This window comes from Arthrobacter sp. zg-Y20, from assembly GCF_030142075.1.
Classification (GTDB): domain Bacteria; phylum Actinomycetota; class Actinomycetes; order Actinomycetales; family Micrococcaceae; genus Arthrobacter_B.
This window is the reverse complement of record NZ_CP126241.1, coordinates 1,761,704-2,219,516: the sequence shown is the minus strand read 5'-3', so window position 1 is coordinate 2,219,516 and position 457,813 is coordinate 1,761,704. Positions and strand designations below refer to the sequence as shown.

Below are 457,813 nucleotides of genomic sequence, written 5' to 3'. Positions count from 1 at the left end.
CGCAGGTTCAAATCCTGTCACCCCGACTCTGTATAACCATGGTGCAGACCAATCCCAGAACCCTCAGGAGAACTTACGCTGTGAAGAGCGCCGTAGAAAACCTCACACCCACGCGGGTAAAGCTCAACGTTGAAGTTCCGTTCGAGGAACTGAAGCCGAGCATCGACGAGGCCTACAAGACCATCGCCACCCAGGTGCAGGTCCCGGGCTTCCGCAAGGGCAAGGTTCCCAACCGCATCATCGACCAGCGCGTAGGCCGCGGCTACGTCCTCGAGACGGCTATCAATGACGGACTGAACGGCTTCTACGCAGAAGCAGTACAGGAAACCGGCATCAGCCCCCTGAGCCGCCCCGAGGTTGAGATCACCGAAGTTCCGGACCCCGCCTCCGACGAGGGCCAGCTGGTCTTCACTGTTGAGCTGGACATCCGCCCGGAAATCGAGCTCCCGGACTACGCCGGCCTCGAGGTCACGGTTGAGCCTGCCGAAGCTTCCGACGCCGACGTCGACAAGGCCCTGGACGAACTGCGCGGCCGTTTCGGCACGCTGAAGTCCGTGGACCGTCCGGCCGTAGCCGACGACTTCCTGACCATGGACCTCGTCGCCAAGGTTGACGGTGAAGAGGTCGACTCCGCAGCAGACCTGTCCTACCAGGTGGGCGCCGGCACCATGCTCGAGGGCATGGACGAGGCCGTCACCGGCCTGAGCACCGGCGAATCCGCAACCTTCAACACGAAGCTGGCCGGCGGCGAGCACGCAGGCGCCGACGCCGAGGTCACCGTGACGGTCAAGGCCGTCAAGGAGCGCGAGCTTCCGGAAGCCAATGACGACTTCGCCCAGCTGGCCAGCGAATTCGACACCATCGCCGAGCTGCGCGAGGACCTGGTCAAGCGCGCCGCCGAGTCCAAGCTCATGGAGCAGGGCGTCGAGGCCCGCGACAAGGTGCTGGAGAAGCTGCTGGAGCTCGTTGAGGTTCCGGTTCCGGAATCCGTCATCGAAGAGCAGATCGAGCAGCACTTCAACTCCGAGAGCGCCCAGGCCTCGGGTGCCGACCACGACACCGAAGAGCACCGCGCCGAAGTCCGCGCCAACACCGAGGCGGCCTTCAAGAACGAAATCATCCTCGACGCCGTGGCGGAGAAGGAAGAAGTAGGCGTCAACCAGAACGAGCTGATCGACTACATCGTTTCCAGCGCCAGCCAGTACGGCATGGATCCGAACCAGTTCGCCCAGCTGATCGACCAGAGCGGACAGGTGCCGATGATGGTTGGTGAAGTCCGCCGCCGCAAGGCCCTGGCCAAGGTCCTGGAGCTGGCCAAGGTCACCGACACCACCGGTGCCGAGATCGACCTCACCGAATTCGTCCGCCCCGCCGGCGAAGAGGCTGAAGCAGCAGCAGAAACCGAAGAGCAGAACGAAGACAAGGCCTAGCCTTCGAAGGTTCGAAGCGATACACACCGCGCCGCCGGTCCGAAAGGGCCGGCGGCGCGGTGCGTTTAAGACAGTGTGTTAAGGCGGGGCTTCAGCCTGCCGCGGAGGCGTCACGGGCGCCACCGGACCCTGTGATCCACATCGTGCGCCGTCAGCGAACAGCCTGCCAAACGGAAGCCGGGCACGGCGCTGACAGGCTAGTGTCCTAGGAGAGACAAACGGCAGGAGCAGCCGGCACAGCCGGCACCTGGTTCCTGCCAGAGCGAGAGGTCACTCATGGCAACTGCACCGAACACACCCACTATGGCAACGGTGGACCCGGCCGGCCGGGACGACTACATCTACAACCGCCTGCTCAAAGAGCGGATTATCTGGTTGGGCTCGGAAGTCCGGGACGAGAATGCCAACGCGATCTGCTCCCAGCTTCTGCTGCTCTCGGCCGAAGATCCCGAGAAGGACATCTACCTTTACATTAACTCGCCCGGCGGTTCGGTTACGGCCGGCATGGCCATCTACGACACCATGCAGTTCATCCCGAATGACGTGGTAACCGTGGCAACCGGCCTGGCCGCATCCATGGGACAGTTCCTGCTGTCCTCGGGCACCAAGGGCAAGCGCTACGCCACCCCGCACGCCCGCATCCTGATGCACCAGCCCTCCGGCGGCATCGGCGGCACGGCTTCGGATATCAAGATCCAGGCCGAGCTGATCCTGAACATGAAGCGCGTTATGGCCGAGCTGACCGCAGAGCAGACCGGCCAGAGCGTTGAAACCATCCTCCGGGACAATGACCGCGACAAGTGGTTCACCGCGCAGGAAGCCCTGGAATACGGCTTCTTCGACAAGATTTCCGCCCACGCCGGCGGAGTCACCGGAGGCGGCGGAACCAACCAGGACCAGGCAGAGGGCAAGGACGAGGACTAGGGTCCGCATCCTGCCATTCCTCCATTTGCATACTTCAGGAGTAATTCATGAACCATAACTTCGGCAACGCCGGCTCCGCCGCAGCACCGCAGATGCCCACCAGCCGCTACGTCCTGCCGCAGTTCGAGGAGCGTACGCCCTACGGTTTCAAGCGCCAGGACCCGTACACCAAGCTTTTCGAAGACCGCATTATCTTCCTGGGTGTACAGGTGGACGACGCTTCCGCGGATGACATCATGGCCCAGCTGCTCGTGCTTGAGTCCACGGACCCGGACCGCGACATCACCCTGTACATCAACTCCCCGGGCGGTTCGTTCACGGCCATGACGGCCATCTACGACACCATGCAGTACATCCGCCCGGAGATCCAGACCGTTTGCCTGGGCCAGGCAGCCAGCGCCGCAGCCGTGCTGCTGGCCGCCGGTACGCCGGGCAAGCGCCTGGCACTGCCGAACGCCCGCGTGCTGATCCACCAGCCCTCGCTGTCCGGCGGACAGGGCGGGCAGGCCTCTGACCTGGAAATCCAGGCCGCCGAGGTCATGCGGATGCGCACGTGGCTGGAAGACACACTGGCGCTGCACTCCAACCGCACCTCCGAGCAGGTGAACACCGACATCGAGCGGGACAAGATCCTCACCGCCGATGCCGCACTGGAATACGGCCTGATCGACCAGGTACTGGATTCCCGCAAGATCAAGACGCCGGCCATCAACAAGATGTAGCCGGATCCGGGCGGCCCGTGGTGCGTTATTTCGCACCACGGGCCGCTCGGTTGCTGAATAGCTCTGCCAAGTGTCCTAGAGTGGAACATGGTTGGCTGGCTTGTGCTGCGGAACCGCTTTTTGAAGGACCATCTAAGGGGACTGAACTATGGCTCGCATTGGTGAGAGCACGGATCTGCTCAAGTGCTCTTTCTGCGGAAAGAGCCAGAAGCAGGTGCGGAAGCTCATTGCAGGCCCCGGCGTATACATCTGCGACGAATGCATTGATCTATGCAACGAGATCATTGAAGAGGAGCTCTCCGAGGTAGCCGATCTCGGTACCTTCGAGCTGCCCAAACCGCGGGAGATCTTCGACTCGCTGCAGGAATACGTCATCGGCCAGGAACCGGCCAAGCGTTCCCTCGCCGTCGCCGTCTACAACCACTACAAGCGCATCCAGTCCGGCCACGCCACCCGCAGCACCGGCAACCTCTCGGACGCCGTCGCTGCGGACGAGGTGGAGATCGGCAAGTCCAACATCCTGCTGATCGGCCCCACCGGCTGCGGCAAGACCTACCTCGCGCAGACCCTGGCCCGCCGGCTGAACGTACCGTTCGCCGTCGCCGATGCCACCGCCCTGACCGAGGCAGGCTATGTGGGCGAAGACGTCGAGAACATCCTGCTCAAGCTCATCCAGGCCGCTGACTACGACGTCAAGAAGGCCGAGCAGGGCATCATCTACATTGACGAGATCGACAAGATTTCACGCAAGAGCGAGAACCCCTCCATCACCCGCGACGTTTCCGGCGAGGGTGTGCAGCAGGCGCTGCTGAAAATCCTGGAGGGCACCGTGGCCTCCGTGCCGCCGCAGGGCGGACGCAAGCACCCGCACCAGGAATTCATCCAGATTGACACCACCAACGTCCTCTTCATCGTGGCCGGCGCCTTCGCCGGACTCGAGGAAATTATCGGTTCCCGGTCCGGCCGCAAGGGCATCGGCTTCGGCGCGCCCCTGATCGAGACCACCAAGGGCACGGACTCCTACGCCGAGGTAATGCCCGAAGACCTGCTGAAATTCGGGCTGATCCCGGAGTTCATCGGCCGCCTGCCGGTGATCACCACGGTGTCCAACCTGGACCGCACGGCACTGATCCGGATCCTCACCGAGCCGAAGAACGCCCTGGTCAAGCAGTTCCAGAAGATGTTCCAGCTCGACGGCGTCGAACTGACCTTCGAGCAGGGCGCCCTGGATGCCATTGCGGACCAGGCCCTGGCCCGCGGCACCGGCGCACGCGGCCTGCGTGCCATCCTGGAGGAAGTCCTGCTGCCGGTGATGTTCGACCTGCCCAGCCGGGACGACGTTGCCACCGTGGTCATCACGGCGGATACCGTCGAAAACAAGGCCGAGCCCACGCTGATCTCCCACGCGGTCGCTACCAAGCGCAGGAACAAATCTGCCTAGAGTGCGGTTGCACACGGTACTGACCGCGGCATCCAACGCCGTCGACGACCTTTGAAGGAGACCCGCATGAGTGCTGACCGTTCTGCGTCCACTGCCGATTTCTGGTTTGATCCCATGTGCCCGTTTGCCTGGGTAACCTCCCGCTGGATGGGCGAGGTGGAGCAGGTCCGGGACGTAACCACCAAGTGGCACGTGATGAGCCTGTCCGTCCTCAACGAGGGCCGCGACCTGCCCGAGGAATACCGGCAGCGCATGGACAGCGGCTGGGGCCCGGTCCGCGTGATCATTGCCGCACAGGAACTGCACGGCGACGAGTACGTCAAGAAGCTCTATGACGCCATGGGCACCCGCATCCACGACGGCGGCAACGATGACTTCCCCGCCGTGATCCGCGAGTCCCTGGACGAAGTAGGTTTGCCTGCCGAGCTGGCGCGCTTCGCCGATACGGACGAATACGACGCCCAGCTGCGTGCCTCCCACAAGGAAGGCATCGAGAAGGTGGGCGACGACGTCGGCACCCCCGTAGTGGCCTTCAACGGCACCGCGTTCTTCGGCCCGGTCCTGACGCGCATTCCGCGCGGCGAGGAAGCCGGCACCATGTTCGACGGCGCCGTGATGCTGGCCTCGAACCCGGCCTTCTTTGAACTCAAGCGCAGCCGTACCGAAAATCCCCGCTTCGACTGACACGTCAATTCGACTGACACGTTAAAAGGCCCGGCCGGATATTTCCGGCCGGGCCATTTGCGTACCTGCTACTCCGCGGGCGGTGCCAGTTCGACGTCGGAGACGGTCAGCTCGCCCTCGCCGACGGACAGGTTCAGTTCGCGGACATTGCCGGCGGCCTTCAGATCGGCGGAGCCGGCACGCAGCCGCGCCACGGCCCCTTCCGGAGCCGTTACCGTGGCCTTGAGGACCTCGGTGCGCTGCTTGACCTTGGCTTCGGACTTGGCCTTGCGGATGCCGCCCAGGGCGGCGGCGACCGTTCCCAGGATCCCGGCGTCGGCGTCTGCCACGGCCGTGGACAGGCCGTCCACGTTCGGCCACGGTGCCCGGTGCACCGAGCCGGCGCGCCACCAGCCCCAGACCTCTTCGGTGGCGAAGGGCAGGAACGGTGCGAACAGGCGCAGCAGCGAATCCAGGGTGGTGGCCAGGGTGGCCAGCACCGAGGCCTGCTCCGCGTCTCCTGCGGCTCCGTAGGCGCGGTCCTTGATCAGCTCCACGTAGTCATCGGTGAAGGACCAGAAGAAGGACTCCGTCAGCTGCAGTGCCTTGGCGTAATCGTAGCGTTCAAAGGCGCTGGTGGCCGCGTTGACGACGTCGGTCAGCTGGGCAAGCAGTGCCAGGTCCAGTGCGTTGGTGATCACCGAGGCGTCATCCAGCGCCACGTTCTTCTCCGTGGCGCCCAGGTTCAGGACGAACTTGGAGGCGTTGAGCAGCTTGATGGCCAGCCGGCGGCCGATCTTCATCTGCGCAATCTCGTACGCGGTGTCCGCGCCCAGCTTGGCAGAGGCCGCCCAGTAGCGCACCGCATCGGAGCCGTATTCGTTGAGCACATCGGTGGGAACCACCACGTTGCCCTTGGACTTCGACATCTTCTTGCGGTCCGGGTCCAGGATCCAGCCGGAAATCGCGGCGTGCTTCCAGGGTGCGGCGGCGTTCAGGGCGTCCGCGCGCACTACGGAGGAGAACAGCCAGGTCCGGATGATGTCGTGGCCCTGCGGACGGAGGTCGAACGGGAAGACCTTGGCAAACAGGTCTTCCTCCACGCTCCAGCCGCCCACAATCTGCGGGGTCAGCGAGGAAGTGGCCCAGGTATCCAGGACGTCGGCGTCGCCGATGAACCCGCCGGGCTGGTTCCGCTGGGACTCCTCGTACCCGGGCGCAGCTTCGGCGGCGGGATCCACCGGCAGGGACTCTGATGCCGGCAGCACGGGGTGGTCATAGTCCGGGTTGCCGGATGCGTCCAGCGGGTACCAGACCGGCACCGGAACGCCGAAGAAGCGCTGGCGGGAGACCAGCCAGTCGCCGTTCAGGCCCTCGATCCAGTTCTCGTAGCGGGAGCGCATGAATGCCGGGTGGAAGTCGATTTCCTTGCCCCGGGCAATCAGGCGTTCGCGGCGCTCCTCGTCGCGGCCTCCGTTGCGGATGTACCACTGGCGGCTGGTGACCACTTCGAGGGGCTTGTCGCCCTTTTCGAAGAAGTTGACCGGGTGGGTGATCTTCTTGGGCTCGCCGTCGAGGTCGCCGCTTTCGCGCAGCATCTCCACGACGGTCTCTTTGGCGCTGAACACCGTCTTGGCGGCGAGGGCGGCGTAGTTTTCCTTCGCCTTCTCCGTGGCAATCCACTCCGGAGTATCGGCGAGGATGCGGCCGTCACGGCCGATCACGGCGCGGGTGGGCAGGTTCAGTTCACGCCACCAGGTCACGTCGGTGAGGTCGCCGAAGGTGCAGATCATGGCGATGCCGGAGCCCTTGTCCGGCTTGGCCAGCGGATGCGCCTTCACCTCAACCTCGACGTCGAACAGCGGGGACTTCACCGTGGTGCCGAACAGGCGCTGGTACCGCTCGTCGTCGGGGTGCGCCACCAGTGCCACGCAGGCCGGCAGCAGTTCGGGACGCGTGGTCTCGATGAAGATCTTCTCGCCGTCGGGGGCATGGAAGCTGATGCGGTGGTAGGCGCCGGGCTGCTCGCGGTCTTCCAGTTCGGCCTGGGCCACGGCGGTGCGGAACGTGACGTCCCAGAGGGTGGGGGCTTCGGCCATGTACGCGTCGCCGGCCCGCAGGTTGTCCAAAAAGGCGCGCTGGCTGACGGCTCGGGAGTGGTCATCGATGGTGCGGTAGGTCCGGTTCCAGTCCACGGACAGGCCCAGGGTGGAGAAGAGGTCCTCGAAGACCTTCTCATCCTCCACGGCCAGTTCCTCGCACAGTTCGATGAAGTTCCGGCGGGAGACGACGTCGAAATCCCGCTGGTTCTTCGCGGCCTTGGCCGGCGGGCGGTAGTCGGCGTCGTACGGCTTGGTGGGGTCGCAGCGCACGCCGTAGTAGTTCTGCACGCGGCGTTCGGTGGGCAGCCCGTTGTCGTCCCAGCCCATGGGGTAGAACACGTTCTTGCCGGTCATGCGCTGGTAGCGGGCCATGACGTCGGTCTGCGTGTAGGAGAACATGTGTCCCACGTGGAGCGAACCGGAGGCCGTGGGCGGGGGAGTGTCGATGGAGTAGACCTGCTCCCGGACGGTGTCCGGATTAAACGCGTACGTTCCCTCCTCGCGCCAGCGGCGGCTCAGCTTGGACTCGAGCCCCTCAAGGGCGGGCTTGTCGGGGACGGAAACGGTCTTGGGTGCGTTGTCGGGCGTGTCTGTGCCCGGGATATGTTCAGCCATGGTTTCCATTCTTCCATGCAGGCCTATGCTCTGCGGCACTGTCGGGACCGGGTTCGCCGGCAGTAGCATCCCGGTATGGCTGCCAGCAGGGAATCCTCATCCTGGAACGTGCGGATCCGGCGGATCTATGAACCGCCCGACGGCGGGTTCCGGGTCCTGGTGGACAGGCTGTGGCCGCGCGGGGTGTCCAAGGAAAAGGCGAGCCTGGATGAATGGCTGAAGGACGTGGCGCCCAGCACCGGCCTGCGCAAATGGTTCGGCCACCGTCCGGAGCGCTGGGAGGAGTTTGTGCAGCGCTACCGGGCCGAACTTGCGGACAATCCCGGGGTGGCAGACTTCAACCTCGAGTGCCGGTCCCGGCCGGATACCGTGCTGCTGTACGGGGCGCGGAACGAGAAAGAGAACGAAGCAGTGGTGCTGCGGGACTATCTGCTGGCCGTTCCCGGTCCGGGGGCGTAGGGCTCGCAGGGCAGGGCAGTGCAGGGCAGGGCAGGGCAGTGCAGGGCAGGGCAGGGCAGGGCAGGGCAGTGCAGGGCAGGGTTGCCCATGCCGGGCCCTAGCGGTGTCGGAGCCCCAGGGCAGGCTTGTTGCCAAGGCGCTCCCGGCCGAGGGCCCTGGAATTTCCCACGCTTCGGTACGGATGTGGCTGTTGGGACCCCATCAGTCACAGGAGTCCCAGAGCGTGGGAAGTTCAGGTAGGGAAGCTGCCGGGAGAGGGGACAAGGACCAGGGTGCGGCTGCGGGAGACGGCCGGGAGTGGGGGAGGACGGGCAGAGAGACGGCCGGGAGTGGGGGAGGACGGGCAGAGAGCCGGCCGGGAGTGGGGAGATATGGAGATAGAGTCCGGCTTGTGCCCAGGATGGTTCCAGCCCGATCGCGTGCCTGGAATTTCCCACGCTTCGGTACGGATGTGGCTGCTGTGACCCCATCAGTAACAGCAGTCCCAGAGCGTGGGAAGTTCAGGTAGGGAAGCAGCCGGGAGAGGGGAAGAGGAACCCGGGTGCGGCCGGGAAAGAGCTCAGTTTCGAGGCCGGCCGGGTTGGTCGCTGTCCCTCCAGAGCAGAGGAATAGGCCACGATGCAGTCCGTTCCCTCACATGACAGTTCACTGCTCGACCGGTAGACGAGTGCAACTGAGAGGGTGGCGGAATGCAGCAACTCGAGGCGTTCCTCAGGTCCAGGCACTGTCTGGCCAGGCAACGCACCCTCATAGCAAACGGGTTTTCCCAGCGGCAGGTGGATGCGGCCGTGCGTTCCGGGCTGCTTCGGCATGTTGGTCGGGGCCTCCTGGCATTGGAAGGTGCCGATCCGGCCCTGATTGGGGCGGCCTGCAACGGGGCATCGGTCTCCTGCGTTTCCGCGGCCTCCCTCTTGGGCTGGTGGGTGCTGGCACCGGCCGGCACGGTTCATCTCCGGTGCGACAGGGCACTCACCCTCCCGGACGCAGTGCTGCATCGTGGGCGCCGCTCGGGCCACCGGCTGATAGCAGCACCCCGGGAGATTGTCCGCGACGCGTTCCGCTGTCTTCCCAGCGTGGAAGCCCTGGTGATCGCTGAGTCCGCCGTGGTCTGCAACGCCGTGGGGCTGGAAACCCTGAAACAGGAATTTTCAGGACCGAGGGACTGGCGAATCGCCCGACTGCTTGAAACCGTGCGCCGGACGACTGCCTCCCCTCTGGAGGTCTGTGCCCGGTTCCACCTCCTTGCCGCCGGTTTCCGCCCGCAGGAGGAGGTGCTGCTGCCCGGAGTAGGCCGCGTGGATTTCCTCATTGACGGATGGTTGATCGTTGAGATTGACGGCTACGCCTTCCACAGCGGGCGGACGGAATACCGGAAAGACCGGCAGCGCTGGAACTGCTCGACCTCCGGCGGATTGGTCACCTTACGGGTTACTGCCGAGATGATCCTGCACAGTCCGGGCAGATTCATCGAACTGGTACATCGCACGTGCCGGACTTGGAATCCGCTCTACCCCCGTCTGGGACCGGATGCGGCAGGCGCCAGCGGTCTGGGCCCGGATGCGGCAGGCGCCAGCGGTCTGGGCCCGGATGCGGCAGGCGCCGGCCTGCTGGGCCCGGATCGAAACGGCCCGGTACGGACCGGACGGCCCCGGCAACAAATCGCCGCCGGGCAGGCACAGTCCGACCCCGGCAACAAACCGCCGCCGGGCAGGCACAGTCCCGCCCCGCGCCTACACGAACTGGTCCGTAACGAACACGGGGAAGAGGCAAACGCTGGCTAAAGTAGCTCCCATGACTGAGATCACACCCAAGCGGGCCGTAGTAACCGGAGCAAGTTCAGGCATTGGAGCCGCCGCAGTGCGGGCGCTGCGTGCCTCGGGCTGGGACGTGGTGGCGGTGGCCCGCCGCGCAGACCGGCTGCAGGCGCTCGCAGAGGAGACCGGCGCCGTCGCCATGGCAGCGGACGTCACCGATGACGCCTCCGTGGCCCGGCTGGCCAGCGCGGTCCTGGCGGACGGGGGAGTGGATGCCCTGATCAACAACGCAGGCGGAGCCTTCGGACTGGACCCGGTGGCCACCGGAAGCATCAGCGACTGGCAGCGGATGTACGACGTCAACGTCCTCGGGGCCCTGCGGATGACCCAGGCTTTCCTCCCCGCCCTGCGGGACAGCGGACGCGGCTCGGTGCTGCTGCTGACCTCGACGGCGGCGTCCACTGCCTATGAGGGTGGCGCCGGCTACTGCGCGGCCAAGTCGGGCGAGGAAATGCTTGCACGGACCCTGCGGCTGGAGGAAGCCGAGCACAACGTGCGCGTCATCGAGATTGCCCCCGGCATGGTGCGGACCGAGGAGTTCTCCCTGAACCGGCTGGGCGATCCGGCCGCGGCCGACAAGGTGTACGCCGGAGTGGAGAAGCCCCTCACCGCCGAGGACGTCGCCGAAGTGATGGCCTTTTCCCTGAACCTGCCGCACCACGTGAACCTGGACCAGGTTGTGCTGCGCCCGCTGGCCCAGGCGGCCCAGCACAAAGTCATCCGCACCGGGCAGTAACCGGGCAGTAACCGGGCGAGGGCCTGCCCCCGCGGCAGACGCGGTGGGCAGGCTTTCGCCGCGCCCGGTTCGCCTGCCAGGGGCAGTGCTTCGACAACCGGCGCGGGCGTGGCCTAAACTTGTGCGAAGCAGCACTGACCCGGCCATCACCGGTGAGCTTCCGGAAGAACAGCAGGCAGCCAAACGTACGGCGGCAGGCCCAGTAGAACCGGACGGGTAAGCCCGTCACAGCAGTCAACGAGCGGCAGTCGCGCGTATCCCGGCCACGGCCGGTGTGCACACGGCGGCAAGCGAGGTGGTACCGCGGTTTACCGCCGTCCTTCGGGCCGGTCCGGAAACGCCGCCCTCGCATCCTGAATTCCACAGCCAGATTTACTTGCCGCTACCAGGATGTCGAAAATGCCTTCTGTATACCCCAAAGCCAGCACCGGCGACGGCGCTGCCGTCCCCTCCTCGCCCCGGTTCCCCGAACTCGAAGAACGCGTTCTGAAGTACTGGGACCAGGACGGCACTTTCCAGGCCTCCATCGATGCCCGCCCCGCCGGCCGCGACGGCGACAATGAGTTTGTTTTCTACGACGGCCCGCCCTTCGCCAACGGCCTGCCGCACTACGGCCACCTGCTGACCGGCTACGTCAAGGACCTGGTTGCCCGCTACCAGACGCAGCGCGGCCGCCGCGTGGAACGCCGCTTCGGCTGGGACACCCACGGGCTGCCCGCCGAGCTCGAAGCCATGAAGCAGCTGGGCATGAGCGACAAGGTCCAGATCGAGAAGATGGGCATCGACAAGTTCAACGATGCGTGCCGTGCCTCGGTGATGAAGTACTCCGGCGAGTGGCAGGACTACGTCACCCGCCAGGCCCGCTGGGTGGACTTCGAAAACGACTACAAGACGCTCAACGTCGAGTACATGGAGTCGGTCATCTGGGCGTTTAAGACCCTGCATGAAAAGGGCCTGACCTACAGCGGTTTCCGCGTGCTTCCGTACTGCTGGAAGGACGAGACGCCGCTGTCCAACCATGAGCTGCGCATGGACGACGACGTCTACAAGATGCGCCAGGACCAGACGGTCACTGTCACGTTCCCGCTGGTCGCCGGAGACAACGTACTCTCCGCCGAACTCGAGGGCGTCAAAGCCATCGCGTGGACCACCACGCCGTGGACCCTGCCCACCAACATGGCCCTCGCCGTCGGACCCGAGGTCCGCTACGCCGTCGTGCCCGCTGGCCCGAACGGCACGCAGGCAGGGGAGGGCCGGTTCCTCCTGGCCGAGGACCTGGTCGGTTCCTACGCCAAGGACCTGGGGTACGACGACGCCGAGGCCGCCCGCGCCTCCGTCCGCGCCGTGCACCTGGGCAAGGACCTTGCCGGGCTGCGGTACGAACCGCTGTGGAACATCTACACCGACACCGAAAAGTGGGGCACCGAAAACGCCTGGCGGATAGTCACGGCGGATTACGTCACCACTACCGACGGCACCGGTGTTGTCCACCAGGCTCCGGCCTATGGTGAAGATGACCAGAAGGTCTGCGAGGAGAACGGAATCCCCGTGATCCTGTCCGTGGACGAGGGCGGCAAGTTCCTGCCCATGTTCGCCGAGACCGCGCTGGAGGACATCGCCGCCCTGCAGGTCTTCGATGCCAACAAACCCATCACCAAGGTGCTCAAGTCCGAAGGCCGGCTGCTTCGCCAGGCCAGCTACGAGCACAGCTACCCGCACTGCTGGCGGTGCCGGAACCCGCTGATCTACAAGGCCGTCTCCTCCTGGTTCGTGGAGGTCACCAAGATCAAGGACCGCATGGTCGAACTGAACCAGCAGATCAACTGGATCCCGGAGAACGTCAAGGACGGCCAGTTCGGCAAGTGGCTGGAAAACGCCCGCGACTGGTCCATCAGCCGCAACCGCTACTGGGGCAGCCCCATCCCGGTCTGGGTTTCGGATGACCCCAACTACCCGCGTACCGACGTTTACGGTTCGCTGGCCGAAATGGAAGCCGACTTCGGCCGCCTGCCGCTGAACAAGGAGGGCAAGCCGGACCTGCACCGCCCGTTTATCGACGAGCTGACCCGGCCCAACCCGGACGACCCCCGCACCCCGGAAGAGGGCCAGTCCACCATGCGCCGCGTGGAGGACGTGCTGGACGTCTGGTTCGACTCCGGATCCATGCCGTACGCCCAGGTCCACTACCCGATGGAGAACGCCGACTGGTTCGAGCACCACAACCCGGGCGACTTCATCGTGGAGTACATCGGCCAGACCCGCGGCTGGTTCTACACGCTGCACGTGCTCGCCACCGCACTGTTTGACCGGCCGGCGTTCCGCAACGTCAGCAGCCACGGCATTGTCCTGGGCTCCGACGGGCAGAAGATGTCCAAGTCGCTGCGCAATTACCCCGACGTGTCCGAGGTCCTGGACCGCGACGGCTCCGATGCCATGCGCTGGTTCCTGATGGCCTCGCCCATCCTGCGCGGCGGCAACCTGATTGTCACCGAACAGGGCATCCGCGACGGCGTCCGCCAGGCCATCCTGCCGCTGTGGAACGTCTGGCACTTCTTCAGCCTGTACACCAACGCCGCGAACAACGGCAACGGCTACGAGGCGAAGGCCCGCTACGACTCCACCGAGCCGCTGGACCGCTACCTGCTCGCCGCCACCGGCGACCTGGTGCGGGAAATGACCACGGCCCTGGACACCTACGACGTGTCCGTGGGGTGCGAGATCCTGCGCGCCTACATGGACACGCTTACCAACTGGTACATCCGCCGCAGCCGCACCCGGTTCTTCGACGAAGATCCGCAGGCGTTCGACGTGCTGTACACGTGCCTGGAAACGGTGTGCCGCGTGGCTGCCCCGCTGCTGCCGCTGATCGGTGAGGAAATCTGGCGGGGCCTGACCGGCGGACGCTCGGTGCACCTGACGGATTGGCCGGATGCGGACCTGTTCCCGAAGGATCCGGACCTGGTGGCACGGATGGACCTGACCCGCCGCATTGCCTCGGTGGGTTCCTCCCTGCGCAAGGGCGCGAACCTGCGGGTCCGCCTGCCGCTGTCCGAAATGACCGTCGTCGCGCCTGACGCACAGTCCCTTACGGGCCAGTTCGCCGCGATCATCGCCGACGAACTGAACCTGAAGAACGTGCGCCTGGTAGACGCCGCGTCCGCGGACCCGGCCGAGTTCGGCATCAGCCAGAAGCTCGTGGTCAACGCCCGCGCTGCCGGCCCCCGGCTGGGCAAGAACGTGCAGACGGCCATCAAGGCCGCCAAATCGGGCGACTGGTCAGTGGACGACGCCGGCACGGTCACCGCGGGCGGGCTCGCCCTTGAAGAGCACGAGTACACGCTCGAAACCGTGGTGGAGTCCGGCGAAGGTGAATCGGCCAAGGCCGTTGCCGTGCTGCCGGGCGGCGGGTTCCTGGTGCTGAACACCGAGGTCACCCCCGAACTGGCCGCCGAGGGCACCGCCCGCGACGGCATCCGCGCCATCCAGCAGGCCCGCCGCGACGCGGACCTGCACATCAGCGACCGCATCCGCACCCGGATCAGCACCGGCGAAGCGGAAGCCGCAGCCCTCGAGGCCAACATCAGCCTGATCAAGGCTGAAACCCTCACCGCGGACCTGATTGTTGTCGGTGACCTCACGGTCACGGACGACGAGAAGGACAGCGGGAAATTCATCGTCACAGTGGAGAAGATCTAATGAGCGCAGCAGACCGTCCGTCCGGTTCGATTGACGGTTTCTCGGTGGAGAGCGTGTACGCCGAGCTGCTCAGCCGTGCCCCGGAAAACAAGATGGAGCCGCGCCTGGCTCCGCTCTTCCGGGCCATGGAAGTGCTGGGGGAACCCAACAAGGCGTTCCCGATCATCCACATCACCGGCACCAACGGCAAAACGTCCACGGCCCGCCTGATTGAAGGCGGGCTGCGCGCCTACGGGCTGCGGACCGGCCGCTACACCAGCCCGCACCTGACCCGGGTGACGGAGCGGATCAGCATTGACGGCGAGCCCGTCAGTGACGAAACGTTTGTCCGGATCTGGGACGAGATCCGCCCCTACCTGGACATTGTCGACGGCGAGCTGGAGGCAGCGGGGGAGCCGCGGCTGACCTACTTCGAGGCCCTGACCATCCTGGCGTTCGCCGTCTTCGCGGACGAGCCCGTGGACGCGGCAGTCATTGAGGTGGGACTGGGCGGCATCACCGATGCCACGAACGTGGGCGACGGCACCGTTTCCGTCATTACGCCCATCTCGCTGGACCACACCGAACTGCTCGGTGACGACGTCGCCGACATCGCCTATGAGAAGGCGGGCATCATCAAGGAGGGCGGTTTCCTGATCAGCGCCGCGCAGCCCATGGAGGCCGCGACGGTGCTGCTGGAGAAGGCACGCGAGACGGGCGTGCCGTTCCGGTTCGAAGGCGTGGAGTTCGGCGTCGAATCCCGCGTAATGGCCGTGGGCGGACAGATGGTCACCGTCAACGGCCTGGCCGGGCGCTACGAGGAGCTGCTGGTTCCCCTGCACGGCGCGCACCAGGCGCAGAACGCGGCAGTCGCCGTCGCGGCCCTGGAAGCGTTTATCGGCGGAGGTTCCAAGGAGCTCGACGTCGAACTGCTCCGTACCGGGTTCTCCACCGTGACCTCGCCCGGCCGCCTGGAAGTGGTCCGCACCGCGCCCACCATCGTGGTCGACGCCGCGCACAACCCGGCAGGCGCCCGTGCCTCGGCCGAGGCGCTGCGTGAGTCCTTCAACTTCACCACTTTGGTGCTGGTGGTGGGGATCCTGGCGGAGAAGGACGCCGTCGGGATCCTCAGCGAGCTGCGTGAGCAGCTTGGGGACCTGGTCAGCACCGTGGTGCTGACCCAGTCCAATTCCCCGCGGGCAATCCCCGCCGAGGAATTGGTCCAGGACGCAGTGGACGCCGGTTTCGCGGACGAGGATATCCGGGTCGAAGCAGGACTGGACAACGCACTGGAGCTGGCCGTGGCCAAGGCCGAAGAGAACAACGACCTTGCCGGCGGTGTCCTGGTGGTCGGTTCCATTACCCTGGTCGCCGAAGCGCGCACCCTCCTCGGAAAGTAGGTTCGCAGATATGGCAAAACTGACCAAGGCGCAGCGCGAATGGCGTCCGGGCATGCCCAAGAAGCGCCGTTCGGTGAAGGTAATGTTCGCATCCACGGTGCTGACACTCGAAGCGTTCGTAGTGCTCTTCGGGACCCTCGCCGTTTTCGGCCTGAACCGCGGGACCGTTTCGCCCGTGCTGCTGCTGGGCGGCGGCATCCTGCTGGCGGCGGCGCTGGTTGGCACCTGCGCCGTGCTGTCCAAGCCGGCCGGACCGCTGATTGGCTGGATCCTGCAGCTGGTCGTCATTGCCACCGGCTTCCTGGAGCCGACCATGTTCTTCGTCGGTGTGCTGTTTGCGCTGACCTGGTGGTACGGCCTGCGGGCCGGGATGCGGCTGGACCGGGAGAACCGGGAACGGGACCGAATGCAGGCCGAGTGGGAGCAGGCCCATCCGGAAGAGGCCGGGCCTTCAACGGCACCGGGTACCGACTAGGCTTAGAACCAGTTACCCGAACTTCCAAGGAGATACATCGTGAGCATTGAGCGCACACTTGTCCTGGTTAAGCCCGACGGCGTCGAGCGCCGCCTCACCGGCGCCATCCTGGCCCGGATCGAGGCCAAAGGCTACACCGTGGCTGAACTGAAGAAGACCGCAGCCACCCGGGCCATCCTCGAAGAGCACTACGAGGAGCATCAGGGCAAGCCGTTCTACGAGCCGCTCGTTGAGTTCATGCTCAGCGGTCCGGTTGTAGCGATGGTCCTGGAAGGCGAACGCGTCATCGAGGGCTTCCGATCGCTGGCCGGCACCACGGATCCGACGACGGCGGCCCCGGGCACCATCCGCGGCGACTTTGGCCGTGACTGGGGTACGGCCGTGCAGCAGAACCTGGTCCACGGTTCCGATTCGCCCGAATCAGCCTCGCGGGAAATCGGCATCTGGTTCAAGTAACCCGTCAGGCAGAAAAAGGGTCGGCACCCAACGGGTGCCGGCCCTTCCTCTGCCCGGGGGGAGGGGCACTGCTACGGAATGAGCTTTTCGTCCCGCAGCCGTGCGAAGAGTTCCTTGAAGGCGTCTTCGGTGCGGCGGTAGCCGGTGAAGCCTGCCAACCGGCTCTTGCTCATGTCGGTCAGCACCTCCACGTTCCGGCCCAGGTCGGCGTCGGTGTGCCACCAGGACGCCAGTCTGGTGATGTCGGTTTCGGCGAGCCCGTGACGGACGGCCAGCTCCTTCCAGGCCTCCTCCATGCCGGCCATCTGCTCCTCGAGCGGACGGGGAGCGGTGTCGAAGCCTTCGGGCGTAACGCCGAATTCTGCAGCCAGCCGCGGCCAGAGTGAACGCCAGCGGAAAACGTCGCCGTTGACCACGTTGTAGGCCTCATTGGCGGTGTTCGGGTCCGTGGCCGCCCAGAGCATGTGCTCGGCAAGCAGCCCGGCGTCGGTCATGTCCGTGATCGAGTTCCACTGGGTTTCCGAGCCCGGGAAAATAAAGGGCAGGCCCAGTTCCTTGCAGAGGGTGGCCTGCACAGCGAGGGTCTGGCCCATGTTCATGGCGTTGCCCACGGCGAAGCCGATCACCGTGTGGGAGCGGTGCACGGACCAGGCGAAGCCCTGCCGCTGCGCCGCGGCCATCAGTTCGTCTTCCTGCGCGTAGTAGAAGTTGTCCACGGGCAGCCGCGGTTCCTCTTCCGAGAACGGCGTATCCGGCATGGGGCCTTCGCCGTACGCTTCGAAGGGGCCCATATAGTGCTTGAGGCCGGTCATCAGCGCCACGTGTTCCAGCGGCGCGTCTTCCAATGCTGCCAGGAGGTTCCGGACCATGCCGGCATTCACCGCGATGTTTTCGACTTCGGTTTCCTGCCGGGACCAGGAGGTGAAGAAGACGTGCGTGGGACGCGCATCCTTCAGCGCTGCTGCGAGCGACGCCGGCGAGGTCAGGTCAGCGGCTACGGGGACGACCCCGGGCCGGGACGGATCGGGGCTGCCGCCCTTGCGTGAGAGGGCCAGCACTTGCCAGCCCTCCCGGGTGAGCAGTTCGACCAGCGCCGCGCCTGCGATTCCGGTGGCACCGGCTACGAGCGCTGTGCCCGGTGTGTTTGGGCCTGCGGATGTTGTCCTAAGCATGGATCTCCTTACGGTTTCCGGCGGCAGAAAGTGCCTGCGCCTTCCTTTGCGGCAACCGGAATTGCAGCGGGGATATTCCACCCGCACGTGCTGATCATGCCTATGCTGTCCGCATGGCACTCATCTATGACGCAGAGCTGCGTCCGGGAAAACTGGAACTGATCTCCGACTGGCTGCCGAGGGCGCGGTGGTTTCCCTCGACGGAACCGGTCACGGCACGGAAACTCGGGGCCTTCCGCTTTGAGGACCCGGAAGGCGCAGTGGGGATTGAAACCCTTATTGTTGCAGCCGGTTCACTGGTGGTTCAGGTACCGCTGACCTACCGGGATGCACCGCTGGCCGGTGCGGAGCGGTTCCTGATCACCGAGATGGACCACTCGGTGCTGGGCCGCCGCTGGGTCTACGACGCGGCCGGGGACCCGGTGTACGCCGCCGCGCTGGAAGCGGCGCTCTTCTCTCGGCAGGGCCAGGCACCCCAATACACCGAGCGCGACGGCGTGCGCGAACTGCTGCCCGAGTCCATGCGGGTCTTCACCAGCGGGATGCCCGACGGCGCCGAACTGGCGGACGCGCCGGCGGAAGAACCGCAGGACTGGACCGTGTCCGTGCTGGAGCGCAGCGGCTGGGAGCTCTCAGTGGTCCGGCTGCTTGACCTGGACGGACGCACGGCACCGGACCCATCGCTCCAGGCGACCTGGGAAGGCCAGGATTTCCCCGTGGTGCTGGCATGGGGAATGCCGAACGCGGGCTAGGCAGGGAGGGCCGGGCACCGCCGCCGGCCGCTACGCCGTTAGCTTCCGATGAAGGAATTCATAAAGCGGAAGAAGATGGACGCCGCCGTGGCCACCCAGAGCAGGACAACGATGGCCCAGGCCCACTCCGTGAGGAACCGCACCAGCCCCGCCGGTGCCGGAATGACGCCCGCTGCAAGGTTGCGGATGGTGGTGAACACGAACAAAGGAATCATTGCCGCCCACACCACGATGCAGTAGATGCACAGTACGTAGATATCGAACAGGGCCTGGCTCCACAGCCACACAACGAAGACCATGCCCAGGGTGACGCCTGCCTGCAGGCCCACCCAGTACCAGCGGGCAAACTGTGCGCGGGCCAGCAGGCCCACGGCGGTGGTGATGGTGACGGCGAAGGCCACAATGCCGATCAGCGGGTTGGGGAAGCCGAAGAGCGAGGCCTGCCAGGTCTGGAAGACCGTTCCGCAGGAGACCCAGGGGCTGATGTCACAGCTGGTGATGTAGTTTGCGTCGGCGTACACATGCAGCCGTTCGATGACCAGGATGCCCGAGGCAAGCCAGCCAATTACGGACGTGGCGAGCAGGGTCCAGATAAAGGGCCGCCGTTCCGGCCCAACGGCCTGTGCCGATGCCGCCCGGGACGGGGCGGGGTCAGCCGGCCGGACGCCGGAAGTTTGACGGGCTGCGCTGGAGGGCACGGAAGCTCCTTTTACCGAGTAGTTGTCTGCGTCGAGTCTAAGGGTTCATACGGGCCAAAAAGGCGGCCATGTGAGATAATGTCTTTGGCTGGTGACGGAACCACATTCCGCCATCGGTCCAGCGACAGGCTTCCGGTTCTGCCGGTGACGCTTCCCATGCAGTTCGCCCATCAATCCGGGTGGGAACCAGGGAATCCGCCGATCAGACCGACCCATAGCCGTGCCGCTGGTCTTCGAGTGATCCCGCGCCCCACAGTCGGCGCGACCTCGGATGACATCCAGACGACTTCCGGCCGGCGGGCAGGCTGCGATGCCACCGCACGGCCGACACATTGCCCTTCGGCATTGGAATGTGGCCAGTGCCGCAGGGCCGGAGCATAGGCCTAAATGAATAACCAGAACGACTTGACCAATGAACTAGTTGCAGAAGGTACCGCCGCAGGGGAAGGGGCTTCGCAGGCCCAGCCGGCCGTCAAGAAAGCCACCCGCACCCGCCGCAAGTCATCATCGCCGGTCACCTCGCCGGCAAAGACGCAGGAACCGGCGCAGGAACAGTTGCCGGAAGCTGCCGCCGTTCCTGACGCCGAAGACTCGGCTGCCGCCGTTGCCGAAAAGCCCAAGCGTGTCCGCGCCCCCCGCAAAAAGGCCGTATCCACAACTGCCGTGTCTGCACCGGTTGAATCTGTAGCAGCCGAACCGGCTGCGGGTCCGGAGGCCGTCCCCGCAGCGGTAACGCAGGAGCATGCAGCAGGCGACGTCGTCGAGCCGGCTGCCGCGGAAGCGGATGCCCCCGCCAAGGCTGTGCGCCGCCGCCGTGCCCCCGCCAAGAAGAAGCCAGCGGAAGCACTTGAAGCCGAGACCTCCGCTGCCGCAGCTGAGCCGGTGCATGCCGCGGTACCCGCAGCAGATGAAGTGACTGCAGCAGATGAAGTGCCTGCAGCAGATGAAGTGACCCTGGCCGCCCGCCCCGAGGCGGAAGCCGAAGCCCCGGCGCCGAAGACCCGGACCCGCCGCCGTGCCGGCACGCCCGCCGGTCCGGCCCGCTCTGCGGAAGCAGCAGCTCCGTCCGCCGAAACCGCCGCGGAGCCCGTACTCCCGGACGCAACTGAGTCGGCCGCGACCGAAGCGGCTGCACCCGCAGGCCCCGCATCGGCACTGGATCCGTTTGCGGTTCCCGAATCACCCACCTCGGTGCTCTTCCATGCCCCGGACCTTTCCGCCGTCCGCTCCCTGCCCGTGGTCAAGGCTGCGGACACCGACCCGGCCGCAGAAGACGACGAAGAGTCTGCCGATTCCACCCGGTCCCGCTCGCGCCGCAGCCGGCGCAGCCGCAGCCGTGCCGGGGCCGAGGCAGGCACCGGTGAGGAGAACGCTTCAACCGGACCGGAGGACAGCGAGGCCGGCGGCGTGACCTCCCGCCGCCGCCGCCGTCGCCGGCGTGGAGATGCAGATCTGGAACTGACCGGGGGAGCGGACGACGATCCGCCCAACACGGTTACCCGGGTCCGCGCCCCGCGCGCCCATGCCGACGCACCGGCGTCGGACCGCGTAACCAGCGTCAAGGGTTCCACGCGTCTGGAAGCCAAGAAGCAGCGCCGCCGCGAGTCCCGCGAGTCCGGCCGCCGCCGCCACGTGATCACCGAGGCCGAGTTCCTGGCGCGCCGCGAATCCGTTGACCGGCAGATGATTGTCCGCCAGCGCGACGAGCGGATCCAGATCGGCGTGCTTGAAGACGGCGTGCTGGCGGAACACTTTGTCTCCAACACCCAGCAGGACTCCCTGATTGGCAACGTGTACGTGGGCAAGGTCCAGAACGTGCTGCCCAGCATGGAAGCCGCCTTTGTGGACATCGGCCGCGGCCGCAACGCCGTGCTGTACGCCGGCGAGGTCAATTGGGACGCCGCCGGCCTGGACGGCCAGCCGCGCCGCATCGAGCTGGCGCTGAAGTCCGGCGATTCCGTACTGGTGCAGGTCACCAAGGATCCCGTAGGCCACAAGGGCGCCCGGCTGACCAGCCAGATCTCCCTGCCCGGACGCTACCTGGTGTACGTGCCGGGCGGCTCTATGACCGGCATTTCCCGCAAGCTGCCGGACGTGGAACGCAACCGGCTGAAGAAAATCCTCAAGGACCACCTGCCGGAGAACGCGGGCGTTATTGTCCGCACGGCTGCCGAAGGTGCCAGCGAGGAAGAGTTGATGAATGACATCAACCGCCTGCGTGCCCAGTGGGAAACCATCGATGCCAAGGCCAAGTCCACCAAGACGCTGCCCCCTGAACTGCTCTACGGCGAACCGGACCTGACCATCAAGGTGGTCCGTGACGTCTTCAACGAGGATTTCTCCAAGCTGGTGGTTTCCGGTGAGGAAGCCTGGGACACCATCGAGGCCTACGTGACCTACGTGGCCCCGGACCTGGTGGGACGCCTGGAGAAGTGGACCAAGGACGAAGACATCTTCGCCGCGCACCGCATCGACGAGCAGATTGCCAAGGCACTGGACCGCAAGGTCTTCCTGCCTTCCGGCGGCTCGCTGGTGATTGACCGCACCGAAGCCATGACCGTGGTAGACGTGAACACCGGCAAGTTCACCGGCAGCGGCGGCAACCTGGAAGAAACCGTCACCAAGAACAACCTGGAGGCAGCCGAGGAAGTGGTCCGCCAGCTGCGGCTGCGCGACATCGGCGGCATCATCGTCATCGACTTCATCGACATGGTCCTTGAAGCCAACCGCGACCTGGTGCTCCGGCGCCTGGTGGAATGCCTGGGCCGCGACCGAACCAAGCACCAGGTAGCCGAAGTGACCTCGCTGGGCCTGGTCCAGATGACCCGCAAGCGGATGGGCACGGGCCTGCTGGAAGTCTTCGGCGAGACCTGTGAACACTGCGAAGGCCGCGGCGTCATCACGCAGGATGTCCCGGTGGAACACCGCCGCAGTACCAGCCACACGCCCGCTGCCGCCCCGGCGCATGCCGTTGGCGAGGACAACCACCAGCAGCACCTCAAGCAGGAGAAGCAGTCCCGCGGAGACCGGAAGCGCAACCGCAGCCGGGATCGGGACCGTGTGCAGCCGGTCCAGCCCGCTGAGCAGCAGCCCGCTGCGGAGGAGCCGGACCATGGGGACGCCGACCGCCAGGCAAAGGCAGAGGCGGCCCGTGCAGCCCTGGCCAGCATTGCCGCAGCAACCGCGGCCGCCCACGAGGTGGTCGAAGCTGCCGCCAACGGCAACGGGGTATCAGATGCCGCCGCAGCCGAGGCAGACGAAGCCCAGGCAGACGGAGGCGACACCGAGCCCGGTGCCGTCCTGAACATCCAGGGTGAGACCGTGGTGGTGCCGCGCCGGCAGCGCCGCCGCCCGGTGAAGGAAGAGCCTGCCCTCACGCTGGAGAGCCTCACGGAGGCCTTCAACGAGGTGGCTTCCGCCGTTGCCCACGAACCGGCGGCTCCGGAACAGCGCAGTGAGGATCAGGCCGCTCCGGAACAGCGCAGCGAGGATCAGGACGCTCCGCAGAGTGCTGCCGCACCCGGGCCGGCCCGCCCGGCCCGTCGCCGCAGGGCTGCCAGCAGCCCGCAGGGCGCAGCGGAGGTCACCGCACCCCGGCACTATGCCTCTGCTGAACCGTCCCGGCATACGGTCACGGCCGAGCCTGCGGCACCGGCGCCCCGCGATGAGAAGGCCGGCGCCCCGGTCATCCTGGGCGTAGGCGTGCCCGCGTCCGAGCTGTAGTACCGCGAGGTGCCGGCAGCGCCGGTGCCTGTTGGGCGGCGGGGTCCATATGGACCCTGCCGCCCTTGGTATTTAATCCGGCGCGGCTGTCCGACACGGCCCGGAGGGCCGGAAGGGGCCGATGCCGGGAACAGCGCCCAGATAGGATAAAGTAGGAGCCGAGCAGTGGCACTGGCAGTCGGTGGCGCGCAGGTCCAACGTGCATATGCAGAACGCATTTGCGGGTTATGGTCCCGTTAGCGTAGCCTTGAACTTCGGTGCGAACGCCTTCCAACCGTTTATCGGTTCAGGCGGAACTGCATGGCGCAAGGCGGGCACAATTCTGGCCCCGCCAAATGCGCATCCAAGTATTAAACGTCGAGAGAAGTGAGTTCCCAAGTGGTGTACGCGATTGTCCGCGCTGGCGGCCGCCAAGAAAAGGTTTCCGTCGGAGACCTCGTAACCCTGGACCGCGTCCCCGGTGGAGCCGGTAGCACCTTTGAGCTGCCTGCCCTGCTTTTGGTTGATGGCGACAAGGTCACCTCTGCTGCACAGGACCTGGCCAAGGTTACCGTGACGGCAGAAATCATCGAGAACTTCCGGGGTCCGAAGATCGTCATCCAGAAGTTCAAGAACAAGACCGGCTACAAGAAGCGTCAGGGCTACCGCTCCTCGCTGACCAAGGTCAAGGTTACGTCCATCAACTCCTGATCCTCCGCCCCGGCTTCACGGCCGGGAACGCGGGAGTGATCCCGCCTGTGGGTTTCAATATCAGTTAGCAAAGGCAGGCAAAGAAATGGCACATAAGAAAGGTGCGAGTTCCACTCGCAACGGTCGCGACTCCAACGCCCAGTACCTCGGCGTGAAGCGTTTCGGCGGCCAGGTTGTCAAGGCAGGCGAAATCATCGTTCGCCAGCGCGGCACCCACTTCCACCCGGGTGAGGGCGTTGGCCGCGGAGGCGACGACACCCTGTTCGCCCTGGCAGCAGGTGCAGTTGAATTCGGCAGCCGTCGCGGCCGCCGCGTCGTGAACATCGTGGCTCCTGCAGCCGCCGAGTAATCACCGGCAATTAGCTTTTCCGACGGGGCGGGCCTTGATGGCCCGCCCCGTCGTTTTTTAAGCCAAGTAGAATTGGCATGATCAAGAAGTTCCTTTGAAGGAGAACCATGGCCAGCTTTGTAGACCGCGTAGTGCTGCACGTTTCGGGCGGTACAGGCGGCCATGGTTGCGTGTCCGTCAAGCGTGAAAAGTTCAAGCCGCTGGGCGGGCCCGACGGCGGCAACGGCGGCGACGGCGGCGACGTCATCCTGCGTGTTGACTCCCAAACCACCACCCTGCTCGATTACCACCACGCCCCCCACCGCCACGCCACCAACGGCGGCAACGGCATGGGCGACTGGCGCGCCGGCAAGACCGGCGAGACGCTGATCCTCCCGGTTCCGGACGGCACCGTCGTGAAGAACAAGGACGGCGAAGTGCTGGCGGACATGGTCGGGGAGGGCTTCGAATACATCGCTGCCGCCGGTGGCCAGGGCGGCCTCGGCAACTCCTCCCTTTCCTCGCAGAAGCGCAAGGCTCCCGGGTTCGCGCTGCTGGGTATTCCCGGCGAGGAAGCGGACATTGTCCTGGAGCTGAAGTCCATCGCCGACATTGCACTGGTGGGCTTCCCGTCCGCCGGCAAGTCCTCGCTGATTGCGGCCATGTCCGCGGCCCGCCCGAAGATTGCCGACTACCCCTTCACCACGCTGATCCCGAACCTCGGCGTCGTCCAGTCCGGCGATGTGCGCTTCACCGTGGCGGATGTGCCCGGCCTGATCGAGGGCGCCTCCGAAGGCAAGGGCCTCGGCCACAACTTCCTGCGCCACGTCGAACGCTGCGCCGCCCTGGTGCATGTGCTTGACTGCGCCGCCCTGGAGACGGACCGCGACCCCATCGGCGACCTGGAAATCATCGAGCGCGAACTCGAGAAGTACGAAGTAGACATGAGCTACGCCGGCACCGACGGCGACGTCGTGCCGCTGAACCGCCGCCCGCGCCTGGTCGCACTGAACAAGGTGGACGTCCCCGACGGCCGCGACATGGCCGAATTCGTCCGTCCGGAACTGGAAAAACGCGGCTACCGCGTGTTTGAGGTCTCCGCCTCCAGCCACGAGGGCCTTCGTGAACTCGGGTTCGCCATGGCCGGGATCGTCAAGGACGCCCGCGACGCCGTCGAGCAGGCTCCGCCGCGCATCCAGCCGCCGGTCCTGAAACCGCGCGGCGTCAACTACAAGGGCGGCTTCATGATCCGCCGCGAGGAACGCAACCTTGAGCCGCTCTTCCGCGTCCTGGGCGAGAAGCCGGTGCGCTGGGTCCAGCAGACCGACTTCACCAACGATGAAGCCGTGGGCTACCTGGCCGACCGCCTCGCCAAGCTGGGCGTGGAGGAGAAGCTGTTCAAGGAAGGCGCCAAGCCCGGCGACGCCGTGGTGATCGGCGAGGGCGACGGCGTCGTCTTCGACTGGGAGCCGACCATGATCGGCGGCGCGGAACTGCTCGCTGCCTCCCCGCGCGGCAGCGACATCCGCGTGGAGGACTTCTCCCGCCCCACCCGTGAAGAGAAGCGCGAAGACCACCAGAAGCGCAAGGACGCCCGTGCGGCGGCCCGCGCGGAACTCGAATCCGAGCGCCGTGCCGGCATCTGGACCGAGTCCGTGAACTACAAGCACAACCCGCGCCCCGCAACGGCCGATGAAGCGGCAGAGGGTAACGAAGGGGAGTAACCCCTTCACAGTCCGGCCACGGAGGAGGCTCAGCGCTTAGGCTGGGCAGGTTATGAGTGAACTCACCGAATCACCCCCGCCTGCCCGCCGTGCGCTGACCTCCCGTTCCGGATTGGCGCGCGCCCGGCGCGTGGTGGTCAAAGTGGGCTCCTCGTCCCTGACTTCCGTGGCGGGCGGCATTTCCGATGCAGCGCTGCGGTCCCTGGCTGACGTGCTGTCCGCACGGCACGCGCAAGGCACCGAGATCATCCTGGTCTCCTCCGGTGCCATCAGCGCCGGGCTGGCCCCGCTGGGCCTGGCTCGGCGCCCCGCGCAGCTTTCCTCCCAGCAGGCGGCCGCCAGTGTGGGGCAGGGCCTGCTGATGGCCCGGTACACGGCTGCGTTCGGGGCCCACGGCGTCACCGTGAGCCAGGTCCTGTTGACCATCGAGGACCTCATGCGGCGTACCCACCACGCCAACGCGCACCGCGCCATGGAACGGCTCCTGAACTTCGGTGTACTGCCGATCGTCAACGAAAACGACGCCGTCGCCAGCCACGAAATCCGCTTCGGCGACAATGACCGGCTCGCCGCCCTCGTGGCGCACCTGGTCAAGGCCGACGCGCTCATTCTTCTTTCCGACGTCGACGCCCTCTACGACGGTCCGCCCGGCGAGGGTGCGCGCCGCATTCCCGAGGTCACCGGCCCGAAGGACCTTGCCGATGTACGCATCGGCAAGGTCGGCAAGGCAGGGGTGGGCACCGGCGGGATGGCCACCAAGGTGGAAGCGGCCACCATTGCCGCAGAATCCGGCATTCCCGCATTGGTGACCTCCACGGCCAACGCCGCGGCCGCGCTGGCCGGTGAGGACGTCGGCACCTGGTTCACCACCCGCGGGCGCCGCCAGTCCATCCGCCTGCTATGGCTGGCGCACCTGGCCCGGATCCAAGGCACCCTGGTGCTGGACGACGGCGCCGCGCGCGCTGTGGGGGAGCGGCACCGTTCGCTGCTGCCGGCAGGGATCGCCTCGGTGGAAGGACGCTTCGAACCCGGAGACGCGGTTGCCCTGGCCGATACCGCCGGCCGGGTGATTGCCCACGGGCTTAGCAACTACGGGTCCGATGAACTGCCCTCCATGCTGGGCCGTTCCACCCGGGAACTGTCCCGTGAGCTCGGCCGCGGCTACGAACGCGCCGTGGTGCACGTGAATGACCTGGTTCTGCTGCACCAGGCCCAAACCGCCGTACCCGCGCCTGAAACCGGTGCCGGTCCTACACTGGAGGCATGAATTCCGTGAACACAAGCGAGGCAAGCGTCGGCACCGGCACTGACGGGACAGCTGCAGACGGGACAGCCGCAGCGCCGGAGCCCGAAGCCGGTGCGGTCTCCGCGGAGAACGTCGAAGCGCAGGTCCACGCCGTGGCCGACCGTTCCAGGGCTGCCGCGCGGCGGCTGGCGCGCGCCAACCGGGCCTGGAAAGACCGCGCCCTGCTGCGGATTGCGGACAACGTCAGGGCCGGACGGGAAGTAATCCTTGCGGCCAATGCCCGCGACCTGGCCGCCGGCCGGGAAAACGGCACCTCTGCAGCCATGCTGGACCGGCTCGCCCTGACGGCTGAACGCATTGCCTCCCTCGCGGCGGCACTGGAGAACCTGGCCGGCCTGCCGGACCCGGTGGGCTCCGTAGCCCGCGGCCAGACGCTCCCCAACGGCTTGCGGCTGCGCCAGGTGCATGTGCCCATGGGCGTGGTCGCGGCCATTTACGAAGCCCGGCCCAACGTCACCCTGGACATTGCCGGTCTGGCGCTGAAGAGCGGAAATGCGGTGATCCTGCGGGGCGGCAGTGCCGCCGCGGCCACCAACGAGGTGCTGGTGCAGATCATCCGGGATTCACTCGAGGATGCCGGGCTGCCCGCGGACGCCGTGCAGAGCGTGGACCGGTACGGCCGCGAAGGCGCCGCCGTCCTGATGAAAGCCCGCGGCCGGGTGGATGTGCTGATTCCCCGCGGCGGCCGCTCGCTGATCCAGTCCGTGGTTACCAATGCCACCGTTCCGGTGATCGAAACGGGGGAGGGGAACGTGCACATTTATCTGGACCGCACCGCACCCGTGGAAATGGCCGTCGAGATCCTGCTGAACGCCAAAACCCAGCGGCCCAGTGTCTGCAACACGGTGGAAACCCTGCTGATCCATGAGGCAGCTCCGGCCGCTCCCGACGTCTTGGCTGCCCTCGCGGCGGCCGGGGTGCGCCTGCACGCCGATGCCCGGGCCATGACGCTGCTGCCCGACGGCGTCACTGCGGCACCTGCCGACGACGCCGACTGGGGGCGCGAGTACATGGATCTTGACCTGGCTGTGGCGGTGGTGGACAGCCTGGACGAAGCTGTGGACCATATCCGGCGCTGGACCACCGGCCATACCGAGGCGATCATCACCAATGACTTGGCCAACGCGGAACGCTTCATAGCCGAGATCGACTCGGCGGCAGTGATTGTGAACGCCTCGACCCGCTTCACGGACGGGGGAGAGCTGGGACTGGGCGCCGAAGTGGGCATTTCGACCCAGAAGATGCACGCCCGCGGGCCCATGGGACTGAAGGAACTGACCACCACCAAATGGATCATCCAAGGCGACGGACAGATCCGCGGCTAGCGGCAGCCAACCGCGGCCGGGAGCGGCCCGGCTGCGATGTGCATCCCGTTACGCGTACCATTGACTTAGAAACCGAACGCCGGCCACCCGGCGGAACCTACAGATCCCTAGGGGAGATACATGCTGATCCAGCTTACGGGCGCCGTGCTTCATGCTGCGGAGATGGCCGAAGAACACCACGTCGAGCTTCCGGTGTCCCCGTACGTCTACGGCGGGGTCATCATGGCGCTGCTGCTGCTCCTGATGCTCGTCACCGTGTCCTTCACCAACGTCGGCAACCGGCACGAGGCCGAAGCGGAGCATGTGGATCCCCAGCGCCAGTTCGCGAACAAGCATGACCACGGCCAGGCAATCCAGGACTGACGTTCCCGGTGCAGTCAGCGGAGGCATTTATCCCCATGGGTGAGCCGCAGCGGACAGACGTCAACGGAAAACGAAGGTTCCGTCTGGGAGTCATGGGCGGAACGTTTGATCCCATCCACCACGGCCACCTGGTGGCGGCAAGCGAAGTGGCAGACCGGTTCGACCTGGACGAGGTGGTTTTCGTACCCACCGGCGAACCGTGGCACAAGCCGGCGGCGCAGCAGGTAAGCCCGGCGGAACACCGGTACCTGATGACAGTCATCGCGACGGCTTCGAACCCCCGGTTTACTGTCAGCAGGGTGGACATTGACCGGCCCGGGCCCACGTACACCATTGATACACTGCGGGACCTGAAGGCGGCACGGCCCGAGGCCGATCTGTTCTTCATCACCGGAGCGGATGCCATGGCCCAGATCCTTTCCTGGAAGGACATCCAGGAGCTGTGGTCCCTCGCCCACTTTGTGGGGGTCACCCGGCCCGGGCACGTCCTGGAAAACATGGGGCGGGAAGACGTATCCCTGATGGAGGTGCCGGCCATGGCAATCTCTTCCACGGACTGCCGCCGCCGAGTGGTTGAGGGCAAGCCCGTCTGGTACCTGGTGCCGGACGGAGTGGTGCAGTACATCGCCAAGCACCGCCTCTACGCCGCCGGCCGGAATACTCCGGACCCGGCGGAAACCGAAACAGTAGCGTAAACAAATACCGGATGGGTAGGAAATGACTAACGGTCCAGAGTCCGCGCCGCGGCGCAGCCGCCGGGCGGCTGACGTACCGGTCGATTCCCCGGCGGGGCCGCGGGAACGGGAGTCCCAGCAGCGCGCCCGCGACCGGGAAGCGTTGCGTGCGTCCAAGGCCCTGGCCGAGACGCAGGAGCGCCGGGACAACGGACGCGACACCGGAACGGCTCCGCCTACCCGCCGGCAGCTCAGGCTTCAGCAGCAGCGCGCTGCAGAGGCCGGGACCGCCGCCGTGCGTGGGTCGGTTGCCGCCGCAGACCCTGCACCTGCTCCCGTCGAGCCCCTGCGGCGCGAACGGCGCCGCGCGCCCGAAACCTCCGCACCGGATGTCCCCGCACCGGCACCCTCCACGCCGCCCTCGCGGCGCAGCGCCCGCAAGGCTGCTTCCCCGGAGGCAGTTGCCCGGGACGCAGTTACCCGGGAGGGTGCAGCTTCTGAGGCCGGGAACCGCCCGGAAGCCAAGCCTGGCGACACCAAGGCCGCCGAAACCGGACCGGCCCGCGGCGCGGACCCTAATGCCGACGTAGCGGGCATGAGCGTTGAGCAGGCACTGGCTGCCCGCCAGGCGCTGGAAGGCCAGGCCCGCAACCACGTTGCGGCCATGGAGGCCATGGCCGCAGATGACCCGGACGCCGTCGACCAGGAACTGCTGGCCCAGCAGAAGGCTTTGGCGGAGCGCGCGAAGGTCCTCAACCGCCGGACCGAAGCCATCCGGAAACTCTCGCAGGAGAACGAGCGGCGCAAGCCCTCCTCCAGCGATCCCACCACCGCCCACAACCTGGCGATGGTGACACCGCTGGAATTCGTGAAGGTTCCGGGGATGGAACACCCGGTCATGAAGGCGCCGCCCACGTCGCATGTGCCGATTGTTACTTCCACCACGCCCCAGGTCGGTCCCGCGGGACCGGCCGCCCGTTCCATGCCCGCAGTCCCGGCGAACGGTCCGGCCCAGCGCCCGGCCGCGCCCCGCCGCAGGTCGGCGGACGCCTCGGATGTGCGGCACTCGCGCATCCTGGCCCGCGCCGACGCGCTGGTCAATGCACCCCTCGAATCCGAAGAAGCGGCGCGTCCTGTAGGCGCCCGCAGCGCCTTCGGGCTCGACCCCCTCGATGTTATGACGGCCGGACTCGGCCGTACCCGGAGGCTGCGCTTTGCGGTCTTCGGTGTTGCAGGTCTGGGCACGCTTGCCCTGATCGTCGGAGTACTAATGATCGTCGGCGGCCTTGGCGGCTGACCGATTTCCCCAAGGAGACACACTTTGAGCGCCACCGAATCTTCCATTGACATTGCACGGGCGGCGGCCAAAGCGGCGTCGGACAAGATTGCCGACGACATTGTCGCCATTGACGTCAGCGAACGCCTGGCCATCACGGATGTCTTCCTCATTGCATCGGCCTCGAACGAGCGCCAGGTCAACGCCATTGTTGACGGCATTGAGGAGGAGCTGTCCAAGAAGGGCCTCAAGCCCGTCCGCCGCGAAGGACGCAGCGAAGGCCGCTGGGTGCTGCTGGACTACGCCAACGTAGTGGTGCACGTCCAGCACGAAGAAGACCGCGTCTTCTACGCACTTGAGCGCCTGTGGAAGGACTGCCCTGTGGTGGATCTCCAGCTCGAAGACGCCTCCGCCGCGGCCGAGTCAGAGTAAGCCTGCCCGTGAGCGCTCCAGCCCCCTGGGATCCCGGTTCTGCGTCGCGGCGCGTGGTGTTTTGGCGCCACGGCCGCACCGAATGGAACCGGGTGGGGCGCTTTCAGGGGCAGCAGGACATTGCCCTTGATCCCTCCGGTGTGCGGCAGGCAGCCGAGGCGGCCGCCGTGCTCCGTTTCCTGGAACCTGCTGCGATCGTCTCGTCCGATCTGGGCCGTGCACTGAACACGGGCAGGTCCCTCGGTGCGCTCCTCGGCCTCGAGGTCGCCCAAGACAAGCGCCTGCGGGAGACCTTCGCCGGGACGTGGGAGGGCCGCACCTTTGCGCAGATCGGCGAGCAGGACGCCCCGCTGCTGGCTGCATGGTCAGCCGGCGTGGGCAGTGTCCGGGCCGGCGGCGGTGAAACGCGTGTCGACGTCGGCACGCGCGTGGCCGCAGCCGTGAACGACGCCGTTCAGGGCGTGGAGCCCGGCGGCACGCTGGTGGTGGTCAGCCACGGGGGAGCCATCCGTGCCGGCATCTGCGCACTGCTGGGACTGCCCGCTGAGTCCTGGGCCGTAATTTCCGGGGTTTCCAACTGCCACTGGTCCGTACTGCAGGAAGTTCCCGACCGGCGCGGGCAGCCCGCGTGGCATCTGACCCAGCACAACGTTGGGCTGGACTCGCTTCCCACCGGACCGGTGGAGGGCTGAGAAGCGATTTTGCGCTCCTGCGGATTTGTACTAAGGTAGAGGAGTTGCTTCGCCCCAATGAGGGGAAAAACGGGGTAAACAACCAATAGTTTTGGGGCTGTGGCGCAGCTGGTAGCGCACCTGCATGGCATGCAGGGGGTCAGGGGTTCGAGTCCCCTCAGCTCCACCAAAACCTTCGGGACACCGAAGGATTTGCGGTGGAAACACTGAAGTTTGGGGCTGTGGCGCAGCTGGTAGCGCACCTGCATGGCATGCAGGGGGTCAGGGGTTCGAGTCCCCTCAGCTCCACCAAGCAAAACTCCATAAGTGTCAAAAACCAAATAAGCGTCAACAGACATTTCCAGGAAATTAGCCTCGCCGGCCGGCGGGGCTTTTTTGTGTCCGCGATTCTATGCCGCCGGTCCGACTCCATAGGTTTTGGCAGTGCCGGTGATGCAGATCACATATTCCCCCGGCCATGGCCCTTCCCCGATCAGCTCTGCTGCCCTAGGGTGTTTATTGTCAGAGTGACAATAAATATGGAGGACGACATGAACGCAGTACTGGATTGGATGAACTCCCCGGCAGCAACGCTGCTTGGAGCACCGGTCAGCTGGATCGAAGTCATCGGGTTCGTTACCGGTGCAGCCTGCGTCTACGGCGTTGCCCGGCAAAAGTCCTGGAACTGGCCGGTCGGCATCGTGAACAACGTGGCGTTCATTGTGCTGTTCTTCGGCGCCGGACTGTACGGGGAGACACTGCTGCAGGCTGTGTTCGCCGCTGTATCGGTCTACGGCTGGTACAACTGGGTGCGGGGCGCCAAAAGCACGGACGGAAAGGGTGACCTACCCATCCGTGACGGCCGCAGGGCTGAGATTGCCGGCGGCCTCGGCGCCGTGGTGCTGGCTACCGTGGGCATTGCCCAGATCCTCCTGCACGGCACTGATTCCCAGGTTCCCTGGCCGGACGCCTTCGTCCTGGCAGCTTCGCTGCTGGCTACCTTCTGGCAGGCCAAGAAGATCTTCCAGCACTGGTACGTGTGGATTGTGATCGACCTGGTCAGCATCCCGCTCTACTTCTCCCGCGGACTTAACCTCACCGCCATCCTCTACATCGGCTTTACCGCCCTCTGCGTCTACGGTCTCGCGGGCTGGACGCGTACCCGCAAGGCAGCGGAGACGAGCACCGGCATGGGGAAGGTCGCGGCATGAACCGCTTCGGGCAGGGAGTAGTCATCGGCAAGTTCTATCCGCCGCATGCAGGCCACCGTCACCTCATAGCCGCCGCCGCCGGGCAATGCACCGGTCTCGCCGTCGTTGTCCTGGCCAGCCGGTTCGAAAGCATCAGCATGGAGAACCGGGTGAAGTGGCTGGCGGCGGAGTTCGAGGGTTCAAACGTCACGGTCATCGGCATGCCCGATGACTGCCCCGTGGACTACGGCTCCCGGGCCATCTGGAAGGCGCACAACGAGGTGCTGCGCCTGGCCCTCAAGATGAAGGGCATCACGGCCGTAGACGCCGTGTTCAGTTCCGAGGATTACGGCCGGCAACTGGCAGGGGACTTCGGTGCGGCCCACGTGATGGTGGACCGGGAGCGGATGGACCATCCGGTCAGCGGAACCCTCTGCCGTGATGACCTCCGCGCTGCCTGGGCCGACGTCATCGGGCCTGCCCGGCAGGACCTGGCCGTGCGGATCATCGTGGTTGGCGCCGAGTCCACCGGGACCACCACCCTTGCCGCGGCCCTGACCGGGCACTATCGGAAGAGCTACCCGGATCTGGCCGACGTGCCGGAATACGGCCGCCAGTTCACGTACGACAAGTTCGCAGCGGCGCAGGCGGCGGACCCCGACGCCGTCCTCACCGACATGGTATGGACCGCCGCGGACTTCGCACACATCGGCGAGCGGCAGAACCAAATGGAAAACGATGCAGCCGACCGGTGTCCGCTGGTTATAGCCGACACGGATGTGATCACTACCGCGCTCTTCGAACGGGTCTACATCGGCGAACAGAGCTACGGCTCCTACCTTGCCGTTGAGCGTATTCCACGCCGTGACCTCTACCTCATCACCGACCACGAGGGAGTGCCGTTCGAGGACGACGGCTGGCGCGAGGCGGAGCATCCGCGGGCCGAGATGACCGAATGGTTCAAGGAGGAACTCACCGCGGCAGGCGCGTCCTGGATCCTCGTTTCCGGCACCCGGGAAGAGCGCCTGGCCACGGCAACTGAGATCATTGACTTGATCATCGCCCGGCGGAACCACTTCACCTCCCCGCCCTGGGCCACCCGCACCGTACTGGCAGGACGCTGATGGACACTGAAGAAGAACGGTTCCTCAAGGACTACACCCCCCGGGAGTATCCCTCCGTTGCCCTGGCCGTGGACCTGGTGGTCTTCGCCGTCACCGGGGGTACCTTGAATGCCGCCTTCGTGCGCCGCGGCGCACATCCCTTCAAGGGCTCCCTGGCCTTGCCCGGCGGATTTGTTTCACCGGACGAGGACGCCCTTACCGCTGCCTGGCGGGAGCTTCAGGAGGAAACCGGGCTGGAGCTGGGGGCGCACCGCGCCCACGTTGAGCAGCTGGCTACCTTCAGCGCACCGGCGCGTGATCCCCGGATGCGGGTGGTGTCCGTTGCCCATCTGGCGCTGCTGGCAACCGACGGCCGGGCACTGCCGGACCTGGCGACCGGGAGCGACGCCGCATCGGCGCAATGGCTGCCCGTATACGACGTCCTGGCCCGGGAATGCCTGGCCTTTGACCACCGGGAGATCCTTACCGCCGCGCTGGACCGCCTGGCGGGCAAGATCGAATACACGCTCACTGCCGCCAGGCTCCTGCCGGAGGAATTCACGCTCAACCAGCTCCGCCGCGCATATCAGGCGGTATGGAACACGAATAAGCTCGACGCCGGGAACTTCACCCGGAAAATGACCGGCGCGCTGCAGGACACCGGCCGAAAAGTCACCCGCGGAAAGGGCGCCCCCGCTACGGTGTTCACCGTCAAGGACGAGTACTTAAGTCCGCCGCTGATCCGCCCGGCAGCGTAGCCGCACGGCCGGCTGGGCGCAGGCGGTGCAGGACCCCGGCAACAATGAGTCCCTGCCCCGCGCAGTAGGTCAGCATCACCATGGCACTGGTCCAGCCGGGCATGGCATCGGGCATGAAAATCCGGAAGGACAAGATGGTGTCCGATGCCAGGAACAGCACGCCGCCGGCGGCCACCACCGGCCCGCAGCGCGACGCCGTCGCTGCGGTTCCGGCCAGGACAATCCCGTAAGCGGCCACTGCGAGGGACAGCGAACCGAGGACCGGCCACAGCACCACCAGCATCAGCACCCACCACAGCGGATACACCAGCGCCCAGCGCGGAAACCGGCGGCCGGACGCGTACCGGGCCATGAGCCAGATGTAGCAAAGGTGAGCAATGCCAAAGGAGCCCAGCATGACCGGCAGCTCAGGTGCAAACGGGACGAAGGTGGCGGCGCCGTCGCCCAGCCAGGAAAACAGCAGCGCCCCGAACAGCAAGGCTGCGGGCAACAGGGCGGGGCGCGCAGCTTCGGCGAGGAGCGCAGTTTCGGCGGGGCGCGCAGTTTCGGCGGATGGCTCGCCGGTCTGCTGCTGCTCGGAGGTGCCGGCACTGCGCAAAGCCCATACTGCGGCGACCGCGAGCAGCGGCATCAGGGCCAGCTTGGTGGGGCCGGCGAGATCGTCGGCACCCGCGGCGCGGGCTCCGACATGGATCGCCGAGAGCACGGCAAACGGTACAAACCCCCACCACCGGGAGGGGGACAGGGCTGTCTTCTGATGTTCCGGCGCGGTGGGCACGGCACTCCTTCGGGTCGTCTGGGGCCCATGCTACGGGGTGTGCGCCGTCTTTTCCGGCAGGCCGGTGCGTTCTCTTACGGACCCAGCACCCGCTCCAGATAAGCGTTCCCGAAGACCCGGTCCGGGTCCAACTGGTCCCGGACGGCAAGGAAATCAGCAAAACGCGGATACCGCTCCGCCAGGGCAGATGCGTCCAGAGAATGCATCTTGCCCCAGTGCGGACGGCCCCCGTGGGCGAGCATCACTGCCTCCACTGCCGCGAAATACTCCCGGCAGTCCTCACGGTAATAGCGGTGCACTGCCAGGTAGGCGGTGTCCCGGCCGTAAGCCGTGGACAACCAGCGGTCATCCGCTGCCGCCCAGCGCACCTCCACTGGAAAGGAAATCCGCCACCGGTGCCGGTCAATTACCTGCCGCAGGGCATCGAATACCGCAGGCAGCCGGTCTGCGGGCACCGCGTACTCCATTTCCCGGAACCGGACGGTGCGCCGCTGGGTAAAGACCCGGGGCGAGGCATCGGAGTACTCACGCCCGCCAAGGAGCCGTGCAGCGGTTTTATTCACGGCGGGTATCACTGCCGGCACCGCCACACCGGCAGCACAGGCGGCACGGAAAACGGTGTTGGAAAGCAGCGTTTCGTTGATCCAGCGGCCGGCGGGGCCCAGCGGCCTGCGCTGCGCGGTGCCCGGCAGCCGGGTGTTGGTTTTCGTAGCCGCTCGGTCCGTGTGGGGAAACCAGTAGAACTCGAAATGGTCCGCCGCCTTCACCCGGTCCGGCAGCCCCTGAAGTACCTCGGCCAGCGGCTCGGAGCGTTCCTCGGCATGCAGGACAAACGCGGGCACGCACTGCAGGGTGACGTCGGCGATGACGCCAAGTGCCCCCAGCCCGAGGGCAGCGGCGGGCAGCAGGGGATCGCCGTCGGCAAGGTTGAGCACGCCGCCGTCGGGCTGGATCAGCGTCAGCCCCGCCACTTGGGTGCTGAGACCGCCGAAACCGGCCCCCGTCCCGTGCGTACCCGTGGACACCGCACCGGCAATGGACTGCCGGTCAATGTCGCCCAGGTTCGGCATGGCCAGCCCATAGGGCGCCAGCAGGTCGGGTATCCGGTGCAGCCGGGTGCCCGCGTGCAGCCGCACGCGCCCAGTTCCCGGCTCCACCCCGATCAGTCCCTGCAGGCGCTTCAGGTCCAGCAGGACTCCATCCGTGGCGGCAATAGCGGTAAAGCTGTGCCCTGCCCCCACTGCCTTGACCCGGCTGCCCGCGGCTGCGGCCGCGGCGACCGACCGCTGCAGGGCGGCGGCGCTGTCCGTCTGCTCCATCCGCAGGGGAACGGCCGATACGCTGCGGCCCCAGTTCCGCCACGGGCGGGCAGTCTTTCCTCCGGAGATGCTCACAGGAACGCCTTTCCCTCGCCGCGGTAAGTAGGCAATTCGGCGACGATGCGCCCGGCTTCCACCACGTGGTATCTCGTGACGTGTTCGGCGGGTTCGCCGCTTTTTGCGTGCCGGAACCAGACGCGGTCCCCGGCGCGCAGGGCGGCAGCGCCGGCTCCGCGCAGGGGAGTCTGGACTTCTCCGGCGCCTTCGCGGGGCAGCAGGCGCAGGCCCTGCGGCCACACCGGCTGCGGACTGCGGCCCGGCCCCGGCGGACCGGAGGCAATCCAGCCCCCGCCGAGGACCGTGGCGATCTGCGGTGCGGGGCGCCGTACGACGTCGAACGCATAGGCCGCCGCGGGAGCGGGAGTGAAGGCGCGGTAACCGTCAAAGAGACGGCCGGCGAACAGGCCGGATCCGGCGGTCATCTCGGTGACCACAGGGTCGGCACGGGTAGCCTCGAGCGAACCGGTGCCGCCGCCGTTGACGAATTCAAGATCCGCGACGCCGTGCAGCCCGGCCGTAATCCGGCCGCGGCGTTCGCGGAGCTCGGTCATGGACCGGGGCTGGATCCGGCGCATCATGGCATTCATGGGACCGGCACCCGGAACCGCGTCTCCGATCCCGGCTATTTGGGCTTCGTACATCATCAGCCCCACCAGCCGGAATCCGGGGCGGTGGGCAATACGGGCACCCATCCGCACTGCGTCGGCAGGGCGGTGCAGGGGAGAGCGGCGGGTGCCGATGAAGCCCAGGACCGGCGCACGCCATGAGGCGTCCGCATCCAAGCAGATCCGCAGTTCGGGACGCCGGGAGGGCGGGAGCACGGCGTCCACCAGGTCAAGCTGGGCCTCGTCGTCAACCATTAGCGTGACCCGGGAAGCAAGGAGTTCGTCCGCCAGCAGGCGTTCCAGCGCGGGGCGGTCGGTGCTCGGATAGCCCACCAATACATCATCACAGCGCTCGGCCAGCCATAAGGCTTCTGCCAGGGTGTAGGCGAAAACCCCGCGGAAACCCGGATGCTGCAGCAGCTCCTCCATGACTGAGCGGACCCGCAGCGACTTGCTGGCGACCCGCAGCGGTATCCCGGCGGCCCGCCGCAGCAGGTCCGCCGCATTCCAGCGCAGCGCCTCCAGGCCCAGAACCGCCACGGGTGCCGGCAGTGCCGCCGTCGCACCGGAAAGGCCCGGCCAGTACTCCCCGGTGTCCAGCCATGGCTGGGGAAGGGCGGTGCCGTACGCCGTCGTCCCGTCCGGGCCGGCATGCGGGACCAGCCGCAGTCCGGCGTTCCGAGGCCCGCCGTCGACGTGCTCTGCCATGGTGTGCTCCTTTGTTTGGCAACACGATAGGCGGGATTCCGCAGCCGGAGAGCCTAGGCGCGCAGGCGAACGACAGTCAACCGCGGCCACGGTAACGGTACGGTCACAGACAAACACCAGCCTTCCGGGTTAGGCTAGTCACATCTGTAGAGCGAATCCGCTCGTTAGGGCGGCTGGGAAGTCGTAGAGACCACCAGAAGGCCGCATGAGCACAACCGCACCCTCCACCGCATCCTCCGCCGCAGTTCCGGCTGGGACCCCGGGGGAAAAGAAGCCCCGCCGCAACATCACCAGCACCTACTCCGGACTCCTCAAAGCGGTCCGTGACGAGGGGCTGCTGAAACGCCGGCGGTCCTTCTACATCAGCACCTTCATTTTCCTGTGCGCCGGCCTGGTGGCTGCTGCGACAGGCTCCTTCTTCATCGGGGAAAGCTGGTTCCAGCTGCTTATCGCGGCCGCGCTGGGCATCCTCCTGACCCAGCTGGCCTTCATTGCGCACGAGGCCTCGCACCGCCAGGTCTTCGAATCAGGACCCGCGAATGACCGTGCCGGAAAGTTTGTAGCGAACGCCGTCGTCGGCATCAGCTACCAGTGGTGGATGAACAAGCACAGCCGGCACCACGCCAACCCCAACACGGTGGGCAAGGATCCGGACATTGATATGGACACCATCTCCTTCCTGCCGGAACAGGCGGCGCGCCAAAAGGGGTTCATGGCGTGGTTCGCCCGGCGCCAGGGCTGGCTGTTCTTCCCCCTGCTGATGCTCGAGGGCATCAATCTGCACGCGACCTCCATCAAGCACCTCTTTGCAAACAAGGAGGTCAAGGGCCGTATCTCCGAACTGGTGATGGTGTTCACCCGCCTGGGCCTGTACTTGGGTGCCGTGTTCTTCTTCCTGCCGGTGGGAATGGCCTTCGCCTTTATCGGCGTACAGCTTGCGGTGTTCGGCGTCTACATGGGCGCATCCTTTGCCCCGAACCACAAGGGCATGCCGATCCTCCCGAGGGACTCCAAAGTGGACTTCCTGGGCCGTCAGGTACTGACCTCCCGCAATATCGTGGGCCGGGGCATGAACACCCTGATGGGCGGACTGAACTACCAGGTGGAACACCACCTGTTCCCGAGTATGCCCCGGCCGCACCTGGCCCGGGCAAGCCAACTGGTCAAGGAACACTGCGCCAAGCATTCCATTCCCTACACCGAGACCACCCTGGTGCAGTCCTACGCCATAGTGGTTCGATACCTCAACGAAGTGGGCCTGTCCGCCCGGGACCCGTTCGATTGCCCGATGCGGTCCAAGTACCGCATCTAGCCGGGCCGCAGCGAAGAGCCGCGTTCAAAGCTTCTGACAGACTGGGAACATGACAAAAAACCCCGCAGCCCGTCCGGCGGACACAACGCAGGTGGCACACCTCGGCATGCGCATGGAGGATTCCATCCACGCCTGGCGCGATGAACGTGCCCGCAAACGGGGCGACGTGCAGACCGTCCTGCCGTTCACCGGTTACGGCTCCACCGAATGGGTACGGGTCCTGGGCCGGGTCATCCTGGCCAAGCCCGGTTACTTTGACGGTGCTGAAAAGTCGATGGCGTCAAAGGCGATCGCCGACGGCATCCGCGGCTGGCGGAACTTCATGAGCCCGCCCGTCAACAAGGCGACGGTCACCGTCATTGTGGGCGGCCAGAAGCATGTGGTCACCGCAGACCGCGGGGGAGTGGTGGATGCCATCCTTCCGGCGGATCTTGCGCCCGGCTGGACCACCGTCCTGCTTCGTTCCGAAGACGGCGAAGAAACCACGGCACCGATCTACGTGGTGGACCCTGCCGCTGAGCTGGGCGTGGTCTCCGACATTGACGACACCATCATGGTCACTGCCCTGCCCCGTCCAATGCTGGCGGCGTGGAACACCTTTGTCCTCGACGAGCATGCCCGCACGCCCACCCCCGGAATGGCCGTGATGATGGACCGGCTGGCCAGGGAAAACCCCGTGGGCCCGGTGCTTTATCTTTCGACCGGTGCCTGGAACGTGGCCGCAACCCTGACGCGGTTCATCACCCGCAATCTGTATCCGGCCGGTCCGCTGCTGCTCACCGACTGGGGCCCCACCACTGACCGCTGGTTCCGCAGCGGGCAGGCGCACAAACGCACCCAGCTGGAGCGGCTGGCGCAGGAATTCCCGGACATCAAGTGGCTGCTGATCGGCGATAACGGCCAGCACGACGAAGAGATCTACGCAGACTTCGCCCAGCGCCACCCGGAGAACGTCCGGGCCATCGCGATCCGCCAGCTCTCGGCAGGCGAAGCGGTGCTGGCCGGCGGCCGGACCGGCAAGCCGGGGGAAACCCCGGTGGAGGTGCCGTGGATCTATGCTCCGGACGGCGCCGGGATGTCCCGCCAGCTAGCCGAACTGGGCCTGCTGCCCGACGCCGGCTAGCTAGAGGGTCTCGCCGGCATCGGCCAGGAGGGTGCTTCCGGTCATAATCATGGCCATGTCACTGGCCGCGAAGAGCACCACCCGTGCAATGTCGTCGGGAGTGCCAGGCCGTCCGATCAGGCTTTGCTGCATCACGTCGAGGGCAGGCATTTCAATACCTGCCGCCGCTGCGGCGTCGAGGGCCGCGTTGGCTGCGGCTATGTTCCCCTCGGTGGGGACGTAGCTCGGTGCCACACCGAGTACGCGGATTCCCAGGGGTGCCAGGTCCACTGCAAGCGATTTGGTAAGGCCCACTGCGGCATGCTTCGAGCTTACGTACGCAGCCATTCCCGGGAAGGCAACCTGGAAACCGGCTGTCGAGATGACATTGACGATGGCGCCGCCGGCAGACATCCGTTTCGCCGCTTCGCGGGCACCAAACAGGACACCGCGCGCGTTGACTGCGAAGACCTGGTCCCACATCGCGTCAGGCATCTCCAGTACGGGTACGTTCGGGAAAATACCGGCGTTGTTGACCCATATGTCCAGTCCGCCGAGCTCATCAACGGCACGGTCAGCAGCGGCCGCGACGGAATTCGCCTCGGTGACGTCTGCACGTACCCCCACTGCGGTCACCCCGTACCGGTGCGCCAGTTCTGCAGCAGCGTCCGCTGCGGCCTCTTCATTGAGGTCGATCATCAGCAAGTCGGCACCCGCTTCTGCGAGGCGTGCTGAAATGGCCTTTCCCAGGCCCTGGGCCGCACCAGTCACGACGGCTCGTCGTCCGCGGAGTGAGACCAGCTCGGACAAGGGATTATTCGAAACGTCAGTGAACGGGTATGCCAACGCGGGCCTCCAGATTGGTGCGGATTTACCGCCAAGCTACCGGGATCACCGCTAAATGGCAACCCTTTGTTGCCATTTATTTGCCGGTCCCGCACGGCAGGCAGGCGCTGGTACGGTGGGTGGATGCAGAGGCCAGCACGGCGGACGGCAGGCACACAAACCGGTCCGCGAAGCGTGCACGTGATCGAGAGTGTTCGGGCTGCGACCCTCGAGGAACTGGCCAAGACCGGCTTCGCTGACCTCACTATGGAACGCGTGGCGCGCGCCGCGGGAGTGAACCGGACCACCCTCTACCGCCGGTGGCCGTCCAAGGCGGCCCTTCTCGCCTATGTCGTGGAGCCGCTGCTTGAGAAGTATGACTCCATCCTGCCCACGGAAAGCCTGTACGAGGATCTGTTTCGGCTTATGGAGGCAATGCGCGAAAACGCTGCCCGGCCGGAAGGACGTGCACTGTTCGCAGCGATCGGCCAGCAATCCGCTGATCTGGCAGGCACGGTCGAGCAGCTCTCGGTCAGGACCCTCGCCGCCTTTCACCGGCTTTTTGCGGCCGGCCTTGAGCGGGGGGAAGTGTCAGTGGACGATGATCGGGAAACCGCTGCGCACCTGGCCTTCTATGGAGTAGGCATGTGGGAGCTGACCTATCACCGTCCAGCCGCCGACGAGGATTTACACCGCATCCTGCGTGCTGTCCTCGCCCCGTTCGGGCAAGTCAGGCGTCGTCCGTCTCCGCGGTGATGATCCGCAGGATGCGGCGCAGGTCCATGGCCAGCGCCGCTGTCGAGTCCACGGGGCTATCGGCTGAGGCAGTGGTGTTGACCAGGCGTACCAGGTCCACCAGAGCCTCCGTTGCCGCCGAGTGCTCCTCGCTCTGCGGATCCCAGACCTCCACCGCCTCGCCGCACGCATTCACGGCGTCGGCCAAAGGAGCGATCAGGGATGCAGGGACGGCGACATGCTCCGGGTTGCGCCAGATCGCGTCGGTGAGTACTTCGGTCATGTCCTTCACATGCCTGGTGGCACGTTCCATGGCCCGCAGGGCACGGTAGTCAGCGCTGATGTCACGCCGGTATTTGCGGCGGCGGATATTCCCGTGCCTGCTGTTGTCGGCGAGCTCCACGGCCTCACGGACCTCCCGGGTCAGGGCATCGAGCTCGTTTTCCCGCTGGGCCCAGTCATCATGTTCGGGCGGCCAGGTCTCCTCCAGCGCCCGGCCCATGTCCCGAAGCTGGCGCGCCAGCGATTTTCTTAGGGTCACCAGCCCGTTAACGGCGCCGTTCAGGTGCAGCGGCGGGAAAATCAGGGCGTTGACCGCCAGTCCAACCACCACCCCCACCAGCATCTGCACGCCGTAGCCGAAGGAGTACCCATCGGGATCATCACCGCCCAGGACCAGGACAAACAGTGCGGCCATCGGCACGTATTCGCGCCCGGAGGCACCGAGGAACGACAATCCGCCAAGGAGCACGCCGATGCCGACAATCACGGAGATGGTCCACACGTTCGGTGTGCCGATCAATAGGGCTCCGAGTGCCAGGAGCATTCCGGTCACCAGACCCGCCAGCGTCTCCATGCCGGTGCGGAATGACCCGGACACGGTGGGGTACATGCTGATGATGGCGCCGAGGGGCGCGTAGTACGGGTACTGCGAAGCTACCCCTGGGACGTGGGGGGCAATAGTCCAGGCAATGCCGACAGCGAGCGTCGCCTTGAAGGCAAGCTGGAAGCGGGTGTAGCGCAGGACTCCGGTCACACGGTTGGTAACGGCAGTCAGTGACCGTTTGGGGAGGATTTTTTCACCGGTGGTCATTCCGCCAGTATTGCGCGGGCACGGCCCGGACGACGATTTTTCAGGCCTGCTCCGGCCCGGATGTGGGCATCGGCACAATGCTCCGCCGGCCCAGTATGTCCGCCAGCCGGTCCAGGAAAAGCCGGACCTGGACGTTCTGCTCGTGGATCAGCAGCGCGAAGATGCTGCGTGCAAGGCGGATTTCGGGAACGTCCAGCACCACCGTGCCGGCCGGCCGGTTCAGCATGGCCAGCTCCGGCACCAGCGCCGCGCCCAGGCCCGCGGCGGCCATGGCCAGGCTCGCGTTGAAGTCATCGCACCAGGCCGCCACCTGCGGGTGCAGGCTGCAGCTGGCAAAGAGCCGCTCGATCACCAGCGCATCCGGGGTGCCCGGGTGGTGCATGATCCACGGCATGCCGGCCAGCTGCTCCGCGGTGACCTCCGAACCGCTGCGGATGCCCCAGGATTCGGGCAGCACCACCCGGAAGTCGTCGTCGCCCAGCCAGCGCCGGCTGACGGTGGAGGGCCAGGCCAGCCCGCCCTGGCCCACCTGGTAAACCAGCGCGACGTCGAGGTCCCCGCCGCTGCGCAGCCCCTGGATGGTCTGTGCGGGTTCCGCCACGGACAGTTTCAGGTCGATGCCCAGGTTCTGCCATTCGGGCGAGGCCATCATCTCGGGCAGGGCGAAGGTGGCCAGGCTGGGGAAGATACCCAAGCGCAGTTCGTGCCCCCGGGTGCTGCCGGTCCGTGCCGCGGCGGCAATGAGGGCGTCCATGTCCGTCAGCACCTTCACCGCATGGCGGGCCATAACGACGGCGGCTTCCGTGGGGGAGGCGGTCCGCGCCGAACGCTCGAAGAGCAGTGCGCCGGTGTCCTTTTCGAGAGCGGACATCTGCTGCGATACCGCAGATGCCGTGTATCCCAGCCGCAGTGCGGCGGCAGCGAAGGACCCGGTGCGGATGACCTCCAGCAAGGTCTTTAAATGGACCGGATTCACCATCTCAGCGTCCTCCTTCTCAGCCCGGCGGCGTCGACCACAATATCTAGTGTCCGGGGGTACTAGGCCCGACACGCCCACGGTACGCGACACGCATGAATCTTGCCTGTCTCGTCACACGCCCGGGCAGGTTCTGCACAGGCTGTGGAGAACCGGCTCCCGGGCGCGGAAATCCCCGGAATTACTGCGCTGTTCCCTGTGCAAAAACTGTGGACGGAGACCCTCTGTAATGACATACTTGTAATACATCATGTAGGGGTTCCGCCTCTGGGGGCGCACTAGATGTAGTGTCTGGGCATGTGACTGGATGTAGTATCTAGGAACAGACTTCGAGCTTCACCAAAGCTTCAACACAGCTTCACAGCAAGCTTTCGCAGAGCCTGCAAACACGCTTCAGTAAACAGACTTCACGCTTCACTAGGGGAGACCACGCCATGACCGTTACGGTTTACACCAAGCCCGCCTGCGTACAGTGCAACGCCACTTACCGTGCCTTGGACAAGAAAGGCATTGTGTACCAGAGCGTGGACATGTCGCAGGACCCCGAGGCCCTCGAGCGCGTCCGTGCCATGGGCTACATGCAGGCACCCGTTGTCGTCACCGAACAGGACTCCTGGTCCGGCTTCCGGCCCGACAAGATCGAAGAGCTGGCCCAGGCGCAGGTTTCCTCCGTCGCCTAGGACTGCCCCCGGGCAGGACAGGGGTGCGGTTTTCGCGCACCGCTTCCGGCCACGCACCACCCGCGCAGAACCGTCAGGAGCGCAGCAACCATGACACTGGGGATGGCAGACCAGGCCGGCTATCCGGCATCGGCATCCGCAGGGGAGAGGCAACCGGAAACGGATGCGTCCCTGATCTATTTCTCTTCGGCTTCCGGGTACACCCGCCGCTTTGTGCAAAAGCTCGGGATCCCTGCGGCCCAGCTCCCGCTCCACACCGGCCAGCCCACCCTGCTGGCCCGCCGTCCCTATGTGCTGCTGCTCCCCACTTACGGAGGAACCGCAGCCCAGCCCGGGGCCGCGGCAAAGGGGGCGGTTCCCAAACAGGTCATCAAGTTCTTGAACAACGAAGACAACCGGTCCCTGATCCGGGGCGTGATCGGGGCGGGCAACACCAACTTCGGGGACTCCTACTGCCTCGCGGCGGACATCATCGCCGTGAAGTGCAAGGTCCCTGTGCTGTATCGATTTGAACTCATGGGCACGTCCGAGGACGTTGCCAAGGTTAACGAAGGATTGGAAAAGTTTTGGACACATCAGTCGCAGAAGCCGGCATGACGGACTCCAAGGAGCTCCCGGAGGCTTATAAGGGGTTGGGCTATCACGAGCTCAACGCCATGCTGAACCTGTACGGCAAGAACGGCGAGATCCAGTTCGACGCCGACCGCGCTGCTGCGCGCCAGTACTTCCTTGAGCACGTTAACAACAACACGGTGTTCTTCCATGACCTGGAAGAGAAGCTCGAATACCTGGTGAAGAACGACTACTACGAGCGGGAAACCCTCGACCAGTACTCCATGAACTTCATCAAGGACCTGTACCAGCGGGCCTACAAGAAGAAGTTCCGCTTTGAGACCTTCCTTGGCGCCTTCAAGTTCTACACCTCGTACACGCTGAAGACCTTCGACGGCAAGCGGTACCTGGAGCGCTACGAAGACCGCGTGTGCATGGTTGCCCTGCACCTGGCCCGCGGCGACGAGCAGCTGGCCATCCAGATGGTGGATGAAATCATCGAGGGCCGCTTCCAGCCGGCCACCCCCACCTTCCTCAACGCCGGCAAGGCCCAGCGCGGCGAGCTGGTCTCCTGCTTCCTGCTGCGCATCGAAGACAACATGGAGTCGATCGGCCGGTCCATCAACTCCGCACTCCAGCTCTCCAAGCGCGGCGGCGGCGTAGCCTTCGCACTGACCAACATCCGCGAGGTCGGCGCGCCGATCAAGCAGATCGAGAACCAGTCCTCCGGCGTCATCCCCGTAATGAAGCTCCTCGAAGACAGCTTCTCCTACGCGAACCAGCTCGGTGCCCGCCAGGGCGCCGGCGCCGTGTACCTGCACGCCCACCACCCGGACATCAACAAGTTCCTGGACACCAAGCGTGAAAACGCGGACGAGAAGATCCGCATCAAGACCCTCTCGCTCGGCGTCGTGGTCCCGGACATCACCTTCGACCTGGCCAAGCGCGACGAGGACATGTACCTGTTCTCCCCGTACGACGTCGAGAAGGTTTACGGCATGCCCTTCTCCGACATCTCGGTCACCGAGAAGTACTACGAGATGGTGGACGACGCCCGGATCAAGAAGACCAAGATCCGTGCCCGCGAGTTCTTCCAGACCCTCGCCGAGATCCAGTTCGAGTCCGGCTACCCGTACATCATGTTCGAAGACACGGTGAACCGGGCCAACCCGATCGACGGCAAGATCATCATGTCCAACCTGTGCTCCGAGATCCTCCAGGTCTCCCAGCCCACCACGTACAACGATGACCTCTCCTATGACGAGACCGGCAAGGACATTTCCTGCAACCTCGGCTCGCTGAACATTGCCAAGACCATGGATTCCCCCGACTTCGGCCGGACCATCGAAACGTCCATCCGCGCCCTGACCGCTGTATCGGACATGAGCCACATCGGTTCCGTGCCGTCCATCGCCAAGGGCAATGACCAGTCGCACGCCATCGGCCTGGGCCAGATGAACCTGCACGGCTACCTGGCGCGCGAACGGGTCCACTACGGCTCTGAAGAGGGCATCGACTTCACGAACATCTACTTCTACACGGTGGTATACCACGCCGTGCGGGCGTCGAACCTGCTGGCCATTGAAACCGGCCGCAAGTTCGCCGGCTTCGAGCGTTCCAAGTACGCCTCGGGGGAGTACTTCGACAAGTACGTCAACCAGGAATGGCTGCCGCAGACCGAGCGTGTGCGTGAACTGTTTGCGAACGTGCACATCCCCACCCAGGCCGACTGGGCGGCGCTGAAGGCGTCGGTGATGGAGCACGGCATCTACAACCAGAACCTGCAGGCTGTCCCGCCCACCGGCTCGATCTCCTACATCAACAACTCCACCTCCTCGATCCACCCGGTGGCCGCGAAGATTGAGATCCGCAAGGAAGGCAAGCTCGGGCGCGTCTACTACCCGGCTCCGTACCTGACCAACGACAACCTGGAGTACTACCAGGATGCGTACGAAATCGGCTACGAGAAGATCATCGACACCTACGCCGCTGCCACGCAGCACGTGGACCAGGGCCTGTCCCTGACGCTGTTCTTCAAGGACACTGCCACCACCCGCGACATCAACAAGGCGCAGATCTACGCCTGGCGCAAGGGCATCAAGACCATCTACTACATCCGCCTGCGCCAGCTCGCGCTGGAAGGCACCGAGGTTGAGGGCTGCGTTTCCTGCATGCTGTAAGGCACTGCCCGCTGCACACCCTCCCCGGAACTTTGAAGACAAGGATTAATTCATGACCGAGAAGCTGAAGCTGATCGACCACGTGCAGGCGATCAACTGGAACCGCATCCAGGACGAAAAGGACGTAGAAGTCTGGAACCGCCTGGTCAACAACTTCTGGCTGCCGGAGAAGGTGCCGCTGTCCAACGACGTCCAGTCCTGGGCCACGCTCACACCCGAAGAGCAGCAGCTGACCATGCGCGTCTTCACGGGCCTGACCCTGCTGGACACCATGCAGGCCACCGTTGGTGCCGTCTCGCTGATCCCCGATGCGCTAACCCCGCACGAGGAAGCGGTCTACACGAACATTGCGTTCATGGAGTCCGTGCACGCCAAGAGCTACTCCTCGATTTTCTCCACCCTGGCTTCCACCAAGGAGATTGACGAGGCGTTCCGCTGGTCCACGGAGAACGAGAACCTGCAGCGGAAGGCGCAGATCGTCACCCAGTACTACCGCGGCGATGATCCCCTGAAGCGCAAGATCGCCTCCACCCTGCTGGAGTCCTTCCTGTTCTACTCCGGCTTCTACCTGCCGATGTACTGGTCCTCCCGGGCCAAGCTGACAAACACGGCCGACCTGATCCGCCTGATCATCCGCGACGAGGCCGTGCACGGCTACTACATCGGCTACAAGTTCCAGCGCGGTCTGGAGACCCTGCCGGAGGAACGCCGCCAGGAGCTGAAGGACTACACGTACGAGCTGCTCTTTGAGCTGTACGAAAACGAAGTCCAGTACACGCACGACCTGTACGACGGCGTCGGCCTGGCCGAGGACGTCAAGAAGTTCCTGCACTACAACGCCAACAAGGCGCTGATGAACCTGGGCTACGAAGCCATGTTCCCGTCCACCCTGACGGACGTGAACCCGGCAATCCTCTCGGCCCTGTCCCCGAACGCAGACGAGAACCATGACTTCTTCTCCGGGTCTGGTTCCTCCTACGTGATCGGCAAGGCCGTGAACACGGAAGACGACGACTGGGACTTCTAGTTCCTTAGCTGAACCAGCACTGCCGCCGCGGCGGACCTACACGGTCCGTTGCGGCGGCTTTGGTTTAACGGCCGTTTCCCGCTCCTGCACCGCACCGATTGCGTATGGACGACAGTGGATGCCTCGGGCCGCGTCCCTGGGGAGAGCTGCCCATGCAGGGGGGGGGGATCAGGGGAGGCGGCCGGGGCGCAGCAGCGTGGGGTGCCCGGCCCGGGCAGGATCCAGCGGGACCGGACTGATCAGCACCGCCGGTCCGCGCTGCAGCACGCCGCTGGTCAGGGGCCGGCAGCGCAGGCCCCCGCGGCCGCGCATGGCCTTGTGCGCCCCGGGTGCCAGGACGGTGTCCATCCAGGCGCAGGGGTGGGCGTGCCGGCCTCCGTGGAACTCCACGCTGCCGCCCGTGGTCCGCAGGGTGAAGTCCTGGCCGATCAGGGGCACCAGCTCCGCACCGCGCAGCACCACGTTGCGCCGCGTCAGCAGCGGATCGAAGGGCCCGGCACCGAGGTCCGCGGCGATGGCCTCCAGCGACTCGGCGGCGAAGAGGGTCACAGCGGCATCCATGTGGGCGGCCTTGCCGAAAAACCGGTCTCCCACGATTCCCTTCCCGGCCACCACTTCCACCTGCCCGGCATCGGAGGTGGCGACGTCGGCGGGGCCGTCCTTTGCCCGGCCGAAATAGGCGTGTGCGCCTGAAACCAGCAGGTGCAGGATCTCGACGTCGTACTCGTAGGTCATGCCTCCACGCTAACCCGCACCGGACACAGCCTTGGTACTAAGCTGTGCCTCCGGAGACCGGTCAGCCGAGGGAGAAAGCAATGTCCGATGCCGTGCGCGCCTTTAAACTCCATGTGCCCGATGAAGCCCTGGCGGACCTTCGGGACAGGTTGGGACGTACACGGTGGCCGGAGCCGGAGACAGCCGGTAAATCCTTTGGGCACGCCGGCTGGCCGCAGGGACCGCCGGTGGATTACGTCCAGGCGTTGACGGCGGCGTGGCCGGACCACGCCTGGCGGCAACTGGAGGACCGGCTCAACGCTCACGGGCAGTCACTCGCCGCCGTCGGCGGATTGGACATCCACTTTCTGCACATACGCTCGTCCCGCCCCGACGCCCGTCCGCTGGTGCTCACGCACGGATGGCCCGGATCACTGGTTGAGCCGCTGGAGGTGATGGATGTACTGGCAAACCCGCCGGACCCGGCCATGCCGGCGTTCCACGTCGTGGCGCCGTCGCTGCCCGGCTATGGCTTCGGCGGCAAGCCAGCGTCTTCTGGATGGAACGTGGACCGGACAGCAGATGCCTGGGTGGAACTGATGAGCCGCCTGGGTTATGTCCGGTTCTTCGCCGCCGGGGGAGACTGGGGCGGCCGGGTAACCGCCTCGCTGGGCCGGCGTTATCCGGACCTGGTTGCCGGGCTGCACACTTTTACCCCCTACGTGGTGGACCCGCCGGAACCGGATGGCTACGGACGGCTCAGTCCGCTGGAACGGCAGTGGGTGGCCGAACTGCAGGAGTTCCGCCGTACCGGCAGCGGCTACTCCCTCCAGCAATCCACCCGCCCGCAGGCTTTGGCTTACGCACTGACCGACTCCCCGGTGGGACAGCTGGCCTGGTTGCTCGACAAATTCTGGGCCTGGACGGATCACGGCGGGGACCCGGCAGCCGCCATCAGCCGGAACCGGATGCTGGATACCGTCAGCTTTTATTGGTTATCGGCAACGGCGGGGTCCTCGGCCAGGTTCTATTGGGAGAATTTCCCTCCGGACGATTCAGGGCCGGTAAACGTTCCCTCTGCCGTGACGGTTTTCCCTGCCGATATCGAAAAAATACCGCGCCCCTGGGCGGCACACCGTTTCACCGACCTGCGGTCTTACCGGCTGGCCGGACACGGCGGGCATTTCCCCATGCTCGAAGTGCCTGCCCTCTACGTGGAGGAGCTGCGGCACGGCTTCAGCCTGATGTAGCGCCCGGGGGGGGGGGGGGGGGGGGGCGTGCCGCTTCCGGCCCCTGCCCGTTCTGTTTCTCGGCCTTCCGGCCGTGCCGGGCTACTGGCCGGGAAACTCCGTTGTGTGCAGCCGGTCCGTGGGCAGCGGGAGGTCAACGGACCTCCGCAGGTCCGCTGACTTCGCAATGGCTCCTTCCGTGGTGGGGGCCACCCGCACCGAGCCGCGCCGCACCTCCTGGATGAGGACGGGCATCCGGCCGCCGTCGACGTCGAGCCACCAGTCCTCCGTGAACATCCGCAGGCCCAGTTCATCCAGCAAATTCTCTGCCTCGTCCAGTTCCATGGCTTCCCCGCACTGGCGGTGCAGCAGGTCGAACGGGACGAAGCCGCCGTCGTCGGCCAGATGGATGTATCCAACGTGCTCGCCGTCGTGCGAGCGGCGGTGGTCAAAGGTGTTCTCGGGAGGCAAGGGGCCGGTCATGGCAGGAAGCCTACAACCGAATCCGTCGCCCGGGCCTGTGTCGCGTCCGCGAAAGGAATCCTTTAGCCATTACGATTGCCGCGGATAAATACCCTAGTGAAAGCCGGAGCCGCATGCCTTTTGAAAATATGTCCGCATTGGCCGAGAACAATAATGACAACGGCGGATTGTTGGTTATTGGGGGAGCGCTGATTGCCGCACTGCTGATTTTTGTGCTGATAAGGGTATTCAAGTCGAAAGGCACGCAACCCGGCGCACCCGGAAAAACCGGGACACCCGGCGGAATTGCTGTGTCCGGAACGATTCCTGCACCTGGACGAAACGGTGCCCCGGTAGTGCTCAAAACGGTCTCAACCGAGAATTCCGTCCTCTCCGCCGAAGACGTTGTGCTCAAACGGTTCCAGCCCACAAAATTCCGGGCCGGGTATGACCAGGACCAGGTGGATGCGTTCCTGGACCGGGCCGTCCAGGAACTCAGGCGGCTTGAAGGCGACCCTCTTCAGCTTTCGCAGGCCGGACCTGCCGGGATTGCCGGGCCGCTGCTGACTCCGGAGCAGGTTGTGAATCAGAAGTTCGCCCCAACGCAGTTCCGCGAGGGATACTCACAGAACGAGGTGGATGACTTCCTGGACAAGCTGGTGGTGCGTCTGCGGCAGGGGGGATAGGCGCGGGACACGCGGGCTAGGGTGCCTCCCGGTCCGGGAAGCGGTCCCACAGGTTCATGGTGGTGCTCCAGCTGCGGATGGTCATGGACTTGTACAACGGGGAGGCCATGATGGCGCTTAGCCGGCTCTTGGTGCGCTCGGCACTGAGCCGCTGCGAGTAGACGACACCCTGGCCCGGCCACACCGTGTCCACGCCCTCCCGGGGGCGGAACACCGGCAGGGCCGTTTCCGCGTCGATGCCCATAAGGAAGATCGCGTCGGAGTGGTACGTGTCCGGCTGCTCCCCGAAGCTTTCCGGTTTCTGCTCGATGACGTCCTGCAGCTGGGCGCGGCTCAGGACCAGGACCCTGACCAGGTCATCGTCGAGGTCGAAATTCTCCACGAGGACGGCTTCCATCTCCGGGCCTATGGTCTCCGGGGGAGCGTCGGAGCGCAGCAGGACGTTCCCGCTGGCAATGTACGTGGAGACGTCCTGGTATCCCCGGTCCGTCAGGTGCTCACGCAGTGCCTTCATGGGCACCTTGTTGCGGCCGCCCACGTTGATGCCGCGCAGCAGGACCAAGTACGGCTCCACGGCCCGTCAGCCCGCCACGCGGCTGCGGGTACCGGTGTCGACGGCGGCCACCACGCCGCCGTCGACCAGCAGGTCCGTGCCGGTGATGAAACTGGAGTCGCTGCCCAGCAGGAACGCGGCGGCGTTGGCGATGTCCGCCGGTGTGCCCACCCGCTTGGTGCCCGAACCCTCAATCATCGCCCGCATCTGCGTGCCGGATTCCCCGGCCAGTTCCTGCTGGCCCATGGGCGTGGAAATCACCCCGGGGCTGATGCTGTTGACCCGGGCGCCGCGGGCACCCCAGCGCAGGCTGGCCGCCTGCACCCGGACCTGGTTGGCGCGCTTGGCCACACTGTAGGCGGCCCCGGGATGGTCGATCCCGGCCACGTAGGGAATCAGCAGGAGGTCATCGGCCGGTACGGCGGCCAGGCTGGCCAGCACATCGGCGGGAATGCCGCCGCCGCCCAGGAAGGCGGCCATGCTGGCGATAACGACGCCGGCCCCGCCCGGGGCTATGACTTTTTCGAATTCCTCCAGCACCACGGCCACCCCAAACAGGTCCACCTTCCAGATGGCCTCGACCGGCGCCTGGACCGGGGAAAGGCCGGCGGTGTGCACCACGCCCGTTACGTTGCCCAGTTCCCGGGCGGTGGCGGCCAATGCCTGGACCGACTCGCGGGACGAGACATCCACCTGTGCGGATACGACGTCGTATCCGTCGCCGACGGCGCTGATCATCACGCTTTCGAGCAGGTCCTCGTTGAAGTCGGCCAGCAGCACCTTCTTTCCGGCGCCGACCCGCCGCAGCACGGCCTGTCCCATGCCGCCCATGCCGATGACTACCAGTACGTCCGCTGCCATGATGCTCCTCTGCCTGCAACTGCTGCTGATGAGGGCGGGATCCCCCGTTGCCTAGCGTAGACCCTGCCCGTCCACACCCCTAGGGCGTGCGTTCTGCCATGCCGGGATGGCTGGAGCAGGAGCTTTCGACATCTATGGAACTGCGTTTGGTGCCCGCCTGGTACACAACGGAGTTGCCTTCGCTATCGGAGAGGGTCTGCATCAGGTACCGGTTGCCCTTGGCTGAGCTCTCGAACTTGTTGGTCTCGGTGAAGCCTTGCTTTGCGAAGTGCTGCGCCGCAGCCGTCGTTGCGTCCTCCGGGCTGGATACGCCAGGACCGAAGATCAGGACGCTGAACCGGCGGCTGTTGTCATCACCGCAGGAGAGCGTGCCCCGGTAGCCGGTGGTGCGGGCAGGGTCAAAAACCACGCCGTTCTCGTAGGTCCATTCGCCGCCTTGAAGCCGGGCCAGCTCGTCTGTGAAGCCCAGCATCTGCTTGAGCAGATCCAGGGGAGCGGTCTGGGGTGCAGGACCGCCGGACGGAGTGGAAATCATCGGTTTCTCCTGAGGAGTAGCGGCACAGGCCGAAAGAGTCGGCACCGATAGGCACAGGACTAAAAGTCCGCACCGAGCGGTGAGGCGAGCATGGGGGACCCTACGCAGCATCGGCTCAGGGGAAGGTTTCTGCCATGCCGGGATGGCTGGAGCAGGCACTGTGTACGTCTATGGAACTACGTTTGGTGCCTGCCTGGTACACCACGGAGTTGCCCTCGCTATCGGTGAGGGTCTGCATCAGGTACCGGTTGCCCTTGGCTGAGCTCTCGAACTTGTTGGTCTCGGTAAAGCCTTGCTCTGCAAAGTGCTCCGCCGCCGCCGTCGTTGCGTCCTCCGGGCTGGATACGCCAGGACCGAAGATCAGGACGCTGAACCGGCGGCTGTCGTCGCCGCAGGACATCATGCCCCGGAACCCCGAGGTATCGGCTGGGTCGAAGACCGTATCGTTCCCGTAGGTCCACTGGCCGCCGTGGAGCTGGGCGAACTCGTCCGTGAGGCCGAGCATCTGGTTGAGGAGATCCATGGGATCTGTCTGTGGTGCCGGACCACCGGACGGAGTGGAAATCACTGGTTTCTCCCGAGGAGTAGCGACGTTGCTTCCTTCCGTGGCTGTGGTGCACCCGGACAGTAGCAGTCCGGATAGAACAGCGGCGCATGCCCCCGAGGAACTGCCGGCTCTGCGGGCCCTCAACATATCAGGGCGTGCGTTCTGCCATGCCGGGATGGCTTGAGCAGGCACTGCGCACATTGATGGAACTCTTGTCCGTGCCGGCGGTGTAGACCACTGATGTACCGTCCTGGTGGGTAAGCGTCTGGATCACGTACTGGTCTTCGTCAATCTGATCATCGAATTTGTTTGTCTCGACGAACCCTTGCTCTGCGAAGTAATCCGCCGCGTCCGTCGTTGCGTCCTCTGGGCTGGAGACGCCGGGGCCGAAGATGTGAACGCTGAATCGGCGGCTGCTGTCCTCGCCGCAGGAGAGCGTGCCCCGGTAGCCGGTGGTGCGGGCAGGGTCAAAAACCACGCCGTTCTCGTACGTCCATTGGCCGCCTTGGAGCCGAGCCAGCTCGTCTGTGAAGCCCAGCATCTGGTTGAGCAGATCCAGGGGAGCGGTCTGGGGTGCCGGACCGTCGGATGGAGTGGAAATCATCGGTTTCTCCTGAGGAGTAGCGGCACAGGCCGACAGAGTCGGCACCGATAAGCACAGGACTACAAGTCCGCACCGAGCGGTCAAGCGAGCATGAGGGACCCTTCGCAGCATCGGATCAGGGCGTGCGTTCTGCCATGCCGGGATGGCTGGAGCAGGCACTGTGCACGTCTATGGAGCTCTTGTCCGTGCCGGCCTCGTAAACAATTGTGGTGCCGTCTGGATGGCTCAGCGTCTGGATGACGTAGCGTTCCCTATCAATCCGATCATCGAACTTGTTGGTCTCGGCGAAGCCCTGCGCTGAGAGGTGTTTAGCGGCGGCTGCGGTGGCGTCCTCGGGGGTGGTGACGCCTGGGCCGAAGATGAGGACGCTGAATCGGCGGCTGCTGTCCTCGCCGCAGGAGAGCGTGCCCCGGTAGCCGGTGGTGCGGGCAGGGTCAAAAACCACGCCGTTCTCGTACGTCCATTGGCCGCCTTGGAGCCGAGCCAGCTCGTCTGTGAAGCCCAGCATCTGGTTGAGGAGATCCAGGGGAGCGGTCTGGGGTGCCGGACCGTCGGACGGAGTGGAAATCATCGGTTTCTCCTGGGGAGTAGTGGCACAAGCGGAGATAGCCACGAGAGCAGCCAGTACGGCGGCGGCCGCGGCAGTGCGGAATCGGCGGGTCAATGGGGATCTTTCTGCAATTCTCAAAATCGGGGCCCGTAAAGCTGCGGGTGCGTCACCTTATGATGTTCACGGTAATCGAGGGGCATGGGGTCCCTCACGTCAACCTGCTCTCCCAGATCCATGGTGATTCTTGCGATGCTCCGAAGGCTTTGCGTTCCCGGGTCGAGGTAACCTTGGCTGTCTTGTCGGTTCTCCCGCCCGGTGTAAGCACTGTGCTCGTCGGTGGGCGCAAGCAGCTCGTTGCCGTCGGAACTGAAGACCTTTGCGCCAAACAGCGGATTGGTCGCACCGAGCCGGCCGTCGCCCACCAACTGGCTGCCCAAGATGCCCCTGCCAGCGACGTTGTCTGCGCGCGCCTGCGTGGCAAAGACTTGCGGGTTTCCGTTCTGATCCTGCGCTACCTGCATACTGGTGGCATCACGGGTGACGTCAGTGTCCATGCCCGCAGAACCGTAGAGAACCACCGCGTCCACCTGGAAATCGATTTTCTCCAGCCCGTCCCCGGTTGTTGGCGTCCCATAGGAGTGTGCGGTGACAGTGAGGAAGGCATTGTCACCCAGAACGGTATGGATACCGGTTAGGTTGGCGGCAAGGCGGTCCCCGCCGGCCCTCGCCAGGTCCGACTGCAGTACGTCTGCGGAAGAAGGAAAGAGGTCCGGAGTGGTGTAGTTCATCCACGCGATGACTGCGTGGCTGGAGTTGCCATCGATCTTTTCCTGGGCGTCGTAAAGGCTCTGGGCAGCGTCGGTCCAGTCCGTCATCCGCTCGGTGGTGGCGTCCATACCGGGAACATTCACTGTCACATAATCGGCCTCATCCACGTTGCCGATGGAAACCATTGCCAGCGGCGGTATGACCGAAGGGTCAAACGCAAGGAGGTGCCGCTGCCCGTTCGTTTCAGGGCTGGGTGATTCAAGTGACTCGGCGAGGTTCTTAAAGGCGGTTTCCTGCTCCTGCGTCAGGCCGTCCTGCGCGGCAGCTGCCTGCAATGCCAACTGGTTGCCTTTAGCCCTGTCCGAATAGGGGACGCCCTCCAAATTGCCTGCCAACAGGGGCAAAGCGGCGATCACAATTTCCGGGTGCCTAAGGGACGCCCACAGGTCCTTATTTGCCGAAGGGTCCAGGCCCACCGGGGCGGCGACCAGTGCCCAGCCGGGATTGTCTGCTTTGAAAGCGGCAATCTCTTCGGGCGTCATGAGGTCCATGCTGCGCAAGAGCCGGGTCAGATCCCGCTGGGGGTCAGTGCTTCTGCCTTGGGTCAGCGTGTTGTATACAGCCGTCGCTGCGTTAACCGCGGCAGCAGGATCCGGTGGGCCGTAGGAGGCGAAGGTGCTTGTGGTGTTTCGGTGAAGGGCGTTGAGCGCGTTGACGCAGCGGTCATCGAGTGCCCTGTAATCGTCTGCCAGGACATTGGCCCGGTGCTGGAATACCGGCCGGTCGGTGGTCGGGTCGAACGCCGGCCCGCCGGTTTGTCCGTAGCTCTCCAACTCAGCAACCAGCGCGGCCCTCCGGGCAACGATATCCAGGGCACCTTCGGCGAAGGACTTGAGTGCCTGGGCCGCCGACGCCGTGCTGTCCCGCAGCGCTTTGGCCGTGTCTTTCGGGTGCCCCAACAGGGTGCAGACCTGTTCCTGTTCAGGCGCTTTGTAATACTGGGCCATGCCTCCGGACCAGCCGCCATGGAGATCCTCCACGCCGGTGGCAAAGGTGTCCCCGGCGCCGGCCAATCCAGATGCTGCGGCCATGACAGCCTCCGGATCGGGAAGCCCCTCGGTGCCGCTCAAATCCACGTCAAGCATCATTGTGCAACCAGCCGGCCGGGCCTGGCATGCTGAACCGGGGCCCGCATCGGCAGGCCCACGACTGCCCGCCGGGCCTGATCCGTCATGGTGTTGTCGGCTGAGACGTATTCGGCCATGGCAGCGTCCACACCGCCGACGGCGTTGCGGATGCGCGTCAGGGTTGCCTCGGAGTCTCCAACCAACACTTCATCGGCATACCGGGTGAAGGCTGACAGGGTTTTGCTGGCACCAAGACTATTTTCCACCGCGTTAGCAGCTGCACGAATATCGGCAACCGAGATATCCGCCAACTGGCCCTGCACCACGCGGAGCGTGCCGCGGACGCCCGCAACATCTATGTCATATTCAATTGCGTCGCTCATTCTGTCCCCCCCCAGAACTAAACGTTAAAAGCGGGCCGCAATGATTACCTCCGGCACACTCAGTGAGAATAGGGATATGCCGGCCGGATGACAAGGGGCTGCATTATTCGAGCCATGGAGATCCATACCCGCGGGATATCAACTGCTGGCGGCAATCGGCTCCCACGCGCATAATTCCGGTATGGCCGCCTCTGTGGAAATTCCCGTCCCGCCCTTGGTTCAAAGCCTTTCTCCGTTGCTGGCCGAAAACGTGGGGACCGCCCCCTGGACCGGCCCGCGCTGGTGGTGGGCAGGGCCACTGGATGTTGAAGGGCTGGCACTGGGCTCAGTGCAGATGCTCGCCACGGCAGTGGCCTCCTACGCGGAATCCACCGGACGACGTACCGGCATCGGTTTCACTTCTGACTGCGTCGCGGCGGCGTTTGCCTCGTTTGCGCATCTGCGGATCAACGACAAGCCGATCCAGGGGTTCGCGCCGCTGTCCGGGTTCCGCCGAACCGCCGACGGCTGGGTCCGCCTGCACGCCAACTATCCCCACCACGAGGCCGCCCTGCGTGCCGCCCTCGACGTGCAGCGGCCGGAACAGGTGGACGACGCCGTACGCAGCCGCACAGCCGCGGAGGTGGAGGAAGCCGTGACGGCCCGCGGCGGGCTGGCGACGGCGGTGCGGACGCCGGAGCAATGGGGTGCGTCCGCGGCCGGCCAGGCCGTGGCAGCTGAACCATGGCTGCGGTTGGAATTGCGAGATGCCCGTCCCGGATCCGCCCCGAAGCCTGCCGGCGACGGGTTGTTGTCGGGCCTGCGGGTGCTGGATCTGACCCGGGTCATCGCCGGCCCTTCCGGCAGCCGCATCCTGGGCGCCCTCGGTGCCGACGTGCTGCGCGTGGATCCTCCGGCGCTCCCGGAGCTGGCGGACCAGTACGTGGACACCGGGTTCGCCAAGCGCAGCGTGGTGGCCGACCTCGCCGACCCGGACGTCCAGCCGCGGCTGCGCGCCCTGCTCGCGGAGGCCGACGTCGTGCTCACCGCCTACCGCGGCGGCTCCTTGGCCCGGCTGGGCCTGGACCCGGTCTCGCTGCGGACGGACTATCCGCACCTGGCCCTAGTTTCCCTGGATGCCTGGGGCGACCGGGGCCCGTGGACGGAGCGGCGTGGCTTCGACAGCATTGTGCAGGCGGCCACCGGCATTGCGCACCTATACGGCAGCACGGGGAACGACGGCGCGTGGCGGCCCGGCGCGCTGCCGGTCCAGGCGCTGGACTACGCCACCGGGCTGGGAATGTCCGCCGCCGCCGTCGCCCTGGTCGCGGCACGGTCGCGCGGCATTGCCGGTGCGGCGCACCTGTCGCTGGCCCGGACCGCCCAGGAACTGCGGCGCCTGCCCGGCCCGCCGCCCGGGACCAAAGCATCGGCGCTGCCCGAACCGGCCCTGCGCCGCGGAGCCAGCTCATACGGTGAGTTGACCTATGTTCCGCCGCCGCTGCTGATCGGCGGTGTCCAGCTCGAGTATCCCTGGGTCCCGCCGCCCTACGGCAGCGCGGACCTGGCCTGGGACCAGCCGTTGCGTTAGTCCCGCGGCGGGCGCTGCCGCTGCTGCTTGGTGGCTGACCGCTGTTTCTTGGCATCCAGGCGCCGGTAATTCGAGCCCCGGGTGGGCTTGGTCTTGCGGCGCGTGGGCGGTGCGGGTGCCAAACCGTCTGCGACGAGGGCGGCGAGTTTGGCCAGGGCCGTCTCGCGGTTGCGCAGCTGCGAGCGCTGTTCCGACGCCGTCACGGTCAGTACGCCGGCAACCAGCCGGTTCTTCAGGCGCCGGAGCAGCATCCCGCGCTGCTCTTCCGTCAGCACCGCCGACTCGGCAACATTCCACCACAGCTCAACGCGGCTGTCCGAGGTATTGACGTGCTGGCCCCCGGGCCCGGAGGAACGGGAAAACCGCCAGTTAAGCTCCGCGGCGGGAATCGTCAGCGCGGGCGACACGACCAGGTCCATATAACCAGCGTCCCACGAAAGGACGACGCCGGGCTCACCGGAGCCAGTGGAACAGTCAGCGGAGGAAGGCGGCTGCACCGGCCATAAACGCCATTCCGGTGAGGGTCAGTGCCCAGAGCAGCTTCCGGGAGGGCTTCCGGCCCTTGCGGGTGAACAGGTATACGGCCGCCGCTAAGCCGAACCCGGCTCCGGTGAGTGCCATGAGCACAAAGCCCGGCGGCGGAGGGGGGTTCTCCGTGCTGTCTATCTCAAGGACCCCGGTGAGCGAGAGGACAAAGAACGCAGCCCCCATGACGGTGCCGCCGATGAGGGGCGCTAGCAGCAGGGCTGGCCGCGTCTTGGGATCGCCCATGGACCGGTTGGCCCACTTTGTCCCGTAAAGCGCTTCCTGGCTGAAATATATGGCCTCGGCGAGCGCCTCCCGCTTCCGTATACCGACCAGGCACAGTACAACGAGAACCGGGCCGATGACGGCGCCGGGCCAGAAAACATCCATGCGAACCCCCGGGATGGCTATGAGACAAGTGACTACGAGACAGGTGATTGCGCGACAGACAATTGCAGGATAGAGCGTAAACCGGCGGGGAGCGTGCGTCAGCGGCGGAGACTACCTGTTGCTGCCTGCAGTTCCGAGTATCCGCTCATAGTGCCCGAACCACCGGCAGTTCGCTCCACTCGGTGGTGTACCGCGGGGAGGAGTACTTGCGGGACATGGTCCACTCGGGTTTCGCCGTCGCCATTCCGGCCAGGCCCAGGCCGATGCTCGCAGCCCCGTATTTGTCCGTAACCCGGCCCAGCAGGTCACCCAGGTTGCGGCGTTCCTGGTCGGAGACGAACTCATCGAAAAGCGGCTGTGCCCCGGCGGCCTCGAGCCCGCTGAGCATCACGCCGGCCTTGGTGTAGGAGACGCCTTCAATGACCTGGGCCTCCAGGGCACCTACCGCCGCCCGGCTCAGGATCACCGGATCCGCCGTCGGCGCCGGCAGCCGCACGGTGGCCGAGGGGAACGACGACGCGCGCTCGCTGAAGTGTGACGTGCCCGCATACGCGGTGAGCACGCTGGCCTGCTGGCCTTCCCGCGCCAGCCGGGCTGCGGCCTGCTGGGCGTAGATGCTCATAACCTGCCGCATCTCGGTAAGTGTGGTGACGGGAGTGGAGAAGCTGCGGGAATAGATCAGCTGTTTGCGGTCGGCGCGCTCGTCGTCGAGCGGAATGCAGGAGGTGCCGTTGAGCTCCAGCACCGTGCGCTGCAGGATGACCGAGAACTTCCGCCGGATCATCGCCGGGTCCGCCGCCCGCAGATCCGCCACGGACTCGATGCCCAGCGCCGCCAGCCGCGTCCCCAGCCGCGATCCCACACCCCACAGCCCGGTCACCGGCACCCGGGACATGATGGTGTCCACCACCGCAGGGTCCATGGTGTCCAGGTTGCAGACCCCCTGCAGGTGCCGGTTCTGCTTGGCGATCCGGTTGGCGAACTTCGCCAGGGTCTTGGTGCTGCCGATGCCTACGCAAACGGGCAGGCCGGTGTGCCGGGCGACGGCGGTGCGGATGGCCGCGCCCTGGGCGTTGAGTTCGGCCGGGGTGCCGGCCAGGCCCAGGAAGGACTCGTCAATGGAGTAGACCTCCTGCCACAGGGCATAGCGGCCCAGCAGTTCCATCACCCGTGAGCTGAGGTCCCCGTACAGCTCGTAGTTGCTGGAGCGCTGGATCAGGCCCACCTGCGGGGCGGACTCGGCCAGCTTGAACCAGGGAGTGCCGGTCTTGATGCCCAGTGCCTTCGCCTCATCCGAGCGGGCCACTACGCAGCCGTCGTTGTTGGACAGCACCACTACGGGCACTCCGGCCAGCTTCGGATCGAAGGCGCGCTCGCAGGAAACGTAGAAGCTGTTGACGTCCACCAGGGCAATCCGGGTGCCGGAGCCGGCGGCGACAGGAGTTGGCCGGACCGCCGCGGCTGGCGGATCAGACATGGTGCAGGCACCGGGTCACAACGCCCCACACCGAAAGCTCCGACGGCTCGGACACTTCAATATCGGGGTAACCGGGCGTTTCGGCCCGCAGGAGGATTTTGTTCCCGTCCAGCAGCAGGCGCCGCACGGCCAGTTCTCCGTTGACCACGGCCACCACGACGGCGCCGTCCCGCGGGGTGAGCGAGCGGTCCACGATCAATTCGTCGCCGTTGCAGATGCCGGTGCCGGCCATGGAGTCGCCCTCGACCCGCACCACATAGGTGGAGGTGGGGTCGCGGATCAGGTGCCGGTTGAGGTCAATGCGGCCGTCGAAGTAGTCACGGGCCGGGCTCGGAAAGCCGGAGGCAGCGGCAGCGTCGGCCTCCGCCGGCGGCGCTGTCCTGCGGGAACGGTCTGCTGAAAACACCGCCATGCCTGCGCCCCTCTGAGGTGATCAACTAGAACAAACTTTCGAATCCCAGCCTAGCACCGCAGGAAGCCGCAATACCTACGGCCGAAGGGCAGGTGACGCATCCGACGGGCCGCGCGTCAGAAGAGGCGCCGGAGCCGCTATACGATTTAAGCCATGATCATTGAGCTGCAGATCCCGAAAAAGCTGGGACGGGAACTGGAGGAACTGGCCGAGGAACAGGGGGTTCCGGTGGAAACGCTCGTGGTCAACGGAGCGCGCCTGCTGCTGGAACACCGGTACCGCCGCAATATGCAGCCCGAGGTGCCCCAGCAGCAGCTCCCGCCTACTCCTTAAGCGGTACGCCCTTGGCGTCCGTGCGGAACGACGCGGCATTGCAGAGGATCATGATGCCCTCGATGAAGCCCCAAAGGCTGCCGAATCCGAAGGTGACCAGGGTTACGGCGATCTGCGCTACACCAAGCCCGGTGTGGCCCAGGTAGAAACGGTGAATGCCCAGGCTGCCCAGGAAAATACCCAGCAGGCCGGCCACCAGGCGTGACTTCCGCTGATCGTAGCCCTGCGGGTACTGCCCGTACTGCCCCTGCGGGTACTGAGCCTGGGGATACTGCTGTGCCTGCGGGTACTGCCCCTGCGGGTACTGTGCCTGCCCGTACTGCCCCTGGGGGTACTGCTGTCCCTGGGGGTACTGCCCCTGCGGGTAGCCCGGAGCCTGCCCGAACTGGTCCTGCCCGTTGCCCGGCTGGGCGTACGGCGGGTACTGCTGGGCGCTGGGCTCTCCGGCCGGGGCGGGAGTGGACTGCTGTCCGGATGCCTGGGGCTGCTGAGCCGGCTCCGGGGCACTCTGCGGGTAGCTGTACTGCCCGTCCGCTGCCGGTGCCCCCGTCTCGGCTCCCTGATCGTTACCGGGATACTGCTTATTTTCCGACATGCTGCCCTTTCAAAAAGTTCCCCCCAGACCTGTCCGAAGGATGACTGGAATCTTCCGTCACGGCACCGGGTCCGGTGCTGTGACGATGGTCGCACTCTAACAGCCCGCTGCGGCGGAAACGGGGCGCCACACGCGCCGAACCCCGCTGTTACGCGAGCGCCCAGGCAGCCAAGCGGTCGCTGAGTTCCATCCAGCCGGGGTCCGGTTCCTGTTCCCGGGGGTGGGCGTCGTACCAGCGGACAATTTCGCGGGCCCCCTCGGAGAAGGGAATCTCCGCCCGGTAGCCGGGCACCAGGGACTTGATCTTGCTGTTGTCGAAGACGGCCGAATGGCTCTTGTCTCCCAGCAGCCCGGGTCCGCGGACCGGATCATGGGCGGCAATGGTCTCGGAGGCCACGTGCACCAGGACCGGGTCGGGAACCCCCGCTGCCGCCCCGAGCATCCGGTATACGGCGTCCCAGGGGAGGAATTCGTCCGAGGTGACCGTGTAGCTTTCCCCCAGTGCGGCCGGTCGCCCAAGCAGTCCCACGAAGGCCAGGGCAAAGTCCCTGCTGTGCGTCAGGGTCCAGAGGGCCGTCCCGTCTCCGTGCACCAGCACCGGCAGTCCGGCCCGCATCCGGTGAATGTCGGTCCAGCGCCCCAGCAGCGGCACTTTGGTGGCGTCATAGGTATGCGACGGACGCACAATCGTGGCCGGGAAAGCTTCGCTGCGGTAGGCCTGGACCAGCACGTCCTCGGCGGCGATCTTGTCCCGGGAATACTGCCAGAACGGATTGCGCAGCGGCGTGGATTCCAGCACCGGGAGCCGGGCCGGCGGCTTCTGGTAGGCCGAAGCGGAACTGATGAACACGTACTGGCCGGTCCGCCCGCGGTACAGTTCCACGGCATCGCGCACATGCCCGGCGGTGAAAGACAGAAAGTCCGCCACGGCGTCGAACTCCCGGCTTCCCAGCGCCTGCCGGACTGCGGAAACGTCGCGGACGTCGGCCGGGAGCACCTCGACGCCGGCCGGTACCGGCCGCGCCGCGGAAACGCCGCGGTTCAGCACGCTCACCCGGTGCCCGAGGGCCGCGGCGCGGGCGACGGCGGCCGAACTGATCACGCCGGTACCGCCAATGAACAGCAGATTCAGTGCCACGGGATGGTTCACTTCCTGTCCGGATTTTCCTTGACTGGGGGAGGGAGCCGGGCTTAGGTGGAGGTGCCCGGCCCGCAACTGCACCCCAGCGTAGGGCAATTCAGCCCCGGGGACGGCATCAAGGAGAGGTACCACCATGACCGAGAGCCCGAGTTCGAGCGTTCCCGAGCTGACCCTGAGCAACTCAGTGCGGATTCCGCAGCTGGGATTCGGCGTATTCCAGGTTCCGCCGGAACAGACGCAGGAAATTGTGGAAGACGCCCTGGCTGCCGGGTACCGCCACATCGACACCGCGGCGGCCTACGGCAACGAGGCAGGGGTGGGGGCGGCCATCGCGGCTTCCGGCATCCCGCGTGCAGAGATCTTCGTAACCACCAAGCTGCGCAACGGGGACCAGGGCAGGGCGCGGGCTGCGTTCATGGACAGCCGGCGGGCCCTGAAGCTGGACACCGTGGATCTGTACCTGATCCACTGGCCGGTGCCCTCGCAGGGGATGTTCGTGCAGGCGTGGAAGGAGCTGGAAGGGCTCTACCGTGACGGCTACATGCGGGCGATCGGCGTCTCCAACTTCCTGCCCGAGCATCTGGACGCCCTGGCAGACCAGAGCCAGGTGCTGCCCGCCGTCAACCAGATTGAACTGCATCCGGGGTTCCGGCAGGCTGCGCTCGCCGCCGACACGGTTGCGCGCGGCATTGCGGTGGAAGCCTACAGTCCGCTGGGACAGGGTGCTGCCCTGGCGGATGCCGAGGTGGCGGCGCTCGCAGACAAATACGGCACGACGCCGGCGCAGGTGGTGCTCGCCTGGCACCTCGGCTCGGGGCGGATCGTCATCCCGAAATCGGCGAATCCCGGCCGGCTGCGGGAAAACCTGGCCGCAGTGGACCTGGACCTGACGCAGGAGGAACTGGACACGCTGGACGGACTGGATGCCGGCAGCCGGATCGGCGCGGACCCGGCCACCGCCTCGTTCAGCCAGCTCTAGGGCGCTGTGCCGCGTTCAAGGCAACCGGGTCACCCGTTCCGGTCCGGGGCCGTGTGCTCACCCAGGGCTTCCTTGCGGCTGTTGTTCTTCCGCCGGGTCACCGCCGAGGCCCAGACCCAGGTGGAGCGGCGCACCCCGGCATCCTCCCACAGCACCTGCACGGCCCTGGCGGACCAGCTGCAGGCCTCACCCTTGACCTGCTCCGCCGCTCCCGGAAAGCGGATCCAGGCCCACACGGGTACACCGGGCACTGACGTGGTGACCGGATTGTGCTCGAAGTCCAGCTCTTCCGGGGTCAGGCCGATCGGCTCCGCCCTCCGGGCATACCTTGCGGCGAGCCGCAGCACGGCTTCTTGGTTCATGCTTTAAAAATAGAACATATGTTCGAGTAGGGATAACCGGCGCCGCCCGGGAAACGGCGGCACGAATGGTGCACAATGGGTGCCATGTGTGGACGCTACGTAATGGCAAGGGCGACGTCGGACCTGGTCTCGGCCTTCGCCGTCGAACAGACAGTGGGCCCTGACGTACAGCCGTCCTGGAATGTGGCGCCCACCGACGACGTGCGCATTGTCACGGAGCGTTTCGCCAGCGAGGAGCCCGTGCGGCGGCTGGCCACCGCCAAGTGGGGCCTGGTGCCGGTCTGGGCGAAGGACCCGAAGATAGGCTCCCGGATGATCAACGCCCGCCGGGAAACCATTCTGGAAAAGCCGGCCTTCCGCAAGGCCGCGGTCAAGCGGCGGGCCCTGGTGCCGGCGGACGGCTATTACGAGTGGGAGAAGTCCGCCGAGGGGAAAATCCCAACCTACCTGTATTCGGAGAAGCGGGATCCGCTGGCTTTCGCCGGCCTCTACGAATTCTGGCCTGACCCCGCCCTGCCTGAAGACCATGAGCACAAGTGGCTGCTCAGCGTCACCATCATCACCACTAAAGCCGCCGATGCGCTGGGCCACATCCATGACCGCACACCCCTGATCATTCCGCCGGACCTGTACACGGACTGGCTGGACCCGCGCCTGACCGAGGGCGCCGACGTCGCACAGCTGCTCGACGCCGTCCCCGAGCCGACTCTGACACCGCGCGTGGTGTCCACGGATGTGAACTCCGTGCGCAATGACGGACCGGCCCTGATCGAGCCCGCGAGCGCCTGAAAGGCGGGTGCGGCTTCGGCGGCGGGATTGCCAGCGAATGAAAGGCCTCGACATGCCGGTGCCTGCCGGGGCGTAGGGTGTGCGCATGGTGAAGATGACGCGGAGAAACCTGCTTATTGCCTCCGTCGGGGGAATCGCGGCTGCCGGTCTGGGCGCGTGTATGGCGCCGGCTTCCCCGCCACCTGCGTCAACTGCAGCCTCACCGTCCGGGACCGCATCCCCGGCGGGCCCGCCGGATTGGGAAGGCCTGCGTTCACGCCTGCAGGGACAACTGTCCATGCCGGGTGACGAAGCGTTTACATCGGCGCGGCAGGTGGAAAATCCGCGGTTTGACGGTGCGGAGCCGCTGGCGGTGCTTTCGGCGGCGTCGGCAGACGATGTGGCCGAGGGCGTCATGTTCGCCAATGCCTCCGGGGTGCCGCTGGCCCTGCGGTCCGGAGGACACAGTTATGCCGGTCATTCAAGCGGTGATTCAGCCCTCGTCATCGATGTGCGGGCGCTGTCGGCCATCAGCGTCGCCGCGGACGGGTCCGCAACCATCGGTGCGGGTGCCCGGCTTATCCAGGTGTATGAGGCCCTGGGGCAGCAGGGCCGTGCGCTGGCCGCCGGGTCCTGCGCAACGGTGGGGATCACGGGACTGACTCTCGGCGGCGGCGTGGGGGTCCTGACGCGGGCCTTCGGGTTGACATCAGATGCCTTACGGTCCGTTGAAATGGTCTCGGCCGAGGGTATGCGGATGACGGCGAGCGCCGATGAGAACCCGGACATCCTCTGGGCCTGCCGCGGCGGGGGCGGGCAGGTTGGCGTCCTCACGTCCCTGACCTTCGACACTGTTCCGGCACCGACAATTACCACCGCCTTCCTTGAATGGTCCTTCGCTGACGCGGTTCCCGTAATCCTCGCGTGGCAGGCGTGGGCGCCCGACGCCGACCCGCGGCTGTGGTCCACGCTGAAACTCCTCAGCGGTGGCCGCCATGCCGGCCCGGCCATCCAGCTGACGGCAACATGGATTGGCCCGTCGTCCGAGCTGGATGCGAATATGGCGGGGCTGCATCAGGGATCCGGCGTCCTGCCGACGGTGAACTCAGTCCAACCGGACCGGACGTACCAGGATGTGATGTTCTCCTTCGCAGGGTGTGCCGGTGGTGTGTCAGCCGAGCAATGCACCACAGGTGCCGGCGGTCTGTTGCAGCGGGAAGCGTTCAGTGCGACCTCCCATGTCCCCACCGACCTGCTCGACCGGAACGGTGCCGCTGCGCTGGTGGAGAGGTGCATGCTTGGCCAGCAGCTGGCCGGGGCGAGGGAGGTCTCAGTGTCCCTCGACGCGCTCGGTGGAGCCGTGCGGGACCTGCACGAGGAGACAGGGTTTGCCCACCGGGATGCCTACGCCACGGTGCAATACACTGCCACGTTCGAGGACTCAGCGGACCCGGCCCCCTATGACGTGTTCGTCCGGGAATCCCGGGCCGCGATGGAGCCGTGGTGGGGCACCGGGGCCTATGTCAACTATCTCGATCCCTCGATTACTGACCCCGGCGCCGCGTATTTCGGCAGCAACGCGGCCCGCCTCGCCGATATCCGTTCGTCAGCAGATCCGAGCGCCCGCTTCGCGCTGCCCGGGTTCGCAGCAGTGTAGCCGGACCGCGGCTACCAGGCGTAGTCCTCCGGCGCGGTGCGGTGGCCCGGGAAGATCCCGTCCAACCGGTCAAGGGCGTGCTGATCCAAAGTGACGTCCAGGGCAACCAGTGCTTCATCGAGCTGTTCCTGGGTGCGCGGGCCCACCAGCGGTGCGGTGACGGCCGGCTGGTGCAGCAGCCAGGCCAGGGCCAGCACACCGGGTGCAGTTTCCAGCTCCGCCGCGAAGTCTTCGTACTGCTGGATTTGGTCCCGGTGTTTTTCCAGCAGGTCCCGCACCCTGCCCTCGGCCCGCCGCCCGCCGCCGTCGGCCTCCTTCCGCAGGATCCCGCCGAGCAGGCCGCCCTGCAGGGGGGACCAGGGGAGCAGGCCCAGCCCGTACTGCTGGGCGGCGGGGATTACTTCCAGCTCCACGGACCGGTTAATCAGGTTGTAGATGGACTGTTCGCTGACCAGCCCGGTGAAGTTCCGCCGTCGGGCGTTCTCCTGGGCGCGGGCGATGTGCCAGCCGGCGAAGTTGCTGCTGCCGTTGTAGATGATCTTTCCCTGCGCCACAGCCACTTCCATGGCCTGCCAGATCTCGTCCCAGGGCGTGTTCCGGTCAATGTGGTGGAACTGGTAGAGGTCTACGTAGTCCGTCTGCAGCCGCTTCAAACTGGCATCCAGGGCCCGGCGGATGTTCAGGGCCGAAAGGAATGTGTCATTGGGCCGCTCGCTCATGGACCCATAGAGCTTAGTGGCGATGACCGTGTCCTCGCGCCGGCCGCCGCCCTTGGCGAACCAGCGGCCAATGATCTCCTCCGTCCACCCCTTGCGCTCCCAGCCGTACACGTTGGCCGTGTCGAAGAAATTGATGCCGGTGTCGCGGGCGGAGTCCATGATGGCGTGCGCGTCCGCCTCTTCGGTTTTGGGACCGAAGTTCATGGTGCCCAGGCACAGGCGGGAAACGGACAGGCCGGACCGGCCAAGATGGGTGTATTCCATCCGGCCATTGTGTCCCCGGACACGCGGCGGAACCATACACGCCGGGGTGCTGATGTAGCCTGAAGGCCAAATAAGGACCGGCAGGGAGAAGCAAAGCACGTGGCTGAATCGTATTACCGCTCACTGGGCAACGGGGTCTATGAGGCCACCATCCACACGCAGGGCGCGTGGAACCCGCACGAGCAGCACATGGCACCTATCTCGGGCCTGCTGGCGCACTGCCTGGAGGAATTCCAGCCGCGCCCCGAGCTCCGGATGGCGCGCATCAGCTACGACATCCTGGGACTGATTCCGCGCACGACCTTCGAAGTGAAAACCACCGTCCTGCGGCCCGGACGCACCATTGAACTCCTGCAGGCCGAGATGGTTGCGGACGGGCGCACCGCAGTACGCGCCACCGCGTGGCGGCTGGCCCGGGGAACCACGCCGGAAGTGGCCGCCGTCGAAGACGAGACCATGCCCGGCCCCGCAGAGGCCGGCTCCCGCGAAAGCCTGACTGCCTGGCCCGGGGCGTTCATCGAATCCCTGGAAATGCGCGCCCTGCCCGGCATCCGGCCCGGCCGCGGACGGGGCTGGCTGCGCACCCCGCACGAAATGGTGGAAGGCACCCCGACGTCGGATCTGGTGAAGATGATCGGCATGGTTGACACCGCCAACGGCATTTCCACCCGCGTGCCGCCGGGCGGGGACAGCTACATGTTCCCGAACGTGGACCTGCAGCTGCACCTGCACCGTGAACCGCGCGGCGAATGGCTGGGCCTGGATACCCGGGTCACGTTCGGAGCGGACGGCATCGGACTGACCTCGGCGGTCCTGCATGACCTGCAGGGTCCGTTCGGCCGCAGCGAGCAGATCCTCACGGTCCGGCCCCTCGGCGGGGCCTAGGACGTGCAGCCCGCCCTGACGGTGGTCCGGCAGCAGCGGTCCCTCGGAGCTGCAGAGGACCTGGACTTTGCGCTGGCGATGCTCGACGCCGTCCGGCGCGGGGAGCTGGGCCCCACCCTGCGCATCTACCGCCCGGTTCCCACTGTGGCGCTGGGGCAGCGTGATGCCAAACTCCCCGGTTTCGCCGCCGCAGAGGCTGCCTCCCGCCGGCACGGATTCGCACCCCTGGTCCGCAAGGCCGGCGGCCGGGCTGCCGCCTACCACCGGGACTGCCTGATCCTGGACCATGTGGAGCCGGAGGCAGACGCCCTGTCCGGGTCCCGGAACCGCTTCGCCCGGTTCGCTGACCTCCTGGCCGGGGCGCTGGCCAAGACCGGGCTGACCGCCGGCGTCGGACCGATCCCGGGTGAGTATTGCCCGGGTGAGTTCAGCGTCTACGGCGAAGGAGCCCGGGGGGAGCGGATCAAGCTGGCCGGCACGGCCCAGCGCGTGGTTTCCGGGGCCTGGCTGTTTTCCACGGTGCTGGTGGTCGGCAGCGGTACGCCGCTGCGCCGGGTGCTGACCGACTGCTATGCCGAGCTGGGGCTCGGGTGGGATCCCCGGACCGCGGGCGCGGCCGCCGACCTGGTCCCGCAGCTGACCACGGACCGGGTGGAGGACGCCGTGCGGGCCGCGTACGCCGGTTACGCCGCCCTGGATGAGGGCGATTTCACTGCCCTCACGGACCTGGCCGGGCGACACTAGGGGCTCGGTGCTTCCTGCGTCCGGCGCCCCCGGCTAAGGTGGATGACTGTCAGCAGGCTTATCGGCACATACGTTACGAAGGAATTCCATTGGGTTCAGACACCGTTGAAAATACTGCCCTCCGGCTGCGCGCGGTCCTCGAAATCCTCGCCGCGGAGGAGCCCTCCGCCGCCGGGAAGATCAGCCGGGGCAAGGTTCTCGGCGCCGCCCTGGACCGGGTTCCGCTGACGGGCAGCGAGGCCGAAACCCTGGCCAGCGGCACCGCCCGCGGTGAACGGGCCCTGGTCAACGCCACCACCAAGCTGGTCAAGGCGGGCTGGATCCTCAAGGAAGCCCGCTCCGGCTGGAGCATCACCAACGCCGGCCGGCAGGCGCTGAAGGATTTCCCGGAGCCCGCCCACCTGGCCGCGGCCCTGAAAGGCAAGCCCGTTCCTGCTGCCGCCGCCCCCGACCAGACGTCGCCGGCGGAAGAAGTGGTGGAGGACGTGGTGGAGGAAGCGCTGCGCGACGCCGTTTCCGTCCCGGAAGTTCCGACCGAGCAGCACGGTGCGCATCCCGAATCCGTCCCCGAACCGTCCTTCCCGCAGCCGGAGTCCGTGATCCTGGCCGGCGGCTTCCAGTCCGCCCTGGGCATCAATGACTGGGATCCGGCCGGAACGGACCTGCGCTTCGCCTTTGACCGGCACGATGAACTGTGGAAGCTCACGGTGGAACTGCCCGAGGGAACGTATGAGTACAAGGTTGCCCTCAACGGTTCCTGGGACGAGAACTACGGACACGACGCACACCGCGACGGCGGCAACATCGAAATGCAGCACGCCGGCGGACCGTTGACGTTCCTGTACGACCACGCGACCCACTCGGTCATCACCAAGCCCGAGGTCAGCGCCTAAGACCCGGGACGGGGTGCGCCGGCCGGACCGGGTCCCTCAATCGGATCCACCAGGGTCCCTGCCGGCTCCCGGACCCACCAAACCCCCTCCGCGCGCAGTTCAGCCGGGGTGGAATAGCGGTACCGGTAAACCCGCGCACGGATCCAGCGCGGCGGCACTCCGTTGAACGGGTCCCGCCGCAGCAGGCGCAGGGTCCGGCGGTCACCGGCCAGCAGCTTCCGCAGCAGCTCCGGGAACCAGGCCCCGTAGGAGCCCAGTGCCAGGAACCACATCAGCCAGTCCAGCCGCAAATGGTAGGGCGCGAACTGGCGCGGCATCCGCCGCGGGTCCCCGGGTTTTCCCCGAAATGCATACTCACGCCAGCGGGCACCGGGCCCCGGCGGGTCATTGGTCCCCTCGATCACCACCTCGTTCCGGTGCCGGGTGATGCTGCCGAACGCGCCGTAGGCATTGGAGAGGTGCCAGCGGTTGTAGCTGGCGTTCATCAGCTGGTTGCGGCTGAACAGGTTCTTCAGCGGCGCCCAGGCCCAGTAGAGCATCGCGGCGGTTGCCGCCAGGACGACGACGGCGTAGGCCACCGGTACGGCGCCCGGGTCCTGGGCTGCGAACTGGATGCCCGGCAGCACCGCCTGCACAGCCGAGTCGCTGACCGCAGTGAACGCGAGCAGGACAGTCAGGACGTTCAGCCACGCGAAGTTGCCGGAGAGGATCAGCCACAGCTGGGTGATGATGATGACCGCGGCGGCAACCGAGGCCACCGGCTGCGGGAAAAACAGGAAGAACGGCACCACCAGCTGGGCGAAGTGGTTGCCCAGCACCTCCACCCGATGCAGCGGCCGGGGCAGGTGGTGGAAGAACCAGCTGGCCGGATTCGGCATGGGCTGGGTTTCGTGGTGGTAATACAGGGCCGTGAGGTCCCGCCACACCTTGTCTCCGCGCATCTTGATCAGGCCCGCACCGAACTCCAGCCGGAACACCAGCCAGCGGAAGAGCCAGAGCACCGTCACCGGGGGAGCGACGTCGTCGGAGCCCAGGAACGCGGCCAGGAACCCCGCTTCCAGCAGCAGCGATTCCCAGCCGAAGCCGTAAAAGGTCTGCCCGATGTTCACTATGGACAAGTACAGGCCCCAGATCAGCAGGAAGGCTGCCAGGGGCAGCCACCACGGCCCGGACTGCGGCACTCCGGCCACCAGCAGGGCCGAAACCGCCGCACCCGTCCAGGCCACTATGAGCAGGAACCGGTCCGAGTAGTGCCAGCGGAACAGCGTGGGGATGCCGCGGCCCGCCGTCCGCTGCAGGAACCGCGGCGCCGGCAGCAGCCCGTTTTCGCCCAGCAGTGCCGGGAACTGCGCAGCGGCATTCAGGAAACCGATCAGGAAGACGGCGGCGATACCGCGCTGCAGCACCTGGCGGGCGAACTCGTATCCTTCGGCGCTGAAGAGCTCCATGGCCATCCAGCCTAGCTGCCGCTGCCGGACGCAGCGGCACTACCCTCCCGCATTTTCCGGCTGCCCCCGATACTGGCGGTGCGCCGACGGGCAGATGGCCGTACGGAGACAGTGACCGGACAGAGAAACACCGAGCAGACAGGGGATCAGCCATGAGGATTGTGGTGACGAGTATTTTTGTGGACGCCCAGGACAAAGCACTGGATTTTTACACGCGCGTGCTGGGATTCGAGCCGCGGCAGGATCTGCCGGCGGGCGGGGCGCGCTGGCTGACGGTGGGCGTGCCGGGGGAGGAGGGCGGCGTGGAGTTGCTGCTGGAACCGGCCGGGCATCCCGCCGTCGCTCCGTTTACGCAGGCGCTGGTGGCGGACGGGATTCCGTTCACGTCCTTCGCCGTGGACAGCGTGCAGGATGAATATGAGCGCCTGCTGGACCTCGGCGTGGAGTTCACGCAGCCGCCGACGCAGATGGGACCAATGACGACGGCGGTGTTCTCCGACACGGTGGGCAACCTCATCCAGATCGCCGGCAGCAACGGCTGACCTTCCTCCGCCGCCGACTAGCATGCTGATAAGGCCCGCGCGGGTGTGCCAGGGGGAGGACCCATGCGGCTGTAGGGCTGTCGCGTTTTAGCTGGCCGCACCGGCTCCATCGGCGACGAATGGCTACCCATCGAGGTCCCGACGGCGAAAACCAGCGAAACCGATCAGTAGGAACACAGCGGTGACGGCGGAGATTCCTGCCAACCCGGCCCACCCGGCCTCGTCGACGGAAACGTTGGGAACGTGCCAGAACGGACTGATAGCAAGCACCCAGTCCCAGAGCCTGAACGTCGGGCCCAGCAACGTGAGCGCAAAGGAAATGAACACGCCCGCCCAAGACGCGATCACCAGCCGGGGGCGGGCGCCGACGACCGCTGCGGATACGGAGGTGGCCGTGCACACGGCCGGAACCGTCACCACGGCCTGCAGCAGAACCCTGCCGGCGTCGATGCCCAGTTCTCCGGAGGCCAGCACCGCGATGATGGCTCCGGCCAGGAGCAGGTAGATGGTTGGTGCGGCCAATGCGAGGATGACGTTCGCCGTGAAGTAACGGGAGCGCGGAACGGCGGCGGCCAGAACCGGCTCCAGCCTGCCCGCCAGCTCCTCGGTCCGCACCTTCTGCACGATCTGCACGCCCGGAATGGCGGCGAGAATACCGACCAGACTCAGGATCGTCGTCAGGAAGGCCGGCGCGAGAGCATCCGGCGTGGCGGCACCGGAGGCGAGAACCGAGGCGGCTGCGCTGTCACCGCTCAGGATGTCCTTCAAGGAGCGGGCAAAAAACCCGAAGACCACCCCGATAACCATGAATGCAACGGTCCATGTCAGGAGCGGGGCGCGGTTCAGCCGGACCGCCAGGCTCCACGGAGTCCCACCCCTGCCCCGGGCGGGGCCCGGTCCGGGGACGATGGCCCCCTGCCCGAAGTCGCGCCGGGACTGCAGCAGGAAGGCTATACCGAGCAGGACCAGAGTAACGGCCATTGCGGGGAGCAGCGGCCACCAGTGGTTGCCGCTGGCCGGCCGGGTTTCCGTCATCCAACTCAACGGATTTATCCAGGACGTCCAGTCCGGTGCCTCCACCGAATACAGGAAGCCGCGCAGCAGGAACAGCGCGCCGAAGGTACCCACAGCCAGCGAGTTGGCCGTCCGCGCATCGGATCCTAGCTGCGCCGTCACAGCGGCGACCGCAGCGAACATCCAACCGGTGGCAGTGAACGTTGCTCCCAGCAGCAGGGACGCATTCCAGCTGCCGCCGCACCAGGAAGTGACGACTCCGGCGACGCCTCCCAGAGCCACCGAGCCGATCAGGGCCAGGCTCACTCCCGCCAGCAGACGGCTGTTCCGGCCCAGTACACCGGATGCCAGAAGCTCCGCCTGTCCGGAGTCCTCCTGACCCCGGCTGGACCGGGTGACGGTGAAAATCGATCCGAGTGCGGCGAGGAATCCGCCCAGGGCGAGGCTGCGCCAAGCGTTGAAACCGTCGTCGGTGCTCAGATCATAGGCCGGCCCGAAGATCAGGCCCAGTGCCGGGTTGGAGCCAATGGCAAGGGCTAGCCCGAGGCGGTCCTGCTGGGTGGGAAAGACCCATGGGTAGACGAGCACGGAGGACGCAGAGAGCGCCGTCGCGATCAGGATCCACGGTACAAAGCTACGTCCGTCGAACCGGACAGTAGCGCGCAGCAGGGGTCCGGTACCCGTCAGGGCGTTACTCATGGGCGCGCCCGTGTGGAGGGGGTGTCATCGTCGTACAGCCGCAGGAAGAGGCTCTCCAGCGAGGGCGGTTCAACGGTCAGCGATGTGATGCCGAACGGGGTGAGTGCTGCCATTGCCTCACCCACCCGTGCGGACTCCACCACGGCCGTGAGTTTGCCGCCGTCCAGGTGCACGTCCCCGAATGCGGTCAGCTGGCCGGGCTGTGGGTCACGTTCCAGAGTGGCGCGGACGGCGGCGGTGGTATGCCCGCGAAGCTGGGCCAGCGTGCCTTCCTCCACGATCCGTCCGTCCCGGATAATGCTCACCCGGTCCGCGAGGGTTTCGACTTCGGCGAGGATATGGCTGCTGAGCAGCACCGTGGTGCCGCGTTGCTTTGCCTCACCGATCACTTCCTGGAAGACGTTCTCCATCAGCGGGTCCAGGCCGCTGGTTGGCTCGTCGAGGATTAGGAGCTCGACGTCGGAGGCCAGGGCGGCGACGATGGCTACCTTTTGCCGGTTCCCCTTGGAGTACTGCCGGCCCCGCTTCGCGGGATCCAGCTCAAACCGCTGGATCAGTTCCGCCCGCCGCCCCTCGTCCAGCCCGCCGCGGAGCGATCCCAGCAGGTCGATGGCTTCGCCGCCGGTCATGCCCGGCCATAACGCGACATCGCCCGGTACATAGGCAAGCCGCCGATGCAGCGGCACGGCCTCCCGCCACGGATCCTTACCCAGGACATGCAGGTCTCCGGCGTCGGCCTTCAACAGCCCCAAGAGCACACGGATAGTTGTTGACTTCCCGGCGCCGTTTGGCCCCAGAAAACCGTGCACCTGCCCACGCTCAACCTGGAGGTTCAGCCCGTTCAGAGCCTGGAATCTCCCGAAAGACTTTTCCAGCCCCTGAACACTGATGACTAACTCCGCGCTCATAGCCTCCCCGTTCTCTAGCCATCCCTACAGCTAGTGTGCTGGCAAATCCGCCATGCGTTCATGGGTGTCGGCCAAATCCTCGTCCATGCAGTCATCTCGAACATCCGGCTGAAGTGGTTCTAGAACCCGGAATGCCTTGATTCAGCTCCTACCGGTCGACCATGGCGGCGATAGAGGAAATGAGCACGCCGGGGTCGAGTCCTGGATCGAGGGCGATCCGGACCACGTAGCCTTGGGCCGCAGACAGGACAGCATGGGCAGCCGCAGTGGCGGCCTCCCCAACAACATCCTGCTCGGCAGGAGTGGTGTGAGCACGCACCCAATCCAGGAGGCTCGCTTCAGCCGCCGATTGAATGGCCCGCAGCTGGTCCTGCACCATGGAGGCCGTTTCCGGATCCCGTGCAGCCTCGGCCCACACCTGAAGCAGAAGCCTTGCGCGTTCGCGATCGATGGAGGCAAGGATGGTTCGCACCACATCGCCGGGGGTGGCTGCAGCGCCCAGACCGGCGGTCCGCTCCTCCAACAATTCTGCGGCAACGCTCCGCATCAGGTCGGCCTTGCTGTCGTAGTGGGAGTAGATCGAGCCAGCGGAAAGCCCCGACTCCTTGATGATCTCCGCCATCGACGTCTCACTGAATCCGTTGGCTATGAAACAACGCATGGCAGCGGCCGCGATCTGCTCGCGGCGGGCGGCGCGACGGGAATCCGTAAGACGAGGCATCCAAACAGAATACCCGTTCTGTTACGCTGGGACCCAAACAGTATGGTTGTTCTTTTTGACTCTGGAGATTCCCATGTCTACCCAGCTCCATTCCCCTCCCACCAAGTGGTCCAAGGCTGCCGGCCTCGGTGTCGCCGGCTCACTTATTGCCCTGCTCGTGGTCTTGGCATTCCTCTGGCCTTCGAAGGTCACGACGGCGCAGCACCTGCCCGTCAGCATCGCCGGCCCGGCCGCGGCAGTGACTGCTGTCCAGGACATCATCGGCGCACAGTCGCCCGAGACATTCGATTTTGTGGATGCAGCGGACCGCGATGAAGCTGTACTGCAGATCGAATCCCGCGAATCCTACGGCGCAATCATCCTGGGAGAGGGCACGACGGCGCCCGAGGTGCTGACTGCCCCTGCCGCCAGTGCCGCAGCCACCCAGTTGCTGAACGGTGCCGCTGCTCAATTGCAGGCCCAGCGGACCCAGCAGGCTCTTGCCACCGGGGGCGATCCCGCAGCAGCCACGGTCACCGTCACTCCGGTCGTGCCGCTCTCTGATTCCGACCCGTCCGGCAGTGGGCTGGCCGCTGCCTCATTCCCAATGACGATGGGCGGCATGATTGGCGGCGTCGTAATCTCGCTGTTGGTTGCCGGAGCCGCCCGAAGGCTGGCCGCCCTTGCCGGATTCGCCCTCGCAGCGGGTCTCGGCCTCACCCTTGTCCTGCAGCCGTGGTTCGAATACCTCCAGGGGCATTTTTGGATCAATGCCGCCGCGATGGGACTGTCGGTTCTCGCAACCGCTTCGTTCATCGTGGGCTGCAAATCGCTGCTTGGGGCCAAGGGTATCGGCGTCGGTGCGGTACTCACTATGTTCATCGGGAACCCGATCTCCTCTGCGGCGACACCGTGGCAATTCCTAGCGGAGCCTTGGGGCCAGATCGGGCAGTTCTTCGTTCCGGGAGCGTCGAACTGGCTCGTTCGATCCCTGAGCTATTTCCCCCATGCGAACCTCGCCCCGCAGTGGTGGATCCTCATCGGATGGACCGCCGTCGGCGTCGTCCTCACGCTCACCGCCCATGCCCGGGCATCCGCAGCGACGTCCGCGCCGCACGGCCAGCGTGATGACGAGACCCGTGAAGTAGTGTCTGCGTAGGCGGTACGCAGAGGGTTTGGTTGCCCATCGCCTCAGCCACCAGCACCCTAGTCGTATCTGCGGACACCAGAAACAACACAGCTATCTACAGTCGGGCCTTGAGAGAAAGCACGCTGTAGACGTACCACCTGAGGAACGACTTATTACATACGTAGAGTCGCGAAGTTTTAGGTGTAGGTCAGCGGAAGTCGCCGACCTGCCTCTCGACCGGAACGGTGCCCTCCACGACGACGTCGCCGGTGTGCGCGGTAGTGACGGTTTCAATCAGGACGATTTCGACCTCCTCGTCCGCGATCGGATTGTGCTGCACCCCGCGGGGAACGACGTAGAACTGGCCAGGCGTGAGTACGACCTCCTCAGCATCGGGCAGCTGGATGCGTAACCGACCGGAGACGACGAGGAACATTTCATCCTCCGCGTCATGGGCGTGCCAGACCAGCTCACCGAGCAGCTTCGCGACCTTCACGTACTGATCGTTCACGCGCCCAATGACCCGTGGGGTCCAATGAGAGTGGACCTGCCGGAGCTCAGCGGCGACATCGATTCCGTGGAGAGAAGTCATGGGGCCCATCATCGGCCCCAAGACGTGCGTACGACGAATCGACCCCACCGACGATAGAAGATCTCCGTCATCAAATCTGAACTTGCAAGCCCGGCCTGCCCCGCAAGGGATTCCTTGCGGGGCTCGGGATGAGGGGTTTTCACCCGTAGAGGCGGGCAGGGTCTCCCGAGAGGGAGGCCTTGACGAAACGACTCGGTTCATCGACGAGGACTTCGATTGCCCCGGCCTCGACCCCGGCGAGGCTTCCTTTGGCCACGTTTGCCGGATCGATCTTGGGGCCGTCGACGCCGGCCATCATGTCCGTATCAGCTCCTGCAAGGTGCACACCCTGCACGAGGATGTTCCGGCCGGTCAGTTCCACGCGCACCCCATTAGTCATGTTCCACTCCGCAGCTTTAGCCACAGAGTAGGACCCGGACCCCTCAGTGGTCGCAACCCAGGACAGGACGGACAGAATATTCACTATCGCCCCTGTCCCCTGAGCCTCGATCACGGGTGCGAATGCTCGAATAACCCGCAGAGTTCCAAACAAGTGCGTTTCCAGGTCCGCCCTTATCTCGCCCATGGGTGAGGTCAGAAGGTCAGCGCCCGTTGTGATGCCGGCATTGTTGATCAACAGATCCACGTCCGATGCGACGACAGCAGCTTCCTTAATCGACACCTCATCCAATAGATCAAGGCGCAGCGGTATGACTCGGGAATCACGGATGTCGATCGTCTCCACGTCACGGGCCGTGGCGTACACCTTCCGGGCTCCGCCTTTGAGGAGTTGATCCACGAAACTCTTTCCAATGCCACGGTTCGCTCCGGTCACGAGGGCTGTAGCTCCATTGATGTGCATAGCTCTTCCTTCTGCTCGTTGATGAGGGCTCGTTCGCCCGCTAGCGCTACGTTAGAAGTTCACGTCGACGTGAAGTGCAAATCGCCAACATCGAACTAGTGACTGGGAGCTTTTGAGGATGAGAATCGGAGAGCTGGCAAGACGGGCAGGAGTCAGCACACGGGCACTGCGCTACTACGAGGAACAGGGTCTTCTCACACCGGCCAGGACCACGGCCGGGCACCGGATCTACACTGAAGCCTCGCTAGCGCGGGTCCAGCTCATCCAACTGCTTTTCACAGCCGGCCTGAGCAGCCGCCTCCTCGTCCGGCTTCTGCCCGCGATCGACGCCAAATACCTTGAACCCGACCTGGTAGCCCGTTTGGAGGCCGAGCGCGCGCGTCTCGCCGCTGATATTTTCGAGCTCCAGGCAGCTCACCGCCGGCTTGGCGTCCTCCTCGACATCAGCGCCGACCCGGACGACAGGGAATGCGCTACAACCCTCGACTAGACCACGGACGAGCATCTGGCGTGCCGGAATCGCCACCGCAGTTGAGCCGCCGCAATCATGGAGGCGGAGCCCGCGGGGTTGATGCCCATTGCGTACGGCCCGCCCCTCGCCTTCCATCTGGACGTGCCCTGACTGGCTAGAGTGCTCGGCATGAATGAACTTGTTCAAGCACAGCTTTCTGCCATCACGGAGGTTCTACACGCAGCAAAAACATTGGGGATCGAGATCTGGTTGCGTGGAGGTTGGGCGATGGACTTTTACCTCGGCCAGGTGACTCGTGACCACGAAGACATAGATTGGTTCGTCTGGCAGAAGGACTTGCCCGGGATTTCCGGGCTGCTTATCTCCCGAGACTGGGTTGATCTCGCCAGGCACCCACTCGATCAGCAACGCGATCTTTTTCGCGACGAGGTTGAACTCGGCTTTGCGCCACTGGCTCGGACTGATTGCGGTGATGTGGTCGTGGGTGGCGGCCCATTCCTGGGTGAACCATGGCCTGAAAACATGATCGGCAATAGCGTCTTTGGAGAGCTAGCAGGTATCCGCTGCCCCATCATCAGCCCAGAGTCACAGATCGAAATCAAGCGCATGATGCCGGTATGGGTCCCTGGGTTCCGACGACGCGACAAGGACATCCTAGACATTGCGCGATTAGAGTCAGCGCTGCACGGACCGCAATAGGGGCAGGAACGTGCATCTCAGAACCGGAACAGTGAGTTGATGTCCTGTTTGGTGCCGTCCACGTACACATCGGTGCGTTCATCGAAGAAGCTGACCAGGTCCTTCAGTTGGGCCGAATCGGGCAGCACAGCCTCATAGGACCAGACCAGGTCGGTGCCTTCGGGCCGGTCAGTGACGGACCAGTAGGAAGCGGTGCCCTTGTAAGGGCAGACCGATTGCTTGAGGGACGGATGCAGGGCGTCCCAGTCGACGTCGCCGCGCGGAAAGTAGGTGCGGACCGGCAGCATGGTCTCGTACACGAAAACCGGTTCGCGGGTTTCGGCCAGGAGCTGCCCGCCCAAGTGCACCCGCACGTTCCGTGAGGACTGCCGGGCATCCACCCGGTGAAAGGGATCGCGCGGGTGGCCCTTGATCTCCTGGTCCTCTTCCAGCCAGCGGTCGAACGCGTCGAAGTCCAGCAGGACGTAGCCGGCAAGGTCCGGATCATCCGGACGGAAACCCGCGCCCGGCAGGTCATGGGATCCGGCACGCAGGTCCAGTCTCTGCCCCGGTGCCGTGTGCGCTGCGAAGGGGTAGCGCGGATCCATTAGCGCCTCCGGCGGCACATCAGCGAGCGGATCCCTGGCCGGGGGATCGGCGGCAACCAGCTCCGCGGCAATGTCCCGCGCCGGGACGGCGTACAGGGGCGTGACCCGCCGCGGCTCGTACGCCAGGACCGCACTGGTGGAATCCACGACGGTGTTGTCCCCGAGCTGTGCCCGGATGCGCCGCGGAGTGGGCTCGTACCGCAGCTCTGGCAGGAGTTTCCACATGGAGGGGCTGATTTGCAGTGCCATGTGCCCAGTGTCTTGCGGGAGGAAACCCGATTCAAGGGGCTGGGGATCGGGATGTTCCGGCGACGCCGGAAGGCCGGCCCCGAGGGACCGGCCTTCCCGCAGCGGGATCCCGCTAGTTGCTATGGCCAACGGTCCCTCGCCGAAGAACGCCCGCAGGGGTGGTTCTCCGCGTGCCGGTGCGGAGCACCGCCGGCGGCGGTGCGGAGAAGTGCGAGGTTGGGGGACAGCGCCGGGAGCAAGACGACAAAAGGCGGCGTGTGGGTTAGTTGTTTCGCCGCATCCGGGCCAATTCGGCCTCGATACGGCTATCCGATATGGCCGGACGGCGTGAGTAGGTGGGGATCCCCGCGACGACCGCGGCGATGAGAGTCCCCAGAATGGGCCAGATCGGCCAGAAGTAGCCACCCGGCGTCGTGAAGTACCAGATCGCGACCTGAAATACTGCGAGCAGCAGCCAGAGGCCGACCACTCCCTTGTAGACCGTCTTCGCGATGACGTGCCGCCGGGCAAGCTCGTACGATTCATTCGGTGTCGACATGGTGTTGCCTTCCGTTGTGATGGGATATTCGAGGTGGTTCATGCTGCGCCGGACGGTGGAGGACCATGTCGCCGGAGGAATCTCGGGATTGGATAGTTGACTATCTAATGTGTACGATAGTCCAACTATCCAATGGAGGCAAGATGCAGATATCCCAACTGGTCCAGCAGGCCGACGTACCGTTGGCGACGGTCAAGTACTACATTCGGGAGGGCCTGCTCCCTGCCGGGCGTGCAACCAGCGCAACCCGTGCCGACTACGATGAGAATCACCTGGAGCGGTTGCGGCTGATCCGCTCACTCACGGTCGTGGCCGGCTTGCCCCTGAACCGGGTGAAGAAGATTCTCGACGTGATCGATCACCCTGAAGGCAGTGTCTACGAGATGCTGGGGACGGCCATCGACGCCCTCGCGGGCTACCTGCCGGGCGAAGACGGCCCCGACCGCAGTTGCCCGCGCGCTGAAGCAGCCCTCGCTTCGCTGGGGAGTGCCTACAACGCCTCGGATGATCGGATGGCTGCCTTCGCGCAGCTCGAAAGCGCGCTCCGTGCTGTCGAGGAGGTCGGAATGCCGGCCGACACGGAGAGGTTGCGGCTTTACGGCGACCATCTCATGGCGATCGCGCGCGCTGAAATAGAAGCGATGCCGACAGCCGACCCGGATGCAGCTGTTCAGTACGCCGTCCTGGGTACCGCGCTGTATGAACCTGTTCTCGCAGCGATCCGCCGCCTCGCCCATCAAAACCTCGCCATAGGGGCTAAGTGAAGCGGGTGTGCCCGTACCGCCCGCGAAGAGTCCGCGGCCTCGACCCGGTGGTGCTAAAGGTGGCGGTGGACATAGGCCCAGCGACCGCCGAGATCCGTCCGCAGTGCCTCCATCAGCGGGTCGGCGAGATTCGACCAGGTGTGGTCAATGATGACTGCGAGGTGTGCCACGGCCATGCATGAGGAAATCTTCCAGTCTCCGAGCAGAGCAGTCCAGGAGCATCCCGTGCAGGTAAGGAGCGGTTCGGTCCCGCCCTGGTCCCAGTCACTTATCCGGGAGAAGACTGACATCAGCAGGCGTCCGGGTCCGCCTTGGTCCAGCCGTTGGCTGAGCCAGTTTCGGACTTCCTGCAGGCGATCTTCCGCGCCGGCCCCATCCACCGACAGATCCAGCAGCTGTTCCCAGTGATCTCCCATGCCCTGACCCTAATACGGGGTGACTTCCGATGCTGAGGAGGTCGTACTCACGCCTGGCCAGTTCTACGTCGTTCCCCGCGGGGTTCAGCACAATCCGATCGCGGACGAGGAGGTTGAGATTGTCCTGATCGAAACCGTCACTACCGCGCACACCGGCGGCGTCGTCGTGGAGGGCACCGTTCCGGTCGAGAGGCAGGTTGGCGGCTTCCGCTGATCTACACCTAAAACTTCGCGACTCAACCGAGGATCCACCCAGCAGTCGCCCACGCCGGAAGGCCGGCCCCGAGGGACCGGCCTTCCGCTAGCGGAATCCCGCTAGTTGCTGCCTCCGTGGGCTTCGAGTGCCACCGGCTGCCACTCTTCCCAGGACGCCAGCCGCGACTCATAGTCGGCCTTGGCGATGGCCAGCGGGCCCTCGCCGAAGAACGCCCGCAGGGGCGGGTTCTCGGCGTCGACGATCTTGAGGATCGGCCCGCGGGTGGCACGCGGATCACCGGGCGTGCCCCGGCGGCTGGGGCGGTTCGCTGCCTGCTCCCGGACGACGTCGTAGGCGGCAATGGGCTGCGCGTGCTTCGCGGAGCTGCCGCCCCAGTCGGTGGAGAACCCGCCGGGCTCGATCATGGTGACCTTGATGCCGAAGCCGGCAACCTCCTGCGCCAGCGCCTGGCTCAGTCCTTCCAGGGCCCACTTCGAGGCGTGGTAAATGCCCACGGACGGGAAGGCGGAAATGCCGCCGATGGAGGAGACCTGGATGATGTGGCCGCTGCCCTGCTCACGCAGGTACGGCAGGGCGGCCTGGGTCACCCAAAGCGCTCCGAACAGATTGGTCTCGATCTGATCGCGTGCTTCGGCCTCGGAAAGTTCCTCGACCATGCCGAACTGCCCGTACCCGGCGTTGTTGATGACGACGTCGAGCCGGCCGAAGTGCTCCTGTGCACGCTGGACGGCGGCGAAGACCGCGGCGCGGTCCGTGACGTCGAGCGAGAGCGGCAGCACCCGGTCACCGTAGGTGTCCACCAGTGCGGTGAGGCTGTCCGTGCTGCGGGCGGTGGCGGCAACGGAATCTCCGCGTTCCAGGGCCGCTTCCGCCCATTCGCGGCCGAAGCCGCGCGATGTTCCCGTGATGAACCAGACCTTGCTCATGCTGTGCTCCCTGCTAAGTGTCGTGGATATGGGTTCCAGCGGAAGGTGTCCCTGCCGCCGTGCAGTCATGGTGGAGGGAACCCGTTAGGCCGCCGAATAATTCCGGGGCATGCCCGGCGAGGCCGGACACGCGAAAAAGGGCATGCCCGGCCTTCCAGCCGGGGCATGCCCTTTCCTTGGTGCAGGGGTCTGCTGAGGGGCTTAGTGCCCCCGGGCGATCCACTCGTCCAGGTGCGGGCCTTCGGCGGCGATGGACGTTGCGTCCCCGTGCCCGGTCAGCACCTTGGTTTCGGCCGGCAGGGTCAGCAGGCGTTCCTTGATGGACTCGACGATGGTGGGGAAATCGCTGTAGGAGCGGCCGGTGGCACCGGGCCCTCCGTTGAAGAGCGTGTCCCCGCTGAACACCACCGGTTCGGGAACATCTTCACCGGCAGCCAGCGAGAAGCACACCGACCCGGGGGAGTGCCCCGGTGTGTGCAGGGCGCGCAGGGTGTGGCCTGCCACCTCGAAGGTGTCCCCGTCCTCAATCTCGTCGTCCGGTCCCTCGTCCGGGAACACTGCGTCCCAGAGCATCCGGTCTGCCGCGTGCAGGAACACGGGGGCGCTGAAACGGTCCCGGGCCTGCTCGACGGCGCGGATGTGGTCATCGTGGCCGTGCGTGAGCAGGATGGCCATGACTTCGCGGTCCCCGACGGCCTCGGCAACGGCGTCGATGTTGTGCGCGGGGTCGATCACGATCACTTCGGCGTCGTCCCCGATAATCCAGACGTTGTTATCCACGTCCCAGGTGCCGCCGTCCAGCGAGAAGGTCCCCGAGGTGACGACGTTGTCGATGCGGAACGTCACAGTTCCACCACCGAGCGCAGGACCTTGCCGTCGTGCATCTTGGTGAAGGCTTCTTCGATGTCGCCCAGGCCGATGCGCTCGGTGACGAACGCATCCAGGTCCAGCCGGCCGAGCTTGTACTGCTCCACCAGCATGGGGAAGTCCCGGGACGGCAGGCAGTCGCCGTACCAGGAGGACTTCAGGGACCCGCCGTGGCCGAAGACGTCAGCCAGCGGCAGTTCGATCTTCATATCCGGGTTCGGTACGCCCACCAGCACTACCCGGCCGGCGAGGTCGCGGGAGTAGAAGGCCTGCCGATAGGTTTCCGGGCGGCCCACGGCGTCAATCACGACGTCGGCACCGAAGCCGCCGGTGAGGGCGCGGATAGCCTCGACCGGGTCCTGCTCCTTGGAGTTGATCCCGTGGGTGGCACCCTGGGCCTTGGCCAGCTCGATCTTGGCGGAGTCGATGTCCACCGCGATGATGGTGGTGGCGCCGGCCAGCTTGGCGCCGGCAACAGCGGCAATGCCCACGCCGCCGCAGCCGATCACGGCGACGGATTCGCCGCGCTGCACGGCGCCGGTGTTAATGGCTGCACCGATGCCGGCCATCACGCCGCAGCCGAGCAGGCCCACTGCGGCGGGATCGACGTCGTCGTCCACCTTGGTGCACTGGCCGGCAGCCACGAGCGTCTTTTCGGCGAATGCGCCGATGCCCAGGGCCGGCGTCAGTTCGGTGCCGTCCTCAAGGGTCATCTTCTGGGTGGCGTTGGCGGTGTTGAAGCAGTACTGCGGCTCGCCCTTGCGGCAGGCACGGCATTCGCCGCACACCGCGCGCCAGTTCAGCACCACGCGGTCGCCGGGAGCCACTTCGGTGACGCCGGGGCCGACGGCGGAGACCACGCCGGTGGCTTCGTGGCCGAGCAGGAACGGATAGTCATCATTGATGGCGCCCTGCTTGTAATGCAGGTCGGTGTGGCAGACGCCGCACGTGAGGATGTCCACCAGGGCCTCTCCGGGCCCCGGATCCGGAACCAGGATGGTTTCCAGCGAAACGGGTGCGTTCTTTTCCTTGACGACTACGGCCTGAACCTTATGGACCATGGGGTGCTGCCTCCTGCGATGTTCGGGCGGGGCGCCGATGTCCGGCGTCCCGCCTTCCATCCTATGAAGCGTTTCGGCCGGGAGCGAAGCCGGGAATTACCCTTCCGCTTCCGGCGCAACCGTGCCTGGGCCTGCCGCCGGCGCCGATCCCGCCCTACGATGGGAGGCGGAAAAGGTCCGCAGCGAGCGCGGCATCGCGCCGGCGGAACCGCCTACCCCCCCCAAGGACGGCCCATGAACGCCTCAGCGTCCGGCAGCAGCGTACCCGCGTCCCCCGAAGGTCCGAAGAAGCGTTCCGGGACGGGGCGCCGGACCGGCCGGCTCATCTTCCTGCTGCCGGTGCTGCTGGTGCTGGCCTGGCTGGCGGTGGGCGGGATTGGCGGCCCGTACTTCGGCAAAATCAGCGAAGTGGCGGACAACAACCAGACCTCGTATCTGCCCGCCAGCTCGGCATCCACGCAGGTGGCCGCGCTGCAGGAGAAGTTCACGGACAGCGATGCCATTCCCGCCGTCGTCGTTTATGTGAACAATGACGGGCTGACCGAAGCGGACCGGACCTTCGTCACCGGACGGGCCTCCGCACTTTCGGGGGTCAGCGGCGTGGCGGGACAGGTATCCCCGCCGCAGTTCTCCACTGACGGCAAGGCGGCGGAAATCTTTGTGCCGGTGCAGGACAATGATGCCGCCGCGACCACGGTGGAGGATCTGGGCGGCGTTGCCGGCGACGGCATCCCCTCGGGCCTGGACAGCTACGTCACCGGCCCGGCCGGACAGCTGGCGGACATCACTGAAGCCTTCGGCGGCATCGACACCTCACTGGTCCTGGTGGCGGCACTGGCCGTGCTGGTGATCCTGGTGGTGGTCTACCGGTCACCGCTGCTGCCGTTCCTGGTGCTCCTGACGTCCATCCTCGCCCTGTCGGCGGCCATCCTGGTGGTCTTTTACCTGGCCAAGGCCGGAGCGCTGACACTGAACGGCCAGGTGCAGGGGATCCTGTTCATCCTGGGCATCGGCGCAGCAACCGATTATTCGCTGCTCTATGTTTCCCGGTACCGGGAATCCCTGCGGGACCACGAGGGGCGCTGGGATGCCACCAAGGCAGCCCTCAAGGGAACGATCGAGCCGGTGCTTGCCTCCGCCGCCACCGTGGTGGCCGGGCTGCTGTGCCTGTTGCTCAGCGACCTCAATTCCAACAAGGCGCTGGGTCCGGTGGCAGCCATTGGCATCGGATTCTCTTTCCTGGCCGCGATGACGCTGCTGCCGGCGCTGTTGATGCTGACCGGCCGGGCGGCGTTCTGGCCGCGCCGGCCCGCCTTCGGCTCCCCGCATCCGGACCGGGACGGCAACGCAGGCAAGGGGTTCTGGCCCCGGGTGGCAAGGAGTATCAAGGCGCACCCGCGCCGGCTGTGGGTGGTTCCCGCCGTCGTGCTGCTGGTGGCGTGCGCGGGCCTGCTGCAGCTGCGCGCCTCCGGAGTGCCGCAAAGCGACTTTGTGCTGGGGGAGACTTCCGCCAAGGAGGGGCAGCAGGTTTTGGGGGAGCATTTCCCCTCCGGTTCCGGCAGTCCGGCGCTGATTGTGGCCCCGGAAAGTGAACTGGACACCGTTGCCCGGGCGGTTCTGTCCACTCCCGGTGTTGACGCGCTGGTGGTGGATGCAACCGGCACACCGGAGGGAACGCTGCCGGTGACGGCCGACGGCGTGCAGGCCTCAACGGTGCCCGGAACCTCGGGTGCGCCGAAGGTGGTGGAGGGAAAAGTGCTGCTGGAGGCCACGCTCAAGGAGGCAGCCGAATCGGACGCCGCCGAACAGACGGTCAGCGCCATGCGCGGGAATGTGGCCGGGATCGGGGACGTGCTGATCGGCGGGGTAACGGCTACGACCATCGACACCAATGCTGCAGCCGCCCATGACCGGGACCTCATCATCCCGGTAGTGCTGGTGGTGATCCTGTTCCTGCTGATGCTGCTGCTGCGGGCTCTGCTGGCCCCGTTCCTGCTGATCCTGACGGTGCTGCTGTCCTTCGGGGCCACCATGGGCGTTTCCGCCCTGGTCTTCAACCATGTGTTCCGCTTCCCGGGCGCGGATCCGGCCGTCCCGCTGTTCGGCTTTATTTTCCTGGTGGCCCTGGGTGTGGACTACAACATCTTCCTGATGACCCGGGTGCGTGAGGAAAGCATTGGGCACGGCACGCGGGAGGGAGTGGTCCGCGGGCTCATGATCACCGGCAGCGTCATTACCAGTGCGGGCATTGTGCTGGCGGCAACGTTCGCCGCCCTGGGCGTTATCCCGGTGCTCTTCCTGGCGCAGCTGGCCTTCATTGTCGCCTTTGGCGTGCTGCTGGACACCTTGGTAGTGCGCTCGCTGCTGGTCCCGGCGCTGTCCTACGACATCGGAGACCGGATCTGGTGGCCCTCGCGGCTGGCCCGGAGATCCGGGCCAGCCGCGGAGGCGCGGCGCTAGAGTCCGAGCCGGGACTTGACCTCGGAAGCGGAGGGGTTGGTGGCGGAGGAGCCGTCCGGGAAGATCACGGTGGGAACCGTCTGGTTGCCGCCGTTCAGCGCCTCAACCAGGTCCGCGGTGCCTTCCACGTCTTCAATGTTGACCTCGGTGTAGCCGATGCCCTCGCGGTCCAGCTGCGACTTCAGCCGGCGGCAGTAGCCGCACCAGCTGGTGGAGAACATGGTGATGGTCCCGGTTTCCGGGGTGAAGGCTTCGGCTGTGGCGGCCACGGCGGTGCTCCTTTTGTCGATCGATTTAACTGGTTGCCTGTCTTTAACAGTAGTCAGGGGCGTCAACACTATTCCGGCCGGCGGCATTCCCGCTGGCACACTGGAAGCATGTGCGGACGATACGTGATGGCCCGGGCCGCTGCGGACCTGGTGGCCGAAGCAGAAGCAGAGGCGGATGCCAACCTTGAGCTGCGCGCCTCCTGGAACGTGGCGCCGACGTCGGACGTCCCGGTAGTGCTCGAACGCCTGGTGGACGGGCGGCGGGCCCGGCAGGTGCACGTGGCCCGGTGGGGCCTGGTGCCGGGCTGGGCGAAGGATGCCTCGGTGGGGGTGCGGGCGTTCAACGCGCGCAGCGAAACGGTGCTGGAGAAGCCGACGTTCCGTGACGCCGTCGCCGCCCGGCGCTGCGCCGTTCCCGTGGACGGCTACTACGAGTGGATGGCCGGTCCCGGCAAGGTCCGGCAGCCGTTTTACGTTTCCCGGACCGACGGCCGGCCCATTTATTTCGCCGGGCTCTATGAATGGTGGCGGGATCCGGCGAAGGACCCGGGGGACCCGGACAGGTGGCTGCTCTCGACCTCCATCCTGACCGTCGCCTCACCGCCGGCGGACAGTGCCGAACCGGTGCTGCGGGAACTCGCGGGCCTGCATGACCGGCTGCCGCTGCCCCTGTCTCCGGAGGCAATGACCGCCTGGCTCGACTCTGCAGCGCTCGCCGGGACGGACACCGCCGCGCTGCTGGCTGCGGCAACCGGGCAGGCGTATGCGGCGGCGTCGGACTGGCACCTGCGCAAGGCACACCACGGGGTGGGGAATGTCCGCAACGACGGCGCGTACCTACTGCAGCCGGACCCGGCCGCGGCACGCGAGGACGTACTCTTCTAGCCCCGCGGCCCGTTCGCTGCGGACGCCTCCAAGGCAGCCTCGACCGCCGCCTCCGGGTCCGGGTCCGGTCCGGCGGGATCGAGGGTTTCCCGGTCCAGGACCGCAGGATTCTGGGTCACCAAGGTGACCCGGCCGTCGTCGTCCACGGATAGCCCGGGGTTGTGGCAGGCCTCCCAGCGCACGCCGTCGGGGTCGGTGAAGTAACCGGAATACCCGCCCCAGCTCATCTGCGTACCCGGGGCGGTGATTGTCCCGCCGGCAGCTGCGGCCTGGTGCAGCACCGCGTCCACTTCCGCGGGAGAGTCCAGGTTATGGCCCAGGGTGAAGGGCGCCTCACGGATGTCACCCATTGGCCCGGCTTCGGCCGCGAGGTGGTCGGCACGGAAGAAGGAGAGCACCAGGCCGTGGTTGACCTGGAAAAACAGCACCTCTTCCGGAACATACTGCAGCGGAGTCCAGCCCAGCCGGGACACATAGAACGCGTAAGTCACTTCGAGGTCCCGTACGCCTACGGTCACCACGGATACATGGGGGTTCACGTCTTGATCCTCCCATCCAGAGGTCAAGAATGCCGATTATGGCGCGAATCAGTGCCGGGCCCGCCGCGCAGCGGCAATTGCACACCGGTTGTCCCGGTGCTGGATATTCTTTAAGCATGGAAGCAGCTGAGCAGAAATCCGTTTCGGGACAGCTTGACGATGTCCGGGCAGCAATCGACGAGATCGACGAGGAAATCGTTGCGCTGATCTGGCGCCGGGAGCGGCTGGTACGCCTCGCCGGGGGACTGAAGGACAGCGACGCCGCCGTCCGCTCACCCAAGCGCATGGAAGAAGTAATTGCCCACGTCCGGCACGCCGCCGAGGAGCAGGACAGCGACTGCAACGTGGTGGAACGGACCTACAAGGCAATGATCGAAGCCTTCATCGACTACGAACTCAAGGTCCGGCACCAAACGGAAACCCAGCGCAAGCTGGACGCCTTCAGCAACAGCTAGGTGCCGCCGTCCGCGGCACACATCCGGTAGGTTGGGCCGCATGACCTCGACCGTGGCAAACGCGTGAGCCGGCCAACTCCGGCACCCGGTGACAACCGCTGGCGTCCCGTGGCCGCCGCGCTGGCTGACCCGCGCCGCCTGCGCTTGTATGCGCGCGCCGTCCTCGCAGCCGACGACGGCGCCCCGCTGGACCTCGCGGACCTCGCTGCGGACGAAGCCAAGTCGCTGGCGGTGCTGCAGCAGGCAGGCCTGCTGCAGGTGGACGGAAACCGGACCAAACCCGCACCGTCAGTGTTCCGGGACCTGCTGGCAGCCGGTGTGCGGCCGCCGGAGTCCTCGGCCCGCCGGTTCCTGGTCCGGGGCCGGATCGAGGCCTTCCCGCGCAAACGGGCAGACCGGCTCGAGCTGCTGCAGTTGATTGCCGGCGAAGTCTTCGAACACGCGGTGCCGCCGGAGCCGGGGCTCCAGCCGGTCCTTACCGAGAAGGACCTGACACACCGCCTGGCCGCCTACACCTCCGACCCCGCCGCTATCCGCCGCTACCTCATCGACGAGGGCATTGTTGCCCGGGATCCGGCCGGTACCCAGTACTGGCTCACCCGGCCCCGCCCGGCAGAAGGAATGGAATTTGCCTGACTCTCCCGCCCGCACCTGGACAGGTGCAGTCGCCGGGACAGCGGTACAGGGGGCATAGGAGGCCGCCGCCGACCGTTGACTTGGCGGGCAGGGCGGGCGTCGAATGGGAAGTGCACCTGGACTGCCATCACTCGGCGGAAACTTCCAAGGAGATGCGCATGGCAGAGCAATTCACCGCCCGTGGCACAAGAGCAGCCCGTCCCGCCGCCGGGATGACCGGCGCCATGGGTGCCCCCGTCAGTACCGTGTCGCTGGCGGCCCACTCCGGTGCGACGCTGGCCCGCCCGGAAACGGACCCGGGCGGCGCAACGGCCGCAGGCGCGGGCGCCCCGGACCCGCACTCCGGCCGGCAGCCGTCCCCTGAACATTCCGGGCGCCGCATTGCCGTCATTTTCACGGGCCTGATGCTCGCGGTGCTGCTCGCTGCCCTGGACCAGACCATCGTTTCCACGGCACTGCCCACCATTGTGGGTGACCTGCACGGGCTGGACCACCTGTCCTGGGTGATCACCGCTTACCTGCTGACCTCCACCATCGGGCTGCCCATCTACGGCAAGCTCGGTGACCTGCTGGGACGCAAGAACATTTTCATTTTCGCCATTGTGGTTTTCCTGGCGGGCTCAGCGCTGTCCGGGCAGTCGCACAGCATGGCCGAACTGATCACCTACCGGGCCATCCAGGGTGTGGGCGGCGGCGGGCTGATCATCGGTGCGCAGGCCATCATCGGCGACATTGTGCCCGCCCGCGAGCGCGGCAAGTACATGGGCCTGATTGGGGCTGCCTTCGGCATCGCATCGGTCAGCGGACCGCTGCTGGGCGGATACCTGACGGACTCCTGGTCCTGGCGGTGGGTGTTCTACATCAACCTGCCCATCGGGGTCATTGCGCTCGCCGTCATCATCGGCGCGCTGCACCTGCCGCGGAACAGCGCCAAGGGTATTGCCCTGGACTACGCCGGCGCGGGACTGCTGGCCATCGGCAGCGCCGCTCTGGTGCTGTTGACCAGCTGGGGCGGCAACAACTACGCGTGGACTTCTCCGACCATCCTGACACTGGGCGCGGTTTTCCTGGCTGCCGTCGCGGTGTTCATCCCTGTGGAACTGCGGGCGAAGGAGCCGATGCTGCCACTGCGGCTCTTCTCCATCCGCAACTTCCTGATCTGCACGCTGGTGGGGCTGGCCGTGGGGCTGGCGATGTTCGGGTCCATCGCGTATCTGCCCACCTTCCTCCAGATTGTCAACGGCGCGTCCCCGACCATGTCCGGGCTGATGATGCTGCCCATGACGGCGGGCCTGCTGATCACCTCCGTCGGCACCGGACAGCTGATTTCCCGCACCGGCAAGTACAAGATCTACCCGATCCTCGGATCGGCTGTCATGGTTCTCGGACTGCTGCTGCTCTCCCGGATTTCCAGTACGACGCCGTACGGGTTCACTGCCTTGGGCATGTTCGTGCTGGGGCTGGGCATCGGAGCGCTGATGCAGAACACAGTGCTGATTGTGCAGAACAGCGTCCCGCCCACGGACATGGGCACCGGGGTGTCCACGGCCAACTATTTCCGGCAGCTGGGCGCGTCACTGGGTATTGCGGTGTTTGGGTCGCTGTTTATCCAGCGGCTCAATGACCAGCTGGCCTCGGCGCCTCGCGGAGCCGGGGATCCGGCGTCCGGCGGAGCGAACTCGATCAGCCCGGAAACCATCAAAGCCCTTCCTGCCGCCGCCCAGGACTTCATCAAGTCCGCCTTCGGTGAAGCGCTGCCGCCCATCTTCCTGCTGGGAGTGCCCTTCCTGGCCGCGGCATTCATCTTGACGTTCTTCATTGTGCAGCAGCCGCTGTCCAAAACCGCCCGTGTGGAAGCGGACGTGGAATAAGAAGCCAACCAGGAGTTGCCCCCTATGTCCCACAGAGCCCTCACGCCGCGGATCGCGGCAGTACCGCCCCGTCCTGTGCCCGCAGTGCCCAGGCACCGCGGGCAGGCCGTCCAGGAGGAGGTGGAGCCCGGACGGAACCTCGGCCTGGTCCTCACGGGCCTGCTGCTCTCGGTGCTGCTGGCCGCGCTGGACCAGACCATTGTGGCTACTGCGCTGCCAACCATCGTGGGCGACCTCAACGGGCTGGAACATCTGTCCTGGGTGGTGACCGCGTACATCCTTGCCGCCACCATCGGCCTGCCGATCTACGGGAAGCTCGGAGACCTGTTCGGGCGCAAAAGCATCTTCGTTTTCGCCATAGCGGTTTTCCTGGCCGGTTCGGTCTTGTCCGGGCTGTCCCAGAACATGGGCCAGCTGATCGCTTTCCGTGCCCTGCAGGGTATCGGCGGCGGCGGGCTGATGATCGGGGCGCAGGCCATCCTGGGGGATCTGGTCTCGCCCCGGGAACGCGGCAAGTACATGGGCTTGATTGGGGCGGCGTTCGGGCTGGCCTCCGTGGGTGGCCCGCTGCTGGGCGGCTGGATCACCGATGCCTGGTCCTGGCGGTGGGTGTTCTACATCAACCTGCCCATCGGAGCGCTGGCGCTCGCCGTCGTGATCGCCTCACTGCACCTGCCCAAACCCGAGGGCAGGCGTCCGAAGCTGGACTATGCCGGCGCGGGACTGCTGGCGCTGGCCAGCGCTGCCCTGATCATGCTGACCACCTGGGCCGGGACCACATATGCCTGGTCCAGCCCGCAGATCCTTGCCCTGGCAGCCGTGACCCTGGCCGCGGCCGGGGCGTTCATCCCGGTGGAGCGCCGCGCCCCGGAACCCATCCTTCCGCTGGGGCTGTTCCGCAACCGGAATTTCCTGCTCCCCGTGCTGGTGGGCATCTCCGTCGGGATCGCGATGTTTTCCACCATTTCCTACCTCCCGACCTTCCTGCAGATGGTCAACCGCGCCACCGCCACCCAGTCGGGCCTGATGATGCTGCCCATGATGGGCGGGCTGCTGCTCACCTCCATCGGCACCGGCCAGCTGATCTCGCGCACGGGACGGTACAAGGTCTATCCGGTGGCCGGCTGTGCCGTGATCATTGCCGGACTGGTCCTGCTGTCCCGGATCTCGGATACGACGCCGTACGGGTTCACGGCATTGGGGATGCTGGTGATGGGCATGGGGATCGGGATGCTGATGCAGAACCTGGTGCTGATTGTGCAGAACAGCGTGCCGGGCAGGGACATGGGGGCAGCGATCTCCGGGGCGAACTATTTCCGGCAGATCGGTGCCTCGTTCGGCATTGCACTGTTTGGCTCCATCTTCATCCACCGGCTGGGCAACGAAATGGCGGCGGCGCCGCCCGGGGCAGGGGCCGCCGCGGGCGGAGACATCAACTCGCTCAGCCCGGCCATGCTGCGCAGCCTGCCCGCACCGGCGCAGGACTTTATCGCCGCCGCGTTTGGGCACGCGCTGCCGCCCATCTTCCTGCTGAGCGTGCCCATTGTGGCGGCAGCCCTGGTGCTGTGCCTGTTCATCAAAGAGATTCCGCTGTCCACAACAGTGCGGGTGGAGGCGAAGGAAGAGGCCTAGGAGATGCCGTAAGTGAACAGCATGTACAAGAGCCACAGGATCAGTGCCAGCACGGCGCTCTGCCACACCAGGGAGGGAATGATGTACAGCCGTGCCGCGAGCTTCTTTCTGCCGTTCTGGAGCGCTGCAATAAAACCGCCTACGGATGCGACCAGGGTGAGGATGCCGAGGATGGCAATGAGGTCAACAAGGCCGCCCCAGCCGGAACCATAGGCGTAGTCGCCCATACTGCCGGCCCAGACAATGAGGGGCATCAAGGCCAGGGCCCAGCCGAGGGTAACGATGACGATGCCGGCGATTGCCCCGCCGCCGAAGCGCTCCCGGGGTGCTTGGGGGAATTGCTGGTACGGGTTTCCAGCCGTTGGTGCCCCCGGGTACGGGTTTCCAGCCATGGACGCCCCGGGGTACGGGTTTCCCTGCATTGGGGCACCGTTATACGGGTTCTGGTAGGCCCCGGCGTACCCCGGCGGCGGACCGGGTTGCTGCTGCGCCTGTTGCTGCGTCTGTTGCTGGGAGGCCTGCGGGTCCTGGAGGGGAGGCTGTCCGGCGGGCGGCATGCCGGTGTGCATGGCAGGGTCCATGGTTGGCTCCATCGGTTGGGGACGGGAATCTGGAACCAGTGTGCACCAGGCGGGCGTGTTTAGCCCGTAACCCCTTGCCCGGGTGTGGATGAACGGTCCGTCAGCGGGGACCAAAATACCGGATCCGGCACCTCGTGGTGCCTATTGTCCGCCGCTGGTCGTACACTGAAGATGACGCTGTTCGAATATATGTTCGAATTAGTTGCCGGCTGTTAACCAACAGGGAAACCACCAAGGAAACCAACAGGGAAACTACCGCCGGCAACCAGTGCAGCCAGTAAAAACCAGCGGGGATGGCGGCGTGCGGTGTGCACGTGCCGGGCGGGGAGGGAAGCTGAATGGGTGTCTTCAGCGAAGCAATAGAGGTGGTTTGCTCGCCCGCGGGCAAGCCCCTGCGGCTGGTGTGGGGCGGGCACACCTACAAGGTGGGCGCTGATCCGGTGCGCTGGTATGAACGCCGCAACTGGTGGGAAGAGGAAACCCGGGCCGAACGCGGCCACGGCGCCGGACTGGTGGATACCGAGATCTGGCGGGTTCAGGCCCGTGTCAGTGAACACTCCGAGCTGCGCACCTTGGACCTCTCGCACCACGTGAACACCGACCGCTGGCGCCTGATACGGATCCATGACGCACTGAGACCCAGTGCCTGAGGGGACAGCACCAACCCCATGAGCTTTATCCACCTGCACGCAGCCACTGCCTTCAGCGCCCACTACGGAGTGTCCTGGCCCGAGGAGATGGCCGCTGCCGCTGCTGCCGACGGCGCCGATGCCCTCGCCTGCACCGACAGGGACGGGTTGTACGGCACCGTCAAGCATCTGCGCGCCTGCATGGAGGCAGGAATCGACCCCATTGTGGGAGTGGACCTCGCCGTCCTGGACGAACACAACACCGTCACGGGCCGGGTGGTTCTCCTGGCCCGCGGATCCAACGGCGGCGCCGGCTACCGTGCCCTGTGCCGGCTGATCTCCGCAGCCCACGCCGGCACCTCGGCTTCCCGGGCACGCACCGGCAAACCCGTAGGCGTCACCATGGAGCAGCTGGCCGCCCATGCCCGGGGAACACTGGCAGAAGACGGAACTCCCATAGGGGAGGCCGGGCAGCCGGTGCTGACGGTGCTGGTAGGCCCGCAGTCCGACGTCGGCGTTGCCATGCGCAGCCGCAGCTATGCCGTGGCGCGTACCCTCTTCGCCCGCTGGCGCTCGCTGATCCCTGCGGGGGCGCTCGCCGTCGAGGTGGTGACGCACCTGGCCCCGCCGGGGGAGAACCTCAGCCTCGCCCACGCGGTGCGGATGTTCCGGCTGGCCGATGAGATGCGCGTACCCGCCATCCTCACCAACGCCGCGCGGTACGTGGATGAGGACGGCGCCGCCACCGCTGACGTGCTCGACGCCGCGCGCTCGCTGACCTCGCTGTCCCGGCTCCCTGACCTCCAGCCCAACGGGCAGGGCTGGCTCAAGGGCACACGCCAGATGACGGCACTTGCCCGGGAGATCAGCTCGGAAGCGGGCTACGGCTCCGGGGGAGCGGCACGGATGCTGGCTGACACTGCGGCGCTCGCCGATGACTGCCGGATTGACCCGGTGGCGGACATGGGCTGGAAACAGCCAGTGGTGCCGGAAGCATCGGTGATCGGCATCACCGCCGAACCCATGACGGAACTGCGCCAACGCTGCGAAGCGGGGATCACCCGCCGGCTGCGCGTGCAGGACTCCATCGCCGAGGTCCAGATGCGCAACCGGCTCGAACACGAACTGGGCATCATTGAACGGCTCGGCTTCGCCTCCTACTTCCTCACGGTCGCCGAAGTTTCGGCCATGATCACGGGAATGGGGGTACGCGCCGCGGCCCGCGGCTCGGGCGCCTCCTCGCTGGTGAACTATCTGCTGGGAGTCAGCCACGTCAACCCGCTGGACCACGACCTGATCTTTGAACGCTTCCTCTCCCGGGACCGCTCCACGCTGCCGGACATCGACATCGACGTCGAAAGCGCCGAGCGGCACAATGTGTACCACCGCATCTTCGAACGCTTCGGCTCCGAACGGGTCACGCTGATGAGCATGCAAAACGGTTACCGGGCCCGCGGAGCGGTGCGAGACGCCGGACTGGCCCTGGGTATGGATGAAGCCGACATCGGAGCCGTGGCCAAGCAGCTGTGGCGCTTCTCGGCGCGCAACTTCCGTGAGGCGCTCGCCGAAAAACCGGAACTGCGCGAAATCTCCGGCCAGGTGGAAAACAACAAGCAGTTGGACCTGCTGGTAGATCTCACCGAACGGCTGGACCGCCTGCCCCGGCACATCTCCATGCATCCGTGCGGGGTGATCCTGGGGGACAAGTCCCTGCTGGACCGCACCCCGGTGCAGCCCAGCGGACTGGGCTTGCCCATGTCCCAGTTCGACAAGCACGACATGGACCCCATGGGCATGCTCAAGCTGGACGTGCTGGGTGTGCGGATGCAAAGCGCCATGGCCTTTGCCGTGCGCGAGGTGGTGCGCGTGCATTCCTCGCGTGAGGAAGTGATTGCCGCCGGCGGGCACCGGGAGGCACCGGATGCCCCGGATCCGGAGTTCATCGAACCCAGCGGCCGAATCAACCTGGATGCCGTGCCGTTCGACGACGAACCAACCTACGAGCTGATCCGCAGCACCCACACCCTGGGCTGCTTCCAGATTGAATCCCCGGGCCAGCGCGAATTGGTGGGCAAACTCGCTCCGCGGGAGTTCAATGACCTGATTATCGATATCTCCCTGTTCCGCCCCGGTCCCATGAAATCCGACATGGTCCGCCCGTTCCTGGAACACCGGCACGGCTTTTCCCCGGAGGTGTACCCGCACGAGGCGCTGCGCCCGGTACTGGCGGAAACCCACGGGGTCACCGTTTTCCACGAACAGGTGCTGCGCACCCTGAACGTCTTTACGGGCTGCGGCCTGGCCAAGGCAGATGAGCTGCGCCGGCTGCTGGGCAATGAAGCGGCAGAACCGGGGGTGGAAGAGTACTTCCGCAGCAAGTCCGCGGCACGCGGCTACACGCAGGAGACCATCGACAAGGTCTGGGACACGCTCAAGGCTTTTGGCAGCTTCGGTTTCTGCAAGGCCCACGGGGCGGCCTTCGCCGTGCCCACCTACCAGTCGGCCTGGCTGAAGGCGCACCATCCGGCGGCCTTCCTGGCCGGGATCTTCGAGCATGATCCCGGTATGTATCCCCGCCGGCTGCTGGTGGCTGAAGCCCGGCGGATGGGCATCCCCATCCTGCCCCTGGACATCAACCGGAGCGGGGAGCAGTACCGGGTGGAGCGGACCGAAGAGGGAAAGCTGGGCATCCGGCTGTCCCTGGCCGGGATCTACGGGCTCTCCGCCGTTGAGCTTCGGCGCATTGCCGCCGGGCAGCCCTATGATTCCCTGGCGGACCTGCGGGCCCGGGCGCGGGTCTCCCGGCCCACGCTGCGCCGGCTGGCCCAGCTCGGCGCCTTTGATTCGCTCAGCAGGCAGACCGGCTCGGCCGGCAGCCGGGCGGACCTGATCCAGTACCTGGACGCCGCCCCGGCCAAGTCCGCCTCCCGCAAGCATGATCCGATTCCCGGGCAGCTGGCCCTGCCGCTGGGGGACACCGAGCTGAAGAACCTGCGCCACCAGCTGCCCGAACCGGGGCTGCGTGAGAAGGTCCGCACCGAACTGGACCTGCTGTCCGTGGACGTCAGTGCGCACCTGATGGAAAGCTACGGCCCGCTGCTGAAGCGGCTGGGAGTCACACAGGCGGAGGCTCTGATGGACCTGCGCAACGGCACCGAGGTGCTGGTGGCCGGGATCCGGGTGGCCACACAAACCCCGCCCATGCGCGGGGGCCGCCGTGTGGTCTTCATCAGCATTGACGACGGCACCGGGTGCGTTGACTGCACGTTCTTCCACGAAGCCCAGGAGAAAGCCGGCCCGCTGCTGTTCGGCACGGAACTGCTGCTGATCCGCGGCCTGACCCGCCGCACGGGTGCCCGCGGCATCAGCCTGCAGGCGCTGGAAGCATGGAATCTGGCGGACACAGGCTCGCTTCCGCTGCCGGTTTCCCAGCGCGGCATGTTGGTGGGGCACAAGCGCAGCGGATAACATCGGTACGGGCGTAGAAGGAGCCGGCCGAGTCCAGGCCGTGCCGCAGACCCCGTACAAACAAATCTAGGAGACAACGTGTCAGTGCCAGAGAAGTTCACCCTCATCGTCGACGGCGAAGAGACCACGGTGGATACTGGCACCACCGGTGCGCAGCTCTTCTTCGAACGCCGCGACGTCGTCGTTATGCGCGTGAACTCGGTCCTCAAGGACCTGGACACCCCGCTGGAACAGGGTGACGTGGTGGAATCAGCCACCATCGAGTCCGAAGACGGACTGAACGTCCTGCGCCACTCCACCGCCCACGTGATGGCCCAGGCCGTGCAGCAGCTGCGCCCGGACGCCAAGCTGGGCATTGGCCCGTACATCAAGGACGGCTTCTACTTCGACTTCGACGTCGCCGAGCCGTTCACCCCCGAAGACCTGAAGACGCTCGAGAAGATGATGCAGAAGATCATCAACTCGAACCAAAAATTCGTGCGCCGCGTGGTCAGCGAAGACGAAGCCCGCGAAGCGATGGCCAACGAGCCGTACAAGCTGGAGCTGCTCGGCAAGAAGGACGGCGCCGAGGAAGCAGGCGAGGGCGCGAACATCGAGGTGGGCGCCGGCGAGATCACCATTTACGACAACGTGGACCGCAAGTCCGGCGAGACCGTCTGGTGTGATCTGTGCCGCGGCCCGCACCTCCCCAACACGAAGCTCATCTCCAACGCCTTCGCGCTGACCCGCTCCGCCGCCGCCTACTGGCTGGGCAACCAGAAGAACCAGCAGCTGCAGCGCATCTACGGCACCGCCTGGCCCACCAAGGACGCCCTGAAGGCCTACCAGGAACGCCTGGCCGAGGCCGAGCGCCGCGACCACCGCAAGCTGGGCACCGAACTGGACCTGTTCTCCTTCCCGGATGAGCTGGGCTCCGGCCTGCCGGTGTTCCACCCCAAGGGCGGCATCATCCGCAAGGCCATGGAGGACTACTCCCGCCAGCGCCACACCGAGGCCGGCTACGAGTTCGTCTACACCCCGCATATCACCAAGGGCCACCTCTATGAGGTCTCCGGCCACCTGGACTGGTACCGGGACGGAATGTTCCCTCCCATGCACGTGGACGAGGTCACCGACCCGGAGACCGGCGAGGTCACCAAGCCCGGCCAGGACTACTACCTGAAGCCGATGAACTGCCCCATGCACAACCTGATCTTCCGCTCCCGCGGACGGTCCTACCGTGAACTGCCGCTGCGGCTGTTCGAATTCGGCTCCGTGTACCGCTACGAGAAGTCCGGCGTCATTCACGGCCTGACGCGCGTGCGCGGCATGACCCAGGACGACGCCCACATCTACTGCACCCGCGAGCAGATGAAGGACGAACTGACCAGCACGCTGAAGTTCGTTCTGGACCTGCTTCGGGACTACGGCCTGGACGACTTCTACCTGGAGCTCTCCACCAAGGACCCCGAGAAGTACGTCGGCTCAGATGAGGTGTGGGAAGAAGCCACCCGCACCCTCGCCGAGGTAGCCGAAGCCTCCGGCCTGGACCTGGTCCCGGACCCGGGCGGAGCCGCGTTCTACGGCCCGAAGATTTCCGTGCAGGCCCGCGACGCCATTGGCCGTACCTGGCAGATGTCCACCATCCAGCTGGACTTCAACCTGCCCGAGCGTTTCGAGCTCGAATACCAGGCCGCCGACGGCAGCCGCCAGCGCCCGGTCATGATCCACCGTGCCCTGTTCGGCTCCGTGGAACGCTTTATGGGCCTGCTGACCGAGCACTATGCCGGTGCGTTCCCGGCCTGGCTGTCTCCGGTCCAGGTGGTCGGCATCCCCGTTGCCGAAGCGTTCAACGACTACATGTTCGACGTCGTCGACAAGCTCAAGGCCCACGGCATCCGTGCCCAGGTGGACACCGGCACCGACCGCTTCCCGAAGAAGATCCGCACGGCCTCCAAGGACAAGATCCCGTTTGTCCTGATTGCCGGCGGCGACGATGCCGAGGCCGGCGCCGTGTCCTTCCGCTTCCGCGACGGCAGCCAGGACAACGGCGTGCCCGTTGAAGAGGCCGTCAAGCGCATTGTCGAAGCCGTCCGGAACCACGACAAGTAGGGCGGCGGGAACACCATGGCAGAAACAGACGACACGGAAATAACGGACACGTTTGAACTCGCCGGCGTTCCCGACGCGTTCCAGCGGCTCTGGACCCCGCACCGCCTCGCCTACATCAAGGGCGGACAGAAGCAGGTCTCCTCAGAAGAGTCCTGCCCCTTCTGCGCGGCACCGGGGCGGACGGACGAAGAATCGCTGATTGTGCACCGCGGGAAGCATGCCTTCGTCATCCTGAACCTCTTCCCGTACAACGCCGGCCACCTGCTGGTCTGCCCGTACCGGCATGTGCCGGACTACACGGACATTGACCCGGAGGAGACCGCGGAAATTGCGGCCCTGACGCAGACCGCGATGCGCGTGCTGCGGAAGGTGTCCGGCCCCTCCGGCTTCAACCTGGGCATGAACCAGGGCGAGACCGGCGGCGCCGGCATTGCCGCGCACCTGCACCAGCACATTGTGCCGCGGTGGGGCGGGGACGGAAACTTCCTGCCGATCATCGCGCAAACCAAGGCCATCACCCAGACCCTGGGCGAGGTGCGCCGGCAGGTAGCCGACGCATGGCCCGCAGGCGGCTCCGGCCGGGACAGCGAGGACTGACGCGTGCTCAACAAATACGCACGGGGATTCTTCACTGCTGTTTTCACCCCGATGGCCACCTGGCTGCTCCGCCACCGGGTCACCCCGGACATGGTCACCATTGCCGGGACGCTCGGAGTGATGATCGGCGGCCTGGTCTTCTATCCGCTCGGTGAACTCTTCTGGGGCACCATCTTCATTACGGCGTTCATCTTCTCCGACGTCATCGACGGCATCATGGCCCGGCAGCTGGACCGCAAGGGCAGCTGGGGCGGGTTCCTGGACTCCACACTGGACCGCTTCGCCGACGGTGCGTTGTTTGCCGGCGTGGCCATCTGGTTCTTCACCGGCGGCGGCAACGATGCCATCGGCATCATGGCCGTCCTGTGCCTGGTCGCGGGAATGCTTGTCTCCTACATCCGGGCCAAGGCAGAGTCCCTGGGCTTCAACGCCAACGTGGGTATTGCCGAGCGGGCCGAACGGCTGGTCTCCCTGCTGGTGGCCACCGGGCTCGTGGGCCTGGGCGTCCCCGAGGTGCTGCTGCTGGTGGTGCTGGTCCTGCTGACCCTGGCCAGCTGCGTGACCATCGGCCAGCGGATGCACGCCGTCGCCAAGCAGGCGCGGACGAACAACCCGGCGGCCTAACCGGGCTGCAGACGTTCAAAGGGCGGAACCGGTGAACCGGTTCCGCCCTTTGCGTCTGCCGGCCCTTGGAACTCCTAGGCCAGTCCGCGGCGGTCCAGCAGCGGCTGGATTTCCGCGTCACGGCCGCGGAAGTTCCGGAAAGCCTGCAGCGGATCGATGCTGTTGCCGCGCGAGAGCAGCTCGGTCCGGAACCGGTCCCCGTTTTCCCGGGTCAGGCCGCCGTTCTCCTTGAACCACTCCACCGTGTCGGCGTCGAGCACTTCACTCCAAATGTAGGCGTAATACGCCGCCGCGTAGCCGCCGGCGAAGATGTGCTTGAAGTAGCCGGTGCGGTAGCGCGGGGGCACCAGATCCAGGTCCACTCCCGCGGCGGCCAGGGCACGTGCCTCGAAGGCTTCGGGGTCTTCCACGGTGTCGCCGGGCGCCAGTTCATGCCAGGCCAGGTCCAGCAGCGTGGCACCGAGGTATTCGGTGGTGGAGAAGCCCTCGCCCCAGGTCGAGGCGGCAAGGACCTTGTCGATGACGTCCTGCGGCAGCGGCTCACCGGTGACGTGGTGCCGGGCGAAGTTGGCCACCACTTCCGGCCACAGCATCCACATCTCGTTCACCTGGGAGGGGTACTCAACAAAGTCCCGCGGCACCGCCGTGCCGGAGAACTGCGGATAGGTCACGTCAGAGAACAGTCCGTGCAGTGCGTGGCCGAATTCGTGGAACGCGGTCACCACCTGGTCGAAGGTCAGCAAGGTGGGTTCGCCCGCGGCCGGCTTGGAGATGTTCAGGTTGTTGATGACCACCGGCGGTTCCTCCAGCAGTCGCGACTGGTGCACCAGGGAATTCATCCAGGCCCCGCCGTTTTTGGTATCGCGGGTGTAGTAGTCGCCCAGGAACAGGCCCAGCCCGGTGCCGTCGGCGTTATGGACTTCCCATACCCGGACATCGGGGTGGTAGCCGGCCAGATCCGTGCGTTCCGTGAAGGTCAGCCCGTACAGGCGGTTGGCGGCATAAAAAACACCGTCGTGCAGGACACGCTCAAGTTCGAAATACGGGCGCAGGGCGGCAAGGTCGACGTCGAACTTCTCCCTGCGGACCTGCTCCGAGTAGAAGGCCCAGTCCCAGGCTGCCAGCTCATGGCCGTCGCGGCGTGCCGCTTCGCGCAGCAGTTCGGCTTCGGCACGGGCATTGCGCACCGCGGCCGGCGCCAGCTTGTCCAGCATCTCGTGGATGGCGTCCAGGGACGGGGCCGTCTGGTTGTCGGTGGCGTACTCCGCGTGGTTCGCGAAACCGAGCAGGGCTGCCTTCTCTGCCCGGAGCGCAGCCATTTCGGCCGCGACGGACAGGGTGTTGCGGTCATTGTCGCGAAAGCCGCGCCGCAGGGAGGCTTCGTGCAGGCGGCGGCGGGTCTCCCGGTTGGTCAGCGAGGACAGGGCGGGCTGCGGCGTGGGCAGCACTAGGGAGAGTAAATACTTGCCCTCATGCCCTGCCTCGTTGGCTGCCGAGGCCGCTGCAGCTATGTCGTGGTCGGAGAGCCCGGCCAGCTCGGCAGCGGTGTCCACTACCAGGGCAGAATCGTTGGTGTCCTTCAGCAGCCGCTGGGAAAACTCCGTCCCCAGTTCGGAAAGCCGCGCATTCAGTTCCCGCATGCGCGCCTGCCCGGCGTCGTCGAGCTGCGCCCCGGCACGGATGAAGTGGCGACGGTATTCGGAGACCAGCCGCGACTGTTCGGCGTGCAGCCCGTCGACCTGTCCGGCGACGGCCTCTACCCGTTCAAAAAGCTGCCGGTTCAGGTAGATGGCATCCTCGTGGGCGGCCAGCCGGGGTCCGATTTCCTGCTGGATCCGCTGCACGCCCTCGGTGGCGTGGGCGGCGCACAGGGTGAAGAAGACGACGGCGGTGCGCCCGAGCTGCTGCCCGGAAGCTTCCAGCGCGGCGATGGTGTTGGCGAAATCGGAGGCCGCCGGGTTGTCCGCAATGGCCTCGATCTGCGCGGCATGTTCGGCGATGCCGGCCTCAAAGGCGGGCAGGAAGGTGTCCTCGGTGATCTGCGCGAACGGGGGCAGCTGATACGGGAGGGTGCTGGGAGTGAGGAAAGGGGTGTCCATAAGGCCCAAGACTGGCACACCGGCCTATTCCAAACCAATGTGACCCTCCCGTAAGATCGGGCCGATTCCCCGCTGCCCGCAGTCGCAGGCTTGGGGGCATATTCCCTGGGGGATCCATGAAACGCAACGAACGTGTGGGGAGCTCTGGCCTTGGTTCGAGCCGGGTTGCGGCGGCGACGGTGGGAATGCTGCTGGTTGCCCTGGTGCTGGGCGGCTGCATGGCCGCGGAGGACGGGGATGACGGCGAGGGGGAGCGTGTGGTGCCGGCGTCGTCGTCGCCCGCGGCAACCGCTGCTCCCGCCATCCCCGGCAAAGGGCCCGCGTGCCCGGCCGCGGACTGCTTCTCGCTGATGCTGGCCGGGGACCTGCTGGTCCATCCGCAGCTGTGGGACCAGGCCGCGGCCGACGCCGCCGCCACCGGGAAGGGCCCGCTGGACTTCGAACCGCTGCTGGCGGGGCAGGCGGACTACATTGCCGCAGCGGACCTGGCCGTCTGCCACATGGAGACGCCCGTGGCCGAACCCGGCGGCCCGTATTCCGGTTATCCGATGTTCAACGTGCCCCCGCAGATCCTCACTGCAGCGGCCGCTGTCGGCTATCGGGCCTGCACGACGGCCAGCAACCACACAGTTGATGCGGGCGCGGCGGGGCTGAACCGCACGCTGGGGGTGTTGGATTCGCTCGGCTTGGCGCACACCGGGTCCTACGCTTCGCAGGAAGAGGCGGGCCGGCCGATGATCCTGTCCGCTCCGGCCGGCAAGGTGGCGGTCATCGAGGCGACGTACGGGTTGAACGGGCTGGCAGCTGAGTATCCGTGGCAGGTGGATCTGCTTGATGCCGAGGCGATGATCGCCAAGGCGCGGCTGGCACGCGCCCAGGGGGCCGACGTCGTCGTGGGCGCCATCCATGCCGGTGAGGAATACGCGTCCGTGCCCAACAGCGAGCAGGTGGAAACCGCCCATGCCCTCGCGGACAGCGGGGAGTTCGACTTCGTTTACGGCCACCACACCCACTCCGTGCTGCCCATCGAAAACTACAACGGCACCTGGATTGCCTACGGCCTGGGCAACGCCGTCACGGAACTTTCGCCATGGTACGACGTGAACAACGAGGGCCTGATAGTGCGGGCCCAGTTCGCCCGCGACGGCGGCGCGTGGTCCGTGAGTGATCTGGCCTGGGCGCCGTCGGTCATTGTCCGTGACCCGTACCGCTGGTGCTCAGTGGCTGCGGACCTGCCGCAGGGGGAGTGCGCTCCGGCCGGGCAGCGCGAAGCCGTCCGGGCTCGGACTGTTTCGGTGGTCGAGTCCCTGGGGGCGGCCGGCGCCGGGGCGCACGAGTGGTTGGTGTCGCGGGAGGGGTCGGGAAAGTAGCGGGGGAAGCGCGGGGCGGGGCGGACGGGGCGGACGGGAGGTACGCGGGAAGGCTGGGAGGTACGCGGGGAGGCTGGGAGGTACGCGGGGAGTGCGGGAGGCTCGGAGGGTCTCTGCCTCCACAGGACAGTGCGTCTGCGGCGTTGTGAACAAGGAAAAGTATCTGGGTCGGAATGCCTGGCCCACTCCATAAACTCGAACACATGTTCGAATCATCAATCTCTCGAGGGGCGGCTGCTGAGGTACCGGCCGCGGTGGACCAGCCCAATGCGGCTCCCATCCCGGTTTCCGGGGCGGTATCCGTAGCGGTGTCCGGGGCGGTGTCCGTAGGCACCGTTTCCGGTTGGATCCGCAGGTTGTCTAGCCCCGCCTCTTTGTCTGCGGTAGGCGGTGAGGCAGATGCCGGCCTGGTGGATCAGCTTCGCGTTCTGGAGGAACTAAAAGCGGCCGCCAGCGCTGCCCAGGCGAGGGTCGCCGTCGCGCTTGACGGATCAATCCGCCGGGCGCATGCGCGGGCCGGGATGCCCCGCGAGCAGCAAGGCAGGGGAGTGGGTGCCCAGATCGCGCTGGCCCGCAGGGAATCACCGGCCCGGGGCGGGCGGATCCTGGGTTTCGCCAACGCTTTGATTGAGGAAATGCCCTGCACCCTGCAGGCTCTGTCCGAAGGCCGGATCAGCGAGTGGCGGGCCACCCTGCTGGTGCGGGAGACCGCCTGCCTGTCCGTGGAGGACCGGCGGCTGGTGGATAAGGACATCGCGGGGGATCCTGCGGAGCTGGAGGGTCTGGGTGACCGCCGGCTGATCGCCCGGATCCGGAAACTGACCTACCGCATCGACCAGCAGGCCATCGTCCGCCGGGCAGCGAAGGCGGAGGCCGACCGGTACGTTTCCTGCCGTCCGGCGCCGGACACCATGACGTATGTGACCGGTCTGCTGCCGGTCGCGCAAGGGGTAGCCGTGTATGCAGCACTGAGCCGTGAAGCGGACTCGCTGCGGGCACGCGGCGACACGAGAGGCCGGGGACAGATCATGGCTGACACCATGGTGGAACGCATTACCGGCCTCTCACGGGCTGACCGCGTGCCGCTGGAAGTCCAACTGGTCATGACCGACCGAACGCTGCTCAGCGGATCCGCTGAGCCGGCGCACATGAACGGATACGGGATCGTTCCGGCCATGTGGGCGCGCGATGCCGTTGGCACGGCCGCTGCAGCAGCAACCGGCAAGGCCCGGCAGGGCGGCGAATTGTCTGCCCGGGGCCGCTCCGACGGCGGGGAACAATCACCGGGGCTTTGGCTCCGGCGGCTGTATACGGCTCCGGCAACAGGTGACTTGATCGGGATGGATTCCAAAGCGCGCTGTGCCCCGGAATCCCTGGCCCGGTTCATCGAAACCCGGGACCAGTTCTGCCGCACCCCGTGGTGCGGCGCACCCATCCGCCACCGCGACCACATTCAGCCTCATCGTGCCGGAGGAAGCACCGATGCCGGCAACCTGCAGGGTCTGTGCGAGTCCTGCAACCAGGCGAAGGAGGCACCGGGATGGAAGTCGGTGGTGATAAAGCACGGCGCCGGTCTGCCGGCTACGGCTTCCCCGCCACGGCACACCGTCGAGATCACCACTCCCACCCGGCGCCGTTACCGTTCCACAGCGCCTCCGCTGCCCGGTGAGACGGAATGAGGAGAGGTGTCAGGGGTGCCGTCATGGCTAACGCTGCGGGCGGGGGTGACGGTTTACGCTGCAGCACCTGCAGCTTCATCCACGATTGAACTGGTACTTTCAGTCTTCGAACGAATCGCACCGCAGCCGAACAGGGACTCTTGGAGTTGCTCATCCGGCTAAGTGCCGAACGAACTTTAGGGGGTGTGGGCTGTGAAAAGGTTCTATGTTGCGTCCAGCTTCATGAACATCGTCAATGTCCGTTATGTGGCGCACGTCTTGGAAAGCAGTGGCTACGTCAACACGTACGACTGGACCCGGAACGCCTCGGCGCACGACGCGGGTACAGTCACCCTCGCCGATCTGCGCTCCATCGGGCAGCGTGAGCGGGATGCGGTGATAAGTGCCGACGTCGTTGCAATCCTGCTTCCAGGCGGGAAGGGCACGCATGTTGAGCTTGGCATCGCGATCGCTCAAGGCAAACGGACCATCCTGCATTCGCCGACCGACGTCATGGACAACCTTGAGACCACCAGCACGTTCTACCACCTGCCCGAGTTGGAGAAGAGCCACGGAACCCTGGACGACCTCATAACCATGATCATTGGTCAAGAAGTGACCGTCGCCGCTGTCTGACTCCCGGCCGAGCCTCCAGCTGCATGCCACGCACCCCGCCACGCCAATGCCGGGTAGGTCCGCCCCAGCAACCATTCCTCGTACCATGAACGGCATGACTGGCGCACGGTTAATCGGGAGCACGCGAGAGGCTGCGTGGTTGCCGCCTGGCAGTTCTGCGGAAGTTTGGGTCGGTGGCGACTGCCGGAGCGACGATTCGGTGATCGTCATTCGGTTGCTGCTAGTGCGGCGCAACCAAGACGGCGCATCTGAATTTTTTTGCGTCTCGACAGCTAAGGGACCGAGTATCCCGACTCGCTATTTGTATTCCGGTCTTGATCATGAGTCCGTGTCCCAGGGGCTTAAACGACTCTTGCGGGACATTTTCGGGACGACGGAAATTGCCACTCGTTGTATCGGCTTTATCCGGAATGTCGTCCCCGCACCTGACGAAACCTATGGATACCCGGCACCCTGGGCTCATGTCCCGGTGTTTCTGGTCACTGATACCGCTCAGCCCGTCATAGACGGCGAATGGTATGGAGCTGGCCGAGCGCGGATCGAGCTGGCGCACCAGCATTGGTGGCCGATTGTTGAGGAGTACCTAATGAGACACCCATGAGCGGGCAAGGGGCCTAATGCAGGAGTACCTGGTAGAGATTGTGGTCTTGCCATTTTCCGGCAATCTGCAGGTATCGCGGCGCCATTCCGATTTGCTGGAATCCCGCTTTCAGCAGCACCCGCTGCGAGCCAGTGTTGTGCAGAAGAGTGCTCGCTTCGATGCGGTGCAGCCCGAGTTCGTCGCGGGCCGTTTCGACGATCACCTGGACGGCAGCCGATGCCAGTCCTCGGCCGGCGTATGTGCCGTCCACCCAGTAGCCAAGACCGGCACTCTGGAAGGGTCCACGCACGATTCCTGCGAGGTTGAATCTGCCCACGACGGTGTCGCCGGCAAACAGGCCAAAGGGATACTGCGCGCCGGCTTCATTCGCAGCCAGGCGACCGGATATGTCATCGGCCTGCCAAACCTCGGTGTAGTAGTCCTCGGGGCGAACCGGTTCCCAGTGTGAAAGGTAGTCCCGGTTGCGCACGTACGCTGCGGTAAGTGCTTTCGCATCCGTCAGGCGTAAAACGCGCATGCTGACATCTTCACTAAGCTGATGCGTCCTAAACATCAGTCCACAGTAATACTCACGGCCGTCGGACCTGGACGACATTGAGCATTCAGGCGCGGGCCGACAGATAGGACGGGAGACGGGAAACGCGGGAGTCAGAACGCGTGGGATTCGGATTCCTCGATTGGTGCAGATTCATCGCTCATTTCCGCATGGCGGATAACCAGGGACGCGGTGATCAGCGCGGCCCCGAACAGCACGCACAGCCCCAGCAAGACTAGGTACATCAGCGATACCAGCACTGCAGCGGGCGCTGATTCCACGATGGAGGGAAGCAAGAGGTTCGCGGCGTCTCCGACGCCGAAGTTCCTGTTGATGAATGGACCAAGAACTATCAGGACGACGGCAGCGATACCGAACCTGGTTCCAAACCTCATCGTTGACCTGGCCAGTGCTGTACCCGACATCTCACTCCTTGGTTGGACGGTTTTCCCACATGTTTGGGACTGAGTATGGGCGCAGGCTGCGGCGGTATCAATGCCGCGCCGGACGGAGACCCACCTACATGGAACAGGTAGCCGTGAGGAATCCGGCAAAATGTGGGTATGCCCCTTGATGATCTGCGTACCAGCCTCCGGACTCTTCCCGAATCAAAACTGCGAGATGAGTATCTCGGGTTCCTGAACACGGCAGGGGATGCCTCACTGCGCAGGGACGGCGGCCCGGAGCATGTCACGGGGTCATGTTTCGTGTTTTCCCCCGCATTTGATCACGTTCTCCTGTGTTTTCATCGCAAGGGGCAGTTCTGGGTGCAGTTCGGCGGTCACATCGAACCGGAGGATGCATCGGTTGCGGACGCGGCGCAACGGGAGGCCCGCGAGGAGTCTGGAATCAGCGGTCTTCTACTGCTTGCCCGGGAGATCATGGATCTTGACCGCCACGATCTGCAGGCGGGTTTCTCTTGTTCGGCTCATTGGGATGTGGGGTTTGCCGCGGTCGTGAGCCCGGAGGCGGTGACTTCAGTGAGTGAGGAGAGCGAGGCCGTCCGCTGGTTCCCGGTCAACGAATTACCGGCCCAAGTGCCGGAAGGATTCAGCACGCGCCTGGAACTCGTGCGGGATACGGCTAGGTCTTTGCCGGGGGCCCAGGTCAGCTAAGCGCTCAATCGCTCCTCGTGCTTGCGTCGGGCCCGGGCCGCGAGGAACAACAAGGACCCGATCGCTACGTAGACGGCGGCACTGAGCCAGATGGTCCCGCTTTGTTGGGTGAGGAGTGCGATGCTCGCAATGATCGCGAGGACCGGCATGAACCGGGGGGCGCTGAAGTGGTCATGGTCCACTTTGTCCTTTTTGAGGACGAGGACGCTGACGTTGGCAGACAGGAACACCAGGAGCAGCAGCAGCACGGTGGTTTCGGCCAACGAGGCGACATTTCCGGTGAGGGTCAGGACAATCGTTAGTCCGGCCACGACCACAATGGAGACCCACGGGGTGCGGCGGCCCGGCAGCACGCGGCTGAAGGCACGAGGGAGCAGTTCTGCTTCGGCCAATCCGTAGCCGACGCGGCTGGCCATAACCATAAACAGCAGTGCGCCATTGGCGATGGCGATCAGCGCGATGATGCTGAAGAGTCCGGGCGGGATTGCGACGCCGCTGGCGGCGACGACGGCGAGAAGGGGGCCGGTGGAATCGGCCAGCTCCGTCGGGTCCATAACAATGACGGCGCCGAGAGCGATCAGGAGATACACCACCCCGGCGGTGCAGATGGCGCCGAACAATGCGCGGGGGTAGGCCTTGGAGGGGTTACGTACTTCCTCGGCCATGTTTGCCGCCGCCTCAAAGCCGAGGAAGGAGAAAAAGGCGACGATGGATGCGGCGAAGGCGCCCTGGAGGGGAGGGACGTCCGGCGCGAATTCCAGGAGCCGGGATGGTTCCCCGTTGCCGGAGCCGAAAACGATGGCGCAGACGACGATGACGATGACGAGGCCGGATACCTCGATGACGGAAGCTACGAGGTTCGCGGTGAGGGACTCTTTGACGCCGCGAAGATTGATCAAAGTCAGCAGGATGATGAACACCACCGCTGCGGGCGCTTCCGGCACGTCGATGAGCGCCGTGAGGTAATCGCCTGCGAAGGCGTTCGCGAGGGCAGCGGCTGTGGTGATTCCTGAGGCCATCATGAGGAAACCGACGAGGAATGACACGTAGGGGATGCCGAAAGCCCGGTCGGCGTAGCGGGCGGCTCCGCCGGCATGCGGGTACTTGGTGATCAGTTCCGCGTAGGTCGTGGCAGTGAGCAGCGCGACGACCAGGGCGATCAGCAGGGGTATCCAGATCGCGCCGCCGACGTCGGCGGCCATGGTACCCACGAGGGTGTAGATACCGGCGCCGAGGGTGTCGCCCACGATAAACGCGAACAGCAGCGGTGCACCGATTGCCCGCTTCAGTCCGGTTTGTGGTTTTGATGTGGCTGTGCCGGTATCGTCCGTCATTGGACTATTGGATGGTGTTTGCCGTCCCAGCGCAACTACTTGGATGGAATCTTCAACACCTGAATTAACGAAGCACTTCCCTTGGGCTGGAACTCGGGAAGCGCAGCTTTGCCTTCCGTGCGACACACTTGGGCCCATGGGGGACATGTATGGGTATGGATGATCTTTCAGCGCCCGCTGATCGGGCGGACTCTTTCCGGGCTATGTACACAGCGGTGTACCCGGACGTGCTCCGGTTCGTGCAACGGCGCACAGGCGCGGCTTTGGCCGAAGACGTGGTGTCGGATGCGTTCCTCGTTGTATGGCGCCGCTTTGCCGAGGCGCCCCGGAACCACGACGACGCGCGGGCCTGGACGTTCGGAATCGCCCGGAACGTCATGTTGAACGCCGAGCGCGGCGAGCAGCGCCGGCAGGCCCTCGGCGTCCGGCTCAGTGACATTGGCGGTGAGCCTTACAGCAGCTCGCACGAGGATGCGGTGATGACCCGGGTCGACCTCAGCCGCGCGTGGCATCTCCTGTCCGCAGTGCACCAGGAAGCACTAGGCCTGTCAGTCTTCGAGGACCTTTCCGCTCCGCAGGCGGCCGTGGTGCTCGGCATATCCCCGGTGGCCTACCGGCTCCGGCTAAGCCGCGCACGCCGCGCCCTGCGCCTGCTCATTGATCATCTTCCGGACCCTTCCAGCAGGTCAGCAGCAGCACCCGAAAGGACGGCAACGCCATGAAACGCCTTCAGGACATAGACACAATGCTGCGCAGCATGGACGCAGCGAATGAAGCCCCGGACGCCCGTCCGCAACGGGCGCAGGCCGACCTCGAGCACATCCTCGCTGGCAGCACTGCACGGAGGACGACGGCGACGGCGCCCGCGACGGTTCCGGCCAAGGTCGGGGTTGGGGAGCCGGCCAGGGCTGGAAGGAATGACCTATTCCGGGGGCAGAAGCACGGGGCGCCCGTCCGACGTCGGCGCGCCGTCGTCCTCGGCGGGTTGGCCGCAGCCGCCACGGCCGGGCTGCTCGTCCTCCCTTCGCTTTCCGGCGGTGATGCAGCATTCGCTACGTGGACAGCGAACCCGGTAACCCTTTCCGGAGCCGACCTCGATGAGGCCGCGGCGGACTGCATGGCATCGAACAAAAACACGGGGGACGGGATGTATGCACAGGACCTTGCCGCCGCGGAGGTGGCTATCGCGGAGCGCCGCGGTGAGTGGATGACCGTGGTCCTTACCGGCGCCGACGGTTTCGAAGCGACCTGCATCACCGATGGTTCCGCGCCCCTGTTCGACGGGGGCATGATCGGCTCCATCGGCAGGCTCGGCGCCGAAACCGATCCCGCTGCTCGATCCCTCGCGCCCACCCAGCTGGGAACCGGGATGATCAGGAACAAACCAATCTCGATAGCTTCAGGGCGAGCCGGCGACGACGTCGTGGGAGTGACGTACACGAGTATCGCGGGTGAGGAAGTGGCTGCGACCGTGTTCAAAGGACACTTCGCCCTGTGGCTGCCCGGCGCCGAACTCCAGGACGCATCCGGTGGTGGCACAACCGTCAATGTCACCTACCGCGACGGAACCACCGGGACCCAGGAACTCAGCTTCTAGGCCCTGCGCCCCGCGCGCGAACTACCGCGGCCGCTGCCCGGCGTGCTGCCGGGCCATTTCGGAGAGCTTGGACAGCTCGGCCAGGTCCTCTTCGGAGCGCGGCGTCGGCTCAAAGCTGCCGAATTTCCGGATGGCGGCCTGCTGGATCAGGAAGTCGGCAATGGCCGGGTTCTTGGGCAGCAGGGAGCCGTGCAAGTAGCTGGCCACCACGTTCTTATACCGGGCGCCCTCGGTGTTGTCCTTGGTGTTGTTGCCTTCACCCTTGCGCACCTCGGCCAACGGCTCGACGCCGGGGCCCAGGAAGGTCTGGCCGCTGTGGTTCTCGTAACCGTGGATCTCGCCGAACTCGCTGCTGACGGAGAGCACGTTGCCGATCAGCCGCACATCGCCGCCGTGCGTTTCCAGGTCCAGGATGCCGATCCCCGGGATCAGCGTGCCCTCGTGCGTCTTGAAGAACTTCCCGAACAGCTGGTACAGGCCGCAGATCACCAGCATCGGCAGGCCGTCGTCGGCCAGTGCCCGCAGCGTGGGCGCGAGTTCCTGGAGGTCCTGCTGGATCACCACCTGCCCGCTGTCCTGGCCGCCGCCACCCACAATGATGTCCACGCCCTCGGGGAAGGTGTCCCCGGCGTTGTATTCCTCCACAACGGGGTTATAGCCGTACCATTTCAGGCGCTGCTTCAGCACCAGGACGTTGCCCCAGTCGCCGTAAATGTTCATTTCCCGCGGGTACAGCTGCAGGATTTTGATGGTGCGGTCCTCGGTCATGAGACCACCTCTACCTTCGTGATCTTGGAGAGTTCCCGGCGCACCGCCAGCATGGCGGTGTACGTGCAGAAGATCCGCATGGGAACCCCGGGGGAGTCCTTGATGAAACGCTTCAGGCCGTCCGTGATGTCCGGTTCGACGGTGCGTACGGGCACGTCGTCGTACTTCAGGCGCAGCGCCATGTCATAGGCGCGCACACCGCTGACCACGTCCACGCCGCCGTCGGCGAGGGATTCGAAGTCCACGTCCCATAGCCAGGACATGTCCCTGCCGTCGGCGTAATTGTCATTGATGGCAATCATGGTCGAGTAGCCGTGAGCCGCAAAAGATTTCAGCCCGAGGCGGAAACCGCTGGGGTTCTTCACCAGCACCAGTTCCAGCGGCTGCCCGTTGACCGTCAGTGATTCGCCGCGCCCGAAGGCCGGCTCGACGTTGGACAGCGCGGTGAACAGTGCCTCGGCGTCGGTGTCCTTGCCGGTGATGGTCCTGGCGAAGGCCAGCGCAGCAGCGGCATTGAAGATGTTGTAGACGCCTCGGAGCTTGAGGCCGGAGGTGCGGGTTGCGCCGTCGACCAGGAAATCGGCATCCGCCTCGCCAACACGGGTCAGGACGACGTCGGCTTCCTGCGTGGCGGCCAGGGCCTCGGCCAGGCTGCCGCGCATCTCGTCGTCATTGGGGAAGGTGCTGCGCAGCGAGGCATCCAGGCCGAAGTACACGGCGCGCTGGGTAGTCAGGGACTCGGCAATGCCGGCCACACGGGGATCCTCCCGGTTCAACACCACGGTCTCAGTGGTGGCACGGGCAATCTGCTCCAGCAGCCGAGTGGTCTTGTCGATCTCGCCGAACCGGTCCAGTTGGTCCCGCAGCACGTTCAGCAGCAGGCTGTAGCGCGGCTGGATCAGCTTCACGAAGTGCACCGCGTGCGCCTCGTCCAGCTCCAGGACGGCGATGTCGGCATCCAGCCGGCCGCGCATATTCACCTCGCCCAGCAGGGCCGCGGCTACACCGCGGGTGAAGTTGCTGCCCGTGCGGTTGGTGAAGACCTTCAGACCCTGGCTCTCGAGCAGCTCCACCACCATCTTGGTTGTGGTGGTTTTGCCATTGGTGCCGGAGACGACGGCGACGCCGAGCGGCAGGTCCGCGAGGGTGCGGCGGATGAAGTCGGGGTCGATTTTCTCCACCACCAGGCCCGGCAGGGCGGAGCCGCCGCCACGCAGTTTGGAGGCACTGCGGACCAGTTTTCCGACCAGGATGGAGAAAGAACTCATGGTTACTGAATATAGCGCACCGCCCTGTCCGCAGGCGGGCCGGGGCGGCGTGAGGCTGCACGCAAAGCGGGACGGGAACCGGTGTTTTTGACCCGGGCCGGAGCGGCAGCAGGGGCCGCAGGGGAAAGTGCGGCAGCGTTTCCGCCGCCGGAACGGGATTCGGTCGCTAGAATTATTGCAGTGCGTTCGGGAAGCCAGCCGGTGTCCCTGTCTGGGCGGGTATTCCCGCGGCCCAAGGCAGGCGGTGGGCGGCCGGACTTTTTATCCACAGGATCTTTAGGAGAAGCGTAGAGCATGTCGGGCCACTCTAAATGGGCAACCACCAAGCACAAGAAGGCCGTAATTGATGCCAAGCGCGCCAAGTCCTTCGCCAAGCTGATCAAGAACATCGAAGTTGCAGCACGTGCCGGCGGCGCCGACATGGCGGGCAATCCGGCCCTTGAACTGGCCGTTTCAAAGGCCAAGAAGACCTCTGTGCCCATCGACAACATCAACCGTGCCGTCAAGCGCGGTGCCGGCCTGCTGGGCGAGGCCGTCGACTACCAGACCATCATGTATGAAGGCTATGGTCCCCAGGGCTCGGCCCTGCTGATCGAGTGCCTCACGGACAACAAGAACCGCGCAGCATCCGAGGTGCGCCTGGCGGTAACGCGCAACGGCGGCAACATGGGCGATCCGGGCTCGGTGGCCTACATGTTCACCCGCAAGGGCGTCGTGAACCTGCCCAAGAACGGCCTCACCGAAGATGACCTGCTGATGGCCGTGCTGGATGCCGGCGCAGATGAGGTCAAGGAGTCCGGCGAGAACTTCGAGATCGTCTCGGAGCCGCAGGACCTGCGCGCCGTTGTTGGTGCCCTGGAAGAAGCCGGCATCGAGTACGAAACCGACGAAGCCGAATTCGTACCCTCCATGCATGTGGAACTGGATGCCGATGCTTCCCGCAAGTTCCTCAAGCTCGTGGACGCCCTCGAAGAGCTCGACGACGTGCAGAACGTCTACTCCAACGCTGACATCCCGGCCGCAGTCATGGCCGAGCTTGAAGAAGACGACTAAGCGCCGATTCAGTGTCTTTACGCGTCCTGGGGGTGGACCCCGGCCTGACCCGCTGCGGCCTCGGGGTAGTTGAGGTCGAAGGGAACCGCCGGGCCACCCTCGTGGCCGTCGGTGTTGTAGGCACCGTGGCCGGAACCGCCCTGGATGCCCGGCTGCTGGTGATCTCCGAAGCCATCGAACTGTGGCTGGATACCCACCGGCCGGACGTCCTGGCGGTGGAGCGGGTCTTCAGCCAGCTCAACGTCAGCACCGTGATGGGCACCGCCCAGGCTTCCGGCGTCGTCATTGCCGCCGCGGCCAGGCGCGGCATTCCCGTGGCCCTGCACACACCCACCGAGGTCAAGGCGGCGGTCACCGGATCCGGTTCGGCCAACAAGGACGCGGTGGGGAAGATGGTGACCAAGATCCTGCGGCTGGACGAAATGCCCAAGCCCGCCGACGCCGCCGACGCCCTGGCCCTGGCCATCACGCACGCCTGGCGGCGCGGCGTCGCCGGCCCCGGACCCACTGCCGGTTCGGCATCCCGGGGCACCGCACCGAACACCGGCATGACGGCGGCGCAGCGGCTGTGGGCGGAAGCCGAAGCACGCGCAAAACGCGGAAGCTACTGAACAGCAGGGGAATGCGGGCACCAGCAAGTAGGGTATTCGTAGATATGTTCTATACAGCCTCTGGAGTTCCTTCATGATCAGTTCCCTCCGCGGGGTCGTTTCGCACGTGGGCCTCAATTCGGCAGTCATCGATGTCCACGGACTCGGGATGCTCGTCCAGGCCACGCCCCAGACCCTCGCCACCCTGCGCACGGGAAGTGAAGCGTCCGTCCACACGGCCATGATTGTCCGCGAGGACTCCATGACCCTTTACGGCTTCTCCGACGCCGACCAGCGCGAGGTGTTCGAAATCCTCCTCGGCGTCAGTGGTGTCGGGCCGCGGATCGCGCTGGCCGTCCTGGCCGTGCATACCCCCGAAGCCATCCGCGTGGCCGCCTCCACCGGAGACGACAAGGCCTTCAGTAAGGTCTCCGGCATAGGCCCCAAGGGTGCCCGGCGCATCGTCCTGGAACTGGCGGACAAGCTGGTGCCGCACGGAACAACGGAAAACCCTGCCGCCCCGCGCTGGCAGGAGCAGGTGCTGGCAGCCATGACCGGGCTGGGCTGGTCCGAAAAGGATGCCACGACGGCCATCGAGGACACCGCTGCCGAACACCCCGACGTCGCCGCAACCGGCAACGTGGGCGAGATCCTGAAGCTGACCCTGCGACGTCTGGGCACCGACGGCGCCCGCGCATCCACACGCCGGAAGGCCGGCTGACATGTCCGCTGAATCACTGGTCGCCCCGGGCCCGGACCCGGACGACAAAGCCATAGAAGCCGCCCTGCGGCCCAAGAACCTGGATGACTTCGTGGGGCAGAAACGCGTCCGCGAACAGCTGTCCCTGGTCCTGGAAGCGTCCCGGCTGCGCGGCCGCAGCGCGGACCATGTGCTGCTTTCCGGTCCGCCCGGCCTTGGCAAGACCACCCTTTCGATGATCATCGCCGCGGAAATGAACGCGCCGCTGCGGATCAGCTCCGGACCGGCCATCCAGCACGCCGGCGACCTGGCCGCCATCCTGTCCTCCCTGACCGAGGGCGAGGTGCTGTTCCTGGACGAAATCCACCGGATGTCCCGGCCGGCCGAGGAAATGCTCTACATGGCCATGGAAGATTTCCGGGTAGACATTGTGGTGGGAAAGGGAGCCGGCGCCACGGCCATTCCCCTGGAGCTGCCGCCCTTCACCCTGGTGGGTGCCACTACCCGTGCCGGCCTGCTGCCCGGCCCGCTCCGGGACCGTTTCGGCTTCACCGGGCACCTGGAGTTCTATTCCACGGACGAGCTGGAACTGGTGCTGCGCCGCTCAGCCATGCTGATGGATATGAAGGTCAACTCGGCCGGGTTCGCCGAGGTGGCCGGCCGCTCCCGCGGCACGCCCCGTATTGCCAACCGGCTGCTGCGGCGGGTCCGCGACTGGGCCCTGGTCCACGGCATCGAACAGATTGACGCCCGTTCGGCCGGCGCGGCCCTGGATATGTACGAAGTGGATGTGCTTGGCCTGGACCGGCTGGACCGGGCAGTGCTGACCGCCCTGATCACCAAATTCAACGGCGGCCCGGTGGGCCTGTCCACCCTGGCCATCGCCGTCGGTGAGGAACCGGAAACGGTTGAAACAGTGGCTGAGCCTTACTTGGTCCGCGAGGGGCTGCTGGGCCGGACCCCGCGGGGCCGGATTGCCACCCGCGCGGCCTGGGAGCACCTGGGGCTGCAAATGCCCGAACACGTGGCCGCGGCCATGCCCGCGAACATGTTCTCCGGACCCGGCACGGCCACCGCGGCCGGAGCCGGTGACTGGACGCCTCTGGAAACTTAACAGGTTCCTTCCACGTTTTCCCCTTAGACTGGCCCTACGGCACGGTCCCGGCGCGATGCCCGGAAATGCCTGAACCTTCCCCAACAGAAATGGAACTCCCCACGTGAATCCCACTGATCTCCTTCTTCCCCTGCTCCTGGTGGTCTTCGTGATCATGATGTTCCGCAAGCAGAAGAAGACGACGCAGTCGGTGGCCCAGCAGCGCTCCCAGATGGTTCCGGGCACCGAGGTCATGACCCAGTTCGGGCTTTTCGGCCGGATCGTTTCCGTGGACCAGGAAGAGAACAAGGCCGTCCTGGAGCTTTCCCCGGGCAACACGGCTACCGTCCACCTGCAGGCGCTGACCAAGGTAGTCACTGTCCCGGCCGCTGAGGAAGACGCGGAAACAGAAGGCACCGTTGTTCCCGACGACGCTTCTTCGCTGACCCTCGGCAAGGACCCCCACGGCAGCACGGACGCCACTGTCGCCCGCGACGCAGCCGCCCCGCAGGACGAGACTCCCGAAGAAACACTCAAGCGCCTGAACCGCGACGAGAAAAAAGAGAACTAGACTCTCCACGAGCCAAGCGGGGCATTGCGGTCCCGCTTGCCTCACCGGAGCCCGAACGGTTCCGGTGATCTTCGCCCTTAAGGAATATTCCCTATGCCCCGTACCGGCCCCGGCTCGGCCGCCAAAAAGACGCTCATCTGGTTGGGCGTCATTTTTGCTGCACTTGCCCTTCTGCTTGGCGGAGGCTCCATGTGGAGCAACGCCAGCTGGACCCCGAAGCTTGCCCTCGACCTTGAGGGCGGCACCCAGATGATCCTGGCACCCGAGGTGCAGGGCGGTGACAATGAAATCACTGCCGAGCAGCTGGACCAGGCCGTGGAGATCATCCGCCAGCGCGTGGACGGCAGCGGCGTCTCCGAAGCGGAGATCAGCACGCAGTCCAACCGCAACGTCGTGGTCTCGCTGCCGGGTGTCCCGGATGCCGAAACCCGCGAACTCATCCAGGCCTCAGCCCAGATGGAGTTCCGCCCGGTCCTGGCCGGCGGCGGGGGACAGGGAGCAGCGGTCACCGACCCGACTCCCGCTGAGCAGCTGCCGACGCCGTCAGCCGAGCCGACGGACAAGTCGGACACCAACTGGATTACCCCGGAACTGCAGACCGAGTTCGAAACCACCGACTGCTTGAACCCGGACACCATCGCCAACGCGGAGCAGGCGCCGGCGGACCAGCCCATGGTCGCGTGCGAACCCGGCACGGCCGGAAAGTACATCCTGGGTCCGGTGGAAGTTCCCGGTGCGGATATCTCCACCGCCAGCTTCGGAATGGCACAGAGCAGCAACGGTGTTTCCACCGGGCAGTGGGCCGTCAACATCGACTTCAACGATGAGGGCACTGACGCGTTCCGTGGAGTCACCGAGCGGCTGATCACCTTCAAGGGCGATCCGCGGAACCAGTTCGCGATTGTCCTGGACGGACAGATCATCTCTGCACCCACGGTTAACAACGTGATCACCGACGGCAACGCACAGATCACCGGCACCTTCACCCAGGAGAGCGCGAAGGCGCTGTCCGAGCAGCTGAAGTACGGTGCCCTGCCGATCAGCTTCGACATCCAGAGCGAACAGCAGGTGTCCGCCACCCTCGGTGCCGACCAGCTGCGGATGGGCATTATCGCCGGCCTGATCGGCCTCATCCTGGTGGCCGTCTACTCGCTCTTCCAGTACCGCGCACTGGGCTTCGTCACTATCGCGTCCCTGGTGGTTGCCGGTGTGCTGACCTACCTGGCCATCGCCATCCTGGGCTGGAGCCAGAACTACCGGCTGTCGCTGGCCGGTGTGGCGGGCCTAATTGTCGCCATCGGCCAGACAGCGGACTCGTTCATCGTCTACTTTGAACGCATCCGCGACGAACTGCGCGACGGACGCGGACTGGTCTCCGCTGTGGACACCGGCTGGAAGCGGGCCAAGCGCACCGTACTGGCCTCCAAGGCAGTGAACATCCTGGCCGCCGTCGTGCTCTACTTCGTTGCCGTTGGCAACGTGCGCGGCTTCGCGTTCACCCTCGGACTGACCGCCGTCGCCGACCTGATCGTGGTCTTTATGTTCACGCACCCGACCATGGTGTTGCTGGCCCGCACCAAGTTCTTCGGTGAAGGACACCGGTTCTCCGGTCTGGATGCCAGCAGGCTGGGCGCGGTGCCGCTGTACCGCGGTGCCGGCCGGATGCGCGAGCCCGGCGATGCCCCGGCCCTGCGCGGCAAGAACAAGGCCGCTGCCAAGGAAGCCGAGCGCCGGATGACAATTGCCGAGCGCCGGCTTGCCGAAAAGCACGACTCCATGGCCGGCAGCGGCCGCAGCTCCGAGAAGGACGGCGAGTAATGAGCAAGCTCCCCAGTTTCGCCGCATTCGGCAATGACCTCTACACCGGAAAGCGGTCCTACAACTTCGTTGGCAAAGCGAAGCTGTGGTTCCTGATCGCGGGGGTTGCCGTAGTCATTTCCATCCTCATCCCGGTGGCCAAGGGTGGCTTCAACCTCGGTATCGAGTTCCGCGGCGGTTCCGAGTTCACGGTCTCCAACGTGGCCAACACCGATGTCGGCCGCGGTGAGGAAGCCGTAGCCGAGGTGGCCGGCACCGCAGACCCGAAGGTCACCAACATTGCCCCGGGCACCATGCGGATCCAGACGGAGAAGCTCAGCGACGACCAGACCATCCAGGTCAAGGAGTCACTGGCCGATACCTACGGCGTGAGCCAGGACGAGGTCACCTCCACGTTCATCGGTCCTACGTGGGGCAGCGACGTCAGCCGGCAGGCATTGGTGGGCCTGATCGTGTTCGTGGCGCTGGCCGCGGTGCTGATGGCTCTGTACTTCCGGACCTGGAAGATGTCGCTGGCTGCCGTCACCGGACTGCTGGTAGTCATGGTGGTGACCGCCGGTGTGTACGCGCTGAGCGGTTTCGAGGTGACGCCGTCGGCCATCATCGGGTTCCTGACCGTGCTCAGCTATTCGTTGTATGACACCGTGGTGGTCTTCGACAAGGTCCGCGAAAACACCAAGGACCTGGATAAGCGCACCAAGCGGACCTTCGCCGAGGAAGTGAACCTGGCCGTCAACCAGACCCTGGTCCGGTCCATCAACACTTCCGTGGTGGCAGTGCTTCCGGTGGCCTCCATCCTGTTCATTGGTGCCCTGCTGCTGGGTGCAGGCACCCTGAAGGACCTGTCCCTGGCATTGTTTGTCGGGATCATCCTGGGCACCATTGCCACCATCTTCATCGCAGCGCCCATGTACGCATGGCTGCGCCGCAACGAGGCCGGGATCCGCAAGCAGGCCAAACGCGTCGAAGAACGCCGCGCCGGCAAGACGCCGGCCGTCGCCGACGCCTAGTACCTCCGGGAGTCCAGTACCTCCGGGAGTCCAGTCCCGCACCGGAACTGCTCACGGATAAACCCCACGGTTCCGTACTCCCTGCCGGGAGTGCGGAACCTGCGGTTTAAGCGGTGCGGGCAGGCTTAGACTGGTTGACAGGGCACTTGTACTGAATTTTTCGAAGAAAGGTCGGCAGTGGGCAACAGCGCAACACCTGCCAATGGGGCAGGGAACAGCCGCGCCGCCGGGATCGATCCGGGGCCCCAGTCCGCCGCGGCTCCTGACGCCGCGGCGCCGGACACGGCTGTCCCCACCCCGGCTGACTCCGTGCAGGCTCCGGCCCGTGCAGCCGTGGCTCCCGTAGCGGCTCCCGCTCCTGCAGCCGCCGCGGCCAAGCCCGGCGCCGGACGGACACCCCCAACAGGCCGTCGCGGCTCCACGCGCGCCCGGCTTGCCCGCCTCGCCGGACGCGGCAACCCCGGGTATTCACCCATGCTCGAACCGCTGCTGCGCACCGTCCGGGTGAACAACCCCAAGGAAGACCTGGACCTGATCCAGCGGGCCTACGTGGTGGCCGAACGCAGCCACGAAGGGCAGAAGCGCAAGAGCGGCGATCCCTACATCACGCACCCTGTGGCCGTGGCCACCATCCTCGCCGAGCTCGGGATGACCGGAACCACGCTGGCGGCGGCCCTGCTGCACGACACCGTGGAAGACACCAGCTACACGCTGGAGGAGCTGCGCCGTGAGTTCGGCCCGGAAGTGGCCATGCTCGTGGACGGCGTCACCAAGCTGGACAAGGTCACCTTCGGTGACGCAGCCCAGTCCGAGACGGTCCGCAAAATGGTCGTCGCCATGGCCAAGGACATTCGCGTGCTGGTCATCAAGCTCGCGGATCGGCTGCACAACGCGCGGACCTGGCGGTTTGTCTCGCCGGAGTCCTCCGCCAAGAAAGCCCGCGAAACCCTGGAGATCTTCGCACCGCTGGCGCACCGCCTCGGCATGAACACCATCAAGTGGGAGCTGGAAGACCTTTCCTTCGCCGCACTGCACCCGAAGGTCTACGACGAAATTGTGCGGATGGTGGGGGACCGGACGCCCGAGCGTGAAAAGTACCTGGGTACCGTCCGCTCCCAGATTGCCGATGACCTCCATGCGGTGAAGATCAAGGCGACCATCACCGGCCGGCCCAAGCACTACTACTCCATCTACCAGAAGATGATCGTGCGGGGGAAAGACTTCGACGACATCCATGACCTGATGGGTGTACGGGTCCTGGTCGACTCCGTACGGGACTGCTATGCGACGCTGGGCGCCCTGCACGCCCGGTGGAATCCTTTGCCGGGACGGTTCAAGGACTACATCGCGATGCCGAAGTTCAACATGTACCAGTCGCTGCACACCACGGTGATCGGTCCGGGCGGCAAACCGGTGGAGATCCAGATCCGCACCCATGACATGCACCGCCGGGCCGAGTACGGCGTGGCTGCGCACTGGAAGTACAAAGACGGCAGCAAGTCGCCCGAAACCGCCGATGACATGGGCTGGCTCCGCAGTCTGGTGGACTGGCAGCAGGAAACTTCGGATCCGGATGAGTTCCTGGACTCGCTGCGGTTCGAGATCAATGCCCGCGAAGTGTTTGTCTTCACCCCCAAGGGCGAGGTCATGGCCCTGCCGGCCGGGTCGACGCCGGTGGACTTTGCCTACGCGGTGCACACCGAGGTGGGGCACCGGACCATCGGTGCCCGCGTCAACGGCAAACTCGTTCCGCTGAACAGCGAGCTGCAGCACGGTGACTGGGTGGAGATCTTCACCTCCAAGGCCGAAGGCGCCGGTCCCAGCCAGGACTGGCAGGGCTTCGTGAAGAGCCCGCGGGCCCGGAACAAGATCCGCCAGTGGTTCACCAAGGAACGCCGCGAAGAAGCCATTGAAAAGGGCAAGGACCTGCTGACGCGCGGAATGCGCAAGCAGAACCTTCCGCTGCAGCGGCTGATGACCCACGACGCGCTGGTGGCAGTGGCCGAGGAGCTGCACCACCAGGACATCTCGGCACTCTATGCGGCCGTGGGCGACGGGCACACCTCGGCGCAGAACGTCATTGAGCACCTGGTCGGCCTGATGGGCGGCCATGAAGGTGCCGAGGAGGATCTGGCCGAAACCCCGGTGGCCACGGCCGCCCGGCGCCCGAAGTTCACCGACTCCGGTGTCACCGTGCGCGGCACCGGCGACGTGTGGGTGAAGCTCGCTCGCTGCTGCACCCCCGTGCCGCCGGATCCGATCATCGGGTTTGTCACCCGGGGCTCCGGGGTGTCCGTGCACCGCAGCGACTGCCGCAACGTGCAGGAACTGCGGGCCACACCGGACCGCATTGTGCCGGTGGAATGGGCGCCCACCCAGTCCAGCGTTTTCCTGGTGGAAATCCAGGTGGAGGCGCTGGACCGCAAGAGCCTGCTGTCCGACGTCACCCGGGTGCTGTCGGAAAACCACGTGAACATCCTCTCCGCCAGCGTCAACACCTCCAGCGACCGCGTGGCCATGTCGAAGTTCGTCTTCGAGATGGGGGACCCGAAGTACCTCAGCCACATCCTCAGCGCCGTACGCAAGATCGACGGTGTTTTCGATGTGTACCGGACCACAGGGTCCCAGCGGCGGGTATAGCACCGGCCCCCGGGCACGCACTAGGCCGAGGCGGCCGCCAGTTTCTCCAGGGCGGCCGCCTTGCCCGGGACGCGTGACCCGGCTTCCATGGCGCGGCGCACGAGATCGAGCCGGCAGCCCAGGCCCGGATGCGCGGCGAGGCGCTGCAGCGCCGGCACGGCCTCCTGTGCCTTGACATGGAGTGCGACGTCGACGGCGGTCCGCAGCGGCGAGGTCACCGACACCGTTCCCACGTCCACCCGGTCGGCCGGCCCCAGGAGTACCTCGTGGAGGACCGCCGTGCTGAACGGCGGCAACGCTCCGGTCCGCCGTCGCCTGTCAGCCAGGATGTCCAGCCGCAGCGGGCGCGGTGCGCAGCCGAAGATCCAGGCCGCAGTGAGCCAGCCCAGCGACACCCGCGGCCGCAGGCCCGAGGGCAGTTCCCGGGATGCAGCCAAGGCGCGGACCACCGGGTCCGGTTGGACGTCCCAGCGCACGAAGGTTCCGGCGTAGACGTGCTTGAGCAACCCATCCATCGCCATGGCCTGCAGCTCCTCGTGCCGGAAGGCGTCCCCGGCGGTGAACAGGGCTCCGCCGGTGGAAGTGATCCGGGGGAGGGCTCCCGGATAGGGAAACAAGGGCGCAGGCGCAGGCATGGACACCAGCGTGGCTGCTGCCGGGGCAACGCAAAAGCCCCGCCCGGCACGTTGTGGATAACGTGCCGGCGGGGCTTTAGCTGCGCGGGAAGGCCCGCGCGGCGCAGTATGCCTAGGCGAAGTCCTGTGCGGACTTCTGCAGCATGGCCAGCCACTGCTGGCGTGCTTCGAGGGCTTCCCGTGCATCGGCGATCTTCTTGGCGTTTCCTGCCTTCTCGGCGTCGGCCAGGTCCTGCTCAAGGGACGCGATGGTCGCTTCGAGCTGGGACAGGGCCGAAGTCGTGCGGGCCTTCGTTTCCGGATTGCTGCGCTGCCAGTGCTCGTCTTCGGCCGCCTTGACGGCTTCCTCGACCTTGCGGATGCCGGCTTCCATCCGGCCCATGTCCGCACGCGGAACCTTGCCGGCTTCTTCCCAGCGTTCCCGGACGGACTGCAGTGCCTTCCGGGCAGTGGTGAGGTTGGTCACCGGCAAAAGGGCCTGGGCTTCCTTGAGGAGCTCTTCCTTGACCACCAGGTTGGCGGCGAATTCCTCGTCAATAACCTCGTTGGCTGCCTGGCGTGCGGCGAAGAACTTGTCCTGGGCTGCGCGGAAGCGTGCCCACAGGGCGTCGTCATCCTTGCGGCTGGCCCGCTTGGAAGCCTTCCACTCGTCCATCAGCTGCCGGTATTCGGCGGCCGTGTTGCCCCAGTCAGTGGACGTGGACAGCTCTTCGGCGCGAGCAATCAGGGCTTCCTTGGCGGCCTTCGCGGAGGAATTCTCATTATCCAGCTGGGAGAAGTAGGCGCGGCGGTGGCGGTCAAAAACCGTCCGGGCGGACCGGAACCGCTTCCACAGCGAGTCCTCGGTGCTGCGGCCCAGCCGGGGGCCGTTCTTCTGGGCGCTCTTCCACGCGTCGAAGAGCTCATTCATCCGGTTGCTGCTGGTTTTCCACTGGATGCTGGCCGGGTCCTTGGCGGCAATTTCTTCGGCTTCAGCAACAATGGCCTCGCGGGCGGCCAGCTCACGGGCCTTGGCTGCTTCGGCTTCGGCGCGCTCGGCAGCCTCGGCGTCCTTCAGTGCTGCTTCCAGCGACTCGATGCGGGCGTCCAGTGCCTTGACGTCGCCCACCATCTTGCGCTCGGCAACCTGTTCGGCAAGGTGCTTGAGGGTCTTGTGGATGTCGGCGGCCGGGGCCTTGACCTGCACCCGCTGTTCCAGGAGCAGCAGCTGGCTGGCAACGTCGTCGTACTTGCGCACGAAGTACGCCAGCGCCTCTTCCTTGGACGCGTCCGGGAACTGCCCGACGGCGGTTTCCTCACCGTCCACAATCAGGAAGACGTGGCCGTCCTCCTCCACCCGGGCAAAGCGGGCCGCCTCCTCCAGCGGGGTGGAGTGGGCTGCGGGCACGGCAACAACCGGGGCAGCCGCGGCGTCACGGGGGCCTACGGCTGCGGGGGAGGGCCGGCGCGATGCGAGGGCCGCGGGGCTGGGAGCGGCAGGACGGGACGTGTCCGGGGTGTCCTGGCCTGCTGTTTCGTCGGATTTCTGACTGTCTGTCACCGCTAAAAGTCTTTCACTCGATGGATGGCAGTGTGCGAAGCCCGCGCCGCCACTTAGTTCAGGGTGAACGAGTTAATCGTCACCGGGTCATTCGGAGTGCCATCGCTTGCCCCGGAGGCAACTCCGCGGGAAGCAATGGACTCCAGTACGTCAAGACCTGACGTTACCTTACCCATTATCGTGTAACCGCCGCTGGCCTGGGTAATGGTCGAATCCTTGTAAACGATGAAGAACTGTGTGCCGTTGCTGGTTACGCTGTCTCCGCGGGCCACCGCAATGCTCCCGGCGGGGTAGAAACCGTCGGCGGGCGTGTTCTCCACCGGACCCCACAGGAAGTCCTGGTCCGCTGCGCCGTCGCCGTTCGGGGAGCCGCACTGCAGTACGCCCATCTCGGGCAGGGTCGTCAGTCGGTGGCAGCTCTTGCCGTTCAACCATTTGTTGTCGGCCAGGGTCTTGAAGACCGAGGCGGCCTGCGGGGCCGCATTGCCGTCCAGTTCCACGCCTACCTCGCCCTGCCCCAGGGAAAGGGTGCCGGTGAACGTCTTGCCCGCCGCCAGGGACGGATCCGGGACCTCCAGGCCCACGCCCGCCTGCTCCTTGAGCAGGGCCAGCTCATCCGCAGTGGGGTTGGAGCTGAACCAGGCGATCTGCAGGGCAACGGCCAGGGCCAGCACCACCAGTGCAGCTGCTCCGGCAAATAGGTTGTCCCGCTTCCGTCGGCGGGCACGGGCGGCGGCAAAGGCACGCCGGGCCTCCATGCGGGCCACGCGGCGCCTGTTCTCGCGGCTGGTGCTGTTTGCTGCCACCGCTGCCTCCTCTGCTGCTGTATTGGCCCTGGGCGGGCCCGCGGGTTAGCGGACGCGGCCGGCCACGCGGGTGCGGAACGCGGCGGTGTCCAGGAAAAGCTAAAATGAGTGCCGCACATAGTTTATGCACGTCAGCACCCGCATTCCTGCTTCCTCAAGGGGCGCCGGTGTCTTCTTTCCACCCACCGAAGGAGTTTGCCCCCATGGCACGCAAGGCCTCACTGTCCGGTTTCCCTGAATGGCTACCGCAGGAGCGCCTGGTTGAACTCCATGTCCTGGACGTGCTGCGCCGCACCTTCGAGCTGCACGGCTTCTCCAACATTGAGACCCGTGCGGTGGAAACCGTGGGGCAGCTGCTGCGCAAGGGCGAAATCGACAAGGAAGTCTACGCACTGAGCCGGCTGCAGGCCGAAGAGGGGGAGGCCGCCGGCAAAGAGGATCCCAACTCCCTGGCCCTGCACTTTGACCTGACCGTGCCGTTTGCCCGCTACGTAGTGGAAAACGCCGGCCACCTTTCCTTCCCGTTCCGCCGCTACCAGATCCAGAAGGTCTGGCGCGGAGAACGGCCGCAGGAAGGCCGTGCCCGGGAGTTCACCCAGGCGGACATCGACGTGGTGGGCGACGGCGCCCTTCCGTTCCGGTACGACGTCGAGCTGGCGCTGGTGATTGCCGAAGCCCTGGGCGCCCTGCCGATCCCGGAATTCCAGATCCGGGTGAACAACCGCAAGCTGGCCGAAGGCTTCTACCGCGGCATCGGGCTGGAAGATACGGCCGGGGTGCTGCGCAGCATCGACAAGCTGGAGAAGATCGGCGCCGCGCGGGTTGCTGAACTGCTGCAGGAAGAACTCGGGGCCACTGCCGAGCAGGCCGCTGCTGCCCTGAAGCTGGCCTCCATCCGGTCCGGGGACACCTCCTTTGTGGAGCAGGTCCGCGCCCTGGGCGTCACCAATGACCTGCTGGAGGAAGGCTTGGGCGAGCTGGCAGAGGTCATCAGCGAAGCTTCCCGGCGGGCACCCGGCCGGGTCCTGGCGGACCTGAGCATTGCCCGCGGACTGGACTACTACACCGGCACCGTTTACGAAACGGTGCTGGTGGGCCACGAAGCGCTGGGATCCATCTGCTCCGGCGGCCGGTACGACGCATTGGCCAGCAAGGGCAGCCGGACCTTCCCCGGCGTCGGGCTCTCCATTGGCGTTACCCGCCTGGTGATGCGCATCCTCAGCCAGGAGTTCGCGCAGGCCTCCCGCAGCGTGCCCACCGCCGTGCTGATGACCCTGGCCACCGACGATTCCTGGTCCGCTGCCCAGGACACGGCATCGCAGCTGCGCAGCCGCGGAATCTCCGTGGAGGTGGCACCCAAGGCGGAGAAGTTCGGCAAGCAGATCAAGTATGCGGACCGCCGCGGCATCCCCTTCGTATGGTTCACCGCCGAGGACGGCACGCACGAAGTGAAGGACATACGCTCGGGCGAGCAGGTGCCGGCCGATCCGGAACTGTGGACGCCGCCGGCCGAGGACCTCGTCGTTACGGTTGCCCCGGCTCAGGGATAACAGCCGGAAGGGCAGGCGGCCGTTCGCGGTAGGCGATGGCCGCCTGCACCCGGGAAGACACCCCGAGCTTGGCCAGGACCCGGGATGTTTCGTCCGGACGGGTTTAGCTGACGCTTCCGGTGGAGCCTAGGCTTAACGGATGCCTATTAGCTCCGCACTTTCCCCCACGCCGCCCTGCGCGGAACTTCACCTGCACATTGAGGGCACGCTTGAGCCGGAACTGATTTTTGAACTGGCCGGCCGCAACGGCATTGAGCTGCCGTACGCCTCCCTGGACGAGTTGCGTGCACGTTACCGGTTCACGGACCTGCAGTCCTTCCTGGACCTCTACTACGCCAACATGGACGTGCTGCGCACCGAGGCCGACTTCACGGACATGACCCGGGCGTATCTGCGCCGGGCGGCCGCCGCGGGGGTGCGTCACGTGGAGATGATGATGGATCCGCAGGCTCACCTGGTCCGCGGTGTTCCGCTGGAAACCTCCGTGGGGGGCGTATGCGCTGCGCTGGCCGGCAGCGAGGAGGAGTTTGGCATCTCCGCCGTCCTGATCGCCGCGTTCCTCCGTGACCGTCCTGCCGCCGAGGCGCTGGAGGTCCTCGAGGAGCTCCTCGCCATGGATGCGCCCATCATCGGTATCGGCCTGGACTCCGCAGAGGTGGGGAACCCGCCGGAAGCTTTTATCGACCTGTACCGCCGTGCCCGCGAAGCCGGTCTGCGGACGGTGGCCCATGCGGGAGAAGAGGGCCCCTCGCATTACATCGAGCAGGCGCTGGACCTATTGCTGGTGGACCGGATCGACCACGGCATCCGGTGCCTGGACGACCCGGTGCTGGTGGAACGCCTGGTGCATGAAAAGATCCCGCTGACCGTCTGCCCGCTGTCCAATGTCCGGTTGAACGCCGTCGACAGCCTCGCGGCCCACCCGTTGCCGCAAATGCTCGAGCACGGACTGAACATCTCCGTGAACTCCGATGACCCCGCCTACTTCGGCGGCTACGCGGACGATAATTTCCGCACCGTGCAGGAAGCCTTCGGGCTGAGCCGTGCCCAAATGACCCTGCTGGCCGCCAATTCCATTGAGGCGTCCTTCGCTTCTCCCCAGCGCCGGGCGGAGCTTCTGCTGGAAGTACGCCGCTGGGAGGCCGCCGGTTAAAGTGTCGGGTGCGGCTTCGTGGACCGGGGCCGGCGGAAGCTGAGCCGCACCACCAGGCCCGCCACTAGGATCATGAGGGTCAGGCTGATGTACAGCGGCGGCAGTGCCAGGGCCAGCAGCAGGGCTCCTACCGTTCCGGCCAGGTTCAGTGCCCGTGGGGCGTACCGTGTGCGGTCCTTCAACGAGAACGCACACACCGTGCTGATCGCAGCGTAGAAGAGCAGCGCGAAGGATGCCATGCCGATCAGCGCATCCAGATCGGCAAACAGGACGAGCAGGATCACGATTCCGCCTGCTGCGGCCACGGCCACCCACGGGGTACGTCCGGAGCCGGCCCGGCCGGGCCAGGTGCGGGAGAACACGGAGGGCAGGTCCCGGTCCGCAGCCATGGCCGCAGCCGTGCGGCCGGCCGAGTCCAGCAGGGACCACAGACCGCCCAGGGCTGCGGCGGACACGGCCAGGACCACGGCTCCCGTCCCCACGTTCGCACCGACGCTCTGCATCGGATCCAGCAGGGGAGCGGGCTCCGCAGACAGTGCCGCGGCACCGTAGTACGCCAGCATCGACTGCCCCATCAGCAGGTACAGGACAAACGACACGGCAATGGCTGCCGGAACCGCTATGGGCAGATTGCGTGAGGGATTGCGCACACCGGCACCCATGGTGGCCAGCCGGGTATAGCCGGAGAAAAGAAAGAACAGCAGGCCGGCCCCCTGCAGCACGCCTGACGCCGTCGGCTCGATATCCGCGCCCACCCGCACCGGCTGGTTTGGTGCCTCGTTGTAGAGCACCACCACCGTGAAGGCCAGGATGCTGAAGACAAACGCCAGGATGAACCGGGTAGCCCACGGCCCCCGGTTCACGCCCAGCAGGTTGACCGCCGCCATTACCGCAACCGCGCCCACCGCTCCTGCTTCGGGATGGTCCGGAAACACGTAGGTCCCGAACGCCGCGGCCAACACGGCGGAGGACAGCAGCAGCCCCCACACCAGCGTCCAGCCGGACAGGAAGCCGCTGTAGGGACCGAGGAGGATCCGGGCGGCGGTACGGGCCGTCGCGTCCCCGCCCTGGTCCTCCGGAAGCCGGCGGGTTACCGCGCGGCTGAGCTGGAAGGTGGACAGGGCGCACAGGATGGCCACAACCGCGGATATGCCAAGGGCCGCCGCGAGGGCGGGGCCCGCTGCTGCGGCCGCCGGGGCGAAGGCTACGAATGCACCCGCACCAACAATGGATCCAATGCCGGCAGTAGTGGCATCAAAGCCGCCAAGGGGAACGCGCGGCTGGGTAATGCCGGACAAATGACCTTCCAATCGGTAGGGACTTGGCAGGGTGGGGGTCGGTTCACCGGTAAACTCTCAAGAAGACCGTGTATTCACAATGAGCGGAAACAGTGGTTTCCGCAAGTTTCTCGAAAGGACAGCTGTGCTGCGCACTCATGCCCTTGGTTCCCTGAGGGCCGAGCATATTGGACAGACCGTTACTCTCGCAGGCTGGGTCGCCCGACGGCGCGACCACGGCGGCGTTGCCTTCCTCGACCTCCGCGACGCCTCAGGCGTGGCGCAGGTAGTGGTGCGTGAAGAGGATGTCTTCCACGGCCTGCGCAATGAGTACGTCCTGCAGATCACCGGCACCGTCCAGAAGCGGCCCGAAGGCAACGAGAACCCGGCGCTGGCCACCGGCGAGATCGAGGTCATTGCGGACAAGACCGTCATCCTGAACACCTCGGACCCGCTGCCGTTCCAGATTGACGAGCACGTGGAGGTAGGCGAGGAAGCCCGCCTGCGTCACCGCTACCTGGACCTGCGCCGTCCGGCACCGGCTGCGGCCATGCGCCTGCGCTCCGAAGCGAACCGTGTGGCCCGCGAGCTGCTGCACGACGAAGGCTTCGTGGAAATTGAAACTCCCACGCTGACCCGTTCCACCCCCGAAGGCGCCCGCGACTTCGTGGTCCCGGCACGCCTTGCCCCGGGCTCTTGGTACGCGCTGCCGCAGTCCCCGCAGCTGTTCAAGCAGCTGCTGCAGGTTGGCGGATTCGAGAAGTACTACCAGATTGCCCGCTGCTACCGTGATGAGGACTTCCGCGCGGACCGGCAGCCGGAGTTCACGCAGCTGGACATCGAGGCCAGCTTCGTTGAGGAAGACGACATCATTGCCCTCGGCGAGCAGATCGTGAAGTCGCTGTGGAAGCTGATCGGCGTCGAGATCACCACCCCCATCCCGCGCATGACCTACGCGGACGCCATGGCCCGCTACGGCTCCGACAAGCCGGACCTGCGTTTCGGCCTGGAGCTCACCGAACTCACCGAGTTCTTCAAGGACACCACCTTCCGCGTCTTCCAGGCCCCGTACGTCGGCGCCGTGGTGATGCCGGGCGGCGCCTCCCAGGCCCGCCGCACCCTTGATGCCTGGCAGGAATGGGCCAAGCAGCGCGGCGCGAAGGGCCTCGCCTACGTCCTGATCCAGGAAGACGGCACCCTGACCGGACCCGTGGCCAAGAACCTGACCGACTTCGAGCGGGAGAACCTCGCCGACAAGGTCGGCGCCAAGCCCGGCGACTGCATCTTCTTCGGTGCCGGCGAAAAGAGCGAGGCCCGTGCCCTGCTCGGCGCGGCCCGCGTGGAGATCGGCCACCGCACCGGCCTGATCGACCCGAAGGACTGGGCCTTCGTCTGGGTTGTGGACGCCCCCATGTTCGAGCCGGCCTCCGCAGCTGTCGCCGCCGGCGACGTTGCAGTGGGCGGCGGCGCCTGGACGGCCGTGCACCACGCCTTCACCTCGCCCAAGCCTGAGTTCATGGACACCTTCGACACCGATCCCGAGTCGGCCCTGGCTTACGCCTACGACATTGTGTGCAACGGCAACGAAATCGGCGGCGGTTCCATCCGTATCCACCAGCGCGACGTGCAGGAACGCGTCTTCAAGGTGATGGGCCTGAGCCAGGAAGAGGCACAGGAGAAGTTCGGCTTCCTGCTGGAGGGCTTCAAGTACGGTGCCCCGCCGCACGGCGGCATCGCCTTCGGCTGGGACCGCGTGGTGGCCCTGCTGGCCGGCACCGACTCCATCCGCGACGTGATCGCCTTCCCGAAGTCCGGCGGCGGCTACGATCCGCTGACCGCGGCCCCGGCGCCGATCACCCCGCAGCAGCGCAAGGAGGCCGGCGTCGACTTCAAGCCCGAGGCCAAGAAGGACCCCGAGGCCAAGAAGGACAAGGAAGCACCCGTGAAGGACGCCTAACTTCGCACCGCACTGACGGTACCCGGTCGCAGCGCGGCCGGGTACCGTGCTTTAACCCTGCAGACATATCCAGCCCCGCTGGACACTCCGGCACCGGCACCCGATAGTGTTTGGGCATGAGAGATCGCTGGTTCAAGCAGGTGGACGTCTTCGGCACCAAGCCCTATCTGGGCAACCCCGTGGCGGTGGTGCTGGACGCGGACGGCCTGTCCGACACCGCGATGGCTTCCTTCGCCCGGTGGACGAACCTCTCCGAGACTACGTTCGTGCTGCCGCCCACACAGGACGGCGCCGACTACCGGGTCCGCATCTTCACGCCCGGGGGAGAGATCCCCTTCGCAGGCCATCCCACGCTGGGCACGTGCCACGCCTGGCTCGAAGCCGGCAACATTCCGCACTATCCCGGCGTCGTCATTCAGGAATGCGGAGTAGGCCTGGTGACGCTGCACGCCTCGGCGGGAATGGCCGCCTTCGGCGCTCCGCCGCTGATCCGCTCGGGCGAGCTGGAGGACGCCGTGCTGCAGCAGACGGTGGACGCTCTCGGCATCACCCGGGAGCAGGTATCCGCCTCGAACTGGATAGACAACGGCCCCGGCTGGCTGGGGCTGCTCCTGAAGGATGCGGAAACCGTCCTGTCCCTGACGCCTGATCCTGCGGCGCTTGGGTCCCTGGCAGTGGGCGTGATCGGTCCGCAGCCCGACGGCGGCGACACGGACTACGAAGTCCGCGCCTTCGCCCCCGGCCACGGCGTCTTGGAAGATCCCGTCACCGGGAGCCTCAACGCAGGCTTGGCCCAGTGGCTGATCGGCTCGGGCCTTGCGCCGGAACGCTACACAGTCACTCAGGGCACGGTGCTGGAACGGTCGGGACTGGTGCGGATCTTTACCCGGGACCGCAGGATCTGGGTGGGCGGGGAAACTGCCACCTGCATTGACGGCACGGTAAAGCTGTAGCCATCGCCGTGTTTACGCTGGCATCCCTGCCCCGCGCCGTCGTCGGAGCCCCGATGGCGGGCGGGCCGTCCACGCCCGCGCTGGCTGCCGCCGTCAGCAACGCCGGCGGGCTGGGATTCCTGGCGGCCGGCTACAAGGACGCCGGGGCTGTGGCCGCGGAAATCGCCCGGGTGAGGCAGCTGACCCCACGTCCGTTCGGCGTGAACCTTTTTGTGCCGGACCAGGCCAATACCGGAGGCACGGGCACCTCCGGCCGGGTCGCTGCCGCCCTGGCATACCGGGAGCAGCTGGCCCGGGAGTATCCGCAGTATCCACCGGACCTGCTGCCGCTGCCGGATCCGGAGGACGATGACGGGTGGGACGCCAAGCTCGAACTGGTCCACCGGCTGCAGGTGCCGGTGGTGTCGTTCACTTTCGGCCTGCCCGGCCAAGACGTTATGGCAGCACTGACGGAGGCCGGCAGCGCTGTGGCCGTTACCGTCACCACGGTTGAAGAAGCCGCACTGGCTGTTTCCGCCGGTGCCCGGATGCTGTGCCTGCAGGGCCCGGAGGCGGGCGGGCACCGGGGGACCTTCAATGCGGCGGGGGAGCCGCCGGCGCAGCCGCTGGCCGAACTCGTGCGTGCCGTGCGCGCCGCCGCGGGCCCCGGCGTCGAACTTATTGCCGCTGGTGGAATCGGCGCCGCTGCGGATGCGCAGGCCCTGCGCGGGGCGGGGGCCGACGCCGTGCAGATCGGTACCGCGCTGCTCCTGAGCCCGGAAGCCGGAACCAGTCCCGTGCACCGGGCCGCCCTGCAGGATCCGCAGTTTCGCGCCACAGCACTGACCCGTGCCTTCTCCGGCCGGACCGCCCGGGGACTGGCCAACAGGTTCATGGCCGAACATCCGGACGCGCCGGCCGCCTATCCGCTGGTCAACCAGGTGACGAAAACACTCCGCGCCAAGGCGGCAGCAGCAGGGGATCCGCACGGGATGAGTCTCTGGGCGGGAACCGACTGGCGTTCGGCTGTGCCCCAACCTGCTGCTGAGACGGTGGAACGGATCAGTGCAGGTTGGCCGCCGCGCCCGGCTGGGGCAGGATGATCCGCACCAGCACGGAGGACGCGTCCCGGGCCGCCTGCGCCAGCACGGCAGCCTTCGGGTCAGGCACATCCAGCGGGCGAAGCCGGGGCAGGGCGGACCAGCGCGAAAACTCCCGCCGTGCGGTCACCTGTTCGGCGAGCATCCGGTCGCCGCCCAAAACCAGGTACTCCGGAGCCGCCGCCGTGAATACTGCCGCCGCCTGCTCCGCGGCCAGGGCCGCAAGGGCATCGGCTGCATTGGCGCGGCGGCTGTTGGGGGAACCGGTCTTCGAGGCCAACAGCCGGCCTTCGCGCGCTGCCCCGACGGCGTACCCGCCGCGCCGGACCAGCACCAGGCCCACGGTCCGGGCCTGCCCGGCGAGGGAGGCGAGGCGTTCGACGTCGCCCGCGCCCCGCCCGGGACGGCCGTCCGCCGGCCACGGCGCGAGCAGTTCCGCCTGCGCCCCGGACCCGGCACGCAGCAGCAGCCCGTCATCGCCGGGCTGTACCGCGAGCGTGCCCTGCGCCGCCTCGAACCTTTCCACCCAACCCGGCAGGCGCTCGGCGGAAACAAAGGTGGTGCGCGGGCCGGGCATGGCGGAGCCTGCTTTCAAGCCGAAGGGGGTGGACCAGCTCAGGTTACGGCACGAGTAGCCTTGAAGCGTGAATGCTTTGTCGGGGAATGATTTGTTCAGTGCGGGCGGCGACGACGACGATGACTACGCCGACGGCTCCGCCGCACGGGTAAGGCCGCGCAGCCCGCTGGCCGTACGGATGCGGCCGCGGACCGTGGACGAGGTGGTGGGCCAGCAGCACCTGCTCGGTCCCGGCTCGCCGCTGCGTACCCTGGCGCAGTCCGCTGACGAGCACAACCCGGCCGGACCGTCCTCGGTGATGCTCTGGGGTCCTCCCGGAACCGGCAAAACCACGCTGGCGCACGTGGTGGCTCGCGGCGCCGGACGTAAGTTCGTGGAGCTCTCGGCCATCACCGCCGGGGTCAAGGACGTCCGCCGCGTCATGGAGCAGGCGCTGACGGACCGTGACCTGCACGGCGTCACCACCATCCTCTTCCTGGATGAGATCCACCGCTTTAACAAGGCCCAGCAGGACGCGCTGCTGCCCGGGGTCGAAAACCGCTGGGTGGTCCTGATGGCAGCCACCACGGAGAACCCCTCCTTCTCCGTGGTCTCCCCGCTGCTTTCCCGGTCCCTGCTCCTGACCCTGAAGCCGCTGACCGAAGCCGACATTGCAGCCCTGCTCCAGCGGGCCGTGGAGGATGAGCGCGGGCTGGCCGGGCGGGTAACCCTGAGCGAAGAGGCACTGGAGCACCTGGTCCGGCTCGCTGCCGGTGACGCCCGGCGCGGGCTGACCGCGCTGGAGGCCGCAGCCGGCGTCGCATACTCCGAGAAGGCCGACGGCGACGAGGTTCCGGAAGTGACGCTGAAGCACGCCGAGGAAGCCCTGGACGTAGCGGCGCTGCGGTACGACCGCGCGGGGGACCAGCACTACGACATCACCAGTGCCTTCATCAAGTCGCTGCGCGGATCCGACGTCGATGCGGCCCTGCACTATCTGGCCCGCATGCTGGAGTCGGGGGAGGACCCGCGGTTCATTTCCCGCCGCCTGATTATTTCCGCCTCCGAGGACGTGGGCATGGCCGATCCGACGGCACTGCAGACCGCCGTTGCCGCCGCGCAGGCCGTGCAGCTGATCGGAATGCCTGAAGGCCGGATCATCCTGGCCGAGGCGGTGGTCCACATTGCCACCGCGCCCAAGTCCAACGCCGCGTACAACGGCATCAACTCCGCCATTGCCGATGTCCGGGCCGGACGCGGGCAGGGCGTGCCGGCTCACCTGCGCGACGCCCACTATCCCGGTGCCAAGCAGCTGGGCCACGGCAAGGGCTACATCTACTCCCACGATTCACCGCACGGCGTGGCCCGCCAGCAGTATGCCCCGGACGACCTGGTGGGGCGGAACTACTACGAGCCCACCGGGAACGGAGTGGAACGGGACATTTCGGCACGGCTGGACCGGCTGCGCGGAATCATCCGCGGCGAGAAGTCCTGATCCGGACTGCCCAATGCGCAAGTGTGCGCGGGCGCACGCGCTGCCGTGTTAGCATTGATGGTTGACTGGCAAGCCCAGGTACCGGTTTCCGCTTCCCCGTATTGAAAAGTATGGACGGCAGTGGTGTGTCCGGAGCCCGGGTCTGTAGCAGACGGCAGCGGTTGGCCGGAGCTCTCCCTCATGGAGGCCAGCATATTTCGCAGCAGTCACAGCAGGGATTTATTTCTGCCGTGGCCAAACCGCCAAACAGTGAAAGGTGAACGTGGCTAACAACACACGTGCACGCCGGCAGGCACGCGCATCGCGCGCCCTCGGCATTGCTTTGACCCCCAAGGCAGCTAAATACTTCGAGCGTCGGCCTTACCCCCCGGGTGAGCACGGCCGCGCCCGTCGCAAGCAGGACAGCGACTACGCCGTACGTCTGCGCGAAAAGCAGCGTCTGCGTGCTCAGTACGGCATCCGCGAAGCACAGATGACCCGTGTCTTCGAAGAAGCCCGCCGCACCGCCGGCCTGACCGGTGAAAACCTGATCGAACTGCTCGAAATGCGTCTCGACGCACTCGTGCTGCGTGCCGGCTTCGCCCGCACGATCGCCCAGGCCCGCCAGCTGGTTGTGCACCGCCACATCCTGGTTGACGGTGCCCGCGTGGACCGCCCGTCCTTCCGCGTTTCCGAAGGCCAGCTCATCCACGTGCACCAGCGCAGCGAGACCATGACGCCGTTCCAGGTTGCCGCAGCCGGCGCCCACCGCGACGTCCTGCCCGCCGTCCCGGGTTACCTTGATGTTTCCCTGGACAAGCTGCAGGCACGCCTCGTGCGTCGCCCCAAGCGTTCCGAAATCCCCGTGACCTGCGAAGAGCAGCTCGTGGTGGAATACTACGCACGCTAAATAACGGGATTACCCCGTTTACAGTCCAGCCCGCGGCCCCGTGCCGCGGGCTGTTCCGTTATCCGGGCACCCCCGCTTTCGTGGCGCAGGCGGCAAAAGTAAGTGCCGCAGCGCTGCAGTAGGTAAGGTACATATGGCAGAACCGGCGACGGTTGTGCCAGCCACTATGATTTTCTGCGCTAAAGGAGTCCCATGTCGGGTGGAGATATTGCCGGTCTGATAGCGGCCGGTGTGTTTGCGGTGCTGGTTGCACTGCTGGCCGTGCCCGTCTGGAAACTGGGGAAGGTTTTCGACGAGATGCGTTCGGCCATCCGGACCCTCAGCGACGAGACCACGCCGTTGATTGACGAGGTGACCACCACTGTGTCCACCACCAACCTGCAGCTGCAGAAGGTGGACGGAATTTCCTCGAACGTCTCCGACGCATCAGCGAACCTGTCCGCCCTGTCTTCGCTGGTCGCAGCCACCGTCGGTTCGCCGCTGATCAAGGTCTCGGCCTTCACCTACGGCGTCCGCTCCGCCCTGGCATCCCGCCGCAGCGGACAGGCCGGCGAAGCGGTGCAGGGAACCCGCCGCGGCCGGCGCAGCCGCTAGTACCGCAGCCGTAACCAACCCCAAAGCACAGGAGCCAGTCATGATTAAGCGCGTATTTTGGATGTCAATCGGTGTCGCGATCGGCGTCATCGCCGTCCGCCGGGCCAACGAAGCCAAGTCCAGCCTCAAGCAGGCCGGCATCAACCGCGCTGTCGACTCCGCGGCAGGAGCGGTCCAGAGCTTTGCCGAGGCCCTGCGCGAGGGCATGAGCCAGCGCGAGGGCGACCTGCGCGCAGCACTGGGACTGGACAACACGGATAACGCCGCCGAGGCCATGAGGTCGGCCCGCCGCTAAGGCTGCCGCCAAGGCACCGAGGCACAGCACCACCGCATGCACCTGATCCTGCATGCTGAAACCGAATTACCGGAAGGGTAAAGAAGCACCATGAAGTCCCACGAGATTGCTCGCCGCTGGCTGGATTACTTCAGCGATAAGGGCCATACGGTGGTGCCCTCGGCGTCACTCGTCTCCAACGATCCCTCGCTGCTGTTCACAGTGGCCGGCATGGTGCCGTTTATCCCTTACCTGACCGCACGTGAGAAGGCCCCGTACAGCCGGGCCACCAGCGTGCAGAAGTGCATCCGCACCGCGGACATTGAGGAAGTGGGCAAGACCGCCCGGCACGGCACTTTCTTCCAGATGGCCGGCAACTTCTCCTTCGGTGACTACTTCAAGGAAGAAGCCATCACCTACGCGTGGGAGCTGCTGACGTCCGACGTCGAGAAGGGCGGCTTCGGCCTGGATCCCGAACGCCTCTGGGTCACGGTCTATGAAGACGGCGACGAGCGCGACGATGAGGCCCGTGCCATCTGGCGCGACAAGATCGGCATCCCCAATGAGCGGATCGTCGGCACCGGCAAGGCGGACAACTACTGGAACACCGGCCAGGCCGGACCCGGCGGCCCCTGCTCCGAAATCTATTACGACCGCGGACCGGCGTACGGGCAGGAAGGCGGCCCCGCCGTCGACGAGACCCGCTACATCGAGATCTGGAACCTGGTGTTCATGCAGTACCAGCTCTCCGCCGTGCGCTCCAAGACCGACTTCGACGTTGCCGGCGAACTGCCGCAGAAGAACATCGACACCGGCCTCGGCCTCGAGCGCCTCGCCATGATCCTGCAGGGCGTGGAGAACATGTACGAGACGGACCAGGTCCGCCCCGTCCTGGACAAGGCCGCTGAGCTCTCGGGCAAGGCCTACACCAGCGCGGAGGACGCCTCCGACCCGCACCACACCGACGACGTGCGCATGCGGGTGGTGGCCGACCACATCCGTTCGGCCCTGATGCTGATCTCCGACGGCGTGAGCCCCTCCAACGAAGGCCGCGGCTACGTGCTGCGCCGCCTGATCCGCCGGGCCGTGCGCGCCATGCGCCTGCTCGGCGTCGAAACGGCCGTGCTGCCGGAACTGCTGCCGGTATCCCGGGACGCCATGAAGGGCACCTACCCCGAGGTTGAGGCCGATTTCGCCCGCATCAGCCGAATTGCCTACGCTGAGGAAAAGGCGTTCCTGCGCACCATTGCCTCCGGCACCGAGCGACTGGAAGAAGCCGTCAAGGTCTCCAAGGCCGCCGGCACCCCGCTGTCCGGCGAGGAAGCCTTCGCGTTGCATGACACCTACGGTTTCCCCATCGACCTCACTCTGGAAATGGCTGAGGAAGCGGGCCTGAAGGTGGACGAAGCAGGCTTCCGTTCGCTGATGTCCGAACAGCGCAAGCGTGCCCAGGCGGACGCCCGCGGCAAGAAGCACGGCCACGCGGACCTCTCGGTCTTCAACGAGCTCCTCGCCGCAGGCAACACGGTCTTCACCGGCTATGACGAGCTGAGCACCGAATCCAAGGTACGCGGCATCATTTCCGGCGGCTCCCGGGTGGACTTCGCCCCGCAGGGCTCGGAAATTTCCCTGGTCCTGGACGAGACCCCGTTCTACGCCGAGGCAGGCGGCCAGGCGGCCGATACCGGCCTGATCACCGGTGACGGCTTCGTCCTGGAAGTGTCGGACGTCCAGCGTCCGGTCAAGGGCCTGAGCGTGCACAAGGCGATCGTCCGTGAAGGCGAAATTGCCGCCGGCGCCAACGTGCTGGCCGCCGTCGACGCCCAGCGCCGCCACGAAGCCGAGCAGGCGCACTCCGGCACGCACATTGTGCACGCCGCCCTGCACCAGATCCTCGGCCCGGAAGCCCTGCAGCGCGGTTCCTTCAACAAGGCCGGCTACCTGCGGTTCGACTTCTCCTGGGGCGAGGGACTTTCCGACGCTGCCAAGTCCGAGATCGAAGAGGTGTCCAACCTCGCGATCCGCAGCAACTACCAGGTCGAGACCAAAATCATGTCCCTGGCCGACGCCAAGGCACTGGGCGCCACCGCGCTGTTCGGCGAAGCCTACGGCGACACGGTGCGCGTGGTGGAAATGAACGGCGACTGGTCCCGCGAACTCTGCGGCGGCACGCACGTGGCCTCCACCTCCCGGATCGGCAGCCTCACCCTGCTGGGCGAGCAGTCCGTGGGCTCGGGCAACCGCCGGGTGGAAGCGTTTGTAGGCATGGACGCTTTCCGCCACCTGGCCGCCGAGCGCGCGCTGGTCAACGAACTGTCCGAAATGCTGAAGGTCCCCTCCGTGCAGCTGCCGGACCGCCTGGCCGCCACCCTGGCCAAGCTGAAGGCGACGGAAAAGGAACTGGAGAAGCTGCGCCGCGAGCAGCTGGCCGCCTCCGCAGCCGCGCTGGTGGGCACCGCAGTGGACGTCGACGGCGTACGCCTGCTGGCCCACAACGCCGGCGAAGTCGGCGGCGCCGATGACCTGCGCACCCTTGCGCTGGACCTGCGCTCCCGCCTGGGCAGCGAACCCGCTGCCGTGGCCGTGGCCGGCGTTTCCAACAACCGTCCCGTAGTGATCGTTGCCACCAATGAAGGCGCCCGCAGCGCCGGGGTCAAGGCCGGAGCACTCGTGAAGGTTGCGGCCGGTGTCCTCGGCGGTGGCGGCGGCGGTAAGGACGACGTCGCCCAGGGCGGCGGCTCCGACGCCGGCAAGATCGCGGATGCCCTCACGGCTATCCGCGGAGCCGTGGCCGGACGGGGCTAACTTGGCTGATTCTGCTGTACCGCGGGGCGTAAAGCTCGGGGTCGACGTCGGCCTGGTCCGGGTGGGCCTGGCCGCCAGCGACCCCGACGGCGTCCTGGCCATGCCGGTCAGGACGCTGAAGCGGGACGCAAAGAAAAACAGCGACATCAAAGTGGTGCTGAACGAGGTTGCCGAACGGGGTGCGGTAGAGGTTTTTGTCGGCCTTCCCCGCAGCATGCGGGGCGGTGAAACGGCCTCAACCCAGATGGCACGGGACTACGCGAAGACGCTGGCCGACGCGTTGCTGGCGGCAGGCACCGGACTGGAAGTGCGGCTGGTAGACGAACGCCTGACCACGGTCACCGCGCACCGCTCGCTGCACGAAGCTGGAATGAACAGCCGGAATCACCGTACAGTGGTTGATCAAGCGGCTGCTGTCGCAATTCTGCAGCAGTCTATTGACACACAACGTTCCCTGAACCGGGACGTGGGGGAGCTGGTTACACCGAGCCGGCCGCATCGCCACCGTGATGCAGAGCCGGCCCCGACTGAGGAGTCCACAATTTCGCAGGACATCGAGCGCGAAGGCGGTATCACGCCGTGAGCCACAGATATCCCGAGTACCCCGCCATGGCGGAACCGGACCATGAGCCCGGATACGGCCACGGAGATGAGCTTCCCATGACGCAGTTCTTTGACGAGCCCACCGACCTGCCTACCCGCAGGAGCCAGCGGCCGTCCCGGGAGAAGCAGCGACGACGCCGCCGCCGCACCATCATCATGGTCACCGTGCTGGCCGTTTTCGCCGCCGTCGTGTTCGGCCTCACCATGTTCCTGCGGGACCTGCTGGGCATGAATGAGATCAAGGACTACGAGGGGGCCGGCAACGGCACCGTCGCGTTCACCGTCGCGGAAGGGGACGGGCCCCTGCTGATCGGCGGCAAGCTGGAAGCCGAAGACATCGTGGCCACCTCCAAGCAGTTCGTCAATGCCTTCACCGAGCAGTCGGACGGCCGGGAGATCCAGCCGGGCACGTACGAGATGAAGTACCAGATGTCTTCCTCCGCAGCGGTGGATGCGCTGCTGGGCGACGGCGACAGCCCGGTCCATTACGCTGCCGTGCAGCGCGGGCTGCGCCAAAACGAAGTGTTCGAAGTGCTGAACACCTCCACGCAGATTCCGCTTTCGGAGTTCCAGGCGCTGGCTGACGCTCCGCAGCAGTTCGGCCTGCCCGCCCAGGCCGTGAGCCTGGAGGGCTACTTGTTCCCGGGCGAGTACCGGTTCGACGTGGGCATGGAAGCCACGGACATCATCAAGGAGATGGTGGACAACACGTTCGCGGAACTGAAAAACGCGGGGATCACCGATCCGGCCGAGCAGTACCGGGTCCTGACCAAGGCCAGCATTATCCAGGCCGAAGCGGGTGAAGCCGACTACGGCAGCGTTGCCGGTTCCATCGAAAACCGGCTGCACGCCGACAACAAGGAAACCAACGGGCTCATCCAGTCGGATGCCACGGTGACCTACGGGCTGGGCCGCAAGAGCTACGAGCTTACGTCCGACGAGAAAGCCGACAAGTCCAACCCCTACAACACGTACGCCAACCCGGGACTGCCCGTCGGACCCATCGGTTCGCCGAGCACGGAGGCCATCGAGGCCGCCGCCCACCCCAGTGATGTCCCGTACTACTACTGGGTCACGGTCAACCTGGACACCGGCGAGACGAAGTTCTCCAGCACGCTGGCCGAACACGCCAAGTACGTGGAGGAATACCAGAACTGGTGCAGCACGCAGAAGCCGGGGCGGTGCGGATAGGTGGATCCGACCCTGCGGCGGGCAGCCGTCCTGGGGCATCCGATCGGCCACTCCAAGTCGCCGCTGCTTCACCGGGCGGCTTATGCCTTCCTGGGCTTCGCCTGCAGCTACGAGGCGATTGACCTGACCGCAGAGGAGGCCGCGGCGTTCGCGGCCTCCCTGCGGGGCCAGCCGGCCTGGACCGGGCTTTCCGTGACCATGCCGCTGAAAGCCGTCTTGGTTCCCGCAATGGACCGCACGGACCGCCGGGTTGCGGCCCTTGGGGTCCTGAACACCGTGACCTTCTCCCACGGAGCGGACGGCACCGTCCTCACCGGACACAACACCGATGTCGACGGCATCCTGGGCGCGCTCCGGCGTGCCGGGGCGCCGGAGCATCCCCGCGCCGTCGTGCTGGGCGCCGGCGGCACCGCCTGCGCTGCCGTAGCGGCGCTGGCCGAACTTGGTTCCCCCCGCGTGCAGGTCTGTGCCCGCCGCTTCCCCGAGCCGTCGCCCGGCAACGCCGGAGTGCGCGAGGCAGGGGAGCGGATGGGCGTGAGTGTCTCGGCCCGGGGCTGGGACGAAGCGGCCGCCGCCTGCGCGGAAGCCGACGTCGTCATCTCCACGCTTCCCCCGCACGGCGCCGACGCACTGGCACAGGAACTGCGCGGCATTGTCCCGGGCAGCATCCTCCTGGATGTTGCCTACGATCCCTGGCCGAGCATGCTCGCGCAGGCCTGGTCTGCACACGGCGGCCGGGTGGCTGCCGGCATCGAGATGCTGCTGTACCAGGCGGTGGAGCAGGTGAAGCTGTTCACAACAGATGCCTTCTTCGACGAGCCCGGCGTCACAAACGCCATGTGTGACGCAGTCGGTATCCCGCGGCGCTGAACGGCCCGGCGGGACATGGCAGTATTGAAAGCATGTTGCGTTGGTTGACCGCCGGTGAGTCCCACGGGCCTGCATTGGTTGGAATTGTCGAAGGTGTCCCCGCCGGAGTGGAAGTGGACAGCGCCGGGATCCAGTCCGCGCTGGCCCGCCGCCGGCTTGGCTACGGCCGCGGTGCCCGGATGAAGTTCGAACAGGACGCCGTCCGCATCCTCGGGGGCGTCCGGCACGGAAGAACCCAGGGCGGCCCGGTGGCCATCGAGATCGGCAACACCGAATGGCCCAAGTGGGAACAGGTGATGTCCGCTGACCCGGTGGACCCCTCCGTACTGGCCGATTCCGCCCGCAACGCGCCCCTGACCCGTCCCCGCCCCGGGCACGCCGACTTCACCGGAATGCAGAAGTACGGCTTTGACGAGGCCCGTCCCGTCCTGGAACGCGCCAGTGCCCGCGAAACAGCCACCAGGGTGGCCCTCGGCGCCGTAGCCGCTGCGTTCCTGTCCCAGCTGGGCATCCGCCTGGTCAGCCACACCGTGGGCATCGCCGGCGTCATGGCGCCGCAGGACGCAGCGCTCCCGCTGCCCTCCGACGTTGATGCCCTTGACGCCGATCCCATGCGCTGCTTCGACGCCGGCGTCTCCGCGGCCATGGTTGCCGAAGTGGACGCCGCGCACAAAGAGGGCGAAACCCTCGGAGGCGTGGTGGAGGTGCTGGCCTACGGCCTGCCGCCGGGACTGGGCAGCTATGTGCACTGGGACCGGCGGCTTGATGCCCGGATTGCCGGTGCCCTGATGGGTATCCAGGCAATCAAGGGCGTGGAAGTGGGTGACGGGTTCCTCACCGCCACGCGCCGCGGGTCCGCTGCACACGACGAAATCCTGCAGGACGCCTCCGGCCGCGTGGTCCGGTCCGGGAACCGGGCCGGCGGCATCGAAGGCGGCATGAGCATCGGTGAACTGCTGCGCGTCCGCGCGGCCATGAAACCGATCGCCACCGTGCCCCGCGCCCTGCGGACCGTGGACGTACGCACCTCCGAACCGGCCCGTGCACACCACCAGCGCTCCGACGTGTGCGCCGTTCCCGCCGCCGGCGTAGTGGCGGAAGCCATGGTGGCCCTCGTCCTGGCCGAAGCCGTGATCGAGAAGTTCGGCGGCGATTCCGTGCCGGAGACCGCCCGGAACCTGCGCGCGTACCTGGCGGCCATCCCCGAGTCCCTGGAATCCGCCGGCACCGATGTCCCGCAGTACTGACCGCCGCGGCAGCGCCCGCAGCGGACAGACCCGCCGCACCGGACGCCATGTGGTCCTGATGGGCTTTATGGCCGCGGGCAAGTCGGTGGTGGGCCGCGGCTATGCTGCCCGTGCCGGACTGCCCTTCGTGGATACGGACGAGGCCGTGGTGGAACGCCACGGTCCCATTGCAGACCTGTTCAGTTCCCGGGGGGAGTGCTATTTCCGTGAGGTCGAGGCCCGGACCGTGGCCGCCGCGCTGGAATCGCCGGAGCCTGCCGTCATTTCGCTGGGCGGCGGTGCCGTCCTGGATTCAGGCACGCAACAGCTCCTGGCCAACGTCACGGTAGTGTTTTTGGATACGGACCTGGCCACCGTGCTTCCCCGGATCACCCGGGCAGGCCACCGGCCGCTCCTTTCCCCGGACCCCGTCCGGCGCTGGCAGGAGCTGGCCAAGGTCCGCCGTCCCGTCTACGAATCCCTGGCCGACATCACCATTGACACCAGGGGCCTCACAGTTCCGGCCATCATTGACCGGCTGACTTCCGTCCTCACTAAAGGAGAAGACTAGATGCCCTCCGAACCGACGATCATTCCGGTGACCGGCTCCGCCCCCTCAGACAACTACGACGTCGTCGTAGGCAACGGCCTGCTGGGGCGCCTTCCGGACATGCTCGGAGAACGCGTGCGCCGTGTCCTGGTGATCCACCCCAGGGCACTGCGCACCACGGGGGACACCGTGCGGGACGAACTGGCAGCAACCGGCCTCACGGCCGTGACCGCTGAAATCCCCGACGCCGAAGAAGGCAAGCACATCCAGGTGGCCGCGTTCTGCTGGCAGGTCCTGGGCCAGAACGACTTCACCCGGTCCGACGCCATTGTTGCCGTGGGCGGCGGCGCCGTGACCGACGTTGCCGGTTTTGTGGCTGCCACTTGGCTGCGCGGCATCAAGGTGGTGCACATCCCCACTTCCCTGCTGGGCATGGTGGACGCCGCCGTGGGCGGCAAAACGGGCATCAACACGGCCGAAGGCAAGAACCTTGTGGGTGCGTTCCATCCGCCCGCTGGAGTCCTGGCCGACCTGGATGCCCTGGGCACCCTGCCGAAGAACGAACTGCTCAGCGGCATGGCCGAGGTCATCAAGTGCGGTTTTATTGCCGATCCCGCCATCCTGGACCTGGTGGAAGCCAACCCGGAGGCAGTGGGCGACGGCGGTTCCGACGTCGTGCGCGAACTCGTGGAACGATCCATCCGTGTGAAGGCCGAGATTGTTTCCGCCGACCTGCGCGAAGCCGGCCGCCGGGAATTCCTGAACTACGGGCACACCCTGGGACACTCGATCGAACTGGCCGAACGCTACCAGTGGCGCCACGGCGCGGCGGTGTCGGTGGGCCTGGTGTTCGCCGCCGAACTGGGCCGCATGGTGGGGCGCCTGGATGACGCCACGGCGGACCGGCACAAGGAGATCCTGTCCTCGCTGGGACTGCCTGTCAGCTACCGGAAGGACCGTTGGTCCGCCCTGCTGGACGGCATGCGCCGGGACAAGAAATCCCGCGGCGACCTGCTGCGTTTTGTGGTGCTGGACGGTCTGGCGAAACCCTCCATGCTCGAGGTGCCGGACACCTCGCTGCTGTTCGCCGCCTACCAGGAAATTGCTTCCGAGCCGCAGGGCGGGATCCGGCTCAGCCTGTAGCTCCCCGGAAGCGGGTAGAATAGTCGTCGGACTTGAATATATAGACGGACAACGGAAGAGAAACTGTGGCGACGACCAACGACATCAAGAACGGCACCGTGCTGAAGCTTGAAGGCAACCTCTGGAGCATCATCGAGTTCCAGCACGTGAAGCCGGGCAAGGGTGGTGCGTTCGTCCGTACCAAGATGCGCAACGTGACTTCGGGCAAGGTAGTGGACAAGACGTTCAACGCCGGCATCAAGGTCGAGACCGCCACGGTGGACCGCCGCGACTACCAGTACCTGTACCAGGACGGCGAAGACTACGTCTTCATGGACACCTCCGACTTCGACCAGCTCACGGTTCCGGGCAAGATTGTCGGCGACAACGCCAACTTCATGATGGAGTCCATGATGGTCACCATCGCCATCCACGAAGGTTCGCCGCTGTACATCGAACTGCCGCCGTCGGTCACCATGGAGATCACGTACACCGAGCCGGGCCTGCAGGGCGACCGCTCCACCGGCGGCACCAAGCCGGCCACCATCGAGACCGGCTACGAGATCCAGGTTCCCCTGTTCCTGGAGCAGGGCACCAAGGTCAAGGTCGACACCCGCACCGGCGACTACCTGGGACGCGTTAACGAGTGAGCGCACGCAGTAAAGCACGGACCCGCGCACTGGAGGTCCTCTTCGAAGCCGAACAGCGTTCGGTTTCAGCCTTTGATGCCATCAGGGCCCGCCGCGAACAGACCGACCAGACGATCAACCCCTACACCATGGATTTGGTGGAAGGCGTGGTTGCGATGCAGGAACAGATTGACGAGTTCCTGAGCACGTATTCGCAGGGCTGGACGCTTGAACGCATGCCTTCGGTGGACCGCATCATCCTCCGCCTGGGCGCCTGGGAACTTCTCTACAACGACGAGATTCCGGACAAGGTCGCCATCAGCGAAGCCGTGGAACTGGCGAAAACGCTCTCCACGGACGAGTCCCCGGCCTTCATCAACGGCCTGCTGGGCCGGCTGCAGGAATTGAAGCCTTCGCTCCTGGCCTAGGGGGCAGGCAAGCCGGACACAGGCAGTACGTAAAAGGACCGGCCCCCGCGGGGGCCGGTCCTTTTGTATGCCTTACGCCTGTTTTCCTAGACCCGCGCGCCCGCCAGCATGGCGGCACGGATGCCGGTCACTTCGGCCAGCAGGGTGGCCTCGTACTCCTGGTTGGCTGCGACGTCGCGGCCTACGGCAATCTGCTGCCGGGTCAGGGCCAGCCGGGTGGAGCGGCGGATGAACTCCTTCATGGTGCCCGCTGAGCCGTTGAGCCTGGCCCAGCTCATGGCCTGACGGCGCCCGTTGCCGGTGGCGAGCATGCGCACTTCTGCCGGTGTGAACCACCCGGCCATGGCATATTCGTCCAGGCGCCGCAGCGTGAGCCGCTGCTCCTTGCGGCGCAGCATCCACACGCCGGTGACCGCCAGGGCAAACAGCGGGACCTGCAGCAGGAAGTAGAACACAAAGAAGTTGTCCTCGAAGAAGAACGTCGGGCCGCCGTTCCACAGCATGTGGCCCAGGATCGCCGGAATCAGGCCGAGGATGAAGGCCGGCAGAATCCAGCCGCGGCCGGCCCGGCTCGCGGCAAGGCCGAGGGCCAGGCCGGTGCAGGCAGTGAAGAGCACGTGCGCGAAGGGGGACAGCAGTCCGCGCAGCACAAAGGTGAAGCCCAGGTCCGCGGCGCCCCAGTCGGAACCGACCATGGCCGTACCGAAATAGAGGATGTTCTCCGTAAAGGCGAAACCCGCAGCCACAGACGCTGCGAAGACGATCCCGTCCACGGGACCGTCGAAAATCCGGCGGCGGGCCAGCAGCAGGATCAGGATGCCCAGACCCTTCGCTGTTTCCTCAACCACCGGTGCCTCGAGAACAAGTCCGAGGATTTCGGCAGAGGTGTAGGGCAGGATGTCCAGCAGGGCGAGAGTGAAATACGGGCCGAGCAGCAGGGCGATCACCACCGATACGCCGGCGCCCCAGAGGAAGGAAAACAGCAGGGCGCTGCGCGGTTCCGGTTCCCAGCGGTCCACCCACCAGATGCCGAGGAAGCAAATGCCCAGCGGTATCAGCGCCAGGATGCCGCAGATCACGAAGGCCGGAGAACCGAAACGGTCGATCAGCCCCATGCCGACCCACGCCAGCGCCGCCGCGGACAGGACCGTCAGCACAATGGTGGCTGCCAGGCCTTTGTCGCGGCGGGGTGCCGGAGGTACCCAGAAGGGCTGCACCGGGGCCGGGCCGTAGGCAGGGGCGTACCCGGGAGGCCCGGGGTACTGCTGTGGGGCGGGTTGGAAACCGGGTGCGCTCATGCGTCGGGCCTGCTCATAGGAGACAGAATAGTCACACAACTGACGTTCCGGTTCCGGATCGCGGGGTGCGGCGCGCCCTGTGGTAGCTTGGGTGCGCATTCAACCTTTAAGTTCCGTCCTGTGAGGCGGGGAAGGAGGAAGCGGAAATGGACAATCATACTGTCCCGGTACCCAGCCGTACCGTTCTGTCTTCAGCTGACATAGACCGCGCGCTGACGCGCATTGCCCACGAAATCCTCGAGGCCAACAAGGGCCCTGAAGACCTTGTCCTGATGGGCATTCCCCGCCGCGGATACCCGCTGGCCCAGCGCCTGGCAGCAAAGATTGCCGCAGCATCCCCGGGAGTGGACCCGGCGGCCATTACCGGCCAGCTGGACGTGACCATGTTCCGGGACGATCTTTCCCGCCGCCCCACCCGGCCGCCGTATGCCACCCGCGAACCGGCCAGCGGCATCGACGACAAGGTGGTTGTCCTGGTGGACGACGTGCTCTATTCGGGCCGCACCATCCGCTCCGCCCTTGACGCCTTGGTGGACCTCGGCAGGCCCCGGATTGTCCGGCTGGCCGTGCTCGTTGACCGCGGGCACCGGGAACTGCCCATTCGCGCGGACCATGTGGGCAAGAACCTGCCCACCTCGTCGCGGGAGCAGGTCCGTGTCCGGCTGACCGAGTCGGATACTGCGGTATCCGGCGCTCCCGCCGTCGACGAAGTGGTTATCGAGGGCACTGCATGAGGCATCTGCTCTCCACACTGGACCTCAGCCGGGATGATGCCCTGGCAATCCTGGACACGGCGGAGCAGATGGCGGCAGTGGGGGAGCGGGAAGTCAAAAAGCTTCCCGCCCTGCGCGGCCGCACCGTGGTGAACCTTTTCTTCGAAGATTCCACCCGCACCCGGATTTCCTTCGAAGCAGCCGCCAAGCGGCTCTCCGCCGACGTCATCAATTTCTCCGCTAAGGGCTCCTCGGTGTCCAAGGGGGAATCGCTGAAGGACACTGCCCAGACACTGGCGGCCATTGGCGCCGACGCCGTGGTGATCCGCCACGGTTCCTCCGGGGCGCCGGCCAGGCTGGCCAACTCCGGCTGGATCGACGCCGCCGTCCTGAACGCTGGAGACGGCACGCACGAACATCCCACCCAGGCCCTGCTCGATGCCTTCACCATGCGCCGGCACTGGGCGCGGCTGCACGGAACCCCGTCCGCCGGTACCGACCTGGCCGGCATGAAGGTGCTCATCGCCGGAGACGTGCTGCATTCCCGGGTGGCGCGGTCGGACCTCTGGCTGCTGCGCACCCTGGGCGCGGAAGTCACCCTGGTGGCACCTCCCACCCTGCTGCCCTTCGGCGTCGGCGCCTGGCCGTGCACGGTCAGTTACGACCTGGACGAGGCGCTGGAAAGCCGGCCCGACGCGGTGATGATGCTGCGCGTACAGGGCGAGCGGATGGACTCGGCGTTCTTCCCATCCGTCCGCGAATACTCCCGCCGCTGGGGCCTGGACGACGTCCGGCTGGACCGGCTGGACGCTCTCGGCCTGACGGACACCATCATCATGCACCCCGGCCCCATGAACCGCGGGCTGGAAATCTCCGCCCGGGCAGCGGACTCGCCGCGCTCCACCGTCCTGGACCAGGTCAGTAACGGCGTATCCGTACGGATGGCCGCCCTTTACCTGCTGCTCTCCGGTGAGGGCAGCCACGCACGCACAGCACAGGAGCATTCGCTATGAGCACCACCGGCACCTACCTGATCCGCGGCGCCTCGGTGCTCGGCACGGAGCAGGCGGATATCTGCATCGAAAACGGCACCATCACCGCCGTCGGCCCCGGCCTGGACGCCGACGGCGCCGAGGTTCTCGAGGCACACGGCCTGATCGCCCTGCCGGGCATGGTGGACCTGCATACCCACCTGCGCGAGCCCGGCCGCGAAGACGCCGAGACCGTGGAAACGGGCAGCCGCGCCGCGGCCCTGGGCGGATTCACCGCCGTGCACGCCATGGCCAACAGCATGCCTGTCGCGGACACCGCCGGTGTGGTGGAACAGGTCCTGAGCCTGGGCGAACGCGCCGGCTGGGTGGACGTGCGCCCGGTAGGAGCCGTAACCGTGGGCCTGGCCGGGGAACGGCTGGCCGAGCTGGGTGCCATGGCCGATTCCCGTGCCCGGGTGCGGGTGTTTTCCGACGACGGCAAATGCGTCTCGGATCCGGTGCTGATGCGCCGGGCGCTGGAATACGTCAAGGCCTTTGACGGAGTGGTGGCGCAGCACGCGCAGGAACCCCGGCTCACCGAAAGCGCCCAGATGAACGAGGGCGAGGTGAGTGCCGTCCTGGGCCTGGCCGGCTGGCCCGCCGTCGCCGAGGAAGCCATCATTGCCCGCGATGTCCTGCTGGCGAAACACACCGGGTCCCGGCTGCATGTCTGCCACCTGTCCACCGCCGGATCCGTGGAAATCATCCGCTGGGCCAAGGCGCAGGGCATCAGCGTCACTGCAGAGGTCACCCCGCACCACCTGCTGCTGACCGATGAGCTGGTGCGCAGCTACGATCCGGTCTACAAGGTCAACCCGCCGCTGCGCACTGCCGCGGACGTGCAGGCAGTCCGCCGCGGACTGGCTGACGGCACCATCGACATTGTGGGCACCGACCATGCCCCGCATCCCAGTGAGCACAAGGAATGCGAATGGGAGCAGGCGGCCATGGGCATGACCGGCCTGGAAACCGCGCTGTCCGTAGTGCAGCACACCATGATCGACACCGGGTTGATGGACTGGGCCGGCTTTGCCCGCGTCACGTCCTCCACACCTGCCCGGATCGGGAATGTCTCCACGCAGGGCCGTCCCCTCGCCGCCGGTGAACCGGCCCATGTCATATTGGTGAACCCAACTGCGCGCCGGACCGTTGACCCTCATAAGATGGCAAGCAAGGGACGCAACAGTCCGTTTGCCGGACTGGAACTGCCCGGCGTGGTCGAGGCGGTTTTCTACGCCGGCCACCCTACGGTCCTGGCCGGCAGGCTGAACACGCCCCACCCCGCTGCCGCAAAGGAATCTTGATGGAACTGCTGTACTTCTTCCTGGGCCTGGCCGCCCTCATTGTCGTGGTCCTGGGCCTCTTTGCCCTGGGCTGGCGCGGCCGCCGACGACGCCAGCAGGACATGCCCCGCCCCCTGCCGATGCCGGAGGACCTGTCGGAATCGGGTTTCCAGGCGCTGGGCCAGTACGTGGTCACCACCACCGCCGGCGACTGGCTGGACCGGGTGGCGCAGTACGGACTGGGCATCAAGTCCAACGCCACCGCCGCCGTCTTCCCCGAAGGTCTGCTGTTTGCCCGGTCCGGGGCCGAGGATCTGTGGATCCCCAAGTCCGACCTGCGCGCGGTCCGGTTGGAGCGCGGAATGGCCGGCAAATTCGTCGAAAAGGACGGCCTGGTCACCGTGACCTGGCAGCTCGGCCCCAAGCGCGTGGACACCGGCTTCCGGACCCGCGCGGGCAGCGACAAGACCCCCCTGGTAAACGCCATAACGAAACTTCTGCCGGAATCGGCCGCCCCAAGCGAGGAACAACTGTGACAGTCCACGAGATCATCAATCCCACCCCCGCCGTCCTGATGCTCGAGGACGGGCGCACCTTCCGCGGACGGGCCTACGGCGCGCAGGGCACTGCCCTGGGCGAAGCGGTTTTCGCCACCGGCATGACCGGCTACCAGGAAACCATCACCGATCCCTCCTACGCCCGGCAGCTGGTGGTCCAGACGGCCCCGCATATCGGCAACACCGGGGTCAACGCCGACGACGCCGAGTCCCGCCGCATCTGGGTGGCCGGCTACATTGTGCGCGACGCCGCCCGCCGCCCCTCCAGCTGGCGCTCCGAATCCACTCTCCACGAGCAGCTCGCGGAGCAGGGCGTAGTGGGAATCTCCGGTGTGGACACCCGCGCCGTGACCCGGCACCTGCGCGAACGCGGAGCCATGAAGGCCGGGATCTTTTCCGGGGACGACGCCGGCCGTCCGGATGCCGAATTGCTCGCCGAGGTCCGTGCCCAGCAGGGCATGGAAGGCGCGCGTCTGGCCGAAGAAGTCAGCGTGGATGAAACCTACCTGATCGACCCGGCGGACCACGGCTGGACGGGCGAACCCATTGCCACGGTGGCCGCCGTCGACCTGGGCATCAAGTCGATGACCCCGGTCCGCCTGGCCGAGCGCGGCGTTCGGACCTACGTACTGCCCGCCGCTTCCACCTTTGAAGACATCTCGGCGCTGAAGGCCGACGGCGTGTTCATGTCCAACGGCCCCGGCGACCCGGCCACCGCCGACGCCCAGGTGGACCTGCTGCGCGAGGTGCTCGATTCCGGCACCCCGTTCTTTGGCATCTGCTTCGGCAACCAGATCCTTGGCCGCGCACTGGGCTTCGGCACCTACAAGCTGCGCTACGGCCACCGCGGCATCAACCAGCCGGTGCTGGACCGGCGCACCGGCAAGGTGGAAATCACCAGCCAGAACCACGGCTTCGCCGTCGACGCCCCGCTGGACGGGCCCGTCACTGCACCGGAGTCCCGCTACGGCCGGGTGGAGGTCAGCCACGTGTCCCTGAATGACAACGTGGTCGAAGGCCTCGCCTGCCTGGACATCCCCGCTTTCTCCGTCCAGTACCACCCCGAAGCCGCCGCCGGCCCGCACGACTCCGCTTACCTTTTTGACCGTTTCGTGGAGCTCATGGCCTCCAGTAAGAACAAGGAGAGCATCTAATGCCCCGCAGAACCGACCTTAAATCCGTCCTGGTCATCGGCTCCGGCCCGATCGTCATCGGCCAGGCCGCGGAATTCGACTACTCTGGCACGCAGGCATTGCGCGTCCTGAAGGAGGAAGGCCTGCGGGTCATCCTCGTGAACTCCAACCCGGCCACCATCATGACGGACCCGGAGTTCGCCGACGCCACCTACGTGGAACCGATCACCCCCGAGGTGGTCGAAAAGATCATCGCCAAGGAACGCCCCGACGCGATCCTGCCCACCCTGGGCGGGCAGACCGCCCTGAACACCGCCATCGCGCTGGATAAGAACGGCGTGCTGGAGAAATACAACGTGGAACTCATCGGCGCCAACATCGCCGCCATCGAACTGGGCGAGGACCGCGAAAAGTTCAAGGGCGTCGTCGAACGCTGCGGCGCCGAATCAGCTGATTCCATCATTGTGCACAGCATGGACGAGGCCTTCGCCGCAGCGGAAAAGCTCGGGTACCCGATGGTGGTCCGGCCCTCCTTCACCATGGGCGGGCTGGGTTCCGGCCTGGCCTACAACGCGGAGGACCTGCGCCGCATCGCCGGCGCCGGCATCCAGTACAGCCCGACCTCCGAGGTATTGCTCGAAGAGAGCATCCTCGGCTGGAAGGAATACGAGCTGGAAATGATGCGCGACAAGAACGACAACGTGGTGGTCGTCTGCTCCATCGAGAACTTCGATCCCGTGGGCGTGCACACCGGCGACTCCATCACCGTGGCCCCGGCCATGACCCTGACCGACCGCGAATACCAGAAGCTGCGCAACATCGCCATCGCCGTCATCCGGGAGGTGGGGGTGGACACCGGCGGCTGCAACATCCAGTTCGCCATCGAACCGGATACCGGCCGCGTGGTGGTCATCGAAATGAACCCGCGTGTATCGCGCTCCTCCGCGCTGGCGTCCAAGGCCACCGGTTTCGCCATCGCCAAGATCGCCACCAAGCTCTCCCTGGGCTACACCCTGGATGAGATCCCCAACGACATCACGAAGAAAACCCCGGCGTCCTTCGAACCGACCCTGGACTACGTGGTCGTGAAGGTTCCGCGGTTCGCGTTCGAGAAGTTCCCGGCCGCCGATCCCACCCTGACCACCACCATGAAGTCGGTGGGCGAGGCCATGGCCATTGGCCGCAACTTCACCGAAGCCCTGCAGAAGGCGCTGCGTTCCCTGGAGCAGAAGGGCGCCACGCTGTCCTTCGATCCGGTGGACGCCGCCGACGTCCCGGCCCTGGTCGAAGCAGCCAAGCGGCCCACCACCGCGCGGCTGCAGCAGGTCCAGCAGGCCCTGCTGGGCGGCGCTTCCATTGAAGAGCTCTTCGAAGCCACCGGCATCGATCCCTGGTACCTGGACCAGCTGGCCCTGATCAACGAGACGGCCGAGCAGATCCGCGCCACGCCGTCGGTCAACGAGGACATCCTGCGCCTGGCCAAGCGGCACGGCTTCTCCGATGAGCAGATCGGAACGCTGACCAACACCCCGGAGGCCGTTGTCCGCGGCGTCCGGCATGCCCTGAACGTGCGCCCGGTCTACAAGACCGTGGACACCTGCGCCGCCGAGTTCGCCGCCTACACCCCGTACCACTACTCCTCCTACGACGAGGAGGACGAGGTGGCCGAACACGCCAAGCCGTCCATCATTATCCTGGGCTCCGGGCCCAACCGGATCGGGCAGGGCATCGAGTTCGACTACTCCTGCGTGCACGCGACCATGGCGCTGCGCGAAGCCGGCCACGAGACGGTCATGATCAACTGCAATCCCGAAACCGTCTCCACCGACTACGACATCTCCGACCGGCTCTACTTCGAGCCGCTCACCCTGGAAGACGTCCTGGAGGTGATCGCTGCCGAGCAGCGCACCGGCGGCGTACTGGGCGTGTTCGTCCAGCTTGGCGGGCAGACCCCGCTGAAGCTGGCGCAGGCGCTGGCCGACGCCGGTGTCCCCATCCTGGGCACCTCGCCCGAGGCAATCGACCTGGCGGAACACCGCGGTGCCTTCCAGCGGGTCCTGGACCAGGGCGGACTGACCGCACCGAAGAACGGTACCGCCGTCTCCTTTGAGGACGCGAAGAAGGTTGCGGACGAAATCGGTTACCCGGTGCTGGTCCGGCCTTCCTATGTGCTGGGCGGCCGGGGCATGGAAATCGTGTACGACGAGGAAAACCTGTCCCGCTACATCACCAACGCCACCGAAATCACGCCGGACCACCCGGTGCTGGTGGACCGGTTCCTCGAGGACGCGATCGAGATCGACGTGGACGCCCTCTTCGACGGCACCGACCTGTACGTGGGCGGGATCATGGAGCACATCGAGGAAGCCGGCATCCATTCCGGCGACTCCGCCTGCGTGCTGCCGCCCATCACCCTGGGCACCGACGTCATCGCCCGGGTCCGCGAAGCCACCCGGGCCATCGCCGCCGGCGTGGGCGTGCGCGGCCTGATCAACATCCAGTTCGCGCTGGCTTCCGACGTCCTGTACGTCATCGAAGCCAACCCGCGGGCCTCCCGCACGGTCCCGTTCGTCTCCAAGGCCACCGGAGTGCAGCTGGCCAAGGCCGCCGCCCTGATCGGCACCGGCGTCACCATCGCTGAACTGCGGGCCGCCGGAAAGCTGACCGCCGACGGCGACGGCTCCACCCTGCCGCTGGACGCCCCGGTGGCCGTGAAGGAAGCAGTGCTGCCCTTCAGCCGGTTCCGCACGCCCGAGGGCACTGTGGTGGATTCCCTGCTCGGCCCGGAAATGCGGTCCACCGGCGAGGTCATGGGCATCGACAAATACTTCGACACGGCCTTCGCCAAGTCCCAGGCCGCAGCCAACAGCGCCCTGCCCACCGCCGGCAAGGTGTTTGTATCCGTGGCCAACCGGGACAAGCGCTCAATCATCATGCCGGTGAAGCTGATGAGCGACCTCGGCTTCGAAATCCTCTCCACCGGCGGCACCGCCGATGTACTGCGCCGCAACGGCATCACCGCCACCGTGGTGCGGAAGGTTGCCGAGGGGACCGGCCCCAACGGGGAAGGCACCGTCGTCGACCTCATCACCGCAGGTGAGATCAACCTGGTGGTGAACACTCCCTCCGGCGGCCAGGCCCGCGGCGACGGTTACGAGATCCGTGCCGCTGCCACCTCCATCGGCTGCCCGGTGGTCACCACGGTGTCCGAGTTCGGCGCAGCGGTGCAGGCCATTGAGGCGATGCGCTCCTATGAATGGGATGTCACCTCGCTGCAGGAGCATGCCGCCCGCCTGAAGGCCGCCGCAGGTGCCTGAGGCACGCCGTCAGTTCGGCGCACGGCTGCGCTCGGCCATGGACCGCCGCGGGCAGCTGTGCGTGGGCGTTGATCCACATCCGGGCCTCTTGGCGGACTGGGGACTTAACGACGACGCCGCCGGGCTGGAGCGTTTCTCGCTGACCGTCCTGGAGGCGGTGGCCGGGCACGCCGCCGCACTCAAACCGCAGGTGGCCCTGTTCGAACGCCACGGCTCGGCGGGCCTCGCGGTCCTGGAGCGCTTGCTGGCGGCGTGCGCCGACGCGGGGATGCTCAGCATTGCCGATGCCAAGCGCGGCGACATTGGCTCCACCATGGCTGCCTATGCCGATGCCTGGCTGCGGGACGGCTCCGTCCTGGCCGCCGACGCCGTGACGCTCAGCCCGTATCTCGGCTTCGAATCGCTGCGCCCGGCCCTGGATCTCGCAGCAGGCAGCGGACGCGGTGTGTTTGTGCTGGCACTGACGTCCAACCCGGAAGGTGCCTCGGTGCAGCACGCCGGCAACGCTCACGGGGAACGCTCGGTGGCTGCACGCGTGGTTGATGCCGCCGCCGCGGAAAACGCACGGACCCCGGATGGGCTGGGCCCGGTGGGCCTGGTGGTCGGCGCGACGGTGGGGGCCGGGGTGCTGGACGGGCTGGACATTGACCTGGCCGCATCCCGTGCGCCCCTGCTGGCGCCGGGCCTGGGTGCCCAAGGCGCGACGGCCGCAGACCTGCGCAAAACCTTCGGAGCGGCGTATCCCAATGTCCTGGCCACCTCCAGCCGCGGCATCCTGCAGGCCGGACCGGATCCGCGGTTGCTGCAGGCAGCGGCGGTACGGGCCGGCGCGGAGCTGGCAGCCAAACCGTAACTGCGCGCCGTCTGCGCCGAAAGCCCGCTCCATTGCAATTGGGCTTCGATTGCGGATAGGTTCGGTCCTACCAGCAGAGCCGCTGACAGCGGTACGTCGTCGTCCGGGAGTCCCTTTTGAACCTCAAGCCCCTGACCGAAGCCGAGCGTACCCGGGCCCGGGAAAAAGCCACTGCCGCCCGGGCCGTACGGGCCGAGGTCAAGTCACGCATCAAGTCCGGTGACCTCAGTATTGAAGAAGTGATCCTCTCCCGTTCGGGGGAGGAGGCCGTAGGCCGGCTGAAGGTCATGGACCTGCTCCGCGCCCTGCCCGGTGTAGGGGAGCGCCGCGCAGCTGGAATAATGGCTACGGTAGGTATAGCGCCCACCCGCCGTGTCCGGGGGCTGGGCGTGCATCAGCGCAAGGCGCTGATCGAGCTGCTGGAGAACCACTAGGTTTCGACCGCTGCAGTCTTTCAGCGCATTTATCACGAGTGAATGAGGTTTACGTGTCGCAACCGCGGCTGACAGTTCTTGCAGGTCCAACCGCAGTTGGCAAGGGCACTGTGTCCACCTATATCCGGGACAATTATCCCGAGGTCTGGCTTTCCGTCTCCGCCACCACCCGGGCACCCCGGCCCGGCGAGGAAGACGGCGTGCACTACTTCTTCGTCAGCGCTGAAGAGTTCGACGCCATGATTGAACAGGACCAGATGCTCGAGTGGGCCGTTGTCCACGGCCGCAACCGCTACGGCACCCTGCGCCGCACCGTGGAGGCCGCCATGGCCGATGGCCGCAGCGTTCTCCTGGAGATTGACCTGCAGGGCGCACGCCAGGTCAAGAAGTCCATGCCGGAGGCGAATTTCGTGTTCCTGGCCCCGCCCAGCTGGGACGAAATGGTACGCCGTCTGGTGGGCCGGGGTACCGAAACCCCCGAAGAGCAGCAGCAACGGCTGGAAACCGCTAAACTGGAACTTGCTGCCGAGTCCGAGTTCGATCACACCGTCATTAATGATGACGTCCAGCGGGCTGCAGCTGAGCTCGTATCACTCATGGGAATCAGTCCGCGCCAGCGCTGACAAACCTCGAATCCCGTTCAAGAATTTTGGAGAACCCTGTGTCTGAAGGCATCATCAACCCGCCGATCGACGACCTGCTCGAAGCCGCCGATTCCAAGTACGCGCTGGTCATCTACGGTGCCAAGCGCGCCCGCCAGATCAATGCCTACTACTCCCAGCTCCATGAGGGCCTGTTCGAGTATGTTGGCCCGCTGGTCGAAACCAAGCTGAACGAAAAGCCGCTGTCCATCGCCCTGCGCGAGATCAACGACGGCATGCTTGTGGTGCGCCCGAGCGAAACCGCCGAGTAGACAGCACCACCAACGGGGGAAGGCAGCAGCGTGCGCGTAGTTCTGGGCGTTGGCGGCGGAATTGCCGCGTACAAAGCCGCGTCGCTGCTGCGGTTGTTTACCGAAGCCGGGCACAACGTCAGCGTTGTGCCCACTGAATCCTCCAAGCAGTTTGTCGGAGTTGCCACCTGGGAGGCACTGTCCGGCAACACCGTTTCCTCTTCGGTCTTTGACGAGGTGGAGAAGGTCAACCACGTTCGGCTGGGCCATGAAGCCGATCTGATTGTGGTGGCCCCCGCCACGGCGGACCTGCTGGCGCGCGCCGCCTCGGGGCAGGCCAATGACCTGCTGACAAATACGCTGCTGATGGCCAGGGGCCCGGTGGTGTTCGCACCTGCCATGCACACCGAAATGTGGGCCCATCCCGCCACGGCGGCCAACGTGGCGACCCTGCGCAGCCGCGGCGCCGTGGTCCTGGAACCGGGCGTCGGCCGCCTGACCGGCAAGGACTCGGGTCCGGGGCGGCTGCCCGAGCCCGAAGCGATCTACGCTGCCGCGTTGGCCGCGGTGGAGCCGGGCCCGCTTTCCGGTACCACTGTAACCATCACCGCCGGCGGCACCCGCGAACCCCTGGACCCGGTCCGTTTCCTGGGCAACCGTTCCTCCGGCAAGCAGGGGACCGCTCTGGCCTCGGCCGCCCTTGCCGCAGGCGCCAAGGTGCGCCTCATCGCCGCCCACATGGACGTCCCGGCCCCTGCCGGCGTCGAACTGGTTTCCGTGGAGACCGCGCTGGACATGCGTGCGGCAGTCCGCGAGGCTGCCGCCAATTCGGACGTGCTGATCATGGCCGCGGCCGTGGCAGACTTCCGTCCGGACCGGACGGTGGAAACCAAAATCAAAAAGAGCGACGACGTCCCCGACCCTGTGATTACCCTGGTCCGCAACCCCGATATCCTGCGCGAACTGGTGCAGGACCGGGATGCGTCCGCCACCGCCGCACCGCGGCTTATTGTCGGGTTCGCCGCCGAGACCGGTGACGCGTCAGCCGACGTCCTGGAATACGGCCGCAAGAAACTGGCCCGGAAGGGCTGCGACCTGCTGGTGCTGAACCGGGTGGGCCGGTCCCTGGTCTTCGGTCAGGACGAAACCGAGGTGACGATTCTCTCACCGCAGGACTCGGACCTGGAGCCGGCCGGAACCATCGCCGGTACCAAATCCGAGGTCTCGGCGCGCATCATCGCACGGATTGCCGGCGAACTGGCTGCCCGCCGGTCCTGACCCCGCGGCCGGCCGGGTCCGGGAGTGTCCGGGGTGCCCGGTAGAGTAAATGCTGTGACTTCTACTTCTGCCTCTCCCAAGACGCAGTCCAACCTGCGCCTTTTTACCTCGGAATCCGTCACTGAGGGCCACCCGGACAAAATCTGCGACCAGATCAGTGACGCCATCCTCGACGGACTGCTCAAGGTGGACCCCGAGTCCCGGGTAGCTGTTGAAACCCTCGTGACCACCGGCCTGGTCCATGTTGCCGGTGAGGTGACCACCGAGGGCTACGTCGAAATCCCGCAGTTGGTCCGCGACACCATCCTGGACATCGGCTACGACTCTTCCGCCAACGGCTTCGACGGTGCGCGCTGCGGTGTGTCCGTCTCCATTGGCCAGCAGTCCCCGGAAATCGCCTCCGGCGTGTTCAACTCCCTGGAAAACCGCACCGGCAAGGTGGTGGACCCGTACGACGCCCAAGGCGCGGGGGACCAGGGCATTATGTTCGGCTACGCCAGTGATGAAACCTCGGTGCTGATGCCCACGCCCATCTGGCTGGCGCACCGGCTCTCCGAGCGCCTGACCAACGTCCGCAAGGACGGCACCCTCCCGTACCTCCGCCCGGACGGCAAGACCCAGGTCACCATTGGCTACGACGGCGACCGCCCAGTGTCCGTTGATTCCGTGGTGGTATCCACCCAGCACGCCGCAGACCTGGACCTTGAGCAGCTGCGGGCCGACATGGCGGCGTACGTCATTAATCCCGTGCTGGCCGGCAGTGACCTGGACGTCTCCAACGTGCAGCACATCATCAACCCGGGCGGCCCGTTCGTCATCGGCGGCCCCGTGGGAGACGCGGGCCTGACCGGCCGCAAGATCATTGTGGACACCTACGGCGGATTCGCCCGCCACGGCGGCGGCGCCTTCAGCGGCAAGGACCCGAGCAAGGTGGACCGTTCAGCGGCCTACGCCATGCGCTGGGTGGCCAAAAACGTGGTCGCCGCCGGCCTGGCCCGGCGTGCGGAAATCCAGATTGCCTACGCCATCGGCATGGCCCGCCCCGTAGGCATCTACGTGGAGACCTTTGGGACCGAAACCGTTGACCCGGCCCGGATCGCTGACGCCGTCCAGGAGGTCTTCGACCTCCGCCCGCTGGGCATCATTAACGGCCTGGACCTGAAGCGCCCCATCTACCAGCGAACCGCCGCGCACGGCCACTTCGGCCGCGAGGATGAAGGGTTCACCTGGGAGCGCAAGGACAAGGTCGAGGACCTCCGCAGCTACTTCAACGTGTAGCCGGCATGGCAGCGGACCAGTCCGGGGAGGCCGTGCAGCTGTCGCTGCTGCACGGCTTCACGCCGCCGGCCAAGGCAGTGGGCAAGGCCCAGCCGGCGCCTGCCCTGCCGATAGCGCGCGTCTTGCTGGACTCGCCCCTGCCGCACCTGGACCGGCCGTTCGACTATCTGGTTCCCGTGGAGCTCGACGCCGACGCGGTGTCCGGTGCCCGGGTCAAGGTGCGGTTCGGCGGGCAGGAGCTGCCCGGGTTCATCACCGAACGGACCGCGGAAGCGGATACCACGGCCCGGTTGATGCCGCTGGGTAAGGTCATTTCCCCGCAGCCGGTGCTCACCCCGCAGATCCTTCGCCTGGCTGAAGCGGTGGCGGCACGGTACGCGGGCACGGTGCACGATGTGCTGCGCGTCGCCATTCCGCCGCGGGCGGCCCGTGTGGACAAGGAATTCACGGCACGCAAGAACGCGGCGGACGACGGCGAAACTGCTACGCCGGCCGCACCGGGTAAGGCTGACGGACCGGAAGGTGCCGGAGCGAATCCGCTGGCACGTTATCCGCACGGCCCCCGCTTCCTCACCCACCTGGCTGCCGGCCACAGTCCGCGCGCGGTGCTCTCCTCGCTGGGCGGATACGGACCGCAGGACTGGCCTGCCGAAATCGCCGAAGCCGTCCGGTCCACGCTGATTTCCGGGCGCGGGGCCGTAGTGGTGGTGCCCGACAACAAGGACCTGGCCCGGCTTCAGGCTGCCCTGACCGCACGCATCGGAGCCGACGCGTTTGTGCGGCTGACTGCGGAGGACGGTCCCACCCCGCGCTACCGCAGCTTCCTAAAGCTGCTGCACGGTGACGTCCGGGTTGCTATCGGCACCCGGTCAGCTGCCTACGCACCCGTAACGGACCTTGGCTTGGCCGTGCTCTGGGACGACGCCGATGACCTGCATGCCGAGCAGCGCGCTCCCTACCAGCATGCACGCGATGTCCTGCTGCTGCGCACCGAACTGGAGAACTGTGCGCTCCTGCTTGCCTCGCATTCGCGCAGCACCGAAGCCCAGCGGCTGGTTGCCAGCGGCTGGGCCGCCGGGATCGCGGCCGAGCGCTCCACCGTCCGCGGGCACGCGCCCCGCGTGGTCAGCACCTCGGACTCCTTCACCATGGAACGGGATCCGTTGGCGGCCCGGGCCCGGATTCCGCATACAGCGTGGAAGGCCGCCCAGGACGGGCTGACCCGCGGTCCGGTGCTGGTCCAGGTGGCACGTACCGGTTTCTCTCCGGCCCTTGCCTGCCAGGACTGCCGGGAACCCGCGCGCTGCCGGCACTGCTCCGGTCCGTTGGGGCTGGCCAGCCGAAACGGCATTCCTGCCTGCCGCTGGTGCGGGCGCCCGGAGCCTATGTGGCACTGCGGCAACTGCGGCGGAACACAGCTGCGCGGTTCCACTGCCGGCGCGGGACGCACTGCCGAGGAGCTGGGGCGCGCCTTTCCTTCCACCACGGTCATTTCATCGGCTGGGGACCATGTGCGGGCCGAGATCCCTGATGCGCCTGCACTGGTGGTTGCCACGCCCGGAGCCGAACCGGTTGCGGCCGGCGGATACGCGGCGGCCATCCTGCTGGACGGCAACGCGATGCTCTCGCGGGAGTCCCTGCGTGCCGGGGAAGATACCCTGCGGCGCTGGTTCAGCGCCGCCGCGCTGGTTCGTCCGGCGGGGGAGAAGGGACTGGTGGTGGTGACGGCCGACGACGGCACAACCGTTGGGCACCTGCTGCGCTGGGACCCTGCGGGGGCAGCGGAGCGCGAACTGGCGCTGCGGCAGGAACTAGGCCTGCCTCCTGCTGTACGGTATGCGGAGCTGACCGGTTCGCGTGAGGCACTGGAAGCCTTTAGTACCCGGCTGGACCTGCCTCAGGGGGTCCGTTCCATTGGTCCTGCACCGCTTCCCTCCGCAGGTCTTCCGGGCGGCGTCCAGGACAGCGGACCGGAGGCCGGGCAGCTGGGCGGAGCCGGCGGCAGGTACCGCACGCTGCTGTTCTTCCCCTATGCTGCGGCCCCGTCCATCACGGCGTCGTTGCGGTCCGTCAAGGCCGCAGCATCCGCGCGGCGCACGGGGGACCCGGTGTACGTGCGGGTGGACGGCACCGACATCCTTTAAGCCGCTACAGCAGTTCACACAGGACGGCGCAGCCCGCCAGCAGCACGAGGAGCGATAGCTGCGCGGCGTTGCCCAGCCTGGCAAGCCTTCCGAGAAGTCCGCGGGGCACCCCGTGGATCATCCAGCCGGGCCGATTGACTTTGGGAATATGCACAGGCCATCCCTTCTTCCTGGACGCGGCGACTAAGAGGAGTCCCTTCCAGTATCCAGCCGGCCACGGAACGGTCCCTAACCGGAGCGGCGTGAACTTGGCAACAACCGCGTACAAGAGCGGGGTCCCGGGAGAGTTCCCGGGACCCCGCTTGGTTTTCACGCGCTGACGGCCTCGTGTGCCTCGGCGTCACGGGCTTCGCCTGCCTGCACCGCGATCTTCCTCGGCTTGGCCCGCTCGCTCACCGGGATGGTTACGCTCAGGACACCGTTCTCGTAGCTTGCGGAGATCTTCTCGGTGTCGAGTCCCTGCCCCAGGTTCAGCTGGCGCAGGAACGAACCGCTTTCCCGTTCACGGGTGAGCCACTTGACGCCTTCGGCTCCGTGCAGCGTGCGCTGGGCCCGGATGGTCAGCAGCTGGCCGTCGATATCAACGTCGATGGATCCGGGATCGATGCCCGGCAGGTCGGCGGCCAGGACATAGTGGTCGCCCTGCCGGTAAAGGTCCATCGGCATGCCGCGGAGCGTTCCTTCACCGCGCAGTGCCTGTGCCATCCGGTCGAGTTCCTGGAACGGATCAAACTTCATAGCCATGTGGTATCAACTCCTCCATTCGATCGCTTGATTCAAGCGTTGTTCTGCGTTTGTTGTGCGTTTGTTGTGCAATTGTTCCAAAGCTGAGTGAGCATCACTCAACTTGCGGAAGCAGATTAGCACTCCACGGGTCGGAGTGCCAACTACTTTTTCGGCGGCACAGGTGACGCAGGCGCGGGAATTCAGAGCGCAGGTTTGAGCGTGGTTTCCACCCAGGCCGCGAAGCTTGTTTCGGTAACCCGGTGCGGGTCTCGGACCTGCACGTCGTAAATGCCGTTGTTCTGGGCGGTCCCCATGTCCGCTAGGCCCTGAACCCAGCCTTCACTCATGCCGTATTGGAGGAGCGTCGACCGGTAGGTATCGGAGCTGACCTGCGCAAAGTGCACGGGCCGGCCGATACTGTCCGAGATAATCCCTGCCATCTTCCGTGGGGTGAGCAGGTCCGGCCCCACCACGGGTAACGACTCCTGCCCCGTCCAGGTCCGGTCTGTCAGCAGTCCCACCGCAACACGGGCGATGTCGGGGGTCGCGACGGTCAGCAGTACTTTGTCCTGCTCGTTGGGCAGGGGGAGTATCCCGTGGTCCTTGATGGATGAGCGGTGGTTCAGGAGGTTGTCCATAAAGAAGGGCATGGCCAGGGAGCGGGTGTGCACGCCTGTTGCGTTGATGATCCCTTCCGCCTCCAGGGCAGCGGAGAGGTGCCCGGCCTCTGCCGTATACCCCCGCCCGAGGGTGGATACCACGACCGCACGCTTGACCCCTGTTGCGGTAATTGCAGCCGCCGACGCCGCGGCGAACCCGCGGTAGTGGCTCCGTACATTCGCTGCATGGACATCTGGCGGGGTGATGTGGAGTACGGCATCCGCCCCCTCGTAGGCAGCCATGGCGACCTCAGGGTTGCCGTGCGAACCCGCGAACACCTCGACGTTTTCGGCGATGCCGTCCGGCAGCGCCGCGGGGTTCCGGGCAATAACCCGCACGGACTGGCGCTCCGCGAGCAGGCCCTGAACTACTGCGTGCCCGATCTGGCCGGTTGGTGTGGTGACTACAATCATGGTTTCCTCCGAAAATGGGCATCCTGCTTGGCAGGACTGGAACCGGAGTTCCGGTTCCGCTTTGGTGTGCGCCACAATACGGAACTACAATTCCGTTTGTCAAAGGAGTGCCACATTGAATGATTCTTTACGCGCCGATGCGCGAAGGAACCGGCAGAAAATCCTGGCTGCAGCCAGGGAGCTGTTCGCCAGCCACGGCAACGATGTCCACATGGACAGAATTGCTGCCCATGCCGGCGTCGGCATAGGTTCCCTTTACCGGCACTTCTCCAACAAGCAGGAGCTGCTCACGGCGATTGTGCAGGAACGATTCGGCGGCATGTCTGAGCTCGCCCGCTCGGCGGAGGCCATCGAAGACCCCCGGGCGGCATTTGAGGCCGTGCTGGTGGGCTACCTGGAAGCCGCGGACGACGACGCCGGCTTCCAGCTCGCCTTGCTCGGTTCCGGGCCTTTCGAATGGGAGGGCGTCCAAGCCGAGAAGACGGAGTTTGCCCGCATCGTCACCCGGATCATCCGCAGGGCCGCTGACTCCGGTGCCGTGCGCGGGGATCTGACCTGGGACGACTTTCCGGTGATCACCTGCGGGATTATGTCGACCATGTATTTCCAGCCCGGAGGCGCCGATTGGCGCCGGCATCTGACCCTTGTCCTGGAGGGGCTGGGATAGCCTGCGGCCCCGCACTACCCCTGCCGGCGAGCCAGCCAGTCGTACACCAGCCGGGCTGTGTGCCGTCCGTGGATGCGCAGGAGGGGACTGGTGTCGACGTCGGGTTGGCTGCCCCAGTGGATCATGTAGTTCAGCAGGGCTGCCAGCAAGGCATCAATATAGGCGTCCGGCACGTCCCGGGTGAGTTCGGACCGGCGCAGCCAGGCATCGGCGTCGATACCGTCGGCCCGGCCGTAAGGCAGCACCCCCACCCAGTCGATCCAGGGTGCACCGGTGCCCAGGAAATTCCAGTCGCAGAACAGCGCACGTCCGTTGCTGATGAGGATATTGTCGGCGCGCAGATCGCCGTGCAGGACGGCGTCTCCGGCCAGTGCCTCGGGACACAGGTCCAGTGCTTCCTGGAACCCGCCGGCCTCTTCAGCGCTGAGCCCGGGCAGGAACCACGGCGGCTCTCCGCCGTCGGCCACCGCCTTGAACCGGGTCGGAATCAGGGCCATATCTTCGGCAACCGGTGTTCCGCCTTCGGAACGCGGGAAGCCGGCGAGCAGTGCTGCGGCAGTGACGCAGGCGGTTTCGACGGCGGCAACATCCGCTTCGGTCCAGGGTTGGCCCGGCATCCGTCCGGGCACGGCCTCGTACACCAGCACCTGCCAGTGAATGCCGTCGGCCACCAGCCGTTGCACACTGCGCAGGGCAGGCATAGGCATCCCCGGGAGCAGCAGGGGAACCACCTGGGACTCGCGGAGATAGGAAGGGTAGATGAAGGCGTCCGACGCAGCGGCCGCCTTGGCGAAGATACGGTCCCCGCTCTTGTTCCCGAGCACCGCAGCGAAGCCGGGGGTGAACCCGCCGCCTGCCGGCTCCACCAGTGACACCCCGCCGTCAAGGGAAGCGGCAATGCTGTCCCGGACAGCAGCAGGAAGCCGGCCCCAGGGGAGACGGCGTGCGGTTCGGCGGTAATCGGGAATAGCCAGGGGTTCCTGCATGGCCACAGCCTACGGGAGGGGGCGGCAACCTGCCGCCAGCTGCTGCAGCCGGGCGACAGGCGCCAGCAGCCCCGAAGGCAATTAAGTTGTACACAACTGAGTTGTGTCCTACGGTGGAAGGCATGAACGAATCGCTGCAGCGCCAGGTCTGCTTCTCGCTGTACTCAGCCTCACGGGCCGCCACCGCGCTGTACCGTCCGATGCTCGAGGAACTTAAGCTGACCTACCCGCAGTTCCTGGTAATGACGCTGCTCTGGGAACAGGACGGCCAGAGCGTGAGTGACCTGGGGCAGTCCCTGGAACTGGACTCGGGCACGCTCTCTCCGCTGCTCAAGCGGCTGGAAGCGGCGCAGTTGCTTCAGCGCCGCCGGGCCGTTGAGGACGAGCGCCGGGTCCGCGTCTACCTCACAGATGCAGGACGCGCCCTGGAACAGAAATCCCACGACCTTCCGGACCGTGTCGCAGCATCCGCCGGCCTGGATCCGGAGGAACTGCGCAGCCTCCAGGAAACCCTCGCCAAGGTCAATGCCGCGCTGCGGCAGTCCGTGGCCAAAGCCCAACAGTCCATCCACCCCAACAGTTAGGACCTCTCCATGAGCACGTACCCCGAAACAGGCCGTGAAATCCAGCTTGCCTCCCGCCCCGAGGGCTGGCCCGCAGATGAGAACTTCCGCTTGGCCGAAGTGCCGGTCCCTGAACTGCAGGACGGCCAGGTGCTGGTCCGTAACCTGCACATGTCCGTGGACCCCTACATGCGCGGACGCATGAATGACGTGAAGTCCTACGTCCCGCCGTTTAAGCTCGACGCCGCACTCGAGGGCGGTGCAGTCGGCGAGGTCATTCAGTCCCGCTCGGATGACCGCAAGCCCGGCGACATAGTGCTCCACGGCCTTGGCTGGCGGGACTACGCGGTGCTGGACGGCCGCCGCACAAAGGTCATTGACACGGATCTGGCACCCGCCAGCGCCTACCTGGGTGTACTGGGAATGCCCGGACAGACCGCTTACATCGGCCTGACCAAGGTGGGGGAGTTCAAAGAAGGGGATGTGGTTTTCGTCTCGGGTGCCGCAGGCGCCGTGGGATCCCTCGTAGGCCAGATCGCCAAGGCGCTGGGAGCGAAGAAGGTCATCGGCAGCGCCGGTTCCGCGGAAAAGGTCCAGCGGCTGCTTGACCTCGGATTCGACGAGGCGTTCAACTACCACGAGGGCCCCGTCAAGGACGCCCTGAAGAAGGCAGCCGGTGCGGACGGTATCGATGTCTACTTCGACAATGTTGGCGGCGAACATCTCGAAGCAGCCCTCTCAGTGATGAACAAGGGCGGCCGGGTCGCAATGTGCGGGGCCATCTCCCAGTACAACGACAAGGGCGCCGCCACCGGACCCCGCAACCTTGCCATCGCCATCGGCAAGGAAATCACGCTGCGCGGCTTCATCGTCGGCAGCTACAGCCAGTATGTCGACGAGTTCAACACCGTGATGGGCGGCTGGCTGCGGGACGGCGCGGTCAGCTACGACGAAACCTTCGTGGACGGTCTGGAGAACGCACCGCAGGCCTTCATCGACCTGATGAAGGGTGCCAACAAGGGCAAGATGGTCGTTAACCTCTAACGGCAGGCGCTAACGACGACGTCGGCGGCCGGGGAACAGGCGTACAGCCTCCCCGGCCGCTGCCATCAGCTGCCGCGCGGAAGCCGCCCATCCGTAGTCGCCCGCCCGCTGCAGGCCGGCGTCGGACGCCTTCTGCCAGCGCTCCGGCACCGCCAGCTCACGGACGGCACCGGCGAACGCGGCCGGGTCGTCCGGATCCACCAGCAGGGCCGCGCCGCCGGATACCTCCCGGAAAATCGGAATGTCGCTGGCCACCACCGGGGTGCCCACCGCCATTGACTCGATCACCGGCAGCCCGTAGCCCTCGGCCTTGGACAGGGTCACCAGGGCCGTTGCCCGCCGCAGCAGGTGATCGTATTCCTCATCGGTCACCCCGTTGTGGAACCGCACCTGCGCCCCGGCCGGAACCAGGGCCTCCAGTTCCGTCCGCCGTGCATCGCTGATCCGGCTGAGCAGGTGCAGCGTGAACCCGGGCAGGTGCTCCATGCCGCGGATAACCGTTTCCACATTCTTGTACGGCATAAACGAACCCATATACAGCAGCGACGGTTCCGCAGGGGCATCCGCCGTCCGCGGCACGGCACCTGGCTGCGGTGCATTGGCAAGGATCCGGACCGGCCGCCTGGTCAGCCGGTGCTGCTCCATCAGCGCCCGCGTGGTCTCGCTGATGGTGGCAACGACGTCGGCCCGGTTCAGCAGGAGCCGCTGCGGCCAGTACGCCAGGTGGTACAGCCGCCACAGGGCACGCACCGGCAGCGGCAGGAACGACGGCGGGGCGGGGTTCTGGTAGTAGATCAAGTCGTGCAGGGTAAGGATCAGCGGGTACTTCCGTCCCCAGCTGCCCATGGTCTGCATGGGGCAGAACACCGCATCCGCCCCCAGCCGGTTGATCCGCCGGGCCACAAACAGTTCGGCGGGGGACAGGGGACTGTTGATCCTGACCCACGGCAGGTCCGGCAGCAGGGCCAGCTGCCGCTCGTCCGAAATCAGCATCAGGACATCGGCGTGTTCACTGACCGCTTCGATCATGCTGGCGCCGTAGCGGCTGATCCCGTCGTGGTGGTCCGTGCGGGTAAACCGGGCGTCGATGGCCAGCCGCATCCTCATGTGTGCCTCCGGGACAGGAAATCTTCGATTATTGCTGCCGCTTCGGCCGGTTTTTCATAGTGCACCAGATGCCCCACCCCGGGAAGGATGTGCAGCTCAGCGTCTGGAATCATAGCCGCCAGCTTCCGCTGGCCCTTCACGGATCCGAGGTCGTCCTGTTCCGCAGCGATCAGCAGCACCGGCATCGCCAGCTGCGCGGCGACGTCGCGCACCGTGGCGGAGATGGAGGCCCGGAACGCGTCCAGGACCACCGCGCGGTTGGCGAAGGCACTGAAATACGCATCATGCTGGCCGTGGATCCAGCGGCGCAACCCCGGATCACGGGTCTTGGCCATCATGATGCTCATGCCGCGGACAATCAGCGGGCTGCGCAGCAGTGCCATGCCGGGCCTCTCCGGCAGGGCGGCACTGGCCCGGTAGTACAGCTCCGCCGCCTTGCTGGTGATGCCCTTGGGTCCCTCCAGGGCAGGCTCACAGATGGGGTTGACCAGCACCAGTTCGCTGATCAGCTCCGGGGACTGTGCCGCGAGGTGCGAGGAGATGATCGAACCGAAAGAGTGGCCCAGCAGCACCGTGTCCGGGCCCAGGTCCAATGCGGCGAGGGCCTCCCGGACAAAGGAGGCGTAGGCCGGAACATCGTGCCGGCCGGGCAGGGCGGAGCCAATGCCGAACCCGGGAAGGTCGGGCACCAGGACCCGGTGGCGGGGGAGGGATTCCACTATGCGGAGCAGCCCGTGGTGGTCGCCGCGGAAGCCGTGGACCATCAAAACGGGAGGTGCGCCGGCGTCGTCGAGCGGGCTGAAGTCCCAGCAGAACTGCTCGGTGCCCGCCACGGTAAAGGAGCGGACGACGGCGTTGCGCGCCAAGGTCACGGCCGAAGCGGACATCAATTGACCTCATCCGGATGGGAGCCGGACCGCTGGCCGCGGTCCAGGCCGTTAATCGCCTGCCGGTGCGCGTCCGTCAGCTCGAAGGAGAACAGGTCCAGGTTCCCCGCAATCCGCTCCGGGCTGCTGGCCTTGGGGATCACCACGTTGCCCTGGTCCAGGTGCCAGCGGAGGATGACCTGCGCCGGGGTCCGGCCCAGTTCGCCCGCTATTTGCCCGATGACCGGGTCGGCCAGGACGGCACCGCGTCCCAGCGGACTCCACGCCACCGTGCGGATGCCCAGCTGCTCATGGAGTTCGCGCAGTTCCTGCTGTGCCAGCCACGGGTGCAGCTCAATCTGGTTCACGGCCGGAACAATTCCGGTGGCATCCATCAGCTGCTCCAGGTGTGCCGGCTGGAAGTTCGAGACGCCGATCGCCCGCACCCGGCCGGAGGCGTACAGGCTTTCAAGGGCCCGGTACGTTTCAATGAACAGGCCTCGCCGGGGGCAGGGCCAGTGGATCAGGTAGAGGTCCAAGTAGTCCAAGCCGAGCCGCGCGAGGGAGTCGTCGAAGGCCTGCAGGGTGGAGTCGTAGCCTTGGTCCGTATTCCAGACCTTGGAGGTGACAAAAATGTCCCCGCGGGCGGCGCTGCCGCTGTCCGTGAAGGTATTGACGGCCTCGCCCACCCCGGTTTCATTGCCGTACAGGGCGGCAGTGTCCACATGGCGGTAACCGGTGTCGAACGCGGTCAGGCACAGGCCGGCCGCGCTGTCTTCCGGAACCTTGTAGGTGCCGAAGCCGATTTGGTCCATCAGGACGCCGTTATTGAGCTCGATTCGAGGTGCCGGCTGCATAAGATGACTTTACCGAGGTGGGCGCCCGCCAGCCGAATCGGACCTGACTACCTGTTTTGCCGTGCTGTAATTGGCGTGCCGCCAAAGAGGTCCGCTAAGGTAATGGCGCTTCTTGCAAAAGATTGGTTGCATAGAACCAAAGAAATCCGCCCACCCGTCTGGGGCGCGGAATGCCACAAATGATCGGAGGAGTCGATGGTGACTCTGGGAGAAGTTTTTATCAGTGAGCTGGCGGGAACCGCCATCCTCATCATTCTTGGCTGCGGTGTCGTAGCCAACGTTGCCCTGGCCAAGACGAAGGGTGCCGGCGGCGGTTTCCTGATGGTCAACTGGGGTTGGGCCATCGGTGTGTTTGCCGGTGTCTACGCTGCCGCCATTTCCGGCGCACACATCAACCCGGCCGTCACCGTGGGCCTGTGGGCCAGCGGTGCCGATGAATTTGCCCCCGGTGTCGAGGTGTCCTTCGGTGCGGCCCTGACCTACTTCGCGGGCCAGATGGCCGGCGCCATTATTGGTGCCTTCGTCGCATGGCTGGCGTACAAGAAGCAGTTCGACGACGAACCCGACGCCGCCAACATCCTGGGCGTTTTCTCCACCGGCCCGGCCATCCGTTCCTACGGCTGGAACCTCGTTACCGAAATTATCGGCACCTTCGTGCTTGTTTTTACGATTATTGCCTTCGCAGGTACACCGACCGAACTGGGTCCGCTGGCCGTGGCGCTGGTAGTGCTCGGCATCGGTGCCTCCCTCGGCGGCCCCACCGGCTACGCCATCAACCCGGCACGTGACCTCGGTCCGCGCATCGTCCACGCCTTGCTGCCCATCCGGCACAAGGGCAACAGCGACTGGGCCTACGCCTGGGTCCCCGTGGTGGGTCCGCTGATCGGCGGCGCCCTGGGCGGCCTCCTCGGCGCCCAGATTCCCCTCCCGGAAATTTCGCTGTAGCGCACCGGCCGCCGCCCGCGGTCACCCATATACCCCCACCGCAAGGAGCAGAAACAATGCCTGATAATCCCAGGTACATCATCGCCATCGACCAGGGCACCACCAGCAGCCGGGCCATCGTCTTCGACCACGACGGAAACATCGTTTCCACGGGCCAGAAGGAACACGAGCAGATCTTCCCGCACGCCGGCTGGGTCGAGCACGATCCGCAGGAAATCTGGACCAACGTCCGCGAAGTAGTCGGCACCGCCCTCTCCAAGGCGAACCTGACCCGGCACGACATCGCCGCCGTCGGCATCACCAACCAGCGCGAAACCGCGGTGGTCTGGGACAAGAACACCGGCGAGCCCGTATACAACGCCATTGTCTGGCAGGACACCCGCACGCAGCCCATCGTTGACGAGCTGGCACAGAACGGCGGCCTGGACCGCTTCAAGAACACCGTGGGCCTGCCGCTGGCAACGTACTTCTCCGGCACGAAGATCAAGTGGATCCTGGACAATGTTGAAGGGGCCCGCGAGCGGGCCGAGGCGGGGGACCTCATCTTCGGCAACACGGATTCCTGGATCGTCTGGAACCTGACCGGCGGCCCCGACGGCGGCGCGCACATCACCGATGTGACCAACGCTTCGCGGACGCTGTTCATGAACCTTGAGACACTCACCTGGGATGAGGACATCCTCAAGGAATTCGGCGTGCCTAAGTCCATGATGCCCCAGATCCGTTCCTCGTCCGAGGTCTACGGCATGGTTGCCGGGTCGCAGCTGCTCCGCGAAACCCCGGTCGCTGGCATCCTGGGCGACCAGCAGGCCGCCACCTTCGGTCAGGCCGCCTTCGCCCAGGGTGACGCCAAGAACACCTACGGCACCGGCTGCTTCCTGATCTTCAACACCGGCGAGGAGATTGTCCGTTCCGAAAACGGCCTGATCACCACCGTGGCCTACCAGCTGGGCGACGCCAAGCCGGTGTACGCACTGGAAGGTTCCATCGCTGTCACCGGTTCGCTGATCCAGTGGCTGCGCGACAACCTGGGCATGATCAACAGCGCCCCGGAAATCGAGGAACTGGCCCGCCAGGTGGACGACAACGGCGGCGTGTACATCGTTCCGGCGTTCTCCGGCCTGTTTGCCCCGTACTGGCGTTCCGATGCCCGCGGTGCCATGGTTGGCCTGACCCGCTACGTGAACAAGAACCACATTGCCCGCGCCGCGCTGGAAGCCACCGCTTTCCAGACGCGCGAAGTGCTGGACGCCGTGAATGCCGACTCCGGTGTTCCGCTGACCGAACTTCGCGTGGACGGCGGCATGGTTGCCAATGACGCCCTGATGCAGTTCCAGGCCGACATCCTCGGCGTGGACGTGGTGCGTCCCAAGGTCATCGAGACCACGGCCCTGGGTGCGGCCTACGCCGCCGGCCTGGCCGTTGGATTCTGGAACGACACTGACGAGCTTGGACGCAACTGGGATGAAGGCAAGCGCTGGAGCCCCGCCATGGAAGATGCCGAGCGCGAACGGCAGATGCGCAACTGGAAGAAGGCCGTCACCAAGACCTTCGACTGGGTTGACGCTGACGTGAACTGATACCACGCAAAGCATGACGCAGAAGGCCCCGGCGGTTACCGCCGGGGCCTTCTGCGTTGTGCCGCGCAGGCGGCAGTGTGGCGAGTTCTCCATGTGGCCGGAAACCCCGACTACCCGGGACACCGCCATCGCCAGGAGCGGGCAACAGCGGCTGCGACATCGCGGTGGACGCCACTCGGGCCCGGGAAGCGCAGGAAGCCACTGAAGCTGCCGGTCAGAAGTACGACAGGCCGTTGGTCTTGAAAGGCAGTCCCAGGCCCCCGGCCACTTCTTCCAGCAGCTCCGGGCAGAAGAAATAGACCTTCGTCTCCGCAATCAGCGGCACGCCTTCCGCGGCACGCATCCGGACGACGTCGGCCACCACTTCCGCTGCGTCAGGGCTGTCCTTGGGCCGTTCCCAGAGGAGGATGACCTCCTCGCCGTCGAACTCGTGCACGGTGGCCCGGTAGATCTCGGGCGCCTCCGGGCCGAAGGTGTGGTCCAGGGAACCGGTGCGGATTTCCTCGTGTCCGGTTTCGCTGACATTGCCCACCACCTCCGTGCGGCCGTTCGCCAGGAACAGGCTGACCATGGCCTCAATGTCGTAGGAGTTGAACGCATCCGCCAGCCGGCGCAGCAGTTCGGCGTGCCCGGCCGAAGGCACCGCCACAGCCGCGGGACCGCCGGACGAGCCGTCGGAATGCGACGGCGCCTCCTGGGCAGCCGCCAGCGTGTTCCGGCCGCGGTGCAGGGCCGATTTCACTGCACCGGCGCTGGTATCCAGGACGTCCGCGGTTTCGGCCAGTGAATAGCCGAATACGTCCTTGAGGACCACGCAGGCACGTTCCTTCGGTGGCAGGACATCCACCAGCCGGCGGAGGGCGGCCTCCACCGCCACGGCGGTGAGCGGATCGGCGACGCCGTCGTCCGCGCGGTCCATCTCCGGGGCGCTGAAGTCCGCCACAGTGTTCCTGGTGCTGCGCCGGACGGTGTCCAGCCAGGTGTTGGTGGCTATGCGGATCAGCCACGCCTGCAGGTTCCGGATCGGTTCGTGCCGCTGGGACGCCTCGGCCAATGCCTTGGTCAGGGTTTCCTGGAGCAGGTCTTCGGCGTCCCACACGTTCCCCGCCAGGCTTCGGCAGTAACGGTAAACGGAAGGGCGGACCGGCTCCAGGGCGAGCAGGAAATCGCGCCGGACCTGCCGCAGTTGGCGCGGAATGCCACCCAGTCCCGCACTGCCGCTTTCCGTGCCCGCCAATGACACTGCAGGGTTTGTATCCACTGGCATTTCGCTCCTTTTTACAGGCCGCCCCCGGCGGTCCTGAACCAACAATGGCATTGCGCCACAGCCTTTAACCGGTAGACGCACGGAGCAGGGGAAAAGATACGCTGCCGGGCAGAATTTCCCCCTGCGGCTCACCCCGGCATCCTGCTTCCGGAGCGCACGCTCTGTTGTAAAGTGGAGAAATGAGCGCAGTACTCCTCCTTAGCTAGCCGCGCACCGTCTGTGCGCGGCCGCCCCTTGCTTGTCGAGGGGCTTTTGTGTGTCTGGGGAGGACCAGGTTTCCGGTGCATCGGCCCGGAGCGCGGATCAAGATTTTTTCATTCAGGACAGAGGCGAAACATAGTGAGCACGCAGTCACAGACTGATCAGCAGGAAGAGGCCGTCTACAGTTTCGCGGCCATCGAACAGAAATGGCCGAAGGTCTGGGAGGACCTTGGCGTTTTCACCCCTGCCGATGACGGCTCCCGCGAACGCCGCTACGTGCTGGACATGTTCCCTTACCCCTCCGGCGACCTGCACATGGGGCACGCCGAAGCGTTCGCGATGGGCGACGTCGTTGCCCGGTACTGGCGCCAGCTCGGTTATGACGTGCTGCACCCGATCGGCTGGGACTCCTTCGGCCTGCCGGCTGAAAACGCCGCCATCAAAAACAATGCGCACCCCAGCGACTGGACCTACCGCAACATTGAAACGCAGGCGGAATCCTTCAAGCGCTACGCCATCAGCGTTGACTGGTCCCGCCGCATCCACACCTCCGACCCGGAGTACTACCGCTGGACCCAGTGGCTGTTCACCCGGTTCTACGAGCGCGGGCTGGCCTACCGCAAGAACTCCCCGGTCAACTGGTGCCCGAAGGACCAGACCGTGCTGGCCAACGAGCAGGTAGTCAACGGCGCCTGTGAACGCTGCGGCACCCAGGTCACCAAAAAGTCCCTGAACCAGTGGTACTTCAAGATCACCGAGTACGCGGACCGGCTGCTCGATGACATGGAGCAGCTCAAGGGGCACTGGCCCGAGCGCGTGCTGGCCATGCAGAAGAACTGGATCGGCCGCTCGGAGGGCGCCCACGTCCGCTTCGCGATCGAGGCTGCCGAGGGCAAGCCCGAGGAACAGGTCACCGTTTTCACCACCCGCCCGGACACCCTGGCCGGTGCCACCTTCTTCGTGGTGGCTGCAGACGCTCCGCTGGCGGTTGAGCTGACCACTGACGGGAACATGGATTCCCTGCTGGCCTACCGCGAGCAGGTAAAGGCTCTCTCGGACATCGAACGCCAGTCCACCGAACGTACCAAGACCGGCGTCTTCACCGGCCGCTACGCCGTGAACCCGCTCAACGGGGAGAAGCTGCCCGTCTGGGCCGCGGACTACGTGCTGGCCGACTACGGCACCGGCGCCATCATGGCCGTGCCCGCGCATGACCAGCGCGACCTGGACTTCGCGAAGACCTTCGACCTGCCCGTGCGGGCGGTCCTGGACACCGGCGAAGAAGATCCCGCCGTCAGCGGCACTGCCACCACCGGCGAAGGCACCCTGATCAACTCCGGCGCCCTGGACGGCCTGCCGAAGTCCGAAGCGATTCCGGCCGCCATCGCCATGCTCGAAGAGCAGGGCACGGGCGAGAAGTTCGTGAACTTCCGGCTGCGCGACTGGCTGCTCTCCCGCCAGCGGTTCTGGGGCACCCCCATCCCCATCATCCACTGCGCCGAGTGCGGCGAGGTTCCGGTTCCGGATGACCAGCTGCCGGTCACCCTGCCCACCGGGCTGAAGGGCGAAGCCCTGGCACCCAAGGGCACCTCGCCGCTGGCCTCCGCCGAGGAATGGGTCAACGTTGCCTGCCCCAAGTGCAGCGGCCCGGCCAAGCGCGACACCGATACCATGGACACCTTCGTGGACTCGTCCTGGTACTTCATGCGCTTTGTATCCCCGCATTTCACCGACGGACCCTTTGATCCGGAGGCGGCGAAGAACTGGATGCCGGTCGGACAGTACGTGGGCGGTGTCGAACATGCCATCCTGCACCTGCTCTACGCACGGTTCTTCACCAAGGTGGTCCACGACATGGGCCTGCTGGAAACCAGCGAACCGTTCGGTTCGCTGCTGAACCAGGGCCAGGTCCTCAACGGCGGCAAGGCCATGTCCAAGTCGCTGGGCAACGGTGTGGACCTGGGCCAGCAGCTGGACAAGTACGGCGTCGACGCCGTGCGGCTGACCATGATCTTCGCCTCGCCGCCGGAAGACGACGTCGACTGGGCCGATGTCTCGCCGTCGGGCTCCGCTAAGTTCCTGGCCCGCGCCTGGCGCCTGGGGCAGGACATTACGAGCGAACCGGGCATCGACTACTCCGGCGGTGACAAGAAGCTGCGGTCGCTAACCCACCGGACCGTCGCCGAGGCCACCGAACTGCTGGAGAACAACAAGTTCAACGTGGTGGTGGCGAAGCTGATGGAACTGGTCAACGCCACCCGCAAGGCCATTGATTCCGGTGCGGGCGGCGCCGATCCGGCAGTGCGCGAAGCCGCCGAAGCCGTGGCCGTGATCCTGAGCCTGTTCGCCCCGTACACAGCGGAGGATCTGTGGAGCCTGCTGGGCCGCGAAGCCTCCGTGGTGAACGCCGGCTGGCCCACGGTCGACGAGTCGCTGCTGGTGCAGGACACAGTGACCGCCGTGGTCCAGGTCCAGGGCAAGGTCCGGGACCGGCTCGAGGTTGCCGCGGACATCTCCGAGGAGGACCTGCGCGAAGCCGCGCTGGCGTCCGAGGCAGTGCAGCGGACCCTTGACGGGCGCGGCATCCGAACCGTTATTGTACGGGCGCCGAAACTCGTCAACATCGTCCCGGCCTAGGCCCCGGACAACCATGGACTGGCTGGAACGGCTCGCATCGCGGGCCAAGGGACGGCAGCGGGAAACCGCCGCCGTCCCCGGGCCGTCCGTGGGAGTGGTGACGGATTCCGCTGCCGCCCTGCCCCGGGGGTGGGCGGACGCAGCCAAGGTGGCACGGTTTGTGCGGGTTGTTCCCATGCCGGTCATGATCGGAGACCAGATTTACGGTGAGGGATCCGAGGAACTGATCCCTGCCCTGGCCATGGCCCTGGCCCAGGGACACGAGGTGCGCACTTCACGGCCGGCGCCGGGCCGGTTTGAGGCGGCCTACGCCGAACTGGCTGCTGCCGGATGCAGCTCCGTAGTGTCCGTCCACCTCTCCGGCCAGCTGTCCGGCACAGTGGACTCCGCGCGGCTTGCCGCCCGCTCGGCAGCTGTTCCCGTGGAGGTTATCGACAGTGCGACGGCGGCCATGGGACTCGGTTTTGCCGTTGCCGCAGCAGCCGAAAGCGCCCGTGCCGGCTGTCCGCCCGAGGCCGTGGCTGCCTGCGCCCGGGCAGTGAGCGCGGATTCGAACATCCTCTTCTATGTGCCAAGCCTGGACCAGCTGCGGCGCGGCGGGCGTATCGGGGCGGCAGCCGGCTGGCTGGGGACCCTCTTCGCCGTGAAGCCGATCCTCGTGGTCCGCGACGGGAAGGTCCTGCCGCTGGAACGCGTCCGGACCGCCCCGAAGGCACTCGCCCGGCTCGCCGAACTGGTGCAGCAGGACATCGCCGCGCGGACCGGGAAGGTCCGTGCGGCCGTGCACCATTTCGGCAATGCCTCCGAAGCCGAACGGCTGGCCGGCCTCATCGGGGCAGCTTCACCCGAAGTCGAGATCCTTATCTGCCCGCTTCCTGCGGTTCTTGCCGCCCACGTGGGGCTGGGAGTACTGGCGGTCGCGGTTGTCGGGGACCGTGCGCCCATATCGGGTGAGCGCGGGGCACTTGCCGCACCGGTCAGCGCACCGCCGGAGTCGCCGGCGTCCTGAGGGGCTTCCTCCACAGGGGCGCCGGCGTCCCGGGCGCAGCGACGGAAGGCCCGGTTGCAGGCACGCGGAGAGCTGGATGGGCCGTTTTCCACCTAGCTTTTTCCCATGGCACAGCACCGATGGGAAACCACCTGGCAGGGGAGCGAACCGGAACCGGACCTGCCGGCTACTCCCGAGAACGCAGAGGATGCACCCGATGATTCTCCCGGCACGCGACGCCGGTGGGCCTTCACGCTGCCCGCCGCAGTACTGGCGGTGTGCCTGCTGCTGGGATGCGGGGCAGCCGTGTATCTGCTCAGGGACCGGAATCCGGTACCGGTTGCGTCCGTTGATCTTGAGGAGCCGGATGCCTCAACGCAGCCACCTGTTGGCGCCGGCAGTTCCGCAACGGGTACGGCACCGGCACCGGATGCCCCCGCAGAAGCCGCCCGCGTGTCCGGGCCGGCAACAGCGTCCGGTGGGGCCGGCGTAGTAGTGGTTCACGTCGCGGGAGCTGTCCAACGCCCCGGGGTGGTCCGCCTGGAGGCCGGAAGCAGGATTGTGGATGCCGTTGACGCAGCCGGCGGTTCAGCGGCGGATGCCGACCTTGCAGCGGTGAACCTGGCTGCAGTGCTGGAAGACGGTGCCATGGTGCTGGTGCCCCGTCTCGGCGAGGCTGCTCCGCCCGCAGCTGGAACGGCAGCGGAGCGCGGAGGGGGTAGCGGGGGAGTGCCTGGGATTAGCGGCGGTACTGGGGCGGGTGCCGGCGCGGCTCCCGGAGCCGGTTCCCCGGTCAACCTCAATACCGCCGACTCCGCGCAGCTGCAGGAGCTGCCGCGGGTGGGGCCGGTGCTGGCCGAACGGATCATCGCGTGGCGGACCGAGCACGGACGCTTCAGCCGGCCGGAGGATTTGGACGCGGTGCCCGGCATTGGGGAAGCCATGATGGCGGCGCTCCTGCCCCTGGTCACGGTTTAGCAGCTTCGGCATGGGTCAAAGGGGCACCTGGGACCGGTATGTGGCTTCCGCCTTGGGATCAGTATCAGCTGCGCCTGCTCCCGCTGTGGCAGCCGCACGTTCGCCGGCCAGGAATCAGCGCGGACAAAAGACAACCGAACCGCCGGCGCGGGTGCTGGAACTGCGGCTTCTGCCAACTGCCGCCGCAGCCTGGGCTGCTGCCTTCTGCGCAGTGCGGCTGGCCCCGGAAACCGGTTTGCTGCTGGCTGCTGCGGCAGCTGCTGGGAGTATTGCGGCGCTTGCCCTGGCAGCGCGCTGGCGGGCGGGCGGTGCTGCTCTCCTGCGGGGCGCCGCCGTGCCGATGGCCGCTGCAGCGCTTGTCTGTGCCGGAGCTGCCGGTGCTTTGACCGAGCGCAGCAGCGGTCCTGTTTCCGGTCTCATCGCCGGGGAAAGGTCAGTCAGTGCTGACTTCCGTGCTGTGTCCGATGCCCGGCCGGCCGCAGCAGACCGCTTCACCGGGCAGTCCCGGTACCTTGTTGACGCAGTCGCCGAAACCGCCGCTGCGGACGGTAAGCGTTTCGGAACATCAGCGCCCATCCTCGTAGTGGGCGGTGAAGAATACGCCGCGATCCGCTGGGGCGACCGGTTCAGCAGTGCCGGAACCCTGCAGAAACTGCAGCCCGGAGACCGGAACCTTGCGCTGATGCGTGCAGCCACAGATCCTGACATCCATCCGGGAGGCGGCTGGTACGGTGCAACGGCACAGCTGCGGGACGATTTCGTGCAGGCCGCCGCCCACCGGGGAGTATCCGTGGACGGACTGCTGGCGGGCATGGTGCTCGGCGACCGCAGCACCCTGGACCCGGATCTGAGCCAATCCATGAAGGCTACCGGCCTGACCCACCTGACGGCGGTCTCCGGCGCCAACTGCTCCTACCTGCTGGCCTTCGTCTTCCTGGCCGCCAGGGCCGCGCGCCTGCCCCGTGCAGCCGCCGTGCTGCTGGCGCTGGCCGGACTGACGGCTTTTGTCCTGCTGGTCCGGCCCGATCCGAGCGTGCTTCGGGCAGCGGTTATGGGCGGGCTGGGCACCCTGGCGGTGCTATCCGGACGGGGGCGCCTGCCGGTGGCCCTGCTGTTCCTGTCCATCACGGTCCTGCTGTTCATCGACCCCTGGCTTTGCACGAGCTACGCGTTCATTCTGTCGGTCTGCGCCACACTGGGACTGGTGCTCCTGGGGCCGCACCTGCTGCGGGTGCTGTCCCGTCGGCTTCCGCTGTGGTTCGCGGCAGCACTGACGGTGCCGGTCGCGGCGCAGCTGTTCTGCGCCCCGGTCCTGGTCCTGCTCCAGCCGCAATTGCCGGTGTATTCGGTGCCTGCCAATCTGGTGGCTGCACCGGTCGTCCCGGGCGTAACCATCACGGGAATGCTGGCCGTGGCAGTGGTCGGGTTGGCACCGGCCGCTGCCGGAATCCCTTTAGCGGTCGCGGCCGCAGGGGCCTGGTGGGTCGCCGGGACCGCCCGTGCCTTCGAATCCGTGCCGGGCGCCCTGGCGCCGTGGCCGGCAGGCGGACCCGGAGCCGTGCTGATGGGGACGGCCGCAGCCGGCGCCGCAGGCGGGATCCTGTACTTGTCCCGGAGGAACCGGCACCACGGGGACCTTCCGCGCCGGCAGGGGCCCTCACTGCCCTGGTTCCGGCACCGGAACGTTAACCGCTGGAACGTTAACCGCTGGAACGTTAACCGCTGGACCGTGGCCGGTGCGGTCATTGTCCTGGTCCTGCCGGCCGGGACGGTGCTGGTCCTACGGGGTGCGGGTGAGGGGCCGGCCGTGCCGGTGAAGGAGTGGGTGCTGGCTGCGTGCGATGTGGGGCAGGGCGACGGACTGGCGGTCCGCACCGGGCCGGGGAGCGCCGTCGTTGTGGATGCGGGCGGTGAGCCCGAGGACATGGATAACTGCCTGGACCGGCTGGGCGTGCAAAGCATTGACCTGCTGGTGATAACGCATGCCCATCTGGACCACTACGGCGGCACCGCCGGTGTCCTGTCCGGGCGCAGCGTGCGGGAGATTGGTTATTCCACGGCGTCGTCCACGCTGCCCCCGGAACTGGAGGAGGCACTGTCCGGCTCACCGGCGCCCCGAACCCGGTTGAGTGAGGGCATGACGGGTACCGCCGGCATGGTGCGCTGGGAAGTTCTCTGGCCGCCGGAAACAGCCTCAGGACGGGCAACGCCGGGTGCGGGGGAGGACGATGAGAACAATGCCAGCGCCGTCCTGCTGCTTACTATTGCCGCTGCGGACCCGGGCCGGCCGCCCCTGACGGTGCTTTTGACCGGAGACGCCCAAACGGACGCCGCCGCTGCGGTCCTGGCATCCCACCCCGTCCTGCATGCCGGAGTGGATGTGCTGAAGGTGGCCCATCACGGTGCCCGCAACGGCGGCGACGGGTGGCTGCGTGCAGCCCATCCGTCGCTGGCGCTGATTTCGGTCGGAGCGGACAACGACTACGGACATCCGGCCCCGCAGATTGTCCAGGGACTGGAAAGCGCCGGCGCAGCTGTAGCACGGACGGATGAGCTGGGGACCGTCCTGGTGGCACGGCGCCAGGACGCCCTCCAGGTCAGCGGGCTGCCGCCGTGACCGGACGGTGGATTGATGGCCTCGGGACGGTCACCGGCTCTCCGGAACCGGCGCGGAGCCCTGAGTTGGTGCCCGCGGACCGGCGTGAGAATCTTGGAGGGAGGATATCCGCAGTGCGGGTATGCTCAGATCCACTGATCCCGGCGGGTTCCGCAACCCCGCCGCCAGCACAATCCCAGGAGCACCTGCTGTGAATCCGGCCGTCCCTTCCAAACGCAGCTCCGGCAGCAAAACCTCCTCGCGCACGGTGTCGTGGCGGGAGGTCGAACCGGCCCCGGTTATCCTGCTGGCCGGCCCCGAAGATTACCTGGCGTCCCGGGCCCGGGACCGGCTACGGGCGGCGCTGCGGGAGAAGCAGCCGGACACCGAGCTGGTGCAGTTCGACGCCGCTTCCTACGCCTCGGGGGAACTCACCCTGCAGTCCAGCCCCTCACTCTTCGGCGAAGCCAAACTCATTGAAGCCGTGAACCTGGCCTCCATGAACGAAGACTTCCTCACCGAAACCCTTGCCTATTTGAAGGATCCGTCCCCGGACGCAGTCCTGGTGCTGCACCACAGCGGCGGCAACCGCGGCAAAAAGCTGCTGGACGCCGTGAAGGCTGCCGGTGCTCCGGTGGTGGAATGCCAGCCGTTCAAGAAGGATGCAGAAAAGCTCGAGTTCGTCACCTCCGAATTCCGGTCCGCCCGCCGCCGCATAGATCCGGCTGCCGCCCGCGCACTGGTGAACGCCGTGGGTTCCAGTCTGTCCGAGTTGGCTGCGGCCTGCCAGCAGCTGATCAGTGACGCCACCGGCGAGGTCACCGAAGAATTGGTGGAACGCTACTACGGAGGCAGGGTCGAAGCCACGGCCTTCAAGGTGGCAGACGCCGCCCTGGCCGGCCGGGCGGCCCAGGCGCTGTCCATGCTGCGTCACGCACTGGATACAGGAGTCGATCCGGTGCCGCTGGTCGGCGCCCTGGCCATGAAGGTCCGCGCGGTGGCCCGCGTGGTGAACCTGCGCGGTTCCTCCGCGTCCATGGCCAAGGAACTGGGCATGGCACCGTGGCAGGTGGACCAGGCACGCCGGGATGCGCAGAGGTTTTCCTCGGAGTCCCTCATCGAAGCAGTGCAGGCCCTCGCCGAAGCAGACGCCCAGGTCAAGGGCGCCGGACGGGACCCCGTGTACGCGGTGGAACGCGCCGTGACCGTAATTGCCCTGGCGGCATCGGGCCGGTAAAAGCCTGGACTTAAACCAAAGCGCGGCCGGTCCCGAAGGACCGGCCGCGCCGGAAGTCTTGCTAGCTTGCTGCTTAGAGCGCGCTGACCTTCTTGGAGATGGCCGACTTGCGGTTGGCAGCGTTGTTCTTGTGGATTACGCCCTTGCTGACGGCCTTGTCCAGCTTGCGGCTGGCGGTCTTCAGCGCTTCGGCTGCTGCATCCTTATCGCTGGCCTTGACTGCAACATCAACCTTGTTGATGACGGTCTTCAGCTCGGACTTCACCGAGTTGTTACGCTGACGCGCCTTCTCGTTGGTGAGGATGCGCTTCTTCTGGGACTTAATATTGGCCACTTATAAACTCTCTTTGTATTGCGGACTTGGTCGGTGAGGGAATTTCAGACCAGACATTGACTGAGCGGCGTGGGGATACCGTAATGGCGCCTGAACTGAAGTGCCCGTCGACCTGCGCGGACACACAGCAATAAATGTTAGCAGAGATTCGGTGCCGGTATGCCAACCGGCGCTCAGCGCGCCGGGCGCACCTTTGCCAGTGCGCGGACTACCCGGCCGAACGCCCGCTCATCCATCACTGCGCCCTCACGGCGGATGCTCTCCGGTTCCAGGCGGAGCACCCGGTCCAGTTTAACTTCACTGGGACGGCCCTTACTGTCCCACGGCCCGGTACCGACGTCCAGGTACCGCGGATCAGACGATCCAGTGTTGTTCCGGTCCCGGCTGGTCATCATCAGGCCCAGCAGCAGGGCACCGTTGCGGCCGATCAGCAGCACGGGGCGGTCCTTGCCCTGCGCCGGGTCTTCCTCGTAGGGGACCCACGCCCATACAACCTCACCGGGGTCGGGATCGCCGTCGGGCCGGGGTGCGTAGACCGGACTTACGGGCCCCGCATAGTCACCCGCGTATCCAGTAGCGCCCGACGCCGCGGCCTGCCGGGGGTGCGACGGCGCAGCCTTGGGTCCGGGGGAGGGCGCGGGGGACGGCCTTGGGGAGCGCCGGCCGGGCCCGGGCCGGGACTTTATGCCGGTCCGGTCCCGGGACCCCTGCCCGGAAACGGTGCCGGCACCGGACCCGGCCTGGCCCAGCAGCCGGGCGGCGGAACGGACAAGGGAAGCGAAGGTGCGTGCGTTAAAGGGCATGGCACTACGTTAGGCGTCCGGCAGTCAACGGCGCTTCGGTTCCTGCTGGGGCAGGCAAACGTGGGAGACTGTTAATTCGACAGAAACACCCACCAGCAAAGCCTGGACACTGCCACCGCACGCAGGCGCACCCGCGCGGCGTCGGGCCTGTCCCGGAAACAGTAAAGGAACCGCCACAGTGTCACCTATGGCCCGCTTCTCGCCGGTGCCTGCCGCGACGGATCCGGCGATCATCAGAAACTTCTGCATCATCGCCCACATCGACCACGGCAAGTCCACCCTGGCCGACCGCATGCTCCAGTCCACCGGCGTCGTCGAGCACCGCAATATGAAGGCCCAGTACCTGGACCGGATGGATATTGAGCGGGAACGCGGCATCACCATCAAGTCCCAGGCCGTGCGCATGCCGTGGGAGCTCGACGGCGAGTCCTACGCACTGAACATGATCGATACACCGGGCCACGTGGACTTCACCTACGAAGTATCCCGGTCCCTGGCAGCCTGCGAAGGCGCGATTCTGCTGGTGGACGCCGCCCAGGGTATCGAGGCCCAGACGCTGGCGAACCTGTACCTGGCCATGGAGAACGATCTGACGATCATTCCGGTGCTGAACAAGATCGACCTCCCGGCAGCGCAGCCGGAGAAGTACGCCGAAGAACTGGCGAAGCTCATCGGCGGCGACCCGGCGGACGTGCTGAGGGTTTCCGGCAAGACCGGCGTGGGCGTCGAAGCCCTGCTGGACCAGATTGTCCGCGAGATTCCGGCGCCGCAGGGCGATCCCGATGCCCCGGCCCGCGCCATGATTTTCGACTCCGTGTATGACACCTACCGCGGCGTCGTCACCTACGTCCGTGTGATTGACGGGTCCCTGTCCCCGCGCGAACGAATCCAGATGATGTCCACCCGCGCCAGCCACGAGCTCCTGGAAATCGGCGTCAGCTCCCCGGAACCCACCCCGTCCAAGGGACTTGGGGTCGGCGAGGTGGGCTACCTGATCACCGGCGTGAAGGATGTGCGCCTGTCCAAGGTCGGCGACACGGTTACCAACCTGGCCAAGCCGGCTACGGAATCCCTGCCCGGCTACGCAGACCCGAAGCCCATGGTCTTCTCCGGGCTGTACCCCATCGACGGTGCCGACTACCCGGTGCTGCGCGAGGCGCTGGAAAAGCTGATGCTCAACGACGCCGCGCTGGTCTACGAACCCGAGACGTCGGCCGCGCTGGGATTCGGCTTCCGGGTGGGCTTCCTGGGCCTGCTGCACCTGGAAATCACCCGTGAACGGCTGGAGCGTGAATACAACCTTGACCTGATCTCCACGGCGCCCAACGTGGAGTACGAGGTGACGCTCGAGGACAAGAAGGTCGTCACGGTGACGAACCCCAGCGAGTACCCCGAAGGCAAAATCAAAGAGGTCCGTGAGCCGATGGTTTCGGCTACTATCCTGGCGCCGAATGAATTTGTCGGCGCCATCATGGAGCTGTGCCAGACCCGCCGCGGTGTCCTGGGCGGCATGGACTATCTGTCCGAGGACCGGGTCGAGATCCGGTACCGCCTGCCGCTGGCCGAGATCGTGTTCGACTTCTTCGACATCCTCAAGTCCAAGACCCGCGGCTACGCCTCCCTGGACTGGAAGGCCGACGGCGAGCAGGTTGCCGATCTGGTCAAGGTGGACATCCTGCTCCAGGGCGAGCAGGTGGATGCTTTCAGCTCCATCACCCACAAGGACAAGGCGTACTCCTACGGCGTGATGATGACGGGCAAGCTGCGCGAACTCATCCCGCGCCAGCAGTTCGAGGTCCCCATCCAGGCGGCCATTGGCTCGCGCATCATTGCCCGCGAGTCCATCCGCGCCATCCGCAAGGATGTGCTTGCCAAGTGCTACGGCGGCGACATCAGCCGTAAGCGCAAGCTGCTTGAAAAGCAGAAGGAAGGCAAGAAGCGGATGAAGATGGTGGGCCGCGTGGAGGTTCCGCAGGAAGCCTTCGTGGCTGCACTTTCCTCTGACGATTCCAAGGACAAATCCAAGAAGTGACACCCAGCGCATTGCCCCTCGGAGACCCGGCACCCGCCGACGGCCTCCTGCCCGCACAGGCCGCAGAAGGCGCAGCGGAGCGGAACTTCGGACTGTACGTCCACATTCCGTTCTGCTCCGTCCGCTGCGGTTACTGCGATTTCAACACCTACACGGCCACCGAGCTCGGCGGCGGCGCCTCCCAGGCGGCCTACGGGGCGACGGCGGCCCGCGAAGTGGTTTTCGCAGCGGACGCGCTCCGCCGGTCCGGGATGCCCGAGCGCCGGATGGAAACGGTGTTCTTCGGCGGCGGCACGCCCACGCTGCTGCCGGCCGAGGACCTGGCCATGATCCTCACAACCGCCGTCGACCAGTGGGGCCTGGCGCCCGGCGCTGAGGTCACCACCGAGGCGAACCCGGATTCGGTGACCCCCGAATCCCTGCAGTTGCTCGCCGACGCCGGTTTCACCCGCGTGTCCTTCGGGATGCAGTCAGCGGTACCGCACGTGTTGGCGGTCCTGGACCGCACGCACACCCCCTCGCGGGTGCCGCAGGCAGTGAAATGGGCGCGCGACGCCGGCCTGCACGTGAGCGTGGACCTGATCTACGGCACCCCGGGCGAATCCATGGAGGACTGGAAAACTTCCGTGGAAGAAGCCCTGAGCTACGAGCCGGACCACATTTCGGCCTATGCCCTGATCATCGAGGAAGGGACCAAGCTCGCGGCGCGGATGCGGCGCGGCGAGGTGCCCCCGATTGACGACGACGACCACGCTGACAAGTACGTGCTGGCCGACGAAATGATGACCGCAGCCGGCTTGTCCTGGTATGAGGTCAGCAACTGGGCGCGCACCCCGGCGGACCAGTGCCGGCACAACCTGGCCTACTGGCGCAGCGACGACTGGTGGGGGATCGGCCCCGGCGCACATTCGCATGCCGGCGGCGTGCGCTGGTGGAACGCCAAGCACCCCACCGCCTACGCCCAGCGGATCGCAGCGGGGGAGTCGCCCTCAGTGGGCCGGGAGACGCTTGACGCCGACACCCGGTACATCGAAGACATCATGCTGCGCACGCGGCTGGCAGAGGGACTGGAACTGAACCGGCTGCGGGAGCCCGGCCGGCTGGCCGTGGCGGGCCTGATGGCCGACGGACTGGTGGATCCCCGGGCGGCGCTGACCGGGAAAGTGATCCTCACCGGCAACGGACGGCTGCTGGCCGATGCGGTGGTCCGCCGGCTGCTGCCGGACTGATCGCCGGCACAAACGAAAAAAGCCGGACCGGGCTTAGTCCCGGTCCGGCTTTTTTATTTGGCTGAACTACTTGATACGGCGCAGGTTGAACGGGTAGCGGTACGGCCGTCCCCGGTTGCACTCAATGCCGGCAATGACGGAGGACACAGCCACGTAGACCCAGATCAGGGCGTTGAGTACGGCGAAGAAGCCGCCCACCACGGGGATAAAGGACAGGGCCCAGACCACCAGCGCCGCAATGCTGGGCGGTAGCGTGAAGTTCAGTGCTTCCTTGGATTCCTGGGCAGTGAACGGGCCGCGGTCGCGGAAGACCAGGTAGATGATCAAGGACGGGACGAAGGCGAGTATGCCGCCGAAGTGCGCCATGGTTGCCCACTGCCGGTCCTCCGAAGCGGTCAGCGGAAGCGCGTTGGCCGGAGCGCCCTGATACACGGGTCGCTGCGCGGGCTCTTCCGGGCGGGGCGGGTGATTCTGGCGTGTGTTGGACACGGCGTAATTTCCTTTTGGCTCATGGTGACTCAGGGTCGGTCCGCTACTACGTATTCCTCAAGCGTACTGTCTGGTCCGCTTTATAACGGAACGGAGACGGCCGGTGCGGCGCACATCTCACCTAAGGGACAGTCAGGAAGTCAATGACTTCTTCCACCCGTCCCAGCAGCGAGGGCTCAAGGTCCGCATAGGTGTGCACCTGCCCCAAAAGCTTCTTCCACCCCAGGGCGACGTCGGTGTGGTCCCGGTGCGGCCAGCCCAGGCCCTGCAGGATGCCGGTCTTCCAATCAAGGTTCCGCGGCACCACCGGCCAGGCACTCCGGCCGATCACCGAGGGTTTGATCGCCTGCCATACATCCACATAAGGGTGGCCCACAATGAGGACGTTGCCCGGCGCTCCGGGGCAGGTCATTGCCTCGGCGGCAATCCGGGATTCCTTGGACCCCGGGACCAGATGGTCCACCAGGATGCCGAGGCGGCGCCCGGGTCCCGGCCCGAAGCCGCGGACCGCCGAATAGAGGTCATCAACGCCGTGGAGGGGCTCGACGACGATTCCCTCCACGCGCAGGTCATCGCCCCAGACCTTTTCCACCAGTTCCGCGTCGTGCTTGCCTTCCACCCAGATGCGGCTGGCCCGCGCGGTGCGGGCGCGTTGGTTGGCCACCCGTACGGATCCGGACGCGGTACGGGCCGGTGCGGCCCTGCCCGGCGCGGCCGCGGACGCCGGCACCACCTCCACGGGCTCGCCCTCCAGCAGGAAGCCAAAGCCCAGCTCGAAGGACTTGGTTTTTCCGCGGCGGTCCTCCAGGACCATCAGGTGCAGCCCGCCGGATTTCTCCACCCGCACCACGGCACCCACCCAGCCGGAGGCAACATCCTCCAGGACCAGGCCGGGTTCGGCGCCGACTTTTCGCAGGGCCGTCCGGGCCGGGGCAGTGATGTCCTGCGGACCCCAGGAAAAACTGGACACGAAAATTGCCTCACTCAGATGCTCGGTTGGGCTGGAATGCCCGCAGGGGGTGAACGGGTTCCTCAATGCTAGCAACGCAGTTGATCCGTATTAGACTTAGCACTTGAGCAGTGGGAGTGCTAACCCGCCGCACCATCCGCCGATTCGCTGGGAGGGAAAAGCCATGAGTGAGCCACGCCGGCTCGAGGTCCTCCGCGCCATTGTCGAGGACTACGTCCATTCACGCGAGCCCGTCGGCTCCAAGGCACTGGTGGAGCGCCACCAGTTGGGTGTTTCCTCGGCCACCATCCGCAATGACATGGCGGCCCTTGAAGAGGAAGGGCTCATCACCGCCCCGCACACTTCGGCGGGACGCATCCCCACGGATAAGGGCTACCGCCTGTTCGTGGACCAGATTTCGGACGTGAAACCGCTCTCGGCCCCGGAACGCCGTGCCATCCAGTCCCTGCTCGAAGGCGCAGATGATCTGGATGACGTTATGGACCGCACTGTACGGCTGCTGTCCCAGCTGACCAACCAGGTGGCCGTGGTCCAGTACCCGCACCTGGGCAACGCCAAAGTGCGCCACATCGAATTTGTCCTCCTGGCGCCGGCCCAGGTGCTGGTTGTCCTGATTTCCACCACGGGACGGGTGGAGCAGCGGGTCATCACGGTTCCGCAGCCGGTGACCGAACCCGATCTGCTGGACCTGCGCCACCATTTCCTTGCCGCCCTTGCCGGCACGCCGCTCAGCAGCATCACCGGCCACCTTGCCGAAGCGCTGGCCACCGTGCCTGCCGCTTCCCGGAGGGTGGCCGCCGCGTTGGGCCACTGCCTGGAAATGCTCGCCGGAATTAACCGGGAGGACCGCATGGTTATGGCCGGAACGGCCAACCTGGCCCGCTCCACGGTAGACTTCCCGCTGACAATCGGACCGGTCCTGGAGGCTCTCGAGGAACAAGTCGTGATGCTGCGGCTGTTGTCCGAGATGGAGCAGGACGCCCGGGGTGTTGCCGTCAGGATTGGACGGGAAAACCCGCACGGCGGACTATCCGAAGCATCGGTGGTGGCCACGGGGTACGGACCCGACGCTTCGGCAAAGGTCGGCATCCTGGGGCCCACCCGGATGGACTATCCCACCACCATGGCAGCCGTCCGGGCCGTGGCGCGGTACCTCTCCCGAATACTCAATAACTAGGCCGGCCCGCACCAGCTGCGCGGCCGTCCCGCCGGGCCACCCGGCGGACCACAAACTACGCCTCCACCACCGGAGGCAGGCAATACAGGAAGCGATGTGCACGAGTGAGCGATCACTATCAGGTTCTGGGCGTCGGACGAGACGCCACGGGTGAAGAAATCAAGAAGGCGTACCGGAAGCTTGCCCGCAAGCTGCATCCGGACGTCAACAATGCTCCGGGTGCATCCGATGAGTTCAAAGCCGTAACGCACGCCTACGAGGTTCTCTCGGATCCGGAGAAGCGCCGCATTTACGACACCACGGGCAACGAGAACGGCACCGACAACGGCTTCGGCGGCGGCGGCTTCGGCGGCCAGGGCTTCGGTTTCCAGGACATCTTCGACACCTTCTTCGGCGGTGCAGCCCCCGGCGGCGGACGGGGACCCGCCTCGCGGGCCCGGCGCGGCCAGGATGCGCTCATCAACGTGCGGATCGACCTCAAGGACGCCGTCTTCGGCGTCAACAAGAAGATCGACGTCGACACCGCCGTCGTCTGCCCCACGTGTGACGGATCGTGCTGCCAGCCGGGCACATCCCCGCGGACCTGCGACATCTGCCACGGCACCGGCCAGGTGCAGCGGGCTGTACGTTCCATCCTCGGCCAGGTCATGACCTCGGCCCCCTGCGGAACCTGCAACGGCTTCGGCACCGTCATTCCGGATCCGTGCCACGAATGCTCCGGTGAAGGCCGGGTCCGCAACCGCCGCACACTGACCATCAAGATCCCCGCCGGCGTCGCCACCGGCACCCGGATCCAGCTCAGCCAGCAGGGCGAGGCCGGCATGGCCGGCGGCCCCGCCGGCGACCTCTACGTGGAAATCAGGGTCAACAATGACCCGACGTTCCTCCGCGAGGGAGATGATCTGCACGCCACCCTCACCGTCCCGATGACTGCGGCGTCCCTGGGCACCACGGTCACCCTCGACACCTTCGACGGCGAACGTGAAATCACGGTCAAGCCCGGCACCCAGTCCGGTGAGGTCTCCGTCCTCAACGGACTCGGTGTTACGCACCTGCGCGGCCACGGCCGCGGCGATCTGCGGGTGCATGTGCACGTGGAAACCCCGCAGAAGCTGGACTCCGAGCAGGAAGAGCTGCTGCGCAAACTCGCCCAGCTGCGCGGGGAGGAATACAGCGAGGGCCGCCTGAACAGTTCGAACTCCGGCGTCTTCGCGAAACTGCGGGACCGGTTGGGCAACCTCTAGGATGACCAACCCCATTTTCTTCGGGGATCCGGAGCTGGTGGCAGCAGTCCGCCCAGGCGGCTCGTTCCGCTTGGAAGGACCGGAAGCCCGCCATGCCGTGTCCGTGAAGCGGATTGCCCCCGGCGAGCCGGTGGACGTTGTGGACGGTGCCGGACGGCGGATCACCGGCACCGTCACCGTGACCGGCCCGTCCCTGCTGGAACTGGCCGTGGAAGCGGTAACGCAGGAGCCGGCGGAGGCTGAGCGCCTTGTCCTGGTGCAGGCCCTCGCCAAGGGAGACCGTGATGAGCAGGCGGTCGAAGCGGCCACGGAACTGGGCGTGGATGCCGTGATCCCGTGGCAGTCGGACCGCAGCATTGTCCGGTGGCGCACGGAGAAAGCGGCCAAGGGCCAGGCCAAGTGGCAGGCACTGACCGCCGCGGCCGCCAAGCAGTCCCGCCGCTCCCGCATTCCCGAGGTTGAGCCGCTGCTTGACAGCAAGGCCCTGGTCCGCCGTCTCTCGGACCTGGACCTGGTACTGGTGCTGCATGAGGAAGCCGACGCACCCCTCGCCGGGGCATTGGCGGCACTCGGCGACCGCCGCGCTGGTCCGGCCGGGCCGGATGCGGCGCAGGCTTCCATTGCGGTGGTTGTGGGACCGGAGGGCGGTATCAGCCCGGCGGAGCTGGAACAGCTGCGTGCCGCCGGCGCGGTGGCGGTCCGGCTGGGCCCGCATGTGCTGCGGTCCTCCACCGCCGGTCCTTCTGCGCTGGCCGTCCTGAATCAGCTGCTGGGCCGCTGGTAGTCCGGCCGCCGTAGGGCGACTTACCCCTCGGGGGAGCCGGGATCGGAGATAACCGTGATCCGCTTGGAATCTCCGGCCGATTCATGTCCGCCGTAGAAGACACGGATACTGTAGTCGCCCGGTGCGAGGGTCGCGGAGAAACTGAACCTCCCGGTTTCCCCTACTGCGGCATGCAGGTCCACGGTGCCCGCAGCCACGGCTGCCGAGGACGGCCTGCCGTCCACCACGGGCTCGGCACGCCAGTACAGCTGGGAAGGCTGCGCCACCGCGGTGCCGCTGATCTCCACGTCACTGCCGCGCACCTGGGATTCCTGCGGATCGATGATCCAGATGGGAGCAGCCAGCTTGGTGTCCCGGCGAAGCGGCTCATCCAGCGGGACATGCCCGAACGCACGATAGCCCGCCTTGCCGTCCACCAGGATCACCACCGTGCTTTCCTGGCCCACCGCGGTGAGTTTCGCGTTGGCGGCAGCGGCGGTGGCGGTGTACACCAGCTGCTGCACGGCACGGTGGGCCATTCCGGAGTCGAGGGAGCCCTTGAACGCATCCGAGGAGATGTCCACCGTGATGACGTTCTTGCTGGAAATGGAAGCGGTGACGCTGTCAGCCGGATGCCATGGCGTGAAATAGTCCTGGTCCAGCGGTTTCCCCGCCGTCATTGCCCGGACTGCCTCGCCGACCGGATCGCCGGTATGGTCCGAGTGCAGGAACTCCCGGTAGAGGCTCACGGTTGTTTCGTTGAGGCCGAGCCAGTAGACCGGCATCAAGGTAGAAGCCGAGGCCGCCTCGGCGGGCGGGGAGATGGTCATGGCGGCACCTCCGCCGGTTTCGCCGGCGTTGGCCGACGTCGGCATGGTGGTGGTGGCATTCTCTGCCACCACGCCGCAGCCGCCAAGCATCACGGCGCCGGCTGCCAGCGCGGACCCGGCGAGCAGGAGCCGGCGCCGGCACATGGAGGGGGATGGGGCACGGCGGGTTTTTCCGGTGGACATCAACCCTCCTTAAGGTGTCGCTAACAGGTACGTCATCCACCTTCGCACACGGTTTCGGGCCCACCGGTGCTGTTCGCGGGACCGCGGCCGGACTGAAACACGATTGAGACATCACCGTTGCGGCCCCGAGATAAAGCCCATGGTGTTCCGCCCGGGTGCGGGCAGATCAAGTAAGATTTACGTAGCCGGAGTTGCGCGGCGCAGGCACCAGCAGGGGCGCAGGAATCACGTGCAGGGAAATAAAGCCCCGTACTGCGGCGTTTTTAGTAAACGGGACGCGGAGTACGGCGCACCGAACCACCCAACAGCAGCACACCCAACAGCACTCAATAAGGGGCGATGAAAGGCCTGGAAAGGCCGTCTATATGACCGAATCTTCAATGGAAATCGGCACCATCCGACTGGACAACCAGACAATTGTCTTTGACTCCACGGAACACATGGTCCAGTCGCTGGGGGCCAACGACGAGGCCCTGCGGATCATTGAGGCGGCCAATCCCGAGGTGAGCCTGCTGGTCCGGGGAAATGAGCTTTCGGTTGCCGGACCCGCGGCCGATGTGGAGCAGACCGTCCGCCTGGTCAACGAGGTCCGTGTCCTGGCCCGGAACCAGACCCGGGTTACCCCGCAGGTCCTCGAGCAGCTGATCAGCATGCTCCGTGACCAGAGCACGCACCGCCCGGCGGACGTGCTGACCCAGAACATCCTCTCCACCCGGGGCAAAACCATCCGGCCGAAGACCCTGAACCAAAAGAACTACGTGGACGCGATTGACCGCAACACAGTGGTCTTCGGCATCGGGCCGGCCGGCACCGGCAAGACATACCTGGCAATGGCCAAGGCCGTTCAGGCGCTGCAGCAGAAGGAGGTCAACCGGATCATCCTGACCCGGCCGGCCGTTGAAGCGGGGGAGCGGCTCGGCTTCCTGCCGGGCACACTGAGCGACAAGATCGATCCGTACCTGCGACCGCTGTACGACGCGCTGCACGACATGATGGACCCCGAATCCATTCCGCGGCTGATGGCGGCAGGCACCATTGAGGTGGCGCCGCTGGCCTACATGCGCGGCCGGACCCTCAATGACGCGTTCATCATTTTGGACGAAGCGCAGAACACCACGCCCGAACAGATGAAGATGTTCCTGACCCGCCTCGGCTTCGGCTCCAAGATGGTCGTCACCGGGGACGTCACCCAGGTGGACCTTCCCGGCGGCACAGCCTCGGGGCTGCGTATTGTGCACGACATCCTGGGCGACATCGACGACGTCGCGTTCTCCGAACTCCAGGCGGTCGACGTCGTACGCCACCGGTTGGTCAGCGACATTGTCACTGCCTACAGCGAGTGGGACGAGGCAAAGCGCAGCCGCAGCGCCGCGCGCAGCGACGAAGGACAGTCCAACAGCCGCGGCAACGGCGGCCACGGGCGGGAGGCCCGTTCATGAGCATTGAAGTAAACAACGAATCCAGCGCGCCCGGAGTGGACGAAGAGGGACTGGCCCGGCTGGGCCGGTACCTGCTCGACAGCCTCTACGTGCACCCCGAAGCGGACCTGTCCATCATCCTCGTGGACGAGGATGCCATTGAAAAGCTGCATATCGAGTGGATGGACCTGCCGGGCCCCACCGATGTGCTCTCCTTCCCCATGGATGAGCTGCGTCCCGGAACAGCCGGACGAATCACCCCGGCCGGCGTCCTGGGCGACATTGTGCTGTGCCCGCAGGTAGCCGCACGCCAGGCCGCCGACGCCGGGCACGGCACCGACGAGGAACTGCTTCTCCTGACCACACACGGCGTTCTGCACCTGCTCGGATACGACCACGCCGAACCGGAGGAAGAGAAAGAAATGTTCGGCCTCCAGCGCCGCCTGCTCTCCGCCTACCTGGGTAAACAGGCCCCCAAGGAGACCCGAAGTTGAGCATTGGTGTCCTTGTTGTTATGGCCATGGCCTTTATGGTCCTGGCCGGGCTGCTGACCGCAGCCGAATCGGCGTACGGCTACCTGCCCCGCCAGGACGCCGAGGCGCTGCTTCACGGCAAGGCAGGCGCACCGCTGCGCCGCATCCTGGCACACCCCGTGGCGCACATGCACGCGCTGCGGTTCTGGCGCGTCTGGTTCGAAATGGCGATGGCGGTTTCCGTGGCCACGCTGTTCCAGCTGCTGCTGGACAACATCTGGCTGGCCGGGCTGCTGGCGACCGTCACCATGGCCGCCGTCGGCTTTGTCCTGGTGGGGGTGTCCCCGCGGCAGATTGGACGCAAGCACGTTACCGCCGTCGTGGTCCTCACCGCCGGACTGGTCCGCGTGCTGCGCGCCGTCCTGGGTCCGATCCCCGGCTGGCTGGTGCGGCTGGGCACGGCCGTGGCTCCCGGCACCCAGGGCCCGGATGCCGCCTTCTTTACCGAAGAGGAATTCCGGGAGCTGTTGGACCGCGCCTCCGATGCGGACATGATCGAAGACACCGAAGCGGAACTGATCCATTCCGTCTTCGAACTCGGTGACACCAAGGTCCGCTCGGTGATGGTTCCCCGCACCGACATGGTCTGCATCGAAGCCGGCAGCACCCTGCGCCAGGCCATGTCCCTGTTCCTGCGTTCGGGATACTCCCGGGTGCCGGTCATCGAAGACAGCGCCGACCACCTGGTGGGCATCCTCTACCTCAAGGACGTAGCCGCCCGGATCCACAGCGATCCCGAGCGCGGCTCCGTGGAAAAGGTCGAAGACTTTGCCCGCAGCGTCCGCTACGTGCCCGAATCCAAGGCCGTCAGTGAACTGCTCCAGGAACTCCAGCGGGAATCCACTCACGTGGCCGTGGTGATCGACGAATACGGCGGAACTGCCGGGCTGGTGACGCTTGAGGACCTCATTGAGGAGATCGTCGGCGAAATCGTCGACGAGTACGACTCGGAGCGCCCCGAAATCGAAAACCTCGGCGAAAACCGCTACCGCGTCAGCTCCAAAACCGGCATCGACGACCTCGGCGAACTGTTCGACGTCGAACTGGAGGATGATGAAGTGGACACGGTTGGCGGATTGCTGGCCAAAGCCCTCGGCCGCGTCCCGATTGTCGGTTCCGAGGTGGTAGTGGAAGGCATCGTCCTCCACGCCGAACGCCTGGAAGGCCGGCGCAACCGGGTTTCACATGTCCTGGCCTGGAAGGCCGCTTCCCCGGAAGACTCCGAAGAATCCAGCGATGAGGGCCAGAACCCGGCCCCGCGCTCCCGCTCTACAGAATTGGTACCCCGTAATGACTGAACCGCAGTTCCGCGCAGGATTCGTTTCCCTGGTGGGCCGGCCCAATGCCGGCAAGTCCACCCTGACCAATGCGCTGGTCGGTTCCAAGGTGGCGATTACCTCCGCCAAGCCGCAGACCACCCGGCACACCATCCGCGGCATCGTGCACCGCGAAGACTCACAGGTGATCCTCGTGGACACCCCGGGACTGCACCGCCCCCGCACCCTGCTGGGCAAGCGGCTCAACGAGCTGGTGGCTGACACCCTGGCTGAGGTCGACGCCGTCGGGTTCTGCCTGCCGGCCAACGAAGCCGTAGGCCCCGGCGACCGCTACATTGCCGCCCAGCTGGCGGCACTGAAACGCACTCCCGTGATTGCCCTGGTCACCAAGACCGACCTGGTGGACCGCGCGGCACTGGCCAAGCAGCTGATGTCTGTCACCGCGCTGGGCAATGAGGTGCTGGGCGAGGCCGGCTGGGCCGACGTCGTACCCGTCTCTGCTGCGGACGGTTTCCAGGTCGGTACCGTAGCGGACGTGCTGGCCGGCCACATGCCTGCCTCGCCGCCGCTGTACCCGGACGGAGAGCTGACGGACGAGCCCGAGGCCGTTATGGTGGCAGAACTGGTCCGGGAAGCCGCCCTGGAGGGCGTGCGGGATGAGCTGCCACACTCCCTTGCCGTGGTTGTGGAGGAAATTGTTCCCCGCGAAGGCCGCAGCGAGGAGAACCCGCTGCTGGACGTACGCGTGAACCTGTACGTAGAGCGTTCTTCCCAGAAGGCCATTATCATCGGCCGCGGCGGGTCCCGCCTGCGGGACGTTGGAACAACTGCGCGCCGCGGCATCGAGGCGCTGCTGGGCACGAAGGTGTACCTTGACCTTCACGTCAAGATCGCCAAGGACTGGCAGCGGGACCCCAAGCAGCTGGTGAAGCTGGGGTTCTAGCTCCGCTCCGGCCGGCTCTTCCGGCCGCCACGGTGCCTGCCCCCGCGTAACTCACAGGGTCAGCCCGTACACTTTGTACATTCGTTTGAGCATATCGATTCATGAAGGGGACCGGCTATGTCATCTCGCCGTGCCGCAACGGGCGGCGGCCCCTTGGGAAATACCAGTGCCAGGACAGGCGGTTCCGCGGAACCGGGTGGCAGGCATCTTTCCCGGCGGGCCTCCGCCGGGCATCCGGTCCTCAAGGGTATTGCCGCCCTCCTTTCGCTGGTCCTCGTGGCCGGCGTCGTTTTCGGCGTGGTGCAGGTCATGCGGCTGCAGGGCAACTTTGACACCGAGCCGCTGAACCTGGGTTCGGGTGACGCTCCGGTTGAGCAGGTGGATGCCAACACCGATCCCATGCAGATCCTGGTCTTGGGCACCGACAACCGCGACGGGCAGAACTCGAACAACTCCGACGTGATGATGCTGGTGAACCTCTCCGCGGACCGCTCTAACGTCACCGTGGTGAGCTTCCCCCGCGACCTGCTGGTCCCGCTGCCCCAGTGTGAAGATCCGGCCTCCGGCGTTGTTTATGACGCCATGGACTTGGGCCAGCTCAACGGCGCCCTGGGCAACGGCGGCCCGGGCTGCACGGTTGCAGCCATCAACGAACTGACCGGCCTGACCATCGACCACTTCATGATGGCCGACTTCGATGCCGTGAAGGAGTTGTCGAACACGCTCGGCGGCGTGGAGGTGTGCGTCAACCAGCCGGTTAATGACCCGCTTTCAGGTTTGGATCTTCCCGCCGGTGTCAGCACCGTCCAGGGCGAACAGGCACTGGCGTTCCTGCGCACCCGGCACGGATTCGGCAACGGCGGCGACGAAGGCCGTATCCGCGCCCAGCAGAGCTTCCTGGCCTCCATGGTCCGCAAGGTCAAGGACGAAGGTACGCTGAACAACCTGCCGAAGCTGTACTCCATGGCCGAGACGGTCACCAAGAACCTCACCGTGGACGAGGGCCTGGCGCAGATTCCGGACCTGGTTTCCCTCGCCACCCGGCTCAAGGACGTGGACCTGGGCAAGGTGGCGTTCGTGACCGCTCCGGTGGTGCCCTGGGAACTGGACCCGAACCGCCTCGTGCTTGACGAGGAAAAGGCGCAGCCGCTCTTTGACGCACTGGTCTCCGACCAGGGTGTGACCGCAGAGCCCACCGCACCTGGAACCACCGGGACCCCGACGGATGCCTCTACTGACGCAGCCACCGGCATGCCGGTCACAGAGGAGCCCACGGTTCCGGTGGTGGATCCGGCAACTGTGCCCGTCACGCTGGTGAACGCCTCCGGCGCTTCGGGACGGGACAAGGCTGTAGCCGAAGTCCTGCTCTCGAAGGGGTTTGTCCAGGCACTGGCCGGCGGCACGGCGTCCACGCAGAGTCCGGCAACGCAGATCTTCTATGGTTACGGCTATGAGGAGATGGCGCTGGAAGTGGCCCGGACCCTGAATATCCCGGACGTGCAGGTGGTCCTTAGTGCGGCCTACACGGGTGTTTCCGTGGAGATCGGAGCGGACTTCGCCTCCGGCTCCGCCATGAAGGACCTGGGCGACGTCGGTGACCTGAGCGGCCAGACCGCTGCGCAGGTTACGTGCCAGTCCGCATTTGGAAACTAACATTTGAAGCGGGGGATCGCCTGCGTGTTAGTGTGATCACGTGCACGCAGAGATCCTTCTCCTTAGCTGCCGCGGCGAGGCTCCACAAGCACCTGCTTAGGCCGACCCCCCGCTGCGGAGTTCGTGTTGCCCGGCCACCGTTTCTGATGATCGACGAGAAAAGGCCAAACCAACACCATGCGCAACGCACAGCAGCCCTCGGGCATGCCGACGTCCAAGTACGTACCGTTCCACGAGCAGATCAACGTGGACCTGCCGGACCGGACGTGGCCCGGCAAACTCATCACCAAGGCGCCGCGCTGGTGCGCGGTGGACCTGCGGGACGGCAACCAGGCCCTCATTGACCCCATGACTCCCGAGCGCAAGCACAAGATGTTCGACCTGCTCGTGAAAATGGGCTTCAAGGAAATCGAGGTCGGTTTCCCCTCCGCATCCCAGTTGGACTTCGACTTTGTACGGCAGCTCATTGAAGGCGACCGGATCCCGGACGACGTGACCATCCAGGTCCTCACCCAGTCCCGCGAACACCTGATCGAGCGGACCTACGAATCGCTCGAAGGCGCAGACCGGGCCATTGTGCACCTCTACAATTCCACCTCGATCCTGCAGCGGCGGGTGGTCTTTAACACCGACCGGGACGGGATCGTGGACATTGCGCTCAGCGGTGCCCGCCTGTGTAAAAAGTACGAGGAACAGCTGCGCGGCGTCGACGTCACGTATGAATACTCCCCGGAGTCCTACACCGGCACTGAACTGGACTTCGCCGCACGCATTTCCGACGCCGTCGCCGAGGTGCTGGAAGCGTCCCCGGACCGGCAGATGATCCTGAACCTGCCGGCCACCGTGGAAATGACCACCCCCAACGTTTACGCGGACTCCATCGAGTGGATGCACCGCAACCTCGCCAGCCGGGACTCGGTGATCCTCTCCCTGCATCCGCACAATGACCGGGGGACCGGTGTGGCCGCAGCGGAGCTGGGCTACCTGGCCGGGGCGGACCGGATTGAGGGCTGCCTGTTCGGCAACGGTGAGCGCACCGGCAACGTGGACCTGGTGACCTTGGGCATGAATATGTTCAGCCAGGGCATCGACCCGCAGCTCGATTTCTCCGACATGGACGAAATCCGGCGCACCGTTGAGTACTGCAACCAGCTGCCCGTGCCCGAGCGTTCCCCCTACGGCGGCGACCTGGTGTTCACGGCCTTCTCCGGCTCCCACCAGGACGCCATCAAAAAGGGCTTCGAGGCCATGGAGAAAGACGCCGCCGCCGAAGGCAAGACCGTGGACGAAATTGCGTGGGGCGTTCCGTACCTGCCGATTGACCCCAAGGACATTGGCCGCAGCTATGAAGCGGTTATCCGGGTCAACTCCCAGTCCGGCAAGGGCGGGGTGGCCTACCTGCTTAAGAACGAGCACAACCTGGACCTGCCGCGGCGCGCGCAGATCGAGTTCTCCGGCGTCATCCAGCGCCGCACCGATACTGCCGGCGGCGAGATCACCGGTGCTGAGCTGTGGAAGGTGTTCCAGGACGAGTACCTGCCGCACACCCCGGAGTCCGACGCCGCCGCGTGGGGACACTATGAACTGATCTCCGTGAACGCCGACACACCCGCGGACGGCCGCTTCAACCTGACCGCCACCCTGAGTGTTGACGGCGTCTCCCAGCGGCGGATGGCCAGTGGAACCGGTCCCATTGCCGCACTGCTGGAAATCCTCGGCCAGGACGGCATTGACGTGCGCCTGCTGGACTATACCGAGCACGCACTGTCGGCCAGTGGAAACGCCCACGCGGCGGCCTACGTGGAACTCGCGGTGGGGGAGCGGGTGCTGTGGGGTGTGGGAATAGACCCCAACACCACCATGTCCGCGCTGAAAGCGGTCATTTCCGCGGTCAACCGGGCCATCCGGGACCAGGGCTGATCCTGCCCTTCGCAACGGTGTCCGGACGCGCCCGGCGGCAGTGTCCGCCGGGGCGTCCGGACGTGGGAAAATAGCCGGGTGGCCAAATCCTTCGCATCCCGCACCTACCGTGATGATGCCGTGGTCCTGCGAACCCACAAGCTGGGCGAGGCGGACCGCATCCTCGTGCTGCTGACGCGCGAGCACGGCCAGGTGCGCGCCGTGGCCAAGGGCGTGCGGCGGACTTCGAGCAAGTTCGGGGCGCGGCTGGAACCCTTTATGGTGGCCGAACTCCAGCTCTCGCACGGCCGGAACCTGGACATCGTTACCCAAGCCCAGACCAAGGGCGCCTACGGGCACGGCATAGTATCCGACTATGCCCGCTACACGGCCGCCGCCGCCGTCGCCGAAACGGCCGAACGGCTCACCGACATTGACGGCGAGTCGGCCAAGGCGCACTACCAGCTGGTGATCGGCGCCTTTGCCGCGTTGAGCCGCGGTGCGCACGCCCCGGAACTGATCCTGGACTCATATCTGCTGCGCGCGCTGGCCACGGCTGGGTGGGCGCCGAGCTTCACCGACTGCGCCCGGTGCGGTGCGCCGGGTCCGCACACCGCTTTTTCAGCGCCGCTGGGCGGAGCGGTCTGCCCGGTGTGCCGCCCGCCCGGCTCGGCGTCGCCGTCCCCCGAAACCATGACGCTGCTGGCGGCGCTGCTCAGCGGCGACTGGCCGGCGGCCGATGCTTCCGGACCACAGCCGCGGCACGAATCCGCCGGGCTGGTGGCCGGTTACCTGCAGTGGCACCTGGAACGGGTGCTGCGGTCCCTTCAACACGTGGAGCGTGTCTGACCTTGCGTTCAAAAACCCCCTCCGCCGTTCCGGCAATGCCGGTTATCCGGCCTACACCGCATCCCTCAGGGGCGGTGCCGCCGCCGGTGCCAGCGGAGCTGGTGCCCGCGCACGTGGCTATTGTGATGGACGGCAACGGACGCTGGGCCAACCAGCGCGGACTGCCCCGGACCGAGGGGCACCGCGCCGGCGAGGCGGCACTGCTGGACGTGATGGCAGGCGCCATCGAAATGGGTATCCGGCACGTCTCCGTCTACGCCTTCTCCACCGAAAACTGGAAACGCTCCCCGGAAGAAGTCCGCTTCCTGATGGGCTTCAGCCGCGACGTACTGCGGCGCCAGCGGGACCAGCTGAACGAATGGGGCGTCCGGATCCGCTGGTCCGGACGCCGCCCGCGGCTGTGGCAGAGCGTGGTGAAGGAACTGGAGACCGCTGAGGAGGCCACCCGCGGCAACACGGTATGCACGCTGAACATGTGCGTGAATTACGGCGGGCGGGCGGAAATTGCCGACGCCGTGGCCGCGATTGCCGCAGATGTGCAGAAGGGGCGGCTGCGGCCGGGGTCCATCAGCGAAAAGACCATCCAGAAGTACCTGGACGAACCGGACCTTCCGGACGTTGACTTGTTCCTGCGCACCTCGGGGGAGCAGCGGTTCTCCAACTTCATGCTCTGGCAGTCGGCCTACGCTGAAATGGTCTTTATGGACACGCTTTGGCCGGATGTGGACCGGCGGACCCTGTGGGAAGCGGTGGAGATCTATGCCCGGCGCGACCGCAGGTACGGCGGCGCCGTCGATCAGGCCGCCGTCGGCCAGGCCGCAGCCGACCCGGCCGCAGTAGATGAGGCCGCCGGGGCCTAGCCGCCGAACACAAACGCGGAGGCCCAGCGTTTGATGCCGGCGTATACGCGGGTCCGGACCGGCAGCGCGGAAAGCAAGGTGTCATGGAGGGCGCCGTCGAAGCGGTACACAGTGACTTCCGGACCCAACAGCACCGCGCGCTGGACCATCAGGGAGACGTCCAGGACGCTGTCGGTGCGCAGCATCTGCGGATTCCAGGCGGGGGCGATGGTGGAGGCCGCAGAGGCGAGCATCAGGACGGGCACGTTGATGTCCAGTCCCCGGGCCACGCGTGCGTGCCCGGCCAGCACGGCCCGAATCCAGCCTGCCCGCACCGGGAAGCTGAAGGGCGGACGCCAGGCCGGGTCTACGGGCCACTCCCCGTCCATTTCGGCGCTGATGCTGCGGAAGTAGAAACCGAATTCGGGGATCTTCAACCGTGTTTTGGGCCGGCGGCGTGCCACCGGTTCCACCAGCCCGCTGGTGGCGAAGCGGAGCATGGAACTGCCGCTGATTTCCAGCCACGGGCTGTTCAGGATCAGGGCCCGGAGCCGGCCCGGGTTGCGGTGCGCCCACAGCGCGGCGACCAGCCCCCCGGTGGAATGCGCCATCAGCGTGGTCCGGACTGTTGCATCGGCACCGTACCGGGCCTGTACATCCTCGGCGACGGCGGCCAGCGCCGCTTCGATGTCGGCGTTATACTCGGCGAGGTCGCTCACGTAACCTTCGGATTGTCCCGGCCTCAGGCTCCTGCCGTACTTGCGCAGGTCAAGTGCATAGAACACCGCACCCTGTTCCGCCCAGAAGCGCGCAAGCTCCGCCTGGAAGAAGTAGTCACTCCAGCCGTGCAGGTAGAGAACGGTATCCACGGTCCCCTTTACCGGTGCCGCCTGCACCGGTACATAGGAGACCAGGGTGGCAACCAGCGGGCCTTCCTCGTCTGCCCCGAGGTCCAGCGTCATACTCCGGAATCCAACGCCCAGGACGTCGGGTTTCCAGTTCGGCTGATCGTGGTGCATGCCTTCGACAATAGCGGAGCGTGCAGCAGCGGCGGGCAGGGTTTGGCCGGACGTGCAGGTTCTGGAATTCTTTGGAGTATGCGCATCTATCCCACCTTCTTCCGCCTCGTTTTCTCCGGCATGGATCCCGAGCGGGCCCACCGGATCGGTTTTGCGCTGATCCGTGCCGCAGCCCGGACTCCCGCAGCACCCGTGATGCGCCGCCTGATGCGGCCGGCGGCAGGTCTGCGCACCGAGGCCCTCGGCTTGTCCTTCCCCTCGCCCTTCGGCCTGGCCGCCGGGTTCGACAAGGAAGGCTCCGGCATCGGCGCCCTGGCGAACCTTGGCTTCGGCCACGTGGAAGTAGGCACGGTCACCGCGCAGGCGCAGCCGGGCAACGCCAAACCCCGGCTCTTCCGCCTGGTCGAAGACCGTGCGGTCATCAACCGGATGGGTTTCAACAACGACGGCGCCGCCGCCGTCGCCCCGCGCCTGGACAAAGCGCGGAGGGCGCTGGCCCGCACCTTCAGTGAGCCCCGTCCCGTGATCGGGATCAACATCGGCAAGACGAAAAAGGTGGACCTGGCCGACGCTGTGCAGGACTACCTCACCAGTGCACGCACCCTGGCGCCGCACGCGGACTACCTCGCCGTCAATGTCAGCTCGCCGAACACCCCCGGCCTGCGCCTGCTGCAGGACATCAGTTCCCTGCGGCCGCTGCTCACGCAGGTGGGCAATGCTGCGGACGACGCCGCGGGCCGGCATGTGCCGCTGCTGGTAAAAATCGCGCCGGACCTGACGGATGAGGATATTGACGACGTCGCAGAACTGGCGCTGTCACTGGGACTGGACGGGGTGATTGCCACCAACACCACCGTCACGCGGGAAAACCTGGCCACGGACCCGGAGCAGGTGATCTCCTGCGGTGTCGGCGGACTAAGCGGTGCACCGCTGAAACGGCGTTCCCTTGAGGTCCTGCGCCGGCTGCACGCCCGGCTGGAAGGCAGCGGCTGCGCGATCATCTCCGTCGGGGGAGTGGAAACCGCAGCGGATGTCCGGGAACGCCTGGCTGCCGGGGCAACCCTGGTGCAGGGCTACACGGCCTTCCTCTATGAAGGTCCGTTCTGGGCGGCACGCATCAACCGGGCACTGGCGCGCGGCTAGGCGGCGCCCGGAGAGCAGGCCTGGAAAGCAGGCACAAAAAAAGGGGGAAGGGCCGCCGTCGGCCCTTCCCCCTTCCGGTAAGCGGAACGGGTCAGGCGGGGTACTGTCCGCGCGCCACCTGCGGCTTCGGGAGCCGGAAGCGGCGCAGCTGCAGGGAGCGGGACACCCCGTACCAGACATCGCCGGAGTTGGGACCGCCGAACTTTGAGGTGAGACGCTTGCGGATCTGGCGCCGCAGCATAAAGCTGTCGGCGATAACAGCCAGGATCAGCACCCAGAAGGCGGCCATCACGAACAGCTGGACATCTACGTTCTGGATGAAGCTGAAGATGACGAACACCAGGGCCGCGATCATGACGTATTCGCCCACGTTGCGGCGGGCGTCGACAATGTCGCGGATGAACCTGCGGTTGGGGCCCTTGTCGCGCAGCGGAAGATAACGCTCGTCGCCGGTGTCCAGGGCCTGGCGGGTCTTCAGCCGTTCCGCCCGCATGGAGTCGCGGGCAGCAGCCTTTGCCGCCTTGCGGTCATCGGGGACCAGGGGGCGCCGGCGTGCGGCTTCCTGGTCCTTGCGGCGGGGTGTGGGAGCGCCTTTGCCGGCACGTTCCCTGGCGCCGGCTTCAGCGGCGACAGCCTGGTCCACAGTTTCCTGCGCGGTGGGCGCTTCTTTCTTTCGTCCGAACACACCCCAAGGATACCGTGAAAGATTGTAGGGTTTTGGCTATGACTTCCAACCCCGCACAAGACCCCATTCCCGCGCAGATCCATGAGGACGCCCTGCGCGCCAGCGTGGCCGCAGACTTCCCGCGGACCGTCGAGCAGCTCAAGTCCCTGGTCAGCATCCCGGGCATCGCGTGGGACTCTTTTGACCCCGAGCACCTGAACCGCAGCGCCGCCGCCGTGGCGGAGCTGATCCGCGAAGCCGGCATCGAAGACGTGCAGGTACTCCGCGTGGACAACAACGGCACGCCCGGCGGCCCCGCCGTCGTCGCCCGCCGCCCGGCCCGCCCCGGCGCTCCCACCGTCCTCCTCTACGCGCACCACGACGTGCAGCCGCCGGGAGATCCGGACCTCTGGGAATCCGATCCCTTCAGCGCCGAGGAACGCAACGGGCGGCTCTACGGCCGCGGCGCTGCAGACGACAAGGCCGGCATCATGGCGCACATCGGTGCCCTGCGTGCGCTGGAGGACGTCCTGGGCGAAGAGTCCGGCGTAGGCGTCACCCTGTTCATTGAAGGAGAGGAAGAAGCCGGTTCGCCGACCTTCCGCACCTTCCTGGAGACCTACCAGGACCTGCTGCGCGCAGACGTCATTGTGGTGGCGGACTCGGGCAACTGGAAGGTGGGCGTTCCGGCCCTGACCACCAGCCTGCGCGGACTGGTGGACGGCACAGTGGAAGTCCAGGTGCTGGACCACGCCGTGCACTCGGGTATGTTCGGCGGTCCCGTGCTGGATGCGCCCACGCTGCTCGCCCGGCTGATCGCCACTTTCCACAACGCCGACGGCGACGTCGCCATCTCCGGGCTCGTCGCCACCGACGACGCGGCCGTGGACTACCCCGAAGCCGATTTCCGCGCCGATTCCTCGCTGCTCGACGGCGTGCAGCTGGCCGGTACCGGGTCAATCGCCTCCCGCCTGTGGACCAAGCCGGCCCTGTCCATCATCGGCATCGACGTCCCCACCGTCGCGATGTCCTCGAACACCATTCAGCCCAAGGCGCGTGCCAAGTTCAGCCTGCGCCTTGCTCCCGGCCAGAGCCCGGAAGCAGCCATGGAAGCCATTGAAGCCCACATGCAGGCCAATGCACCGTTCGGCGCGAAGGTCACCTTCACACCGGGGGAGAAGGGCAACGCCTTCGCCACCGACACCAGTGCCAGTGCGGCCCGGACCGCACTGTGGGCACTGGGCCGCGCGTGGGGAGTGGAGCCCGTGGAGTCGGGCATGGGCGGCTCCATTCCGTTCATTGCAGACCTGGTGGAGCTGTTCCCGTCCGCTCAGATCCTCATCACCGGGGTGGAGGACCCGGATTCCCGGGCACACAGCGCCAACGAATCGCTGGACCTGAACGACTTCCGGAACGCGATCCTGGCCGAAGCACTGCTGCTGGCCCGCCTGGGTGCACGCGAAGGCTGATCGGCCGGCAGCCGGGGCGCACGGATGACCGGGGGAATGGATCAGTCCCCGGTATCTGTTAGATCGTTGGGGGATACGGGACGTACCATTGAGACACTGGTTTCGGCCTGCGGCAGGCGCGACGGCTTGCCAGCGGGAAACCAGCTGAGGAAAGAGAGAAACTATGAGCGTTTCCACCAGCGAAAACATCACCGCTGCGGCAGATACTGAGCTGCCCACGCACGAAGTGATGCTCTCGGACGTAGCCGCACAGAAGGTCCGCAGCCTGCTGGAGCAGGAGGGCCGTACGGACCTCCGTCTCCGCGTTGCTGTCCAGCCCGGCGGCTGCTCGGGACTTATCTACCAGCTGTACTTTGACGAGCGGGTCCTGGACGGCGACGCCGTCCGGGACTTCGACGGCGTCGAGGTCATTGTGGACAAGATGAGCGTTCCCTACCTTTCCGGGGCATCCATCGACTTCGAGGACACCATCTCGAAGCAGGGCTTCACCATCGACAACCCGAATGCGGGCGGCTCGTGCGCCTGTGGAGACTCCTTCCACTGACACACCGGCCCGACGGCCCTAAAAGCAGAGCTTTATTTCCCCGGCGCGGCGGCGATCTGTCACTGGATGGCCGCCCGTACGGGTAAGCTCTACACGTAGTAGTAAAACTAATGCCTGCAACCGGGAACTTTTTTGTCCCCGGCCGGGCAGCACTTGCACGCAACAAGAGGAAGGGCCGTCTGTGAGTTCGCAGGACCGAACCAGCAGCCGACGCGCCAGGATCTTAAAGATCTCAGCCGTAACGTCGGCCGGCGCGTTGTTTTTATCGGGGTGTTCATCGGAAGTCCAAAAGGGCTGGCTGCCTACGGACCGCGACACCACTAACCACACCGGCCGCATCATGGACCTTTGGGTCAACTCATGGATTGCTGCCCTGGCTGTAGGTATCCTCACCTGGGCATTGATCCTGTGGTGCATGGTCGCTTACCGCCGGCGCAAGAATGAGACCGGATACCCCCGCCAGCTCAGCTACAACCTGCCGCTGGAAATCTTCTACACGGCGGTTCCGCTGTTCATGGTTTTGGTGCTGTTCTACTTCACCAACCAGGACATCCAGGCGATCAACGAGCGCAGTGATGATCCCGACGTCGTCGTAGACGTCCGCGCCAAGCAGTGGTCCTGGGACTTCAACTACGTCAACGAAGACAAGTACTACCAGGGCACCCAGGTTAACCTGGACGGCCAGGAAGTCTCTGCCGACGAGTTCCCGACACTGGTACTGCCTGTCGACAAGACGATCGAACTGCAGCTGAACACCCGCGACGTCCAGCACTCCTTCTGGGTGCCTGCGTTCCTGCAGAAGATGGACATCTACCCGGGCCGCACCAACGTCATCACCTTGGAAACCGGCAAGACCGGAACCTTTGACGGCAAGTGCGCCGAGCTCTGCGGCGAGTACCACTCCGAAATGCTCTTCAACGTAGAGGTCCTCAGCGAAGACGACTACAACGACTACGTTGCCACCTTGCCCGACGGCCAGGTGACCGGCGAGTACGACCGCCAGTACAACTCAGAATCAAGCGAAGTTAGGAGGTAGGAGGACGCTATGACTACTCTCGAATACACTTCGGAAGATTCCGGCACCAGGGTTGCACCCCGCGTAGTACCCGTCTCCAAGGGACGAATCGTCGTCAACTGGATCACCTCCACTGACCACAAGACGATTGGGTACATGTACCTGATTGCCTCATTTATTTTCTTCTGCCTCGCAGGCGTGATGGCCCTGGTCATCCGTGCGGAGCTCTTTGAGCCGGGTATGCAGATCCTGCAGACCAAGGACCAGTACAACCAGCTGTTCACGATGCACGGCACCGTGATGCTCCTGATGTTCGCCACGCCGCTGTTCTCGGGCTTTGCGAACGTCATCATGCCCCTTCAGATCGGTGCCCCCGACGTCGCCTTCCCGCGGCTGAACGCACTGGCCTTCTGGTTCTTCCTGCTGGGCAGCAGCATCGCAGTGGCCGGGTTCATCACCCCGCAGGGTGCCGCATCCTTCGGCTGGTTCGCCTACACCCCGCTGTCGAGCACGACATTCTCTCCCGGCGTCGGCGGTGACCTCTGGGTCTTCGGCCTGGCACTGTCCGGTTTCGGCACCATCCTCGGTGCGGTCAACTTCATCACCACCATCATCTGCATGCGTGCCCCGGGCATGACCATGTGGCGCATGCCGATCTTCACCTGGAACACGCTGGTTACGGCCATCCTGGTCCTCATGGCCTTCCCGCCGCTGGCAGCAGCCCTGTTCGCCCTCGGTGCAGACCGCCGGTTCGGGGCGCACATCTTCGATCCGGAGCGCGGCGGTGCCATCCTGTGGCAGCACCTGTTCTGGTTCTTCGGACACCCCGAGGTGTACATCATCGCCCTGCCGTTCTTCGGCATCGTGTCGGAAATCTTCCCGGTCTTCAGCCGCAAGCCGATCTTCGGCTACAAGGGCCTGGTGTACGCAACCATCGCCATTGCTGCACTGTCGGTGACCGTCTGGGCGCACCACATGTATGTGACCGGCGCAGTTATGCTGCCGTTCTTCGCATTCATGACAATGCTGATTGCGGTGCCTACCGGCGTGAAGTTCTTCAACTGGATCGGCACCATGTGGCGGGGATCGATCACGTTCGAAACCCCCATGCTTTGGAGCATCGGCTTCCTGATCACCTTCCTCTTCGGCGGCCTGACCGGCATCATCCTGTCCTCCCCGCCGCTGGACTTCCACGTCTCGGACACCTACTTCGTAGTTGCCCACTTCCACTACGTGATCTTCGGCACCGTGGTATTCGCGATGTTCGCCGGCTTCTACTTCTGGTGGCCTAAGTTCACCGGAAAGATGCTCAACGAGCGTCTGGGCAAGATCCACTTCTGGCTCCTGTTCGTCGGCTTCCACGGCACCTTCCTCATCCAGCACTGGCTGGGCGTCATTGGTATGCCGCGCCGCTACGCCGACTACCTGGTGGAGGATAACTTCACGGCCATGAACCAGTTCTCCACCATTGCCTCCTTCGTCCTCGGCGCCTCGATGATCCCGTTCTTCTGGAACGTGTACATCACCTGGCGCCACGGCAAGAAGGTTGAAGTGGATGATCCCTGGGGCTTCGGCGGATCCCTCGAGTGGGCTACGTCCTGCCCGCCGCCGCGCCACAACTTCACCTCGCTGCCCCGCATCCGTTCGGAGCGTCCCGCCCTGGACCTGCACCACCCCGAACTGCAGCAGCACGTTACCGACGAATCAGCTGCGGCCAAGGTCTTCGGCCCCGGTGACCGGAAGGAAAAGGTCAAATGAAGGTAGAGACTAAACTCTTCAGCTACCTGACACCGTTCTTCCTGGTTGTCGGCGTGGTCTACGGCTACATGGTGGAGTGGACGGAACCCGTTGGTTACCTCGCCCTCTTCCTGACGGCAGCTATGTCGGGCATGATCGCCTTCTACATCGGCTTCACCGGCCGCCGCGTGGGTCCCCGCCCGGAGGATCGGCTCGACGCCGAAATCCATGAGGGATCCGGCGAACAGGGCTTCTTCAGCCCGTGGAGCTGGTGGCCGCTGCTGCTGGGTATCTCCGCTGCCATCGGATTCCTCGGTATGGCAGTTGGCTGGTGGATCCTGTTCATCGGTGCCGGCCTTGCCGTCATTGCACTGGTTGGCTGGGTCTTCGAATACAGCCGCGGAAACCACGCCCACTAGGGCAGGTTTGAACACGGCAGCTTAGACAAGCAGCATCTCAGGGAGGATCCGCAGGAAACTGCGGGTCCTCCCTTTTTGCGTGCCCCCGGTGTGTAGGGTGCGGATATGGCTTCCCGACTTATGCTGCTTGATACCGCCTCCCTGTACTTCCGTGCCTTCCACGGCATTCCGGACACCATCCGCCGGGCCGACGGAACCCCGGTGAATGCCGTGCGGGGACTGCTGGACATGATCGCCCGCCTGAGCACCGAGTATGGGCCGACCCACCTTGTGGCCTGCTGGGACAACAGCTGGCGCCCGGCGTGGCGGGTTGCCCTGCTGCCCGGGTACAAGGCCCAACGCGTGGCAGCCGCTTCCCCGGACGGGGACACTGAAACCGTGCCCGAGGGCCTGACCGCCCAGATTCCGATGATCCGGGAGATCCTTACAGTGGCAGGCATTGCCCTGGTGGGCGCCGATGACCACGAAGCCGACGATGTCATCGGCACCTACGCCCAGTCGGCAGGAACGCCGGTGGACGTGGTGACGGGCGACCGTGACTTGTTCCAGCTGGTCAGCGATGACCGGGAGGTACGGGTGCTCTATACGGCACGCGGGATGAAGAACCTCGAAGTTCTGACGGAGGCATCTGTGGTGGGCCGGTACCGGGTGCTGCCTGGCCAATACGCCGACTATGCGACGCTGCGCGGGGACGCTTCCGACGGGCTGCCCGGGGTGGCTGGGATCGGTGAAAAGACCGCGGCACAGCTGCTGGGGGAGTACGGAAGCCTGGACGGGCTGCTGGCGGCCGCGGCGGATCCGGGCAGCGGGCTGGCGGCACCGGTCCGCGCCAAGCTGGCCGCAGCGGGGGAGTACCTGCAGGCGGCACCGGCCGTGGTGCATGTGGTGCGCGACCTTCCCGTTCCGGCGCTGGAGGCCGCTGGGGCGCGCCTGCATGCCCCTGGTCCGCAGGCCCGCGCCGACCTGGAACGGCTCGGCTCCGGCTGGAACCTGGGTGGATCCCTCAACCGGTTCCTGCACGCGCTGGCGGCCTATCCTGCGGAGCAGGGCGGGGACACCTCCCGGTATCCTTAGACGGCACGTGTTTTCCCAGTCGAAGGGGCGGAGTAGAAGAATGCGGAAAATTCTGGCCGGCCAGGGAGCTTCCCAGTGAGCAACCGCCGGCTTCTGCTGCTGACCGAATCCATCGATCCGGAAGCCGGCGTCGCCAAGCACATCCAGCTGCAGGCCATTCTCCGCCGGTTCGTGGAGGACCACGCCGGTGCGGGGGAGATCATCCCGTCCGAGCGGGAACTGGCGGAGCACTTCGCCGTCGCCCGTATGACCATCCGCCAGGCCGTAGACGCCCTCGTTGCCGACGGTGTCCTGGAACGCGTCGTGGGGCTGGGAACTTTCGTGGCACGCAAGAAGATGGACCTGCAGATCCAGCTAACCTCCTACTCCGAGGAAATGCACCGCCGCGGCATGGTTCCGGATGCCCATGTGCTCAGCTTCGAGCAGACCGGAGCGTCCCAGCTGGTGGCCCGTGAGCTGCAGATTGAACCCGGACAGCCGGTGGTGCGCTTCAGGCGCCAGCTGCTGGCCGACGGCGAACCCATGAGCGTGGACGAGAACTTCATTCCCGCCCACTACGTCCCGGGGATCCTCGAGGAGGAGGCTCCCACCTCGCTGTACAACATGCTGGGAGAACGGTACGGACTGGTGATGGAGTGGGGTGAGGACACCATCGAGGCCACTGCCGCATCGGCGTCCATTGCGCGGCTGCTGAATGTAGAACTGGGTGCACCGGTCCTGAAGATCCAGCGGCATGCCTATGTCTCCCGGGCGATGGTGGACTACTCCGTGTCCTACTACCGCGCAGACCGCTACAAGCTCTGGGTGCCGCTGCAGCGCCCCGGCGTACGCACCCCGCGCTCGTACCATCCCCGCCGCCTTCCGCGCGCCTAGGCCGCGGCACCACAATCCACAGCAGGAAGAGGAACACCGCAATGATAACCATCAGGATGTACAAGCGCGACGAAGCAGGAGTACTGCACTTTCGTGAAGCGCTCTACGAGGAGGACGAAGGGCAGCTAATGCTGACCTCCGGGCCCGTGGGCCACGAAGGCAAAGCCAAGGTTCAGGACGTGGCGCCAGAGGCAGCCGAGGGGCTCCTGCACGCCTTCGCAGTGGCCTCGGAAGAGGACGGCTATGCGGAACTGGATCCGGAGCAGCAGCACTGGGTCATCGCCCAGTACGCGCTGAAGTCCGCCACCGGTACTGAGCGGGACCGGTACCTTGAGCACAAGGCCACCCAGGCTATCTCCTCCTACTTCCTCTGGCGCGGGCTGGGGGAAGTGGACCACAGCGAGTTCGCGCCGCGGAAGCTGAACATCTACTGCCTGGTTCCGGATGTGAACAAAGCCGTGGCCGGACTGAAGGTTGTGCTGCGGGACCCGCTGCTGGACTTCACCAAGCTCACCATCGGTTCCGCGCCGGTGGCCGATCCCGATCAGCTGCGCCGCCGGTACCCGCTGCCCTCCAAAGAGCCGTTCACTCTGTCCTGATTACCAGCCTGAACATCGCAGAGATACAAGGAAGGCCCCGCCGGACATCCGGCGGGGCCTTCCTTTACGCTAAGCGCCTTGCGGCAGTTAGTGCTGTTCGATCGACTGCTGGTCGTCAGCCTTGGCTTCGACCTCGGCAGGCGACTCGTGGTGGTGCGCGTTTTCAAGCTCCGACGGCGTTACCGGGGCAACGCGGTCTTCGAAGAAGAAGCGCGAGAGCTTGGCCCGCCGCTTCTCCTTGCCGGAGACCTTGCCGTTGGCGCCCGGCTGGGCCGGCAGTGCCTTGTAGGACTCGAAGTCCACCAGGCGGTAGCGCTTGTACTCGTCCAGCGGCTCGTGGACCTCGATGTACTCGCCGTGCGGGAGACGGACAATGCGTCCGCTCTCCACGCCGTGGAGGACAATCTCGCGGTCCTTGCGCTGCAGCGCCAGGGCGATGCGGCGCGTGATGATGAACGCCAGGACCGGGCCAACGAAGAGCAGGACCCGCAGCCAGTAGGTCACGTCGTTCAGCGACACGTGGAAGTGCGTGGCGATGAGGTCGGAGCTGGCAGCTGCCCACATAACCGAGTAGAACGTGATGCCGGCGACGCCGACTGCCGTGCGGTACGGAGCGTTGCGCGGACGGTCGAGCAGGTTGTGCACCCGCTTGTCCTTGGTCAGCCACGCTTCGATCCAGGGCCAGGTGAACAGCAGTGTGAAGACCAGGCCTGCAGGCACCAGGGCCGGCAGCAGGACGTTCAGGGAGAGCGTGTTGTCGCCCCACGGGAACGGGATGACCCATTCGAAGGGGAACCCGCCGATGAAGCCGGGCATCAGGCGCAGGGCGCCGTCAACCCAACCGATGTACCAGTCAGGCTGGGTACCGGCGGACACGGGGGAGGGATCGTACGGGCCGTAGTTCCAGATCGGGTTGATCGTGAAGAAGCCCGCAATGATGGCGATGATGCCGAAGACGATGAAGAAGAATCCACCGGCCTTGGCAGCGTAGACCGGGCCCACCGGGTAACCGACAACATTGTTGTTGGTCCGGCCGGGTCCGCGGAACTGGGTGTGCTTGTGGATGACCACCATGAAGAGGTGGATCGCGATCATCAGCAGGATCAGGGCCGGCACCAGGAGGATATGCAGGACGTAAAGACGCCCGATGATATCCGTTCCCGGAAATTCGCCGCCGAACAGGAAGAAGCTGATGTAGGTGCCCACTACGGGAATCGACTTGATGACGCCGTCGATGATTCGCAGGCCGTTGCCGGAGAGCAGGTCATCGGGGAGGGAGTAGCCGGTGAAGCCGGCCGCGAGGGAGAGGATCAGCAGGACGCCGCCCACCACCCAGTTCAGTTCACGGGGCTTGCGGAACGCTCCGGTGAAGAACACGCGGAGCATGTGCACGGAGACGGCCGCTACGAAGAGCAGGGCCGACCAGTGGTGCACCTGGCGCATAAAGAGGCCGCCGCGGATATCGAAGGAGATATTCAGTGAGGACTCGTAGGCGACAGACATCTCCACGCCGTTGAGCGGAACGTAGCTGCCTTCGTAATGCGTTTCCGCCATGGACGGATCGAAGAAGAAGGTCAGGAACGTGCCGGTCAGCAGCAGGATGACGAAGCAGTACAGCGCAACTTCACCGAACATGAAGGACCAGTGGTCGGGGAAGACCTTGCGGCCGAACTCCTTGACCATGGCCGAGCCGCTGACCCGGGAGTCAACGAAGTTGGTGACGCGGCCAAGACGGGTCTTGGCTTCGTAAGGCGTAGCGGAGGGGACACTCACGGTTAACCACGCTCCCAGTAGCTCGGTCCGACAGGCTCTTTGAAGTCACTCTGAGCCTGCAGGTAGCCGTCTTTGTCGACCTTGATGGGCAGCTGCGGCAGTGCGTGGCCGGCCGGGCCGAAGATGACCTTGCATTCCTGCGTGACATCGAAGGTCGACTGGTGGCACGGGCACAGCAAATGGTGCGTCTGCTGCTCGTAGAGGGCCACGGGGCAGCCCACATGGGTGCAGATCTTGGAGTAGGCGACGATGCCGTCTACGGCCCAGTCCTCGCGCCCGGGGGAGGGGTTGAGGTCTTCCGGGTTAAGGCGCATGAGCAGGACTACTGCCTTGGCCTTCTCTTCGAGCTTGTGCTCTTCCAGTTCCGTCAGGCCTTCGGGGATGACGTGGAACGCCGAGCCCAGGGTGACGTCGGAAGCCTTGATCCGGGTACCGCTGGGGTCCCGGGTCAGGTAGGTGTTCTCGTCCCACATGGTGTGGCGCAGGGTATTGCCGGGCAGCGGGCCGAGGTCGCGGAAGACCGCGATCGCCGGCAGCGGTGCCAGGACCATGGCGCCGAGGAGCGTGTTGCGGATCAGGGGACGGCGCTTGATGCCCGTCTCCTCGATGATGTCGCCCACCATCTTCTCGGCAATAACGCGGTCCTCTTCGGGACGGATCTCGTGGCGTTCTTCCACGATTTCGTGGTCCGGCATCAGGGTCTTGGCCCAGTGGACAATACCTACGCCGATGCCCAGCATGGCGAATGCCGTGCCCAGACCCAGCAGGATGTTCTGCAGCCGCAGCGTGGCGATGCTGGCATCATCCAGGTGGATGCTGAAGTACCCCACGAAAAATACGATCGTGCCAATGGCCGAGATGACGAACAGGCTTGCGACCTGCCGTTCGGCCCGCTTTTCGGCGCGGGGATTTGTGTCGGCTAGACGAGGGCGGTGCGGGGGAAGTCCCGGATTCTGGAACTTCTCCTCTTCTCCCTGGCCAGCCGTAGCGACGGTGCCCGAGGTGTTCGGACTGCCGTGACTATGGTCGCCCATGATCCCCCTCATCCTTCTCTTGAAACTGCATTTATAGACCTATGTGTAACTGTGATGTCACCCGTGGGGGTGAGCGCGGCGGGTGGTTAGGAAGACCGGGAGGTCAACCAAATAGTGAAAGCGATGATGATTCCCAGACCTGCGGTCCAGATGAACAGGCCTTCGGAAACCGGTCCCAGCGAGCCGAGCTGCGCTCCGCCGGGAGAGCCGTTGGCCTCGATGTTCTTCAGGAACGTGATGATGTCCTGCTTGTCTTCGGGCGTGATGTTCGTGTCGTTGAAGACAGGCATGTTCTGCGGGCCGGTGACCATGGCCTCGTAGATGTGCTTCTCGCTGACGCCCTCCAGGGACGGAGCGAACTTGCCGCGGGTCAGCGCACCGCCGGCGGCGGCAGCGTTGTGGCACATGGCGCAGTTGACGCGGAACAGCTCGCCGCCGTTGGCGGCAGCCTCTTCGTCGCTGGTGTCCGGTTCCAGGTACTCGGAGTCCGGAACGGAGGGACCGGCGCCGATGCTGGAGACGTAGGCGGCGAGGTCTGCCGTCTGCTCTTCATTGAACTGGACGGGCTTCTGCTGGGCCTGCGGGCCCTGCATGGCCAGCGGCATGCGGCCGGTACCGACCTGGAAGTCAACCGACGCAGCGCCGACGCCCACCAGGGAGGGTCCGTTCTCGGATCCGGTGGCTTCGATGCCGTGGCACGTTGCGCAGTTGGCGACGAACAGCTTCTCGCCTTCGCTGACGTCATCGGCAGTGTAGGTGGTGGTCGCGGCCTGGGCCTGGTTGGCGCCGTTGGCTACGGCGTAGAGACCACCCGTAACGAGGAGTCCCAGCAGCAGCAGCGCTACTGCTGCGAGGGGATGACGCCGCCTTTGCGATAGTGCCTTCACTTCGTAGTTCCTAACTTATGTGGTCTTTGGGAAACAGGTGCCACTTTGAGGTATTTCTTGGGTGCGGTCCTCAAGCAGTGTTACTTGAGGAAGTAGATGATGACGAACAGGGCAATCCAGACCACATCAACGAAGTGCCAGTAGTACGAGGTGACGATCGCCGAGGTTGCTTCGAAGTGTCCGAAGCGCTTGGCGGCGTAGGCACGGCCGATGATGAAGAGGAACGCGATCAGGCCGCCGGTCACGTGCAGGCCGTGGAAACCGGTGGTCAGGTAGAACGCGGAACCGTAAGAGTTCGACGAGAGGGATACGCCTTCAGAAACCAGCGTCGCGTATTCGAAAGCCTGTACGGAGACGAAGATCGCTCCAAGTACGAAGGTCAGCAGGAACCACTCGGTCATGCCCCAGCGGGAAAGCTTCAGAAGCCCTCCGGTGCGGCGTGCCTGGAGTCGTTCTGCAGCGAAAACGCCGAACTGGCAGGTGAAGGAACTGGAAACAAGGATCACCGTGTTAACGAAAGCGAACGGGACGTTCAGCTTCTCCGTCTCCATGGCCCACAGTTCGCTCGAGGTGGAGCGAAGCGTGAAGTACATGGCGAACAGGGCAGCAAAGAACATCAGTTCACTGGAGAGCCACACCACGGTTCCTACGGAAACCATATTGGGGCGGTTCAGCGTGGGGTGAGCCGGGGTACTGGGGGCATGGGTCGCTGTTGTCACATAGACATTATGGCGGTAAAACCGCCTACTTCTCCAACAGATCAGGGCCAACGGCGCGTCCCCGGCGCGCACTGAAGCCCCGGATCCCTGTATTGGCGCGGAATCGGAGCTTCAGAAAGAAATCAGCAATTTCTACGAATCGTAGATAACCTAGGGGGTGTGACTACGAATCCGAGTTCGACATACACCTGGCCGGGCCTGATTACGGCGCTGATCGAGGGCAGGCACCTCACTACCGCGCAGACCCGCTGGGCGATGTCCGCGATCATGGCCGGCAACGCCACCGACTCCCAGATTGCGGGGTTCCTGGTGGCACTGCGCGCCAAGGGAGAGACGGTTGACGAACTCACCGGGCTGGTCGAGGCCATGCTGGCAAGCGCCCGGCCGATCGATATCCCGGGGGAGACCCTGGACATTGTCGGTACCGGCGGTGACCGCCATAACACTGTGAACATTTCCTCCATGGCGGCGCTGGTGTGCGCAGGGGCGGGCGCCAAGGTGGTCAAGCACGGCAACCGGGCGGCCTCGTCGGCGTCCGGTTCCGCCGACGTCATTGAGGCGCTGGGAGTCCGTCTTGACCTTCCCGTTGACCGGGTGGCGCGGGCCGCCGTGGAAGCAGGCATCACGTTCTGCTTTGCGCAGGTCTTCCATCCGTCCATGCGCTTTGCCGCCGTACCGCGGCGTGAGATGGGCGTGGCCACCGCCTTCAATTTCATGGGTCCGCTGACCAATCCGTCCCGCCCCAGCGCCTCCGCGATCGGCGTGGCCGATGCACGGCTGGCACCCCTGATGGCCGGAGTATTGGCCCGGCGCGGCGTGCGCGCCCTGGTGTTCCGCGGCCAGGACGGTCTGGACGAGATGACCACCACGGGTATCTCGACCGTCTGGGAGGTCCGTAACGGGGCCGTGGAGGAGTCAGTGGTGGATCCCCTGGATCTCGGGATCAGCCGGGCTACGCTGGAGGACCTGCGGGGCGGTGACGCTGCGTCCAATGCAGCGGTGGTCCGCAGTGTGCTCGCCGGAGACAAGGGGCCGGTGCGCGACGCGGTGGTGCTGAACGCTGCAGCTGCCCTGGTGGCACTGGATGAAGACGCAGACGGCCCGCTGCTGCACCGGCTGGCCCGCGGGCTGGAACGCGCCTGTGCCTCAATTGACAGCGGCGCGGCCCAAACCGCGCTGGACCGCTGGGTGGCGGCAACGCAGTAGGGCCGCGCCGTGGTTCGGCGGGCGGGGGACAAGCGGGGGACCGGCGGGGAACAGGCCCGGATGTTAGCTGTCGAAGCCCAGTGAGAACGCGGCGTCGAGGTCGTGTTTGGAGTAGGCCCGGAACGCGATCTGCGTGGTGGTTCCGATCACCCCGTCCACCTTGGACAGCCGGTTGGCAATGGCGTCGGCGAGGTCCTCGTGCCGCTGCACACGGGCAATGGCAATAAGGTCGCATTCGCCGGTGACGGAGTAGACCTCGCTGATGCCTTCGATCTCCGAGATTTCCTCGGCGCATTCCGGGATCCGGGCCGAGTCGGTCTGGATGAGTACAAAAGCTGTGATCATGGCGGGGGCCTTTCCTGCGGCGGTGTGCGGGCGCGCGGTGCGCCCGCGGGTCGTAACCTTGAGCCTAGTGGATCCGCCGGGAACGCACGCGGGCACCGGCGCGCCAGAGGAGCCGCTGGCCCAGCAGGAACACTGCCAGCACAGCGAGGGTAACCAGCATGAAGCTGGTGGCCGTACCGCCGCCGGTTAGTGCCCGGATGCCCAGGCCTGCAACTACCGTAACCAGCCAGATGACGACGCCGGAGGGCCACAGTGCGACCGGTCGGCGCCAGGCGCGCGCAGCAGCCCATCCGAGCAGGCACGCGGCAGCAAAGGGCAGGGCCGTGCCGAGGATGCCGGCAAGCGCCAGCCCGTGCTCATGGCTGCGCCGGCCCAGGGCGGCGAACACAACAATCAGGACCAGGTCCGCCGCGAGGACCAAGGGCCAGGACCGGATGGTCTTTTCAGTGGAAGTACCAGCGGAATTTGCGGCGGCAGCGTTTCCGCCGGACGTATGCGGTGCAGTATTGCTCATGCGGTGCCCTCCTGGGCGGCGGTGGCGCGGTTTTCGCGGACGTACGGGCCAAGGAGTTCGCGGACCCGGCCCTCGACGATTTCCCGGCCGGTGCCCGATTCCAGCAGCCGGGTGGAGGAATGGACTATGGCGTTTATCAGTTCGGCGGTCACATGAGGATCCCGGACGCCGAGCATGGTCAGGGTTTCCACCAGCGGGGTCAGCAGCTGGCGGTGCATCATGGCGCTTTGGTTGTTCAGTTCCTCGCCCGGTGCGACGGCGGCAAGGGCGTTGCCCACGGCGTGTTCACCTTCGGCCACGAGGGCGATGTTGGTCAGGACATAGGCCATGATCCGGTCCGCCGGGTCCGGCTCAGCGTCCATGGCTTCCCTCACCCGCCGGGTCCAGCGCGGAAAAACGTCCTGGACCAGTGCGTGCAGGAGGTCCTGGCGGGACTTGTAGTACTGGTAGGCGCTGGGCCGGGCGAGGCCCGCCAGCGCGGCCACTTCGGCCATGCTGGGGGCCTCGCCGGTGCGGGCCAGGAGGGTGCGCGCCGCATCCAGCAGCGCCCGCTGCTGTGCCGCCCGGTGTTCGGCCACCGTGGGGGCAGAGATTCGGGGCACCTGGCCCTCCTGTTCGTGCTGGTTTAGCTTGAGAGACGCCCGTCCACCATTTCGACTACGCGGTCGCAATGGTGCAGGACGTCGTGATCGTGCGTCACCATAACTGTAGCAACGCCGCGCTCATGGGTTTCCCGGGCCAGCAGGGCCACCACGTCCTGGCTCCGGGCCCGGTCCAGGGCTGCGGTGGGTTCGTCCACCAGCAGCAGGGACGGCCGGTTGACCAGTGAGCGGGCAATGCCCACGCGCTGGCGTTCCCCGCCGGAGAGCTGGTCCGGCCGGCTCTTGGCCTTGTGTTCCATGCCCACCCCGGCCAGCAGTTCCATCGGGTCCAGGCCGTCGCTGCTGCCGGCCAGTTTCTGCATCAGCTTCAGCTGTTCGACGGAGTTCAGTGCGGGAATCAGGTTTCCCGACTGGAACACAAAGCCGATTTCGCGCAGGCGGAACCTGGCGCGGGCGGCCTTGCCGAGGGTTGCGAGGTCCACGCCGTTCACCTGCACGGTGCCCGTGTCAGGCGCGGTGAGGGCGCCGGCTACCGCTAGGAGGCTGGATTTGCCAGCCCCGGACGGTCCGACGACGGCGACCATTTCCCCGGGCCGGACGGCCAGCGAAACATTGTCCAGGGCCTGGACTGTGCTGCCGCCGTCGCCCAGCGCCAGGTTCGCGGAGGTGATCAGCAGGCCGCCGGTTCGGGTGCCGGAGTTTTGCTGCTGTGTGGTTGCGGTGCTCATCGTTGTCCTCCAAGGGCAGCCAGGGGATCTACGCGGGAAATGCGGACAATAGCCAGGGCGGCGCCGGCCAGGCCCAGCACGATGGTCAGGACCGTGGCCAGCACGATGGGTGCGGGTTCCAGTGCGAACGGCATGGCGGTCCCGCTCAGCCCGGCGCCCATGGCGAGGCCGGCAAGGATGCCGACAACCGTGGAGACCACCAAGATGATGGTTGCCTGCAGCAGGCCGTCACGGAGCAGGTACCCGGTGGAGGCGCCTACGGCGCGCAGGACTGCGAGTTCGTGTTTGCGCTGGATGGTCCAGACCGTGAAGAAAGCACCAACGACCAGGGCGCAGATGGCGTAGAGGAACACCTGGATCATCTGCAGGGTCATGGTTTCGGCGGAGTAGCCGGGGGAAGCATTGAAGGATTCGGACAGGGTGGACGTGACTGTTCCGGCGGCGTCGTCTCCTGCCGCAAAGTCGATGTCCGCACCGTCGGCTGCCTTCAGGGCAACCGTGCTGGCAGTGTCGAATTTCACGCCGTCCATTTGTGCCTTGGCGGGGGCTCCGGGAACACTCTGGCCGCTGGCCAGGTACTGCCAGGTATCCAGCGGAAGGTAAGCGAGGTCAACGTGGCCGAACGTCGCCTGGCTGTCCGTGTAGCCGACCACGGTCAGTTCGACGCCGATGCGTTCGAGGGTCACCACGTCACCAATGTTCAGGCCGGCATCTGCCGCGGTGGAGGAGACCACGATTTCATCCGGTGCGGACAGGCCGCGGCCTTCGCCGACCTGCGGGGCCAGGAACGAGTCGGGTTCAATGCCGAACAGGGCCAGATCCACCTGGGTGCCGTTTCCGGTGGTGCCGTTCATCATGGCAGTGCCCATCAGGGCCGCTTCATCCACGCCGGGCTGTTCGGCCCACACTGCAGCCTGGTGTTCGTCCACCACGCTGCGGGAGAAGGCATTGTCGGTCTTGGTGCCCTCGTTGAAGGCAAACGCAGTTGCCGGCATGGATTTCAGGCCGGAGACGCCGTCGTTGACGAGACCGGAGGACAAGCCGGACAGCAGGACCATTAGCACGGCGATGAGGGCGACGACGCCGCCCATCAGTCCGAATCTGGCCCGGGCGAAACGCAGTTCACGCAACGCTAAAAACATCGGTACCCCTTGAGTGGTATTTTTCTGGGCATGATGCCGACGGGCTGTTGGCATCATGCCAACATCATGTCAGAAAAGCACCGGGGGACGCGAATGCTGCCGTTAAACACCTCCGGCGCCGGGGGATACCCGGCGCCGGAGGTGTTTGCCGCAGCGGTGCGGCAGGGGGCGGACTAGGACCAGATGTCGTCGCCGCGCAGCGTCGCGTCGGCGCCGCCGTCGGTGTAGATGGTCTGGCCGGTGGTGTGGGTGTTCTCCTCGGACGTCAGCCAGATGAGCAGCCGGGCAATGACCTCGGGCTCGGAGTGGCCGTTCAGCGGCATGGGGACGTTTTCGTCCACCATGGCACGGCTTTCGGGCGTGGCCAGGAGCTCGCGGGTCATGGCGGACAGGACGGTGCCGGGGGCCACGGCGTTCAGCGGGATGCCGGCACCGGCAAATGCCGGGGTGATGCTTTCGCGGCGGACCCAGCGGCTGAGTGCGCGCTTGCTGGACGGGTAGTTAAGGTAGCCGGTCTGGGGGCCCTTGTCTGCGAGCTCCTTGCCGATCCGCAGCGCTTCCTCCTCGCTGCCGGCCAGCAGCGCCTCAACCAGCTCGGGGGAGTTGGGCTGCAGGCTCGCCATGGAGCTGACGACGGCGGCACGCGGGGCGCTGCTCTTGGCCAGGACGGGTGCCAGTGCGGTGAGGAAGTCGGTAACACCGAAGAAGTTCACGGCCACGGTGATGGGGGCGGGGGCAGAGATGCCTGCGCAGGCGATCACGGCGTCGACAGTGCCGCCGGAAAGGTCAAGGACCTTGGCTACGGCAGCGGAACGGCCCTCGGGGGTGCTGAGATCGCCTTCAACGTCGGCGTTGCGGAGGTCAACGCCAATGACTTTGTTGCCGGCCTCCTTCAGCAGGTTGGCGGTGGCTGCTCCGATGCCGGAAGCGGATCCTGTAACGATGTAGGTTCTAGTCATGTTTACAGTGTAAACCCGGACTCACCCGGTGCTGCCCACGCGTTCAGCGCAGCAGCTCCTGCCAGTCCGGAGGCACCCGGCTGGCCGGCCCGGGAACCGACTGGTTGAACGGGTGGTGCTCCGGCGGGGCCAGCTCGGGGCCGGCGAAAACAGAGGAATCGGCGTAGTTCCAGAACCAGTCCTCGCCCGGCTCATAGCTGCGGATGATCTGGTGCCCGGTCTGCTGCTCGTGCGCGGTGGCGTGCTGGCCCGGCGAATTGTCGCAGCAGCCGATGTGCCCGCATTCGGTGCAGCGGCGCAGGTGGTACCACCAGCCCTGCTGCTGCGTGCATTCCACGCAGCCCGGGCCGCTGGGCGGAACCGAAACGTTGATCCCGGGGATTGGCTCCATGGCGGATCTCCTTACAACGGGTAGCTGTTCTTGCCTACCCTCCACGGTAGCCATCCCGCCTTCCCGCCGACAGGCCCCGGAAGCAGCCGCCGGTCAGCCGAGCCAGGCCGTGGTGTCCGGCGGCAGCAGGCCGCCCTCGAGCGGCGCGCTGGTGTGCAGCACCGTGCCGGCGGGCAGGGCCACGGCCGCGGTACCGAAGTTGGTGATGCTCTGCCAGCCGCCGGGCCGGGTGAAGTGCAGGACGGAGGCAGCGCTGGGCACCCACGCAAGTTCCTCGGCACCCTGCCGCTTGCCGCGCAGTTCCAGGGCCCGCCGGTAGAAGTTCAGCGTGGAATCCGTATCGGCGTCCTGCAGCGACACGGCCGCGGGACCAAACCATTCCGGCTGGGGCAGGTGGGGTGCACCGGTGCCGAAGCCGAAGCACGGCTCCTCCGGGGTCCAGGGCAGCGGCACCCGGCAGCCGTCCCGGCCCTTTTCCACCCCTGCGTTGCGGAAGAAAGCGGGATCCTGGCGGTCGGCGTCGGGGATGGCAGCAACCTCGTGCAGGCCCAGTTCTTCGCCCTGGTACAAATAGGCGGAGCCGGGCAGGGCCAGCATCAGGAGGGTGGCCGCACGGGCCCGGCGCAGTCCCGCGGCCCGGTCCAACTGCTCTTCCGGTCCGCCGGCCAGGACCCATGCCTTGCCGTCCTGGCCCTTGGCGCTGTCCGCCGGCGTTGCCGGCAATCCGTAGCGCGTGGCATGCCGCACGACGTCGTGGTTGGACAGGACCCAGGTGGACGACGCGCCGGTTTCCGCCGCCTGGACCAGATTGTCGGTGATGACCGTGCGGAAGCGGGCGGCGTCGAAATCCGCCTGCAGCAGGTCGAAGTTGAATGCCTGGCCCAGGCCGGCGGGGCTGGCGTAGCGGCCGCGGCGGGATGCATGGACCCAGGCTTCGGCCACCGCCGTGCGCGGCGGAGTGTATTCATTGAACAGTGCGCGCCACTCGGTGTAGATGTCATGGACCTCGTTCCGGTCCCAGAACGGATGCGCGCCGTCGGTTCCGTCGCCCTCGGCAGCGAGCAGCGCGCTGGAGGGCAGCGGTTCGCTCAGGTCCTTCGCCAGGGCATGCGCCACGTCAATCCGGAAGCCGTCCACCCCGCGGTCGGACCAGAAGCGCAGGGTGGCCAGGAATTCGTCCTTCACCGCACGGTTCTCCCAGTTGAAGTCCGGCTGCTCCGGAGCGAAGAGGTGCAGGTACCACTGCCCGTCCGGCACCTGCTCCCAGGCGCTGCCGCCGAACACGGACTGCCAGTCCGAGGGCGGCTGGGCGCCGTCGGGCCCGGTGCCGTCGCGGAAGATATACCGTTCCCGGGCCGCGGAACCCCGGGGCGAGTCCAGCGCTTCGCGGAACCAGGCATGCCGGTTGGAGGAATGATTGGGGACAATGTCCACAATCAGCTTGATTCCGGCACCGTGCAGGGCAGCGGCCATGTCGTCGAAGTGCGCCAAGGTGCCCAGGCGCGGGTCGACATCACGGTAGTCGTCGACGTCGTAACCTCCGTCGGCGAGCGCCGAGGGGTAAAAGGGACTGAGCCATACGGCGTCCACGCCGAGGGCCGAAAGGTAGGGCACCTTGGCGGTTACGCCCTGCAGGTCGCCCAGCCCGTCACCGTTGGAGTCCGAGAAGCTGCGCGGATACACCTGGTAAACCGCAGCCTGCCGCCACCAGTCCGGATCCGTCAGGGGATCGGCGTTGGATGGGAAGGGCTGCGGGTTTGAGGTCAAGGTGATCCTTTGGCAGAGACTGTGGATTTGCAGAGACTGTGGAAGGGCAATGCGGGAAACGCGTGTGGTTGGACTCTACTCCTGCCCCCGGAGCAGCAGGAGCCGGCGTTCATGCCGGTTCTCCGCCAGTTCCGCGGCGGCGCGGAATTCGGCCCTGGCCTCCTCGACCCTGCCCAGCCGGGAGAGCAGCTCGCCGCGCACGCTAGGCAGCAGATGGGATCCCCGCAGGGCCCCCGGGCGTCCAGACGCTCCACAATGGCCAGGGCCGGCTCGGGCCCCGACGCCATGGACACTGCTACGGCACGGTTGAGTTCGACGACGTCGCCGGGGCTGATGCGGCCCAGCGCCTCATAGAGGTCCACGATGGCCGGCCAGTCCGTCTCGTCGGCACGCCCGGCGGTGGCATGGCATTGCGCGATGGCTGCCTGCAGTGCGTAGCTCCCGCGGGACCGTCCGGCCGCTGCTGCCAGGGCGTCCGCGCGGGCCAGCGACGCGCGGCCCCGCTCAATCTGCGCCCGGTCCCACCTGGTGCGGTCCTGGTCCGGCAGCAGCACCGGCTCACCGCCGGCCCCGGTGCGGGCGGCGAAACGGGAGGCTTGGAACTCCAACAGCGCCACCAGCGCGTGGACCTCCGGGACCCGGGGCACCAGGCCGGCCAGGATCCGTCCGATCCGCAGTGCCTCGTTAGCCAGGTCCGGCCGGATCCAGGTCTCACCGGCCGTTGCCGCATACCCCTCCGTGAACATCAGGTAGACAACATGCATCACACCCCGCAGCCGCGGACCCCACTCATTGGGTTCCGGGACTTCGAACGGGACCCGGGCGGCGGCCAGGCTCTTCCGGGCACGGAGGATCCGCTGCTGCATGGTGGCCACGGGTACCAGGAACAGCCGGGCGATTTCCTCCGTGCGCAGTGATCCCACCAGCCGCAGGGTCAGCGCTACCTGGGCCTCAGGCGCAAGCACGGGATGGCAGGCGGTAAACAGCAGCCGGAGCACATCGTCGGGGAGCGGATCCCAGTCAACGGCGGCTTCATCTTCCCGGGCGCGGGCCAACTGCGCGTAACGGTTGCCGAGCTGGTCCTCCCGCCGCCAGCGGTCGATGGCGCGCCGCCGGGCCGCCGTCGTAATCCAGGCGCCGGGGTTCCGCGGAATGCCGCGTGTGCCCCACTGTTCCAGTGCCTGGGCAACCGCTTCCTGGGCCGCGTCCTCGGCCAGGCCCACGTCCCCGGTGGCACGCGCCAGGGCAGCAACAATCCGGGCACCTTCGATGCGCCACAGCGCGTCGAGGCGGCGCCGGATTGCCGCTGCCTGCCCGGGACCGGCTGCTACCGGTGCTCCGTGCGCAGCTTCTCCTCGTCCCTGCGCCATCCTTCTTCCTTCCGGATGTACTCGTTGTCGGCGAAATCTGCGAAGTCCGCAGCCTCCGTTACCCGCCGCACTTCCAGCTTCGATCCCGGTCCAAGCGGGCAGCGGCTGGCCCACTCCGCCGCTTCTTCGCGGGAGGCGGCGGAGATGATCCAGAACCCGTTGAACAGCTCATGGGTTTCCCCGTAGGGGCCGTCTGTGATCAGCGGCGGATCCTCGGAAAAGTCCACAACAAAGCCGCTGTCGGTGGAAATCTCGGCCAGGCCTTCGCCGGCCAGCAATACCCCTGCGTTGATCATTGACTCGTTATAGGCGCCCATCCGGTTAATGACTTCCTCGAAGGGGACATCCTTGTAGGCCTGCACGCCCGCGTCGGTGGACCGCATAATGAGCATGTACTTCATGGTGGACTCCTTCTTCTATGCGTTGCTGTTCCTGCAACTGTGAGGACGCGGTGTTGCGTCTTCTACTATGGCGTCGAACAAGCGGCGGAGATATCGACAGCCGCGGAAAAATATCTGTTCCGCAGTACCGCGGCGTTCGGTTCCGAAACCAAGGACGTGAGGATATGGACGAGCTTCCTGACGATGCCGGCGCGGACCGGGCGATCAAGGCACGGCTCAGGGCCATCTGGTCGCTGGGGGATTACGCGGCCGTTGCCGCCGAAACCATTTCGCCCCTGGGGCCCGTCCTCGTCCGGGCCGCCGGCATCCGGGGCAGCGACCGGGTCCTGGACATCGCGGCGGGGACCGGGAATGCGGCAATCCCGGCAGCGGAGACGGGAGCCGATGTCACCGCTTCGGACCTGACGCCTGAGCTGCTGAATTCCGGTAAGCGCCTGGCGCTGGCCCGGTCCGTCCGGCTGACCTGGTCCATGGCGGACGCCGAGCATCTCCCGTATGCCGACGCCTCCTACGACGCGGTGATTTCCTGTGCAGGCGTGATGTTCGCCCCGCATCATCGCCTGGCTGCCGCCGAACTCGTCCGTGTGTGCCGGTCGGGGGGACGCATCGGGCTGATCAACTGGACTCCGGAAGGATTCGTCGGCAGCATGTTCGCCGCTCTGAAGCCCTACTCGCCGGCGCCGCCGCCGGGAACGCAGTCACCGCAATTGTGGGGAAACCGGGAGCACGTCGAGTCCCTCTTGGAAGGGCGGGTGAGGGAGTTCCGCGCCGAACGCCGAACCGTGCTCATTGACCGGTTTGCCACGCCGGAGGACTTCCTGGGGTTCCTTAAGGCACATTACGGACCAATTATTGCGGTGTACGAATTCCTTGCGCGCAATCCGGACCGGGCGGGCGCACTGGATCAGAAGCTGCTGGCCCTGGTGCAGAGGTACAGCACCCAGGCAGGCGGTATGGCCATGGACTGGGAGTATCTGCTGGTGACTGCTAGGCGGTCCTGACGCTGGCCGCCCGGAGGAGGGGACTCAGGCGGGGGCCGCGGCCAAGCCTTCGCCGGCGGGCAGCGGCAGGCGCATCAGGACCTCGTCACGGAAGTCGTCTGCGGCCAGCCGCAGGGCCCGGGGCCGGCGGCCGTACTCGACCCAGCCCAGGCCCGAATAAAAGGACTCCAGCCCCATGCCGCCGCGAACCTCGAGGATCAGTTCGTCCAGCCGCAGTTCCTCACGGGCGTATCGGGCGGCTTCCTGCATCAGTGCGGAGCCGATGCCCCGGCCACGTGCCGCCAGCGCGCTCTGTACCCGGGTTACGCGGGCCCAGTGGCTGGTCAGGGTGCCCGGGTTAACGGTGAGGACCAACCACCCGGCCAGCACGCCGTGTTCTTGCGCAATCAGCAGCCGGGGGCCTTCGGGTGCGAGGGCGGCAACGAGCGCTGCCAGCGCCGGCTCGACGTCGCCGGTACCCACCGGCAGCAGCGGGAAGCCGACGGCGCCGCCTGCGTTGCTGACGTCCGTCCAGCAGTGCAGCAGCTGGCGGCGCATGGCAGGGGAAAGGCTGCCGGGGGAGTCGAGCCAGGAAAAGGCCACCGTCATTCGCCGGCCCCTGAGGCCCATCCCGGGTACCCGAGTGAGATGCGGGAATCGCCTGTCAGCACGCCCAGGTCCCGTTCGAGCTGCCCTAGTTCGGGTGCGCCGATCCGACTTGCCCATGCAGCGCGGAGGCCGTCAAATACTGCTTCGCCTTCCCTAAGCATCCGGTGGCCCAGGGGAGTGACGGTTAGCCGCTTGCGCCGGGCATCCTGTTCATCCGTGCGGCGTTCCGCGTAACCGCGTTCCAGCAGCACCGCGATGGTCTTGGCGGCCGCCTGCTTCGTCACCGCCGTCGCGCGCCCGAGTTCAGAGGCGGTGTCGGCTCCGGCGTCAATGGCGCGCAAGGCAAAATCATGCACCGGCCGGATGTCGGCATAGCCGCGGGCCGCCAGCTCGGCGGTCGCGTCCTCCACCAGCTGCCGGTAGGCAGCGAGCAGCAGCAAAGCAAGGTCCGCACCGGTCCGATTCACGAAAACAGCATACGCGGACTATGGATTAGACAACCCGATTGTCTTACGATGGTGGACAACTCGGTTGTCTATTGGAGGACGCGCCATGAACATGAGTCCAGCCGCCACCATCCCCGGCGCCCGCCATGCCACCGCCCAGGCCGGCGAAATTCGCCTCCATTACGTCTCCGCCGGACGGGAAGGATCACCGGTCCTGCTGCTGCACGGTTTCCCGGAAAGCTGGTGGGCGTTCCGCACATTGATCCCCGTGCTGGCCCGCAGCCACCGGGTGTTTGCCGTGGACCTGCCGGGCTTCGGGGATTCCGCTGCAGTTCCGGACACGGGCCTCGACAGCAGAGCCGTGGCGGAAACACTCCATGAATTCCTGCGTGCCCTGGGCGTCGGGCCGGTACATCTACTGGCGCAGGACATCAGCGGGGGAGCGGCGTTCCGTCTTGCCGCCGTACACCCCGAGGCAGTGGCAAGTTTTACGGCGGTGGAGGCCGGGCTGGCCGGGTTTGGACTCGAAGCCCTGGCCGATGTCGCCCATGGCGGTTCCTGGCATATCGGCATGCTTGCCGCCCCCGGAATACCGGACTTGCTGCTGACCGGCAGGGAAATGGACCTGCTGGCCGCCTGGGCCTATCCGTCCATGACGGCAGTGGAAGGCGCCGTGACCAGCACGGATATTGCTGAGTTTGCCCGCACGTACTCCCGTCCGGGCGGCTGGAACGGCGCCGCGGGCCTCTACCGCTCCATGCTTTCGGAAGGGGCGGAAATCAAGGCCCTGGCGGCGTCGCGGCCCCTTGCGATGCCGGTGCTGGCCGTGGGTGCCGGCGGCGGGCCGTTCACCGAACAGACCTTCGCACCGCTGGCCACCGGATCTTTCACGGCTGTGCAGCTGGATGGCGTTGGGCACTATGCAGCCCAGGAGGCTCCCGAGGCCCTGGGGGCGGCGCTGCTGGAGTTCCTCTCCGGCGTGGACGGCTAGCCGGACCCCGGGCCGGCGACCGAAACTTCTGCGGACGGCAGGGCCTGCTGCAGGCAGTCGGCAATCCGCCCGGCATCGTCTGCGGTTGCGTCAGCAGTCAGGGTCACACCCATGTGCGAAGCTGGATAGTCCGCGGACACAAACGCCTCCTCAACGCGCGGATCTTCAAGGCACTGCTCATAGGCGCCGGGCCCGGGATCGATGACGCTCACGGACCACCGGCTGGGCCTTCCGCCGGTGCTCTCGGATTCGGCGCCGTCGGATCCAGCGCCGTCGGATCCGGAAGCGCCCGCGCCGCAGCCGGCCAGGGACACTACGAGAGTGCTGACGGCTGCGGCAACGGGAAACCAGCGATGCGCGCCCATGATGCCTCCCTTGAACGCCGGGTGTTTGCCGGAAGCCTACATGCTGCGGCTGCCCCCGGAGATGAGGGCTTCGGGCGGGTCCGGGGGACCCCCTTCTAAACGCTAGTTGACATAATGTGGATTATCGGCACTTTGCGGTACGCGTCGGAAGTGGCCAGAAGCACTAATATCGCTTTTCCGGGTTATATGCCGATTCGGTACTCAAATCAGCACAAATCCCCCGGTTTTGGACGTTTCTGCCTCCCGGAGACCTTTGGGAATGCTTTTTGCAGCGGACGACTCGTTTTGCGCCGCTGTGCGGGGCTGCAGCATGCCGGGCCGGTTTCCTCCGGCGTGTTGGCGTACCCGGGCGGCCGGGCCAAAATCCGCTGACCTGGTTGGACAATTTCCGGTCCCCGGACGTTTCCCGTACAGGTTCATGGTGAGTTGACATAACTCCCCCGCAGGCCCGCCGCCGCGGTTCATCAAGTTGACATAACCGTTGCGTGCAGCGCTGGGCCGTGCCATTCCCCTGTGCCCGTCCCCTGTGCCCGTCCCCCGTGCCCGTCCCCTGTGCCCGTCCCCCGTGCCCGTCCCCCGTGCCCGTCCCCCGTGCCCGTCCCCCGTGCCCGTCCCCCGTGCTGCACTGCGCGCCCGGGGTCCCCGGATTACCCGGGTACCGGCGGTCCTGCCGAAGGAACTACCGCCGGCACTACGGGAGAACGGGACGTTGGTCACTTTCGCCGCCTATTTCGTCAACGAACGGCCGCCACGCCTGTACGGTTTGGTGCAGCGACTTTCGTTGCCCTATATGATCTACGCTTCAACCCCCCCAAATCAGGAGATAAGCACAACAAAATGGCTACCGATTACGATGCCCCGCGCGTCAAGGAAGAAGACCAGCACACAGACTCCCTGGAGGGTCTGAAAGCTCAGCAGCGCGGCGGAGCGATGACGGCTGTCATCGATGTCGAAGAGTCAGACGCCATTGATGGTTTTGACCTTCCCGGCGCAGACCTGTCCGGCGAGGAACTGCTCATCAAGGTAGTTCCCCCGCAGGCAGACGAGTTCACCTGCATGTCCTGCTTCCTCGTACGCCACCGTTCGCAGATTGCCCGCGAAAAGAACGGCGAGGCTTACTGCGTGGACTGCGAAGGCTAACTCCTGCCCCGCAGCACAGCCGGGTTCCGCCGTTGAGGCGGGACCCGGCTTTTTGTTTGGCTCTCCCCCGCCGGCGCATACAATCCACGGGTGACCTCCTCCCTCCATGCCGCCCTCCCGCCGTCGTCCCGGGCGCTGTCATCCGCAGAACAGGACCTGGCGGACCCGGACGCATGACCGGAACAGGCGCCGCCCTGCCCGGGATCCACCCGCTGCCGCGTCAGTCCCCCGGTCCCTCCACGTCCTGAACCACCTCGTTGCGGCGCAGGAACCAGGGCCGGTAGGGCGGGTCGAACCGCGCAAAACGCGGATTTCCCAGCAGGCTGAACCCCTCTGCCCCGACGGCGGCCTGCAAGGCGGCCAAATGGGCTTGGTAGTTGGCTTCATTCCAGCGTCCGGAGAAGGCGGCCGCCGCCCCCGTTTGTCCCGGTACCGCCACAATGCTCACAGCGGGATCTTCCGGCACCGGGGCGGTGAGGGCGGTCAGGTCCCCAGGGAGGACAAAAGCCACCGTAAAGGCTCCCGCGATGGGGCTCGGCTCCAGGAGCACCGGGGCTGTCATCGCCAGGTTTTCGCTGAACTGCACTTCGCCCGGCGGATAGGGGTCCAGTCCCGCCCGGGAGGAGTTCCGGCCGCTGATGTACCGGTACAGGTAGCGGAAACCGGTGTTGCCGGCCCCCTCGAATCCCGCGTTCACAGTGACCTGGGCCAGCACGTGCGCCGGATAGTGGCGCAACTCGAATCCTGGATACCGTCCCAGCACGGTGTAGGGCTGCTGCTCAGTCATGATGGCCCAGACGCTACTCTTCGGCGCGGCGCACCAACAGCGTAGCGGCCATTAGGATGAATCCGTGCCCACCGAATCCTCCGCCCTGCTGCGTGACCTGGTCCTTCCGATGCTGGAGCAGGAGCTTGTACCGATTGTCCAACTGGGCCACCCCGCCCTGCGCCGTGCGGCGCTGCCCTTTGACGGTGAGCTGGACGCCGAGGAGCTGGAAGCGCTGATCGCGCTGATGCGGCGGGTGATGCATGCTGCGCCAGGTGTGGGCCTGGCCGCGCCCCAGTTGGGCATCCCGTTGCAGATCGCGGTACTGGAAGACACCTACGACGTCGGCGCCGAAGCTGCAGCGGTACGCGAACGCCTGCCGTTGCCGTTCTTCACCATCATCAATCCCCGCTACGAAGCCGACGGCGACGACAGCGCCGAATTCTTCGAGGGCTGCTTGTCCTTCGAGGGGTACCAGGGCGTGGTGCGCCGGCATGCGTCCGTGGTGCTGGACTACACCGACCCGCAGTCCCGCCAGCACATGGAACGGTTCAGCGGCTGGCAGGCGCGGATTGTCCAGCACGAGACGGACCATCTCTACGGGACGGTGTACGTGGACAAGGTGCTCACCCGCTCGTTGTGCAGCAACACCGAATACGCCCGGCGCTGGGCCGCGCCGGACATCGACGAGGCCCAGCGGGTCCTGGGCTTCTGACCCGGCCCCGCTGCGGGTTCCCTGCTGCCTAGGCGCCGGCCGGCTCCGGCTGTCGGGCGTTCTGCGGTGCGGGATTCTGTGCCGTGGGCAACCAGCGCGCCCACCAGCGCAGCAGATGCTCGAACCGGCGGCGGCGGTGCCAGGGGGTGCCGCTGCGTGATAGTTCGTGGTTTTCGCCCGGGAACAGCAGCAACTCGGTGGGCACGCCGCGCAGCTTCAGCGCCGTGTAGTAGCGCTGGGCCTGCTCCACGGGACACCGCAGGTCCTCCTCGGAGTGGACCACGAACGTGGGGGTCCGGACGGCGTCCACGTGGGCCATCGGACTCTGCTCCAGGACGTGCCCGGGATCGGTGCCCGTGTAACCGGCGCTGAAGAACCACCCAATGTCCGCTGAGCCGGTGAAGGAGAGCGGATCCAGGAAACCTCGCTCCACCACGGCAGCGGTGAAGCGGTGGTCGTGCGCGATGGTCCAGGCCGTGAGGTAGCCGCCGTAGGAGCCGCCCATGATGCCCACCCGGGTGCCGTCCAGTTCCGGGTGCCCGGCCAGGGCGCCGTCCAGGAAGGCCAGCACATCGGCCAAATCGAGGGTGCCCATATCCGCTTTGATGCTGCGTCCATGGTCCTGCCCGTACCCGGCGGAGCCGCGCGGATTGCACATCAGCACGGCGTAGCCGGCCTCCGTGTAAATCTGCGTTTCATCGAAGCAGCCCCACCCATACTGCGCAAACGGTCCGCCGTGAATGTTCAGCAGTACCGGGTGGGGACCGGGCGCCTCCGGCAGCGCCACCCAGCCATGGACCGGATAGCCGTCGGATGAGGAATGGGTTTCCTCCGCCGGAATAGTCAGCGGAGCATGCCGGCGCAGGGCCGCCGAGAAGTCGGTAAGCCGCCGCAGCCCGTCGTCGTCGACGACGGCCAGGTCACCGGCGGTCTGCGGATCCGTATAGCAGGCCACCACGGTGCCGCCCGCCGAGCCGGCTGCGGTGACAACCCGCGGGCCCTCCACCATGGTGTGCACCCCGCCGCGGGGATCCACGGACAGCAGCTCGCCTGTGCCCCGGGACCGGTTAAAGACCAGGGCTTCGGCACTGTTGTGCGGAACCACGGTGCCCTCGGCCAGGTCCACGGTTTCCGGATCCGTCAGCCGGCGCACCGCGGACGGGTCTGCTGCCGGCGCGGCGTACAGCGAGGTGTTCCGGGCCACGAACTCGGTGCCTGACTCCGATACTTCCTGCCCGAGGTAGAACAGCCAGTGCCCGTTGGCGCTTTGCACCGGGTCGGACACGGCCAGCGGGCTGCCGCCGCCCAAATTGGTCAGCTTCGTGAGGCCGGTTCCGTCAGGGCTGATGCTGTAGGCATCCGCCACCAGGGTCTCATCGTCCCGGGCGGCAGTGAACAGGATCCGGCTCCCGTCGGCGCTGAACACGGGCTGCAGGTGGTCGGTGGCTCCGGTGGTCAGCTGCACCGCCTCGGGCAGCCCGCGGCTGCCGCCGTCCTCGCCGAGGTCCTCGCCGAGGTCCTCTTCGCGGTCTTCCCCGGCCCGGGCTTCCCGGCTCCGTCCCCGGGGCGGAATGTACGGTTCCGCATCCAGATCGGGCAGGTCCACGAGGAAGGCCTGGACGGGTTTGTCCTGCGTGTAGCCCACGCCGTTCATCCGGTATTTGAAGGTAGTGATCAGCCGGGGATCCTCGGCACCGGCGGCCACGCCCTCAACAGTGCCGTACCGGCCCGCTTCCGGCACCCGGGCGGAAAACACCGCGCGGACCCCGTCCGGCGAGAACGCGAACCAGCTGACGCCCAGGGCGGCATCGGTCAGCTGCACCGGTTCCCCGCTGCCGGCACCCAGCACGTACAACTGGGCCGGCTCCCCCGGTGCTGCACGGAGGAACCCCAGGACACTGCCGTCCGGACTGTACTTCGGGACGGTGTCGCGGAAGCCCCGGGTGAGCCGGCGCGGCGCCCCGCCCGGCGTCAGCGGGACCCGCCACAGCTGGCCGGTATAGGCATCAGCGGCGAAGTCGGGCCGGGTCACGGACACCACGCAGTGCAGGGCGTCAGGGTGCAGGGCGGGAGCGGACAGTGAATTAAGGAGAGGCAGGTCACATGGTTTCACGAGTGGAAGCCTAATGTTCCCTGCCGTCCCCGGCCAACTGCCGCCTTAGGATGGTTTTATGCCTTCCCTGCCGCCCCTGGAGTGTCCCGTCTGCGGCAGCACCCTCGAGCCCGACGCCGCGCTGCGGACCCTTGCGTGCCCGGCCGGGCACCGGTACGACGCCGCCAAACAGGGCTATTTCAACCTCCTCACCGGTGCCGGCACCAAGTTCCAGGCCGACACTGCGGCCATGGTGCAGGCCCGCGCCGATTTCCTCGCCGCCGGCCACTACGCGCCCCTGGCTGCGGAGCTGGCCCGGCTGGTTTCCCCGGCGGCCCCGAACGCTGCCACGGTGCTCGACGCCGGTGCCGGCACGGGTTATTACCTCGGCGAGGTCCTGGCGGCCCTTCCCGGAGCAGCCGCCGTGGCAATGGACATTTCCAAATTTGCGCTGCGCCGTGCTGCCCGGTCCCTGCCCGGTTCCTACGCCTTGGTGTGGGACGTGTGGCGCAGGCTTCCGCTCCCGGATGCCTCGGTGGACGTGGTCCTGAATGTCTTCGCACCGCGGAACCCGGCCGAGTTCCGCCGGGTCCTGGACTCCAGCGGCGTGCTGGCTGTGGTCACCCCCGGCCCGGACCATCTGCAGCAGATCCGCGCCGCAGCAGGGATGCTGGACATCGGGGCGGAAAAAACGGAACGGGTTGCCGCCGCAATGGAGCGGTGGTTCACGCCGCTGGACACGGTCCGCTGCACCTACGAAATGCAGCTTGAGGCCGCGGACCTGCGCAACGTCGCCCTCATGGGCCCCTCTGCCCGGCACCTGGATCCGGCCGCCCTGGACCGCACCGTGGCGGGCTTTGCCCTGCCACTTGGGGTAACCGCGTCGTTCTCCCTGCAACTCTTCCGGGCCCGCTAGCCCGGGCGGGACGCAAACGTTACCCAACCGGCACGGTTATCCCTAGGTCTGTACCGTCTCTTCGGGCAGAATGATCTCAACGCGCCGCTGCGCCGGGAGAACCCGCGCACACCCGGACCGCCGCACCAACCGGCAAGACGCCCCGCGCGACGCCCGGGCCACAGCGGAGCAACCCGGTAAAGCCGGAGCCCGACTACACGCGGATACATCCGAACGAACATCCGAAAGAAAAGGGGATAACGGATGCAGGAAGTCTACGAATGGATGCTCAGCTACGGCTGGGCCCTGTGGCTGGTGCTTTTCCTGGGCTTCGCCGCTATTGAGGCCCTCACTCTGGATCTGTTTTTCGCGATGCTCTCCGTTGGTGCGCTGGCGGCCATGCTCAGTTCGCTGCTCGGTGCCCCGCTGTTCCTGCAGGTTGTAGTGTTCGCCCTGGTGTCCGTGCTGATGATCGCACTGGTGCGTCCGCTGGCACTCAAGCATCTGCAGCACAGCAGCAAGGACCAGCTCTCCAACATAGACCGTCTCGTCGGCGGGCCGGCGCTGACGCTGGAGCCCGTGACCGGGCTCGCCGGCACGGTGAAGATCGGCGGGGAAACCTGGTCCGCGCGCAGCGCCGCCGGGGATACGCTGGCGGCCGGGACGCAGGTACGGGTGGCCCGGATCGAAGGCGCCACCGCCGTCGTCGAGGCTTCGGCCGGTAATACCCCGGACCGGCCCGCCGGAAGCGGAAAGACCCCGGAACCGGGCCGCCGCAAAACAACCTAACTAATCGTGCCGGCGGCACCACCGCCGGACCAACCGCAGGATCCGCGGATTCTGCCAAATCCCAAAGGGGGGAACATGGGTACCGGAACCGGCGTCCTAGTAGTTGTTCTTGCCGTGCTGGTGATCTTTGTATTGGTCATCCTCGTCAAGGCTGTAAAGATTGTCCCGCAGGCCCGGGCAGGGGTGGTTGAACGGCTGGGCAAGTACCAGAAGACCCTGAATCCCGGCCTGACTATCCTGATCCCGTTCGTGGACCGGCTCCTGCCGCTGCTGGACCTGCGTGAACAGGTGGTGTCATTCCCTCCGCAGCAGGTCATTACCGAGGACAGCCTGGTGGTCTCCATCGACACCGTGGTGTACTTCCAGGTCACCGACGCCCGGGCGGCCACCTATGAGATTGCCAACTACATCCAGGGTGTGGAGCAGCTGACCATTACCACCCTGCGCAACGTAGTGGGCGGCCTGAACCTGGAAGAGGCGCTGACCTCCCGCGACCAGATCAACGGCCAGCTGCGCGGCGTGCTGGATGAGGCCACCGGCCGCTGGGGCATCCGTGTCTCGCGTGTGGAGCTCAAGACCATTGCCCCGCCCCTGACCATCCAGGATTCGATGGAAAAGCAGATGCGTGCCGAACGTGAACGCCGGGCCACCGTGCTGACCGCGGAAGGCTCCAAGCAGTCGCAGATCCTCACGGCCGAGGGGCGCCGGCAGGCAGCCATCCTGGCCGCCGAAGGCGACGCCAAGGCTGCGATCCTGCGGGCGGACGGCGAGGCCCAGGCCATCGCCAAGGTCTTCGACGCGATCCACAAGGGCAACCCGGACCAGAAGCTGCTGGCCTACCAGTACCTCCAGACGCTGCCCAAGCTGGCCGAAGGTACGTCCAACAAGGTCTGGATCATCCCCAGCGAACTCGGTGAGGCGCTCAAGGGTGTGGGCAGCGCCCTGGGCGACTTCGTACCGGATGCGAAAAAGCACTCCTCCACCAACGGCAGCTCCCCCGTGCAGAACGGGTCGGGGCCCGCAGCGGACGCAGCCGGGGTGGCCTGACCCTCCCCTGTGTTCGCCGATCGGCGGTTGGTACCGGTACAATAGGTTGTTTGCCGGGCAATGGCCGCGGCGCCGATACGGGACCGCCGCCGGGAACAGCAGCAGCGCCGTCGGCGTTGTAAGAACTGTGAGGGCGGAAGGGGCCGCCGGCCGGACCGCCCGCAGGGGCGGCAGCGTGCAGATAAGCGGCATCAGAACCGGCAACAGCACCGGAAAGAGCACCGGCCCGGCGCCGGCACAACAGAGGATCCGCCAGCGGATCCAGCGGATTGAAGAGGGAGAAAAGATGAGCGATCGTAGCCTGCGGGGTATGCGCCTTGGTGCGCAGAGCATGGAGACCGAATCCGGTGTGGAGCCGGCTCCCCGCCAGCGGGTGGAATACCGCTGCGAGGATGGCGAGCGTGTTTTCGTAACCTTCGCCGCCGAAGCGGACATTCCGCCGGTCTGGATTTCCAAGACCGGCAAGGAAGCGCTCCTGGTCAACGGCGAGAAGCCCGACACCAGCAACGACAAGCCGGTGCGTACGCACTGGGACATGCTGCTGGAGCGCCGCAGCATCGAGGAGCTTGAGACCATCCTCCAGGACCGGCTGAACATCCTGCGTGAACGCCGCGGAGAGCGCACCAGCGCTTGACCCGGTTCGCCGGTACGGCAACGTACCGGCCGGCGCAGACATAGTCGACACGCAAAAGCAGGGCGGCTGCCAATCGGCAGCCGCCCTGCTTTTTTGCGTCTGGGCCCGGGGACTAGGACCGGCCGGTGAGCTTCTTCCATCGTGCCGTGAGTCCCCAGCGGGTCACGTTGGTCATGGCCTCGACCACAATGTTGCCGCTCATCTTCGAGGCGCCGAATTCCCGTTCCACGAAGGTGATGGGCACTTCGGTGATCTTCAGGCCCAGCCGTGCCACGCGGAAGGTCATATCGACCTGGAAACCGTAGCCGACGGACTCAACTGCACCCAGGTCCAGCTGTTCCAGCGTGCCGCGGCGGAACGCGCGGTAGCCGGCGGTAATGTCACGGACGGCAATGCCCAGCATCAGGCGCGAGTACGTGCTGCCGGCGCGGGAGAGCAGCTTGCGGCGCAACGGCCAGTTCACCACCGAACCGCCGGGAACCCAGCGCGAGCCGATCACCAGGTCCGCACCGGCCTTGGAAGCTTCAAGCAGCCGCGGCAGTTCCTCCGGACGGTGCGAACCGTCGGCATCCATCTCCACCAGCACGTCATAACCACGCTCCAGGCCCCAGCGGAACCCGGCAATGTAGGCGGCGCCCAGGCCCTCCTTGCCCTTACGGTGCAGTACATGCACCTTCGGGTCCTTGGCAGCAACCTCATCGGCGTAGTCGCCGGTGCCGTCCGGGCTGTTATCGTCCGCAATCAGTACATCCGAGTCGGGCACCGCATTCCGCAGCCGCGTGAGGGTCTTGGGAAGGGACTCAATCTCGTTGTAAGTAGGGATGATGGTCAGGACACGCACTCGGTAAGCCTTTCGTGGACGCACGCCGCGCTGTTGGCGGGCTAGACGGGGTTGCTCCCCCGGCTGACTACCTAGTATATGGGAGCGCGCGGCCGGCGTGCTCCGGCGGGAGCCCGGTCACAGCCGGGCCCGGACCGGGGACAGGCGGTGCGGCACGCACAATCGGGCGGGTCCTGCCGTCTTCGGGCCAGTACCGGACGGCGCCGGGCCTGTTTTCTACTGACGGTTGAACCCACCCGATTGCTGTGGTGCAAGGCCCTGTCACCAGCCGCCCGCGGAACTTTCGCCCCGGCACGCGCTGAACGGGGCCGTGGCAGCCGAAGAACCGGAAACGCGTAGGGGCAGTGCACAGGGCCCGGGCTGGAACAGGTCCAGCGCCGTGCCCGGCATGTCCCCCAAACGGCCGGTCCCGACTGCAGTAGTCATAGCCTACGTCCTCGCTTCCCGCTGTCAATGCGGCCGCTGACTAGGACGTTTCCGGTATCACCGCAGGTCAGGGCCGGGCCCAGGCGGGACTGTGAATTTACCACCTAGGCCAGGTCCGGGGCGCGGTAGAGCTCGTTGCCGTTATGGACCGTCTGCAGGCACCGGGGTTCGTCACCGTTGTCCAGTGCGGGCAGCAGCGGAGTTCCGGCCCGCGGATCGGTGCTCCAGGCCGACACATTGGCGTCCGGGGTCTGGACCATCAGTTCCTGCACCTCCCACAGCGCGAAGGAAGCCGGTGCGCCGGGAGCCAGCTGGCCGCGCATGAAGTTCTTCTCCCCCGCTGCACGCCAGCCGGCACGGGTGTGCCCGATGAATGCGGCCCGGGCGGAAACGCGTTCACGCGGATTCGAGTGCGCCACGGCAGCACGGACCCCGGACCACGGATCGAGGGGAAGGACGGGAGTGTCGGAGCCCAGTGCCACCGGCACTCCTGCCGACAGCAGGGAAGCCAGGCGGTTCATGCCCTCACGGCGCGGACCCACCCGCTGCTCGTAGAGGCCGCCCGGGTGGCCCCAGGCGGCGTCGAAGCCGGGCTGCAGGCTGACCGTGACACCGAAGCGCAGCAGCTCGGCGATGGCCGCGTCATCAGTCATTTCAGCGTGCTCGAGCCGATGATGGGCGGCGCGCAGGGCCGCTTCGCCGCCGGCGTCGGACAGTGCCTCGGCGGCCAGGCGCAGGCCTGCCAGCGCGGTATCCATGCCCGCGTCTCCGATCACGTGGAAGCCGCCCTGCAGTCCGGCCCGCGTCATCAGTTCCAGGTGCCGGCCCACCTGTTCCGGTGTGAGGTACAGCGTCCCGCGGGTATCGGACCGGTCGGTGTACGGCTCCCGCAGGGCCGCGGTGCGGGCACCGAAGGACCCGTCAATGTTCAGGTCCCCGGCCAGGCCCAGCAGCCTGCCCTCGAAGAACTCCATCAGCCCGGTGGCCTGGGCTTCTGTTTCCACCAGCTGGCCCCAGTAAGGCAGCACCTGCGGCATCGGCTCCTCGGCCGGGGCACCGTCCAGGCCCAGCAGTTGCCGCAGATCCTCCGGAGGAGCAATGTGCGGTGCGGCCATTTCAGTGACGGCCACCACGCCGCGGGAAGCGGCGTGCTTCAGGGCAGCCCGCTGGAACGCCGAGCGCTGGGCCGGGTCGGCGCTCCGCGACACGGTGCGCGCAGCCTCATGCGCGGCGCGGACCACAAAACCGTTGTCCCATCCGTCGTACTCCTGCAGGCGCAGATTGGCCGCCAGTGTTCCGGATACGGCGGCGCAGTGCACGTCGCTGCGGGAAAGATAGACGGGCCGGTTGCCGGAGGCGGCATCCAGTTCCGCCGCCGTGGGGAAACGGCGTTCCGGCCAGCGGGACTCGTCCCAGCCCGCACCCAGGATCAACCCGCTGCTGGCCGCGGCATACCGGCTGACGGCCTCCAGCAGGTCCGCCAGCGATGTGCAGCCGCTCAGGTCAAGGGTCGCCAGGGACATGCCCAGTTCGGTGGCGTGCACGTGGGAGTCCACAAAACCCGGGGCCACCAGCGCTCCGTGCAGGTCCACCACATCCATCTTGCTGTCCTGGATGGAGGTGGCGGCCTGCTCGGACCCCACCCAGGCGATGGTGTCGCCGTCCACGAGCATGGCGGTGGCAAAGGGATCGCCGGCACTGTAGACCGAGCCGTTGCGGTAGAGCGTCAGCTTCGGGGCGCTCGGGATGGTACTGCCGTTCAAGGACTCACCTGTTTTCTGTAGAAACTGTTGGGGGAAGCGGAAGGAGGCTAGTCGCCGACGTTTGAATAGGCGACGACGCCGCGGCGCACCAGGCCAATGGCCTCGCGGAGGCGCCGGTACATTGCGGAGGGAAGGTCGGGCACCTTGGCGAGCTGGTCGAGCAGGTCGATCACCTGCTTGGCCCAGCGTACAAAGTCACCTGCCGCCAACTCGGTGCCGTTCAGGGCCACCTGGAGGTGCTTGCCCTTGACCCACTTGTACATGGGCCAGACCAGGCCCAGCTCGGGCTCGCCCGTGAGCGGCAGCTTCGTGGCTTCTTCCAGGTCCGTCAGCTCAGACCACTGCCGGATGACGGCATCCACGGACACTTCGAGCGAGACGCTGGGCATTTTCGGGCGCAGGCCGCGCTCCTCGCGCTTGGCCTGGTACACCAGCGCGGTGGCCAGGCAAGCCAGCTCTGCAGCGTCCAGTTCGTCGAACGCGCCGTTTTCCAGGGCGAGGGCAACCAGGAGGTCCTTTTCACCGTAGATGCGCCGCAGTTTCTGCCCGGCGGGCGTGACCCCGGCGGTCCCGGATCCGTCCACCGCAACGTATCCGTACCGGCTCAGCACATCGCACACCCGATCGAAGGTTTTGGCGATGGTGTTGGTGCGTCCGCGGATCTGTCCCACCAGGTTGTCCGTCTCCCGGCGCAGCTTCCACCAGCGCTCGGCCCAGCGGGCATGGTCTTCGCGTTCGCTGCAGCCGTGGCAGGGGTGGGCCCGCAGCTTCCGGCGCAGTTCGGCGATGGCCTTCTCCTGCCGTTCCGTTCCGGCCGTGCGCAGCTCGTTGGCCCGGGCGGCGGCGGGGCGCGGCGGCCGGTGGTCATGCAGGGCGTTCCGCAGCGACGCGGAGAGGTCCCGGCGGTCCTTGGGTGAGCGGGAGTTGAAGGACTTGGGGATCCGGATGTGGGACACGGATTCGAGCGGACCATCCAGGTCCCCAGAGCTGATGCGCCGGATCTGCTTGTCCTCGGTCAGTACCGCCGGCCGTACCTCGCGGGCGGAAGCATCCACGTCCAGCACCACGGCATGGCCGGAATTACGCCCGCCGGGGATGTAGACAATGTCGCCGGGCCGCAGGTTTTCCAGCGACGCCGCGGCGGAGCTGCGCTTGTTCCGCGCCCGGACCTTGGACGCCGCGTCTTCCAGGTCCGACAGCTGGCGCCGCATGGCAGCGTATTCGCTGAAGTCGCCCAGATGGCAGGTCATGGCTTTTTCGTAGCCGGCCAGCGACTCCTCGCGGGAGCGCACCTGCTTGGCCAGGCCCACCACGGAACGGTCCGCCTGGAACTGTGCGAAGGAAGACTCAAGGATCTCCCGTGCACGTTCGCGGCCGAACTGGGCGATCAGGTTGATGCTCATGTTGTAGGTCGGCCGGAAGCTGGAGTTCAGCGGATAGGTGCGCCGGGACGCCAGGCCGGCGACGGCGGCCGGGTCCGTGCCGGGTTGCCACAGCACTACCGCGTGGCCTTCAACATCGATCCCCCGCCGCCCCGCGCGGCCGGTCAGCTGGGTATATTCACCGGCGGTGATGTCAACGTGCGCTTCACCGTTGAACTTATCCAGTTTCTCCAGCACCACGGACCGGGCGGGCATGTTGATGCCCAGCGCCAGGGTTTCTGTGGCGAACACGGCGCGGACCAGGCCGGCGGCGAAAAGGCGTTCCACCACTTCCTTGAACGTGGGCAGCATCCCCGCGTGGTGGGCGGCGAACCCGCGGACCAATCCCTCGCGCCAGGTCCAGAAGCCCAGCACCTCCAGATCGTCTTCGGGGATGTCCTGGGTGGCTTCATCCACCACCCGCGCTATCTCGTGGCGCTCTTCTTCATCGGTGAGCCAAAGGCCCGAGTCCACGCACTGCCGGACGGCGGCCTCGCAGCCGTTGCGCGAAAAAATGAAGGTAATGGCCGGCAGCAGGCCGTTGCGGTCCAGCTGGGCGATGACCTGCGGGCGGGAGGCACGCTGGATCCGGGTGATCGGGGGTCCGGCCTGCCCGTGTGCGCCGGGACGGCCGCCGCGGTGCCGGTCGCTGCGCCCGCCGCGCGCGCGGGCTCCGCCCCAATGGCCGCGCTGGCTGACCCGTGACTCAGCCCGGGCCAGCTCCATCAGCTCGGGGTTCACCCGGTAGCGTTCCTTGATGCCGGGTGATTCGTCTGCCGCCTCGTCAAAGGACACGTCGGATTCGAACAGGTCGAAGATCTCCCGGCCCACCATCACGTGCTGCCACAGCGGAACAGGACGGTGCTCGGAGACCACCACATCGGTGGAGCCGCGGACGGTGTCCAGCCAGGCGCCGAATTCCTCCGCATTGGACACGGTGGCACTGAGCGAGACCACCTGGACGTCGGAGGGCAGGTGGATGATGACTTCCTCCCAGACCGCGCCGCGGAACCGGTCGGCGAGGTAGTGGACCTCGTCCATGATGACGTAGCCCAGGTCCATCAGGGTCTCCGAGTTGGAGTAGAGCATGTTGCGCAGCACTTCGGTGGTCATCACCACGACGTCGGCGTCGGGGTTGATGCTGGTGTCACCGGTGAGCAGGCCCACCCGTCCGCTGCCGTACGCTGCTGCCAGCTCGGTGTATTTCTGGTTGCTCAGGGCCTTGATGGGGGTGGTGTAGAAGGCTTTCAGGCCCTTCTGCAAGGCAAGGTAGACGGCGAACTCCCCCACCACCGTCTTGCCGGCACCGGTGGGTGCAGCTACCAGGACCCCGCGGCCGGCCTCGAGGGAGCGGCAGGCCTCGGACTGGAAAGCATCCAGTTCGAAGCCCAGCGACTGCTCAAAGACCCCCAGCTCCGTCTTAGCGTGTTCGGAACGTTGTTTTGCGGCAAGGTACCGCTCCGAAGGAGAAGTCATGTACCCAGCCTATGCTCTATGCAAACTGCCCGATGCCATATCGCCGGTGGGCGAACACGGCGGCCCTACAGTTTGTCGATGGGGGTGGCTTTGTCCGCATCGGCTTCGACCGCGGCTTCACGTTCGGTCTCCCGGCGGGCACGCCGGCGGTCGTTGATCAGGCACAGGACCACGGCCAGCGCGAACAGGGCCAGCAGCGGGGCTGCCAGATAGAACATGCTCAGGGCATCGGCGCCCGGCGCGGCCATGGCCGCAAAGAGGCAGATCACGAAAACGGTGATCCGCCAGTACTTGATGATGGTCCTGCCCCGCAGCAGCCCGGCGATATTCAGCCCGACCAGGAAAACGGGGATCAGGAACGCGATGCCGAAGGCCAGCAGCAGCCGCAGGACAAACGCCAGGTACACCGACGCCGTTATAACGTTCGAGCCGCCTTCGGGCGTGAACTCGGTCAGCACCCGCACGGCGTTGGGGAGGATCAGCCAGGCCAGGTACACGCCGGCAAGGAAGAGCGGAACGGCTGCTGCCAAGAACCCCAGGGCCGCCCGTCGTTCCTTGCGCTTGAGGCCCGGTGTGATGAAGGCCCAGGCCTGGTACAGCCAGACCGGGCTGGAGACGAGCAGGCCGACGAAGACGGAGACCTGGATCATCTGGTCGAACGGGGTGGCTACACCCTCGAAGTTGATCGTGGTGAAGCGGCCGTCACTGTTGCCCGCGTCAATGAGCGGCTTGGTCAGGGCCTCGAAAACAGGGAGGTACAGGAAAAAGCCGCCCACGGTGCCAAGCACCACGGCGATGGCGGATTTGAAGAGCCGGTTGCGGAACTCCCGCAGGTGCTCCTTGAGCGCCATCCGCCCTTCGGGGTTGGATTTGCGCCCTTTGCGCAGCGCCACGGCTGCTAGCGGCTGGTTGGCGGGTTACCCGCGGGGCCGGCGGAACCGCCCGGAGTACCCGACGGCGGGGTCTGCCCGGGGAAGAAGGTCTGATCGGCAGCCTTGGGCTGCTGCTCGGGGTTGACCACCCGGCCTTCCATCGGATCCGCGGGGGCCTTGGGATCGTCGTCCTTCATCTGGCGGACCTCGGATTTGAAGATGCGCAGGGACTGGCCCACGCTCCTTGCCAGTCCCGGCAGCTTCGGAGCGCCGAAGAGCAGGATGGCCAATACGATAATGGCAATAAGCTGCCAGCCTTCAAGCCTCATGGCGTTGTCCTTTCGTTAAACAACAATCCTATGTCAGAGTTCCGGGAAGTCGCGCCATGCACGGGGCTGCCCTTTGGCTGTGCGGCGCTCAACCCGGCGCTGCCGGCGCGCCTGGCGGCGGGCGGTCTTGCCCGCTTCGTAGGACTTCCGGGCGGCGGCCGGTTCCGTGAAGATGCCAGGCTTTTCATCCTCGACCACCATGGACGGAACGGTGTCCGGTGTGCGCAGGGAGAACTTGGCCGTGGCGGTTTCGACTTCCCGGAGGACACTGAGGAACCGCTGGAACAGCCGGTAGCCAATGAGGGCATAAAAGCCCGCCGCGCCTGCCGCGAGGGCAAGCCAAATCAGTATCCAGGACCACCAAGGCATAGTTCCAGCATAGTGGAGTATGTATTCCGTGGCGGACTGCCCGTTAGCCGGCCGGATAGTTTCCGGCAGCTTCCTCAAGCCAGGACTGCGCCGCCTCGCGCAGTTCAGCCGGTGCAGCAACCGCCGCCCCGCCGCCAAGCCTGCCCATAAAGGAGGGAATCCAGGCGGCGTCCGCCGTCCGCAGTTCCACCGCGGTGCGCCCGTCCGGCAGTGCGGCCCGGCGCTCGGCGTCGTACGCCTCAGCCACCCACAGGGAGGCCGGGTCCAGTACGAGTGTGACCAAGGTGTCCTGCGGGCCGGGCGTGAACAGGCTGTCCGGGAAGGACGCATCCGTCTCGGGTGCATGGGTGAGGGCAGGGCCGGTGTCCCGGACACCGAGGATCCGGTCAACACGGAAATTGCGCAGCGCTTCGGCCCGGTGGCACCACGCTTCCACGTACCAGATGTTGTCCACGGAGAACAGGCGGCGCGGATCAACCGTGCGGAGGGTGACTTCGTCCCGGCGCGGAACCAGGTACCGCAACTCAAGCTGACGGGCACCGGCAATGGCCTGCTGCAGTTCAACCAGCACGTCTGCCCCGGCGGTGTCGTCAAGGCGTGCCGCCACGGCCGTGCCCACGGCCCCGGCTTCGCCCGCAGCTTCCGTCAGTTTCCCGACGGCGCCTGCCACTGCGGCCGAGGAACCAATGCCCGGCAGCGCGGACAGCGTGTCCAACCCGACAATGAGCGCTGCGGCCTCATCCATGCCGAAGCGCACCGGCTCGGAGAGGTTGTCTGCGTTCTCGATATAGATCCGGTCGTCATCGAAACTGACGTCCATCAACCCGTTGGGGTAATGCCGGGGCCCGCTGACAAACAAAAGGTCCAGGTCCTTGGCCAGCTGTTCCTTGCTCACTCCGAAGGCGGCAGCTGTTTCGTCCATGTCCGCACCCTGGTTGGCCAGGACGTACGGGACCAGGTCGAGCAGCCGGGTGAGGTGGTCCTGTGCGCCGTATCCCGGTCGGCGGGCCGGTGCGGACTGTTCCGCCAGGGTGAATTCCGGCAACGGGCGGCGCTGGGCTTCGAGGGCGCCGGTGAGCGCGTTGCGGACTGCGTCCACGTATTCGGGCGGGTCGACGGCGACGGCGGCCGCCCCGAGCGCGGCGGTGTCGGCGGCAAGCGAGTCGAGGTCGCGCACCTGCAGCAGGAGCCTGTCCCGGCCTCCCGTACCGGGAACCACCGACTGTGCCTGGAGCCGCAGGGCCGTGCCGGTGCCGGGAAGCAGCTCCACCTCAGCCGGGCGGACGGTGAAGACATCATCGAGGGAAGCAAGCGAAGCATCGATGTCAAAGTCTTCGGGCACGGTGTAGCTGCCCGGACGCAGCCGCACTGGTGCCTGCATGCGGGATAGCCGGAAGATCCGCTCGGCACGGCGGTCAAGGTCGTACCCCACTAGGTACCAGTGCCCGAAGCGGCTGCCCATCCCCCAGGGCTGGACCCGGCGGACCGAAACGGTGTCGGACCCGGACGCGCGGTAGCTGAAGGTTACCGGGACCCGGGTGGTGGCAGCACGCCAGATGTCATCGAAGTACGGGTCATTGGTCCGGATGCTCGGCTGCAGCGGGATGCGGCCGGCGTCGTCGGGAAGGACCCCGCGGGCCTGGAGCTTGCGCAGTGCCCGTGCTGCCGCGGAGCCGAGCGAGGCCTGGTCCCACATCCGGGCGGCCAGGGCCAGGACCGCGGACTCTTCCGGGGTGAACTGGACGCCGGGAAGCCGGTACGCGTCGTGCCGGATCCGGTAGCGCTGGACGGTGTTGTCCTCGTATTCCTCGCTGGCGGACTCCACCGGGATGCCCTGCTCGCGCAGGAAGGCCTTGTCCCGGTCAAAGAGTTTTTCGCGGGCCTCGGGCGTGGCGGCTTCTCCGTACAGTTCGATCTCCTCGAACAGTTCATGCTTGGTGAAGCCCCTGCGGGTGGAGAGCAGCGCAATAACGAGGTTGAGCAGGCGTTCGGTTCTCTTGGCGGACACGGAGCTAATCTACCTTCCTTCCGTGCCGCCGGACGAAGAAAGGCGGCGCCGGCCTCCATGTCGGAGGCCGGCGCCGCCGGAACGCAGGGCTAGCGGACGCCGAGCAGGTCCACCACAAAGATCAGCGACTCGCCCGGAGCCACGGCGGAACCTGCGCCGCGGTCGCCGTAAGCCATGGATGCCGGGATTTCCAGCCGGCGGCGGCCGCCGACCTTCATGCCCAGCAGGCCCTGGTCCCAGCCCTGGATGACCTGGCCCACGCCTACCCGGAAGTCCAGCGGAGCGCCGCGGTTCCAAGAGGCATCGAACTCTTCGCCGGTGGAGAAGGCCACGCCCACGTAATGGGTGGAAACCGTGTCTCCGGCCTTCACTTCCTGGCCGTCGCCGACTACGAGATCCTCAATCACGAGGTCCGTGGGTGCGTCGTGGGCCGGAAAATCGATCTCCGGCTTCTGGCGGTCGTATTCACGCTTTCCGAATGACATTGGTGCTCCTCGCATCGGTACAACTGGTGTGTCTGGTGTGTCTGGTGTGTCTGGTGAGTCTGGTGAGTCAGGTGTTAAGGCTACTTGACTTCCTGGATGTCCACTACAAAGGCCAGCGGGCCGGAAGGGCCGCTCTGGGCTGGATCGCCGTAGGCCAATTCGGACGGCAGGACCAGGAGGACCTTTGAGCCCGCCTTCTGGCCGGCCAGGCCGTAGGTCCAGCCGGACACCACGTTGGCCAGCGGGAACTCCACCGGCTCACCGCTTTCGTAGCTGGAATCAAAGGTCTTGCCGTCCCGCAAGCCCACGCCCAGGTAGGCGGCCTTGACCGTGCCGGTGGATTCGAGCACCGGACCGTCGCCCTCTTCGAGGACCTTCACGATGAGGCGGTCGGGTTCCTCCACACCCTCGGGAATGGTGATCGACGGCGTGCCGTCTTCTCCGAAGCTGACCTGCGGGAGCTTTCCTTCGCTGTCCAGGGCTGCAACGTCTTCGGGACTCATGAGCAGCGTGCCTTCGGCATTGCGTGCTGCCGCTTCATCCTGGCTGAGGGAGGGCACGGTATCCACGGCGTCCATGACCGTGAAGACCAGGAAATTGGTTTCAAGTCCGGCTTCTTCGTCGCCCGGAACGTAGTAGGCGAAGTCGGAGCCGACGTGGGCGCCGAGCAGGGCGTCGTAGAGCTGGGAGTTGGAGGATTTCAGGGCCTCGTCCACGGCGATGCCCTGGGCATCCTCCGCGGTGTAGCTTTCATCGACGAGCGAGCCGTCTTCGGGGTTGATGATCGCCAGGCGAAGCATTGCGGTCTGGTCCGCTGCCACTTCCTTGCCGTCACCATCGTTGATGCGTGTCAGGGTGGGTTCGTCCGCGCTGAGCGGCTTGTCGAAATCGACCGTGGGTGCGGTGCCTTCTTCGCCCCCCTGGATCTTCACGGAGGACAGCGGGCCGCTGTCATTGCCGTCGCCGCCGGAGCAGGCGGTCAGGAACAGCAGGAAAGGCAGGAGTATCGCTAGTACTTTACGCACAGTACTTCTTTCAGTGGTGGACATGATCAGTGTGGAACCGGGGCATGGCGCTATCCGGACCGCAACAGGCCCCACACTAACCGGTCCGCCTGAATGAATCCTAGGTGGCGCAGGCGGCAGGCGCGTCACAGGGTCGAGAGCAGGGCCTCCACCCGTTCATCGACTGAGGCAAAGGGGTCCTTGCACAGCACGGTCTGCTGCGCCCGGTCGTTGAGCTTCAAATGCACCCAGTCCACCGTAAAGTCCCGGTTCGCGGCCTTGGCCCGGCGTACAAAGTCACCGCGGAGCTTGGCCCGGGTGGTCTGCGGCGGCTGGTCCACGGCTTCCTTGATGTCGCTGTCCTCGACCACCCGCGCCGTTTCCCCGCGTGCCTGCAGCAGATAGAACAGGCCGCGGCGCCGGGAGATGTCATGGTACGTCAGGTCCACCTGGGACAGGCGCGGGGAGTTCATTTCCAGCCCGTTGCGCTCACTGTACCGGTCCACCAGCTTCTTCTTGATGGCCCAGTCGATCTCGGTGTCGATGCTGGAATGGTCCCCGGACTCAATGGCGTCCAGCGTGCGTTCCCACAGGTCCACCACCCGCCCGGTATGCCGGTTGTGTTCCCCGTTGGCGGAGACGAAGTCCTTGACCCGCTGCAGGTAAATCCGCTGCAGGTCCAGCGGGGTCATGGTGGAACCGTTGGCCAGCTTCAGCGGTTGCCGGCCGGAGAGGTCATGGGATGTTTCCCGGATGCTGCGGATGGGGTTTTCCAGCCGCAGGTCACGCATCAGCACTCCGGCTTCGATCATCCGCAGCATCAGGTCCACCGAGCCGGCCTTGAGCAGCATGGTGGTTTCGGACATGTTCGAGTCCCCGGCGATGACGTGCAGGCGCCGGTAGTGCTCGGCGTCGGCGTGGGGTTCGTCCCGGGTGTTGATGATGGGGCGGGAACGCGTAGTGGCGGAGGAGACACCTTCCCAGATGTGGTCCGCGCGCTGGGAGAAGGCATAGAGGGACCCGGACTGGGTCTTGAGCACCTTGCCGGCACCCACCAGCAGCTGGCGGGTGACCAGGAACGGGATGAGGACGTCAGCCAGCCGGGAGAACTCCAGCCGGCGCGGAATCAGGTAGTTTTCGTGGCTGCCGTAGGAGTTGCCGGCGGAGTCGGTGTTGTTCTTGAAGAGGTAGACGCTGCCGTTGAAGCCTTCTGCCCGCAGCCGTTCCTCCGCCTCGTCCACCAGGTCGTCCAGGATCAGTTCCCCGGCCCGGTCGTGGGCCACCAGCTGCGCCAGGTCGTCACATTCGGCGGTGGCGTACTCGGGGTGGGATCCGACGTCGAGGTACAGCCGGGAGCCGTTGGTGAGGAAGACATTCGAGGAGCGTCCCCAGCTGACCACCTTGCGGAAGAGATAGCGTGCCACTTCCTCCGGGGACAGCGGGCGTGAGTCCGGGCCCGAGTAGGCGATGCCGAACTCGGTTTCCACCCCGTAGATCCTGCGGTCCATCAGTCTCCTTCCGCGCCGGACAGCAAGCGGTCCAGCTCAACGGTGTTTATCCTGCGGAACGCCCTGACGGTGCCGCGGGTCGAGAGCGGGTCCCGGTCCAGCACTGCCACTTCCAGCAGCCCGGCCCCCAGCCGGTCCGGAGGCTGGCCCCCGCCGTTGCCCTCCGGGGTCCGCGTGGCGGAGAGGGCGGTAACAGCTGTGCGGATGGCGGAGACGAAGCCGGCGTCCTGGTTCCAAGACCGGGCCAGGGCCTCTTTGACAATGTCGGCCTGCCCGCCCATCACGGTGTAGTTGCTTTCGTCGGCGATGGCACCGTCGAAGTTGAGCCGGTAGAGGCGGTCCGAATAGGGGTCCTCCCCCACCTCCACCACGGCTAGTTCAACTTCGAAGGGCTTGCCCTCGGTGGTGAACACCGAGCCCAGGCTCTGCGCGTAGACGCTGGCGAGGCCCCGCGCGGACACATCCTCGCGGGAATAGGAATAACCGCGAACGTCCGCGAACCGGATGCCGGCCTGGCGCAGGGACTCAAACTCGTTGTACTTGCCGACGGCGGCGAAACCGATGCGGTCATAGATTTCGCTGAGCTTGTGCAGGGACGGCGAGGGGTTTTCGGCCACCAGCGCAATGCCTTCCCTGCAGGTCAGCACCACCACCGACCGTCCCCTGGCAATGCCTTTCCGGGCAAAGTCTGCCCGGTCCTTCATCAGCTGTTCGGGCGACACATAGAACTGCTGGGTCACGGCTACGCCTCCAGCCCGGCGGCGGAGCGCCGTTGAACGAGCTCACGGGCAAGTTCCTGCAGTTCCCGCTCGGGGATTTCCCGATTGCCGGCGCTGTTGACCACGTAGACCACCGGCCACAGCCGGCGCACCATGTCCGGTCCGCCGGTGGCAGAGTCGTCATCGGCGGCGTCGTAAAGGGACTCCACCGCCACGGCCACCGCCGACTCTTCGTCCAGGTTCGGCTGCCACAGCTTTTTCAGGGCGCCGCGGGCAAAGACCGAACCGGAGCCCACGCTGTGGTGCTCATATTCCTCGTACCGGCCGCCGGTGACGTCGTAGGAGAACAGCCGGCCCGCCCGGCGCTGGGTGTCGTACCCGGCGAACAGCGGAACCACTGCGAGCCCCTGCAGGGCCAGCGGCAGGTTCGAACGGACCATGGCAGCGAGCCGGTTGGACTTTCCGTCCAGGCTCATGGGCGTGCCCTCGATCTTTTCGTAGTGCTCCAGTTCCACCTGGAACAGCCGGATCATATCCAGGGCCAGCCCCGCGGTGCCGGCGATGCCCAGCACCGAGTAGTTGTCCGCGGGAAAGACCTTCTTGATGTGCCGGGAGGCGATCATGTTGCCCATGGTGGCCCGCCGGTCTCCGGCCATCAGCACCCCGCCGGCGTAGGTGAGCGAGACGATGGTGGTGGCCTGCGGCGCCAGCGAAGCCGCGGAACCCTGCGATGAGGGCCCCAGCGACCGGGCGGAGGGCAGCAGGCCGGGGTTGTGGCGTTCCAGATGGTCGGTGAACGATGCGGAGGCGGCGGTGTCGATGGCGGCGGCGGGGTCCCGGGGGGCCATCCGTCACTGACCGCCCTTCTGGATGAAGCCGCGGACAAACTCTTCGGCGTTGCTCTCCAGCACGCCGTCGATTTCGTCCAGCAGATCGTCCACGCCTTCGGTTTCGGCGGATGCTTCCGCTTCGGCGGCAGGCGGCGGGGCGGTTTCGGTTTCTTCTTCTACGGGATGCGTTCCGGTGTTTTTGCGGTCCTGGGTTGCCATGATGCTTAGCCCTTTCTTGCCCGGGGGTTGAATCCTAGTCCTATGGTGCCACGGTGCCCTCTGAACCGGTCAGGAGTCTGGCCACAAAATCCTCGGCATCGGCCGAAGCGCGGAACAGTTCCTCCGTAAGCTCGCGGGTACCGCGCAGCGGTTCGCGGGTAGGGATGCGCTGCAGCCGCCGGCGGGAGGGCAGTTCGAAGATGATCGAGTCCCAGCTCGCACCGATGACTTCCCGGGGGAACCGGGTCAGGCAGTTCCCGCGGAAATACGCGCGGGTATCCTCCGGCGGGTGGGTGACGGCACGGGCAATTTCCGCATCCGTCAGGATCCGCTCCATCTGCCCGCGGGCTGCCAGCCGGTAGTACAGTCCCTTTTCCGGCCGCATGTCCGCGTACTGCAGGTCCACCAGGTGCAGCCGTGCATCGGACCAGGACAAACCGTCGCGGTCCCGGTAGGCCTGCAGCAGTTTGAGCTTGGCTGCCCAGTCCACTGAAGCGGACGCCTCCAGGGGGTCCCGCTTCAGTGTTCCCAGCAGGGCGGACCAGCGGGCCAGGATGTCCTCGGTGTCGGCATCGGTTCCGCCGGTGGCGCGGGCATGCTCCGCGGCAGCTTCGAAGTAGATCTCCTGGAGGTCCAGCCCGGTGACCATACGCCCGTCCTTCAGCTCCACCAGCTGTTCCAGGGCCGGATCATGGCTGATGGCCTGCAGCGAGCCCACCGGGTCCCGCAGTTCCAGGTCCGGGGCGGTACCGGCCTCGATCATGGACAGCACCAGGGACGTGGTGCCGGTCTTCAGCAGCGCGGACACCTCGCTGAGGTTCGCGTCCCCGATTATCACGTGCAGGCGCCGGTATTTCTCCGCCACGGCATGCGGCTCGTCACGGGTGTTGATGATGGGACGCCGGATGGTGGTTTCCAGCCCCACCTCCGTTTCGAAGAAATCCGCCCGCTGGCTGAGCTGGAAGCCCTGGCGCTGGTTGTTGGTGCCGATGCCCACCCGCCCGGAACCGGCAATCACCTGGCGCGAGACGAAGAACGGCACCAGGCCGCGGACCAGGGCACCGAAGGGAACGCTCCGGGGCACCAGGTAGTTCTCGTGGGAACCGTAGGACACCCCCTTGTTGTCGGTGTTGTTCTTGTACAGGTGAACCGGCGCGAACCCGGGCATCCGGCCAATGTGCCGCATGGCCGCCAGCACCACGGCGTCGCCGGCCTTGTCCCACAGCACCGCATCGCGGGGGCGCGTGACTTCCGGAGAGGAGTACTCGGGATGGGCATGGTCCACGTACAGCCGCGCCCCGTTGCCGAGCACCATGTTCATCAGCACCGGGTTGTCAGTGGTCTGCTCGCCATACAGCGCCGCCGGTCCCCCGCCCTCCATGGCAATCTGTTCGGCGTCCAGTACGGGCGGTTCGTCCGTCAGTTGGGTCGGGTCCGCGGCCGCCCGGGGCACGGCGTAACCCCGGGCGTCGTTCAGCGGCGCCTCGTCGGTATAGTCCCACCGCGTGCCGGAAAGGTTGCCCGCCCCGGAGCGCAGCGTGGCCGCGTAGGCGTTGACGATCTGGCTGGACAGGACGGTGGCATTGGCGGAGGGCAGGGACGGAGCGAGCACGCCGTACTCGGTCTCCGTCCCCATCACCCTGCGGACGGTCACAGATACTGTCCCGGGTTGGCCGCGGTTTCGATGGTCCGGCCGGGTTCCTGGCCGGCCTTGCCCTGGACAATGGTGCGGATGTAGGTGATGCGCTCGCCCTTCTTCCCCGAAATCCGTGCCCAGTCGTCCGGGTTGGTGGTGTTGGGCATGTCCTCGTGCTCGCGGAACTCGTCCACCACGGCGCGCATCAGGTGCTCAATGCGCAGGCCCCGCTGGTGCAGCTGAAGCAGGTCCTTGATGGCGTACTTCTTCGCCCGGTCCACGACGTTCTGGATGACGGCGCCGGAGTTGAAATCCTTGAAGTAGAGCATCTCGGTGTCGCCGTTTGCGTAGGTGACCTCCAGGTACTCGTTTGCCTTGTCCTCGGCGTACATTTTTTCCACGGTGCGCCGGACCATTTCCCCGACTGTTGCCACCGGGTCGTAGCCGTGCTCCGCGAGGTCTTCCCGGTGCAGCGGAAGGTCCGGTGTGAGGTACTTGCCGAAGATTTCTGCGGCGCCTTCGGCGTCGGGACGCTGGATCTTGATTTTGACGTCCAGCCGGCCCGGCCGCAGGATGGCCGGATCGATCATGTCCTCCCGGTTGGAGGCACCGATCACTATGACGTTCTCCAGCTTCTCCACGCCGTCGATCTCGCTGAGCAGCTGCGGAACAATGGTGGTCTCGACGTCGGAGGACACCCCGGTGCCGCGCGTGCGGAAGAGGGAGTCCATTTCGTCGAAGAAGACCACCACGGGGCTGCCGTCCGAAGCCTTCTCCCGGGCGCGGCCGAAAATCAGCCGGATGTGCCGCTCGGTCTCCCCCACATACTTGTCCAGCAGTTCCGGGCCCTTGATGTTCAGGAAGTAGCTGCGGGCGCCCAGTGTCCCGTTCTGTTCCATGACACGGGCGGCCAGGGCGTGGGCCACGGCCTTCGCGATGAGCGTTTTGCCGCACCCCGGAGGGCCGTAAAGCAGGATCCCCTTGGGCGGTTTCAGCCCGTGCTCGCGGTAGAGGTCCGGATGCATGAACGGCAGCTCCACGGCGTCGCGGATCTGTTCGATCTGCGGGCCCAGCCCGCCGATATCGGCGTAGGAGATATCCGGAACTTCCTCCAGGACCAGGTTCTCCACTTCGCTGCGCGGAATTTTCTCCAGCGCGTAGCCGATGCGGGTATCCACGGTCAGCGCGTCCCCCACCCGCACCTTGTCCCTGCTGAGGGGGCCGTTGAGCCGGACCACCCGTTCGTCGTCGGCGCGTCCGATGACCAGGACCCGGTCCGGGTCCAGCAGTTCCTTGACCGTGAACAGTTCGCCGGCCCGTTCAAAACCGAGCGCCGCGATGACGGTGAGGGACTCGTTAAGCAGCACCTCCTGGCCCGGGACGATTTGTCCCAGGTCCAGGAGCGGTGAAACCGCCACCCTCAGCTTGCGCCCGGACTGGATGATGTCCAGGCTTTCCTGCACCGATGCCGTGGTGGTCACTCCCGGCTCGGCGTCCCGGCGCTGGTTCACTCCGATCACGGTGCCGAAGCTGAACGGTGTGGCGCCCTCATTCTCCAGTGCATCCTTCAACCGGATGATTTCGGATTTTGCGGTTTCAAGCATGGCTACGAGCCGCGCGTTGTTGTGCGTCAGGGCAGCAAGCTGCCGGTCCAGGTTCCGGAGTTTATCCCGGAGCACATTCAACTGGCGTGCTTCGGCCGCTGTTCCGGCAGAAGCCGGAACAGCGTGGGATTCCCCGGTCCCGGGTGCGACGTTTTCGGGTTCAGCCATGGTACCGACCGCCTTCACATAGCTCTGGGTCTGTCCTTCGACAGTAACCCAGCGCTGCGTGAGATACACGGGGTCCGGCGTCTTGTGTTTCGCCGGCTACCCGTTAAGGGGTGTCGGTCTCCTGCTGGAACTTTTCGGCGTTTTCGAGGGCTCCGCGCTGCACTGTGGAGCTCGCGTCCTTGGCCGCCCGGCGCAGCTTGTGGGCTGATACTTCGCGTTCCCCCACTGCTGCGGGTGTCCACGCGTTGAGGTCCTCTTCGCTGAAATTGGTCTTGGAGGCGCGGCGCTTGGCCACCAGTCCGGTGGCGCCTTCGGCCAGCCGGCGGGCGGTCAGCAGGAAGCCCGTGTGGGCCACCATCCGGTGGTCCGGGCGGACTGCGAGGCCTTCAAGGTGCCAGCCGCGGACCATGGACTCCCAGCCGTCCGGCTCGGTGAAGCGGCCGTCGGCGCGGATGGCCTCCGCCGTGCGGGAGAGCTGGGTGACCGTGGCAACGTAGGAGATCCACACCCCGCCCGGGGCCAGGACAGTGGCGACGGCGTCGGTGCACTCCCACGGGGCGAGCATGTCCAGGACCACGCGGTCCACGCTGCCCGGCTCTTCGGCCTTGACCACTTCGTCCTGGAAATCCCCCAGGGTGATGTTCCAGGCCGGGTGCGGGCCGCCGAAGAAGGTTTCCACGTTGCCGCGTGCGATCTGCGCGAACTCCTCCCGGCGCTCGAACGAGTGCAGGCTGCCTTTGTCGCCTACGGCGCGCAGCAGCGAGATGCTCAGCGCACCGGATCCAACGCCGGCTTCGACTACCCGTGCACCGGGGTAGATGTCCGCCATGGTGACGATCTGCGCGGCGTCCTTGGGATAGACCACTGCGGCACCGCGGGGCATGGACAGTACGAAGTCCGAGAGCAGCGGGCGCAGGACCTGGTACTGGTGGCCGGCGGTGTTGGATACTACGGAACCTTCGGGCAGCCCGATCAGGGTGTCGTGCTGAAGGTACCCGCGGTGGGTGTGGAAGGCGCCGCCTTCGGTGAGGGTGATGGTGTTGCGCCGGCCCTTTTCGTCGGTGAGCTGGACCCGTTCCCCGGGCTTCAGCGGTCCCCTGCGGATATCGGCGCCGTGGGGTGCAGCGCCGGCGGCCTGCTCCTGGTTATCGGAGTTCATGGATCTTCCTTTGGTTCTCTTGCGGGTATGTAACGGGCAACGGCGGTGCCGGGCCCGTAAGGAGGTGTGTGGCGGCCGGCCCTAGCGGGGCGGGCGGGCGGGTTTGCCGGTCACGGCGGTGACGACGGCGGCCTGGCGCAGCAGGCCCGTGACGGCGCCGTCACTGTCAATGACCGCGTATTCGCTTCCCTGCAGTTTGGCCAGGTAGGAGACCAGTTCCTGGCCGGCCGCGGCTTCGGGCACATAAGCGCCGGGCGCCAGCGGGCGGGCCACGGACTGCACGGGTATCTGTTCGGCCGTGCCGGGGGGAACGGAGGCCAGGGCATCCCGGTCCACCACCGCTTCGGGCTGGCCGGTGGCGGCGGTGACCACCACGGCGGTTCCCGGGTGCTGTTCGGCCAGATGCCGGGCGGCAGCCGCCGTAGAACCGGCGGGCAGGGAGACCGCAGGTTCCATCAGCGCGGAGGCAGCAACCCGGGGCAGGCGCAGGCGCAGCCGGGCATTGGTGATGGCCGCTCCCGCCCCCATCCACAGGAAGCCTGAGAGCAGGGCAGCCACCAGGACCAGGCTGAGGGTGGGCGTATCGCCGCGCATATAGGGCGGAATGAACAGCAGCCCCAGGATCAGGACAACAATGATCCGGCCGGCCCAGCCTGCCGCAATCGTGCCCCGTTCCTGCGAGCCGGTGGCTTTCCAGACGGCGCTTTCCACAATCCGGCCGCCGTCCAGCGGCAGGCCCGGAAGGACGTTGAAAACGGCCACGAGGAGGTTGGCGTAGGTGAAAACGGCTGCGACCAGCCAGCCCACCGTGCCGGAGGGAAGGATCCTCAGTACCCCGTAGCCGGCCAGGGCCAGCAGGAAATTCGCAGCCGGTCCGGCCAGCGCCACCAGCAGGGACCTGCCCGGTGTGGAGCGAAGGTCACCGAACTGGGTGTGTCCGCCCCACAGGGTCAAGACGATCTTCGTGGTGGGCCAGCGGTAGGCACGCGCAATGAGTGCGTGGGCAACCTCGTGCGCGAGTACCGACAGCAGGAGCAGGATGGCGTAGCCAAAGGCAACAGCGTAGGCGCCGGTCCCGAGGTTCGGGAAGAACTGCCGCACCTGGGGCCCGAACACGGCCACAATAAGCGCGGCAACCAGGAACCAGGAATAGGCCAGGATGATCGGCACCCCGGCAATGCTGCCCAGCGCGATGCCTTCCCGGCGGGCGGTGCCGCCGGGCCCGCTGCTGCTCACCTGGCGGGCTCCGGAACGGGACCCGAAAGCAGGAGCAGCAGGTCGCGGATGCCGCGCCCGGCCAGGGTGTCCCATTCATGCCGGACGGTCCCTGCCGGCAGCGGTACGAAGTTGGGTACTCCCAGTGTGGAAAGTCCGGCCGCCTGTGCGGAGGCGGCACCGGGCAGGGAGTCTTCGACGGCCACGATGCCGGTTTTCTCCAGTCCGGGAAGGGCTGCCGCCATGGTGTCGAAGGCCAGCTGGTAGGGCTCGGGGTCCGGCTTGCCTGCGCTGACCATGTCTCCGGTGACCACCACATCGAAGGTGCCTGCCGGCAGGGCCCGGACAATTTCCCGGGCCAGGACGGGTTCGGACATGGTCACCATGGCGCAGGGAATATCCGCCTGGCGCAGTTCTGCCAGCAGCTCACGCGCGCCGGGCCGCCAGGGTACAGCGAGGCGGACCTGCTCGGTGACCTGCCCGATCAGCCGGTCGATGATCTCCCGCACAGCCAGGGGCACGCCGGCGTTGCGGAGCATTCCGGCTGAGAATTCAAGGGCCTGGCCCACCATGGCCTCCGCCTGCGCTTCGGTCCACTCGATGCCGTAAGCGGCCGTGAGGTCTTTTTCGGCGGCGATCCAGTAGGGCTCTGTGTCAACGAGGGTGCCGTCCATATCCCAGAACACGGCCTGCAGGGTCGGGGCGGCATGGCTGCGGGCGGAATGGTCTGCGGGAAGTGTGGGCATGCCCTAAGTCTAAGGGGCGGCGCGGACCGGCGTTTCTTTTGCTCTGCGCGAAGCGCCCTGACCCGGTCCTGACACAGGGTGAAACGGGGCATAGTGTGATCATGTGAGCACTACCGACGGCTTCCCGGCAACCGGGCTGCAGGACTTTTTTGGCGATGAGACTTCCCCCGAACGCGTCACCGTGATGCTGGCGGCGTTCGAGGGCTGGAACGATGCAGGTGAAGCTGCCTCGGACGCGCTGAAATTCCTCCACCGGCACTGGGACAGCGAAAAAATTGCCAGTATCGACGCCGATGAGTACTACGACTTCCAGTTCACCCGGCCGGCCATCAAGCGAACGGCCTCCGGCGGTCACCGGATCAAGTGGCCGACCACCCGGATCTCCCGCGCCGAGGTCCCGGACAGCAACCTTGACGTCATCTTCGTGACCGGGGTGGAGCCCTCCTATAAGTGGCGGGCCTACACCGCCGAACTTATTGCCTTAGCCAAGGAACTGGACGTGGACTGCATAGTGCTTGCCGGCGCACTGCTGGCCGATGTGCCGCACTCGCGTCCCATCCCGGTAACGGCCACCTGCGAGGAACCGGACCTGCAGGAAAGCCTGAGCCTGGAGGAGTCCGCCTACGAGGGACCCATCGGCATTGTGGGCGTGGTCTCGGAGATGGCAAACCTCGCGGACATTCCCTCCGTCTCGCTGTGGGCGGCCGTGCCCCACTATGTGGGGCAGGCTCCCTCACCCAAGGCGCAGCTGGCACTGCTCAACCGGATCGAAGAGCTCCTGCAGGTTCCCCTGGACACCCGCCTGATCACCGAAGAGGCCGAGGCGTGGGAACGCGGGGTGGACGAGCTGGCCACCGAGGACCCCGAAGTGGCCGCCTACGTCCGCCAGCTGGAAGAGGCCAAGGACACCGCCGAGCTCCCCGAGGCCAGCGGTGAATCCATTGCCCGCGAGTTCGAGCGTTACCTGAAGCGGCGCCGGCGGGACTGACCTGCGCTAGAGGCGGATGCCCAGCAGGGCATCCAGTGCGGCGGAGACCAGCTCTCCCCCGGCCGGTGTCCCCGCAGGGACGGTGGCCAGTGCCGCCGCGGCCCAGGCGTCGGCGGCCTGGAGTGCGGCAGGGGCATTAAGGTCATCGGCCAGTGCTTCGCGGATCCGTGCGAGCAGGCCTTCGGCCGCACTCTCGTCCGTGAACTCCAGTGCGTGCCGCCAGCGGCTGAGGCGTTCCTCCGCCGACCGCAGCTGATCTTCGGTCCAGAACCAGTCGGTGCGGTAGTGGTGGGAGAGCAGGACCAGGCGGATGGCTGCCGGTTCCACCCCCTCGGCGCGCAGACGCGAAACCAGGACCAGGTTGCCCAGGGACTTGCTCATTTTCTCGCCGTCCAGGCCCACCATGCCCGCGTGCGCATAGTGGGAGGCCAGCGGGGTTCCGGCACTGGCGTAGGCGTGCCCGGCACTCATTTCGTGGTGCGGGAACACCAGGTCCGAGCCGCCGGCCTGAACCGTGAACGGGCGGGGCAGGAACCGCTGGGCAATGACCGAACACTCAATGTGCCAGCCGGGCCGGCCCTGGCCCAGCCGCCCGCCGTCCCAGGACGGTTCCCCGGTCCGGGCCTGGCGCCACAGCAGCGGATCCAGGGCGTTGCGCTTGCCCGGACGGTCCGGATCTCCGCCCCGTTCGGCGAACACCGGAAGCATGGCTTCGCGGTTCAGGTGCGAGACCTGGCCAAGCCACCACGCATCGGGGTCTTCCTGGGCGAGCCGGGAGGCGGCGTCGACGTCGAAGTACAGATCGCCGTCGGGCTCCCCCGCGGTTCCGGGAACCCGGTAGGCCAGTCCGCGGTCCATCAGGTCCTCCACCACCGGAACAATCCACTCCACGGCCTCGACGGCACCAATGTAGTGGTCCGGGGCCAAAACGTTCAGGGCCTCCATGTCATCCCGGAAGAGCTGGGTCTGCTCCTGGGCCAGCTTGCGCCAGTCGGCACCGGTGGCGTTGGCGCGTTCCAGCAGCGGATCGTCGACGTCGGTGACGTTCTGCACGTACCGGACGGTGTATCCGGCGTCGCGCCACTGGCGGTTCAGCAGGTCGAACGCAACGTAGGTGGAGGCATGGCCCATATGGGTCGCGTCGTAGGGGGTGATCCCGCAGACGTACATGCTCGCGTCTGAATCCGGCTGCACGGTCACCGGCGCCTGCGCGGCGGTGTCGTAGAGGCGGACGTTGGTCGACGTACCGGGCAGAGTGGGCAGGGAGGGGGATTTCCAGGCAATCACGCTATCAACTCTACTGGGCGCGGCCTCCGGCCGCTGACGGTCCCGGACCGGCCGGGCGGCCGTCAGGCGGCAATAAAGCCGAAGCCGAGAAGCAGGTAGATCAGCACGCCCAGCAGGATGCGGTACCAGACGAAAAGACTGTAGCTGCGGGTCGAGACGTAGCGAAGGAACCAGCCGATGATGACGAATCCCACAACGAAAGCGACAACGGTGGCAGCGCCGGTCTGGGCCGCCGAGTACGGCATCGGCTCATCCAGCGCCTTCACCAGCTGGAACAGTCCGCTGCCGAAGACGGCGGGAATGGCCAGGAGGAAGGCGTAGCGGGCCGCGGCTTCGCGGGTGTAACCCATCAGCAGCCCCGCCGTGATGGTTCCGCCTGAGCGGGAGACGCCGGGAATCAGGGCCAGCGCCTGGGCGAACCCGTAGAGGATGCCGTGCTTGTAACTGAGCTGGTCCAGGGAGCGCTGCTGGCGTCCGACGGCGTCGGCGATGGCCAGGATGATGCCGAAGACAATGAGCATGGTGGCCACAAGCCACAGGCTCCGGAACGTGCTTTCGATCTGGTCCTGGAAAAGCAGGCCCAGCACCACGATCGGGATGGTGCCGATAATGATGAGCCAGCCCATGCGCGCATCGGGATCGCTGCGGGGCACCCTGCCGGTGAGGGAACCGAACCAGGACTTGATGATCCGGACAATGTCCTTCCAGAAGTACACGGCCACGGCCGTCTCGGTGCCCAGCTGGGTGATGGCGGTGAACGCCGCCCCCGGATCCCCGGCACCGGGCAGCAGTTCCCCCACAATGCGCAGGTGCGCGCTGGAGGAGATGGGCAGGAACTCTGTCAGGCCCTGGACCAGACCCAGGAAGATCGCTTCAAACCAATTCACACTAAGACTCTATGGCACCGGAGGGCGTCTCCCGGGCACTGCGGTGCGGTCAGCGGCTGGCCGGGCGCCCCAGCGGATTGCCGTTTTCATTCCCGTCATCCCCGGGAATCCCGTCCGGCGTGATCGGGTCCGTGTCGTCCTCGAGGGCCTCGTAGTCGTCTTCGTCGTCTTCGTAGATTTCCAGCGGGGTGACCTCCCCGTAGGCGTCATAGAGCACTTCCTCGTAGACTTCGAAGGCATCGGCGATCGCGAGGTACGCGCTCTCGACGACGGGATCCTTTTCGCCGCGGCGGCTGGCAGCCGCCGCAAGGTGCTCCTCGAAGGCCGTGACCAGGGACTGGAGCGCGATGCGCGGATCTATGCTCATTCCCTAGACGTTAGCGGTAAAGTAGGCAAAATTGGAGGGAAATGCGCGAACAAATTCTTGCACCAGATGTCTCCCGCCGGCGCGAAAACACCCGGGACTATGAATACCTGGTGGTCTCTGTTGAGCCCACCGAATCCCTGCCCGAAGCCCGGCGCCGCCTGATTGAACACGCCGAGTACGGCAAGTGGGAACTGCACCGCAGCCGCATCTACAGCGGCGGCGGACGGCGGTTCTGGCTGCGCCGAAGAATCCTGCGAGTCCAGCGGACCGCCTAGGGCCTACTCCACCGGGCCCAGGACGGCATTGGCCACGGAGGCATGCACCGAGTCCTCGCTCGAGGGATGGAACATGCCCGCCAGTACATCCCGGTACAAGCGCTCCAGCTCCTGTCCCCGGGAGTAGCTCCGGCCGCCCGCCACCCGCATGGCGGTTTCAACGACGCCGCGGGCGGTTTCGGTGCTGCGGTACTTCAGGCCCGAGAGCAGCGGGAACCAGTAGCTGCCGTGGTCCGTGCCCTCTTCCAGGTCCCGGGAGACGGCGTCCAGCTCCAAGCCTGCGCCGTCCATCCGCAACGCGGCGTCGGCAACCTTCCACCGGGTGTCCGGATCAGCCGACGCCGGAACGCCGTCCGGTGAGCGGCGGCCGCGGGCTGCGTCAGCGGCCAGCTGCACGGCGCGGTCCCCGATCCCCGTGTAGACCGCGGACAGCAGCGTCTCGAAAAGGCTGAAGATGCCGAAGACGAACGCGTCGCGGTGCGGGCCCACCGGCGTCGTGCGGACCATCCGGGCTGCCGGTACCATCGCGTCATCCAACCGTGTGGTGCAGGACTGGCTGGCCCGCATGCCCATGGTGTTCCAGTCATCGGCGATGGTGATTCCTGCGGTCCCCCGGTCCGCGAAGCCGAAAACCAGCCGCGGGTCTTCCGGGGCGGAGGTGTCCTTCCCGAAGATGCCCAGCCTGGTCCACGCCGGGGAAAGGCTGGTGAAGATCTTGGTGCCCGTGAAGGCGTAGCCGCCGTCCCCCGTGGGCCGTGCCGCTGTGTGGGAGTCAAAGAGCACGGCGGGATTGCCGGGCTCGGAGACGCCAAAGGCAAACAGCTCCCCCGCTGCCGCTTCCTTCAGGACAAAGGCCAGGGAGTCATCGCCCTGCCGGGCCAGCAAGTGGGCTACTCCGCACCAGACCTGGTGCATGTTCACGGCCAGCGCGGTGGCCGGGGCTGCTGCCGCCAGCATGCGCTGGCTGGCAACGACGTCGGGAAAGCCCAGTCCCGCCCCGCCCTCGGCTACCGGCGTGAACAGGGCGAGATACCCTGCTGCCCGCAGCTCTTCCAGGTCTTCGGTGAAGAAGCTGTTGGTTTCGTCGTAGCCTGCGGCGCGGGACCGCAGGCGCTCAAGCAGATCCGGGGTGAGGATGTCGGTGGCGGGCACAGGGGTTCTCCTTGTTGGGTCAGTAACCGGGTGCGTTTAGTAACTTGTGAGCAGCCGCGACAGGACCCGGGTGCCGAACTTGAGTGAATCCACCGGCACCCGCTCGTCCACGCCGTGGAACATGCCGGTGAAATCCAGGTCCTCGGGCAGGCGGAGCGGGGCGAAACCGTAGCCCGTGATGCCCAGCCGGCTGAGGGACTTGTTGTCCGTGCCGCCCGAGAGTGTGTAGGGAAGCACGGGCGCGCCGGGATCCTCGGCCTGCAACGCACCGACCATGGAGTCCACCAGGTTGCCCTTGAACGGCACCTCCAGGGACACGTCCTGGTGCTCATAGCTGATATCAATGCCGTCGCCGGCCAGTTCCCGGATGGTGGCCAGCACCTGTTCCTCCTGCCCGGGCAACGTGCGCGCATCAATCAGCGCCTCGGCAGTCCCGGGAATGACGTTGTGCTTGTAACCGGCCTTCAGCACGGTGGGGTTGGAGGTGTTCTGCAAGGTGGCACCCACAAAACGCGCCACGGTGCCCAGTTCAGCCAGGATGCGGTCCGGGTTGTCCGGATCGAACTCGACGCCGGTCAGTTCCGTCACACCGTCAAGGAAGGCCCGCGTGGTGTCCGTCAGCTCAATGGGCCAGGGGTGGCTGCCGATATTGGCGACGGCGCGCGCCAGCCGCGTCACGGCGTTGTCGGTGTTGATCTGGGAGCCGTGCCCGGCGCGCCCGTGGGCCACCAGCCGGAGCCAGGAGATGCCCTTCTCCGCCGTCTGCAGCAGATAGGTCCGCCGGCCGCCGATGGTGGCCGAGAAGCCGCCCACCTCGGAGATAGCCTCCGTGGCGCCGTCGAACAGTTCCGGCCGGTGTTCCACCGCCCAGCGTGCGCCGTAGTCACCGCCGGCTTCCTCGTCAGCGAAGAACGCGAAAACAATGTCCCGGCGGGGCTTGGTGCCCGTGGCCGCCATGGAACGCATCACGGACAGGATCATGGCGTCCATGTCCTTCATGTCCACGGCACCGCGGCCCCAGATCAACCCGTCGCGCTCTTCGCCGCTGAACGGGTCCACGCTCCAATCCTGTTTCTGTGCCGGCACCACATCCAGGTGCCCGTGCACCACCAGGGCGGGCAGGGATGAATCACTGCCCTCCATCCGGGTCACCACCGACGCGCGGCCGGGCGCGGACTCAAAGAGATCCGCCGAGAGCCCGGCTTCCTCGATCAGCCCGGCCGTGTATTCAGCCGCGGCGCGCTCCCCCGGTCCGGAGTTGTCGCCGAAGTTGGAGGTGTCGAACCGGATCAGCTCCCGGCAGATCCGGGCCACCTCGTCTTCGGCGCGTACTGCTGCGCCGGACCGGACTGCACGGGAGTCGTCCCCGGCGGAGGAATTGGAGCGGGCGTCTTCAGGCATGGTGTCCCCTTCGGTAAGCTGTGCTGCCAGCTTAGCCAGAGAGGGCGTGAGGTGCGCCGCATTTCGCCTTCCGGCGACACCCAACCTGCCTGCGGCTTGGGTCGATTCGTTGTTCGGTGCGAAACCGTGTTAGAGTTTTTCCCGTTGCTTCCACAGGTTTTGAACAACACCGGAACCTGTGGAGATCACCCAAGCGCGGGTGGCGGAATGGCAGACGCGCTAGCTTGAGGTGCTAGTCCTCTAACGAGGGTGGGGGTTCAAGTCCCCCTCCGCGCACAGACAAACCCCCGGAATCTTTCGATTCCGGGGGTTTTTTGTTGGCCGTGAAAAGCATGTTGATGTGATGTTCGGCACCACTGGACGAACGGCTTGGATGCTAGGTGCCGGGAACGGAACAGTATCCGTTCCGTTTGCGGGTCAATCATCGCAGGGCCGCTGCGGGGCGTGTTGCCCGGATGACCGCACCGGTACCCTCGATGCCATGGACGGCGGCGCGGTTTTCAATCTCCTGCTGGTTGTGTTCTTCATCCTGCTGGGCGGAGTTTTTGCGGGTGCTGAAATGGCCCTGGTGTCCCTGCGGGAAAGCCAGATCAGCGGCATTGAACGCAGTGGCCGGCAGGGGGCGCGCACCGCGCGTCTGGCCCGCAACCCGAATCTTTTCCTCTCCGCCATCCAGATAGGCGTGACGCTCACCGGTTTCTTCTCAGCGGCCTACGGCGCTTCCGCCCTGGCACCGGCGGTGGTGCCGCTGCTGCGCCGGTGGGGACTGTCCGAGGCGGCCGCTGACACTACGGCCTTTATTGTGCTGACCCTGTTCGTGGCCTACCTGTCCCTGGTGCTTTCGGAACTGGTACCCAAGCGCCTGGCCATGCAGAACGCGGTACGGTTCGCCAGGATCCTTTCGCCCGCACTGAACCTGTTCGCGGTGCTGATGCGCCCGGTAATCCGGTTCCTCTCGGTCTCCACCGATACCGTGGTGCGCCTGCTGGGCGGCAACCCCAACGTGAAGACGGTACCGGTGAGCAGCCAGGAACTTTGGGACATGGTGGCAGCCAGTCCCATGCTTGCCGAGGACAGCAGGCGGATCCTGTCCGATGTGTTCGGAGCCGGTACGCGGTTGGTGCAGGAAGTGATGCGTCCGCGCACCGAAGTGGTTTTCCTCCGCGCGGACCTGTCGCTGGAGCAGGCCCGGGAACAGGTGCGCGAACTGCCGTACTCGAGGTACCCGGTCATCAGCGGGTCCGTGGACGACGTCGCCGGGTTCATCCACGTCCGTGACCTGATGCCGGATCCGCAGGACCCGGAACGGGACGTGCGCACCGTGGCGCAGATCCTGCGGCCCATCCTGTTTGTACCCGGCACGGCCACGGTGCTGCCCTCCCTGACCCGGATGCGGCGGGAAAACAGCCACATAGCCGTTGTGGCCGACGAATACGGCGGTACGGACGGGATCATCACCTTGGAGGACCTGATCGAGGAACTCGTGGGCGAAATCTACGACGAATACGACACCGGCCGGGACCCGGAGGACCGTTACCGGCGCGAGAAGGGCCAGCTGGTGGTGGACGGTGCGCTGATCCTCCAGGAGTTCGAGCGGCTCACCGGCGTCGCACTGCCGGAGGGGCAGTACGAGACACTTGCCGGCTACATCCTCGAACAACTGGGCCGGATGGCCCGCCCCGGCGACACTGTCCAAGGGCCCGGCTGCCGGTTGGAGGTACTGGGCGTGCGCAGGCGGCGGATTGGTGCGGTGCGGGTAATTCCCGAAGCCGCCCACTGAACGGCGTCCACTGAACGACGCCCCCGTTGCCTTTATCGGGTGCCACCGCGCACAATACCGAGCAACGTGGTTTGGACCGATTGTCCGGGAGGGCAGACATGGCCGATATCAAGTCTGAAACGGACCGGACCGAACTCAAACGGGTCATGGGCACGAAACTGCTGCTGCTTTTCATTGTGGGCGACATCCTCGGCACTGGCGTTTATGCCCTGACCGGCCAAGTGGCCGGGGAAATCGGGGGCGCGGCGTGGGCGCCCATCCTGCTGGCCTTCGCGGTGGCCACCATTACCGCCCTGTCCTATCTGGAACTGGTCACCAAGTATCCGCAGGCCGCCGGAGCCGCCCTGTACACGCATAAAGCCTTCGGCGTGCATTTCCTGACGTTCCTCGTGACCTTCGCGGTCCTCTGTTCCGGGATCACCTCGGCCTCGACCGCTTCCAAGTTCCTGGCTGAAAACTTCATGGTCGGGTTCCATCTGGGCTGGGGGCAGGCCGGCGTCACCTGGGTGGCGGTGATCTTCATGCTGCTGCTGGCGGCCGTCAACCTCCGGGGTGCGGCCGAAAGCGTGAAGTTCAACATTGTGCTGACTGCCATCGAGCTGACCGGCCTGCTGATTGTCATCCTGATCGGGTTCTGGGCCATGGGGCAGGGAAACGCCGACTTCTCCCGGGTGGTCGTGTTTGAAACCGAAGCGGGCAAAAGTGTTTTCCTGGCCCTCACGGGCGCAACCTCGCTGGCGTTTTTCTCCATGGTCGGGTTCGAGGACTCAGTGAACATGGCCGAGGAAACCCATGACCCCGTACGGATCTTCCCCAAGGTAATGCTGACCGGCCTGAGCATCACCGTCTCCGTATACCTGTTGGTGTCCATCGCAGCCGTGGCCGTGGTGCCGGTGGGACAGCTGTCCGAAAGTGCCACGCCGCTGCTCGAAGTGGTGCGCGCCGGCGCCCCCAACCTGCCCGTCGACGCGGTCTACCCGTTCCTGTCCATCTTCGCCGTGGCCAACACCGCCCTGATCAACATGCTGATGGCCAGCCGCCTGCTGTACGGCATGGCCCGGCAGGACGTCCTGCCGCGCGGGCTGTCGCTGGTGCTGCCGGGACGGCGGACCCCGTGGGCAGCGATTGTGTTTACGACGGCGATCGCAGTTGGGCTGATCATTGTGGTCACCAACTTCATGGGCAAGGGAACGGTCACTGCGCTTGGCGGGACCACCGCCCTGCTCCTGCTGGGTGTCTTCACGGTGGTCAACATCGCCTGCATCGTGCTGCGCCGTACGCCGATTGACCGGCCGCACTTCCGCTCCCCCACCGTGATGCCCTTCATCGGTGCCATCACCTGTGCCTTCCTGGTGGGTCCGTGGGCCCAGGATGCTGTGGAGTACCGCATCGCGGGCATCCTGCTGCTCCTGGGCCTGGTCCTTTGGGTACTGACCTGGTTCTGGAACCGCGCCGTCAAGGCCCGCAAAACCCGCTTCAGCGACCCGTCCCAGCTCAGTTGATGCTTCGCCGGCGGCACGCGGCCGGCGAAGAACCGCCAGGAAGAAGGAGACCATGACCGTCGTCGTCGGATATGTACCCACACCGGAGGGGGAAACAGCACTGCGTGCCGGGGTGCGGGCAGCCCGGGAACTGGCCATGGGGCTGGTAGTGGTGAACGTGGAGAGCACCCGCGGGGCCCGGGACCCGGGCGAATCCCCCGGCTACCTGCAGGAGCTGGCCACGGTCCTGCAGGAAAGCCGGCTGCCGCATACCCTGCTGCATCCGGTGGGTGACTTTGACGCGTCGGAAGAGATCCTGAAGGCCGCCGAGGGCCATGGCGCCCAGCTTGTGGTGCTGGGCATCCGGCACCGGACACCGGTGGGGAAACTGTTCCTCGGCAGTACGGCCCAGCGGGTGCTCCTTGAAGCGGACTGCCCGGTCCTGGCGGTGAAGGCAGGGCAGGCGTGAGCTACAGCCTGGCCAGCACCGCTTCGATTCCGGTGAAGGTCTCCGCGAAGGACGTGGACAGCGGAGACAGGCCGATGCGGATGCCGTCGGGATTGCGGTAGTCCGGAATGACCCCCTGCTCCCACAGGGCGGCGGTGACCGCCTTGAACGCGGGATGGTCAATGGTGATGTGGCTGCCGCGGCGTTCCGGATCGCGCGGCGAGGCCAGCACGACGCCGCGCGGTGCCAGCAGTGCGTCCACAGCGGCAACGGCGTATTCGGTCAGCGCCTGCGACTTTGCCCGGACGGCTTCCATGCCGGCCTCGCGGATCAGGGCCACCATGTCCTGCATGGCAAGCATGCCCAGAATGGGCGGGGTGCCGGAGACCAGGCGCCGGATGCCGCTTGCCGGGACGTACCCCGGCGCCATCCCGAACGGGTCGTCGGAGCCGAGCCAGCCCTGGATGGGCTGGGTGAACTCCGCCTGGTGGCGGGCGGCGACGTAACCCCAGGCAGGTGCGCCCGGGCCGCCGTTGAGGTACTTGTAGCTGCAGCCGACGGCGTAATCCACACCCCACGCGTCCAGCTCGGCAGGGACCGCGCCGGCGGAGTGGCACAGGTCCCACAGCACCAGCCCGCCGGCGTCGTGCACCAGCGCGGAAATGGCTGCGGCATCGGCGAGGTAGCCGGAGCGGTAGGCAACGTGGCTGAAGACGGCCAGCGCGGTATGCGGGCCCACGGCCTCGGCCACGGCTTCGGCGCTGACTCCGCCGTCGTAATCCGCGCGCACCCAGCGCAGGGTCAGCCCGCACTCGCGGGCAACCCCCTCCAGTACGTACCGGTCCGTAGGGAAGTTGTCGGCATCGAGCAGGATCTCGGTTCGGCCCGGCCGGGCGGCGACGGCCGCCCGGGCCAGCTTGTACAGCAGCACGGTGGTGGAATCCGCCACGATGCACTGGCCCGGTGCCGCACCCAGCGCCACCGCCCCCAGTTCGTCGCCAATCCGCCCGGGAAGCTCCAGCCACTCCTCGTCCCAGCCGCGGATCAGCCGCTGGGCCCACTGTCCGGTGACAAAGTCCTGCAGGTGTTCGGCGGTCCCCCGGAGCGGCCGGCCCAGGGAGTTGCCGTCAAGATACGCGCTCACCTCCCCGGCCGGAAGGAAGCGGTCCCGGTAACCCGCGAGGGGATCCGCGGCATCCAGTTCCTTGGCGGTAACCAACAGGGAGGCGGCATCAATCATGGGAGGAACCTTAGCAGTTGGGGAAGTGCCGGATTGCTGCGGGACGGGACGGGCCCCACCGAGCTCCGCTGCTGCGGAGGCCGACGGGGCCCGGGGTGCTGCTGGGAAGTACTGCGGAGCCTGGGGAAGCCAGGCCCGGCCAATCAGGCCCGGGTGGCGGCAGCGAACCCGTCCCCGGGGGCGGCTGCCTCCAGCGGACGGACGGTGCCGGCGAAGTGCCGGCGCATCGAGCGCGGATTCCAGCCCGTGAAGGTGGAACCGGCCCAGCTGCTGCCCGCCTCGTCGTCGTGGATCGACACTGCAACAGTGGCCGGCAGGAACACCGGGGACTCAAAGTCGATGGTCCACTCGAAGGGGCCCTCCTGAGTCTGCACCGCATCTGAAACCACCCGCGAGGCCAGGTACATGCCGTGGGCCAGGGACCGCTTCATGCCCAGCGCCTTGGCGGACAGGCGGCTCAGGTGGATCGGGTTGAAGTCCCCGGAAACGCGGGCATAGTTGCGGCCCGCGTCGGCACCCAGCCGCCACATGGCGGTAGGCAGGGGCGGAACGAACTCGGGCCGCCCCGCGGACTCGCCGGGCCGGTCCGTCTTGGGAAGGAAAACACCTTTCGCCAAGTAGGTGGAACGCCCGCGCCACAGCACTTCGCCGTCCGCCCCCGTAACCTCGGCTACCAGCTCCACAGAGGTGCCGGACCGGTGTCCGCCCAGGTTCTCTGCCCAGGCGGTGACCGTCAGCGGCTCGCTGTAGTGGATTGGACGGTAATGCTGGACCACGTTGCGCAGGTGCACCATGCCCAGCAGGGGCAGCGGAAAGTCATCGCGCGCCATGAGGCTCATGGCCACCGGGAACGCGAAGGTGTGCACGTAACCGGTGGGCAGGTAATCCGTGGCACTGTGCAGGATCAGGCGCTGGAAGTCGGTCAGCTTTGCCAGGTCGACGGCGGCGCCGGACACCACGTGCCGGTCCGCCGGCAGCGTCGTGCTGCCTTTGGCGGAGGACATCCTGGCCTTGGCGGCACTGCCCAGTGCGCCGGCATAAAGCTTGCCGAGGGCCGGGATTTCACGCAGCTGGGTGGAGCTCATGCGCCCACCATGTTCTGCCCGCATACCCGGACCACCTGGCCGTTGACCCCGGCCGCGGAGTCCGAAGCCAGGAAGGAAATGGTTTCGGCCACATCCACCGGCAGGCCGCCCTGCTGCAGGCTGGACAGGCGGCGTGCCACCTGCCTGGTCAGGGCCGGAATAGCAGCAGTCATGTCCGTTTCGATAAACCCCGGAGCGACGGCATTGATGGACCCGCCGCGCGGAGCCAGCAGGGGTGCGGTGGCCCGGACCATGCCGATGACGCCGCCCTTGGAAGCGGCGTAGTTCGTCTGGCCGCGGTTGCCGGCAATACCGCTGGTGGAAGCCAGCGACACGATCCGGCCCTCGGGGCTGAAGCCGCTGGAGGCCAGGAAGGCCTGGTTCATGCGCAGCTGGGAGGCGATATTGACGGCGATGACCGAACCCCAGCGGGCTTCGTCCATGTTGGCCAGCAGCTTGTCGCGGGTGATCCCGGCATTGTGGATCACGATGTCCAGGTGCCCGTAGCGCTCGACGGCATGGGCAAGGATGCGCTCTGCCGCGTCATCGCGGGTGATGTCCACCTGCAGCGCGGTGCCGCCGATTTCGTTGGCGACCTTGGCCAGCTGTTCGCCGGCGGCCGGCACGTCCACCACAATCACGGTGGCGCCGTCGCGGTGCAGCACCTTGGCAATGGCTGCGCCGATGCCGCGGGCGGCACCGGTTACCACGGCCACCTTGCCGGCCAGGGGTGCGTTCCAATCCGCCGGCAGCGAGCCTGCGTCGGAGCCGACGGTGATGAACTGGCCGCTGACGTAGGCGCTTTTGCCCGAGAGGAGGAAACGCAGGGCAGCGGCCACTGAGGGGGCCGACGCCTGCACGCCGTTGGCGAGCACGATGCCGTTGGCGGTGGCACCGCCGCGCAGTTCATGCGCGATGGAACGCAACGTACCGTCAATGCCCTGGCGGGCGGCGGCGGCGGCCGGATCCTGCGCTTCTGCTGCGGGCCGGGACACTGTGAGCACCCGTCCGCCCGGGGCGAGGTCGCGCAGGGCGGCGCCTGCCGCCAATGTGGGTTCGGCCAAATCGGTGGGATCGGCGGCATCATCCAGGACAATCAGGATGGCGCCGAGCTTTTCCTTCGGAGTGGCATGCCGGCGTACGTCCTGGTCCCAGGCAAGCAGCAGCTGTGAGAGGTCATCCGCGGTTTCGCCCTTGCCGAGCACCAGCACCGGCCCCGGTACCAGCGGCTTGGCCGGGTCGAAGCGGCGCAGGATGGCCGGCCGGGGCAGGCCGAGCTTCTTGGACAGGTCTTTGGTGAAGCCGGTATTGACCAGCTTGAGGTAGGTATCAGTCATGGCTAGCGCGCCTCCAGGATCGCGACGAGGCCCTGCCCGCCGGCAGCGCAGATCGAAATAAGGCCGCGGCCCGAACCCTTTTCATGGAGCATCTTGGCCAGCGAGGCCACAATGCGTCCGCCGGTGGCAGCGAAGGGGTGGCCGGCGGCCAGCGAGGAACCGTTGATGTTGAGCTTGCTGCGGTCGATGCTGCCCAGTGTTGCATCCAGGCCCAGGCGGGTGCGGCAGAACTCTTCGTCTTCCCAAGCGGCCAGGGTTGAGAGCACCGTGCCGGCGAAGGCCTCGTGGATTTCGAAGAAGTCGAAGTCGTCGAAGGTGAGGCCGTGGCGGGCCAGCAGGCGCGGGACGGCGAAGGCCGGAGCCATCAGCAGTCCGTCCTTGCCGTGCACAAAGTCCACGGCGCCGGCTTCGGCGTCCACAATGTTCGCGAGCATCGGCAGATCGTGTTCGCGGGCGTAGTCCTCCGAGCCCAGCAGCACCACGGAGGCACCGTCGGTCAGCGGAGTGGAGTTGCCGGCGGTCATGGTGGCGGCATCCCCAAGGGACTTGCCGAAGGCGGGCTTGAGCTTGGCGAGCTTCTCCATGGTGGTGTCCGGACGCAGGTTCGCGTCCTTGGACAGCCCGCGGTACGGGGTGACAAGGTCATCGAAGAAGCCGCGGTCGTAGGCGGCAGCCATATTGCGGTGGCTGTTGTAGGCCAGCTCGTCCTGTGCCTCGCGGGTGATCTTCCACTGCGCGGTGGTCAGGGCCTGGTGCTCGCCCATGGACAGGCCGGTGCGGGGCTCGCCGGTGGACGGGGCATTCGGGGACAGGTCCTTGGGGCGGATCTTCGCGACGGCGGCCAGCTTCTGCTTGGTGGTGCGGGCGCGGGAGAGGTCCAGCAGGGCCCGGCGCAGGCCTTCACTGACGGCAATAGGGGCGTCCGACGCGGAGTCCACGCCGCCGGCAATAGCGGATTCCAGCTGGCCGAGCTTGATCTTGTTGGCCAGGCTGACCACTGTTTCCAGTCCGGTGGCGCAGGCCTGCTGGACATCGTAGGCGGGGGTCTCAGGCGCCAGTGCCGAGCCCAGGACCGCTTCGCGGGTCAGGTTGAAATCGCGGGAGTGCTTCAGGACGGCGCCGCCGGCTACTTCGCCGATCCGCTCGCCCTGCAGGCCGAAGCGGGCAATAAGCCCGTCAAGGGCTGCCGTGAGCATGTCCTGGTTGGAGCTGTAGGTGTACTTTCCGCCTGAACGGGCGAAGGGGATTCGGTTGCCGCCGATCACCACGGCCTTGCGTACCGCGGGTGCGGTCTCGTTGGGCCGGGCGGTGAGGGGTTCGGGCTGTGCAGCCATTCGTCGTTCTCCTTGGGAGTGCTTGGGGGTTGGGTGGCACGGTGGGGTGTGTGACGGTAGTTACTGTTACCCAGCGTACCTGATACGCTCAGTATCGTGAACAACGCACTAGAGGACTCCTCCGCGGCCGCCCCCGCCGGTGACGGCCGCGCGCTTCGCTGGGAAGCGCACCGGGCCGAACGCCGCCGTACGCTCATTAAGACCGCGCGCCGTGCCGTGCACTCGCTGGGCTACTCGGCCTCCATGGAAGAGATCGCGGCGGCCTCCGGTACCTCCAAATCGGTGTTCTACCGCTACTTCGGAGATAAGGCCGGGCTGCAGAAGGCCATGGGCGAAATGGCCGTGGCCCGCATGCAGGAGAAAATCCTGGCGGCCGGCCGCACCGCTTCCTCACCGCGCTCCGGGCTGCGGGCCATGGTCTCGGCGTACCTGCAGATGGCGGAAACCTCACCCAACGTGTACCTGTTCGTCACCGGCCGGCTGGCCGAGGGCGGCCCGGACCAGCAAGTGGACACCACGCTTTCGCACTTCTTCGAAACCATCACGTCAATGATGGATTCGGCCATGCGGCACTACCTCGCCGGCCGTGAAGTGCCGCCGGAGGCCAGCGGCACCGCGCAGTACTGGCCCACAGCTGCGCTGGGCATGATCCGTGCGGCAGGAGAACGCTGGATCGCCGCGCCCCCGGGCGAAGACAAGCCCACCGAAGAACAAATGACCGAGCAGCTGACCGTCTGGCTTTTTGACGGCATCGGCTACGACCAGGGGCACACGCCCCTCCCCCGGATTTCCTGAGCACGCCCCACCACCACAAGAAGGAAAAGCAATGACGCAAACACTTTCCCCCGCCGAACGCCAGCTGCCGGCCAGCGCCACCATCAGCGACAACGATGCCGCTGTGGTGGACACCGCTTCCCTGGGCCGGGCACTGCTGGGCAAGTGGGCGGACATCCGCCTGCAGGCCCGCGAGCTTGCCGGCCATGATGAGCTGCACACCCCCGCCGGATTGAGCCACACCGAGCACCGCGAACGGGTTATGGGCCAGCTGAAGGTCCTGGTGGACACCAAGGCCGTTCACCGTGCCTTCCCCAAGTATGTGGGCGGCGAGGACAACCACGGCGGCAACATTGCCGGGTTCGAGGAACTCGTGGTGGCCGATCCGTCGCTGCAGATCAAGGCCGGCGTGCAGTGGGGCCTGTTCGGGTCCGCCGTCCTGCACCTGGGCAACCGGGAACACCATGAGAAGTGGCTGCCGGGCATCATGAGCCTGGAAACCCCCGGCTGCTTTGCGATGACCGAAACCGGCCACGGCTCGGATGTCGCCAGCATCGCGACCACCGCCGAGTACGACGCCGCAGCGCAGGAATTCATCATCAACACGCCGTTCCGCGCAGCCTGGAAGGACTACATCGGCAACGGTGCCGTCCACGGCAAGGCGGCCGTTGTGTTCGCCCACCTGATCACCAAGGGCGTGGACCACGGTGTCCACGCGTTCTATGTGGAACTGCGCGATGACAACGGTTTCCTGCCCGGCGTGGGCGGCGAGGACGACGGCGTCAAGGGCGGACTGAACGGCATCGACAACGGCCGGCTGCACTTCTCCAACGTGCGCATCCCCCGGACCAACCTGCTCAACAAGTACGGCGACGTAGCCGAAGACGGCACGTACACCTCCGCCATCGCCAGCCCCGGCCGGCGCTTCTTCACCATGATCGGCACCCTGGTGCAGGGCCGCGTCTCCCTGGACGGTGCGGCCGTTGCCGCCAGCAAGATGGCGCTGAAGACCGCCATCCAGTACGGCACCGAGCGCCGGCAGTTCAACGGTGCATCCGACATCAAGGAAGAGGTGCTGATGGACTACCAGCAGCACCAGCGCCGCCTGCTGCCCCTGCTCGCCACCACGTTCGCGGCCGCCTTTGCCCACGAGGAACTGCTGCAGAAGTTCGACGACGTCTTCTCCGGCGCGCACGACACCGACGCGGACCGCCAGGACCTTGAGACCCTTGCCGCCGCACTGAAGTCCCTCTCCACCTGGCATGCCCTGGACACGCTGCAGGAATGCCGCGAAGCAACCGGCGGTGCGGGTTTCCTTGCCGAGAACCGGTTCACCGCACTGCGCGCGGACCTGGACATTTACGCCACCTTCGAAGGTGACAACACGGTGCTGCTGCAGCTGGTCGCCAAGCGCCTGCTGGCTGACTACGCCAAGGAATTTGCCGGCGCCGACTTCGGCGTGCTGGCCCGCTACGTTGTGGGCCAGGCCGCCGACGTCACCGTGCACCGCACCGGCCTGCGCCGCATTGTGCAGACCGTGGCCGACTCCGGTTCGGAGAAGAAGTCCGCCGTGGCGCTGCGTGATCCCCGTGCCCAGCATGACCTGCTGGCTGACCGGGTAAGCACCATGGTCGCCGAGGTGGCCGGCGCGCTGAAGGCCGCCCGCAACATGCCGAAGGAAAAGGGGGCGGCGGTCTTCAACGAGAACCAGCACGCCCTGATCGAAGCAGCGCGCGCCCACGCCGAACTGCTGCAGTGGGAAGGCTTCACCCGGGCGCTGGACCGGATTGACGACGCCGGCACGCGCCAGGTCATGACCTGGGTCCGCGACCTGTTCGGCCTGTGCCTGATCGAAAAGAACCTGGGCTGGTACCTGATGAACGGCCGGCTCTCGGCGCAGCGGGCCCGGACCCTGGGCCCCTACATCAACCGCCTGCTGGCCAAGATCCGCCCGCACGCCCTGGACCTGGTCGATTCCTTCGGCTACGGCCAGGAGCACCTGCGCGCCAAGATCGCTTCCGGTGCGGAGAAAGCCCGCCAGGACGAGGCGATGGAATACCAGCGCCTGCTGCGTGCCAGCGGTGCCGCTCCGGTGGATGAGAAGGTGCTGATCGCCCGCGAAAAGGCTGCCTCGAAGGCGTCGAAGAAGTCCGGGAAGAAGTAAGCCCGAAGTACGCCGGAAAACACAAAGGCGCTGCCGCAGAAATGCGGCAGCGCCTTTTGCGTGTCCGGGCTTTTTGCGTGTCCGGGCTAGGCCAGCACGGACCGGTAGACATCCAGGGTGGCTTCGGCAATGGATTCCCAGGAGAACTGGTCGGTGGCGCGGAGGCGCCCGGCCTCCCCCATGCGGCGGGCCAGGTCCGGATCGGCCACCACAGTAGTCAGGGCTGCGGCGAAGTCGCGGACAAAGGCTTCCGGGTCCAGCGGGGTGCCGGTGCCGTCGGTGACCTGGTCAATGGGTACCAGCAGCCCGGTGACGCCGTCCTCGACCACCTCCGGGATGCCGCCCGTGGCACTGGCGACGACGGCGGTGCCGCAGGCCATGGCTTCAAGGTTCACGATGCCCAGCGGTTCGTAGACGGACGGGCAGGCGAAGACGGTGGCAATGGAGAGGATCCGGATCAGCTCGGCCCGCGGCAGCATCCGCTCGATCACGATGACGCCGGTACGGGTGCGCCGCAGGTCCTCAATCAGGGCGGCTGTTTCGGCCGCGAGCTCGGGCGTATCCGCGGCACCGAGGCAGAGGACCAGCTGGACCTCCGGCGGCAGCAGCGCTGCGGCGCGCAGCAGGTAGGGCACGCCCTTCTGCCGGGTGTTCCTGCCCACAAAGACCACGCTGGGACGGTCCGGGTCAATGTCGAAGGAGCGGACGCCGTCGGGGTCGATAACCGGCTGCCACTGCTCAACGTCAATGCCGTTGTGGACCACCTTGACCTTGGCCGGATCCACGTCCGGGTAGCTGCGCAGGATGTCCTGGCGCATGCCCTCGGAGACGGCGATGATCGCGGCGGCGGCCTCGTAGGCGGTTTTCTCCACCCAGGAGGACACCGCGTAGCCGCCGCCCAGCTGTTCGGCCTTCCACGGCCGCAGGGGCTCCAGGCTGTGCGCACTCAGGACATGCGGGATGCCGTGCAGCAGCGAGCCCAGATGGCCGGCCATGTTGGCGTACCAGGTGTGGGAATGGACCAGGTCGGCGCCGGCCAGCCCGCCCAGGATTTCAAGGTCCGTACCCAGGGTCTGTACGGCCGGGTTGGCGCTGTCCAGCTCCGCCGGCACGGGGTACGCGGTTACTTTCGCTCCATGGAAATCCTCCGGGCGTTCGGCCCCGAAACAATGCACATGGAGATCTACTTCTCCGGCCAGGACACGGCTAAGCTCGGCGACGTGAACGCCTGCTCCTCCGTAGATTTCCGGCGGGAATTCCTTCGACACAATATCTACTCGCACTAAACCAACGTAGTGCACCGGGCAACGTGTGATCTAGTGTGAAGTCAGTAGACTTATTTTTTTGCGGAAGAGGTTCAAGACAATGGCGCCTAAGAAGGTCCTGGCAGTAGTCCTTGCAGGTGGGGAGGGCAAACGGCTGATGCCGTTGACGGCGGACCGCGCAAAACCCGCGGTTCCCTTTGCCGGGCGGTACCGGCTTATCGACTTCGCACTGTCAAATCTGGTGAATTCCGGGTACCTGCAGATAGTGGTCCTCACCCAGTACAAGTCGCACAGCCTTGACCGGCACATTTCCGAGACCTGGCGGCTGTCCACGCAGCTGCAGAACTATGTGGCCTCGGTTCCGGCGCAGCAGCGCGTCGGCAAAAGCTGGTTCCTGGGCAGCGCGAACGCCATCTACCAGTCCATGAACCTGATCGATGACGCCCAGCCGGACATCGTCGTGGTGATCGGTGCGGACCACGTGTACCGAATGGACTTCTCGCAGATGGTTGAGGCGCATATTGCCTCCGGAGCCTCGGTCAGCGTGGCCGCCGTGCGGCAGCCGCTGCATCTGGCGGATCAGTTTGGCGTCATCGAAACGGACCCGGCAAATCCCGGCATGATTTCCGCGTTCGTGGAGAAGCCCGAGACCACCCCCGGGCTGCCGGATGATCCGGGCAGCTTCCTTGCGTCCATGGGCAACTACGTCTTCAACACCGACGCCCTGGTCGAAGCCCTGCAGGCCGATGCCGAGCGGCTGATCACCAAGCACGACATGGGCGGGGACATCATCCCCTACTTCGTGGAGCGGCAGGACGCGGCCGTATACGACTTCACCCAGAACGTGATTCCCGGTGCCACCGGCAGTGATCACCAGTACTGGCGGGACGTAGGCACCCTGGACTCCTACTATGACGCCAACATGGACCTGATCTCGCCGCTGCCCGCCTTCAACCTGTACAACCTGAAGTGGCCCATCTACACCCGGCAGAGCGTCTCCCCGCCGGCGAAGTTCGTGCGCAGCGCCTCGGAGCAGGCCGGTACCGCGTTTGATTCGATTGTTTCCGACGGCACCGTGATCTCCGGCGGCACCGTCACCGGCTCCGTGCTGGCGCAGGACGTCTATGTGGACCACAACGCCGTCGTCACCGACTCGGTGCTGATGGACAAGGTGTATGTGGGTGAGGGTGCGGTGGTCCGCCGCGCGATCATCGATAAGAACGTGCGCATTCCGGCCGGCGCCACCGTGGGTGTGGACCGGGAGCTGGACCTGCGCCGCGGGTTCACTGTGACCGAGTCCGGACTGACCGTGCTGAGCAAGGGCCAGCGGGTGCCGGTGGAGGCTCCGGCCGAATAGGTCCTGCCGGCCTCCGGGGGCACCGGGTGTGAGATACGCCCGGTGCCCCCGCGCCCGATACGGGGACGGGACTGCTTCTCCGGTATCCTCGAAGTGCGCACCCAATGCGCCGGTCCCGTGTATCCGCCGGGGCCGATGAGCAGAAGGTCCACATGAGCACCCCAGAAGTCCCGGAAGAATTCAGCCCGGAAGATATTGAAACCGCCCTGAAGGTCTTGGCCTCCATCCATGTCCTGGATGAGGAAGACCCCGACTACGTTGCGGTCCGGCGGGCCACCGCCAAAATGTTCAAGTCGGTGAAGAAGCACCGGAAGAACGAGAAGCGTTCGGCCGTGGCGGACGCGGACCGCGCCGTCGTCGCCCTCACCGCCACCGGCGCAGCAGACCGGATTGATGACGAGACCCGCGGTGCGCAGCTCACCAGTGCAGCGCATGGTCCGTCCGCCGGGACGCTGCTGAAGCCGCGCAACTGCTACATCTGCAAGCAGCCCTACACCGTGGTGGATGCCTTCTACCACCAGCTCTGCCCCGAGTGCGCCGCGTTCAGCCACACCAAGCGCGACGCCCGCACCGACCTCACGGGCAAGCGGGCGCTGCTGACCGGCGGTCGGGCGAAAATCGGCATGTACATTGCCCTGCGGCTGCTGCGGGACGGCGCGCACACCACCATCACCACCCGCTTCCCCAAGGACGCCGCCCGCCGTTTTGCGGCCATGGAGGACTCCGGGGACTGGCTGCACCGGCTGCGCATTGTGGGCATTGACCTGCGCGACCCGGCGCAGGTGATCTCCCTGGCCGAATCCGTAGCCGAGGCCGGGCCGCTGGACATCCTGATCAACAACGCCGCCCAGACCGTGCGGCGCTCGGCGAACGCCTACCGGCCGCTGACCGACGCCGAGCTGGCGCCGCTGCCGGACGGACCCATGCCGGAGCTGGTCACCTTTGGCCACACCTATGACGCGCACCCCACCGCCCTGGCCGGGTCGGTCGCAGCGCATCCGGTGCTGGCCGCCGACGCCGTGACCTCACTCGCGCTGACTGCAGGCTCCTCCTCGCTGGCCCGGATGGAAGCCGGAACCGCCATCGATGCCGGCGGATTGGTGCCGGACACTGCGCCGATCAACAGCTGGACCCAGGTTGTGGACCAGGTGGACCCGCTGGAAATGCTCGAGGTCCAGCTGTGCAACGTCACCGCCCCGTTCCTGCTGGTTAACCGGCTGCGTCCGGCCATGGCAGCCTCGCCCGCCCGGCGCAAGTACATCGTGAACGTCTCCGCCATGGAAGGGCAGTTCTCCCGGCGCTACAAGGGCCCCGGGCACCCGCATACGAATATGGCCAAGGCCGCATTGAACATGCTGACCCGCACCAGTGCCCAGGAAATGCTGGATACGGACGGGATCCTGATGACCGCGGTGGACACCGGCTGGATTACGGACGAGCGCCCCCACCCCACCAAGGTGCGCCTGGCCGAGGAGGGCTTCCACGCCCCGCTGGACCTGGTGGACGGCGCAGCCCGGGTGTATGACCCGATTGTGATGGGCGAGAAGGGTGAGGACCAGTACGGGGTCTTCCTGAAGGACTACAAGCCCTCACCCTGGTAGGCGCCGGGCGGCAATCCGCTGCACCGCCTTGCCGAGCTCCGAGAACACCAGCACAGTGGCACCCACTGCCAGGCAGAGGAACCACTGTGCGGAGGTGAGCGGAACGGTATCGAAGAATCCCTCGAAGATGCTCAGCTGAACCACCAGCACCTGCAGGACCACCACGGCGGCCAGGGACACCCAGACAGCACGGTTGGTGAAGGTGCGCAGCGAGAACACGCTGCCGGTCTCGGAGCGGACGTTGAGCAGGTTGAAGACCTGGTAGAACACGAACGTGGTGAAGGCCATGGTGGTGGCGAAATTGGTGCTGCCGGCACTTTCGGGGAACCAGTGCGGTGCGCCGACCAGCACGATGCAGGTCCCGGCTGCCATCACGATGCCCAGCAGTGTCAGCACGGCGATCCGCCGCCCGGTCAGCAGCGGCTCGTCCGCCCGCCGCGGGGGCCTGTTCATCACCTCTGGGTCGGTACGGTCCACCCCCAGCGCCAAGGCCGGCGGTCCGTCCATGATGATGTTCACCCATAGGATCTGCAGGGCAGTGAACGGCGCCCCGCCGCCAAAGCCGAAGGTGGCCGCGGCCAGGAAGATCAGCACGAACCCCCACGCAGTGGTCAGCTGGAACCGGACGAACTTGAGGATGTTGTCATAGATCCCCCGGCCCTCCTCGACAGCGGCCACAATGGTGGCGAAATTGTCATCGGTGAGGATCATCTTCGCCGCACCCTTGGACACGTCGGTGCCGGTGATGCCCATGGCGATGCCGATATCCGCACGCTTCAGTGCCGGTGCATCGTTGACGCCGTCGCCGGTCATGGCAACCACGTACCCGTCTGCCTGCAGCGCCTTGACGATGCGGATCTTGTGCTCGGGCGAAACCCGGGCCAGAACCCCGAGCCCGGGGGCTTCCCCGCGCAGCTGCCCGTCATCCATGGCATCGAGGGCTGTGCCGGCGACGGCGCGGCCCCCGATCCCCAGGTCCCGGGCGATGGCTGACGCGGTAACCAAGTGGTCTCCGGTGATCATGCGGACGTCTATGCCTGCGGCGTGGGCCCGGGCGATCGCCTCGCCGGCCTCTTGCCGCGGCGGATCCATGATGCCCGCGACGGCGTACAGCACCAGGTTCGCTGCCTCCGCCGACAGCGCCTCGGGACCGGCCGGCAGCGGTGCATCCATTACCCGTCCCGCCACTGCCATGGTGCGCAGCCCCGCCGTGGCGAGGGCATCGACGTCGTGCCTGATGCGTGCCCGTTCCTCTGGACCCAGGGGAACGGGACCGTCCGCGGTCATAAGGAACGCCGCACGGTCAAGGACCACGCCGGGTGCGCCCTTCACGTTGCAGTGCACGGCGGTGCTGTCGGAGGTCCGGTTGAAAGTGGCCATGAACTTGTAGTCCGAGTCGAAGGGCACCTCGGCAAGGCGCCGGTGCGTGGCGCGGGCGCCGGCCACGTCGATGCCGCCCTTTTCCGCCAGCACCACCAGTGCCCCTTCCGTGGGGTCTCCCGTCAGCCGGCCGTCCTCCACCGACGCGTCGTTGCACAGCGCCATCGCCAGGTACGCCTCGGTGAGGACGGGGACGGGCTGCCCGTCCGGGCTGAGGATCTTACCGTCCGTGGAGTAGCCGGAACCGGTGACCCGGAAGCGGCGGCCATCCGGAGCATAGAGCCGGCGGACCGTCATTTCGTTCAGCGTGAGCGTGCCGGTCTTGTCGGTGCAGATCTGCGAGGTGCTCCCCAGCGTCTCCACTGCTGCCAGCTGCTTGATGATGGCGCCGCGCGCGGCCAGGCGGGAGGCACCCATCGCCAAAGTGAAGGCGACGACGGCGGTAAGTCCCTCCGGGATGGTGGCCACCGCCAGGGACACCGCCGTCAGGAACAGGTCCTCCCAGCTGTCCCCGCGCAGCAGCCCCAGCACGAACACGAGGGCGACCACGGCCAACGCAATGTAGGTCAGGACTTTCGCCAACTGGTCGATGCTGCGCTGCAGGGTGGTTTTTTCCTCGGTGGTGCTGCCCAGCAGGTGGGCGATGGTGCCGATCTGGGTGTCCATGCCGGTTCCGGTCACCAGCAGCTCGGCCCGCCCGCGCGTGACGTCCGTGTCCATGTACAGCAGGTTGGTCCTGTCCCCCAGGGGCAGCCGGAGATCCGCCAGCACTCCTGTCCCCTTATTGACGGGCTTGGACTCCCCCGTCAGCGCGGCCTCGGCCACCTGCAGCCGCACGGCTTCGAGCAGCCGCCCGTCGGCGGGCACGCTGTCACCGGCTTCCAGCAGCACGACGTCGCCGGGTACCAGATCAGTTCGTTCCACCGTTGCCGGGGTTCCCCCGCGCAGCACCCGGCAGGTGTCCACGGATGCACTGCGCAGCGCCTCCAGGCTGGACTCGGCTCGCTGCTCCTGCACGTAGTTCAGGACGGTGTTCAGGACGATCACCAGCAGGATCACCACCGGCGTCTCCCATTCGCGGGAGACCACCGCGCTGACAACTGCGGCAATGATCAGGACAACGGTCAGCCGGTCGGACAGGAGCCAGAGGATTTTCCGCCAGACGGGCACCCGTTTTCCTTCAGCAAGCTGGTTGGGACCGTAACGCTCCGCGCGCTCCCGGACCTGGCCGGCGTCGAGGCCGGCGCCCGGATCGGTGCCCAGGGCGGACGCCACCTGGCCGGCGGTAAACAGCCAGGGGGCGGACAGCTCGTTTGGGGCGGCAGGAGTGTCACCGGGACCGCTGCCGTTGGCCTGCAAACTCATGGGCGCTCCCCCGAGGGGTCTTGAAGATGGTGCCACCCATGGTAGCAACGCGGGCAGGGCGGCGGACGCTTTGGCAAAGCATGCATACTGCGGCAGGGTGTAACCGTGCCATCCTCCGCTCCTCCCCCGCCCGTTCCTCAGCCGCCGGCCGGCCGCGCCGCCCTGGTCCCCGGACTCATCGCCGCCGGTACGGCCGTCGCCGCCGCCTATCTGATCTCCGCACTGGTGCCCGCTGTGCCGGTGCTGACGGCAGCTGTGCTGCTGGGGCTGGTGGCCGCCAATCTGCCGGGGGCGGCACCAAAGGCTGCCGGGACGTGGAAGCCCGGGCTGGCCCTGGCTGCCCGGAAGTTCCTGCGCACCGGCATTGTGCTCCTGGGCCTGAAGGTCTCCCTGGTGGACATTGCCGGACTGGGCTGGGCCGCCCTGGGGTTGGTGGTGGCCCTGGTCCTGGCCGCGTTCGCGGGTACGTACGGGATTTGCCGGCTCTTCCGGCTGCCGGGTGAGGAACCGGTCCTGATCGCTGCCGGGTTCTCGATCTGCGGTGTATCCGCCATCGGTGCCGTGGCGGCGGTCCGCCGCACCCGCACCGAAGACACGGTGGTGCCGATTGCGCTGGTCACGCTGTGCGGAACCCTGGCCATCGCGGCCCTTCCGCTGGCCGGCTCGCTGTTGCACCTCGCCCCGGAAGTCTTCGGGACCTGGGCCGGGGCGTCAGTGCACGATGTAGGGCAGGTGGTGGCCACGGCGCAGACCGCCGGTTCCGCGGCGCTGGCCGCCGCCGTCGTCGTGAAGCTGGCGCGGGTAGTGCTGCTGGCGCCCATGACCGCTGCCGCCGGCTTGCTGGCGCGCAGGGCGGGCAAGGCCGGCAAGGCGGGCGGGGATGGCAGGGCCGGCAAACAGCCGCCCCTGGTACCGCTGTTCGTCTTGGGCTTCCTGGCGCTGATCCTGGTCCGGACCACCGGATTGCTGCCCGCTGCCGCGCTGGATGCCGCGGCCGTGCTGCAGGAGCTGCTCTTCGCCGCGGCACTGTTCGGGCTTGGCGCCGGCGTGCGGGTGAAGGCACTCTTTGCCTCCGGCATCCGGGCCGTAGCGGCGGCCCTCGCGGCCTGGGCCTGGGTGGCCGGACTGGGCCTGGCGGTGGCATTCGGGCTGGGCACTTAGGCGGGCGCAGCGGCGTAAATGGCCCAAGGCCCTGTTCATGGAGCCCGCACGGTAGCTACGGTTGCGCATGCGCGCTGCAGCAAGCCATCAGCGGGACACGCAGCAGAAGAGCCGGTTTCGGTGGCTGCCACGGGTGCTCCGGGGCCCGGAGGCCTGGCCGGCAGGCATCGGACTGGTGTTCTGCGCCGTCGCCGCCTGGGCAGTGCTGGGCAATTTGTTTGATCCGCACTTCGGTTTTTCCCGCTACCGGACCGGCTGGTCGCTGGCCGCTGTGGCGGCCTTCCTGGTCCTTTCGGCGGTCGCCTACCTGGTGGTGGGCCGGACAGCCCGGCTGGCGGGGCGGCACCGCGCATGGAGGGTGCTGGCGGGCGCCCTGGTGTGGACGGCACTGTTTGCCGCTCAGATGCGCGTGGCCTACGCCGTGCGGCTTCCTCCGGACTGGGACGTGTTCGCGATCCACGAGTCCGCCGCCGGACTGGCCGGCGGAACACTGACCGCGGTGACTCCGTACTTTCAGATCAACCCCAACAACCTGCTGCTGACACTGCTGCTTGCGGCGTATTACGCCCTGGTCCTCGCCTTGGGGCTTACTGACCTGGCCATGGCCGCGGCATTCCTTAACAGCCTGGTCCTGTTTGCTGCCACCGTCCTGACTTACTGCGCCGCACGGATGCTGGCCGGTCCGAAGGCGGCCGCCCTGACCATCCTCCCCGCAGCCGTGTTCCTGACCTTCTCGCCATGGGCCGGCGTGCTGTACTCGGACACTGCGGGAGCGCTTTTCCCGGTCCTGGTCCTATGCCTGCTGCTGGCCTCCTGCCACACCCGGCGGGTGTACCTGAAGGCGGCACTATGGATCCTGGCCGGAGGCCTGGGTGCCATAGGAACGGGCATCAAGCCAACAGTTGTCTTCTGTTTGATTGCCGCCGGCATAACCGTCCTGTGCATGCTCGCCCGCCGGAGGAACACCGCCGTCCTGCTGGCAGCGGTTGCCGTGGTTGCGGGCAGTTTCCTGATCGGCAACCGGCTCATCTTCGCCTTTATGCAGCACACCCCGGTGGTAGCCTTCGACCTCTCCAACAACCCGGATGCCATGAATCCCGGCCACTTCCTCAAAGTCGGGGCGCAGACCGCCGAGAGCCCCAACGGGCCCTATTACGGTTCCTATAACCAGTCCGATTATGAGGACACCGTGGCGATCCACGGCAGCAGCGCCAAGTTCCAGGCGGGCCTGGACACGTACCTCGAACGGGTCGACGCGATGGGTGCCGGCGGCTACGCAGAATTCCTGGCTGACAAACTGCTCTGGGTGACCGGGGACGGATCCTTCTTTGCCTGGGGTGAGGGCCGGCTGACGGGCGCGGATTTCCTCTCGAACCTGGGCGCGGACCGTGCCCTCCAGGATCTTTTGGGCAATACCGGTGCGCATTTCCAATGGATGCTCTCCATCTGGCAGGGAACATGGTTTGCCGTCCTGGCACTGGCCGCCGTGCCGCTGCTGCTGCGGACACGGCACCTGCTGAGGCCTGAATTTTCCGCCATGCGCATTTGCCTGCTCGGACTACTGGTCTTCCTTCTGTTCTTTGAGGGAAGGGCACGCTTCCTCTACCTATACGTGCCGTACTTCATCATCTTGGCGTCCGTCTCCTGCGCGGCGGTACTGGAACGGCTGCGGCAGTGGAAGCACCACGCAAAACCCGCCGCTGCCGGTGACCGGCGCGGAAGTGATTGAATGGGCAGGTGCCTAACCAGAACCTGAGCCGCGATGAGGCTGCCCTGCGGTCCCGCCTGTTGTCCGTGACCTCCTATGACGTCCACCTCGATCTGGGCAATGCCGAAGATCCGGATGCTGAAGGCTTCCGCTCCCGGAGCACCATTGCCTTCAGCTGCTCCGAGCCCGGAGCCGCAACTTTCCTGGACTTCATCCACGGCGGGGTCAGCTCCGTAGTGCTGAACGGGAAGGACCTGGACCTGTCCGAAGCACTGGAGGGTTCCCGCATCCACCTGCCGGCCCTGCAGCCGCAGAACACCGTCACCGTGGACGGCACCGCCCTGTACAGCCGCAGCGGTGAGGGCCTGCATCGGTTCCGCGACCCTGCCGACGGACGCACCTACTTGTACACGCAGTATGAGCCCGCAGATGCCCGGCGGGTTTTCGCTGACTTCGAGCAGCCCGATCTCAAGGCATCCTTCGGCTTTACGGTGACCGCCCCTGCCGGCTGGCAGGTGGCCTCCAATGGTGTTGAAACCGCCCGCACTGAGCTGGACGGCGGTAGCCTGGCCCGCTGGGAATTCGCTCCCACCCAGCGGATTTCCACCTACATCACCACTGTGCTGGCCGGCCCGTACCACCGGGCGGAGGACGAATGGTCCCTCCGGCTCGACGACGGTACGGACCTGCACGTGCCGCTTGCCGCTTACTGCCGTGCTTCCCTCGCAGAGCACTTCGATCCTGAGAACATTTTTGCGGTCACGAAGCGGGGCCTGGACTACTTCCACCGCCTGTTCGCGTACCCGTACCCGTTCGGCAAATACGATCAGGCTTTTGTCCCCGAATACAACCTCGGCGCCATGGAAAATCCCGGCCTGGTCACGTTCACCGAGTCCTATGTTTTCCGCTCCCGGGCCACCGAGGCGCAGTATGAAGCCCGGGCCAACACCATCCTGCACGAGATGGCACACATGTGGTTCGGCGACCTGGTGACCATGAAATGGTGGGACGATCTGTGGCTTAAGGAATCCTTCGCCGACTACATGGGCGCGCTTGCCGTTGACCGGGCCACCGACTTCACAAATTCCTGGGTCAGCTTCGCGAACCGGCGCAAGGCCTGGGCCTACGTGCAGGACCAGCTGCCCACCACGCACCCGATCGTGGCTGACATTCCGAACCTGGAAGCGGCCAAGCAGAACTTCGACGGGATTACCTACGCCAAGGGCGCCTCAGTCCTGAAGCAGTTGGTGGCCTATGTGGGGTTCGAGACGTTTATCGAAGCCGCGCGTGCCTATTTCCGCGAGCATGCCTTCGGCAACACCACCCTCGACGACCTGCTGGCCGCCTTGGCCGACGCTTCCGGCCGCGACATGGGTCTTTGGGCACGCCAGTGGCTGCAGACCGCCGGCGTGCCTGTCCTGGTTCCGGAGACTGAAACCGACGACGACGGCGCCTACACCTCAGTGGTGATCCGCCAGAACGCACCGGACCCGGTCAGCGGGGAACAGGTCCCCCGCCCGCACCGGCTCCGCATCGGGCTGTACGACTTTGACGGCGCCGGGTTCCTGGCCCGCACCGACACCGTTGAACTGGACGTAGCCGGGACCCGCACCGAGGTGCCCGAACTGATCGGGCGGAAGCGTCCTGCGGTGCTGCTGCTCAACGATGAAGACCTGACCTACGCCAAGATCCGCTTTGATCCGGCGTCGCTGGCCGTTTTGGTGGAGTCGCTGCACCTGCTCGCCGATCCCCTGGCCCGGGCCATCGCCCTGTCCGCGCTGTGGAACAGCGTCCGCGACGGTGTGCTCAGCGCCCGGGACTATGTGCACCTGGTGCAGAGGGTGGCCCCGCATGAGACCGGTGCAGGCGTGCTGAACGTACTGCTGGATAACGCGCGCAGCGCCATTGAATACTACGCACCGGCTTCGCGCCGCGAAGAGCTGCGCAGGGAGTTCGGTGCCTGCATTACCGAGCAGCTGCGTGCGGCACCGGCGGGCAGTGACCGGCAGGTTATCTGGGCACGGGCGGCTGCCGCCGCCGGGCAGCGCAGTGCAGGCTCCGCCGAGCTGCTGCGAAGCCTGCTGGAGGGCAGCGCCGGGATCAGCGGGCTCACCGTCGACACGGACCTGCGCTGGCGGCTGTGGGTTGCCCTGGCAGCCACCGGATCCGCCACCCGGGCGGAACTGGATGCGGAGCTGGAACGCGACAACACGGCGTCGGGCCGGGTGGGACACACCACGGCAGCCGCGGCCTTCCCGGATCCGGCGGTGAAGGACGCTGCGTGGCAGGCCGCCGTCCACTCGAACGGACTGTCCAATGAACTGCTCTCCGCCACCATCACCGGGTTCGGACTCGGCAGCCACGAGCTGCTGGACGGCTACATCCCGGACTACTTTGCCTCCCTCACGGGTGTATGGTCCAGCCGCAGCATCGAGCTGGCCTCCCGCGTAGTGGGCGGACTCTACCCCGGCGGCCAGGATGCGGCTCCGGGAACCGCACCGGCTGACCACCCGGTGGTGCAGAAATCCGTGGAATGGCTGGAGCAGCACCCGGACGCGCCGGGTGCCCTGCGCAGGATCATCATTGAACAGCAGGACCAGCTGCTGCGCTCCCTGCGGGTCCAGGCAGCCGGCCTGTAGGCCCCGTCACTGCTAGGCCCCGTCACTGCTAGGCCCCGTCGCTGCTGGGCCCCGTAGGGACGGGGCCCAGTTGGGGTATGTTCCTCAGGCCAGCTGCGGTTTGGCGACGGTCAAGAGGATGGCCGAGTCCTCCAGGGCCCGCACTGAATGGCGGGCCTGCGGCACAATCAGCAGGTCTCCGGCGGAGCCGTCCCAGGTTGCGCCGTCGGAGACCAGGCTGACTCGTCCCTTGAGGACGAAAACAGTGGCTTCGCCCGGGTTTTCATGTTCGTCCAGGACAAACCCTGCCCGCAGGGCAATCACGGTCTGCCGCAGCACATGCTCGTGCCCGCCGTAAACCGTGGAGGCGCTGCGGCCGCTGGCGGCCGAGTGAGCCCTTTCCATCTGCTGGCGGACAAGGGCGGTAAGGGACTTTTTCTCCATGCCCGCAGTCTAGGCACTCCGGACGCGGCAGGGTAACCGGGCTGCCGCGCCCCGGGTGCTGCCGGGTGCTGCCGGGGTCAGGGAACCCGGTTCAGCCACTCGGCGGTGTCGAACTTTTCCTTGACCTTCTGCTCCGCCAGGTCCATCTCTTCATCGCTTATTCCGGCCTGGACTGCGCCGTAGCGGGCGGTGAAGGTGTCGATCATCGTCGCAATGATCTCCTCCCGCGAAAGCCCGGTCTGCCGCTTGAGCGGATCAACGCGTTTCTTGGCGCTGGTGGTGCCCTTGTCGGACAGCTTCTCCTTGCCGATGCGCAGCACCTCCACCATTTTGTCGGCGTCGATGTTGTAGGACATGGTGACGTGGTGAAGCATTCCACCGCTGCTGAAGCGTTTCTGTGCGGCACCGCCGATCTTGCCCTGGTCCGTGGCCATGTCGTTCAGCGGCACGTACCAAGCCTGGATGCCCAGCTTCTTCAGGGATTCCATCACCCAGGCGTCAAGGAAGGGATAGGAATCGGCGAAGCTCAGCCCGTCCACCAGGGACTGGGGCACGTACAGGGAGTACGTGATGGCGTTGCCGTGTTCCATGAACATGGCACCCCCGCCGGTGATCCGCCGCACAACGGTCACGCCGTGGCGTTCGGCACCGGCCGGATCCACCTCGTTTTTCAGTGACTGGAAGCTGCCGATCACTACGGACGGAGTTTCCCACTCCCAGAACCGCAGCGTCGGGTTCCGGTGGCCTGCGCCCACTTCCTCGGCCAGGACTTCGTCCATGGCCACATGCATGTGCGTGGACAGCGGGGTGGGCGGGATGATTTCCCACTGGTGGTCGCCCCAGCCGGTGGCCTTCCCCAGTGCGCGCCGCACTGCCGTCGCCACGGCTTCCGGAGAGAAGCCAAAGAGCACGGCGTCCGGGCTCAGCCTGGCGTGCACGGCAGCGGCTATGTCGCCGAAGCCTGTTTCCGCGGGCAGCCCCTCGAGGGCGGCGTTGATGTCGAGCAGCGCCTCATCGGGTTCCAGGAAAAAATCACCGCCCAGGGACACATCTGCAAGGCGTCCGTCACGGACGTCGAGGTCCACCACAACGAGCTTGCCGCCGGGGACCTTGTACTCGCCGTGCCGCCGGCTGAAGCTTCCATCCGCGCTTGCCATCACAACTCCTCATCTTGACCGGTGCCGGGACCGGGCGGTCCCCCACTACGGGGAAAGGCCCGCCGGGCTGATGCCGGCGGACCTTCCTCCAAGTACTGCTGTTCTTCCGAACGTTACTTCTTAGCGCCGAAGCCCTTGAAGCGGGCGTTGAAGCGCTCGACGCGGCCGGCGGAGTCCATGATGCGCTGCTTGCCCGTGTAGAACGGGTGCGATGCGGAGGAGATTTCCACCTCGATGAGCGGGTAGGTGTTTCCGTCTTCCCACTCGATCGTCTTGGAGGACGTGGCGGTGGAGCTCGTCAGGAAAGCGGTGTCGGACGCGAGGTCACGGAAGACAACCGGAGCATACTTGGGGTGGATATCAGACTTCACAGTTTTACCTTCTTTTGGTGCCTGGATTTTGCCAGGCACAGGTGGGTTAAAAGCTTTATTGGCCGGTGTTTCGACCAGCAATCCATACTACCGCACTTACCGGGCCGGCAGGAAACACCTGCAACCGCGAGTCAGGACAGCGGCTGCGTGCCCCACTGTGTGTTTACCGCCGTCAACAGCGAGGGGATGCCCTGGTTCAGGCCTGCAATCTCGATCCGGGACGGTCGGTAGTAGTCATCCAGATACAGAGAGAACGTGCCCTCGGGGATCACCGCCAGGGAAGCCGGTTCCGCGCCGTCGGACGCAGCATTGCTGAAACTGCCGCTGATGCGCGTGTACGCGGCCCCCGCCAGCACGGCCCCGTACTCCACCTCCACCGTTTCCGCCGCCGACAGCATCGCAGCCACGCGCTCGGGCCGGACCGTCAGCTCGGCGGCATCGGCCAGCACGGCGGCGTAGGCCTGTTCCGGGGAGCCGCGCCGGTCCGCAGAAATATCCTCCCCGCCCTGCCGCACCACCCGGTTGTCCCCGCGGATTTCGATTTTCAGGCCTGCGCCGTCAGGGGCCGCACCGGTTGCCGCACTGTCCGTGCCTGTACTGCCGGGCACAGCACCGGCGGCCGCGGGACCGTGCAGGTCCATGGTGAAAGCGGGAACCGTGCCGAAGGTGACGGTGTACTCCCCCGCGGGCAGCCAGCTGGTGCCGGTGGACAGCGTCTGCACACCGCCGCCGCCGGCCGTGATGGCCGCGGCCACGCAGCTTGCCGCTTCAGTGCCGGACATCGGTTCGGGATCACCGCGCAGCAGCCACTGGCAAGCATCCTGCACTGCCGGGGGCATGCCTATCTGGTTTCCGGCTACGCCCACGCGTGCCGGCGGCGGGCTCTCCGGTGCCGGTGCCTGCGGTGGTGGCGGCGGGCTCTCCGGGCCCGGGGCAGCTGTCCGTGGCGGTGCGGTGCGGGCCGGCTGCGGAGTAGCGGAAGGGGAGGCAGCGCGCTCCCGGAGCTGTTCCGCCGTCGGTCCGCATGCTGAAAGCGGCAGCAGCAGTACTGCGCACAGTGCAAGGACCGTGCCCAGTCGGGTCCGGGATTCCATGGCGGCTCCGGTGGATGCTCGGGGGATGCTCAGGGGGATGGTGGCTGGGCACAGTCTGGCACTTGGGGCGCGCGAGGGTAAGAGCAGTTCGGGTCCGGTGTGTAGCTAGAGCCGGTGTGTAGCTGGAGCCGGTGTGTAGTTAGGGCCGGCACTCCCAGAAAGCCACGGCGCTGGCGGCTGCCACGTTGAGCGAGTCCACCCCGCCGCTCATCGGAATCCGCACGGCCAGGTCCACAGCGGTCAAGGTGGATTCGGCCAGCCCGTCCCCCTCGGTCCCCAGGACCAGGGCCAGGCGTTCGTCCCGACGGGCACTGAGTTCGTCCAGGGTCAGGGAATCCTCGCGCAGGGCCAGGGCTGCGGTGGCAAAACCGGCAGCGCGCAGCTGTTCAAGCTGTCCGGGCCAGTCGGTCAGGCGGACCCACGGAACCTGGAAGACGGTTCCCATGCTCACGCGGATGGCGCGCCGGTACAACGGGTCCGCACAGCGGGGCGTGACCAGTACGGCATCAACCTGGAGCGCCGCCGCAGAGCGGAAGATTGCCCCGATGTTGGTGTGGTCCACGATGTCTTCCAGGACCGCGACCCGGCGGGCGGTTGCCAGCAGCGCGTCCAGCTCCAGGGGAGCCGGCCGTTCCATGGCCGCCAGGGCGCCGCGGTGCAGATGGAATCCGGTGATCTCCTCCAAAACGTCCGCCGTACCCACAAAGGCGGGGACGTCGGGGAAACGGTCCAGGACGTCCTGCAGGTCCGGCAGCCATTTCTCGGCCAGGAAGAAGGAACGCGGACGGTGGCCGGCGTCGACTGCGCGGCGCAGGACCTTGGAGGACTCGGCAATGTACATGCCCTCCTCCGGTTCGCGGCGCCGCCGAAGCGAGGTATCCGTGAGGGAGGTGTAGTCGCTGACCCGCGGATCGGCGGCGGACTGCAGGTACTGAAGGCTCACCCGTGCACTGGCCTTAGCTGCGGCGCGCGGTGGCCGAGTAACGGCCGCCGTCGCGCTTCAGGTCCAGCGGAAGACCGAAAGCGGTGCTTAGGTGTTCTTCGGTGAAGACCTCTTCAATGGGCCCGGACGCTACCACCCCGCCGTCGCGCAGGAGCAGGGCATGGGTGAACCCGGTGGGGACCTCTTCCAAGTGGTGGGTCACCAGCACCATGGCGGGCGCTTCCTCGTCCCGGGCAAGTTCGCCCAGCCGGAAGAGCAGGTCCTCGCGGCCGGCGAGGTCCAGCCCGGCAGCCGGCTCGTCCAGCAGCAGCAGCTCCGGGTCGGTCATGAGGGCACGGGCGATCTGCACGCGCTTGCGCTCACCTTCGCTCAGCGAGGAGAAGCGGCGGTTGAGGAACGTGGACATTCCCCAGTCATGCAGGAGACGGAAGGCACGGCGCTCGTCGAGCTTCTCGTACTTCTCGCGCCAGCGCCCGGTTACGCCGTAGGAGGCGGTCACCACTACGTTCAGGACAGTTTCGTCTTCTGGAATCTGGCCGGCCAGGGCCGCGGATGCGAGGCCGATCCGGGGGCGCAGTTCAAAAACGTCCACCGCGCCCAGGACTTCTTCGAGGATTCCCGCAACACCGCGGGTGGGGTGCATGCGTCCGCCGGCTATCTGCAGCAGCGTAGTCTTTCCGGCACCGTTGGGCCCCATGATGACCCAGCGCTCCCCCTCCTTGACCTGCCAGTTAATGCCGTCCAACAGGGTCTTACCGCCGCGAACCACGCTCACGCCGGCAAATTCAAGAACATCACTCATAGCACTAGACACTAGGCTAAAGAAAGGGACATTGGCGAAACGATACGCCGCAGCGGCCGGTGCAATGCGGCCCGCATGCCCCGGTACCGCACAGGTACCCGATGCCGGACCAAGCAGAACGGATGCCATGCCGAACACCCCCGAGTACAGTGTCGTCAGCTATGGGCGCGACTTGTCAGATGCCTACCTGGGCTCGGTGCAGGCCGCAGTGACCGGGATCGGGGCGCGGATCCTAGAGCTGGAGAACGCTGCAGGGGACGGCTATACGGTGTCCAAGCTTTTTGTCGGGTACGACGGCGGGACAGCCAGGCTGCGGCGCACCGTTGCGGCCGCTGCGGCAGCGGTGCCGCAGAAAAACGGTGGGGAGCAGACCGCGGTGGTGCCGCCGTCGCTCCTTGAGGAGGCCCGCAAGCTGCTGGTGATGGATGTTGACTCCACCTTGATCCGCCAGGAAGTCATTGAGTTGCTGGCCGCCCATGCAGGGCGGGAAGCAGAGGTTGCAGCCGTCACCGAAGCCGCCATGCGCGGCGAACTGGACTTCGCCGCCAGCCTGCACGCGCGGGTGAAGACACTGGCCGGGCTCCCCGCTTCCGTAATAGACGAGGTGGGTACCCGGATTGAGCTCTCCGCAGGCGCCGAGGTGCTGGTGAAGGAATTCCTGGCCGCAGGACACGGCGTGGCAGTGGTGTCCGGCGGGTTCAGCCAGGTGCTCGATCCGCTGGCTGCCCGCCTGCAACTGACCTTCGCCCGCGCCAACATGCTGGACATCAAGGACGGTGTGCTGACCGGAGCGGTGGCCGGCGAAGTGGTGGACCGTGCGGTCAAGGCCCGGTCACTGGCCGAATGGGCCGGTGAACTGGGTGTATCACCGGAACACACCATTGCCGTGGGCGACGGCGCCAATGACCTGGACATGCTGGCGGCGGCCGCACTGGGCGTGGCGTTCAACGCCAAGCCGGCAGTGCAGGCCGCCGCAGATGCCGTGCTGAACCTGCCCAACCTGGACGTGGTGCAGCACTTCGTGAAGCTCTAGGCGTTCTCGCCGGCCGCGAGGTAGTCGGCGCCGCCCACGTACTCGGTGTGGCCGGAGGGAACATCGGCGGTGGCCATGCGTGCCACTTCGGCACCGAACTCAGCGACCGAGTACAGCCGGCCTGCTTCCTCCCGGCGGGCTTCGATTGCGCCGGGGTTGGCCCGGTCCAGCAGGGTTGCGGTGACGGTTCCCTCGATCATGTCACCGGAGACCACCACGAGGGAGATCCCCTTTTCCTCAAGCTGCGGGAGCATCGCGCGCAGCGCGTCTTCCCCGGCACGCTTGCTCAAGGCAACAGCTTCGTATTCCGGCATAGTGGGAACCGAGGCGATGAAATGCGCCTGGTGGCTGGTCACGAACACTACGCGGGAGCCGGCGGGCATGGCCTCGAGGGCCTGGGTGAGCATGTTGACCTGCGCGTCGCGGTTGAGCTTCAGCGCGTAGTCCTCCTCCATGCCGGTCTCCATGCCGCCGGAGGCGTTGAGCACCAGGACGTCCAGTCCGCCGAAGTTCTCCTGCGCAGCGGCCACGAGTGCAGCCGGTCCTTCTGGAACGGTGAGGTCGGCGCCCACTGCCACAGCCCGGCCGCCGTCGGCCTCAATGCCGGCCACCACCTTGTTGGCCCGCGGTGCCTTCTCGCGGTAGTTGACCACCACGCCGGCACCCTCGGCTGCCAGGAAGCGGGCTACCTCGGCGCCGATTCCGCGCGATGATCCGGTAACAACCGCGGCTTTGCCCTCAAGCAGGCCCATACAAACTCCTTTTGTAGAAAGTGTCTAAGCATCTCGCTCCGACTCCCATCCTGCCAGCCGTCCGGCCCGCAGGCAGTTGAGGAAACCTCCAACGAATGCGGGCCGGAGACTTACGGTACTTAGTGCCCCATGCCCAGGCCGCCGTCCACCGGAATGACAGCGCCGGAGATGTAGCCTGCTTCCTCGCCTGCAATCCAGCGGACGACGGCGGCCACTTCCTCGGGCTCCGCGAACCGGCCGGCCGGGATGGAGGACAGGTAGTTCTTCTGGGTGTCCTCGGGCAGGGACCGGGTCATGTCCGTGTTGATGAAGCCGGGAGCCACCACGTTGGCCGTGATGTTCCGGGAGCCCAGTTCGCGGGTCAGGGACCGGGCGATGCCGATCAGGCCGGCCTTGGACGCGGCGTAGTTGATCTGGCCGGGCGAACCGTAGAGGCCTACCACCGAGGAGATCAGCACCACGCGGCCCTTCTTCATCCGGAGCATGCCCTTGGAAGCACGCTTGACCACGCGGAAAGCGCCGGTGAGGTTGGTGTCGATGACGTCGGCGAAGTCCTCTTCACTCATCCGCAGCAGCAGGGTGTCGCGGGTAATACCCGCGTTGGCCACCAGCACCTCCACCGGCCCGTGTGCGGCTTCGACCTCTGTGAAGGCCGCGTCCACGGATGCCATATCTGTCACATCGGCCTTGACGCCCAGCATCCCCTCGGGAACGTCGCCGCTGCGGTACGTGATGGCCACCCGGTCTCCCGCGGCCAGGAATGCCTGGGCTATCGCCAGCCCAATACCGCGGTTTCCGCCGGTCACCAGGACGCTGCGGCCGGACTCGTTTTCTGGGGTGCTTTGCACGGATCTTCCTTCTTTCAGCCTGTGATGGGGGTTGCCTCGATCCTACGTGCGGCGGATTCAACTTCTGCAACGCCCCCGCTAGTGAGAGAATGGACGAACCTGTTTGGAGAGTGATGGCTGCTATAGATGGCTAAGGACACAAATCGCGGGGACAGTGTTCCCCGGATCACCGCCGCGCCTAACCCGCACACCGATGAGATGCATGCCCGCATGATCAAGTACGGCGTGTCGATGGGCATCCGCGTGGTGTGCCTTTTCCTGCTGTTCTTCGTTCACGGCTGGTTGTTGTGGGTGGTTATTGCCGGTGCAGTGGTATTGCCCTATTTCGCTGTCATCATGGCCAACGGCGGCGCCGACACCCGCAACATGCAGGCCTCCGACGCCATGATCAACCAGCCTCCGGCTGCAGCTATTGACGCTCCTGCTCCGCCGCCGGACACCGCACACACAGAAGAATCCCCCGAGACCTCCGTGGTGCCGGGCGAGATAGTAGAGAACACTGATGATGACGACGACGACGACGACGACAAGGCCTAAGCCCAGCGCATGAACCTCTTGGACTCACTATCCGGCGGCCTCTCCGGCTCGCACTCCGGTACCCGCTCCGAATCCGGGGCGCCGGCCGGCCCCGAAGGCACCCCAATTTGCTCCCGCAAGGCCTGCCGGCAGGAAGCGGCGTGGCAGCTGTTGTGGAACAACCCCCGCATCCACACCCCCGAGCGCCGAAAGACCTGGCTTTCCTGCAGCGAGCACCGCGACTGGCTGGAGGACTACCTGCGCACCAGAGGCCTGTGGAAAGAAACCCTCCCACTGGCGTCCGGCACCCAAAGCGGAGCCCTGTAGATGTACCGCTTCCTTTTATCCGCCCGCTGGCTCGGTTGGCTTGTGATGGTTTGCGTCCTGGCTGCCGCGTGCGTCGGACTGGGCCTGTGGCAGATGGACCGCCGTACGGAGTCCCTGGCCGACAGTGCGCGCATCGAATCCAACTACGACGCCGCCCCGGTTGCGTACGCGGAGGCCGGAAAGTACTTCGACCGGTTCGACGAATCGGCCGAGTGGCTGCCCGTGACCCTGGAGGGCACCTACGATTCCTCGGAGCAGCGTATTGTACGGAACCGGCCCCTGAAGGGACGGCCCGGCTACGAGGTGCTGGTGCCGCTCAAGCTCGACGACGGCACGGCGGTGGCGGTCAACCGCGGCTGGCTGCCGATCGGCGACGATGAAGCGGGGCACCCGGACAGCATTCCGGCTGCGCCGGAAGGACGGGTCAGCGTTGTTGCCCGGGTCAAGGCCGCCGAGCCGGAGCTGACTCGCAGGGCTCCCGAAGGCCAGCTCGCGTCGATTGACCTTTCCGCGTTTGCGGACGAACTGGAGTACCCGTTGCACGAGGGCTCCTACGGGCTGATGGCCAGCGAAGATCCGCGCACGGCCGTTGTCCCCGAAGCTGCGCCGCGGCCGGAAGTGGATGAAGGCCTGCACCTGTCCTACGGACTGCAGTGGTACGGGTTCGCGTTGATGATGTTCCTGGGCCTGGGATACGCCGCCCGTCAGGAAGCCCTGAACCGCTATTACGACGGGATCGAGGATGACGAGGACGACGACGACGAAATCATCGCCGCCAATCCGACTCCGTCCCGCCGTCGTCCGCCGCGGAAAAAGCGCGGACCAACCGGCGAAGAAGAGGAAGACGCAATCCTGGACGCGCAGGGGTTCTAACAGGCAGCCGGGTTCCAGGCAGCTGGGGGCATGGAGTTTCCGGTACGATCCGGAGCCATGACCACGCTCCCCTCGACCCGCCGGGAACTGCGCCGCCTGCGGCTGGCCGCCTCCGGGCTGGCGGCAGCCAAGGCTGCCTCCCCCGCTGATGCCGTGGGACGGCTGCTGGCGGTGCAGGCCCAAAACGCCGCGGGAGCCGCGTGGAGCATAGGCCAGCGGACCGTCGGCGGCACCGAATCCGGTGTCCGCGCAGCCATTGCCGGGCGCGGCTTGGTTCTGACCTGGACCATGCGCGGGACCCAACACCTGGTGCGCGCCGTCGATGCTGCATGGCTGGTACCCTTGCTCGGACCCCGGGCCAACGCCCAGCAGGCGGGCCTTCGCCGGGCCGCCGGAGTGAGCGAAGAAATCCTGGACCGGTGCACGCGCGCCGTGGCCGAAGCCCTCAGCGGCGGTCCTGCGGCCCGGTCCGTACTCGTGAAAGTGCTGGCTACTGCGGGCGGACTGACCGACAGTGCTGCGGCGTCGCACGTCTTGCGGTTCCTGGCCCAGTCACAGGTCATCGTGTTCGCTCCGCCGGCAGGCAAGACAGCCATGTTTGAGCTCTATGCGCGGGTCATTTCCCCGGCCGCTCCCCTGCCCCGCGATGATGCCCTGGCGACGCTGGCGGTCCGCTACGTGCAGGGTCACGGCCCGGTGCGGGCGCAGGACCTGGCCTGGTGGAGCGGGCTCACACTGCGCGACGCCAGGCGTGCCTTCGAAGTGGCCGGAGACCGGATCACGCCGCTGACGGCCGCGGAGCCTGCCCGCGGGGAGGACCGGTGGTGGGTGGCGCCGGAACTCCTCGAGGAGCAGGAAACGGGCCGGTCAGGCGGCGTACGCCTGCTGCCGGGTTTTGACGAATACCACATCGGTTACGCAGACCGGGATCTGATCATGGCCGCGGAGCACCGCGCAGTGGTGGGTCCGGCGAAAAACGGATTGTTCCGGAACGTGCTGCTTGTGGACGGGCGGATTGCCGGGATATGGGAAAGGAACGGCTCCACGGTGGACGTGGAGCCGTTCCTGATGCCCGGACGCCGGGACGTTGATTCGGATCCTGTTGGGCTCGACCCTGCGGAACTGGAGCGAGCGGTCCAGGAGTACGGGAGTTTTCGGGAATCTCCCGGGAACGGCTCCTAGGCCAGGGTCACCAGTTCCAGGTAGTTCTCGTTCCAGTGGTCCTCGTCGCCGTCCGGCAGCAGCACCACGCGCTCGGGGTTCAGTGCTGCCACGGCGCCCTCATCGTGGCTGACCATCACCACTGCACCCGTGTAATTGCTCAGGGCGCCCAGGATCTCGGCACGCGAAGCCGGGTCAAGGTTGTTGGTGGGTTCGTCCAGGAGCAGCACGTTGGCGGAGGAGGCCACGATGGTGGCCAGCGCCAAACGGGTTTTTTCACCGCCGGAGAGGACACCAGCCTTCTTCTCCACGTCGTCGCCGCTGAACATAAAGGAACCGAGAACGCTGCGCACCTCGGCGTCGTCCATGTCCGGGGCGGAAGAACGCATGTTCTCCAGGACCGTCCGGTCCGTGTCCAGGGTCTCGTGCTCCTGGGCGTAGTACCCGACCTTCAGGCCGTGGCCGGGGATGATTTTTCCGGTGTCCGGCTTATCCACGCCGGCCAGCATCCGCAGGAGGGTGGTCTTTCCGGCACCGTTCAGGCCCAGGATGACCACCTTGGAGCCGCGGTCAATGGCCAGGTCAACGTCGGTGAAGATTTCCAGCGACCCGTAGCTCTTGCTCAGGCCCTCGGCCATCATCGGGGTCTTGCCGCAGGGTGCGGGATCCGGGAAGCGCAGTGCTGCCACACGGTCGCTGGCGCGGACGGCGTCGAGCCCGCCCAGCAGCCGGTCCACGCGCTTGAGCATGCTCTGGGCAGCAGAAGCACCGGAGGCACGTGCCTTCATCTTGTTGGCCTGGGCAAGCAGGACCCCGGCCTTCTTTTCGGTATTGGCACGCTCCCGCTTACGGGCCCGCTCGTCTGTCTCGCGCTGGACCTTGTACCGCTTCCAGTCCATGTTGTAGATGTCGATGGTGGCGCGGTTGGCATCCAGGCTGAAGACCTTGTTGACGGTGGCTTCGAGCAGCTCGGTATCGTGGCTGATCACGATCAGGCCACCGGTGTGGTTCTTCAGGAACTCGCGCAGCCAGGCGATGGAATCGGCGTCGAGGTGGTTGGTGGGCTCATCGAGGAGCATGGTGTCGGCGTCGGAATACAGGATCCGGGCCAGTTCCACACGACGGCGCTGACCGCCGGAAAGGGTCTTCAGCGGCTGGTTCAGCAGCCGGTCCGGCAGGGCCAGGTTGGCGCAGATGGTGGCAGCTTCGGATTCGGCGGCGTATCCCCCGGCGGACAGGAATTCGGATTCGAGCCGGTCGTAGCGGTTCATGGCCTTCTGCGAGATCTTCGGATCATCACTGGCCATCTCGTCCTGGCACTTTTTCAGCTGCGCGGAAACGACGTCGAGGCCGCGGGCGGAGAGGATCCGGTCCCGGCCCAGCTGGTCCATGTCCGGTGTGCGCGGATCCTGGGGCAGGTAGCCGATCTCGCCGACGCGCTTGACGCTGCCGGACGCCGGGAGGGTCTCACCGGCCAGCACCTTGGTGAGAGTGGTCTTGCCGGCACCGTTGCGGCCCACCAGCCCGATCTTGTCTCCCTTGTCCACACGGAACGAAACCGCTTCCATGAGAAGGCGTGCGCCTGCGCGCAGCTCGAGACCAGATACGGAAATCACTCAGTGGACCTTTCGAAGGGTTTATAGGTGTTGCAGATATAACGCTGCGCGGTGCGCGGGCCTCGTACCGGGTGGGAATCCACCGAGGCGGGAATGGTCACAGTGACCGATGGCAAGGCCGTGTTGGCCGGATCAGCCTTCCCAGTGTAGCCGCCATGGCCGGTTTGTAGAAAACCTCCAATGGAATCCCGTCATCCCGCCACTAGTGTTCAAAACGCAGGACCGAACCGATTTCTTCCCCAGACGAGAGAGCTGCGATGGACAACACACCGCTTGATGCACCGGGATCCACCAGCGCTGCTGCCGAGGGTTCACCCCCGCCGGCAGCCCGCCGCCAAGGCAGGCAGCGGGGATGGAAGCCCGGCGACCTGTCCCTGATTGCTGTTTTCGCCGCACTTACGGCTGCCTTCTCGGTTCTGCCCGGCATTCCGCTGGGTTCAGGGGTGCCGATCACGCTGCAGACCCTGGCGGTGATACTGACGGGAATCCTCCTCGGCCCCGGCCGCGGTGCGGCAGCCGTAGGACTGTTCCTGCTCGCGGGTCTGGCCGGATTGCCCGTCTTCAGCGGCTTCCGCGGCGGCCTGGGCGTGCTGGCCGGCCCCTCTGCCGGTTACCTGCTCTCCTTCCCGCTGGCTGCAGCCGTTGCGGGCGTCCTTGCCGGTATTGTGCTGCGGCGGGCGAACCGGGCACGGTTCCCGTTGCTGTTCGCTGCCGGGCTGGCCACCAGTTTCCTCGTGGTCCACCCTGCCGGCATTGCAGGGCTCATGGTTAATGCCCACCTGCCCTTTTCCGGCGCCCTGGTTACGGATATAGCGTTCTGGCCCGGCGACGTCCTCAAGAACATGCTCGCCGCGGCGGTGGCGGTCAGTGTGTTCAGGGCGTTCCCCCGCATGGCACCGGCCACCCGGCGGCGCCCCTGATGGCACGTATTGCCCTGGACAATGTTTCGGTGCTGCCGTCCGGCGGCGGGAGTGGCGCTGGGACTGGCGGCGGGAGTGGCGCCGAGCCGATCCTGCGTCCCTTCTCGCTGCAGTTCACCAACCCCCGCACGGCGGTGATCGGTGCCAACGGCTCGGGGAAATCCACCCTCCTGAAGTTGATCAACGGTCTGGTGCTGCCCGATACCGGAACCGTCACCGTGGACGGCCTGGATACTGTGCGCCAGGGTGCTGCGGTGCGGCGGCGGGTGGGGTTTGTCTTCACCGATCCGCTGGCCCAGCTGGTGATGCCCACCGGCAGGGACGACGTCGAGCTTTCCCTGCGCGCGTCCGTACGCAATCGGTCCGAGCGCCGTGCGGCGGCCGAGGAACGGCTGGATTCATTCGGCCTTCTCCCCCTGGCGGACCGCAGCATCTACGACCTGTCCGGGGGTGAACGCCAGCTGATGGCACTTGCTTCGGTCCTGGCCGTTGAGCCGGCGGTCCTCGTGGCGGATGAACCGAGCACCCTCCTGGACCTGCGCAACACGGCCCGGTTGCGCAGAACGCTTGCCGGGCTGCCGCAGCAAGTCATCTACACCACCCATGACCTCGAGTTTGCTGCCGACGCAGATCGGGTGCTGGTGATGGACTGCGGACGGGTGGTGTTCGACGGCGACCCCGGGGAGGCTGTCGCCAGATACCGTGCGATGGCGCTGGACCTTAGGTGAAGAGGCGTTCAGCCGGGCTGGCTTCAGCCGCGCTCCTGACGGGCGGATACCGGACCGGAACCTCCCTGCTGCACAGGGCACCGCTAGCCCTGAAGGCTGTAGTCCTGGTGCTGCTCTCCGCGGTGGTGCTCGCCTCGTCATCCTTTGTGGTGCAGGCCTCCGCTGCGGTGCTGGTGGCCGGGCTTTATGTCCTGGCACGGATGGTGCGGGAGTTGTGGGTGCCCTTGCGGTTGATGTGGCCGCTGCTGGTCCTGCTGGCTGCGGTCCAGGTGTGGATGGAAGGACCGGCTGCGGCAGTGCTGGTCACCGGCCGGATAGTGCTGTGCGTAGTAGCCGCCCGGCTGTTGACGCTGACCACGGCGCCCCAGGAACTGATGGACGGGCTGGCAGCGCTGGCCCGGCCCCTGAAGTGCCTGGGGGCGGACCCGGAGCGGTTCGCCCTGACGCTTGCCCTGATGATGCGCAGCCTTCCGTTCCTTCTCGGTTCGGCAGGCGAAGTCCGCCAATCAGCAATGGCCCGGGGACTGGAACGCAACCCGAGGGCATTGGCGGTGCCCGTGGTCATCCGGGCGGTGGCGTATGCCCACCAGACCGGTGAAGCACTGGCCGCCCGTGGGTTGGGTGAACCAACGCCGCAGCAGCCCTCCAAACGGAAGCATGCTGGCCGTCAGGGATAATCGATGGCATGAGTTTCAACGAAAACGCGCGCCTTGATTCCTCACGAGTGAGCGACCGGCGCGGCAAAGGCAAAGGCATCGCTGTTGGCGGAGGGCTGGGCGGCGGACTGCTGCTGATCCTCTCCCTGTTCTTCGGCTCCGACGTTATCGATGGGCTGGGATTAAGCGACGGCGGCGCCTCCTCCGCTGGGCAGGGCCAATCCGAAAGCATCAGCACGTGCCTGAACGGCGAGGATGCCAACGAACGCCTGGACTGCCGCATCCTCGGTACTGCGGAGAGTTTGGACAGCTTCTGGGAACCGCAGCTCGCTGAGCGCGGTGTCACCTACACCGAGCCCGGCGTGGTGCTGTTCTCAGACCAGACCACCACGGGCTGCGGAGCTGCAACCAGTGCTGTGGGGCCCTTCTACTGCCCCGCCGATGAACAGACCTACTATGACACGGCGTTCTTCTCCGATCTGGTGAACAGCTATGGTTCCTCCGGCGGACCGCTGGCCCAGGAGTACGTGGTGGCGCACGAATTCGGCCACCACATCCAGCAGCTCACGGGATCCAGTACAGGCCGCAATGCCGACCCGCAGGGACCCGAGTCCGCCTCGGTCCGGACCGAGCTCCAGGCCGACTGCTATGCGGGCCTCTGGGCACGCCATGCGGCGTCTACTCCCGCACCGGGCAGCGACGTTCCCTTCCTCGCACCGTTTACCGAAACGGACATCAACGACGCCCTCTCGGCTGCCTCTGCCGTAGGTGATGACCGGATCCAGGCTTCGGCCACGGGGCAGGTCAATCCGGAGAGCTGGACGCACGGCTCGAGCGAGCAGCGCCAGGCGTGGTTCCTGGCGGGCTACAACGACGGCGGCTCCTTGGAAACGTGCGACACCTTCAGTGCCGCTGACCTGTCACGCCCGTAAGGGTTTCCATCCGGCTCAGCACCCGTGCCCGCTGAGCCACCGCCCGCGGTGCCCCGAGCGGACCGCTCACATCCGGCCCAGCAACTCCCGCAAATCCGTAGGATCGGCATCCCCCGGAGGACGAAAGTGCACGGTGCGAATGCCGAGCGCCCGTGCAGCGGAGATATTTGCCTCGTTGTCGTCGATAAAAACCACGTCGCCGGGCTCTGCGTGCAGGTCCTTCAGGACGAGCTCGAAGATCCGGCGGTCAGGTTTGGTCATTCCCAGCGGGCCGCTGAAATAGGTCTTGGCAAAGTGCCGGGCCCATGCTGAATCGCGAAGGTAGCGCCGGGACATTTCCGTCGGCATGTTCGAAAGCACAGCCAGCTTCGCGCCTTCGCCTTCAAGGGCCCGCAAGATGCCGGCTGTGTCCGGGTTGAGGTGGGACCACTGTGCTGCGTCCAAGTCCTCCAGCACCCGCACCCGCTCCTCGTCCGCCTCGGGCAGGGCAAGCACGGCGGCCCAGTACGCAGCCGGACTGAGCAGGCCCGCGTCATAGCTTTCCCGGTGCGTCCAATAGGGGCTCGCGGGATCCTGCAGATGCTGGCCGGTCTCCAGCTTCAGTGCGGCCCAGTCTGCCGGCTCCGGCGCGGTGGAGATCACCATGCCGTAATCGAACAGGTACCAGGTGCCGGGCTTGGAAATGTTCTCGGTGTTCCCCATGCGGCGAACCCTAGCAGCGGATGTCAACGGCCATAACCGGTTCTCCTCCGCTTGACCGGGTCCCGGCAACTGACATAAGTGTCCGTGCCTTCCGGCCAGCACACGGAGGCGGCAGTGACTGGCGTGTCAAGAGTGACCAGCTGCCGCTTCAATGCATACTGAAATCCGATTCCGGAAGCCCTAGAGGTAAGGAACCTCAGTGAAGAAGAGTTATGGACTGCCCGCACTGCCCGTCTTGGCCTTGTCACTGGCTTTGTCTACCGCACTGTCAGGCTGCGGCCAGGACAGCAGGGATGACCCGGCCGAAGTCCGTTCGGACGTACGAGCGGCCTTTGCGGAGTACCAGTCCGCGGCAGCAAAGGCGGCCAAGACCATGAACGAAAACTTTGACGCCTATGAAGCCAAGTTTCAGGATGCTTTGAGCCCTGAAGAAATGACGAAGTTCAAAACCGGTGACTATGACACGGTTGAAGAAAATTACGACGCCCTGAAACCCGAGAGCCAAAAGGCGTTGGCGGACTTTCACGCGGAGTTCAACCCGATGTCCGGTTCCTACCACTGGGAGGGGATGAGCGATTCAGACCGCGCCATCATCGGGTACAACTCCATGCTGATCACTGCGTTTACGGACGAGAACGATGCGAAGGCGGCGGCGGACATCGCGGAGGCGGACATCATGGTCATCGATGCACGGCACGCGGTAATCATGTACGAAGATCCGGACCACGACGCGTCGACAACCAGCAGGGACGTTTTCATGGTGAAAGTCGGAAAAGACTGGAAGATTGACGGAGCCAAAGAGTTCGAGGACTACGTCAAGCCGAAGGAGGGGTAGCCGGCGCAATGCTGCTAGGCCGCAGGTTGGCCCACATTGACTTCGGTAAGGTCCCGGCAGAGCAGCCACTGTCCCTCTGTTAGCCGCCAGGATTCCATCAGCAGCGCACGTGCCGTGTTATCCCCGCCCACCCGGTACGTCATCTCGTAGAACACCACCGCTTCGTCGCGGCCGCGCGGGGCTACAGTACGGAAATCGGCGTGGACCGTGCTGCCCTTCAACGCAGAGACGGTAGCGCGGAAACCCTTCCGAGCCGTCGCACCGTCGAACGGCTCGGCAGACGCAGCCGCGGAGCCCAGCCATCCGTGGTACTCCGGCGCCAGGAACGCCTCGATGGGTGCACTGTCTCCGGACGCCATGGCCGCGTTCCAGGCAGTGAGGTACCGGTCGTGAAAATGGTCTGTGCTTGCAGTATTGCCCATGGCGCGAACGCTAGCAGCGCCGGCTGGGATGCTGATACCGACACGCAAAGAGCCGCCCCCGGAAAATCCGGAAGCGGCTCTTTGCCGTATCCACAGCTGCTAGATGTTGAACCCGAGGGCGCGCATCTGGTCGCGGCCGTCGTCGGTGATCTTTTCAGGTCCCCACGGCGGCATCCACACCCAGTTCAGGCGCCACTCATCAACGACGCCGTCCAGCGCCTGCGCGGTCTGCTCTTCGATGACGTCGGTCAGCGGGCAGGCCGCAGTGGTCAGCGTCATGTCGATCAGCAGTGCGCCGTCCTCGGCGTACTTCAGGCCGTACAGCAGGCCAAGGTCAACGACATTCACCCCCAGCTCGGGGTCAATGACGTCCTTGAGGGCCTCTTCGACGTCCTCAAGGGACGTGGAGGCCAGATCGGAGTCGCTCATTATTGCTCCTTCAGCTGTTCCGAATTACGCGCCGGCCGCGGCGTTGGCGCCGGTGAAGCGGTCGTAACCCTCTTCTTCGAGCCGGTCGGCCAGCTCGGGGCCGCCCTGCTCGGCAATGTGTCCGTCAACGAAAACGTGGACGTAATCGGGCTTGATGTACCGAAGGATACGCGTGTAGTGCGTGATCAGCAGCGTACCCATGCCGCCCTTGGAGTGCTCACGGTTCACGCCTTCGGACACAATCTTCAGGGCGTCGACGTCGAGGCCGGAGTCGGTCTCGTCGAGGATGGCGAACTTCGGGTGGAAGAGCTCGAGCTGCAGGATCTCGACGCGCTTCTTCTCGCCGCCGGAGAAGCCTTCGTTGACGTTGCGCTGGGCGAAGTCGGCGTCGATGCGCAGGTCACCCATGGCAGCCTTGACGTCCTTGGTCCAGTGGCGCAGCGAGGGGGCTTCGCCGTCGAGGGCGGTCTTGGCGGTGCGCAGGAAGTTGGTCATGGTGACGCCGGGAACCTCGACCGGGTACTGCATGGCCAGGAAGAGGCCGGCGCGGGCACGCTCGTCCACGCTCATGGCCAGGACGTCTTCGCCGTCAAGGGTGATGGAACCGCTGTCCACGGTGTAGCGCGGGTGGCCGGCGATGGTGGAGGCCAGGGTGGACTTGCCGGAGCCGTTGGGGCCCATGATGGCGTGCGTCTCACCGGTGTTGATGGTCAGGCTGACACCCTTCAGGATCGGCTTGCGGCCCTGTTCGGTCTCAATGCTGACGTGAAGATCCTTGATCTCAAGAGTAGACATGCGAGTTGGCTTTCTCCTTTGCACCCAAAGGTGCGTAACTAAGCGTTGGGGATGGAAGGCGGCTCAGGTTCGGGTGCCGGATCGCTCCGGCACCCGAACCCGTGTCCTAGTAGGCTCCGGAGGCTTCGAGCTCGCGCTCGACGGCGTCGGTGAGACGCTCTTCCAGGGCGGGAACCTTGATCTGCTGGATGATCTCGGTGAGGAAGCCCCGGACCACCAGGCGGCGGGCGGTGTCCTCGGGGATGCCGCGTGCCATCAGGTAGAACAGGTGCTCGTCGTCGAACCGGCCGGTGGCGCTGGCGTGGCCGGCACCCTCAATGAGCCCGGTCTCGATTTCAAGGTTCGGCACGGAGTCGGCACGGCCGCCGTCGGTCAGCAGCAGGTTGCGGTTGACCTCGTACGTGTCGGTGCCTTCTGCTTCCTTGCGGATCAGGACGTCGCCAACCCACACGGTGTGCGCGTCGCGGCCCTGCAGGGCGCCCTTGTACATCACGCGGGACTTGCAGTTGGCCACTGCATGGTCCACGAAGAGGCGCTGCTCCAGGTGCTGGCCGGCGTCTGCGTAGTACAGGCCGAACATTTCCACGTCGCCGCCGGTGGCGGTGAACTTGGAGGACGGGGTGACACGCACCAGGTCGCCGCCGAGGCTGACGACGACGTGCTTGAACTTCGCGTCGCGGCCAATCTTCGCGTACTGCGCGGAGGCGTGCACGGCGTCGTCGTCCCAGTCCTGGACCGAAACAACGGTGAGTTCTGCGCCGTCTTCGACAACAATCTCGACGTTCTGCGACAGCACGGCCGAGCCCTTGTGGTCCAGGACCACAACACCCTTGGAGAACTTCTCCGCAGTGATGACGATGTGCTGGGCGGCCGGGTCCTTGCTGACGCCGTTGATGGTCAGCGTGACGCTGCCGTCAATAACAGTCTCGGCGGGGATGGTCACGGACGTGGCCTCGCGGAAGTCTTCCCATGCGGCAGCGGCAACCCGGTCTTCGGGGATGCCGGCCGAACCGACGCGGGCGTCGGTGCGGGCAATGCTCTCCACCCGCACGCCGTCCGGCGCGACGACGGCCAGCTCGGGAGCCGTACCGTCCAGGTCCGCGGTGTGCAGTCCGCGCAGGCGCTTGAGCGGGGTGAACCGCCAGTCTTCTTCACGGCCGGTCAGTTTGCCGAAGTCAGCCCGGTGGAAGGACGTGGTGCGTCCGGCGCGCGAGCTGTCCGGGATGCCCTCTCCGCCGCCGTGGCTGTGGGACTTGCTGCTGTCGCCGCCCAGCGGTGAGGAGTCATCGTTCAGCGGGGAAAGGTTTTCGCCTTCCTCGGTGAAGCCGTCAATGCGCATCCGGTTGGTTTCCTTCGGGGAAACAACCTTCGCCTTGACCTCCTCCACTACATTGCTGACCTTTTCGGTCACGGTTTCGACGACGTCGTTAAGCTTCGACATTAACCGACGGCTCCTTCCATCTGGAGTTCGATGAGGCGGTTGAGTTCAAGGGCGTATTCCATCGGCAGTTCGCGTGCAATCGGCTCGATGAAGCCGCGCACGATCATTGCCATTGCCTCGTCCTCGGGAAGGCCGCGGGACATGAGGTAGAACAGCTGCTCCTCGCTGACGCGGGAAACAGTGGCTTCGTGGCCCATGGTGACGTCATCTTCGCGGATGTCCACGTACGGGTACGTGTCCGAGCGGGAGATGGTGTCCACCAGCAGGGCGTCGCAGCGCACGGTGTTGGCCGAGTGCGTGGCGCCTTCGCGGACCTGGACCAGGCCGCGGTAGGCGGCGCGGCCGCCGCCGCGGGCCACGGACTTGGAGATGATGGAGCTCTTGGTGTTGGGGGCAATGTGGACCATCTTGGATCCGGTGTCCTGGTGCTGGCCCTCGCCGGCGAAGGCGATGGACAGGGTCTCACCCTTGGCGTGCTCGCCGACCAGGTATACAGCCGGGTACTTCATGGTGACCTTGGAACCGATGTTGCCGTCGATCCACTCCATGGTGGCGCCCTCGTGTGCAATGGCACGCTTGGTGACCAGGTTGTAGACGTTGTTGGACCAGTTCTGGATGGTCGTGTAACGGACGCGGGCGCCCTTCTTCACGATGATTTCCACGACGGCGGAGTGCAGTGAGTCCGAGGTGTAGATCGGTGCGGTGCAGCCTTCGATGTAGTGGACGTAGGAATCCTCGTCCGCAATGATCAGCGTGCGCTCGAACTGACCCATGTTTTCCGTGTTGATGCGGAAGTAGGCCTGCAGCGGGATTTCCACGTGGACGCCCTTGGGGACGTAGACGAAGGATCCGCCGGACCACACGGCAGTGTTCAGCGAGCCGAACTTGTTGTCGCCAACCGGGATGACCGTGCCGAAGTACTCCTGGAACATCTCCGGGTGTTCCTTCAGTGCGGTGTCCGTATCCAGGAAGATGACACCCTGGCGCTCCAGGTCCTCGCGGAGCTGGTGGTAGACCACCTCGGACTCGTACTGGGCGGCGACGCCGGACACCAGGCGGCCGCGCTCGGCCTCGGGGATGCCAAGCTTTTCGTAGGTGTTACGGATATCCTCGGGGAGGTCTTCCCAGGTGTTGGCCTGCTTCTCCGTGGAACGCACGAAGTACTTGATGTTGTCGAAGTCGATGCCGGAGAGGTCTGCGCCCCAGGTCGGCATGGGCTTCCGGTCGAAGTACTTCAGGCCCTTGAGGCGAAGGTCCAGCATCCACTGCGGCTCATTCTTCTTAGCCGAGATGTCGCGGACAACTTCCTCGCTCAGGCCGCGCCGGGCGGTGGCGCCGGCGACGTCGGAGTCTGCCCATCCGTACTCGTATGTACCGATGCCCTCGAGTTCAGGGTTCTTTTCCAGGATGTCTGAAATAACAGACTCCGGCACCATGGAAGGTGCCGTCGGCTTCTGGGTTACTTGATCCGTCATCACGGCCTTTCTTGCTGATGAATGGATGTGGACTGGGGGGTCTCGGCGTGCAGTGGAACCTGCGGCGCGGATCTGTTCCGACCCACGGGAATGTGGGTCGTACAAACGTGTCCGCCCCGGGACAAAGTGGACAGTCTGCGGACGTCCACGTCCAGAAGGCGGGCAAAAACTTCGGTCTCCTTGTCACAGAAGACGGGATAGGCCGTGGCTAATCCCTGTATGGGGCAGTGCGCCTGGCACAGCTGGATGCTAAGCAGCGTACTCTTCTTCGCCCCGGCGCCGATCATGGTGGTTGATGCCACGAAGCCGTCCTTGCTCAGTTCCGCGGCCAGTGCCTGGGCGCGGTCGGCGACCTCGGGGCCTGCGGCGTCGACAACGGGACGGTACCGTTCCTCCATCTGGCCGAAGCGTTCGGCCGCGAAGGCCTCGATGGCCTGCGGGCCCAGTGCTGCACCCAGCTGGCGCAGCGCTTCGGTGGCGATGTCCAGGTAGTCATTGCCCAGATATGCCTGGCCCTGCGGACTAAGCACGTAGCGGCGGGCCGGGCGGCCGGCTCCGGATGAGGAGTTCCGCACCAGCTTGACCTGGATCAGGCCCTTGGTGGACAGGGCGTCGAGGTGGCGGCGCACGGCTGCCGGCGTGAAGCCGAGCCGTTCGCCCAGCTCAGCCGCACTGACCGGGCCGTGTTCCAGAACCGCACCCAGCACCTTGTCCCGGGTGCGCTCCTCCGCTTCGCGGGCAGCGCTCGGCGGGGCCGCCGCCTTCGTATCAGAGTTGCTCACAGAATACACAACACAAGCATGACCTAATCTGTTCCCTGATTCCACTAAGGCAAGGCTTGCCATCGGCCGTGCCGGACCCGGCAGTGCCTCGTGCGGGAGCTTGTACTACCTAACGTAGAATATGCAGGTGCCTAACGATGAACCCTGCCTGACCATTAAAGGTCTGATCAAGGACTGTGGCCCGGTTGCTGGTTTGGACGGCAGGATGGTCCGCGTGCTGGCCGGCGTCGACTTTACTGCCCGCCGCGGCGCCGTCACCGCCCTCCTTGGCGCCAACGGCGCCGGCAAGACCACCACCCTGGAGTGCGCTCAGGGCCTGCAGCCCATAGACGGCGGGGAAATCCGGCTGCTCGGGCAGGACCCTTACCGCGCCGACGCCCACCTGCGCAGCCGCGTAGGCGTGATGCTGCAGGAAGGCGGCCTGCCGCCGTCGGCCCGTCCCGTGGCCCTGCTGGAACACGTTGCCCGCATGTACGAGTCGCCCCGTCCGGTGGCCGAACTCGTGGAGCGGCTGGGTATTGGCAGCTTCGCCAACACCGGCATCCGGAGGCTCTCCGGCGGCCAGAAGCAGCGGCTGGCCATGGCGGCGGCCCTGATTGGCCGGCCCGAGGTGCTGTTTTTGGACGAGCCCAGTGCCGGGCTGGACCCGCAGTCCCGGCAGATTGTCTTCGACCTGATTTCCGAACTGCGCTCCGAGGGCCTGGGTATCATCCTTACCACCCACTTGATGGACGATGCGCAGAAGCTGGCGGACTACGTCTACATCATCGACGCCGGCAAGACCGTTGCCTCCGGTACCGTGGCCGAGCTGACCTCGGCCACCGGACATCAGGCCGAGCAGCGCCTGCTGACGTTCGACGCCGACCCGGGCCTCGACGTCGCGGCCCTCGCGTCAGGTGCACTGCAGCACCTGGACATTGCCGAGGCCGCCCCCGGGCACTACGCCCTGCGCGGTGCCCTTACTCCTTCGGACCTGGCCGCCGTCGCCGCGTGGTGGGCCGAGCGGCAGATCCTGCCGTCGTCGGTCCATATGGCCTCGCGCACCTTGGAAGACGTGTTCCTCGACCTTTCCGGAAGGACCATCCGTTGAGCGCTCCCGCTTCGCTTCCGGCACGCATCCTGAACCAGGGCCGCTATGAGGCCGTGATGATGCTGCGCAACGGGGAGCAGTTGATCCTCGCCGTGGTGCTGCCGCTGATGGCCATGGTGGCCCTGGTGGTCACTCCCCTGCTGGACGGCTACGGCACCAGCCGGATCAATATGGCCACGCCGGGCATCTTCGCGCTGTGCGCCATGTCGACTGCCTTTACCGGGCAGGGCATCGCCACGGGCTTTGACCGCCGGTACGGGGTGCTGCGGTACCTCTCCACCACCCCGCTGGGCCGGGCCGGACTGATTGCGGGCAAGGTCATTGCCGTTCTCGCCGTGCTGTGCATCCAGGTGGTCCTGGTGTCCGTGGTTGCGCTGCTGCTCGGCTGGCGGCCGGAGCTGGCAGGCCTGGTGCCCGCAGCCTTGCAGCTGGCCCTGGGCGCCGTTGCCTTCACGGCTCTTGGCCTGCTGGTGGCAGGAACCGTGCGACCCGAGGCCACACTGGCCATAACCAACCTGCTGTGGATACTGCTGGCAGCCGCCGGCGGTATCATCATCCCGGTAGGCAACCTGCCCGACCTCCTGCAGCCGTTCATCGAAGTCCTGCCCTCGGCCGCCCTTGGGGACGCCCTGCGGTCCGCGCTGATCGACTCGCAGTTCAATATTTCCGCCACGCTGATCCTTCTGGCGTGGACAATACTGGGCGGCCTGGGTGCTGTCCGCTGGTTCAAATGGAGTTAGCTACCGTGTCATCAACCTCGGCCGGAGTTCCGGCCCGGCAATCCACCGGTCCCCTGCCTGCGGCAGGACGGTTGATCCGCTCCCTCGCCGTGGCCTCGCTGGTGGCCAACATCGTTATTGTGGTGACCGGCGGTGCGGTCCGCCTGACCGCCTCCGGCCTTGGCTGCCCCGAGTGGCCGCTGTGCACCGCTGACTCGCTGGTGACGACGCCGCAAATGGGCGTGCACGGCATCATCGAGTTCGGCAACCGGATGCTGACCTTCGTGCTGACCGCCGTTGCCTTTGCCACCGTGTTCTCCGTCTGGCGGATCCGAGCCCAGCGCCGCGACCTCTGGTGGCTGTCCATCGGACTGCTCGCCGGCATCCCGGCGCAGGCCGTGGTTGGCGGCATCACCGTGCTCACCGGCCTGAACCCCTGGATTGTGGGCCTGCACTTCATCATTTCCATGGTGCTGATTGTCGCCGCCGTGGTGTTGGTGAACCGTGCCTGGCTGTCCTCCGGAGACCTGGTCGTCCGTCACGCCCCGCTTGCCGGCAAGACCCTTCGCCCGCTGCTGGGCGCCATGGGCGTCCTTTCCGGCATCACCGTGCTGCTCGGCGTCATGGTCACCGGTTCCGGTCCGCATGCGGGAGACCACGGAGCGGCCCGCAACGGGCTCAACCCGGACCTCATTACCCGCGTCCACGTGGTGCCCGTCTATCTGCTGGTCTTCGCGCTGGCGGTTGCCCTTTACCTGGTCTTCCGCCGCACGGCCGACGCCCGGGTGCGCAATGCGGTGGTGCTGCTGGCCGTCGTCGTCCTGGCCCAGGCCGTGATCGGCTATACGCAGCATTTCCTGCACCTGCCGATCGCCCTGGTGGCACTGCACATGCTCGGTGCATGCCTGCTCACTGCTGCGGCTGCGCAGGCGGTCTTTACGGGATATGCCAAGCAGGTCCCCGGCAGCGCCGGTGATGCTGCCGCTCCGGTGTCCGGTGCCCCTGCCGGGCGCTAGGCCGCACTGACTTAACGCTAACGGCCGGGTCCCCTTCGGGGCCCGGCCTTTTTGCTGCCGGGTACCTGCAGTGGAAGGGTTCCGGGCACAGTCCCGCGGACAGTGCCGTTCCCGGACCTTCCGTACAGCTGATGCGGCCTGAGAGCCCGCCAGGCCGCGTTACCTGTACAGGAGACGGCGTGAGCAGGGGCTTTGGGCGCTCTTTCGGACAGCTGATGCGGCTAGGCTGCCCGCCGGGCCGCATTACCTGTACAGAAGGGGGCAAGGGTACCGGCCCCAAACACAGCAGTGGCCGGACCCCCGAAAGGACCCGGCCACGCAGGAACCGTAAAAGCTAGACCAGCGAGCTGCCCACAAACGGGTCCACGGCCAGGGCCAGGAACAGGATGGTGAGGTAGCTGATGGACAGGTGGAAGACCTTCATGGCCGACTTGTCGTCAAGCTCCTCGCGCTGTGCACGGGAATGCAGCTTGTGGGACTCCGCCACGAACCATGCACCGGCCAGCACTGCGGCCACCGTGTAGACCCAGCCGGCTCCACCGGCGGGAACCAGCAGCAGCGAGCAGGCCACCGTGGCGTAGGCGTACAGGACCACCTGGACCGAGACGAGCTTGGCTCCGGCAACGGCGCCGAGCATGGGCACGCTGGCGTTGCGGTAGTCCTCGCCGTACTTCATGGACAGCGGCCAGTAGTGCGGCGGCGTCCACAGGAAGATGATCATAAAGAGGATGACTGCGGGCCATTCCACCTTGTTGGTGACGGCAGCCCAGGCAATCAGCACCGGCATGCAGCCGGCCATTCCGCCCCACACGATGTTCTGGGTGGTGCGGCGCTTGAGGATCAGCGTGTAGAAGACCACGTAGAGCAGGATTGCGCCGACGCCGAGCAGGCCGGTCAGCGGATTGGCGCCGAACCAGAGCAGGGCGATGGCCACGATGCCCAGCACCCAGGCGAAGACCAGCGCTTCCCGCGGGGAAACCTCGCCGGTGACCAGCGGACGGTTCTTTGTCCGCTTCATCAGCTTGTCCATGTCGCGGTCGATGTAGCAGTTGAACGCACCGGCGCTGCCGGCCGCCAACGCCCCGCCAACCATGGTGGCCAGGATAAGGCCAAGCGAGGGAAGGCCCCGCTCCGCGAAGATCATGGTGGGCAGGGTGGTTACGAGCAGAAGCTCGATGACGCGTGGTTTGGTGAGCGCCACGTAAGCCCGGGCCTTGCGGCCCGCCGTCATCTTCCCCGTGTAGATAGGGGATTCGGCATGCTGGGTAGTCACGAAGCGATCACTTTATCCAATCTGGAACGAAAAAGTCCGTCCCCATCATAACCTCTATCGGCTGTAGAAATCGAAGCATCAAACGCGCCCGGGCGTATCCGCACACAGGTGGACGGCGCAGCCCCGGCCCGCGGATCCGTGGAGCCCCGGTCCGGACCCTGCCGGAGGCCCGCCGGAGCGGCACGGGGCAGGCAGGAAGCAGCCGTAGAGGATAAGGTTGGAGCGGACCTTTCCCCCGGCAACGCTGCGGCGTGGCGGGAGTGGGCCAATACAAAGAAGCACCCGGTATTTTCGAAGCACCCGCTTTTCGAAGCGCCCGGTATTTTCAGTCTCCGCAACGCAGGTTGCGAAAGGCGGAATCAATTGCTGCCGCAGATGCGGTATCGATTTCCGCCCGCAGTTGGTTGTAGTGGTAAAGGCACCGGAGGCACCCTGTGGGTTCACGGGGACTTCCGGGCATGTCCGGCGCTGTGCGGCGCCGGTTATCTGCACAGAGAGGGGCCCGGTAAACGTGCCACATATGGAAGAGCAAGAACTGACCTGGACCGAAACGGACCGCAAGGCAGTGGACACTGTCCGCGTCCTGGCGGCCGACGCCGTGGAAAAGGTCGGCAACGGCCATCCCGGCACGGCCATGAGCCTGGCCCCTGCCGCGTACCTTCTGTTCCAGAAGGTCATGCGCCACGATCCGTCGGATCCGCACTGGATCGGCCGCGACCGGTTCGTCCTCTCCCCCGGGCACACATCCCTGACCCTGTACATTGAGCTCTTCCTCGCCGGCTACGGCCTGGAACTCGAAGACCTGAAGTCGCTGCGCACCTGGGGCTCCAAGACCCCCGGCCACCCCGAGTACCGCCACACCGACGGCGTCGAGATCACCACGGGCCCGCTGGGCCAGGGCCTGGCTTCCTCGGTTGGTTTCGCTTTCGCCCAGCGCCGCCTGCGCGGCCTGCTGGACGCCGACGCCGCAGAAGGCACCAGCCCGTTCGACCACACTGTCTGGGTTATCGCGTCCGACGGCGACCTGCAGGAAGGCGTCACCGCCGAAGCCTCCTCGCTGGCCGGGCACCAGGAACTGGGCAACCTGGTCGTGATCTACGACGAGAACCACATCTCCATCGAAGACGACACCGACATTGCCTTCACCGAAGACGTGCTCAAGCGTTACGAAGCGTACGGCTGGCACACCCAGCGCGTGGACTGGACCAAGACCGGCGAATACGTCGAAGACGTCAACGAGCTCTACAACGCCCTGATGGCGGCCAAGGCCGAAACCGGCCGGCCGTCCATCATTTCGCTGCGCACGATCATCGGCTGGCCTGCTCCGAACAAGCAGAACACCGGCAAGATCCACGGCTCCGCCCTGGGCACCGACGAGGTAGCCGCGCTGAAGGAAACACTGGGCTTCGACCCGGCTAAGAGCTTCGACGTCGACCCCGAGGTCCTCGAGCACGCCCGTCAGGCAGTAGCCCGCGGTGCCGAGGAACACACCAAGTGGAACGAAGGCTTCAAGGCCTGGCAGGAAGCCAACAGCGAAGGTTCGGCCCTGCTGGCCCGCCTGGAGAAGGGCGAACTGCCCCAGGGCTGGGAAGCGTCGCTGCCCGTCTTCGAAGCAGGCAAGGACATGTCCACCCGCGCCGCGTCCGGCAAGGTCCTCTCCGCCATCGGCCCGGCCCTGCCCGAACTGTGGGGCGGTTCCGCTGACCTCGCGGAGTCCAACAACACCACAATCGAAGGCTCCCCGTCCTTCATTCCCGCCGGGAAGCAGACCAACGCCTGGGCCGGCAACCCCTACGGCCGGGTGCTGCACTTCGGCATCCGCGAGCATGCAGCCGCGGCGATCGTCAACGGCATCACGATGGACAGCAACACCCGCGCGTTCTCCGGTACGTTCCTGATCTTCAGCGACTACCAGCGCCCGGCCATCCGCCTTGGTGCCCTGATGGGCGTTCCGGCCATCTACGTCTGGACCCACGACTCCATCGGGCTCGGCGAAGACGGACCGACCCACCAGCCGGTGGAACAGCTCGCGTCCCTGCGCGCCATTCCCGGGCTCGACGTCGTGCGTCCGGGCGACGCCAACGAGGTGGCCGTGGCCTGGCGGACCATCCTGGAGAACACCGAGAACCCGGCCGGCATTGTGCTGACCCGGCAGAACATTCCCACCTACGCCCGGGGTGAAGGTGCGGCTACCGCCAACACGTTCGCCTCGGCAGAGGGCGCCGCCCGAGGCGGCTACGTGCTGGCCGAAGCTGTACGCGACGGCTTGGTTGTCACCCCGGACGTCATCCTGGTGGGCACCGGTTCCGAGGTCCAGCTGGCCGTCGAGGCCCGCGAAGCCCTCGCCGCCGAAGGCGTGGCGGCCCGCGTCGTCTCGATGCCCAGCATCGAATGGTTCAACAAGCAGGACCAGGACTACCGCGAGGCCGTGCTGCCCCAGGACATCCGGGCCCGCGTCTCCGTGGAAGCCGGCATCGCCCTGGGCTGGCGCGAGGTTGTCGGCGACGCCGGCCGCAGCGTTTCCCTGGAGCACTTCGGCGCTTCCGCCGACTACAAGACGCTGTACCGCGAATTCGGCATTACGGCCGACGCCGTGGCGCAGGCAGCCCGCGATTCCCTCGCAGCTGTTTCCGGCAGCGGATCCGCCCCGGCCGGCACCACCGGTGCCTCCTCCGGAGCCAAGTCCACCGAGACCGGCGACCAGCAGTAGACCCTTACTAAGGAGTAACACCATGACTTCAACTCCCACCGCCGCGCTCTCCGAAGCCGGCGTCTCCATCTGGCTGGACGACCTTTCCCGCGAACGGATTGTCTCCGGCTCCCTCAAGAAGCTCATCGACGAGAAGAACGTGGTTGGCGTAACCACCAACCCGAGCATCTTCGCGGCCGCCCTGGCCAACGGCGAGTCCTACGCCGCCCAGGTGCAGCAGCTGTCCCGTTCCGGCGCCGACGTCGACAAGTCCGTCTTCGAGATCACCACCGACGACGTCATCCAGGCCTGCGATGTCTTCGCCCCCGTAGCCGAGGCCACGCACGGCGTTGACGGCCGGGTGTCCATTGAGGTTGATCCGCGCCTGTCACGCGACACGCAGGGCACCATCAATGAGGCGAAGGAACTCTTCGACAAGGTTGGCCGCTACAACGTGCTGATCAAGATCCCCGCCACCAAAGAGGGACTGCCCGCGATCACGGCGACCCTGGCTGCCGGCATCAGCGTCAACGTGACGCTGATCTTCTCGCTGGAACGCTACCGCGAGGTCATTAACGCGTACATGCTGGGCATTGAGCAGGCCAAGGAAAACGGCCACGACCTCTCCACCATCCACTCCGTGGCCTCCTTCTTTGTTTCCCGCGTGGACGCCGAGATCGACAAGCGGCTGGACGGCATTGGCACCGACGAAGCCAAGGCACTGAAGGGCAAGGCCGGCCTGGCCAACGCCCGCCTGGCCTACCAGGTGTTCGAGGAGCAGTTCGCTTCCGAACGCTGGCAGGTCCTGTCCGCTGCCGGCGCCAACGCGCAGCGCCCGCTGTGGGCCTCCACCGGTGTCAAGGACCCGGCCCTGCCGGACACCCTGTACGTCACGGGGCTCGTGGCACCGCACTCGGTGAACACCATGCCTGAGAAGACGCTGGAAGCCACTGCCGACCACGGCGAAGTCACCGGCAACACGGTATCCGGCACCTACGAAGAGTCCAACGCCGTGCTTGATTCCCTGGACGGCTTGGGCATCTCCTACAACGAGGTTGTGGAGCAGCTGGAAACCGAAGGCCTCGACAAGTTCGTGGCCAGCTGGGGAGAACTGCTGCAGACCGTTCAGACCGCACTGGATACCGCGAAAGAGGCATAGAAGAGATGACCACACTGTCCTTTGAAGCAGCCGGCGCCGCAAGCGAGGCCGTCGACGCCAAGGTTCCCGGACTCGTAGGCGACGAAGTCGCCTCCCGCCTGGTGGCGCAGGATCCCACCCTGTGGGGCCCCGACGCCGAAGCCGAGGCTTCCATCCGCCTCGGCTGGCTCAACCCCGGTGAGAGTTCCCGGCCGCTCCTGGGACAGATTGCGGCGCTGAGGGAAGAGCTTGCCGCCGAGTCGGTGACCCGCGTGGTCCTGGCCGGCATGGGCGGCTCTTCCCTGGCGCCTGAGGTCATCACCCGCACCGCGGGCGTGGACCTGACCGTCCTGGACTCCACCGACCCCGACGTGGTTGCGGCCGCGTTGGGTGAACGGCTGGCCGAAACCGTGATTGTGGTGTCCTCCAAGTCCGGTTCCACCGTGGAGACCGATTCCCAGCGCCGAGTCTTTGAACAGGCCTTCACCGACGCCGGGATCGATGCAAAGTCCCGGATCGTAGTGGTCACCGACCCCGGATCTCCGCTGGACGCCGCGGCCCGCGAAGCCGGCTACCGTGCCGTCTTCAACGCCGACCCCAACGTGGGCGGACGCTACTCCGCCCTCACCGCCTTCGGGCTGGTCCCGTCGGGCCTGGCCGGCGCGGACATTGAGACCCTCCTCGACGACGCCGAAATGACCGCCGAAATCCTGCGGGACGATGCTCCGGACAACATCGGCCTGGAACTCGGTGCCGCCCTTGGCGGAACCGAGCCGTTGCGCAACAAGATCGTCATAGTGGACGAGGGGTCCGGCCTGGCCGGTTTCCCGGACTGGGCCGAGCAGCTGATCGCCGAATCAACAGGCAAGCTCGGTACAGGTGTGCTGCCGGTCGTCGTCGAGCCCGGTGCTCCGGAGATCACCTCCGGTGCCGCCGACGTGCTGACCGTCCGGATTGTGCCGGTGGATTCCGAGGAACTGCCCGAAGGAGACCAGGTGGTGGTGTCGGGCAGCCTGGGGGCACAAATGATGCTGTGGGAGTTCGCCACCGCCGTGGCCGGACGGCTCCTGAACATCAACCCCTTTGACCAGCCGGACGTGGAGGCTGCCAAGAAGGCAGCCCGCGGCCTGCTTGATGCCACCCCCGAGCCCACCGAACCGGCGTTCATTGACGGTTCCGTCGAGGTCCGCGGCCCCGCCGACCTGCTGGGCACTGCCTCCACCCTGCGCGGCGCCCTCACGGCATTGCTGGGGCAGCTTGGCCCGGACGGCTACCTGAGCATCCAGGCCTACCTGGACCGCGCCAAGCAGTCCGGCCTCGCGGGCATCCGCGCGGACCTGGCGGCGGCTACCGGCCGTCCCGTTACCTTCGGCTGGGGCCCGCGCTTCCTGCACTCCACCGGCCAGTTCCACAAGGGCGGACCGGCACAGGGTGTGTACCTGCAGATCACCGGCCGTCCCGCCGGTGACGTGGCCATCCCCGAGCGGCCCTTCAGCTTCGCTGAACTGATCAGCGCGCAGGCGGCCGGCGACGCGTCTGTCCTGGCGGACCAGGGCCGGCCCGTGCTGCGGCTGCACCTGCTGAACCGCGATGAGGGCATCCGTGAAATCGAGAACGTCGTGCGGTCCCTGGCTGCAGAAAGTGGTAGCAACTAAATGTCCGCAGAGGAAAAGTCCGGGACGGGCAACCCCCTCCGGGATCCGCGCGACCGGCGGCTGAGCCGCATCGCGGGGCCGTCCTCCCTGGTGATCTTCGGAGTCACCGGCGATCTCGCCCGGAAAAAGCTCATCCCGGCCGTTTACGACCTGGCCAACCGGGGGCTCCTGCCGCCCAGCTTCTCGCTGGTTGGCTTCGGCCGCCGGCCCTGGAGCAACGAGGAATTCGCCGCGCAGGTGAAGGAATCCGTGCAGGCGCACTCGCGCACCGATTTCAACGAGAATGTATGGAAGCAGCTCGCCGAGGGCATCAGGTTCGTTGAAGGCGGCTTCGACAGCGACGAGGCCTTCGGGAAACTGAAGGAAACCCTGGAGGACCTCGACGCCGAACGCGGCACCCGCGGCAACCACGCTTTCTACCTCTCCGTGCCGCCGAAGTCCTTTGAACAGGTCTGCCAGCAGCTCTCCCGGCACGGGCTGGCCAAAACTTCCCAGGGCAAGTGGCGGCGGGTGGTGATCGAGAAGCCGTTTGGCCACGACCTGGCTTCCGCCCGCGAACTGAACAACGTGGTGGAATCGGTGTTCCCGGCAGACTCGGTGTTCCGGATCGACCACTACCTGGGCAAGGAAACCGTCCAGAACATCCTGGCCCTGCGCTTCGCGAACCAGCTCTTCGAGCCCATCTGGAACGCGAACCATGTGGACCACGTGCAGATCACCATGGCCGAGGACATCGGCATTGGCGGGCGTGCGGGGTATTACGACGGCGTGGGCGCAGCCCGCGACGTCATCCAGAACCACCTCCTGCAGCTGCTGGCCCTCACCGCCATGGAGGAGCCCATCTCCTTTGATGCTGACCACCTGCGCACCGAGAAGGAAAAGGTCCTGGCCGCCGTCCGGCTGCCGAAGGACCTCTCGCACAGCTCCGCCCGCGGCCAGTACACCGGCGGCTGGCAGGGCGGCGAGAAGGTGACGGGCTTCCTGGAGGAAGAGGGCTTCAACCCGGATTCCACTACGGAAACGTTCGCTGCCATCCGGCTGGACATCAACACCCGCCGCTGGGCCGGAGTGCCGTTCTACCTGCGGGCCGGCAAACGGCTGGGCCGGCGCGTCACGGAGATCGCCGTGGTCTTCAAGCGCTCCCCCAACCTGCTCTTCCGTGAACACAGTGAAGATGATTTCGGCCAGAACGCCGTCGTCATCCGTGTCCAGCCGGACGAAGGGGCGACCATCCGGTTCGGTTCGAAGGTGCCGGGCACCCAAATGGAGGTCCGGGATGTGTCCATGGACTTCGGATACGGGCATTCCTTTACGGAATCCAGCCCCGAGGCGTACGAACGCCTGATCCTGGACGTGCTGCTGGGCGAGCCTCCGCTCTTCCCCCGGCATCAGGAAGTGGAGCTGTCCTGGAAGATCGTGGACCCCTTCGAAGAATACTGGGCTACCCTGGACGGCCAGCCGGAGCCATACGCTCCGGGCAGCTGGGGCCCGGAATCCGCTAACGAACTGCTCGCCCGAGACGGAAGGACCTGGAGAAGGCCGTGATTGTAGACCTGCCCAACACCACCACCTCCAAGGTGTCCAAGGAAATCGTCGCCATGCGGGAGCGGGGCGGCGTGGTCACCCTCGGCCGTGTCCTGACCCTGGTGGTGGACACGCAGCCGGACTTCGTGGAAGAGGCCATCGCGGCCGCCAACGAAGCCAGCCGCGAACACCCCTGCCGCATCATTGTGCTGGCTGAGGGCAGCGCCGGCGACGAGACCCGGCTGGATGCTCAGATCCGGGTGGGCGGCGACGCCGGTGCCTCTGAAGTGATTGTCCTGTCCGGGCACGGCGAGCTGGCCGGGGAGAGCGAATCCCTGGTGTCCGCGCTGCTGCTGCCCGACGCCCCCATTGTTGCCTGGTGGCCGCACGGTGTGCCCGAGGATCCGGCGCAGACCCCGCTGGGCTGCATTGCGCACCGGCGCATCACTGACGCAGCCACGGAGGACAACCCCAAAAAGGCCCTGCTGCGCCTGGCCGAAACCTATGCGGCCGGCGATACGGACCTGAGCTGGACCCGCCTGACCAACTGGCGGGTGCAGCTTGCCGCGGTGCTGGACAACGCCGGATCATCGCCCGTCCAGGGGGTGGTCGTGGAGGGCGCCTCGGATTCGGCCAGCACCTTCCTGCTGGCCGCCTGGTTGAAGAAGGCACTGAAAGTTCCCGTGCAGATCATCGAAGGCGAAGCCGGGACCGGGATCCACCGTGTGGTGTTCGAGCGTCCCGAGGGAGACGTGGAACTGGCACGCCCGGACCAGGTCACCGCGCACCTGACCCAGCCGGGCCAGCCGGAACAGCAGATTTCCCTGCCGCGCCGGACCCTGCGGGACTGCCTGGCCGAGGAACTGCGCCGGCTGGACCCGGATGAGGTTTTCGGAGAAGTACTTACTGAGGGCCTGGCCGCGTGCCTGGTCCAGGAAGGGGCGACGGCGTGAAGCACTCCCCCAACGGCGTCAGCATCCACCCGGATCCGTCCGCCCTTGTATCGGCGACGGCCGCCCGCCTGCTTACCAAACTGGTGGATGTGCAGAGCCGGCGCGGGGAAGCCACAGTGGTCCTCACCGGAGGCACCGTGGGCATTGCGACGCTGGAAGCCGTAGCTGCCAACCCTGCGCGCACGGCCGTGGACTGGACCCGGGTGAACTTCTGGTGGGGAGACGAACGCTTCCTGCCGGCGGATGACCCGGAGCTGAATTCCTTCCAGGCGCGGCACGCGGTGCTGGAGCCGATGGGTGTCCCGGCGGAGCGCATCCACGCCGTCGCCACCGCCGGCGAGGTTGATACCGTGGAGGACGCCGCCGCGGATTATGCCCGGCGGCTGGCCCTGGCAGCGGAGGAAGAAGACCTGGCGCCTGGCTTTGAGTCCGTTGATCCGCGCCTGCCGCGCTTCGACGTGCTGCTGCTGGGGGTGGGCCCGGACGCCCACATCGCCTCGCTTTTCCCGGAGACGCCGGGAGTGCGGATCGTTGGGCAGACCACGGTGGCGGTACGGGACGCGCCCAAGCCGCCGCCGGAGCGGATCTCGCTGACGTTGGAGGCCATCAACACGGCCTCAGAAGTGTGGCTGGGGGTTGCCGGTGATGACAAGGCCGGCGCCGTGGGCCTTGCCCTGGCCGGCGCCGGGGAGATCCAGGTTCCGGCCGCCGGTGCCCGGGGACGGAACAAAACGCGGTGGCTGATCGACCAGGCTGCCGCTGCCCAGCTTTCGCGGCGCCTGCTGGACTCCGATCAGGAGCACGCCGGCGAGGATGACGACGAAGACTAGCGGCCGGTAACGGCATGCGGCAAAGAAGGCCCCCGGATAATCCGGGGGCCTTCTTTATGTCTTCCCGTGACCGGGGTGCGTGCCTAGGCTTCGCCCGAGAAGCGCTGGAGCAGTCCCAGAGCCACGATAACCAGGCCCCAGGACAGGGCCAGGGCCACGGTGAAACGGTTGAGGTTCTTTTCGGCAACACCGGAGGAGCCGAGGCTGCTGGTCATGCCGCCGCCGAACATGTCCGACATACCGCCGCCGCGGCCTTTGTGCAGCAGGATAAGCAGCGTCAGCAGCAGGCTCGTGATGGCAAGAAGCACCAGCAGGATGATCTTCAGAATTTCCACTTACGGCCTTTCGGGTGACTCATGGATTGGGGACGCCGCTGCGGCGTCCTTCAGCTGCAGTTCAGTCAGTCACCAGATGTTGTTCGAACCTGACAATATTAGCAAATTCGCCTACATCCAAACTGGCACCGCCCACCAGCACGCCGTCCACGTCGCGTTCGCCCAGAATGCTTGCTGCGTTTGCGGCCTTGACCGAGCCGCCGTAAAGCAGGCGGGTCTTGGCGGCTGTCGCGTCGTCGTACAGATCGGCGATTTCGGCGCGGATGGCGGCGCACATTTCCTGTGCATCATCCGGTCCGGCTACTTCGCCGGTGCCGATGGCCCAGATGGGTTCGTACGCGATGACCAGGGTGGAGACCTGCTCGGCGTCCAGTCCGGCGAGGTCGGCGCGGACCTGCTCCAGGGTGTGCATCACGTGGTCTCCGGCCTGGCGGACCTCAAGGCCCTCCCCCACGCAGAGGACGGGTACAAGGTTGTTGCGGTAGGCAGCCTTCAGCTTTTCATTCAGCAGCTCGTCGGTTTCGCCGTGCACTGCACGGCGTTCGCTGTGGCCCACCAGGACGTAGCTGCAGCCGAGCTTGGAGAGGAACTGTCCGGAGATGTCGCCCGTGTAGGCGCCCGAATCCTTCGGGGAAAGATCCTGGGCTCCGTATTCCACCTTCAGCTTGTCGCCGGCCACCAGGGTCTGCGTGCTGCGCAGGTCGGTGAACGGAGGGAACACGACCACCTCCACGCGGCCGTAGTCGTGGCGGGCGTCGCTGAGGGTCCAGGCCAGCTTCTGCAGCAGGGTGATGCCCTGGACGTGGTCCATGTTCATCTTCCAGTTGCCGGCGATCAGGGGTGTGCGGTCGAACTTGCCGTTCGTGGAGGTTGTCATGGTTGCTCCGGTTTCTTGCTTAATGGTTCTTGGGACAGGACATGCAGATGCGGGTCCGCAGCTGTTGACGGCCGCGGACCCGCACCGGGAAACTACTGGTCCAGGACGGTGAGGCCCGGCAGGGCCTTGCCTTCCAGATATTCGAGGCTGGCGCCGCCGCCGGTGGAGATGTGCCCGAAGTCGGCTTCCGAGAACCCGAGCTTGCGCACTGCCGCCGCCGAATCGCCGCCACCGACCACGCTGAAGCCCGAGGAGTCCTTCAGCGCCTGTGCTACGGCGCGGGTGCCATTGGCGAAGGCCTCGAACTCGAACACGCCCATGGGGCCGTTCCAGAAGATGGTCCGGCCCTTGCCGATATGTTCGGCAAACGCGTCCGCGGAATCCGGACCGATGTCCAGGCCGATGCCGGCGGCACCGAAGCGGCTGCTCTCCATCGCGTCCGCAGGAACGGTCTGGACGTCGGCATCGGCAGCGAACTTGTCCGCCACCACAATGTCGGTGGGCAGGACGAACTCGCAGCCCACTTCCTTTGCCCGGCTGAGGTAGCCCTTCACATTTTCGATCTGGTCTGCCTCAAGCAGGGAGGCGCCCACGTTGTATCCCTGTGCGGCCAGGAACGTGAACACCATTCCACCTCCCACCAGCAGGTAGTCGGCGCGGTCCATCAGGTTTTCGATCACTGCCAGCTTGTCCGAAACCTTCGAACCGCCCAGCACCACCACGTAGGGCTTTTCCGGGTTTTCGGTGAGGCGCTTGAGCACCTGGACCTCGGTATGGACCAGGTCGCCCTCGTAGGCCGGCAGGACTTCGGCGATGTCGTAGACGCTGGCGTGCTTGCGGTGCACTGCACCGAAGGCATCATCCACGTACGCTCCGTTGCCGCCGGTCAGCGCCGCCAGGTCACGGGCAAGTGCCTGCCGCTCGGCGTCGTCCTTGGAGGTCTCACGCGGGTCGAACCGGATGTTCTGCAGCACCAGCACGGAACCTGAAGCCAGCGAACCGGCCAGCCCGCTTGCGCTGCCGCCGACCACGTCCTCGGCGAACTCCACCGAAAACGGTGCGAGCTCGTCGAGGCGGTCGACGGCGGGACGCAGCGAGTACTTCTCGTCCGGCTGCCCCTTGGGACGGCCGAGGTGAGCCATCACAATGACCTTGGCACCGTGCTCCACCAGAACCTGGAGAGTGGGGATGGAGGCACGGATGCGGCCGTCGTCGGTGACCCGGCCGTCGTCCAACGGAACATTCAGATCCGATCGGACGAGCACGTACCTGTCCTCGACGCCGTCGCTGATCAGGTCGGAGAGAGTTTTGACAGTCATGTCTACCTTTGCGTACTCGGTTGGTTAAAGCTTGGAGGCAACGAGCGTGGTGAGGTCCACCAGTCGGTTGGAGTAGCCCCACTCGTTGTCGTACCAGCCAACAACCTTTACTTCGTTGCCCATTACGCGGGTCAGGCCCGAGTCGAAGATGCAGGAGGCCGGGTCGGTGACGATGTCGGAGGACACAATCGGCTCGTCGGTGTAGCGCAGGATCCCGGCCAGCGGACCGCTGGCTGCCGTCTTGTAGACATCGTTGATTTCATCCACGGAGGCTTCCCGGCCCACGGTGACCGTGAGGTCGGTGACCGAACCTGTGGGGACCGGAACACGCAGGGCGAAGCCGTCCAGCTTGCCGTCCAGTTCCGGCAGGACCAGGCCGATAGCCTTGGCTGCTCCGGTGGAGGTGGGAACAATGTTCAGGGCTGCGGCACGTGCCCGGCGCAGGTCCCGGTGCGGGCCGTCCTGCAGGTTCTGGTCTGCAGTGTAGGCGTGCACGGTGGTCATCAGGCCGCGCTCGATGCCGAAGGCTTCGTGCAGGACCTTGGCCAGCGGGCCGAGGCAGTTCGTGGTGCAGGAGGCATTGGAAATGATGTTGTGGCTGGCGGGGTTGTAGTCGCCGTCGTTGACGCCCATCACGACGGTGATGTCCGAGCCTTTGCCCGGAGCGGAGATCAGGACCTTTTTCGCACCCGCGTCAAGGTGCTTCTTGGCGTCTTCGGCCTTGGTGAAGAACCCGGTGGACTCGATGACGATGTCTACGCCGAGGTCTTTCCAGGGAAGGTTGGAGGGATCGCGTTCGGCAAGGACCTTGATGGTCTTGCCTCCCACCACAATGTTGCCTTCACGCACTTCGAGGTCGGCGCCCAGCCGGCCGGTCACGGAGTCGTACTTCAGGAGGTGGGCGAGGGTTTCGGGGCTGGTCAGGTCGTTGACGGCGACAATGTCGAGGTCTGCGTTCTGCTCCAGGGCGGCTCGGAAGTAGTTGCGGCCGATACGTCCGAATCCGTTGATTCCAACACGAGTAGTCACTTTTCTGTCTCCTTGATAGGGGGTCAATTGAGAACTGTGTGACCTCGGGTATGAAGCCACCGGACTGACTGCGGCCTGACACGTTCCGCTGGGGAAAGCTTTCCGGCAGTGCCGGCGGAACGGGGCCGTGGCCCCGTCCTGCCGGCACTGCCGGCTGGACGGGGACCTACGGATTTATCTTACGCGTCACAGTCCCCGTAGGGACCGGGGCACCCGCACAATTGTGCGGCACAGGCGGCGACTAGGCGGGAACGATCAGCGACTTCGCACCGGTGCGGGCGGCGTCGAAACGTGCGGCGACGTCGGCCCAGTTGACGATGTTCCACCATGCCTTGACGTAGTCGCCCTTCACGTTGGCGTAGTCGAGGTAGTAGGAGTGCTCCCACATATCCAGCATCAGCAGCGGGATGGTTCCGACGGGAACGTTGCCCTGCTGATCGTAGAGCTGCTCGATAACGAGGTTCTTGCCCAGCGGTTCGTAGGCCAGGATGGACCAGCCGGAGCCCTGGATGGAGTTGGCCACGGCAGTGAACTGGCCGCGGAAGCCGTCGAAGGAGCCGAAGAACTCGTCAATAGCTGCCGCCAGCTCGCCTTCGGGCTTGTCGCCGCCGTCCGGGGACATGTTGTTCCAGAAAATGCTGTGGTTGGTGTGGCCGCCCAGGTGGAAGGCCAGGTCCTTGGAGAGCTTGCCGATGGTACCGAACTCGCCCTTGTCGCGTGCTTCGGCCATCTGGGCCAGGGCAGTGTTCGCGCCGGCTACGTACGTGGCATGGTGCTTGTCGTGGTGCAGCTCCATGATGCGTGCGGAAATGTGCGGTTCCAGGGCTGCGTAGTCGTACGGCAGTTCCGGCAGTGTGTATTCGTTCACGAAAATCCTCCGTTGAAGTGTCGGATCAAAGATCCGGACGGAATTCCCATCCGGAAATTCTTCGTGCCGCCCCAAAAGGCAGCAGACTCAGTCCATCCTATGCAATTACGCCATCCAGCCAACATTGGGCTGCCGGGCCGGGACGGCGCTATTCGTCCAACATTTCCGGAGTGACACTGGATTCGGTACCCGGAATGCCCAATTCCGCCGCACGTTTGTCCGCCATGGCCAGCAAACGGCGGATTCTCCCCGCAATGGCGTCCTTGGTCATGGGCGGGTCGGCCAGGTGCCCGAGCTCGTCCAGGCTGGCCTGCTTATGCGCAACGCGCAATTCACCCGCGTAGCGCAGGTGCTCGGGCACGTCCTCGCCGAGGATCTCCAGGGCTCGTTCCACCCGTGCGCCGGCAGCAACGGCGGCCTGCGCGGAACGGCGGAGGTTCGCGTCGTCGAAATTCGCCAGGCGGTTGGCGGTCGCCCGCACTTCCTTGCGCATGCGGCGCTCTTCCCAGACCATCAGCGCGTCGTGGGCGCCCATCCGGGTCAGCAGGGCGGCAATGGTGTCGCCGTCGCGGATCACTACCCGGTCAACGCCGCGCACCTCGCGCGCCTTGGCGGCGATGCCGATCCGGCGTGCGGAGCCCACCAGGGCCAGGGCCGCCTCGGGCCCGGGGCAGGTGACCTCCAGGGAGGACGAGCGTCCGGGCTCGGTGAGCGAACCGTGGGCGAGGAACGCTCCGCGCCAGACAGCCTCGGCGTCGGCGGCAGAACCGTTGACGACCACGGAGGGCAGGCCGCGGACGGGCCTTCCCCGGGCATCCAGCAGGCCGGTTTGCCGCGCCAGGGACTCCCCGTCGCGGACCACACGCACCACATAGCGGTTCCCGCGGCGCAGTCCCCCGCCGGACACCACAATGATGTCGCTGGCGTGCCCGTAGACCTCGGCAATGGCCGAGCGGAGCCGGCGGGCCGTGGACGCGAGGTCCACCTCGGCCTCAATGACGATGCGCCCGGAAATAATGTGCAGCCCGCCGGCAAAACGCAGCATTGCCGACACTTCGGCCTTTCGGACCGAGGACTTCTTCACGTCCAGCCGTGACAGTTCCTCTTTTACAGCTGCGGTCAACGCCACAAATACACTCCTAGTTCTCCCCAAAAATATCGTGGAAGGCGGTTGCGAGGCGGAGCGGATCATGGATCGGACGCCCCGTCGCTGCCCCCACCTTACCGAAGACGGCTCGGCCGCCCATTTGGGCGACAGCGTCCTCGAAGGCCGCGCGGTCGCCCACCACCGACGGATCCGCCAGCACCGCGTCCACTTTGAACTCCGGTGCGTAGCGCCGGATTACTGCGAGGTGGTCCACCGCGCTCATGCCTGCGGTTTCAGTGGTTTCGTTGCTGAGGTTCATGGTCAGGCACCGCTTGGCTGCCGTGGCGCACAGTGCGTCGCGCATCTGCGGCAGCATCAGGTGAGGCAGGACCGAGGTGTACCAGGACCCCGGCCCCAGAATCACCCAGTCGGCGCCCTCAATGGCGTCCAGCGCAGCCGGACAGGCCGGCGCGTCGGTGGGCAGCAGCCGTACGTCCGTCACATTGGTGCGGGCCCCTGCAGCTGCCAGCCGGGCCTGGCCGCTGACGGTTTCCACCCGGTCCCCGTCCGGCGTGCGGCGGATCACGTCGCCCTCAATGGTCAGCGGCATAGTGGACATCGGCAGGACCTGTCCGCGGGCACCGAGCAGCGCTCCGGCCCACTGCAGTCCGGCCACCGGATCCCCCAGCAGCTCCCAGAGCGTGACGATCAGCAGGTTGCCCAGCGCATGGTCGTCCAGGGAGCCGTCCACCCCGGGCTGGGAGCGGAAACGGTGCTGCATCACGTCGCGCCAGGTCCGGCCCCAGTCGGTGTCATCGCAGAGCGCAGCCAGCGCCATGCGCAGGTCGCCGGGCGGGAGGACGCCGAGCTCGCGGCGCAGCCGGCCGGAGGAACCGCCGTCGTCGGCCACCGTCACGACGGCGGTGAGGTCGGTGGTCAGCAGGCGCAGGGCGGAAAGCGAAGCGGAAAGGCCGTGGCCGCCTCCCAGCGCGACTACCGATCCGGGACCGCCACCGCTCCCCCGGCCGGCCTTGCCCTCCGGAATCAGGGGCAGCGGGCCGGTGAGGAAGGACATTATTCTCGCCCCAGATCCCGGTGGTGCGAGCTGACCGTGACCCGGGGCAGCTGGGCAAGGCGCTTGGCCAGTTCCTCGGTGACCGCCACGGAACGGTGCTTACCGCCCGTGCAGCCCACGGCGATGGTTGCGTAGTGCTTGTTCTCTCGGCGGTAGCCGTCAATCACGGGCTCCAGCGCCTCGACGTAGCGGTCCAGGAATTCAGCGGTGCCCTTGGCCTGCAGCACGTAGTCCCGGACGTCCTCGTCCAGCCCGGTGTGCGGGCGCAGCTGCGGGACCCAGTGCGGGTTGGGAATGAAGCGGACATCGGCCACGTAGTTGGCGTCAACGGGGAGCCCGTATTTGAAGCCGAAGCTCATGATGTTCAGGCGCAGCACAATGGGGCCGGACTCGGTGAAAAGCTCGGTCACCGTGGTGGCCAGGGCATGGACGTTCAGCTTGGAGGTGTCCACCACGACGTCGGAGGAATCGCGCAGTTCCTGCACTACCTCGCGTTCGGCGGCGATGCCGTCCAGGATACTGCCGTCCCCCTGCAGCGGGTGCGGACGGCGGCCCTGCTCAAACCGGCGGACCAGGGTGGCGTCGTCGGCGTCCAGGAACAGCAGGCGGTAGGTTACCCCGGCGGTGCGCAGGTTGCGCAGCGCTTCGCGGATGTCCTGGAACAGTTCCTTGCTCCGGACGTCGATGACGACGGCGAGCTTGGGAATGGACTGCGGCATCCGGGAAACGAGTTCGGTGAGGGTACCCAGCATGAGCGGCGGCAGGTTCTCCACCACGTACCAGCCGTGGTCTTCCAACGCATTGGCGGCCGTGCTCCGTCCGGCACCGGACATGCCCGTGACCACGAGCAGTTCCGATTCCTCAGGCTTGACTATGGTCAAGCCGTCCTCTTGCGTCATTGCTGTGATCCCATCCTGTTTACCCTGTTGCCCGGTTGCGCCGGCGCTGGTGCAGCGGAAACCGTATGCGGCATCCTCCGACACGCCGTAGTGACGACACGCCGGTTTTCCAAGACTAACTAAGTTTCCAGGATTTCGCCGGTGGTCATATTGACCGCCGGAGCCCCCGCCATATCTTTATCGGCCAACCGGCTGCGCAGGTTAGCGGCCATGGCGGGACCGATGCCGGGAACCTGGCGCAGTTCCTCCTCCGTGGCCGCACGCAGTTTCTTCACGGAACCGAACTGCTTGAGCAGTGCCTGGCGTTTGGCCGGGCCGAGTCCGGGTACTTCGTCCAGCAGCGAAGCGGTCATGGATTTGCCGCGCTTCTGCCGGTGGAAGGTGATGGCAAAGCGGTGCGCCTCGTCGCGGATGCGCTGCAGCAGGAACAGGGCTTCGGAAGCACGCGGCAGGATCACCGGGAAGTCGCTGTCCGGCACCCATACTTCCTCCAGGCGCTTGGCGAGCCCCACCACCTGCACGTCCGTGATGCCCAGATCGTCCAGGGCCTTGGAGGCCGCGGCAACCTGGGGCTGCCCGCCGTCCACCACCACCAGGTTCGGCGGGTAGGCGAACTTGGCCTTTGGCGCCGGGGTCAGCGTGTCGGTCAGGGGCCGGACGTCGGCGTCGGGGCCGCCGGCGCGCTCGTCGGGCAGGTCCGTCGGGGCGTCGGGATCGGCGGCAGGGTCCGCATTCTCGGCCAGGTAGTTGCGGAAGCGGCGCGAAATAACGTCATACATGGACGCCGTGTCGTCCCGGGCTGCGTCGCCGGTGATGGAGAACTTGCGGTAGTCCGATTTCTTCGGCAGGCCGTCTTCAGCCACCACCATGGAGGCCACCACGTTGGTGCCGGAAACGTGGGAGATGTCGTAGCACTCGATGCGCAGCGGCGGGGAGGCCAGGTCCAGGGCCTCCTGCAGTTCCTGCAGGGCAGCCGAACGGGTGGTAATGTCCCCGGCCCTGCGGCTTTTGTGCAGGCGCAGTGCATCCGATGCGTTCCGGGCCACGGTTTCCATCAGCGCTTTTTTGTCGCCACGCATGGGCACCCGGATGTCCACGCGGGCTCCGCGCAGTCCGTACAGCCATTCGGCAAGTTCTTCGGCGTTGGGCGGCAGCACGGGAACCAGCACCTGGCGCGGGATCCGGTCCGTGGAGTTTGCCGAGCCGTAGACCTGCTGGATCAGGTGTTCCACCAGGTCCGCGGTGTCGTTGTCCTCCACCTTTTCCACAACCCAGCCGCGCTGGCCGCGGATGCGCCCGCCGCGGACGTGGAAAACCTGGGCCGAGGCTTCCAGCTCGTCTTCTTCCAGGGCGAAGATGTCCGCGTCGGTGTCTTCGCTCAGGACTACGTTGTTGCGCTCGAAGACCTTCCGCAGGGCGGAGATGTCATCGCGGAGCCGGGCGGCGGATTCATAGTCCAGTTCGGCGACGGCTGCCTGCATCTCCTTTTCCAGGCCGGAGATGAAGCGTTTGCCCTCCCCCGCCATGAAGTCGCACAGTTCAGCGGCCAGCTGGCGGTGGTCCTCGGGGCTGATCCGTCCCACGCAGGGTGCGGAGCACTTGTCGATGTAGCCCAGCAGGCACGGCCGGCCGGTGCGCTCGGCCCGCTTGAACACTCCGCTGCTGCAGGTGCGGACCGGGAAGACGCGCAACAGCGTGTCGAGGGTTTCGCGGATGGCCTTGGCCGGATAGAACGGGCCGAAGTAGCGGGTGTCCTTGCGCCGGTCCCCCCGCATGACCTGCGCCCGCGGGTACTTCTCTCCCATGGTGACGGCCAGGTAGGGGTAGGACTTGTCGTCCCGGAACATGATGTTGAACCGGGGATTGAATTCCTTGATCCAGGTGTACTCGAGCTGCAGCGCTTCGAGCTCGGTGCCCACCACCGTCCATTCCACGCTGGCCGCGGTATGCACCATGGCACGCGTTTTGGGCATCAGCCCGCGCGGATTCGCGAAATAGGAGTTCAGGCGGGAGCGGAGGTTCTTGGCCTTGCCCACGTAAATGACCCGGCCGTGTTCATCCCGGAAACGGTAGACGCCCGGGGCGGTGGGGATCTCCCCTGTTTTCGGCCGGTAAGTTGCTGGATCTGCCACTTTTCCATCCTACGTTCGCCCGCGGGTGCGGCCGGACGACGCCGTGCGGTTTCGCCCGGCGCTGAACCCCGGGCGCCTCGGCGCGTGACCGCGCTTCACCCCTCGGGGCGGTTCCGGTTATAACTCTCGGAGCGTTCCTGGCCGCTCAGCTCGGCGATGGCGTCCATAACGCGGTCCGTGGCCTGGCGCCGGGCGGGCAGGGCGTGGTCCGGCCCCGTCTTTTGGAAGTACAGGGGCGGTCCCACCTTGAGGGTGAAGTGCCCGGGCTTGACGGTTTTCTTGCCCGCTGGCTGCAGGTTTTCCGTGCCGATCAGGCCCACGGGCACCACCGGGGCGCCGGAGGTCAGTGCCAGCCAGCCCACGCCGGTGCGGCCGCGGTACAGCAGTCCGTCGCGGGAACGGGTGCCCTCGGGATAGATCCCCACACCCCCGCCCTCCTCGAGGATGTCCAGCAGCGTCTTCAGCGCCGCGACGCTGGCGGCCTGCTGGTCCCGCTGCACCGGGATGGAACCGACACCCTCGAAGAAGCTCTTCATGGCGTAGCCCTTCAGCCCGGTGCCGGTGAAGTATTCGGCCTTGGCGAAGAATCCGACACGCCGCGGCAGCAGCGCCTGCACCAGCACGCTGTCCAGGAAGGACAAGTGATTGCAGGCGACGATAAAGGGCCCAGTGGCGGGAACGTTCTCCAGGCCGGTGATGGTTGGCCGGCACAGCCCGCCCACGAATGCGCGGATACCTGTCCTGGTGAGGTTATACAGCGCCATGGAGTGCCGATCCGTTCCGTGCGTACCGCAGCACCGTATCCACCAGTTCATCAGCGGTGGCAACGACGGCGGCTGCACCTGCTTCTTCCAGCTCTCCTGCCGCTGCGAATCCCCAGGAGACGCCAATGCAGTCCAGACCGTTGGCGGAGGCGCCCTCGACGTCGTGCCTTCGGTCGCCGATCATCACGGCGCGGTCATAGGAACCCTTGTGCCGGTCCAGGGCGGCGCGGATGATGCTGCGCTTGCCGTCCAGGGCGGCGGCGGCCTGCTCATCGGCAGGTGAGCCGTGCACGGACGCAAACAGGTCCGCAAGCTGCTGGACGCCGAGGAGTTCCGCGGCCAGCGGCTCGGGCTTCTGGGTGGCTACGGCAACCGTGTGGTTCTCCCGGAGGCGTTCGACAGCTGCTCGGATGCCGGGGTACGGACGGCTCTGTGCCATTCCGGACTCCCGGTAGCCGGCGCGGTAGCGTCCGATGACCTCGTCCAGCAGGTCGGCGGGAACCCCGGCAATGTCCCGCAGTGAGGTCACCAGAGCCGGACCGACCATTCGCTGCAGGTCCGCCCCTGAAGGCACCGGCAGGCCGCAGGCGGCAAGTGCGGCACTGATGCCGCCGGTGATGGCGCCCGCCGGGTCAACCAGCGTTCCATCCAAATCAAAAAGAACCAAGAGCCGGGGAGAAGTCACGGCCCAAGTTTGGCATACCAAAGCGGGCTAACGCGAAAAGGTATACCGGCGCAGGAATATGTCGGACCGCGACATATTCCTGCGCCGGCGTGCAGCCGGTGTGCCTTACGGGTTGAGGATCCCCGCCAGGAACGTGGCGGTGTGGCTGCCTTCGACCTTGGCCACCTTCTCCGGGGTGCCCGAGGCGACCACCTTGCCGCCGCCGGTGCCGCCGTCGGGACCCATATCGATGATCCAGTCGGCACTCTTGATCACGTCGAGGTTGTGCTCGATGGTCACCACCGTGTTGCCCTTGTCCACCAAGCCCTGCAGCACTTCCAGGAGCTTCCGGACGTCTTCGAAGTGCAGGCCCGTAGTGGGCTCGTCCAGCACGTAGATGCTGCGGCCGTTGGAACGCTTCTGCAGCTCGCTGGCCAGCTTCACACGCTGCGCCTCGCCGCCGGACAGCGTGGTGGCCGGCTGGCCCAGCCGGACATAGCCCAGGCCCACGTCCACCAGGGTGTTCAGGTGCCGGGAAATGGGCCCGAAGGCGGCGAAGAACTCCGCGGCTTCCTCGATAGGCATGTCCAGGACCTCGGCAATGTTCTTGCCCTTGTAGTGGACCTCCATGGTCTCCCGGTTGAACCGGGCGCCGTGGCATACCTCGCAGGGTACGTAAACGTCCGGCAGGAAGTTCATTTCGATCTTCAGGGTGCCGTCGCCGTGGCAGGCCTCGCAGCGCCCGCCCTTCACGTTGAAGGAGAACCGGCCTGGAAGGTAGCCGCGCACCTTCGCCTCGTTGGTCTCGGCGAAGAGCTTGCGGATGTGGTCCCAGACGCCGGTGTAGGTGGCCGGGTTGGAGCGCGGCGTGCGGCCGATGGGGCTCTGGTCCACATGGATAACCTTGTCCAGCTGCTCCAGGCCCTCCACCCGGGTGTGCCGGCCGGCCACATGCTTGGCGCCGTTGAGCTTGTTGGCCATGGTCTTGTACAGGATGTCGTTGATCAGGGTGGACTTGCCCGAACCGCTGACACCGGTCACTGCGGTGAACACGCCCAGGGGAATGTCCACGTTCAGGTTCTGCAGGTTGTTTTCCCGCGCCCCGACAATCTTCAGCTGGCGGGTCTTGTCCACCTTGCGCCGCTTGGCCGGGATCTCGATCTTCTTCCGGCCGGAGAGGTAGGCGCCGGTAATGGAACGCTCGTTCGTGAGCAGGTCCGCCAGCGAGCCGGAATGCACAATCTCGCCGCCGCGCTCCCCTGCCCCCGGGCCGACGTCGACAATCCAGTCCGCTTCCTGGATGGTGTCTTCGTCGTGTTCCACCACGATCAGGGTGTTGCCCAGGCTGCGCAGCCGGCTCAGGGTTTCGATCAGCCGCCGGTTGTCCTTCTGGTGCAGGCCGATGGACGGTTCATCCAGCACGTACAGCACGCCCACGAGGCCGGAGCCGATCTGCGTGGCCAGGCGGATGCGCTGGGCTTCGCCGCCGGACAGGGTTGCTGCCGGCCGGTTCAGGCTCAGGTATTCCAGCCCGACGTCGAGCAGGAAGGTCAGGCGGGCCTGGATTTCCTTCAGTACGTTGCTGGCAATCTGTGCTTCACGGCCGGTGAGCGTGAGTGTTCCGAGGAAGTCGGCGGCCTCGCGCAGCGGCAGGGCGCTGATCTCGGCAATGTTGCGGCCGTTGATCAGCACCGACAGGGACGCCGGGTTCAGGCGCGCGCCGCCGCACTCGGGGCAGGCGATTTCGCGCATGTACTCTTCGTACCGGTCGCGGGCATGGTCGGATTCGGTTTCCTGGTGCTTGCGGTGGATGTACTGGATGACGCCTTCGAAGCCGGTGCTGTACTTGCGTTCACGGCCGAAGCGGTTCCGGTACTGGACCACCACCTTGTGGTCCTTGCCGTTGAGCACGGCCTCGCGGACCTTGGCAGGCAACTTCTTCCACGGGGTGTCCATGGAGAAGCCCATGTCCTTGGCCAAGCCGTCGAGCAGCCGGTTCCAGTACTCGGTGGTGGCGGTGCCCAGGGACCAGGGCGCGATGGCGCCTTCGGCCAGGGACTTGGACGGGTCCGGGATGATCAGGTCCTCGTCCACCTCCAGCCGCGAGCCGATGCCGGTGCAGACCGGGCATGCACCGAAGGGGTTGTTGAAGGAGAAGGAGCGCGGCTCGATCTCGTCGATGGCCAGCGGGTGCTCGTTGGGGCAGGCCAGGTTTTCGGAGAAGGTGCGGGTGCGGTCCTCGCTGTCCTCGGGACGGTCCACGAAGTCCACCACCACGCGGCCGTCGGCCAGGCCGAGGGCGGTTTCCACGGAGTCGGTCAGCCGCTGCCGGATGCCTTCCTTGGCAACGAGGCGGTCCACCACCACTTCGATGTTGTGCTTGATCTGCTTGCCCAGCTTGGGCGGGTCGGAGAGCTGGATCTGCTTGCCGTCCACGCGGGCGCGGGAGTAGCCCTTGGCGGCGAGTTCCTTGAACAGGTCCACGAACTCGCCCTTGCGCCCGCGGACCACGGGGGCGAGGACCTGGTAGCGGGTGCCCTCTTCCAGTTCCAGGAGCTGGTCCACGATGGCCTGCGGGGTCTGGCGGCTGACGGGCTCGCCGCAGACGGGGCAGAACGGCCGGCCCACACGGGCCCAGAGCAGGCGCATGTAGTCGTGGATCTCGGTGATGGTGCCCACCGTGGAGCGCGGGTTCTTGCTGGTGGACTTCTGGTCGATGGAAACCGCGGGCGAGAGGCCCTCGATGAAGTCAACGTCAGGCTTGTCCACCTGGCCCAGGAACATGCGCGCGTAGGCGGAGAGTGACTCGACGTAGCGCCGCTGCCCCTCCGCGAAGATGGTGTCGAACGCCAGCGAGGACTTGCCCGAGCCGGAGAGGCCGGTGAAGACGATCATGGCGTCCCGCGGCAGGTCCAGGTCAACGTTTTGGAGGTTGTGCTCGCGCGCACCTTTCACTACCAGGCGGGAAAGGTCATTGGCAGTATGCGGCGCAAACGTGGTGTCCGCCGTCGTAAGAGTCGATTTAGGCACGTTTTCCACTCTAGTTCAAACGCTGATTCGAAAACGTATTCGAGGTGCGGTGTTTCGCCGCAGGCGAAGCGCTGGCCGCCCTATTGCAGGGCTGCACGCAGGAAGGACACGGCTTCGTCAGGGGACACCCCGTTGGCCCGGACGGCATCAGCGTAGGTGCGCGCCGCCTCGGCCACCCTGGTCCGGCCGGTATCACTGCCGGCGGCGATCACGGTGCCGGCGCGGGAGCGGGTGGTGACCACCTGCGCCTGTTCCAGTTCCCGGTAGGCGCGGGCCACGGTGTTCACGGCCAGGCCAAGGTAGCCGGCCAGGGCACGGACCGGGGGCAGCCGGGTCCCGACGGCGAGCCGCCCCTCGTTTGCCGCGTCCAGGATCTGCAGGCGGAGCTGTTCATACGGCGGCACCGAACTGGCGGCATCAATGCGGATCCACTTGAGCACCCCGGCGTCGCTGCCGGCAGAGGTGCGCTGTGGGCTGGGATCAGAAGTCATGGTGCCATGCTAGTGCCCGGAAGGGTCGGCAGGTGCCGAAAGCCCCTGCTCCTGGGCGTCCGCCTGCCCGGCAAACTGGGAGCGGTACAGCTCGGAGTAGAACCCCTCCGCGGCCAGCAGTGCGTCATGCGTGCCCTGCTCCACGATCCGCCCGTCCCGCACCACCAGGATCACGTCCGCGTCGCGGATGGTGGACAGCCGGTGCGCAATGACGAAGCTGGTCCGGTCCTGCCGCAGGGCGTTCATGGCCAGACGGATGGAAATCTCGGTGCGGGTGTCCACGGAGCTGGTGGCCTCGTCCAGGATCAGGATGGACGGGTCCGACAGCCAGGCCCGGGCGATGGTCAGCAGCTGCCGCTGGCCCTGGCTGAGCGTGCCGCCGTCGTAGCCGAGGACTGTGTCATACCCCTCCGGCAGGGACCGGACAAAGTGGTCCACGTGCGTAGCTGCCGCCGCGGCCCTGATGTCCTCCTCGGTAGCGTCCGGAGCGCCGTAGGCGAGGTTCTCCCGTACCGTGCCCTCGAAGAGCCACGCGTCCTGGAGCACCATGCCCATGGTGCTGCGCAGCTCCTCGCGGCGCAGCCGGGCAATGTCGGTTCCGTCGACGGTGATCCGCCCGGCGTCGACGTCGTAGAAACGCATCAGCAGGTTCACCAACGTGGTTTTTCCCGCTCCCGTGGGACCGACAATGGCCACGGTCTGCCCCGGCTCCGCCGTGAACGACAGGTCCCGGATAAGCGGGGCCTCCGGGCTGTAGCTGAAGGAGACGTCCTCGAAGGCCACCCGGCCGCGCACGTTGTGCAGGTGTTCCGGCTGCACCGGATCCGGTTCCTGCTCCTTGGCGTCCAGCAGGGCGAACACCCGTTCAGCGGAGGCGACGCCGGACTGCAGCATGTTGATCAGCCCGCCCAGCTGCCCCAGCGGCTGGCTGAACTGCCGGCTGTACTGGACAAAGGCCTGCACTCCCCCGATGGACAGCTGGCCGTTGGCCACCTGCAGTCCGCCCACCACGGCAACGGCGACGTAGTTCAGGTTCGAAATGAACATCATGGCCGGCATGATGATCCCGGATACGAACTGGGCCCGGAACGCGGAGCGGAACAGCCGGTTGTTCGCCGGGGCAAAGCCCTCAATCACCCGCTGCTGCTGGCCGAAGGCCTTCACCACGTCCTGCCCGGTGAACATTTCCTCGATGTAGCCGTTGACCTCTCCGGTGGACTTCCACTGGGTCTTGAACTCCGCCTGCGAGCGCCGCGCGATAAGCACCGTCACCAGTGCGGAAACCGGCACCGTGATCACGGCGACCAGGGCCAGCAGCGGGGAGATGGAGATCATCATCGCCAGCACGCCGATGATGGTCAGCACCGAGGTGATGATCTGGGTCAGGCTCTGGGAGAGGGTCTGCGCCAGGTTGTCGATGTCATTGGTGACCCGGCTCAGTACGTCTCCGCGTGACTGCTGCTGGAAATGGGACATGGGCAGGCGGAACAGCTTCCCGTCCACGTCGCGGCGCAGCCGGTACATGGCGTTCTGCACAATCCGGGCCGTCACCCGGGCCTGGAACCAGCCGAACACGAAAGCGGCCAGGTAGATGGCCAGCACGCCCAGCAGGATCCCGCCCAGCCGGCCGAAGTCCAGCCCCTGCCCGGGCACCACATCCATGGCGGCGAGCATGTCGGCCAGTTTCCCCTCCCCCGCATCCCGGAGCGCCTGTACCTGTGCGTCCTTGCTCGTCCCCGCCGGAAGCCCCTGCCCGATGAACCCGTCGAAGATGACGTTGGTGGCCTCGCCCAGGATCCGGGGCGCGGAGACGGCGAGCGCCACGGAGACGACGGCAGAAAGCAGCACCGCAGCCACCCGCAGCCGGTCCGGGGCCATCAGTCCCATCAGCCGCCGGACACTGCCGGCGAAGTTCTCCGGCTTGGCGGCGGCTCCTGCGCCCGGGCGTCCCCGCATGGGCCCGCTCACGCTACTTCCTCCGCGGTGAGCTGCGAGGCAACGATTTCCCGGTACGTTGCCGTGGATTCCATCAGTTCGGCATGCGTTCCCTGTCCGACAATCCGGCCTTCGTCCAGGACCACGATCCGCGCTGCGTCGGTAATGGTGTTCACGCGCTGGGCCACCACAATCACGGTGGCATTGCGGGTCTGCGGTTTCAGTGCTGCCCGCAGCCGTGCATCGGTGGCGAAGTCCAGCGCGGAGAAGCTGTCATCGAACAGGTAGATGGACGGGCGCACCACCAGGGCGCGGGCTATGGCCAGCCGCTGGCGCTGGCCTCCGGAGAAGTTCGCGCCGCCCTGCTCCACGGGATGCTCCAGCCCGCCCTCCCCGGCACGGACAAACCCGGCGGCCTGCGCCGTCTCCAGTGCAGACCACAGCTCCTCGTCGGTAGCCTCGGGTTTGCCGAAGCGGAGGTTGGAGGCGATGGTGCCGCTGAAGAGGTAGGCGCGCTGCGGCACCAGGCCTATTCCGGCACGCAGCGATGACAGTGTCACTCCCGCTATGTCCTGCCCGTCCACCGCAATGCGCCCGGAGGTGGCGTCCAGCAGCCGGGGCACCAGGTTCAGCAGCGTGGTCTTCCCGGCACCCGTGGACCCGATGATCGCCGTGGTCTGTCCGGGCAGCGCCTCGAAGCTGATGTTGAACAGCACGGGATCCTCGGCGCCCGGGTAGCTGTAGCCGACGTCGGTGAAGGTGAGCCGGCCGCCGTCGTACGCCAGCGTGCCAGCCCCCGGGGCGTCGCTGACGCTGGTGCGGGTATCCAGGACCTCATAGATCCGTTCCGCACAGACGGCAGCGCGGGGCAGCATCATGATCATGAACATGGACATCATGACCGCCATCAGGATCTGCATGATGTAGGCAATGAAGGCCGTCAGCGCACCGATCTGCATCTGCCCGTCGTCAATCCGGAACGCGCCGAACCAGATCACGGCAACAGTGGCCAGGTTCGCCACCAGCATGGCCGCAGGAAACAGCAGGGCCAGCAGCTGGCTGACGCGCAGCTGGGTGCCGGTGAGGTCGGCATTGGCGCCGGCGAACCGCTGTTCCTCGGAACGCTCGCGGATAAACGCCCGGATCACCGCAATGCCCATGATCTGCTCGCGCAGTACGGAGTTCACCCTGTCAATCTGCTTCTGCGCCCGCCGGAACAGCGGCACCAGGCGGCGCAGCACCAATCCGATCACCACAAACAGGGCCGGCAGGATCAGCAGCAGGATCCCCGAGAGCGGAATGTCCTGGTTCAGGGCCAGCAGCACGCCGCCCACCCCCATGATCGGGGCCGAGACCATCATGGTGAACGTCATCAGCAGGGTCATCTGCACCTGCTGCACGTCATTGGTGGTCCGGGTAATCAGCGACGGCGGACCGAACAGGCCCACCTCGCGGGAAGAGAACGTCTCCACGTTGGTGAAAAGCTGCGACCGGATGTTCCGCCCGGCGCTCATGGCCACCCGGGAGGCCAGATAGGTGGCGGCAACCGAACACACCACCTGCCCGGCCGTGACCGCGAGCATCCAGCCGCCGACGTCGAGGATCACCCCGGTATCTCCGGTGACGACGCCGCGGTCAATGATGTCTGCATTCAGTGTGGGAAGGTACAGCGTGGCCGCGGTCTGCAGCAGCTGCAGGAGAACGACGGCGGCGACCGCGCCTCTATAGGGGGCGAGGTTCTGCCGGACCAGCCTCAGGAGCATCCTTGCAACTTACGCCCGTCCGCGGGCGTAAGACAATAGCGCCACGGGCCGGGTTCGGAAGCCCCTGCCCGGCTAGACTTGCCGGATGGAAGATCTGCAGAACATCACCATCCGCAGCGTGTCCGTGGGCACCATGGACAACAACGTGTACCTGCTCACCGACAAGGAGTCCGGTGTCCAGGTGCTCATTGACGCGGCGGACGACTTCCCCGCGATCCGGCGCCTGCTGGGCGAGGGGGCTGCCGATGCCCAGGCCCCCGCGCGGCTTGGAACGGTCATCACCACACACAGCCACTGGGACCATGTGCAGGCCCTGGCAGAGACCGTAGCGGAGACGGGGTCACGTACCGCAGCCGGCACGGAAGACATTCCGGACATCGAGGTTCCCACGCTGCTGCCGCTGGAACACGGCGATACCGTGCCCTTCGGCGGAGCCGAACTCGAGGCGATCAAGCTGCGCGGACACACGCCCGGCTCCGTGGCACTGCTCTACCGGGACCCGTCCGGCCCTGCGCACCTCTTCACCGGGGATTCGCTGTTTCCGGGCGGACTGGGCAATACCCAGAAGGATCCGGAGCGGTTTGCGTCCCTGTACCGCGACGTATTCGAACGTGTGTTCGAATACTTGCCGGATGACACCGTGGTGCACCCCGGGCACGGGGCAGCCACCACCCTGGGTGCGGAGCGCCCGCACCTGCAGGAATGGAAGGAACGCGGCTGGTAAAACCGGCTACCGGCCGCGCGGAAAGCTTCCGCCCGAGGCCTGGCCCTGCTTCCGCCCGACCATAAACAGCCGGCGGAACGGGAACACCGTTCCCCACCCTTCCGACGGATAGGCCTCTTCCAGCAATTCGGCGTACTCCGCCTCGAACTGGAAAAAGTCCGCTTCGGACAGGGCATTGATGACCGGCCGCAGCGCGGTCCCGCGCACCCAGTCCAACACCGGGTCCGTTCCGTACAGGACCTGCTGGTAGGTGGTTTCCCATACATCGGCCGCAAAGCCGGCCTCGGTCAGCAATGCCAGGTAATCCTCCGGTTCATCCACGGCATCACTGTGGCGCAGCACCCCCTGCAGCTTGCCGGCCCACTCGGCGCTCGCCGCCAGTTCCCGCAGCAGCACATGGGAGGGTGCATTAAAGTTGCCCGGTACCTGCACGGCCAGCCAGGCGCCGTCGTCGAGCGCCATTGCCCAGCGCTGCAGCAGGTCCTGATGTCCCGGCACCCACTGCAGGGCGGCGTTGGACACAACGACGCCGGTGCCGGGGGCCAGCTCCCAGTCCTCGATCCGGCCGTGCACGAAGTCCAGGTTCGGCGGCACGTCCTCCAGCCCCCGGGCGGCTTCGATCATGTCGCGGGAGGAATCCACCCCCGTGACCTGCGCCCCGGGCCAACGGGCAGCGAGCGCCGCGGTCAGGGCGCCGGTGCCGCAGCCCAAATCCACCACCCGCCGGGGTGAGGATGCCGCTATCCGGGCGGTGAGGTCGAAGAATGGCCGGTCCCGGTGCGAGGAGAACTGTGTGTACTTGTCCGGATCCCATTTCATGCCGCCGAGCCTAGCCGCTGCTGAGGCCGTAAAACGGGATCGGCGCGGCCCGATAGTCTGGTATGGACATGAAACTTCTTGAGCAGCTGCCCTCCCCGGATTCCGCCACCCGCACCGTTGACCCCGACGAGACCTACACGTCCTTCCTGGAGTGGGTCGAGAGCCGGGGAATGTCGCTGTACCCCGCCCAGGACGAAGCTGTCATGGAGCTGGTGACCGGCAACAACGTCATCCTTGCCACCCCCACCGGGTCCGGTAAGTCGATGGTGGCCATTGCCGCGCACTTCTATGCCATGGCCCAAGACGAGCGCAGCTACTACACCGCCCCCATCAAGGCCCTGGTATCGGAGAAGTTCTTCGCGCTGTGCGAGATCTTCGGGGCGGAGAACGTGGGCATGGTCACCGGCGATTCCTCGGTGAACAAGGACGCGCCCATCATCTGCTGCACTGCGGAGATCCTGGCCAACATTGCCCTGCGCGAAGGCCCGGACGCGGACCTGGGCACCGTCATCATGGACGAGTTCCACTTCTACTCGGATCCGCAGCGCGGCTGGGCCTGGCAGGTGCCGCTGCTGGAGCTGCCGCAGGCGCAGTTCCTGCTGATGTCCGCCACCTTGGGCGACATGACCCGCATCGCCAACGAACTGAGCGAGCTGACCAACCGCGACACGGTGACGGTCTCCTCCGTGCAGCGGCCCATCCCGCTGCACTACTACTACGTGGAAACGCCGGTCCAGGAATCACTGGAGGAACTGCTGGCCACCAAGCAGGTCCCGGTGTACGTGGTGCACTTCTCTCAGATCGAGGCCATTGACCGGGCGCAGGCGCTGATGAGCATCAACGTCTGCACCCGGGAGGAAAAGGACCGGATCGCGGAGCTGATTGCCGGGTTCCGGTTTGCCCCCGGATTCGGCAAGACGCTGAACCGGCTGGTGCGGCACGGGATCGGCGTGCACCACGCCGGCATGCTGCCCAAATACCGCCGCCTGGTTGAACAGCTGGCGCAGGCCGGATTGCTCAAGGTCATCTGCGGCACCGACACCCTGGGTGTGGGCATCAACGTGCCCATCCGCACGGTGCTGATCACGGCGCTGTCCAAGTACGACGGCACCCGCACCCGGCCGCTGAAGGTCCGCGAGTTCCACCAGATTGCCGGACGCGCCGGGCGGGCCGGCTATGACACGGCCGGCACCGTGGTGGTCCAGGCACCGGACCACGTGATCGAAAACGCCAAGGCCATGGCCAAGGCGCACGCGAAGTTCGGCGACGACCAGAAGAAACTGCGCCAGGTGGTGAAGAAGAAACCGCAGGCCGGTTTTGTGTCCTGGGGCAAGCCGACCTTCGAGAAACTGGTGGACGGCACCCCGGAGCCGCTGACCTCCAGCTTCAACATCACCCACTCCATGCTGCTGAACCTGCTGGAGCGTCCGGGTGACCCGTTTGCCGCGGCGAAGAAGCTGCTCACGCACAACCACGAGACGCGTTCCTCGCAGCTGGCGCTGATGAAGAAGGCTTTGAGCATCTACCGCGAGCTGAAGACCGCCGGCATTGTCGAAGTGCTGCCCGAGCCCGACGCCGACGGGCGCACGGTTCGGCTGAAGGTCCACCTGCAGCCGAACTTTGCCCTGAACCAGCCGCTGTCCCCGTTCGCCATGGCCTCCCTGGAGATCCTGGACCCGGACAGTCCGTCCTACGCGCTCGACGTGGTGTCCGTGATCGAAGCCATCATGGAAAGGCCCCGCCAGGTGCTCTCCGCCCAGGAGAAGAAGGCCCGCGGCGAGGCAATCGCCGCCATGAAATCCCAGGGCATCGAGTACGACGAGCGGATGGCCCTGCTCGAAGAGGTCACCTACGCCCAGCCGCTGGCTGAGCTGCTGGAACAGTCCTTCGAGGTCTACCGGTCCGGCGCCCCCTGGCTGGGCGAGTTCGAGCTCAGCCCCAAGTCGATTGTCCGGGACATGTACGAACGCGCCATGAGTTTCGGCGAGTACGTGGCCTTCTACTCCCTGGCGCGCTCCGAGGGCGTGCTGCTGCGCTACCTCTCGGACACCTACAAGGCACTGCTGCACACCGTTCCCCCGGAGCGGCTGCGGGAGGATCTGGAGGACATCATCGAGTGGCTGGGCGAACTGGTCCGGCAGACCGATTCCTCGCTGCTGGACGAATGGGAGGAACTGACCTCCGGCGTCGATCCGGCCGCCACGGATGAACCCGTCCTGCCGCCTGCCCCGGACCGGCTCACCTCCAATGTGCGGGCCTTCCGGGTGATGGTGCGCAACGAGATGTTCTCCCGGGTGAAGCTGTTTGCCGACGAGGATGACCGCGCCCTGGGCGAGCTCGACGGCGACGCCGGCTGGGACGCCGACCGCTGGGCCCAGGTGCTGGACGCCTACTTCGAGGAACACGACGACATCGACGACGGCCCCGACGGCCGCGGCCCGGACCTGCTGATCATCACGGAAGTTCCCGGCAAGTGGAACGTGCGGCAGATCTTCAAGGATCCGGCGGGCCACCTTGACTGGGGCATCACCGCGGAGGTGGACCTGGCGGCGTCGGACGAAGCCGGCAGCCCGGTCATCAGGGTGATCTCCGCCGGACGGCTGGATTAGGCTGGACCCCATGCAGATCCGCCCCGCACGCAAAGAAGATGTCCCCGTCATCCTGGAACTGATCCATGACCTGGCGATCTATGAAAAAGAGCCGCACGCCGTGAAAAACACGGCCGAGGCGCTGGAAAAGAACCTTTTCGGGGACCATCCGGCAATTTTCGCCCACGTGGCGGTGTACCAGGGTGCAGTGCAGGGCTTCGCGCTGTGGTTCCTGAACTACTCCACCTGGGAAGGTGTGCACGGCATTTACCTTGAGGACCTGTATGTGCGTCCTGAGGCGCGGGCCAAGGGCATGGGCAAGGCACTGCTGCGCACCCTGGCGAACATCGCCGTGGAGCGCGGCTATGCGCGGGTGGAATGGTGCGTGCTGAACTGGAACGAACCCTCCATCCGGTTCTACAAGTCCCTGGGGGCCCTGCCGCAGGATGAGTGGACCACGTTCCGGCTCACCGGCGAGGCGCTGGCCTCCTTCGGCGGTGCCGAATGAACGCGCCCGTCCCCCACGCGGCGTCGCGCACCTACCGGGTCCGCGGCATGAACGTAACCGAGCACCGGTTCACCGTGCCGCTGGACCACTCGGTGCCCGACGGCGAAACGATCACCGTGTTCGCGCGCGAGTATTCCGACGCCGGGCAGCGCCCGGCCATGGTGCAGGAACTGCCCTGGCTGCTGTACCTGCAGGGCGGACCCGGCGGAAAGGGCAACCGGCTGCTGCAGTTCGGCGGCTGGACGAAGGCCGCTTCCAAGCACTTCCGCATCCTGATGCTGGACCAGCGGGGCACCGGTCTTTCCACCCCGGCGGACCGGCAGACCCTGGCCCTGCGCGGCGATGCCGCAGCACAGGCTGCGTACCTGACGCATTTCCGGGCCGATTCCATCGTGGCCGACGCCGAGCTGATCCGGCAGGCGCTGGGCTCGGGACCGTGGACCACCTACGGACAGAGTTACGGCGGCTTCTGCACGCTCACGTACCTGTCCTTTGCCCCCGAAGGGCTGCGTGAATCTCTGATCACCGGCGGACTGGCACCGCTGTCCGGTCCCGCTGACCGGGTCTACGACGCGACCTTCCGCCGGGTGGCTGCCCGCAACGCCGAATACTTTGCCCGCTATCCGGAAGACCGCGAGCTGACCACACGGATTGCCCGGCACCTGGAGGCCGTGCCCGAGTTCCTGCCTTGCGGGGAACGGCTCAGCGTACAGCGCTTCCAGATGGCCGGTTCCTATCTGGGCGGCAACACCCGGGTGGACGGGCTGCATCATCTGCTGGAGGAAGCCTTTGTGCCGGCACCCGGAGGCGAACGGCTCTCCGACACCTTCCTGGAGACTGTGCACGGGCTGGTCAGCCGCGCTTCCAACCCGCTCTACGCGCTGATGCATGAGTCGATCTACGGGCAGGGATCCGCCACGGACTGGGCGGCGTGGCGGGTGCTGAAGTCCTACCCGGAGTTTGAGCCCACCGCCGAAGCGCCGTTGTTCACCGGCGAAATGGTCTACCCCTGGTACTTCGACGAGGATCCGGCGCTGGTGCCCCTGAAACAGACCGCGGAACTGCTGGCCCGCAAAGCGGACTGGGTGCCGCTGTACGACGCCGGCCGGCTGGCCGGCAACACCGTGCCCGTGGCCGCTGCGGTATACACGGATGACATCTACGTGGACCGGGATATCTCGCTGGAGACGGCCGCCGCCGTCCAGGGACTAAAGGTCTGGGAGAGCGCCGACTACCACCACGACGGTATTGCCGACGACGGCGAGGCCATCTTCGACCGGCTGCTGGGCATGGTGCGCGGCGGGGAATAACCGGGGGGGTAACCGGGGGGGTAACCGGGTTAGAGCGGGCGGTCCGCCAGTTTCCGGACCCAGTCCGGGGTGGTCTTGCCGAGCTTGCGGTCCGTGGTCAGCCGCAGCCGGGCGGCCCTGATCTGCACGCGTTCTTGGTCCCGCCCCTGCTCCGTATTATGGCCGGCGGACTCGGAGCGGCCGGGAGTCTTATTTCCCTGTGACAGTGCTGCCGTAGTCATGGTCAGCCTCCTTCGTTCCGGGTGTGCTCGCTAGTTCATTCTCACTCATCCGGGCGTCCGCGTCCACGACTGCCGTCAGCGGGCGCGCCCAGGCGATGCTGATGATGGCGGTTTCCTCCTCCCCGGCCAGGTCGCTCTGGGCCAGCAGGTCCAGCACTCCCAGCCCGGTCTCCTGCCGCCGGGGATCTTCGGACATGGACGCCTCGATGGCCCACTGGGCGCGGTTCCACCATTCTGAACGCTGGTCCGCCTTCCGGCGCTGCTCCAGTGTTTTCCAGCCGATGATGAAGGTCAGGATGGCCGCAGCCAGCACGGCCAGCGGTCCCAGGGCTCCGAGGATCTCCCACCACGGGGCGCCGACGACGGCGGCCGGCTCGGGCGCGGCAGGAGGCGTCGGCACGGTGAAAGGCGGGACCATGTCACAAGCCTAACCGCGGGGCCCCCGGCCACTGGCGCGGCACGCTGCCCGGCCCCTGCCGTTTTCCCCGTTTCGACCTGCCGTTTCCCCTGCCGTTTCCCCCTGCCGGCTGCGCTAGGGTGAGGAGATGGATACTCGACCCTACTACTTGGTCGCCACGGCGGGGAACCCCAATTTTGGCGACGAATTCATCACTGCTTCATGGCTCAGGCACCTGGCTGCAACGTCCCCGGACACCGAAGTATGGCTGGACTGCCCCCAGCCGGGTATGGCGGATCTGTTGTTCGGCAATCTCCATCCTCGGCTCCGGACCACCAACACGCTGTGGCGCGCGGTCGGAGAAGCTGCGGCAGCGCTGTCCCCGGAAGAGGTCCCGCAGAGGGTTGCCGGCCTGGTTCGGAACCTCGGATCAGCGGCCTATGACCTCGGTCTGCTCAAGCTGCGCGAGGTCCAGTCGCTGCACCTCCTGGGCGGGGGCTATGTGAACGGAGTGTGGCCGCAGCACACCGGACTCGTGGCTGGCATGCAGGCCGTCAAGGAGCTGACCGGCGCAAGGCTGTACGCCACCGGGCAGGGCCTGATGCCATTGGCGGTCGCCGAAGAGGACGCCGCCGGACTGTTCGGGGATTTTGACTATGTCAGTGTCCGCGACGATCAGAGCGCTGCGGCTTTCGCAGCCAAACGGGGACTGGATGATGCGTTCCTGGGAGTCGAAGCGGAGATCGCCAGGTCCGACGGCCCCGAAGGGATCTTCGTCTGCATCCAGGAAGACATGAACGATGAAGGCAGGTTCCACCAGGCGGTAGCCTCGGCGCGCACCCTGATTGAGCAGCTGACGCTCGACGGCACGCCTGTCTACTATGTGGAAGCCATCCCGGGGGTCGACCATACGGCGTACGCCCTCCTGGCGGATTTGATCCCTGCGGAGAACTTCTATCCCTTTGTCCGGGTATGGCAGGAAGGGCTTCCAATTGGTCCGCGCCAGCAATGGATCACCACGCGCTTCCACTTCCATTTCCTTGCTGCGGCAGCCGGGGCAAGGGGCGTCGCGCTTAGCGTGAAAGAGGGCTACTACGACGTCAAGCATGCGTCCCTGACCACGCTGGGCAGCGGATGGACCGTGGATACCGGAAACGGCGGTCCGCTGTCCATGCCGAAGGTCCCCGGCACGCTGAAGAATTCGCTGGGATTGCGAATCGAACAGAAGCGTGCGGAGGCCGCACGCCTGTACCCGGCCGAAAACCGCCCGGCAGGTATCCGCTCGCTGCGGAGCAAAGCCCTGACAGCCCTAAGCCGTTAGCGTCCTTACCGCCCGGCCAGCATTGCCCGCGCAATGCTGGCCGGGCGGTGAGCAGCCGCCTATGCGTGCCCGGCTGACTGCATCTGCCGCAGTTCCTTCTTCAGGTCCCCGACCTCGTCCCGCAGACGCGCGGCCAGCTCGAACTGAAGCTCCGCGGCTGCGGCATGCATCTGCTCGGTCATGGAGGCAATCAGCTCGGTCAGGTCTTCCGCCGGGGCCGCGGCCAGACCGTCCTTGCGCACGCCCTTGCCCTTGCCCTTGGACTTCTTCTTCGCTGCCTCTTCCAGGAGAGCCTTGGTGTCGGCGTCCTCGCGGGCCAGCTGGTCCGTGATGTCCGCGATTTTCTTGCGCAGCGGCTGCGGGTCCACGCCGTGCTTCTTGTTGTAGGCAATCTGGATGTCGCGGCGCCTGTTGGTCTCATCAATGGCATGCGCCATGGAATCGGTGATCCGGTCCGCGTACATGTGCACTTCGCCCGAGACGTTACGGGCGGCACGCCCAATGGTCTGGATGAGCGACGTGGAGGAACGCAGGAAGCCTTCCTTGTCGGCATCCAGGATGCTCACAAGGGACACCTCGGGCAGGTCCAGGCCTTCGCGCAGCAGGTTGATGCCTACCAGCACGTCGAAGGTGCCCATCCGTAGTTCGCGCAGCAGCTCCACGCGGCGCAGCGTGTCGACGTCGGAGTGCAGGTATTCCACCTTGATCCCGTGCTCCAGCAGGTATCCGGTCAGGTCTTCGGCCATCCGCTTGGTCAGCGTGGTGACCAGGACGCGTTCGTTCCGTTCGGTGCGGGTGCGGATCTCCCCCAGCAGATCGTCGATCTGGCCCTTGCTGGGCTTGACCACCACCTGCGGGTCCACCAGGCCGGTGGGGCGGATAATCTGCTCCACGAAACCGTCCGCCTTGGACAGCTCGTACTTGCCGGGCGTGGCCGACATGTACACCGTCTGGCCGATGCGCTCGAGGAACTCGTCCCACTTCAGCGGCCGGTTGTCCATGGCGGAGGGCAGCCGGAAGCCGTGGTCCACCAGGGTCCGCTTGCGGGACATGTCGCCTTCATACATGGCACCGATCTGCGGGATGGTGACGTGGGATTCATCCACCACCAGCAGGAAGTCGTCCGGGAAGTAGTCCAGCAGGCAGTGCGGGGCGGTGCCCGGGCCGCGGCCGTCGATGTGCCGGGAGTAGTTTTCGATGCCGTTGCAGAAACCCATCTGCTGCATCATTTCCAGGTCATAGGTGGTCCGCATGCGCAGCCGCTGGGCTTCGACCAGCTTGTTCTGGGACTCCAGTTCCTTCAGCCGCACCTGCAGTTCATCTTCGATGCGCCGGATGGCGCGGTGCATGCGGTCCTCGCCGGCCACGTAATGCGAGGCGGGGAAGACATACATTTCATCCTCTTCGCGGATCACATTGCCGGTGAGCGGATGCAGGGTGTGGATGCTCTCCACCTCGTCGCCGAAGAACTCGATCCGCAGCGCGGTCTCCTCGTACATGGGAATGATCTCCACGGTGTCTCCGCGCACGCGGAAGGTCCCGCGGTGGAAATCCATGTCGTTGCGCACGTACTGCATGGACACGAATTTGCGCAGCAGGTCATCACGGTTCATCTGCTGGCCCCGGCGCAGCGTCACCATGCCCTCGATGTACTCTTCCGGGGTGCCCAGGCCGTAAATGCAGGACACCGTGGCCACCACAATCACGTCGCGGCGGGTCAGCAGCGCGTTGGTGGCCGAGTGCCGCAGCCGTTCCACTTCCTCGTTGATGGAGGAGTCCTTCTCGATGAAGGTATCCGTCTGCGGAACGTACGCTTCGGGCTGGTAATAGTCGTAGTAGGAGACGAAATACTCCACGGCGTTGTTGGGCAGCAGTTCCCGGAATTCGTTGGCCAGCTGCGCCGCCAGGGTCTTGTTCTGCACCATCACCAGCGTGGGCCGCTGGACCTGCTCCACGAGCCACGCCGCCGTGGCACTCTTACCGGTGCCGGTGGCACCCAGGAGGACTACGTCCTTCTCGCCGGCGTTGATCCGCTCGGCGAGTTCCTTAATGGCGGCGGGCTGGTCACCGGCGGGTTTATATTCACTGACGACCTCGAAAGGCGCCACAACTCTCTTGATGTCCTGCGCAAGACTCATGCCTACAAAAATACTCCGCTGCGCGGACAGCCACTGTCCGCTTTGCTACGGGCTGAACCTCAGGCGCCGGCAGCGCCGCGTTCTCTGGAAACGTTCCGGTTCAGCGGCACAAGGCGCGTATCCCACAGCGCACGCACCGCGGCCACCAGCTCGTCGGGGCCGCCGGTATTGTGCAGGACGACGTCGGCAGCAGCGGCCCGCTCTTCGGCGGTGGCCTGGGCGGCGATCCGGGCCCGTGCAGCTTCGGGAGCCATTCCTCGGTCGCGCACCATCCGCTCCAGCCGGACGTCTTCGGGAGCCTCCACCACCAGCACGAAATCGAAGTTCCCGGCCTGCCCGGTTTCCACGAGCAGCGGTATGTCCTGCACCAGGATTCCGTCCTCCGGCGCCTGAGCCGCAAGCTCGGCGGCCCGGGCGCGCACCAGCGGATGGATGATCCCGTTCAGCACTGCCCGCCGCTTCTCGTCGCCGAACACAACGGCGGCCAGGGCGGGGCGGTCCAGGCTGCCGTCCGCGGCCAGGACCTGCGGACCGAACGCGTCCACCACCGCGGCCAGCCCTGCTGTGCCGGGTTCCACCACTTCGCGGGCCAACGCGTCCGCGTCGATCAGTACGGCACCGCATTCGGTGAGGGTGCGGGCCACCAGGGATTTTCCGGCGGCAATTCCGCCGGTGAGTCCAACCTTAAGCATGTCCACCAGCGTAGTCCTCCGGCACTGGCCCTCCCGTCAGCGCCGCCCGTCACGCCGTCGGCGCCAGCAGATGCGGCCACTAGAATGGAAGAGTGAGTGATATCGACGCGGCGGCGGGGCGCTACACCACCATCGCCGGGGAACACCGCTCCGAACTGGACGTCAAGCGCTCACGCTTCATCACCGTGCTGCAGCGCACCGAAACCGAGGAAGAGGCCCGCGCGCTGGTAGCCGGGCTCCGCCGGGAGTTCCATGACGCGCGGCACCACTGCAGTGCGTTCGTCCTTGGCGCCACCCGTTCAGTCCAGCGCTCCAACGACGACGGCGAGCCCTCCGGAACGGCCGGCATCCCGATGCTGGAGGCCCTGACCAAACGGGAAACCTTCGGCGGTGCCACCGATCTAAGCGACATCACCGCGGTGACCGTGCGGTACTTTGGCGGCATCCTGCTCGGTGCCGGCGGCTTGGTGCGCGCCTATTCCGAGTCCGTCTCCTCCGCACTGGCAGCCGCTCCCCTGCTCCGCCGCCGGCGCATGCAGCTTTACGCCGTCCCGGCGTCCCACGCCGATGCCGGCCGGCTGGAGAACGAACTGCGCAGCGCCGGTATCAGTGTCACCGGCACGGACTACGGCACCTCCGGCGCCAGCATCACCGTGGCCCTGCCGGATGTACCCGGCACGGCTGAAGAATTCCGCGACCGCCTGGCAGCCCTTACCGCCGGCGGCAGCACCCCTGAACCGCTGAGAACAGAATGGATCGATCTGTGACGCACGCCCCAGCCGGCTTCGACTTTGAGGCGCTCCGGCGATACCCCGACGTCGAGGCCGGGAACCTCCAGGCGCATGACGCAGCTGACCGGCTGCTGCTGGACACCGCAGCTGACCGGCTGCTGGCGGGCGGCGTCGTCGTCATCGGCGACTCCTACGGTGCACTCACCCTGGGCGCGGCGGCCGGTTACGGTGTACGGGAAATCCGCGTGCACCAGGACCCGTACTCCGGCGAGCTGGCCCTGCAGCGCAATGCGGACGCAGCCGGGCTCGCGGGGACGTTCAGCTCCCTGCCCCTTGGACCCGAGCTGCTGACCGGTGCCCGGACCGTCCTGCTGCGCCTGCCGCGGTCCCTGGATGCACTCGAGGAGATTGCCGCGCTGATTGCCCGGCATGCCGATCCGCGGGTGGTGGTGTACGCCGGCGGCCGGCTCAAGCACATGACCACGGCCATGAATACGGTGCTCAGCCGCTGGTTCGGCTCCGTCAGCGCCGGACTGGCACGGCAGAAATCGCGCGTCCTCACGGTGTCGGCACCGCTGGATCCACTCCCGGCCAACCGGTTCCCGCTGGCCGGGCAGCACGACGTCGGCCTCCCGGCACCGCTTGAACTGCGCGCCTACGGGGCGGCATTTGCCGGCGCGTCGCTGGACATCGGCACCCGTTTCCTCCTGCCGCACCTCAGCGGCGCCCGGGACGCCTCCGCAGCCATCGACCTGGGGTGCGGCACCGGCGCCATTGCGGCTTACCTGGCCCTGTCACGCCCGTCCCTGCAGGTCATCGCGACCGACCAATCCGCAGCCGCCGTCGCTTCTGCAGTGCAGACCATGGCCGCGAACGGGGTGGCAGACCGGGTGCAGGTATACCGGGACGATGCCCTCAGCACCCGGCCGGATGCGTCGGCGGAACTGGTGGTGCTCAACCCGCCGTTCCACATCGGCGCCAGCGTACACGCCGGCATCGCGCTCAAGCTTTTTGCCGACGCCGGCCGGGTCCTGGCTCCCGGCGGGGAACTGTGGACGGTGTGGAACAGCCACCTCACCTACAAGGCCGCGCTGAACCGCTTGGTGGGACCTACCCGCGAGGTGGCGCGCAACCCCAAGTTCACGGTCACTGTGAGCACCCGGCGCTAGCCGAGACCGGCATGGCGACGCTGTTCGCTTAGCGCGGTGTCCCGCCGTTCGACAAAGAGCCGGTCATCGGGAAGGCCAGCTCCGGACCCAGCCACAAAAGGAAAATCAGCAGCCACGCCAGCAGGAACACGCTGAACCAGGACAGCGCCCCAACGGGACGCTTTAGGCGGCGGAGCACGCCGTAGCCGGCCCAGGCGAGCCCCAGGGCGACGAGGGGTCCGGGGCAAAGCAGGACGAGCATCAGTTCATATTTCTCCAGCTCCCCCGGGGCGTAGGAGCCTCCCTGGCTCAGTCCCAGGATGATGAAACCCAGGAACGCAATCCACGCGCTGTAACACGCGAGCAGGAAGGTAAGCACGGAACCGCCGATAAGCACCGCCTTTTCCCCTCCTGACCGGCGCGCCTTCTCCGGTTGCTGCCATTGCGGAGGGTAATAGCCCTGCGGCGGGTGCGGCTGCTGCGGGAGGTTCCCCTGCACCGGCGGTGGCCAATAGCCCTGCGGCGGGTGCGGCTGCTGCGGCTGATAGCCCTGCGGCGGGTCTTGTTCCGGCATTGGTCCCCCTGATCGGCGTCGGCGGCACCAGCGTAACCCGGGCGCGCCGCGCTCACCGGCGCCGACACAGCGCAAAGGGCCTCTCAGCGACGCGCAAGAGAGCGCTCTCTTGACAGTGCCCTGCGTCACACTTAGGCTCTGACGAAGATCAGAGAGCGCTCTCTCACAGGCACGTTCGCGCCGGGCAGCTCTCGAAATCCACAACCAGTCCCATCTCAGCGGATCAGCCCCGGCTCAGCTCACGGCACGGTCCACTTATTCACCGGCTAGACCCACACACAAAGGAGTGACCGTGAAGAAGAACTTTAAACACCGGGCAGGAGCAGTGGCAGGCGCCGCCGTTCTGGCCCTGCTTGCCGCAGGCTGCGGCGGCGGCGACAAGGACAGCCAGGCAGGGACCGCCGAGGACCCCATCGAACTGTCTGTCACCACTTTCGGCACCTTCGGCTATGACGACCTCTACGCGGAGTACGAAGAGGCCAACCCGGGCATCAAGATCACCCACAACAACATTGACCGCGGCGCCAACGCCCAGACCGACCTCTTCACGAAACTCGCTGCCGGTTCCGGTGTCAGCGATGTGGTGGCCATCGAGGAAGGCTGGCTCGGAGCCGTCATGGAGGTCTCGGACCAGTTCGTCGATTTGAACGATTACGGTGCCGCTGACATCAAGGACAACTGGGTCGACTGGAAGTTCGAGCAGGGCACCGATGCTGACGGCCGCGTTATCGGCTACGGCACGGATATCGGTCCGCAGGGCCTGTGCTACAACGGCAAGCTCTTCGAAGCCGCCGGCCTGCCCAGCGACCGGGAAGCTGTTGCCGAACTGTTCGGCGGCGACGACGCCACTTGGGACCGTTACTTCGAACTGGGCAACCAGTACCACGAGAAGACCGGCAAGGCCTGGTACGACCAGTCCGGCTTCGTCTGGAACTCGATGGTGAACCAGATGGAAGAGGGCTACTACACGGCTGACGGCGAGCTGAACATCGAGGACAACGCCGCCATGAAGGAACAGTTCATGCAGCTGGCAGCGGGAACCGAAGCCGGTCTCTCCGCCAACGAAAAGAAGTGGGACTGGGGCACGGGCCGGGCCTTCACCGACGGTTCCTTCGCCACGTTCGTCTGCCCGGGATGGATGCTCGGCACCATCCAGGAACAGTTGGAATCTGCCGGCGGCAGCGAGAACTCCGGCTGGGACTTTGCTGATGTCTTCCCCGGCGGCGCCTCGAACTGGGGCGGTGCATTCCTCTCCGTTCCCGAAACCTCCGAGCACAAGGAAGAAGCAGCAGCCCTGGCTGCCTGGCTCACCGCCCCGGAACAGCAGGTCAAGCAGTCCGCTGCGGCAAACAACTTCCCCAGCACCCTTGAAGCACAGAAGCAGCTTGCCGAGGAAGCCAAACCCAATACCGTCTTCAACAACGCGCCGACCGGAGCCATCCTGGCCTCGCGTGCAGAAGGCGTAAAGGCTCAGTTCAAGGGCCCGGATGACTCCGTCATCCAGGAGAAGGTGTTCGGTGCCGCGCTGACCCAGCTCGATTCGGGCAGCCTGGACGGCGAGGGCTCCTGGAATGAAGCAGTCAAGCTACTGAACGAGCTGGTCGTCAAGGACTAGCACACCCGTCGGGGCCTCCGGGAAACCGGAGGCCCCCGCATGGACTGTGAGAATCAACATGACCGTAACCGTAAAGCCACCCGCGCCGGCAGCACCGGCCCCCAAGCCCGAACTGTCCTTCCGGCAGCGTCTCAATGTGTGGGACTTCAAAGTTTCCCCCTACCTGTACATTTCCCCCTTCTTCCTGCTCTTCGCACTGGTGGGCCTGTTCCCGCTCATCTACACGTTCTTTGTGTCCCTCTACGACTGGCACCTGCTGAAGGGCCAGGGCGACTTCGTCGGTCTGGGAAACTTTGCCGACGTCCTGGGTGACCGTTTCTTCTGGAACTCGCTCTTCAACACGCTGAGCATCTTCCTTCTGTCCGCCATCCCCCAGCTTGCCGGGGCACTGCTGATTGCAGCCGTACTGGATCAGAACATCCGCGCCAAGACCTTCTGGCGGATGAGTGTGCTGGTCCCTTACGTTGTGACCCCCGTGGCCGTTGCACTGATCTTCACGAACATGTTCGGTGAAGAACACGGACTGATCAACAGCATCCTGGGCAACTTCGGAATCGATCCGATCCAGTGGCGCACGGAAACCTTCCCCAGCCACGTCGCGGTGGCGAGCATGGTCAACTGGCGGTGGACCGGCTACAACGCGCTGATCCTGCTGGCCGCCATGCAGTCGGTACCGCGCGAAATCTACGAATCCGCAGCCTTGGACGGTGCGGGCGCCGTCCGCCGGTTCTTCAGCATTACGCTGCCCAGCATCCGGCCCACCATGATCTTCGTGGTGATCACCTCCACCATCGGCGGGCTGCAGATCTTCACGGAGCCGCGCCTGCTGGATCCGACGTACGCCGGCGGCGCCCAACGGCAGTTCCAGACAACTGTGCTGTACCTCTGGGAGATGGCTTTCCAGCGCCAGGACTTCGGAAGGGCCTCGGCCATTGCCTGGCTCCTGTTCCTCCTGATTGTCGTTTTCGGAGTCGTCAACCTGGCCCTGTCCAGGCGCATAGCCTCCTCGGACAGCCGGCGGTCCCGCCGTCGTGCGGCACTGAAAGGGAAGAACAAGTGAGTGTCATTGAACGCAAAGCCCCCGCCCCGGGGCGCGGAAGCGTCCCTCCCAGGAGGAAGCAGGCCCTGCGGAACAGGATCCTCGGGAATGGGCTCCGCCCCGGTTTCCTGACGTACGGCCTGCTGCTGGCCTTCTTCGTCGGCTCGGCCTATCCCCTGTGGTGGTCTGCAGTAGTAGGCAGCCGCTCCAACGAGGCGCTGGGCCTGACGTACCCGCCGCTGCTGCCGGGCGGTAACTTCTGGGCGAACGTGGGCGAGGTGCTGGACACCATCCCGTTTTGGACGGCATTGTGGAACAGCATCCTGATTTCCAGCATCATCACCGTTTCCGTGGTCATCTTCTCCACGCTGGCGGGCTACGCGTTTGCCAAGCTGCGCTTCCGCGGCAACGGTGTACTGATGGTGGCGGTTGTGGCCACCATGGCCATTCCCACCCAGCTTGGCATCATCCCGTTGTTCATGGTGATGCGGGAGCTCGGCTGGACCGGTGAAATCGGCGCCGTAATCGTGCCGACGCTGGTAACGGCCTTCGGCGTATTCTTTATGCGCCAATATCTCGTGGACGTCATTCCCGACGAACTCATCGAATCCGCCCGTATGGACGGGGCCAACATGATCAGGACGTTCTGGCACGTCGCGCTGCCCGCGGCCCGTCCGGCCATGGCAATCCTCAGCCTTTTTACGTTTATGTCCGCGTGGACCGACTTCCTGTGGCCGCTGCTGGTCCTGGATGCAAGCAATCCCACGCTCCAAACCGCGCTCAGCCAGCTGCAGTCCTCACGGTACGTGGACTACTCGGTAGTCCTCAGCGGCGCTGTACTGTCCACCATCCCCCTGCTCATCCTCTTTGTGCTGGCAGGCAAACAACTTATATCCGGAATTATGCAGGGAGCAGTGAAGGGTTAATGACTAACAACACCCCGGAATGGAACAACTTCCCGGCCGGCTTCATCTGGGGATCCGCCACCGCGGCCGCACAGGTTGAAGGCGCAGCGCGGGAGGACGGCAAGGAAGACTCCATTTGGGACGCCTTTGCCGCAGTACCCGGCAACGTACGCAACGGAGACACCCCGGCAGTTGCCGTGGACCACTACCACCGGATGCCGCAGGACGTGGCCCTGATGAAGGACCTGGGACTGGACTCCTACCGGTTTTCCACCAGCTGGGCGAGGGTTCGGCCGGGCGGCGGGGACCTCAACCGCAAGGGGCTGGATTTCTACTCTCGTCTGGTGGACGAACTCTTGGAAGCCGGGATCCTTCCCTGGCTCACCCTCTACCACTGGGACCTCCCCCAGGCCCTGGAGGAGGCCGGCGGGTGGACCAACCGCGACACCGCATACCGGTTCGTGGAGTATGCACAGGATGTCTACTCCGCGCTGGGCGACCGGGTGGAGCACTGGACAACGTTTAATGAACCGTTCTGCTCGTCGCTGCTCGGTTACGGGTCCGGGGCGCACGCTCCCGGCCGGCAGGAGCCGCGTGCAGCGGTTGCCGCCGTCCACCACCAGCACTTGGCCCACGGCATGGCGGTGAACGAACTCCGCCGCCTGGGCGCGGAGCAGATCGGCATCACCCTGAACCTGAGCAACTCCATCCCCCGTGACCCGGCGGACCCCATAGACCTCGAGGCCGCGCGCCAGTTCGACTCCCTGCAGAACCGGATTTTCCTGGATCCCATCCTGCGCGGATCATATCCGGAGGATTCCCTCCGCGACCTGGCGCCTTATGGCCTCCAAGAGGTCATCCAGCCCGGCGACATGGAAACCATTGGCGCCCGCATCGACTTCCTGGGCGTGAACCACTACCACGATGACCAAATCAGCGGACACCCGGATACCAGCGGCTCCGACGGGCACGGCGGGGGTGCAGGACGGCCGACGGCGTCTCCGTGGGTTGGGGCCGAACACATCACCTTCCCCAGCCGCGGCCTGCCGCGCACGGGGATGGACTGGGAGGTGAACCCGGACGGGCTGCGCAAGCTGCTCCTGCGGCTGGGCGAGGAGTACCCGGACCTGCCTCCGCTTTACATCACCGAGAACGGTGCAGCGTACGAGGACGAGGTTGCCGAAGACGGCAGCGTCCCGGATGCTGAGCGCACGCGCTTCATCCTCGACCACATCCGCGCCGTGGGAGAGGCCATCTCCGCCGGTGCCGATGTGCGCGGCTACTTCGTGTGGTCCCTGCTGGATAATTTCGAGTGGTCCTGGGGCTACAGCAAACGCTTCGGCATTGTCCGGGTGGATTACGACACGCAGGAGCGGACGGTGAAGGACAGCGGACATGCCTACCGCGGCCTCATCGCCGGGACCCGGAGCGCCGCAGGGGCAGCGACAGCCGTGTGAGGTCCCGTAAGCTGGCATCAGCCGGGCACCCCGGCCCAAGGCGCAGGGAGATATAAGTGAAAGCTGAGTCCGGCCAGGTCCGTTCCGCCCCGACCCTCGAAATGGTCGCGGCCCTGGCCGGAGTCTCCCGTGCCACGGTGTCACGCGTGGTCAACGGTTCATCCTCCGTTGACCCGCACCTCGTCACGTCGGTGGAGCAGGCAGTGAAGGTGCTGAACTATGTGCCGAACCGTGCTGCCAGGACCCTCGCCAGCCGACGCACCTACACTGTGACCCTGCTGGTCCCGGAGTCCACCTCCAAGGTCTTCGCGGATCCCTTCTTCGCGGCCGTGGTGGAAGGCGTTGCACGTTACCTGAACACCACCGAGTACATGCTCAACATGGTGACGTCCTCTGAGTCCAATCCGGAGAAAACCCGGCGGTACCTGCTGGGCGGAAACGTGGACGGGGTCCTGGTGGTGTCACACCACACCGGGGATCATTCCTGGACGCATTTGAACGGCTCCCTGCCGCTGGTCTTCGCGGGCCGTCCCCTGCTGGACTCCGCTGAGGCCTACTTCGTCGAGGTGGACAACGAGGAAGGGGCGGCGACGGCCACCAAGCGGCTGATTAGTGCCGGCAGGCGCAGTATTGCAACCATTGCCGGCCCGCAGGACATGCATCCGGGCGTGGACCGGCTGGCGGGCTGGCGTACTGCAGTGCAGCGTGCCGGCCTCAGCGACCTCCTGGTGGAAGCCGGCGACTTTACCGTGGCCTCGGGGGCCGCCGCCATGCGCCGGCTGCTGGACCGCGGGCAGCCCGTGGACGGCGTCTTCGCCGCCAATGACCAGATGGCAGCCGGTGCTTATACGGTGCTCAAGGAACGCGGGCTGCGGATCCCCGACGACGTCGCCGTCGTCGGATTTGATGATGACTACTACGCCACCAGCGTGGCCCCGGCGCTGACCACCATCCACCACCCGATCTCGCTGCTGGGCGAGAAGATGGCCGAGATCCTGGTGGACCTGATCGAAGGGCGTCCGGCGGAACGCGTCACGCGGCTGCCCACGTCCCTTGTGGTCCGGGAATCTGCCTAGCGCCAACGGAACGGCATACATACAGAAGCGGGCCCCCACTTTCGTGGGGGCCCGCTTCTGGTTTACTGCATCCGGCTCACCGAAGCGGCCTGGCCGGAATTAGTTGCCCGTGAGCTTCTCGCGCAGTGCAGCCAGGGCTTCGTCGGAAGCCAGCGTGCCGGCACCCGTCTCGGCAACGGCCGGCTCGGAGGAGTAGCTGGTGGTGCCGGAATCGTGGGATTCCGATGCAGCAGCGATGTCCTCGGAGTTGTGCTGGGCGACCTGCTTCTTGTGGGCTTCCCAACGGGCCTGGGCGTCAGCGTACTGCTGCTCCCAAGCGGCACGCTGGGTCTCGTAGCCTTCGAGCCATTCGTTGGACTCGGGGTCGAAGCCCTCCGGGTACTTGTAGTTGCCGGCTTCGTCGTACTCTGCAGCCATACCGTACAGAGCCGGATCGAACTCGGTGCCCTCGGGGTCGACGCCCTCGTTGGCCTGCTTGAGGGACAGCGAGATGCGGCGGCGCTCAAGGTCGATGTCGATGACCTTGACGAACAGTTCGTCACCAACGGAGACAACCTGCTCGGCGAGCTCCACGTGGCGCACTGCCAGCTCGGAGATGTGGACCAGGCCTTCGATGCCGTCTTCGACGCGGACGAACGCACCGAACGGAACCAGCTTGGTGACCTTACCCGGAACAACCTGGCCGAGGGCGTGGGTGCGGGCGAAGGTCTGCCACGGATCTTCCTGCGTAGCCTTCAGCGACAGGGAGACACGCTCGCGGTCGAGGTCAACTTCCAGAACCTCAACGGTGACTTCCTGGCCAACTTCGACAACCTCGGAGGGGTGGTCGATGTGCTTCCAGGACAGCTCGGAGACGTGAACCAGGCCGTCGACGCCGCCCAGGTCCACGAATGCACCGAAGTTGACGATGGAGGAAACAACGCCCGGACGAACCTGGCCCTTTTCCAGCTTGTTGAGGAACGTGGAGCGAACCTCGGACTGGGTCTGCTCGAGCCATGCGCGGCGGGACAGAACAACGTTGTTGCGGTTCTTGTCCAGCTCGATGATCTTGGCTTCGATCTGCTGGCCGATGTACGGAGCCAGGTCGCGGACACGACGCATCTCCACGAGGGATGCCGGCAGGAAGCCGCGCAGCCCGATGTCGAGGATAAGACCACCCTTGACAACCTCGATGACGGTACCGGTAACGACGCCGTCTTCTTCCTTGACCTTCTCGATGTCGCCCCAGGCGCGCTCGTACTGTGCGCGCTTCTTGGACAGGATCAGACGGCCTTCTTTGTCTTCCTTGGTGAGCACCAGGGCTTCGACCTGATCGCCAACGGAGACAACGTCTCCGGGATCAACGTCGTGCTTGATGGAAAGCTCGCGGGAAGGAATGACACCCTCGGTCTTGTAACCGATGTCGAGCAGGACCTCGTCGCGGTCAACCTTGACAACGGTACCTTCGACGAGATCGCCGTCGTTGAAGTACTTGATCGTTGCGTCAATCGCGGCGAGGAAGTCCTCGGCAGTACCGATGTCGTTGATGGCGACCTGCGGGGTACCGGACTTCTCGTTGGTGGTGATGGTCATGTAGTTGGGACTCCGATGTGGAAGTTGTTTTGTATTCCGGACTGGTTTCCACTAACCGGCGGGGTAACCCGCAGGCAGATACTGGCCCAAGTGAAAGACGAAGGCACGTAAATGCCTGCGACGAACAGCTTGTTTGCCCGGAGATGGACAGGATGGGTAATAACTCGCGCTATTACGCGCCCGATCAGTCTAGCCGGACCCGCCAACGCAGGTCAAAGGGGATTGCCCGGTGACCTGGAGAAAAACACCCGGATCCGGCGCGCGGGGACCCCGGGGGCCTAGAAATGCGTGCTGCAGTAGGGCGCCGGTCCTGCCGCGAACAGTGAGTCCAGAAGGGACAGCGCATCATCCTGAGCCCGCACTCCCCCGGCGGCTGCCAAGGTCCGGGCACTCACCGCCCCCAGGTAGAGCGAGCCCAGGGCCGCAACCGTCAGCTCCGCCCGGAGCGTGCCGGCGTCCTCTCCCGGTTCGGCCGGAGCGCATGTCCCGACGCCGTCACGCACCTTCAGCAGGAAGGTCCCGTCCGCCAGGCCCATCGGATCCGTGACGTGGAGCACCACCGCGCCGTCGCCGAAATAGCCGCGCGCGGCCAGGGCGGCCGGAGCGTCCAGGATCCGCAGCCACAGGACGTCCTCGATGTCCTTTACGGTGTAGCGGCGCCGATCCGCGAGCATCCAGGGCAGCGGATCCTCCACCGGAGCTTCGGCATACGTCAACCGGTCCACCAGGTCGATGGACCCCAGGTAACGCCACAGTTCGCGGTACGCCTCGTCACTGGCCGCCACCAGGTCGATGACCTTCATGGTGTGCGGTTCGTTTCGCCAGCCCAGCGACTTGTAGGCCGCGTAGCCGTCCGGGACCCCTTCTGCGTTGAAGCGCAGGACACTGCGCACCGCCCGGTCCGGTTCCGTGTTTTCCCCGTTCCATTTCCCGGCCGCACGCATGGCGTACGCATGCTGGCGGCCCAGGGCACCGAAGGTACGCTCCAGATGGGCCCGGAAAAGTTCCGGCGCCAACGCCAGGATCTTGTCAGGGTCGGCAACGGCAATGCTGCCCCTCGGCGGCGCACTGAACTCCAGGCCACCCCTGGTGTCCAGCTCTACTCGGGCGGTGGAAGTGGCGGCGCCGAACCCGAACCGTCCATAGATGGTTGCCTCCGACGCCGTGAGGGCCGCCAGCGCCAAGCCGGCCGCTTTGGCCCGCGCAAGGTCCGAGGTAATCATCTGCCGCAGGATCCCGCGGCGCCGGTGCGTGGGACGCACGGTGACCGCCGTAACCAAATGAGCGGGAAGCAGCTCCCGTCCGCCTACGTTCAAGTCGTTGACCATGGTGCCGTAGGTGGCCACTGGCACCGCCGGATCCCAGGCATACTCCGGCATATCGTCGTCGTATACCGCGGTCAGGATCCGCCCGTCCCGCAGGTAACCGTCCACCTGGGCCGGGAAGCGTTCCGGGATGCTGCGGTCCTCGTGGAAGCCAAGGTTAACGGCGTCGAACCACCGAACTGTCCGCTCATCGGCCTTGCTATGGTCCGCGGAGTCGTAACCGGCCGGGAACGAAGCGAACCGCAGCCCGACCGCGCCGTTGTTCGTGCCGTTGTCCGTTCCCATGCTTCCCCCTGTGTGTTGAAGCGGCGGCGCCGCGTACTTAGTGGCCGGCTTCGTGCCAGCTGACGCCCTGACCAACCGAGACATCCAGCGGCACAGACAGGTCCGCCGCCGCGCCCATCTGCGTGCGGACCAGCTTTTCCACCGCGTCCCGCTCGCCGGGAGCGACTTCGAGCACCAGTTCATCATGGACCTGCAGCAGCATCCGGGATTTCAGGCCCTGGGCCTTGAGTTCACTGTCCACGCCCAGCATGGCCTTCTTGATGATGTCCGCCGCGGAGCCCTGGATGGGGGCATTCAAGGCAGCACGCTCAGCCATTTCGCGCAGCTGCCGGTTGTCGCTGGAAAGGTCCGGCAGGTAGCGCCGGCGCCCCTCGATGGTGGAGGTGAAGCCGTCCTTGCGGGCCTGCTCGACGACGCCGCGCAGGTAGTCGCGCACGGCTCCGAAGCGTTCGAAGTAGTCCCGGATCAGGGTCCGGGCTTCATCGACCGGGATGGCCAGCTGCTTGGACAGGCCGAAGGAGCTCAGCCCGTAGACCAGGCCGTAAGACATGGCCTTGACCTTGGAACGCATGGCGCTGGTTACTTCTTCGGGGGCCACGTTGAACACGTGCGAGCCTACAAAGCGGTGCAGGTCCTCGCCGGCACGGAAGGCGGAAATCAGCCCTTCGTCACCGGAAAGGTGGGCCATGATCCGCATTTCGATCTGCGAGTAGTCGGCGGTAAGCAGCGAGTCGTAGCCGTTGCCCACCACGAACACCTCGCGGATGCGGCGGCCCTCCTCCGAGCGGATCGGAATGTTCTGCAGGTTCGGGTTCACCGAGGACAGGCGTCCGGTGGCCGCCACCGTTTGGGCGTACGTGGTGTGGATGCGGCCGTCGTCGGCAACGGCTTTGCGCAGTCCCTCGACGGTGGAGCGCAGCTTGGACGCGTCTCGGAAGGCCAGGAGCTGCTCAAGGAAAGGGTGCCCGGTCTTGACGATCAGGTCCGTCAGCGCGTCTGCGTCGGTGGAGTAGCCGGTCTTGATTTTCTTGGTCTTCGGCAGGCCCAGTTCATCAAAGAGGACCGCCTGCAGCTGCTTGGGCGAACCGAGGTTGATTTCCTTGCCGATGATCCGGAAGGCTTCGTCGCTGGCGTGCGTGATGGTGGCGCTGAAGTCATCCAGCAGGCGGTCCAGCTTCTCGGAGGACACGGCAATACCGGCCAGTTCCATTTCGGCCAGCACCTCGGACAGCGGCAGCTCCAGGCCGCCCAGCAGCTGGTTGGCTCCGCGCTCCACGAGCTGGCCGGCGAAGTGCTCGCTCAGGCGCAGTGCCGCGAAGGCCTTGGATACGGCGGGCGTGGCTGCATCTTCATCGCCCAGGGACAGTTCCAGCTGGTTGCTCGCTGCTGCCGCCGGAACAATGTTCATCTTCAGGTGGTACTGGGCCAGGTCCGCCAGTTCGTAGCTGCGGCGGTCCGGCTGGATCAGGTAGCCGGAAATGGCGGTGTCATCCACTTCCCCGGCCAGGTGCAGCCCGCGGGCGGCCAGTGACTTGTAGGCCTCCTTGAAATCGTGAACCACCTTGGGAGCATCCAGGTTCGCCAGCCATGCTGCGAGCACCTGCTCGGCCTCGGCGTCGAGCCCGGTCAGCGGCACATAGGCCGCGGAGGCGTCGGTCACCAGGGCGATGCCGACGACGTCGCGGGACGCGGCCGCTCCTTCGGTCACAAGCTGCACGGCGGTGCGGGCCTGGTTAGTGGCCCGCAGCCAGTCCTGCAGGGCACCGGCGTCCGTCAGGACAGTGTGTTCGGGGGCAGCCACTTCGGCATGGGTGCTGGCCTCGCCTTCCTCTTCCCCGTAAACGTCGAAGAGCCGCTTGCGCAGCGCGTTGAACTGCAGTGCGTCGAAGAGTTCCTCGATGGCCTCCCGGTCCGGGCGCCGGGCAGCCATCGCGTCGAGCTCCACGGGCAGGTCCAGATCCCGCAGCAGCCGGTTCAGGCGCCGGTTCCGCTTAACATCTTCGATGTTCTCGCGCAGGGAATCGCCAACCTTGCCCTTGATGGCGTCCAAATTCTCGAGGATCCCCTCGAGGCCGCCGTAGAGCTTAATCCACTTTGCCGCCGTCTTGGGTCCAACACCGGGAACGCCCGGCAGGTTGTCCGCTGTCTCGCCCACCAGCGCGGCAAGGTCGGAGTACTTGTCCGGCGGCACCAGGTACTTCGCTTCGACCGCCGCGGCATCCATCCGGGGCAGATCGGATACCCCCTTCTTGGGGTAGAACACGGTGACGTGGTCATCCACCAGTTGGAAGGCATCGCGGTCACCGGAGACCACCATCACGTCCCAGTCCTGCGCCGACGCCTTGGTGGCGAGGGTTGCAAGCACGTCGTCCGCTTCGTAGCCGTCCATGGAAAGGGTAGGAATGCGCATGGCCTCCATGACCTTGATAATCAGGTCAATCTGCCCGTGGAACTCCTCGGGCGTCTTGTTCCGGCCGCCCTTGTACTCGGTGTACTCCTCGGAGCGGAACGTCGGCGTGTCCAGGTCAAAGGCCACCGCCACGTGGGTGGGCTTCTCTTCTTTGATCAGGTTGATCAACATGGAGGTGAATCCGTACACCGCGTTGGTGTGCTGGCCCGTGTCGGTGGAGAAGTTCTCGGCCGGGAGGGCGTAGAAGGCCCGGAAAGCCATGGAGTGACCGTCAATCACCAGCAACCGGTTGTGTCCCCCGGCATTCACGTTCCCGAGCTGAACCGCTGCAGTGCCGGCGTCCGTGCCGTTGCTTTTGGTGCTGCTGTCCTCGGTGCCGCTGTTTTCGGTGTCGCTGTTGCTAAGGGGGGTGCCGGCCAGTTTGGTAGATTCACTCACAAATGCAAGCCTAGTTGCCATGAGCGAGATTTTCACGCCGGGCCCGGGGGGCCCCGCGGCACACACGAACCCGCACCGGCAGGAACTCCTGGACGCAGGTGTCCCGGAGGAGCTGCACGACTGGCTTGCCGCGCACGGTGTCGGACGGCTCGTGGTGAAGATGGGCATCCGGTTCCTGGAAATGGCGCCGGACCGCCTGGTCGCCACCATGCCGGTGGAAGGCAACGAACAGGTGGCCGGAATCCTGCACGGCGGCGCGCACCTGGTCCTCGCTGAGACCCTTGGTTCCTTTGGTGCCGGAATGCACGCAGGCCCGGGCCGGCACGCGGTGGGTATTGAAATAGGGGCCACGCATCACCGGTCCGTGTCCTCGGGGCTGGTCACCGGTACGGCCACCGCGCTGCACCTGGGCAATACCCTCACCACGCATGAAGTAGTGATGACGGATGAGCAGGGCCGGCGCCTGTCCACCGCCCGGATCACCAACATGATCCGCGAGTCCCGCTAGGCACCGGGCAGGAACGAGTAGTGCAGGCGCATGCTGCCGTCCGCGGAAGGCTCTGACCGGAGCAGACGGACCTGCTGATTCGCCGCGGCCGGCAGCAGAGCCTGCCCTGAGCCCAGCAGCAGCGGGTGCAGTGTCAGGTGCAGCTCATCCAACAGGCCTTCCCGGAGGTACTGGGCGGCAAGGTTTGTCCCGCGCAGCCACACGTCGGCGTTATTGGCGGAATCGGCAATGTCGGCGGCGAACTCGCTGACGGGGCCGCGCACGAACATCACGTCAGCGCCGTTTATGCCGGGAAACTCATGGTGGGTATAGACCCACACCGGTGCCTGCGGGCAGTCCCATGCCGCAGGCCCGTGTTCCTGGACCTGGCGCAGCAGCCGTGCATAGGTGCCTGCGCCCATCACCACGGCTCCTGCGGCGGATGGCACTTCGGTTCCGGCGGCTTCCGTCGGATGCGGGGAAAAGGGGTCGAAGCCTGCGGCCAGGTAGTCGGCGGAGTTGAACCCCGCCGGGTTGTGTCCGGCGGCGTCAAAGCCGTCGAGTGAGGCCGAGGCGTAGTACACGGTCCGGACCATCTGGCAATGCTAACCAGGCCGGGATGCGGGGCGGAAGACAGCCCTGCGGAATACGGGCGCCCGCTTCGGGGTTGCCGCCTATGGATTGGAATTGCCGCTGCCGCCCCAAGTGGCCTGCGCAGCGGCGCACTATAGGAAGAGTTGCGTTTTGAACCTGTTTTCCCCGATGACTGCCGGCAGCCTTGAGCTGTCCAACCGCCTGGTGATGGCACCGCTGACCCGCCAGCGCGCCGGCCGGGACGGTATCCCCGGACCCATGATGGTTGAGCATTACCGGCAGCGTGCCTCCCTGGGCCTGATTGTCAGCGAAGGCACCTACCCCAGCCGCGAAGGCCAGGGTTTCCCGGGCCAGCCGGGGCTGGTGGACCCGGAGCAGTTGGACGGCTGGCGGAAGGTCACCGACGCGGTGCACGACGCCGGCGGGCGGATCGTTGCGCAGGTCATGCACGCCGGCCGCGTAAGCCACACCAACACCACCGGCGGGCTGGAACTGGTTGCCCCCAGCGCCATCGCGGTGGACGGCCTGTCCCACACTTATGACGGCAAGCAGCAGTACGAGGTGCCGCGGGCACTGGAAACCGAAGAGTTGGCGGAAGTGACCGCCGGCTTCGTACGCGCTTCGCGTGCGGCAGTTGACGCGGGCTTTGACGGAGTCGAACTGCACGGGGCCAACGGCTACCTGCTGCACGAGTTCCTCTCCCCCGCCTCCAACCAGCGCACCGACGGTTACGGCGGCAGCCCGGAGAACCGGGCACGGTTTGTCATCGAGACGGTTTCCGCCGTGGCCGCCGAAATCGGGGCGGACCGCGTGGGCCTGCGCCTGTCCCCCGAACACAACGTCCAGGGGGCGCTCGAGACAGATCCGGCGGACGTGCTGGCCACCCACGGCGCCCTGCTGGACGCCATTGCACCGCTGGGCCTTGCCTACCTCAGCATCCTGCACCGTGACCCTGCCGGAGAGCTGGTGCAGGCCCTTCGTGCACGCTTCGGCGGGCCGGTGTTCCTCAACTCCGGCTTCGGCGTCATCACCACCCGTGACGAAGCGATCGCCATGGTTGCCGACGGACTCGCAGACGCCGTCGTGGTCGGCCGCCCGGCCATCGCCAATCCCGACCTGGTGCGCCGCTGGCAGGAGGGGCTGCCCCTGAACACCCCTGACGCCACGACGTTCTACTCGTTCGGCCCGGAGGGCTACACCGACTACCCCTTCTACTCCGGGGGCGACGCCGCGTCGCAGAACTGACGTCGCAGAACTGACGTTTCGGACCCGAACCGGGCCCGGCAACGCAGAAGGCCGGCAGGATCAACGATCCTGCCGGCCTTCTGCGTTGTATCGCTTTTGTACGTTGCTAACCGTGCATCGCCGGCACAATCAGGTAGATGCCGTACAGGACTGCAACGGCGCTCACGCCGAAGCACGCAAACGCGCCGGCCTTCGCCAAGGCAACGCGGTTGCCCGGGGTGGAAGCAGTGGCTTCGTCCTGGGACACGGCGTACAGCCGCACTCCGAAGGAGTAGACGCCGACGACGATCAGTGCGGCTACCAGTGTGACGCCGAAGACCACGAGGTAGTCCAGCCAGTGGATGTTCATTTGGAACCTGCCTTGACCTTGCGGGTGTTTTTGCCGTTCTTGTTCTTGCGGCCCTTGGAGCTCTTTTTGGCCTTGCCGTGGTTCTTGCCCTGCTTGGCCTTCTTGCCGCCCTTGTTCTTGCCCTTGCCGCGGCGCTTCTTGATGCTCACGACTTCGCCGGCGTTTTCAATACCGCTGTTGCTGACGGCATTGTCATGGCTCACCTTGTCCCGCCGGGACCACAGGAAGATGCCGAGGATAACCAGCGTCCCGACGACGGCGTCGATGACCACGCCCGCTGTTCCCATGGAGGCGACGGCGGCGGTGACGGCACCCATGACCGCTGCTGCAGGGAGGGTCAGCAGCCAGCCGCTGGCGACCCGGCCGGCAGTTCCCCAGCGGACCACCGCGCCCTTGCGGCCCAGGCCCGAACCAATGACGGAGCCGGAGGCAACCTGGGTCGTGGAGAGGGCAAAGCCAAGGTGGGAGGAGGCCAGGATGGCGGCTGCGGTGCTGGTTTCGGCAGCGAAGCCCTGGGCCGGCTTGACCTCGGTCAGGCCGGTTCCCATGGTCCGGATGATGCGCCAGCCGCCTGCATAGGTACCGGCAGCAATGGCAACGGCACACGCCGCGACCACCCAGAAATGGGGGCCGGTTCCGGGGGTCTGCAGCCCGTCGGCCACCAGGACCAGGGTGATGACGCCCATGGTCTTCTGCGCATCGTTGGTGCCGTGCGCCAGAGCCACCAGGGAGGAGGAGAAAATCTGTGCGTAGCGGAAGCCGCCGCGCTTGCGGGGCAGCTTCTCACCGGAGTCCGGGTCATGCCGGCGAGTGATCCGGTAGGCCAGCTTGGTGGCGAGGTACGCCACAAAGCCCGCGATAACCGGAGCGATCAGTGCCGGCAGGACCACCTTGGAGACCAGCACCGAGAAGTCCACCGAGCCGAACCCGGCACCCACTACCGCAGCACCGATCAGCCCGCCGAAAAGGGCGTGGGAAGAACTGCTGGGCAGTCCCTTGAGCCAGGTGATCAGGTTCCAGATCACGGCACCCATGAGGCCCGCGAAGATCATTACCGGGGTGATCTGGATTCCGCCGTCGCCCTCGCGGATCAGGCCGTGCGAGATGGTTTTGGCTACCTCGGTGGAGAGGAAAGCGCCAACCAGGTTGAGCACGGCCGCCAGGGCCACTGCTGTTTTCGGTTTGATTGCGCCGGTGGCGATGGGAGTTGCCATCGCGTTGGCGGTGTCATGAAATCCGTTGGTGAAGTCGAAGAATAAAGCCAGCGCGATCACCAGCGCGACCATGAGGGTGAGATCCACCGCATACCCTAACTAAAGACGAGTGAAAAGAGTCCGCGTGGCGGGTTCAGCTTCGGCACGTGTTGCCGAAATCCCGCTTTACGCCAGATTGATCGTATGCGCTCGGGCAGGCGCGGACCAAAGCGGGGGTTGTGCGCTTGCTCTCGCCCGCGGGTTGCACCGAGCGGACCTACCCGCGGTCTTCGGTTCAGATCCGCAGGCTGGTCCGGGGCCCGCGGCCGCCAAGTTCGACGTCGATGTCCGTCTCCGGAGCGGGCAGGACGACACGCCGGGAATGCGTGTTCACACCGTCGGGCTCCACGATGCTGAGGATGTAGCTGCCGGCCCCGGGCAGCGGCAGCTCGTAGTTCCCGGCAGTGTCGGAACGCACGGCCACCGACGGCTGGCCTCCCGGCCGGACCAGGATGACCAGGGCACCGGCAAGCGGCCGGCCGGCATGCTCGATCCGCCCGGAGAGGGTCAGCCGCTGGCGGAAGTGGATGTCATGGTTCGCCGCCGAGCCGGGGAAGGCCAGCACCTCTGAAACCGGCCGCCAGTGGGCATGGTTGGCGACGAGCACGTACTCCCCGTCCCCGGGCAGCACCACGTTGTAGGTGCCGGCGTCGTCGGCGCGGTCCCAGTCCACCGGGCGGCCGGTGCCGTCCAGCACGGTGACGGTGCCGCGCTGCACAGGCTTGCCGTCCGCCGCCGAGAGCATGCGTCCGTGGACCATGATTTCCCGTTTCGCGTCTGCACGCTGCGGCTGAACCTGGCCCGGTGCCGCGTGCAGATCCGGGTGGGTGGCCTCGCGCCGGCGGGAGCGCGGGATCAGGCAGGAAACTCCGGTGGCCGCAAGTGCCGCGATTCCGGCGCAGACGAAAACGGTCCGGAAGGCGTCCAAGCTGGGGAAGGCGGCACCGCTGATGCTCACCGTCAGCGATGCCAGGACGGTGGCCACCACGGCGCTGCAGGTGGAGGTGCCCACCGAACGCAGCAGTGTGTTGACTCCGTTGGCCGCGGCAGTGTCCGTCAGCGGTACGTTGCTCATGATCAGGGTGGGCATGGCGGCCATGGCCATGGCTGTTCCCACCGATATGATCACTGCCCCGGTGATGATTTCGGTCACCGAACCCACAAACAGAACACGCCAGAGGTAGCCGGCTGCCATTACCGCGCAGCCGCTCACCATGGTGGTTTTGGCGCCGAAACCGTTGGTGATCCTTGCCGACACGGGTGCAGCCGCCACCATGGCCAGCCCGGACGGGATCATGGTCAAGCCGGCCACCACCACGCTCAGCCCGAATCCAAAGCCGGTTTCCCGGGGCAGCTGGAGCTGCTGCGTAGTGACGAGCATATTGGCGTACATGGAGAAGCCCACCAGTACTGCCCCGATGTTGGTGAGCAGGACGGGGCGGCGGGCAGAGGTCCGGAGGTCCACCAGCGGCTGGCCGTTGCGCAGCTCCGCCGGGAACCACAGGGCAAAGAACACGGCGGCACCGGCGAACAGGCCCACCACCGGATAACTGGTCCAGCCCCAGACACCGCCCTTGGTAATGGCCAGCAACAGCGCGGTCATCCCCGCCGAGAGCAGCACTGCGCCGAGGTAATCGAAGCGGCCGGGTGTGCGCACATGCGACTCCGGAACAAAAACGACCACGGCCACCATGAGCAGCGCGGCGATTATTCCCACCACCCAGAACGTTGCCTGCCATCCGAGCCGGTCGTAGATGTACCCGGACAACGGCAGCCCCAGGGCACTGCCGATTCCGAAGCTGGCGCTCATCAGGGATACGGCTCCCGCGATTTTCTTCTGCGGCAGCGCGTCGCGCAGGATGCTGATTCCCACCGGGATCACCGCTCCGGAAAAGCCCTGCAGGCCCCGGCCCACCAGCGCCCAGGTGAAGGTTCCGCCAATCGAGGCAGTGAAGGCTCCGACCACCATCATGGCCATTGCCAGCAGCAGCATCCGGCGCTTGCCGTACATGTCCGCCAGCCGCGACACGATGGGCGTGGCCACGGCCGCGGCCAGCAGCGTTACGGTGACCATCCACGAGACGTCGTCGCTGCTGACCCCGAAGACCCGCGGGTATTCGGGCAGCAACGGCACCACGGCGGTCTTTTCCAGTGAAACCACTATGCCGCCGCAGGCCAGGACGGCAATGACCAGCCAGTCCGGGTACGTTCGCCGATTCCGTGCCGGCTGCGTGGTCATACCGGTCCTTCCGGTTGGGCTTCCGGCGGCGGAACTAACCGCGCGAGATAGGCACCTTCTTGGAGGAGGGACCAACCTCGGGAACGGGGACGCGGACTTCAAGGACGCCGTCGTTGTAGGAGGCGGTGACGTCGTCCTGGCTGGCGCCGCTGGGCAGGGCAACTTCCCGGGTGAACGAGCCGTACCGGAACTCCGAGCGGTAGCCGTTGCGGCCCTTGTGGTCGGTCTGTTCGCGCCGCTCACCCTTGATATGCAGCATCCCGTCGCTGACCGTAACGTCCAAGTCCTGCTCGGGGTTGATGTTGGGCAGTTCGGCACGGATCACCATGCTGTTCCCGTCCTGGTACTCCTCGATGGGGAAGGCCGGGACCTCCCAGTCCCCCTCAAAGAATTTCCGGACCTGGTCGGGCAGTTCGAAGCGTTCGCGCCTTGCAAGTGAAGCCATGGATATCTCCTGTGTATGGCCCGGATTCGCCGCAGGTTGCGCCGGTTTTGCTCCGGCCCTGCCGCCGGGCGGGGAGGAATGCCGGTGCCGCAAGGTTACGTCCGGAAGGTTCCTGCGCTCAATGGAAACCTCCGTGGAAACGGCTCCCAACCCGTGGATTAAGGGTCCCCGGAATTCCCTTTGCCCGCCGGGTCCGGCCGGGGTCCGGAGCCTAGTCACGGGTCTTGGCCCCGCGTATAGTTTTTTGGTGCGCAGCCCTGTGAGGACCCCGACCGCCGTCCACTACGGCACGATGCCGTTCGGCATTCCGTCGATGAGAGGCTTCCAAAAATGGCGCAGAACAGACCGGACAGAGTCAGCGTTAATCCCATTTTCGCCCGTCCGGGCGAGGAAACATCCGCCCCCAAGTTCACATTGAATGACGGGCAAATGCTGCCGGAAACGGCCTACCAGATTGTGCACGATGAGACCATGCTCGACGGCAATGCGCGCCTGAACCTGGCGACGTTCGTGAGCACCTGGATGGACGACTACGCGAACCGGCTATACAGCGAGACGTTCGACAAGAACATGATCGACAAGGACGAGTATCCGCAGACCGCGCAGATTGAGCAGAACTGCTGGCGGATCCTTGCGGACCTGTGGCACTCGCCCGACCCGGAGGGCGCCATCGGCACCTCGACCGTGGGTTCCTCAGAGGCGTGCATGCTGGGCGGCCTTGCATTAAAACGGCTGTGGCAGCACAAGCGGCGCAGCGAGGGCAAGTCCACGGAAAAGCCGAACCTCGTGATGAGTTCCGCGGTACAGGTGTGCTGGGAGAAATTCTGCAACTACTTCGACATTGAATCCCGGCTGGTCCCCATTTCCGAGGAGCACAAGTGCCTGGACGGCTTCGAACTGGAGAAGTACGTCGACGAGAACACCATCGGCGTCGTCGCCATCATGGGCGTGACCTACACCGGCATGTACGAACCGGTAAAGCAGATAGCCGCCAAACTGGATGAAATCCATGCCTCCACAGGGTTGGACGTTGCCATCCATGTGGACGCAGCCTCCGGCGGCATGATTGCTCCGTTCATCCAGCAGGACCTGGAATGGGACTTCCGGCTGGAGCGCGTGCATTCCATCAGCACCTCGGGGCACAAATACGGCCTGGTCTACCCCGGCCTGGGCTGGGTGGTGTGGCGGGAGCGCCAGTGGCTTCCGGAGGACCTGATCTTCTACGTGAGCTACCTCGGCGGAGACATGCCGACTTTCGCCCTGAACTTCTCCCGTCCGGGCGCGCAGGTAGTCCTGCAGTTCTACTTGTTCCTCCGCCTGGGCCGGGACGGTTACGCCAAGATCCAGCAGGCCTCCCAGGACGTTGCCCTGCACCTGTCCAGCGCAATAGCGCAGATGGGGCCCTTCGAACTGTGGAACGACGGATCGGACATTCCCGTGTTTGCCTGGCGGCTGAAGGAGGGGCATACGGACAAGTGGAACCTGTATGACCTGGCCGAGCGCCTGCGCACCAAGGGATGGCTGGTCCCGGCATATCCCATGCCGGACAACCTCGCCAACCTCACCGTGGAACGCATTGTTGTCCGCAACGGCTTGAGCATGGATTTGGCGGAGAACCTGCTGACCGATATCCGCCGCGAAACGGCCTATCTGGATCAACTGAACGCGCCCATGCCCCGCGAAGCGGAGCAGCCCGGGTTCCATCACTAGTCCCAGGAGGTGGGTGGAATGAGTGATTCGAAGGCAGCAAATTCCACTGCATCAACGAAAGACCCGAGTGCCTCGGCCAAGCAAAAAGCGCAGATCACCATCGGCGCCCTGGCGGTAATGAACATTGTGGCCGTGGTTAGCCTCCGCGGACTTCCATCCGAGGCGGAATACGGGCTGAGTTCGGTTTTCTATTACATTTTCGCCGCCGTGGTCTTCCTGGTACCGGTCTCCATTGTGGCCGCCGAGCTGGCCACCGGATGGCCGGAAACCGGCGGTGTGTTCCGGTGGGTCGGTGAGGCCTTCGGTCCGCGCTGGGCTTTCCTGGCCATGTTCATGCTCTTTATTGAGGTCACCATCTGGTTCCCAACGGTGCTGACTTTCGGCGCGGTATCACTGGCCTATACCGGAACCAGCCAGAACCTGGACGCACAACTGGCGGGCAACAAATTCTTTGTCCTGGCGGTGGTCCTGGTGGTGTACTGGCTGGCTACCTTCATTGCGTTCCGGGGTGCCAAGGCGTTTTCCCGGGTGAGTCAGTGGGGCGGCATTATTGGCACGATAATCCCTGCCATCATTTTGATTGTGCTGGGCTTTTCCTACTTCTTCGCCGGGAATACCCCGCAGATCCAGCTGGGCTGGGGCGAACTGTGGCCGGACTTCGGCAACTTCTCCAACGTTGTCCTCGCCGCCTCGATCTTCCTGTTCTACGCCGGCATGGAAATGAACGCGATCCATGTCAAGGAAGTGAAGAATCCGACACGGGACTATCCCATTGCGGTACTGATTGCAGCGGCCGGTACGGTGATTATTTTTGTGCTGGGCACCTTGGCCATTGCATTTGTTGTGCCGCAGGCAGACATCAACCTGACGCAGTCCCTGCTGACCTCCTACAACGACATGTTCGACTGGGCCGGCATCGGCTGGGCCGGACCGATAGTTGCAGCCATGCTGCTGATCGGCGTGCTGGCCGGGGTGGTCACATGGGTGGCCGGACCCTCGACCGGTATGCTCGCCGTAGCCAAAGCCGGGTATCTCCCCCGCTTCTGGCAGCACACCAACAAGCACGGAATGGGCACCCACATCCTGTTCTTCCAGGCTTTTGTCGTCACCGGACTCGGGTTCATCTACGTGGTCCTGCCCTCCGTGCAGGCCGCGTACCAGATCCTGAGCCAGCTGACAGTGATCCTGTACCTGATCATGTACATGCTGATGTTCGCCTCGGCCATCTACCTGCGGTACAGCCAGCCCAACCGGCCCCGGCCCTACCGCGTACCCGGTGGTGATGCGGGGATGTGGATTGTTGCCGGTGTCGGCTTCCTGGGCGCACTGATGGCCTTCGTCTTCAGCTTTATCCCGCCGGACCAGATTGCCGTCGGATCTCCGGAGGTCTATGTAGGCATCCTGGTGGGCGGTGCCGTGCTGATGGTGATCCTGCCATTTGTCATCTACGCCTTCCGCAAGCCGCACTGGCGGGATGCGGCCAGCGAGTTTGTGCCGTTCACCTGGCAGATCGAGCACACCCATCCGGGAACGGTCACGGAGTCCAGTGTCTCCACGCAGCAGTTGACGCGAGAAGCGGAATCCTCCGGTTCGCCCATCACGTTCAGCCACGACGCCGGTACCGGGCACGGGGAGCATGCCAAGGCCCCGCATCCGGGCGAGCATCTGCAGCAACCGGGCCACGAAGGTGAACATGCGGCCTCGGCCACCGGGAAGGCATCATCCACTCCACGGCCCCGCGGGGGCGGAACAGGCGGGAGCACAGCGGTATGAAACTCGACGCAACGGCCATAGCGGACGCGGTCAAAACCGCGTATGCGGACCACAAGGATGACGCCGGCGGGAAGAACGCCAGCTATATCCCGTATCTCGCCTCGGTGGACCCTGACCTTTTCGGCGTCTGTGTGATGACGGCGGACGGGCAGCTGTTCGAGGCCGGTGACACCGGCTTCGAGTTCGCCCTTGAGTCCATCTCCAAGGTGTTCTCCATGGCCTGGGCAATGGAAGCGGTGGGCCTGGAAACCTTCCAGGAGAAAGTGGGCGCGGATCCCACCGGGGAACCGTTCAACTCGGTGATCTCGGTGGCGTTGCACGGCGACACCCCGGTCTCCCCGCTGGTGAACGCCGGAGCCATGTCCACCGTGTCGCTGATTCCCGGAGACAACGCCGAGGACCGCTGGGAAGCCATCCTGCAGGTCCAGAGCGCGTTCGCCGGGCGGAAGATCAAGCTGAGCGACGAGGTGAACGAGTCGGAGCAGTCCACCAACTTCCACAACCGGGCCATTGCCTGGCTGCTGTATTCGGGCGGCACCATGTACTCGGACCCCATGCAGGCCTGTGATGTCTATACCCGGCAGTGCTCCACCCTGGTGACTGCCCGGGACCTGGCCGCGATGGGCGCCACCATCGCCAACCGCGGTGAGAACCCTTTGACCGGGGACCGGGTGGTACAGGCGGCCCATGTGCCGGCCATGCTGGCGGAAATGACCATGGAAGGCCTGTACACAAAATCCGGGGACTGGGCCTACACAGTGGGTCTGCCTGGCAAGTCCGGCGTAGGCGGAGGCATCATGGCAGTGATGCCCGGCAAACTTGCCATTGCCGGTTTCGCCCCGCCGCTGGACCCGGCCGGCAACAGCGTGAAGGCCCAGGCCGCGGTGGCGCAGGTGGCCAAGGCACTGGGGCTGAGCATCTACAAGGCCAGCGAATACAGCGACTGACCGGCTGCTTGCACTAGGCGCGGCCGCCGAGGTCCCTGCTGATCCGGTCCGCGGCGGCCCGCAGGTGCGGCAGCACGGTTTCTTCGATGCGTTCCTCCGGGGAACTGTGGAGCTGCAGGGACACGTTCGCTGCGGCGACCACTGAACCGTCGGCCCCGCGGACCGGCACCGCCACGCCCCGCAGACCGTTTTCCAGTTCGTCCGCGACGCGCGAGAACCCTTCGGTTCCCGCGCGCCGCACTGCGTGCTGCAGTTCCGCAACGCTGCCGACCGTGCCGGCCGTGTACTGCATGAGCTGGACCGCAGCGAAGTACTCCTCCTGCTCGGCTTCCGGCAGTGCGGCCAGCAGCACCCGTCCCATGGAGGTGGCCCAGGCCGGGAAACGCGTGCCAACGTTGACCGCCACCCGCACCAACCGCGGCGAAGTGATCCGCGAAACATAAACGACATCGCCGCCGTCCAGGATGCACAGCGAGGTCGTCTCGCCCAGATCTGCGGACAGCTGCTTTAGGTGCGGTTCGGCGGCGTGCGGCAGCGAAAGATGGGACAGGAAGGAGGCGCCGATGTCCAGGGTCCGAGGAGCGAGCCGGAAAGCGGTGCCGTCATAGCCCAGATACCCCAGGTCCCGCAGGGTCAGCAGGAACCGCCGGGCCGCTGCCCGGCTGGTGCCGGCCGCAGCCGCAGCCGAACTGACCGTATGTTCCGGGACGTCCTTGCTGAAGGCGCCGAGCACGGCGAAGGCCTTCTCCACAGACTTGACGTAGTAGCCGTCCTCCATTCTCAGCCGTCCTTCCGTGCAAGCGTGCCTTCGGCCGCCAAATACTGCGACGCCAGCCGGACCGGAGCGTTGGGTGCGCCGTAGCCGTCATAACGGCCCCGCCGCTCCACCACCTCGAAGAACACGTTCCCCACGGTGGCCGTGTAGAAGTGCAGGAACTCGCCGTCGCCGTCTCGGTCGTACAGCAGGTTCAATTCCTGCAGCGCGGCCAGGAAGTCCGGCTCCAGCCGGAACCGGGCAGCGAGGTCCTCATAGTAGTTCGCCGGTACGGGAAGGAACCGCAATCCCCTGCCGGCGGCCTGCCGCGCAACAGCGACCAGGTCGGTGCAGGCGAATGCGATGTGCTGGGGATAGCCGCCCGGTTCGGACTCGACCGCGAGCGGGGCGATGTTCAGGGCCAGCCGCACCCCGCCGGCGGTGCTGCGCATCACCTGGCTCCGGACCAGGCCCATCGGGCTCGGGACCTCCTGCGCAGCGGCAGCCGAGAGGGAAAGGGTGGCTTCGTAGAAAAGTACGGCTTCGTCAAAATGCTGCCACGGCTGGGACAGGTTGATGTGGTCGATGGCGGTGACCAGCGGTTCTGTCCCGGTGCCGGTGCCCGGTTCGCGGCTGAACTCCCCCGCCCAGGCGGCCGTACCGTCCGCGGTGGCCTCGCAGAGGAAGACTTCCGTGCCGTCGGGCGCGTACACGGCCTGGAGCACCTGCTCATCCGCCTGGGTTTCGCGCGGCACCCGTCGGGTGCGCAGCTGCACGGCACGCGAGGCGGCGGCCAGCGGATCCTGCACGTCCAGGCCGAGGGCGGAGATGCCCGGTTCCAGGGCGCTGGCACCGTTGATGATGACCCTCGCCTGGCCCTGGGTCCACAGCTGCGCGTGTTTGGTTCGGTGCCGGCCGCCGAATTCGAAGCCGAGCTGACGGAGCAAGCTGGATACGGTCTCCGGGTGCTCCGCCTTGACCTCGGCGAAGCTGAAGCCGCTGGGTTCGGCCACCGGCGGCAGGGCCGCCAGGGACATCGGATAGCGTGCCGCGCTGTCGTCCGCAGCCAGACGGGCGGCGGTGCGTTCCTGAAGCAAGGTCAGCGAACGCATGGCGTCCACGGCGGTGCGTTCCTCGGCCGTCTGCCGGAACACGTCATTGAAGATCTCCAGCGAGACCGGTCCGTCGTAGCCGGTGCGGACCAGATGCGCCATAAAGCCCACCAGGTCAAAAGCGCCCTGGCCGGGGAAAACCCGGTAGTGCCGGCTCCAGGACAGGACGTCCAGGGACAGTTTGGGGGCGTCTGCCAGCTGGACGAAGAAGATCTTCTCTGCCGGGATTTTTTCGATGGCTCCCGGGTCCCAGCCGCGGGAGAGGATGTGGAAGCTGTCCAGGCAGGTGCCGATGTTCGGATGCCGGGCCAAATCCACTATGCGCTGGGCGTGCTCGAAATCGTTGACGTAGCGGCCCCAGGCCAGGGCCTCATAGGCCACCTTCACACCGTACCCGGCGGCAAGGTCTCCGAGGCGGCTTAACTGGCCGGCAGCCACCGCGTCGTCGTTAACGGTTGCCGTGCCCGCGTTGCTGCACAGCAGCATGGTCTCAATACCCAGCCGGTTCATCAGCTCGAACTTGGCCCGGGCCCGCACCATGTTCGCCGCCAGTTCCTCACCACCCACGCCCTCGAAATCGCGGAAGGGCTGGTAGAGGTCCAGGCTGAGGCCGAGGCTGCCGGCCAGCGCGCGGATCTGTTCCGGGGTGGAGGGAGAAACCACCAGGTCCGGTTCGAAGATTTCGACGCCGTCAAAGCCGGCCGCAGCGCAGGCCCGCATTTTCGCTTCGAGGCTGCCGCTGAGGCAGACGGTGGCGATAGAGGTGCGCATGGGTGCTCCGGTTCCCGGCCTCAGCGGCCCTGGCTGATGAGTTCCGTCAGATGGGCGTGCATCCGGACGGGGTCCGGCCGGATGCCTGTGATGAGTTCGAACGCGTCCACGGCCTGCCCCACGGCCATCCGGCCGCCGTCCAGTACCCGGCAGCCCTTGGCCCGTGCGCCGCGGACGAGTTCCGTGTCCACCGGGCGGTAGACCACGTCCGCCACCCACTGGGAGGAGTCCAGCAGGTCCAGGTCGACGGCGAGGCCGGGATGGGAGTGCATTCCCAGCGGAGTGGCGTGCACCAGTCCGTCCGCCCCGGGGAGCGCGGCGGGCAGGTCCCCGGGCGTGCCGGAGGTGATCTGCCGGCCGGGAAACAGATGTGTGAGGGCCGCTGCCCGGTCCGCGGCCCGTGTCGGCTCCAGGTCCAGGATGGTGAGCCGGCGGGTTCCGGCGCTCAGCAGTGCGTAGGCCACGGCGGCGCCGGCGCCGCCGGCGCCCAGCTGCACTGCCGAGTCCAGCTCGGCGTCCGGCAGGCCATCCGCCAGGGCACTGCCGAAACCGGAGAAATCGGTGTTGTGCCCGATGAACCGGCTGTTCCGAATCAGCACGGTATTGACGGCGCCCAGCCGGGCGGCGTCGTCGGAGACGTCATCCAGCTCGGCCAGGACCAGCTGCTTGCAGGGATGGGTGACATTGAAGGCGTTGAAGCCCAGGTCCCGGCCCCAACGCAGCACCTCGCCGACATCGGTGCCGGGCCGCCCCAGCGTCAGGAGGTCGATGGGGCGGTAGATATAGCGCAGTCCCTGGTGGGCGGCTTCGCGCTCATGCATGGGCGGCGTGAGCGAGGCGGTGATGCCTTCACCGATCAGTCCGACAATGAATGTTTCATTGGTGCCGCTCATGGACCAGCTCCTCCCGCTGCATGATTCACCCGTCTCCGTGCCGTGACGGAGCATCCCCTGTGTAAGGGATTGCGCCTTGCCGGAGACTTCGCTGTGAGCTACATTACTTCACGTGTACGGATAATGCACAGGCGTGCGCTATCCGCACAATGTTCCGCACACGTTCCGCACAATGTTCCACACAATCTCCTCCAGCACAGCTTCCCCTACCGCTTCCGCCCATGTCAGGAGAGATGCAATGGACGCATCCGCCCCCGCCGGATCAGCACCGGGCAAGACCCCGCGCAAAGCCGCGACTGCCAGCTTTATGGGCAGCGCCGTCGAGTATTACGACTTCTTCATTTTCGGCTCAGCTGCCGCCCTGATTTTTCCCCGCGTGTTTTTCCCGGACGCTGACGCCCAGGCGAGCGTGATGTCGCTCGCCACCTTCGGCTTCGCCTACGTGGCGCGCCCGGTGGGCGCCGTCATCCTGGGCCACTTCGGTGACCGGGTGGGACGCCAGCGCGTGCTGATGTTCACGCTGCTGCTCATGGGCGGTTCGACGTTCCTGATCGGCTGCCTGCCGGACTTTGGCACCATCGGCTGGTGGGCGCCGATCCTGCTGGTTTTCTGCCGCCTGATGCAGGGGCTGTCGGCCGCCGGCGAGCAGGCCGGCGCCAGCTCCATGACCCTGGAACACGCACCGGACAACCGCCGCTCCTTCTTTACCTCCTGGACCCTCACCGGTACCCAGGGTGGCCAGATCCTTGCCGCCATGGTCTTTATCCCCGTTGTCTCGCTGCCCGATGACATCAAATACAGCATCGGCTGGCGCATTCCGTTCTGGCTCAGCGCCGTGGTGGTAATAGTTACGTACTTCATCCGCCGGTCGCTGCACGAAACCCCTACGTTTACCGAAGCCAAGGAACGCAACGAACTTGCCAAGCTGCCGGTGGGCGTACTGCTGCAGAACCACTGGCGCGATGTCCTTCGGGTCATCTGCTGCGCCTTCATTGCTGCGGTGTCCACGGTGTACGGCACCCTCGCCATCAAGTACGGCACGGAAGTGGGCGACGTCGACGAGAACATCACGCTGTGGCTGGTGGTGGCCGGCAACGCCGTCGCCCTGCTGACACAGCCGCTCTTCGGCCGGGTGGCCGACCGGATCGGCCGCCGGCCCGTCTTTATCTATGGCGCCGTGTCCAGTGCGGTGATTATGCCCTTCTACCTGCTGTCCATGGAGTCGGGGAACACGCTGCTGCAGTTTGCCCTGTCCATCGCGGTGTTCTCCTGCGGCTACGCCGCGGCCAATGCCGTGTGGCCTTCCTTCTACGGCGAAATGTTCAGCGCCAACGTGCGTTTCTCCGGGCTGGCCATCGGCACCCAGCTCGGCTTCCTGATGGCTGGCTTTGCGCCGTCCATCGTTGCGGCGCTCGGCGGCCTGGACCCGGGCGGTTGGCTGGTGACCAGCGGTTTCACTGCGGTGATCTGCCTCATCGCAGCCGTCTCGGCCTTCACTGCAAGGGAGACCGCACACGTTCCGACGGCGAAGCTTGGCGAGGTTCCTGCGGCAGATCCCGCCCGCCCCGCCAGGGTGAAGCCCGTGATTCCCTGACCGTCTTCGGCTACAGGCCGCGGAGCCGCGTCCGGCGGGAGGTCCAGGCAATGTACCCGCCGAGCGCACCCGTGGACGCCAGCCCTGCGCTCATCAGCGGTGCCTGCCAGGACTTCCAGCGGGAGGAATCCCCCAGGGCCAGCTCGCCCACGCCGCGGATAAAGGCGGAGGCGAAAATGGCTGCGACCATGCGGTTGCCCACGCGCTCCAGCCGGATCACCAGCGGCAGCAGCTCCTCCGCCCGGATGTGGACCTCCATCCCCTCGAAGTCCAGGGTGTTTAGCAGCCGGCGGACCTGGTCCGGCAGCTCTGCGCCCAGTTCCAGGACCTCTGTACCCGCCCGGCCCAGCCGCCGGGCGTAGTTCACCGGGTTCAGCTGCTGCCGGGCCATCCGCCGGGCATACGGCCCCAGGACCGGGCCCAGCCGGAAGTCCGGGTCCAGCACTTCGCCCATCCCCTCGGTCATGATCAGCATGCGCAGCAAGAGCGCCATTTCCCGGGGCAGCTGGATGTGGTGCGTGCGCAGGATGCCCAGCCCGGTGGTGATGATGTTGCCCACCGGTGCGGTGTGCAGGTCCTTTCCCGAATACATCCGGATCAGCGGACCCAGGTCCATCCGCAGCTTGACCCGGTCCACCCGGACCCCGGAGGCATTGATGCGCACCAGCGCGTTGGCCATTCGTTCCGGATCCTGGCGGACAATCCCCACGAACAGGCCGGACAACTGGTTCCTCAGCCGTTCATCCACCTCCCCCACCATGCCGAAGTCGATCAATCCAACACTGCCGCCGGGCTCCACGAACAGGTTCCCGGGATGCGGATCGGCATGGAAGAAACCGTCGTCGAAAACCATCTGCATCTCACATGCAGTAGCTGCGCGGGCGAGCGCCGGGCGGTCTATGCCAGCTGCGTCGAGTGCGGCCGTGTCGGTGACCTTTGTCCCGCTGATGCGCTCCATGGTCAGCACCCGTGAGGTGGTGTAGTCCCAGTAGATGACCGGGATGGTGATGGCCGCGTTGTTCTCGAAGTTCAACTGGAACCGGTCCGCGTTGCGTCCTTCCTGCAGGTAGTCCAGTTCTCCGCGCAGGGTGGAGGCGAACTCCTCCATCAGCCCGGTGACGTCATAGTCGCGCGCGGCTTCCCAGTGCTTGCTCGCCGTATTCGCCAGGTTCTGCAGGATCTCAAGGTCCTGGGCCACCTCCTCGGCGATTCCCGGCCGGCGTACTTTGACCACTACCTGCGTGCCGTCCCGAAGGGAGGCGGCATACACCTGGCCGATGGAGGCACTGGCCATGACGCTGGTGTTAAAGGACGCGAAAACTTCCAGGGGGTCCGCGTCCAGCTCCTGCCGCAGTTCCTCGTGGATCCGCGGCCACGGCACCGGCACGGCGTCGTCCTGCAGTTTGGCGAGCTCCTCCTGGTACTCCGGCGGCAGCAGGTCCGGGCGGGTGGAGAGCAACTGGCCTATCTTCACGTAGGTGGGCCCCAGTTCCTCCAAGGCGGTGCGCAGGTATTCCGGGCGGGTCCGGCGCTGCCTGCCCTCATTTGGAGGCTGCTGCCGGCGGAACGGGAGCCGGCCTTCCAATCCCATGGCAGACACCAGGAACCCCAAACCGTTCCGGGAGAGTATCTCGGCGATCTGCCGGTACCGGTCCAGATGGCTAATCATTGATCTGCTCCGATCCGCCGACACGGCTCTGCGGCCAGGTGCATACCGAAACACTAGCCGCCGTGCCCAACCTCCGCACAGGTCCCGTGTGTATGCCCGGGCCCGGGCCCCCCAACGCGTTCGTGCTCTTCCGGCGGACCGTACCGGAGTCCTAGACTCCGGCACATGCCAATCCCCGCAGCCGGACCGCTCGGCGACTATCCCCGCACATCCGTACCCGGGCCACTGCCCGGACCTGCGGCGTCCCTGCCCATCGAGGAGAAACTCCTGCTGCTCTCCGGGGAAACCTTTTGGACAACGGCAGCTGCCCCGGCTGCGGGCATCCGTTCCCTGGTGCTCTCCGACGGCCCGCACGGAATCCGCCGTGCCCGCAGCGAGACGGAAGCCGGGATTGGTGATTCCCTGCCCGCCACCTGTTTCCCTGCCGAGTGCCTCACGGCCTGTTCCTGGGATCCGGAGCTGCTGGCGCTGCTGGGCACGGCGACGGCGCGGGAGGCGGCAGCTGCCCGGGTGGACGTGGTCCTGGGTCCGGGGCTGAACATCAAACGCACGCCGCTGTGCGGACGCAACTTCGAGTACTTTTCCGAAGACCCCCTGCTGGCCGGGCTGCTCGGTGCGGCTTGGATCCGTGCGGTGCAGGCCGTGGGAGTGGGCGCCTGCCCCAAGCATTTCGCCGCCAACAACCAGGAAGCGGAGCGGATGCGGATCGACGCGGCAGTGGATGAGCGCACCCTGCGTGAGATCTACCTGCGCGCCTTCGAAACAGTAGTACGCAGTGCCCGACCATGGACCCTGATGGCCGCGTACAACAAGGTCAACGGCATCCACGCCGCGGAGAACGCCTGGCTGCTGGACACGGTGCTGCGCGGCGAGTGGGGTTTTGACGGTCTGGTGATGTCGGACTGGGGCGCCGTCACCGACCGAGCTGCGGCGCTCGCTGCCGGCCTGGATCTGGAGATGCCGGCCAGCAACGGGTTGGGAACAGCCGAACTGCAGGCCGGCCTTGACGCCGGGACGATAAGCCGGGACATGGTGGACACCGCCGTGGCACGGCTGGTGCAGCTGGGCGCACACACCGCTGGACCAGTGCGTGAACCGGTGGATCCGGCAGCACACCACCAGCTCGCCCGCCGGGCCGCGGCGGAGTCCATGGTGTTGTTGAAGAACGACGGCGGGATCCTCCCCTTCTCCCCGGACCTCCGGCTGGCGGTGGTGGGCGAACTGGCCCGGACTCCGCGTTACCAGGGCGCAGGGTCCTCGCAGGTCACGCCCACGCAGGTCAGCATTCCCCTGGATGTCCTGGCCGAACGGACAGCGGCAGCGGTGTTCGCGCCCGGGTACCGGCTGGACGGGACACCGGACGAGGCGCTGGTGGCCGAAGCCGAAACGGCCGCGGCCGCGGCCGATGCGGTGGTGTTTTTCCTCGGCCTGCCCGAGGACCGGGAGTCGGAGGGCTTTGACCGTCCGGACCTCGGCCTGCCAGCCAGCCAACTGGACACCCTGCGGGCAGTTCAGGCGGCGAACCCCTGGACGGTGGTGGTGCTGTTCAACGGAGGCGCAGTCGAAACCGAATGGAGCGAGCGGGTACCAGCGGTGCTGGAGGCATGGCTTCCGGGCCAGGCCTGCGGTGAAGCAGTGGCGGATGTACTGCTGGGGGACGTGAACCCCTCCGGGAAACTGGCGGAAACCTTTCCGCACCGGATCGAGGACACTCCCGCCTTTGGCAATTACCCCGGCGAGGCCGGCACCGTGCGTTACGGCGAAGGCCTGCTCGTGGGTTACCGCTGGTACGACGCCCGCGCCGTGGCACCGGCATACTGCTTCGGCCACGGGCTGTCCTACACCAGCTTCGCCTACAGTTCCCTCACGGTGCGGACCACCGATTCGGAAGCCGGACCGCTGCTCACGGTGGAACTCACGGTTACCAACGCCGGGGCGCGGGCCGGGGCCGAGGTGGTGCAGGTGTACTCCGGCGCTCCGGCTCCTGCATCTGGAACCGCGCCGCGGCAGCTGCGGGCCTTCAGCAAGGTGTTCCTGGAAGCGGGGGCGTCCGATACGGTGCTTTTCACCTTGCCGCTGACGGCCCTGGCACGATATGACACTGCCGCTCACCACTGGGTCACCGACGCCGGAGAATGCCGGATCGACGTCGGCTCCTCCTCGCGGGATATCCGGCTGACCGGCACCGTGGAGCTGCCCGGTGCCGGCAGTACCGGGGAACGGCACCCGCTCACGCTGAACTCGACAGTGTCGGAGTGGTTGGCGGATCCGCAGGGCCGCCAGCTGCTGGGCGGAATGGGCGGGGCGGGCGCCGGGGACGCCGGTCCTTCCGGGCTCGCCGGTGCGCTGGCGATGATGGGTTCGCTCCCGCTGCGGCGGCTGGCCCGGTTTCCGGGCAGCCCGCTGACGCCGGAGGTGCTCGCCAGTTTGGAGCAGGCACTGGCGTCGGGCCGATAGCCCCGGGCGGACCAGCCGGTCCGGCCGGGGCTGCCGGGGCTACCTGTCCAGGAGCGAGCGGTAGATCGCTTCGTGCGCTGCGGCCACCCGGCGGCGTTCGGCTGTCCGCTCTTCCCGGGTCAGCCCGGGCCAGGGCCGGTTGCCGTGGAGCTGCTTGAGGGCGTTGGCCAGCGACTGCGCGTCCAGGCCTTCTTCGTTGTGCACGAACTCGGTAACCGATAGCCGTTGCTGTGCGTAGAAGCCGCAGGACGGGGCCAGCACGCTGGTGCCCAGGTCAGTGCATGCCTCCAGCCAGCCCGAATGGGTTCCGAAGCGGTACGGCAGCACGGACACGTCCAGGCCCGAGAGGTAGTCCCAGAGCTGCGGTTCGTCGAAATAATCCCGGACCTGCAGTTCCAGTCGGCCGGCGTCGGCCGCCTCGGTGAGCCAGCGGTACAGTTCGGGACGGTATTTGTCCCCCTCCGGCGTCAGGATGTCCGGATGTCCGTTGACCTGCAGGACCGCCCCGGGCAGCGCCTCCACGGCGTCGAGCAGGGACGGCAGGACGGCGCCCTCCATCATGTTCGGGCGCAGGCTCTTCAGGTGCACTCCCACCCGGAATTCATTCCGCGGCGTCTCGGCGAGACGGCGGGCCTGCCGGCGTTCCAATTCGTCCAGGTCCACCACATGCGGGTGCGGCAGCACGTGCGGGGCGCGCCCCCACCGGCGTTCAACTTCGGCGGCAGCGCCCGGGGTGAGGGTAATCAGTTCATCGGCCGCGCGGATGAGGACATCCAGCTGCGCGTTATGCGCATCCGGCGTGAGGTGGTGCGGGTTGCGGAGGTCGTGGACCGTGTAGACCTGCGGCTTGCCCTGGGCTTTCAGTTCTTCCGTGACGGCGCGCAGGTCCTCCGGCGTGATGGCATCGAAGCCGAAGTGGATGTGCATGAGGTCAAAGCTGCCGGCGTTCTCCCGGATCCAGCCAGCGTCGAGCATGACCGGCGGCCACCACTTGGCTTCAGTGGACTGGCCCGGGTTGCGGGGATCCGGGTCCGGCAGCCGAACCACGCTGCCCGGCTCGCCGGGGACGGCGTCTGTGTGCCGGATGTAGACCTGGCTGTGCGGCACCGAAGCCACCCTGATGATCGAATCCCCAGCTGCGCTCATATGTACTTACTCCCGAAATCCGTCCCTGTGAAATCTGTCTTCAGTATACTTACTAGTTCGGGGTGTCCGGCGGGCGGGTGCCCTTCGGCGGAAGGGAAGAATGCCTGAGCAGCCCACCGGGGCCTACCGGCAGTTTTCGGTACTCATCATCAGTTCCGGCCGCGACGCCCATCTGGCGAACACGGTTCTGGGAATCAACAGGTCCACCCTCCTCCCGGCCGAAATTGTCCTCTGCTACATGAACCAGCCCGGTGCGGTTCCTCCGGCCAGCAGTGTGCCCCTGCGGGTAGTCCACCTGGACACCGGACCTGGTGCGCCGCTGCCGCTGGGTGCGGCCCGCAATGCCGCCGCAGCTGCAGCCCGTTTCCCTGTCCTGGTGTTCCTGGACGTGGACTGCATACCGGCCCCCACCATGTTCGAGGTGCTGCTGGCCGATGCGGGCCGGACCGGCGGCCTGGTCATGGCAGCTCCGCGTTACCTGGCTGCAGGCGCCGGTGTGGCTGACTGGGCCGGGCGCGGCAGCGTCGAGGTACTGTTCCGGGATTCCGTTGCCCACCATGCCCGGTCCGCGCTCGCGCCCGAACCAGGCCGGCCGGCGCTGCCCTCTGCGGAGTACGCCTTGTTCTGGTCCCTGGGTTTCGCTGTGGCGCAGGATGACTTCCACCGTATCGGCGGTTTTGATGAATCGTTCGCCGGCTACGGCGGCGAAGACACCGATTTCGCCTTCACGGCCCGGCGGAAAGGGATACCGCTGGCGTTCTCCGCAGCGGTGATGTTCCACCAGCACCACGGGGTGCACCACCCGCCGCTCCAGCATTTGGAGTCAATTGTGGTCAACGCGAAGGCGTTCCGCCGCAAATGGGGGAACTGGCCCATGACCGGATGGTTGGATGCTTTTGCCGAAGCGGGCTATGTCGCTTGGGATCCCGCCGGCAGTGACCTGCGGCTGCTGCGCTCGCCCGGCCCCGCCGAGCTGGCGGCCGTTCGGGTGGACGCGCCGTACTGACCGCCCGACACTGCCTGCTCCACGGCGGCGAGGAACCGGGCGCGGAAGTCCTCCACCGGCACCAGCAATGTCTTGGCCAGCTGTTCGGGATCCCCGTTCCGCAGCTGCTCCAGTGTGTGCTGCCAGTCCGGCACATCGGCGAAGGTCAGGGCTGAGGCGGCACCCGCCGTCGTAAGCGCCCGGGCGAAAAGTTCCTGTTCGCGGAACGGCCGGGGTTCGGGGATCACCAGTACCGGCCGCCGCGCTGCGGCTGCGGCGGCGACGGCGTTGTGCCCGCCGGAGGTCACAATGACGTCCGACGCGGCCAGCCGGGGTCCCGGATCTGACACGACGCCGAGCAGCTGCACGTTGTCGGGCAGGTCCGTCGGCGCTCCGGCGGTGCGGCCCATTACTTCCCACTGCCAGTCCGGTGTGCGGCGGGCGGCGCGAAGCAGATCGGACAGCTGCACTCCGCTGCCGCCAAGCGAGGTTTGCACGCTGACCGTCCGCGGGCGGACCGGAATGGATCCAGGCGCCGGCGCGCTGGCCGGTGCGAGCATGCCGAGGTAGCTGCTCTTGCCGCCGTGCTCGGCCAGATGTGACGGTTCCTCGATGCTCTCGGGGAAATAGGCAATCAGGCCGTTGACCGATTCATAGGCGAGCCTGTGCGGTGTGTCCGTGCGCTCGCCGTGCATCCGCCGGTGGATGACCGGGTATCCGCACAGGCGGGCAAAGAGGGCGGTCTCCACGGACACGTCCACCACCACTACGTCGGGGGTGAACTCTTGCCATAGTTGGTGCAGCCGGGCAAACCGTTCCCGGACCAGCGGGGCTGCCGGTGCGTAGTGCAGGAAGCTGCCGGGGCCGGGGCCGAAGGGACCGTCGGGCCCGACGTCGGGCGGAAGGGCGGCGAACTGTGCACTGCCCGGGAGGGACGGTATGCCGCCGGGCGGAGCCGTGCCGGTGACCAGCAGCTCCACCGCGTCCAGGCGGGCAATGTTGACCGCGTGGCGCAGGTGTCCGGTGCCGTGGTGGTGGGCGTAGTACGCCACCCGGGGAAGGCGTGCAGAAGGCAAGTCCGGGCTCCGGTCAGCGCACCAGCGCGGTTGAGGCATCGGATGACGATGGCAGCCCGTCCGGCTGCAGCACGGACCGGATTTGGTTCTCGTAGCAGTCCACCATGACGGCGGCGCTGAAGCGGGACGCGGATTTGCGTACGCCGCGGCGGTCCAGGGTGCGGGCTGCGGTGACGGCGTCGGCCAGTGCGTCCGCGCCCAGCCCTTCAGCCAATCGGCCGCCATCGGCGTCGATGATTTCCGGCATGGCGCCCAGCGGCAGGGCAGCTACGGGGGTGCCGCAGGCCATTGCCTCCAGGGCGGTGAGCCCGAAAGGTTCGGACCAGACCGGCGAGGCGATAAATACGTCGCCGGACCCGAGGAATGCCGCCAGCTGCCGGTGGTCCAGGTGGCCTGCGTGCCGCACACCCCTGCCGAGGTGCGGAGCCACAACACGCTCAAAGTATTTGCGGTCGCTGATCGGCCCGGCGAAGTGCAGTTCCATCCCGGCCGCCCGGGCGGCGTCGATGGCAATATGCAGGCCCTTCTCCGGCGTCACCCTGCCGGCCCAAACGGCGACGCCGGTACGCTGCGCCGGGCCGGCGGGCCAGTCCGCCAGGCGGATGCCGTTGTGGACCACGTGCAGGTCCGGCAGGTGCGGCTGCCATCCGGTGGCGTTGCGTGCCGAGACGCTGAGGAACCGGTGCAGGGGCGAAAGCGGCGCCCGGCCGTCAACCACCGCGTCAACGATCCATGGCAGGGGCGGGGTGTGGAGGATGGTCAGCATGGGCACATCCGCCAGCTCGATGTAGGGCAGCAGGCTCAACGAGTTGTTGACGACGACGTCGAATCCGCCGTTACGCACCTCCTCGATGGCCCGGTGCAGCGCGGCATCCAACCTCTGCTGCTGAACGGACATTTCCTCCGGGGCAAGCCCGCGGCGGAATTCGAAGGACGCCTCCAGCACGGGCACCACGCGGCCCAACGAGTCGGACCCTTCCTTCGCGAACAACGTGACGTCATGGCCGCGGGAGGCGAACTCATCGGCCATGAGGGACGTGTGCATCTCGAGTCCGCCGAGGTAGGGGCTGGCGATCGGGTGGTGCAGGTGGGACAGGACAGCTATCCGCAGCGCATTCCCCTCGGCCGCATGCCCCTGCGGCAGGGGGAACTCGATACTCATATTAGTAAGTATGCCTTGTATCCCCGGCGCGACCCGGCATTGCCTTCCTGCGGCTACCGAAACCACGGGGCCGGGGTGCCGGGAAGCGGCGGGGCGGTTGACCGGTACCGATGGCCGGTTGGTGTGGTGATCTCCACAGTGTGCCGGCGGACAGTTGCGGCATTCCGGGCAGCAGCAGCCTTCCGGGCTGTGGAGCTCTGACCGGGTCCCGGGGCCCTTGGCTTTCCGGGACCGGACGCCCCGATGACTGTTGCCCTCCACCCTGGCGCTTCCTTGGCCTGGTTGCATGCCTCGCACAGCCCTTGGATATTGGCTGCCTGCGTAGGACCGTCGTCACGGTGCGGCCGAATATGGTCCTGGTGCCGGATCGGCGCATCACACCACGGGGTCCGGCACATCTGGTCCCGTACCGTGACAAGACGTGCCAGGGACGCCGGCACGAAACGCGCCTTCGAGTCCATAGCCAGCAGCTCCCCGGAACTCGGGGCCGTGTAGAGGCGGCGCAGCCAGAATCCGGGACAGGACTCCCCCGGCTCCCCCGTTTCCCCCGACTCCCCCGGCTTCCCTGTCTTCTGAGCCCTTCGACGGGCGCCCTTACCTGCCAGATCCCGCGCCCACGGCGCCGGCACTATTCCGTAGCCGGTCAAGTGTGCCGGCTCTTTATCCCCGGCCAGCAGGGTTCGGTCCGTCATTACCAGCTGCACTTCCACCGGCACCTGCTCAGCCTTTGCCTGGCCGGTGATGCGTTCGACCATGGTGTCAGCCATGATCTGCCCCCGACCGCGGGCATCGCCCCGGGCCCGCAACGAATCCGCAGCACGGCTCAGTGCCGCATACACCGCAACCCCCTGGGCCACCGGCAGCAGACCCGTCAGGTAGGTCATGGTGTCCGGAGCCGGACGGCAGGACACAAACCGGTCCGCCTCCGCCTTCGCCGCCCGCCGCACCAGCGCGGCCTGGTCAATCCGGTACGTGATCTTCCGGATCCTCGCGATCAGGCGCTGATCCCCCAATCCGTCCAACCCGGCAGGATCCCCGGCGATTTCCTGATCTACCAGTTGCCGGTCCGCCACGGACAGGCACGCGGTCTCGCGAACCAGCAGGGTCGCCCGCCACTCACTAATGTGGCCCTCCGACAACGCTTTAAGCGTGCACGGCATCTCCCGGGTCAAGGCCTTCGCGAAGCCAAGGATCCGTCCGCCCCGGGCCGGAGACTCACGCCGAGCCAACGCCACCTGCGCTCCAACGCCCACACCATGCTTCTCCGCCGGCAGCCCGGCCCGGGCATGAGCCGCACGCACGGACACGTCCAACGCCGCCGCCACCCGGGCCTGCGCCGCACACGCAGCAGCCTTCAGCTCCTCCAAAGCACGGAGCCGGTCAACAAGCCCTGCATCCGAATCAGCAGCAATCGCGGCCAGGGATTCCTCGGAGGCGAGCGCCCGGGACCAAGAGGCCACCTCAACCGGGGACGCAGCCTCCGCAGCGGAGGGACTTTGCCCGGCGGCAGACCGGGAAACAAGCGGGGTATGGTGACCCGAGAGGTCGGACGGAAAGCACTCCGCCACTTCCAATGATTCGAACATGTGTTCGATGGTATCCACTCCGCAGAGGGCCGCAACAAGTACTTTCTATCCTTGTGGAAAAGAACCAGCTTGCGGGGATCTGGGCGTCAAAGGCCCTCTGCGGGAGGAATAGTCAAGACCAGCGTTCAGTCATGCATGCCAGCGGCGGCGTCGTGCAGGACGAAGGTTGCAAACCCCAGCTCGCGCCGTGCGCCGCTCAGCCAGGCGTCGCGGTTCTCGCGTGCGGCGGCCAATGCCTCGTCACGATCCTCGGCCGTCGAAGCCTCCCGCACGGCCCAGTCGACGAGCGACCCGGTCCAGCTGAACTGGTAGTCGTCCCACTCGGCCAACGTGCTGACGTGCCCGTACGACGGCTCGAACCCGTACTCATGGATGGCTCGCACGAGGCCGGCGAGGCCGGCGAGGTCGGGATAGGCGTCGGCAGAAACCCCAAGTGCTGCCAGCGCGGAAGCCGACGGGGTGCCCTCCCAGATGCTGTCGCCGATCAGCGCTTGCCCACCGGGGCGCAGGTGCCGCCGGACAGCACCCAGCATGTCCTCCAACCGGCCGAAGGCGTGGCTGGCACCGACGCACAGCACCACGTCGAAGACCCCGTCGTTCCAGGTGGTGGCATCCGTCTCGATCCAGCGCACGCGGTCGCTCAGTTTCCGCTCCTCGGCACGCCGGGCGGCAGAGGACGGGAGCGCTCCATCTCAGCGATGCTACAGGCGGATTCAGGCGACGCCGCGTTGCCGGTTGCAGGCGCAGCCGGACGGTGGCGACGCTCGCGGCCCTGTAGGACCCTATGCGGAGAAGGGCTCCGCATCGAGGGGCAGCGGCGGGAAGTGGTGGTTCGGCAGACGGTCGCGGTCGTAGCTGATGCTGGTGTAACCGTGAGGCGCGGGCTTGCCGTGCTCGTCCAGGTTCACGAAGACAATCTTGTCGATGGTCAGGATGCTGTGCCGGGTGATCATGTTCCGCACCTCGGCCTGCATGGTGAGCGAGGTCCGGCCGAACTTGGTGGCGGTAAGGCCCATCTCGATCAGGTCTCCCTGCACCGCGGAGCTGACGAAGTTGATCTCGGACATGAACTTGGTAACGACCCGCCCGTTACCCATCTGCAGGATCGCGTAGACGGTTGCCTCTTCGTCGATCCAGCGCAGCAGGCTTCCGCCGAACAGCGTGCCGTTGGCATTCAGGTCTTCGGGCCGGACCCACTTACGGGTGTGGAAATTGATGTTTTCTAGAGGCATATATTCAGCTTATCCACAGCCCGGACGCGGACCCGACGGATCCGCCGATGCCTTGCTCACAGACCGGTGTTAGCTCCCTGACGGTGCTGTGGCGCCCGTCCTGCGCAGCCCCGTCCCCAGCCGCCCGTCCCGCGCCGCCCCCGGACGACGACGGCGCTCACGCGGCGCTCGTGCGGAACAGGGCTAGTCGGGCCGTTCGTTGAGCAGGTCGCCGAGCTGCGTAAGGTCTCCGTCCGGCGGAACGGCCAGGCACTCCACGACGTCGGACTGCACGAGCGCGTCTATCAGCGCGGCCGAGCCGCCCACGAGCGTGGAATCGAAATCGATCTCAGTGGCCAGGAACCACTGCCTGTCCTTGGGCCACAGCAGGTTGGGACTTTGCAGACCGTCCCAGCCGCTGGCTTCCTGCCAGCGGGGATCCGCGAAAAGGGAAAGCCCGGCGTTAAAGAGCAGGTACTTCCGGCCCGGCAGTTCGAGCCGGGTCGCACCGAACACCCCTGCTTCGCCGAACGGTGGCGAGGCCGGTTCCGTGCGGCTCCGGCCGTCGGTGCCCACGGTGTGGCGCACCTCCGCACCGCTCACCCACCCCCAGCCCTCCCACAGGCCGGCAAGGCACTCTTCGGGCGTGCTTGTGTGGCCGGCGAGGATACGGGCCACTTCGGCCAGTGAGCCGGTGGCAAGGGAGCCGACCAACGGGTCTTCATACTGCCAGCCGGGCTCGTTCCACACGGGGTTCCGGTAGCCGGCCAAGACGGAGTCCCACTGCATCAGCGGGTGGGCTACCGTACCGCGTTCCTGCGCCAGTTCGCTCCACAGCAGCCGTCGGGACTCCACTACCTCGGGATAGTCCTGGTCCCAGGACATCAGTTGAGCGTGGATCGGATGGAATATCCGCGCATAGGCTTCGAACCCGCCGGGCACTGTTCCGGTAACGGTGCCCGGCGGTGCCAGCAGCTCCGTAATCCAGAGACCGGCATCCGAATCGGCGAGTGGACCCTCCAGCGGCGTCGTCATGCGGCCAGTATGCCCTAACCGGCAGCAGGAATGGTGCCGCTCCCGCGGACCGCGCGCCCCGCCCGGCGGCCTGCGGGATCCTGCCGGCGGGATCCTGCCGGTGGCAGTGCTGTAAGTTGGCCTCACTTCCGGACGGCACTGAAATCGATGCGCCCGGGACACCTCGACCGCCGAAACGACAGGACTTTCCCATCATGACCAGCAGGATTTCCACAGTCCACCTGGACGCCGTCGACGCCGATGCCTCCGCATCCTTCTGGCAACAGGCGCTGGACTGGGACCTCACCGTTGAGGACGGCTTGTACAGCCTCACGGCCAAGGACGGCACGGGACTGGACCTGGACATCATGGCGGTACCCGAGGGCAAAACCGTGAAGAACCGCCTGCACCTGGACCTGGTGGCGGACGGCTGCACCCAGGAGGAAGAAGTGGAGCGGCTGATCGCACTTGGCGCCCGGCGGGTGGATGTGGGCCAGGAGCCCGGGGTGACCTGGGTGGTGATGGCTGATCCCGAGGGCAACGAATTCTGCGTGCTCGGTTAATCGTTCCGGGTTGGGCGGCACGGCACCTGGGCTGCACGGTACCTACTGCTGGTTTGGTGGACGTTCGACGCCGGCCGGGGGCAGGTCGCGAGCGTCTGCCGGCCCCTGGTCCAGCCGGAACGGCGGATATTCGTCCCGCAGGAGTGCGGTGTAGGCCAGCACCCGGTAGGACCAGCGCTGCAGCCCCATGATGAAGTCGAACAGCTGGCGGGGGTAGCGGCTGGTGAAGAGCAACGCCAAGGCGGCAATGAACACCAGCAGGCCCAGCAGTGAGAAGCCTGCCGTCACCCACTCCGTGGCGCCGAACCCGCCGGGACCGTTGTTCCAGCGGACCCCGCCCGGACCGTACCCGTCCGGCCCGTACCCGTTCGGCCCGCCGAAATACCGCGGTGCGCGCACCAGCATCAACGGTGTTCCGCTGAAGGCCCCGACAATCAGGGCTTGGGGAATAACGAGCAGCCACCACTTCACCAGGACCAGCCCGCGGGACATGCGCTCGGGGTAGTCGACGTCGAAATCCGCAGGGTAGTGCTCCCGTTCCAAACTGAACGGCGGATAGCGGTCGGTGCCGAGCACCCCCGTGGCATAGAACGCCACCCGCCAGCTCCACCGGATCACCCCCACATTGAAGTCAAAGAGCGCCCGCGGATACCGGGCAGTGAACAGGATCGCGAAGCCGGCCACCACGGTGGCAATCCAAAAGGCGATCCACAGGAAGGACAGCAGGAAGAAGTGAGGAATGGCCAGGAACCACTTCACCAGCCACAACCAGCGGGACAAACCCGGATCCAATTCGCCGTAGAGGCGCGCCGGATAGGGAGCTCCCCCGCCGGGTCCGCCACCATCGGGTCCGCCGGCATCGGGTCCGCCGGTGACGGGTCCGCCGGTGACGGGTCCGCCGGTGACGGGTCCGCCGGTGACGGATGAACCCGCGCCGGGAGCACTACCCGCCGCCCTGGCGCCGGACGGAGCGGGGAGGGGCGCGGTCGCCCCAACCGGCCGGTACCCGTAGGCACCGCCGGGGACCGGCCCCGGATACCCGCCGGCCGGCGGGTACGCCCCCCGTTTCCGTCCGGCGAGGATCGCTGCGAGGATCAGTGCCACTCCCAGAAGGAACAACACCACGGCACCGATCAGCAGCCACACGGCGGCCACACCAAACAGGTCCGAGCGAAAGCCCGCCTGCAGTTCGGCCGTAACCTGAGGGGACGCGTCGGCGTTCATCACCACAACAATCCAGTCGCCCTCGGTCGGCGCCCAGTTAATCTCCTGGGGCCCGCTGCCCGCAGCGGAAGCCACCCAGAAGTCCTGCATCCCCGGCGGGGACGGTACCTCCGTGCCCGCCGTCCGCCGGTAATCGACCCGGAACGGGTTGAACCTCACCTCGTCAATTTCGGCGCTCGCCACCCCGTCGAGATACCGCCGTACCTCAGCTTCGGCGCCGATCCCAATGAACAGGTCGCCGTCTACCCCGGTGCCGCGCACCTGCAGGGATGCGATGTCCTCATTGCCGTCCGCGCCCGGGCCGATATCCGCGGAGCCGGTGGTGATGGCGTAGGAGCTGACACTGTAGGTCTCCTCCGGCACCGACAGGTAGCCGTTGTCGCGCTGGGCTCCGGCGATCAGCCCCACCGCCGCAGCCGCCGCACCCAATCCAAGCCCAATGAGGACCAGCAGCGCCCCAATAACAATCATGACGATTCTGCCAGGGTTCATGGCCGTGCCCTTCTCGCATCCCAGCCGTGGCAGGCACGGTCCGGACGCCGTGGGTGCCTGATTCCAGCGTTCGCGCCGCCGCACACAGTGTCAAGGAATACCAAGACCCAGCCCCAGCCAGTGCCGAACCCGAACCCGAACCCGAACCGGCCTATCAGCACAAGGCGGCAGCCGTCAGAAGTTGATCATGTGGCCGGTCAGCCCGTGGAAGGCTTCCTGCAGTGCCTCACTCAGCGTCGGGTGGGTGTGCACATTGCGGGCCAGTTCAGCTGCGGTGAGGTCCCACTTCTGCGCCAGCGTGAGCTCGGGGAGCAGCTCGGAAACATCGGGGCCGATCATGTGCCCGCCCAGCAGTTCGCCGTATTTGGCGTCGGCCACCAGTTTCACGAAGCCCACCGGCTCCCCCAGCCCGTGGGCCTTCCCGTTAGCGGTGAAGGGGAAGGTGCTGACCAGGACGTCGTGGCCCTCGTCGCGGGCCTGCTGCTCGGTGAGCCCGAAGCTGGCGACCTGCGGCTGGCAGAACGTGGCCCGCGGCATCATCCGGTAGTCCCCCAGCGGCAAGGTCTCCGCGGCACCGATGGTTTCAGCAGCCACCACACCCATGGCTTCCGCCACGTGCGCGAGCTGCAGCTTGCCGGTCACGTCGCCGATGGCGTAGATGTGCGGCACGTTGGTGCGCATGTACTCGTCAATGCCGATGGCACCGCGGTCGGTCAGCTGGACGCCGGTCTTATCGAGCCCGTAGCCCTCGGTCCGCGGCGCAAAGCCGATGGACAGCATCACCCGGTCCGCCTCGATGCTGCCCTGCTGGCCGTTCTTGTCCGTATAGGTGACAGCCACGGATGACCCGTTGTCCTGGATTGTTTCCACCTTGGTGGAAGTGAGGATGGGAATGCCGAGCTTCTTGTACTGCTTGGTGATCTCCTTGGAAATGTCCACGTCCTCATTGGGCAGCGCGCGGTCCAGGAACTCGATGATGGTGACGTCCACTCCGTAGCTGCGCAGCACGTAGGCGAACTCCATGCCAATGGCACCGGCCCCGACAATCACCATCTTCTTCGGCAGGTCCCGGTCCATGATCTGGGCTTCATATGTGACGACGTTCTCGCTCAGCTCCACTCCGGGCAGCAGGCGGACGTAGGTGCCGGTGGCGAGGATGGCGTTGTCGAACGTGATGGTCTCGGTACCGCCCTTGGAGAGGCTGACCTCGATGGTGTGGTCATCGGAGAACACGCCGTGGCCGTCGTATTCGGTGATCTTGTTTTTCTTCATCAGGAAGTGGACGCCCTTGACGCGCCCGTCCGCCACCTGCCGGCTGCGGTCAAAGGCAGCGCCGAAGTCAAAGCTCACCTCACCGCTGATGCCGAACGTCTTGGCCTGGTTGGTGAAAATCTGTGCAAGTTCCGCGTTGCGCAGCAGCGCCTTGGAAGGAATGCAGCCGACGTTCAGGCACACGCCGCCCCAGTACTTCTCTTCCACAATCGCAGTCTTCAGGCCCAGCTGGGCCGCCCGGATCGCGGCCACATATCCGCCCGGTCCGGCTCCGAGAACAACGAGGTCGTAATGTTCACTCATGCTGACTAACTCTCCTTAGCTGCGGTGCGGGACAAGCTGCGGGGCGGGAAAATCACAAGCCGGCTTAAGACTCTCACGCATGGGCCGCGAGGGGCACCGGTTCGCGTGCCGGATCCGGCACGCTGCCCGATCAGATGCCGCCGGATCAGACGTAACCCCGATAGCCCGCCCAGGCCCGCCGCCGTTCGGGAAACGGGTCGGACTCGATCCGGTCGGACTTGTCGAAGACGCGGGTGTGCCGGTGGATCTCGTCGTAGCCGGGCCAGTCCACGCCAGGATGGGAGTACCGGGCCAGGCTGAGCAGGGACCCCTGGAAGCGCTGCGACAGGGCCCTGAGTTCCTCGGCGCCGCCGAGCAGGGAGAGGGCCCTGGCCATCCCGGTCCGGGTGTCCCCGAACATCACCGGAACGTCAAAGGAATGGGTGGCGCCGAACCCGAGCAGGTTCATCATGGGCGTGGCGTAGTCATAGCGGTACGCCCATGTTGGTGCGGTCCGGGAATGGCCCTCGGCCACCATCTGGCTCGGATACCAGAAGACCAGGTCACCGCTGATGTCCACTGACCGCTGCCGTGAGGGATACCCGGGGTAGGCGGCCACCACCCGGTCCCGGGCCAGCGGATCCGTACCGGCGAACATCTTCTCGATCCGCTCCGGTGTGGACGGCAGGATATTCGAGACCTTCGCGAACAGTGCCCCCTCCCGTGCCATGGTGCCCAGGACCAGCGGAACAGGGTTGGATTCCCCGTCCAAAAAGGCGTCGATTGGGTGCTTTGGCAGGAAGTCCCCGTCAATGACAGGCGAAACGCTCAGCGTGCCGGGTTGCTTCACCGGCCCGATTTTCGTGGTCATCTTCCGCGTGGCGTCCACCAGTTTCGCGGCGCTGATCGAGGTCAGTGCCTCGGCCGCACGGGCCGGGCTGATGCCGAGAATCTCCAGCAGGTCCTCGGCCCACGCGGCGTGCATTTCCGGATAGTAGGCTCCCGACGGCGCGGGGCTCTGCGCGTAGGCCTGGTGGAACAACGGTGCCGCTCTGGGGATGCACATCAGCGAGGTTACGGCGATGGCCCCGGCGGACTCTCCAAAAAGGGTGACGTTGTCCGGGTCTCCGCCGAACGCTTCAATGTTCTGTTGCACCCATTCAAGCGCGGCAACCTGGTCCCGCAGGCCCATATTGGCGTCAAACGGCCGGTCAGGAGTCGAATAAGCGCGGAAATCCATGAACCCCAGGGCCCCGATGCGGTAGTTCAGCGATACGTAGAGCACATCGCCGTCGCGCACCAGGTTGGTACCGCGGTAGGTGGGTTCCGCGGACGACCCGGAGCTGAACGCACCGCCGTACAGGTACACGAGGACCGGACGCAGGGAATCCGAGGGTTCCAAGGGCGCCGTGACGTTCAGGCTCAGGCAGTCCTCATCCATCGGCACCCGCCGGTGGCTGCCGGTCAGGTTCGGCGCCTTGGACTGCGGCGGGACCGCACCGAAGGAGCGTGCATCCCGGATTCCGCTCCAGCTTTTCGCCGGTTGCGGAGCGCGCAGCCTCAGTTCCCCCACGGGCGGAGCAGCGTAGGGTATGCCGCGCCAAGTGCGCACACCATGCTCTGCGATTCCCTGCACCAGCCCATTGCTGGTCTCGACTACCAATGAGGCCACGTCTATAGCCACGATCGACTCTTTCCAGCCGGCGAAGACCTGCACGCTTGCGACTATCAACCATAGCCGCGGCATACCGGGGTCACCAGATGCGGCGTTCCATGCGGACTGCGGCTACCCCATTTGGGTGCTGCTGCCTTTATTGGAGCCTGGTATCCGTCCGGGAACTACGCTGCAGCGGCAAGCCGGTGCGCGGGGCTTCGGCGGACGGCCGCACCGCTCCGCCGGGACTCGCGCCGGTGAACCGCCACTTCCTTGGCGCACAGCAGGGCAACGGCGATGACGTTGAGGGCAATCTTGGTGCCGGTGGACCAGTCGGTCCCTACGCACAGGAGCCAGACGGTGATCAGGACCGGCAGGTCCGCCGTCTTCAGCGCCTTCACTGCGCTGTTCCTGCGTGTGCTTTTCCTGCACTTACAGATAGGGCACAGCGGCTTTCCCTGCCACTGTGCACAAAGGCTGCTCCGCAGCCGGCATTTCCAATCCATGGAGCCATGAGGACACTTCTTCCGTGAAATCGCCCGAGACCTAAGTATCTGCGTCCCTGCAGGGACGCAACATAACATAATTTGTATCACATACCTGCGTATTCCACGGCACAGACCGGGTAGGCGCGGAAGACTACCCGAGCGACACCGTTCCACCCTGAACATGCCACCGCGTGTCGAGGCGGACGTTTTCCAGCAGCCGCCGGTCATGGGAAACCAGCAGGAGAGCGCCCTCGTAGCTTTCCAAGGCCTCTTCCAGCTGCTCGATGGCGGGCAGGTCCAGGTGGTTGGTGGGCTCATCCAACACCAGGAGGTTCACGCCGCGGGCCTGCAGCAGGGCCAGCGAAGCGCGGGTCCGCTCGCCCGGAGACAGCGCATCGACCCGGCTGGCAACCTGATCGGCCTTGAGCCCGAACTTGGCCAGCAGGGTCCGGGCCTCCGCAGAGGACAGCTCCGGAACGGCCGCTTCGAAGGCGGTGCCCAGCGCCTGCGCCGGGTCCAGCTGCCCGCGGCCCTGGTCGATTTCCCCCACCGCAACAGAGGTACCCAGGGAGGCAGTCCCGGCGTCGGGCACCTCCCGGCCCAGCAGCAGCCGCAGGAGCGTTGATTTGCCGGCGCCGTTGGGACCCGTGATGCCGATCCGCTCCCCGGCGTTGACCTGAACGGAAACCGGACCGAGGGTGAATCCGCCACGGGTCAATGTGGCCTCGTTCAGCGTGGACACCACCGAACTGGAACGCGGGGCGGAACCGATACGCAGTTGGAGCTGCCATTCCTTGCGCGGCTCCTCGACCTCGTCCAGGCGTGCGATCCGCGATTCCATCTGCCGGACCTTGCGGGCCTGCTTTTCGGAGGACTCGGTGCTTGCCTTGCGGCGGATCTTGTCATTGTCCGGGTTCTTCTTCATGGCATTGCGCACACCCTGGGAACTCCATTCCCTGGTGGTGCGTGCCCGGGACACCAGATCGGCCTTCTTGTCGGCGAACTCGTCGTACGCTTCCCGCGCATGGCGGCGCGCAACGGCACGTTCTTCCAGGAACGCCTCATAACCGCCCTCGTAGACCGCCACGCTGTTCTGCGCCAGGTCGAGCTCCACCACCGTGGTCACACAGCGGGCCAGGAACTCCCGGTCATGGGAGACCAGGACAACGCCGCCGCGCAGCCCGCGGACAAACTGTTCCAGCCGCGCCAGTCCGTCAAGATCCAGGTCATTAGTCGGTTCATCCAGCAGCACCACATCGAAACGGCTCAGCAGCAGGGCCGCCAGTGCCGCCCGGGCCGTCTGCCCGCCCGAAAGACCGGTCATCTCGGCGTCCAGCCCAACGTTCAGTCCCAGGTCCGCAAGGACAGCCGGGGCCCGGTCCTCCAAGTCCGCGGCGCCGGAGGCCATCCAGCGGTCAAAGGCCGCGGCGTAGGCGTCGTCGGCACCAGGGATTTCCCCGCCCAGGGCGGCCGCCGCCGCTTCCATGGCTTCCGTTGCCGCTGCAGCGCCGGTCCGCCGGGCCAGATAGGCGCCCACGGTTTCCCCGGCCAGCCGCTCGTGTTCCTGCGGGAGCCACCCGACAAAGGCGTCCGACGGCGAGGTGCTCACCGTTCCCGCCTGGGGTACCGCCGCCCCGGCCAGGAGCCGCAGCAGGGTTGACTTGCCGGCACCGTTGGCCCCCACGACGCCCACCACGTCGCCCGGGGCGACCGTCAGTGAGAGGTGTTCAAAGAGGGTGCGGTGCGCATGGCCGCCGGAGAGGTCGCGGGCGACAAGGGTTGCAGTCATACCTCCATCCTATTTTGTGCCGGCACTGTTTCCGTCCGGGAGGGCAGCGGTATGGTGGCTGGATTGCCGCCGCACCAAAGGACTGCCATGACTGCCATGCATCCCTCGGGCCCCGGGGCCCTCCGGCTCATATTCCCCCAGTGGCAAGGCGCTGCCGGCGCCGGTGCCGTCGGCTCGCTGCCGGCGGGCCAGCCGCACCAGACCCAGCTGTCCTACCATCTGGGCCCGTCGCTCCTTGAGCTGCTCTCCCCCGAGCATGACGGACCCACGGCTTTTGTACCCGTCAGCACCGACACCTCCGAAGCCGCCGTCGAAACGGTGGACGGCATCTACGCCCGGTCTGCTGTGCTCCTGCAACTCCAGGAAGCCGTGCGGGTGATGCAGGAAGCGGATCCGCAGTCCGTGGTGACCTTCGGCGGCGAGTGCTCGGTAAGCGTTGCGCCGTTCAGCCATCTGGCCGCCCTGTACGGGGATGACTTGGCAGTGCTGTGGGTGGACGCGCACCCGGATACCGGTATGCCGGGCGACGGCTACACCGGCTTCCGGTCCATGTCCCTGGCCACCCTTGCCGGGCTGGGCGACCCGGAGTTCCTCGCCGCGCTGCCGGCGGTGGTGCCTGCGGGCAATGTCCTGCAGATTGGGCTGCGGGACTGGCAGGACCCGGGGATCGAAACGAAGCAGCGGCTGGGTATACGCAGCGTGGGAATCACTGACACCCCCGAGGACACCCGGCGGATCCTGGAGTGGCTCGCGCTGACCGGGGCCACCAAGCTGGCCATCCACGTGGATCTGGACGTCCTTGACCGGCGGGACTTCGCGGACAGGACAGGCTCCGGAACCCGCGGAGTCCGCGTTCCGGACCTGCTGCGCATCATGGATGCCGTGGGCGAGGCAGGAGAAATTGTCGGTCTGTCCCTTGCCCAGCATGCACCCCTGGAACTGCTCCGGCTGGGTGGGCTGCTGCGGGATCTTCCCGTCTGACCTCCCCCGGCTCAGCGGTAGCCGCAGTAGCCGTTCCAGGCAAGCCGGCGGGCGCGGTGCGGATCCGGAACGATCAGGTCCGTGGCGTCGAATACCTTGGTGGTCCGGCTGCGGCTGTCGTAGCCCGGCCACAGCGGGCCCGGATGTCCGGTCCGGGCGAAACGCAGTAGCGCCCCGCGGAAACGGTCCCCCACCGCAACGGCTGTGGACTTGCCGCCGGCCAAGGTCAGGAACCGGCCCGGCCCGGAGTCGTAGTTGCCGAACACCGCTGGGATATCCAGTCCGTGCGTGGCGCCCACGCCCAGGATCCGGGCCATCGTCGGGGCGTAGTCGAACCGGTAGGACCATACGGGGGCATGGGCGCTGTGGGCCTCTGCGACTTGGACGCTGGGCAGCCAGAAAACAGCGTCCCCGCCGACGTCGACCGCCTGGTGTTTGCCCGGGTAGCCCGGGTAGGCCGCCAGCACCTGGTCCTGCAGCTCCGGCGCGGTGCGGGCGAACATCTTCTCGATCCGATCCGGCTTGGTGGGGAGGATGTCTTCGAACCGGTCGAAAAGGGCCCCTTCACGGGACATGTTGCCGATGACCAGCGGCACGGGATGCGCTTTGCCCGTGCGGAACGCCTCGAGAGGATGCAGGGGCAGGAAATGCCCGTCCACCACCGGCGCCACGGCCCGCGTTCCGGGATCCGCCTCCGGGGCTATCCCGCGTGTCAGCCGCTGGGTTGCTTCCACCAGGCGCTCGGCCGGTATCCGGGCCAGCGCATCCGCTGCCCCGGCCTCGTCCACCCCCAGCAGTTCCAGCAGCGAAGCCGCCCATTTTTCCGGCAGGCCCGGTCCGTAGGCAGTGGCGGGCGCTGAACTCTGGGCGAATGCCCGGTGGAAAAGCCCCCGTGCGGACGGTACGCACATCAGGGCGGTGATCGACATGGCGCCGGCGGATTCGCCGAACACCGTGACGTTGCCGGGGTCACCGCCGAAGCCCGCTATGTTCCGCTGTACCCAGCGCAGGGCCGCCACTTGGTCCGCCAAGCCGAGGTTCACGTCAAAGGCCCGCTGTGCTGTCGAATAACGGCGGAAGTCCATAAACCCCAGGGCACCCAGCCGGTAGTTCATGCCTACGTAGACCACGTCGCCGCGAAGGACCAGGTTGGTGCCGTCATAGGCGGGGGCCGAGGCGGCGCCGGAGGTGAACGCTCCCCCGTGGAAATAGACCAGCACCGGGCGAGGTGCTGCCGGTTCGGGGGGTGCCGTTACGTTGATGGTCAGGCAGTCTTCATCCATGCGCGTCTTCGGGCCGGCCCCAAGTCCGGTGCGGCTCCGCACCTGGGGCGCCGCAGGCCCGTACCGTGTTGCGTCCAGCACATCGTTCCACGCCGCCGCCGGCTGGGGCAGGCGCAGGCGGCGTTCCCCGGTGGGCGGTGCCGCGTACGGTATCCCCCGCCAGGAACGCACACCGCGAAGGATCGTGCCGCGCACCAGCCCTTCCGTGGTCGCAACGGTCAGGTTCGGTTGAGCCGTAGTTATTGACACAGCTTTCCTTCCGCGGGTGTTCAAGGCACCGCGATCCTATCCGCGCCGGCCAAGCGCGGGCTACGGCTGCACCCCCTTTCCGCTGGCAAATGAGCTAAGCCGAGGGCGGACGCACCCGGCCCCACTCCGCAAAATATCGACAGCATGCTTATGGTGGAGGAACCGTAATCAACGAAAGGAATGTCGAATGTCACGCATCGCCATTATCGGAGGGCACGGAAAAGTCGCACTGCACCTCGCCCGCCGGCTTACCGCATCCGGACACCAGGTCAGCTCGCTCTTCCGCAATCCGGAGCACACCTCCGACGTGGAACAGACCGGGGCCGACGCGGTGGTCGCCGACGTCGAAAACCTCTCCACGGAACAGCTCACCGAGCTGCTGAACGGGGCCGACGCCGTCGTCTGGACTGCGGGTGCAGGCGGCGGCAGCGCTGAGCGCACCTACGCCGTCGACCGTGATGCCGCCATCCGCTCCATGGACGCGGCCGAGGCCGCAGGTGCCCGGCGCTATGTGATGGTTTCCTACTTCGGGGCCGGCAAAAACCACGGCGTTCCTGAAGACGACTCCTTCTACTCCTACGCCGAGGCCAAGGCGGACGCCGATGAACACCTCAAGGCCAGCAACCTGGACTGGACAATCCTCGGTCCCAGCGCACTGACCATGGACCCCGGAACCGGCCGGATCGAAACCGGGCCGGGCATCACCGGCGGGCAGGTCTCCCGCGAAGATGTGGCCCAGGTGGCCGCCGAAGTCCTGGACCGTCCCGCAACCATCGGCCGGACGATCGAGTTCAACAACGGCCCGACGCCGGTGGCAGAGGCCCTGGACTCCCTCGCCTGAGCCGGGTCTCTCGCTGGCGTTGTGCCGGCGGAACCGTCTAAAGTCCCGAACACCCCCCATCCGAAAGGAACACCATGAACCAGCCGGAGCAGCAGCAGGAAGTACCGGGAACCCAGAAGGAGATGACGCCTGTCCCCGACTGCGGTGAAGAAACCTACCGCGGAAGCGGCAAGCTCACCGGCAAGGCAGCGGTCATTACCGGCGGTGACAGCGGGATCGGGCGCGCCGTGGCCATTGCCTACGCGCGCGAGGGCGCCGACGTGCTGATCTCCTACCTCAGTGAGGACGAGGACGCCCGCGACACTGCGCGCCTCGTGGAGGAAGCAGGACGGAAGGCAGTCCTGGTCCGCGGGGACCTGGACACTGCTGAGCAGTGCCGGAAGGTCATCAGCACTGCCGTGGAAGAGTTCGGCAAGGTGGACATCCTGATACACAACGCCGCCTTCCAGATGGACCGGGAAAACATTGAGGACATCCCGGACGAGGAGTGGGAGTACACCTTCAAGGTCAACATCAACGCGATGTTCTATCTGGTGAAGGCCGCCCTGCCGCACATGGGTCCGGGGTCCTCCATCATCGGCACCTCGTCCGTCAATTCGGATATGCCGGTACCCACCCTGGCACCGTACTCAGCCACCAAGTCCGCCATTGCCAACTTCTCCGCGAGCATGTCGCAGCTGCTTGGCGACCGGGGAATCCGGGTGAACAGCGTGGCTCCGGGACCCATCTGGACCCCGCTGATCCCCGCCACTATGCCGGCGGACAAGGTGGGTTCCTTCGGTGCGGACACCCCGCTGGGGCGTCCCGGCCAGCCCGCTGAACTGGCGCCGGCCTACGTGCTGCTCGCCTCCGATGACGGCAGCTACATTTCAGGTGCCCGGATTGCCGTTACCGGAGGAAATCCCATCCTCTAGTTCCGGCGGCCGCTGAAAGCCGCACGCAACCAAAAGGACCAGCCGTGCAAACCGCACGGCTGGTCCTTTTCTTGGCACGCCCGGAAAAGCTAGCCGGTGATCTTGTACTTCTCCCGGTCCGCGGCATCCAGGACCCGCTGCTCTTCCAGGGCCATGGCGCTGCCGCCGCGGCTGCGCGGCATCCACCATGCACCGGGTTCGGCAGCCACCGGGTAGGTGTCAATGCAATGGTCTATACCGGCCTGCAGTTCCTCCTGCAGCCGGAGGGTCTCCTGTGCCACGTCCACGTCGCCGTCGAGACGGATCATTTCGCCCACGTGCACGCGCACCGGGTTCTTCCAGACGGACTTGAAGCTCGGCCCGTGCCCGCGGGTCATCATGCGGTGACCGCCCCACACGGAGACGGGAATGATGGGCACGCCCGCTTCGGCGGCCATGCGCACCGCACCGGTCTTCAGCTCGCGGACGGTAAAGCTGCGGCTGACGCCTGCTTCGGGCAGCACCGCGAGATAATCGCCGCCGCGGAGCTTTTCAACCGACTCCGTATACGCCGCTGCGCCGTCGGCACGATCCACAATGACGTGCTCGCACCAGTCGCATACAGCCTTCACAAAGGACTTCCTGGCGGCCTTCTTAGTGACCAGGAAGCGCATGTGGACCTTGAGCTTGCGCCACACCAGCAGCTCTGCGAAGGCGAAGTCCAGATAACCGAAATGCGTGATGGCTACTACTGCGCCCTTGCCGGGGACCACTTTCCGGTCCAAGCCGCGGATTTCCTCGTCCATCGGAAGGTTCTCCAGCCCGGACGGGATCACCGGGACAGAGAAAATGGCGCGGGCTGCAAGCCCCGTAAACACGATGCTTCGGTACACATACTTGTTGGGGGAACGCTTGGCAGGCAACGTCGGCTCCTGAGTTTGGGGGGAAAATCGGGGCAGGCAATAAAATCCTACCGTGGAGACGCCGTCCCCGTTGCCGATCCCGTTGCCGCCGGCCTCCTTTCGTTGCCCGCGGCTCCCCCGCGGCTCCGGGGAGCAGACGGGAGCCGTACGGAGGGCTATCTTTTGAGCCATGGCCATTCGCGGGAAAGCCACGCCTGCCTCGGATCCCGCCGCCCTGGAGGATGCACGCCTGGGCAACGTGGACTGGATGCTGCATCCCCGGGGGTCGGTCCGCTCCAGCTTCGACGCCCCCAGCGGTTCCCTGGCGGCACTGAGCATGGGCGATCCGGAGGATCCGGCAGTGGTCCTGGTGCCCGGGGCCATGGGCTCGAAAGAAGATTTCTCCCTGATGCTCCCCGGGCTGGCTGCTGCGGGGTACTTCGCCTTCAGCTTCGATCTGGCCGGCCAGTACGAGTCGGCCGCCGCCGGCCCCGAAAACCTGGACCCGCCGCGCAGCCGGTACGACTACGACCTGTTTATCGCGGACCTGCTCGCCGTCCTGGCCGTCCACGGACCGGCGCACGTAGTGGGGTACTCATTCGCCGGCGTCGTAGTCCAGCTTGCGGCGCTGCAGCGGCCGGACCTGTTCCGCAGCATCACCCTGCTTGGCTGCCCGCCGCGCGGCGGGCAGAGTTTCCGGGGCGTCAGCCGGATCGGCTGGCTCGCTCCGCTGGTCAGCGACCGCCTCAGCGCCGACTTGATTGTTTGGGGCGTGCGGCGCAACTTCATCCGGGCCGACGCCGGGCGGATGAAGCTGGTCAACCACCGGTTCACCGTCACCCGGCGGGACTCCGTCCGGGACATGGTGGGGCTGATGCGCCATGCCCCGGACCTGCGGGCCGCCCTGGGGGCGTCCACGCTGCCGAAGTTCGTCGCCGTCGGCGAACATGACGTGTGGCCGGTGCGGCTGCACCGCGAATTTGCCGCGAGCATCGGCGCCTCGTTCGCCGCCTACGGCAGCGGGCACAGCCCGTGCGAGGAATCTCCGCACCAGCTCACGCGCGACCTGCTGCGGATGTACCGGTCCGCGGCGCCGGGCACGCCGTGAACTCCGCAGCCGGCTCCGCACCGTCCGCCGGTACCGGCGGCGTTCGCGCAGGCGGCGCAGCGGCGGTTCGCCGCGGAAATCCACTTTGAAGGTCACGTACGCCATGGCCACCCGGCGGTACACGTCTGCCCAGGTGTACAGCGGCCGCGCGGATACGCCCACCCGCAGGTGCCGGTCCCAGCGGACATCCATCTCCGCCCGCACCTGGTACCCCAGATCCAGGTCGTCATGCACGGGAGGGGCGCCGCGGTGCACCCGTCCGCGGAGGCGGGACCACATGCTGCGGTGGAAGCCGAAGTTCGACCCGAACAGCGGCGGATGCCCCATGAGCAGGCGCATGGACCACCTGTAGCCGCCGATATACAGATTCTGCGCAACCCAGCGGATCAGTGAGCCGGAGCCGTAAAAATCGCCGGGCCCCGTGACCGCGGTGTTTTCACCGGCGTCGAGCATGGCCGCCTCCAGTTGCGCCAGCCATGACGGGGGCGGCACCGAATCGGCATCGAGCCGGGCCAGCCATTCCCCGTTTGCCTCATCGAATCCGCGGAAGGTTGCCGCAGCCACTCCGACGTTGGGCTCATAGACGCGCCGGACGCCTGCGGCACGGCAGACGGCCGCGGTGCCGTCGGTGCTGGCGTTGTCCACCACCACAATCTCATCCGGTACCCGCGTCTGCTGCGCCGGTGCCCGCAGGCAGACGGCGAGCATCGCCGCGTCATTGCGGGCGGGAATTACCACCGAGATAGTCGACATCTCATCCTGACGGCCCGGTCCGGGTGGGGCTTTGTCGATTCTGCCACGCGCAGTGTCCACCGGCACGTCACAGGGCTTAACCCGCGGTAATGCCGGGCCACATTCCTTGGCTGCGGGAAACCTGCGGAACTAGCGTTGCTGAACCGCGGCGGATACCCGCCGCAAAAGGTTCTTCCCCTAGGAGCAGTTGCAATGCTTATTTCAGGCCTGCTGGTTGGCGTTGCCCTCGGTTTCGTGATGCAACGGGGGCGTTTCTGCGTCACCGGAGCGTTCCGGGACGTGTGGGTCACCCGCAGCACCCGCTGGCTTACGGCCTTCCTGGTGGTGGTGGCCGTGCAGAGCGTCGGCGTCTTCGCCCTCGACGCCGCCGGGGTCATCAGCCTCTCCGCCAACGCATTCCCGTGGCTGGCCACGATTATTGGCGGGTTTATCTTCGGTTTCGCCATAGTGCTGGCCGGGGGCTGCGCAACCGGCACCTATTACCGTGCCGGTGAAGGGCTGGTGGGCAGCTGGTTCGCCCTGGCCGCCTATGCCCTGTTCGCGGCCATCATGAAGACGGGCCCGCTGTCCGGCTTCAACACGGCCATGCGCTCGGTGACCGTGGAACAGAGCAACTTCTATTCGGTGCTGGGAGTATCACCCTGGCTGTTTGTGGCCCTGCTGGTCGCCGGCGTCGGCCTGGCGGTCCGCCACCACCTGCGCAAGCCGAAGATCCGCCTGGCATCGCTGCCTCCGGCGAAAACCGGACTGGCGCACCTGCTGTTCGAGAAGCCGTGGAACGCCTTCGCCACCGCTGTAGTGATTGGCCTGATCGCCATTGCCGCGTGGCCGCTGAGCTGGGCCACCGGCCGCCAGGACGGGCTGGGCATCACGACGCCGTCCTCCAAGCTGGTGGGCTACCTGGTCACCGGTGATCCGGAACTGGTGGACTGGGGTGTGTTCCTGGTGATCGGCATCCTGCTTGGCTCCTACATTGCGGCCAAGGGCAGCGGCGAGTTCCGGGTCCGCGTGCCCGACGCCGCCACCGTCCTCAAGAGCTTGGGCGGCGGTGCCCTGATGGGCATCGGTGCCGCGCTGGCCGGCGGGTGCACCATCGGAAACGCCATGGTGCAGACCGCGCAGTTCAGCTTCCAGGGCTGGACGGCCCTGGTCTTTATGATCCTCGGCACCGGCCTGGCCGCGAAGCTGACCATCCTCAACCGCCGCTCGGCGCCTGCTCCGGCCCGCGTGCCCGCCGGCGTCTAACCCCACCCCCGCAAGAAGAAAAGGAACACCACAATGGCTCAGGTCACCCTGGAAACCAACGGATCCGTCTGCCCCTTCCCGCTCGTGGAAGCAAAAGAGGCTATGAAGTCGCTGAACACCGGAGACGAACTCGTGATCAACTTCGACTGCACGCAGGCTACGGATGCCATCCCCCGCTGGGCGGCGGAAAGCGGCTACCCGGTTACGGACTTCGCCAAGACCGGGCCGGCAGAATGGTCCATTACGGTGCAGAAGGCCTAGCGGTATCAGGACCTGATGATCCGCAGCCGCTGCGCTTCGGCAATCGCGGCCGTCCGGTTATCCACCCCGAGCTTCCCGTAAATGTGCACGAGGTGCGTCTTTACCGTTGCCTCGGAGATGAACAGCTGCCGCGCAATGGCGCGGTTTCCCAGCCCCGTGGCCAGCAGCTCCAGCAATTCGAGCTCACGGCTGCTGAGCGCTGCAACCGGGCTGCGGAGCCGGCCCATCAGGCGGGCTGCAACCTGCGGCGACAAGGCAGTCCGGCCTTCCACCGCTGCCGTCACGGCGGCGCGAAGTTCGTCCGGGTGTGCGTCCTTGAGCATGTATCCGGCTGCGCCGGCCTCGACCGCCGCGAGAATATCTGCGTCCGTGTCATAGGTGGTGAGGATCAGCACCGGCGGGCCGCCCGCTGCCCTAATCGCACGTGTGGCGGTGACCCCGTCCATGCCGGGACTCATCTGCAGGTCCATGAGCACCAGGTCCAGGGGCGTTCCGAGAGCCTCCTGTTTCCGGACCTCCTCCACGGCCGCCGCGCCGTCGGCTGCCTCGGCTGCCACCGTCAGGGAATCGGAGTCTTCCAGCATGGCCCGCAGCCCGGCCCGTACCACGGGATGGTCATCGACCAGCAGCAGGCGCAGTTCCGCCGCCGTCATGTTCCGGACCTCCGGCGGAGCGGAAGGCTGATCGCCACCACGGTGCCCTCTCCGGGAGCAGACTCCACGCTCAGCGTTCCGCCGAGGTCATCAACCCGCTGCCGCAGTGAAAGCAACCCGAAACCGCTGCCGTCCGCGCGCGGCACCTCCGGAAGCAGGGCCGAATCGAAGCCGGCGCCGTCGTCGAACACGTCCAGTGTCACGGCGTCATCGCCAAAATTCAGGGTCACTACCGCGTGTGACGCGCGGGAGTGGGACAGGACGTTGGCCAGCGACGCCCGGGCGGCCCGCAGCAGCGTGGTTTCATCTGCTTCGGTCATAGCCCTGGGTTCCCCGTCCACGCGCAGCGTGCACTCCAGGACGCGTCCGCCTGAGGCTGCCTGCCTGGATACCTGGGCGCACAGGCGTTCCAGTCCCGCGGTCAGCGAGCCACCGTCTCCGGTGGCGGCAAGGCCGCGCACAAACCTGCGGGCCTCCGCCAGGTTCTGCGCAGCCGTCTCCTGCACCGTGGCCAGGCGTTCCCGGGCAAGGCCGGTGTCTCCGTTGTCCATGGCGGTGCCGGCGGCACGGGACATCAGGACAATGCTGGAGAATCCCTGCGCCAGGGTGTCATGGATTTCGCGTGCCAGCCGGGTTCGTTCGGCAAGCACTCCCGCATCATGCTGGGACAGGGCTAGCTCGCTGCGGGTGCGTTCCAAGTCCTCCAGAGCGCGTTGCTGACGGACGCTTTCAGCGTGCAGCGTTGAGTAGGCGGATCCCATGACTACGGCAAAAAGGGCGCCGATCAGCGGGCCAAGGACGTCGGCGAATGTGAACATCCCCGTGTGTGCCCAGCGGGCCACCGTCACGGCCGCCGCCATGCACCCCACAGCGACCAGGGCCGGCCGGGTCCGCAACAGGTGCAATGCCAGGAAAAACAGCGGAAATGCCAGCCAGGCGAAATCCTCGCTGACCACCAGCAGAACAAGCCACAGTCCCGTTACCAGCGCCAGCCAGCCTGTGCCGTACCGTTCCGGGTCCGGGCCCAGGCCCTGTGCTGCGTACCTCTGCTCGGCCACCGTGCCCGCCAGGTAGACGACGGCGAGCAGCAGGCTGCCGGTGTAGGCCGCAGCAAGCAGCGCGGTACCCGGGCGATCCAAAGTCAGCTGGAACAGCGCCAGGGCCAGCAACCCAGCGAAAGCTACGTGCAGCGCCACCCGCAGGAACCGCAGCACGGTGCCGGACGGTATGGCCGGGGCCCCGCTGCCCCGGCTAACCGTGTTCGACGTGCTCATGCACCCAGCCTAGGCGGGCGCGGAAGCACAGGCATCAACCAATCGGTTGAACGGGGGATCATCCGCCCGTCCGCCGCAGATCAACCACGCCCCTGATGGTTTCAGGTTCCCGCTGCCGGAGGGTTGAAGAGTAAGCATTCCCGGCCGTTTCGACGGCCATCTGACAGGAAGGAAATCACCCGTGTATCTGGCATTGAGGGACCTCCGGTTCGCCAAAGGGCGGTTCGCCCTCATGGGCAGCGTCGTCGCCCTGATTACCCTGCTTCTGGTGCTGCTCTCCGGCCTGACCGCCGGACTGGGCAACCAAAACACCGCCGCTATCAAGGGCCTGTCCTCCGCCGGGGCGGACACGGTGGCCTTCGGTGCACCGGCCGGCACCGACCCCAAGGTGTCCTACACCGAGTCTTCCGTCACGGCCGGACAACTCGCCAGCTGGCGGGCGACCCCCGGAATTGACCGGGCCGAGCCTCTGGGTATTGCCCAGACCCGGGTCCTCGGGGGATCCAGCGCCAACGTGGCACTCTTCGGGGTTGAGGAAGGCAGTGTCCTGCCGCCGGATCCGGTCCGGGACGGTGAGCTGCTCCTGGATTCCGAGACTGCGGGGTTGCTGTCGGTCGAACCCGGCGACGACGTCCGGGTGGGCGGGGAGGTGCTCCGGGTTGGGGCACCTGTTGAGCCCACGTATTACAGCCATACCCCGGTGGCGTGGACGTCCCTTGCCAGTTGGCAGGACGCGTCGCATGCGGGCAGCACCACAGATGCAGAAGACAGCCCTGCAGCCACCGTGATTGCGGCAGCGGGCACAGACGACGCGGCAGCAATCGCGGACCGCACTGCTGGAACGGTTTCCACGGACGTACGGGGCTCGTTCAGCGGGCTGGGTTCCTACAGCTCGGAGAACGGTTCGCTGGTGATGATGCAGGCCTTCCTCTATGGCATTTCTGCCTTGGTGGTAGTGGCTTTCCTTGCCGTCTGGACTATCCAACGGACCCGTGACATTGCGGTGCTGAAAGCCCTCGGCGGAAGTTCCGCCTACCTCATGCGCGACGCCCTTGCCCAGGCCGGAATCATCGTGGCCTCCGGAGCCGTCGTCGGGGGGCTGCTGGCTGTGCTTGCCGGCACGCTCGCGGGCAGCGCCGCCCCGTTCCACCTCACCCTTGCCACGGCGCTGCTGCCCGTGGCGGGCATTGTCCTGCTTGGACTGGCCGGGTCCGCGGCGGCCGTACGCAGCGTCACGAGGGTGGACCCGCTGACGGCACTCGGCGGCAACTAGGCCCGCCCGGTCGGACCAACAGCCGCTTCCCCTTCCCCACTTCAATCAAAGGAGCACACAAGCCATGTCACACTCAGCCCCTGCAGGAGCACCGGCACCAGCGGCACCGGCACCAGCCGCACCGGCAGCGCCGGCGGCCCTGGAGCTTCAGGCAGTCACGCTGGAGTACCCCGACGGCGGCGGTACGCTCAAGGCGCTGGACAACGTCGATCTCCGGGTACCCCGGGGGCAGATCCTTTCCCTCGTCGGACCCTCCGGCTCGGGAAAGTCCTCCCTGCTGGCCGTCGCCGCCACACTGATCGCCCCCACCAGCGGGACCGTCACGGTAGCGGGAACCGACGTCGGGGACCTCAACGACGCCGGCCGGACTGCCCTGCGGCGCAGCGGGGTGGGGATTGTTTTTCAACAACCCAACCTCCTGGCCTCACTGACCGCCGCGGAGCAGCTGGTCATCACTGACCGGCTGCGGGGCAAAGCCGGTCCGGCTTCGGAACGGCGCGCGTTGGAACTGCTCGAACTCGTGGGCCTGGCTCACGAAGCCGGAAAGCGTCCCCACCAGCTTTCCGGAGGACAGCGCCAGCGGGTGAACATCGCCCGGGCGCTGATGGGCAGCCCGTCGCTGCTGCTCGTGGATGAACCAACCGCTGCCCTCGACACTCAACGGTCCGAATCGATCGTGCAGCTCCTGGTGAAAGTGACCCGGGAATTCGGGCTGGGCACCGTGATGGTCACCCACGACACAGGATTCGTCCCGTTGACGGACGCAGTGGCGGGCATGGTGGACGGGCGTCTCGGTGCTCCCGCCCACCCGGAGTCCCTCTAATCCTTCCGGCGTGCCCGGCTGGGCTGCACCCGGGGCGGCTCACCGGGCATTTTGGGATAGTCCGGCGGGAACGGCAGCTCGCCCAGCCCGTTGGACACATCCCGTTCCCACCATTGGAGCAGGACGTCGATGGATCCCGGGTTCCGGTACATGTCCGCCCACGGGTCTCCTACCGTGCGCAGCCGTTCCGGAATGGTGGCGATGGTGAAGTCCGCCGGATGCACGTGCTCCAGTTCGTCCCAGGTAATCGGGCAGGAAACCGGTGCATCCGGCAAGGCCCGCGGACTGTAGGCACCTGCCATGGTGCGGTCCCGGTTGGCCTGGTTGAAGTCCACGAAAACGCGCTCTCCGCGCTCCTCCTTCCACCACGCCGTCGTCACCTGCTCCGGCATCCGGCGCTCCACCTCCCGGGCCGCGGCGATCACCGCGTGCCGCACCTCCAGGAACTCATGCTCGGGCCGGATCGGGGCGAAGAGGTGGATGCCGCGGTTGCCCGAGGTCTTGATGAATGCCTCCAGGCCGGCCTCGGCCAGGATGGTGCGCAGCTCTTGGGCCGGGCGGACGGCGTCGTTGAAATCGGTTCCCGGCTGCGGGTCCAGGTCTATGCGCAGCTGGTCCGGGTTGTCCGTGTCTTCCGCCCGGGACGGCCACGGATGGAACACCACGGTGTTCATCTGCACGGCCCAGACGGCGGCGGCCGGCTCGTCCAGCACCACCTGCGGATGGGACCGGGCGCTGGGGTACTTCACGGTGACCCCTCGCATCCAGTCCGGCATGCCGCGCGGCGGGTTCTTGGAGAAGAAGACTTCGCCGCCGATGCCTTCCGGAAAGCGTTCCAGCGACACCGGCCGGTCGCCGTTGGCGCGGATGAAGGCCTCGCCCACCTCGGCCATGTAACGGGCCAGGTCGAGTTTGGTGATACCCGGCTTGGGCCAGAGCACCCGCCCCGGACTGGAGATGCGGACCTGCCGCTCCCCTTCCGGACCGGGAACGGTCAGGGTGGTTTCCTCACGTGCCATGGGCCTGCTTCCCCTCTAAGGACCTGTGATCCACGAGGTTACCGTGTCAGGCGGCAGGAACGCCCAGCTTGGGATCCACCGGTGTGCCGGGGCGGACATTCTTGCGGCCGTGCACAAAGTGGTACAGCACCGTGGATGCCAGCACCACGGCGGCCAGCACCCAGTACATTCCGTGGTACCCGGTAACCGGCAGGAGCATGCCCAGCAGCAGCGGCCCCACGCCAATGCCAGCGTCCATGAGGATGAAGAACGTGGAGGTGGCCAGCCCGATCCGGTGCGCCGGTGCCATGCTGACGGCGATCGCCTGGGCGCACGGCATCAGGGCGCCGAATCCGAAGCCCAGGAAGATCCCGGCCACGGCCAGAACGGCGTTGTTGGGTGCGTAGGCCAGCAGGGCCAGGCCGGCGGCGAAGGACACCAGCGTCGGGTAAATCACGGCATTGTCGCCGTGGCGGTCCTGGATGCGTCCCACAAAGAGCCGGGACACCAGCACCACCGCGGCATAGACCACAAAGAAGAGGCTGGCACCGAGGACCAGGCCCTCGGACTGGGCGTAGGAGTTCAGGAAGGACAGGACCCCCGCGTAGGCGGCGCCGGCTATGAACATTACGGAGGCAATGGACAAGGCTCCGGGATCAATGATGTCCGTCAGGTGCATCCGCCACTTGTTCTTCTGTTCCTCCGGCGTGGGCGTGCGCTCGGGCAGGCGCAGCACCAGGGACAGGACAAGTGCGACCGCGGCGCAGGCGGTGGTGACCAGGAAGAGGGCGCGGTAACTCACCGAATCCACCAGCATGACGGCGAGGAACGGCCCGACGGCGGTGGCCAGTGTGGTCGAAATGCCGAAGTAGCCGGTGCCTTCCCCGCGCCGGTTGATCGGGATTAGCCCCATCACGGACGCGGAAAGGCTCGTGCTGGCCGCGCCGAACGCTGCACCGTGGATGATCCGCACGGTAAGCAGCAGGGCCAGGCTGCCCGCCGGGATGTACAGGAGCGCCGCCACAACGAAGACGGCCAGGCTGACAATCAGCAGCCGGCGCCGTCCGACAAAGTCGAGGAACTTGCCCGCGAAAACCCGGGCCAGCAGGGCGCCGATAACAAAGGAACCGGATGCGAAGCCGCCGGCGCTGTCCGAGGCCGCGAATTCCTCAACGGCATACAGGGCCATGCTGGTCATCAGCAGGTAGAACACCATTGAGAGGAACAGATTGGTGATGATCGCCAGCACAAATCCCTTGGTCCATAATTTCTGACCGCTGCCAGCCACTGCGTTCTCCTGTTTTCTCCGATACGCGCCGCCACCGATTGGAAGGCGACCTAACGATCTTACGCGCGGACACGGGCGCCCGGGCTGCTGCGGAAGGAAAAAGCGACGAAGGCCACAGGACTGCGGGGTAGCGGAAAAGCCATCAGGGGCATCAGGAACCACACATGTATCACTTCCCGGGCGCACCGCCACCCGGATGCGGCCCCGCAGCAGCCGGACCGAGACGGAACGGCCCGAAATTTCCGGTGCCAGAGTGACTAAACAGGAGCAAAGTAAATACCTGCGCGTAGCACACAGCGGCGCCACTCACACCCTCCAGAGAAGCTGCTCACTAAATGGTTATCCAACCGTAACCGTCTCGTATGGTTGAACGCATGCCGCTTTCTGATGCGGCTCCCCCGGGCTTGTTACCTAGCTCTGCCGCTGGTCCGGGGTCCACAGAACGCAACACCACGGCAGAGGCGGGGGAACCAATTACGGGTTCCTTGAATCCTTGGGGTTAAGCCAAACCGGATTCAATCCGGTCGGCCGGGTGACTCCCATCCGCATCCGACAGCTCACCTCGCAGGTATCGGGAGAGGTTATCTACATGTCTTTCAACAAGTCCCAGGGACGCCACCGCGCCGAGACCACCGGCGTTTGGTCCACCATCTCACTGGCCACCGCTACCCGCGGACGGACTATCGGCAGCACCGCAGCCGTTGTCGCCGCAGGTTCGGGCCTGATGCTCGGCATGGCAGCACCGGCCTCCGCCGGCGTTGTCTCCAACGACAACTACACACCCACCCAGACCACGGCACCCGCCGCACCGGTTGCTCCGGCTGCTCCGGCTGCCGCCCCCGTAGTTGAGGCTGCTCCCGTGGCCGCTCCGGCTGCCGCTTCCACCCACACCGTAGTTGCCGGTGACACCCTCGGTGCCATCGCCAGCACCTACGGTACGAGCCTGGAGAACATCCTCTCCCTCAACGGCCTGTCCATGGCCTCCGTCATCTACCCCGGTGACGTTGTGACCTTGTCCGGTGACGGCGCTGCTGCTGCCCCCGAGCTCAGCTACGCTGCCGCGTCCTACTCCACCGAGGCGTACGCCGCTCCGGTCCAGGCCGCTGCCGCCAACACCGGCGTGATCAGCACGCAGGCCACCTCCGTGACTCCGGCTCCGGCCGCTGCACCGGTGGGCGGCACCAACGCCATCATGCTGGCCTCGGCCTACTCGCAGCTGGGCGCAGCCCAGGACTGCACCGTGCTGGTTGAGGTTGCGCTCCGCGCCGCCGGCCACTCCGTAGGCGACCTTGCTCCCGCCCAGCTGGCGGCATACGGCACCCAGGTCTCCACCCCGGAGCCCGGCGACATGGTCTACTACGCCGACGGCGGCATGGGCCTGGCCCACATTGCCATCTACGTAGGCAACGGCGAAGCCATCCACAGCGGCTGGAACGGCAACCAGACCGTAGTCCAGTCCGTCAACGTCGGCTCCGGCCCCGTGTTCTACCGCGCATAAGGCTTCACCGCCCTATCGCACGGCCGGCAGGCGTTAGTCCGCTGACCAAACAGAGCGTCCGTTCCCTTCCCGGGAACGGACGCTCTGTTGTTAAGTGTCCTTGACGTTATCTGCCCAGGCCCTTTTGAATCCCGCGGACCGGAGCGGGCCGTCAGGGCACAAACCGGTATCCCATGCCGTGTTCGGTCAGCAGGTGGGCGGGACTGGCCGGATCGGCCTCCAGCTTCCGCCGCAGCTGGCCGATGTACAGGCGCAGGTAGCCGGAGTCCGTTGTTCCGGGACCCCACACGTTGTGCAGCAGGGTCTGCTGGGTCACCAGCATCCCGGGATGGGCCAGCAGTTCTGAGAGGAAGCGCCACTCGGTAGGCGTCAGCCGGACGTCGGCGCCGTCCTTGAGGCGGGCGATCCGCCGGGCGGCCAGGTCCACGCGGACCGCGCCGAACGTGATCTCGCTGGGCCCGGCGGCGGCCGGCACCCGGCGGGACAGGGCACGGATCCGGGCCAGCAGCTCCTCGGTGGAAAACGGCTTGGTCACATAGTCGTCAGCCCCCAGGTCCAGGGCGCGGACTTTGTCTGCCGGGTCCACCCGGCCTGACACCACCAGGATGGGCACCGCACTCCACCCGCGGACCGCTTCAATAACGTCCATCCCGCTGAGCCCGGGCATTCCCAGGTCCAGGACCAGCAGGTCCGGATGCGTGTCCACCGCCTTCCGGATGGCAGCGCTGCCGCTTTCAGCCGTCACTACCTCGTACCCGTACGCGCCGAGGGTGATGCGCAGGGCGCGCAGGATCTGGACGTCGTCGTCCGCTATCAGAATCTTCATCCCGCCACCGCCCGATTGGACCGTCCCGGGATGGAAACCCGTGCTGCAGCCGGCAGCGAGAGGACCATGGTCAGCCCGCCGCCGGGGGTGTCTTCGGTTTCCAGTGTTCCGCCCATTCCTTCCGTAAATCCTTTTGCCAGTGCCAGGCCAAGCCCCAGTCCGGTGGAGTTATCCGTGTCCCCCAGCCGCTGGAAGGGAACAAATATTTCCCCCTTCCGCTGTTCGGGAACACCGGGACCCGAGTCTATGACGCGGATTTCCACCCGGCCGGCAAACTCGCTGACGGACAGCACCGTCTTGCTGCCCTCCGGACTGAAACGCATTGCATTTGCCAGCAGGTTCACCAGCACCCGCTGCAGCAGCACCGGGTCAGCTGTGACGGTGCGCTGGACGGAGGGAATTTCCAGCTCGACTTCGGCGGGGCCCAGTTCCAGCTCCTCCAGTGCCGGCAGTACCGCGTCGGCCACGTCCACCGGTGCCAGGCTCACGCCCACCACCCCGGCCTGGAGCCGGCTGACGTCCAGCAGGCTCGTCACCAGGCCGGACAGCGAGGCAAGGGACTCTTCCGCCGTGGCCAGCAGCTCGTTCCGGTCCTGTTCGGACCAGGTGACGTCGGTAGCGCGCAGGCCCGTGACGGCAGCAGTGGCGGCAGTCAGCGGCCGGCGCAGGTCATGCCCGACGGCGGCCAGCAGGGCCGTGCGGACCTTGTCGGCTTCGGCCAGCGAGCCGAGGCCGCGCGCGGTTTCGGTCAGTTCCCGGTGCTCCAGTGCTGCCTCCAGCTGCGCGGTGATGACCGCCAGCAGCCGGCGGTCTGAGGCAGCCAGTTCACGGCCCCAGAGGTCCAGGAAGCCGTTCTCCCCTACCGGCAGGCGGGTGAACGCAGGGTCTTCGGGTTCGGCCTTGTCCGGCCAGTCGCCGTCGGAGTACAGATCCGCTCCGTCCACCCGCAGCCGGGCCGCGCTGACATTGAACGCCTCCCGGGTGCGTCCCACCAATGCTGCCAGGGCGTCCTCGCCGCGCAGCACGCTGCCTGCCACGGATGCGAGCAGCTCTGATTCCGAGGCGGAGCGCCGGGCGGTGCGCGCGCGCCGCGCCGCAGCGTCCACCACGTAGCTGACCAGCATCGCATTGACCACATAGAGTCCCAGCGCCAGCATGTGCGACGGCGTGGCCACCGTCACGGTGTAGAGCGGTGAGATGAAGAAGAAGTCCAGGGTGAGGCCCGAGAGCAGCGCGGCGAACAATGCGGGCCAGATACCGCCGACCAGGGCCACAAGGATCACCAGCAGCTGGTAGCTCAGGACGTCGCCGGTAATGGTTTCCGCGCTTTGGGCGGCCACCAGGGCGGCGGTGAGCAGCGGACCGCCCACCAGCGCGAAGGCGAAGCCCAGCAGGCGCCGGCGCATCGAGAGGGCGCTGCCCAGGTGCGGCAGCACCAGGGTCCTGGCAGCGGCCGAATGGGAGACCATGTGCACATCAATGTCGCCCGACTCGCGGATGACCGTCGCCCCGATCCCCGGACCGGACAGCAGGGCGGCAATCCGGGGCCGGCGGCTGACGCCGATCACCAGCTGCGTGGCGTTGACCCCGCGGGCAAAGTCCACCAGGGCCTGCGGAATGTCATTGCCCACCACCTGGTGGAAACTGCCGCCCAGCTTTTCCACCAGCGCCCGCTGGGCCGCGAGCTCGCCGGGCTGCGGGCCGCTCAACCCGTCGTTCCCGGAAACGTGCACGGCAAGCAGCTTGCCGCCCGCGGAACGGGCGGCAATCCGTGCACCGCGGCGCAGCAGGGTGTGGCCTTCGGGGCCGCCGGTCAGGGCCACCACCACACGCTCCCGCGCCTCCCATTTACGGTTGATGCCGTGCTCGGCCCGGTACCGGTTCAACGCCGAATCCACTTCGTCCGCCAGCCACAGCAGGGCCAGCTCGCGCAGCGCCGTCAGGTTCCCCAGCCGGAAATAGTTGGAGAGGGCAGCGTCCACCCGTTCGGCCGGATAAATGCACCCTTCGGAAAGCCGGCCCCGCAGGGACTGCGGGGCCAGGTCCACCAGCTCCACCTGGTCCGCCTCGCGCAGCACGGCATCAGGCACCGTTTCGGCCTGCAGGGTGCCGGTGATCTGCTCAATGACGTCGTTGAGTGAATCGATGTGCTGGATGTTCACCGTGGACAGGACATTGATCCCTGCGTCCAACAGCGACTGAACATCCTGCCAGCGCTTCTGGTGCCTCAGGCCGGGGGCATTCGTGTGCGCCAGTTCATCCACCAGCGCATAGTCGGGGCGCCTGGCCAGCAGGCCGTCCAGATCCATTTCCGCCAGGTCCAGTCCGCGGTGCGGCACGTTGATCCGCGGCATGGTTTCCAGCCCCGCGGCCAGGGCGGCTGTGCCGGCCCGGCCGTGGGTTTCCACCAGTCCCACAACGACGTCGCGGCCCTCCCCGTGGAGGCGGTGCCCTTCCTCGAGCATGGCGTAGGTTTTCCCCACGCCGGGCGCCGCCCCCAGAAATACCCTTAGTTGTCCCCGCGTCATGGACTAAGTGTCCAGCTCCGCCAGTGAAATGTTCAAAAGCAACACGTTCACGCCCTCCCGTCCCAGGAGATCCGTCCCTTCGGTAGCCTCGGTTACCAGTTCCTGTACCTCCGTTTCGCTGAGCCCGCGTGCAGCGGCAACCCGCGGTACCTGCAGCTGAGCGTATTCAGGGCTGATGTGGGGGTCCAGGCCGGAACCGGAGGCCGTAACGGCGTCCGCGGGCACCTCTTCCGGGGCAACCCCTTCGGTGTCCGCCACGGCCTGCCGGCGTTCGGCGACGGCCGCGGCAAGGTCCTCGTTGAGGGGGCCCAGGTTGGAGCCGCTGGAGGCTCCGCCGTCATACCCGTCGCCGGCGGCGGACGGACGGGACTGGAAGAACTCCGGCAGCGGCACGCCGTCGCCGTCCGTGAAGGACTGCCCGATCAGCGCTGAGCCGACGTCGGTTCCACCGGAACTGACCATGGAACCGTTGGCGCGGCCGGGCAGGGCGACCTGCCCCACGGCCGCCACCGCGAACGGATAGGCCAGGCCAAGCACCAGGGTCAGCACCGCCATGGCGCGTACGGCAACGCCGAGCTGGCGCATGCTGCTGCGGACGGGATTCATTTGTTGCTCCTAAAGCTGGGAATGGTCATGTCAGAAGCCCGGAAGCAGGCTGACAAGCAGGTCAATGAGCTTGATGCCGATGAACGGGGCAATGATGCCGCCTACCCCGTAGATCAGGAGGTTCCGGGTCAGGACGGACGAGGAACCGGCGGCACGGTATTTCACGCCGCGCAGGGCCAGTGGAATCAGCACCACAATCACGAGGGCGTTGAAGATCACCGCGGAGAGGATGGCCGACGCCGGCGAATGCAGCTGCATCAGGTTCAGCGCTGCCAGCCCCGGGAAAACCCCCACGAACATGGCGGGGATGATCGCGAAGTACTTCGCAATGTCATTGGCGATGGAGAACGTGGTCAGCGCCCCGCGGGTGATCAGCAGCTGCTTGCCGATTCCGACAATGTCGATCAGCTTGGTGGGATCCGAATCCAGGTCCACCATGTTGCCGGCTTCCTTGGCTGCGGATGTTCCGGTGTTCATGGCCACCCCGACGTCGGCCTGGGCCAGCGCCGGTGCGTCGTTGGTGCCGTCGCCGGTCATCGCCACCAGATGGCCGCCCGCCTGTTCCCGGCGGATCAGGGCCATCTTGTCCTCGGGCGTGGCTTCGGCCAGGAAGTCATCCACCCCGGCTTCGGCCGCAATGGCCTTGGCCGTGTGCGGGTTGTCGCCGGTAATCATCACGGTGCGGATGCCCATGGAGCGCAGTTCGGTAAAGCGTTCCTTCAGGCCCGCCTTGACCACGTCCTTCAGGTGGATGAGGCCAAGCACCTGCGTGTCGCCGTCGGCGTCCCGTACCGCCACGAGCAGTGGTGTTCCGCCGCCGGTGGAGATGCGCTGCACCTGGTCTTCGACAGCCATCAGGACATCGACCTCGATCCCGCCGGATTCGGCGGTCCAGTCCAGGACGGCCGAGGCAGCACCCTTGCGGATCTTGGCGCCGTCGGGGAAGTCCATTCCACTCATCCGGGTTTGGGCCGTGAAGGGAACGCTCACGGAACCTGCCGGCGGCTGCGGGCGGCAGCCCTGCTTCTCGGCCAGTTCAACAATGGACTTGCCCTCAGGCGTCGGGTCCCCGAAGGAGGACAGGACGGCGGCGTCGACAAGGTCCTGGTTTTCCGTGCCGTTGATGGGCACGAAGGCCGATGCCTGCCGGTTGCCGTAGGTGATGGTGCCGGTCTTATCCAGGAGCAGCGTGGTGACGTCGCCGGCAGCCTCCACGGCGCGGCCGGACATGGCGAGCACGTTGCGCTGGACCAGCCGGTCCATGCCGGCAATGCCGATGGCGGAGAGCAGCGCCCCGATGGTGGTCGGGATCAGGCATACCAGCAGGGCCACCAGGACCGGGATGCTGACGGCGGCGGACGAGTAGCCGGCGAGCGGGTTCAGGGTCAGCACGACGACGACGAAGACCAGCGAGAGGGTTGCCAGCAGGATGTTCAGGGCAATCTCGTTGGGGGTTTTCTGCCGTGCGGCACCTTCCACCAACCGGATCATCCGGTCCACGAAGGTTTCACCGGGACGGCTGGTGATCCGGACGACTATCCGGTCCGACAGCACCCGGGTGCCGCCGGTGACGGCGGACCGGTCACCGCCGGACTCGCGGATTACCGGTGCGGATTCGCCGGTGATCGCCGATTCGTCCACGGAGGCAATGCCGTCAATGACGTCGCCGTCGCCGGGAATGACCTGGCCGGCGGATACCACCACCACGTCATCCAGGCCGAGGTCGGCGGAAGCCACTTCCTCCGGCGCTGCGCTCAGGGCTGCCGGATCCCGGCGGCCGTCATAGGCGGGAACGCGGAAGGCGGTGGTGGTGGCCCTGCTGGCACGCAGCGAGGCGGCCTGGGCCTTGCCCCGGCCCTCCGCAACGGACTCGGCGAGGTTGGCGAACAGCACGGTTGCCCACAGCCAGCCGGCGATCAGCCAGGCGAAGGATCCCGGTACTGCAGTGCCGCCGGAGTCCTGGGGGCCGCCCATAAACGGTTCGGCGACGGCGATGGCGGTAATCAGTGCCGCACCAACCTCGACAATGAACATCACCGGGGTGCGCACCATCAGCCGCGGATCCAGTTTGCGGAAGGCCCCGGGTAGTGCCGCGGCCAGCGATGCGGCCGTGATTCCCCGGCGAGCCGGTGCCGGCGAGGCGGATCCCTCTTCGGCCGACGGTGACGGTTTGGACGGTGAGGGTTGAGTGAGTGTGGACATGGTTATTGCAGTCCTTCCGCCAGGGGACCCAGCGCGAGTACGGGAAAGAAGGTGAGGGCTGTGACAATGACCGTGACGCCGCACAGCAGCGTGACGGACTGAAGCCGGTGGGTGGGCAGCGTCCCGGCCGAAACGGGAACCTTGCCCTGCTCGGCGAAGGACCCGGCCAGGGCGAGCACAAACACAATCGGCAGGAACCGTCCCACCAGCATGGCCACGCCCAGGGCCGTGTTCAGCCACGGAGTGTTGGCCGTGAGCCCGGCGAACGCCGAGCCGTTGTTGTTGGCCGCGGATGTGAAGGCGTACAGCACTTCACTGAAGCCGTGCAGTCCCGAGTTGAGGATGGACGTGCCCTCGATGTCGGCACGGATGCCGGGAATTGCGAAGCTCAGCGCTGTTCCGACCAGCACCAGGGTGGGCATGGTGAGGATGTACAGGCTGGCGAGCTTGATTTCCCGCGGGCCGATCTTTTTGCCCAGGTATTCCGGTGTGCGGCCCACGAGCAGGCCGGCAACGAAGCAGGTGATTACTGCCAGCACCAGCATGCCGTACAGGCCGGACCCTACGCCGCCGGGGGCGACTTCGCCGAGCATCATGTTCAGCATGGCCATCATGCCGCCGAACGGGCTGTAGCTGTCATGCATGGAGTTCACGGCACCGGTGGAGGTGAGGGTGCTGGTGGAACCGAAGAGCGTAGAAGCGGCGATGCCGAACCTCTGCTCCTTGCCTTCCATTGACCCGGCAGCGCCATCCGCTGCGGAGAACTCAAAGGCCGTCATCGCGATGAGGGAAACGGTGAAGATGGCACCCATTGCGGCCAGGATCGCGTAACCCTGCCGGCGGTCCCCCACCATGGTGCCGAAGGTGCGCGGCAGGCTGAAGGGAATAACCAGCATCATGAAGACCTCAACGAGGTTGGTCCAGCCGGTGGGATTCTCGAACGGGTGGGCCGAGTTGGCGTTGAAGAACCCGCCGCCGTTGGTGCCCAGCAGCTTGATGGCTTCCTGTGAAGCCACCGGACCACCCGGGACCACCTGCGAACCGCCGGTGAGGGTGGTGATGGTGGAGAAGCCGTTGAAGTTCTGGATGATGCCGCCAATCATCAGGACAATGGCGCCGAGTGCGGCCATTGGCACCAGCAGGCGCACCAGCCCCCGGGCAAGGTCCACCCAGAAGTTGCCGATGGTGCCCTGTTTGCGGGCAGCGAGACCGCGCACCAGGGCAACCGCCACAGCCAGGCCGACGGCGGCCGAGAGGAAGTTCTGCACGGCCAGTCCCAGCATCTGCACCGCGTAACCCATGGTCACTTCCGGTGAGTAGGACTGCCAGTTGGTATTGGCGAGGAAGGACGCCGCCGTGTTGAAGGCCAGCGCCTCGGGAACCGCCGGAAGACCGAGGGCTCCGGGCAGTACGGGCTGGATCCGCTGCAGGAGATACAGCAGGCCCATGCCGGCGGCGGAGAAAACCAGCACGCCGCGCAGGTAGTTCTGCCAGGACTGTCCGGCGCCGGCGTCAACCCCCACAAGGCGGTAGAAACCGCGTTCCACGCCCAGGTGCTTCTCGGAGGTGTAAAGCCGGGCCATGTAATCGCCCAGCGGGCGGTACACGAGCACCAGCAGGACCACCAGGGTAAGTACCTGTGTGGCCGTGGTCCAGCCGCCCATCAGAACTTCTCCGGCCGGACGAGGGCTGCCAGCAGGTAGACGGCGGAGGCCGCCCCAAGGCAGAGGGCCAGGATGTCGAAGAAAGTCACAGCTTCTCCACCGCCCCTGCCATCAGGACAAACGCGGCGAACAGCGCCACGAAGCCGGTAATAAATAGAACGTCGAGCACGGAAGTTGCCCCCAGGCTAGAAAAGTCGCGCCGCCGGTCGGCTGCGCGGGCACGCTGTGTGCCGCCTTCGATTAGATGCCCGCGCCGGAGGGCAAAATGCCATCCTCATGTTTTCCTCACGGACGCAGCGCAAACCCTTACGGAATGCCTATGCTCCGCCGCGTTTGTGACCCGGTCCCGGCCGCTGCACTGGCCTCCCAAGTTCGGGGTATACACTGTAAACTTCTCGTCCAGGAAAGGACATCCAATGCCGCAGTCCCCGCTGACCCCTGCTGCTATTGCCGCCTCCGCGGTCCGCGTTGCCGACGCGGACGGATTGGACGCCGTGTCCATGCGCCGGGTGGCCCGTGAACTGGGCGTATCGGCCATGGCGCTGTACCGCTACGTGGCGGACCGGCAGGCCCTGTTGATCCTGATGGCGGAGGAAGTTGCCGGTGACTACGCCCTCCTGCCGCCGGGCAACCACACCTGGCAGCAGATGCTGGTGCACATGACCAACACGCAGTGGTCCGTTTTCACCGCGCATCCCTGGCTGCTGAGCGTTGTCCTCACTCCCCGCCGGCTGGTGAATACGGCACGTCCCTCAGAGGTCGAACTGCTGCTTTCAACACTGCACCGGGCCGGATTATCCGAAGAACAGGCCTATGACTGCCTCCTGGGTGTTTCCGCAGCCGTGATCGGCACCGCCACCATCACCATCACCGCCCACAGCGGCCCGGAGAGCGCGGAACCTGCAGGACCGGGCCGCTGGGACGAAGCCGCAGTGGCCCCCCATCCCTACGCAGCACGTTTCCAGGAGCAGGGCATCAGCTACACGGCCTCCCGCCGGTCACTGGATTTCCTGGTTGCCAACTTCATCAACGGCGTCGCACAAAGCCTCAAAAACTCCCCGGACACTCCGTAACGCCCGGGTTTATGGAAGGAAGAACATGCAGCTGAGCAACAAAACAGCAATCATTACCGGTGGTGCCGGCGGAATCGGGCAGGGCATTGTCCGCCGGTTCCTCTCCGAAGGCGCCAAGGTGGCCGTGGTCGACATTGACCAGGCCCAGGGCGACAAGCTGCTCGCCGACCTTGAGGGCAAGGGCGAGGTCATCTTCATCGCCAAGGACATCTCCAAGGCGGAGAACGCCGAGGCGATCGTGGCCGAAACCGTGGCGCACTTTGGCGCCCTGGACATCCTGGTCAACAACGCGCATGCCTCCAAGCAGGCGCCGATCATGGAGACCACTCCCGAAATCTGGGACCTGTCCTTCAACACCGGCACCATGGCAACCTTCCACCTGATGCGCGCTGCCTACCCGGAGCTGAAGAAGACCCGCGGCAGCATCGTGAACTTCGCTTCCGGCGCCGGCATAAAGGGACTGCCAAACCAGGTGGCCTACGCCGCGGCGAAGGAAGCCATCCGGGCCATCTCCCGCACGGCCGCGAACGAATGGGCAGCCGACGGCATCCGCGTAAACGTTGTGTCCCCGGTCGCCCTGACCCCGGGCATCGTCCAGTGGAGCCAGGCCTTCCCCGAGGCCTACCAGGAAGTAGTGGACGGCGTTCCCCTGGGCCGCCTGGGTGATCCCGAAACCGACATTGCACCGGTGGTTGTGTTCCTGGCCAGCGAGCAGTCGAAGTACATGACCGGCCAGACCCTCATGGCCGACGGCGGCAGCATCAAGCTGTACTAGTCGGTCCCCCAGCTAGTCGGTCCCCCAGCTAGCTAGTCCCCAGCACCGCCCAGCCCAAGGCAGGCAGTGCAAGCCGCTGCCCCGGGACGTCCAGCCCGCCCTCGCCGGCAAGGACGTCCCGGGCCGCAGCGGGAACCTCAACGGTGGCGGCGGCCGCGGCAAGGTTCAGTGCCACAACCAGCGAGTTGCCGCCGTCGTGCACCTCATACACAAGCTGCTCGTTGCTCACCGAGTGCGTGCGCGTGCGGGCCCCGTGGAGCCAGGCATGCCGGCGGCGCAGGCCAATCAGCGTCTGGTGCAGCCGGTAGAGCGGCGCCCCCACGGCAGAGAGCTCATCCGGCGCGGCCGGGAAAAGCGGCCGGACGTCGTCGTCGCCCCCGGCACGGTCTTCCTTGATGCCGCGGTAGCCCTGCTCATCGCCGTAGTACACCACCGGGGTGCCCGGCAGCGTGAACAGCAGCACCAGGGCATGCGCCAGGCGGCCCGACGGCGCCAGCCGGCTCGCGATGCGGGTCACGTCATGGTTGCCGACAAACGTCAGCGGCACGAAGGTCTCCAGGAACATGTTGTGCCGCTGCAGGGCCCATTCCAGCTCAAAGAAGTTGCCGTCCGAGAGCGAACTCCATACCGCTTTCCACAGTTCGTACTGGGTCACCGAGTCCAGCTTCCCGTTCACCACCTCAGCGGTGTAGTCGCCGTGGATGTACTCCCCCACAAACCAGGCGTCCGGGAACTCGGTCCGGACATCGTCGAGCACTGCGGCCCAGAACGACGACGGCACGGCGTAAGCCGCGTCCAGCCGCCACCCGTCGGCCCCGCGGCGCAGCCAGTGCTTCATCACGTCGGCAACAAAGCGGGCCACCTCCGGTTCCCCGTGGTTCAGCGCCACCAGCTGGTGGTGGCCCTCGAAGTCCCCGTATTCCGGTTCGACCCCGGGCTCCCAGCCGCCCGGCCAGCCGAGATGGAACCACCGGGCTTCGGCGGCATCCGGACCCTGCTCCAGGGCCTTGCGGAAGGGTGCAAAGGAGCGGCCCGTGTGGTTGAAGACCCCGTCCAGCAGCACCCTGAGCCCACGGGCACGGGCCTGGCTGATCAGTTCGTCGAAATCGGCGTCGTCGCCGAGCCGGGGGTCGATCCGGTAGTAGTCCGCGGTGTCGTAACCGTGGCTTTCGGACGCGAACACCGGCCCCAGGGCCAGCCCGGACGCACCCATTTCCAGGATGTAGTCCAGCCACGCGGTCAGCTGCGGCAGCCGGTGCTGCACCGGCGCATCCGCTGCCGGGCCGCTCTTCTCGGCTCCGGTAAAGCCCAGCGGATACACCTGCCACCAAATGGCGTGCTGTACCCAGTCCGGCGTCGTCATAGTGCCCTTCCCGTTGTCTTTCGGTCCGGGTACCAGTCTGCCACCATCAGTACCCTTACCGCTGCGCGGGCACTCCCGGCCGCAGGGCAACCAGCACGCCGGCTGCGACCACCACATGCATCAGGGCCAGTCCGGCGAAGCCGAGGGTGTCGAACCCGGCCGCAGCCGTCATGCCAATGGTCAGCAGCGCCAGGGCAGCACCGGCCCACCGGCCAATCCGGAGCAGGGAGGGCCAGCGCCGGGACAGGAGCACAACGGCAACCAGCCCGATCAGCAGGGGCACCACCGACATGATCAGCACATTTGCTGCACCCACCACCATCCCGGACGCGTTCGCGTACTCCGCACCGGCGGCCCGGAAGACGAAAAAGAGCACGAGGTTCAGTGCCGCTGCGCCAACGATGACGAGGGTCAGCAGCAGCGGGCGGTTGGAACCGGAGGTTCGGGCGGCTGCGGTCCGGGAACTTGCAGAGCTCATGGTTGCTCCTTAGGTTGTGGTGAACTGGCGGTGCGGAAAGTGGCGCGGCTGTCAGGCCCAGGACTTGAGGGTGTCCCTGAGCGGCGTGGCGGGCCGGCCGAGGAGCCGGCTGAGGTCTCCGGTGGTGTGCTCAAGCAGGCCGTCACGCGCGTTGGCATCCATGGCCAGCACTGCTTCGGCCATTTGAGCGGGCACGCCCGCGTCCAGCAGCATCCTCCGCTGCTCATCAGGACTGACGGGGCGGTACGTCACGGGGCTGCCGAGGACTTCTGCAGCGGCGGCGGCAAACCCGTCCCACGTCCAGGCGGTGTCTCCGGCGAGCTCATAGACCGCTCCCTCATGTCCTGCGGTGGTGAGAACTGCTGCGGCCGCCTCGGCATAGTCGGCCCGGGTTGCACTGGGGATACCCCCTGAGCCGGCACTGTTGAGGATCACGCCGTCCGTTCTGGCCTGCTCAAAGTCGGCACGGTAATTCTCGGTGTACCAGTTGTTGCGCAGCACGGTGGCCGGCAGCCCGACGTCGGCCAGGAAGGCTTCGGTTGCCCTGTGCTCGGTGGAAATGCCGGGTACGGTGCTGGCTCCGGGCGCCGAGGTATACACCAGCCGGCGCACCCCGGCGTCGAGCGCTGCCTGGATGGCCGCCCGGTGCTGGGGCACGCGGCGGCCGATGTCGCTGGCCGAAATCAGCAGGACGCTTTCCACCCCGGCCAAAGGGCGGCGCAGGTTGTCCGGTTCATCCAGTTCGATCCTGAAGGTGTCGAATCCTTCCTCCGAAAGTTGATCCAGCACTGCCTGGTTACGTCCCAGCGCACGGATTCCGTCCGCGGGCACGCCGCGGTCCCGCAGGGCCGCCAGCGTGAGGCGGCCCAGCTGGCCGGTGGCACCGAATACTGCGATGGTCATGGTTTCTCCTGCCGGATTGGTTCAAGCGTGAACGAAACGGTACTGCGGTTTAGTTCAACCTACAAGTGATCGGCAGGAACTTTTTCTTCAGGGATTAACCACCCGGTGTTAGTCTGCCCGCATGGAATCCGCCGCCCGCAAAGACGCAGCAGCAACCGGAGCATCCCCCGCCGTATCCCCCGCAGGTACCGGACCTACGCGGTGGCTCAACGAGGAGGAACAGGCGGCCTGGCAGGCATTCGCGAGTGTCCTGCTGCGCCTTCCGGGTGCACTGGACAGGCAGCTGGAGCGCGACGCAGGCATCAGCCACTTCGAATACGTGGTGCTCTCTGCCCTTTCCGAGGCACCGGACCGCACCCTGCGCATGGGATCCCTGGCCGTCCTTGCCTCGTCCGGGCTGCCCCGGCTGTCCCAAGTTGTCAGCCGCCTGCAGAAGCGGGGCTGGATCACCCGCGCGCCCGACCCGCGGGACGGCCGCTCCACGCTGGCGACGCTCACGGATGAAGGCTGGGAAAAGGTAGTAGCCACGGCACCCGGGCACGTGGAGGAAGTGCGCTCACTGGCCTTTGATCCCCTGACCCGCGCGCAGCAGCGGCAGATGGGGGAAATCGGCCGCAGGATCATGGCGGCCGTGGATCCCGGCGACCGCAGCCTTCGCTGAGTTGGCGCCCGTGCGGGGAATTCCTGCCGCTCCGCTGGCGCTTAAGCAGATGGAACCAACCAGAAAGCGAAGGACCCCATGGCACTTGAACAGATCGGCAACCAGCGCACCGCCGCTGATCCCCTGCAGCAGAAAGTCATTGACTACGTACGGCGCTACGGCCGGGTGCAGCCGCAGGACGTCGCAGAGGAATTCGATCTTGGCGGCGTTGAAACACTGAACGTGCTCACGTCGCTGGAGGAGATGGGTGCACTTCGGCTGGTGTCCGGCGGAGACGGCGTTTTTGCCGTCCCCACCGGTCAGTCACTGTGTGATCCCTACACGGGTACCTGCAGCATCTAGCCGCGGCCGCCGTCGTTAGCACCGCCTAAAGCATGCTGTTCGGCACCGAGGGGAACGCCTCGGCGTCGTACAGCGCGGCGATCGAGCTCATGTAGCCGGTCCACTGCGCACCGGCCAAGGCGGAACCGTCAACGTAGGAGCGGGTCACGCCGTTGATCTCCTGGTTGTTCAGCGACGAGTAGGAATTCCAGTTGCCCACCCAGGACGCGGTGGCGATCCCGGTGGTGTAGCCGACCGTCCACGTCTGTTCGGACAAGTCAGTGGTGCCGGTTTTCGCCGCCGCGGGAACTCCGATGGGGTGGATGCTTCCCGGTGAACCCTTGACCAGGTTCTGCAGGGGCAGCGTGACCGCTGCGGCGACGTCGGCCGAGATGGCCTGCCTGCAGTCCTGTTCAGGAATGTCGTAGGCACTGCCCTGCCGGTCGGTGACCTCGGTGAGGGCAGTCGGCTCGCAGTACTGACCCCCGGAAGCAAACGTGGCATAGGCCGAAGCCATGGTCAGCGGGGATACTTCCTGCCCGCCGAGCACGAAGGAGGGGCTGGTGACTTCCAGCGGCTCCCCGTCCACGGCGCGGTGGATGCCCATGCTGGTGGCAGTATCGCGGATGTCGCACAGGTCCAGCTGAGCGGCCTGCGCCACGGTGGCGGTGTTGACGGATGAGGTCAGCCCCTGGCTTACGGTCATGGACCGCTCATAGCCCTCGGAAGCGTTCTTGAACTTCCACTCGTCGAACTCGGCACTGCCGCCCAGGCAGCTGGCCTTCCACTTGAAGCCGGCCGGGTAGGACGTGCGGCTGGCGTCGATGGTGTCATTGAGCCCGTGGCCGGACTGCAGCCACTCTGCGGTGGTGAACGGCTTCATGGTGGATCCGGGCTGGAACCCGTACGGCGTGCCGCCCATGTCGGCATCCACGTTGAAGTTCAGCTGCGTCCGTCCTGTGCCCGGCTCGGGGGTGTATTCGGTATTCTGCGCCATGGCCAGGATCTTTCCCGTGCCCGGTTCCACCGACACGAGGGAGGACCCGGCACCGGAAGGATCCCCCACGGGAACCTGGGCCTCAATCTGTTTTTGCGCCTCGGCCTGCAGGCGGGAATCGAGTGTGGTGCGGATGGTCAGCCCGCCGCGGGCCAGGAGCCGTGCCCGCTCCTTCACGCTGGAGCCGAAAGCGTCCGACTGCAGGACGGTCTGTTCCACATAGCTGCAGAAGTACTGGGCATTCTCCGCGCCGGTGCAGCCGGACGTGACGGTCTGCGGATTCAGGTTCAGCCCCGTCGCCACGGCTTCGTCGTATTCGGCCTGGCTGATCTTCCCGTTTTTCAGCATTGCGGCCAGCACGGTGTCGCGGCGCTCCTGGGTGCCTTCCGGGTTGGTGAAGGGGTTGTACACGCTGGGTGACTGCACCATGCCGGCCAGCATGGCCGACTGCGCCGGAGTCAGCTCCGCGGCCGATACACCGAAGAAGCTGCGCGCTGCGGCTTCCACGCCGTAGGTCTGGCCGCTGAAGAGCACAATGTTCAGATAGCCCTCAAGGATCTCTTCCTTCGAGTACTGGTTTTCGACGGCGACGGAGAGTTTTGCTTCGCGCAGCTTATCGCCCAGGTCCTTGGTGCCGCTCAGCGTCAGGTCGCTGCCGCCCTTGCCTGCTGCAATGTCCCGGCTGATGAGGACGTTGTTGACGTACTGCATGGTCAGGGTGGAAGCGCCCTGTGTATCGCTGCCGCTGGCATTGGAGGCAAAAGCCCGGGCCACGCCCTTAAAGTCGATGCCGTTGTGCTCGAAGAACCGCGCATCCTCGATGGAGACGATCGCGTCCTGCATGTTCTGCGAGATGGCATCGAGCTTCACCGGCACCCGGTTCTCGGCGTAAAACGTGGCCAGCAGCACGCCGTCGGCGCTGTAGATCTTCGATCCTTCGTCCAACGGCCCGGTTTCGAGCTCGTCCGGCAGCTGGTCCAGCACTTCAACGCCCATGTCGGTGCCGGTGGCAGCCACGGCGGCTACGGGAATCAGGGTGGCCGCGGCCAGCACGCCTGCAACCAGGCTTACGAGGAGAAACGCGACCAGCCGACCGGGCATGCTGAGTCGTTCCAGGAAGGAGGTTTTAGGGGCTTGCATCCGGCTAAGTTATCGGGTCATCCTGTGAACGCTTTTGACCCCGGTTGCAGCCGCAGGTATAACCCGCGATGTGTGCATCGGCGTCGGACCCCTGCCTATTCCGCGCCGGAACAGGGATCCGGTGAGGGCCGCGGTGCCTGCCGGATGGTTCGCAGCGGCACTGCCGCCTTTGAGGTGCGAGAACAAGATCACACCGAATCCGCCCTTAACGGGCTCCGGCCCGCCGCCGTTGGGCAGCGGGCCGGAGCAGCGGATCCGGAGCGGATCCTGCTACGCGTCGACGACGATCGCGGTGATCGCCGGGGTGCGGTTGTAGAAGCGGCGCATCCAGTTCGCGACGGCGCGCTCGATGACGTCTTCGAGGTCCTCGCCCTTGGGTCCGCGGCGGTTGCCGGACGCAGCGTTGGCCAGGGCCTTCTCCACGGCTTCCTCACCCTTGCTCAGGTCCTCGGACTTGATGGTGAAGCCCTTGGTGAAGAACTCGGCCGGCTCGGCGATGGTGCCGGTGTCGGCGTCGACCAGGGCCAGCACCGTCACGGCGCCTTCCTCGGCCAGCTGCATGCGTTCCTTCAGGGTCTCCTCGGTGGTGTGGCCGACGCTGTCGCCGTCCACGAAGACCAGGTCCACCTGGTGCTTGCCGGAAATCGTGGCACGGCCGCGGCGCAGGTCAACGGTCATGCCGTTTTCCGCGAGGACCACGTCGCGGGGATCCATTCCGGTCGCCTCTGCGATGGCTCCGTTGGCCTTGAGGTGGCGCCATTCGCCGTGCACCGGCATCACGTTGCGCGGCTTGACGATGTTGTAGCAGTAGGCGAGTTCGCCGGCGCTGGCGTGACCGGAGACGTGCACCTTGGCATTGCCCTTGTGCACTACGTTGGCGCCGATCTTTGTCAGGTTGTTGATGATGCCGTAGATGGCGTTCTCGTTACCCGGGATCAGCGAGCTGGCCATCAGCACGGTGTCGCCCTCGTGGATGCGGATCTGGTGGTCGTTGTTGGCCATGCGGGACAGCGCCGCCATGGGCTCACCCTGGGAACCGGTGCAGATCAGGACGACCTTGTGGTCATCGGTGCGCTGCAGGGACTTGAAGTCCACCAGGATCCCCTTGGGGATGTTCAGGTAGCCCAGTTCCTCGGCGATGGTCATGTTGCGGATCATCGAGCGGCCAACGAAGGCCACCTTGCGGTTGTAGCGCGACGCAGCGTCGATGACCTGCTGGATGCGGTGGATGTGGCTGGCGAAGCTGGAGACGATGATCCGGCGCGGAGCGGTGCGGAACACGGTGTCGATGGCCGGCGCCAGTTCCTTTTCCGAGGCCATGAAGCCGGGAACTTCGGCGTTGGTGGAGTCAGTGAGGAACAGGTCCACGCCTTCCACGCCCAACCGGGCGAAACCGGTCAGGTCGGTGATGCGGCGGTCCAGCGGGAACTGGTCCATCTTGAAGTCACCGGTGTGCAGGGCCAAGCCTGCGGCAGTGCGGATGGCGATGGCCAGGCCGTCGGGGATGGAGTGGTTCACGGCCAGGAATTCCAGGTCGAAGCCGCCGATGGTGCGCCGGTCGCCTTCCTTGACCTGGATCAGCTTGGGCTTGATCCGGTGTTCCTTCAGCTTGGCCTCGATGAAGGCCAGCGTCAGCTTGGAACCGACAATGGGGATGTCCGAACGTTCGCGCAGCAGGTACGGCACGCCGCCAATGTGGTCTTCGTGGCCGTGCGTCAGCACGACGGCGACGACGTCCTGCAGGCGGTCGCGGATGGCGGTGAAGTCGGGCAGGATCAGGTTGACGCCGGGGTGTTCTTCCTCAGGGAAGAGCACGCCGCAGTCAACAATCAGGAGCTTGCCGTCGAATTCGAAAACGGTCATGTTCCTGCCGATTTCGCCGAGGCCGCCCAGGTTCATCACTCGCATGGTTCCCTTGGCGAGTTCCCGGGGGGCTTTGAGGACGGCAGGTGTTCTATTCACGGATGTAGTTCTTTCGTCGGGGATCAAATTGCAGGGTGGAACGGCAGCCGTACGGCGGCATTCCGGAAGTCTGTGGTGCGGCCAGAACAGGGCCGGCAGCTGTTGTGCTTAATTCATTCTATTGATTTTTCCGGCGCGCCGGGGACACCGGGCACACACGGAGAGTCCCGGGACGGTTTCGGGGAGGTGGCGTTGCGGGTTCTAGCCGCGCTGCAGCGCGATTTTCTGCATGCGGCTGATCCCGGTGCTCTGCCCGCAGTTGGAGCAGGTGAAGGCATAGCGGCGGCTGGTGGTGAGGACCGGAATGAAGAACAGCGTGAGCCGGTTGGCGCGCTCCTCCACCTGCTGCGGCGCATAGGCGCCGCAGTATTGGCAGGTGGCCGGCCGGGAGAACAGGGCGCGGGCAACGGTCTTGAATCCAAGGATAAAAAGCATGCGTTCCTAACAGGTCCCCCGCCGCAGCCGTTCACGCATGCTGCGGGAGTCTCCGGCGAAATAGTCGGGTTCCTCCATTTGCTTCCACTCTACGGACCGGGCCGGCCGGCCGCACGGGGACACGCGGTAATTACTAAGGTTGCTTACCAACCGCGGTGGGGTTATCTTCGCTGCCATGGAAGCCCGCCCCGTGCTGGACGCTGAGTACATCCTGCCGCTGAAATGGAGCACTGACGACGGACTGGACGAGCTGTGCGGGTATTTGGCAGAGCTGGCCGCGCAGCTGCCGGTCCTGGTGGTGGACGGCTCGGACGTGGAGCACTTTGCCTCGCACGCCCGCGCCTTCCCGCCGGCAGTGCGGCACTGCCGGCCCAAGCATCCGGAATGCCGCAACGGGAAGGTGGACGGGCTCCTGACGGGTTTGGACCTCACGCAGGCCGCCAACCTGGTCATTGCCGACGACGACGTCCGCTTTACTCCGGCAGGACTGTCCCGGATCCTCGAACTGCTGGAGGGGGCCGACGTCGTCCGCCCGCAGAACTACTTCCCGCCCCCGCTGCCGTGGCACGCGAAATGGGACACCGGCCGGACGCTGCTGAACCGGGCCTTCGGGTCGGACTATCCCGGGACCATGGCGGTGCGGGCCGGGACTCTCCGGCGGGCGGGCGGGTACAGCGGCGGTGTATTGTTCGAGAACCTCGAGCTGCTGCGGACGGTGCGGGCCGCGGGCGGTGTGGAAGTACGGGCCGATGACCTCTTTGTGGCCCGGCTCCCCTGCTCCACCCGGCACTTCCTGCGGCAGCGCGTCCGGCAGGCCTACGACGGTTTGGCCCAGCCCGTGCGGTTCGCCGCAGAGCTGGCGCTCCTTCCGGTGCTGGCATGGTGCCTGCGCCGGCCGGTACGGCTGCTGCCCTTTGGCGCAGCGGCCGTGGCGGCGGCGGAATACGGGCGGCGGCGCGACGGCGGCACGCACGTGTTCGGGCCGACGGCGGCACTGTGGGCGCCCGCCTGGGTTGCTGAGCGGGCTGTGTGCGTGTGGCTTGCGGCGGCCCGGCGGCTGTGCGGGGGAATCCCGTATTCCGGCACCCGGCTCAAGACCGCAGCCCACTCCGTCCGGCAGCTGCGGCGGGGCATGGGGAAATCAGTGCGTGCCGTACCTTAGTCGGATGGGGAATCAGCAGGGCCAGCACCGCAGCGGTTGGGTAGCCGTACCGCACGCCCGGATCTACTGGGAAGCGAGCGGCAATCCGGCCGGCATCCCGGTCCTGTACCTGCACGGCGGTCCCGGCAGTTCGCTTGGGTCCGGCGGTTACCGAAGGCGGCACGATCCGTCCCGTTTTTTCACCGTCGGCATAGACCAGCGCGGATGCGGCCGCAGCACCCCCGCCGTCCAAGACGACTTGGCGCACCTGCACCTGAACACCACCCAGCAGTTGATCGAGGACATCGAAGCCGTGCGGGCCGAGCTGGGGTTCCCTGCATGGATCGTGACCGGACTATCCTGGGGCAGCACCCTGGCCATGGCATATGCCCTCCGGCATCCGGACCGGGTGCTGGGCCTTGCCATGGCCGCGGTGACCACCACCAGCCGTGCCGAAATCGACTGGATCACCGGCGGCGTCGGACGTTTCTGCCCGAAGGCCCTGGAGGAGTTCATCAGGGATGCCCGCGCCCTGCCGCATGAGCGGACAGTGGAGGCCTATGCCCGCCGCCTGGCAGGTCCGGACCGTACGGACGCCCTCGCTGCGGTGCTAGCTTGGGACCGGTGGGAATCCGCCGTCGCAGCTCTGGAAACAGCGGGGCCGGCCGGTTCCAAAACATCCGCGTCCGCTGCTCCCCGGTTCGACGGCGAGCGCAGCTTGGTGAGTTTCGCCCTCCTGGTGACCCGGTACTGGGCGCAGGACGGGTTCCTCCCGGGCGCCGAGGCGATTCTGCCCCGGATCTACGAGCTCAACGGCATACCTGCTCGGCTGATCCATGGTCGGAAGGATGTCGGCAGCCCGGTGGACACCGCCTGCAAGCTGCACCGGCTTTGGCCCTCCAGCCGACTGACGGTGATAGACGGGGAAGGCCACGTTGGACCGAAGGGTTTGGCGGCGCTCGCAGGGGCTGTGGAGGAGATGTCCGCAGAGCTAGGCAGCCGCGGTCATTCATGGCGAATCTAGGCCAGCAATTTCTATCCCGGAAACCGGGTAGCAGGTCAGGTATTTTTCCTCTCGCATTCGAATCCAGGGACAAATAGACTCGAACACATGTTCGAAGATTCTGCACCTCTTCCTCATCGCCGGGAGGCTTCCACCCCACCTTCCAAGACGCCTCCTGCGGTAGCCGTCGAGGTTACCGCCGAGCTGGTGGGCGGGTGGGTGGCTTCCCTCGGCCGGGGTACTGACCGCGCTGCCGGGGATACTGAACTCATCGACCGCATCCGTGCCCTCGAGGAACTAAAAGCTGCTGCAGCGGCGGCCCAGGCGCGTGCCGCCGCTGCGTTTGACGCGTTGCACCGGCAGAAGCAGGAGTTGTCCGGCCTGCCGCGGGAACAGTTGGGCAAGGGTATCGCCGGCCAAATAGCGCTGGCCCGCAGGGAATCTGCCAACCGGGGCGGCAGGCTCTTGGGTTTCGCGAAAGCGCTCACCGCCGAGATGCCCTGCACCTTGGACGCTTTGAGCCGCGGACTGATCAGTGAATGGCGCGCGACCTTGCTCGTACGTGAGACTGCGTGTCTCAGCGTTGCGGACCGCCGCACCGTGGACCGCGAGGTCGCCGGGGATCCAAAGGTACTGGAGACCCTCGGGGACCGGCAGATCATCGCCCGGGCAAAGGCTGCCGGCTACCGGCTGGATCCGCAGACTTCGGTAAACCGGGCCGCCAAGGCCGCTTCGGAACGCTTCGTCTCGTGCCGTCCTGCCCCGGGCACCATGACTTACCTGACTGGACTGTTGCCGGTCAGCCAGGGCGTGGGCGTTTATGCCGCCCTGTCACGCGAGGCGGACCGGCTGCGGGCTTCCGGTGACAGCCGCGGACGCGGGCAAATCATGGCGGACACCTTGGTTGAACGCATTACGGGCCGCGCCGATGCCGGCCGAATGGGGGTAGAGGTCCAGTTGGTCATGACGGACCGAACGCTGCTTGCCGGCGAGTCCGAACCGGCACTTGTGCCCGGGTACGGTCCGGTTCCGGCCCAGTGGGCAAGGGACCTGGTCCGCCGGCAAGGCGGCGGACGTACCGGGGACGGGGGCAACCGCGCAGACGGGCGCGCAGACGCCCAGGCGGACAGCACCTCGGCCAGGCGGTCGGACAAGACCGCCCGGACGTGGATTCGCCGGTTGTACACAGCCCCGGAAACCGGTGAGCTGGTAGCAATGGATTCCCGCGCGCGGCTGTTTCCGGCTTCCCTGGCCCGCTTCATAGCCGCACGGGACCAGACCTGCCGTATGCCTTGGTGCGGCGCACCCATTCGGCACATTGACCATGTGCGGCCGCACCGCCACGGCGGACCCACTACCGGTGACAACGGACAGGGCCTGTGCGAAGCATGCAACCATGCAAAGGAAGCACCGGGCTGGTCGGCACGGACGGTGCTGCTGCCCCACAAGTCCGGGCACACTCTGCATACCGTGGAAACGCACACCGTGGAAACCCGCACACCCACCGGCCACACCTACTGCTCTGCTGCTCCGCCCCTGCCCGGCGCCCCGCCAGGACCGGGAACGCGATTGCCGGCGCCGCTGCCCGGTTTCGGCCGGACTGGAGATGAACTATCCGTGGCCGAGTCAGCGCTCGCCTATGCGCTCCGGGCTGCGTAGCCAAGCCGTCCCGGTAGGCTTTGAGCATGGCCAGATACTTTGATGTCCACCCCGAGAATCCGCAGCCGCGGTCCGTTAACCAGATTGTGGAGATGCTCCGCTCCGGCGGACTCATCGCCTACCCCACCGACTCCTGCTACGCCCTGGGCGTCCAGCTGGGAAACAGGGAGGGCCTGGAACGTATCCGGCAGATCCGGCAGCTGGACGACAAACACCACTTCACCCTGGTTTGCCGGGACTTCGCCCAGCTGGGGCAGTTCGTCCAGCTGGACAACTCGGTGTTCCGCAGCGTCAAGGCCGCCACCCCCGGCAGCTATACGTTCATCCTTCCGGCAGTCAAGGAAGTTCCCCGGTGGCTGTCGCACCCCAAAAAGCGCACCGTAGGCGTGCGCATCCCGGACAACGCCGTGGTCCAGTCCCTGCTGGATGCCTTGGGCGAACCCCTGCTTTCCAGCACGCTGCTGCTGCCCGGTGACGAAGAACCGATGACTCAGGGCTGGGAGATCAAGGAACGGCTGGACCACCAGGTGGATGCCGTGATCGACTCCGGCTTCTGCGGCCCGGACCTGACCACGGTGGTGGACTTCTCCAGCGGCGCTCCCGAGGTGGTCCGCCGCGGCACCGGAGATCCTGCCCCCTTCGAGTAGGCTGCCCGCGAATACCCCTGCCTTCTGTTGACACCTTGTCTGCCGGTGCAGAGTGTGGCTCCCGTCAGGGGGACCAAGGCAAGTCACTCGCAGGGGAATCCACATGAATAAGACGGCTTCGGCATTATCCACCGCGGTACTAAGCGTCTGCGTCCTGGCAGGATGCGGCATGGGGGGCATACCGGCTACGGGCGGAACGGCAAATCCCACCGGCTCCCCCGGACCCAGCGGCACAGCCACCGGCTCGCCGACTCCAACATCCAGTCCAACCGCCAGCGAAACCTCCAGCCCGACGGCGAGCCCAACTCCCAGCCCTACCGGCGGCAACGGGGACAACGACGAATCGGTGAACGTCATCCTGATGGTCGGCGACGGCATGGGCGCCAGCCAGCGAGACGCTATCCGGCTGGCCTCCGTGGGGCTCACCGGCGAACTCACCATGGACACCCTCCCGGAGGTGGGACGTGTCCACACCAACTCCGCTGATGAAGAAACATTCGTCACCGATTCAGCTGCAGCAGCCACCTCCATGTCCACCGGCGTCAAGACGTACAACGGGGCCATCGGCACGGACATTAACCGCCAGCCGGTAACCACTGCACTGGAGATCGCCGAAGGATTGGGGAAGTCCACGGGCCTGGTCACCACAAGCCAGGTTACGGACGCCACCCCGGCGGCGTTTGGCTCTCATGTGCTGGACCGGGATGAGCAGAGCGCCATCGCCGCCCAGTTCCTTCGCAGCTCCCACCCCGAAGTCATCCTGGGCGGCGGAGAAGACCACTGGTACCCGGCAGGTGACCCGGGCCGGTTCCCCGACAACCCGCCGGAGGACGAGTCCGAGGAAAGCGCCGGAACCGAGGGCAACCTCGTCGAAGAGGCCCAGAACCAGGGCTACGAGTACGTCTCGGACCGGGCCGGACTGCAGGCCGCCGACGGCGGAAAGATCCTGGGGCTGTTCGCCAACGAGGAGATGTTCCAGTACGGCGACGACGTTGAGGCACAGTACGAACCCGTAGTACCGCTGACGGAAATGACGCAGAAAGCCCTGGACGTGCTGGACGGCACAGAAGGCGACAACGGATTCTTCCTGATGGTCGAGGAGGAGGGCATTGACGCCTTCAGCCATGTGAACAACGGAGCCCTCACCATTGAATCGGGCATCCAGTTCGACCGGTCCGTGGCGCTGGCCAAGGAGTTCGCCGAGCAGGACGGCAATACCCTGCTCATCACGGTTGGGGACCACGAGACCGGCGGCATGGCAATTGAGCCGCTCAATGACGAGACCAACCCGGACAGCCCGGTGCAGGAAGAACCCTTCAGCGTCGCAGGTTCGGACAAGCAGTACCGGATCGACTGGACAACCGGCGGCCACACCGGCGAGGACGTGCCGCTGACGGCCATGGGTCCGGGCGCGGAAATGCTGTCCGGCGTCTACGAGAACACCCGGATCTTCGACGTGATGACTGAGGTCATGCGTTCCGGCACGGAGCAGGACTTTGACCTGCAGTCGCACCGCGGCGGCCGAGGGGAAAACACCGAGGAATCGCTGGCCGCCTTCGCCCATTCATTGAAACTCGGTGTGAGCACCCTGGAACTGGACACGCACCTGACCGAGGACGGCCGGATCATCGTCTGGCATGACGACCTCATCCAGCCCGAGAAATGCATCGACACGGGTGCCGCCAGTGCCGGGGACCCCGAGTTCCCCTACGTGGGTGACCGGGTGGCGGAACTGAGCTGGGCCCAGGTGCAGACCTTGGACTGCGGCTACCAGCAGCTGCCGGGGTTCCCCGAACAGGACGTGGTGGAGGGCAACCGCATCGCCGAACTCAGTGACGTCTACGACCTGGCCGACCAGTACCGTGCCGACACGGTCCGGTTCAATGTGGAAACCAAGGTCGAAGAGGGAATGGCGGGAGGACCGGCCAGCGTCGCGCTGACCGAGGCCGTTGTGGCCGAAGTCCGGGAGGCGGGCAAGTCCGCCCGGACCACCATCCAGTCCTTCGACTGGTCCACCCTGAATATCGTGGCCCAAACCGCCCCCGACCTGACGCTGGTGGCTCTGGCCGGTACGGCCGAGGAGCTGGGGGTCGGCCAGCCCGGTGCGGCACCCCAGCTGGGCGGGATCGACATTGACGACTTTGGCGGTTCAGTTCCGCGGGCCGCTGCGGCCCAGGGGTACGACGTCGTCTCCCCCATCGCCACTACCGTCACCCCCGAGATGATCGCCGACGCCCACGAAATGGGGCTGACCGTCATCCCGTGGACGGTCAACGAAACGGCTGACATGAATGCGCTGATGGATCTGGGCGTGGACGGCCTCATCACCGATTACCCCACCCGGTTGCGTGAGGTGATGGCTGAACGGGGACTGGAGCTGCCCGTTCCCTACTACCTCAGCTGAGTAATCCCGCCGGCCATCCCGGTGCGGGTGCCTTTTCCGGGCATCTGCGCCGGGATGGCATGCTGGTGGGATGCCCGGTCTCTACAATCTGCCCTCCTGCTGGCTGCTCCCTGCCGGTCCGGAAGAGATTTGGGCGTTGGTCGCCGGGAGCGACATGAGCTGGCCGCGCTGGTGGCCGGGATGCACACTCGAGGAGCTGACAACCGCCCCGGAAGCCGATACGGGCACCGACGACGCCCGCCTGCTGGCAACCACCGCGGCACTGCAGTTCAGGGCGGCCCTGGGCTACCGGCTGAGCATCTCGATCCGGCCCACGCGCGCGGACTTCCCCCGCCTCATAGAGTTCGACGCCGGCGGCGACCTGGTCGGCACCGGCCGGATCCGCCTCTCCCCCGACCCCCGGGTCCCGCAGCGGACCCGCATGCTGATCGACTGGCGGGTCACGCCCACGCGTCCCTGGATGCGGCTGCTCACCCCGGTGGCACGGCCGGTCTTCACCGCCGCCCACAGCATGCTGATGCACCGCGGCGAACAGGGACTGCGCCGGGAACTGCGCCGGAATCAAGCCACCCGCCAGGGCCGCCCGAACAGTGTCCGCACCCCGGTGGAGAAATGCACGGTGTCCGGCGGTCCGGATACCGGCAGCCCGGCAGCAGGCACCAGCTCGTCGTAGAAATGGGTCAGCCGGGCCGGATGCAGCGGCCAGGGCCGGTGCGAAATGGGAATGAATACGGTTCGCCCGGCAAACGCGGAATGCAGCCCGAAGCGGGCGCTGAGCCACAGGGACAGCTCATCATCGGCCTGGTTGGCATAGTCGGGTACCGCCGTGAAGGAGGACCGTGCCTGCCTGCGGAACCGCTCGACGTCGTACCCCCAGGACCAGCCCGAGCGTGTGGGCCGGCAGCGGGACCAGACATAGGGGATGCGCAGCGCGCGGGCCGCCAGCACCGGCGCCAGGCGTGAGGCGTCCAGGCTCAGGAACAGCACCCCGCGGCTGCCGTCCTGCCCGCGGGAATACAGGCGGACGTTGATTTCCGTGAATGAACCGAACCATGGCACCCGGACACCGCACAGCCGCGTCTCCGGAGCCCGGAAGCCGATGAGGCCCACGTAGCTGGACCCGCGGTATACATCGGGCTCCACGCCCGGCGGCATATATGGGGCTGCCGCGGCCGGGTCGATCCGCCAGTGCAGGAACACCGTATTGGCCCAGCTCTGGGCCATCAGCACGGGCGGGGCCACCCTCGGTCCGGCGGGCCAGGGATCCTCCGTGCCGTGCACGCGCGCATCCATCCCGCCAAGGTAGCAACGGCGGCCTGTCGCTGCCAGAGCGGCTGGTGGAGACGGGCTTAGACCGGGGTGTCCGGCGCCTGCCGGCCGTCGCCGAAGCGCTCTTCCGCCACCCGCTCGCGCAGGCGGTCCAGCCGGTTCATGACCGGGGCGGCGGTGACGCCGTGCAGGACAATCGAGGAGGCTACCACCAGGCCGATCATCGCCCACAGCTGCTCGCCGCCGGGAAAGTTCCCCTTGCCCAGGGCATAGCCCAGGTAGTACAGCGAGCCGATGCCGCGGACGCCGAAGAAGGCAATGGCCAGCCGTTCACGGCGCCCGGGCCGGCCGCCAAGCAGGCTGATCCAGCCCGCCAGCGGCCGTACCAGCAGCAGGAAGGCCGCGGCCACGGCTATTTCGCGCCAGCCGATGCCGGCCAGCAGCCCCCGGGCAATGGCCCCTCCCAGCAGCACCAGGATCACTACTGTGAGCAGCCGCTCCAGCTGCTCGACGTAGCTGTGGAGCACCCGGTGGTAGCCGTGCGTGCGTTCGGCGGCACGGATGGTGACGGCGCATACAAACACGGCAACAAACCCGTAGCCGTCCAGCATCTCGGTGATGCCGTAGGCCAGGAAGGTGGAGGCCAGGGCGACGAAGCCTTCGGAGTGGTTGGACAGCCGGATGCTCTCAAGCCGGGCGGAGAAGAAAATCCGGCTGAGTCCCTTGCCGGTGGCGAAGCCCAGGAGCACGCCCATCCCAATCCGCCAGAGGACATCAACGGCAAGCCAGTGCGGCAGCCATGCCGACGGCGCGGTGCCCACCACGCTCAGGGCAATCGCCAGGTACACAAAGGGGAACGCCAGTCCGTCATTCAGCCCGGCCTCTGACGTCAGCCCGAAGCGGACTTCATCCTCTGCTTCCCCTTCGGCGTCTTCTTCCTCGTCATCGGCCGGCTCCCCCACCTGCACCTCGGAGGCGAGCACCGGGTCGGTGGGCGCCAGGGCGGCGGCCACCAGCACTGCGGCAGCCAGTCCGACGCCGAGCAGCCACAGGTTCAGCAGGGTCAGTCCCAGCAGGGTCAGCGGCATGGCAAGGCCGAGCATCCGCCAGGTGGTGGACCAGCGCCGCCACCCGACGGGCCGGTCCAGGGCGAGCCCGGCGCCCATCAGCGAGATGATGACGCATACTTCGGTCAGGTGCGTGGTGACGTCGGCGTACCGGACCGGGTCCGGATCCGGCAGGTTCCGGAGCACGGTAAAGGCCAGGATGCCGGCGCCCAGGAACACCATGGGCATCGACACGGGTATGTCGCGCAGGATTTTGGGCAGCACGGCGGCCATGAACACCGCCAATCCGGCGGCGAAAAAGACGAGGCTGGGTCCGTCGAACACCGCCTGAACATTACCGCGGCTTTCGCCGCACAAACAGGTGCCCCGCGGAACCGGCGTGCCGGAGGGGTCAGCCTTCGCGGATCTCCACTTGCCCGGGAGCAGAACCTTCCGCACCGAAAATGAACCAGCGGGTGGCTATTTTTTCGGTGAAGAACCGGTCGTGGCTGACCACAATGACCGCTCCCGGGAAATGCAGCAGGGCCCGCTCCATGACCTGGGTGCTGGACATGTCAAGGTGGTTGGTGGGTTCATCCAGCAGCAGTACGGGGGCACCGGAAAGCAGGCACTGTGCCATGGCTACGCGGGCGCGCTGGCCGCCGGACAGGTTGCCGATTTTGGCGGTCAGGTCCGCTTCGGAGAACTGGAACATTGTCAGGAACCGGTTCACGGACTTTTTCGTCGCACTGAAAGCCAGGGATCCGGGAAGGGAGTTCACGGCGTGGGTGACGGTGTCGTCGTCGTCGAGTTCGGCGAGCATCTGGTTGTAGGAGACCATGGACGGTCCCTTGGGCCAGTTGACCTCGCCGGCGTCGGGAGCTTCCTCGCCGGTGAGCACGCGAAGCAGGGTGGTTTTGCCGCTGCCGTTGGTTCCAGTCACCGCAATGCGGTCTCCCCTGTTCACTTCGAAGCTCAGGTCGGAGAACAGCACCTTGTCGCCATATGACTTTGCCAGTCCGCGGAAACGGCCCAGGACGTCCTTGACGTGCAGCCCGTCGTAGATGGCCGTGATGATTTCATCCACCGGGCGCGGGGCGCGGGATTTCTTGATCCGGGCCAGCTGGGTGCCCAACCGGCCGCCGGCCTTGGCCGCCTCGCGGCGGTCCGCTATGCCTTCTGCTTCAAAGGCCAGCAGTTCGGCCTCGTGGACAAACTGCGCCTGCAGCGTCTTGAGCCGGAACTGCTTCTGCACCACGTATTCGGCGAAGTTCCCCGGGTATTCGTGCAGGTGGAAGTTCTCCACCTCCACGATGCGGGTGACGACGGCATCGAGGAACTTCCGGTCATGCGAGACAATGACGGCGGCGCCGCGGAAATCACGGAACCAGGTTTCAAGCCATTCGACGCCGGCCACATCCAGGTAGTTGGTGGGCTCGTCAAGCAGCAGGACGTCGGGCTGCTCGAGCAGGATCTTCGCCAGCGCTGCCCGGTTCCGCCAGCCGCCGGACAGGGCGTCAATGGGGCAGGTCCGGTGCGCCTCGGTAAACCCCAGTGTGGTCAGGACCGTGTCAATCCGCCGGGGATAGTCCCAGCCGTCCAGCCGGTCCATGGTTTCAAACAGTTCGGACTGGCGCCGGATGAGGCGGTCCATCTCCTTATCGGAGGGATTTCCGGACAGCTCGCCGTCGATGCGGGCCAACTCGGCTTCCACATCCTTGACCGATCCGAAGACGGCGTCGAGGACCTCGGTGATGCTGGCAGCGCCGTCGAGCTCCGAGAACTGGGAGAAGTAGCCGATCTTCACCCCCGCTTCCACGGTTACCGTGCCCGAGTCCGGCTCCACCTGCCCCAGCACAAGCTTGAGGATGGTGGACTTGCCGGACCCGTTGCGGCCGATCAGGCCGATCCGGTCCTTGGGTTCGAGCCGAAGGAACGCTTCTCGCAGGACCTGCTTCTTCTCGAAGGAAGTGTTGACGTCCTGCAGCCGGATCAGGCTCATGGTGTCCTCTCAAGGGGTTGGTCTTCGCCCCGCGGGACAACGAGCACCCATCTTACCGTTGCACGGCCGGCGGTAATCGCCGGGGGCGCAGGCTGGCCTCGAAGCCTAGCCGCGGAGGGTGTAAGTGCCCACGGGACGGTTGCACTGTGCGGCACCTTCCATGCGGGTGTAGCTGCCGCGGACACGCGTTGCCTGGCTGGCGGCCGAGACGTAGCTGCCCTCGGGGCGGGCTGCTGCCTGCGGGCGGTCGTAGCGGGTGGTGTAGCTGCCCAGGGGCCGGGATGAAGCGGCGGCCGGGGCGGCGCGGTAGCTCGTTTCCCGGGTGGTGGTTGCTGCTGCGGGTCGGTTGATCAAGATGGTCATAGTTCTCTCCTCGGATATTGCGTTCGGTGAGACTCGGGCCGGGGTTTTTGCCGCCGGCTTCGCGGGCCGGGACGAGGCGGATTCCGGGCATGGTGCAGCCCGGAAAGGGAAAATCGCCATTGAAAGGCCCGCCGGTGCTTCGGACGGGTGTGCTGCTTAGCGGGCGGAGGATTCCGCCTGTTGCCGGCAGCTGCTGCAGACACCGCTGAAGGTTACTTCGGCGGCAATTACGGTGAAGCCGGAGTCATCCGACGGGGCAAGGCAGGGCGCCTCGCCGATCACGCAATCCACGTCGCGGATTGTTCCGCAGCTGATGCAGACGAGGTGGTGGTGGTTATCCCCCACACGGGACTCGTACAGGGCGGGTGATCCGGCGGGTTCAATCCGCCGGGCTACCCCTGCGTCAGTGAAAGCCGACAGAATCCCGTAAACCGCCTGCGCCGAAATGGCCGGCAGTTCTTCCCGGACGACACCCAGAACACGGTCCGCACTGGAGTGCGGGGTGTTCTCCAGCGCCCGCAAAACCGCCAGGCGCTGTGCAGTGACTTTCAGTCCAGCTGTCCGGATTTTTCCGGCCAGCCGATCCGCTTCCAGGTCCGTCTGCATACCAAGAACGCTATCAGTTGTTTTGACTGGCTAAAGACAACTTGGGGGGTTTTGGGGTGTGATTCCGGACGCTGTGTCCCCCGCCACGCAGGCGGTCCGAGCAGCAGCGGGTCACCCGGTGGGACGATAGGAGGGACGCAACACACCAGTGGAAGAGGATCGGTTATGGCCACGCTCAAAGAGCAGCTGCAGGCAGACATGAAGACGCACATGAAGGCGGGCAACCGTACTGCCCTCACCACGGTGCGCAATGTGCTGGGCGAAATCACCACCCGCGAAAAGTCCGGGAAGACTCCCGTAGAGCTCGACGACGCGCAGACGGTTTCCCTGCTGCAGAAGGAAGCAGCTAAGCGCCGCGACACGGCCCGCATCTACACCGAGGCAGGCGAAACCGAACGCGCCGCCGCGGAGGAAGCCGAAGCGGAGGTCATCGAGGCCTACCTTCCCGCGCCACTGGGCCGGGAAGACGTTGAAGCGATTGTCGACGAAGCCATCGCCGGCCTGCGCGCCGCAGGCACTGAGCCGTCCATGCGCCAGATGGGCCAGGTGATGAAGCCGGTGACCGCCAAGGTGGCAGGGCGGTTCGATGGCAAGGCCGTGAGCGAGATCGTCCGCTCCCGCCTGGCTTAGCTGCCGGGGCTAATGACCACAAGGTCCGATCCGTCGGCCTTGTGGTCGGCCATCCGGACGCTCTGGATGGCCGGGTCGTCGTAGGTGTTCCAGTAGTAGCTCATGGTCCGGGACGAATACAGGCCGGTGTACGTGGTTATCTCAAACTCCCCCGACCCCATGGCAGCGCTGCCGGCGACCATGGCGGTCTGCTGCAAGGTGTGGAACGCGCGGCTGACGTTCTCTTCCTCAGTGCTTTGCTCCGGGTAGTTCGCATGCACGTACGCCGCGCGGACAAACCGCGACGGCGAGTAGTAGTCCCCGGGGATCCCGCGCATCAGTGACCCCGAGCCGAACGGGGTCAGATGCGCCCGGTTGAGCACAACTTCCTCGGGAAATGCGGACGAGGCGTTGAGGTAGTTGCGCAGGTTCTCGTGGTGCCAGTCGAAGCCGGGCTGGTTCGTCAGCACGTCTACGTCGTCGTGGAAGACGTGCATACCGTCCTTCGTATGTTCCACGACGATGGCCCGCGTTGAGTCGCCGATAAGCCAGTGCAGCAATGAACTCGGATACTTGTCGTTGATCGGCTTGTCGACAATCACCACCTTGTCCAGCGCGGCTTCGACCTCGTCAACGCTGGCAAACTGGGAGGCCACCCACAGCGGGAATTCGAACGCTGCGACGTTGGTGGCACCCTGCACCGGTTCCGGCGCGTACTGCGCGTACCCCGGGAAGTTCAGGCCGCCGACGGCAAGGCCGGCGTCGTTGCCGCAGTCGAAGTACAGCGGCGTGTCCTCCTGGACAATGCCCATGCCGATAACGGCGTGCTGGATCTTGGGCACCGCGCCGAACGGCGACTTGGTGGCGTAACCGGTGGGCGTCACCACCACCCGTTCCCCGAAGTCGGATGTCCAGTCGAGGTTGCGTGCGAAATAAAGGTTGCTGCCGTCCGAGAACCTGATGCCTGTGCACATATGGATGCTCCCTTGGTATGGCGTATACAGCCAAGCCCGCACGGGGCTTCGCCTCCCCCTGAGCTCTTCAGTCTAGGTCCGGAAGGCCGCCGCGGGCGCGGTGCGGACGAAGAAACAGCCACGCGCCAGCCGAATTGGGTTCCAGCGCTGCTGCCTCACGGGACCGGCGCAGCCACCCCGCCGCCGCTGTTACCCTGATTTCTGAACGCTCATTCACTGCCATCCCCGGAGGTCCAGGTGCCTGCAGTCCAGACCGGCCAGCGGCTGCTGGAATCCGCCACCGAGGCGTTTGCCGCCAAGGGCTTCCACGGCACGACGACGCGGGACATCGCCGCCGCCGCAGGCGTCACCCCCGGAGCCGTGTACGTGCACCACCGCTCCAAGGAAGAGCTGCTCTACAGCATCTCCAAGCTCGGGCACGAGCGCACCCTGGAACTGGTCCGCGCCTGCGCTTCCACCAGCAGCAATCCGGTGGAACAGATCCGCACCATGGTGCGGGACTTCGTGGAATGGCAGAGCAGCAACCGCACCAAGTCGGCCGTGGTCAACTTCGAACTGGCCGCGCTCAGCGACGAGCATCGTGCCGAGGTGCTGGACATCCGCAGGGCGGTGGACGCGGAGTTCCGCACCGTGGTGGACCGGGGCCGGGAGCAGGGTCTGTTCAACGTCCCGGACACATCGCTCGCCGTGTTCGCGCTGCTGTCGCTGTGCATTGACGTCGCGCGCTGGTACCGAAGCGACGGCCGGCTGAGTGCTGCAGCAATCGGTGAACACCACAGCTCCATGGCGCTGCGGATGCTGGGCGCCGCGGCCTGAGCGCCGCCGCACCCCGCATGCCTGTTACACCGCCCGTCCCACGGGCATACTGGAGGTCCCGCACCGGCGGCAGGCCCGGGACCCAAGGCAATCGAGGTGCAAGCATGGCGGAACTGACCACACTGGTGTCCGGTATCGGCATGGGGGAATCGGCCCGGTGGCACAACGGTGAATTATGGTTCGCGGACTGGACTGCAGGGACCATTTCCGCACTGGATGCGGACGGTAATGTCCGCCGGGTTACCGCGGTACCGTCCTTCCCCATCAGTTTTGACTGGCTGCCGGATGGCCGCATGGTGGTGGTTTCAGGGACCGATGGCCACGTCCTGGTGGAAGTGCCCCACGCCGGACTGGTCCCGTACGCAGACCTCAGCGGCCTCTCGGACTATCCGTGGAACGAAATTGCCGTTCACCCTTCCGGCAACATCTACGTCAACGGCATTGGCTACGACTACTCCGGCGCGGTGCAGGCGGACGGGGTCATTGCCCTGGTCCGGCCGGACGGATCCGCGGAGCAGGCCGCCGGCGGGCTGGCTTTCCCCAACGGCATGCTGGTCTCGGACGACGGCGGGACGCTGGTGGTTGCCGAGTCCAACGCCGGCCGGCTCACTTCCTTCAGCGTTACGACCGGCGGGGGGCTGGCGCCGGCCGGGGAATGGGCAGCGGTCAACGGCAGTGCGCCGGACGGCATCTGCTGGGACGGCTCCGGGGGCATCTGGTTTGCCGAGGTGCCGGGGGAACGCTGCGTGCGGATCCAGGCGGGCGGGAACGTAGTGGAGACCGTGCAGCTGGAGCAGGGATGCTTCTCCTGCGCCACCGGCGGCCAGGACGGCGGCCTGCTGTTCATGATGACCGCCCAATGGCCCGAGGCAATGGACCCCGCCGCAGGCAAAACCGGGCAGGTGATGGGCCTGCGGGTCCGGTAATGCCGGCGGCGGGCTCCTGGGCTAGGCGAAGGCGGACAGTCCGGTGATGTGCCGGCCCAGGATCAGCGACTGCATGCTGTCCGTGCCCTCATAGGTGAAGACCACTTCCATGTCCGTCAGGTGCCGCGCCACATGGTTTTCCAGCAGCAGGCCATTGCCGCCCATGATGTCCCGTGCCTCCTGGCAAATCCAGCGGCCCTGCCGGGCGGCGAACATCTTGGCCATGGAGGCCATGGGCCCGGTCATCTGCCCGGCGTCGCCCAATTCGTTGAGCCGGAAGCAGGTGAGCTTCACGGCGGTCAGCTGGGCGAGCATGTTGGCCAGCTTGTTCTGCACCAGCTGGAACCCGGCAATCGGCCGGCCGAACTGCACCCGCTGCTTGGCATAGGCCACCGCAATCTCGTATGCGGCCTCCGC

420 protein-coding genes, 4 tRNA genes, 5 pseudogenes and 1 riboswitch (2 of these 430 cut by a window edge) are annotated in these 457,813 nt (G+C 66.2%); of the genes and pseudogenes, 225 read left to right on the top strand and 204 right to left on the bottom strand.

The window, feature by feature from the left end; all coding sequences use genetic code 11:
• The 6 genes from QNO06_RS10650 to QNO06_RS10625 form a co-directional block, all read left to right on the top strand.
• Window positions 1-26: transfer RNA gene (locus tag QNO06_RS10650), tRNA-Pro, on the top strand; it begins 48 nt to the left of the window's first position.
• A 54-nt stretch (window positions 27-80) separates the two neighbouring features.
• On the top strand, window positions 81-1,430 hold the full coding sequence (gene tig / locus QNO06_RS10645) for a trigger factor (protein WP_227911640.1): 1,350 nt from the start codon (window positions 81-83) through the stop codon (window positions 1,428-1,430).
• Between the two features lie 303 nt (window positions 1,431-1,733).
• Window positions 1,734-2,354, top strand: coding sequence for an ATP-dependent Clp protease proteolytic subunit (locus tag QNO06_RS10640; protein WP_227901586.1), 621 nt, complete (start codon window positions 1,734-1,736; stop codon window positions 2,352-2,354).
• Window positions 2,355-2,401: 47 nt separating this feature from the next.
• Window positions 2,402-3,076 carry an ATP-dependent Clp protease proteolytic subunit gene (locus QNO06_RS10635; protein ID WP_227911639.1) on the top strand — a complete coding sequence of 225 codons (675 nt, stop codon included), beginning with the start codon at window positions 2,402-2,404 and terminating at the stop codon, window positions 3,074-3,076.
• 148 nt (window positions 3,077-3,224) lie between these two features.
• The gene (gene clpX / locus QNO06_RS10630; protein ID WP_227911634.1) at window positions 3,225-4,517 is read left to right on the top strand and encodes an ATP-dependent Clp protease ATP-binding subunit ClpX; all 1,293 of its coding nucleotides are present in this window, start codon (window positions 3,225-3,227) and stop codon (window positions 4,515-4,517) included.
• Window positions 4,518-4,583: 66 nt separating this feature from the next.
• Complete coding sequence (locus tag QNO06_RS10625; protein WP_227911633.1) at window positions 4,584-5,201, top strand: mycothiol-dependent nitroreductase Rv2466c family protein; 618 nt, start codon at window positions 4,584-4,586, stop codon at window positions 5,199-5,201.
• A gap of 68 nt (window positions 5,202-5,269) precedes the next feature.
• Here the strand turns inward: QNO06_RS10625 and valS are convergent, their stop codons facing one another.
• Window positions 5,270-7,897, bottom strand: coding sequence for a valine--tRNA ligase (gene valS / locus QNO06_RS10620; RefSeq protein WP_227911632.1), 2,628 nt, complete (start codon window positions 7,895-7,897; stop codon window positions 5,270-5,272).
• A gap of 75 nt (window positions 7,898-7,972) precedes the next feature.
• On the opposite strand from valS, the gene QNO06_RS10615 reads away from it, so the two are divergent.
• From QNO06_RS10615 to ndk, 7 genes are all read left to right on the top strand, one after another.
• Window positions 7,973-8,356 carry a DUF488 domain-containing protein gene (locus QNO06_RS10615; RefSeq protein WP_227911631.1) on the top strand — a complete coding sequence of 128 codons (384 nt, stop codon included), beginning with the start codon at window positions 7,973-7,975 and terminating at the stop codon, window positions 8,354-8,356.
• Between the two features lie 788 nt (window positions 8,357-9,144).
• A complete protein-coding gene (locus tag QNO06_RS10610; RefSeq protein WP_227911630.1) occupies window positions 9,145-10,137 on the top strand; it encodes an endonuclease domain-containing protein in 993 nt (330 codons plus the stop codon).
• Between the two features lie 10 nt (window positions 10,138-10,147).
• A complete protein-coding gene (locus tag QNO06_RS10605; RefSeq protein WP_227911629.1) occupies window positions 10,148-10,906 on the top strand; it encodes an SDR family oxidoreductase in 759 nt (252 codons plus the stop codon).
• A 390-nt stretch (window positions 10,907-11,296) separates the two neighbouring features.
• The gene (gene ileS, locus QNO06_RS10600; protein WP_227911628.1) at window positions 11,297-14,602 is read left to right on the top strand and encodes an isoleucine--tRNA ligase; all 3,306 of its coding nucleotides are present in this window, start codon (window positions 11,297-11,299) and stop codon (window positions 14,600-14,602) included.
• Window positions 14,602-15,981, top strand: coding sequence for a bifunctional folylpolyglutamate synthase/dihydrofolate synthase (locus tag QNO06_RS10595; RefSeq protein WP_227911627.1), 1,380 nt, complete (start codon window positions 14,602-14,604; stop codon window positions 15,979-15,981). Before ileS ends, QNO06_RS10595 begins: the two co-directional genes overlap by 1 nt.
• A gap of 10 nt (window positions 15,982-15,991) precedes the next feature.
• Window positions 15,992-16,456: a DUF4233 domain-containing protein gene (locus QNO06_RS10590; protein ID WP_227911626.1), complete on the top strand. Its 465-nt coding sequence runs from the start codon at window positions 15,992-15,994 to the stop codon at window positions 16,454-16,456.
• 39 nt (window positions 16,457-16,495) lie between these two features.
• The gene (gene ndk, locus QNO06_RS10585; RefSeq protein WP_227911625.1) at window positions 16,496-16,912 is read left to right on the top strand and encodes a nucleoside-diphosphate kinase; all 417 of its coding nucleotides are present in this window, start codon (window positions 16,496-16,498) and stop codon (window positions 16,910-16,912) included.
• A 71-nt stretch (window positions 16,913-16,983) separates the two neighbouring features.
• Here the strand turns inward: ndk and QNO06_RS10580 are convergent, their stop codons facing one another.
• Window positions 16,984-18,084: an SDR family oxidoreductase gene (locus QNO06_RS10580; protein WP_227911624.1), complete on the bottom strand. Its 1,101-nt coding sequence runs from the start codon at window positions 18,082-18,084 to the stop codon at window positions 16,984-16,986.
• A 113-nt stretch (window positions 18,085-18,197) separates the two neighbouring features.
• On the opposite strand from QNO06_RS10580, the gene QNO06_RS10575 reads away from it, so the two are divergent.
• Window positions 18,198-18,836 carry a maltokinase N-terminal cap-like domain-containing protein gene (locus QNO06_RS10575; protein ID WP_227911623.1) on the top strand — a complete coding sequence of 213 codons (639 nt, stop codon included), beginning with the start codon at window positions 18,198-18,200 and terminating at the stop codon, window positions 18,834-18,836.
• Window positions 18,837-18,874: 38 nt separating this feature from the next.
• Here the strand turns inward: QNO06_RS10575 and QNO06_RS10570 are convergent, their stop codons facing one another.
• Window positions 18,875-19,534 carry a vitamin K epoxide reductase family protein gene (locus QNO06_RS10570; protein WP_442860138.1) on the bottom strand — a complete coding sequence of 220 codons (660 nt, stop codon included), beginning with the start codon at window positions 19,532-19,534 and terminating at the stop codon, window positions 18,875-18,877.
• A 387-nt stretch (window positions 19,535-19,921) separates the two neighbouring features.
• Here QNO06_RS10570 and QNO06_RS10565 point away from each other — a divergent pair, with 387 nt between their 5' ends.
• The 16 genes from QNO06_RS10565 (at window position 19,922) to QNO06_RS10490 (ending at window position 35,097) form a co-directional block, all read left to right on the top strand.
• Window positions 19,922-23,257 carry an Rne/Rng family ribonuclease gene (locus tag QNO06_RS10565; RefSeq protein ID WP_227911622.1) on the top strand — a complete coding sequence of 1,112 codons (3,336 nt, stop codon included), beginning with the start codon at window positions 19,922-19,924 and terminating at the stop codon, window positions 23,255-23,257.
• Between the two features lie 378 nt (window positions 23,258-23,635).
• Window positions 23,636-23,947 carry a 50S ribosomal protein L21 gene (gene rplU / locus QNO06_RS10560; RefSeq protein WP_227911637.1) on the top strand — a complete coding sequence of 104 codons (312 nt, stop codon included), beginning with the start codon at window positions 23,636-23,638 and terminating at the stop codon, window positions 23,945-23,947.
• An 85-nt stretch (window positions 23,948-24,032) separates the two neighbouring features.
• Complete coding sequence (gene rpmA / locus QNO06_RS10555; protein ID WP_227911621.1) at window positions 24,033-24,296, top strand: 50S ribosomal protein L27; 264 nt, start codon at window positions 24,033-24,035, stop codon at window positions 24,294-24,296.
• Between the two features lie 107 nt (window positions 24,297-24,403).
• Window positions 24,404-25,999 (top strand): GTPase ObgE, encoded by a 1,596-nt coding sequence (gene obgE / locus QNO06_RS10550; protein WP_227911620.1) that lies wholly within the window; start codon window positions 24,404-24,406, stop codon window positions 25,997-25,999.
• A gap of 52 nt (window positions 26,000-26,051) precedes the next feature.
• Window positions 26,052-27,266 carry a glutamate 5-kinase gene (proB, locus tag QNO06_RS10545; protein WP_227911619.1) on the top strand — a complete coding sequence of 405 codons (1,215 nt, stop codon included), beginning with the start codon at window positions 26,052-26,054 and terminating at the stop codon, window positions 27,264-27,266.
• The gene (locus QNO06_RS10540; protein ID WP_227911618.1) at window positions 27,263-28,630 is read left to right on the top strand and encodes a glutamate-5-semialdehyde dehydrogenase; all 1,368 of its coding nucleotides are present in this window, start codon (window positions 27,263-27,265) and stop codon (window positions 28,628-28,630) included. Before proB ends, QNO06_RS10540 begins: the two co-directional genes overlap by 4 nt.
• A gap of 120 nt (window positions 28,631-28,750) precedes the next feature.
• Window positions 28,751-28,993 carry a hypothetical protein gene (locus QNO06_RS10535; protein WP_227911617.1) on the top strand — a complete coding sequence of 81 codons (243 nt, stop codon included), beginning with the start codon at window positions 28,751-28,753 and terminating at the stop codon, window positions 28,991-28,993.
• Between the two features lie 35 nt (window positions 28,994-29,028).
• A complete protein-coding gene (gene nadD / locus QNO06_RS10530; RefSeq protein WP_227911616.1) occupies window positions 29,029-29,688 on the top strand; it encodes a nicotinate-nucleotide adenylyltransferase in 660 nt (219 codons plus the stop codon).
• A 22-nt stretch (window positions 29,689-29,710) separates the two neighbouring features.
• Window positions 29,711-30,964: a hypothetical protein gene (locus tag QNO06_RS10525; protein ID WP_227911615.1), complete on the top strand. Its 1,254-nt coding sequence runs from the start codon at window positions 29,711-29,713 to the stop codon at window positions 30,962-30,964.
• 24 nt (window positions 30,965-30,988) lie between these two features.
• On the top strand, window positions 30,989-31,375 hold the full coding sequence (rsfS, locus tag QNO06_RS10520; RefSeq protein ID WP_227911614.1) for a ribosome silencing factor: 387 nt from the start codon (window positions 30,989-30,991) through the stop codon (window positions 31,373-31,375).
• Window positions 31,376-31,383: 8 nt separating this feature from the next.
• Complete coding sequence (locus QNO06_RS10515; protein WP_227911613.1) at window positions 31,384-32,067, top strand: histidine phosphatase family protein; 684 nt, start codon at window positions 31,384-31,386, stop codon at window positions 32,065-32,067.
• A gap of 93 nt (window positions 32,068-32,160) precedes the next feature.
• Window positions 32,161-32,236 (top strand) — tRNA-Ala (locus QNO06_RS10510).
• A gap of 46 nt (window positions 32,237-32,282) precedes the next feature.
• Window positions 32,283-32,358 (top strand) — tRNA-Ala (locus QNO06_RS10505).
• A gap of 239 nt (window positions 32,359-32,597) precedes the next feature.
• Window positions 32,598-33,257 (top strand): nicotinamide riboside transporter PnuC, encoded by a 660-nt coding sequence (gene pnuC / locus QNO06_RS10500; protein ID WP_227911612.1) that lies wholly within the window; start codon window positions 32,598-32,600, stop codon window positions 33,255-33,257.
• The gene (locus tag QNO06_RS10495) at window positions 33,254-34,360 is read left to right on the top strand and encodes an AAA family ATPase (protein WP_227911611.1); all 1,107 of its coding nucleotides are present in this window, start codon (window positions 33,254-33,256) and stop codon (window positions 34,358-34,360) included. The genes pnuC and QNO06_RS10495 overlap by 4 nt, the downstream gene beginning before the upstream one ends.
• A complete protein-coding gene (locus QNO06_RS10490) occupies window positions 34,360-35,097 on the top strand; it encodes an NUDIX hydrolase (protein WP_227911610.1) in 738 nt (245 codons plus the stop codon). The genes QNO06_RS10495 and QNO06_RS10490 overlap by 1 nt, the downstream gene beginning before the upstream one ends.
• Here the strand turns inward: QNO06_RS10490 and QNO06_RS10485 are convergent.
• From QNO06_RS10485 to QNO06_RS10475, 3 genes are all read right to left on the bottom strand, one after another.
• Entirely contained in the window at window positions 35,051-35,875 is an 825-nt protein-coding gene (locus tag QNO06_RS10485) for a lysoplasmalogenase family protein (RefSeq protein ID WP_227911609.1), read from the bottom strand. The two genes, QNO06_RS10490 and QNO06_RS10485, sit on opposite strands and share 47 nt — an antisense overlap.
• A 74-nt stretch (window positions 35,876-35,949) precedes the next feature.
• On the bottom strand, window positions 35,950-37,269 hold the full coding sequence (locus QNO06_RS10480) for a D-arabinono-1,4-lactone oxidase (RefSeq protein WP_227911608.1): 1,320 nt from the start codon (window positions 37,267-37,269) through the stop codon (window positions 35,950-35,952).
• On the bottom strand, window positions 37,266-38,567 hold the full coding sequence (locus QNO06_RS10475) for a type III PLP-dependent enzyme domain-containing protein (RefSeq protein ID WP_227911607.1): 1,302 nt from the start codon (window positions 38,565-38,567) through the stop codon (window positions 37,266-37,268). The genes QNO06_RS10480 and QNO06_RS10475 overlap by 4 nt, the downstream gene beginning before the upstream one ends.
• A 205-nt stretch (window positions 38,568-38,772) precedes the next feature.
• On the opposite strand from QNO06_RS10475, the gene QNO06_RS10470 reads away from it, so the two are divergent.
• Together QNO06_RS10470 and QNO06_RS10465 are read left to right on the top strand one after the other, a co-directional pair.
• On the top strand, window positions 38,773-39,879 hold the full coding sequence (locus QNO06_RS10470; protein ID WP_227911606.1) for a fatty acid desaturase family protein: 1,107 nt from the start codon (window positions 38,773-38,775) through the stop codon (window positions 39,877-39,879).
• A 49-nt stretch (window positions 39,880-39,928) separates the two neighbouring features.
• Entirely contained in the window at window positions 39,929-41,002 is a 1,074-nt protein-coding gene (locus QNO06_RS10465; protein WP_227911605.1) for an App1 family protein phosphatidate phosphatase, read from the top strand.
• On the opposite strand, the gene QNO06_RS10460 is transcribed toward QNO06_RS10465, so the two are convergent.
• On the bottom strand, window positions 41,003-41,791 hold the full coding sequence (locus tag QNO06_RS10460) for an SDR family NAD(P)-dependent oxidoreductase (RefSeq protein WP_227911604.1): 789 nt from the start codon (window positions 41,789-41,791) through the stop codon (window positions 41,003-41,005).
• A 216-nt stretch (window positions 41,792-42,007) separates the two neighbouring features.
• Between QNO06_RS10460 and QNO06_RS10455 the strand changes: the two genes are divergently transcribed.
• Window positions 42,008-42,562, top strand: a complete 555-nt coding sequence (locus QNO06_RS10455) for a TetR/AcrR family transcriptional regulator (RefSeq protein ID WP_227911603.1) — start codon at window positions 42,008-42,010, stop codon at window positions 42,560-42,562.
• Here QNO06_RS10455 and QNO06_RS10450 read toward each other — a convergent pair.
• Both QNO06_RS10450 and QNO06_RS10445 read right to left on the bottom strand, forming a co-directional pair.
• A complete protein-coding gene (locus QNO06_RS10450) occupies window positions 42,537-43,634 on the bottom strand; it encodes an FUSC family protein (protein ID WP_227911602.1) in 1,098 nt (365 codons plus the stop codon). The two genes, QNO06_RS10455 and QNO06_RS10450, sit on opposite strands and share 26 nt — an antisense overlap.
• A gap of 40 nt (window positions 43,635-43,674) precedes the next feature.
• On the bottom strand, window positions 43,675-44,613 hold the full coding sequence (locus tag QNO06_RS10445; protein WP_227911601.1) for a LysR family transcriptional regulator: 939 nt from the start codon (window positions 44,611-44,613) through the stop codon (window positions 43,675-43,677).
• A gap of 431 nt (window positions 44,614-45,044) precedes the next feature.
• Between QNO06_RS10445 and nrdH the strand changes: the two genes are divergently transcribed.
• The 4 genes from nrdH (at window position 45,045) to nrdF (ending at window position 49,049) form a co-directional block, all read left to right on the top strand.
• Complete coding sequence (nrdH, locus tag QNO06_RS10440; RefSeq protein ID WP_146361766.1) at window positions 45,045-45,290, top strand: glutaredoxin-like protein NrdH; 246 nt, start codon at window positions 45,045-45,047, stop codon at window positions 45,288-45,290.
• Between the two features lie 102 nt (window positions 45,291-45,392).
• On the top strand, window positions 45,393-45,887 hold the full coding sequence (gene nrdI / locus QNO06_RS10435) for a class Ib ribonucleoside-diphosphate reductase assembly flavoprotein NrdI (RefSeq protein WP_227911636.1): 495 nt from the start codon (window positions 45,393-45,395) through the stop codon (window positions 45,885-45,887).
• The gene (gene nrdE / locus QNO06_RS10430; protein WP_227911635.1) at window positions 45,884-48,022 is read left to right on the top strand and encodes a class 1b ribonucleoside-diphosphate reductase subunit alpha; all 2,139 of its coding nucleotides are present in this window, start codon (window positions 45,884-45,886) and stop codon (window positions 48,020-48,022) included. Before nrdI ends, nrdE begins: the two co-directional genes overlap by 4 nt.
• A 52-nt stretch (window positions 48,023-48,074) precedes the next feature.
• Window positions 48,075-49,049 (top strand): class 1b ribonucleoside-diphosphate reductase subunit beta, encoded by a 975-nt coding sequence (nrdF, locus tag QNO06_RS10425; protein ID WP_227911600.1) that lies wholly within the window; start codon window positions 48,075-48,077, stop codon window positions 49,047-49,049.
• A gap of 168 nt (window positions 49,050-49,217) precedes the next feature.
• Here the strand turns inward: nrdF and QNO06_RS10420 are convergent, their stop codons facing one another.
• Entirely contained in the window at window positions 49,218-49,784 is a 567-nt protein-coding gene (locus tag QNO06_RS10420) for an MOSC domain-containing protein (RefSeq protein WP_227911599.1), read from the bottom strand.
• 80 nt (window positions 49,785-49,864) lie between these two features.
• Between QNO06_RS10420 and QNO06_RS10415 the strand changes: the two genes are divergently transcribed.
• A complete protein-coding gene (locus QNO06_RS10415; RefSeq protein ID WP_227911598.1) occupies window positions 49,865-51,013 on the top strand; it encodes an epoxide hydrolase family protein in 1,149 nt (382 codons plus the stop codon).
• Window positions 51,014-51,094: 81 nt separating this feature from the next.
• Here the strand turns inward: QNO06_RS10415 and QNO06_RS10410 are convergent, their stop codons facing one another.
• Window positions 51,095-51,475 carry a serine/threonine protein phosphatase gene (locus QNO06_RS10410; RefSeq protein ID WP_227911577.1) on the bottom strand — a complete coding sequence of 127 codons (381 nt, stop codon included), beginning with the start codon at window positions 51,473-51,475 and terminating at the stop codon, window positions 51,095-51,097.
• Window positions 51,476-51,810: 335 nt separating this feature from the next.
• Between QNO06_RS10410 and QNO06_RS17040 the strand changes: the two genes are divergently transcribed.
• Window positions 51,811-52,140 (top strand): DivIVA domain-containing protein, encoded by a 330-nt coding sequence (locus QNO06_RS17040; RefSeq protein ID WP_442860137.1) that lies wholly within the window; start codon window positions 51,811-51,813, stop codon window positions 52,138-52,140.
• 16 nt (window positions 52,141-52,156) lie between these two features.
• Here the strand turns inward: QNO06_RS17040 and QNO06_RS10395 are convergent, their stop codons facing one another.
• From QNO06_RS10395 to QNO06_RS10360, 8 genes are all read right to left on the bottom strand, one after another.
• On the bottom strand, window positions 52,157-52,714 hold the full coding sequence (locus QNO06_RS10395; RefSeq protein ID WP_227911576.1) for a DUF1697 domain-containing protein: 558 nt from the start codon (window positions 52,712-52,714) through the stop codon (window positions 52,157-52,159).
• Between the two features lie 6 nt (window positions 52,715-52,720).
• A complete protein-coding gene (locus QNO06_RS10390; protein ID WP_227911575.1) occupies window positions 52,721-53,554 on the bottom strand; it encodes an SDR family oxidoreductase in 834 nt (277 codons plus the stop codon).
• 79 nt (window positions 53,555-53,633) lie between these two features.
• A complete protein-coding gene (locus QNO06_RS10385; RefSeq protein WP_227911574.1) occupies window positions 53,634-54,089 on the bottom strand; it encodes a hypothetical protein in 456 nt (151 codons plus the stop codon).
• A gap of 115 nt (window positions 54,090-54,204) precedes the next feature.
• Window positions 54,205-54,612, bottom strand: a complete 408-nt coding sequence (locus tag QNO06_RS10380) for a hypothetical protein (protein ID WP_227911573.1) — start codon at window positions 54,610-54,612, stop codon at window positions 54,205-54,207.
• 172 nt (window positions 54,613-54,784) lie between these two features.
• Window positions 54,785-55,240 (bottom strand): hypothetical protein, encoded by a 456-nt coding sequence (locus QNO06_RS10375; protein WP_227911572.1) that lies wholly within the window; start codon window positions 55,238-55,240, stop codon window positions 54,785-54,787.
• A 115-nt stretch (window positions 55,241-55,355) separates the two neighbouring features.
• Window positions 55,356-55,811 carry a hypothetical protein gene (locus tag QNO06_RS10370; RefSeq protein ID WP_227911571.1) on the bottom strand — a complete coding sequence of 152 codons (456 nt, stop codon included), beginning with the start codon at window positions 55,809-55,811 and terminating at the stop codon, window positions 55,356-55,358.
• A gap of 113 nt (window positions 55,812-55,924) precedes the next feature.
• On the bottom strand, window positions 55,925-57,649 hold the full coding sequence (locus QNO06_RS10365) for an alpha/beta hydrolase (RefSeq protein WP_284162454.1): 1,725 nt from the start codon (window positions 57,647-57,649) through the stop codon (window positions 55,925-55,927).
• A 53-nt stretch (window positions 57,650-57,702) separates the two neighbouring features.
• Entirely contained in the window at window positions 57,703-58,068 is a 366-nt protein-coding gene (locus QNO06_RS10360) for a DUF6507 family protein (protein ID WP_227911569.1), read from the bottom strand.
• 181 nt (window positions 58,069-58,249) lie between these two features.
• Here QNO06_RS10360 and QNO06_RS10355 point away from each other — a divergent pair, with 181 nt between their 5' ends.
• Window positions 58,250-59,638, top strand: a complete 1,389-nt coding sequence (locus QNO06_RS10355) for a CoA transferase (RefSeq protein WP_227911568.1) — start codon at window positions 58,250-58,252, stop codon at window positions 59,636-59,638.
• On the opposite strand, the gene arfB is transcribed toward QNO06_RS10355, so the two are convergent.
• From arfB to QNO06_RS10335, 4 genes are all read right to left on the bottom strand, one after another.
• A complete protein-coding gene (gene arfB / locus QNO06_RS10350; protein ID WP_227911567.1) occupies window positions 59,635-60,057 on the bottom strand; it encodes an alternative ribosome rescue aminoacyl-tRNA hydrolase ArfB in 423 nt (140 codons plus the stop codon). The two genes, QNO06_RS10355 and arfB, sit on opposite strands and share 4 nt — an antisense overlap.
• 55 nt (window positions 60,058-60,112) lie before the next feature.
• A complete protein-coding gene (locus QNO06_RS10345; RefSeq protein WP_227911566.1) occupies window positions 60,113-60,553 on the bottom strand; it encodes a hypothetical protein in 441 nt (146 codons plus the stop codon).
• Window positions 60,554-60,698: 145 nt separating this feature from the next.
• The gene (locus QNO06_RS10340; protein WP_227911565.1) at window positions 60,699-62,030 is read right to left on the bottom strand and encodes a Y-family DNA polymerase; all 1,332 of its coding nucleotides are present in this window, start codon (window positions 62,028-62,030) and stop codon (window positions 60,699-60,701) included.
• The gene (locus QNO06_RS10335) at window positions 62,023-62,442 is read right to left on the bottom strand and encodes a LexA family protein (RefSeq protein WP_227911564.1); all 420 of its coding nucleotides are present in this window, start codon (window positions 62,440-62,442) and stop codon (window positions 62,023-62,025) included. Before QNO06_RS10335 ends, QNO06_RS10340 begins: the two co-directional genes overlap by 8 nt.
• Window positions 62,443-62,595: 153 nt before the next feature.
• Here QNO06_RS10335 and QNO06_RS10330 point away from each other — a divergent pair, with 153 nt between their 5' ends.
• A complete protein-coding gene (locus tag QNO06_RS10330; protein ID WP_227911563.1) occupies window positions 62,596-62,775 on the top strand; it encodes a hypothetical protein in 180 nt (59 codons plus the stop codon).
• On the opposite strand, the gene QNO06_RS10325 is transcribed toward QNO06_RS10330, so the two are convergent.
• Both QNO06_RS10325 and QNO06_RS10320 read right to left on the bottom strand, forming a co-directional pair.
• On the bottom strand, window positions 62,765-63,370 hold the full coding sequence (locus tag QNO06_RS10325) for a TM2 domain-containing protein (RefSeq protein WP_227911562.1): 606 nt from the start codon (window positions 63,368-63,370) through the stop codon (window positions 62,765-62,767). The genes QNO06_RS10330 and QNO06_RS10325 overlap by 11 nt on opposite strands.
• A gap of 148 nt (window positions 63,371-63,518) precedes the next feature.
• Window positions 63,519-64,508: an NAD-dependent epimerase/dehydratase family protein gene (locus QNO06_RS10320; RefSeq protein ID WP_227911561.1), complete on the bottom strand. Its 990-nt coding sequence runs from the start codon at window positions 64,506-64,508 to the stop codon at window positions 63,519-63,521.
• Between the two features lie 136 nt (window positions 64,509-64,644).
• Between QNO06_RS10320 and QNO06_RS10315 the strand changes: the two genes are divergently transcribed.
• Window positions 64,645-65,490: an aldo/keto reductase gene (locus QNO06_RS10315; protein ID WP_227911560.1), complete on the top strand. Its 846-nt coding sequence runs from the start codon at window positions 64,645-64,647 to the stop codon at window positions 65,488-65,490.
• A gap of 29 nt (window positions 65,491-65,519) precedes the next feature.
• On the opposite strand, the gene QNO06_RS10310 is transcribed toward QNO06_RS10315, so the two are convergent.
• Window positions 65,520-65,852: a hypothetical protein gene (locus QNO06_RS10310; RefSeq protein WP_227911559.1), complete on the bottom strand. Its 333-nt coding sequence runs from the start codon at window positions 65,850-65,852 to the stop codon at window positions 65,520-65,522.
• A gap of 84 nt (window positions 65,853-65,936) precedes the next feature.
• Between QNO06_RS10310 and QNO06_RS10305 the strand changes: the two genes are divergently transcribed.
• Window positions 65,937-66,641 (top strand): SOS response-associated peptidase, encoded by a 705-nt coding sequence (locus QNO06_RS10305; protein ID WP_227911558.1) that lies wholly within the window; start codon window positions 65,937-65,939, stop codon window positions 66,639-66,641.
• Between the two features lie 277 nt (window positions 66,642-66,918).
• Window positions 66,919-68,277, top strand: a complete 1,359-nt coding sequence (locus tag QNO06_RS10300; protein WP_227911557.1) for an FAD-binding oxidoreductase — start codon at window positions 66,919-66,921, stop codon at window positions 68,275-68,277.
• Between the two features lie 11 nt (window positions 68,278-68,288).
• On the opposite strand, the gene QNO06_RS10295 is transcribed toward QNO06_RS10300, so the two are convergent.
• Entirely contained in the window at window positions 68,289-69,260 is a 972-nt protein-coding gene (locus QNO06_RS10295; protein ID WP_227911556.1) for an aldo/keto reductase, read from the bottom strand.
• A gap of 99 nt (window positions 69,261-69,359) precedes the next feature.
• Here QNO06_RS10295 and QNO06_RS10290 point away from each other — a divergent pair, with 99 nt between their 5' ends.
• From QNO06_RS10290 to QNO06_RS10280, 3 genes are all read left to right on the top strand, one after another.
• The gene (locus QNO06_RS10290; protein WP_227911555.1) at window positions 69,360-70,145 is read left to right on the top strand and encodes a thioesterase family protein; all 786 of its coding nucleotides are present in this window, start codon (window positions 69,360-69,362) and stop codon (window positions 70,143-70,145) included.
• Window positions 70,146-70,148: 3 nt separating this feature from the next.
• Window positions 70,149-70,889 carry a lipoate--protein ligase family protein gene (locus QNO06_RS10285; protein WP_227911554.1) on the top strand — a complete coding sequence of 247 codons (741 nt, stop codon included), beginning with the start codon at window positions 70,149-70,151 and terminating at the stop codon, window positions 70,887-70,889.
• Between the two features lie 89 nt (window positions 70,890-70,978).
• Window positions 70,979-71,782 (top strand): pullulanase X25 domain-containing protein, encoded by an 804-nt coding sequence (locus tag QNO06_RS10280; RefSeq protein WP_227911553.1) that lies wholly within the window; start codon window positions 70,979-70,981, stop codon window positions 71,780-71,782.
• Here the strand turns inward: QNO06_RS10280 and QNO06_RS10275 are convergent.
• Entirely contained in the window at window positions 71,779-73,230 is a 1,452-nt protein-coding gene (locus QNO06_RS10275; RefSeq protein ID WP_227911552.1) for a lipase maturation factor family protein, read from the bottom strand. The two genes, QNO06_RS10280 and QNO06_RS10275, sit on opposite strands and share 4 nt — an antisense overlap.
• A 152-nt stretch (window positions 73,231-73,382) precedes the next feature.
• Between QNO06_RS10275 and QNO06_RS10270 the strand changes: the two genes are divergently transcribed.
• Entirely contained in the window at window positions 73,383-73,772 is a 390-nt protein-coding gene (locus QNO06_RS10270) for a VOC family protein (protein ID WP_227911551.1), read from the top strand.
• Window positions 73,773-73,895: 123 nt separating this feature from the next.
• Here the strand turns inward: QNO06_RS10270 and QNO06_RS10265 are convergent, their stop codons facing one another.
• From QNO06_RS10265 to QNO06_RS10255, 3 genes are all read right to left on the bottom strand, one after another.
• Window positions 73,896-75,485, bottom strand: a complete 1,590-nt coding sequence (locus QNO06_RS10265) for an ABC transporter permease (protein ID WP_227911550.1) — start codon at window positions 75,483-75,485, stop codon at window positions 73,896-73,898.
• A complete protein-coding gene (locus tag QNO06_RS10260) occupies window positions 75,482-76,393 on the bottom strand; it encodes an ABC transporter ATP-binding protein (RefSeq protein ID WP_227911549.1) in 912 nt (303 codons plus the stop codon). Before QNO06_RS10260 ends, QNO06_RS10265 begins: the two co-directional genes overlap by 4 nt.
• Before the next feature lie 148 nt (window positions 76,394-76,541).
• Window positions 76,542-77,114: a TetR/AcrR family transcriptional regulator gene (locus QNO06_RS10255; RefSeq protein ID WP_227911548.1), complete on the bottom strand. Its 573-nt coding sequence runs from the start codon at window positions 77,112-77,114 to the stop codon at window positions 76,542-76,544.
• Between the two features lie 73 nt (window positions 77,115-77,187).
• Between QNO06_RS10255 and QNO06_RS10250 the strand changes: the two genes are divergently transcribed.
• Complete coding sequence (locus tag QNO06_RS10250; protein WP_227911547.1) at window positions 77,188-78,252, top strand: hypothetical protein; 1,065 nt, start codon at window positions 77,188-77,190, stop codon at window positions 78,250-78,252.
• Window positions 78,253-78,430: 178 nt separating this feature from the next.
• Here the strand turns inward: QNO06_RS10250 and QNO06_RS10245 are convergent, their stop codons facing one another.
• Window positions 78,431-78,814: a cupin domain-containing protein gene (locus QNO06_RS10245; RefSeq protein WP_227911546.1), complete on the bottom strand. Its 384-nt coding sequence runs from the start codon at window positions 78,812-78,814 to the stop codon at window positions 78,431-78,433.
• Window positions 78,815-78,953: 139 nt separating this feature from the next.
• Complete coding sequence (locus QNO06_RS10240) at window positions 78,954-79,655, bottom strand: SDR family oxidoreductase (RefSeq protein WP_227911545.1); 702 nt, start codon at window positions 79,653-79,655, stop codon at window positions 78,954-78,956.
• Window positions 79,656-79,773: 118 nt separating this feature from the next.
• Between QNO06_RS10240 and QNO06_RS16980 the strand changes: the two genes are divergently transcribed.
• Both QNO06_RS16980 and QNO06_RS10225 read left to right on the top strand, forming a co-directional pair.
• Window positions 79,774-80,145, top strand: a complete 372-nt coding sequence (locus QNO06_RS16980; RefSeq protein WP_331461467.1) for a MerR family transcriptional regulator — start codon at window positions 79,774-79,776, stop codon at window positions 80,143-80,145.
• A gap of 150 nt (window positions 80,146-80,295) precedes the next feature.
• Window positions 80,296-80,826 (top strand): nucleotidyltransferase domain-containing protein, encoded by a 531-nt coding sequence (locus QNO06_RS10225; protein ID WP_269437334.1) that lies wholly within the window; start codon window positions 80,296-80,298, stop codon window positions 80,824-80,826.
• Window positions 80,827-80,843: 17 nt separating this feature from the next.
• Here the strand turns inward: QNO06_RS10225 and QNO06_RS10220 are convergent, their stop codons facing one another.
• The gene (locus tag QNO06_RS10220) at window positions 80,844-81,662 is read right to left on the bottom strand and encodes a DUF427 domain-containing protein (protein ID WP_227911544.1); all 819 of its coding nucleotides are present in this window, start codon (window positions 81,660-81,662) and stop codon (window positions 80,844-80,846) included.
• A gap of 262 nt (window positions 81,663-81,924) precedes the next feature.
• Complete coding sequence (locus tag QNO06_RS10215) at window positions 81,925-82,242, bottom strand: hypothetical protein (protein ID WP_227911543.1); 318 nt, start codon at window positions 82,240-82,242, stop codon at window positions 81,925-81,927.
• A 101-nt stretch (window positions 82,243-82,343) separates the two neighbouring features.
• On the opposite strand from QNO06_RS10215, the gene QNO06_RS10210 reads away from it, so the two are divergent.
• Window positions 82,344-82,964 carry a MerR family transcriptional regulator gene (locus QNO06_RS10210; RefSeq protein ID WP_227911542.1) on the top strand — a complete coding sequence of 207 codons (621 nt, stop codon included), beginning with the start codon at window positions 82,344-82,346 and terminating at the stop codon, window positions 82,962-82,964.
• 53 nt (window positions 82,965-83,017) lie between these two features.
• Here QNO06_RS10210 and QNO06_RS10205 read toward each other — a convergent pair whose 3' ends face one another.
• Window positions 83,018-83,380, bottom strand: coding sequence for a hypothetical protein (locus QNO06_RS10205; RefSeq protein ID WP_227911541.1), 363 nt, complete (start codon window positions 83,378-83,380; stop codon window positions 83,018-83,020).
• A 19-nt stretch (window positions 83,381-83,399) separates the two neighbouring features.
• Between QNO06_RS10205 and QNO06_RS10200 the strand changes: the two genes are divergently transcribed.
• Complete coding sequence (locus QNO06_RS10200; RefSeq protein ID WP_227911540.1) at window positions 83,400-83,594, top strand: cupin domain-containing protein; 195 nt, start codon at window positions 83,400-83,402, stop codon at window positions 83,592-83,594.
• Window positions 83,595-83,695: 101 nt separating this feature from the next.
• Here the strand turns inward: QNO06_RS10200 and QNO06_RS10195 are convergent, their stop codons facing one another.
• The 3 genes from QNO06_RS10195 to QNO06_RS10185 form a co-directional block, all read right to left on the bottom strand.
• Window positions 83,696-84,523: an SDR family oxidoreductase gene (locus QNO06_RS10195; RefSeq protein ID WP_227911539.1), complete on the bottom strand. Its 828-nt coding sequence runs from the start codon at window positions 84,521-84,523 to the stop codon at window positions 83,696-83,698.
• Window positions 84,524-84,724: 201 nt separating this feature from the next.
• The gene (locus QNO06_RS10190; protein WP_227911538.1) at window positions 84,725-85,369 is read right to left on the bottom strand and encodes an MBL fold metallo-hydrolase; all 645 of its coding nucleotides are present in this window, start codon (window positions 85,367-85,369) and stop codon (window positions 84,725-84,727) included.
• Window positions 85,366-86,451 (bottom strand): S-(hydroxymethyl)mycothiol dehydrogenase, encoded by a 1,086-nt coding sequence (locus QNO06_RS10185; RefSeq protein WP_227911537.1) that lies wholly within the window; start codon window positions 86,449-86,451, stop codon window positions 85,366-85,368. Before QNO06_RS10185 ends, QNO06_RS10190 begins: the two co-directional genes overlap by 4 nt.
• Window positions 86,452-86,685: 234 nt before the next feature.
• Here QNO06_RS10185 and QNO06_RS10180 point away from each other — a divergent pair, with 234 nt between their 5' ends.
• A complete protein-coding gene (locus tag QNO06_RS10180) occupies window positions 86,686-88,911 on the top strand; it encodes an MMPL family transporter (RefSeq protein WP_227911536.1) in 2,226 nt (741 codons plus the stop codon).
• On the opposite strand, the gene QNO06_RS10175 is transcribed toward QNO06_RS10180, so the two are convergent.
• On the bottom strand, window positions 88,908-89,132 hold the full coding sequence (locus tag QNO06_RS10175) for a mycoredoxin (protein WP_227911595.1): 225 nt from the start codon (window positions 89,130-89,132) through the stop codon (window positions 88,908-88,910). The genes QNO06_RS10180 and QNO06_RS10175 overlap by 4 nt on opposite strands.
• Before the next feature lie 156 nt (window positions 89,133-89,288).
• Here QNO06_RS10175 and QNO06_RS10170 point away from each other — a divergent pair, with 156 nt between their 5' ends.
• On the top strand, window positions 89,289-90,065 hold the full coding sequence (locus QNO06_RS10170; protein WP_227911535.1) for an SOS response-associated peptidase: 777 nt from the start codon (window positions 89,289-89,291) through the stop codon (window positions 90,063-90,065).
• On the opposite strand, the gene QNO06_RS10165 is transcribed toward QNO06_RS10170, so the two are convergent.
• Window positions 90,062-90,604 (bottom strand): VOC family protein, encoded by a 543-nt coding sequence (locus QNO06_RS10165; protein ID WP_227911534.1) that lies wholly within the window; start codon window positions 90,602-90,604, stop codon window positions 90,062-90,064. The genes QNO06_RS10170 and QNO06_RS10165 overlap by 4 nt on opposite strands.
• Window positions 90,605-90,720: 116 nt before the next feature.
• Between QNO06_RS10165 and QNO06_RS10160 the strand changes: the two genes are divergently transcribed.
• The 4 genes from QNO06_RS10160 (at window position 90,721) to QNO06_RS10145 (ending at window position 95,198) form a co-directional block, all read left to right on the top strand.
• Window positions 90,721-91,059, top strand: a complete 339-nt coding sequence (locus tag QNO06_RS10160) for a chorismate mutase (RefSeq protein WP_227911533.1) — start codon at window positions 90,721-90,723, stop codon at window positions 91,057-91,059.
• Between the two features lie 63 nt (window positions 91,060-91,122).
• Window positions 91,123-91,695 carry a DUF2087 domain-containing protein gene (locus QNO06_RS10155; protein WP_227911532.1) on the top strand — a complete coding sequence of 191 codons (573 nt, stop codon included), beginning with the start codon at window positions 91,123-91,125 and terminating at the stop codon, window positions 91,693-91,695.
• Window positions 91,696-91,853: 158 nt separating this feature from the next.
• The gene (locus QNO06_RS10150; protein WP_227911531.1) at window positions 91,854-93,566 is read left to right on the top strand and encodes an MDR family MFS transporter; all 1,713 of its coding nucleotides are present in this window, start codon (window positions 91,854-91,856) and stop codon (window positions 93,564-93,566) included.
• A gap of 24 nt (window positions 93,567-93,590) precedes the next feature.
• Window positions 93,591-95,198 carry an MDR family MFS transporter gene (locus tag QNO06_RS10145; RefSeq protein WP_227911530.1) on the top strand — a complete coding sequence of 536 codons (1,608 nt, stop codon included), beginning with the start codon at window positions 93,591-93,593 and terminating at the stop codon, window positions 95,196-95,198.
• Here QNO06_RS10145 and QNO06_RS10140 read toward each other — a convergent pair.
• Entirely contained in the window at window positions 95,195-95,779 is a 585-nt protein-coding gene (locus QNO06_RS10140) for a hypothetical protein (protein WP_227911529.1), read from the bottom strand. The genes QNO06_RS10145 and QNO06_RS10140 overlap by 4 nt on opposite strands.
• A 338-nt stretch (window positions 95,780-96,117) precedes the next feature.
• Between QNO06_RS10140 and QNO06_RS10135 the strand changes: the two genes are divergently transcribed.
• From QNO06_RS10135 to pgsA, 5 genes are all read left to right on the top strand, one after another.
• Window positions 96,118-96,429, top strand: coding sequence for a DUF6504 family protein (locus QNO06_RS10135; protein WP_227911528.1), 312 nt, complete (start codon window positions 96,118-96,120; stop codon window positions 96,427-96,429).
• 18 nt (window positions 96,430-96,447) lie between these two features.
• Entirely contained in the window at window positions 96,448-99,876 is a 3,429-nt protein-coding gene (locus QNO06_RS10130; protein WP_227911527.1) for a DNA polymerase III subunit alpha, read from the top strand.
• Window positions 99,877-99,960: 84 nt separating this feature from the next.
• A complete protein-coding gene (thrS, locus tag QNO06_RS10125; protein ID WP_442860132.1) occupies window positions 99,961-101,967 on the top strand; it encodes a threonine--tRNA ligase in 2,007 nt (668 codons plus the stop codon).
• A gap of 15 nt (window positions 101,968-101,982) precedes the next feature.
• Window positions 101,983-102,564, top strand: a complete 582-nt coding sequence (locus QNO06_RS10120) for an HIT family protein (protein ID WP_227911525.1) — start codon at window positions 101,983-101,985, stop codon at window positions 102,562-102,564.
• Between the two features lie 3 nt (window positions 102,565-102,567).
• A complete protein-coding gene (gene pgsA / locus QNO06_RS10115) occupies window positions 102,568-103,188 on the top strand; it encodes a phosphatidylinositol phosphate synthase (RefSeq protein ID WP_227911524.1) in 621 nt (206 codons plus the stop codon).
• Window positions 103,189-103,262: 74 nt separating this feature from the next.
• On the opposite strand, the gene QNO06_RS10110 is transcribed toward pgsA, so the two are convergent.
• A complete protein-coding gene (locus tag QNO06_RS10110; protein WP_227911523.1) occupies window positions 103,263-105,287 on the bottom strand; it encodes a M3 family metallopeptidase in 2,025 nt (674 codons plus the stop codon).
• Window positions 105,288-105,403: 116 nt separating this feature from the next.
• Between QNO06_RS10110 and QNO06_RS10105 the strand changes: the two genes are divergently transcribed.
• From QNO06_RS10105 to QNO06_RS10095, 3 genes are all read left to right on the top strand, one after another.
• Window positions 105,404-106,657, top strand: a complete 1,254-nt coding sequence (locus QNO06_RS10105; protein ID WP_227911522.1) for a CapA family protein — start codon at window positions 105,404-105,406, stop codon at window positions 106,655-106,657.
• Window positions 106,658-106,860: 203 nt separating this feature from the next.
• Entirely contained in the window at window positions 106,861-108,336 is a 1,476-nt protein-coding gene (locus QNO06_RS10100; protein WP_227911521.1) for an HNH endonuclease, read from the top strand.
• A gap of 222 nt (window positions 108,337-108,558) precedes the next feature.
• The gene (locus QNO06_RS10095) at window positions 108,559-108,951 is read left to right on the top strand and encodes a TIR domain-containing protein (protein WP_227911520.1); all 393 of its coding nucleotides are present in this window, start codon (window positions 108,559-108,561) and stop codon (window positions 108,949-108,951) included.
• Between the two features lie 614 nt (window positions 108,952-109,565).
• Here the strand turns inward: QNO06_RS10095 and QNO06_RS10090 are convergent.
• Window positions 109,566-110,069, bottom strand: coding sequence for a GNAT family N-acetyltransferase (locus QNO06_RS10090; RefSeq protein WP_227926202.1), 504 nt, complete (start codon window positions 110,067-110,069; stop codon window positions 109,566-109,568).
• 131 nt (window positions 110,070-110,200) lie between these two features.
• On the bottom strand, window positions 110,201-110,512 hold the full coding sequence (locus QNO06_RS10085) for a hypothetical protein (RefSeq protein ID WP_227911518.1): 312 nt from the start codon (window positions 110,510-110,512) through the stop codon (window positions 110,201-110,203).
• 138 nt (window positions 110,513-110,650) lie between these two features.
• Here QNO06_RS10085 and QNO06_RS10080 point away from each other — a divergent pair, with 138 nt between their 5' ends.
• Window positions 110,651-111,202: an NUDIX hydrolase gene (locus QNO06_RS10080; protein ID WP_227911517.1), complete on the top strand. Its 552-nt coding sequence runs from the start codon at window positions 110,651-110,653 to the stop codon at window positions 111,200-111,202.
• Here the strand turns inward: QNO06_RS10080 and QNO06_RS10075 are convergent.
• Window positions 111,199-112,536, bottom strand: a complete 1,338-nt coding sequence (locus QNO06_RS10075; protein WP_227911516.1) for an APC family permease — start codon at window positions 112,534-112,536, stop codon at window positions 111,199-111,201. The two genes, QNO06_RS10080 and QNO06_RS10075, sit on opposite strands and share 4 nt — an antisense overlap.
• Window positions 112,537-112,691: 155 nt before the next feature.
• Here QNO06_RS10075 and QNO06_RS10070 point away from each other — a divergent pair, with 155 nt between their 5' ends.
• Both QNO06_RS10070 and QNO06_RS10065 read left to right on the top strand, forming a co-directional pair.
• Window positions 112,692-113,258, top strand: coding sequence for an RNA polymerase sigma factor (locus tag QNO06_RS10070; RefSeq protein WP_227911515.1), 567 nt, complete (start codon window positions 112,692-112,694; stop codon window positions 113,256-113,258).
• A complete protein-coding gene (locus QNO06_RS10065; RefSeq protein ID WP_227911514.1) occupies window positions 113,255-114,133 on the top strand; it encodes a hypothetical protein in 879 nt (292 codons plus the stop codon). Before QNO06_RS10070 ends, QNO06_RS10065 begins: the two co-directional genes overlap by 4 nt.
• Window positions 114,134-114,154: 21 nt before the next feature.
• On the opposite strand, the gene QNO06_RS10060 is transcribed toward QNO06_RS10065, so the two are convergent.
• Window positions 114,155-114,901 carry a type 1 glutamine amidotransferase gene (locus tag QNO06_RS10060; RefSeq protein ID WP_227911513.1) on the bottom strand — a complete coding sequence of 249 codons (747 nt, stop codon included), beginning with the start codon at window positions 114,899-114,901 and terminating at the stop codon, window positions 114,155-114,157.
• Window positions 114,898-116,169, bottom strand: a complete 1,272-nt coding sequence (locus QNO06_RS10055) for a Mur ligase family protein (RefSeq protein WP_227911512.1) — start codon at window positions 116,167-116,169, stop codon at window positions 114,898-114,900. The genes QNO06_RS10060 and QNO06_RS10055 overlap by 4 nt, the downstream gene beginning before the upstream one ends.
• A 294-nt stretch (window positions 116,170-116,463) precedes the next feature.
• Here QNO06_RS10055 and QNO06_RS10050 point away from each other — a divergent pair, with 294 nt between their 5' ends.
• From QNO06_RS10050 to QNO06_RS10015, 8 genes are all read left to right on the top strand, one after another.
• The gene (locus QNO06_RS10050; protein ID WP_227911511.1) at window positions 116,464-117,222 is read left to right on the top strand and encodes a YebC/PmpR family DNA-binding transcriptional regulator; all 759 of its coding nucleotides are present in this window, start codon (window positions 116,464-116,466) and stop codon (window positions 117,220-117,222) included.
• Window positions 117,223-117,233: 11 nt separating this feature from the next.
• Window positions 117,234-117,833 (top strand): crossover junction endodeoxyribonuclease RuvC, encoded by a 600-nt coding sequence (gene ruvC / locus QNO06_RS10045; protein WP_227911510.1) that lies wholly within the window; start codon window positions 117,234-117,236, stop codon window positions 117,831-117,833.
• 73 nt (window positions 117,834-117,906) lie between these two features.
• Window positions 117,907-118,533 (top strand): Holliday junction branch migration protein RuvA, encoded by a 627-nt coding sequence (gene ruvA / locus QNO06_RS10040; RefSeq protein ID WP_227911509.1) that lies wholly within the window; start codon window positions 117,907-117,909, stop codon window positions 118,531-118,533.
• Window position 118,534: 1 nt separating this feature from the next.
• Window positions 118,535-119,626, top strand: a complete 1,092-nt coding sequence (ruvB, locus tag QNO06_RS10035) for a Holliday junction branch migration DNA helicase RuvB (RefSeq protein WP_227911508.1) — start codon at window positions 118,535-118,537, stop codon at window positions 119,624-119,626.
• A gap of 103 nt (window positions 119,627-119,729) precedes the next feature.
• Window positions 119,730-120,176 carry a preprotein translocase subunit YajC gene (locus QNO06_RS10030; protein WP_227911507.1) on the top strand — a complete coding sequence of 149 codons (447 nt, stop codon included), beginning with the start codon at window positions 119,730-119,732 and terminating at the stop codon, window positions 120,174-120,176.
• A 93-nt stretch (window positions 120,177-120,269) separates the two neighbouring features.
• Window positions 120,270-121,994, top strand: a complete 1,725-nt coding sequence (secD, locus tag QNO06_RS10025) for a protein translocase subunit SecD (protein WP_227911506.1) — start codon at window positions 120,270-120,272, stop codon at window positions 121,992-121,994.
• Complete coding sequence (gene secF / locus QNO06_RS10020; RefSeq protein WP_227911505.1) at window positions 121,994-123,004, top strand: protein translocase subunit SecF; 1,011 nt, start codon at window positions 121,994-121,996, stop codon at window positions 123,002-123,004. The genes secD and secF overlap by 1 nt, the downstream gene beginning before the upstream one ends.
• A 177-nt stretch (window positions 123,005-123,181) precedes the next feature.
• Entirely contained in the window at window positions 123,182-125,644 is a 2,463-nt protein-coding gene (locus QNO06_RS10015) for a RelA/SpoT family protein (protein WP_442860131.1), read from the top strand.
• 20 nt (window positions 125,645-125,664) lie between these two features.
• Here QNO06_RS10015 and QNO06_RS10010 read toward each other — a convergent pair whose 3' ends face one another.
• The 3 genes from QNO06_RS10010 to QNO06_RS10000 all read right to left on the bottom strand — a co-directional run bounded on the left by QNO06_RS10010 (window position 125,665) and on the right by QNO06_RS10000 (window position 128,625).
• Entirely contained in the window at window positions 125,665-126,279 is a 615-nt protein-coding gene (locus QNO06_RS10010) for a hypothetical protein (protein WP_227911504.1), read from the bottom strand.
• Between the two features lie 112 nt (window positions 126,280-126,391).
• Complete coding sequence (locus QNO06_RS10005) at window positions 126,392-127,819, bottom strand: DUF349 domain-containing protein (protein WP_227911503.1); 1,428 nt, start codon at window positions 127,817-127,819, stop codon at window positions 126,392-126,394.
• 53 nt (window positions 127,820-127,872) lie between these two features.
• Complete coding sequence (locus QNO06_RS10000) at window positions 127,873-128,625, bottom strand: peptidylprolyl isomerase (protein ID WP_227911502.1); 753 nt, start codon at window positions 128,623-128,625, stop codon at window positions 127,873-127,875.
• A gap of 203 nt (window positions 128,626-128,828) precedes the next feature.
• On the opposite strand from QNO06_RS10000, the gene hisS reads away from it, so the two are divergent.
• Both hisS and QNO06_RS09990 read left to right on the top strand, forming a co-directional pair.
• Complete coding sequence (gene hisS, locus QNO06_RS09995) at window positions 128,829-130,175, top strand: histidine--tRNA ligase (RefSeq protein ID WP_227911501.1); 1,347 nt, start codon at window positions 128,829-128,831, stop codon at window positions 130,173-130,175.
• 139 nt (window positions 130,176-130,314) lie between these two features.
• Window positions 130,315-131,328 carry an adenosine deaminase gene (locus QNO06_RS09990; RefSeq protein WP_227911500.1) on the top strand — a complete coding sequence of 338 codons (1,014 nt, stop codon included), beginning with the start codon at window positions 130,315-130,317 and terminating at the stop codon, window positions 131,326-131,328.
• Here the strand turns inward: QNO06_RS09990 and QNO06_RS09985 are convergent.
• Window positions 131,325-132,626, bottom strand: a complete 1,302-nt coding sequence (locus QNO06_RS09985; RefSeq protein WP_227911499.1) for an APC family permease — start codon at window positions 132,624-132,626, stop codon at window positions 131,325-131,327. The genes QNO06_RS09990 and QNO06_RS09985 overlap by 4 nt on opposite strands.
• 124 nt (window positions 132,627-132,750) lie before the next feature.
• Here QNO06_RS09985 and aspS point away from each other — a divergent pair, with 124 nt between their 5' ends.
• The 3 genes from aspS to QNO06_RS09970 all read left to right on the top strand — a co-directional run bounded on the left by aspS (window position 132,751) and on the right by QNO06_RS09970 (window position 136,597).
• Window positions 132,751-134,562, top strand: a complete 1,812-nt coding sequence (gene aspS / locus QNO06_RS09980) for an aspartate--tRNA ligase (protein WP_227911498.1) — start codon at window positions 132,751-132,753, stop codon at window positions 134,560-134,562.
• Between the two features lie 116 nt (window positions 134,563-134,678).
• Complete coding sequence (locus tag QNO06_RS09975; protein ID WP_227911497.1) at window positions 134,679-135,515, top strand: PhzF family phenazine biosynthesis protein; 837 nt, start codon at window positions 134,679-134,681, stop codon at window positions 135,513-135,515.
• An 8-nt stretch (window positions 135,516-135,523) separates the two neighbouring features.
• Window positions 135,524-136,597, top strand: a complete 1,074-nt coding sequence (locus QNO06_RS09970; protein ID WP_227911496.1) for a nitronate monooxygenase — start codon at window positions 135,524-135,526, stop codon at window positions 136,595-136,597.
• On the opposite strand, the gene QNO06_RS09965 is transcribed toward QNO06_RS09970, so the two are convergent.
• On the bottom strand, window positions 136,557-137,171 hold the full coding sequence (locus QNO06_RS09965; RefSeq protein ID WP_227911495.1) for a Vms1/Ankzf1 family peptidyl-tRNA hydrolase: 615 nt from the start codon (window positions 137,169-137,171) through the stop codon (window positions 136,557-136,559). The genes QNO06_RS09970 and QNO06_RS09965 overlap by 41 nt on opposite strands.
• A 67-nt stretch (window positions 137,172-137,238) precedes the next feature.
• Here QNO06_RS09965 and QNO06_RS09960 point away from each other — a divergent pair, with 67 nt between their 5' ends.
• The 13 genes from QNO06_RS09960 (at window position 137,239) to nusB (ending at window position 149,826) form a co-directional block, all read left to right on the top strand.
• On the top strand, window positions 137,239-138,645 hold the full coding sequence (locus QNO06_RS09960; protein ID WP_227911494.1) for a replication-associated recombination protein A: 1,407 nt from the start codon (window positions 137,239-137,241) through the stop codon (window positions 138,643-138,645).
• A gap of 262 nt (window positions 138,646-138,907) precedes the next feature.
• Window positions 138,908-139,534 (top strand): 30S ribosomal protein S4, encoded by a 627-nt coding sequence (gene rpsD, locus QNO06_RS09955; RefSeq protein WP_227911493.1) that lies wholly within the window; start codon window positions 138,908-138,910, stop codon window positions 139,532-139,534.
• A 192-nt stretch (window positions 139,535-139,726) separates the two neighbouring features.
• Window positions 139,727-140,128, top strand: a complete 402-nt coding sequence (locus QNO06_RS09950) for a DUF948 domain-containing protein (protein WP_227911492.1) — start codon at window positions 139,727-139,729, stop codon at window positions 140,126-140,128.
• Between the two features lie 40 nt (window positions 140,129-140,168).
• Window positions 140,169-140,423: a hypothetical protein gene (locus tag QNO06_RS09945; RefSeq protein ID WP_231700628.1), complete on the top strand. Its 255-nt coding sequence runs from the start codon at window positions 140,169-140,171 to the stop codon at window positions 140,421-140,423.
• A gap of 90 nt (window positions 140,424-140,513) precedes the next feature.
• A complete protein-coding gene (alaS, locus tag QNO06_RS09940) occupies window positions 140,514-143,207 on the top strand; it encodes an alanine--tRNA ligase (protein ID WP_227911491.1) in 2,694 nt (897 codons plus the stop codon).
• 1 nt (window position 143,208) lies between these two features.
• The gene (gene ruvX / locus QNO06_RS09935; protein ID WP_227911490.1) at window positions 143,209-143,790 is read left to right on the top strand and encodes a Holliday junction resolvase RuvX; all 582 of its coding nucleotides are present in this window, start codon (window positions 143,209-143,211) and stop codon (window positions 143,788-143,790) included.
• Window positions 143,787-145,001, top strand: coding sequence for an endolytic transglycosylase MltG (gene mltG / locus QNO06_RS09930; RefSeq protein WP_227911489.1), 1,215 nt, complete (start codon window positions 143,787-143,789; stop codon window positions 144,999-145,001). Before ruvX ends, mltG begins: the two co-directional genes overlap by 4 nt.
• The gene (locus QNO06_RS09925) at window positions 145,002-145,871 is read left to right on the top strand and encodes a shikimate dehydrogenase (protein WP_227911488.1); all 870 of its coding nucleotides are present in this window, start codon (window positions 145,002-145,004) and stop codon (window positions 145,869-145,871) included. It begins immediately after the preceding gene.
• A 32-nt stretch (window positions 145,872-145,903) separates the two neighbouring features.
• Window positions 145,904-147,118 carry a chorismate synthase gene (gene aroC, locus QNO06_RS09920; protein WP_227911487.1) on the top strand — a complete coding sequence of 405 codons (1,215 nt, stop codon included), beginning with the start codon at window positions 145,904-145,906 and terminating at the stop codon, window positions 147,116-147,118.
• On the top strand, window positions 147,102-147,668 hold the full coding sequence (locus tag QNO06_RS09915) for a shikimate kinase (protein ID WP_227911486.1): 567 nt from the start codon (window positions 147,102-147,104) through the stop codon (window positions 147,666-147,668). Before aroC ends, QNO06_RS09915 begins: the two co-directional genes overlap by 17 nt.
• Window positions 147,669-148,790: a 3-dehydroquinate synthase gene (gene aroB / locus QNO06_RS09910; protein WP_227911485.1), complete on the top strand. Its 1,122-nt coding sequence runs from the start codon at window positions 147,669-147,671 to the stop codon at window positions 148,788-148,790.
• Window positions 148,791-148,855: 65 nt separating this feature from the next.
• Window positions 148,856-149,419, top strand: a complete 564-nt coding sequence (gene efp, locus QNO06_RS09905; RefSeq protein ID WP_227911484.1) for an elongation factor P — start codon at window positions 148,856-148,858, stop codon at window positions 149,417-149,419.
• Window positions 149,416-149,826 (top strand): transcription antitermination factor NusB, encoded by a 411-nt coding sequence (nusB, locus tag QNO06_RS09900; protein ID WP_227911483.1) that lies wholly within the window; start codon window positions 149,416-149,418, stop codon window positions 149,824-149,826. The genes efp and nusB overlap by 4 nt, the downstream gene beginning before the upstream one ends.
• A gap of 86 nt (window positions 149,827-149,912) precedes the next feature.
• On the opposite strand, the gene QNO06_RS09895 is transcribed toward nusB, so the two are convergent.
• Window positions 149,913-151,124, bottom strand: coding sequence for a PrsW family intramembrane metalloprotease (locus QNO06_RS09895; protein WP_227911482.1), 1,212 nt, complete (start codon window positions 151,122-151,124; stop codon window positions 149,913-149,915).
• Between the two features lie 146 nt (window positions 151,125-151,270).
• Here QNO06_RS09895 and pyrR point away from each other — a divergent pair, with 146 nt between their 5' ends.
• From pyrR to QNO06_RS09830, 13 genes and pseudogenes are all read left to right on the top strand, one after another.
• Window positions 151,271-151,858 carry a bifunctional pyr operon transcriptional regulator/uracil phosphoribosyltransferase PyrR gene (pyrR, locus tag QNO06_RS09890; protein ID WP_227911481.1) on the top strand — a complete coding sequence of 196 codons (588 nt, stop codon included), beginning with the start codon at window positions 151,271-151,273 and terminating at the stop codon, window positions 151,856-151,858.
• Window positions 151,855-152,850, top strand: a complete 996-nt coding sequence (locus QNO06_RS09885; RefSeq protein ID WP_227911480.1) for an aspartate carbamoyltransferase catalytic subunit — start codon at window positions 151,855-151,857, stop codon at window positions 152,848-152,850. The genes pyrR and QNO06_RS09885 overlap by 4 nt, the downstream gene beginning before the upstream one ends.
• Window positions 152,847-154,172, top strand: coding sequence for a dihydroorotase (locus QNO06_RS09880; RefSeq protein WP_227911479.1), 1,326 nt, complete (start codon window positions 152,847-152,849; stop codon window positions 154,170-154,172). Before QNO06_RS09885 ends, QNO06_RS09880 begins: the two co-directional genes overlap by 4 nt.
• Complete coding sequence (locus tag QNO06_RS09875) at window positions 154,172-154,687, top strand: PH-like domain-containing protein (protein ID WP_227911478.1); 516 nt, start codon at window positions 154,172-154,174, stop codon at window positions 154,685-154,687. The genes QNO06_RS09880 and QNO06_RS09875 overlap by 1 nt, the downstream gene beginning before the upstream one ends.
• 38 nt (window positions 154,688-154,725) lie before the next feature.
• Entirely contained in the window at window positions 154,726-155,862 is a 1,137-nt protein-coding gene (gene carA, locus QNO06_RS09870; RefSeq protein WP_227911592.1) for a glutamine-hydrolyzing carbamoyl-phosphate synthase small subunit, read from the top strand.
• A complete protein-coding gene (gene carB, locus QNO06_RS09865) occupies window positions 155,862-159,158 on the top strand; it encodes a carbamoyl-phosphate synthase large subunit (protein ID WP_227911477.1) in 3,297 nt (1,098 codons plus the stop codon). The genes carA and carB overlap by 1 nt, the downstream gene beginning before the upstream one ends.
• Entirely contained in the window at window positions 159,151-160,011 is an 861-nt protein-coding gene (gene pyrF, locus QNO06_RS09860) for an orotidine-5'-phosphate decarboxylase (RefSeq protein WP_227911476.1), read from the top strand. Before carB ends, pyrF begins: the two co-directional genes overlap by 8 nt.
• Window positions 160,012-160,127: 116 nt before the next feature.
• Window positions 160,128-160,445: an integration host factor, actinobacterial type gene (mihF, locus tag QNO06_RS09855; protein ID WP_227911475.1), complete on the top strand. Its 318-nt coding sequence runs from the start codon at window positions 160,128-160,130 to the stop codon at window positions 160,443-160,445.
• 53 nt (window positions 160,446-160,498) lie between these two features.
• Window positions 160,499-161,068, top strand: coding sequence for a guanylate kinase (gene gmk, locus QNO06_RS09850; RefSeq protein ID WP_227911474.1), 570 nt, complete (start codon window positions 160,499-160,501; stop codon window positions 161,066-161,068).
• 26 nt (window positions 161,069-161,094) lie between these two features.
• Window positions 161,095-161,358: a DNA-directed RNA polymerase subunit omega gene (gene rpoZ, locus QNO06_RS09845; protein WP_227911473.1), complete on the top strand. Its 264-nt coding sequence runs from the start codon at window positions 161,095-161,097 to the stop codon at window positions 161,356-161,358.
• Between the two features lie 27 nt (window positions 161,359-161,385).
• Window positions 161,386-162,615, top strand: a pseudogene (coaBC, locus tag QNO06_RS09840) (bifunctional phosphopantothenoylcysteine decarboxylase/phosphopantothenate--cysteine ligase CoaBC); the annotation flags it as partial.
• 54 nt (window positions 162,616-162,669) lie between these two features.
• On the top strand, window positions 162,670-163,893 hold the full coding sequence (gene metK / locus QNO06_RS09835; protein ID WP_227911471.1) for a methionine adenosyltransferase: 1,224 nt from the start codon (window positions 162,670-162,672) through the stop codon (window positions 163,891-163,893).
• Between the two features lie 5 nt (window positions 163,894-163,898).
• Window positions 163,899-166,037: a primosomal protein N' gene (locus QNO06_RS09830; protein ID WP_227911470.1), complete on the top strand. Its 2,139-nt coding sequence runs from the start codon at window positions 163,899-163,901 to the stop codon at window positions 166,035-166,037.
• A 4-nt stretch (window positions 166,038-166,041) separates the two neighbouring features.
• Here QNO06_RS09830 and QNO06_RS09825 read toward each other — a convergent pair whose 3' ends face one another.
• The 3 genes from QNO06_RS09825 to QNO06_RS09815 all read right to left on the bottom strand — a co-directional run bounded on the left by QNO06_RS09825 (window position 166,042) and on the right by QNO06_RS09815 (window position 167,836).
• The gene (locus tag QNO06_RS09825; protein ID WP_227911469.1) at window positions 166,042-166,191 is read right to left on the bottom strand and encodes a hypothetical protein; all 150 of its coding nucleotides are present in this window, start codon (window positions 166,189-166,191) and stop codon (window positions 166,042-166,044) included.
• A 155-nt stretch (window positions 166,192-166,346) separates the two neighbouring features.
• The gene (locus QNO06_RS09820; RefSeq protein ID WP_227911468.1) at window positions 166,347-166,781 is read right to left on the bottom strand and encodes an Hsp20/alpha crystallin family protein; all 435 of its coding nucleotides are present in this window, start codon (window positions 166,779-166,781) and stop codon (window positions 166,347-166,349) included.
• A 182-nt stretch (window positions 166,782-166,963) separates the two neighbouring features.
• Complete coding sequence (locus tag QNO06_RS09815; protein WP_227911467.1) at window positions 166,964-167,836, bottom strand: NmrA family NAD(P)-binding protein; 873 nt, start codon at window positions 167,834-167,836, stop codon at window positions 166,964-166,966.
• Between the two features lie 115 nt (window positions 167,837-167,951).
• On the opposite strand from QNO06_RS09815, the gene QNO06_RS09810 reads away from it, so the two are divergent.
• Window positions 167,952-168,503, top strand: a complete 552-nt coding sequence (locus tag QNO06_RS09810; protein WP_227911466.1) for a TetR/AcrR family transcriptional regulator — start codon at window positions 167,952-167,954, stop codon at window positions 168,501-168,503.
• A 14-nt stretch (window positions 168,504-168,517) separates the two neighbouring features.
• Here QNO06_RS09810 and QNO06_RS09805 read toward each other — a convergent pair whose 3' ends face one another.
• On the bottom strand, window positions 168,518-169,489 hold the full coding sequence (locus tag QNO06_RS09805) for a phosphotransferase (protein ID WP_227911465.1): 972 nt from the start codon (window positions 169,487-169,489) through the stop codon (window positions 168,518-168,520).
• Between the two features lie 122 nt (window positions 169,490-169,611).
• Here QNO06_RS09805 and QNO06_RS09800 point away from each other — a divergent pair, with 122 nt between their 5' ends.
• A complete protein-coding gene (locus QNO06_RS09800; RefSeq protein ID WP_227911464.1) occupies window positions 169,612-170,073 on the top strand; it encodes a MarR family winged helix-turn-helix transcriptional regulator in 462 nt (153 codons plus the stop codon).
• Between the two features lie 9 nt (window positions 170,074-170,082).
• On the top strand, window positions 170,083-171,096 hold the full coding sequence (locus QNO06_RS09795; RefSeq protein WP_227911463.1) for an NADP-dependent oxidoreductase: 1,014 nt from the start codon (window positions 170,083-170,085) through the stop codon (window positions 171,094-171,096).
• 9 nt (window positions 171,097-171,105) lie between these two features.
• Here the strand turns inward: QNO06_RS09795 and QNO06_RS09790 are convergent, their stop codons facing one another.
• The 3 genes from QNO06_RS09790 to QNO06_RS09780 are packed head-to-tail and all read right to left on the bottom strand — an operon-like array spanning window position 171,106 to window position 173,926.
• Window positions 171,106-172,197: a glycosyltransferase family 4 protein gene (locus QNO06_RS09790; protein WP_227911591.1), complete on the bottom strand. Its 1,092-nt coding sequence runs from the start codon at window positions 172,195-172,197 to the stop codon at window positions 171,106-171,108.
• A gap of 2 nt (window positions 172,198-172,199) precedes the next feature.
• Window positions 172,200-173,090: an alpha/beta fold hydrolase gene (locus QNO06_RS09785; protein WP_227911462.1), complete on the bottom strand. Its 891-nt coding sequence runs from the start codon at window positions 173,088-173,090 to the stop codon at window positions 172,200-172,202.
• Entirely contained in the window at window positions 173,090-173,926 is an 837-nt protein-coding gene (locus QNO06_RS09780; protein ID WP_227911461.1) for an aldo/keto reductase, read from the bottom strand. The genes QNO06_RS09785 and QNO06_RS09780 overlap by 1 nt, the downstream gene beginning before the upstream one ends.
• Before the next feature lie 198 nt (window positions 173,927-174,124).
• On the opposite strand from QNO06_RS09780, the gene QNO06_RS09775 reads away from it, so the two are divergent.
• Together QNO06_RS09775 and glpK are read left to right on the top strand one after the other, a co-directional pair.
• Window positions 174,125-174,871, top strand: a complete 747-nt coding sequence (locus tag QNO06_RS09775; RefSeq protein WP_227911460.1) for an MIP/aquaporin family protein — start codon at window positions 174,125-174,127, stop codon at window positions 174,869-174,871.
• A 56-nt stretch (window positions 174,872-174,927) separates the two neighbouring features.
• Window positions 174,928-176,451 (top strand): glycerol kinase GlpK, encoded by a 1,524-nt coding sequence (gene glpK, locus QNO06_RS09770; RefSeq protein WP_227911459.1) that lies wholly within the window; start codon window positions 174,928-174,930, stop codon window positions 176,449-176,451.
• Window positions 176,452-176,665: 214 nt separating this feature from the next.
• Here the strand turns inward: glpK and QNO06_RS09765 are convergent, their stop codons facing one another.
• Window positions 176,666-177,712, bottom strand: coding sequence for an RNA polymerase sigma factor (locus QNO06_RS09765; protein ID WP_227911458.1), 1,047 nt, complete (start codon window positions 177,710-177,712; stop codon window positions 176,666-176,668).
• Window positions 177,713-178,054: 342 nt separating this feature from the next.
• Here QNO06_RS09765 and leuS point away from each other — a divergent pair, with 342 nt between their 5' ends.
• From leuS to holA, 5 genes are all read left to right on the top strand, one after another.
• Window positions 178,055-180,556, top strand: coding sequence for a leucine--tRNA ligase (gene leuS, locus QNO06_RS09760; RefSeq protein WP_442860136.1), 2,502 nt, complete (start codon window positions 178,055-178,057; stop codon window positions 180,554-180,556).
• Between the two features lie 13 nt (window positions 180,557-180,569).
• On the top strand, window positions 180,570-181,565 hold the full coding sequence (locus QNO06_RS09755; protein ID WP_227911456.1) for a DegV family protein: 996 nt from the start codon (window positions 180,570-180,572) through the stop codon (window positions 181,563-181,565).
• Between the two features lie 105 nt (window positions 181,566-181,670).
• Window positions 181,671-182,522, top strand: a complete 852-nt coding sequence (locus QNO06_RS09750) for a ComEA family DNA-binding protein (protein ID WP_227911455.1) — start codon at window positions 181,671-181,673, stop codon at window positions 182,520-182,522.
• A gap of 52 nt (window positions 182,523-182,574) precedes the next feature.
• Window positions 182,575-185,139 (top strand): ComEC/Rec2 family competence protein, encoded by a 2,565-nt coding sequence (locus QNO06_RS09745; protein WP_284162453.1) that lies wholly within the window; start codon window positions 182,575-182,577, stop codon window positions 185,137-185,139.
• A gap of 190 nt (window positions 185,140-185,329) precedes the next feature.
• Window positions 185,330-186,355 (top strand): DNA polymerase III subunit delta, encoded by a 1,026-nt coding sequence (gene holA / locus QNO06_RS09740; protein WP_283996892.1) that lies wholly within the window; start codon window positions 185,330-185,332, stop codon window positions 186,353-186,355.
• A gap of 73 nt (window positions 186,356-186,428) precedes the next feature.
• Here the strand turns inward: holA and rpsT are convergent, their stop codons facing one another.
• Entirely contained in the window at window positions 186,429-186,689 is a 261-nt protein-coding gene (rpsT, locus tag QNO06_RS09735; protein ID WP_227911452.1) for a 30S ribosomal protein S20, read from the bottom strand.
• Between the two features lie 173 nt (window positions 186,690-186,862).
• Window positions 186,863-187,492 (bottom strand): type II toxin-antitoxin system PemK/MazF family toxin, encoded by a 630-nt coding sequence (locus QNO06_RS09730; RefSeq protein WP_227911451.1) that lies wholly within the window; start codon window positions 187,490-187,492, stop codon window positions 186,863-186,865.
• A 178-nt stretch (window positions 187,493-187,670) separates the two neighbouring features.
• On the opposite strand from QNO06_RS09730, the gene lepA reads away from it, so the two are divergent.
• A complete protein-coding gene (gene lepA / locus QNO06_RS09725; RefSeq protein ID WP_227911450.1) occupies window positions 187,671-189,524 on the top strand; it encodes a translation elongation factor 4 in 1,854 nt (617 codons plus the stop codon).
• Entirely contained in the window at window positions 189,521-190,753 is a 1,233-nt protein-coding gene (gene hemW, locus QNO06_RS09720) for a radical SAM family heme chaperone HemW (protein WP_227911449.1), read from the top strand. The genes lepA and hemW overlap by 4 nt, the downstream gene beginning before the upstream one ends.
• 66 nt (window positions 190,754-190,819) lie before the next feature.
• Here the strand turns inward: hemW and QNO06_RS09715 are convergent, their stop codons facing one another.
• Window positions 190,820-191,242, bottom strand: coding sequence for a DUF4870 domain-containing protein (locus tag QNO06_RS09715; protein ID WP_442860130.1), 423 nt, complete (start codon window positions 191,240-191,242; stop codon window positions 190,820-190,822).
• A gap of 121 nt (window positions 191,243-191,363) precedes the next feature.
• Window positions 191,364-192,212, bottom strand: coding sequence for a DUF3097 domain-containing protein (locus tag QNO06_RS09710; RefSeq protein ID WP_227911448.1), 849 nt, complete (start codon window positions 192,210-192,212; stop codon window positions 191,364-191,366).
• Between the two features lie 163 nt (window positions 192,213-192,375).
• Between QNO06_RS09710 and hrcA the strand changes: the two genes are divergently transcribed.
• From hrcA to QNO06_RS09695, 3 genes are all read left to right on the top strand, one after another.
• Window positions 192,376-193,389, top strand: coding sequence for a heat-inducible transcriptional repressor HrcA (gene hrcA, locus QNO06_RS09705; RefSeq protein WP_227911447.1), 1,014 nt, complete (start codon window positions 192,376-192,378; stop codon window positions 193,387-193,389).
• A 104-nt stretch (window positions 193,390-193,493) separates the two neighbouring features.
• Window positions 193,494-194,633, top strand: a complete 1,140-nt coding sequence (dnaJ, locus tag QNO06_RS09700) for a molecular chaperone DnaJ (protein WP_227911446.1) — start codon at window positions 193,494-193,496, stop codon at window positions 194,631-194,633.
• A gap of 1 nt (window position 194,634) precedes the next feature.
• Window positions 194,635-195,417 (top strand): 16S rRNA (uracil(1498)-N(3))-methyltransferase, encoded by a 783-nt coding sequence (locus QNO06_RS09695; RefSeq protein ID WP_227911445.1) that lies wholly within the window; start codon window positions 194,635-194,637, stop codon window positions 195,415-195,417.
• 20 nt (window positions 195,418-195,437) lie between these two features.
• Here the strand turns inward: QNO06_RS09695 and QNO06_RS09690 are convergent, their stop codons facing one another.
• Window positions 195,438-196,409: a GerMN domain-containing protein gene (locus QNO06_RS09690; RefSeq protein ID WP_227911444.1), complete on the bottom strand. Its 972-nt coding sequence runs from the start codon at window positions 196,407-196,409 to the stop codon at window positions 195,438-195,440.
• Between the two features lie 380 nt (window positions 196,410-196,789).
• On the opposite strand from QNO06_RS09690, the gene QNO06_RS09685 reads away from it, so the two are divergent.
• From QNO06_RS09685 to QNO06_RS09650, 8 genes are all read left to right on the top strand, one after another.
• Window positions 196,790-197,848 (top strand): PhoH family protein, encoded by a 1,059-nt coding sequence (locus QNO06_RS09685; protein WP_442860135.1) that lies wholly within the window; start codon window positions 196,790-196,792, stop codon window positions 197,846-197,848.
• Window positions 197,845-198,321 carry an rRNA maturation RNase YbeY gene (ybeY, locus tag QNO06_RS09680; protein WP_227911442.1) on the top strand — a complete coding sequence of 159 codons (477 nt, stop codon included), beginning with the start codon at window positions 197,845-197,847 and terminating at the stop codon, window positions 198,319-198,321. Before QNO06_RS09685 ends, ybeY begins: the two co-directional genes overlap by 4 nt.
• Before the next feature lie 20 nt (window positions 198,322-198,341).
• Window positions 198,342-199,658: a hemolysin family protein gene (locus QNO06_RS09675; RefSeq protein WP_442860134.1), complete on the top strand. Its 1,317-nt coding sequence runs from the start codon at window positions 198,342-198,344 to the stop codon at window positions 199,656-199,658.
• Window positions 199,651-200,580: a GTPase Era gene (gene era, locus QNO06_RS09670; protein ID WP_227911440.1), complete on the top strand. Its 930-nt coding sequence runs from the start codon at window positions 199,651-199,653 to the stop codon at window positions 200,578-200,580. The genes QNO06_RS09675 and era overlap by 8 nt, the downstream gene beginning before the upstream one ends.
• 117 nt (window positions 200,581-200,697) lie before the next feature.
• The gene (locus QNO06_RS09665) at window positions 200,698-202,233 is read left to right on the top strand and encodes an LCP family protein (protein WP_227911439.1); all 1,536 of its coding nucleotides are present in this window, start codon (window positions 200,698-200,700) and stop codon (window positions 202,231-202,233) included.
• Between the two features lie 177 nt (window positions 202,234-202,410).
• Window positions 202,411-204,153, top strand: coding sequence for a 2-isopropylmalate synthase (leuA, locus tag QNO06_RS09660; RefSeq protein ID WP_227911438.1), 1,743 nt, complete (start codon window positions 202,411-202,413; stop codon window positions 204,151-204,153).
• 78 nt (window positions 204,154-204,231) lie between these two features.
• Complete coding sequence (gene recO / locus QNO06_RS09655; protein WP_227911437.1) at window positions 204,232-204,981, top strand: DNA repair protein RecO; 750 nt, start codon at window positions 204,232-204,234, stop codon at window positions 204,979-204,981.
• A gap of 35 nt (window positions 204,982-205,016) precedes the next feature.
• A complete protein-coding gene (locus QNO06_RS09650; RefSeq protein WP_227911589.1) occupies window positions 205,017-205,841 on the top strand; it encodes an isoprenyl transferase in 825 nt (274 codons plus the stop codon).
• On the opposite strand, the gene QNO06_RS09645 is transcribed toward QNO06_RS09650, so the two are convergent.
• A complete protein-coding gene (locus QNO06_RS09645) occupies window positions 205,838-206,839 on the bottom strand; it encodes an alpha/beta hydrolase (RefSeq protein ID WP_227911436.1) in 1,002 nt (333 codons plus the stop codon). The genes QNO06_RS09650 and QNO06_RS09645 overlap by 4 nt on opposite strands.
• 78 nt (window positions 206,840-206,917) lie before the next feature.
• Here QNO06_RS09645 and QNO06_RS09640 point away from each other — a divergent pair, with 78 nt between their 5' ends.
• Window positions 206,918-207,982, top strand: a complete 1,065-nt coding sequence (locus QNO06_RS09640) for a quinone-dependent dihydroorotate dehydrogenase (protein WP_227911435.1) — start codon at window positions 206,918-206,920, stop codon at window positions 207,980-207,982.
• A 91-nt stretch (window positions 207,983-208,073) separates the two neighbouring features.
• Here QNO06_RS09640 and QNO06_RS09635 read toward each other — a convergent pair whose 3' ends face one another.
• A complete protein-coding gene (locus tag QNO06_RS09635) occupies window positions 208,074-208,667 on the bottom strand; it encodes a DUF3043 domain-containing protein (protein ID WP_227911434.1) in 594 nt (197 codons plus the stop codon).
• Window positions 208,668-208,705: 38 nt separating this feature from the next.
• Here QNO06_RS09635 and QNO06_RS09630 point away from each other — a divergent pair, with 38 nt between their 5' ends.
• From QNO06_RS09630 to QNO06_RS09595, 8 genes are all read left to right on the top strand, one after another.
• A complete protein-coding gene (locus QNO06_RS09630; RefSeq protein WP_227911433.1) occupies window positions 208,706-210,115 on the top strand; it encodes a dipeptidase in 1,410 nt (469 codons plus the stop codon).
• Between the two features lie 163 nt (window positions 210,116-210,278).
• Complete coding sequence (locus QNO06_RS09625; RefSeq protein WP_227911432.1) at window positions 210,279-210,659, top strand: HesB/IscA family protein; 381 nt, start codon at window positions 210,279-210,281, stop codon at window positions 210,657-210,659.
• Window positions 210,660-210,840: 181 nt separating this feature from the next.
• Window positions 210,841-211,695 carry an aa3-type cytochrome oxidase subunit II gene (ctaC, locus tag QNO06_RS09620; RefSeq protein ID WP_227911431.1) on the top strand — a complete coding sequence of 285 codons (855 nt, stop codon included), beginning with the start codon at window positions 210,841-210,843 and terminating at the stop codon, window positions 211,693-211,695.
• Between the two features lie 9 nt (window positions 211,696-211,704).
• On the top strand, window positions 211,705-213,432 hold the full coding sequence (gene ctaD / locus QNO06_RS09615) for an aa3-type cytochrome oxidase subunit I (protein WP_227911430.1): 1,728 nt from the start codon (window positions 211,705-211,707) through the stop codon (window positions 213,430-213,432).
• Window positions 213,429-213,830, top strand: a complete 402-nt coding sequence (locus QNO06_RS09610) for a cytochrome c oxidase subunit 4 (protein ID WP_227911429.1) — start codon at window positions 213,429-213,431, stop codon at window positions 213,828-213,830. The genes ctaD and QNO06_RS09610 overlap by 4 nt, the downstream gene beginning before the upstream one ends.
• A gap of 105 nt (window positions 213,831-213,935) precedes the next feature.
• On the top strand, window positions 213,936-214,904 hold the full coding sequence (locus tag QNO06_RS09605) for a 5'-3' exonuclease (protein ID WP_227911428.1): 969 nt from the start codon (window positions 213,936-213,938) through the stop codon (window positions 214,902-214,904).
• Between the two features lie 141 nt (window positions 214,905-215,045).
• A complete protein-coding gene (locus QNO06_RS09600) occupies window positions 215,046-215,777 on the top strand; it encodes a GntR family transcriptional regulator (RefSeq protein ID WP_442860133.1) in 732 nt (243 codons plus the stop codon).
• Between the two features lie 41 nt (window positions 215,778-215,818).
• Window positions 215,819-216,376, top strand: coding sequence for a hypothetical protein (locus QNO06_RS09595; RefSeq protein WP_227911427.1), 558 nt, complete (start codon window positions 215,819-215,821; stop codon window positions 216,374-216,376).
• An 87-nt stretch (window positions 216,377-216,463) separates the two neighbouring features.
• On the opposite strand, the gene qcrB is transcribed toward QNO06_RS09595, so the two are convergent.
• From qcrB to ctaE, 4 genes are all read right to left on the bottom strand, one after another.
• On the bottom strand, window positions 216,464-218,149 hold the full coding sequence (gene qcrB / locus QNO06_RS09590) for a cytochrome bc1 complex cytochrome b subunit (protein ID WP_227911426.1): 1,686 nt from the start codon (window positions 218,147-218,149) through the stop codon (window positions 216,464-216,466).
• 2 nt (window positions 218,150-218,151) lie between these two features.
• Window positions 218,152-219,183: a cytochrome bc1 complex Rieske iron-sulfur subunit gene (gene qcrA, locus QNO06_RS09585; protein ID WP_227911425.1), complete on the bottom strand. Its 1,032-nt coding sequence runs from the start codon at window positions 219,181-219,183 to the stop codon at window positions 218,152-218,154.
• Between the two features lie 86 nt (window positions 219,184-219,269).
• Window positions 219,270-220,070, bottom strand: coding sequence for a cytochrome bc1 complex diheme cytochrome c subunit (gene qcrC / locus QNO06_RS09580; RefSeq protein ID WP_227911424.1), 801 nt, complete (start codon window positions 220,068-220,070; stop codon window positions 219,270-219,272).
• A gap of 80 nt (window positions 220,071-220,150) precedes the next feature.
• A complete protein-coding gene (ctaE, locus tag QNO06_RS09575; RefSeq protein WP_227911423.1) occupies window positions 220,151-220,789 on the bottom strand; it encodes an aa3-type cytochrome oxidase subunit III in 639 nt (212 codons plus the stop codon).
• 159 nt (window positions 220,790-220,948) lie between these two features.
• On the opposite strand from ctaE, the gene trpD reads away from it, so the two are divergent.
• Entirely contained in the window at window positions 220,949-221,995 is a 1,047-nt protein-coding gene (gene trpD, locus QNO06_RS09570; protein WP_227911422.1) for an anthranilate phosphoribosyltransferase, read from the top strand.
• 63 nt (window positions 221,996-222,058) lie between these two features.
• On the opposite strand, the gene QNO06_RS09565 is transcribed toward trpD, so the two are convergent.
• The 10 genes and pseudogenes from QNO06_RS09565 to QNO06_RS09520 all read right to left on the bottom strand — a co-directional run bounded on the left by QNO06_RS09565 (window position 222,059) and on the right by QNO06_RS09520 (window position 230,214).
• Complete coding sequence (locus QNO06_RS09565) at window positions 222,059-222,340, bottom strand: Lrp/AsnC family transcriptional regulator (RefSeq protein WP_227911421.1); 282 nt, start codon at window positions 222,338-222,340, stop codon at window positions 222,059-222,061.
• 64 nt (window positions 222,341-222,404) lie between these two features.
• Window positions 222,405-222,854, bottom strand: a complete 450-nt coding sequence (locus tag QNO06_RS09560; RefSeq protein WP_227911420.1) for a DUF3054 domain-containing protein — start codon at window positions 222,852-222,854, stop codon at window positions 222,405-222,407.
• Window positions 222,851-223,456: a TetR/AcrR family transcriptional regulator gene (locus tag QNO06_RS09555; protein ID WP_227911419.1), complete on the bottom strand. Its 606-nt coding sequence runs from the start codon at window positions 223,454-223,456 to the stop codon at window positions 222,851-222,853. Before QNO06_RS09555 ends, QNO06_RS09560 begins: the two co-directional genes overlap by 4 nt.
• A gap of 23 nt (window positions 223,457-223,479) precedes the next feature.
• Entirely contained in the window at window positions 223,480-224,184 is a 705-nt protein-coding gene (locus QNO06_RS09550; protein WP_227911418.1) for an ABC transporter ATP-binding protein, read from the bottom strand.
• Window positions 224,181-225,326, bottom strand: coding sequence for an ABC transporter permease (locus QNO06_RS09545; protein WP_227911417.1), 1,146 nt, complete (start codon window positions 225,324-225,326; stop codon window positions 224,181-224,183). The genes QNO06_RS09550 and QNO06_RS09545 overlap by 4 nt, the downstream gene beginning before the upstream one ends.
• 173 nt (window positions 225,327-225,499) lie before the next feature.
• On the bottom strand, window positions 225,500-226,285 hold the full coding sequence (locus QNO06_RS09540) for an SDR family oxidoreductase (protein ID WP_227911416.1): 786 nt from the start codon (window positions 226,283-226,285) through the stop codon (window positions 225,500-225,502).
• Between the two features lie 43 nt (window positions 226,286-226,328).
• Window positions 226,329-226,676, bottom strand: a complete 348-nt coding sequence (locus tag QNO06_RS09535; RefSeq protein ID WP_227911415.1) for a UBP-type zinc finger domain-containing protein — start codon at window positions 226,674-226,676, stop codon at window positions 226,329-226,331.
• A 93-nt stretch (window positions 226,677-226,769) separates the two neighbouring features.
• Window positions 226,770-228,443 (bottom strand): glycoside hydrolase family 13 protein, encoded by a 1,674-nt coding sequence (locus QNO06_RS09530; protein ID WP_227911414.1) that lies wholly within the window; start codon window positions 228,441-228,443, stop codon window positions 226,770-226,772.
• A 75-nt stretch (window positions 228,444-228,518) separates the two neighbouring features.
• A pseudogene (locus tag QNO06_RS09525) lies at window positions 228,519-229,813 on the bottom strand (RNA polymerase sigma factor).
• The gene (locus tag QNO06_RS09520) at window positions 229,771-230,214 is read right to left on the bottom strand and encodes a YciI family protein (protein ID WP_227911413.1); all 444 of its coding nucleotides are present in this window, start codon (window positions 230,212-230,214) and stop codon (window positions 229,771-229,773) included. The pseudogene QNO06_RS09525 and the gene QNO06_RS09520 overlap by 43 nt, the downstream one beginning before the upstream one ends.
• A gap of 164 nt (window positions 230,215-230,378) precedes the next feature.
• On the opposite strand from QNO06_RS09520, the gene QNO06_RS09515 reads away from it, so the two are divergent.
• A complete protein-coding gene (locus QNO06_RS09515) occupies window positions 230,379-231,215 on the top strand; it encodes a class I SAM-dependent methyltransferase (protein ID WP_227911412.1) in 837 nt (278 codons plus the stop codon).
• Window positions 231,216-231,239: 24 nt separating this feature from the next.
• Here the strand turns inward: QNO06_RS09515 and QNO06_RS09510 are convergent, their stop codons facing one another.
• Entirely contained in the window at window positions 231,240-231,803 is a 564-nt protein-coding gene (locus QNO06_RS09510; protein WP_227911411.1) for a GNAT family N-acetyltransferase, read from the bottom strand.
• Window positions 231,800-232,270, bottom strand: a complete 471-nt coding sequence (locus tag QNO06_RS09505; RefSeq protein WP_227911410.1) for a MarR family winged helix-turn-helix transcriptional regulator — start codon at window positions 232,268-232,270, stop codon at window positions 231,800-231,802. The genes QNO06_RS09510 and QNO06_RS09505 overlap by 4 nt, the downstream gene beginning before the upstream one ends.
• Window positions 232,271-232,355: 85 nt before the next feature.
• Between QNO06_RS09505 and QNO06_RS09500 the strand changes: the two genes are divergently transcribed.
• Complete coding sequence (locus tag QNO06_RS09500; protein ID WP_227911409.1) at window positions 232,356-233,240, top strand: alpha/beta fold hydrolase; 885 nt, start codon at window positions 232,356-232,358, stop codon at window positions 233,238-233,240.
• Here the strand turns inward: QNO06_RS09500 and QNO06_RS09495 are convergent.
• A complete protein-coding gene (locus QNO06_RS09495) occupies window positions 233,237-233,605 on the bottom strand; it encodes a hypothetical protein (protein WP_227911408.1) in 369 nt (122 codons plus the stop codon). The genes QNO06_RS09500 and QNO06_RS09495 overlap by 4 nt on opposite strands.
• An 837-nt stretch (window positions 233,606-234,442) precedes the next feature.
• On the opposite strand from QNO06_RS09495, the gene QNO06_RS09490 reads away from it, so the two are divergent.
• The gene (locus QNO06_RS09490) at window positions 234,443-234,745 is read left to right on the top strand and encodes a DUF4193 domain-containing protein (RefSeq protein ID WP_227911407.1); all 303 of its coding nucleotides are present in this window, start codon (window positions 234,443-234,445) and stop codon (window positions 234,743-234,745) included.
• A 220-nt stretch (window positions 234,746-234,965) separates the two neighbouring features.
• Here QNO06_RS09490 and QNO06_RS09485 read toward each other — a convergent pair whose 3' ends face one another.
• Window positions 234,966-235,532, bottom strand: a complete 567-nt coding sequence (locus QNO06_RS09485; RefSeq protein ID WP_227911406.1) for an SOUL family heme-binding protein — start codon at window positions 235,530-235,532, stop codon at window positions 234,966-234,968.
• 109 nt (window positions 235,533-235,641) lie between these two features.
• On the opposite strand from QNO06_RS09485, the gene QNO06_RS09480 reads away from it, so the two are divergent.
• Complete coding sequence (locus QNO06_RS09480) at window positions 235,642-236,226, top strand: peptide deformylase (RefSeq protein WP_227911587.1); 585 nt, start codon at window positions 235,642-235,644, stop codon at window positions 236,224-236,226.
• A 28-nt stretch (window positions 236,227-236,254) separates the two neighbouring features.
• Here QNO06_RS09480 and QNO06_RS09475 read toward each other — a convergent pair whose 3' ends face one another.
• A complete protein-coding gene (locus QNO06_RS09475; protein WP_227911405.1) occupies window positions 236,255-238,339 on the bottom strand; it encodes a S9 family peptidase in 2,085 nt (694 codons plus the stop codon).
• Window positions 238,340-238,397: 58 nt separating this feature from the next.
• Between QNO06_RS09475 and QNO06_RS09470 the strand changes: the two genes are divergently transcribed.
• The 4 genes from QNO06_RS09470 to QNO06_RS09455 all read left to right on the top strand — a co-directional run bounded on the left by QNO06_RS09470 (window position 238,398) and on the right by QNO06_RS09455 (window position 241,683).
• On the top strand, window positions 238,398-239,234 hold the full coding sequence (locus QNO06_RS09470) for a putative RNA methyltransferase (protein WP_227911404.1): 837 nt from the start codon (window positions 238,398-238,400) through the stop codon (window positions 239,232-239,234).
• 243 nt (window positions 239,235-239,477) lie between these two features.
• Window positions 239,478-240,002 carry an NfeD family protein gene (locus QNO06_RS09465; RefSeq protein ID WP_227911403.1) on the top strand — a complete coding sequence of 175 codons (525 nt, stop codon included), beginning with the start codon at window positions 239,478-239,480 and terminating at the stop codon, window positions 240,000-240,002.
• A 75-nt stretch (window positions 240,003-240,077) separates the two neighbouring features.
• A complete protein-coding gene (locus QNO06_RS09460; protein ID WP_227911402.1) occupies window positions 240,078-241,049 on the top strand; it encodes an SPFH domain-containing protein in 972 nt (323 codons plus the stop codon).
• Window positions 241,050-241,335: 286 nt separating this feature from the next.
• Window positions 241,336-241,683: an RNA polymerase-binding protein RbpA gene (locus tag QNO06_RS09455; RefSeq protein ID WP_227911401.1), complete on the top strand. Its 348-nt coding sequence runs from the start codon at window positions 241,336-241,338 to the stop codon at window positions 241,681-241,683.
• A 112-nt stretch (window positions 241,684-241,795) separates the two neighbouring features.
• Here the strand turns inward: QNO06_RS09455 and QNO06_RS09450 are convergent, their stop codons facing one another.
• The 18 genes and pseudogenes from QNO06_RS09450 to QNO06_RS09365 all read right to left on the bottom strand — a co-directional run bounded on the left by QNO06_RS09450 (window position 241,796) and on the right by QNO06_RS09365 (window position 262,481).
• Window positions 241,796-242,524: a polyprenol monophosphomannose synthase gene (locus QNO06_RS09450; RefSeq protein ID WP_227911400.1), complete on the bottom strand. Its 729-nt coding sequence runs from the start codon at window positions 242,522-242,524 to the stop codon at window positions 241,796-241,798.
• Window positions 242,525-243,054: 530 nt separating this feature from the next.
• The gene (locus tag QNO06_RS09445; RefSeq protein WP_227911399.1) at window positions 243,055-244,713 is read right to left on the bottom strand and encodes an amidohydrolase; all 1,659 of its coding nucleotides are present in this window, start codon (window positions 244,711-244,713) and stop codon (window positions 243,055-243,057) included.
• A 47-nt stretch (window positions 244,714-244,760) separates the two neighbouring features.
• Window positions 244,761-247,610, bottom strand: a complete 2,850-nt coding sequence (locus QNO06_RS09440; protein WP_227911398.1) for a DEAD/DEAH box helicase — start codon at window positions 247,608-247,610, stop codon at window positions 244,761-244,763.
• A 65-nt stretch (window positions 247,611-247,675) separates the two neighbouring features.
• Window positions 247,676-248,503 (bottom strand): twin-arginine translocase subunit TatC, encoded by an 828-nt coding sequence (gene tatC / locus QNO06_RS09435; RefSeq protein ID WP_227911397.1) that lies wholly within the window; start codon window positions 248,501-248,503, stop codon window positions 247,676-247,678.
• Between the two features lie 5 nt (window positions 248,504-248,508).
• Window positions 248,509-248,811 (bottom strand): Sec-independent protein translocase subunit TatA, encoded by a 303-nt coding sequence (gene tatA / locus QNO06_RS09430; RefSeq protein WP_227911396.1) that lies wholly within the window; start codon window positions 248,809-248,811, stop codon window positions 248,509-248,511.
• A gap of 33 nt (window positions 248,812-248,844) precedes the next feature.
• A complete protein-coding gene (locus QNO06_RS09425) occupies window positions 248,845-249,180 on the bottom strand; it encodes a hypothetical protein (RefSeq protein WP_227911395.1) in 336 nt (111 codons plus the stop codon).
• A gap of 43 nt (window positions 249,181-249,223) precedes the next feature.
• Complete coding sequence (locus QNO06_RS09420; RefSeq protein WP_227911394.1) at window positions 249,224-251,188, bottom strand: helix-turn-helix transcriptional regulator; 1,965 nt, start codon at window positions 251,186-251,188, stop codon at window positions 249,224-249,226.
• 89 nt (window positions 251,189-251,277) lie between these two features.
• The gene (locus tag QNO06_RS09415) at window positions 251,278-251,673 is read right to left on the bottom strand and encodes an FKBP-type peptidyl-prolyl cis-trans isomerase (RefSeq protein WP_227911393.1); all 396 of its coding nucleotides are present in this window, start codon (window positions 251,671-251,673) and stop codon (window positions 251,278-251,280) included.
• A gap of 80 nt (window positions 251,674-251,753) precedes the next feature.
• On the bottom strand, window positions 251,754-252,698 hold the full coding sequence (locus QNO06_RS09410) for an FKBP-type peptidyl-prolyl cis-trans isomerase (RefSeq protein ID WP_227911392.1): 945 nt from the start codon (window positions 252,696-252,698) through the stop codon (window positions 251,754-251,756).
• A gap of 125 nt (window positions 252,699-252,823) precedes the next feature.
• Entirely contained in the window at window positions 252,824-254,185 is a 1,362-nt protein-coding gene (pafA, locus tag QNO06_RS09405; protein ID WP_227911391.1) for a Pup--protein ligase, read from the bottom strand.
• Window positions 254,185-254,925 carry a proteasome subunit alpha gene (gene prcA, locus QNO06_RS09400; RefSeq protein WP_227911390.1) on the bottom strand — a complete coding sequence of 247 codons (741 nt, stop codon included), beginning with the start codon at window positions 254,923-254,925 and terminating at the stop codon, window positions 254,185-254,187. The genes pafA and prcA overlap by 1 nt, the downstream gene beginning before the upstream one ends.
• Window positions 254,926-254,927: 2 nt before the next feature.
• Window positions 254,928-255,752 carry a proteasome subunit beta gene (prcB, locus tag QNO06_RS09395; RefSeq protein ID WP_227911389.1) on the bottom strand — a complete coding sequence of 275 codons (825 nt, stop codon included), beginning with the start codon at window positions 255,750-255,752 and terminating at the stop codon, window positions 254,928-254,930.
• A 3-nt stretch (window positions 255,753-255,755) separates the two neighbouring features.
• Window positions 255,756-255,953, bottom strand: a complete 198-nt coding sequence (locus tag QNO06_RS09390; RefSeq protein ID WP_227911388.1) for a ubiquitin-like protein Pup — start codon at window positions 255,951-255,953, stop codon at window positions 255,756-255,758.
• A gap of 40 nt (window positions 255,954-255,993) precedes the next feature.
• Complete coding sequence (gene dop, locus QNO06_RS09385) at window positions 255,994-257,589, bottom strand: depupylase/deamidase Dop (RefSeq protein ID WP_227911586.1); 1,596 nt, start codon at window positions 257,587-257,589, stop codon at window positions 255,994-255,996.
• A 14-nt stretch (window positions 257,590-257,603) separates the two neighbouring features.
• Window positions 257,604-259,295, bottom strand: a pseudogene (gene arc / locus QNO06_RS09380) (proteasome ATPase); the annotation flags it as partial.
• Between the two features lie 169 nt (window positions 259,296-259,464).
• On the bottom strand, window positions 259,465-260,520 hold the full coding sequence (locus tag QNO06_RS09375) for a tRNA (adenine-N1)-methyltransferase (protein ID WP_227911386.1): 1,056 nt from the start codon (window positions 260,518-260,520) through the stop codon (window positions 259,465-259,467).
• 81 nt (window positions 260,521-260,601) lie between these two features.
• A complete protein-coding gene (locus QNO06_RS09370; protein ID WP_227911385.1) occupies window positions 260,602-261,756 on the bottom strand; it encodes a site-2 protease family protein in 1,155 nt (384 codons plus the stop codon).
• Complete coding sequence (locus tag QNO06_RS09365; protein WP_227911384.1) at window positions 261,753-262,481, bottom strand: HAD family hydrolase; 729 nt, start codon at window positions 262,479-262,481, stop codon at window positions 261,753-261,755. The genes QNO06_RS09370 and QNO06_RS09365 overlap by 4 nt, the downstream gene beginning before the upstream one ends.
• A 136-nt stretch (window positions 262,482-262,617) precedes the next feature.
• Between QNO06_RS09365 and QNO06_RS09360 the strand changes: the two genes are divergently transcribed.
• Window positions 262,618-263,469, top strand: coding sequence for a PAC2 family protein (locus QNO06_RS09360; RefSeq protein ID WP_227911585.1), 852 nt, complete (start codon window positions 262,618-262,620; stop codon window positions 263,467-263,469).
• Window positions 263,470-263,475: 6 nt separating this feature from the next.
• On the opposite strand, the gene mshC is transcribed toward QNO06_RS09360, so the two are convergent.
• From mshC to QNO06_RS09345, 3 genes are all read right to left on the bottom strand, one after another.
• Window positions 263,476-264,756: a cysteine--1-D-myo-inosityl 2-amino-2-deoxy-alpha-D-glucopyranoside ligase gene (gene mshC, locus QNO06_RS09355; RefSeq protein WP_227911383.1), complete on the bottom strand. Its 1,281-nt coding sequence runs from the start codon at window positions 264,754-264,756 to the stop codon at window positions 263,476-263,478.
• A 62-nt stretch (window positions 264,757-264,818) separates the two neighbouring features.
• Window positions 264,819-265,643 (bottom strand): undecaprenyl-diphosphate phosphatase, encoded by an 825-nt coding sequence (locus tag QNO06_RS09350; RefSeq protein ID WP_227911382.1) that lies wholly within the window; start codon window positions 265,641-265,643, stop codon window positions 264,819-264,821.
• A 49-nt stretch (window positions 265,644-265,692) separates the two neighbouring features.
• On the bottom strand, window positions 265,693-266,010 hold the full coding sequence (locus QNO06_RS09345; protein WP_227911381.1) for a hypothetical protein: 318 nt from the start codon (window positions 266,008-266,010) through the stop codon (window positions 265,693-265,695).
• 41 nt (window positions 266,011-266,051) lie between these two features.
• Here QNO06_RS09345 and QNO06_RS09340 point away from each other — a divergent pair, with 41 nt between their 5' ends.
• On the top strand, window positions 266,052-266,285 hold the full coding sequence (locus tag QNO06_RS09340; protein ID WP_227911380.1) for a DUF5703 family protein: 234 nt from the start codon (window positions 266,052-266,054) through the stop codon (window positions 266,283-266,285).
• 3 nt (window positions 266,286-266,288) lie between these two features.
• Here the strand turns inward: QNO06_RS09340 and QNO06_RS09335 are convergent, their stop codons facing one another.
• Window positions 266,289-267,437 (bottom strand): acyl-CoA dehydrogenase family protein, encoded by a 1,149-nt coding sequence (locus QNO06_RS09335; protein ID WP_227911379.1) that lies wholly within the window; start codon window positions 267,435-267,437, stop codon window positions 266,289-266,291.
• 36 nt (window positions 267,438-267,473) lie between these two features.
• Window positions 267,474-268,838, bottom strand: coding sequence for a M20/M25/M40 family metallo-hydrolase (locus tag QNO06_RS09330; RefSeq protein WP_227911378.1), 1,365 nt, complete (start codon window positions 268,836-268,838; stop codon window positions 267,474-267,476).
• Between the two features lie 193 nt (window positions 268,839-269,031).
• On the opposite strand from QNO06_RS09330, the gene QNO06_RS09325 reads away from it, so the two are divergent.
• The 4 genes from QNO06_RS09325 (at window position 269,032) to QNO06_RS09310 (ending at window position 272,568) form a co-directional block, all read left to right on the top strand.
• Window positions 269,032-269,114, top strand: a tRNA-Leu gene (locus QNO06_RS09325).
• A 205-nt stretch (window positions 269,115-269,319) separates the two neighbouring features.
• The gene (locus QNO06_RS09320; RefSeq protein ID WP_227911377.1) at window positions 269,320-270,618 is read left to right on the top strand and encodes a hemolysin family protein; all 1,299 of its coding nucleotides are present in this window, start codon (window positions 269,320-269,322) and stop codon (window positions 270,616-270,618) included.
• 98 nt (window positions 270,619-270,716) lie between these two features.
• A complete protein-coding gene (locus tag QNO06_RS09315) occupies window positions 270,717-272,120 on the top strand; it encodes an APC family permease (protein ID WP_227911376.1) in 1,404 nt (467 codons plus the stop codon).
• 52 nt (window positions 272,121-272,172) lie between these two features.
• Window positions 272,173-272,568 (top strand): universal stress protein, encoded by a 396-nt coding sequence (locus tag QNO06_RS09310; RefSeq protein ID WP_227911375.1) that lies wholly within the window; start codon window positions 272,173-272,175, stop codon window positions 272,566-272,568.
• 1 nt (window position 272,569) lies between these two features.
• On the opposite strand, the gene QNO06_RS09305 is transcribed toward QNO06_RS09310, so the two are convergent.
• The 4 genes from QNO06_RS09305 to QNO06_RS09290 all read right to left on the bottom strand — a co-directional run bounded on the left by QNO06_RS09305 (window position 272,570) and on the right by QNO06_RS09290 (window position 277,543).
• Entirely contained in the window at window positions 272,570-273,787 is a 1,218-nt protein-coding gene (locus tag QNO06_RS09305; RefSeq protein WP_227911374.1) for a kynureninase, read from the bottom strand.
• Between the two features lie 143 nt (window positions 273,788-273,930).
• Window positions 273,931-274,872, bottom strand: a complete 942-nt coding sequence (locus QNO06_RS09300; protein ID WP_227911373.1) for a MaoC family dehydratase — start codon at window positions 274,870-274,872, stop codon at window positions 273,931-273,933.
• The gene (locus QNO06_RS09295; protein ID WP_227911372.1) at window positions 274,869-276,209 is read right to left on the bottom strand and encodes a 3-oxoacyl-ACP reductase; all 1,341 of its coding nucleotides are present in this window, start codon (window positions 276,207-276,209) and stop codon (window positions 274,869-274,871) included. Before QNO06_RS09295 ends, QNO06_RS09300 begins: the two co-directional genes overlap by 4 nt.
• A 2-nt stretch (window positions 276,210-276,211) precedes the next feature.
• Window positions 276,212-277,543, bottom strand: a complete 1,332-nt coding sequence (locus tag QNO06_RS09290; protein WP_227911371.1) for an acetyl-CoA C-acetyltransferase — start codon at window positions 277,541-277,543, stop codon at window positions 276,212-276,214.
• A gap of 96 nt (window positions 277,544-277,639) precedes the next feature.
• On the opposite strand from QNO06_RS09290, the gene QNO06_RS09285 reads away from it, so the two are divergent.
• Both QNO06_RS09285 and QNO06_RS09280 read left to right on the top strand, forming a co-directional pair.
• Window positions 277,640-278,338, top strand: a complete 699-nt coding sequence (locus QNO06_RS09285) for a TetR/AcrR family transcriptional regulator (protein WP_227911370.1) — start codon at window positions 277,640-277,642, stop codon at window positions 278,336-278,338.
• Window positions 278,339-278,369: 31 nt separating this feature from the next.
• Window positions 278,370-280,481 (top strand): acyl-CoA dehydrogenase family protein, encoded by a 2,112-nt coding sequence (locus QNO06_RS09280; protein ID WP_227911369.1) that lies wholly within the window; start codon window positions 278,370-278,372, stop codon window positions 280,479-280,481.
• Between the two features lie 86 nt (window positions 280,482-280,567).
• Here QNO06_RS09280 and glgA read toward each other — a convergent pair whose 3' ends face one another.
• On the bottom strand, window positions 280,568-281,764 hold the full coding sequence (gene glgA / locus QNO06_RS09275; RefSeq protein WP_227911368.1) for a glycogen synthase: 1,197 nt from the start codon (window positions 281,762-281,764) through the stop codon (window positions 280,568-280,570).
• Window positions 281,765-281,846: 82 nt separating this feature from the next.
• On the opposite strand from glgA, the gene glgC reads away from it, so the two are divergent.
• Together glgC and QNO06_RS09265 are read left to right on the top strand one after the other, a co-directional pair.
• Window positions 281,847-283,103: a glucose-1-phosphate adenylyltransferase gene (glgC, locus tag QNO06_RS09270; protein WP_227911367.1), complete on the top strand. Its 1,257-nt coding sequence runs from the start codon at window positions 281,847-281,849 to the stop codon at window positions 283,101-283,103.
• 152 nt (window positions 283,104-283,255) lie between these two features.
• On the top strand, window positions 283,256-284,704 hold the full coding sequence (locus QNO06_RS09265) for an SDR family NAD(P)-dependent oxidoreductase (RefSeq protein ID WP_227911366.1): 1,449 nt from the start codon (window positions 283,256-283,258) through the stop codon (window positions 284,702-284,704).
• Here QNO06_RS09265 and QNO06_RS09260 read toward each other — a convergent pair.
• Window positions 284,693-287,449, bottom strand: a complete 2,757-nt coding sequence (locus QNO06_RS09260; RefSeq protein WP_227911365.1) for a cation-translocating P-type ATPase — start codon at window positions 287,447-287,449, stop codon at window positions 284,693-284,695. The two genes, QNO06_RS09265 and QNO06_RS09260, sit on opposite strands and share 12 nt — an antisense overlap.
• 105 nt (window positions 287,450-287,554) lie before the next feature.
• Here QNO06_RS09260 and QNO06_RS09255 point away from each other — a divergent pair, with 105 nt between their 5' ends.
• The 3 genes from QNO06_RS09255 to pepN all read left to right on the top strand — a co-directional run bounded on the left by QNO06_RS09255 (window position 287,555) and on the right by pepN (window position 292,957).
• Window positions 287,555-288,610, top strand: a complete 1,056-nt coding sequence (locus tag QNO06_RS09255) for a YeiH family protein (RefSeq protein WP_227911364.1) — start codon at window positions 287,555-287,557, stop codon at window positions 288,608-288,610.
• Window positions 288,611-288,677: 67 nt separating this feature from the next.
• Complete coding sequence (locus QNO06_RS09250; protein WP_227911363.1) at window positions 288,678-290,339, top strand: glycosyltransferase-like membrane protein; 1,662 nt, start codon at window positions 288,678-288,680, stop codon at window positions 290,337-290,339.
• An 8-nt stretch (window positions 290,340-290,347) separates the two neighbouring features.
• Window positions 290,348-292,957 (top strand): aminopeptidase N, encoded by a 2,610-nt coding sequence (gene pepN / locus QNO06_RS09245; RefSeq protein ID WP_227911362.1) that lies wholly within the window; start codon window positions 290,348-290,350, stop codon window positions 292,955-292,957.
• 84 nt (window positions 292,958-293,041) lie between these two features.
• Here pepN and QNO06_RS09240 read toward each other — a convergent pair whose 3' ends face one another.
• The 6 genes from QNO06_RS09240 to QNO06_RS09215 all read right to left on the bottom strand — a co-directional run bounded on the left by QNO06_RS09240 (window position 293,042) and on the right by QNO06_RS09215 (window position 297,747).
• Window positions 293,042-293,380: a cupin domain-containing protein gene (locus QNO06_RS09240; protein WP_227911361.1), complete on the bottom strand. Its 339-nt coding sequence runs from the start codon at window positions 293,378-293,380 to the stop codon at window positions 293,042-293,044.
• A 77-nt stretch (window positions 293,381-293,457) separates the two neighbouring features.
• Window positions 293,458-294,537 carry a lipoate-protein ligase LplAB gene (gene lplAB / locus QNO06_RS09235; RefSeq protein WP_227911360.1) on the bottom strand — a complete coding sequence of 360 codons (1,080 nt, stop codon included), beginning with the start codon at window positions 294,535-294,537 and terminating at the stop codon, window positions 293,458-293,460.
• A 113-nt stretch (window positions 294,538-294,650) separates the two neighbouring features.
• Window positions 294,651-294,908: a type B 50S ribosomal protein L31 gene (locus QNO06_RS09230; RefSeq protein ID WP_227911359.1), complete on the bottom strand. Its 258-nt coding sequence runs from the start codon at window positions 294,906-294,908 to the stop codon at window positions 294,651-294,653.
• 131 nt (window positions 294,909-295,039) lie between these two features.
• The gene (locus QNO06_RS09225) at window positions 295,040-296,002 is read right to left on the bottom strand and encodes a hypothetical protein (protein WP_227911358.1); all 963 of its coding nucleotides are present in this window, start codon (window positions 296,000-296,002) and stop codon (window positions 295,040-295,042) included.
• A gap of 139 nt (window positions 296,003-296,141) precedes the next feature.
• Complete coding sequence (locus QNO06_RS09220) at window positions 296,142-296,945, bottom strand: TrmH family RNA methyltransferase (protein WP_227911357.1); 804 nt, start codon at window positions 296,943-296,945, stop codon at window positions 296,142-296,144.
• Between the two features lie 13 nt (window positions 296,946-296,958).
• Window positions 296,959-297,747 (bottom strand): ABC transporter ATP-binding protein, encoded by a 789-nt coding sequence (locus tag QNO06_RS09215; protein ID WP_227911356.1) that lies wholly within the window; start codon window positions 297,745-297,747, stop codon window positions 296,959-296,961.
• Between the two features lie 127 nt (window positions 297,748-297,874).
• On the opposite strand from QNO06_RS09215, the gene serB reads away from it, so the two are divergent.
• Complete coding sequence (serB, locus tag QNO06_RS09210) at window positions 297,875-298,780, top strand: phosphoserine phosphatase SerB (RefSeq protein ID WP_227911355.1); 906 nt, start codon at window positions 297,875-297,877, stop codon at window positions 298,778-298,780.
• On the opposite strand, the gene QNO06_RS09205 is transcribed toward serB, so the two are convergent.
• Entirely contained in the window at window positions 298,777-299,532 is a 756-nt protein-coding gene (locus QNO06_RS09205; protein ID WP_227911354.1) for an SDR family oxidoreductase, read from the bottom strand. The two genes, serB and QNO06_RS09205, sit on opposite strands and share 4 nt — an antisense overlap.
• Window positions 299,533-299,651: 119 nt before the next feature.
• Window positions 299,652-300,380, bottom strand: coding sequence for a beta-ketoacyl-ACP reductase (locus QNO06_RS09200; RefSeq protein WP_227911353.1), 729 nt, complete (start codon window positions 300,378-300,380; stop codon window positions 299,652-299,654).
• 126 nt (window positions 300,381-300,506) lie between these two features.
• On the opposite strand from QNO06_RS09200, the gene QNO06_RS09195 reads away from it, so the two are divergent.
• From QNO06_RS09195 to QNO06_RS09180, 4 genes are read left to right on the top strand one after another with little or no spacing between them, the layout of a single operon-like run.
• Complete coding sequence (locus tag QNO06_RS09195; RefSeq protein WP_227911352.1) at window positions 300,507-300,917, top strand: DUF3099 domain-containing protein; 411 nt, start codon at window positions 300,507-300,509, stop codon at window positions 300,915-300,917.
• 9 nt (window positions 300,918-300,926) lie between these two features.
• On the top strand, window positions 300,927-301,223 hold the full coding sequence (locus tag QNO06_RS09190) for a hypothetical protein (RefSeq protein ID WP_227911351.1): 297 nt from the start codon (window positions 300,927-300,929) through the stop codon (window positions 301,221-301,223).
• Complete coding sequence (locus QNO06_RS09185) at window positions 301,224-302,096, top strand: SURF1 family cytochrome oxidase biogenesis protein (protein WP_227911350.1); 873 nt, start codon at window positions 301,224-301,226, stop codon at window positions 302,094-302,096.
• A gap of 57 nt (window positions 302,097-302,153) precedes the next feature.
• Entirely contained in the window at window positions 302,154-303,278 is a 1,125-nt protein-coding gene (locus QNO06_RS09180; protein ID WP_227911349.1) for a winged helix DNA-binding domain-containing protein, read from the top strand.
• On the opposite strand, the gene QNO06_RS09175 is transcribed toward QNO06_RS09180, so the two are convergent.
• A complete protein-coding gene (locus tag QNO06_RS09175) occupies window positions 303,275-304,873 on the bottom strand; it encodes an ABC-F family ATP-binding cassette domain-containing protein (RefSeq protein WP_227911348.1) in 1,599 nt (532 codons plus the stop codon). The genes QNO06_RS09180 and QNO06_RS09175 overlap by 4 nt on opposite strands.
• A 257-nt stretch (window positions 304,874-305,130) precedes the next feature.
• Between QNO06_RS09175 and QNO06_RS09170 the strand changes: the two genes are divergently transcribed.
• Genes QNO06_RS09170 through ypfJ form a run of 4 tightly spaced genes read left to right on the top strand, consistent with a single transcriptional unit; the run spans window position 305,131 to window position 308,109 of the window.
• Window positions 305,131-305,793: a biotin transporter BioY gene (locus QNO06_RS09170; protein WP_227911347.1), complete on the top strand. Its 663-nt coding sequence runs from the start codon at window positions 305,131-305,133 to the stop codon at window positions 305,791-305,793.
• A complete protein-coding gene (locus QNO06_RS09165; protein ID WP_227911346.1) occupies window positions 305,793-306,521 on the top strand; it encodes an energy-coupling factor ABC transporter ATP-binding protein in 729 nt (242 codons plus the stop codon). Before QNO06_RS09170 ends, QNO06_RS09165 begins: the two co-directional genes overlap by 1 nt.
• A complete protein-coding gene (locus tag QNO06_RS09160) occupies window positions 306,518-307,198 on the top strand; it encodes an energy-coupling factor transporter transmembrane component T family protein (RefSeq protein ID WP_227911345.1) in 681 nt (226 codons plus the stop codon). Before QNO06_RS09165 ends, QNO06_RS09160 begins: the two co-directional genes overlap by 4 nt.
• An 8-nt stretch (window positions 307,199-307,206) precedes the next feature.
• Window positions 307,207-308,109 carry a KPN_02809 family neutral zinc metallopeptidase gene (gene ypfJ, locus QNO06_RS09155; RefSeq protein ID WP_227911344.1) on the top strand — a complete coding sequence of 301 codons (903 nt, stop codon included), beginning with the start codon at window positions 307,207-307,209 and terminating at the stop codon, window positions 308,107-308,109.
• Window positions 308,110-308,175: 66 nt separating this feature from the next.
• Here ypfJ and QNO06_RS09150 read toward each other — a convergent pair whose 3' ends face one another.
• Window positions 308,176-308,811: an HAD family hydrolase gene (locus QNO06_RS09150; RefSeq protein ID WP_227911343.1), complete on the bottom strand. Its 636-nt coding sequence runs from the start codon at window positions 308,809-308,811 to the stop codon at window positions 308,176-308,178.
• A gap of 199 nt (window positions 308,812-309,010) precedes the next feature.
• Here QNO06_RS09150 and QNO06_RS09145 point away from each other — a divergent pair, with 199 nt between their 5' ends.
• Window positions 309,011-309,646 carry a hypothetical protein gene (locus tag QNO06_RS09145; protein WP_227911342.1) on the top strand — a complete coding sequence of 212 codons (636 nt, stop codon included), beginning with the start codon at window positions 309,011-309,013 and terminating at the stop codon, window positions 309,644-309,646.
• Between the two features lie 14 nt (window positions 309,647-309,660).
• On the opposite strand, the gene QNO06_RS09140 is transcribed toward QNO06_RS09145, so the two are convergent.
• From QNO06_RS09140 to QNO06_RS09115, 6 genes are all read right to left on the bottom strand, one after another.
• Window positions 309,661-310,068: a DUF4440 domain-containing protein gene (locus tag QNO06_RS09140; protein ID WP_227911341.1), complete on the bottom strand. Its 408-nt coding sequence runs from the start codon at window positions 310,066-310,068 to the stop codon at window positions 309,661-309,663.
• A 99-nt stretch (window positions 310,069-310,167) separates the two neighbouring features.
• Window positions 310,168-310,497, bottom strand: coding sequence for a metal-sulfur cluster assembly factor (locus QNO06_RS09135; RefSeq protein WP_227911340.1), 330 nt, complete (start codon window positions 310,495-310,497; stop codon window positions 310,168-310,170).
• 24 nt (window positions 310,498-310,521) lie between these two features.
• Window positions 310,522-311,292, bottom strand: coding sequence for a Fe-S cluster assembly ATPase SufC (gene sufC / locus QNO06_RS09130; RefSeq protein ID WP_227911339.1), 771 nt, complete (start codon window positions 311,290-311,292; stop codon window positions 310,522-310,524).
• A gap of 106 nt (window positions 311,293-311,398) precedes the next feature.
• Window positions 311,399-312,631, bottom strand: coding sequence for a Fe-S cluster assembly protein SufD (gene sufD / locus QNO06_RS09125; RefSeq protein WP_227911584.1), 1,233 nt, complete (start codon window positions 312,629-312,631; stop codon window positions 311,399-311,401).
• 101 nt (window positions 312,632-312,732) lie between these two features.
• On the bottom strand, window positions 312,733-314,208 hold the full coding sequence (sufB, locus tag QNO06_RS09120) for a Fe-S cluster assembly protein SufB (RefSeq protein WP_269437332.1): 1,476 nt from the start codon (window positions 314,206-314,208) through the stop codon (window positions 312,733-312,735).
• Window positions 314,208-314,999, bottom strand: coding sequence for a helix-turn-helix transcriptional regulator (locus QNO06_RS09115; protein ID WP_227911338.1), 792 nt, complete (start codon window positions 314,997-314,999; stop codon window positions 314,208-314,210). The genes sufB and QNO06_RS09115 overlap by 1 nt, the downstream gene beginning before the upstream one ends.
• A gap of 118 nt (window positions 315,000-315,117) precedes the next feature.
• Between QNO06_RS09115 and QNO06_RS09110 the strand changes: the two genes are divergently transcribed.
• From QNO06_RS09110 to QNO06_RS09100, 3 genes are read left to right on the top strand one after another with little or no spacing between them, the layout of a single operon-like run.
• Window positions 315,118-316,080 (top strand): ABC transporter ATP-binding protein, encoded by a 963-nt coding sequence (locus tag QNO06_RS09110; RefSeq protein ID WP_442860129.1) that lies wholly within the window; start codon window positions 315,118-315,120, stop codon window positions 316,078-316,080.
• Window positions 316,077-316,820 carry an ABC transporter permease gene (locus tag QNO06_RS09105; protein ID WP_227911336.1) on the top strand — a complete coding sequence of 248 codons (744 nt, stop codon included), beginning with the start codon at window positions 316,077-316,079 and terminating at the stop codon, window positions 316,818-316,820. Before QNO06_RS09110 ends, QNO06_RS09105 begins: the two co-directional genes overlap by 4 nt.
• 5 nt (window positions 316,821-316,825) lie before the next feature.
• Window positions 316,826-317,815: a COX15/CtaA family protein gene (locus tag QNO06_RS09100; protein WP_227911335.1), complete on the top strand. Its 990-nt coding sequence runs from the start codon at window positions 316,826-316,828 to the stop codon at window positions 317,813-317,815.
• A gap of 334 nt (window positions 317,816-318,149) precedes the next feature.
• On the opposite strand, the gene QNO06_RS09095 is transcribed toward QNO06_RS09100, so the two are convergent.
• Complete coding sequence (locus QNO06_RS09095) at window positions 318,150-319,046, bottom strand: heme o synthase (RefSeq protein ID WP_227911582.1); 897 nt, start codon at window positions 319,044-319,046, stop codon at window positions 318,150-318,152.
• A gap of 562 nt (window positions 319,047-319,608) precedes the next feature.
• Between QNO06_RS09095 and tkt the strand changes: the two genes are divergently transcribed.
• From tkt to pgl, 6 genes are read left to right on the top strand one after another with little or no spacing between them, the layout of a single operon-like run.
• Window positions 319,609-321,798 carry a transketolase gene (tkt, locus tag QNO06_RS09090; protein ID WP_227911334.1) on the top strand — a complete coding sequence of 730 codons (2,190 nt, stop codon included), beginning with the start codon at window positions 319,609-319,611 and terminating at the stop codon, window positions 321,796-321,798.
• A 22-nt stretch (window positions 321,799-321,820) separates the two neighbouring features.
• Window positions 321,821-322,936 carry a transaldolase gene (gene tal / locus QNO06_RS09085; protein ID WP_227911333.1) on the top strand — a complete coding sequence of 372 codons (1,116 nt, stop codon included), beginning with the start codon at window positions 321,821-321,823 and terminating at the stop codon, window positions 322,934-322,936.
• Window positions 322,937-322,941: 5 nt separating this feature from the next.
• On the top strand, window positions 322,942-324,570 hold the full coding sequence (locus tag QNO06_RS09080) for a phosphoglucose isomerase-related protein (protein WP_227911332.1): 1,629 nt from the start codon (window positions 322,942-322,944) through the stop codon (window positions 324,568-324,570).
• The gene (gene zwf, locus QNO06_RS09075; RefSeq protein ID WP_227911331.1) at window positions 324,571-326,115 is read left to right on the top strand and encodes a glucose-6-phosphate dehydrogenase; all 1,545 of its coding nucleotides are present in this window, start codon (window positions 324,571-324,573) and stop codon (window positions 326,113-326,115) included.
• On the top strand, window positions 326,112-327,047 hold the full coding sequence (locus QNO06_RS09070) for a glucose-6-phosphate dehydrogenase assembly protein OpcA (protein WP_227911330.1): 936 nt from the start codon (window positions 326,112-326,114) through the stop codon (window positions 327,045-327,047). Before zwf ends, QNO06_RS09070 begins: the two co-directional genes overlap by 4 nt.
• A complete protein-coding gene (gene pgl / locus QNO06_RS09065; protein WP_227911329.1) occupies window positions 327,044-327,877 on the top strand; it encodes a 6-phosphogluconolactonase in 834 nt (277 codons plus the stop codon). Before QNO06_RS09070 ends, pgl begins: the two co-directional genes overlap by 4 nt.
• A gap of 83 nt (window positions 327,878-327,960) precedes the next feature.
• Here pgl and secG read toward each other — a convergent pair whose 3' ends face one another.
• From secG to QNO06_RS08990, 15 genes are all read right to left on the bottom strand, one after another.
• Window positions 327,961-328,212 carry a preprotein translocase subunit SecG gene (secG, locus tag QNO06_RS09060; protein WP_227911328.1) on the bottom strand — a complete coding sequence of 84 codons (252 nt, stop codon included), beginning with the start codon at window positions 328,210-328,212 and terminating at the stop codon, window positions 327,961-327,963.
• Between the two features lie 61 nt (window positions 328,213-328,273).
• Entirely contained in the window at window positions 328,274-329,089 is an 816-nt protein-coding gene (tpiA, locus tag QNO06_RS09055; protein WP_227911327.1) for a triose-phosphate isomerase, read from the bottom strand.
• Window positions 329,090-329,181: 92 nt separating this feature from the next.
• Window positions 329,182-330,408, bottom strand: a complete 1,227-nt coding sequence (locus QNO06_RS09050) for a phosphoglycerate kinase (protein ID WP_227911326.1) — start codon at window positions 330,406-330,408, stop codon at window positions 329,182-329,184.
• A 24-nt stretch (window positions 330,409-330,432) separates the two neighbouring features.
• A complete protein-coding gene (gene gap / locus QNO06_RS09045; RefSeq protein ID WP_227911325.1) occupies window positions 330,433-331,437 on the bottom strand; it encodes a type I glyceraldehyde-3-phosphate dehydrogenase in 1,005 nt (334 codons plus the stop codon).
• A gap of 241 nt (window positions 331,438-331,678) precedes the next feature.
• Window positions 331,679-332,305, bottom strand: coding sequence for a superoxide dismutase (locus QNO06_RS09040; RefSeq protein WP_227911324.1), 627 nt, complete (start codon window positions 332,303-332,305; stop codon window positions 331,679-331,681).
• A gap of 148 nt (window positions 332,306-332,453) precedes the next feature.
• A complete protein-coding gene (whiA, locus tag QNO06_RS09035) occupies window positions 332,454-333,434 on the bottom strand; it encodes a DNA-binding protein WhiA (RefSeq protein ID WP_227911323.1) in 981 nt (326 codons plus the stop codon).
• Window positions 333,435-333,444: 10 nt separating this feature from the next.
• Window positions 333,445-334,467, bottom strand: coding sequence for a gluconeogenesis factor YvcK family protein (locus tag QNO06_RS09030; protein ID WP_227911322.1), 1,023 nt, complete (start codon window positions 334,465-334,467; stop codon window positions 333,445-333,447).
• Window positions 334,467-335,366: an RNase adapter RapZ gene (gene rapZ / locus QNO06_RS09025; RefSeq protein WP_227911321.1), complete on the bottom strand. Its 900-nt coding sequence runs from the start codon at window positions 335,364-335,366 to the stop codon at window positions 334,467-334,469. The genes QNO06_RS09030 and rapZ overlap by 1 nt, the downstream gene beginning before the upstream one ends.
• Before the next feature lie 119 nt (window positions 335,367-335,485).
• Window positions 335,486-337,498 (bottom strand): excinuclease ABC subunit UvrC, encoded by a 2,013-nt coding sequence (uvrC, locus tag QNO06_RS09020; protein WP_227911320.1) that lies wholly within the window; start codon window positions 337,496-337,498, stop codon window positions 335,486-335,488.
• Between the two features lie 95 nt (window positions 337,499-337,593).
• Window positions 337,594-338,262, bottom strand: a complete 669-nt coding sequence (locus QNO06_RS09015) for a lysophospholipid acyltransferase family protein (RefSeq protein ID WP_227911319.1) — start codon at window positions 338,260-338,262, stop codon at window positions 337,594-337,596.
• A complete protein-coding gene (locus QNO06_RS09010) occupies window positions 338,249-338,947 on the bottom strand; it encodes an HAD hydrolase-like protein (protein ID WP_227911318.1) in 699 nt (232 codons plus the stop codon). Before QNO06_RS09010 ends, QNO06_RS09015 begins: the two co-directional genes overlap by 14 nt.
• 105 nt (window positions 338,948-339,052) lie before the next feature.
• On the bottom strand, window positions 339,053-341,956 hold the full coding sequence (uvrA, locus tag QNO06_RS09005) for an excinuclease ABC subunit UvrA (RefSeq protein ID WP_227911317.1): 2,904 nt from the start codon (window positions 341,954-341,956) through the stop codon (window positions 339,053-339,055).
• An 80-nt stretch (window positions 341,957-342,036) separates the two neighbouring features.
• Window positions 342,037-342,447: a GntR family transcriptional regulator gene (locus tag QNO06_RS09000; RefSeq protein WP_227911316.1), complete on the bottom strand. Its 411-nt coding sequence runs from the start codon at window positions 342,445-342,447 to the stop codon at window positions 342,037-342,039.
• 9 nt (window positions 342,448-342,456) lie between these two features.
• Window positions 342,457-344,403: an ABC transporter ATP-binding protein gene (locus QNO06_RS08995; RefSeq protein ID WP_227911581.1), complete on the bottom strand. Its 1,947-nt coding sequence runs from the start codon at window positions 344,401-344,403 to the stop codon at window positions 342,457-342,459.
• An 8-nt stretch (window positions 344,404-344,411) separates the two neighbouring features.
• Window positions 344,412-346,145 (bottom strand): ABC transporter ATP-binding protein, encoded by a 1,734-nt coding sequence (locus QNO06_RS08990; protein ID WP_227911315.1) that lies wholly within the window; start codon window positions 346,143-346,145, stop codon window positions 344,412-344,414.
• 85 nt (window positions 346,146-346,230) lie between these two features.
• Here QNO06_RS08990 and QNO06_RS08985 point away from each other — a divergent pair, with 85 nt between their 5' ends.
• Window positions 346,231-346,869, top strand: coding sequence for an MBL fold metallo-hydrolase (locus QNO06_RS08985; protein ID WP_227911314.1), 639 nt, complete (start codon window positions 346,231-346,233; stop codon window positions 346,867-346,869).
• 6 nt (window positions 346,870-346,875) lie between these two features.
• Here QNO06_RS08985 and QNO06_RS08980 read toward each other — a convergent pair whose 3' ends face one another.
• Window positions 346,876-347,688: a trans-aconitate 2-methyltransferase gene (locus tag QNO06_RS08980; protein ID WP_227911313.1), complete on the bottom strand. Its 813-nt coding sequence runs from the start codon at window positions 347,686-347,688 to the stop codon at window positions 346,876-346,878.
• Between the two features lie 68 nt (window positions 347,689-347,756).
• On the opposite strand from QNO06_RS08980, the gene QNO06_RS08975 reads away from it, so the two are divergent.
• From QNO06_RS08975 to QNO06_RS08965, 3 genes are read left to right on the top strand one after another with little or no spacing between them, the layout of a single operon-like run.
• Window positions 347,757-350,297: a DEAD/DEAH box helicase gene (locus QNO06_RS08975; RefSeq protein WP_227911580.1), complete on the top strand. Its 2,541-nt coding sequence runs from the start codon at window positions 347,757-347,759 to the stop codon at window positions 350,295-350,297.
• Between the two features lie 10 nt (window positions 350,298-350,307).
• Complete coding sequence (locus QNO06_RS08970) at window positions 350,308-350,784, top strand: GNAT family N-acetyltransferase (RefSeq protein WP_227911312.1); 477 nt, start codon at window positions 350,308-350,310, stop codon at window positions 350,782-350,784.
• On the top strand, window positions 350,781-352,094 hold the full coding sequence (locus QNO06_RS08965) for an alpha/beta fold hydrolase (RefSeq protein ID WP_227911311.1): 1,314 nt from the start codon (window positions 350,781-350,783) through the stop codon (window positions 352,092-352,094). Before QNO06_RS08970 ends, QNO06_RS08965 begins: the two co-directional genes overlap by 4 nt.
• 189 nt (window positions 352,095-352,283) lie before the next feature.
• Here the strand turns inward: QNO06_RS08965 and QNO06_RS08960 are convergent, their stop codons facing one another.
• Window positions 352,284-352,733 carry a hypothetical protein gene (locus QNO06_RS08960; RefSeq protein WP_227911309.1) on the bottom strand — a complete coding sequence of 150 codons (450 nt, stop codon included), beginning with the start codon at window positions 352,731-352,733 and terminating at the stop codon, window positions 352,284-352,286.
• Window positions 352,734-352,860: 127 nt separating this feature from the next.
• Here QNO06_RS08960 and QNO06_RS08955 point away from each other — a divergent pair, with 127 nt between their 5' ends.
• A complete protein-coding gene (locus QNO06_RS08955; RefSeq protein WP_227911308.1) occupies window positions 352,861-354,033 on the top strand; it encodes a polysaccharide pyruvyl transferase family protein in 1,173 nt (390 codons plus the stop codon).
• A gap of 59 nt (window positions 354,034-354,092) precedes the next feature.
• Here the strand turns inward: QNO06_RS08955 and uvrB are convergent, their stop codons facing one another.
• The gene (gene uvrB, locus QNO06_RS08950) at window positions 354,093-356,171 is read right to left on the bottom strand and encodes an excinuclease ABC subunit UvrB (protein WP_227911307.1); all 2,079 of its coding nucleotides are present in this window, start codon (window positions 356,169-356,171) and stop codon (window positions 354,093-354,095) included.
• A 59-nt stretch (window positions 356,172-356,230) separates the two neighbouring features.
• Window positions 356,231-356,863 (bottom strand): dephospho-CoA kinase, encoded by a 633-nt coding sequence (gene coaE, locus QNO06_RS08945; protein ID WP_331461466.1) that lies wholly within the window; start codon window positions 356,861-356,863, stop codon window positions 356,231-356,233.
• A gap of 92 nt (window positions 356,864-356,955) precedes the next feature.
• On the opposite strand from coaE, the gene QNO06_RS08940 reads away from it, so the two are divergent.
• Window positions 356,956-357,630 carry an IMPACT family protein gene (locus QNO06_RS08940; protein ID WP_227911306.1) on the top strand — a complete coding sequence of 225 codons (675 nt, stop codon included), beginning with the start codon at window positions 356,956-356,958 and terminating at the stop codon, window positions 357,628-357,630.
• On the top strand, window positions 357,627-358,763 hold the full coding sequence (locus QNO06_RS08935) for a class I SAM-dependent methyltransferase (protein WP_227911305.1): 1,137 nt from the start codon (window positions 357,627-357,629) through the stop codon (window positions 358,761-358,763). Before QNO06_RS08940 ends, QNO06_RS08935 begins: the two co-directional genes overlap by 4 nt.
• Window positions 358,764-358,791: 28 nt before the next feature.
• On the opposite strand, the gene QNO06_RS08930 is transcribed toward QNO06_RS08935, so the two are convergent.
• Window positions 358,792-359,316, bottom strand: coding sequence for a hypothetical protein (locus QNO06_RS08930; RefSeq protein WP_227911304.1), 525 nt, complete (start codon window positions 359,314-359,316; stop codon window positions 358,792-358,794).
• 292 nt (window positions 359,317-359,608) lie between these two features.
• On the opposite strand from QNO06_RS08930, the gene QNO06_RS08925 reads away from it, so the two are divergent.
• The 5 genes from QNO06_RS08925 to QNO06_RS08905 are packed head-to-tail and all read left to right on the top strand — an operon-like array spanning window position 359,609 to window position 365,408.
• Window positions 359,609-360,931, top strand: coding sequence for an ABC transporter substrate-binding protein (locus QNO06_RS08925; RefSeq protein WP_227911303.1), 1,323 nt, complete (start codon window positions 359,609-359,611; stop codon window positions 360,929-360,931).
• A gap of 58 nt (window positions 360,932-360,989) precedes the next feature.
• On the top strand, window positions 360,990-361,991 hold the full coding sequence (locus QNO06_RS08920) for a carbohydrate ABC transporter permease (RefSeq protein WP_227911302.1): 1,002 nt from the start codon (window positions 360,990-360,992) through the stop codon (window positions 361,989-361,991).
• Window positions 361,988-362,896 (top strand): carbohydrate ABC transporter permease, encoded by a 909-nt coding sequence (locus QNO06_RS08915; RefSeq protein ID WP_227911301.1) that lies wholly within the window; start codon window positions 361,988-361,990, stop codon window positions 362,894-362,896. The genes QNO06_RS08920 and QNO06_RS08915 overlap by 4 nt, the downstream gene beginning before the upstream one ends.
• A complete protein-coding gene (locus tag QNO06_RS08910; RefSeq protein ID WP_227911300.1) occupies window positions 362,896-364,332 on the top strand; it encodes a GH1 family beta-glucosidase in 1,437 nt (478 codons plus the stop codon). Before QNO06_RS08915 ends, QNO06_RS08910 begins: the two co-directional genes overlap by 1 nt.
• 56 nt (window positions 364,333-364,388) lie before the next feature.
• A complete protein-coding gene (locus QNO06_RS08905; protein ID WP_442860128.1) occupies window positions 364,389-365,408 on the top strand; it encodes a LacI family DNA-binding transcriptional regulator in 1,020 nt (339 codons plus the stop codon).
• Between the two features lie 99 nt (window positions 365,409-365,507).
• Here the strand turns inward: QNO06_RS08905 and rpsA are convergent, their stop codons facing one another.
• From rpsA to polA, 3 genes are all read right to left on the bottom strand, one after another.
• Window positions 365,508-366,980, bottom strand: coding sequence for a 30S ribosomal protein S1 (gene rpsA, locus QNO06_RS08900; protein WP_227911299.1), 1,473 nt, complete (start codon window positions 366,978-366,980; stop codon window positions 365,508-365,510).
• A gap of 278 nt (window positions 366,981-367,258) precedes the next feature.
• On the bottom strand, window positions 367,259-368,590 hold the full coding sequence (locus tag QNO06_RS08895) for a GNAT family N-acetyltransferase (protein WP_227911298.1): 1,332 nt from the start codon (window positions 368,588-368,590) through the stop codon (window positions 367,259-367,261).
• A gap of 37 nt (window positions 368,591-368,627) precedes the next feature.
• Window positions 368,628-371,438, bottom strand: coding sequence for a DNA polymerase I (gene polA, locus QNO06_RS08890; RefSeq protein WP_442860127.1), 2,811 nt, complete (start codon window positions 371,436-371,438; stop codon window positions 368,628-368,630).
• Between the two features lie 19 nt (window positions 371,439-371,457).
• On the opposite strand from polA, the gene QNO06_RS08885 reads away from it, so the two are divergent.
• Complete coding sequence (locus QNO06_RS08885; protein ID WP_227911296.1) at window positions 371,458-371,946, top strand: hotdog fold thioesterase; 489 nt, start codon at window positions 371,458-371,460, stop codon at window positions 371,944-371,946.
• Here QNO06_RS08885 and QNO06_RS08880 read toward each other — a convergent pair.
• Window positions 371,943-372,521 (bottom strand): dihydrofolate reductase family protein, encoded by a 579-nt coding sequence (locus QNO06_RS08880; RefSeq protein WP_227911295.1) that lies wholly within the window; start codon window positions 372,519-372,521, stop codon window positions 371,943-371,945. The genes QNO06_RS08885 and QNO06_RS08880 overlap by 4 nt on opposite strands.
• 166 nt (window positions 372,522-372,687) lie before the next feature.
• Here QNO06_RS08880 and QNO06_RS08875 point away from each other — a divergent pair, with 166 nt between their 5' ends.
• Window positions 372,688-373,764 (top strand): alkene reductase, encoded by a 1,077-nt coding sequence (locus tag QNO06_RS08875; RefSeq protein WP_227911578.1) that lies wholly within the window; start codon window positions 372,688-372,690, stop codon window positions 373,762-373,764.
• Window positions 373,765-373,870: 106 nt separating this feature from the next.
• Here the strand turns inward: QNO06_RS08875 and QNO06_RS08870 are convergent, their stop codons facing one another.
• From QNO06_RS08870 to QNO06_RS08855, 4 genes are all read right to left on the bottom strand, one after another.
• A complete protein-coding gene (locus QNO06_RS08870) occupies window positions 373,871-374,113 on the bottom strand; it encodes a hypothetical protein (RefSeq protein WP_227911279.1) in 243 nt (80 codons plus the stop codon).
• Window positions 374,110-375,414: an inorganic phosphate transporter gene (locus QNO06_RS08865; RefSeq protein WP_284014703.1), complete on the bottom strand. Its 1,305-nt coding sequence runs from the start codon at window positions 375,412-375,414 to the stop codon at window positions 374,110-374,112. The genes QNO06_RS08870 and QNO06_RS08865 overlap by 4 nt, the downstream gene beginning before the upstream one ends.
• Window positions 375,415-375,601: 187 nt before the next feature.
• Window positions 375,602-377,605 (bottom strand): MFS transporter, encoded by a 2,004-nt coding sequence (locus QNO06_RS08860; protein WP_227911277.1) that lies wholly within the window; start codon window positions 377,603-377,605, stop codon window positions 375,602-375,604.
• A 34-nt stretch (window positions 377,606-377,639) separates the two neighbouring features.
• Window positions 377,640-378,050, bottom strand: a complete 411-nt coding sequence (locus tag QNO06_RS08855; protein ID WP_227911276.1) for an Hsp20/alpha crystallin family protein — start codon at window positions 378,048-378,050, stop codon at window positions 377,640-377,642.
• A 330-nt stretch (window positions 378,051-378,380) separates the two neighbouring features.
• Between QNO06_RS08855 and gad the strand changes: the two genes are divergently transcribed.
• The 3 genes from gad to glsA are packed head-to-tail and all read left to right on the top strand — an operon-like array spanning window position 378,381 to window position 382,480.
• Window positions 378,381-379,760, top strand: coding sequence for a glutamate decarboxylase (gene gad / locus QNO06_RS08850; protein ID WP_227911275.1), 1,380 nt, complete (start codon window positions 378,381-378,383; stop codon window positions 379,758-379,760).
• Between the two features lie 18 nt (window positions 379,761-379,778).
• Window positions 379,779-381,533 (top strand): glutamine/gamma-aminobutyrate antiporter GadC, encoded by a 1,755-nt coding sequence (gene gadC, locus QNO06_RS08845; RefSeq protein WP_227911274.1) that lies wholly within the window; start codon window positions 379,779-379,781, stop codon window positions 381,531-381,533.
• Window positions 381,530-382,480, top strand: coding sequence for a glutaminase A (gene glsA, locus QNO06_RS08840; RefSeq protein ID WP_227911273.1), 951 nt, complete (start codon window positions 381,530-381,532; stop codon window positions 382,478-382,480). Before gadC ends, glsA begins: the two co-directional genes overlap by 4 nt.
• 13 nt (window positions 382,481-382,493) lie before the next feature.
• On the opposite strand, the gene QNO06_RS08835 is transcribed toward glsA, so the two are convergent.
• From QNO06_RS08835 to QNO06_RS08825, 3 genes are read right to left on the bottom strand one after another with little or no spacing between them, the layout of a single operon-like run.
• Entirely contained in the window at window positions 382,494-383,258 is a 765-nt protein-coding gene (locus QNO06_RS08835; protein ID WP_227911272.1) for an IclR family transcriptional regulator domain-containing protein, read from the bottom strand.
• Between the two features lie 2 nt (window positions 383,259-383,260).
• A complete protein-coding gene (locus QNO06_RS08830; RefSeq protein ID WP_227911270.1) occupies window positions 383,261-385,117 on the bottom strand; it encodes a bifunctional sugar phosphate isomerase/epimerase/4-hydroxyphenylpyruvate dioxygenase family protein in 1,857 nt (618 codons plus the stop codon).
• 20 nt (window positions 385,118-385,137) lie between these two features.
• A complete protein-coding gene (locus QNO06_RS08825) occupies window positions 385,138-386,010 on the bottom strand; it encodes a shikimate dehydrogenase (RefSeq protein WP_227911269.1) in 873 nt (290 codons plus the stop codon).
• 238 nt (window positions 386,011-386,248) lie between these two features.
• Here QNO06_RS08825 and QNO06_RS08820 point away from each other — a divergent pair, with 238 nt between their 5' ends.
• Window positions 386,249-387,604, top strand: coding sequence for an MFS transporter (locus QNO06_RS08820; protein WP_227911268.1), 1,356 nt, complete (start codon window positions 386,249-386,251; stop codon window positions 387,602-387,604).
• Window positions 387,605-387,614: 10 nt separating this feature from the next.
• Here QNO06_RS08820 and QNO06_RS08815 read toward each other — a convergent pair whose 3' ends face one another.
• Window positions 387,615-389,273, bottom strand: coding sequence for an ABC1 kinase family protein (locus QNO06_RS08815; RefSeq protein WP_227911267.1), 1,659 nt, complete (start codon window positions 389,271-389,273; stop codon window positions 387,615-387,617).
• A 165-nt stretch (window positions 389,274-389,438) separates the two neighbouring features.
• Here QNO06_RS08815 and QNO06_RS08810 point away from each other — a divergent pair, with 165 nt between their 5' ends.
• Complete coding sequence (locus QNO06_RS08810; protein WP_227911266.1) at window positions 389,439-391,730, top strand: glycoside hydrolase family 3 C-terminal domain-containing protein; 2,292 nt, start codon at window positions 389,439-389,441, stop codon at window positions 391,728-391,730.
• Between the two features lie 39 nt (window positions 391,731-391,769).
• On the opposite strand, the gene QNO06_RS08805 is transcribed toward QNO06_RS08810, so the two are convergent.
• Window positions 391,770-392,876 (bottom strand): glycosyltransferase family protein, encoded by a 1,107-nt coding sequence (locus QNO06_RS08805; RefSeq protein WP_227911265.1) that lies wholly within the window; start codon window positions 392,874-392,876, stop codon window positions 391,770-391,772.
• A gap of 100 nt (window positions 392,877-392,976) precedes the next feature.
• Here QNO06_RS08805 and QNO06_RS08800 point away from each other — a divergent pair, with 100 nt between their 5' ends.
• Entirely contained in the window at window positions 392,977-393,882 is a 906-nt protein-coding gene (locus tag QNO06_RS08800; RefSeq protein ID WP_227911263.1) for a glycosyltransferase family 2 protein, read from the top strand.
• Here QNO06_RS08800 and QNO06_RS08795 read toward each other — a convergent pair.
• From QNO06_RS08795 to QNO06_RS08770, 6 genes and pseudogenes are all read right to left on the bottom strand, one after another.
• Window positions 393,786-394,937 (bottom strand): glycosyltransferase, encoded by a 1,152-nt coding sequence (locus QNO06_RS08795; protein WP_227911262.1) that lies wholly within the window; start codon window positions 394,935-394,937, stop codon window positions 393,786-393,788. The genes QNO06_RS08800 and QNO06_RS08795 overlap by 97 nt on opposite strands.
• Window positions 394,938-394,950: 13 nt before the next feature.
• A complete protein-coding gene (locus QNO06_RS08790) occupies window positions 394,951-396,099 on the bottom strand; it encodes a glycosyltransferase (protein ID WP_227911261.1) in 1,149 nt (382 codons plus the stop codon).
• A gap of 53 nt (window positions 396,100-396,152) precedes the next feature.
• Window positions 396,153-397,685: an HNH endonuclease gene (locus tag QNO06_RS08785; RefSeq protein WP_227911260.1), complete on the bottom strand. Its 1,533-nt coding sequence runs from the start codon at window positions 397,683-397,685 to the stop codon at window positions 396,153-396,155.
• Between the two features lie 125 nt (window positions 397,686-397,810).
• Window positions 397,811-398,347: pseudogene (locus tag QNO06_RS08780) on the bottom strand (SAM-dependent methyltransferase); the annotation flags it as partial.
• A 120-nt stretch (window positions 398,348-398,467) separates the two neighbouring features.
• Window positions 398,468-398,917: an acyl-CoA thioesterase gene (locus QNO06_RS08775; protein ID WP_227911259.1), complete on the bottom strand. Its 450-nt coding sequence runs from the start codon at window positions 398,915-398,917 to the stop codon at window positions 398,468-398,470.
• Between the two features lie 183 nt (window positions 398,918-399,100).
• A complete protein-coding gene (locus tag QNO06_RS08770; protein ID WP_227911258.1) occupies window positions 399,101-399,931 on the bottom strand; it encodes a hypothetical protein in 831 nt (276 codons plus the stop codon).
• 194 nt (window positions 399,932-400,125) lie between these two features.
• Here QNO06_RS08770 and QNO06_RS08765 point away from each other — a divergent pair, with 194 nt between their 5' ends.
• Window positions 400,126-400,473, top strand: coding sequence for a VOC family protein (locus QNO06_RS08765; protein WP_227911257.1), 348 nt, complete (start codon window positions 400,126-400,128; stop codon window positions 400,471-400,473).
• Window positions 400,474-400,515: 42 nt separating this feature from the next.
• Here the strand turns inward: QNO06_RS08765 and QNO06_RS08760 are convergent, their stop codons facing one another.
• From QNO06_RS08760 to abc-f, 5 genes are all read right to left on the bottom strand, one after another.
• The gene (locus QNO06_RS08760) at window positions 400,516-402,189 is read right to left on the bottom strand and encodes a DUF4389 domain-containing protein (protein WP_227911256.1); all 1,674 of its coding nucleotides are present in this window, start codon (window positions 402,187-402,189) and stop codon (window positions 400,516-400,518) included.
• Window positions 402,190-402,363: 174 nt separating this feature from the next.
• Window positions 402,364-403,764 carry a dihydrolipoyl dehydrogenase gene (gene lpdA / locus QNO06_RS08755; RefSeq protein ID WP_227911255.1) on the bottom strand — a complete coding sequence of 467 codons (1,401 nt, stop codon included), beginning with the start codon at window positions 403,762-403,764 and terminating at the stop codon, window positions 402,364-402,366.
• A 145-nt stretch (window positions 403,765-403,909) separates the two neighbouring features.
• Window positions 403,910-405,460: a carboxylesterase/lipase family protein gene (locus QNO06_RS08750; protein ID WP_227911254.1), complete on the bottom strand. Its 1,551-nt coding sequence runs from the start codon at window positions 405,458-405,460 to the stop codon at window positions 403,910-403,912.
• A 122-nt stretch (window positions 405,461-405,582) separates the two neighbouring features.
• Window positions 405,583-405,798, bottom strand: coding sequence for a hypothetical protein (locus QNO06_RS08745; RefSeq protein WP_227911253.1), 216 nt, complete (start codon window positions 405,796-405,798; stop codon window positions 405,583-405,585).
• Window positions 405,799-406,036: 238 nt separating this feature from the next.
• Window positions 406,037-407,674, bottom strand: coding sequence for a ribosomal protection-like ABC-F family protein (abc-f, locus tag QNO06_RS08740; RefSeq protein ID WP_227911252.1), 1,638 nt, complete (start codon window positions 407,672-407,674; stop codon window positions 406,037-406,039).
• A gap of 87 nt (window positions 407,675-407,761) precedes the next feature.
• On the opposite strand from abc-f, the gene QNO06_RS08735 reads away from it, so the two are divergent.
• Window positions 407,762-408,655: an arginase family protein gene (locus QNO06_RS08735; RefSeq protein ID WP_227911251.1), complete on the top strand. Its 894-nt coding sequence runs from the start codon at window positions 407,762-407,764 to the stop codon at window positions 408,653-408,655.
• An 11-nt stretch (window positions 408,656-408,666) separates the two neighbouring features.
• On the opposite strand, the gene QNO06_RS08730 is transcribed toward QNO06_RS08735, so the two are convergent.
• The gene (locus QNO06_RS08730; RefSeq protein WP_227911249.1) at window positions 408,667-410,187 is read right to left on the bottom strand and encodes a carboxylesterase/lipase family protein; all 1,521 of its coding nucleotides are present in this window, start codon (window positions 410,185-410,187) and stop codon (window positions 408,667-408,669) included.
• A 187-nt stretch (window positions 410,188-410,374) separates the two neighbouring features.
• On the opposite strand from QNO06_RS08730, the gene QNO06_RS08725 reads away from it, so the two are divergent.
• Both QNO06_RS08725 and QNO06_RS08720 read left to right on the top strand, forming a co-directional pair.
• Window positions 410,375-411,028, top strand: coding sequence for an SDR family oxidoreductase (locus QNO06_RS08725; protein ID WP_227911247.1), 654 nt, complete (start codon window positions 410,375-410,377; stop codon window positions 411,026-411,028).
• A gap of 74 nt (window positions 411,029-411,102) precedes the next feature.
• Window positions 411,103-411,942, top strand: a complete 840-nt coding sequence (locus QNO06_RS08720; protein WP_227911246.1) for an SDR family oxidoreductase — start codon at window positions 411,103-411,105, stop codon at window positions 411,940-411,942.
• A gap of 89 nt (window positions 411,943-412,031) precedes the next feature.
• On the opposite strand, the gene QNO06_RS08715 is transcribed toward QNO06_RS08720, so the two are convergent.
• Window positions 412,032-412,844 (bottom strand): lysophospholipid acyltransferase family protein, encoded by an 813-nt coding sequence (locus QNO06_RS08715; protein WP_227911244.1) that lies wholly within the window; start codon window positions 412,842-412,844, stop codon window positions 412,032-412,034.
• A 169-nt stretch (window positions 412,845-413,013) separates the two neighbouring features.
• On the opposite strand from QNO06_RS08715, the gene QNO06_RS08710 reads away from it, so the two are divergent.
• Window positions 413,014-413,931 carry an alpha/beta fold hydrolase gene (locus QNO06_RS08710; RefSeq protein ID WP_227911242.1) on the top strand — a complete coding sequence of 306 codons (918 nt, stop codon included), beginning with the start codon at window positions 413,014-413,016 and terminating at the stop codon, window positions 413,929-413,931.
• Window positions 413,932-414,141: 210 nt separating this feature from the next.
• On the opposite strand, the pseudogene QNO06_RS08705 reads toward QNO06_RS08710, so the two are convergent.
• Window positions 414,142-414,684, bottom strand: a pseudogene (locus QNO06_RS08705) (glycosyltransferase family 2 protein); the annotation flags it as partial.
• 192 nt (window positions 414,685-414,876) lie between these two features.
• Here QNO06_RS08705 and QNO06_RS08700 point away from each other — a divergent pair.
• Window positions 414,877-415,929 (top strand): YeeE/YedE family protein, encoded by a 1,053-nt coding sequence (locus QNO06_RS08700; protein ID WP_227911238.1) that lies wholly within the window; start codon window positions 414,877-414,879, stop codon window positions 415,927-415,929.
• A 33-nt stretch (window positions 415,930-415,962) separates the two neighbouring features.
• On the top strand, window positions 415,963-416,190 hold the full coding sequence (locus tag QNO06_RS08695) for a sulfurtransferase TusA family protein (protein WP_227911237.1): 228 nt from the start codon (window positions 415,963-415,965) through the stop codon (window positions 416,188-416,190).
• 5 nt (window positions 416,191-416,195) lie between these two features.
• On the opposite strand, the gene QNO06_RS08690 is transcribed toward QNO06_RS08695, so the two are convergent.
• Window positions 416,196-416,843, bottom strand: a complete 648-nt coding sequence (locus tag QNO06_RS08690) for a response regulator (RefSeq protein ID WP_227911236.1) — start codon at window positions 416,841-416,843, stop codon at window positions 416,196-416,198.
• Window positions 416,840-418,117 carry a sensor histidine kinase gene (locus QNO06_RS08685; protein ID WP_227911234.1) on the bottom strand — a complete coding sequence of 426 codons (1,278 nt, stop codon included), beginning with the start codon at window positions 418,115-418,117 and terminating at the stop codon, window positions 416,840-416,842. Before QNO06_RS08685 ends, QNO06_RS08690 begins: the two co-directional genes overlap by 4 nt.
• Window positions 418,118-418,298: 181 nt before the next feature.
• Between QNO06_RS08685 and QNO06_RS08680 the strand changes: the two genes are divergently transcribed.
• Together QNO06_RS08680 and QNO06_RS08675 are read left to right on the top strand one after the other, a co-directional pair.
• Entirely contained in the window at window positions 418,299-419,390 is a 1,092-nt protein-coding gene (locus QNO06_RS08680; RefSeq protein ID WP_227911232.1) for an ABC transporter permease, read from the top strand.
• A gap of 64 nt (window positions 419,391-419,454) precedes the next feature.
• On the top strand, window positions 419,455-420,213 hold the full coding sequence (locus QNO06_RS08675) for an ABC transporter ATP-binding protein (protein ID WP_227911229.1): 759 nt from the start codon (window positions 419,455-419,457) through the stop codon (window positions 420,211-420,213).
• Here the strand turns inward: QNO06_RS08675 and ligD are convergent.
• Both ligD and QNO06_RS08665 read right to left on the bottom strand, forming a co-directional pair.
• Window positions 420,210-421,232 (bottom strand): non-homologous end-joining DNA ligase, encoded by a 1,023-nt coding sequence (gene ligD / locus QNO06_RS08670; RefSeq protein ID WP_227911227.1) that lies wholly within the window; start codon window positions 421,230-421,232, stop codon window positions 420,210-420,212. The genes QNO06_RS08675 and ligD overlap by 4 nt on opposite strands.
• Window positions 421,233-421,278: 46 nt before the next feature.
• On the bottom strand, window positions 421,279-422,499 hold the full coding sequence (locus QNO06_RS08665; protein WP_227911226.1) for an MFS transporter: 1,221 nt from the start codon (window positions 422,497-422,499) through the stop codon (window positions 421,279-421,281).
• Between the two features lie 431 nt (window positions 422,500-422,930).
• A riboswitch (cyclic di-AMP (ydaO/yuaA leader) is annotated at window positions 422,931-423,084 on the top strand.
• Window positions 423,085-423,088: 4 nt separating this feature from the next.
• Here QNO06_RS08665 and QNO06_RS08660 point away from each other — a divergent pair.
• Window positions 423,089-423,997, top strand: coding sequence for a C40 family peptidase (locus QNO06_RS08660; RefSeq protein WP_227911224.1), 909 nt, complete (start codon window positions 423,089-423,091; stop codon window positions 423,995-423,997).
• Between the two features lie 151 nt (window positions 423,998-424,148).
• Here the strand turns inward: QNO06_RS08660 and QNO06_RS08655 are convergent, their stop codons facing one another.
• From QNO06_RS08655 to QNO06_RS08630, 6 genes are read right to left on the bottom strand one after another with little or no spacing between them, the layout of a single operon-like run.
• Window positions 424,149-424,823 carry a response regulator gene (locus QNO06_RS08655; RefSeq protein WP_227911223.1) on the bottom strand — a complete coding sequence of 225 codons (675 nt, stop codon included), beginning with the start codon at window positions 424,821-424,823 and terminating at the stop codon, window positions 424,149-424,151.
• Window positions 424,820-427,351, bottom strand: a complete 2,532-nt coding sequence (locus QNO06_RS08650) for an ATP-binding protein (protein WP_227911222.1) — start codon at window positions 427,349-427,351, stop codon at window positions 424,820-424,822. The genes QNO06_RS08655 and QNO06_RS08650 overlap by 4 nt, the downstream gene beginning before the upstream one ends.
• A 3-nt stretch (window positions 427,352-427,354) precedes the next feature.
• Window positions 427,355-427,957, bottom strand: coding sequence for a potassium-transporting ATPase subunit KdpC (gene kdpC, locus QNO06_RS08645; RefSeq protein WP_227911221.1), 603 nt, complete (start codon window positions 427,955-427,957; stop codon window positions 427,355-427,357).
• A 30-nt stretch (window positions 427,958-427,987) separates the two neighbouring features.
• Window positions 427,988-430,159, bottom strand: a complete 2,172-nt coding sequence (gene kdpB / locus QNO06_RS08640; protein WP_227911220.1) for a potassium-transporting ATPase subunit KdpB — start codon at window positions 430,157-430,159, stop codon at window positions 427,988-427,990.
• A gap of 2 nt (window positions 430,160-430,161) precedes the next feature.
• Entirely contained in the window at window positions 430,162-431,823 is a 1,662-nt protein-coding gene (gene kdpA, locus QNO06_RS08635; RefSeq protein WP_227911219.1) for a potassium-transporting ATPase subunit KdpA, read from the bottom strand.
• Window positions 431,823-431,912 carry a potassium-transporting ATPase subunit F gene (locus QNO06_RS08630; RefSeq protein WP_227911218.1) on the bottom strand — a complete coding sequence of 30 codons (90 nt, stop codon included), beginning with the start codon at window positions 431,910-431,912 and terminating at the stop codon, window positions 431,823-431,825. The genes kdpA and QNO06_RS08630 overlap by 1 nt, the downstream gene beginning before the upstream one ends.
• Before the next feature lie 327 nt (window positions 431,913-432,239).
• Here QNO06_RS08630 and QNO06_RS08625 point away from each other — a divergent pair, with 327 nt between their 5' ends.
• On the top strand, window positions 432,240-432,896 hold the full coding sequence (locus QNO06_RS08625) for a TetR/AcrR family transcriptional regulator (RefSeq protein WP_227911217.1): 657 nt from the start codon (window positions 432,240-432,242) through the stop codon (window positions 432,894-432,896).
• A 25-nt stretch (window positions 432,897-432,921) separates the two neighbouring features.
• Window positions 432,922-433,671, top strand: a complete 750-nt coding sequence (locus QNO06_RS08620) for an SDR family NAD(P)-dependent oxidoreductase (RefSeq protein WP_227911216.1) — start codon at window positions 432,922-432,924, stop codon at window positions 433,669-433,671.
• A 28-nt stretch (window positions 433,672-433,699) separates the two neighbouring features.
• Here QNO06_RS08620 and QNO06_RS08615 read toward each other — a convergent pair whose 3' ends face one another.
• The 3 genes from QNO06_RS08615 to QNO06_RS08605 are packed head-to-tail and all read right to left on the bottom strand — an operon-like array spanning window position 433,700 to window position 436,415.
• Window positions 433,700-435,034: an alpha-amylase family protein gene (locus tag QNO06_RS08615; RefSeq protein ID WP_227911215.1), complete on the bottom strand. Its 1,335-nt coding sequence runs from the start codon at window positions 435,032-435,034 to the stop codon at window positions 433,700-433,702.
• A gap of 55 nt (window positions 435,035-435,089) precedes the next feature.
• Window positions 435,090-435,512, bottom strand: coding sequence for a DUF6069 family protein (locus QNO06_RS08610; RefSeq protein ID WP_227911214.1), 423 nt, complete (start codon window positions 435,510-435,512; stop codon window positions 435,090-435,092).
• 51 nt (window positions 435,513-435,563) lie between these two features.
• On the bottom strand, window positions 435,564-436,415 hold the full coding sequence (locus QNO06_RS08605) for an SDR family oxidoreductase (RefSeq protein ID WP_227911213.1): 852 nt from the start codon (window positions 436,413-436,415) through the stop codon (window positions 435,564-435,566).
• Between the two features lie 121 nt (window positions 436,416-436,536).
• Between QNO06_RS08605 and QNO06_RS08600 the strand changes: the two genes are divergently transcribed.
• Together QNO06_RS08600 and QNO06_RS08595 are read left to right on the top strand one after the other, a co-directional pair.
• Entirely contained in the window at window positions 436,537-437,076 is a 540-nt protein-coding gene (locus QNO06_RS08600; protein ID WP_227911212.1) for a MarR family winged helix-turn-helix transcriptional regulator, read from the top strand.
• Between the two features lie 78 nt (window positions 437,077-437,154).
• Window positions 437,155-437,418, top strand: coding sequence for a helix-turn-helix domain-containing protein (locus QNO06_RS08595; RefSeq protein ID WP_227911211.1), 264 nt, complete (start codon window positions 437,155-437,157; stop codon window positions 437,416-437,418).
• Window positions 437,419-437,443: 25 nt separating this feature from the next.
• On the opposite strand, the gene QNO06_RS08590 is transcribed toward QNO06_RS08595, so the two are convergent.
• From QNO06_RS08590 to QNO06_RS08580, 3 genes are all read right to left on the bottom strand, one after another.
• Window positions 437,444-439,534 carry a transglycosylase domain-containing protein gene (locus tag QNO06_RS08590; RefSeq protein WP_227911210.1) on the bottom strand — a complete coding sequence of 697 codons (2,091 nt, stop codon included), beginning with the start codon at window positions 439,532-439,534 and terminating at the stop codon, window positions 437,444-437,446.
• A gap of 270 nt (window positions 439,535-439,804) precedes the next feature.
• Window positions 439,805-441,442 carry a ribonuclease J gene (locus QNO06_RS08585; RefSeq protein ID WP_227911288.1) on the bottom strand — a complete coding sequence of 546 codons (1,638 nt, stop codon included), beginning with the start codon at window positions 441,440-441,442 and terminating at the stop codon, window positions 439,805-439,807.
• A gap of 255 nt (window positions 441,443-441,697) precedes the next feature.
• The gene (locus QNO06_RS08580) at window positions 441,698-441,931 is read right to left on the bottom strand and encodes a zinc-ribbon domain-containing protein (protein ID WP_227911209.1); all 234 of its coding nucleotides are present in this window, start codon (window positions 441,929-441,931) and stop codon (window positions 441,698-441,700) included.
• Between the two features lie 175 nt (window positions 441,932-442,106).
• Here QNO06_RS08580 and QNO06_RS08575 point away from each other — a divergent pair, with 175 nt between their 5' ends.
• From QNO06_RS08575 to QNO06_RS08550, 6 genes are all read left to right on the top strand, one after another.
• The gene (locus QNO06_RS08575) at window positions 442,107-443,093 is read left to right on the top strand and encodes a glycosyltransferase family 2 protein (protein WP_227911208.1); all 987 of its coding nucleotides are present in this window, start codon (window positions 442,107-442,109) and stop codon (window positions 443,091-443,093) included.
• Window positions 443,094-443,097: 4 nt separating this feature from the next.
• Complete coding sequence (locus QNO06_RS08570; protein WP_227911207.1) at window positions 443,098-444,096, top strand: alpha/beta fold hydrolase; 999 nt, start codon at window positions 443,098-443,100, stop codon at window positions 444,094-444,096.
• Window positions 444,097-444,183: 87 nt separating this feature from the next.
• Window positions 444,184-445,734: an HNH endonuclease gene (locus QNO06_RS08565; protein WP_227911206.1), complete on the top strand. Its 1,551-nt coding sequence runs from the start codon at window positions 444,184-444,186 to the stop codon at window positions 445,732-445,734.
• 26 nt (window positions 445,735-445,760) lie between these two features.
• Window positions 445,761-446,381, top strand: a complete 621-nt coding sequence (locus QNO06_RS08560; RefSeq protein ID WP_227911205.1) for an L-threonylcarbamoyladenylate synthase — start codon at window positions 445,761-445,763, stop codon at window positions 446,379-446,381.
• 169 nt (window positions 446,382-446,550) lie between these two features.
• Window positions 446,551-448,785 carry an alkaline phosphatase gene (locus tag QNO06_RS08555; protein WP_227911204.1) on the top strand — a complete coding sequence of 745 codons (2,235 nt, stop codon included), beginning with the start codon at window positions 446,551-446,553 and terminating at the stop codon, window positions 448,783-448,785.
• A gap of 70 nt (window positions 448,786-448,855) precedes the next feature.
• Window positions 448,856-449,458, top strand: a complete 603-nt coding sequence (locus QNO06_RS08550) for an SRPBCC family protein (protein WP_227911203.1) — start codon at window positions 448,856-448,858, stop codon at window positions 449,456-449,458.
• Here the strand turns inward: QNO06_RS08550 and QNO06_RS08545 are convergent.
• From QNO06_RS08545 to QNO06_RS08525, 5 genes are all read right to left on the bottom strand, one after another.
• Window positions 449,347-450,078, bottom strand: coding sequence for a YqjF family protein (locus QNO06_RS08545; protein WP_227911202.1), 732 nt, complete (start codon window positions 450,076-450,078; stop codon window positions 449,347-449,349). The two genes, QNO06_RS08550 and QNO06_RS08545, sit on opposite strands and share 112 nt — an antisense overlap.
• Before the next feature lie 56 nt (window positions 450,079-450,134).
• Window positions 450,135-451,445 carry a cation:proton antiporter gene (locus QNO06_RS08540; protein ID WP_227911201.1) on the bottom strand — a complete coding sequence of 437 codons (1,311 nt, stop codon included), beginning with the start codon at window positions 451,443-451,445 and terminating at the stop codon, window positions 450,135-450,137.
• A gap of 67 nt (window positions 451,446-451,512) precedes the next feature.
• Window positions 451,513-453,102 (bottom strand): ABC-F family ATP-binding cassette domain-containing protein, encoded by a 1,590-nt coding sequence (locus tag QNO06_RS08535; protein WP_227911200.1) that lies wholly within the window; start codon window positions 453,100-453,102, stop codon window positions 451,513-451,515.
• Window positions 453,103-453,207: 105 nt separating this feature from the next.
• Window positions 453,208-453,465 carry a hypothetical protein gene (locus QNO06_RS08530; protein WP_227911199.1) on the bottom strand — a complete coding sequence of 86 codons (258 nt, stop codon included), beginning with the start codon at window positions 453,463-453,465 and terminating at the stop codon, window positions 453,208-453,210.
• A gap of 156 nt (window positions 453,466-453,621) precedes the next feature.
• Window positions 453,622-454,071 (bottom strand): Fur family transcriptional regulator, encoded by a 450-nt coding sequence (locus QNO06_RS08525; RefSeq protein WP_227911198.1) that lies wholly within the window; start codon window positions 454,069-454,071, stop codon window positions 453,622-453,624.
• A 165-nt stretch (window positions 454,072-454,236) separates the two neighbouring features.
• Here QNO06_RS08525 and QNO06_RS08520 point away from each other — a divergent pair, with 165 nt between their 5' ends.
• Entirely contained in the window at window positions 454,237-454,701 is a 465-nt protein-coding gene (locus QNO06_RS08520; RefSeq protein ID WP_227911197.1) for a GatB/YqeY domain-containing protein, read from the top strand.
• Here QNO06_RS08520 and bsh read toward each other — a convergent pair.
• Complete coding sequence (bsh, locus tag QNO06_RS08515; protein ID WP_227911196.1) at window positions 454,698-455,654, bottom strand: choloylglycine hydrolase; 957 nt, start codon at window positions 455,652-455,654, stop codon at window positions 454,698-454,700. The genes QNO06_RS08520 and bsh overlap by 4 nt on opposite strands.
• A 237-nt stretch (window positions 455,655-455,891) precedes the next feature.
• Here bsh and QNO06_RS08510 point away from each other — a divergent pair, with 237 nt between their 5' ends.
• On the top strand, window positions 455,892-456,470 hold the full coding sequence (locus tag QNO06_RS08510) for a TetR/AcrR family transcriptional regulator (RefSeq protein WP_227911195.1): 579 nt from the start codon (window positions 455,892-455,894) through the stop codon (window positions 456,468-456,470).
• Between the two features lie 104 nt (window positions 456,471-456,574).
• Window positions 456,575-457,396, top strand: coding sequence for an SMP-30/gluconolactonase/LRE family protein (locus QNO06_RS08505; protein WP_227911194.1), 822 nt, complete (start codon window positions 456,575-456,577; stop codon window positions 457,394-457,396).
• A 21-nt stretch (window positions 457,397-457,417) separates the two neighbouring features.
• On the opposite strand, the gene QNO06_RS08500 is transcribed toward QNO06_RS08505, so the two are convergent.
• On the bottom strand, window positions 457,418-457,813 hold the 3' end of the coding sequence (locus QNO06_RS08500; RefSeq protein ID WP_227911193.1) for an acyl-CoA dehydrogenase family protein. Its footprint extends 834 nt past the window's final position; the window shows 396 of its 1,230 coding nt (coding positions 835-1,230); the start codon falls outside the window, past its right edge; it ends in the stop codon at window positions 457,418-457,420.

Excerpts from the sequence above, each read along its gene's own strand:
- QNO06_RS10060 (WP_227911513.1), bottom strand. The coding sequence starts at position 114,901 with ATGACCGAGGACCGCACCATCAAAATCCTGCAGCTGTACCCGCGGGAA.
- QNO06_RS09050 (WP_227911326.1), bottom strand. The coding sequence starts at position 330,408 with ATGACTGTCAAAACTCTCTCCGACCTGATCAGCGACGGCGTCGAGGAC.
- QNO06_RS10245 (WP_227911546.1), bottom strand. The coding sequence starts at position 78,814 with ATGACTTCTCTCCACGGAATCGATGTCGCCGCTGAGCTCCGGCAGGTC.
- tatA (WP_227911396.1), bottom strand. The coding sequence starts at position 248,811 with ATGAGGCTTGAAGGCTGGCAGCTTATTGCCATTATCGTATTGGCCATC.
- QNO06_RS09880 (WP_227911479.1), top strand. The coding sequence starts at position 152,847 with ATGAGCACCACCGGCACCTACCTGATCCGCGGCGCCTCGGTGCTCGGC.
- QNO06_RS09540 (WP_227911416.1), bottom strand. The coding sequence starts at position 226,285 with ATGACTAGAACCTACATCGTTACAGGATCCGCTTCCGGCATCGGAGCA.
- QNO06_RS08580 (WP_227911209.1), bottom strand. The coding sequence starts at position 441,931 with ATGCTTTTTATCCTTGGATTCAAGACCGTTGCCCGCGCCCTGTTCTCC.
- uvrB (WP_227911307.1), bottom strand. The coding sequence starts at position 356,171 with ATGAGTCTTGCGCAGGACATCAAGAGAGTTGTGGCGCCTTTCGAGGTC.
- tal (WP_227911333.1), top strand. The coding sequence starts at position 321,821 with ATGACTTCAACTCCCACCGCCGCGCTCTCCGAAGCCGGCGTCTCCATC.
- ctaD (WP_227911430.1), top strand. The coding sequence starts at position 211,705 with ATGACTACTCTCGAATACACTTCGGAAGATTCCGGCACCAGGGTTGCA.
- QNO06_RS09535 (WP_227911415.1), bottom strand. The coding sequence starts at position 226,676 with ATGGAGCCAATCCCCGGGATCAACGTTTCGGTTCCGCCCAGCGGCCCG.
- glgC (WP_227911367.1), top strand. The coding sequence starts at position 281,847 with ATGGCGCCTAAGAAGGTCCTGGCAGTAGTCCTTGCAGGTGGGGAGGGC.
- rpsA (WP_227911299.1), bottom strand. The coding sequence starts at position 366,980 with ATGACCATCACCACCAACGAGAAGTCCGGTACCCCGCAGGTCGCCATC.
- pyrR (WP_227911481.1), top strand. The coding sequence starts at position 151,271 with ATGGACAATCATACTGTCCCGGTACCCAGCCGTACCGTTCTGTCTTCA.
- QNO06_RS08920 (WP_227911302.1), top strand. The coding sequence starts at position 360,990 with ATGACCGTAACCGTAAAGCCACCCGCGCCGGCAGCACCGGCCCCCAAG.
- nrdH (WP_146361766.1), top strand. The coding sequence starts at position 45,045 with ATGACCGTTACGGTTTACACCAAGCCCGCCTGCGTACAGTGCAACGCC.
- QNO06_RS09470 (WP_227911404.1), top strand. The coding sequence starts at position 238,398 with ATGCCTTCCCTGCCGCCCCTGGAGTGTCCCGTCTGCGGCAGCACCCTC.
- QNO06_RS09000 (WP_227911316.1), bottom strand. The coding sequence starts at position 342,447 with ATGACTTCTGATCCCAGCCCACAGCGCACCTCTGCCGGCAGCGACGCC.
- QNO06_RS09455 (WP_227911401.1), top strand. The coding sequence starts at position 241,336 with ATGAGCGATCGTAGCCTGCGGGGTATGCGCCTTGGTGCGCAGAGCATG.
- QNO06_RS09875 (WP_227911478.1), top strand. The coding sequence starts at position 154,172 with ATGGAACTGCTGTACTTCTTCCTGGGCCTGGCCGCCCTCATTGTCGTG.
- QNO06_RS10385 (WP_227911574.1), bottom strand. The coding sequence starts at position 54,089 with ATGATTTCCACTCCGTCCGGCGGTCCTGCACCCCAGACCGCTCCCCTG.
- QNO06_RS10135 (WP_227911528.1), top strand. The coding sequence starts at position 96,118 with ATGGGTGTCTTCAGCGAAGCAATAGAGGTGGTTTGCTCGCCCGCGGGC.
- QNO06_RS10465 (WP_227911605.1), top strand. The coding sequence starts at position 39,929 with ATGACAAAAAACCCCGCAGCCCGTCCGGCGGACACAACGCAGGTGGCA.
- QNO06_RS10635 (WP_227911639.1), top strand. The coding sequence starts at position 2,402 with ATGAACCATAACTTCGGCAACGCCGGCTCCGCCGCAGCACCGCAGATG.
- aroB (WP_227911485.1), top strand. The coding sequence starts at position 147,669 with ATGCCCTCCGAACCGACGATCATTCCGGTGACCGGCTCCGCCCCCTCA.
- QNO06_RS10260 (WP_227911549.1), bottom strand. The coding sequence starts at position 76,393 with ATGAGCGCGGAGTTAGTCATCAGTGTTCAGGGGCTGGAAAAGTCTTTC.
- QNO06_RS08690 (WP_227911236.1), bottom strand. The coding sequence starts at position 416,843 with ATGACGGCGGCGGAACTGCGCCTGCTGCTGGTCGATGACCATCCCGTG.
- QNO06_RS08655 (WP_227911223.1), bottom strand. The coding sequence starts at position 424,823 with ATGAAGATTCTGATAGCGGACGACGACGTCCAGATCCTGCGCGCCCTG.
- ileS (WP_227911628.1), top strand. The coding sequence starts at position 11,297 with ATGTCGAAAATGCCTTCTGTATACCCCAAAGCCAGCACCGGCGACGGC.
- QNO06_RS10105 (WP_227911522.1), top strand. The coding sequence starts at position 105,404 with ATGAAACGCAACGAACGTGTGGGGAGCTCTGGCCTTGGTTCGAGCCGG.
- QNO06_RS10565 (WP_227911622.1), top strand. The coding sequence starts at position 19,922 with ATGAATAACCAGAACGACTTGACCAATGAACTAGTTGCAGAAGGTACC.
- QNO06_RS09520 (WP_227911413.1), bottom strand. The coding sequence starts at position 230,214 with ATGAAGTACATGCTCATTATGCGGTCCACCGACGCGGGCGTGCAGGCC.
- pnuC (WP_227911612.1), top strand. The coding sequence starts at position 32,598 with ATGAACGCAGTACTGGATTGGATGAACTCCCCGGCAGCAACGCTGCTT.
- QNO06_RS09140 (WP_227911341.1), bottom strand. The coding sequence starts at position 310,068 with ATGGGCAATACTGCAAGCACAGACCATTTTCACGACCGGTACCTCACT.
- bsh (WP_227911196.1), bottom strand. The coding sequence starts at position 455,654 with ATGTGCACAGGCATCAGGTTCTCGGACGGCAGCAACCTTTATTTCGCA.
- QNO06_RS10140 (WP_227911529.1), bottom strand. The coding sequence starts at position 95,779 with ATGGACCCTGCCATGCACACCGGCATGCCGCCCGCCGGACAGCCTCCC.
- QNO06_RS09750 (WP_227911455.1), top strand. The coding sequence starts at position 181,671 with ATGGCACAGCACCGATGGGAAACCACCTGGCAGGGGAGCGAACCGGAA.
- QNO06_RS09550 (WP_227911418.1), bottom strand. The coding sequence starts at position 224,184 with ATGAGCACCGCAACCACACAGCAGCAAAACTCCGGCACCCGAACCGGC.
- QNO06_RS08570 (WP_227911207.1), top strand. The coding sequence starts at position 443,098 with ATGGGGAATCAGCAGGGCCAGCACCGCAGCGGTTGGGTAGCCGTACCG.
- QNO06_RS10120 (WP_227911525.1), top strand. The coding sequence starts at position 101,983 with ATGGCAGAAACAGACGACACGGAAATAACGGACACGTTTGAACTCGCC.
- QNO06_RS09630 (WP_227911433.1), top strand. The coding sequence starts at position 208,706 with ATGACTTCCAACCCCGCACAAGACCCCATTCCCGCGCAGATCCATGAG.
- QNO06_RS08960 (WP_227911309.1), bottom strand. The coding sequence starts at position 352,733 with ATGGTCCCGCCTTTCACCGTGCCGACGCCTCCTGCCGCGCCCGAGCCG.
- ruvA (WP_227911509.1), top strand. The coding sequence starts at position 117,907 with ATGATCAGTTCCCTCCGCGGGGTCGTTTCGCACGTGGGCCTCAATTCG.
- QNO06_RS10535 (WP_227911617.1), top strand. The coding sequence starts at position 28,751 with ATGCTGATCCAGCTTACGGGCGCCGTGCTTCATGCTGCGGAGATGGCC.
- glpK (WP_227911459.1), top strand. The coding sequence starts at position 174,928 with ATGCCTGATAATCCCAGGTACATCATCGCCATCGACCAGGGCACCACC.
- QNO06_RS10490 (WP_227911610.1), top strand. The coding sequence starts at position 34,360 with ATGGACACTGAAGAAGAACGGTTCCTCAAGGACTACACCCCCCGGGAG.
- QNO06_RS10255 (WP_227911548.1), bottom strand. The coding sequence starts at position 77,114 with ATGCCTCGTCTTACGGATTCCCGTCGCGCCGCCCGCCGCGAGCAGATC.
- QNO06_RS10605 (WP_227911629.1), top strand. The coding sequence starts at position 10,148 with ATGACTGAGATCACACCCAAGCGGGCCGTAGTAACCGGAGCAAGTTCA.
- QNO06_RS08525 (WP_227911198.1), bottom strand. The coding sequence starts at position 454,071 with ATGCAGACGGACCTGGAAGCGGATCGGCTGGCCGGAAAAATCCGGACA.
- QNO06_RS09645 (WP_227911436.1), bottom strand. The coding sequence starts at position 206,839 with ATGCACCACGATCAGCCGAACTGGAAACCCGACGTCCTGGGCGTTGGA.
- QNO06_RS10145 (WP_227911530.1), top strand. The coding sequence starts at position 93,591 with ATGTCCCACAGAGCCCTCACGCCGCGGATCGCGGCAGTACCGCCCCGT.
- QNO06_RS08860 (WP_227911277.1), bottom strand. The coding sequence starts at position 377,605 with ATGACCACGCAGCCGGCACGGAATCGGCGAACGTACCCGGACTGGCTG.
- alaS (WP_227911491.1), top strand. The coding sequence starts at position 140,514 with ATGAAGTCCCACGAGATTGCTCGCCGCTGGCTGGATTACTTCAGCGAT.
- QNO06_RS10445 (WP_227911601.1), bottom strand. The coding sequence starts at position 44,613 with ATGGTGAATCCGGTCCATTTAAAGACCTTGCTGGAGGTCATCCGCACC.
- ruvB (WP_227911508.1), top strand. The coding sequence starts at position 118,535 with ATGTCCGCTGAATCACTGGTCGCCCCGGGCCCGGACCCGGACGACAAA.
- QNO06_RS08880 (WP_227911295.1), bottom strand. The coding sequence starts at position 372,521 with ATGGTCCGGACCGTGTACTACGCCTCGGCCTCACTCGACGGCTTTGAC.
- QNO06_RS10170 (WP_227911535.1), top strand. The coding sequence starts at position 89,289 with ATGTGCGGACGATACGTGATGGCCCGGGCCGCTGCGGACCTGGTGGCC.
- QNO06_RS10340 (WP_227911565.1), bottom strand. The coding sequence starts at position 62,030 with ATGTCTGATCCGCCAGCCGCGGCGGTCCGGCCAACTCCTGTCGCCGCC.
- QNO06_RS10360 (WP_227911569.1), bottom strand. The coding sequence starts at position 58,068 with ATGAGCGACGCAATTGAATATGACATAGATGTTGCGGGCGTCCGCGGC.
- QNO06_RS08575 (WP_227911208.1), top strand. The coding sequence starts at position 442,107 with ATGGAAGCCCGCCCCGTGCTGGACGCTGAGTACATCCTGCCGCTGAAA.
- QNO06_RS09790 (WP_227911591.1), bottom strand. The coding sequence starts at position 172,197 with ATGCGGCTGGCCATCGACGCCCGGTTTACCCGCACGGACCACCACGAC.
- QNO06_RS08530 (WP_227911199.1), bottom strand. The coding sequence starts at position 453,465 with ATGACCATCTTGATCAACCGACCCGCAGCAGCAACCACCACCCGGGAA.
- QNO06_RS10390 (WP_227911575.1), bottom strand. The coding sequence starts at position 53,554 with ATGGCAGCGGACGTACTGGTAGTCATCGGCATGGGCGGCATGGGACAG.
- QNO06_RS10615 (WP_227911631.1), top strand. The coding sequence starts at position 7,973 with ATGGCTGCCAGCAGGGAATCCTCATCCTGGAACGTGCGGATCCGGCGG.
- QNO06_RS09650 (WP_227911589.1), top strand. The coding sequence starts at position 205,017 with ATGCCGGTTATCCGGCCTACACCGCATCCCTCAGGGGCGGTGCCGCCG.
- obgE (WP_227911620.1), top strand. The coding sequence starts at position 24,404 with ATGGCCAGCTTTGTAGACCGCGTAGTGCTGCACGTTTCGGGCGGTACA.
- QNO06_RS08820 (WP_227911268.1), top strand. The coding sequence starts at position 386,249 with ATGGACGCATCCGCCCCCGCCGGATCAGCACCGGGCAAGACCCCGCGC.
- QNO06_RS09895 (WP_227911482.1), bottom strand. The coding sequence starts at position 151,124 with ATGAGCGCACCCGGTTTCCAACCCGCCCCACAGCAGTACCCCGGGCCT.
- QNO06_RS10180 (WP_227911536.1), top strand. The coding sequence starts at position 86,686 with ATGAACGCCTCAGCGTCCGGCAGCAGCGTACCCGCGTCCCCCGAAGGT.
- QNO06_RS10415 (WP_227911598.1), top strand. The coding sequence starts at position 49,865 with ATGTCCGATGCCGTGCGCGCCTTTAAACTCCATGTGCCCGATGAAGCC.
- QNO06_RS09315 (WP_227911376.1), top strand. The coding sequence starts at position 270,717 with ATGGCCGATATCAAGTCTGAAACGGACCGGACCGAACTCAAACGGGTC.
- QNO06_RS08955 (WP_227911308.1), top strand. The coding sequence starts at position 352,861 with ATGGATACTCGACCCTACTACTTGGTCGCCACGGCGGGGAACCCCAAT.
- valS (WP_227911632.1), bottom strand. The coding sequence starts at position 7,897 with ATGGCTGAACATATCCCGGGCACAGACACGCCCGACAACGCACCCAAG.
- QNO06_RS09830 (WP_227911470.1), top strand. The coding sequence starts at position 163,899 with ATGGCAGCGGACCAGTCCGGGGAGGCCGTGCAGCTGTCGCTGCTGCAC.
- QNO06_RS09290 (WP_227911371.1), bottom strand. The coding sequence starts at position 277,543 with ATGGCTGCACAGCCCGAACCCCTCACCGCCCGGCCCAACGAGACCGCA.
- QNO06_RS08965 (WP_227911311.1), top strand. The coding sequence starts at position 350,781 with ATGAACGCGCCCGTCCCCCACGCGGCGTCGCGCACCTACCGGGTCCGC.
- QNO06_RS08725 (WP_227911247.1), top strand. The coding sequence starts at position 410,375 with ATGTCACGCATCGCCATTATCGGAGGGCACGGAAAAGTCGCACTGCAC.
- QNO06_RS09800 (WP_227911464.1), top strand. The coding sequence starts at position 169,612 with ATGAACGAATCGCTGCAGCGCCAGGTCTGCTTCTCGCTGTACTCAGCC.
- QNO06_RS10195 (WP_227911539.1), bottom strand. The coding sequence starts at position 84,523 with ATGAGCAAGGTCTGGTTCATCACGGGAACATCGCGCGGCTTCGGCCGC.
- QNO06_RS10590 (WP_227911626.1), top strand. The coding sequence starts at position 15,992 with ATGGCAAAACTGACCAAGGCGCAGCGCGAATGGCGTCCGGGCATGCCC.
- QNO06_RS10270 (WP_227911551.1), top strand. The coding sequence starts at position 73,383 with ATGAGGATTGTGGTGACGAGTATTTTTGTGGACGCCCAGGACAAAGCA.
- QNO06_RS09225 (WP_227911358.1), bottom strand. The coding sequence starts at position 296,002 with ATGGAATCCCGGACCCGACTGGGCACGGTCCTTGCACTGTGCGCAGTA.
- QNO06_RS09560 (WP_227911420.1), bottom strand. The coding sequence starts at position 222,854 with ATGAGCAATACTGCACCGCATACGTCCGGCGGAAACGCTGCCGCCGCA.
- QNO06_RS10215 (WP_227911543.1), bottom strand. The coding sequence starts at position 82,242 with ATGAACCACCTCGAATATCCCATCACAACGGAAGGCAACACCATGTCG.
- kdpB (WP_227911220.1), bottom strand. The coding sequence starts at position 430,159 with ATGTCCACACTCACTCAACCCTCACCGTCCAAACCGTCACCGTCGGCC.
- QNO06_RS09805 (WP_227911465.1), bottom strand. The coding sequence starts at position 169,489 with ATGCAGGAACCCCTGGCTATTCCCGATTACCGCCGAACCGCACGCCGT.
- rapZ (WP_227911321.1), bottom strand. The coding sequence starts at position 335,366 with ATGACGCAAGAGGACGGCTTGACCATAGTCAAGCCTGAGGAATCGGAA.
- QNO06_RS10410 (WP_227911577.1), bottom strand. The coding sequence starts at position 51,475 with ATGACCGGCCCCTTGCCTCCCGAGAACACCTTTGACCACCGCCGCTCG.
- nadD (WP_227911616.1), top strand. The coding sequence starts at position 29,029 with ATGGGTGAGCCGCAGCGGACAGACGTCAACGGAAAACGAAGGTTCCGT.
- QNO06_RS09730 (WP_227911451.1), bottom strand. The coding sequence starts at position 187,492 with ATGCCCTTTAACGCACGCACCTTCGCTTCCCTTGTCCGTTCCGCCGCC.
- QNO06_RS10540 (WP_227911618.1), top strand. The coding sequence starts at position 27,263 with ATGAATTCCGTGAACACAAGCGAGGCAAGCGTCGGCACCGGCACTGAC.
- QNO06_RS09280 (WP_227911369.1), top strand. The coding sequence starts at position 278,370 with ATGACGCAAACACTTTCCCCCGCCGAACGCCAGCTGCCGGCCAGCGCC.
- QNO06_RS10100 (WP_227911521.1), top strand. The coding sequence starts at position 106,861 with ATGTTCGAATCATCAATCTCTCGAGGGGCGGCTGCTGAGGTACCGGCC.
- arfB (WP_227911567.1), bottom strand. The coding sequence starts at position 60,057 with ATGGACCTGGTCGTGTCGCCCGCGCTGACGATTCCCGCCGCGGAGCTT.
- QNO06_RS10450 (WP_227911602.1), bottom strand. The coding sequence starts at position 43,634 with ATGACCACCGGTGAAAAAATCCTCCCCAAACGGTCACTGACTGCCGTT.
- dop (WP_227911586.1), bottom strand. The coding sequence starts at position 257,589 with ATGGGGACGGAGACCGAGTACGGCGTGCTCGCTCCGTCCCTGCCCTCC.
- QNO06_RS10205 (WP_227911541.1), bottom strand. The coding sequence starts at position 83,380 with ATGGGAGATCACTGGGAACAGCTGCTGGATCTGTCGGTGGATGGGGCC.
- QNO06_RS09310 (WP_227911375.1), top strand. The coding sequence starts at position 272,173 with ATGACCGTCGTCGTCGGATATGTACCCACACCGGAGGGGGAAACAGCA.
- QNO06_RS10370 (WP_227911571.1), bottom strand. The coding sequence starts at position 55,811 with ATGATTTCCACTCCGTCCGACGGTCCGGCACCCCAGACCGCTCCCCTG.
- aroC (WP_227911487.1), top strand. The coding sequence starts at position 145,904 with ATGTTGCGTTGGTTGACCGCCGGTGAGTCCCACGGGCCTGCATTGGTT.
- QNO06_RS10325 (WP_227911562.1), bottom strand. The coding sequence starts at position 63,370 with ATGTCGGAAAATAAGCAGTATCCCGGTAACGATCAGGGAGCCGAGACG.
- QNO06_RS09755 (WP_227911456.1), top strand. The coding sequence starts at position 180,570 with ATGGACTGGCTGGAACGGCTCGCATCGCGGGCCAAGGGACGGCAGCGG.
- QNO06_RS08615 (WP_227911215.1), bottom strand. The coding sequence starts at position 435,034 with ATGACGACGCCGGACTGGGTACAGCACGCCATTTGGTGGCAGGTGTAT.
- QNO06_RS10495 (WP_227911611.1), top strand. The coding sequence starts at position 33,254 with ATGAACCGCTTCGGGCAGGGAGTAGTCATCGGCAAGTTCTATCCGCCG.
- QNO06_RS10110 (WP_227911523.1), bottom strand. The coding sequence starts at position 105,287 with ATGGACACCCCTTTCCTCACTCCCAGCACCCTCCCGTATCAGCTGCCC.
- QNO06_RS09365 (WP_227911384.1), bottom strand. The coding sequence starts at position 262,481 with ATGCCCACACTTCCCGCAGACCATTCCGCCCGCAGCCATGCCGCCCCG.
- QNO06_RS10580 (WP_227911624.1), bottom strand. The coding sequence starts at position 18,084 with ATGCTTAGGACAACATCCGCAGGCCCAAACACACCGGGCACAGCGCTC.
- QNO06_RS09185 (WP_227911350.1), top strand. The coding sequence starts at position 301,224 with ATGTACCGCTTCCTTTTATCCGCCCGCTGGCTCGGTTGGCTTGTGATG.
- QNO06_RS08800 (WP_227911263.1), top strand. The coding sequence starts at position 392,977 with ATGCCTGAGCAGCCCACCGGGGCCTACCGGCAGTTTTCGGTACTCATC.
- QNO06_RS09815 (WP_227911467.1), bottom strand. The coding sequence starts at position 167,836 with ATGATTGTAGTCACCACACCAACCGGCCAGATCGGGCACGCAGTAGTT.
- QNO06_RS10055 (WP_227911512.1), bottom strand. The coding sequence starts at position 116,169 with ATGAGTTCTTTCTCCATCCTGGTCGGAAAACTGGTCCGCAGTGCCTCC.
- QNO06_RS10595 (WP_227911627.1), top strand. The coding sequence starts at position 14,602 with ATGAGCGCAGCAGACCGTCCGTCCGGTTCGATTGACGGTTTCTCGGTG.
- QNO06_RS08980 (WP_227911313.1), bottom strand. The coding sequence starts at position 347,688 with ATGAAATGGGATCCGGACAAGTACACACAGTTCTCCTCGCACCGGGAC.
- QNO06_RS09495 (WP_227911408.1), bottom strand. The coding sequence starts at position 233,605 with ATGGGCGCGCATCGCTGGTTTCCCGTTGCCGCAGCCGTCAGCACTCTC.
- QNO06_RS08930 (WP_227911304.1), bottom strand. The coding sequence starts at position 359,316 with ATGCCGGAACAAGACCCGCCGCAGGGCTATCAGCCGCAGCAGCCGCAC.
- QNO06_RS10420 (WP_227911599.1), bottom strand. The coding sequence starts at position 49,784 with ATGACCTACGAGTACGACGTCGAGATCCTGCACCTGCTGGTTTCAGGC.
- QNO06_RS10250 (WP_227911547.1), top strand. The coding sequence starts at position 77,188 with ATGTCTACCCAGCTCCATTCCCCTCCCACCAAGTGGTCCAAGGCTGCC.
- QNO06_RS10525 (WP_227911615.1), top strand. The coding sequence starts at position 29,711 with ATGACTAACGGTCCAGAGTCCGCGCCGCGGCGCAGCCGCCGGGCGGCT.
- QNO06_RS09190 (WP_227911351.1), top strand. The coding sequence starts at position 300,927 with ATGAACCTCTTGGACTCACTATCCGGCGGCCTCTCCGGCTCGCACTCC.
- QNO06_RS09675 (WP_442860134.1), top strand. The coding sequence starts at position 198,342 with ATGGCCATGGCCTTTATGGTCCTGGCCGGGCTGCTGACCGCAGCCGAA.
- QNO06_RS09415 (WP_227911393.1), bottom strand. The coding sequence starts at position 251,673 with ATGTCATTCGGAAAGCGTGAATACGACCGCCAGAAGCCGGAGATCGAT.
- QNO06_RS08910 (WP_227911300.1), top strand. The coding sequence starts at position 362,896 with ATGACTAACAACACCCCGGAATGGAACAACTTCCCGGCCGGCTTCATC.
- QNO06_RS09205 (WP_227911354.1), bottom strand. The coding sequence starts at position 299,532 with ATGGGCCTGCTTGAGGGCAAAGCCGCGGTTGTTACCGGATCATCGCGC.
- QNO06_RS09685 (WP_442860135.1), top strand. The coding sequence starts at position 196,790 with ATGGAAATCGGCACCATCCGACTGGACAACCAGACAATTGTCTTTGAC.
- QNO06_RS08830 (WP_227911270.1), bottom strand. The coding sequence starts at position 385,117 with ATGCGCACCTCTATCGCCACCGTCTGCCTCAGCGGCAGCCTCGAAGCG.
- kdpA (WP_227911219.1), bottom strand. The coding sequence starts at position 431,823 with ATGGGCGGCTGGACCACGGCCACACAGGTACTTACCCTGGTGGTCCTG.
- QNO06_RS08590 (WP_227911210.1), bottom strand. The coding sequence starts at position 439,534 with ATGCAAGCCCCTAAAACCTCCTTCCTGGAACGACTCAGCATGCCCGGT.
- nrdF (WP_227911600.1), top strand. The coding sequence starts at position 48,075 with ATGACCGAGAAGCTGAAGCTGATCGACCACGTGCAGGCGATCAACTGG.
- QNO06_RS10625 (WP_227911633.1), top strand. The coding sequence starts at position 4,584 with ATGAGTGCTGACCGTTCTGCGTCCACTGCCGATTTCTGGTTTGATCCC.
- QNO06_RS08825 (WP_227911269.1), bottom strand. The coding sequence starts at position 386,010 with ATGAGCGGCACCAATGAAACATTCATTGTCGGACTGATCGGTGAAGGC.
- QNO06_RS09545 (WP_227911417.1), bottom strand. The coding sequence starts at position 225,326 with ATGTTTTTAGCGTTGCGTGAACTGCGTTTCGCCCGGGCCAGATTCGGA.
- ligD (WP_227911227.1), bottom strand. The coding sequence starts at position 421,232 with ATGGCACGTGAGGAAACCACCCTGACCGTTCCCGGTCCGGAAGGGGAG.
- QNO06_RS08695 (WP_227911237.1), top strand. The coding sequence starts at position 415,963 with ATGGCTCAGGTCACCCTGGAAACCAACGGATCCGTCTGCCCCTTCCCG.
- QNO06_RS10175 (WP_227911595.1), bottom strand. The coding sequence starts at position 89,132 with ATGTTCTCCACCAGCTGGTGCGGCTACTGCCGCCGGCTGAAGTCGCAG.
- QNO06_RS10355 (WP_227911568.1), top strand. The coding sequence starts at position 58,250 with ATGGCCGCCTCTGTGGAAATTCCCGTCCCGCCCTTGGTTCAAAGCCTT.
- QNO06_RS09135 (WP_227911340.1), bottom strand. The coding sequence starts at position 310,497 with ATGAGCGACTCCGATCTGGCCTCCACGTCCCTTGAGGACGTCGAAGAG.
- QNO06_RS09510 (WP_227911411.1), bottom strand. The coding sequence starts at position 231,803 with ATGACGGTGGCCTTTTCCTGGCTCGACTCCCCCGGCAGCCTTTCCCCT.
- tpiA (WP_227911327.1), bottom strand. The coding sequence starts at position 329,089 with ATGACAACCTCCACGAACGGCAAGTTCGACCGCACACCCCTGATCGCC.
- QNO06_RS10080 (WP_227911517.1), top strand. The coding sequence starts at position 110,651 with ATGCCCCTTGATGATCTGCGTACCAGCCTCCGGACTCTTCCCGAATCA.
- sufB (WP_269437332.1), bottom strand. The coding sequence starts at position 314,208 with ATGACGGATCAAGTAACCCAGAAGCCGACGGCACCTTCCATGGTGCCG.
- QNO06_RS09170 (WP_227911347.1), top strand. The coding sequence starts at position 305,131 with ATGGACAACACACCGCTTGATGCACCGGGATCCACCAGCGCTGCTGCC.
- QNO06_RS08785 (WP_227911260.1), bottom strand. The coding sequence starts at position 397,685 with ATGTTCGAATCATTGGAAGTGGCGGAGTGCTTTCCGTCCGACCTCTCG.
- QNO06_RS10095 (WP_227911520.1), top strand. The coding sequence starts at position 108,559 with ATGAACATCGTCAATGTCCGTTATGTGGCGCACGTCTTGGAAAGCAGT.
- QNO06_RS10010 (WP_227911504.1), bottom strand. The coding sequence starts at position 126,279 with ATGCCTGCGCCTGCGCCCTTGTTTCCCTATCCGGGAGCCCTCCCCCGG.
- QNO06_RS08765 (WP_227911257.1), top strand. The coding sequence starts at position 400,126 with ATGACCAGCAGGATTTCCACAGTCCACCTGGACGCCGTCGACGCCGAT.
- QNO06_RS10470 (WP_227911606.1), top strand. The coding sequence starts at position 38,773 with ATGAGCACAACCGCACCCTCCACCGCATCCTCCGCCGCAGTTCCGGCT.
- abc-f (WP_227911252.1), bottom strand. The coding sequence starts at position 407,674 with ATGACTGCAACCCTTGTCGCCCGCGACCTCTCCGGCGGCCATGCGCAC.
- QNO06_RS09300 (WP_227911373.1), bottom strand. The coding sequence starts at position 274,872 with ATGAGCTCCACCCAGCTGCGTGAAATCCCGGCCCTCGGCAAGCTTTAT.
- QNO06_RS09330 (WP_227911378.1), bottom strand. The coding sequence starts at position 268,838 with ATGCCTGAAGACGCCCGCTCCAATTCCTCCGCCGGGGACGACTCCCGT.
- QNO06_RS08990 (WP_227911315.1), bottom strand. The coding sequence starts at position 346,145 with ATGCTCCTGAGGCTGGTCCGGCAGAACCTCGCCCCCTATAGAGGCGCG.
- QNO06_RS10075 (WP_227911516.1), bottom strand. The coding sequence starts at position 112,536 with ATGACGGACGATACCGGCACAGCCACATCAAAACCACAAACCGGACTG.
- QNO06_RS10090 (WP_227926202.1), bottom strand. The coding sequence starts at position 110,069 with ATGCGCGTTTTACGCCTGACGGATGCGAAAGCACTTACCGCAGCGTAC.
- QNO06_RS08535 (WP_227911200.1), bottom strand. The coding sequence starts at position 453,102 with ATGAGCCTGATCCGGCTGCAGGACGTCAACACTTCCTTCGAGAAGAAG.
- QNO06_RS10295 (WP_227911556.1), bottom strand. The coding sequence starts at position 69,260 with ATGGAATACACCCATCTTGGCCGGTCCGGCCTGTCCGTTTCCCGCCTG.
- kdpC (WP_227911221.1), bottom strand. The coding sequence starts at position 427,957 with ATGAATCCCGTCCGCAGCAGCATGCGCCAGCTCGGCGTTGCCGTACGC.
- QNO06_RS08790 (WP_227911261.1), bottom strand. The coding sequence starts at position 396,099 with ATGAGTATCGAGTTCCCCCTGCCGCAGGGGCATGCGGCCGAGGGGAAT.
- QNO06_RS08685 (WP_227911234.1), bottom strand. The coding sequence starts at position 418,117 with ATGAGCACGTCGAACACGGTTAGCCGGGGCAGCGGGGCCCCGGCCATA.
- QNO06_RS08565 (WP_227911206.1), top strand. The coding sequence starts at position 444,184 with ATGTTCGAAGATTCTGCACCTCTTCCTCATCGCCGGGAGGCTTCCACC.
- QNO06_RS09605 (WP_227911428.1), top strand. The coding sequence starts at position 213,936 with ATGGCTTCCCGACTTATGCTGCTTGATACCGCCTCCCTGTACTTCCGT.
- QNO06_RS09990 (WP_227911500.1), top strand. The coding sequence starts at position 130,315 with ATGCCTATTAGCTCCGCACTTTCCCCCACGCCGCCCTGCGCGGAACTT.
- gadC (WP_227911274.1), top strand. The coding sequence starts at position 379,779 with ATGAGTGATTCGAAGGCAGCAAATTCCACTGCATCAACGAAAGACCCG.
- QNO06_RS09265 (WP_227911366.1), top strand. The coding sequence starts at position 283,256 with ATGAGCACCCCAGAAGTCCCGGAAGAATTCAGCCCGGAAGATATTGAA.
- QNO06_RS09640 (WP_227911435.1), top strand. The coding sequence starts at position 206,918 with ATGCGCATCTATCCCACCTTCTTCCGCCTCGTTTTCTCCGGCATGGAT.
- QNO06_RS09490 (WP_227911407.1), top strand. The coding sequence starts at position 234,443 with ATGGCTACCGATTACGATGCCCCGCGCGTCAAGGAAGAAGACCAGCAC.
- leuA (WP_227911438.1), top strand. The coding sequence starts at position 202,411 with ATGCGCAACGCACAGCAGCCCTCGGGCATGCCGACGTCCAAGTACGTA.
- QNO06_RS10130 (WP_227911527.1), top strand. The coding sequence starts at position 96,448 with ATGAGCTTTATCCACCTGCACGCAGCCACTGCCTTCAGCGCCCACTAC.
- QNO06_RS09150 (WP_227911343.1), bottom strand. The coding sequence starts at position 308,811 with ATGGGGAACACCGAGAACATTTCCAAGCCCGGCACCTGGTACCTGTTC.
- nrdE (WP_227911635.1), top strand. The coding sequence starts at position 45,884 with ATGACGGACTCCAAGGAGCTCCCGGAGGCTTATAAGGGGTTGGGCTAT.
- lpdA (WP_227911255.1), bottom strand. The coding sequence starts at position 403,764 with ATGAGTGAACATTACGACCTCGTTGTTCTCGGAGCCGGACCGGGCGGA.
- QNO06_RS09500 (WP_227911409.1), top strand. The coding sequence starts at position 232,356 with ATGAACATGAGTCCAGCCGCCACCATCCCCGGCGCCCGCCATGCCACC.
- QNO06_RS08600 (WP_227911212.1), top strand. The coding sequence starts at position 436,537 with ATGGAATCCGCCGCCCGCAAAGACGCAGCAGCAACCGGAGCATCCCCC.
- QNO06_RS09695 (WP_227911445.1), top strand. The coding sequence starts at position 194,635 with ATGACCAACCCCATTTTCTTCGGGGATCCGGAGCTGGTGGCAGCAGTC.
- gad (WP_227911275.1), top strand. The coding sequence starts at position 378,381 with ATGGCGCAGAACAGACCGGACAGAGTCAGCGTTAATCCCATTTTCGCC.
- QNO06_RS08605 (WP_227911213.1), bottom strand. The coding sequence starts at position 436,415 with ATGACCATCGCAGTATTCGGTGCCACCGGCCAGCTGGGCCGCCTCACG.
- QNO06_RS09665 (WP_227911439.1), top strand. The coding sequence starts at position 200,698 with ATGTCATCTCGCCGTGCCGCAACGGGCGGCGGCCCCTTGGGAAATACC.
- QNO06_RS08595 (WP_227911211.1), top strand. The coding sequence starts at position 437,155 with ATGGCACTTGAACAGATCGGCAACCAGCGCACCGCCGCTGATCCCCTG.
- QNO06_RS09165 (WP_227911346.1), top strand. The coding sequence starts at position 305,793 with ATGGCACGTATTGCCCTGGACAATGTTTCGGTGCTGCCGTCCGGCGGC.
- QNO06_RS08995 (WP_227911581.1), bottom strand. The coding sequence starts at position 344,403 with ATGCGGGGACGCCCGGGCGCAGGAGCCGCCGCCAAGCCGGAGAACTTC.
- QNO06_RS09915 (WP_227911486.1), top strand. The coding sequence starts at position 147,102 with ATGTCCCGCAGTACTGACCGCCGCGGCAGCGCCCGCAGCGGACAGACC.
- QNO06_RS08760 (WP_227911256.1), bottom strand. The coding sequence starts at position 402,189 with ATGAACCCTGGCAGAATCGTCATGATTGTTATTGGGGCGCTGCTGGTC.
- qcrA (WP_227911425.1), bottom strand. The coding sequence starts at position 219,183 with ATGGGCGACCATAGTCACGGCAGTCCGAACACCTCGGGCACCGTCGCT.
- zwf (WP_227911331.1), top strand. The coding sequence starts at position 324,571 with ATGTCCGCAGAGGAAAAGTCCGGGACGGGCAACCCCCTCCGGGATCCG.
- QNO06_RS08775 (WP_227911259.1), bottom strand. The coding sequence starts at position 398,917 with ATGCCTCTAGAAAACATCAATTTCCACACCCGTAAGTGGGTCCGGCCC.
- QNO06_RS09795 (WP_227911463.1), top strand. The coding sequence starts at position 170,083 with ATGAGCACGTACCCCGAAACAGGCCGTGAAATCCAGCTTGCCTCCCGC.
- carB (WP_227911477.1), top strand. The coding sequence starts at position 155,862 with ATGCCCCGCAGAACCGACCTTAAATCCGTCCTGGTCATCGGCTCCGGC.
- QNO06_RS09950 (WP_227911492.1), top strand. The coding sequence starts at position 139,727 with ATGTCGGGTGGAGATATTGCCGGTCTGATAGCGGCCGGTGTGTTTGCG.
- QNO06_RS08550 (WP_227911203.1), top strand. The coding sequence starts at position 448,856 with ATGCCCGGTCTCTACAATCTGCCCTCCTGCTGGCTGCTCCCTGCCGGT.
- QNO06_RS10050 (WP_227911511.1), top strand. The coding sequence starts at position 116,464 with ATGTCGGGCCACTCTAAATGGGCAACCACCAAGCACAAGAAGGCCGTA.
- pafA (WP_227911391.1), bottom strand. The coding sequence starts at position 254,185 with ATGGACCGCAGGATCTACGGGGTGGAAACCGAGTTCGGCATCGCCTAC.
- QNO06_RS08520 (WP_227911197.1), top strand. The coding sequence starts at position 454,237 with ATGGCCACGCTCAAAGAGCAGCTGCAGGCAGACATGAAGACGCACATG.
- QNO06_RS10310 (WP_227911559.1), bottom strand. The coding sequence starts at position 65,852 with ATGAACCAAGAAGCCGTGCTGCGGCTCGCCGCAAGGTATGCCCGGAGG.
- carA (WP_227911592.1), top strand. The coding sequence starts at position 154,726 with ATGCTCGAGGACGGGCGCACCTTCCGCGGACGGGCCTACGGCGCGCAG.
- QNO06_RS10220 (WP_227911544.1), bottom strand. The coding sequence starts at position 81,662 with ATGGCACTGCAAATCAGCCCCTCCATGTGGAAACTCCTGCCAGAGCTG.
- QNO06_RS08700 (WP_227911238.1), top strand. The coding sequence starts at position 414,877 with ATGCTTATTTCAGGCCTGCTGGTTGGCGTTGCCCTCGGTTTCGTGATG.
- QNO06_RS09690 (WP_227911444.1), bottom strand. The coding sequence starts at position 196,409 with ATGTCCACCGGAAAAACCCGCCGTGCCCCATCCCCCTCCATGTGCCGG.
- QNO06_RS10065 (WP_227911514.1), top strand. The coding sequence starts at position 113,255 with ATGAAACGCCTTCAGGACATAGACACAATGCTGCGCAGCATGGACGCA.
- QNO06_RS09180 (WP_227911349.1), top strand. The coding sequence starts at position 302,154 with ATGACCACGCTCCCCTCGACCCGCCGGGAACTGCGCCGCCTGCGGCTG.
- QNO06_RS10160 (WP_227911533.1), top strand. The coding sequence starts at position 90,721 with ATGGAAGCAGCTGAGCAGAAATCCGTTTCGGGACAGCTTGACGATGTC.
- QNO06_RS08835 (WP_227911272.1), bottom strand. The coding sequence starts at position 383,258 with ATGGAGGACGGCTACTACGTCAAGTCTGTGGAGAAGGCCTTCGCCGTG.
- QNO06_RS09565 (WP_227911421.1), bottom strand. The coding sequence starts at position 222,340 with ATGATCACAGCTTTTGTACTCATCCAGACCGACTCGGCCCGGATCCCG.
- QNO06_RS10240 (WP_227911545.1), bottom strand. The coding sequence starts at position 79,655 with ATGCACATCAATGGAGCTACAGCCCTCGTGACCGGAGCGAACCGTGGC.
- QNO06_RS09240 (WP_227911361.1), bottom strand. The coding sequence starts at position 293,380 with ATGGAGAAAAAGTCCCTTACCGCCCTTGTCCGCCAGCAGATGGAAAGG.
- QNO06_RS10300 (WP_227911557.1), top strand. The coding sequence starts at position 66,919 with ATGCCGGGTGACGAAGCGTTTACATCGGCGCGGCAGGTGGAAAATCCG.
- QNO06_RS08555 (WP_227911204.1), top strand. The coding sequence starts at position 446,551 with ATGGGGGGCATACCGGCTACGGGCGGAACGGCAAATCCCACCGGCTCC.
- QNO06_RS08660 (WP_227911224.1), top strand. The coding sequence starts at position 423,089 with ATGTCTTTCAACAAGTCCCAGGGACGCCACCGCGCCGAGACCACCGGC.
- QNO06_RS09425 (WP_227911395.1), bottom strand. The coding sequence starts at position 249,180 with ATGCCTTGGTGGTCCTGGATACTGATTTGGCTTGCCCTCGCGGCAGGC.
- QNO06_RS08625 (WP_227911217.1), top strand. The coding sequence starts at position 432,240 with ATGCCGCAGTCCCCGCTGACCCCTGCTGCTATTGCCGCCTCCGCGGTC.
- QNO06_RS08975 (WP_227911580.1), top strand. The coding sequence starts at position 347,757 with ATGAAACTTCTTGAGCAGCTGCCCTCCCCGGATTCCGCCACCCGCACC.
- QNO06_RS08735 (WP_227911251.1), top strand. The coding sequence starts at position 407,762 with ATGACTGCCATGCATCCCTCGGGCCCCGGGGCCCTCCGGCTCATATTC.
- QNO06_RS10315 (WP_227911560.1), top strand. The coding sequence starts at position 64,645 with ATGACCGAGAGCCCGAGTTCGAGCGTTCCCGAGCTGACCCTGAGCAAC.
- QNO06_RS16980 (WP_331461467.1), top strand. The coding sequence starts at position 79,774 with ATGAGAATCGGAGAGCTGGCAAGACGGGCAGGAGTCAGCACACGGGCA.
- QNO06_RS09320 (WP_227911377.1), top strand. The coding sequence starts at position 269,320 with ATGGACGGCGGCGCGGTTTTCAATCTCCTGCTGGTTGTGTTCTTCATC.
- QNO06_RS08545 (WP_227911202.1), bottom strand. The coding sequence starts at position 450,078 with ATGGATGCGCGCGTGCACGGCACGGAGGATCCCTGGCCCGCCGGACCG.
- QNO06_RS09460 (WP_227911402.1), top strand. The coding sequence starts at position 240,078 with ATGGGTACCGGAACCGGCGTCCTAGTAGTTGTTCTTGCCGTGCTGGTG.
- QNO06_RS10275 (WP_227911552.1), bottom strand. The coding sequence starts at position 73,230 with ATGGAGCTCTTCAGCGCCGAAGGATACGAGTTCGCCCGCCAGGTGCTG.
- QNO06_RS10375 (WP_227911572.1), bottom strand. The coding sequence starts at position 55,240 with ATGATTTCCACTCCATCCGACGGTCCGGCACCCCAGACCGCTCCCCTG.
- QNO06_RS08895 (WP_227911298.1), bottom strand. The coding sequence starts at position 368,590 with ATGGGAACGGACAACGGCACGAACAACGGCGCGGTCGGGCTGCGGTTC.
- QNO06_RS08650 (WP_227911222.1), bottom strand. The coding sequence starts at position 427,351 with ATGACGCGGGGACAACTAAGGGTATTTCTGGGGGCGGCGCCCGGCGTG.
- QNO06_RS09345 (WP_227911381.1), bottom strand. The coding sequence starts at position 266,010 with ATGAGCATAGATCCGCGCATCGCGCTCCAGTCCCTGGTCACGGCCTTC.
- ybeY (WP_227911442.1), top strand. The coding sequence starts at position 197,845 with ATGAGCATTGAAGTAAACAACGAATCCAGCGCGCCCGGAGTGGACGAA.
- QNO06_RS10330 (WP_227911563.1), top strand. The coding sequence starts at position 62,596 with ATGATCATTGAGCTGCAGATCCCGAAAAAGCTGGGACGGGAACTGGAG.
- QNO06_RS08885 (WP_227911296.1), top strand. The coding sequence starts at position 371,458 with ATGAGCGAGATTTTCACGCCGGGCCCGGGGGGCCCCGCGGCACACACG.
- hrcA (WP_227911447.1), top strand. The coding sequence starts at position 192,376 with ATGAGTGAGCCACGCCGGCTCGAGGTCCTCCGCGCCATTGTCGAGGAC.
- QNO06_RS09485 (WP_227911406.1), bottom strand. The coding sequence starts at position 235,532 with ATGACTGAGCAGCAGCCCTACACCGTGCTGGGACGGTATCCAGGATTC.
- QNO06_RS09390 (WP_227911388.1), bottom strand. The coding sequence starts at position 255,953 with ATGGCAACCCAGGACCGCAAAAACACCGGAACGCATCCCGTAGAAGAA.
- QNO06_RS10475 (WP_227911607.1), bottom strand. The coding sequence starts at position 38,567 with ATGGCAGAGCACGTCGACGGCGGGCCTCGGAACGCCGGACTGCGGCTG.
- QNO06_RS09030 (WP_227911322.1), bottom strand. The coding sequence starts at position 334,467 with ATGTCCTTCCTCACCGGCCCGCTGCCCCTGATTCCGGAGGGCAAGGCC.
- QNO06_RS10345 (WP_227911566.1), bottom strand. The coding sequence starts at position 60,553 with ATGGATGTTTTCTGGCCCGGCGCCGTCATCGGCCCGGTTCTCGTTGTA.
- secD (WP_227911506.1), top strand. The coding sequence starts at position 120,270 with ATGCCCCGTACCGGCCCCGGCTCGGCCGCCAAAAAGACGCTCATCTGG.
- QNO06_RS09975 (WP_227911497.1), top strand. The coding sequence starts at position 134,679 with ATGAGAGATCGCTGGTTCAAGCAGGTGGACGTCTTCGGCACCAAGCCC.
- QNO06_RS09785 (WP_227911462.1), bottom strand. The coding sequence starts at position 173,090 with ATGTCCGCTTCGGCCGTGACCTTGGCGCGCAACGCCGTCGTCCGCTCC.
- QNO06_RS10640 (WP_227901586.1), top strand. The coding sequence starts at position 1,734 with ATGGCAACGGTGGACCCGGCCGGCCGGGACGACTACATCTACAACCGC.
- QNO06_RS09015 (WP_227911319.1), bottom strand. The coding sequence starts at position 338,262 with ATGGCGCTGTATAACCTCACCAGGACAGGTATCCGCGCATTCGTGGGC.
- tkt (WP_227911334.1), top strand. The coding sequence starts at position 319,609 with ATGGAAGAGCAAGAACTGACCTGGACCGAAACGGACCGCAAGGCAGTG.
- lplAB (WP_227911360.1), bottom strand. The coding sequence starts at position 294,537 with ATGGCAAGCGCGGATGGAAGCTTCAGCCGGCGGCACGGCGAGTACAAG.
- QNO06_RS08560 (WP_227911205.1), top strand. The coding sequence starts at position 445,761 with ATGGCCAGATACTTTGATGTCCACCCCGAGAATCCGCAGCCGCGGTCC.
- QNO06_RS08610 (WP_227911214.1), bottom strand. The coding sequence starts at position 435,512 with ATGAGCTCTGCAAGTTCCCGGACCGCAGCCGCCCGAACCTCCGGTTCC.
- proB (WP_227911619.1), top strand. The coding sequence starts at position 26,052 with ATGAGTGAACTCACCGAATCACCCCCGCCTGCCCGCCGTGCGCTGACC.
- coaE (WP_331461466.1), bottom strand. The coding sequence starts at position 356,863 with ATGCTTAAGGTTGGACTCACCGGCGGAATTGCCGCCGGAAAATCCCTG.
- QNO06_RS09885 (WP_227911480.1), top strand. The coding sequence starts at position 151,855 with ATGAGGCATCTGCTCTCCACACTGGACCTCAGCCGGGATGATGCCCTG.
- QNO06_RS09340 (WP_227911380.1), top strand. The coding sequence starts at position 266,052 with ATGCGCGAACAAATTCTTGCACCAGATGTCTCCCGCCGGCGCGAAAAC.
- QNO06_RS09440 (WP_227911398.1), bottom strand. The coding sequence starts at position 247,610 with ATGACTTCTCCTTCGGAGCGGTACCTTGCCGCAAAACAACGTTCCGAA.
- QNO06_RS10150 (WP_227911531.1), top strand. The coding sequence starts at position 91,854 with ATGGCAGAGCAATTCACCGCCCGTGGCACAAGAGCAGCCCGTCCCGCC.
- QNO06_RS08770 (WP_227911258.1), bottom strand. The coding sequence starts at position 399,931 with ATGACGACGCCGCTGGAGGGTCCACTCGCCGATTCGGATGCCGGTCTC.
- QNO06_RS09215 (WP_227911356.1), bottom strand. The coding sequence starts at position 297,747 with ATGAGTGATGTTCTTGAATTTGCCGGCGTGAGCGTGGTTCGCGGCGGT.
- QNO06_RS10225 (WP_269437334.1), top strand. The coding sequence starts at position 80,296 with ATGAATGAACTTGTTCAAGCACAGCTTTCTGCCATCACGGAGGTTCTA.
- QNO06_RS08985 (WP_227911314.1), top strand. The coding sequence starts at position 346,231 with ATGGAAGATCTGCAGAACATCACCATCCGCAGCGTGTCCGTGGGCACC.
- QNO06_RS10265 (WP_227911550.1), bottom strand. The coding sequence starts at position 75,485 with ATGAGTAACGCCCTGACGGGTACCGGACCCCTGCTGCGCGCTACTGTC.
- QNO06_RS09515 (WP_227911412.1), top strand. The coding sequence starts at position 230,379 with ATGGACGAGCTTCCTGACGATGCCGGCGCGGACCGGGCGATCAAGGCA.
- QNO06_RS08810 (WP_227911266.1), top strand. The coding sequence starts at position 389,439 with ATGCCAATCCCCGCAGCCGGACCGCTCGGCGACTATCCCCGCACATCC.
- QNO06_RS09945 (WP_231700628.1), top strand. The coding sequence starts at position 140,169 with ATGATTAAGCGCGTATTTTGGATGTCAATCGGTGTCGCGATCGGCGTC.
- QNO06_RS09260 (WP_227911365.1), bottom strand. The coding sequence starts at position 287,449 with ATGAGTTTGCAGGCCAACGGCAGCGGTCCCGGTGACACTCCTGCCGCC.
- QNO06_RS08815 (WP_227911267.1), bottom strand. The coding sequence starts at position 389,273 with ATGATTAGCCATCTGGACCGGTACCGGCAGATCGCCGAGATACTCTCC.
- QNO06_RS08710 (WP_227911242.1), top strand. The coding sequence starts at position 413,014 with ATGGCCATTCGCGGGAAAGCCACGCCTGCCTCGGATCCCGCCGCCCTG.
- QNO06_RS10335 (WP_227911564.1), bottom strand. The coding sequence starts at position 62,442 with ATGGCGGTGTTTTCAGCAGACCGTTCCCGCAGGACAGCGCCGCCGGCG.
- QNO06_RS10070 (WP_227911515.1), top strand. The coding sequence starts at position 112,692 with ATGGATGATCTTTCAGCGCCCGCTGATCGGGCGGACTCTTTCCGGGCT.
- QNO06_RS09820 (WP_227911468.1), bottom strand. The coding sequence starts at position 166,781 with ATGGCTATGAAGTTTGATCCGTTCCAGGAACTCGACCGGATGGCACAG.
- secF (WP_227911505.1), top strand. The coding sequence starts at position 121,994 with ATGAGCAAGCTCCCCAGTTTCGCCGCATTCGGCAATGACCTCTACACC.
- ypfJ (WP_227911344.1), top strand. The coding sequence starts at position 307,207 with ATGAGTTTCAACGAAAACGCGCGCCTTGATTCCTCACGAGTGAGCGAC.
- QNO06_RS10305 (WP_227911558.1), top strand. The coding sequence starts at position 65,937 with ATGTGTGGACGCTACGTAATGGCAAGGGCGACGTCGGACCTGGTCTCG.
- sufC (WP_227911339.1), bottom strand. The coding sequence starts at position 311,292 with ATGTCTACTCTTGAGATCAAGGATCTTCACGTCAGCATTGAGACCGAA.
- QNO06_RS09480 (WP_227911587.1), top strand. The coding sequence starts at position 235,642 with ATGCTGGAGCAGGAGCTTGTACCGATTGTCCAACTGGGCCACCCCGCC.
- QNO06_RS09195 (WP_227911352.1), top strand. The coding sequence starts at position 300,507 with ATGGCTAAGGACACAAATCGCGGGGACAGTGTTCCCCGGATCACCGCC.
- hisS (WP_227911501.1), top strand. The coding sequence starts at position 128,829 with ATGGCACGCAAGGCCTCACTGTCCGGTTTCCCTGAATGGCTACCGCAG.
- QNO06_RS09295 (WP_227911372.1), bottom strand. The coding sequence starts at position 276,209 with ATGACTGATACCTACCTCAAGCTGGTCAATACCGGCTTCACCAAAGAC.
- clpX (WP_227911634.1), top strand. The coding sequence starts at position 3,225 with ATGGCTCGCATTGGTGAGAGCACGGATCTGCTCAAGTGCTCTTTCTGC.
- QNO06_RS08805 (WP_227911265.1), bottom strand. The coding sequence starts at position 392,876 with ATGAGCGCAGCTGGGGATTCGATCATCAGGGTGGCTTCGGTGCCGCAC.
- QNO06_RS10185 (WP_227911537.1), bottom strand. The coding sequence starts at position 86,451 with ATGGTCCATAAGGTTCAGGCCGTAGTCGTCAAGGAAAAGAACGCACCC.
- QNO06_RS08875 (WP_227911578.1), top strand. The coding sequence starts at position 372,688 with ATGACTGCCGGCAGCCTTGAGCTGTCCAACCGCCTGGTGATGGCACCG.
- QNO06_RS10575 (WP_227911623.1), top strand. The coding sequence starts at position 18,198 with ATGGCACTCATCTATGACGCAGAGCTGCGTCCGGGAAAACTGGAACTG.
- QNO06_RS09610 (WP_227911429.1), top strand. The coding sequence starts at position 213,429 with ATGAAGGTAGAGACTAAACTCTTCAGCTACCTGACACCGTTCTTCCTG.
- nrdI (WP_227911636.1), top strand. The coding sequence starts at position 45,393 with ATGGCAGACCAGGCCGGCTATCCGGCATCGGCATCCGCAGGGGAGAGG.
- serB (WP_227911355.1), top strand. The coding sequence starts at position 297,875 with ATGCCGAACACCCCCGAGTACAGTGTCGTCAGCTATGGGCGCGACTTG.
- QNO06_RS09250 (WP_227911363.1), top strand. The coding sequence starts at position 288,678 with ATGCGCGCTGCAGCAAGCCATCAGCGGGACACGCAGCAGAAGAGCCGG.
- prcB (WP_227911389.1), bottom strand. The coding sequence starts at position 255,752 with ATGGCCCCCCGGGACCCCGCCGCCGCCATCGACACCGCCGCCTCCGCA.
- QNO06_RS08585 (WP_227911288.1), bottom strand. The coding sequence starts at position 441,442 with ATGCGAGTGATGAACCTGGGCGGCCTCGGCGAAATCGGCAGGAACATG.
- sufD (WP_227911584.1), bottom strand. The coding sequence starts at position 312,631 with ATGCGCATTGACGGCTTCACCGAGGAAGGCGAAAACCTTTCCCCGCTG.
- QNO06_RS08970 (WP_227911312.1), top strand. The coding sequence starts at position 350,308 with ATGCAGATCCGCCCCGCACGCAAAGAAGATGTCCCCGTCATCCTGGAA.
- QNO06_RS08720 (WP_227911246.1), top strand. The coding sequence starts at position 411,103 with ATGAACCAGCCGGAGCAGCAGCAGGAAGTACCGGGAACCCAGAAGGAG.
- QNO06_RS09625 (WP_227911432.1), top strand. The coding sequence starts at position 210,279 with ATGAGCGTTTCCACCAGCGAAAACATCACCGCTGCGGCAGATACTGAG.
- QNO06_RS10085 (WP_227911518.1), bottom strand. The coding sequence starts at position 110,512 with ATGTCGGGTACAGCACTGGCCAGGTCAACGATGAGGTTTGGAACCAGG.
- QNO06_RS08855 (WP_227911276.1), bottom strand. The coding sequence starts at position 378,050 with ATGGCTTCACTTGCAAGGCGCGAACGCTTCGAACTGCCCGACCAGGTC.
- QNO06_RS09305 (WP_227911374.1), bottom strand. The coding sequence starts at position 273,787 with ATGATTGATGCCGCCTCCCTGTTGGTTACCGCCAAGGAACTGGATGCC.
- QNO06_RS10210 (WP_227911542.1), top strand. The coding sequence starts at position 82,344 with ATGCAGATATCCCAACTGGTCCAGCAGGCCGACGTACCGTTGGCGACG.
- QNO06_RS08620 (WP_227911216.1), top strand. The coding sequence starts at position 432,922 with ATGCAGCTGAGCAACAAAACAGCAATCATTACCGGTGGTGCCGGCGGA.
- QNO06_RS09375 (WP_227911386.1), bottom strand. The coding sequence starts at position 260,520 with ATGAACTCCGATAACCAGGAGCAGGCCGCCGGCGCTGCACCCCACGGC.
- QNO06_RS08675 (WP_227911229.1), top strand. The coding sequence starts at position 419,455 with ATGTCACACTCAGCCCCTGCAGGAGCACCGGCACCAGCGGCACCGGCA.
- QNO06_RS08870 (WP_227911279.1), bottom strand. The coding sequence starts at position 374,113 with ATGAACATCCACTGGCTGGACTACCTCGTGGTCTTCGGCGTCACACTG.
- QNO06_RS09465 (WP_227911403.1), top strand. The coding sequence starts at position 239,478 with ATGCAGGAAGTCTACGAATGGATGCTCAGCTACGGCTGGGCCCTGTGG.
- era (WP_227911440.1), top strand. The coding sequence starts at position 199,651 with ATGACTGAACCGCAGTTCCGCGCAGGATTCGTTTCCCTGGTGGGCCGG.
- QNO06_RS09780 (WP_227911461.1), bottom strand. The coding sequence starts at position 173,926 with ATGCAGCCGGCACCTCGAATCGAGCTCAATAACGGCGTCCTGATGGAC.
- rpmA (WP_227911621.1), top strand. The coding sequence starts at position 24,033 with ATGGCACATAAGAAAGGTGCGAGTTCCACTCGCAACGGTCGCGACTCC.
- QNO06_RS09595 (WP_227911427.1), top strand. The coding sequence starts at position 215,819 with ATGATAACCATCAGGATGTACAAGCGCGACGAAGCAGGAGTACTGCAC.
- QNO06_RS09095 (WP_227911582.1), bottom strand. The coding sequence starts at position 319,046 with ATGACGGCGGGCCGCAAGGCCCGGGCTTACGTGGCGCTCACCAAACCA.
- QNO06_RS10365 (WP_284162454.1), bottom strand. The coding sequence starts at position 57,649 with ATGGCCGCAGCATCTGGATTGGCCGGCGCCGGGGACACCTTTGCCACC.
- glsA (WP_227911273.1), top strand. The coding sequence starts at position 381,530 with ATGAAACTCGACGCAACGGCCATAGCGGACGCGGTCAAAACCGCGTAT.
- QNO06_RS09080 (WP_227911332.1), top strand. The coding sequence starts at position 322,942 with ATGACCACACTGTCCTTTGAAGCAGCCGGCGCCGCAAGCGAGGCCGTC.
- QNO06_RS09965 (WP_227911495.1), bottom strand. The coding sequence starts at position 137,171 with ATGCCCGGCCCGCGCACCACCTTTGTTTCCGCCGAGCGCCTGCCGGGT.
- QNO06_RS10380 (WP_227911573.1), bottom strand. The coding sequence starts at position 54,612 with ATGGATCTCCTCAACCAGATGCTCGGCCTCACGGACGAGTTCGCCCAG.
- QNO06_RS08505 (WP_227911194.1), top strand. The coding sequence starts at position 456,575 with ATGGCGGAACTGACCACACTGGTGTCCGGTATCGGCATGGGGGAATCG.